At 43.2% G+C, this 461,373-nt stretch carries 324 protein-coding genes, 3 rRNA genes, 17 pseudogenes, 1 riboswitch and 1 other annotated feature (2 of these 346 cut by a window edge); of the genes and pseudogenes, 182 read left to right on the plus strand and 162 right to left on the minus strand.

Annotated features, from left to right (window positions below; all coding sequences use genetic code 11):
• Window positions 1–167 carry the 5' end (the start) of a DUF423 domain-containing protein gene (locus tag MKY24_RS12215; protein WP_013310289.1) on the minus strand. 202 nt of this gene lie to the left of the window's left edge, so the window shows 167 of its 369 coding nt (coding positions 1–167); the start codon lies at window positions 165–167; its stop codon lies beyond the left edge, outside the window.
• Window positions 168–483: 316 nt separating this feature from the next.
• On the opposite strand from MKY24_RS12215, the gene MKY24_RS12220 reads away from it, so the two are divergent.
• From MKY24_RS12220 to MKY24_RS12295, 16 genes are all read left to right on the plus strand, one after another.
• The gene (locus tag MKY24_RS12220) at window positions 484–3,432 is read left to right on the plus strand and encodes a glycoside hydrolase family 48 protein (protein WP_179086223.1); all 2,949 of its coding nucleotides are present in this window, start codon (window positions 484–486) and stop codon (window positions 3,430–3,432) included.
• Window positions 3,433–3,566: 134 nt separating this feature from the next.
• Window positions 3,567–4,070 carry a ferritin gene (locus MKY24_RS12225; protein ID WP_013310291.1) on the plus strand — a complete coding sequence of 168 codons (504 nt, stop codon included), beginning with the start codon at window positions 3,567–3,569 and terminating at the stop codon, window positions 4,068–4,070.
• Window positions 4,071–4,359: 289 nt separating this feature from the next.
• Entirely contained in the window at window positions 4,360–4,908 is a 549-nt protein-coding gene (locus MKY24_RS12230) for a GNAT family N-acetyltransferase (RefSeq protein ID WP_023988541.1), read from the plus strand.
• Between the two features lie 57 nt (window positions 4,909–4,965).
• The gene (locus MKY24_RS12235; protein ID WP_339202100.1) at window positions 4,966–6,084 is read left to right on the plus strand and encodes an LLM class flavin-dependent oxidoreductase; all 1,119 of its coding nucleotides are present in this window, start codon (window positions 4,966–4,968) and stop codon (window positions 6,082–6,084) included.
• A 216-nt stretch (window positions 6,085–6,300) separates the two neighbouring features.
• The gene (locus MKY24_RS12240; protein WP_339202103.1) at window positions 6,301–8,328 is read left to right on the plus strand and encodes a S9 family peptidase; all 2,028 of its coding nucleotides are present in this window, start codon (window positions 6,301–6,303) and stop codon (window positions 8,326–8,328) included.
• Between the two features lie 112 nt (window positions 8,329–8,440).
• Window positions 8,441–9,544 (plus strand): hypothetical protein, encoded by a 1,104-nt coding sequence (locus tag MKY24_RS12245; RefSeq protein WP_068939444.1) that lies wholly within the window; start codon window positions 8,441–8,443, stop codon window positions 9,542–9,544.
• A 178-nt stretch (window positions 9,545–9,722) separates the two neighbouring features.
• Window positions 9,723–11,312: an AMP-binding protein gene (locus MKY24_RS12250; protein WP_053325411.1), complete on the plus strand. Its 1,590-nt coding sequence runs from the start codon at window positions 9,723–9,725 to the stop codon at window positions 11,310–11,312.
• Window positions 11,313–11,359: 47 nt separating this feature from the next.
• The gene (locus tag MKY24_RS12255; RefSeq protein WP_279836354.1) at window positions 11,360–12,592 is read left to right on the plus strand and encodes an aminopeptidase; all 1,233 of its coding nucleotides are present in this window, start codon (window positions 11,360–11,362) and stop codon (window positions 12,590–12,592) included.
• Between the two features lie 230 nt (window positions 12,593–12,822).
• Window positions 12,823–13,413, plus strand: coding sequence for a TetR/AcrR family transcriptional regulator (locus MKY24_RS12260; protein ID WP_023988547.1), 591 nt, complete (start codon window positions 12,823–12,825; stop codon window positions 13,411–13,413).
• A gap of 18 nt (window positions 13,414–13,431) precedes the next feature.
• Window positions 13,432–14,058 carry an HXXEE domain-containing protein gene (locus MKY24_RS12265; protein WP_023988548.1) on the plus strand — a complete coding sequence of 209 codons (627 nt, stop codon included), beginning with the start codon at window positions 13,432–13,434 and terminating at the stop codon, window positions 14,056–14,058.
• A 120-nt stretch (window positions 14,059–14,178) separates the two neighbouring features.
• Window positions 14,179–14,874, plus strand: coding sequence for a DUF4309 domain-containing protein (locus MKY24_RS12270; RefSeq protein ID WP_053325412.1), 696 nt, complete (start codon window positions 14,179–14,181; stop codon window positions 14,872–14,874).
• A gap of 150 nt (window positions 14,875–15,024) precedes the next feature.
• On the plus strand, window positions 15,025–15,552 hold the full coding sequence (locus MKY24_RS12275; RefSeq protein WP_023988550.1) for a TetR/AcrR family transcriptional regulator: 528 nt from the start codon (window positions 15,025–15,027) through the stop codon (window positions 15,550–15,552).
• 213 nt (window positions 15,553–15,765) lie between these two features.
• Entirely contained in the window at window positions 15,766–16,356 is a 591-nt protein-coding gene (locus MKY24_RS12280; protein ID WP_339202106.1) for a sulfurtransferase TusA family protein, read from the plus strand.
• A complete protein-coding gene (locus MKY24_RS12285) occupies window positions 16,353–16,868 on the plus strand; it encodes a DsrE/DsrF/DrsH-like family protein (RefSeq protein ID WP_023988552.1) in 516 nt (171 codons plus the stop codon). Before MKY24_RS12280 ends, MKY24_RS12285 begins: the two co-directional genes overlap by 4 nt.
• A gap of 76 nt (window positions 16,869–16,944) precedes the next feature.
• Window positions 16,945–17,211 (plus strand): metal-sensitive transcriptional regulator, encoded by a 267-nt coding sequence (locus MKY24_RS12290; protein WP_013310304.1) that lies wholly within the window; start codon window positions 16,945–16,947, stop codon window positions 17,209–17,211.
• A gap of 287 nt (window positions 17,212–17,498) precedes the next feature.
• Window positions 17,499–18,200 carry a DUF421 domain-containing protein gene (locus tag MKY24_RS12295; RefSeq protein WP_023988553.1) on the plus strand — a complete coding sequence of 234 codons (702 nt, stop codon included), beginning with the start codon at window positions 17,499–17,501 and terminating at the stop codon, window positions 18,198–18,200.
• A gap of 92 nt (window positions 18,201–18,292) precedes the next feature.
• Here MKY24_RS12295 and MKY24_RS12300 read toward each other — a convergent pair whose 3' ends face one another.
• From MKY24_RS12300 to MKY24_RS12310, 3 genes are read right to left on the minus strand one after another with little or no spacing between them, the layout of a single operon-like run.
• The gene (locus MKY24_RS12300) at window positions 18,293–19,399 is read right to left on the minus strand and encodes an endospore germination permease (protein WP_053325413.1); all 1,107 of its coding nucleotides are present in this window, start codon (window positions 19,397–19,399) and stop codon (window positions 18,293–18,295) included.
• A 32-nt stretch (window positions 19,400–19,431) separates the two neighbouring features.
• Window positions 19,432–20,634, minus strand: coding sequence for a Ger(x)C family spore germination protein (locus tag MKY24_RS12305; protein WP_023988555.1), 1,203 nt, complete (start codon window positions 20,632–20,634; stop codon window positions 19,432–19,434).
• Window positions 20,635–20,643: 9 nt separating this feature from the next.
• Window positions 20,644–22,263 carry a spore germination protein gene (locus MKY24_RS12310; RefSeq protein ID WP_053325414.1) on the minus strand — a complete coding sequence of 540 codons (1,620 nt, stop codon included), beginning with the start codon at window positions 22,261–22,263 and terminating at the stop codon, window positions 20,644–20,646.
• Between the two features lie 235 nt (window positions 22,264–22,498).
• Between MKY24_RS12310 and MKY24_RS12315 the strand changes: the two genes are divergently transcribed.
• The 12 genes and pseudogenes from MKY24_RS12315 to MKY24_RS12370 all read left to right on the plus strand — a co-directional run bounded on the left by MKY24_RS12315 (window position 22,499) and on the right by MKY24_RS12370 (window position 38,091).
• Window positions 22,499–23,659: an aminotransferase class I/II-fold pyridoxal phosphate-dependent enzyme gene (locus tag MKY24_RS12315; protein WP_023988557.1), complete on the plus strand. Its 1,161-nt coding sequence runs from the start codon at window positions 22,499–22,501 to the stop codon at window positions 23,657–23,659.
• Window positions 23,660–24,122: 463 nt separating this feature from the next.
• Window positions 24,123–25,678: ribosomal RNA gene (locus tag MKY24_RS12320) — 16S ribosomal RNA — on the plus strand.
• A 396-nt stretch (window positions 25,679–26,074) separates the two neighbouring features.
• Window positions 26,075–29,001: ribosomal RNA gene (locus tag MKY24_RS12325) — 23S ribosomal RNA — on the plus strand.
• Window positions 29,002–29,146: 145 nt separating this feature from the next.
• Window positions 29,147–29,263, plus strand: a 5S ribosomal RNA gene (gene rrf / locus MKY24_RS12330).
• Together the 16S, 23S and 5S rRNA genes form the textbook arrangement of a ribosomal RNA operon.
• A gap of 277 nt (window positions 29,264–29,540) precedes the next feature.
• On the plus strand, window positions 29,541–30,392 hold the full coding sequence (locus tag MKY24_RS12335; RefSeq protein ID WP_339202111.1) for an alpha/beta hydrolase: 852 nt from the start codon (window positions 29,541–29,543) through the stop codon (window positions 30,390–30,392).
• Between the two features lie 308 nt (window positions 30,393–30,700).
• Window positions 30,701–32,623, plus strand: coding sequence for a BglG family transcription antiterminator (locus MKY24_RS12340; protein WP_339202114.1), 1,923 nt, complete (start codon window positions 30,701–30,703; stop codon window positions 32,621–32,623).
• 133 nt (window positions 32,624–32,756) lie between these two features.
• Complete coding sequence (locus MKY24_RS12345) at window positions 32,757–33,074, plus strand: PTS sugar transporter subunit IIB (RefSeq protein ID WP_023988560.1); 318 nt, start codon at window positions 32,757–32,759, stop codon at window positions 33,072–33,074.
• 58 nt (window positions 33,075–33,132) lie between these two features.
• The gene (locus MKY24_RS12350; protein ID WP_023988561.1) at window positions 33,133–33,447 is read left to right on the plus strand and encodes a PTS lactose/cellobiose transporter subunit IIA; all 315 of its coding nucleotides are present in this window, start codon (window positions 33,133–33,135) and stop codon (window positions 33,445–33,447) included.
• A 69-nt stretch (window positions 33,448–33,516) separates the two neighbouring features.
• Window positions 33,517–34,809 (plus strand): PTS cellobiose transporter subunit IIC, encoded by a 1,293-nt coding sequence (celB, locus tag MKY24_RS12355; RefSeq protein WP_339202117.1) that lies wholly within the window; start codon window positions 33,517–33,519, stop codon window positions 34,807–34,809.
• Between the two features lie 104 nt (window positions 34,810–34,913).
• The gene (gene ascB, locus MKY24_RS12360; RefSeq protein ID WP_197032078.1) at window positions 34,914–36,386 is read left to right on the plus strand and encodes a 6-phospho-beta-glucosidase; all 1,473 of its coding nucleotides are present in this window, start codon (window positions 34,914–34,916) and stop codon (window positions 36,384–36,386) included.
• Between the two features lie 517 nt (window positions 36,387–36,903).
• On the plus strand, window positions 36,904–37,629 hold the full coding sequence (locus tag MKY24_RS12365) for a YjjG family noncanonical pyrimidine nucleotidase (protein WP_053325417.1): 726 nt from the start codon (window positions 36,904–36,906) through the stop codon (window positions 37,627–37,629).
• Window positions 37,626–38,091 (plus strand): annotated as a pseudogene (locus MKY24_RS12370) (GNAT family N-acetyltransferase). Before MKY24_RS12365 ends, MKY24_RS12370 begins: the two are co-directional and overlap by 4 nt.
• Window positions 38,092–38,213: 122 nt before the next feature.
• On the opposite strand, the gene MKY24_RS12375 reads toward MKY24_RS12370, so the two are convergent.
• Both MKY24_RS12375 and MKY24_RS12380 read right to left on the minus strand, forming a co-directional pair.
• Complete coding sequence (locus MKY24_RS12375) at window positions 38,214–40,490, minus strand: alpha-galactosidase (RefSeq protein ID WP_339202121.1); 2,277 nt, start codon at window positions 40,488–40,490, stop codon at window positions 38,214–38,216.
• 82 nt (window positions 40,491–40,572) lie between these two features.
• Window positions 40,573–41,559, minus strand: a complete 987-nt coding sequence (locus tag MKY24_RS12380) for a LacI family DNA-binding transcriptional regulator (protein WP_339202122.1) — start codon at window positions 41,557–41,559, stop codon at window positions 40,573–40,575.
• Between the two features lie 176 nt (window positions 41,560–41,735).
• On the opposite strand from MKY24_RS12380, the gene MKY24_RS12385 reads away from it, so the two are divergent.
• From MKY24_RS12385 to MKY24_RS12465, 17 genes are all read left to right on the plus strand, one after another.
• A complete protein-coding gene (locus MKY24_RS12385) occupies window positions 41,736–43,544 on the plus strand; it encodes a histidine kinase (RefSeq protein ID WP_076265395.1) in 1,809 nt (602 codons plus the stop codon).
• A gap of 4 nt (window positions 43,545–43,548) precedes the next feature.
• Window positions 43,549–44,643 (plus strand): response regulator, encoded by a 1,095-nt coding sequence (locus MKY24_RS12390; RefSeq protein WP_339202312.1) that lies wholly within the window; start codon window positions 43,549–43,551, stop codon window positions 44,641–44,643.
• Window positions 44,644–44,840: 197 nt separating this feature from the next.
• Window positions 44,841–46,142, plus strand: coding sequence for an extracellular solute-binding protein (locus MKY24_RS12395; RefSeq protein WP_339202126.1), 1,302 nt, complete (start codon window positions 44,841–44,843; stop codon window positions 46,140–46,142).
• Between the two features lie 96 nt (window positions 46,143–46,238).
• On the plus strand, window positions 46,239–47,117 hold the full coding sequence (locus MKY24_RS12400) for a sugar ABC transporter permease (RefSeq protein WP_053325421.1): 879 nt from the start codon (window positions 46,239–46,241) through the stop codon (window positions 47,115–47,117).
• 28 nt (window positions 47,118–47,145) lie between these two features.
• Window positions 47,146–47,988, plus strand: coding sequence for a carbohydrate ABC transporter permease (locus tag MKY24_RS12405; protein WP_025723644.1), 843 nt, complete (start codon window positions 47,146–47,148; stop codon window positions 47,986–47,988).
• Window positions 47,989–48,477: 489 nt separating this feature from the next.
• Entirely contained in the window at window positions 48,478–49,179 is a 702-nt protein-coding gene (locus tag MKY24_RS12410; RefSeq protein ID WP_023988571.1) for a response regulator transcription factor, read from the plus strand.
• Window positions 49,176–50,162 carry a sensor histidine kinase gene (locus MKY24_RS12415; RefSeq protein ID WP_339202130.1) on the plus strand — a complete coding sequence of 329 codons (987 nt, stop codon included), beginning with the start codon at window positions 49,176–49,178 and terminating at the stop codon, window positions 50,160–50,162. Before MKY24_RS12410 ends, MKY24_RS12415 begins: the two co-directional genes overlap by 4 nt.
• 101 nt (window positions 50,163–50,263) lie before the next feature.
• The gene (locus tag MKY24_RS12420) at window positions 50,264–51,043 is read left to right on the plus strand and encodes an ABC transporter ATP-binding protein (protein WP_023988573.1); all 780 of its coding nucleotides are present in this window, start codon (window positions 50,264–50,266) and stop codon (window positions 51,041–51,043) included.
• On the plus strand, window positions 51,009–53,021 hold the full coding sequence (locus MKY24_RS12425) for an ABC transporter permease (protein ID WP_339202134.1): 2,013 nt from the start codon (window positions 51,009–51,011) through the stop codon (window positions 53,019–53,021). The genes MKY24_RS12420 and MKY24_RS12425 overlap by 35 nt, the downstream gene beginning before the upstream one ends.
• Before the next feature lie 209 nt (window positions 53,022–53,230).
• On the plus strand, window positions 53,231–54,334 hold the full coding sequence (locus MKY24_RS12430) for a TolC family protein (RefSeq protein WP_023988575.1): 1,104 nt from the start codon (window positions 53,231–53,233) through the stop codon (window positions 54,332–54,334).
• 35 nt (window positions 54,335–54,369) lie between these two features.
• Window positions 54,370–55,839: an efflux RND transporter periplasmic adaptor subunit gene (locus tag MKY24_RS12435; RefSeq protein WP_339202137.1), complete on the plus strand. Its 1,470-nt coding sequence runs from the start codon at window positions 54,370–54,372 to the stop codon at window positions 55,837–55,839.
• Window positions 55,836–56,573 (plus strand): ABC transporter ATP-binding protein, encoded by a 738-nt coding sequence (locus tag MKY24_RS12440; protein ID WP_025723380.1) that lies wholly within the window; start codon window positions 55,836–55,838, stop codon window positions 56,571–56,573. The genes MKY24_RS12435 and MKY24_RS12440 overlap by 4 nt, the downstream gene beginning before the upstream one ends.
• Window positions 56,570–57,784 carry an ABC transporter permease gene (locus tag MKY24_RS12445; protein ID WP_028541307.1) on the plus strand — a complete coding sequence of 405 codons (1,215 nt, stop codon included), beginning with the start codon at window positions 56,570–56,572 and terminating at the stop codon, window positions 57,782–57,784. Before MKY24_RS12440 ends, MKY24_RS12445 begins: the two co-directional genes overlap by 4 nt.
• A gap of 68 nt (window positions 57,785–57,852) precedes the next feature.
• Entirely contained in the window at window positions 57,853–58,746 is an 894-nt protein-coding gene (locus MKY24_RS12450; protein ID WP_028541306.1) for a polysaccharide deacetylase family protein, read from the plus strand.
• Window positions 58,747–58,786: 40 nt separating this feature from the next.
• Window positions 58,787–58,963 (plus strand): sigma factor, encoded by a 177-nt coding sequence (locus tag MKY24_RS12455; RefSeq protein ID WP_338533574.1) that lies wholly within the window; start codon window positions 58,787–58,789, stop codon window positions 58,961–58,963.
• A gap of 140 nt (window positions 58,964–59,103) precedes the next feature.
• On the plus strand, window positions 59,104–59,262 hold the full coding sequence (locus MKY24_RS12460; RefSeq protein ID WP_338533703.1) for a sigma factor-like helix-turn-helix DNA-binding protein: 159 nt from the start codon (window positions 59,104–59,106) through the stop codon (window positions 59,260–59,262).
• Between the two features lie 240 nt (window positions 59,263–59,502).
• A complete protein-coding gene (locus MKY24_RS12465) occupies window positions 59,503–61,104 on the plus strand; it encodes an alpha-amylase family glycosyl hydrolase (protein ID WP_028541305.1) in 1,602 nt (533 codons plus the stop codon).
• Window positions 61,105–61,437: 333 nt separating this feature from the next.
• On the opposite strand, the gene MKY24_RS12470 is transcribed toward MKY24_RS12465, so the two are convergent.
• From MKY24_RS12470 to MKY24_RS12485, 4 genes are all read right to left on the minus strand, one after another.
• Window positions 61,438–62,220, minus strand: a complete 783-nt coding sequence (locus MKY24_RS12470) for an HAD family phosphatase (protein ID WP_049828399.1) — start codon at window positions 62,218–62,220, stop codon at window positions 61,438–61,440.
• A 30-nt stretch (window positions 62,221–62,250) separates the two neighbouring features.
• Window positions 62,251–63,300 carry a 2-amino-2-deoxy-D-mannitol dehydrogenase GutB1 gene (gene gutB1 / locus MKY24_RS12475; RefSeq protein WP_028541304.1) on the minus strand — a complete coding sequence of 350 codons (1,050 nt, stop codon included), beginning with the start codon at window positions 63,298–63,300 and terminating at the stop codon, window positions 62,251–62,253.
• 33 nt (window positions 63,301–63,333) lie between these two features.
• Window positions 63,334–64,575 (minus strand): aspartate aminotransferase family protein, encoded by a 1,242-nt coding sequence (locus MKY24_RS12480; RefSeq protein ID WP_023988584.1) that lies wholly within the window; start codon window positions 64,573–64,575, stop codon window positions 63,334–63,336.
• Window positions 64,576–64,689: 114 nt separating this feature from the next.
• Window positions 64,690–65,898 (minus strand): MFS transporter, encoded by a 1,209-nt coding sequence (locus MKY24_RS12485; protein ID WP_028541303.1) that lies wholly within the window; start codon window positions 65,896–65,898, stop codon window positions 64,690–64,692.
• 491 nt (window positions 65,899–66,389) lie between these two features.
• On the opposite strand from MKY24_RS12485, the gene MKY24_RS12490 reads away from it, so the two are divergent.
• The 14 genes from MKY24_RS12490 to MKY24_RS12555 all read left to right on the plus strand — a co-directional run bounded on the left by MKY24_RS12490 (window position 66,390) and on the right by MKY24_RS12555 (window position 120,684).
• On the plus strand, window positions 66,390–67,298 hold the full coding sequence (locus MKY24_RS12490) for an AraC family transcriptional regulator (RefSeq protein ID WP_076295910.1): 909 nt from the start codon (window positions 66,390–66,392) through the stop codon (window positions 67,296–67,298).
• 117 nt (window positions 67,299–67,415) lie between these two features.
• The gene (locus MKY24_RS12495; RefSeq protein WP_023988587.1) at window positions 67,416–68,480 is read left to right on the plus strand and encodes a Gfo/Idh/MocA family oxidoreductase; all 1,065 of its coding nucleotides are present in this window, start codon (window positions 67,416–67,418) and stop codon (window positions 68,478–68,480) included.
• A 476-nt stretch (window positions 68,481–68,956) separates the two neighbouring features.
• Window positions 68,957–71,752 carry an alpha-amylase family glycosyl hydrolase gene (locus MKY24_RS12500; protein WP_339202142.1) on the plus strand — a complete coding sequence of 932 codons (2,796 nt, stop codon included), beginning with the start codon at window positions 68,957–68,959 and terminating at the stop codon, window positions 71,750–71,752.
• Window positions 71,753–72,017: 265 nt separating this feature from the next.
• On the plus strand, window positions 72,018–73,046 hold the full coding sequence (locus MKY24_RS12505) for an AraC family transcriptional regulator (RefSeq protein ID WP_053325430.1): 1,029 nt from the start codon (window positions 72,018–72,020) through the stop codon (window positions 73,044–73,046).
• Between the two features lie 158 nt (window positions 73,047–73,204).
• Entirely contained in the window at window positions 73,205–73,999 is a 795-nt protein-coding gene (locus MKY24_RS12510; RefSeq protein ID WP_068938430.1) for an SDR family oxidoreductase, read from the plus strand.
• A gap of 93 nt (window positions 74,000–74,092) precedes the next feature.
• A complete protein-coding gene (locus MKY24_RS12515) occupies window positions 74,093–74,395 on the plus strand; it encodes a putative quinol monooxygenase (RefSeq protein WP_023988590.1) in 303 nt (100 codons plus the stop codon).
• A 526-nt stretch (window positions 74,396–74,921) separates the two neighbouring features.
• Complete coding sequence (locus MKY24_RS12520; RefSeq protein WP_053325432.1) at window positions 74,922–75,449, plus strand: GNAT family protein; 528 nt, start codon at window positions 74,922–74,924, stop codon at window positions 75,447–75,449.
• A complete protein-coding gene (locus MKY24_RS12525; RefSeq protein WP_053325433.1) occupies window positions 75,446–76,156 on the plus strand; it encodes a methyltransferase domain-containing protein in 711 nt (236 codons plus the stop codon). The genes MKY24_RS12520 and MKY24_RS12525 overlap by 4 nt, the downstream gene beginning before the upstream one ends.
• 432 nt (window positions 76,157–76,588) lie before the next feature.
• Complete coding sequence (locus tag MKY24_RS12530; RefSeq protein ID WP_053325434.1) at window positions 76,589–77,374, plus strand: S-layer homology domain-containing protein; 786 nt, start codon at window positions 76,589–76,591, stop codon at window positions 77,372–77,374.
• 630 nt (window positions 77,375–78,004) lie between these two features.
• Window positions 78,005–79,225, plus strand: a complete 1,221-nt coding sequence (gene fabD / locus MKY24_RS12535) for an ACP S-malonyltransferase (RefSeq protein ID WP_053326567.1) — start codon at window positions 78,005–78,007, stop codon at window positions 79,223–79,225.
• On the plus strand, window positions 79,200–85,292 hold the full coding sequence (locus MKY24_RS12540) for an aminotransferase class III-fold pyridoxal phosphate-dependent enzyme (RefSeq protein ID WP_339202149.1): 6,093 nt from the start codon (window positions 79,200–79,202) through the stop codon (window positions 85,290–85,292). Before fabD ends, MKY24_RS12540 begins: the two co-directional genes overlap by 26 nt.
• Before the next feature lie 822 nt (window positions 85,293–86,114).
• Window positions 86,115–94,997 carry an amino acid adenylation domain-containing protein gene (locus tag MKY24_RS12545; protein WP_339202150.1) on the plus strand — a complete coding sequence of 2,961 codons (8,883 nt, stop codon included), beginning with the start codon at window positions 86,115–86,117 and terminating at the stop codon, window positions 94,995–94,997.
• Between the two features lie 23 nt (window positions 94,998–95,020).
• Window positions 95,021–99,646, plus strand: a complete 4,626-nt coding sequence (locus MKY24_RS12550; RefSeq protein ID WP_071558746.1) for a non-ribosomal peptide synthetase — start codon at window positions 95,021–95,023, stop codon at window positions 99,644–99,646.
• A 32-nt stretch (window positions 99,647–99,678) separates the two neighbouring features.
• Window positions 99,679–120,684, plus strand: a complete 21,006-nt coding sequence (locus MKY24_RS12555) for a non-ribosomal peptide synthase/polyketide synthase (RefSeq protein WP_339202153.1) — start codon at window positions 99,679–99,681, stop codon at window positions 120,682–120,684.
• Between the two features lie 280 nt (window positions 120,685–120,964).
• On the opposite strand, the gene MKY24_RS12560 is transcribed toward MKY24_RS12555, so the two are convergent.
• Complete coding sequence (locus tag MKY24_RS12560; protein WP_339202155.1) at window positions 120,965–122,350, minus strand: MFS transporter; 1,386 nt, start codon at window positions 122,348–122,350, stop codon at window positions 120,965–120,967.
• A 111-nt stretch (window positions 122,351–122,461) separates the two neighbouring features.
• On the opposite strand from MKY24_RS12560, the gene MKY24_RS12565 reads away from it, so the two are divergent.
• The gene (locus MKY24_RS12565; protein ID WP_339202157.1) at window positions 122,462–123,349 is read left to right on the plus strand and encodes a LysR family transcriptional regulator; all 888 of its coding nucleotides are present in this window, start codon (window positions 122,462–122,464) and stop codon (window positions 123,347–123,349) included.
• Window positions 123,350–123,519: 170 nt separating this feature from the next.
• Here the strand turns inward: MKY24_RS12565 and MKY24_RS12570 are convergent, their stop codons facing one another.
• Window positions 123,520–124,359, minus strand: coding sequence for an AraC family transcriptional regulator (locus MKY24_RS12570; RefSeq protein ID WP_023988596.1), 840 nt, complete (start codon window positions 124,357–124,359; stop codon window positions 123,520–123,522).
• A gap of 149 nt (window positions 124,360–124,508) precedes the next feature.
• Between MKY24_RS12570 and MKY24_RS12575 the strand changes: the two genes are divergently transcribed.
• The 4 genes from MKY24_RS12575 (at window position 124,509) to MKY24_RS12590 (ending at window position 130,020) form a co-directional block, all read left to right on the plus strand.
• Complete coding sequence (locus MKY24_RS12575; RefSeq protein WP_279833650.1) at window positions 124,509–126,569, plus strand: beta-galactosidase; 2,061 nt, start codon at window positions 124,509–124,511, stop codon at window positions 126,567–126,569.
• Between the two features lie 263 nt (window positions 126,570–126,832).
• Window positions 126,833–127,762 (plus strand): ArsR family transcriptional regulator, encoded by a 930-nt coding sequence (locus MKY24_RS12580; protein WP_023988598.1) that lies wholly within the window; start codon window positions 126,833–126,835, stop codon window positions 127,760–127,762.
• Between the two features lie 280 nt (window positions 127,763–128,042).
• Window positions 128,043–129,803, plus strand: coding sequence for a sugar-binding domain-containing protein (locus MKY24_RS12585; protein ID WP_339202158.1), 1,761 nt, complete (start codon window positions 128,043–128,045; stop codon window positions 129,801–129,803).
• A gap of 55 nt (window positions 129,804–129,858) precedes the next feature.
• Window positions 129,859–130,020 (plus strand): hypothetical protein, encoded by a 162-nt coding sequence (locus tag MKY24_RS12590; RefSeq protein WP_155613675.1) that lies wholly within the window; start codon window positions 129,859–129,861, stop codon window positions 130,018–130,020.
• A gap of 147 nt (window positions 130,021–130,167) precedes the next feature.
• Here MKY24_RS12590 and MKY24_RS12595 read toward each other — a convergent pair whose 3' ends face one another.
• Window positions 130,168–130,509 (minus strand): helix-turn-helix domain-containing protein, encoded by a 342-nt coding sequence (locus MKY24_RS12595; protein WP_013310350.1) that lies wholly within the window; start codon window positions 130,507–130,509, stop codon window positions 130,168–130,170.
• 106 nt (window positions 130,510–130,615) lie between these two features.
• Between MKY24_RS12595 and MKY24_RS12600 the strand changes: the two genes are divergently transcribed.
• The 4 genes from MKY24_RS12600 to MKY24_RS12615 all read left to right on the plus strand — a co-directional run bounded on the left by MKY24_RS12600 (window position 130,616) and on the right by MKY24_RS12615 (window position 134,753).
• Window positions 130,616–131,530, plus strand: coding sequence for an arginase family protein (locus tag MKY24_RS12600; protein WP_071558742.1), 915 nt, complete (start codon window positions 130,616–130,618; stop codon window positions 131,528–131,530).
• Window positions 131,531–131,915: 385 nt separating this feature from the next.
• Window positions 131,916–132,470: a cyclase family protein gene (locus MKY24_RS12605; protein WP_233903898.1), complete on the plus strand. Its 555-nt coding sequence runs from the start codon at window positions 131,916–131,918 to the stop codon at window positions 132,468–132,470.
• Between the two features lie 595 nt (window positions 132,471–133,065).
• Window positions 133,066–134,118, plus strand: a complete 1,053-nt coding sequence (locus MKY24_RS12610; protein ID WP_339202315.1) for a glycosyl hydrolase — start codon at window positions 133,066–133,068, stop codon at window positions 134,116–134,118.
• Window positions 134,119–134,648: 530 nt separating this feature from the next.
• Window positions 134,649–134,753 (plus strand): DUF6254 family protein, encoded by a 105-nt coding sequence (locus MKY24_RS12615; RefSeq protein ID WP_023988604.1) that lies wholly within the window; start codon window positions 134,649–134,651, stop codon window positions 134,751–134,753.
• A gap of 324 nt (window positions 134,754–135,077) precedes the next feature.
• Here the strand turns inward: MKY24_RS12615 and dapA are convergent, their stop codons facing one another.
• Window positions 135,078–135,959, minus strand: coding sequence for a 4-hydroxy-tetrahydrodipicolinate synthase (dapA, locus tag MKY24_RS12620; RefSeq protein WP_279833669.1), 882 nt, complete (start codon window positions 135,957–135,959; stop codon window positions 135,078–135,080).
• Window positions 135,960–136,070: 111 nt separating this feature from the next.
• On the opposite strand from dapA, the gene MKY24_RS12625 reads away from it, so the two are divergent.
• The 4 genes from MKY24_RS12625 (at window position 136,071) to MKY24_RS12640 (ending at window position 139,847) form a co-directional block, all read left to right on the plus strand.
• A complete protein-coding gene (locus MKY24_RS12625) occupies window positions 136,071–136,943 on the plus strand; it encodes a LysR family transcriptional regulator (RefSeq protein WP_023988606.1) in 873 nt (290 codons plus the stop codon).
• 668 nt (window positions 136,944–137,611) lie between these two features.
• Window positions 137,612–138,634, plus strand: coding sequence for an NADH:flavin oxidoreductase/NADH oxidase (locus MKY24_RS12630; RefSeq protein ID WP_076294735.1), 1,023 nt, complete (start codon window positions 137,612–137,614; stop codon window positions 138,632–138,634).
• A 188-nt stretch (window positions 138,635–138,822) separates the two neighbouring features.
• Window positions 138,823–139,215 carry a hypothetical protein gene (locus MKY24_RS12635; protein WP_305953847.1) on the plus strand — a complete coding sequence of 131 codons (393 nt, stop codon included), beginning with the start codon at window positions 138,823–138,825 and terminating at the stop codon, window positions 139,213–139,215.
• A complete protein-coding gene (locus tag MKY24_RS12640) occupies window positions 139,176–139,847 on the plus strand; it encodes a tRNA-dihydrouridine synthase (protein WP_305953846.1) in 672 nt (223 codons plus the stop codon). Before MKY24_RS12635 ends, MKY24_RS12640 begins: the two co-directional genes overlap by 40 nt.
• Before the next feature lie 163 nt (window positions 139,848–140,010).
• Here the strand turns inward: MKY24_RS12640 and MKY24_RS12645 are convergent, their stop codons facing one another.
• Entirely contained in the window at window positions 140,011–141,123 is a 1,113-nt protein-coding gene (locus MKY24_RS12645) for an endospore germination permease (protein ID WP_023988609.1), read from the minus strand.
• A gap of 178 nt (window positions 141,124–141,301) precedes the next feature.
• On the opposite strand from MKY24_RS12645, the gene MKY24_RS12650 reads away from it, so the two are divergent.
• From MKY24_RS12650 to MKY24_RS12690, 9 genes are all read left to right on the plus strand, one after another.
• Window positions 141,302–142,831: a spore germination protein gene (locus MKY24_RS12650; RefSeq protein WP_028541285.1), complete on the plus strand. Its 1,530-nt coding sequence runs from the start codon at window positions 141,302–141,304 to the stop codon at window positions 142,829–142,831.
• Entirely contained in the window at window positions 142,812–144,035 is a 1,224-nt protein-coding gene (locus MKY24_RS12655) for a Ger(x)C family spore germination protein (protein WP_339202164.1), read from the plus strand. Before MKY24_RS12650 ends, MKY24_RS12655 begins: the two co-directional genes overlap by 20 nt.
• 8 nt (window positions 144,036–144,043) lie before the next feature.
• Complete coding sequence (locus tag MKY24_RS12660) at window positions 144,044–144,271, plus strand: hypothetical protein (RefSeq protein ID WP_226887813.1); 228 nt, start codon at window positions 144,044–144,046, stop codon at window positions 144,269–144,271.
• Between the two features lie 562 nt (window positions 144,272–144,833).
• Window positions 144,834–145,244, plus strand: coding sequence for a MarR family transcriptional regulator (locus tag MKY24_RS12665; protein ID WP_028541283.1), 411 nt, complete (start codon window positions 144,834–144,836; stop codon window positions 145,242–145,244).
• 73 nt (window positions 145,245–145,317) lie between these two features.
• Window positions 145,318–147,081, plus strand: a complete 1,764-nt coding sequence (locus MKY24_RS12670; protein WP_023988614.1) for an ABC transporter ATP-binding protein — start codon at window positions 145,318–145,320, stop codon at window positions 147,079–147,081.
• Complete coding sequence (locus MKY24_RS12675; RefSeq protein WP_339202167.1) at window positions 147,074–148,924, plus strand: ABC transporter ATP-binding protein; 1,851 nt, start codon at window positions 147,074–147,076, stop codon at window positions 148,922–148,924. Before MKY24_RS12670 ends, MKY24_RS12675 begins: the two co-directional genes overlap by 8 nt.
• A 120-nt stretch (window positions 148,925–149,044) precedes the next feature.
• Entirely contained in the window at window positions 149,045–149,353 is a 309-nt protein-coding gene (locus tag MKY24_RS12680) for a hypothetical protein (protein ID WP_025723019.1), read from the plus strand.
• Between the two features lie 344 nt (window positions 149,354–149,697).
• A complete protein-coding gene (locus tag MKY24_RS12685; RefSeq protein ID WP_053325447.1) occupies window positions 149,698–150,051 on the plus strand; it encodes a hypothetical protein in 354 nt (117 codons plus the stop codon).
• A gap of 245 nt (window positions 150,052–150,296) precedes the next feature.
• A complete protein-coding gene (locus MKY24_RS12690) occupies window positions 150,297–150,716 on the plus strand; it encodes an ester cyclase (protein ID WP_028541280.1) in 420 nt (139 codons plus the stop codon).
• Between the two features lie 224 nt (window positions 150,717–150,940).
• Here the strand turns inward: MKY24_RS12690 and MKY24_RS12695 are convergent, their stop codons facing one another.
• A complete protein-coding gene (locus tag MKY24_RS12695; protein WP_071558738.1) occupies window positions 150,941–152,332 on the minus strand; it encodes a PLP-dependent aminotransferase family protein in 1,392 nt (463 codons plus the stop codon).
• Window positions 152,333–152,439: 107 nt separating this feature from the next.
• Between MKY24_RS12695 and azlC the strand changes: the two genes are divergently transcribed.
• Window positions 152,440–153,171, plus strand: coding sequence for an azaleucine resistance protein AzlC (gene azlC, locus MKY24_RS12700; protein ID WP_339202169.1), 732 nt, complete (start codon window positions 152,440–152,442; stop codon window positions 153,169–153,171).
• Window positions 153,152–153,484 (plus strand): branched-chain amino acid transporter permease, encoded by a 333-nt coding sequence (locus MKY24_RS12705; RefSeq protein WP_339202171.1) that lies wholly within the window; start codon window positions 153,152–153,154, stop codon window positions 153,482–153,484. Before azlC ends, MKY24_RS12705 begins: the two co-directional genes overlap by 20 nt.
• Window positions 153,485–153,666: 182 nt before the next feature.
• On the opposite strand, the gene MKY24_RS12710 is transcribed toward MKY24_RS12705, so the two are convergent.
• A complete protein-coding gene (locus MKY24_RS12710) occupies window positions 153,667–154,020 on the minus strand; it encodes a helix-turn-helix domain-containing protein (protein WP_023988623.1) in 354 nt (117 codons plus the stop codon).
• Window positions 154,021–154,151: 131 nt separating this feature from the next.
• On the opposite strand from MKY24_RS12710, the gene MKY24_RS12715 reads away from it, so the two are divergent.
• From MKY24_RS12715 to MKY24_RS12735, 5 genes are read left to right on the plus strand one after another with little or no spacing between them, the layout of a single operon-like run.
• Window positions 154,152–154,808 (plus strand): ABC transporter permease, encoded by a 657-nt coding sequence (locus MKY24_RS12715; protein WP_339202173.1) that lies wholly within the window; start codon window positions 154,152–154,154, stop codon window positions 154,806–154,808.
• Window positions 154,809–154,817: 9 nt separating this feature from the next.
• A complete protein-coding gene (locus MKY24_RS12720) occupies window positions 154,818–155,729 on the plus strand; it encodes a glycine betaine ABC transporter substrate-binding protein (RefSeq protein ID WP_028541278.1) in 912 nt (303 codons plus the stop codon).
• Between the two features lie 14 nt (window positions 155,730–155,743).
• Entirely contained in the window at window positions 155,744–156,514 is a 771-nt protein-coding gene (locus MKY24_RS12725; protein WP_264453770.1) for an ABC transporter ATP-binding protein, read from the plus strand.
• On the plus strand, window positions 156,511–157,146 hold the full coding sequence (locus tag MKY24_RS12730) for an ABC transporter permease (RefSeq protein ID WP_339202175.1): 636 nt from the start codon (window positions 156,511–156,513) through the stop codon (window positions 157,144–157,146). Before MKY24_RS12725 ends, MKY24_RS12730 begins: the two co-directional genes overlap by 4 nt.
• Complete coding sequence (locus MKY24_RS12735; protein WP_339202179.1) at window positions 157,143–158,108, plus strand: zinc-binding alcohol dehydrogenase family protein; 966 nt, start codon at window positions 157,143–157,145, stop codon at window positions 158,106–158,108. The genes MKY24_RS12730 and MKY24_RS12735 overlap by 4 nt, the downstream gene beginning before the upstream one ends.
• Before the next feature lie 196 nt (window positions 158,109–158,304).
• Here MKY24_RS12735 and MKY24_RS12740 read toward each other — a convergent pair whose 3' ends face one another.
• On the minus strand, window positions 158,305–160,221 hold the full coding sequence (locus MKY24_RS12740; protein WP_339202181.1) for a right-handed parallel beta-helix repeat-containing protein: 1,917 nt from the start codon (window positions 160,219–160,221) through the stop codon (window positions 158,305–158,307).
• A gap of 118 nt (window positions 160,222–160,339) precedes the next feature.
• Here MKY24_RS12740 and MKY24_RS12745 point away from each other — a divergent pair, with 118 nt between their 5' ends.
• A complete protein-coding gene (locus MKY24_RS12745) occupies window positions 160,340–161,095 on the plus strand; it encodes a helix-turn-helix domain-containing protein (protein WP_053325454.1) in 756 nt (251 codons plus the stop codon).
• Between the two features lie 980 nt (window positions 161,096–162,075).
• Here the strand turns inward: MKY24_RS12745 and MKY24_RS12750 are convergent.
• Window positions 162,076–162,969 carry a LysR family transcriptional regulator gene (locus MKY24_RS12750; protein WP_023988631.1) on the minus strand — a complete coding sequence of 298 codons (894 nt, stop codon included), beginning with the start codon at window positions 162,967–162,969 and terminating at the stop codon, window positions 162,076–162,078.
• 346 nt (window positions 162,970–163,315) lie between these two features.
• Here MKY24_RS12750 and MKY24_RS12755 point away from each other — a divergent pair, with 346 nt between their 5' ends.
• The 3 genes from MKY24_RS12755 (at window position 163,316) to MKY24_RS12765 (ending at window position 167,191) form a co-directional block, all read left to right on the plus strand.
• A complete protein-coding gene (locus MKY24_RS12755; RefSeq protein ID WP_023988632.1) occupies window positions 163,316–163,756 on the plus strand; it encodes a DMT family transporter in 441 nt (146 codons plus the stop codon).
• A gap of 21 nt (window positions 163,757–163,777) precedes the next feature.
• Window positions 163,778–165,223 (plus strand): glycoside hydrolase family 1 protein, encoded by a 1,446-nt coding sequence (locus MKY24_RS12760; RefSeq protein ID WP_339202184.1) that lies wholly within the window; start codon window positions 163,778–163,780, stop codon window positions 165,221–165,223.
• Between the two features lie 105 nt (window positions 165,224–165,328).
• Complete coding sequence (locus tag MKY24_RS12765) at window positions 165,329–167,191, plus strand: beta-glucoside-specific PTS transporter subunit IIABC (protein ID WP_023988634.1); 1,863 nt, start codon at window positions 165,329–165,331, stop codon at window positions 167,189–167,191.
• Between the two features lie 350 nt (window positions 167,192–167,541).
• Here the strand turns inward: MKY24_RS12765 and MKY24_RS12770 are convergent, their stop codons facing one another.
• Both MKY24_RS12770 and MKY24_RS12775 read right to left on the minus strand, forming a co-directional pair.
• Window positions 167,542–168,456, minus strand: a complete 915-nt coding sequence (locus MKY24_RS12770) for a dihydrodipicolinate synthase family protein (RefSeq protein WP_339202186.1) — start codon at window positions 168,454–168,456, stop codon at window positions 167,542–167,544.
• 218 nt (window positions 168,457–168,674) lie between these two features.
• On the minus strand, window positions 168,675–169,319 hold the full coding sequence (locus tag MKY24_RS12775) for a YitT family protein (RefSeq protein WP_209942255.1): 645 nt from the start codon (window positions 169,317–169,319) through the stop codon (window positions 168,675–168,677).
• A 114-nt stretch (window positions 169,320–169,433) separates the two neighbouring features.
• On the opposite strand from MKY24_RS12775, the gene MKY24_RS12780 reads away from it, so the two are divergent.
• The 4 genes from MKY24_RS12780 to MKY24_RS12795 all read left to right on the plus strand — a co-directional run bounded on the left by MKY24_RS12780 (window position 169,434) and on the right by MKY24_RS12795 (window position 171,368).
• Complete coding sequence (locus tag MKY24_RS12780) at window positions 169,434–169,886, plus strand: MarR family winged helix-turn-helix transcriptional regulator (RefSeq protein WP_068938417.1); 453 nt, start codon at window positions 169,434–169,436, stop codon at window positions 169,884–169,886.
• Between the two features lie 26 nt (window positions 169,887–169,912).
• A complete protein-coding gene (locus MKY24_RS12785) occupies window positions 169,913–170,431 on the plus strand; it encodes a GNAT family N-acetyltransferase (RefSeq protein ID WP_339202190.1) in 519 nt (172 codons plus the stop codon).
• Between the two features lie 84 nt (window positions 170,432–170,515).
• Window positions 170,516–170,614, plus strand: a riboswitch (guanidine-I (ykkC/yxkD leader).
• A gap of 94 nt (window positions 170,615–170,708) precedes the next feature.
• A complete protein-coding gene (locus MKY24_RS12790; protein WP_023988640.1) occupies window positions 170,709–171,050 on the plus strand; it encodes an SMR family transporter in 342 nt (113 codons plus the stop codon).
• A gap of 3 nt (window positions 171,051–171,053) precedes the next feature.
• Window positions 171,054–171,368, plus strand: coding sequence for a multidrug efflux SMR transporter (locus MKY24_RS12795; protein WP_023988641.1), 315 nt, complete (start codon window positions 171,054–171,056; stop codon window positions 171,366–171,368).
• Window positions 171,369–171,524: 156 nt separating this feature from the next.
• On the opposite strand, the gene MKY24_RS12800 is transcribed toward MKY24_RS12795, so the two are convergent.
• Complete coding sequence (locus MKY24_RS12800) at window positions 171,525–173,078, minus strand: helix-turn-helix domain-containing protein (RefSeq protein WP_339202193.1); 1,554 nt, start codon at window positions 173,076–173,078, stop codon at window positions 171,525–171,527.
• A gap of 311 nt (window positions 173,079–173,389) precedes the next feature.
• Here MKY24_RS12800 and MKY24_RS12805 point away from each other — a divergent pair, with 311 nt between their 5' ends.
• From MKY24_RS12805 to MKY24_RS12820, 4 genes are all read left to right on the plus strand, one after another.
• A complete protein-coding gene (locus MKY24_RS12805) occupies window positions 173,390–173,689 on the plus strand; it encodes a flavodoxin family protein (protein WP_339202195.1) in 300 nt (99 codons plus the stop codon).
• Between the two features lie 47 nt (window positions 173,690–173,736).
• Window positions 173,737–174,354: a hypothetical protein gene (locus MKY24_RS12810; RefSeq protein ID WP_339202198.1), complete on the plus strand. Its 618-nt coding sequence runs from the start codon at window positions 173,737–173,739 to the stop codon at window positions 174,352–174,354.
• A gap of 536 nt (window positions 174,355–174,890) precedes the next feature.
• Complete coding sequence (locus MKY24_RS12815; protein ID WP_028541265.1) at window positions 174,891–175,652, plus strand: SDR family oxidoreductase; 762 nt, start codon at window positions 174,891–174,893, stop codon at window positions 175,650–175,652.
• Between the two features lie 431 nt (window positions 175,653–176,083).
• Complete coding sequence (locus MKY24_RS12820) at window positions 176,084–176,254, plus strand: hypothetical protein (protein WP_155613676.1); 171 nt, start codon at window positions 176,084–176,086, stop codon at window positions 176,252–176,254.
• Here MKY24_RS12820 and MKY24_RS12825 read toward each other — a convergent pair.
• A complete protein-coding gene (locus MKY24_RS12825; protein WP_068938413.1) occupies window positions 176,251–177,954 on the minus strand; it encodes a helix-turn-helix domain-containing protein in 1,704 nt (567 codons plus the stop codon). The genes MKY24_RS12820 and MKY24_RS12825 overlap by 4 nt on opposite strands.
• Window positions 177,955–178,151: 197 nt before the next feature.
• On the opposite strand from MKY24_RS12825, the gene nikA (MKY24_RS12830) reads away from it, so the two are divergent.
• The 8 genes and pseudogenes from nikA (MKY24_RS12830) (at window position 178,152) to MKY24_RS12865 (ending at window position 186,046) form a co-directional block, all read left to right on the plus strand.
• Window positions 178,152–179,777, plus strand: a complete 1,626-nt coding sequence (nikA, locus tag MKY24_RS12830) for a nickel ABC transporter substrate-binding protein (protein WP_339202203.1) — start codon at window positions 178,152–178,154, stop codon at window positions 179,775–179,777.
• Between the two features lie 19 nt (window positions 179,778–179,796).
• On the plus strand, window positions 179,797–180,738 hold the full coding sequence (locus tag MKY24_RS12835) for an ABC transporter permease subunit (RefSeq protein ID WP_023988650.1): 942 nt from the start codon (window positions 179,797–179,799) through the stop codon (window positions 180,736–180,738).
• 4 nt (window positions 180,739–180,742) lie between these two features.
• Entirely contained in the window at window positions 180,743–181,624 is an 882-nt protein-coding gene (gene nikC, locus MKY24_RS12840; RefSeq protein ID WP_339202205.1) for a nickel transporter permease, read from the plus strand.
• Entirely contained in the window at window positions 181,587–182,402 is an 816-nt protein-coding gene (locus tag MKY24_RS12845) for an ABC transporter ATP-binding protein (RefSeq protein WP_339202207.1), read from the plus strand. The genes nikC (MKY24_RS12840) and MKY24_RS12845 overlap by 38 nt, the downstream gene beginning before the upstream one ends.
• A 15-nt stretch (window positions 182,403–182,417) precedes the next feature.
• On the plus strand, window positions 182,418–183,281 hold the full coding sequence (locus tag MKY24_RS12850) for an ABC transporter ATP-binding protein (RefSeq protein ID WP_053325466.1): 864 nt from the start codon (window positions 182,418–182,420) through the stop codon (window positions 183,279–183,281).
• A complete protein-coding gene (locus tag MKY24_RS12855; RefSeq protein ID WP_076265362.1) occupies window positions 183,278–184,507 on the plus strand; it encodes an MFS transporter in 1,230 nt (409 codons plus the stop codon). The genes MKY24_RS12850 and MKY24_RS12855 overlap by 4 nt, the downstream gene beginning before the upstream one ends.
• A 309-nt stretch (window positions 184,508–184,816) precedes the next feature.
• A pseudogene (gene xerS / locus MKY24_RS12860) lies at window positions 184,817–185,682 on the plus strand (tyrosine recombinase XerS); the annotation flags it as partial.
• Between the two features lie 151 nt (window positions 185,683–185,833).
• On the plus strand, window positions 185,834–186,046 hold the full coding sequence (locus MKY24_RS12865) for a zinc-binding dehydrogenase (protein WP_023988655.1): 213 nt from the start codon (window positions 185,834–185,836) through the stop codon (window positions 186,044–186,046).
• On the opposite strand, the gene MKY24_RS12870 is transcribed toward MKY24_RS12865, so the two are convergent.
• Both MKY24_RS12870 and MKY24_RS12875 read right to left on the minus strand, forming a co-directional pair.
• A complete protein-coding gene (locus MKY24_RS12870; protein ID WP_256026521.1) occupies window positions 186,043–186,174 on the minus strand; it encodes a hypothetical protein in 132 nt (43 codons plus the stop codon). The two genes, MKY24_RS12865 and MKY24_RS12870, sit on opposite strands and share 4 nt — an antisense overlap.
• Before the next feature lie 524 nt (window positions 186,175–186,698).
• Window positions 186,699–186,998: an NAD(P)H-binding protein gene (locus tag MKY24_RS12875; protein WP_023988657.1), complete on the minus strand. Its 300-nt coding sequence runs from the start codon at window positions 186,996–186,998 to the stop codon at window positions 186,699–186,701.
• 157 nt (window positions 186,999–187,155) lie between these two features.
• On the opposite strand from MKY24_RS12875, the gene MKY24_RS12880 reads away from it, so the two are divergent.
• From MKY24_RS12880 to MKY24_RS12900, 5 genes and pseudogenes are all read left to right on the plus strand, one after another.
• On the plus strand, window positions 187,156–187,740 hold the full coding sequence (locus tag MKY24_RS12880; protein WP_071558721.1) for a TetR/AcrR family transcriptional regulator: 585 nt from the start codon (window positions 187,156–187,158) through the stop codon (window positions 187,738–187,740).
• 159 nt (window positions 187,741–187,899) lie between these two features.
• Window positions 187,900–188,168: pseudogene (locus tag MKY24_RS12885) on the plus strand (manganese catalase family protein); the annotation flags it as partial.
• A gap of 91 nt (window positions 188,169–188,259) precedes the next feature.
• A complete protein-coding gene (locus tag MKY24_RS12890) occupies window positions 188,260–188,691 on the plus strand; it encodes an Rrf2 family transcriptional regulator (RefSeq protein WP_023988659.1) in 432 nt (143 codons plus the stop codon).
• Window positions 188,692–189,364: 673 nt separating this feature from the next.
• Window positions 189,365–190,015 carry an FMN-dependent NADH-azoreductase gene (locus MKY24_RS12895; RefSeq protein WP_305953850.1) on the plus strand — a complete coding sequence of 217 codons (651 nt, stop codon included), beginning with the start codon at window positions 189,365–189,367 and terminating at the stop codon, window positions 190,013–190,015.
• Between the two features lie 748 nt (window positions 190,016–190,763).
• Window positions 190,764–191,732, plus strand: coding sequence for a LacI family DNA-binding transcriptional regulator (locus MKY24_RS12900; RefSeq protein WP_339202210.1), 969 nt, complete (start codon window positions 190,764–190,766; stop codon window positions 191,730–191,732).
• A 210-nt stretch (window positions 191,733–191,942) separates the two neighbouring features.
• Here the strand turns inward: MKY24_RS12900 and rpoN are convergent, their stop codons facing one another.
• Window positions 191,943–193,325 carry an RNA polymerase factor sigma-54 gene (gene rpoN, locus MKY24_RS12905; RefSeq protein ID WP_068938407.1) on the minus strand — a complete coding sequence of 461 codons (1,383 nt, stop codon included), beginning with the start codon at window positions 193,323–193,325 and terminating at the stop codon, window positions 191,943–191,945.
• A gap of 273 nt (window positions 193,326–193,598) precedes the next feature.
• On the opposite strand from rpoN, the gene MKY24_RS12910 reads away from it, so the two are divergent.
• From MKY24_RS12910 to MKY24_RS12940, 7 genes are all read left to right on the plus strand, one after another.
• Window positions 193,599–194,420: a Cof-type HAD-IIB family hydrolase gene (locus MKY24_RS12910; protein ID WP_339202213.1), complete on the plus strand. Its 822-nt coding sequence runs from the start codon at window positions 193,599–193,601 to the stop codon at window positions 194,418–194,420.
• A gap of 49 nt (window positions 194,421–194,469) precedes the next feature.
• Window positions 194,470–197,250, plus strand: coding sequence for a sigma 54-interacting transcriptional regulator (locus MKY24_RS12915; protein ID WP_339202215.1), 2,781 nt, complete (start codon window positions 194,470–194,472; stop codon window positions 197,248–197,250).
• A 201-nt stretch (window positions 197,251–197,451) separates the two neighbouring features.
• Window positions 197,452–197,871 (plus strand): mannose/fructose/sorbose PTS transporter subunit IIA, encoded by a 420-nt coding sequence (locus MKY24_RS12920; protein ID WP_013309476.1) that lies wholly within the window; start codon window positions 197,452–197,454, stop codon window positions 197,869–197,871.
• 1 nt (window position 197,872) lies between these two features.
• On the plus strand, window positions 197,873–198,355 hold the full coding sequence (locus tag MKY24_RS12925) for a mannose/fructose/sorbose PTS transporter subunit IIB (RefSeq protein WP_023988665.1): 483 nt from the start codon (window positions 197,873–197,875) through the stop codon (window positions 198,353–198,355).
• Between the two features lie 39 nt (window positions 198,356–198,394).
• Window positions 198,395–199,165 (plus strand): PTS mannose/fructose/sorbose transporter subunit IIC, encoded by a 771-nt coding sequence (locus MKY24_RS12930; protein WP_339202218.1) that lies wholly within the window; start codon window positions 198,395–198,397, stop codon window positions 199,163–199,165.
• A 28-nt stretch (window positions 199,166–199,193) separates the two neighbouring features.
• On the plus strand, window positions 199,194–200,018 hold the full coding sequence (gene manZ / locus MKY24_RS12935) for a PTS mannose transporter subunit IID (protein ID WP_013309479.1): 825 nt from the start codon (window positions 199,194–199,196) through the stop codon (window positions 200,016–200,018).
• Between the two features lie 163 nt (window positions 200,019–200,181).
• On the plus strand, window positions 200,182–203,796 hold the full coding sequence (locus tag MKY24_RS12940) for a GH32 C-terminal domain-containing protein (RefSeq protein ID WP_339202221.1): 3,615 nt from the start codon (window positions 200,182–200,184) through the stop codon (window positions 203,794–203,796).
• A 577-nt stretch (window positions 203,797–204,373) separates the two neighbouring features.
• On the opposite strand, the gene MKY24_RS12945 is transcribed toward MKY24_RS12940, so the two are convergent.
• The gene (locus tag MKY24_RS12945; RefSeq protein ID WP_023988671.1) at window positions 204,374–205,348 is read right to left on the minus strand and encodes a carbohydrate kinase; all 975 of its coding nucleotides are present in this window, start codon (window positions 205,346–205,348) and stop codon (window positions 204,374–204,376) included.
• 22 nt (window positions 205,349–205,370) lie between these two features.
• Window positions 205,371–206,405, minus strand: coding sequence for a LacI family DNA-binding transcriptional regulator (locus MKY24_RS12950; protein WP_339202223.1), 1,035 nt, complete (start codon window positions 206,403–206,405; stop codon window positions 205,371–205,373).
• A 506-nt stretch (window positions 206,406–206,911) separates the two neighbouring features.
• Here MKY24_RS12950 and MKY24_RS12955 point away from each other — a divergent pair.
• The 7 genes from MKY24_RS12955 (at window position 206,912) to MKY24_RS12985 (ending at window position 218,140) form a co-directional block, all read left to right on the plus strand.
• Entirely contained in the window at window positions 206,912–207,796 is an 885-nt protein-coding gene (locus tag MKY24_RS12955; protein WP_226887819.1) for an ABC transporter permease subunit, read from the plus strand.
• Between the two features lie 14 nt (window positions 207,797–207,810).
• Window positions 207,811–208,692: a carbohydrate ABC transporter permease gene (locus MKY24_RS12960; protein WP_028541253.1), complete on the plus strand. Its 882-nt coding sequence runs from the start codon at window positions 207,811–207,813 to the stop codon at window positions 208,690–208,692.
• A gap of 18 nt (window positions 208,693–208,710) precedes the next feature.
• On the plus strand, window positions 208,711–210,330 hold the full coding sequence (locus tag MKY24_RS12965) for an ABC transporter substrate-binding protein (protein WP_023988674.1): 1,620 nt from the start codon (window positions 208,711–208,713) through the stop codon (window positions 210,328–210,330).
• 72 nt (window positions 210,331–210,402) lie between these two features.
• Entirely contained in the window at window positions 210,403–211,971 is a 1,569-nt protein-coding gene (locus MKY24_RS12970; protein WP_339202317.1) for a glycoside hydrolase family 32 protein, read from the plus strand.
• Window positions 211,972–213,716: 1,745 nt separating this feature from the next.
• Window positions 213,717–214,550: a PRD domain-containing protein gene (locus MKY24_RS12975; protein ID WP_023988677.1), complete on the plus strand. Its 834-nt coding sequence runs from the start codon at window positions 213,717–213,719 to the stop codon at window positions 214,548–214,550.
• Window positions 214,551–214,771: 221 nt separating this feature from the next.
• Window positions 214,772–216,679 (plus strand): beta-glucoside-specific PTS transporter subunit IIABC, encoded by a 1,908-nt coding sequence (locus MKY24_RS12980; RefSeq protein WP_339202224.1) that lies wholly within the window; start codon window positions 214,772–214,774, stop codon window positions 216,677–216,679.
• Window positions 216,680–216,703: 24 nt separating this feature from the next.
• Window positions 216,704–218,140, plus strand: a complete 1,437-nt coding sequence (locus tag MKY24_RS12985) for a 6-phospho-beta-glucosidase (RefSeq protein WP_048481502.1) — start codon at window positions 216,704–216,706, stop codon at window positions 218,138–218,140.
• Window positions 218,141–218,218: 78 nt separating this feature from the next.
• On the opposite strand, the gene MKY24_RS12990 is transcribed toward MKY24_RS12985, so the two are convergent.
• Complete coding sequence (locus MKY24_RS12990) at window positions 218,219–218,596, minus strand: EthD domain-containing protein (protein ID WP_025684497.1); 378 nt, start codon at window positions 218,594–218,596, stop codon at window positions 218,219–218,221.
• A gap of 195 nt (window positions 218,597–218,791) precedes the next feature.
• On the opposite strand from MKY24_RS12990, the gene MKY24_RS12995 reads away from it, so the two are divergent.
• Window positions 218,792–219,310 carry an AraC family transcriptional regulator gene (locus MKY24_RS12995; protein WP_053325477.1) on the plus strand — a complete coding sequence of 173 codons (519 nt, stop codon included), beginning with the start codon at window positions 218,792–218,794 and terminating at the stop codon, window positions 219,308–219,310.
• A 253-nt stretch (window positions 219,311–219,563) separates the two neighbouring features.
• Here MKY24_RS12995 and MKY24_RS13000 read toward each other — a convergent pair whose 3' ends face one another.
• Window positions 219,564–220,133, minus strand: a complete 570-nt coding sequence (locus tag MKY24_RS13000; protein ID WP_177235816.1) for a TetR/AcrR family transcriptional regulator — start codon at window positions 220,131–220,133, stop codon at window positions 219,564–219,566.
• Between the two features lie 219 nt (window positions 220,134–220,352).
• Here MKY24_RS13000 and MKY24_RS13005 point away from each other — a divergent pair, with 219 nt between their 5' ends.
• Window positions 220,353–221,000, plus strand: coding sequence for an NAD(P)H-binding protein (locus MKY24_RS13005; RefSeq protein WP_023988683.1), 648 nt, complete (start codon window positions 220,353–220,355; stop codon window positions 220,998–221,000).
• 43 nt (window positions 221,001–221,043) lie between these two features.
• Window positions 221,044–221,763, plus strand: a complete 720-nt coding sequence (locus tag MKY24_RS13010) for a DsbA family oxidoreductase (RefSeq protein ID WP_053325478.1) — start codon at window positions 221,044–221,046, stop codon at window positions 221,761–221,763.
• 79 nt (window positions 221,764–221,842) lie between these two features.
• Here the strand turns inward: MKY24_RS13010 and MKY24_RS13015 are convergent, their stop codons facing one another.
• The gene (locus tag MKY24_RS13015) at window positions 221,843–222,433 is read right to left on the minus strand and encodes a TetR/AcrR family transcriptional regulator (protein ID WP_179085402.1); all 591 of its coding nucleotides are present in this window, start codon (window positions 222,431–222,433) and stop codon (window positions 221,843–221,845) included.
• 146 nt (window positions 222,434–222,579) lie between these two features.
• The gene (locus MKY24_RS13020; RefSeq protein WP_034095032.1) at window positions 222,580–223,488 is read right to left on the minus strand and encodes an arginase family protein; all 909 of its coding nucleotides are present in this window, start codon (window positions 223,486–223,488) and stop codon (window positions 222,580–222,582) included.
• Between the two features lie 463 nt (window positions 223,489–223,951).
• On the opposite strand from MKY24_RS13020, the gene MKY24_RS13025 reads away from it, so the two are divergent.
• The 8 genes from MKY24_RS13025 (at window position 223,952) to MKY24_RS13060 (ending at window position 233,968) form a co-directional block, all read left to right on the plus strand.
• Window positions 223,952–224,647: a response regulator transcription factor gene (locus MKY24_RS13025; protein WP_023988687.1), complete on the plus strand. Its 696-nt coding sequence runs from the start codon at window positions 223,952–223,954 to the stop codon at window positions 224,645–224,647.
• 3 nt (window positions 224,648–224,650) lie between these two features.
• Entirely contained in the window at window positions 224,651–225,910 is a 1,260-nt protein-coding gene (locus tag MKY24_RS13030; protein ID WP_023988688.1) for a HAMP domain-containing sensor histidine kinase, read from the plus strand.
• Between the two features lie 87 nt (window positions 225,911–225,997).
• Window positions 225,998–226,684: an ABC transporter ATP-binding protein gene (locus tag MKY24_RS13035; protein ID WP_028541247.1), complete on the plus strand. Its 687-nt coding sequence runs from the start codon at window positions 225,998–226,000 to the stop codon at window positions 226,682–226,684.
• A complete protein-coding gene (locus MKY24_RS13040) occupies window positions 226,681–229,326 on the plus strand; it encodes an FtsX-like permease family protein (protein ID WP_339202227.1) in 2,646 nt (881 codons plus the stop codon). The genes MKY24_RS13035 and MKY24_RS13040 overlap by 4 nt, the downstream gene beginning before the upstream one ends.
• Before the next feature lie 588 nt (window positions 229,327–229,914).
• Window positions 229,915–230,142 (plus strand): FtsX-like permease family protein, encoded by a 228-nt coding sequence (locus tag MKY24_RS13045; RefSeq protein ID WP_226887817.1) that lies wholly within the window; start codon window positions 229,915–229,917, stop codon window positions 230,140–230,142.
• Between the two features lie 472 nt (window positions 230,143–230,614).
• Window positions 230,615–232,024 (plus strand): DHA2 family efflux MFS transporter permease subunit, encoded by a 1,410-nt coding sequence (locus tag MKY24_RS13050; RefSeq protein WP_081326325.1) that lies wholly within the window; start codon window positions 230,615–230,617, stop codon window positions 232,022–232,024.
• 140 nt (window positions 232,025–232,164) lie between these two features.
• A complete protein-coding gene (locus tag MKY24_RS13055) occupies window positions 232,165–232,425 on the plus strand; it encodes a hypothetical protein (protein ID WP_053325482.1) in 261 nt (86 codons plus the stop codon).
• 280 nt (window positions 232,426–232,705) lie between these two features.
• A complete protein-coding gene (locus tag MKY24_RS13060) occupies window positions 232,706–233,968 on the plus strand; it encodes an acyl-CoA dehydrogenase family protein (protein WP_023988695.1) in 1,263 nt (420 codons plus the stop codon).
• A gap of 318 nt (window positions 233,969–234,286) precedes the next feature.
• Here MKY24_RS13060 and MKY24_RS13065 read toward each other — a convergent pair.
• Window positions 234,287–235,743: pseudogene (locus tag MKY24_RS13065) on the minus strand (DHA2 family efflux MFS transporter permease subunit).
• A 498-nt stretch (window positions 235,744–236,241) separates the two neighbouring features.
• Here MKY24_RS13065 and MKY24_RS13070 point away from each other — a divergent pair.
• Both MKY24_RS13070 and MKY24_RS13075 read left to right on the plus strand, forming a co-directional pair.
• Window positions 236,242–237,156, plus strand: a complete 915-nt coding sequence (locus tag MKY24_RS13070) for an AraC family transcriptional regulator (RefSeq protein ID WP_053325483.1) — start codon at window positions 236,242–236,244, stop codon at window positions 237,154–237,156.
• A 332-nt stretch (window positions 237,157–237,488) separates the two neighbouring features.
• Window positions 237,489–237,797 carry a hypothetical protein gene (locus tag MKY24_RS13075; RefSeq protein ID WP_053325484.1) on the plus strand — a complete coding sequence of 103 codons (309 nt, stop codon included), beginning with the start codon at window positions 237,489–237,491 and terminating at the stop codon, window positions 237,795–237,797.
• 335 nt (window positions 237,798–238,132) lie between these two features.
• Here MKY24_RS13075 and xerS (MKY24_RS13080) read toward each other — a convergent pair whose 3' ends face one another.
• The 34 genes and pseudogenes from xerS (MKY24_RS13080) to MKY24_RS13245 all read right to left on the minus strand — a co-directional run bounded on the left by xerS (MKY24_RS13080) (window position 238,133) and on the right by MKY24_RS13245 (window position 308,648).
• Window positions 238,133–239,203 carry a tyrosine recombinase XerS gene (gene xerS, locus MKY24_RS13080; RefSeq protein ID WP_023988768.1) on the minus strand — a complete coding sequence of 357 codons (1,071 nt, stop codon included), beginning with the start codon at window positions 239,201–239,203 and terminating at the stop codon, window positions 238,133–238,135.
• 196 nt (window positions 239,204–239,399) lie between these two features.
• Entirely contained in the window at window positions 239,400–240,290 is an 891-nt protein-coding gene (locus MKY24_RS13085; RefSeq protein ID WP_144390583.1) for a phosphotransferase, read from the minus strand.
• A 659-nt stretch (window positions 240,291–240,949) separates the two neighbouring features.
• Window positions 240,950–242,157, minus strand: a pseudogene (locus tag MKY24_RS13090) (IS5 family transposase); the annotation flags it as partial.
• Between the two features lie 288 nt (window positions 242,158–242,445).
• Window positions 242,446–242,694 (minus strand): hypothetical protein, encoded by a 249-nt coding sequence (locus MKY24_RS13095; protein ID WP_019687304.1) that lies wholly within the window; start codon window positions 242,692–242,694, stop codon window positions 242,446–242,448.
• A 201-nt stretch (window positions 242,695–242,895) separates the two neighbouring features.
• Window positions 242,896–243,618 (minus strand): thioesterase domain-containing protein, encoded by a 723-nt coding sequence (locus MKY24_RS13100; RefSeq protein ID WP_023988771.1) that lies wholly within the window; start codon window positions 243,616–243,618, stop codon window positions 242,896–242,898.
• Window positions 243,619–243,641: 23 nt separating this feature from the next.
• Window positions 243,642–253,751 carry an amino acid adenylation domain-containing protein gene (locus MKY24_RS13105; RefSeq protein WP_339202229.1) on the minus strand — a complete coding sequence of 3,370 codons (10,110 nt, stop codon included), beginning with the start codon at window positions 253,749–253,751 and terminating at the stop codon, window positions 243,642–243,644.
• Between the two features lie 29 nt (window positions 253,752–253,780).
• Window positions 253,781–271,099, minus strand: coding sequence for a non-ribosomal peptide synthase/polyketide synthase (locus MKY24_RS13110; RefSeq protein ID WP_339202230.1), 17,319 nt, complete (start codon window positions 271,097–271,099; stop codon window positions 253,781–253,783).
• 42 nt (window positions 271,100–271,141) lie between these two features.
• Window positions 271,142–279,781, minus strand: coding sequence for an amino acid adenylation domain-containing protein (locus MKY24_RS13115; RefSeq protein ID WP_339202232.1), 8,640 nt, complete (start codon window positions 279,779–279,781; stop codon window positions 271,142–271,144).
• Entirely contained in the window at window positions 279,774–281,054 is a 1,281-nt protein-coding gene (gene ectB / locus MKY24_RS13120) for a diaminobutyrate--2-oxoglutarate transaminase (RefSeq protein WP_025719505.1), read from the minus strand. Before ectB ends, MKY24_RS13115 begins: the two co-directional genes overlap by 8 nt.
• A gap of 215 nt (window positions 281,055–281,269) precedes the next feature.
• Window positions 281,270–281,677, minus strand: coding sequence for a transglycosylase SLT domain-containing protein (locus MKY24_RS13125; protein ID WP_230486250.1), 408 nt, complete (start codon window positions 281,675–281,677; stop codon window positions 281,270–281,272).
• 108 nt (window positions 281,678–281,785) lie between these two features.
• Window positions 281,786–281,905, minus strand: a pseudogene (locus MKY24_RS13130) (carbohydrate-binding protein); the annotation flags it as partial.
• A 305-nt stretch (window positions 281,906–282,210) separates the two neighbouring features.
• A complete protein-coding gene (locus tag MKY24_RS13135) occupies window positions 282,211–282,978 on the minus strand; it encodes an MFS transporter (protein WP_339202234.1) in 768 nt (255 codons plus the stop codon).
• 202 nt (window positions 282,979–283,180) lie between these two features.
• Window positions 283,181–283,681 carry an MFS transporter gene (locus MKY24_RS13140; protein ID WP_090738947.1) on the minus strand — a complete coding sequence of 167 codons (501 nt, stop codon included), beginning with the start codon at window positions 283,679–283,681 and terminating at the stop codon, window positions 283,181–283,183.
• 72 nt (window positions 283,682–283,753) lie between these two features.
• A pseudogene (locus MKY24_RS13145) lies at window positions 283,754–284,080 on the minus strand (isochorismatase family protein); the annotation flags it as partial.
• Window positions 284,081–284,479: 399 nt separating this feature from the next.
• Window positions 284,480–284,899: a Wadjet anti-phage system protein JetD domain-containing protein gene (locus tag MKY24_RS13150; RefSeq protein WP_339202236.1), complete on the minus strand. Its 420-nt coding sequence runs from the start codon at window positions 284,897–284,899 to the stop codon at window positions 284,480–284,482.
• Window positions 284,900–285,382: 483 nt separating this feature from the next.
• Window positions 285,383–286,312, minus strand: a complete 930-nt coding sequence (locus MKY24_RS13155; RefSeq protein ID WP_339202238.1) for a hypothetical protein — start codon at window positions 286,310–286,312, stop codon at window positions 285,383–285,385.
• A 202-nt stretch (window positions 286,313–286,514) separates the two neighbouring features.
• Window positions 286,515–287,096 (minus strand): nucleoside hydrolase, encoded by a 582-nt coding sequence (locus tag MKY24_RS13160; protein ID WP_279833763.1) that lies wholly within the window; start codon window positions 287,094–287,096, stop codon window positions 286,515–286,517.
• Window positions 287,097–287,493: 397 nt separating this feature from the next.
• Complete coding sequence (locus tag MKY24_RS13165) at window positions 287,494–290,013, minus strand: glycoside hydrolase family 3 N-terminal domain-containing protein (protein ID WP_339202241.1); 2,520 nt, start codon at window positions 290,011–290,013, stop codon at window positions 287,494–287,496.
• A 93-nt stretch (window positions 290,014–290,106) separates the two neighbouring features.
• On the minus strand, window positions 290,107–292,446 hold the full coding sequence (locus tag MKY24_RS13170) for a cellobiose phosphorylase (protein WP_339200163.1): 2,340 nt from the start codon (window positions 292,444–292,446) through the stop codon (window positions 290,107–290,109).
• 53 nt (window positions 292,447–292,499) lie between these two features.
• Window positions 292,500–294,977: a glycoside hydrolase family 3 N-terminal domain-containing protein gene (locus MKY24_RS13175; protein ID WP_339200164.1), complete on the minus strand. Its 2,478-nt coding sequence runs from the start codon at window positions 294,975–294,977 to the stop codon at window positions 292,500–292,502.
• A gap of 258 nt (window positions 294,978–295,235) precedes the next feature.
• Entirely contained in the window at window positions 295,236–297,011 is a 1,776-nt protein-coding gene (locus tag MKY24_RS13180) for a sensor histidine kinase (RefSeq protein ID WP_279833770.1), read from the minus strand.
• Entirely contained in the window at window positions 297,008–298,603 is a 1,596-nt protein-coding gene (locus MKY24_RS13185; RefSeq protein WP_279833771.1) for a response regulator, read from the minus strand. The genes MKY24_RS13180 and MKY24_RS13185 overlap by 4 nt, the downstream gene beginning before the upstream one ends.
• 165 nt (window positions 298,604–298,768) lie before the next feature.
• Complete coding sequence (locus tag MKY24_RS13190) at window positions 298,769–300,322, minus strand: DUF5597 domain-containing protein (protein ID WP_279833772.1); 1,554 nt, start codon at window positions 300,320–300,322, stop codon at window positions 298,769–298,771.
• Entirely contained in the window at window positions 300,312–300,446 is a 135-nt protein-coding gene (locus tag MKY24_RS13195; protein WP_339200165.1) for a hypothetical protein, read from the minus strand. Before MKY24_RS13195 ends, MKY24_RS13190 begins: the two co-directional genes overlap by 11 nt.
• A 29-nt stretch (window positions 300,447–300,475) precedes the next feature.
• Entirely contained in the window at window positions 300,476–302,035 is a 1,560-nt protein-coding gene (locus MKY24_RS13200; RefSeq protein WP_279833774.1) for an ABC transporter substrate-binding protein, read from the minus strand.
• Window positions 302,036–302,127: 92 nt separating this feature from the next.
• On the minus strand, window positions 302,128–303,012 hold the full coding sequence (locus MKY24_RS13205) for a carbohydrate ABC transporter permease (protein ID WP_339200166.1): 885 nt from the start codon (window positions 303,010–303,012) through the stop codon (window positions 302,128–302,130).
• 27 nt (window positions 303,013–303,039) lie between these two features.
• Window positions 303,040–304,005, minus strand: a complete 966-nt coding sequence (locus MKY24_RS13210) for an ABC transporter permease subunit (RefSeq protein WP_339200167.1) — start codon at window positions 304,003–304,005, stop codon at window positions 303,040–303,042.
• A gap of 459 nt (window positions 304,006–304,464) precedes the next feature.
• Complete coding sequence (locus tag MKY24_RS13215) at window positions 304,465–305,673, minus strand: hypothetical protein (RefSeq protein WP_339200168.1); 1,209 nt, start codon at window positions 305,671–305,673, stop codon at window positions 304,465–304,467.
• Window positions 305,674–305,732: 59 nt separating this feature from the next.
• Complete coding sequence (locus MKY24_RS13220; protein WP_053325494.1) at window positions 305,733–306,317, minus strand: hypothetical protein; 585 nt, start codon at window positions 306,315–306,317, stop codon at window positions 305,733–305,735.
• A 147-nt stretch (window positions 306,318–306,464) separates the two neighbouring features.
• A pseudogene (locus MKY24_RS13225) lies at window positions 306,465–306,722 on the minus strand (acetyltransferase); the annotation flags it as partial.
• 140 nt (window positions 306,723–306,862) lie between these two features.
• Entirely contained in the window at window positions 306,863–307,207 is a 345-nt protein-coding gene (locus MKY24_RS13230; RefSeq protein WP_053325496.1) for an Asp23/Gls24 family envelope stress response protein, read from the minus strand.
• Window positions 307,208–307,313: 106 nt separating this feature from the next.
• Window positions 307,314–307,889 carry a TetR/AcrR family transcriptional regulator gene (locus MKY24_RS13235; protein ID WP_053325497.1) on the minus strand — a complete coding sequence of 192 codons (576 nt, stop codon included), beginning with the start codon at window positions 307,887–307,889 and terminating at the stop codon, window positions 307,314–307,316.
• A gap of 99 nt (window positions 307,890–307,988) precedes the next feature.
• Window positions 307,989–308,303: a multidrug efflux SMR transporter gene (locus MKY24_RS13240; protein WP_053325498.1), complete on the minus strand. Its 315-nt coding sequence runs from the start codon at window positions 308,301–308,303 to the stop codon at window positions 307,989–307,991.
• 3 nt (window positions 308,304–308,306) lie between these two features.
• Window positions 308,307–308,648 carry a multidrug efflux SMR transporter gene (locus tag MKY24_RS13245; RefSeq protein ID WP_339200170.1) on the minus strand — a complete coding sequence of 114 codons (342 nt, stop codon included), beginning with the start codon at window positions 308,646–308,648 and terminating at the stop codon, window positions 308,307–308,309.
• Between the two features lie 918 nt (window positions 308,649–309,566).
• Here MKY24_RS13245 and MKY24_RS13250 point away from each other — a divergent pair.
• Window positions 309,567–309,739, plus strand: a pseudogene (locus MKY24_RS13250) (TetR-like C-terminal domain-containing protein); the annotation flags it as partial.
• A gap of 279 nt (window positions 309,740–310,018) precedes the next feature.
• On the opposite strand, the gene MKY24_RS13255 reads toward MKY24_RS13250, so the two are convergent.
• Entirely contained in the window at window positions 310,019–310,456 is a 438-nt protein-coding gene (locus tag MKY24_RS13255) for a hypothetical protein (RefSeq protein ID WP_155613679.1), read from the minus strand.
• 114 nt (window positions 310,457–310,570) lie between these two features.
• Between MKY24_RS13255 and MKY24_RS13260 the strand changes: the two genes are divergently transcribed.
• Window positions 310,571–311,875, plus strand: coding sequence for a right-handed parallel beta-helix repeat-containing protein (locus MKY24_RS13260; RefSeq protein WP_339200171.1), 1,305 nt, complete (start codon window positions 310,571–310,573; stop codon window positions 311,873–311,875).
• Window positions 311,876–312,043: 168 nt separating this feature from the next.
• Here the strand turns inward: MKY24_RS13260 and MKY24_RS13265 are convergent.
• Window positions 312,044–312,349, minus strand: a pseudogene (locus MKY24_RS13265) (hypothetical protein); the annotation flags it as partial.
• On the opposite strand from MKY24_RS13265, the gene MKY24_RS13270 reads away from it, so the two are divergent.
• Entirely contained in the window at window positions 312,321–312,527 is a 207-nt protein-coding gene (locus tag MKY24_RS13270; RefSeq protein WP_279834122.1) for a PfkB family carbohydrate kinase, read from the plus strand. The pseudogene MKY24_RS13265 and the gene MKY24_RS13270 overlap by 29 nt on opposite strands.
• 335 nt (window positions 312,528–312,862) lie before the next feature.
• Here MKY24_RS13270 and MKY24_RS13275 read toward each other — a convergent pair whose 3' ends face one another.
• The 8 genes from MKY24_RS13275 to MKY24_RS13310 all read right to left on the minus strand — a co-directional run bounded on the left by MKY24_RS13275 (window position 312,863) and on the right by MKY24_RS13310 (window position 319,819).
• On the minus strand, window positions 312,863–313,159 hold the full coding sequence (locus MKY24_RS13275) for a DUF6250 domain-containing protein (protein ID WP_053325502.1): 297 nt from the start codon (window positions 313,157–313,159) through the stop codon (window positions 312,863–312,865).
• 37 nt (window positions 313,160–313,196) lie between these two features.
• A complete protein-coding gene (locus MKY24_RS13280; RefSeq protein WP_023988785.1) occupies window positions 313,197–313,670 on the minus strand; it encodes a PTS sugar transporter subunit IIA in 474 nt (157 codons plus the stop codon).
• 45 nt (window positions 313,671–313,715) lie between these two features.
• On the minus strand, window positions 313,716–315,776 hold the full coding sequence (locus tag MKY24_RS13285; RefSeq protein ID WP_339200172.1) for a BglG family transcription antiterminator: 2,061 nt from the start codon (window positions 315,774–315,776) through the stop codon (window positions 313,716–313,718).
• A 161-nt stretch (window positions 315,777–315,937) separates the two neighbouring features.
• Window positions 315,938–316,501, minus strand: coding sequence for a 6-phospho-3-hexuloisomerase (gene hxlB / locus MKY24_RS13290; protein ID WP_025722481.1), 564 nt, complete (start codon window positions 316,499–316,501; stop codon window positions 315,938–315,940).
• 10 nt (window positions 316,502–316,511) lie between these two features.
• Window positions 316,512–317,564 (minus strand): galactitol-1-phosphate 5-dehydrogenase, encoded by a 1,053-nt coding sequence (locus MKY24_RS13295; protein WP_023988788.1) that lies wholly within the window; start codon window positions 317,562–317,564, stop codon window positions 316,512–316,514.
• On the minus strand, window positions 317,561–318,226 hold the full coding sequence (rpe, locus tag MKY24_RS13300; RefSeq protein ID WP_053325504.1) for a ribulose-phosphate 3-epimerase: 666 nt from the start codon (window positions 318,224–318,226) through the stop codon (window positions 317,561–317,563). The genes MKY24_RS13295 and rpe overlap by 4 nt, the downstream gene beginning before the upstream one ends.
• A gap of 22 nt (window positions 318,227–318,248) precedes the next feature.
• Window positions 318,249–319,502: a PTS transporter subunit IIC gene (locus MKY24_RS13305; RefSeq protein ID WP_023988790.1), complete on the minus strand. Its 1,254-nt coding sequence runs from the start codon at window positions 319,500–319,502 to the stop codon at window positions 318,249–318,251.
• Window positions 319,503–319,516: 14 nt separating this feature from the next.
• Window positions 319,517–319,819, minus strand: coding sequence for a PTS sugar transporter subunit IIB (locus tag MKY24_RS13310; protein WP_049828419.1), 303 nt, complete (start codon window positions 319,817–319,819; stop codon window positions 319,517–319,519).
• A 270-nt stretch (window positions 319,820–320,089) separates the two neighbouring features.
• Here MKY24_RS13310 and MKY24_RS13315 point away from each other — a divergent pair, with 270 nt between their 5' ends.
• Window positions 320,090–320,479 carry a hypothetical protein gene (locus MKY24_RS13315; RefSeq protein ID WP_142657871.1) on the plus strand — a complete coding sequence of 130 codons (390 nt, stop codon included), beginning with the start codon at window positions 320,090–320,092 and terminating at the stop codon, window positions 320,477–320,479.
• An 822-nt stretch (window positions 320,480–321,301) separates the two neighbouring features.
• On the opposite strand, the gene MKY24_RS13320 is transcribed toward MKY24_RS13315, so the two are convergent.
• Window positions 321,302–322,042, minus strand: a complete 741-nt coding sequence (locus MKY24_RS13320) for an SDR family oxidoreductase (RefSeq protein WP_023988792.1) — start codon at window positions 322,040–322,042, stop codon at window positions 321,302–321,304.
• Window positions 322,043–322,219: 177 nt separating this feature from the next.
• Here MKY24_RS13320 and MKY24_RS13325 point away from each other — a divergent pair, with 177 nt between their 5' ends.
• On the plus strand, window positions 322,220–322,795 hold the full coding sequence (locus MKY24_RS13325) for a TetR/AcrR family transcriptional regulator (RefSeq protein WP_068939620.1): 576 nt from the start codon (window positions 322,220–322,222) through the stop codon (window positions 322,793–322,795).
• Window positions 322,796–323,520: 725 nt separating this feature from the next.
• On the opposite strand, the gene MKY24_RS13330 is transcribed toward MKY24_RS13325, so the two are convergent.
• Complete coding sequence (locus MKY24_RS13330; protein WP_023988794.1) at window positions 323,521–324,183, minus strand: nitroreductase family protein; 663 nt, start codon at window positions 324,181–324,183, stop codon at window positions 323,521–323,523.
• 190 nt (window positions 324,184–324,373) lie between these two features.
• On the opposite strand from MKY24_RS13330, the gene MKY24_RS13335 reads away from it, so the two are divergent.
• A complete protein-coding gene (locus tag MKY24_RS13335) occupies window positions 324,374–324,964 on the plus strand; it encodes a TetR/AcrR family transcriptional regulator (protein ID WP_023988795.1) in 591 nt (196 codons plus the stop codon).
• Between the two features lie 790 nt (window positions 324,965–325,754).
• Here the strand turns inward: MKY24_RS13335 and MKY24_RS13340 are convergent.
• From MKY24_RS13340 to MKY24_RS13400, 13 genes and pseudogenes are all read right to left on the minus strand, one after another.
• Window positions 325,755–326,368 (minus strand): annotated as a pseudogene (locus MKY24_RS13340) (tyrosine-type recombinase/integrase); the annotation flags it as partial.
• Window positions 326,369–326,372: 4 nt separating this feature from the next.
• Window positions 326,373–326,558: pseudogene (locus MKY24_RS13345) on the minus strand (alpha-amylase family glycosyl hydrolase); the annotation flags it as partial.
• A 105-nt stretch (window positions 326,559–326,663) separates the two neighbouring features.
• Window positions 326,664–328,301 (minus strand): alpha-glucosidase, encoded by a 1,638-nt coding sequence (locus MKY24_RS13350; RefSeq protein ID WP_339200173.1) that lies wholly within the window; start codon window positions 328,299–328,301, stop codon window positions 326,664–326,666.
• Between the two features lie 64 nt (window positions 328,302–328,365).
• Entirely contained in the window at window positions 328,366–329,259 is an 894-nt protein-coding gene (locus tag MKY24_RS13355; RefSeq protein ID WP_023988798.1) for a carbohydrate ABC transporter permease, read from the minus strand.
• Window positions 329,260–329,272: 13 nt separating this feature from the next.
• Window positions 329,273–330,187, minus strand: a complete 915-nt coding sequence (locus MKY24_RS13360) for an ABC transporter permease subunit (protein ID WP_023988799.1) — start codon at window positions 330,185–330,187, stop codon at window positions 329,273–329,275.
• Between the two features lie 62 nt (window positions 330,188–330,249).
• Window positions 330,250–331,986, minus strand: coding sequence for a sugar ABC transporter substrate-binding protein (locus MKY24_RS13365; protein ID WP_339202319.1), 1,737 nt, complete (start codon window positions 331,984–331,986; stop codon window positions 330,250–330,252).
• A gap of 323 nt (window positions 331,987–332,309) precedes the next feature.
• On the minus strand, window positions 332,310–333,968 hold the full coding sequence (locus MKY24_RS13370) for an extracellular solute-binding protein (protein WP_339200174.1): 1,659 nt from the start codon (window positions 333,966–333,968) through the stop codon (window positions 332,310–332,312).
• 47 nt (window positions 333,969–334,015) lie between these two features.
• Window positions 334,016–335,422: a response regulator gene (locus MKY24_RS13375; RefSeq protein WP_028541594.1), complete on the minus strand. Its 1,407-nt coding sequence runs from the start codon at window positions 335,420–335,422 to the stop codon at window positions 334,016–334,018.
• Between the two features lie 2 nt (window positions 335,423–335,424).
• Window positions 335,425–337,131, minus strand: coding sequence for a histidine kinase (locus tag MKY24_RS13380; RefSeq protein ID WP_053325510.1), 1,707 nt, complete (start codon window positions 337,129–337,131; stop codon window positions 335,425–335,427).
• Between the two features lie 547 nt (window positions 337,132–337,678).
• On the minus strand, window positions 337,679–338,011 hold the full coding sequence (locus MKY24_RS13385; protein WP_068939613.1) for a hypothetical protein: 333 nt from the start codon (window positions 338,009–338,011) through the stop codon (window positions 337,679–337,681).
• A gap of 254 nt (window positions 338,012–338,265) precedes the next feature.
• The gene (locus MKY24_RS13390; RefSeq protein WP_023988805.1) at window positions 338,266–338,973 is read right to left on the minus strand and encodes a response regulator transcription factor; all 708 of its coding nucleotides are present in this window, start codon (window positions 338,971–338,973) and stop codon (window positions 338,266–338,268) included.
• Window positions 338,966–341,662, minus strand: coding sequence for a sensor histidine kinase KdpD (locus tag MKY24_RS13395; RefSeq protein ID WP_076265003.1), 2,697 nt, complete (start codon window positions 341,660–341,662; stop codon window positions 338,966–338,968). The genes MKY24_RS13390 and MKY24_RS13395 overlap by 8 nt, the downstream gene beginning before the upstream one ends.
• Before the next feature lie 1,740 nt (window positions 341,663–343,402).
• Window positions 343,403–344,551, minus strand: a complete 1,149-nt coding sequence (locus MKY24_RS13400; RefSeq protein ID WP_339200176.1) for an epoxide hydrolase family protein — start codon at window positions 344,549–344,551, stop codon at window positions 343,403–343,405.
• Between the two features lie 137 nt (window positions 344,552–344,688).
• Between MKY24_RS13400 and MKY24_RS13405 the strand changes: the two genes are divergently transcribed.
• From MKY24_RS13405 to MKY24_RS13420, 4 genes and pseudogenes are all read left to right on the plus strand, one after another.
• On the plus strand, window positions 344,689–345,594 hold the full coding sequence (locus MKY24_RS13405; RefSeq protein ID WP_264453739.1) for a LysR family transcriptional regulator: 906 nt from the start codon (window positions 344,689–344,691) through the stop codon (window positions 345,592–345,594).
• A 1,197-nt stretch (window positions 345,595–346,791) separates the two neighbouring features.
• A complete protein-coding gene (locus MKY24_RS13410; protein WP_339200177.1) occupies window positions 346,792–348,699 on the plus strand; it encodes a carbohydrate-binding protein in 1,908 nt (635 codons plus the stop codon).
• A 296-nt stretch (window positions 348,700–348,995) separates the two neighbouring features.
• On the plus strand, window positions 348,996–351,161 hold the full coding sequence (locus MKY24_RS13415; protein WP_023988811.1) for an amidase: 2,166 nt from the start codon (window positions 348,996–348,998) through the stop codon (window positions 351,159–351,161).
• A gap of 684 nt (window positions 351,162–351,845) precedes the next feature.
• Window positions 351,846–353,118: pseudogene (locus MKY24_RS13420) on the plus strand (NtaA/DmoA family FMN-dependent monooxygenase).
• A 269-nt stretch (window positions 353,119–353,387) separates the two neighbouring features.
• Here MKY24_RS13420 and ppsA read toward each other — a convergent pair.
• From ppsA to MKY24_RS13435, 3 genes and pseudogenes are all read right to left on the minus strand, one after another.
• A complete protein-coding gene (gene ppsA, locus MKY24_RS13425) occupies window positions 353,388–356,000 on the minus strand; it encodes a phosphoenolpyruvate synthase (protein ID WP_339200179.1) in 2,613 nt (870 codons plus the stop codon).
• Between the two features lie 619 nt (window positions 356,001–356,619).
• Window positions 356,620–356,823 (minus strand): annotated as a pseudogene (locus tag MKY24_RS13430) (hypothetical protein); the annotation flags it as partial.
• A 240-nt stretch (window positions 356,824–357,063) separates the two neighbouring features.
• Window positions 357,064–357,717 carry a GntR family transcriptional regulator gene (locus MKY24_RS13435; protein WP_028541608.1) on the minus strand — a complete coding sequence of 218 codons (654 nt, stop codon included), beginning with the start codon at window positions 357,715–357,717 and terminating at the stop codon, window positions 357,064–357,066.
• A 160-nt stretch (window positions 357,718–357,877) separates the two neighbouring features.
• Between MKY24_RS13435 and uxuA the strand changes: the two genes are divergently transcribed.
• Together uxuA and MKY24_RS13445 are read left to right on the plus strand one after the other, a co-directional pair.
• A complete protein-coding gene (gene uxuA, locus MKY24_RS13440; protein ID WP_028541609.1) occupies window positions 357,878–358,954 on the plus strand; it encodes a mannonate dehydratase in 1,077 nt (358 codons plus the stop codon).
• Entirely contained in the window at window positions 358,955–360,562 is a 1,608-nt protein-coding gene (locus MKY24_RS13445) for a mannitol dehydrogenase family protein (protein WP_339200180.1), read from the plus strand.
• Between the two features lie 302 nt (window positions 360,563–360,864).
• On the opposite strand, the gene MKY24_RS13450 is transcribed toward MKY24_RS13445, so the two are convergent.
• The 10 genes from MKY24_RS13450 to MKY24_RS13495 form a co-directional block, all read right to left on the minus strand.
• On the minus strand, window positions 360,865–361,863 hold the full coding sequence (locus MKY24_RS13450) for an NADP-dependent oxidoreductase (protein ID WP_075154237.1): 999 nt from the start codon (window positions 361,861–361,863) through the stop codon (window positions 360,865–360,867).
• Between the two features lie 178 nt (window positions 361,864–362,041).
• Window positions 362,042–363,121, minus strand: coding sequence for an alkene reductase (locus tag MKY24_RS13455; RefSeq protein WP_339200181.1), 1,080 nt, complete (start codon window positions 363,119–363,121; stop codon window positions 362,042–362,044).
• A 47-nt stretch (window positions 363,122–363,168) separates the two neighbouring features.
• Window positions 363,169–363,921 carry an SDR family NAD(P)-dependent oxidoreductase gene (locus tag MKY24_RS13460; RefSeq protein ID WP_023988820.1) on the minus strand — a complete coding sequence of 251 codons (753 nt, stop codon included), beginning with the start codon at window positions 363,919–363,921 and terminating at the stop codon, window positions 363,169–363,171.
• 310 nt (window positions 363,922–364,231) lie between these two features.
• On the minus strand, window positions 364,232–364,804 hold the full coding sequence (locus MKY24_RS13465; protein WP_023988821.1) for a TetR/AcrR family transcriptional regulator: 573 nt from the start codon (window positions 364,802–364,804) through the stop codon (window positions 364,232–364,234).
• A gap of 101 nt (window positions 364,805–364,905) precedes the next feature.
• On the minus strand, window positions 364,906–365,943 hold the full coding sequence (locus tag MKY24_RS13470; protein WP_053325522.1) for an aldo/keto reductase: 1,038 nt from the start codon (window positions 365,941–365,943) through the stop codon (window positions 364,906–364,908).
• A gap of 745 nt (window positions 365,944–366,688) precedes the next feature.
• The gene (locus tag MKY24_RS13475; protein ID WP_053325523.1) at window positions 366,689–367,795 is read right to left on the minus strand and encodes a Gfo/Idh/MocA family oxidoreductase; all 1,107 of its coding nucleotides are present in this window, start codon (window positions 367,793–367,795) and stop codon (window positions 366,689–366,691) included.
• A 237-nt stretch (window positions 367,796–368,032) separates the two neighbouring features.
• Complete coding sequence (locus tag MKY24_RS13480) at window positions 368,033–368,761, minus strand: ThuA domain-containing protein (protein ID WP_028541614.1); 729 nt, start codon at window positions 368,759–368,761, stop codon at window positions 368,033–368,035.
• Window positions 368,762–368,796: 35 nt separating this feature from the next.
• Window positions 368,797–369,969 (minus strand): Gfo/Idh/MocA family oxidoreductase, encoded by a 1,173-nt coding sequence (locus MKY24_RS13485; protein ID WP_028541615.1) that lies wholly within the window; start codon window positions 369,967–369,969, stop codon window positions 368,797–368,799.
• 52 nt (window positions 369,970–370,021) lie between these two features.
• Complete coding sequence (locus MKY24_RS13490) at window positions 370,022–371,077, minus strand: LacI family DNA-binding transcriptional regulator (RefSeq protein WP_179085483.1); 1,056 nt, start codon at window positions 371,075–371,077, stop codon at window positions 370,022–370,024.
• A 462-nt stretch (window positions 371,078–371,539) separates the two neighbouring features.
• On the minus strand, window positions 371,540–372,526 hold the full coding sequence (locus tag MKY24_RS13495; protein WP_339202321.1) for an aldo/keto reductase: 987 nt from the start codon (window positions 372,524–372,526) through the stop codon (window positions 371,540–371,542).
• Window positions 372,527–373,031: 505 nt separating this feature from the next.
• Between MKY24_RS13495 and MKY24_RS13500 the strand changes: the two genes are divergently transcribed.
• A complete protein-coding gene (locus MKY24_RS13500; protein WP_339200182.1) occupies window positions 373,032–373,934 on the plus strand; it encodes an AraC family transcriptional regulator in 903 nt (300 codons plus the stop codon).
• 160 nt (window positions 373,935–374,094) lie between these two features.
• On the opposite strand, the gene MKY24_RS13505 is transcribed toward MKY24_RS13500, so the two are convergent.
• The 3 genes and pseudogenes from MKY24_RS13505 to MKY24_RS13515 all read right to left on the minus strand — a co-directional run bounded on the left by MKY24_RS13505 (window position 374,095) and on the right by MKY24_RS13515 (window position 376,202).
• The gene (locus tag MKY24_RS13505) at window positions 374,095–375,078 is read right to left on the minus strand and encodes an aldo/keto reductase (RefSeq protein WP_339200183.1); all 984 of its coding nucleotides are present in this window, start codon (window positions 375,076–375,078) and stop codon (window positions 374,095–374,097) included.
• 22 nt (window positions 375,079–375,100) lie between these two features.
• Window positions 375,101–375,848 (minus strand): annotated as a pseudogene (locus tag MKY24_RS13510) (SDR family oxidoreductase).
• A 24-nt stretch (window positions 375,849–375,872) separates the two neighbouring features.
• Window positions 375,873–376,202, minus strand: coding sequence for a carboxymuconolactone decarboxylase family protein (locus MKY24_RS13515; RefSeq protein WP_023988831.1), 330 nt, complete (start codon window positions 376,200–376,202; stop codon window positions 375,873–375,875).
• A 198-nt stretch (window positions 376,203–376,400) separates the two neighbouring features.
• On the opposite strand from MKY24_RS13515, the gene MKY24_RS13520 reads away from it, so the two are divergent.
• Window positions 376,401–376,943, plus strand: coding sequence for a TetR/AcrR family transcriptional regulator (locus MKY24_RS13520; RefSeq protein ID WP_339200184.1), 543 nt, complete (start codon window positions 376,401–376,403; stop codon window positions 376,941–376,943).
• Window positions 376,944–376,982: 39 nt separating this feature from the next.
• On the opposite strand, the gene MKY24_RS13525 is transcribed toward MKY24_RS13520, so the two are convergent.
• On the minus strand, window positions 376,983–377,975 hold the full coding sequence (locus MKY24_RS13525) for a Gfo/Idh/MocA family oxidoreductase (RefSeq protein ID WP_023988833.1): 993 nt from the start codon (window positions 377,973–377,975) through the stop codon (window positions 376,983–376,985).
• Between the two features lies 1 nt (window position 377,976).
• A complete protein-coding gene (locus MKY24_RS13530; protein WP_339200186.1) occupies window positions 377,977–378,996 on the minus strand; it encodes a Gfo/Idh/MocA family oxidoreductase in 1,020 nt (339 codons plus the stop codon).
• A gap of 181 nt (window positions 378,997–379,177) precedes the next feature.
• Between MKY24_RS13530 and MKY24_RS13535 the strand changes: the two genes are divergently transcribed.
• Entirely contained in the window at window positions 379,178–380,044 is an 867-nt protein-coding gene (locus MKY24_RS13535) for a MurR/RpiR family transcriptional regulator (protein WP_023988835.1), read from the plus strand.
• Between the two features lie 78 nt (window positions 380,045–380,122).
• Here MKY24_RS13535 and MKY24_RS13540 read toward each other — a convergent pair whose 3' ends face one another.
• Window positions 380,123–381,250 carry an FAD-binding oxidoreductase gene (locus MKY24_RS13540; RefSeq protein ID WP_339200187.1) on the minus strand — a complete coding sequence of 376 codons (1,128 nt, stop codon included), beginning with the start codon at window positions 381,248–381,250 and terminating at the stop codon, window positions 380,123–380,125.
• A 149-nt stretch (window positions 381,251–381,399) separates the two neighbouring features.
• Here MKY24_RS13540 and MKY24_RS13545 point away from each other — a divergent pair, with 149 nt between their 5' ends.
• From MKY24_RS13545 to MKY24_RS13575, 7 genes are all read left to right on the plus strand, one after another.
• Window positions 381,400–382,107 (plus strand): lantibiotic protection ABC transporter ATP-binding protein, encoded by a 708-nt coding sequence (locus MKY24_RS13545; RefSeq protein ID WP_068938799.1) that lies wholly within the window; start codon window positions 381,400–381,402, stop codon window positions 382,105–382,107.
• Between the two features lies 1 nt (window position 382,108).
• Entirely contained in the window at window positions 382,109–382,840 is a 732-nt protein-coding gene (locus MKY24_RS13550) for a lantibiotic immunity ABC transporter MutE/EpiE family permease subunit (protein WP_068938793.1), read from the plus strand.
• 1 nt (window position 382,841) lies between these two features.
• Window positions 382,842–383,600: a lantibiotic immunity ABC transporter MutG family permease subunit gene (locus MKY24_RS13555; RefSeq protein ID WP_068938791.1), complete on the plus strand. Its 759-nt coding sequence runs from the start codon at window positions 382,842–382,844 to the stop codon at window positions 383,598–383,600.
• Window positions 383,601–383,637: 37 nt separating this feature from the next.
• The gene (locus MKY24_RS13560) at window positions 383,638–384,297 is read left to right on the plus strand and encodes a response regulator transcription factor (protein WP_068938789.1); all 660 of its coding nucleotides are present in this window, start codon (window positions 383,638–383,640) and stop codon (window positions 384,295–384,297) included.
• Window positions 384,288–385,685, plus strand: coding sequence for a HAMP domain-containing sensor histidine kinase (locus MKY24_RS13565; RefSeq protein ID WP_339200188.1), 1,398 nt, complete (start codon window positions 384,288–384,290; stop codon window positions 385,683–385,685). The genes MKY24_RS13560 and MKY24_RS13565 overlap by 10 nt, the downstream gene beginning before the upstream one ends.
• Window positions 385,686–385,878: 193 nt before the next feature.
• Window positions 385,879–386,067, plus strand: coding sequence for a hypothetical protein (locus MKY24_RS13570; RefSeq protein WP_264453730.1), 189 nt, complete (start codon window positions 385,879–385,881; stop codon window positions 386,065–386,067).
• A 113-nt stretch (window positions 386,068–386,180) separates the two neighbouring features.
• Window positions 386,181–387,143, plus strand: a complete 963-nt coding sequence (locus MKY24_RS13575; protein WP_339200190.1) for an aldo/keto reductase — start codon at window positions 386,181–386,183, stop codon at window positions 387,141–387,143.
• Between the two features lie 86 nt (window positions 387,144–387,229).
• On the opposite strand, the gene MKY24_RS13580 is transcribed toward MKY24_RS13575, so the two are convergent.
• On the minus strand, window positions 387,230–389,281 hold the full coding sequence (locus MKY24_RS13580) for a fibronectin type III domain-containing protein (protein WP_339200191.1): 2,052 nt from the start codon (window positions 389,279–389,281) through the stop codon (window positions 387,230–387,232).
• Window positions 389,282–389,789: 508 nt separating this feature from the next.
• On the opposite strand from MKY24_RS13580, the gene MKY24_RS13585 reads away from it, so the two are divergent.
• Window positions 389,790–390,119 carry a DUF3817 domain-containing protein gene (locus tag MKY24_RS13585; protein ID WP_023988844.1) on the plus strand — a complete coding sequence of 110 codons (330 nt, stop codon included), beginning with the start codon at window positions 389,790–389,792 and terminating at the stop codon, window positions 390,117–390,119.
• A gap of 207 nt (window positions 390,120–390,326) precedes the next feature.
• Here MKY24_RS13585 and MKY24_RS13590 read toward each other — a convergent pair whose 3' ends face one another.
• Both MKY24_RS13590 and MKY24_RS13595 read right to left on the minus strand, forming a co-directional pair.
• Window positions 390,327–390,578 carry a YolD-like family protein gene (locus tag MKY24_RS13590; protein ID WP_023988845.1) on the minus strand — a complete coding sequence of 84 codons (252 nt, stop codon included), beginning with the start codon at window positions 390,576–390,578 and terminating at the stop codon, window positions 390,327–390,329.
• A 202-nt stretch (window positions 390,579–390,780) separates the two neighbouring features.
• The gene (locus tag MKY24_RS13595; protein ID WP_023988846.1) at window positions 390,781–391,350 is read right to left on the minus strand and encodes a TetR/AcrR family transcriptional regulator; all 570 of its coding nucleotides are present in this window, start codon (window positions 391,348–391,350) and stop codon (window positions 390,781–390,783) included.
• Between the two features lie 126 nt (window positions 391,351–391,476).
• On the opposite strand from MKY24_RS13595, the gene MKY24_RS13600 reads away from it, so the two are divergent.
• The 7 genes from MKY24_RS13600 to MKY24_RS13630 all read left to right on the plus strand — a co-directional run bounded on the left by MKY24_RS13600 (window position 391,477) and on the right by MKY24_RS13630 (window position 399,448).
• Entirely contained in the window at window positions 391,477–392,949 is a 1,473-nt protein-coding gene (locus tag MKY24_RS13600; RefSeq protein WP_071558684.1) for a DHA2 family efflux MFS transporter permease subunit, read from the plus strand.
• A gap of 209 nt (window positions 392,950–393,158) precedes the next feature.
• Entirely contained in the window at window positions 393,159–394,694 is a 1,536-nt protein-coding gene (nikA, locus tag MKY24_RS13605; RefSeq protein WP_339200192.1) for a nickel ABC transporter substrate-binding protein, read from the plus strand.
• 1 nt (window position 394,695) lies between these two features.
• Entirely contained in the window at window positions 394,696–395,640 is a 945-nt protein-coding gene (gene nikB / locus MKY24_RS13610; protein ID WP_023988849.1) for a nickel ABC transporter permease, read from the plus strand.
• Entirely contained in the window at window positions 395,637–396,491 is an 855-nt protein-coding gene (gene nikC, locus MKY24_RS13615; protein WP_339200193.1) for a nickel transporter permease, read from the plus strand. The genes nikB and nikC (MKY24_RS13615) overlap by 4 nt, the downstream gene beginning before the upstream one ends.
• An 8-nt stretch (window positions 396,492–396,499) precedes the next feature.
• A complete protein-coding gene (locus MKY24_RS13620) occupies window positions 396,500–397,336 on the plus strand; it encodes an ABC transporter ATP-binding protein (RefSeq protein ID WP_025722771.1) in 837 nt (278 codons plus the stop codon).
• A complete protein-coding gene (locus MKY24_RS13625; protein ID WP_339200194.1) occupies window positions 397,329–398,171 on the plus strand; it encodes a dipeptide/oligopeptide/nickel ABC transporter ATP-binding protein in 843 nt (280 codons plus the stop codon). Before MKY24_RS13620 ends, MKY24_RS13625 begins: the two co-directional genes overlap by 8 nt.
• Window positions 398,138–399,448 carry an MATE family efflux transporter gene (locus tag MKY24_RS13630; RefSeq protein WP_339200195.1) on the plus strand — a complete coding sequence of 437 codons (1,311 nt, stop codon included), beginning with the start codon at window positions 398,138–398,140 and terminating at the stop codon, window positions 399,446–399,448. The genes MKY24_RS13625 and MKY24_RS13630 overlap by 34 nt, the downstream gene beginning before the upstream one ends.
• 120 nt (window positions 399,449–399,568) lie before the next feature.
• Here MKY24_RS13630 and katA read toward each other — a convergent pair whose 3' ends face one another.
• The 5 genes from katA to MKY24_RS13655 all read right to left on the minus strand — a co-directional run bounded on the left by katA (window position 399,569) and on the right by MKY24_RS13655 (window position 404,301).
• On the minus strand, window positions 399,569–401,026 hold the full coding sequence (gene katA / locus MKY24_RS13635; RefSeq protein ID WP_028541635.1) for a catalase KatA: 1,458 nt from the start codon (window positions 401,024–401,026) through the stop codon (window positions 399,569–399,571).
• A gap of 290 nt (window positions 401,027–401,316) precedes the next feature.
• Window positions 401,317–401,919, minus strand: coding sequence for an adenylyl-sulfate kinase (gene cysC, locus MKY24_RS13640; RefSeq protein ID WP_068938777.1), 603 nt, complete (start codon window positions 401,917–401,919; stop codon window positions 401,317–401,319).
• 60 nt (window positions 401,920–401,979) lie between these two features.
• A complete protein-coding gene (locus MKY24_RS13645) occupies window positions 401,980–402,879 on the minus strand; it encodes a TIGR02452 family protein (protein ID WP_023988855.1) in 900 nt (299 codons plus the stop codon).
• Window positions 402,880–402,884: 5 nt separating this feature from the next.
• The gene (locus MKY24_RS13650) at window positions 402,885–403,367 is read right to left on the minus strand and encodes an NADAR family protein (RefSeq protein ID WP_023988856.1); all 483 of its coding nucleotides are present in this window, start codon (window positions 403,365–403,367) and stop codon (window positions 402,885–402,887) included.
• 28 nt (window positions 403,368–403,395) lie between these two features.
• Entirely contained in the window at window positions 403,396–404,301 is a 906-nt protein-coding gene (locus tag MKY24_RS13655) for an NUDIX domain-containing protein (RefSeq protein WP_053325541.1), read from the minus strand.
• A gap of 403 nt (window positions 404,302–404,704) precedes the next feature.
• Between MKY24_RS13655 and MKY24_RS13660 the strand changes: the two genes are divergently transcribed.
• Window positions 404,705–404,896 (plus strand): hypothetical protein, encoded by a 192-nt coding sequence (locus MKY24_RS13660; protein ID WP_233903721.1) that lies wholly within the window; start codon window positions 404,705–404,707, stop codon window positions 404,894–404,896.
• A 110-nt stretch (window positions 404,897–405,006) separates the two neighbouring features.
• On the opposite strand, the gene MKY24_RS13665 is transcribed toward MKY24_RS13660, so the two are convergent.
• On the minus strand, window positions 405,007–406,065 hold the full coding sequence (locus MKY24_RS13665) for a DUF1835 domain-containing protein (protein WP_028541639.1): 1,059 nt from the start codon (window positions 406,063–406,065) through the stop codon (window positions 405,007–405,009).
• A gap of 135 nt (window positions 406,066–406,200) precedes the next feature.
• On the opposite strand from MKY24_RS13665, the gene glsA reads away from it, so the two are divergent.
• A complete protein-coding gene (glsA, locus tag MKY24_RS13670; protein ID WP_339200196.1) occupies window positions 406,201–407,139 on the plus strand; it encodes a glutaminase A in 939 nt (312 codons plus the stop codon).
• 73 nt (window positions 407,140–407,212) lie between these two features.
• Here glsA and MKY24_RS13675 read toward each other — a convergent pair whose 3' ends face one another.
• Window positions 407,213–408,079: a VOC family protein gene (locus MKY24_RS13675; RefSeq protein WP_339200197.1), complete on the minus strand. Its 867-nt coding sequence runs from the start codon at window positions 408,077–408,079 to the stop codon at window positions 407,213–407,215.
• A 49-nt stretch (window positions 408,080–408,128) separates the two neighbouring features.
• Entirely contained in the window at window positions 408,129–408,542 is a 414-nt protein-coding gene (locus tag MKY24_RS13680; RefSeq protein WP_013310427.1) for a DoxX family protein, read from the minus strand.
• Between the two features lie 269 nt (window positions 408,543–408,811).
• Between MKY24_RS13680 and MKY24_RS13685 the strand changes: the two genes are divergently transcribed.
• Complete coding sequence (locus MKY24_RS13685; RefSeq protein WP_023988862.1) at window positions 408,812–409,351, plus strand: cupin domain-containing protein; 540 nt, start codon at window positions 408,812–408,814, stop codon at window positions 409,349–409,351.
• A gap of 146 nt (window positions 409,352–409,497) precedes the next feature.
• A complete protein-coding gene (locus tag MKY24_RS13690; RefSeq protein ID WP_339200198.1) occupies window positions 409,498–412,467 on the plus strand; it encodes a Tn3 family transposase in 2,970 nt (989 codons plus the stop codon).
• 246 nt (window positions 412,468–412,713) lie between these two features.
• On the opposite strand, the gene MKY24_RS13695 is transcribed toward MKY24_RS13690, so the two are convergent.
• From MKY24_RS13695 to MKY24_RS13720, 6 genes are all read right to left on the minus strand, one after another.
• A complete protein-coding gene (locus MKY24_RS13695) occupies window positions 412,714–413,538 on the minus strand; it encodes a hypothetical protein (RefSeq protein ID WP_339200199.1) in 825 nt (274 codons plus the stop codon).
• Window positions 413,539–413,607: 69 nt separating this feature from the next.
• Window positions 413,608–413,860: a binding site (T-box leader), on the minus strand.
• A gap of 830 nt (window positions 413,861–414,690) precedes the next feature.
• Complete coding sequence (locus MKY24_RS13700; protein WP_023988865.1) at window positions 414,691–415,065, minus strand: nuclear transport factor 2 family protein; 375 nt, start codon at window positions 415,063–415,065, stop codon at window positions 414,691–414,693.
• A 101-nt stretch (window positions 415,066–415,166) separates the two neighbouring features.
• Complete coding sequence (locus MKY24_RS13705) at window positions 415,167–415,802, minus strand: NAD(P)H-binding protein (protein WP_071558682.1); 636 nt, start codon at window positions 415,800–415,802, stop codon at window positions 415,167–415,169.
• Window positions 415,803–416,023: 221 nt separating this feature from the next.
• The gene (locus tag MKY24_RS13710) at window positions 416,024–416,767 is read right to left on the minus strand and encodes an SDR family oxidoreductase (RefSeq protein ID WP_023988867.1); all 744 of its coding nucleotides are present in this window, start codon (window positions 416,765–416,767) and stop codon (window positions 416,024–416,026) included.
• Window positions 416,768–416,811: 44 nt separating this feature from the next.
• Window positions 416,812–417,840, minus strand: a complete 1,029-nt coding sequence (locus MKY24_RS13715) for an NADH:flavin oxidoreductase/NADH oxidase (protein ID WP_023988868.1) — start codon at window positions 417,838–417,840, stop codon at window positions 416,812–416,814.
• A gap of 126 nt (window positions 417,841–417,966) precedes the next feature.
• On the minus strand, window positions 417,967–418,389 hold the full coding sequence (locus MKY24_RS13720; RefSeq protein WP_023988869.1) for a MarR family winged helix-turn-helix transcriptional regulator: 423 nt from the start codon (window positions 418,387–418,389) through the stop codon (window positions 417,967–417,969).
• Between the two features lie 333 nt (window positions 418,390–418,722).
• Here MKY24_RS13720 and MKY24_RS13725 point away from each other — a divergent pair, with 333 nt between their 5' ends.
• The gene (locus MKY24_RS13725) at window positions 418,723–419,286 is read left to right on the plus strand and encodes a recombinase family protein (protein ID WP_034095184.1); all 564 of its coding nucleotides are present in this window, start codon (window positions 418,723–418,725) and stop codon (window positions 419,284–419,286) included.
• Between the two features lie 212 nt (window positions 419,287–419,498).
• Here MKY24_RS13725 and MKY24_RS13730 read toward each other — a convergent pair whose 3' ends face one another.
• From MKY24_RS13730 to MKY24_RS13770, 9 genes are all read right to left on the minus strand, one after another.
• Window positions 419,499–419,918, minus strand: coding sequence for a hypothetical protein (locus MKY24_RS13730; RefSeq protein ID WP_279833902.1), 420 nt, complete (start codon window positions 419,916–419,918; stop codon window positions 419,499–419,501).
• A gap of 193 nt (window positions 419,919–420,111) precedes the next feature.
• The gene (locus tag MKY24_RS13735) at window positions 420,112–421,233 is read right to left on the minus strand and encodes a phosphodiester glycosidase family protein (protein ID WP_250271482.1); all 1,122 of its coding nucleotides are present in this window, start codon (window positions 421,231–421,233) and stop codon (window positions 420,112–420,114) included.
• Window positions 421,234–421,454: 221 nt separating this feature from the next.
• A complete protein-coding gene (locus MKY24_RS13740) occupies window positions 421,455–422,921 on the minus strand; it encodes a potassium/proton antiporter (RefSeq protein ID WP_023988873.1) in 1,467 nt (488 codons plus the stop codon).
• Window positions 422,922–423,119: 198 nt separating this feature from the next.
• Window positions 423,120–424,508 (minus strand): class II fumarate hydratase, encoded by a 1,389-nt coding sequence (fumC, locus tag MKY24_RS13745; protein ID WP_339200201.1) that lies wholly within the window; start codon window positions 424,506–424,508, stop codon window positions 423,120–423,122.
• Between the two features lie 165 nt (window positions 424,509–424,673).
• Window positions 424,674–426,218 (minus strand): 2-isopropylmalate synthase, encoded by a 1,545-nt coding sequence (locus MKY24_RS13750; RefSeq protein ID WP_339200202.1) that lies wholly within the window; start codon window positions 426,216–426,218, stop codon window positions 424,674–424,676.
• A 102-nt stretch (window positions 426,219–426,320) separates the two neighbouring features.
• Window positions 426,321–427,022, minus strand: a complete 702-nt coding sequence (locus tag MKY24_RS13755) for a FadR/GntR family transcriptional regulator (protein ID WP_023988876.1) — start codon at window positions 427,020–427,022, stop codon at window positions 426,321–426,323.
• Window positions 427,023–427,176: 154 nt separating this feature from the next.
• A complete protein-coding gene (locus MKY24_RS13760; protein ID WP_013310435.1) occupies window positions 427,177–428,196 on the minus strand; it encodes an aldose 1-epimerase in 1,020 nt (339 codons plus the stop codon).
• Window positions 428,197–428,333: 137 nt separating this feature from the next.
• Entirely contained in the window at window positions 428,334–429,137 is an 804-nt protein-coding gene (locus tag MKY24_RS13765; protein WP_339200203.1) for an MBL fold metallo-hydrolase, read from the minus strand.
• A 126-nt stretch (window positions 429,138–429,263) separates the two neighbouring features.
• Window positions 429,264–429,560 (minus strand): hypothetical protein, encoded by a 297-nt coding sequence (locus MKY24_RS13770; protein WP_339200204.1) that lies wholly within the window; start codon window positions 429,558–429,560, stop codon window positions 429,264–429,266.
• Between the two features lie 163 nt (window positions 429,561–429,723).
• Here MKY24_RS13770 and MKY24_RS13775 point away from each other — a divergent pair, with 163 nt between their 5' ends.
• Window positions 429,724–430,956, plus strand: coding sequence for an aminopeptidase (locus tag MKY24_RS13775; RefSeq protein ID WP_025722749.1), 1,233 nt, complete (start codon window positions 429,724–429,726; stop codon window positions 430,954–430,956).
• A gap of 75 nt (window positions 430,957–431,031) precedes the next feature.
• Here MKY24_RS13775 and MKY24_RS13780 read toward each other — a convergent pair whose 3' ends face one another.
• The 12 genes from MKY24_RS13780 to MKY24_RS13835 form a co-directional block, all read right to left on the minus strand.
• Window positions 431,032–431,523 carry a hypothetical protein gene (locus tag MKY24_RS13780; protein WP_023988880.1) on the minus strand — a complete coding sequence of 164 codons (492 nt, stop codon included), beginning with the start codon at window positions 431,521–431,523 and terminating at the stop codon, window positions 431,032–431,034.
• Between the two features lie 154 nt (window positions 431,524–431,677).
• Window positions 431,678–432,796, minus strand: a complete 1,119-nt coding sequence (locus tag MKY24_RS13785; RefSeq protein WP_076295094.1) for a glycerol dehydrogenase — start codon at window positions 432,794–432,796, stop codon at window positions 431,678–431,680.
• Between the two features lie 36 nt (window positions 432,797–432,832).
• Window positions 432,833–433,840 carry a biotin synthase BioB gene (bioB, locus tag MKY24_RS13790; protein ID WP_053325552.1) on the minus strand — a complete coding sequence of 336 codons (1,008 nt, stop codon included), beginning with the start codon at window positions 433,838–433,840 and terminating at the stop codon, window positions 432,833–432,835.
• A gap of 202 nt (window positions 433,841–434,042) precedes the next feature.
• Entirely contained in the window at window positions 434,043–435,344 is a 1,302-nt protein-coding gene (locus tag MKY24_RS13795; protein ID WP_339200205.1) for a hemolysin family protein, read from the minus strand.
• Window positions 435,345–435,732: 388 nt separating this feature from the next.
• Window positions 435,733–436,188 (minus strand): spore coat protein GerQ, encoded by a 456-nt coding sequence (gene gerQ / locus MKY24_RS13800; RefSeq protein ID WP_023988884.1) that lies wholly within the window; start codon window positions 436,186–436,188, stop codon window positions 435,733–435,735.
• 56 nt (window positions 436,189–436,244) lie between these two features.
• The gene (locus tag MKY24_RS13805; RefSeq protein WP_023988885.1) at window positions 436,245–436,667 is read right to left on the minus strand and encodes a cell wall hydrolase; all 423 of its coding nucleotides are present in this window, start codon (window positions 436,665–436,667) and stop codon (window positions 436,245–436,247) included.
• A gap of 120 nt (window positions 436,668–436,787) precedes the next feature.
• On the minus strand, window positions 436,788–436,994 hold the full coding sequence (locus MKY24_RS13810) for an SDR family oxidoreductase (RefSeq protein ID WP_339202421.1): 207 nt from the start codon (window positions 436,992–436,994) through the stop codon (window positions 436,788–436,790).
• Complete coding sequence (locus MKY24_RS13815; RefSeq protein ID WP_339200206.1) at window positions 436,910–437,536, minus strand: SDR family NAD(P)-dependent oxidoreductase; 627 nt, start codon at window positions 437,534–437,536, stop codon at window positions 436,910–436,912. The genes MKY24_RS13810 and MKY24_RS13815 overlap by 85 nt, the downstream gene beginning before the upstream one ends.
• A gap of 134 nt (window positions 437,537–437,670) precedes the next feature.
• Window positions 437,671–438,066 (minus strand): DUF2500 domain-containing protein, encoded by a 396-nt coding sequence (locus MKY24_RS13820; RefSeq protein WP_013371386.1) that lies wholly within the window; start codon window positions 438,064–438,066, stop codon window positions 437,671–437,673.
• Window positions 438,067–438,254: 188 nt separating this feature from the next.
• Window positions 438,255–438,437, minus strand: coding sequence for a hypothetical protein (locus MKY24_RS13825; protein WP_023988887.1), 183 nt, complete (start codon window positions 438,435–438,437; stop codon window positions 438,255–438,257).
• A 153-nt stretch (window positions 438,438–438,590) separates the two neighbouring features.
• Window positions 438,591–439,841: a YCF48-related protein gene (locus MKY24_RS13830; protein WP_023988888.1), complete on the minus strand. Its 1,251-nt coding sequence runs from the start codon at window positions 439,839–439,841 to the stop codon at window positions 438,591–438,593.
• A 164-nt stretch (window positions 439,842–440,005) separates the two neighbouring features.
• Complete coding sequence (locus MKY24_RS13835) at window positions 440,006–441,397, minus strand: amino acid permease (protein WP_023988889.1); 1,392 nt, start codon at window positions 441,395–441,397, stop codon at window positions 440,006–440,008.
• A 232-nt stretch (window positions 441,398–441,629) separates the two neighbouring features.
• Between MKY24_RS13835 and MKY24_RS13840 the strand changes: the two genes are divergently transcribed.
• Window positions 441,630–442,559, plus strand: coding sequence for an L-lactate dehydrogenase (locus MKY24_RS13840; RefSeq protein ID WP_023988890.1), 930 nt, complete (start codon window positions 441,630–441,632; stop codon window positions 442,557–442,559).
• A gap of 119 nt (window positions 442,560–442,678) precedes the next feature.
• Here the strand turns inward: MKY24_RS13840 and MKY24_RS13845 are convergent, their stop codons facing one another.
• Complete coding sequence (locus tag MKY24_RS13845; protein ID WP_023988891.1) at window positions 442,679–443,782, minus strand: DUF3900 domain-containing protein; 1,104 nt, start codon at window positions 443,780–443,782, stop codon at window positions 442,679–442,681.
• 388 nt (window positions 443,783–444,170) lie between these two features.
• On the opposite strand from MKY24_RS13845, the gene MKY24_RS13850 reads away from it, so the two are divergent.
• A complete protein-coding gene (locus tag MKY24_RS13850; protein ID WP_028541653.1) occupies window positions 444,171–445,388 on the plus strand; it encodes an MFS transporter in 1,218 nt (405 codons plus the stop codon).
• Window positions 445,389–445,522: 134 nt separating this feature from the next.
• Here the strand turns inward: MKY24_RS13850 and MKY24_RS13855 are convergent.
• The 6 genes and pseudogenes from MKY24_RS13855 to MKY24_RS13880 all read right to left on the minus strand — a co-directional run.
• Window positions 445,523–445,727: pseudogene (locus tag MKY24_RS13855) on the minus strand (ABC transporter ATP-binding protein); the annotation flags it as partial.
• A 189-nt stretch (window positions 445,728–445,916) separates the two neighbouring features.
• Window positions 445,917–446,897 carry an alpha/beta hydrolase gene (locus tag MKY24_RS13860; RefSeq protein ID WP_053325556.1) on the minus strand — a complete coding sequence of 327 codons (981 nt, stop codon included), beginning with the start codon at window positions 446,895–446,897 and terminating at the stop codon, window positions 445,917–445,919.
• A 210-nt stretch (window positions 446,898–447,107) separates the two neighbouring features.
• On the minus strand, window positions 447,108–448,475 hold the full coding sequence (locus tag MKY24_RS13865; RefSeq protein ID WP_069080626.1) for a HAMP domain-containing sensor histidine kinase: 1,368 nt from the start codon (window positions 448,473–448,475) through the stop codon (window positions 447,108–447,110).
• Window positions 448,472–449,146: a response regulator transcription factor gene (locus MKY24_RS13870; RefSeq protein WP_023988895.1), complete on the minus strand. Its 675-nt coding sequence runs from the start codon at window positions 449,144–449,146 to the stop codon at window positions 448,472–448,474. The genes MKY24_RS13865 and MKY24_RS13870 overlap by 4 nt, the downstream gene beginning before the upstream one ends.
• A gap of 832 nt (window positions 449,147–449,978) precedes the next feature.
• On the minus strand, window positions 449,979–450,353 hold the full coding sequence (locus MKY24_RS13875) for a hypothetical protein (RefSeq protein ID WP_226887810.1): 375 nt from the start codon (window positions 450,351–450,353) through the stop codon (window positions 449,979–449,981).
• Between the two features lie 482 nt (window positions 450,354–450,835).
• Complete coding sequence (locus MKY24_RS13880; protein ID WP_023988898.1) at window positions 450,836–451,132, minus strand: PTS sugar transporter subunit IIB; 297 nt, start codon at window positions 451,130–451,132, stop codon at window positions 450,836–450,838.
• 833 nt (window positions 451,133–451,965) lie between these two features.
• On the opposite strand from MKY24_RS13880, the gene MKY24_RS13885 reads away from it, so the two are divergent.
• The 4 genes from MKY24_RS13885 (at window position 451,966) to MKY24_RS13900 (ending at window position 457,557) form a co-directional block, all read left to right on the plus strand.
• Entirely contained in the window at window positions 451,966–453,573 is a 1,608-nt protein-coding gene (locus MKY24_RS13885) for an acyl CoA:acetate/3-ketoacid CoA transferase (RefSeq protein ID WP_023988899.1), read from the plus strand.
• Window positions 453,574–453,690: 117 nt separating this feature from the next.
• Entirely contained in the window at window positions 453,691–454,935 is a 1,245-nt protein-coding gene (locus MKY24_RS13890; protein ID WP_023988900.1) for an OFA family MFS transporter, read from the plus strand.
• A gap of 83 nt (window positions 454,936–455,018) precedes the next feature.
• Entirely contained in the window at window positions 455,019–455,978 is a 960-nt protein-coding gene (locus tag MKY24_RS13895; protein WP_023988901.1) for a DUF561 domain-containing protein, read from the plus strand.
• A gap of 190 nt (window positions 455,979–456,168) precedes the next feature.
• Entirely contained in the window at window positions 456,169–457,557 is a 1,389-nt protein-coding gene (locus MKY24_RS13900; protein WP_028541659.1) for a sigma 54-interacting transcriptional regulator, read from the plus strand.
• A gap of 159 nt (window positions 457,558–457,716) precedes the next feature.
• On the opposite strand, the gene MKY24_RS13905 is transcribed toward MKY24_RS13900, so the two are convergent.
• The 6 genes and pseudogenes from MKY24_RS13905 to MKY24_RS13930 form a co-directional block, all read right to left on the minus strand.
• Complete coding sequence (locus tag MKY24_RS13905; protein WP_226887809.1) at window positions 457,717–458,010, minus strand: ROK family protein; 294 nt, start codon at window positions 458,008–458,010, stop codon at window positions 457,717–457,719.
• Between the two features lie 72 nt (window positions 458,011–458,082).
• Window positions 458,083–458,330: pseudogene (locus tag MKY24_RS13910) on the minus strand (YdeI/OmpD-associated family protein); the annotation flags it as partial.
• 8 nt (window positions 458,331–458,338) lie between these two features.
• Window positions 458,339–458,596: a hypothetical protein gene (locus MKY24_RS13915; protein ID WP_028541661.1), complete on the minus strand. Its 258-nt coding sequence runs from the start codon at window positions 458,594–458,596 to the stop codon at window positions 458,339–458,341.
• A 109-nt stretch (window positions 458,597–458,705) separates the two neighbouring features.
• A complete protein-coding gene (locus MKY24_RS13920) occupies window positions 458,706–459,422 on the minus strand; it encodes an ABC transporter permease (RefSeq protein ID WP_339200207.1) in 717 nt (238 codons plus the stop codon).
• On the minus strand, window positions 459,422–460,372 hold the full coding sequence (locus tag MKY24_RS13925) for an ABC transporter ATP-binding protein (protein ID WP_028541663.1): 951 nt from the start codon (window positions 460,370–460,372) through the stop codon (window positions 459,422–459,424). The genes MKY24_RS13920 and MKY24_RS13925 overlap by 1 nt, the downstream gene beginning before the upstream one ends.
• Before the next feature lie 90 nt (window positions 460,373–460,462).
• Window positions 460,463–461,373 carry the 3' portion of an alpha/beta hydrolase gene (locus MKY24_RS13930; protein WP_339200208.1) on the minus strand. Its footprint extends 271 nt past the window's final position, so only the last 911 of its 1,182 coding nucleotides appear in the window; the start codon falls outside the window, past its right edge; the stop codon is at window positions 460,463–460,465.

Here is a 461,373-nt window from a genome sequence, read left to right on the forward strand (position 1 = left end):
CCAAGCAGCAGCAAACCCAGTCCGTGAGCGATTTGATATTGAATTCCTGTCTGGAATATGCTCATCATGTCTACGGAAAGTCTCTTTTTCAATGCGTGTGCGCCGAACGCTCCCAGAGCTACGGCTAAAAACATCACGATACAACCAAGCAATAGCAAAATTTTCATGTTTTAACGCCTCCCTGTGAAATAGTACCGATTCCAATCGATTTCGTCAATTTTCCTTGTGAATCTCTAAACTTATAGAATTTTTCGACTCTCATTTGGCGCCTAGTGTGGTATATTTTTTCCAGGGCCAATGCGAAGCATTTGGAGCAATAGACAGCGTGTCCTCCACCTTTTTTATGGGAAAGTGAGGTGATGATGCTGTCTTTTTGTGCTGTCGTTTTTCGGAATAAAATCTTGTGTAAAGCCAAAATTGATAATGGAGAGGATGAATGCAAAAGTGATCAGCAGAAAATCAGTGTTCAGGAAATCTGTCTCTATGGTCATGTCAGCCATTTTGGTACTTCCGTTAACCTTGGGCTTATTTCAGGCAGGACCCGACCGTGCATCAGCCGCAACACCGGAATCGACACGCTTTTTACAATTGTATAAACAGCTGAAGGATCCGGCTAGCGGATACTTTTCAAAAGAAGGCATCCCTTATCATTCCGTTGAAACGCTTATGAGCGAGGCTCCAGATTACGGACACTTAACGACTTCGGAAGCGTACAGCTACTGGATGTGGCTGGAAGTGCTGTATGGTCATTATACCGGGGATTGGGGGCATTTGGAATCCGCATGGGACAACATGGAGAAATATATCATTCCTGTTAATGAAGGCGACGGTAAGGAAGAGCAGCCGACAATGAGTAACTACAACCCGAACAGCCCCGCCACCTATGCCGCAGAATACTCACAGCCGGATCAATACCCAAGCCGTCTGAGTGGACAGTATGGTGGTGGCAAGGATCCACTGGACTCTGAGCTGAAGGCAACCTATGGCAACAACCAGACTTATCTGATGCACTGGTTGTTGGACGTGGATAATTGGTACGGCTTCGGAAATCTTCTGAATCCGTCGCATACAGCAGCCTATGTAAACACCTTCCAGCGCGGGGAACAGGAATCGGTCTGGGAGGCTGTACCACACCCATCGCAAGACAATCAAAAGTTTGGCAAGCCTAATGAAGGCTTTATGAGCTTGTTTACCAAGGAAAATAATGCCCCTGCACAGCAATGGCGTTACACGAATGCCACCGATGCAGATGCACGGGCAGTTCAAGCAATGTACTGGGCTAAGGAATTAGGATATGACAACTCCGTATATTTGGATAAAGCTAAAAAGATGGGAGACTTTTTGCGTTACGGCATGTACGATAAATACTTCCAGAAAACCGGAAGCGCTTCCAACGGAAGTCCAATTGCTGGTACGGGCAAGGATGCCAGTCTTTATCTGATGGCATGGTATACAGCCTGGGGCGGCGGACTTGGCCAAAGCGGCAACTGGGCTTGGCGTATTGGTGCCAGCCATGCACATCAGGGCTATCAAAATGTCGTCGCAGCGTATGCGTTGTCCGATCAAGATGGTGGATTAATACCGAATTCACCAACGGCGGGACAGGACTGGGCGACCTCGCTGAAGCGCCAACTGGAGTTTTATACTTGGCTGCAATCCGATGAGGGGGCCATTGCAGGCGGAGCGACGAATAGCTGGGATGGTGCCTACAAGGCTTATCCATCTGGCACAAGTACCTTTTATGGCATGGCTTATACAGGGGCTCCTGTATATAACGATCCACCGTCGAACAACTGGTTCGGGATGCAGGCTTGGCCTGTCGAGCGGGTTGCCGAGCTGTACTACATTTTAGCCAAGAAAGGGGATACTTCGTCCGAGCAGTTTAAAATGGCTAAACAAGTGACGGAAAACTGGATAGCGTGGTCCAAGAGCTATGTATTTGCCAACGAACGGCCTGTGACTGATGCACAGGGATACTATTTGGACGCTCAAGGCAAGCGTATTCTGGGTGGCAAGAATCCGAAAGTGGCTACTACAGTGGCTAAAGGTGAGTTCTGGCTACCGAGCAATCTGGAATGGAGCGGAAAGCCTGAAACCTGGAGCGGATTTGCCAATCATAAAGGGAATACCAATCTCCATGTGGTAACAAAGAATCCGGGGCAGGATGCCGGAGTGCTGGGCAGCTATGTTAAAGCACTTACTTTCTTTGCTGCTGGAACGAAAGCTGAAAAAGGAGACTATTCCGAGTTAGGCAAGGAAGCTAAGGATCTGTCTAAAGCTTTGCTTGATGCTGCATGGGGTTATAACGATGGTATAGGCATTACAACGAAGGAAGCGCGCGAGGATTATTATCGTTATTTTACCAAAGAAGTGTATATCCCGAGCGGCTGGAGTGGTAAGACTGGGCAAGGCAACACGATCCCTGGCACCGACGCTACACCGTCTGATCCGTCTAAAGGTGGTAATGGTACGTATTCCAGCTACAGCGATATCCGCCCTAATATCACCAAAGATCCGCAATGGTCCTATCTTAAAGATAAATACACGACTTCTTGGAACAAGCAGACCAAAAAATGGGATAAAGGCGCTCCAGAATTTACGTATCACCGTTTCTGGTCCCAAGTTGATATGGCAACGGCTTATGCCGAGTATGACCGTCTCATTAACGGTAGTGGACCAACCGAGCCTACAGCTCCCAAAGCTCCGGCAAATGTGAAGGCAAACGCGGGGGATGCTCAGGTTACACTGACCTGGAGCAAAGCGACGGGTGCCGATAGCTATACAGTCAAGCGCTCGACAACCAGTGGTGGCCCTTATACCACAGTAGCAACGGTAACAGACAGCACTTACAAGGATACAGGAGTGGTGAATGAAACCACTTATTATTATGTGGCAAGTGCAACAAATTCTTTAGGAACCAGCCCGGATTCTGCCGAGGTCAGTGCCAAGCCTACGGCAGCACCCATTCCAGCAACGGGAGATGTGATTGCCCAATACCGCGTGGGCGACACAAACCCGGGAGATAATCAAATTCGGCCACTGTTCCGTATTGTAAACAAGGGTAAAGAAGCAGTTGATCTGAAAAATGTCAAGCTGCGATACTACTACACCGTAGATGGCGACAAGTCACAGGAATTCCATTGTGACTATGCACAGTTGGGCAGTAGTAACGTTCAGGGACGTTTTGTGAAACTGGATAAGGCCGTTACAGGCGCAGATTATTATCTGGAAATCTCCTTTGGAGCTGGTGCGGGAAGTCTGGCAGCAGGGGAAAACACAGGGGACATTCAGATTCGCATGAACAAGACGGACTGGAGCAACTATAACGAAAGTGATGATTTTTCCTATGATCCAACCAAGACATCTTATACGGATTGGGGCAAAGCACCATTGTATATAAATGACAAACGTGTCTGGGGTCTGGAGCCTTGATTGTAAACTAATTGTAGAGATTACGGGCGGAATGTGAGATCATTTAATTCACTTCCGTCCGTTTTTTTGTGATCGGATTCGTGGTACACTATGATCGTTACATTATTACATACATGACCGAGGTGACCTGAGACATGAATGACAATTTGGCACAGGCTCTGAATGAGCAAATGAACTTTGAATTTTACTCCGCTCACGTATATCTGGCGATGGCTGCTTATTGCTCCAGTGAAAGTCTGGATGGGTTTGCAAACTTCTTCCTGGTACAAGCTGAGGAGGAACGGTTTCATGCCATGAAACTGTATAAATACATTAATGACCGTAGAGGACGCGCCACATTGGCTGCATTGCCGGAGCCAAAAAACAGCTACGATTCCATGCTGGACGTATTTGAGCATGGCTACAAGCATGAGCAGCAAAACACGCAAAAATTTTATCATCTGGCTGACTTGGCCCTCGATGGACGCGAGCATGCAACGATCCATTTCCTGAAATGGTTTATTGATGAGCAAGTCGAAGAGGAAGCTCTGTTCGACAGTGTTATCCAGAAGCTTAAGCGCATTGAAAGAGACAGCAACGCCTTTTATATGCTGGACAGCGAGTTTGCCAAACGCAGCTTTACTGCCCCTGCGGAGTAATACAACATACATGGTGTGTTTTGAATGCCGGAGATATGGCCAGCATTTTATTCGTCTAGAAAGTAAAAAAGCCCGATTTTCGGGCTTTTTTGCGTTGACTTTAATTAACGAATTCCCATCTTTCTAGGGGCTATTGTTATTTTAAATGGAGTTATAGAAAAAATTAATTTGTCGCTGGATGGTGAGCATGCTACAGTTATGTTAACTTTTATATCTCATTAAGTAGATAGGATTAATTATTTTGGTGATTCACGAGCATTATAATAACACTATAGGGAGGCGGGTTAGTATGAGTGAAATCTATCGTCTGGCACTCCAAGAGGATGCAGAAAGATTGCAGTATGTGACGTATGAGGCGTATGAAACAATTCGGCAGTTGGAGCTTCGATGGCCTGCCGCTCAGGCAGATGTTGCTCTCATTCAAGAAAACATTAAAAATAATGATTGCTATGTGCTGGAAGTAGACGGTGTCATTCAGGCTACCGTTAGCCATCTCAAAAATAGAGCCCTTAATTTTATAACCGATCTACCGTTTGTGATGTGGTTTGCTGTAGACCCGGCTGCCCAGGGCAAAGGATATGGGAAAAAACTGCTGAATTGGGTAGAGCAAACGATTATTCGTGACAAGGTCGGTGCTCCTGCTGTGACACTGGCGACTGCGGAAAAGCATCCCTATTTGCTATCCATGTATGAGCGTTGGGGGTATGAACGTATCCATGCTTTTGACCATGGAACAGGGGACGGGACGATGCATTTACTGCGTAAAGTGGTGAATCCTGAATTATTCTCCACCTACATTCGTGAAAAAAATGAAGCCGAGACAGCTAACCGAAATTAGACGCGATCATAGGGAACGGACGAAGCCGATTCGTTCGCAGAAGGGGGGCAGGAGCGAATGAAGTTTGTATTGTTCAGCCTAATGGCTAATCTGCCTAATGCGATTACCGGAGAAGCCTGGAGTTCGCAGCAAAAATTCCAAAATGTAATTAAGCAGGCTGTGCTCGCAGAGGAGCTTGGTTTTGATGCGTATGGTGTGGGGGAACGGCATGGTACGCCTTTTTTGTCGTCTTCACCTCCACTCGTTCTGACCGCTATAGCAGCGAGAACTGAACGGATTCGTCTGCTGACGATGGTAACGGTGCTTAGTATACTTGACCCAATACGCGTAGCTGAGGATTATGCGACATTAGATCATTTATCGGGCGGAAGATTAGAACTGATTATCGGAAAAGGCAATGATCCACGCCATTACCCGTTGTTTGGAATTACGGAGGAAGAGCAGTGGGAATCGTTAGCAGAACGCTATCGTCTGCTCAAACGGCTATGGAGCGAGGAAGAGGTTACGTGGAAGGGCAACTATCGGCCCCCGCTGTATCAGGTCACGACACAGCCACGCCCGTATCAACAGCAAATTCCGATATGGCATGGAAGTGCCTCCAGTACATTATCGACGGAGCTGGCTGCACAATATGGAGAGCCGTTATTTTCCTCAAATTCTTTCCATCCTCAGGCCAAGTATAAAGGCTTAATTGATCATTACCGTGAACGGCTCGCTTATTACGGTCATGATCCTGCTCAAGCCGTAATTGGTGCCGGAGCCGGGAGCTTGTATCTGGCGGATACAGACGAGGAAGCGATCAGACGCTATCGCCCGTATTATGATGCTTACCACTCGACGACGGCGGCTCAACATAATCAATCCCCGTTTACAAATTTGGAGGACAATATCCGCAACGGTCCAGTTCTGATTGGTTCTGCGGACAGCGTTCTCGAAAAAATACGGAACTATTATACTGCGTTCGGCCATCAGGTACTCAGCATAAGCGTGGATGGGCTGGGAGAGCAGGAGCAGCTTGAACAGCTGCATCGGTTTGCCGAGGATATCATTCCTGTGCTGCGGCGAGAGATTCCCAGCACTATTTGGCAGCAGGTGCCGAACCTACACAAAGAAAATGGATCACTGGCTGCTATTCCTAATGGGGCTCCCTCCATTTCTCCTATTTTCCAATTGTGATTGATGAATAACGTTACCCTCTCTCATGAAAGCAACCGAAGTAGCGGTGTTTTCGGGTCGATAGCGACTGAGAGAGGGTCTTTTTAGTTTTAGACAAATTGACAGAGATAAATAAAAAGAGTAACGTAATTGTATATTCATTTAAATCGCATAAAATTAATCGGATTAATTAAAATTTAAAGATGTGGAATCTAATGATATAAAGGAGGAATTTTTTTGAGCGACTCACAATCTAGTACGACCAAGCGCTGTATAACAGCCGAGGATTTATATCGACTCCACTGGGTTAGCGATCCAGCTATTCATCCTATTAGTGGTGAAATCGCTTACGTAGAACAGTATATTAATAAAGAGTGGACAGATTATAACTCAGGAATTTGGCTATTATCGTCCGAAGGCGCTAGCGCATTACCCTTTACATACGGACCGAAAGATGAAACGCCTGTCTGGTCACCAGATGGATCACAACTAGCTTTTCTCCGTACAACAGACGGCAAGCGCCAGGTGTGGATTATTCCAGAACGCGGAGGGGAGGCACGACAGCTTACACACGTAGAGAACAATGTTCGTTCATTAGCCTGGTCTCCTGATGGGACTTGCATATCGTTTGTAGCTAAAACGGCCGAGAACCCGTCAAGCCCTACATCCGATGGAGGAACTCAGGAGGCACAACTTAAGGGACGAGTCGTTAATCGAACGAAAGCTAAATCCGACGGATATGGACTGTGGGATGATACTCGTGATCACTTGTATGTAACTGATGTGACTTCGGGGCACACAGTTCAACTGACTTCCGGCGCTTATGATGTGGCGGAGCCTGTGTGGTCACCGGATGGTCAACGTATTTTATTCGTCGCCAGAATAGCAGAGCATTCGAAAGAGGATACGGATTTACGTAAGCAGAATGATTTGTTTACGATAGCTCCTGCAACTTCAAATGGTGATGCAGCAGCACCGCTTAAGCTGACCCATTCTGAACTGCACATCGAGAGTGCTGCTTATTCTCCTGACGGTTCAACGATTGCCTTTTACGGTCATGATCGACATGCCAAAGGCGCTACTCAGACCCGACTGTACACGGTTCCTTCCAGTGGGGGGACGGCAGTATGCGTTAGTGAGACGCTTGACGCTCACCTCGGTAATGCGGGTATGAGCGACATGCGTTCACATCTTCATATAGGACCACCACGCTTCAGTGCCGACGGTCAATCCCTGTATACGCTGGTAACCCTTGAAGGAAATGTACACGTATATCAGTTTACGCTTGATGGAACTTTTAAAATTTTAACGCAAGGAGAACGGGAAATTTACCAATTCGAACTTACTTCGGATGAGCGGCATATCATTGCGGCTTCCACCGATGTTTCTTTACCAGGCGATTTGTTCCGGGTTGCGATCCATTCAGGAACTGAGGAACGGCTGACACGAGTGAATGACTCTCTGTTTGATGAGATTGAGATCAGTGTGCCTGAGAGCTTCTGGACTGAGGTTGAGGATGGACGACGGGTGCAGGGATGGGTGATGAAGCCTGCTGGGTTTAAGGAGGGGGTATCCTATCCTGCTATTTTGGAGATTCACGGTGGTCCTCATGCCATGTATTCCAATTCTTTTTTTCATGAATTTCAGTTGCTGGCCGCTCAGGGGTATACAGTCATCTACACGAATCCGGGAGGAAGCCGAGGGTATGGACAGTCTTTCACCAATGTCGTCCTTGGAGATTACGGCGGACGCGATTACACCGATCTGCTGAGCGCAGTGGACGAGGCTATACGTCAATTTCCATTCATTCATCCGGAAAGGCTGGGTGTAACAGGAGGCAGCTATGGTGGCTTTATGACAAACTGGATTGTCGGCCATACCGATCGTTTCCGCGCAGCTGTGACCCAGCGCTCCATATCTAACTGGCTGTCCATGTATGGAGTGAGTGACATAGGGTACTCGTTTACTGAAGATGAAGTCGGCGGGAATCCGTGGGAGGATTGCGAGCTTTTGTGGAGGCAATCTCCGCTGGCTTATGTGCAGCAAATCAACACACCGCTGCTCATATTACACGGGGAGCAGGATCTGCGATGTCCTATAGAGCAGGGAGAGCAGCTGTTTACAGCATTACGTCGCTTGGGGAAACCTACGCAATTTGTCCGTTTTCCAGCTTCAAGTCACGAGCTTTCACGAAAAGGGCACCCGCAGCTTCGCGTGGAACGACTGCAACGTATTACCAATTGGTTTGCCCAACACGAATTATAAGTAAATCGATTTCTTGTATTAATGTAAAAATGTCAGGTCCTAACCATAGGACTTGGCATTTTTAGTATGCCTTGCTACAATTCTCTCAACCTCATACAAAAGGAGATATATAATGGCCGAGCCCTTAAAAAATATGTACACGGAGAATTTTCTTCAACTATTCGGTGAAAAAGTACAGTCTGCGTACAGGCCGTTCGATACCAACGGATTCATCCATCAAGTGATGGATGAAAAATGGGATGAACTGGAGCTAAAAGAACGAATACGACGTATTTCGTTAACATTAGGGGCATTTTTGCCCAGTAAATATGAAGAAGCTCTGGATATTCTTTTTGCTATAGACGAGCATTGCAGTGGTTTTCCATACTTGTTTTTCCCCGATTTTGTGGAGGTGTATGGGCAGGGAGAAGAGCATTGGGAACTGTCCATGAAGGCACTGGAGCGGTTCACCTCTAAGTCCTCTGCGGAGTTCGCCGTGAGACCCTTCCTTCTGCGTGAACCGGAACGGATGATGCGGCAGATGACGACCTGGGCCGGACAACAAAGTGAACACGTCCGCCGACTTGCCAGCGAAGGCTGTCGTCCACGGCTACCCTGGGGACAGGCGTTGCCTGTGTTTAAACGCGATCCTGCTCCAGTATTGGCCGTATTGGAACTACTGAAGGCCGATCCATCACTGTATGTACGTAAAAGTGTAGCCAACAACCTGAACGATATTGCCAAGGATCATCCTGATGTGGTCATTGCCACGGCTCAACGGTGGAAAGGAACACATCCTGACACCGACTGGATTGTGCGTCATGGCTGTCGGACCCTGATTCGCAAATCCATCCCCGAAGTGATGGCAATGTTCGGCTATGCGGATGAAACAGACGGGGCGCCGTTAGTCACGGGAGCCTCTTTCACCACAGACCCTGCCATGCTAAAGCTTGGTGATAGCTGTGAGTTGAGCTACGCGCTTCAGCTTCGTGAAGGTGACCCGGTACGAGTCCGCATCGAGTACGGCATCGACTTTGTGAAGGCGAGAGGACAAGTCTCACGTAAACTGTTTTTGCTATCTGACAAAACGGTCCCTGGAGGAACCCATCTTACAGGTACACGGACACACCGTTTTGCAGACCTGACCACTCGTCGCCATTATGCGGGAGCGCACCGGATTGCACTGCTCGTAAACGGTCAGGAAGCGACTTCTACAGTGGTAGAACTCCAGTTGTAAATCACGATAGTAGTGAAGAAAAAGAGCCTGTAATTAGGCTCTTTCTTTTTGTCGTTCGCTTTACAAAATTTATTTTTTTCCAAAAAAAATGATTCTGGTATTAGAACCTGGTACTAAGACGTGTTATACTACAGTAAGAAAGTGGATCTCATCTTATGTATAAAGGGGAAGGTATAATTTGACAGATCAACAACAATGGCTTGCGCCTGAATATTACAATATGACTTCGGAAATGGAACACCATGATGCTGGTAAAACCGCACTCAAGTGGCTGAGTGAGACAGGAGAATACGAAGAAATCACCTATGGAGAGCTGTTGAAAAAGGCTAACCGACTGGCTGGAGGACTCGCAAATCTGGGATTTAACAAAGGTGACAGAGTTCTGGTCGTAGTACCACGGCGTATTATTGCGTATGTAATTTATCTGGCCTGCTTGAAACTTGGGCTTGCTGTCATTCCATCTTCAGAAATGCTACGTGCCAAGGATATTGCATTTCGTCTTCGCCATTCAGAAGCGCGCGCAGTCATTGCCTGGACCGGAGTAACAAGCGAAGTGGACAAAATAAATGATGATTTGCCTGCTCTGGATTATCGCATCGTGGTCTCCGGGGACGACACGGCAGATGTATCTGGCTGGCTCGTGCTGAATGAGCTGATGGATGGACAGGAAGATACTTTTGAAGCTGTGAAGACGCACCGTGACGACATGGCCATTCTGGCCTATACTTCCGGCACCACGGGAAATCCTAAAGGTGTTGTACATAGCCATGGCTGGGGATATGCCCATCTGCGGATAACATCACCATGGTTGGATATTCGAGCTTCAGACGTAGTATGGGCTACAGCTGCACCAGGATGGCAAAAGTGGATTTGGAGTCCGTTTTTATCTGTACTGGGGAATGGAGCGACCGGATTCGTATATAATGGTCCGTTTCGTCCGGGTCGCTATTTGCAGTTCATACAGCAGTACGGAATCCAAGTGTTGTGCTGTACGCCGACAGAATACCGGATTATGGCGAAAACGGATGGTTTGGATCAATATGATCTATCCCAATTGCGCAGCGCAGTTTCTGCGGGAGAGCCTCTCAATCAGGAGGTCATTAATAAGTTTCAGGAGCAGTTCAACATTACGATTCGTGACGGCTACGGTCAAACAGAGAGCACATTAATTATTGGTAATTTAAAGGATGCACCTCTGCGCACAGGCTCGATGGGCAAATCTATTGCACCGGGACTCGTTGAGGTCGTAGACGAGGAGGGCATTCCGCTGGCTTCGGGGCAAGTGGGGGATATTGCAGTGCGTGCCGATCTGCCGGCATTATTCCATACGTATTACCATGATCCAGAACGCAAATTAGCTAGTGTCCACGGAGATTATTTTGTTACGGGAGACCGGGCTCGCAAAGACGAGGATGGATATTTCTGGTTCGAAGGACGTGGTGATGATATCATTATCAGTTCTGGCTATACTATTGGTCCTTTTGAAGTAGAGGAAGCGCTTATGAAGCATGACTCCGTGCAGGAATGTGCTGCCGTAGCCAGCCCTGACGAAATCCGTGGACATGTTGTAAAAGCTTTTGTCGTACTCAAAGCTGGGGTAGAAGGATCACCAGCGTTAGTGAAGGAACTGCAACATCATGTGAAAACATGGACGGCACCTTATAAATATCCACGAAAAATAGAGTTTATTCAAGAGCTTCCTAAAACCAGCTCGGGTAAAATACGAAGAGTGGAGCTACGTGAACTGGAGAAGCAGTCCGTACTGTAGTGATGAAATCATTCAATATAATCAAAACGGAACAGGAGCGTGGAAAAATGAGTACATTTGAATCATTGTTGGAGCAATACGCAGAACTGGTCGTAAGAGTAGGGGTTAACATTCAGCCCGGACAGGCGTTTTTGGTAACTGCACCACTGGAAACTGTTGAGTTTACACGCCTGATTGTCAGCAAAGCCTATGAAGCAGGCGCTAAATATGTACAGGTAGAGTTCGAGGATGATTCCATTACACGTAGTCGTTTTGAACATGGTGACGAAGCCAGCTTTGATTACTACCCTACTTGGAAGGCAGAAATGATGGAGAAATTTGCCGAAGAGGGTGGAGCCACACTAACGATTAAAGTGCCGAACCCGGATTTATATCAAGGCATTGATCCACAAAAGGTATCTCGTGCGACTAAGGCGGCAGCTACGGCGAGAGAAGGTTTTTCCAAATATACCCGAAATCATAAAATTAGCTGGTGTTTGATTAAAGCGCCGACGAAGGCTTGGGCCGATAAAGTATTTGCAGATGTAGCAGAAGAGGATCGTATACGTGTCATGTGGGATACAATCTTCCAAATGAACCGTGTAGATGGCTCTGATCCTATTCAGAATTGGCAGAAACATTTGAAAAACCTTGAACAGGTACAAGACAAGCTGAATCATAAAAAGTATAAAAGCCTCCATTATCGTGCACCAGGAACAGATTTGAGAATTGAACTGGCTGACGGTCATATTTGGCGCAGCGGTGGTGGTGAGAACGAGCACGGAGATTATTTTGTCGCGAATATGCCGACAGAAGAAGTGTTCACGATGCCTAAGCGTACAGGTGTGAATGGTCATGTCACAAGTACCATGCCACTCAATTTAAATGGACAACTGGTGGATCGCATAACGTTTACCTTTAAGGACGGTAAAGTCACTGAATATACAGCAGAATCCGGCGAGCAGCATCTGACTCATTTGCTCGCTACGGATAAAGGGGCCAGCTATTTGGGAGAAGTTGCACTGGTGCCGCACGATTCACCGATTTCCAATCTCAATCGCATTTTTTACAATACAGGTATCGACGAAAATGCCTCCTGCCACTTGGCTCTAGGCAGTGCGTATCCATTTAATATGGAAAATGGCACACAAATGAACCGGGAGGAGCTGCTCCAGAACGGTGCCAATGTCAGCCTGACTCATGTTGACTTCATGATCGGCTCAGCTGAGCTGGATATTGACGGCGAACTGCAAGACGGAAGTAAAGAAGCCGTGTTCCGCAAAGGAAATTGGGCCATTTAGGCCTTTTCTCAATCTCCATTCAATCGACCCGCAAACGATCTCATTCGTTATGCGGGTTTTTCTATTCCCTAAATCTCAAATTGCTCCTTGTTTTGTGAAATATAAAGTGCTAAACTGAGTTCAAACAGTAATTTAAACAACGTTTTAATTATTGTTTGAAAAGTCATTTACATAAAATCGTCCCATTTCATTCATCCGTTATGATTGGACGAAACAGGAGGAGGAAAAACATGAATCACCCAGACAAAAAACAACAAACCAAAGAAAAAATCTTAGACGCTACGCTGGAATTTATTCAAAAGGAAGGTTTTGAAGCGGTTACAATCAGAAAAATTGCCGACCTATCTGCTACTAATATTTCTTTAGTTAATTATTATTTTGGCTCCAAGGAAAATCTGCTCAGTGAAGCTATTGAAGTGATATTAAATGGCTTTCAGCACACCTTTTCTATTTTGGACAATACAGCGATGCCCCCCCAAGATAGACTGAAACAATTTTTACTTAACTATCTACAGGTCATTCGTCAATATCCAGAGCTTCTTTCGCGAATTATTGCCATGGGCAGCACGCCCTTTACATCTCAACAGGAATACGGAAGGTTTTTAAACATCATGGGATTTCCAAAGGTTCAGAGCACGATCAAGGAGCTGACAGGTGAGCAACAGCCGGAGCGCTTGTTAGCGATGATGCTTCAAATATTTGGAGCTATTTTTCTGCCTGCACTGATGAGTCCGATTCTTGAATCAGGGGCAGTTGTGGAAATACCTTCAATAGAGGAACAATTAAATCTGCTGTTCGAAAGATATTTTGATCAAAAATAAATCATAGGGGTGACTAATATGAATTTTTTAAGAAAATATTGGCAAGATGCAGGGGCTATAATCGGTGTGGTTGTATGTATTGTTTTACTTATGAATCCAGCTATCCTTTCGGATATAACAGGCATGTTATGGTTGAGTTTTGTAGCTATATTATTTCATCAATTTGAGGAGTACCGCTGGCCTGGATATTTTGCTGGTTTATTTAACAATGTTATGTTTAAAAGTGATACACCGGATCATTACCCCTTAAACACTCAATCAGCGATGATTATCAATGTGGCAATTGCCTACGTGTTTTATCTGCTCCCCGTATGGTTCCCGCAAGTAGTCTGGCTTGGACTCGCACCAATTTTTATGGGATTCTTTCAGGTCGTTTGGCACGGTATCGTTGTCAATATTAAAGCAAAAACCTTATATAATCCTGGCTTGTTTACGGCACTTCTCCTGCATGTTCCAGTCGGAATCTGGTATATTCATGAAATAGTACAGCGAGACATCCCAACGGCAATAGACTGGATTGCGGGTACGATCTACTTTGTTTTTGCTGTATACATCTTCATCATTAAAGGGAATATATGGTTGAAGAAGAGTGACTCTCCTTACTCCTTTTCTAAACAACAGCTGGGAGCTTACGGTCGTAAATAGGGTATGTTAGAAAATCATCAATGTCCTTGTTTACAAGTTGGATACAAGTAGAGGTATTCTGGAAACGAGGTTCGGTTACACTTGCTTTGTACCCATGAACAAGGAAAGAGTGATCTTATAATGAAGCATACACATCAATCTCATGATCGTAAAAAGTTGGCTTGCAAGCTAATCACCACTAGTGCTTTCTTGGCTATAGGTTTTGCTGTGATGACAGGATGCAGCAATAGCGGGGAAGCAAAATCAACTGCTCCTACTAAAGCAGAAACAGTCACACCACCTGCTAGTTCTACAGATCAAAACACGGATCCCAATACTAATGGGCAAGGCTCAACCTCTACCCATCAAGAACCTGCCAGTAGTACAGCTTCATCTCACAGTAAACACAGCTCCGCAGCCGCTATATTCAGCGCAGCCAAGCAGGGGACCTTACCGAATTTGCCTAAAGGTCTTGGCTTGGGAACTAGCAGCGATCTGTTATTTGAGCTGTGGGGGAAATCCGAGTCAGGTTCTACAGGTCCTATGAGAAGCTACGCTAAGGATCATACAGACATCGTGCTGGATGGAAGCGATAAAGTTACAGAAATCACATCTTCCGATCCAGACTATAAGAAGTTGCTTATCAAACAAGTTGTTGACGAATTGGGCCAACCTACGGAAACCGTTGACACCTCTAGAGACATACCTGACACAGCAGAAGCTAATTATACGATCAATAACACATCAGGACTTAGTTATTATTTAGTATTTTCCTATCAAACCAAAACGCAAAAGGTCAATTATATCCGATTATATTTTAACTCTAAGACGCCATAATTGGATGTATATAACAGAGTCGTTTCCGTCAGAATTGCGGAAGCGACTTTGTTCAAACTCATTGCATTTTTAGGTTATGTCGTTTATACTGATTTGTAATTGATTAATCACTAATCAGAAAACTGTGCTAAATAAAAGGATGAAAAAAACATGGCTAAAGCTACGTCAACATCTATAAATCGCCAAAAGGAAATCATATCTGCTGCCATTGAAGTGTTTGCAGAGATGGGCTACTACCGAGCTACAACAGCCAAAGTTGCGGAACGGGCCAATATTTCTCAGCCTTATGTCTTTCGTTTTTTCGCTACCAAGGAAGCGTTGCTTGTTGAAGCCCTGAAGGTTTCATTTGCACGTATCATAGACTCTTTTCACAGAGTCATTCATTCGGCCTCATCTGAACAGCTCGAGCAAGAGCTAATTGCAGCCTATTCGCAAATTATGATGGAATACCGCAATGAAACACTTTTGCAAATGCAGGCGCAGACGATCCGCGAGGATGAGATTGTAAGCGTGATGCAGCAAGGATTCCGTGAAATTCATACGACGGTTTATGATGCTTTCCGACGGGCAGGTATTGAACAAGCAATGGAAAGAACGATGCTTTTTCTCGCCAGAGGTATGCTGTGTAATATTTCGATGTCGCTGGATCTACCAGAACTGATGAAAAAAGACGATTAATTTTGGTTTATGTATTAGAGTCGCGTTTTTGCGCGGCTTTTTTTGCTTTTAATTTTATTTTGTTCAAGACATGATTTCATTTGCTTCTGAGAAAAAACGGCCAAATAAGTTGACAAGAGAAGCGAGTCTCGTTATTCTAATACCCATAGGGGTATATGTATAAAGAAATTTAACTAAACTAAGTCCCCTCAAAAAACAGGCGGAGGTTATAGAATGTCATCAACTAACAATATCCAAGCAGATCATATTCTTGATTGCAAAGGGCTAGCTTGTCCTATGCCTATTGTAAAAACAAAAAAGGCTATGAATGAGCTCGTTCCCGGAAAGATTATAGAGGTTCAGGCGACTGACAAAGGTTCATTAGCCGATTTTCAGAGCTGGGCTAAAAACACCGGACATCAATATTTGGGCACCCTCCAAGAAGGAGATGTAATGCGACATTATTTACGAAAAGCAAATCCGGCTGAAGTGAAGAAGGAGCAAATATTTTCTTCTACGATAAGCCATGAAGAGCTACAAGCAAAATGTTCTGGAAAAGAGAACTTCATTTTGCTTGATGTTCGTGAACCCGCTGAATTTGCGCTTAAACATATCCCTGGATCTAAGCACATCCCTCTTGGCGAACTGGAGAACAGACTTTCTGAGCTGAACTTGGAAGAAGAGATCGCAGTGATTTGCCGAGCTGGAGCACGCAGTGAAATGGCTTGTCAGTTCTTAGTTTCCAAAGGCGCTAAAAAAGTCAAATCTGTGCTTTCAGGCATATCCGAATGGGCTGGAGAAACTAAGGGAAGCGAATCCATATGAGTACAACAGCAGGAATTTATACAAATAATCAAGAACATGCTCAGTCCAAAACAACGATTGTATTATTCAGCGGGGAGCTGGATAAGGCGATTGCTGCATTCATTATTGCGAATGGAGCGGCAGCATATGATCATGAAGTAACTATTTTCTTTACTTTTTGGGGGCTAAATACGCTGCGCAAGGATGAAATCGTGAGCACCAATAAGGGAATGCTCGAAAAAGCCTTTGGCTGGATCATGCCTCGTGGACCCAAAAAGCTTGCACTATCCAAAATGAATTTTGCCGGACTCGGTCCACAGATGATCAAGCATGTCATGAAAAAGCACAATGCGCTTTCCTTGCCGCAGCTTATAGAGTTGGCACGAGAGCAGGGGATCAAGCTCGTCGCCTGTACCATGACCATGGATTTGTTAGGACTGCAGCAAGAAGAGCTAATCGACGGTTTGGAATATGCTGGAGTAGCCGCCTACTTGGGGGATGCTTCGCAGGGGAAGGTGAATCTATTTATTTAGGGTATCCTATTTATTTTTTTGGTTTATAATATACCTATACGTGTATATGGTAAGTCAAAAAAGGAGTGCATTACTTATGGATTACAATTACAGTGATGAACTGAAAACGCGCCTGAGGAGGATTGAGGGACAGGTACGTGGGGTACTTCGTTTAATGGATGAAGGTAAATCGTGCAAAGACGTCGTTAGCCAGTTATCTGCCGTACGTAACGCATCAGATAAAGCGATTGCCCAAATTGTAGCAGAGAATCTGCAACGATGTATATTGGAAGAGCAAGAGGCAGGAGGAGACACGGATAAGCTGGTTAAAGAAGCGATTCAGCTTCTTGTGAAAAGTAGATAATCATGTCTCCAGAGTCCATGCTAGCGGGCAATGATGTTACTATGTACAAAATTATGGGGGCTGGCATATTGCCTTTACCCAGCCACATATATTGGACGTTGTTAAGAAGTTTTTTGATAAACATCTGAAAGATTAAGATTATATACTAGCCATAATTAAAGTTCGCTGCCTCTAGTTGGTAGCGGGCTTTTTTAATCGGACATTTTAGGAATAACCCTCTGTTTATGCTGAGGTAGACAGGTGTAAATAACACATAAGGAAAACAACTTCTTCCGGGAGGCCTATTTATGGAGGTATTTGTTACGATTGGTGTCAAATTGATCATCAGCTTTTTTGGCTTGTGGATCATTACTTTTATTACAGGTCGAAAAACACTCAGTCAGTTAACACCACTTGATTTCCTAACATCATTGGTGTTAAGCGAAATTGTGGGAAATACGTTATATGACGATAAGGTGACCATTGGGCAGCTTTTATTTGCTTTGGCACTATGGTGCGCGCTGGCCTACTTTTTTGAAAAGGCGACGACCCGTTTTGTGAAATTTGGATATATGGCAGAAGGTCGAACAGTGCTACTCGTGGATAAGGGCCAGGTCAATCAAGAGATGCTTGAAAAATATGATATAGAATTTACCCAGCTGCTCTCCATGCTACGCCAGCAAAATATTTTTTCTCTTCGTGAGGTCTGGTACGCCACGTTAGAAACGAATGGTTCATTGTCAGTCATGCGCAAACCCGAATACGAGCCACCCGCCGCTCAGGATATGGGAATAGATGCACAGCCTGACCTTTTTTCTGTTACAGTCATTGATAAAGGAAAGCTCCTGAACGAATCTATGCGTGGGAAGTCAATCGATATTGAAGAGATTAAAGTAAAGGTGCGCGAGCAGGGATATGATAGTATCGACGAAATCGCCTACGCAGAGTTTAGCGAGGATGGAACACTTCACATCGTGCCGATGAAAGAGAAAAAGCATCATAAAATTTGAATGATAGGCTACTACAGTTCTGCGCTTCTTACCGTGTATGGTGTAGCTACTGAGATAGAGGCAGAACTTTGGGGTATTGAACTACCATCTTCTCATGAAGAGGACTGTTTATTTGTCTTTTTTCTTCTTTTAATAATAATAACTGTAAACAGAAACAAAGGGAGTACAATCTGAAAAATAGGGAACCAAGTATTAATTACAATTTTTCGACCGATTACCATGTGATGAGTAAAGTTAGGGGACAAAGAAGAAAGCCCATAAATAAGTGCTGCAAGGGGGAAAATCCACTTTTTAAATCCGACTCCAGTTATTTTTTCAAGTCCTATCACGGCGCCATTAAAAAATAAGGACATTTTGATGATCAATCCAAGAAAAAGAAGCAAGGTGAAAAGGGCATCCATTCGTTCGAACACATCCGCCAATTCAATCAACTGAACGGCTTCCAACAGAGGAAGTGTACTATCTACGGCGATCTTAGGTCCGAGAACAAAAATATTCAATTGATTGATAAATATCAGAGAAAGGGCGGTAATACTATAGGCAAAGATCACAGTTTTTGTGAGATTCCGGTCTTTATGTACAAGCGGATAAAATACAAGAAATAATACAATCTGTCCGAATGGAAAGGAGATAAGCTCAGGAATAGCGGCTTTAAAAATGGGTTTCCATCCTTCCTCTAGAATCGGAAGAGAATTTTCAAAGTGAAAGAGACCGGTTGCCGGAATTAGTATAGTAATTATAGTATATCCAAGTACAAAAAAAGGGAAAAGGAATAAGGAAAATAGGAACAATACTTTGTATCCGTAACGAATCGTATTGGATACAACCATGATTGTGATCAACATGATGAGCCACAAGGGGGTTTGGCGTAGCAAAGCCAGGACTGTCACCTCGCCTAAATCGCGTAAGCTCCGAGAAGCTTCATATGTGAAGTACATCACAAAAAGCAGGTTAATCGTTGTACCCACATATTTTCCTATGTAACGGCGAAACAACATGAACAAATCTAATTCAGGGTCTTGATGATGGATAGCAAGATGGAGCATTAACAGAAGTAGTCCTGCTAAGGCGCCTATCAACATGACTAACCAAGCATCTTGCTTTGCTTCAGCTCCCATTAAAAACAAAGTTGTACTTCCAACTTCAAACAAAGACATACAAATGATCAGCTCTGATACTCGGATTGAATTTTGACGCATTGCTTCAATTCACCTCTGCCTGTTTATTCCATTCATTTCAATAGCTCGTTAAAAGACTCTCCAAATAATCCTGGACGTGCAAGTTTCATTTTTACATTTATTTTTATATCCATGTTTGCTAACTCCTTAGGCCACGTTTCCTTTATTTTTTTCCAGTCTTTTGGGTTCTTCTGATGAATTTTATTCCCAATACCAATAAGGTCGATATTATTTTGCTGTAAGGCTTTCCAGCCTTCCCGGATTTGCAACTCGATAATTTCTGCTGCTTGCTTCTGCAATTGGTCTATACTTTGCATATTTTTCATTTCTCTTTGCGAAGAGGCTGACAAAAGATCTCCGGTAGTTTTAACGTCAACGTTTAGGTAAAAATGATTTAAGTTCTTTATTGGCGTAATCTTAACCTTGGCCTTCCGGATGAGGAAAGCAGCCGTAGCATTCCCATCCACATAGTTTATAGTGGTGTTTTTAATCTGGTTGTTTAACCATGAAACCCCTATACTTTCCTTTTCATTTAGGTGTCCGACTCTCTTGTCTTTCCGGAAAATGCTTAGGCCCGACAACTTAAGTTTACTTTTAGCGGATGTTTCTTTGAACACATCAACAGAATCTAGTTTCTCCGGCTCGGAGCCCTCAAGAGATATTTCTGGAACTCCGGCTGCACCACTATCGGAGCTAATTTTCGAAATAAATTCATACATAGATACGGATGGATAAATCGATCCATATCTTCTGTTTTTTTCTATAATATTTTCTAAAGCTTGACCGGGAATTTTCTCTGGTGGTACAAGCTTTTTTAAATAATCACGAGCCTCTCCGTTGGCAATAAATACTTTTACAGTTTCCCGTGAATCAAGGTTACGGAGGTAAATATCAATAATTTCTTCAATGCCTTGTTCTGCTGCTTTTTTTCCAATAACGATTACATTATTTTGAGCAAAATACAATTTACGTGGGTATTCCAGACTACTCTTCGTAACGGTCTCTCTTAGTGTTTTTCCATGTGTAGAAAAAGTATGTACAGCGCTTTGCGATGCCCCCGTGGAAGAACCACCTGAGCCAGTCGTCATAGCTGATGGAATGATGATTTGATAAGTATTGATCCAGTCGCCTTGATGTCCATCAATTCCAGTTGCTGTTGTGATGCCTAATTCATTCAATTCTGTTCGATCCACGCACCCTGTAAGTAATAATCCTGCAATACACAGAACGTAACTAACTCTAAATTGGCTCACCATTGATCTCTCCTATTTTTCGGTATCAGACTTGTCATCATTTCTAATTTCATCTGAAATGGCAGGGTATTGGTGAGTTGCCTGTCTGGTTTTGTTGGAAGCTGATTTTCCATTTGGTCTTGTTTTCATAGCCCACCACGGTACTCTAATGACAAGATCCTTCATATTGGACTTAAAGGAGGGGCTGTAGGGCATAAAATAATCAACTCCAAATGATTTGAGTGATACAAGATGAACTAAAAGGGGGATAAGCGCTATCAGAATACCGAATAAGCCCAGAGCCCCCGCTATTAGCATAAGAGCAAACCGCAACAATCGGACTGCTGAAGCCAAGGTGACATATGGGATCACAAAGTTCGATATAGCTGTGAAGGCAACAACGATTACCATTGCACCTGAGACCAGTCCGGCTTGCACCGCTGCCTGCCCGATAACTAGAGCTCCTACGATGGAAACGGCTGGCCCGATGACCCTAGGCATTCGCACACCGGCTTCACGAATTACTTCAAACATCAATTCCATCATTAATGCTTCCAATAATGCGGGAAAAGGAGTTCCTTCCCGTTGAGCCATCAGTGTAATTAACAGCGTGGTAGGGATCATTTCCTGTTGAAAAGTCGTCAGGGCTATAAATAGAGAAGGGAGCAACAAAGTGATTAAAAAAGATACCACACGAAGAGCCCTTAAAAAAGATGAAATGTCATATCTCTGGTAGTAGTCTTCAGCCGTCTGAAAGAAATTAAAGAAGGTTACAGGTGCAATCAGAGCAAATGGCGTCCCATCAATCAGAACAGCTACTTGTCCGTCTAAAAGGCTTCCTGCGACTGTATCCGGACGCTCTGAGTTCAGCATGGTGGGAAAGAGACTAAGTGGTTCATCCTGTATGAATTCTTCTATGTAGCCACTTTCAAGTATACTGTCTGTATCAATGGATTGAAGCCGTTTAGTAATTTCATGCACGACTTCTGGATTAGCGACACCTTCAATGTAAGCTAATATAACTTTAGTTTGTGTATATCGCCCAATAATATGACTTTCAAACTTAAGGTCAGGTGTCCGCAATTTTCTTCTAATCAGTGTGATGTTGGTTGAGACATCCTCCGTAAATCCTTCTTTAGGACCCCGAACTACGGTTTGAGTACTGGGTTCCTGAATAGCTCGTCTTACTCCGCCGGCGATGGAAACTGTCAGGGCATATGTACTTCCATCGATAGCAATGACAGCATTACCGGAGAGGATGGATTGATAAATTTCATTTTGCGAGTGTATCATTTGAATATTTCCTGACGGGATTGTTCTCTTTATTAGCGAAACTGCGGTATTTTCTTCAAGCTTAAAAGAAGCTGCGAAGACCGGCTCTGTAATTAAGCCCTCCATTAAATCGGAAAGCAAGTTTTGGTCAATCAGCCCCTCGATATAACAAACGGCGAGATGTCCAGCATGGACAGGACTTTCGGAAAAATCACGAATGATAAAATCAGAGCTTTGTCCGAGTTTTAATTTTAGTATTGATAGAGTATATGCTAATGATGGATTTATGGGTTCTGAAGAGGCCTGCTGTTTAGATTTTTCGATATCCTGTGTGTACCTTTTTCCAGGTTTCAGAACATTTCTAATCCAACGTGTCAACACAAGTGAACCCCCTCTTTATTGATAAAGCATATCTTTGCCCTGCACCCCAAAAATATACGCTATTTTTATGAATTGGATATTTAGTGAAAGACATTTGGAAGCCTCATAATTATCCGAATTTCGCAAATCAACCAGCATAGGGTCTAGAAGAGTTTGACGTATAGAATATTTGAGTCCCGGATTGAGGAGACTACCTCTTATAGGTTTGAAATTTTTTAGAAAGTGGTGATCAGGTTTGAGTTTCTCGGATGATCAGCTTATCTGTCTCCGATTTGAGGACGAACTAGGGTATTTTGCTAAGGCTGCTGCTCCTCCTATTTATGAGACTGCTCCATTTTTCTTTGATACTTACGAAGATTATGCTGAAGCGGCTAATAATGAAAAGGAGCATTATGTCTATTCGAGGGGAACCAATCCTACCGTTCAGATTGCAGAGCAAATGATTGCTGCGCTGGAAGGTGGGGCGGATTGCAAGTGCTTTGCTTCCGGAATGGCTGCTATCAGTGCCTCTCTAATGTGTAGCTTATCCGCAGGGGACCATCTGATTCTGGTCGGACACATATATGAAACCTCCGTCAGCCTAGCCCAATATTTAAAGAGGTTCCATATAGACTATACAATCGTACATTCGACTTCTACGGAAGCAGTTGCTGATGCCATCAAATCGCAGACCCGTGCTATTCTTATGGAGTCTCCTACCTCATTCACATTCGATATGGTAAATATTCAGGAGGTAACTTGGCTTTCCAAAGCAAAGGGTATACGTACAATCATAGATAATTCATGGGCTACACCCCTTTTCCAAAAACCATTGGAATGGGGCGTAGATATCGTTGTTCACTCCGCATCCAAGTACTTGGGTGGTCATAATGATTTAATTGCAGGGGCAGTGATCGCTTCTAAAGAGATAATAAACCGTATGTATGCTGAAGAGTATGAGTTGATTGGCGGCTCGTTAGCTCCTTTTGAAGCCTGGCTACTCATTCGGGGTCTAAGAACACTTCCGCTCCGTATGGAAGCCCATCAAAGGAATGCTCTGTTGGTTGCTCGTTTTCTATCAGATCATCCGTCCATTTCCAAAGTGAATCATCCCGGACTTCCTTCTCATCCACAACATAAGCTGGCATGTAGACAGCTCAAAGGGTATGCTGGATTATTCAGTTTTGAACTAAAGGATTCGACTTATGAGGATATATGTAGAGTGATCAATAAACTGCGACTGATCCGGATCGGTGTATCTTGGGGGTCTATGGAGAGCCAGGTGATCTCACCAAACTACGGCTTCAATAAGCAGAGTCTAAAAAAACAACACATGCCTGAATCGCTTATCCGCCTGGCTGTAGGGCATGAGCCTGCTGAACTTTTGATACAGGATTTGGCTACAGCTTTAAGCTAAGCGAACATTTCAGTATTTTATCTAAAAAAGCGAAAGCAGCGGCTCCTCCAATACATAAAGAGCACCTGCTTTTCTGATTTATGACGTTTATACCTGATCAACTTTGCAGTTTAAGTAGGAGATAAGAGAGCATTGGTTGCTCCAGGTAAATTACCGTGTGTTGGAGTGTTTTAATAAAAACTACAACGTGTAGAAATACAAATTAGCAAACTGGGAAATATTACAACTTGCCTGATAGGTATACACGTGATAAATTATATATCCAGCCAGTTAAACGGCTGTTGATTTGATCTTTGAAAACTGAACAACGAGTGAGTACGGATTTTGTTTACAAAATCCAACGCTGAAATTTTGGTACATGCCATCGGGCTGTATAAAATGGAAGCAAACAAGAGATATTTTTATCTCGTCAGTTTCAAAATGAGCTTATCGCTCTTTTCTATAAACCAGCTTCGGTTGGTCTTTAATGGAGAGTTTGATCCTGGCTCAGGACGAACGCTGGCGGCGTGCCTAATACATGCAAGTCGAGCGGGGTTGTTTAGAAGCTTGCTTCTAAACAACCTAGCGGCGGACGGGTGAGTAACACGTAGGCAACCTGCCCACAAGACAGGGATAACTACCGGAAACGGTAGCTAATACCCGATACATCCTTTTCCTGCATGGGAGAAGGAGGAAAGACGGAGCAATCTGTCACTTGTGGATGGGCCTGCGGCGCATTAGCTAGTTGGTGGGGTAAAGGCCTACCAAGGCGACGATGCGTAGCCGACCTGAGAGGGTGATCGGCCACACTGGGACTGAGACACGGCCCAGACTCCTACGGGAGGCAGCAGTAGGGAATCTTCCGCAATGGGCGAAAGCCTGACGGAGCAACGCCGCGTGAGTGATGAAGGTTTTCGGATCGTAAAGCTCTGTTGCCAGGGAAGAACGTCTTGTAGAGTAACTGCTACAAGAGTGACGGTACCTGAGAAGAAAGCCCCGGCTAACTACGTGCCAGCAGCCGCGGTAATACGTAGGGGGCAAGCGTTGTCCGGAATTATTGGGCGTAAAGCGCGCGCAGGCGGCTCTTTAAGTCTGGTGTTTAATCCCGAGGCTCAACTTCGGGTCGCACTGGAAACTGGGGAGCTTGAGTGCAGAAGAGGAGAGTGGAATTCCACGTGTAGCGGTGAAATGCGTAGATATGTGGAGGAACACCAGTGGCGAAGGCGACTCTCTGGGCTGTAACTGACGCTGAGGCGCGAAAGCGTGGGGAGCAAACAGGATTAGATACCCTGGTAGTCCACGCCGTAAACGATGAATGCTAGGTGTTAGGGGTTTCGATACCCTTGGTGCCGAAGTTAACACATTAAGCATTCCGCCTGGGGAGTACGGTCGCAAGACTGAAACTCAAAGGAATTGACGGGGACCCGCACAAGCAGTGGAGTATGTGGTTTAATTCGAAGCAACGCGAAGAACCTTACCAGGTCTTGACATCCCTCTGACCGGTCTAGAGATAGACCTTTCCTTCGGGACAGAGGAGACAGGTGGTGCATGGTTGTCGTCAGCTCGTGTCGTGAGATGTTGGGTTAAGTCCCGCAACGAGCGCAACCCTTATGCTTAGTTGCCAGCAGGTCAAGCTGGGCACTCTAAGCAGACTGCCGGTGACAAACCGGAGGAAGGTGGGGATGACGTCAAATCATCATGCCCCTTATGACCTGGGCTACACACGTACTACAATGGCCGGTACAACGGGAAGCGAAATCGCGAGGTGGAGCCAATCCTAGAAAAGCCGGTCTCAGTTCGGATTGTAGGCTGCAACTCGCCTACATGAAGTCGGAATTGCTAGTAATCGCGGATCAGCATGCCGCGGTGAATACGTTCCCGGGTCTTGTACACACCGCCCGTCACACCACGAGAGTTTACAACACCCGAAGTCGGTGGGGTAACCCGCAAGGGAGCCAGCCGCCGAAGGTGGGGTAGATGATTGGGGTGAAGTCGTAACAAGGTAGCCGTATCGGAAGGTGCGGCTGGATCACCTCCTTTCTATGGAGAATCGTTTCCTGCAATGGAAACATTCAAATCAGCAGGTACAATGTACCTGCGACCGGGTATTCAATTTGGTTCATCACGTTCGTGTGAATGAAATGAATATCCTTAACTTACTCACTCGTTGCTCAGTTTTGAGAGTTCAAACTCTCAACATACTGCATGAATATCATCTACTCGTTTGAGTTAGACCGATATTCACACAGGCTACAGTTTCGATGAAACTGTATTGCACCTTGAAAACTGGATACCGAAACGAAATTGCGTTTTAGAATATTCCTTTAAGCTGATCTTGTGTAAACAAGTGAAATAAAGGTAGCTGCCTTGAATTTCATTCACACGTAAGTGTTGAACCGAAATTCAAAGCGAATCGTATTTACCATGTAAATACTAGGTTAAGCTACAAAGAGCACACGGAGGATGCCTAGGCGCCAGGAGCCGACGAAGGACGTGGCGAACAACGATAAAGCCTCGGGGAGCTGTAAGCAAGCTTTGATCCGGGGATGTCCGAATGGGGAAACCCGGCTGTCTTCATCGACAGTCACTTTCTGCTGAATACATAGGCAGAATAGAGGCAGACCAGGGGAACTGAAACATCTAAGTACCCTGAGGAAGAGAAAACAATAGTGATTCCGTCAGTAGCGGCGAGCGAACGCGGATTAGCCCAAACCAAGGAGCTTGCTCCTTGGGGTTGTGGGACGTCTCACATGGAGTTACAAAGGAACCGGTTAGATGAAGAGGTCTGGAAAGGCCCGCCAGAGAAGGTAAAAGCCCTGTAGTTCAAAACTTGTTCTCTCCGAGACGGATCCCGAGTAGTGCGGGGCACGTGAAACCCCGTATGAATCCGGCAGGACCATCTGCCAAGGCTAAATACTCCCTGGCGACCGATAGTGAAGCAGTACCGTGAGGGAAAGGTGAAAAGCACCCCGGAAGGGGAGTGAAATAGATCCTGAAACCGTGTGCTTACAAGAAGTCAGAGCCCGATCTATGGGTGATGGCGTGCCTTTTGTAGAATGAACCGGCGAGTTACGTTCCCGTGCAAGGTTAAGGTGAAGAGCTGAAGCCGCAGCGAAAGCGAGTCTGAATAGGGCGATCTTTAGTACGTGGACGTAGACCCGAAACCGGGTGATCTACCCCTGTCCAGGGTGAAGGTGCGGTAACACGCACTGGAGGCCCGAACCCACGCATGTTGAAAAATGCGGGGATGAGGTGGGGGTAGCGGAGAAATTCCAATCGAACCCGGAGATAGCTGGTTCTCCCCGAAATAGCTTTAGGGCTAGCCTCGGAAATAGAATCGTGGAGGTAGAGCACTGATTGGGTGCGGGGCCCGCAAGGGTTACCAAGCTCAGTCAAACTCCGAATGCCATAGATTTAGTTCCGGGAGTCAGACAGTGAGTGCTAAGATCCATTGTCGAAAGGGAAACAGCCCAGACCATCAGCTAAGGTCCCCAAGTGTGTGTTAAGTGGGAAAGGATGTGGAGTTGCACAGACAACCAGGATGTTGGCTTAGAAGCAGCCACCATTGAAAGAGTGCGTAATAGCTCACTGGTCGAGTGACTCTGCGCCGAAAATGTAACGGGGCTAAACACACCACCGAAGCTATGGCTTGATGCAATGCATCAGGGGTAGGGGAGCGTTGAATGCGGGTTGAAGGTGTACCGTAAGGAGCGCTGGACTGCATTCAAGTGAGAATGCCGGTATGAGTAACGAAAAGATCTGTGAGAATCAGATCCGCCGAAAGCCTAAGGGTTCCTGAGGAAGGTTCGTCCGCTCAGGGTAAGTCGGGACCTAAGGCGAGGCCGATAGGCGTAGTCGAAGGACAACAGGTCGAAATTCCTGTACCACCGTAATCCGTTATGAGCGATGGGGTGACGCAGTAGGGTAGTGACGCGGACTGATGGATGTCCGTCTAAGCAGTGAGGCTGGTGTGTAGGCAAATCCGCACATCGTAAGGCTGGGCTGTGATGGGGAGCGAAAATTATAGTAGCGAAGGTCATGATCTCAGACTGCCAAGAAAAGCCTCTAGCCAGGAGAAGGTGCCCGTACCGCAAACCGACACAGGTAGGCGAGAAGAGAATTCTAAGGCGCGCGGAAGAACTCTCGTTAAGGAACTCGGCAAAATGACCCCGTAACTTCGGGAGAAGGGGTGCCTCGGTAGGGTGAATAGCCCGAGGGGGCCGCAGTGAAAAGGCCCAAGCGACTGTTTAGCAAAAACACAGGTCTGTGCGAAGCCGCAAGGCGAAGTATACGGGCTGACGCCTGCCCGGTGCTGGAAGGTTAAGGGGAGTGGTAAGCCTTCGGGCGAAGCTATGAACCGAAGCCCCAGTAAACGGCGGCCGTAACTATAACGGTCCTAAGGTAGCGAAATTCCTTGTCAGGTAAATTCTGACCCGCACGAATGGCGTAACGACTTGGGCGCTGTCTCAACGAGAGATCCGGTGAAATTTTAATACCTGTGAAGATGCAGGTTACCCGCGACAAGACGGAAAGACCCCATGGAGCTTTACTGCAGCTTGATATTGAATTTGGGTACGATCTGTACAGGATAGGTGGGAGCCGTAGAACTTTGAGCGCCAGCTTGAAGGGAGGCATCCTTGGGATACCACCCTGATCGTATCTAGGTTCTAACTTGGTACCGTAATCCGGTGCGAGGACAGTGTCAGGTGGGCAGTTTGACTGGGGCGGTCGCCTCCTAAAGAGTAACGGAGGCGCCCCAAGGTTCCCTCAGAATGGTTGGAAATCATTCGAAGAGTGCAAAGGCAGAAGGGAGCTTGACTGCGAGACCTACAAGTCGAGCAGGGACGAAAGTCGGGCTTAGTGATCCGGTGGTACCGCATGGAAGGGCCATCGCTCAACGGATAAAAGCTACCCTGGGGATAACAGGCTTATCTCCCCCAAGAGTCCACATCGACGGGGAGGTTTGGCACCTCGATGTCGGCTCATCGCATCCTGGGGCTGAAGTAGGTCCCAAGGGTTGGGCTGTTCGCCCATTAAAGCGGTACGCGAGCTGGGTTCAGAACGTCGTGAGACAGTTCGGTCCCTATCTGTCGTGGGCGTAGGAAATTTGAGAGGAGCTGTCCTTAGTACGAGAGGACCGGGATGGACGTACCGCTGGTGTACCAGTTGTTCCGCCAGGAGCACCGCTGGGTAGCTATGTACGGAAGGGATAAGCGCTGAAAGCATCTAAGCGTGAAGCCCCCCTCAAGATGAGATTTCCCAATTAGTAAGACCCCTTGAAGACGACGAGGTAGATAGGTTGGGGGTGGAAGTGCAGTAATGCATGGAGCTGACCAATACTAATCGGTCGAGGGCTTATCCTAAGAATAAAACGCAATGAGTTTCGGATCCAGTTTTCAGGGTGTAAGTTTTGTATTGTATAAGCTCAAGTAGCTTATATGAAACAAGCGAACACACAGCATTTGGCGATGCTGATTCCTGTTAAAGAATTTACGATGTAAATTCATGTTTGGTGGCGATAGCGGAGGGGTTCCACACGTACCCATCCCGAACACGACCGTTAAGCCCTCCAGCGCCGATGGTACTTGGACCGCAGGGTCCTGGGAGAGTAGGACGTCGCCAAGCAAATAAAAGTATGACCTCTACATAAAAAACCGCGATTATCGCGGTTTTTTTGTTTCCAAAAAGATGTGCTTGTCAAAAATGAAGTATGAATCCCATAAGTAAAGACAAGTAAGACAAGAGTAAACCAGTTTTGTTTTTGAAAAAAACATGTTAAACTTTTCTCATAAAAATAAATGTACTTTCTGAGGTGAGTTGAAGTGTTGGAACGTTCTATGGAGAATACAAGGGAATTACACAAAGGAAAGGGAGTGATTTAAAAAAGAAAAGGAGATTATAAATGAGCACTTATCAAACAGTTATTAGTGATGGATTTGAGCTGAAATATGCTATAACAGGTAACGGAAGGCCGATATTGGTGATCGGCAGTAGTGTATATTATCCTCGCTTATTTTCAGACCATTTATATAAAAAGTTTCAGTTTATTTTTCTGGATCATAGAGGGTTTGCAAAACCGACTCGAGCTTTAAAACCAGAAGACTATACTTTGGATAAAGTTATTAATGATATAGAAACAGCAAGACAATGCCTTCATCTAAACGAATTTATCATATTAGGACATTCCGGGCATGCCTTTATGGCTTTGGAATATGCTAAACAATACCCGGACTATGTTCAAAAAGTGGTGCTTTTAAATTCAGCACCTACGAACAGCCAGGAAAGACAGCGGCAAAGCGCTTCATTCTTTTATGAAACGGCCAGTCCAGAAAGAAAGGAACGTTTTGAAAAGGACATTGTTTTATTAGAGGAAGATATCAAAAGAGACCCTGATGGAAGATTTATTCACATGTGTATACGAATGGGAGCCCAAAGCTTTTATGATTATGCCTATGATGCGGCTTACACGTGGAATGATGTGTACACGAACATGCCTATCATTGATTATTTATGGGGAGAAGCTTTCGGTAACATGAATTTGATACAATCCCTGGCGGATATCCATAAACCCGTATTTATTGGTTTGGGAAGGTATGATTATTTGGTTGCACCTGTTTCATTATGGGATAGGGTCGATGACACCTACGAGAACGTGAAAAAAGTGATTTTTGAATATAGTGGGCATAACCCGATGTTTGAAGAACCTCATTGTTTTGATCAAACATTAGCAAAATGGATTAATGATGATCACTAAGATTTTAAACGGTCGATTCCTATTTAATAAGGAGTCGACTTTTTTGATGTTAACAAATCAAGATCATGCCTGAGCTTAGGGAAGACATCTAACATACAGTTGACGGAATGAATAATCACGATTTTGTTTATTATACTAAGCTTGGAGCGCAGTAGCATGGATCAGCGAGATTTGATCGACTGTATGCTGAGTTTGATACGTTGTTTGACAGAAAACAAAATTATGATACTGTAAATTTGACACAGCTGCGTCCATCGTTTTGATGGCATAACCTTTAAATAAGTAAGTTTAAAGAAAGAGGGATAAGATTGTTTTCAAAACGGCAAAAAGAAATACTCTTATACTTAATTAGTTCAAATCATCCTGTTACTGCTGCATGGATTTCTAAAGAATTAAATGTTAGTGATCGAACCATACGTAATGATTTGAAGTATATACAAATTAAGTCTGCTCCAATGGGTCTAAATTTAGAATTGATTAGGGGAAAAGGATACGACATAAAAATTACCGATAAAGATTTGTTTAATCAAAATTTCAATGACTTAACTAATGATAAACTCAGTCATTCTACAATTGACTTTTCTGAACAAGATAACCGAGTTATTTATTTGTTGAGCCGTTTCTTGTTAGAAAATAGCTATATAAAATTAGTGACTATTGAAGAAGAAATGTTTGTATCTAAATCTACAATACAAAACGATTTAAAAGAAGTGCGAAAAATACTGGAAAAGTACAACCTGAATTTAGTAAATCGCCCCCACTACGGCTTGTATATAGAGGGTGATGAATTTATGAAACGAACATGTTTATCAAATTATTTATACAAAAGAGAAGAAAACTTCGATCAATCTCATGAGGACTTTCCTTTATTTGATAAAAAGGAATACAAGAAAATTAAAGAAGTAATAATCGAAAAAGTAAACAAATACAAAATTGAAATATCAGATATTTCTTTAGAAAACCTTGCTATTCATTTAATTATTGCTTGTAAGAGAATCGAAGAGGGATTTTTAATTGATAATCCGTCGGTATATTTACAAAAAGACTACCCTTTCGAAGAAATAGTGGCCCATGAAATTGTCAAAGAAATAGAAGACATTACAGGATTGCTATTTCCTGATTCGGAGATCAATTATGTTATTACCCATTTGGTAGGTACTAAATTGCTTCCAAAAGAAAGTTTGTCAGAGTACAGTAAGTTGGATGAAGTCGGATCCATTGTGAGTTGTATTCTGAATAAATTACAGAAAGAATTAAATTGGGATTTCAATCATGACGTTGAATTCATTCAAGCACTCACACTTCACATTAGGCCTGCAATGAACAGACTTAGGTACAAAATGAATATTAGAAACCCCTTATTAAATGAAATTAAAGTAAATTATCCAGCGGCATTTGAAGGAGCTCTTATAGCCAGTAAGTGTATTAATAATTTTTTGAATTTAGAAGTTGGAGAACATGAGGTAGCTTTTATAGCTTTACACATTGGAGTTGCTTTAGAAAGAATGAAAAATAAAAACAACAAGATAAAAAAAGTGATTATTGTATGTGCTTCAGGTGTCGGAAGCGCAAAATTACTGTATTATCGATTAATTAATTCATTTGAAAATAAGTTACAAATTGTAAATACAATCAGTTATTATAAATTAGCAGAAGCCGATTTATCCTCTATAGATTTTATAATCAGTACAGTTCCGATCAAAGAGGATATAGGGATACCCGTCTATGTAGTAAATACCTTTTTAGATGATAAGGATCTAAATCGAATCAGGAACCTCTTATCCTCTTCAGAACAGCAAAGAGAAGCTCATACTTATCTTGATCCATCCCGGGTGTTTGTGAAAAAAGAATTAACAACAAAGGAAAGCGTTATTCATTTTTTAAGTAGTAAGTTGGTTAAACAAGGTCTTGTACCTGATGATTATGTATCTTTAGTATTAGAAAGGGAGGCATTGGCTCCAACAAGTTTTGGTAATCTAGTAGCCATTCCACATCCGACTCTTCCCGTTACGACAGAAACTTTCTGGACCATATGTACGTTAAAACGCCCAATTCGATGGAACGATAAGCAAATGGTACAGTTGATTTGTTTGTTAAACATTAAAGAAGGAAACAATGTCGATTTAGAAAACATGTATAAGAAACTCGGTTCGCTTATAGAAAATAAGGAGATCGTCCAACGAATTCTTGCCAAAGACTCCGTGGAAGAAATCATGCAGTTACTAAACTGAAACAACAAGGAGCCGTTTTTTACACCACAAACGTTTCCTATTGTTTTTGGAAAAAGGTTCGGTTAAAAAGAAAGCGATTTAATTGTAAACTTAAGTTGTTCAGTAAATGAAGGAATTTAAGGGGGAAAAGATTATGAATACAATTATGTTAGTATGTGCAGCAGGAATGAGTACAAGTTTATTAGTAACGAAAATGCAAAAAACAGCTGAGGAAAAAGGCATAAAAGTAGATATTTTTGCCAAATCGGCTTCTGAAATTGAATTTACTTTGAAAGAGAGAAATGTAGACGTCATATTATTAGGGCCTCAGGTGAAATATTTGAAAAAGCAATTAGAAACTAAATTGGCAGATAAAAATATTTTTATTGAAGCTATTAATATGCAACATTACGGTATGATGAACGGTGAAAAAGTGTTAGAAGATGCATTACAGTTAATAAAAAGCAAATAACAAAGGATTTGAATTAAGAATTTGTTACTAAACAATAAAAGATAAGAGGGGAGAAGTTATGGTAAAAGAAGAATACTATACGGTGGCGTTTAACATTATTAGTAACGTAGGTACAGCTAAAAGCTTAGTAATTGAGGCACTTTATGCGGCAAAAGAAGGAGAATTTCAATTAGCAGAAGGAAAGTTAGAAGAGTCAAAGCAATTTTTTAGAGAAGGACATAGAGCGCATTCTTCATTAGTAAAAAGAGAAGCAAATGGAGAGCAACTTGATTTCTCACTGATATTAATGCATGCAGAAGACCAACTCATGAGTGTAGAAACCATTTCACTGCTTGTTACAGAAATGATCGAGCTATATAAGCGTTCAAAATAGAGATTGTTCAAGCCAAATAGAAGTGGCATCGCTACAAGAAATTACATCTTCGGGAGAGGACACGATGTTATGGGTAAAATAACTGAGTTTTTAGAAGAAAAGGTAATGCCAATTGCAGGCAAAATTGCTGGTCAACGGCATTTACAAGTACTTCGCGATGCAATGGTTCTAACAATCCCATTTATTATTATCGGTTCCGTGTTTCTAATCTTAGCAAATCTGCCAATTCCAGCTTATATAAACTTCTTAAAAGCTCATCCAGATATCAAAGCAACCTTACTTTATCCTTACAATGGTACATTTAATCTGGTCGCATTAATTGCTACCTTTGCTGTCGGATATAGGCTAGCTGAGAGTTATAAAGTGGACCCACTTGCTTCAGGGGCTGTAGCATTATGTTCGTATTTTGTTGTCACGCCTAATACAACTTTTACGGTAGATAAAGTGGTCACAACAGCAATGAATGTTAATTACTTTTCGAGTCAAGGCTTATTCGTAGGATTGCTTATTGCAATATTCTCGACAGAAATTTACCGTAGGATCGTTCAAAAGAATATTGTTATCAAAATGCCAGATGGAGTTCCGCCCACTGTTGCAAAATCCTTTACAGCAATTATTCCAGGTTTTATTGTCATCGTGAGTGTATGGGTTATACGTTTACTTGTTGAAAACTTTACTCATTTTGAAAACGTTCACACTATCGTCGCAAAACTTCTACAACAACCTTTAACCAATGTTGGTACAAGCCTAGTTGGTACAATCTTTGTATTCTTATTAATCAATTTGTTATGGGCGATTGGGTTACATGGTTCTACAATTGTAGGTTCTGTCATGTTACCTATCTGGTTACAGTTGACATCAGAGAACGCAGCTGCCTACGCAGCAGGATTACCCGTCGATAATATTGTTACGGCAGAATTTAGATATCTTATCTTTATCGGTGGATCCGGTGCAACACTTGGTCTTGTGCTCGCAATGTTTTTCTTTTCTAAGAGTAAACAATTGAAGCAAATGGGACGACTAGCCATTGGACCCGGACTATTTAATATCAATGAACCGTTAATCTTCGGTATGCCAATCGTATTAAACCCAATCATTTTGATTCCGTTTCTTATAACACCAGTTATTAGCGTGTTGATAACCTATCTATCTATGTATTATGGATGGGTAGCGAGCCCCATTGGTGTGTTGCCTCCTGGGACAATGCCAATACTTATAGGCGGATATCTGATGACTGGTAGTGTCTCGGGGATCGTCTTACAGCTTATTTTGTTTGCTGTATCCTTTGTTATTTACTTCCCGTTCTTTAAGATCATGGACAATCAGAAATATAAAGAAGAACAGAAGGCGCTTGCAAGCTAAGATGAGATCATCAATTAAAGCCTGTTAGAGTTTCTTAATGCATTTCTGTTCATAAAAATAATAGTTTGTTGACATAGGATCTATGTACTAATAGGAGGGTTATCATGTTTCAAATGAAAACAAAATTTCCAGAAGATTTTTTGTGGGGTGGAGCAACGGCTGCAAATCAACTAGAAGGAGCAAGTGATGTTGGCGGCAAGGGACTTTCTCTGGCTGATGTATATACGTTTGATGAAAAGATGCCGAAAGAGCAATGGTCAGATCAGTGGCATTTAATGACTCATAAGCAAATAGAAGAAGCTCAAGATCCTGCAAGTAAAAAATATTATCCCAAAAGACATGGGATAGACTTTTATCATCATTATAAAGAAGATATCGCATTATTTGCAGAAATGGGCTTTAAAGCTTATCGCATGTCAATTGCTTGGACTCGTATTTTTCCGAATGGTGATGAGTTAGTACCCAATGAGGAAGGATTGTCGTTTTATGATCGTGTTTTTGATGAACTGAATAAGTATGGAATAGAGCCTGTTGTTTCCTTATCTCATTATGAAATGCCACTACATCTTTCAACAAAGTATGGTGGCTGGGTGAATCGTAAACTAATAGATTTCTTTGTTCGTTTTGCTTCAACTGTATTTGACAGATATAAAAACAAAGTGAAATATTGGATGACTTTTAATGAAATTAACTGTGTGACCCATCACCCATATGTAAGTCTAGGGGTTATTGAGGAAAATCACCCTAATATTGAACAAGCAAAATTTCAAGGCGCTCATCATCAATTTGTAGCAAGTGCTCTTGCAACCAAAGCATGCAAAGAGAGTAATCCTAAAGCAATGGTAGGATGCATGGTTAGTTATCAGTTACTTGTTCCTTATAGCTGTGATCCAGATGATGTTCAAGCTACAGTAGATAAACAGCGTACCTCATTGTTCTTTACAGATGTTCAGGCAAGAGGCTATTATCCTGCTTACACAGCTAAAATGCTTGCAGAAAAGAATGTAGTACTGGAAACAGAACCCGAAGATGAACAAATTATGAGAGATTATCCGGTTGATTACGTGTCCTTTAGCTACTATATGTCTAGCGCAGTCAGTGCACATCCAGAAAGAATCGAAGGAGCGGTAGGAAATCTACTTACAGGAGGAGTTAAAAATCCTTATTTGCCAACAAGTGATTGGGGATGGCAGGTTGACCCTAAAGGTCTACGAACTGCTTTAAACCAATTGTATGATCTTTATCAAAAACCATTATTTGTTGCTGAAAATGGATATGGCGCTTTAGATGTATTAGAGGAGGGCGATAAAATTGAGGATGATTATCGTATTTCTTATTTAAAAGAACATATTAAACAAGTAAAAGAAGCAATTGCAGATGGTGTAGATGTATTTGGCTACACGAGCTGGGGCTGTATCGATATGATTAGCGCCGGAACTAATCAAATGTCAAAACGCTATGGATATATTTATGTAGATCAGGACGATATGGGCAGAGGTACAAAACGTCGCATAAAGAAAAAATCATTTTATTGGTATAAAAATGTTATTGCTACGAATGGAGAACAATTAGACTAAATTTTTAAAAGGAGAATGGTTACCTATAGGCTTGTCTCATCAGGGGCAGCTTGAGGAAGCATTCTCCTCTTTTTATAAATCGATATGTCAGCGGCTTGGCAAAACGCATGCGCTTCTCACTAGCTCAAATCGTCAATCAGTTCATGTTCGTCACCAATATCCAACTTTAGCGAAATATTGTTATCATAGGTTCCAACGGTAATCTTTTAATTTCAATTAGGACAGCCAGAAAATCAAAAACATATAGAAGATGATAAACAATAAACAAGATTGACAAAATATTAGAAGAAAGATACGATCTCGATTTATCTGATAAAACAAACAAAGTAAATAAACTGTTGGGTAATATTACTTCATCCTGGTTGTCGTGACTTGACGGCTTAACTAGGATCTGTATAATAACCGGGAGATCATGTTACATTGATAGTTTAATTCCCGTTTTTTATGCCCTATCAGAAAACAATTCTAAGACTCATAGAACTGAACAATTTAGTAAAGCAATGATATGGAGGTCGTTATGAAATACGAAATTATTTTATTTGATGTCGATGATACGCTGTTTGATTTTAAAAAGGCAGAGAGTCATGCGCTACATAATACGTTTACCCAATTTGGATTGCCACTAGGGGCCACTGAGTATAAAGCTAGTTATGATGAAATCAACAGTGCGTTGTGGCGAGAAGCAGAGGAAGGACACATTACCTCAGCGCAACTGCGTGTGGAACGGTTTAAGCGATTATTTACTATTCATGATCTAGATTTCAATCCAGACGCCTTTAGTGCAGCATATTTACGTTATTTGGGTGAAGGTGCTTTTTTGATGCACGGAGCGGTTGAATTATGTGATATGCTGTCTGATTGTCGTTTGGCGATCATTACGAATGGAATCAAAGAGGTGCAAACCTCCAGAATTCAGCTTTCACCGCTGCGTGATGTATTTGAGCAGGTAATTATTTCAGAGGAAGTGGGTTGCCAAAAGCCACAAGCTGGTATTTTCGATTATGCATTTACTAAGCTAGCCATTTCAGATAAAAGTAAGGTTCTCATGGTCGGTGATTCTTTGACCTCGGATATTCAAGGAGGGAACCAATACGGAATCGATACCTGCTGGTTCAACCCTGCTGGGAAAACAAACGTGTCTGGCATTCAACCCACTTATGAAATAAAAAGCCTGATGGAGTTATCGAATCGTGTGCTTTCAAAGCGTCTCGTACTGAATCGTACATCGGCTGAAATTAGATGAATAATGTCGAAATCAGAAGGCCAGAAATTAAGGACATCGAAAAGATAAATGAATTGTTTAGAATTGTGATTATAGACACGTTTGCTAAAGAAGGCATTGGTCATATGCTGGAAGACATAGATGAGGAAATTGAGACTAAGAGGGTATATTTGGAACGTGACTTTGAGAGTCACGGTGAACAACGATACTTCTTAATCGCTGTAGATGGGAATCATATAATAGGTTCTATTGAATATGGACCAGTAAGTGAACTAATAAGTAAATCTACCAATGCTACATTTAAAAATTTGTGCGAGGTAGGAACTGTACTTGTTCACCCTGACTACAGATAGTGGATATCGTATTGCGCAGAAAATATGGAAAAAGAAATTTGGAACTCCTGATTATTTATTAAAAGATTATTGGGGAGCAGGCTCTGATCATATGATATGGAGAATCAAAGTCAAGGATGCTATTAAATGATCAATTGCTTGGCAATCTCTTGTGTGTCTTTAATCTACAAGGACCAAAGTTATAAAACAAGGCAGGCCGGAAAATCGGCCTGCCTTGTTTAAATTTTTTTATCGTCACTGGCTGGTCCATGATTAGCAGGAGACAGCTTTAAGGCGGAAGGTAGAGCTGGCGAAATCTCCAGTGAGATCGGAGACCACAAGCCCAATTCTCATTAGGCGGTCACCTCCGAAAATTTCTCCATCAAATGCTACGCGGAAGGGGGAACCGCCATCTTCCACTAAGGTATTACCCGTATGGACTTCAGAGTTGCCCGTCGCCCCGTGTTCGATTATATACTTTTTATTTGGATCAAGTCCTTTTAGAGTTAGTCGCCGGATGGGGCCATTTGGTTCAGCTAGTACACGGAAGTAAGCGGCAAAAGCTTCGGACTGGTCCTCGCTAACGAACATCCAGGCCGTGTCGCCTCGGCCCTCAAATGGACTAAGGAGTCGATACATATCTCCTTGCTGTACAAGGGAACGAATTTCCTTATACTGGGCGATTTGTTTGGCAGCGAGCTCCTTTTCTTCATTTGTAAAGGCAGTTAGGTCAAGTTCGTAGCCAAAATTCCCGCTCATTGCCACGTCGCCGCGTATAGCGAGGGAGGTGATTCGCCCCACCTGGTGATTCGGTACATTCGATACGTGTGCGCCCATGGTACTGGCCGGATACACGATGCTTGTGCCGTACTGGATAGCCAATCTTTCAATGGCATCAGTATCGTCACTGGTCCATGTCTGCGGCATATAGTAGAGCATTCCTGGATCGAATCGTCCACCGCCTCCGGAACAGCTTTCGAACAAGATGTCCGGGAACTGGGAGGTCAGACGTTCCAACAGATCGTAAAGTCCGAGCATATAACGGTGCGCAGTTTCCTTTTGTCGTTCGCTAGGAGCTGTAGCCGAAGCAATCTCCGTCATGTTACGGTTCATGTCCCACTTGACATAAGATATCGGAGCGATCGAGAATACGGAGCTAAGCGTCTCGTACAAGTAGTCGCATACTTCCTTGCGGGAGAGATCGAGCACCAGTTGGGATCGGCCTTCCGTCCGCCGCCGACCTTCCGCATGCAGGCACCAGTCGGGATGGTTGCGGTACAGTTCACTATCAGGTGATACCATTTCCGGCTCAACCCACAAGCCAAACTGTAATCCTTGTTCATTAACCCGTTTGGCCAGGTCGGCAAGGCCGCCAGGCAACTTGCGACGGTCTTCAAACCAGTCCCCAAGCGAATTGTCGTCGTTGTCGCGCTTACCAAACCAACCGTCATCTAGAACAAAGAGCTCAATTCCAAGGGGGCCTGCTTCCTTGGCAATCGCTTCGATTTTATCGGCGTCGAAGTCGAAATACGTGGCTTCCCAATTGTTCACGAGAATAGGACGCTCTTTGTCACGGTAAGTCCCCCGGCAAAGACGTGTGCGATAGAGTCGGTGATAGGTGCGTGACATGCCCCCAAGACCTTCTTCAGAAAAGACCAATATGGCTTCAGGGGTCTGGAATGACTGACCCGGCTCAAGCCGCCAGGAGAAGTCAAAAGGATTGATTCCGACACTTACACGAGTCTGGTTGAACTGCTCTACTTCTGCCTGTGCGACGAAGTTGCTGCTGTAGATTAGACTGAAACCGTACACATCCCCACGATCTTCAGTCGCATCAGGACGAAGCAGTGCCAGAAATGGATTCATTTGGTGACTGCTGGAACCCCTTCGGCTCTCGAGCCGAAGGGAGCCGGGTCCAAGATCGCGGCGTTGGATATGTCTTTCCCGAACCCAGGCTCCAGGTAAGTAGAGAGCTTGGTAGTTGGAATCGGCGAAGTCGACAGAGGCGCTCATGGCGTGTTCAATATTCATGGTAGCGCTTCCCTTTTGTTCAAAAAGAGTAGACCTCGCAATGGCACTGTGATTCGCAAATACAGTATAGAGCAGTGTAGTCTTAAGCCCAGAGTATGGATCTTCAAGGATCAAAAAGAGGGTTGTGGCTTCATCATCCGATTCGGTATAGACGGAAGGAAGTCCCTCGAGCTTTGGTTTACCCGGTTCAATACGGTAACCACTATATTTCAGCTCCGTAGTCCGAGTCCCGTCCGCAAGTGCAACCTGGTAAGCTGGTTGACGAAAGTCGCTTGTTCCATACTGGGGGTATTCCTGTGGAAGCGTGTCCAAAGAAATTGTACGGCTGGAAGAAACGGGAGTGGGAGAGAAGGAGCAACGCTCCCTAAGCTCCAATATACTTGCGAGACTTTGGTCATGATGAAGTTGAGCTCCCCAATAGACATGTGCGGGATATCCTTCTACAAGCTGGATAATATAGCTGCAATCCTTGGACTGCAAATGAAACAAACCAAGCGTCTCGTTAACATGAATGTTCATGATATTCACTCCTTAGGGGGTTATCATTATTGTTTTACGTAAGGATACTGATCAATGACAATAAGACTCTCAAGTACTGATGTTAGCCTTTTTTGCATGAGCTCTCCCGAATGACAAGCTTAGTCCCGATCACGCTGTACGCAGGTGGTTCACGCCCCTCAAACCGTTCAGAGAGCAGTTGCACGGCAGCCTTTCCCATCTGTTCAGGATAGGCACGGACGGTGGTTAGCGGAGGCTGCACGAAGGCTGCCATCTCAATGTCGTCGAAGCCGACAACAGCCATATCCTCTGGTACCTTGACTCCATGTCCATGAAGGGCGCGGAGGGCACCAATAGCGAGCGGATCGCTTGCAGCGAAGCAGGCCGTCGGTCGTTCCTGTTGGGTTAGAAGCTCGTTCATCATGAGATAACCATCCGCGGTACTCCAGGCACCTATACGGACGAATTGAGGATTGTACAACCCCTGTTCCCGCATGAATCGTTCAAAATAATGCGCTCTTCGCTCACCGTCGCTCTTACCGCCGATAAATCCGATTTGTCGGTGGCCAAGCTCAAGTAGATGTCCGAGTGCCTGATCAACAGCTTGCCGGAAATGAAGTCGTACAGAATCATACTCCAGCTGTTCATGGTACTGGTCGACAAGGACAATGGTGTTCTTGTCAGGATGAAGTTTGAATACCTCTTCAGGATCAACGCCGCCCACAACAATCAGACCGTCCGCCTTCTGCAGGGTGCCGATGGATGAGCGGCCTCGCAAGGTCTGGCTCAACGTCAGTCCAAGCTCTTCACAGCGTAGTTCGATTCCACGACGGATCGAGGCGTAATACGGATCGTCTCTTTCCTCCTCAATAGAACACCACAGCAGGAGAGAGACCGTTTTCCCAGCACGTTCCGTATTCTGCTTTAATTGCCTCAGCCGGGTAGGCTTATACCCGAGTTGCTCGGCAACCAAAAAAATTCTGCTTTTGGTGTCTGGGCTTACGGACAGTGACAGATCGTTATTTAAAACCCTTGAAACGGTTGCGGCAGACACACCCGCTTCGCGGGCAATGTCTTTAATGGTTGCCAAAAGAGCTCACACCTTTTTAGTTAATAATTTTACTAAAAATCGACTTTATCCTAACACATCTTTAAAGCACTTTCAAGATGGACGGTTGAATTTTTTAACATTATTTTTGATCTACTACTGTAGAGATTGTTTGTGTTAACATGATGAATATTCTCTTGATGACGGAGGGGTCCTAGTTGAATATTCTGTCACTAGCTCGTAAGTGGTTTGGTCGACTTCGCTTTAAAAGCAAGGTTATAACGGTATTTCTTCCGCTAATTATTGTTTCTCTGCTTACTCTTGGACTGTTGTCCAACCAGCTTTTCAGCCGTTCTTTGATAGACCGAACCACCAGCAACGTGGTCGATGAGTCTCAGCTTATCTTGTCTCGGACCGATTACATATTCAGCAGTGTGGAAACAGCGGCCAATATTATGGTGACGAATATTAACCGGATGTATGATTCATACGGTGCCAAACCTGGTACTGCGATGGAGTCTATTCAGTTTGGAAACTTGATGCAGAGCCGCCTATCCATTGATTTGTCAATCTTTCGTGAGGTGGATGCCGCTGTATTCATTGATAATGAAGGAACAATTTTCGCCTCTTATACCGAAAGCGGGGATGATCGCAAGATCTATAGCATGCTTAAGCGGGTAAGGGAATCCGAAAGTTATGGACAGGCACTCTGGTTTGATATGGAGAAGAGAGATTTCCTAACACCAGATCCGAACTCTCCGGTTTTGACGTTGGGGAAGACGGTCATTAATATAGACACGGGCGAACCCTATGGAACCCTTTTTTTGTTAGTGAAGGAAGAAGGTTTGTCCGATTACTTCCGTTCCAGCGATCCGGATGCGCCCAAATCTTATTATTTTTTAGATAACGGAATGCGCGTGGCGGTGGCAGAAGACAATGAGATGCTGATGAATCCGGTGAATCCACAGCTAGGTGAGGCCATCCAACGTTGTGCGCCTAATGCATCCCAAGGAACGTGCTCATTCGAGTATGAGGGTAACCTGGTAACGGTCACTGATTATAACCGGATGGAGTGGAAGTTGGTCAATATCGTATCTCTTAGCCTGCTTACGGCTGATGTCCGGCAAAATGTTAGATTGTCGCTCTTAATCGGCGTATTGTGCCTTGTTTTTTCCTGGCTGGGCGCTAGCTTTCTATCCAAAATGGTCGTTAGCCCACTCGAACAACTGACTAGGGCCATGCGAAAAGTAGTAACTGGTGACTTGCAAGCGGTTACGACAGTCCGCACAGAGGATGAGATCGGTACGATTGCTGAAGCGTTTAACTTTATGGTAAGACGAGTTCGGGAGCTGCTGGATGAGGTAAGGCAGGAACAGAACCGTAAGCGTGAATATGAGCTCGCACTGATAAGCGCCCAAATTAAACCGCATTTTCTGTACAACACTTTGGATACCATTTATGCACTCAATGAGTTAGATCGTAATGATGAGGCTAGAGATACTACAAAAGCGCTAGCAGATTTTTATCGAATGGTGCTGAACAAGGGACGGGAATTAATTACTTTAGAAAAGGAAGCTCAGATTACTGATGATTACCTGACGATTTTGCAAATCCGTTATCCCGATGTGTTTCGCTATGAAGTGGATATCCCTGCCGAGCTTGCAGGTACACCTATCCCGAAGCTCTCGCTTCAGCCGCTTGTCGAGAATTCGATTTACCATGGTCTTAAGAAGAAAGGAACAAAAGGTTTTATCCGTATTTTTGCCTTTAAACAGGGTGATAAGGTGATCGTTCGGGTGGAGGACAACGGTGTGGGGATGGATGAATTCCAAGTTCAGACAATTATGTCCAGACATTTACCGAAAGAAGGAATACGATCAATCGGTACCTACAGTGTTCAGCAACGACTGAGTCTGTATTTTGGCGAGGAGTATGGGATATCCGTTCAAAGTATTCTCGCGGAGGGAACAACTGTTGACCTGTCGTTGCCGATGCTGCCAAAGGGGAGTGAACACCAAGATGTATAAAGTGATGATTGTCGATGATGAGCCGCTGTTCCGAGACTTTCTGCGTATAAAGATAGATTGGGAAAGTCATGGCTTTCGGGTTTGCTGCGAAGCAAGGAACGGACAGGAAGCACTTCAAGAAGCCGAGCGGCATCAGCCGCATCTCGCCCTCGTAGATATCAATATGCCCTTCATTGATGGAATTGAATTAGCCGAGAGGTTGAAAGTCAAGTTCGAACGCATCGTTATTGTATTCATATCTGGACATAACGAATTTGAATACCTACAGAAGGCGGTTCGAACCGGAGTGCAGGATTATTTGTTGAAGCCGTTCAATGCAGAAGAAATGCTCTCGATGTTGGAACGTATTAAGCCGAAACTACCGGTGTTTCTGCAGGAGAGCGAAAGTACCGAGTGGGGTAAGCATGGTAGCGAAGCGTTGCACGGCAGAGCAAGTATGCCTGATTTGGGCCATCTGCGTGATGCAGTCGTGCTAGACCTTCGATTGAAAGACAGTGAAACGTTAGAGGAAGTCCGTAAGGCAATCCAGCAGCTTAGTATATATAAGTGGGGGGATGAATACGCGGACGCGATGCTTATGGGAATCGTATCTCTAGCACTTTCCTTTGCAAGTGAACGCGGCATTCCTTATGATCGGCTATGGGATGAAGGTTTGAACAAGTCTCCTTATGACCGGCTTCGGGAGTTAGATTCCTGGGAGGCTGCTGAAGGATGGATGCTCGCTTTGTACCGCAGGCTGATCCAATTGATGGAGAATATGCACTCTACGAAGGCTTCCAATCTTTTTGCTGCGGCGATCACCTATATCGAGGAGCATTATGCAGACACAGAGTTGTCTGCTGAGCAGGTTTCGTGCGGGGTTTTCGTCGATGCCAGCTATCTGCGGCGCGTCTTCCGTAAGGAGTCCGGCTTCTCCATAGTGGATCATATTACACACATTCGGATGAAGAAGGCTAAGGAGCTCTTACTGAACAGAAATCGGAAGTTGGCGGAAATCGCTGAAAGTGTTGGATACAGTGACCCCAATTATTTCAGCAAATGCTTCAAGAAACGCTTTGGCATGACACCGACTGAATATGAGCAACTCCAAAAAAGGTAGCTCTTGACCTGCGAGGCAGAACAACATCGATTTAAGCCTGGCGGTTTTCCTATACGGAAAACCGCTGCTCTATTTGTCCCGTTTTTTACTGATTATGCCCGTTTTATTCCTTAATCAAGAAAAGAAGCGGGAGTATACTGTAGTCATGCAAATGAAAGCGCAAACATAAAACACACTGCATGAGGGGGATTAAACAAATGAAAAAAACTTACAGAAGTTGGGGTGCAGCTTTGCTAGTGCTCACCATGTCTATTGGATTGGTCGCTTGTGGCGGAGATAAATCAGCTTCCTCCCAGGGCGGGACGGGAGACACAACGATCAAATTGAAGGTATATGCGCAGCATTTTGACGCCGATACCACCAAGCCGTTCGATTATGCGGTGGAAGAACTCAAAAAGGACATGCCAAACGTTGAGATTGAACTGGATCCTGCCGTTCAGGACGGGTACCAGAAGCTGAAGACTTATGCAGCGACAGGAAACATGCCGGATATTTATTTCACGGATTGGCCAACTCTGCAAACTTTAGCAAAATCCAAAAATGTCGAGGTGCTGGACAACTATGAGACAACGGCTAAATTCAAGGAGAATCTTAATCCGGGTGTTGAATCTCGTTTAGTAGCTCCAGATAATCATGTGTATGCTTATCCGGATACAGGCATTGAATTCCAGCTTATCTATTACAACAAGTCGATTTTTGAGAAGGCGGGGATCGAAACGCCGATTAAGACGATTGATCAGATGGGCGAAGCAGCTAAAAAGTTGAAAGCTGCAGGTTATGTGCCCATGTCGATCTTTGCCAAGGAAAAGTGGATTACGACTGCTTTTTATAATGGGCTGGTCACAAGAGAGCAGCCGCAAGGATTCGGAGCACTTGATCAGAAAGGTGTAAAAGCATTGCCAGAAGCGTTTGTAACGGCAGCACAGCAGATGAAGCAATTGCAGCAAGCCGGATTGTTCGACGCAAATGCCACGAACACCAATTATGATCAGGCATCGTCCCTGTTCTATCAGGGAAAGGCTGCCATGTTTGTGAACGGACAATGGGAAATTTACAGTTCACAGGAAAAGCTGGGCGACCAGGTCGACTGGATGTACTGGCCAGCAAAGGATGAAGCAACCTACGAGAAGTCCAAATATTTTATCGACGGTGCAGGCTCGCCACAGGGTTACGCAGTATCGTCGAGTAGCGAGAACAAGGAAACTGCCGTAAAGGTAGCAGCATTCCTTGCGACAAAGTCAGCCGAGTACAAATATACCCAACTCGGAAGTCCTATCGTTTCGCCGAAAGTGGATAAGCAAATCGCCTCCAATGTTCCAGCAATGATGCAGCGAGTCGCCAAAGAGTTGCTGCCAAACGCCAAGGAATATGCTCAGCTTCTGAGCAATACCAAAATTCAGAACACAATCAATGACAATACCCAGAATCTGATGGTGGACAACTTTTTGGTAGAGGGTTTTGTGAACAATCTGAACAGTACATTGGAGAAAGAAAACTGAGGAGAAAGAAAACTGATAATCCAGGGACAAGCAACCTCTGGCGACATAAGTCGCTGGGGGGGGAGCCGTCCCGAAAATAAGGGGTGGAAGCAACACATGAATAAATATTTGGGGAACAAACCGGCGCTGGCACTGTTTCTGCTCCCTGCTTTGATCCTGTACAGTGTGATCCTGATTTATCCTGTTCTGCAGACCGTTCTTCGTAGCTTTTATGAGTGGGATGGCCTTAGTACGCCGATCTTTTCGGGATTGAGTAATTACCGGGAGCTCTTTTCCGATCCTTTACTTTCCACTTCGCTTAAGAACGGATTGATATTTGCAATTGTACTGGTGGTCTTTCAGATTGGACTGGGAACGCTATTGGCGCTGATTTGTGCAGACCCGCGTACACGCGGGCGGAAAATACTGAAAACGGCTTATTTTATTCCGGTTGTTCTGTCGGTAACTGTGGTGTGCCAGCTGTGGATCGCCATTTACGACCCGACCAACGGACTGATCAACCGGCTGTTCGATCTTTTGAATATCCCGTATCAGCAAAATTGGCTGAGCTCCCCGACAGCATCAATTATTGCCATCGCCTTCGTTAATGCCTGGCAGTTTATGGGGTATCAATTCGCGCTGCTATATGCAGGGGTTAAGTCAGTACCTGAGGACTATTTTGAAGCCGCCACGATTGACGGTTGCAGCAAATGGAGAGCGCATCTGCATGTTACACTTCCTCTGATGAGGGAAACGTACAAATTCTGCTTTATTATCGCGATTACCTCTGGGATAGGCGCCTTTGTGCAGATGCTGATTATGACTAACGGGGGACCTGGTACTACAAATTATACAATGACATTCATGATTTACCGCTATGCTTTTATGGAGAGCAACTATGGCTATGCGTGTGCTGTATCTGTGCTGCTTGTACTGATCTCGCTGCTGGCAACTTTAGTTATCAATAAGCTGTTCGATCGCGGACAAACCGCCTGATGAGGTGCGTATTGAAAAGGAGAACGAAATGAGTAAAACCGCTGTGAGCAAGTTCAGACAAGCTGTCCTGCAGATACCGCTGTGGTTGTATGTGATTGTTTCGATTTATCCGTTGTTCTGGATGGTTTCCTACTCGTTGAAGAACAATGATGAGATCTTTGTTACCAACCCATTCGGACTACCAACGCATTTTCGTTACGAAAATTACATCAATGCTTGGACGCAATTTAATATTCCTCGTTACTTTCTGAACAGTCTGGTCGTATCAACGATTTCGACTCTGTTCATCCTTTTATTGGCACTGATGTTTGCCTTTGCAGTGGCTCGCATGAGATGGAGGTTTCGTTCTGCTGTCCGAACTTATATGATCATAGGAATGTTTATGCCGCTACAGGTTATTATGATACCGCTGGCGATTCTGGTTCGCGATTTTCATCTTACGAATACGTATGGAGCTCTTATTCTTCCCTATATCGCAATTGGCCTTCCTTTCTCGTCAATGATTTTCTATGGGTTCCTGGCAGGAATTCCTAAGGAGATTGAAGAGGCGGCATGTATGGATGGAGCTAATATTTATAGACTGTTCCTGAAAATCATTATGCCGCTTGCAATGCCTGCAATTGCAACTGTAGCCATTTTTCAGTTCTTGAACAACTGGAATGAGTTCACTTTGGCCTATATTCTGATTTCTGATGAGAATATGAAGACCTTGCCGCTAGGCTTGCTTTTCTTCCAGGGCTCCTACAGCACGGATTGGGGGGCCATGGGAGCTGTTATGACTATCGCTTCCCTACCGATGGTACTAGTCTATCTGTTCTTGAGTGAACAAGTGGAGCGGGCAATGACGGTGGGTTCCGCTGTAAAAGGATAGAGAGGATAAAATGCCCGGGCTTGAGAATCAGAAAAAAGATTCTCTAGCCGGGCATTTTTGTTATGTACATACGCTAGTTTAATCTGACGATGGTTTGTGGCTAATCAGAAACCTTACAACAAAATAAAGGTTTTTGTAAGTTTCAACTGTTGTTCATTATGTAGAAGCTGTTATGCTGGTAAACAGCTAGGCAAGGAAAGAAGTGAGCAGATTTTGAAAGATCCAAAGCAAAGTTTCAATGAAACATTAAAAATTCCTAAAAGAACCATTATAACAGTCACCGTTATTGTTATTATAATTATATTGTTAATCACTCTGGTGCTCGGCACCATGCATATTATTCGGGATTCAATATACACCACCATGAAAACCTCCTAAATCTACAACCAAGGGGGTTAGATTGTTGTTATTGCTTGAACGATCGAATAAAGGCATTATATAGAGAAATCAGTTGTTAAAAATTCAAGCACTAAGAAGGTAGAAAACACGATGCAAAAGATATTAATAGTAGAGGATGATCCTCAAATCAGTTCCTTGCTCCAATCTTATCTTGAGAAATATGGTTATCAAGGGATTAACGTTTCAAATTTTGATCAAGTTCTGGCTATCTTTCAAGAGGTAAAGCCTGATTTGGTACTACTTGATGTGAATCTACCTCGCTTTGATGGATTTTATTGGTGCAGGCAAATACGGACTCAGTCTACATGCCCCATCCTTTTTGTTTCTGCACGCGATGATAAAATGGATCAGGTCATTGCTTTGCAAAACGGAGCAGATGATTACATTACGAAACCATTTTATCCCGAAGTACTGTTAGCCAAAGTAGAAAGCAATCTGCGACGTGCCTATGGCTCTTATGCTGTTGCCCCAAAATCACGTTCCTTAAAAGTGGCAGATTTGACGCTATATCCCGATATTATGGAACTTGTATTCCATGACAAGCAGGTAGAAATTAGCCAGAAGGAAGCAGCACTGCTAGAGCTATTGATGACGTATCCTAAGCAGGTTGTGGGTAGAGTTCATCTCTTAGAGGCTTTATGGGATGATCACCAATATGTGGGCGAAAACACACTGAATGTTTATGTCACTCGGGTCCGCAAAAAGCTGAGTGAGCTGGGACTAGGGGATATCATAGAGACGGTTAGAGGGGCTGGCTATCGGCTTCACTTGAGTGAGGAGGAAGAACGGTGAAGCTTTTTTGGCGTGACCATTTTTCGCTGGTGATTTTTAATATCATCCAACTTTTTCTTGTGTTAAGTATCTATTGGATGGATGGTTACCGTAACTGGTCGACGGCCCTGTATTCCGTCTTTTTTGGGGCCTCCATATTGCTGGTTTATTTGCTCTTCCAGTATGTCATGTACTCTGGTTTATATCGCATATTATCCACTGCAAACATTAGAGATTTAGATGAGCTTATTCAGATGAAGGTACTTAATCCGTTAGCCTCTTCTTTGCAACATTTGCTTTTACAATATTATCGATTGTATCAGTCCCGAATTCATCAGTTAGAGCATCAGCAGCGCGATCATATTACGTTTATCAATCAGTGGGTTCACCAGATGAAAACTCCTCTTTCTGTTATTCATTTAATCCTTAAAGGAAAAATAGATCCCGAATCGGATCAGATTCACGATGAGATTGATCGAATGGGAAAAGGACTGGACATGATTTTGTATATGTCACGATTGGAATCCTTTGAACCTGACTTTCATGTGGAGCCTGTTGTATTACGAAAACTGGTTAGTGATGTGATTTATGATAACAAAAGATTATTGATTCGCAACGAAATTTATCCTTCCAATGAAGTGGACGAGCAGTTGAGTGTGATTACCGATGCCAAGTGGCTAAGATTCATAATTAACCAATTGGTGACCAATGCGGTGAAATACTCTTCAGGTCATGCCCACAGTCTGAAACTAATGTCTGACGTAAGAGAGCATGTCATTGTGTTGGAAGTACAGGATGAGGGGATTGGTATCCCTAAAAAAGATGTAGAACGGGTATTTGAGGCTTATTATACAGGTGAAAATGGGCGGAAGTATCGTGAATCAACCGGGATGGGACTCTATTTGGTGTCTGAAATCTGCAAAAGACTGAATCATGATATTCAACTGAAATCGACAGTTGGTGAAGGGACAACGGTTCAAATCCTGTTTTCAATTCACAAATGAGAAACCTTACAACACATTTAAGGTTTTTGTAATGTTAATCGATCGCTTCACTTGTCTGGATGGATTATGATCATAACATAGAACAAGGAAAGGAATGAATTATGGAGATTGTACGAATGGATCAAGTCACCAAAATATATTATGGCAAGGTTCCCTACCGAGCCCTTAACAACATCCATTTAACGATCAAACAAGGTGAGTTTGTTGGTATTATGGGGCCGTCTGGTAGTGGGAAGACCACATTATTAAACATGATTTCGACCATTGATATGCCGACTTCTGGCGAGGTTTGCATTAAAGGTGAAAATCTAAATCAGCTCAAGAAGGATAAGCTGGCTTTATTTCGTCGCAAAGAGCTGGGACTTGTATTTCAGGACTTTAATTTGCTGGAAACCCTCACTTTGGGAGAGAACATACTGTTTCCTCTGATGCTGAATAAAAAAGGATTAAAGGAAATGGAGCTTAAACTGGAAGAGGTAGCGAAGAAACTGGATATTTTTGATGTTTTGGATAAACGGCCTTATGAGGTGTCAGGGGGACAAAAGCAACGGGCAGCCATTGGTAGGGCTATTATTCACTCTCCTTCACTCCTGCTCGCAGATGAACCCACTGGAAATCTCGATTCCAAGTCTTCACGTGTTGTGATGGAAATGCTGGGACTTATCCACCGTGTAGATTATTCCACAATCGTGCTGGTAACACACGGTGCAATGGAAGCCAGTTATTGTGATCGGGTAATTTTTATAAAAGATGGTGAGTTATATAATGAAATCCACCGTAGTCATAGTCAGCAAATATTTTTTCAGGAAATCATAGATATGCTCTCCTTTTTGGGGGGAAGTAGACATGCACATGAGCTTTCGTCTGTTAGCATGGAATAATCTCAAACGCAATGTACGTGCTTATGTACCTTATTATTTAAGCAGTTCATTGATGATTTCGATTTTTTTCGTATATGCGATATTTATTTTTCACCCGGATGTCTCAAATGCAATCACAGCAGCTAATGTAAAAAAAGGATTACAAGTTGCTGATCTGTTGATTTTTGTATTTTCCTTTTTTTTCGTATTATACACAAACCATATCTTTGTTGCTGCACGTAAGAAAGAATTGGGTATACTGACCATTTTAGGGACACATCACAGACAAATTTATTTTTTGGTGGCATATGAAAATCTAATTATAGGTTTTTTATCCTTGGTTACTGGGATTATCGGAGGATTTATTTCAGCGAAATTCTTTCTGCTTTTGGGCTCCAATGTCATAGGAATGTATTTAACGTTTTATTTTCCTTGGAAAGCACTGGCTTTCACAGGAATTGGCTTTATGTTTTTGTTTATATTGATCTCACTTGTGTCTGTTTTCTTCATACGCCATTTTAAATTACAGCAGCTTTTTAACAAGGTTCCACAGCTCAAAAAGGAATTAAAAGCTTCATGGAGTCTTTCCTTTCTTGCGATAGCGTTAATAGGAGCGGCTGTATATTTAATGAAGCTTGATTTTCCACCATACATTTATCTGGCACCGTATCGTTTAGGGACTCTTTCTTTTTATATATTGCACTATTCGGTTGGAGACACATTTAAATACACAATTGTAATGGGGTTTATTGGTACTTACTTATTTTATACTCAATTATGTGTACTATTCATTCAACTGCTTAGAGCTAACAGGAAATGGTCTTGGAGCGGAACACGTTTGTTATGGTTATCTGAGATCACATACAAAATTAGGAATAATGCTGGATTATTTTCATTGATTACCTTAATTTCTATCATTTCCTGTGTAGGAGCAGCGTCAACTTTTGACTCCATGCAGCAGCAAAAAAGATTTCTAAGGGAGCAATCTTATTCATTTGCACTTTCTTCTGATGTAGTAAGTTCTAGAGAGCTTGAAAAAGAGATTGACCAAAATCTTTATACGGCTGGGGTAGATTATTCGAAAAGTGAAATACTGATCTTTCCCTTTCGTGAACAGTTCGCACCTGTGATGAAACAATCCAACTATGAAGCTCTTACTTCCAGGTTTAAGGAACTAAAACAGACAGCCGCACTTCGGGATCATCAAGGCTTTTTCATTTTTGATTCTAATGGAATGTCTTTAGAAGAACAGAAAACCTTTTTTGAAAAAAAGCTAACTTACAATCAAGGAAAATCTCAGATTATGAATATTCAGATTATGGATACTCAGAAGATAGACCACAGCATAAAGTTTGTTGAAAACATCATCTCTGAACTAGGAAGGTTACTTGTTGTTTCAGATCGAACTTACGACCATTTAGTTGAACAACGGTACTTCAATGTTCCATTAGCATACAAATCTGTTTATTATTTTGTGCCAAAATGGAAGAATGGTCAACTTTCATTAGAAACTTCTGAAACTCAACAGGAGATATGGTTGTATTCCGTGTTGGCCAACAAGGTGAACAAAGGGGTACTTAACTCTAGAGCAGTGGATTATTTGACATCGGAGATGGATCTGAATATTAGTGAATTTATTGGCGGATTTATCGCCATTATTATGTTGGCAAGCACTGTAAGTCTGTTGTATTTCAGATTGTATGTAGATCTTCAACGGGATGAGGAAATATACCGAGCTTTATCGAAAATCGGATTAAACTCAAGGAAAATGAGACGAGCTGCATCCAGACAAATTGCTTTCCTATTTCTTCTGCCATTAGTCGTATCATCCGTAGGAGTAGTGCTTTGTTTATTTATGTCAGAACCATCTGGAATAAATGTAGCACCCTTTCATCTTACGCTTATTCAGATTATGCTTTGCTTTTGGGCAATCCAATTCTTTTCCTTTCTTATTGTACGTTTCCTGTACCTTCGTCAATTGGATTTAAAGATGCTGTAAAGAGCGATAAGCCGTGTGTGAAAGAATAGCAGGAGGGCAGGATTATACCTCCCTTCTGGAATCTGCACGGATGATAGAAGATGCAGTTCTCAATTCACGACATCCTTGATGGGGAGTTGTGCAAAGAAATTGTAATGAAGAGGAAGAATTAAAATTCATATAACAACGCATTTATTATACTTGATGAAACTTAGAAAGAGGGGGGTTCTATGAAAAAACGTATGTTCATTTTATTGTTGTTGGCCTTATCGGCCAGTTCTTTTTCAGAGTCCTTTGTTCATGCAGAGCAGCAGCAGGTTTCCAATGCAAGTGTGAAAATAACACTGAGTCAAGCACAGCAATGGGCACGATCTAATAGCTTTAGCTTGAAGGAGGCTCAGCAAGCGATAGATCGTAACCGGATTAACCTAAAAAATGCAGGTAAGAATTTGGATTTCATCCCAGCAGGTGCAGGCAACGGTGAAGAGGATGCGGCTAGTAGTTCAGCTTGGAAAGGGTATGCCTCATCGACGGTTTCTTATCTGGAATCCAAGAAGCAAATCGAGCTTGCCCAAGATCAGACAGACTACATTACAATGAAAAACTATTATGATGTACTTCTGGCTGATAACAAAGTGAAGAGCAGTGAGGATGCACTTTCGCTCGCACTACTGGAAGAAAAAGCTGCTGAGGCGAAAGCCAAACGCGGGAAAATTTCTCCAGGTGATCAAAGTACGATTATTCAGACTCGTATAGAAGCACAAAAGAATGTGGAGATTGCAAAAGCAGCGCTGCGAAAAGCAATCGATTCACTAAATACACAAATGGGCCAACCTCAAGGTACGGTGTATGAACTGGTGGATCGACCTGTTTACCGGAAGATGGATAACACGAATTTAGATACGCTTGTGACGCGTGCCATCTCGGCGAGTCCTTCGGTATGGAGACAGGAGGAGGCAGTCAAGCTGGCAAAGATGGAAATTAAATATTACACGTGGAACTCGGGAACTGACGATTATGAAATTAAACAGATTGATGTAGACTCAGCGGAAGGCGGATTGGAAAATACCAAGGATCAATTAGCAGAAACACTGAAGAATATGTACTTTAACTTACAGCAGAGTTATGAACAATACGAACAAATGCAAAGTAATCTACAGAACGCCAATAAAGTATTAGATATATCTCGTAAAAAAAAGGAACGAGGATTTGCTACAGGTACGGAGGTAGCCACGAATCAGTTAAAAGTGAAGCAAATTGAACGGAATAAGGATGAACTAATTGTTCAAATAACGCTGCTGCAACATGCTTTAAACAAACCGTGGAGCGTATAGGGTTTAGAAAAAATACATTTTAAGGGGATATAACATTGTCGGAAACAGAAAAGAAAGATGCATTGCAAGTGTTAAGAAGGAAAAAAAGATTGAAAGGGATTATAGGTATTCTTGTCTTGATCATTATAGCGGGAATTGGAAGTTTTGTTTATATGAAAAAGGGGCAGGAAAAGCCCGTGGAGAGTCCTGCGAACCAGATTGTACAGGTACAGAAAACAAACATGACGGATTCGCTTAAAGTGACTGGGACCGTTCAGGCTTCCAAGGAAGTAAATATTAATTTTACAAATGTCGAGGGTGCCAAGCTCATCGCTGTCAATATCAAAGCAGGAGATAGTGTCAAAGCAGGTCAGGTTCTAGCACGATTAGATGATTCGGATGCCAGGCTGCAAATTAAGGATGCCGAATCCAATGTCGCGATTGCAAGGGCCAAGCTGGAGGAAGCCAAGCGCGGACCCAAAACCAATGATATCGAGCTCCAGAAAACCAATGTCTTAAAGGCACAAATGGCGATTAAAACAGCCAAGAACGATATGGAGTTAGAGGAAGCCGCTGCACAAAAGGTGGCAGTCAAGGTGACTTTGGATAAGGCCCAGAAGGATTATGATGACCAGGCTTATCTGGTTCAGAATGATGCGGCAGCAGAAAGTGACCTGGCGACAGCCAAGCAAAATCTGGATAAGGCAAAACTGGATATGAGCAATGCGGAGCTGCAGTACAAGAAGGCACAGACCAAACAGACTGAGGCAATTGAGGAGGCAGAAATGGGCTTTAAAACAGCTTTAATACAATTAAAGGCTGCACAGTCCCCGCCTGAAGCTTCCAACATCCAATCTGCACAGGCTTCTTTACAGCAGGCTGAAACGGCATTAGAGCAGAAGAAAAGTGTCCTGAGCAAATTACAGGTTACGGCACCGTGGGACGGGATCATTTTGAAGGTCAACGGCGATGTGGGTACTAGTCCTACTGCACCTTTTATTGTAATGAATAACTCCAATACAGGCGTTATGAAGGTTCTTGCCAAGGTTAACGAAAGTGATATTGCTAAATTGAAGACCGGACTTCAGGCTACAATGCACTCGAATTCATTCCCGGACAAACAATTTAAAGGCGAAGTACGCTTCGTTTCTCCAGAGCCGGTGACGGAATCGAATGTGACTACATACAAAATTGAATTGTCTTTGGATAGCCAAAAAATAAGGCTGCAACCGGGGATGAACATGGATGTATCACTCCTCTTGGCTGAACGTAAAGACGCGCTGTCCGTTCCATTGTTTGCATTGAGATCCGAAGGTGGAGTGGACGGAGTATATGTAGCGAAGAACCCAGCAAACCCTGCAGATTATGAATTCAGACCTGTGAAGCTGGGTGTTTATACAGCGGATCAGGCCGAAATCAAGTCCGGTGTTAAGGAAGGCGAGACCATTATTATTCCGCCTCAGGACGGTGCTGGTTCGAATGGCAGTCAAGAGGGCCAGGACCCTGATGGGGGTCAGGCACAATGAACGAAGTCCAATTAAATAAAAACGTTATTGAAATTAAAGCATTAAAAAAAATATATGAGGTAGGCGGACAGGAGATTCAGGCTCTACGTGGTGTGAATTTATCTATTAGCGAAGGTGAGTTTGTTGCCATAATGGGTCCCTCTGGTTCGGGTAAGTCCACCATGATGAATGTCATTGGTTGCCTCGATCATCCTGATACCGGGAAGTATTATCTGGATGGGTATTCCATATTGGATGCTCGTGAGAACGAGCTTTCCGAGATTCGAAATCAGAAACTGGGTTTTGTGTTTCAAAAATTCTATCTACTTTCCCGAACTACAGCATTAGCAAATGTAGAGCTACCTATGATGTATGCAGGTATACCTGCCAAGGAACGCCGGGAACGAGCCGTGGAGGCGCTTCGAAGTGTAGGCCTTGCAGAACGGATGTACAACAAACCTAACGAGCTTTCTGGCGGTCAGCAGCAACGTGTCTCTATTGCGCGTGCGTTGGTGAATAATCCTGTTATTCTGCTGGCGGATGAGCCAACGGGGGCACTGGATACGAAGACGAGCGTCGAGATTATGGAGCTATTTCAGGGTTTGAATGAGCAGGGGAAAACCATCGTCTTGGTTACTCATGAGCTGGAAATCGCTGAATATGCCAAGCGGTTGATCAGCTTTCGGGATGGAGATATTGAGCGTGATGAAAGCATTACCAATAGAAGAATTTCATCAAGGATGGCGAGCCTATGAATTTGATGGAAACGATCCGTGTATCAATTAATAGTTTAACGACCAATAAGCTGCGCTCCTTTTTAACGATTCTCGGTATTATTATCGGGGTGGCAGCGGTTATTGCCATTATGGCGATCGGAAACGGCTCTACAGCCCGCATAAAAGCAGAAATTAATAAATTAGGGAATAACGTATTGATGGTTGCTCCAGCTATGACAATGGTCGATGGTGAAATAGATTTGGACAACACGCCCTCGTTTACTTGGGCTGATGTCGAGGCGTTGGAACAAAAGAATTCTATAGATGCATTGATGCCAAATATATCGAGCAATTCAAAAGCTGCGTGGGGGCGATATAACTATAACGCTACTATTGTAGGGACTTCCACTTCATTCTATAAGGTCAAAAAGTTTTCCTTTGCTGAGGGCAGAACATTTACCAACGATGAGATGGATAAACGCATGAATGTCGCCATTCTTGAAAGCCAAGCGGTTCAACGTCTTTTTGGTGGAGATACCCAAAATGTATTGGGACGAACGTTTCAAATTAAACAGATTCCTTTCAAGGTGATCGGAGTATTGAATACTCAGCCAGTTACGAACTTAAGCTATAGTACTAATGAACAAATTTACATCCCTGCTACAACCATGATGAACCGTCTGGGTGAGAAAAACATTACGGGATTGGACGTGTCTGCCAAGTCACCAGCTTTGATGGATCAGGCTCGTCTAGACATATTGGAAAGCTTGCGTGTGACGCATCAGCTAAAACCCTCGGAACCGGATCAATTTCAAATTATGAGTCAGTCAGAGGCAGCAGGTGCAGCTTCCGGTGTAGATAATATCATGACCAGCTTACTGGGTGGTGTAGCCGCGATATCGCTCGTGGTAGGGGGAATCGGAATTATGAATATTATGATGGTTTCGGTTATAGAGCGTACAAGAGAAATCGGTATTCGGAAAGCCATTGGTGCCAAGCCGAGAGATATTATGATTCAATTTCTATCTGAAGCGGTCATCTTTGGTCTGTTAGGAGGTACAATCGGGGTTGTAACAGGCATAGGAGCGTCCAAAATAATCGAAGCAACGACACATATGACCATTGAATTTACGATCTCGCCTATTATATATTCGTTTCTTAGCTCTGCGGGCACAGGCATCCTATTTGGAGTATACCCGGCTTATAAAGCAGCAAGTTTAAAGCCTATAGATGCATTGAGATACGAATAATTTCAATTGGCACATGGTCGCAAAATGAAACGTAAACAGCTTCTAGATTTTTGGAGGAACATATACTAATGGAAAAAAGCTATACGCATAATAGAACCAGAGCTCATCGGATGAAGAGAAATAGAAGAAGACTACTGTTTATTATTATCATTTGTATTGTTCTAATTATTTTAAAACTCTTTGATATCTTTAGTAGTAAACAACAGCCGGTATTAAATAACGAATCCAAAGGGAGCGAATCACCTCTAAAAAATGTTTCGGGTGTTGAAGATGCAGCATTTGTTGAAAAATACTTGAATCAGCAAATGCAAGGACATCGGCCTGAGGGGATAGACGGTAAAAAAGTAGTCTATTTATCTTTTGATGATGGCCCATCGGTCACCGTAACGCCTAAGATATTGGATGTTCTTAAAGAAGAAAATGTGAAAGCAACGTTTTTTGTGGTAGGAAAGGCAGTAGAAGAAAATGAAGTGGCTAAAAAAATAACAAAAAGAGTAGTTAAAGAAGGACATGCTATCGGAAATCATACCTACTCACATGACTACAGTTATTTATATCCTAATCAAACTGTGAATTCGAGCATTTTTATGAAGGATATTGAAAAAACAAATCAAGTTTTAAAGCAAATATTGGGGCAGAATTTCTCCACAAGAGTAATTCGTTTTCCAGGTGGCCATATGACATGGCAGAGAAATGATCCCAATGGTATGGAAGTGCTGGACAAAGCTCTACATGATAAGGATTACCATCAGATTGACTGGAATGTGTTACCTAAAGATGCAGAAGGTGCACCTAAGAATGCTGAACAATTAATTCGCGAATTCATAAGGAACATGGGGACTAGAGAAAAAGCAGTTGTACTCATGCATGACACTTATGGGAAAGAAGAAACTGCCAAAGCCTTGCCTGAAATCATAACATATTTAAAAAAGCAGGGATATGAATTTAAGACTATAAAGTGACTTACCGATTCCAATCAAAACAGAAGGGACAAGCAGTAATATGGATATTAAAGATGTGGAGGATCAATATTTATCTTGCAAATCAGATCTCTTTGGCTATCTATTAAGGATATTGCATAACAAACAGGATGCCGAAGATTTGTTGCATGAGTGCTTTATTCGGTTTATAAGAGCTTCACCTGACTTGCCTCAAGATCGTATTCGGTTTTACTTTTGAGAATTGCCAAAAATTTAGCTATAGATTTAATCAGAAAACGAAAAAAGATGGATGAATACAACTTACGCAAGGAACTGCTTTATTATCACTGGGATATCCTCGATTTTGAAATTCAGGAGGAGGTCAATCGAATTCTTTTGATGGCAAGTAATACCGAGCAAAGGACGGTACTTGAATTGCGTTTAGTCCGAGGATACTCCATAAAAGAAACGGCTAGAATCTTAAACAAGAGTGAAAATTCAGTAAAGTCTTCGCTGCACAGAGCTTCAAAACGCATTAAATTAAGATATATTTCCTGAACTGATTTGGACGACAGCAGACAATCTTTTATTCAGCAAATCGAAAGTACTAAATCTAAGAAAAAGAATAATTTCCGAAAGAGGAGTAGACATAGAGTCTGCTCCTCTTTCGTTCGATACAGAGATAAAGCAATAAGATCGATATTTTCCACCATAATAGATAATAAATATCCCCTTTTTTTGGATTGTTTCTATTTATAATGAAAACGCACCCATAACAATCAAAGGAGCTGATTTGTTTTGACACGTAACAAACGCTTAAGAAGATTGTCCACCGCCATGTTAACGGTGCCTATGCTCACGATGTTCGCTTCAGGTGCAATGGCAGAGCAGGAAATGAACGGACATAAGCCTCCGGTTTCTACTGGAAGCGGCGTATTTTATGAAATTTATATCAATTCTTTTTATGATTCGAATGGAGACGGACACGGTGATTTGAAAGGAATCACACAAAAACTTGATTACTTAAACGATGGCAAACCCCATTCGGGTAAGGATTTGCAGGTCAGCGGCCTCTGGCTTATGCCCCTTAATCCATCTCCAAGCTACCATAAATATGATGTAACTGATTACTATCAGGTGGACCCGCAGTATGGGAGTCTAAATGATTTCCGCACCTTGATGAAAGAAGCGGACCGAAAGGGCGTCAAGGTGATCATGGACCTTGTTATCAATCATTCGAGCAGCGAGCACCCATGGTTTAAGGAGGCCAGTGCCAACCCACAAAGCAAATACCACGACTATTACGTATGGGCGGATGAGAACACAGATCTGGAAGAAAAGGGCTCGTGGGGTCAGCAGGTATGGCATAAGAACCCGAATGGCGAAGGGTATTTCTACAGTACATTCTGGTCGGGCATGCCGGATCTGAACTTTGACAATCCCGAAGTCCGCAAAGAAATGATCAAAGTCGGCAAGTATTGGCTGCAGCAGGGTGCAGACGGGTTCCGGCTTGACGCGGCGATGCATATTTTTAGAGGACAGACGAAGGATGGTGCGGATAAGAACATCGCATGGTGGAATGAATTCCGTTCCGAGATGGAGAAGGTAAATCCAAATGTATATCTGGCAGGAGAGGTATGGGACAAACCGGAGACCATAGCTCCTTATTACGGACCGCTCCATTCCCTGTTTAATTTTGACCTCGGTGGAACGATTTTGAACTCCGTGAAAAACGGCCGAGATCAGGGTATCGCGGCATTCGCCGAGAAAACGCTGCAACTGTACAAATCGTATAATAAGGCGGCACTCGATGCTCCGTTCCTGAGCAACCATGACCAGACCCGTGTCATGAGCGAAGTGGGCGGAGATGTGCGAAAAGCCAAGCTGGCTGCTTCCATTCTTTTGACGCTTCCGGGTCAGCCGTTCCTCTATTATGGGGAAGAAATCGGTATGAAGGGAGAGAAGCCTGATGAGTATCTTCGTGAGCCTATGCGCTGGTACAAGGGAGATGGCCCTGGTCAAACGACGTGGGAGAAACCCAAATACAACACAGGCGAGGTATCAGTGGAAGCGCAGCTGAGGGACGATGATTCCCTGCTGGAAAGCTATCGCACACTCATCCGTCTGAGGGAAGAACATGAAGCTTTACGCAGCGACAGTCTGCAACCTATACAAGCAGGTTCTGCCAGCGTGACCGCATTTAAACGTACTTCAGGCAAAGAAACACTATATGTATATCATAACCTGTCTGGAGAGCCGGTTACCCTGCAGATGAAAGATTTCGATAAGGGTAAATGGAAAGTGGTCTTCTCCACCTCAAAGAATGTAAAGGTGAAGAAAGGAACAGTTACAATTCCGGCTTACAGTTCTCTAATTACCGAAGAAGACAGAAAGAGCTGAATATACGGCAAAATTACTGTTCAGATGAAGCAGGATATATATCGATGAATCCAGTTTGGGGTGTTAACAGCACCCCATTTTTCTATATAAGTTTTGCTGCATACGAATAGAGGATTTAAAACCGTCAGGAGATCAGTTAAATGTCAAAAAGACAGTTTTTACGACGATTGTGTGTTGAACCGGGAAAATTACTCGTTTCAACTAGACCACTTCGATGTAAAGCACGCCCCTTAGAGTACACACAGGGAAGGATAAATGCATTCTCCAGTGTATATTCCAAGGGGCATTATTTAATACCCTCAATCATAGTAAAGATTGGACGATTCCATATGATTATAAAGGGGGTATGCCTTCCGGTACATTTCGGCTCTTGCTCTTAGCAAGCAACTGCTCATCAAACGGCAGATTCTCTTTGATCGCCCACAGGTCGTCATAGCTGAGAATCCAGCGATCGGCTCTGGACAGATCCTGCCGGCCGGAGCCGGGGTTGTGGAAGCCGATGCAGTGCATTCCTGCGCTTTTGGCTGCCTGGACACCGTTCTGTGAATCCTCAATAACGATGCAATGGGCCGGTGCAATGCCTAGCTGTTCGGCGGCGTATAAGAAAATGTCCGGTGCCGGCTTACCCTGCAATACCTCTTCACCGGTGATTCGAATGTCGAAGTAACGGCCAAGTCCTGTCTTTTCCATAATGAGATCAATTAGCGCTCGTGGAGAGGAAGAGGCTACCGCGACCGGAATCCCTTTCTCTTGCAGCCAGTCCAGCCACCGTTCCAGTCCGTCGATCGCCACAAGGCCCTCGTGTGCAATCATCGTCTGCATCACATTTTTTCGGTGATAGGTCAGGGCCTCTTCCACCGTATTGGTGAGCTGATGTCTGTCCAGTACCTGACGCCACATAGATTCGAGTGTCACTCCAACATAGGTATGGTGCTCTTCTTCCGTCATGGACGCACCGAAATGGGCAAAGGAGCTGCGTTCAACTTCAAAATAAATCGGTTCGCTGTCTACCAACACCCCGTCCATGTCGAAGATGACCGCTTTGACTGGAACGGACGCTGATGGGTCTCCTGTGCATTCATGATTCGTCGGTGTAACATGATGAATGCTCGTCATGTCCATTCTCCCCCTTGTTAGTAGCTAAATTTAGTTGCCCGAGCCATTCGATTGCAGCACAATCTTGATCGCCTGAGACGAAGGCTGAAGTGTCCGTTCGCTGATATTGCATCCAAGTGTCTTAAAGGCTTCATGGTAGTCATCAAGCGGATACGAGTGGGTTATGATTTTTTTGGCGGGAATGATCTGCTGCTCAATCAGGTAATGCGCCGTGGAGAACGTGCCCAGAGAATCAATCGAGCCGATGATTTTAAGGCTACGGTCAACGACCTCTTTCGGATTAAACGAGCTTATCCCATCTCTCAGCCCCACCAGCATCAAATACCCGCCGCTCGCAAGCTGGCTTAATACCTCAGTGCCGACCACTCCTGTGGTATCCACAATCATGTCCACCTGATTCTTTAACGGAGCTAGCTCATGAATGGCCGACTCCAGTGTGGCGTGCGCGGACCATCGCTCAGGGGCAATGGAATCCGCTATGGCGAGCCGCTCCTCCGAGATGTCAACGAGGCAACCAGTTACACCTTTCGAAGCAAGAGCATAGCTGTACAGAATCCCGATCGGACCTGCGCCTAGAATAACGGTTGTGAAGTTCGGCAGCAGGTTAATCTGGTTGATCCCGGTTAGCATACAGCTCAGCGGTTCGGTCAGCGTCGCTTCTTCGTAGCTGATATGATCCTTCAGCTTGTACAAAAAACGGTCCTCAGTCACATAATAATCGGTGAACGTACCGTCGGCGCTGACTCCGGTCTCTGTTACGGCTTTATGTGTGCAATGATTCTGTCTTCCTGTCCGGCACATTTCGCATTGACCGCAGTAATATGTTGGATCAATCACCACACGGTCCCCAGGCTGCAGTGAACTGACGGCTGATCCTACAGCGATCACATCCCCCGCTGATTCGTGGCCCAAGATCGTGGACGGCACGGCATGATATTTGCCACTGATGATGCCTAAATCCGTACCGCATACGCCTGTCGCCCGGATCCGGACGAGTACATCGTTATCTTTTTTAATCTCCGGGACAGGTCTTTCCTCAAGTGCGACATCCCAAGCTGATTTGTATACCAGTGCAAGCATAAATAGTCCTCCTTTTGCCTGTTAGGCAGATGGTTAGTGTAGGGTGGTCAGAACAGTGTCAAGCCGCTTAACAATTTCGACAATCTCATCTTCCGTAGCCGTGAGGGAAGGTCTCACTTTGACCACATTGCCATAACCGTAACGGGAGCCTCTGAGAATTAGCTGCTGTTCGGCAAAAGCGCGGTCGATAATCGCATTGCTCTTAACTGCATCTGGGGCATTATCCTCGTCGACAATTTCCAGTCCCCACATCAATCCGACGCCGCGAGCCTCACCGATGATGCAATCGTGCTTGTCGGCCATCTCCGTCAGCAGGGTTCCGAGCAGGCTTCCTTTGGACCGAACGGCTTCCAGAAAACCGGGCTCAGATACAACCTCCAGCGTGGCTTTGGCTGCCGTAACCGAGATTAGATTGCTGCCTGAGGTGAAGGAGTGCTCGTGCTTCTCCAGGACATTAAGCCGAGACTGCATTAATACCGCTGCTACCGGTACACCAATGCCGCCGAGACCCTTGGCGAGAGTAATGATATCTGGCTGGATATCTAACAACTCACTTGCGAACATGTAGCCTGTCCGCCCAATCCCGGTCTGCACCTCATCAGCGATCAGGATCAGCCCATACTCGTTGCACAGCTGACGGAGCCGCTTAAAATATCCTGCAGGTGGGATGATATTGCCTCCGTTGCCCAAGATGGGTTCAATAATCATGCAGGCCACAGAGCCTGAGCTTGCATACTCAATGGCATCCGATATGGCTTCGACGCATTGATAACCACACTTGTCAGGCGAAGAATTAAACGGGCAGCGATAGCAGTAGGGAGCAGGTACATGCAGGGAATTTGCTGCAGCCGAGTTGGGAAATTTCCTCCGCCGGAAGGCGTTGCCGGATATGCCTGTTGCGAACTGGGTCTGCCCATGATGGGATAAATACAGGCTGATTATATCGAGCGCTCCTGTATATTTCTGGGCTAGCTTCACAGCGCATTCGTTCGCCGTGGAGCCGGTAATATCTCTCATCCATCCCGCGTCGATGCCGTTCGGCGTATACTGGATCAGATGATCCAGGACTTCCTCGACGTAAGGCTCGGTAAAGGATGAGGACATGTGGGCAAGATTGGCGACTTGTTCCTGTACCTTGGTGACGACATGAGGGTGATTATAACCGAGCGATAGATTGAAGGTGCCAGACACGCCATCCAAATATTCCTTACCGGAATCGTCAATCAGAGTAATGCCTTTTCCGTATCTGAAGCGTTCTTTGGTTAAGGTATGCACGATGTTTCCCTCCATATCAGAATATACATTCTCATTAAGTACATTCTTTAAAAATTGTACTGCCCTGCTACAACATAACGCGGCGGGCCTCACCTCCCTCAAGAATAAAGAATCTCATCCTTCCTTGCCCTGATGGACAAGGGAGTCAACTACCCGTCTGCTCCTGCCATTCCACAGATGCGAGAGAATGACTGCCAGCAGTAAAATTAGGCTGAAAGCCGCCAAAATCCAAAGGGTAGTCGTCACCGACCATTCGCTCATGCTCCAGCCTGTTACATATTGAAGAACTGCTCCGCCAATTCCGCCTGACGCAATCAGAATGCTGGTCGTTCTCTCGGTCATTCCCGGAATCAGCAGGTTCGCATAGACGAGGGCAATACAGAAGAGACCGGACATGAATAACCCTGCACCAAAAATCAGAAGGTATGTAGCCCACTGACTGGATACAAACGCCATTGCAACCAGAAAGCAGAAAGTTCCGATTCCGCTCCACAGCAGGAAAGGAATATATCCTGCTGACTCAGCAATCTTCCCTGAGAACATGCGGCCGATGATCATCGCAATCCAGAGTATGCTAACACCCAACGAGGCTACGGATTCCCGAATCTGCAGGGTCTCGATCAGAATAGAGGGCAGGAAGTTCATGAGCCCCAGTTCAAGCCCCATGTAAACAAAGAAGAATACAATGAATATTCCCAGTAACACACGGTGCTGTACCGAGTACCGGGCTTGTTCGACCGATCGCTCAGAGGTTTGGAGATCTGCTTGGATAAGGTGGGAAGAGGAGGAAGCAGGCATGGTAATCCAGAACAGTCCCAGAATAAACGTCAGAAGGGAGATGGTGTAGAAGGTCAGATACCACATTCCAAGCCAGATATACAGGCTTACCACTGCGGGAATGAGCAGTGCACCAAGTGCAAAATAGACATCCAGCTTGGACATGGCTACGGCTTTCTGCTCTTCGGTGAACTCAATCGTGAACGCTCCGATGGACGACTCAATGATGCCTGAGCCGAAGCCAACCCAGATGGTCATCACGATAACCCAGGTCCATGAGGGGAGTACACCCAAGAAGGCATACCCTGCCACGATACTAACCAGAGCAATGGACAGCATAGACTTGCGACCGATGTGTAGAGCCATGAAGGGGGAGAACAGAACGCCGACAAGAAATCCGAAAAACTGAAGGAACAACAATAATCCGCCATCGCTGTACCCCCGTCCATAGTAAGGCAGTAGAACCGGCAGTAATGCTCCAAGCACCACACTAGTAATGCCGATTAGCAGATAGAAAGCACAACTTAAAGCGAATAGTCTCTTCAAGGTCCGTCCCTCCATAAGTCTATATTTTTTATATGGATTCTGTTGCTTTACTAGATTATACCTTTTTATTGGAAATGTATATATCTCTTTATATAAAAAATGTAAAAATAATCGTTCGACAATTTTACACGTATTTGCTTAATCTAGTTAAGGCGAAACTTGGTTATCTGAAGAAACTGCAAGCGGAAGGGAGAAATAAGATCAGCCCAAATTGTTTTCGGGCGCCAAACCGCTCATAATTGAGGCATAACTTTGTGTTTGCAAAATTAGGTTAGTAAGGATACCTAACAGTGGTTTTACTTAATACAACTATGATTGATAGGGTAGGAAAAAGAATGTTAAACGCTTACAATTCAAAAGGGAGAGGGAATTTTATTCGAAAGTTGAGAAGGAGAAAAATGAAGAGGAGAAGAAGGAATGCAGTGCAGCATAATTATCAATAGTCATGTGTACGGCTTTTTTGAACTTTACAACAAAAGGAGTCTACCAAAATGAATTTTTATTTGGAAATCCCGGAGCTTGACCGACATTTTCCTTTCCGGAGCTTTATTAATAAAGGTGACGTGCTTTGCTATCCTCATTGGCATAAAGAAATTGAAATTATTTATGTGACTCAGGGAACCTTGGATCTGGGAATTAACGATATTTCGATACGGATGAAAAAAGGTGAAGTTCAGTTTATAAATGGGGGTGATGTTCATTATTTTTTGGCTTCTCCCGACAGCGAACGGGTGGTTATTCAATTTGATCTGAGCTTTTTTCAAGAGGTTTCCACATTAAGTGATCAGAAACGCCCTCTTAGATATATATTTACGGAGATGGAGCAATCAAGCTGGAACTGGCCAGAAGAAACAGCAGCTAAAATGCTTCCTCTGATTCAAAGCATTTATGATGAGAACGTCAACCACCACGAAGGTCATGCTTATATGATCAAAGCCAAGCTGTTTGAGATGTTGACTCTTATTATGCGTGAAGTGCCGAGAAGCATGACGCCAAGGCTTCCTGAAATCTCTGAAAGAACCTTAACACAATCAAAGGACACCCTTTATAAACTGGAACGTATTTTTGAGTATGTGGAATGCCATTATCATGAAACCATCTCGCTGAAGAATGTCGCTGATTATATGGGTTTCAGTCCCTATTATTTCGCCAGACTGTTTAAGAAGAATACGGGGATGACCTTTGTAGCATTTTTGAATGATTACAGACTGAATAAGGCAAAATGGATTTTGTTGAATGAAAACAATCCGATCACTGAGGTCGCAGAGGCAGCAGGATTCAGTAGTGTAAAGACGTTTCATCATCTCTTTAAGGAAGCGACAGGAACATCACCATTGAAATACCGCAGGACAATATTCGGGAATAATACAGCAAGAAATGAGGAGGAAAGCTTTTCATGAGATTTGTATGATAGAGCTATCCGACGAAGTGAAGGGAGAGTTACGAGGACATTGAAATTTATGGATCTATGAGCAACCGCTTGATATGCGGTAGGCTTAAATCAGAAGTGGAGGAAGATGAAAATGGGCAATCGTATATACAATGTAGTCATTATCGGTTATGGAGGCATGGGAAGCTACCATGTTCAATTGATCGAATCTAATCAGCAACTTGCCGTTGGCGGTGTATATGATATTGTCGATTACCGAATGGAACTGGCTGCGGCTGCTGGCTATAAAACCTACGCTAGCCTGGATGCTGTTCTGGCAGATCAGGCCGTGGATATTGTTTTGATAGCAACACCTAATGATGTTCATAAGGAAATCGCGATCCAGGCGCTACAAGCTGGAAAACATGTCATTTGCGAAAAACCAGTTACGATAACGAGCGCGGATTTCTTGGATATTGTTGAGGTGGCGAAGAAAGAAAATCGTGTGTTTACGGTACATCAAAACCGTCGATGGGATGAAGACTTCCGAATTATAAAAGATATAATTGGCAATAAGACCGTAGGCGAGCTTTTCCAGCTGGAATCGCGAGTTCAGGGGGCTAATGGGATTCCAGGTGACTGGCGGCAACTAAAGGCGTATGGAGGAGGAATGCTGCTGGATTGGGGAGTACATCTATTGGACCAGCTGCTTCAGATTACGGACAGCAAAATAGAAAGCGTAGCTGCTACCCTAAGCTATATTTTGGGGACTGAAGTGGATGACGGCTTTACCAGCTTTATTGAGTTCAAGGACGGCCTGAAAGCAGTCATTGAAGTGGGTACAACCAATTACGTAAAGCTGCCGCGCTGGTATATTAAAGGAACCGAAGGAACCGCAGTGATTAGGGATTGGGATTTGAGCGGAGAGATCGTCACCCGAAATCCAGATGTCGCTCACGTGGAACCCAAGCCGATTCAAGCAGGTCAAGGATTGACGAAAACGATGGCGCCGCCATCTGAGGAATCCACCCTTAAGTTCCCGATTGAGAAAATACCTGCTGCTGCAGAAAGCTTTTATGAAAATTTTGTCTCCACCATCGAAGGAAAAGCGGAGATTGCAATCAAAAGCGAAGAAGTACACCGTGTATTGGTGCTGATTGAGACGATTTTTGAGGCGGGGGCAACCAAAAGCGTGATTCGAAGAACTATTTAGATCTGCTGCTTTATTTTCGATCCGTCATAAGAGATATATATAGGAGCCTGGAGAGAACCAAACAGATTTATTTAATGAAATTTTGGGATGCATTTAAGTAATCAGAAACCTTTGAAATGGTGAGCAAAATAATTTTGCCCACCATAAAACACAAGCGGGTATCGCTCCACAACCGAATTCTATTGCTTGATCATTTTTAAGTTGCTGAGATTTCGAATAGGTTTAATTTACACGTAAAAAGAAAAAGATGTTTTTACATAAAATCCGCTATTTCCTCCTTATAAATCAACATATTCCACTCTAAATTCTTCCATAAAAACATAAAATAATCCATGAAAGTGCTAGCATAATCATTTGTATGAGAAAGAGGAAGGGAGAGATCGTTTATTGTACTGTGCGACCAGAAGAATATAGATGAAGGGACGTAGAGAATGAGGAGTTATAAACGAAGATCTTGGAAACGCTTATTTTTACTCATGATCACGGGGATACTTGTATTAACATCAGTAAGTGTTGTTACGCCGATCAATGCTGATGAATCGCCTAAAAACGTTACAAGTACATCAGTAAAACTTTCATGGAAAGCCTCCGAAAACATCTCTAATGGTAGTAGAGTATCAGATTATGATCTCTATCGCAACGGTTCTCTCATCAAGCAAAATATCTCCGATGCAACATATGCCAATCTGCCGAAGAACCTTGATTTTACAGCCCTTCCAGACAACCAAGCGATAGTTTACTATTTTAAGAAAAGCCGTGGCTGGAGCGATGTAAATATCCACTATGCTCCCGATGGTTCATCCTGGACATCCCCGCCGGGTATCAGCATGAATGAAAACGCTTGCTTGGATTGGGCCAAAAAAACTATTGATCTTGGCTCCAAAACATCGATGAAAGCAGCATTTAACAACGGCTCTGTCTGGGATAATAATAAAGGCGCTGATTATCATTTAGCTGCTGGTTTAAGTACTATCAAAGACGGCATCGTCACAACAACAGGAGCTAAGAATCCGTGTAACCCTCCAGTTATTGATTTAGAAGCACCTTCTATACCTCAAGGATTGACAGCCAATGCTGATGGACTACGAATCCAATTAGAATGGGATCCTTCTGTTGATAATGTTGGTGGAAGTGGAATCGGCGGGTATGAGATCACTCGCACAGGAGGAACTAAAGGCAAAAAGGTCTATACGACGCCCCGTACTACCTTCCAAGATTCATTATTGGAAGCGAAAACGACATATACGTATACAGTTAAGGCATACGATAAAGCAGAACCAGCCAACAAATCGGAAAGTAGTATTGAGGTAAGTGCAACAACAGGAACTTCATCACCTCCTGCTTCAAAGGGAAGTCCGATCGGAACAGATATGCGTGAAGATTCAATTTACTTTGTGATGACTGCCAGATTCTATGATGGGGACCCTTCGAACAACCGAGGTGGTGCGAATCATGTTTCAAGCGGCAATGCAGCCAACAGTGATCCAATGTTTAGGGGCGATTTTCAAGGGTTAATCAATAAACTGGATTATATCAAGGCTCTTGGCTTCTCAGCGATTTGGATTACACCGGTTGTATTGAATCGATCTGACTATGACTTTCACGGCTATCATGGTTACGATTTTTTTCGAGTGGATCCCAGGTTAGAGTCACCAGGTGCAACATACCAGGATTTGATTAATGCTGCACACGACAAAGATATTAAAATTATACAGGATGTTGTGTACAATCACTCTAGCCGCTGGGGTGCAAAAGGTCTATTCACGCCAAAAGTATTCGGTATTCGAGATAATCAGTGGACCTGGTACTATGACGAATCTCAAGAAGGAATCGAGTACGATGGCCTTCAGCAGAATGACGCAGGCAAGCCGTATAACGGTGACCTATGGTCAACGAAGGAACCGGAGGGCAACACCTGCCGGAATTGGGGAATCCCAATGAACTCAAAAACCTACAATTGCCAATGGCCCAACCCCACCTCTGGCATGTTTCCTTCACAGTACTATCACAGTTGCTGGATCGGCAATTGGGAAGGGGAAGATTCACGGAGTTGTTGGCTGCATGAGGATCTGGCTGACTTTAATACAGAGTCGAAGCCTGTCCAAGATTATTTAATTGAAGCGTACAATCGATTTATAGATATGGGTGTAGACGGGTTTAGGATAGACACCGCTGTGCACATTCCACGCGTTACCTGGAACCGTCATTTTCTTCCTGCAGCGCAGGAGCGGGCGATTGAGAAGTTTGGTGAAAAAGGACGTAATTTCTATATGTTCGGTGAAGTAGGTGCTTTCGTTAACGATAAATGGAACCGAGGTTCTGTGAATCATTCGACTCAATTCTTCACTTGGAAGGAACGCAAAGAGTATAGCACCAATGATGAAGTAGCTGCGTTGGAACAATATCAACACGAAAATAATCTTGGTACAGCCAATCAGCCTTTATCCGATAATGCATTCCTCAAAGGGAATTTGTATCATGAACCGGACCATTCGCAATCCTCCGGGATGAATGTAATTGATATGAGGATGCATATGAATTTTAGTGATGCGAATAACGCATTTTGGAATGGCAAGGATTCGGATGACACTTATAACGATGCGACCTATAACGTAGTGTATGTAGATAGCCATGATTATGGACCTAACAAATCATCGACCCGGTATACGGGGGGCACGGCTGCATGGGCTGAGAATATGAGTTTAATGTGGACTTTCCGTGGAATTCCAACATTGTATTACGGCTCAGAAATCGAATTTCAGGCAGGCAAGCCAATCGACTGTGGTCCAACGTGTCCATTAGCAACCACAGGACGTGCTTACTATGGAGATCATATTGAAGGTACAGTAGTAGCCTCCGATTTCGGACAGGTAGCTTCTGCTTCAGGTTCGGTTGCTCAAACCCTGCAGCACCCACTTGTAAAGCACATTCAGCGACTGAATCAAATTCGAAGAAGTATTCCTGCCTTGCAGAAAGGACAGTATTCTACAAAGGATGTAAGCGGACAAATGGCGTACAAGCGACGTTATACGGATTCATCAAAAGGCATAGACAGTTATGCTTTAGTTACTGTTAGTGAATCAGCTGTTTTTCGGAATATTCCTAACGGCACTTATAAAGATGCTATTACCGGAGACGTCAAAGAGGTCACGAATGGGACGCTCAATCTGGCAGTTTCGGGCAAAGGAAACTTAAGGGTATATGTACTTGATCTCCCGGGTAATCCTGCTCCTGGTAAGATCGGTGAAAACGGGCCTTTCTTGAAGCCTTAATTTTTAAATATAAGAAGCATGGAGGGAATGACATTCCTAGGAGTGTCGGTGGTTTGAGGTTTTAAAAACACACTCATAAACATATGGGTGTGTTTTTTTGGTGTTAAAGTAGCACAGATACCAAGAAGATGTAACATTTGCCGCAGCTTATTACGTTAATGTAGACACCTTAACGTACTTAAGAGTATTCTTATGTGTACTTAAGAGGGACCCCATTGCAACCAAAACTAATGAATATGTAAGTATATAAAGGAGGCCCATATGTATGAAGTCTCATACCTCTGACCGTATTAATATCCCGCCAGGATTGTGGGCAGGATTATGTCAATTAGGGTTTGGCGCTCACGACGTCGCTCGCAAAGCACGATTGCCGATCACCATTGTTACTGAACCAGTAGTCACCACCGCCCAATATTTCGCGATCTGGCAGGCATATTCTGATCTCATTGGTGACACTGCCCAAGGAATCATCAAGCTTGCGACCGTCTTTGATACAGCGAAGTACCCACCGACCGTCTTAGCGACTTACCACGCTCGGGACTACCGCGACGCTCTAAACCGAATGGCTCGGTACAAACAACTGTGTCCCCCTGAAAGCCTACATATCACTGAGGAGGGCGAGCACTGCACAATTGATCTGGAATGGCTGTCTCCCGAGCAATCTGGTCCGCCGATGCTGGTTGGTATCACGCTGGCTTGTCTTCTGGAGATTGGACGCCGGGGCACAGGTCAACCTTTGACCGCGCAGCTTGTTGAATTTTCGCACTCCATGGGCGATGTACAGGCGCTTGAAGCTTACTTCGGCTGTCGTATCCGGATTGGTGCAAAACGTAACCGATTGACGCTGCATCGAAGAGATCTGGACCGCCCCTTTGTCTCGTACAACGAAGAGTTGCTGGAAATCCTGACTCCTGTTCTGGACCGATCGTTGGATGAACAGCAGCGCAACCGCTCAATTACCGAGATGGTCAAATGGATCATGAAACGTAGCCTTACAGGAGGGCGCCCCGACATTCAGGCTGTGGCGAAGGAGCTCGGTATGAGCGATCGTACCTTGCAGCGCCGGCTTACTGACGAAAACACGAGCTTCAAGCTTCTGTTGACACAAGCTAGACATGAGCAGGCACGAAAGTACTTGGTAGACCCCTCGCTTGATATTAAAGAGGTGGCATTCTTGATTGGATATGAAGACCAGAACTCGTTTTACCGCGCCTTCCGCCTATGGGAGGGTGATACACCTTCAAATTGGCGGACTGAACATCTAGGTACAAACTCGATATCAGGAGCACGCTAGGACTGCCGACTATTCATTGATTCAATTCCTAATGAGTTTTGTCATTTGGCGTGTTAAACAAGAACTTTGGCGCATTATACTAGTTACTGGACAATCCAGACAAGATAATATAATCACTATCCGGAGCACAAGACTGTTTTAAAAAGGAGAAGTGTATTATGGATATGGGATTAAACCATAAAACAGCTTTAGTTACAGGATCAACGAAAGGTATAGGTAAAGCAATTGCCATTGAACTAGCCAAAGAAGGTGTTAATGTACTAATTAATGGACGAAATTATGAAGAGGTAGAACGAACTGTAAATGAAATTAAGTCAGATTTCCCAGCTACCTCTCCTCAAAATGCCACAGCCGATATTGTGGATATTGGACAAAGAGATGCTTTATTCGAAAAATACCCCAATATTGATATTTTAGTTAACAATACGGGTATTTATGAAATTATGCAATATGAGGACGTAGACGATGAAGTATGGGAAAAATACTTCCGCACTAACGTTCTTGCTGCAAATGGATTATCAAAATTTTATTTACCTAAAATGTTGAAAAATGATTATGGCCGCATTATTTTTATTGCGAGTGAAGAAGCAATTATGCCTTCAGGACAAATGCCTCAGTATTGTATGACAAAATCTATGTTGTTATCATTGTCAAAAAGCTTATCTAAATTAACAATAGGAACAGAAGTTACAGTCAATACGATCATGCCAGGACCAACACTCTCGGAGAATGTGCACCAAATCATTGAGAGTATGTATCCTCATGAAGATATGACTTTTTTAGAAAAAGAGAAGGATTTTATGGTTACCAACCTGCCTCAATCTGAAATACAGCGATTTATCAAGCCTATTGAAATAGGTAGACTAGCTACATTTGTATGTAGTCCTTATGCATCTGCATTTAAAGGTTCTCCAATCCGTATGGATGGGGGAATGGTACCGACTATTTTTTAGCGCTTGTGGAGAAGCTTGCTGAAATTAGCGCTGACATTGCGGAACATTATGATAAGATGAAGTCAAACATTACTCGAGGGTAGGATGAGGATCATGAACCATTTTGCTATGTATGGAAAGTTGACGGCACGTCCAGGGCAAAGGGATGCTCTTGCAGACATCTTGCTAGAAGCGGCCGATCTGTTGAAGTCGAATAATGACTGCTATTTGTATATAGTCAATGTGTCAGACGACGACCCGAATGCGGTGTATGTGACCGAACTGTGGAAAGATGCAGATGCCCATGCAGCCAGTCTTAAGAACGAAGAGGTACTGGCGTCGATACAACGCGGCCGACCGTTGATTATCGGAGCGGAGCCCATTAAACTGCGTGCTATAGGGGGAAAAGGCCTGTAGGGTCATGATGCAATTGCTGCTACCACAGCAGCCGATACTCGGTTGCTTTTAAGCTAACCAGCAGGATAGTCCTAATGAAACGCTTTTGTAACATGTGAAAGGTTGGCAGATAAAATTGGCCCTGGTATAATAAGGGTAATTCACTAAGGAGAGATTTTTTTGTCTGGAGCTGTTCTTTACTAATCCAATTCCATAAAAAGAGGTTTTCATGCACCTACTATTCGTCTGCCCAATTTTTGTATTACGGGTGGGATTTGAAAGCTTCGGAATTAGTTAAGAACAACGGATATTACCAGATCCTTAGGGATACCTGTTATAATGAGTCCAATCCGTGCTGGTTCAGCGCGGATTTTTTTTATGGCTCAAATAGCAGGTGATATGAGGGTAGGAATGACGTATGTTCATTCCTGCCCTTTTCTAATTTTTAGCAAAGGGGGATAGAAGGGAATTACTCCAATTTGGTCAAATACATCCAGACTTCTTGAATGAAAGATTCAATCTAAGTAAATAGAAAGGTGGACAATACATGAAACTTCAAACGAATCGGCTCATATTAAAAACACTTGATCTTAATTTAATCGAAGCAGCAGCCCGACGTGATATAGGTGCTATTGAAGCTTTGGGTTATAAAACCAGTGATGAATGGCCGGGTCCTGATTTCTTTGAAGCTTTACCTTATTTTCGAGAACTTTTGATAAAAAATAATGGCACTAGAGGTTTTGACTCTTGGATCATTGTGGAGAAGGATACCCAAGAAATTGTTGGAGGGATTGGTTTTTTAGGAGATCCTGATCAGAACGGTATGATTGAGATCGGTTTTGCAACGAATGAAAGCCATCGCCGCAAAGGCTATTGCTATGAAGCCGCTCAAAAATTAATAGAGTGGTCCTTAAATCATGAAGAGGTCCAAATCGTAACGGCAAGATGCGTACCTGACAATATCAGCTCTAAGAATTTGTTATTGAAGTTAGGATTTCAAATTGATCACAAAGATGAAGAATTGCTTTATTGGAAATATGAAATGAAGAAAGTAGGAGGGGGTCAGCAGAAATGATCCGTCGAGATCTAGATGACGTAGATTTCATAAGAGCAAATTTAATGGGGCCTAGTTCGATTATCATGCTTGAGGAGCTATCGAAAAATTTGACTTTGCAGAAAGGAATGCGAGTGCTGGATTTGGGCTGTGGGACCGGACTTACTTCTATCTATCTGGCGCAAAAGTTTGGCATAACCGTGTTTGCTGTCGATTTATGGATTAGTGCAACTGAAAACTATAGAAGATTCAGAGAGTTTGGTTTGGAAAGCCAAATTATCCCCATACATGCAGATGCCTGCCACTTGCCTTTTGCGGAACAATACTTTGATGCAGTTATAAGCGTAGATGCGTATCAATATTTTGGAGCGAATGAGCAGTACTTAGATGACCATCTTGCGCCGCTAGTTAAAGAAGGAGGTAAATTGGCTATAGCAATGCCAGGGGTAAAGATGGAGTTTGATGGGGTTATACCCGTGGAACTGCAGCCGTTCTTGTCACTTAGTGAGGTTGATAATCAGTGGCATACATGCGATTGGTGGCGGAAATTATGGGAACAGTCGCCAAATGTTTACGTTGAATCGGTAAGAGAAATGAGATGCTTCTCGAAAGCTTGGTATGAATGGCTTCAGTGTAACAACGATTATGCACGTGCTAATAATGCATTGCTGAATGCAGATGACGGGAAGTATATGAATCTAATCTCGCTTATTGCTACTAAGAAATAGCGATATCCGGGGACAAAAGTTCCCAGTCCTATGGGCTGAAATTCACTAAAGTAACTGAGAACGATAGTTCAACTCTACCAAAAACAGCCGAGCGCTCGGCTGTTTTTTTAACTAGTGGGCAGATTACATGAAGTGGTTAATCGATGCCAGGGTCGAACTTACAGGCTTAGGTCGGAAGAGTAATACAGGAGAAATCGGCCCATGAAGGCCTCCACAAGCTTTCTCAATTCCCGACGGGCTACCCGAATATGAAGAAGCTTTAGAACTTGTATCCATGGCATTTTTCAAACACTGATTGTCGATATTCCAAAATACTGTTTAACAGTACTTTTTTTCTCTCTAATATCATCATTTTCTTTTGAAATGCCGATATAAAATTGAGTCTAGAGAACTATTTTATACATAAATTTTACCTAAAGGAAGTGTGAAGAGATGTTGAAAAAGAAATGGCTTATCACCCCGTTGGTTGCGACGACACTGTTTTTCGGTCAATCTGCATTCGCGGCAAACACGTTTTCAGATGTGGAAGGAACAAAATATGAATGGGCTGCCGAATCGATTCGTTCCATGGTCGACAAGGGCGTTGTCAAGGGCTATGCAGATGGGACCTTCAAGCCAAGCAAAACCATAACGAAAGCGGAATTTGTACATATGTTTCATAAGCTTTTTCCAGAAATCGATCATTCTTCCGGCAAATCTTCCGACTTTGTGGATGCGCGTAAACACTGGGCGAATAAAGATTTTGCAGCAATATTCAACGGGGACTATGTTTGGCCGTATGCTGAAAGTGTTGGGGGGAAATATCCAAACTATCAATTCTATGTCAAGCCTGACAAACCATTGACCCGCTGGGATGTGATGATGATTGCCTCTCTTCGGACGGATTATACCAATCAGACGCTTCATCCTGAGATTGAGGAAGTGATTTCCGCAGCTGCGCAGTACAAGGATATGAAAGTTCGTCAGGCCAATTACAATGACAATTTCTCGGCCTACTATCCGGTGCTGTACATCGACAAGACTGGAGAAGAGTACTCCTATGATGGCGATTCCCAGGATCAAAAGGCAGAAGCATTCTACACCCTAACCAAGATGGGGGTCCTTACCGCTAATGAAGGATACCTTCGCCCCAAAGCACTAGTTACACGGGCTGAAGCTGTTACCATTTTACAGCGTTTGAACGAAGCCACAACGAAGTCAGTGGAGGATCGACACTAGCCGCTTGCACATTGTAGCTATTAAGGAAACTGCATAAGGAGATAAATCGCTTTGGAGTTCGCTACTTAATTAGTTACGTATCTATGACGACGCCTAACCGTCGATTACTGTCGAAGGACAACAACTATGTATAATAAGTCGCCAAATTGGCGGCTTTTTTTGTTTTAACGATAGATGCCAGTCAATAGTTTAGAATACGAAATTTTCATGTAAATTCATTAAAAAGCTGAAAACAATTCCTTTTTTTAAACAAAAGAGGATATTCTTTTGGTTTATAAAATATATGTAGTATATATCACTGTACTTTAATTCATTTTAATGTTTATAATAAATTAATAGCCTTAACCTATGTCTTACACTCATCTATGATGCTGAAGTTTCTAAGTATCAACTCTGAACTTCCAGCACACTCCATTTTTTTACACTTCCAAGTCTACTTACACACTTTTATTTCTGATTACATCATGAAACTCAAAAACGATTTACTTTAACATGTCGATTACTGTTTGTTTGTGGCAAGACATTTTGTTGTTTTTGCTGTATCTATCTTAAATACATAGGAATGTGAACATCTGAATCCCATAAAACATTTGTTTTACCGCTTTTTTATGGTGAGGAAAGGGGTTGGACATGAATCGCATGACTTTGCTTTTTTCGGGACAAGGATCTCAGTATGTCGGGATGGGAGCGGCATGGCATGACGGTTTTTCAGAGGCAAGTCACATTTTTGAAGAGGCTGCTGATATTTTGGGGTATGATTTGAAAACTTTATGTATGAAAGGACCCATCTCCCAATTATCCAGAACATCCTACACCCAGCCTGCACTACTCACAATTAGTGTAATCGCATTCAGACGTTACATGCACGATGTTGGGATTATTCCCGAATTTTCTGCAGGGCATAGTTTGGGTGAGTATTCTGCATTGGTAAGCAGCGGAGTCTTATCGTTTGGCGATGCTTTGCGGGTGGTACAAGAACGGGGACGCTTTATGGAAGAAGCTTCAGAGGCCGGAGTGGGTTGCATGATTGCTGTTCGAGGGGCTGATTTAAATCTGCTAGAAGAGCTGTGCGATCACTATGACGTAACCAGTCAGCCTATTTCCATCGCTTGTTATAACTCCTCCTATCAATACGTCGTTTCTGGTCATCATGCCTCTGTTGCTGCGGTGGCGGGACAATTAGAGCAACGTGGGTTCCAAATTACCCGTTTGCAGGTAAGCGGCCCTTTTCACAGCCCGCTTATGCAGCATGCTGCTGACCGATTAGCATTGGAATTGCAAAAATATACGTTTCATGAACCGCTGTGGCCTGTCATTTCTAATGTTACAGCACTGCCATATACGGATGCCAACAGCATTCGTCAAGGTTTGCATTTGCAAATGATCCATCCAGTGCGGTGGATACAAACGATGCAGTATATGGAGAAACATGGGGTGAAGCAGGGAATTGAATTAGGACCGCGAACGGTGCTGAAAAACTTGGCAAAGGAAACAAACATCGCTTTTGAGGTGCTTTCCTTGGACAGAGACTTGGATCGGATTGAGCTGGAACGTCGTTTTTCGATCCGTGATTGGTTGGTCAAACCGCTGGCGGTGGCGGTGTCTACACCCAATGCCAATTGGAATGAGGATGAGTATCATAAGGGGGTTATTTTACCTATTCACAGGTTGGAGGAGTTACTCAAAAGCATAGAATCGGGCAAATCTTCTTCTGCTTATGAACTAAGACGCGAAGCGCTGGAGTGTATTCGCCTGATATTGCAAACCAAACAAGTATCTGCAGGAGAGCAGGAGGAAGTTTTAGACCTTTTGAGGAGGGATCAGGATGGAGCAGTTTCAAACTTTAATTGAAATCATTCAGGACCGAGCCAGTAGAGCTGAAAATGGAATTATTTTCATTTCGGGTGATACACAGGAGGAGTATGTAAGCTACAGTCAGCTTCTGGAGCAAGCACTGCAGGTACTTCATCAATTGCAGGAAAAAGGAGTACAGCCTGGCAATAAGCTAATTATGCAAATTGAAGACAATCATACCTTTGTGAATGTGTTTTGGGGCTGTCTGCTCGGCGGAATCGTCCCCGTACCTGTAAGTATCGGGAATAATGATGAACATAAAATGAAGCTATTTAAAATCTGGAGTACCCTTACTTGCCCTTACATGATTGCGGATCATAAAGTATTAGAGCAGTTAGAAAAGTATTCTCATCAGCATGAGATGCTGGATTTCTTTGATTCTGTGAAAGAAGCGACCTTTTCTAGCCATGATTTTGATTATTCCGATCAGAACAAAGGGACCATTCATCAATCCAGACCGGAGGATTTGGCGTTTATTCAATTTTCCTCTGGTTCGACAGGTGATCCCAAGGGAGTCATGCTGACGCATGAGAATCTCGTATACAATATTCGGGATATCGCCAGTCAAACGGGAATGACTTCAAGTGATGCGTATCTGGGCTGGATGCCACTCACACATGATTTGGGATTGATCGCTTTTCATTTAACCTGTATCATCGCCCATGCCAAGCAGCTCATTATGCCAACAGCTCTTTTTATAAGACGTCCTTCATTATGGCTAAAAAAGGTGTCGGAGCATAAGGTGACTCAAATCTGTTCTCCTAACTTCGGTTATAAATTTTTCCTTGATCAATATAAATCCAAAACAGCGGATAACTGGGATTTGTCAAGTGTTCGCATGATTTTAAATGGGGCTGAGCCCATATCGGTGGAGCTTTGCCATGTATTTATGGAAGCCATGAGTGTACATGGATTAAAAAAAAATATCATGTATCCTGTATACGGCTTGGCAGAGGCCAGCGTAGGTGTCTCCACTCCACCTTTGGATAAAGATAATTTTGTTACTATTCATTTAAATCGGCAACAGCTACATGTAGGTGAACCTATAGAAGAAGTAGATTCATCCGATAAGCGTTGTCTTACGTTTGCGGATTTGGGCTACCCCATGGCCAGCACCTCTGTTCGCATTTGTGATGAGCAAAATCAGGTACTAAAGGACGATGTAATCGGATACACCCAAATTTGCGGCAAAAATGTGACTGCTGGGTACTATAACAATCCTGAGGCTACCGCAAAGGTCAAGACAGAGGATGGCTGGCTCATTACCGGAGATTTGGGTTTTATGAGAAACGGACGACTGGTGATTACAGGCAGAGCTAAGGATATTATTTTCGTGAACGGCCAGAACATTTATCCGCATGATATCGAAAGGATTGCAGAGGAACTGGACGGGGTGGATCTGGGGAAAGTAGCTGTCTGCGGTGTACATGATGCACAAACTAGACAGGATCGTATTGTTGTTTTTGTGATGCACACGAAAAAAATAGAGTTATTTTTGCCAACAGTCCAAAGGCTGAAAAGCCATTTGAATTATCGGGGAGGATGGCATATTCAAGATGTAGTTCCAATTCGCCGTATTCCCAAAACTACTAGTGGAAAGGTTCAGCGCTACAAGCTGGCTCAGAGCTACGAGCAGGGAGAATTTGATGTAGTTTTGGCATCCCTAACCGAGGCCGCTCGAAATATACAGGAAGCGAACGATGCCCCTGTACCTCAAGGTGAGATCGAGCAAAAACTGATTGGGATTTGCCAAGCTATTTTAAATGTACAGTCAATTGGGAAGGAAGATAGCTACTTTGATATCGGCGTAACATCCTTACAACTCGTTCAGATCGTGGACCAATTAGAGGAACAACTCGGGATTCATATTGAGGTAACGGACTTTTTCTCTTATCCGACTATCGCCAAGCTAGCTGGATATATATCCAGTCAGGGCTTAGGTCATAAGGTGAACACAGCACCGCAATTGGAATCCAAAGAGGAGGTAGAGGACCTGGATATTGCTATCATTGGCATGTCCGGTAAGTTTCCTCATGCGGATACACTGGAGCAGTTTTGGGCGAATGTAGCTTCCGGTACAGATCATATCAGTCCATATAGCGATGAAAGAAAAAAGGATGCCGAAGCTTTTATTTCCCGTCTGAATATGGAAGGCCGAAACATGCAAATCGCCGAAGGTGGCTATCTGGACGAAGTGGACAAATTTGACTACACCTTCTTCAAGCTGACTCCACGTGAAGCTTCTCTGATGGACCCGAATCAACGTTTATTTCTGCAAACTGCTTGGAGCACGATTGAGGATGCAGGCTATGGAGGAAAACAGCTGTCGGGGAAAAAGGTAGGGGTGTATGTTGGATTCTCCAAAACCAGCTTTGAATATGAACGATTGTTGTCCGAAGTGGAGCCAGGAGCGATTCCAAACTTTGGCATAGGCAATCTTCCGTCCGTTATCTCCAGTCGGATTGCGTATTTGCTTGATTTAAAAGGCCCAGCACTGACCATTGATACGGCATGCTCCTCGTCACTCGTAGCGGTACATCTGGCGTGTAAGTCGATTTTGAATGGAGACTGTGAGATGGCTTTGGCCGGTGGAGTGAAGACCATTTTGCTGCCGTTGAAAGCTGGCATTGGCATGGAATCCTCCGATGACCGGGCACGAGCATTCGACGATCAGTCGGACGGCACAGGCTGGGGCGAAGGCGTTGGAGCCGTTCTCTTAAAGCCGCTTCGCCAAGCGGAAAAAGACGGAGATCACATTCTGGGTGTGATCAAAGGAAGCGCGATTAATCAGGACGGCAGTACGATTGGAATTTCCGCGCCCAATGCGCTGGCTCAATCAGAAGTCATTTCGCAGGCGTGGCGTGATGCACGGATCGATCCCGAGACGGTAAGCTATATTGAAGCCCATGGTACTGGCACCAAGTTGGGTGACCCCGTTGAAATTAAGGGCATTACCCAGGCATTCCGTAGATTTACACAGCGCAAGCAGTTTGTGGCGATAAGCACGGTCAAAACGAATATTGGGCATTTATACGAAGCTGCTGGGATTGCGGGATTGATCAAATGCGTGCTGTCGATGAAGCATCAACAGATTGCACCGCTCGTTCATTTTCGCACACCCAACCGGAACATCCATTTTGAAGAATCTCCGCTGTATGCCAACACTAGACTGAGGGAATGGAAGACAGACGGATTTCCGAGAAGATGCGGGGTGAGTTCCTTTGGCTTCAGCGGGACAAACTGCCACGTGGTGCTGGAAGAATATATAGCGAAAAAGAGTGCGGACCAAGAAACCACCGACCGAAAAAATGGATCATCGCCATTGCTACTGACACTGTCGGCGCGAACTGAAGGAGCTTTAAGTGAGTTGATTGCACGGTACGTGGATCGCTTTGAACGTGAGGAAGAATTGCCGATGGAGGATGTCTGCTATACGGCTAACACGGGCAGAAGCCACTTAACATACCGAGTGGCTGTGATAGCCGAAGGAGCGGAGGCTCTGAAAGCGAAATTACTTCAGCTTTATGAGCAGGGCAAGGCCATTGAAGGTGTATACATTGGAAAAGTAGATAGCAGTAGTGGTACAGAAACAGCCGTCGGAAGCTCGGACACTTTGCAAGCACTAGAGCAAGTAGCAGTGAAGTACGTACAGGGCGCACAAATAGATTGGGACACGCTATACGCAGGTCACCCGTACAAAAGGATTTCTCTGCCTACGTATCCGTTTGAAAGGAAAAGGTGCTGGATTCATGTTCCAGAACAGGTTCGAGCGGAGCAGACTGCACCCGTTTATAAAAATACAATAGTAAGGGAGTTTGAAACTATGGGGAATGAGTATTCGACGTCAGCGTCGTTTACTGAACAGTATAAATCTTCCATTGGACAAAAATTAGCGAAAATGATCGGTAATGTGTCACAACTTAGTCTTGAGGAACTGGAACCGCAAACACATTTTCTAGAACTAGGGCTGGACTCCATTAATTTGTCCCAGGTCCGCCACAGCATCAAGGATACATTCGACCTGGATGTCCCAATGAATGAATTTTTTGAATCGCTGACCACGCTCGAACTGTTGACTAGCTACGTCGCAGAACAGGTGAGTATTTCCGTTTCTGACGAGGCAGCAGTTGGTGCTGTGGAAATCCAACCGAAAATACCCCTTAATCGGGTAGATGCTACTACAGTATCAACCTGGACAGGGCAGGATTCCAGCGCAATTGGTACATCGCCTCATGGAATAGTCACGTCCGGGCAAGACCCATTTCAAAGCACATCAGTTATAGCGACTTCTGCTGGTATCGAGCAGATTTTGCAGCAGCAGCTGCACGTGATGTCACAGCAGCTTGATGTGCTCCGAACTCAACCAACTCCTCCGACATCCGTTTCCCAATCATTTCAACCGGAAAGGGATTTGTCGTCAGCAAATAGAGGAAGCGCAGAGAGCTTTGAAACCAAACAGGAGGTCGCAACTGCATTAGCGACAGTTCCACCTGTACTAGCTGTTCCGAAGAAGGCAGGCCATGAAGCAAAACCGTTTACACCTTATAAAAAGCTGGAGGTCAAAGCTCATGAATTGCTTTCACACCGCCAAGAACATCATCTGCAAGAGCTGATTGAGCGCTATACTGCTCGGACGCGAAGCACCAAGCAGTACACTCAGCAGTATCGGTCTGTCTACGCGAATAACCGTAATGTAGCCGGATTCCGGCCTATTTTGAAGGAAATGGTCTATCAAATTGTTTCTCAACGTGCAGACGGGTCCAAAATTTGGGATTTGGATGGGAATGAATATGTAGATTTGACCATGGGCTTTGGTGTTAATCTGTTTGGACACAATCCAGCCTTTATTCGTGAAAAAATTGAGGCAGAGCTAAAGAACGGCATGTGTGTCGGACCTATGTCCAACATGGCAGGACAAGTCGCCGAGAAGATTTGCAAGCTGACCGGTGTAGAACGGATCGCTTTGTACAATTCCGGCACCGAGGCGGTTATGGTTGCCCTCCGTTTGGCGCGTGCTGCCACCGGGCGAGCCAAAGTAGCCATTTTTGCCGGCTCCTATCACGGTACGTATGATGGGGTGCTTGCGTTGGGTAGCGCTGGCAACAATAAGGAGCATTCCACACCTCTTGCGCCTGGCATTTTGCGGCACATGGTGGACGATATCGTTGTACTTAACTATGGAACGGACGAATCGCTGGATTATATACGCACACATGGGCATGAGCTGGCTGCTGTGCTTGTGGAACCAGTGCAAAGCCGTCGTCCCGATTTTCAGCCGAAGGTCTTTTTGCAGGAGGTTCGCCAAATCACGGAGCAATCCGGTACAGCTTTTATTTTTGATGAAGTGATTACAGGCTTCCGAATTCAACCGGGAGGCGCTCAAGCGTGGTTTGGAATACAAGCTGACCTTGTGACCTACGGTAAAGTTATTGGCGGAGGGATGCCAATCGGTATCGTAGCAGGGAAAGCCGACTTTATGGATGGGATTGACGGTGGCACCTGGAGCTTCGGAGATGGTTCCTATCCTCAGAATGAGCATCGGCGAACATTTGTAGCCGGTACGTTCTGTCATCATCCGCTGGCGATGGCGGCATCCCTAGCAGTGTTGAATTATTTGGAAAACCACGGCGAACAGCTGCAAAATCAGTTGAACAGCCGTACTTCAGCGTTGGCAGCAGAGTTAAATAGTTACTTTACCCATGAGCAGATACCCATGAAGATTGTTCACTTTGGTTCACTATTTCGCTTCGTACTCAAGGGTGATCTGGAGCTTTTCTTCTATCACATGCTGGAAAAGGGTATTTACATCTGGGAAGGGCGGAACTGCTTCTTGTCGACCGCTCATACAGAGGAAGATATTGCGCGGATCATACAAGCTGTCAAGGACAGTGTGGATGAGCTGCGTAAAGGGGGATTCTTGCCTGATCTGACCCCGAACGGGAAAGGCCCAGGTCCAGGTAAGCAAAGTGTGTCTATAGCCGACCCTTCAGAAGTATCGACAGTGGACGTGGATGAAACGGTCATCCCACTAACCCCAGATCAAAGGCAGTTCTGGTTCGCTTAATGTCAAGAAACGAAGTGACTTCCATCTTGATACGCGAACGTATATTAATGTGAGAAGTTAAGTGAACTGTCCAATCCCGTATTGATGTTGCCAGAAAATTGAGTAAAGTGCACTTCGGCGTCTTTACCCTCCAAATTTGATAAAATGTCAGGTTCTATTTTTAGGACTTGGCATTTTTAGTAGTGTGGGTATCAGTTATGAAAAAGCCAGTCGGAGATGAAGAAAATCGAAAGTGGGCCGTGAGGCTGCGCTGAATCGACAGGAGTCAACAAAGGTCATATTTTGCAAGTGGTTGTAATCGCTCGCAAAGGGAAGAGCAACCATATTCAAGCTTACTAGCGCAGACATAACTTTATTCGTCATCGTGAATTCTTACAATGCGTATAGCTTCATCGAATTAAATTGTCATAAATTAGATGATGAATTCTAACATTTACTTTTAAATTGAGTCTTTAATTTAAGCTTTGAGTATCATAACTTTTAAACTTTATGAGGACGCATGTCAGCGAGTAAAAGAAAATATTTGAGTTTTTAAGAATCAATACTGGAAAAAAACTATATCCTGCATAATAAGTTGAATAAAAGAATTTAGCCATTAATGGTTTAATAAAACAAATTAGATCCTCGTTTTACCAGATGGATAATTATATTTTATTAGTATAAGGATGGTTCCTTATACAATGGACCGTTCATATTTACCTTCCTATGAGAACTTTATCTTGTACCCCTAGCTAGGTTATTTCGTGCTTTTTAGGCTAGCGTCACAGTTGGAAAGGATAAAATTAATTCCTTGAATACCCCATAGTAAAGGAGTCTGAAAAGATGGTGAATGAGTATTTTTCGACGGAATCTGCTTCCAATCCCCAAAAATCTACGATTACTAATAAACTGTCAAAAATAATCGAAAGTGTATCCCAACTCAGTCCAGACGAATTAGAGCCGCAAAAACATTTTTTAGAACTTGGTTTAGACTCTATTCTTCTGTCTCAGGTTAGACACAGCATTAAAAGTACGTTTGGCTTGGATATCCCGATGAACGAGTTTTTTGAATCACTGACTACGCTGGAGTTGCTGACAAACTATATTGCTGATAGGATAGCCTCGACCTCTGAAGAATTGTTCCAGAATTCGGAGGAGCATCAGCTGGCTGTGTCGTCTAGTATCACTTCTTCGGTACCTTCCGTTTTGTCGGGCTGGAGTCAAAAATCTACTATCCCTATAGAAGGCCCCGCACCACAAGAAAGCGAGCTATCAAATAAGGATGTATTTGCGGGGAGAGAACGAATTTTAGAAATGCAACTTCAACTCATGTCGCAGCAGATGGAAATACTGTGTCAATCTCGGCTTGCACCAGTGGCAATGCCTGAATCGCTTTCACTACAAACTGCTGTCGAACCTCAGCCATCCGCGATGAAGGAGGTAGCTGCCACAGTTACTTCTGTTTCCCCCGTACAGGCTTCCGTGTCAGCTGTTTTGCCAGACAGAAAAAAATCGAAAGCATTTGTTCCCTATCAAAAAATAAATGTACAAGCTCATAATTCACTTTCACTTAGGCAGGAAAAGCATCTGCAAAAGTTGATTGAACATTACACGATGCGCACACGAAAGACCAAAGAGTATACTCAGCAATACAGGTCTGTATACGCCAATAACCGGAATGTGGCCGGATTTAGGCTTGCTCACAAGGAAATGGTGTATCAGATTATATCCCAGCGTGCAGAGGGTTCTAAAATTTGGGATCTGGATGGTAATGAATATATTGATTTGACGATGGGGTTTGGGGTCAATTTGTTTGGTCACAACCCATCCTTTATTCGTGAATCGATAGAAAAGGAAATACATAACGGAATGTGCCTTGGACCGATGTCCAATATGGCCGGGCAGATTGCCGAAAAAATTTGCCAAATGACAGGCATGGAACGAATTGCGCTATATAACTCGGGGACAGAGGCGATTATGGTTGCCCTTCGGTTAGCACGGGCTGCCACCGGGCGGGATAAAGTGGTGATTTTTTCTGGTTCCTATCACGGTACCTTTGACGGAGTATTGGCATTGGGCGGAACAACGGATGGCAGGGAACAACATTCCACTCCTCTCGCACCAGGTGTACTACAGCACATGGTGGACGATGTCGTTGTGCTCAGCTATGGAACGGACGAGTCACTCCAATATATCCGCTCCCATGCCCATGAACTGGCTGCTGTTCTCATAGAGCCAGTGCAGAGTCGTCGCCCTGATTTCCAGCCCGCAGCTTTTCTGAAGGAAGTACGCCAGATTACGGAGCAATCCGGGGCCGCGTTCATTTTTGATGAGGTAATTACGGGCTTCCGTATTCAGCCGGGGGGTGCGCAGACGTGGTACGGCATTGAAGCCGACCTTGTAACTTACGGTAAAATCATTGGCGGCGGTCTTCCCATCGGTATCGTGGCAGGGAAAGCATCGTTCATGGATGGAATTGATGGAGGAATGTGGAACTTCGGAGATGACTCTTATCCACCGCATGAGCAACAGCGGACGTTTGTAGCGGGAACTTTTTGCCATCACCCCCTGGCTATGGCAGCTTCCCTGGCCGTACTAAAGCGGTTGGAGAAGGACAGGGGGCAACTGCATAACGAGCTGAATAGTCGTACGAAGGCGCTCGCAGCAGAACTGAATCACTATTTTACGGAGGAACAGATACCTATACAGGTCGTTTACTTCGGTTCCTTGTTCCGCTTCGTCCTTAAAGGTGACTTGGAACTATTCTTCTATCACATGCTGGATAAAGGAATTTATATATGGGAAGGCCGGAACTGTTTTTTGTCAACGGCTCATACTTCGGAAGATATAGAGCGGATTGTACAGGCAATTAAAGAGAGCGTTAATGAGCTGCGCAAAGGAGGATTTCTGCCGGATCTGCACCCTCATGCAAACGATCTAAATAAGGATTTTTTTCCTGAAACTGCAACTGCAAACCTTAAGGAATCGACGATTAAGCTGACTCCGGATCAGAAGCAATTATGGTTCGCCTCAGTCTGGGATTCAAAGGAATCGCAGTCGCTTCATGAGACTGTTTTACTGCGTTTCCGGGGTCCGCTACATGTTAAGGAATTTAATGAGGCTGTCCATTGCATCGTTAAACGCCACGAAGCCTTACGCACCTTTATGGGGGAGGACGGAGAAACGCAGATCATCGCCCCGGCAATGGCTGTCCGCATTCCGCTACATGATATCAGCAGTCTTTCTGTAGAGGAACAGAAACATGATATCCGTGCTTGGATGGACAAGGACAGGGAGACCGTATTCCCAATAAGTGGGGGGGAACCTTTATTCCGTATCCAGCTTTTAAAAACGTCGAATGAGAAGCACATCGCTGCATTTACATTTCATCATCTGATTGCAGATGGCTGGTCCATAGGTGTATTTTTCCATGAATTGGAACGATTTTATTCAGCTTGTGTACGAGGGGAACACTGCACGCTTCCCGATCCTGTTCCGTTCCGAGATTTCGCAGCATGGCAGCAAAACCAGTTAGAGGCAGGCGGAGCGGCTGCCCTTGCCTTTTGGTCAGATGTACTTGCGAAGCCATTGCCCGCCCTTGACTTGCCGTCTATCCAACGCAACATCAGTTTTCCTTCTTCGCGCGGAGCACGGCACACCATTGTGGTGGATGCGCCTCTGGTGAAGCAACTGAAATCAGTCAGTATTCGGCTTGGCAACAGCTTATTTGTGACTTTATTGTCTGTTTTTCAGCTTTTCTTGCACAGACTGACAGGCCAAAATCAAATAATGGTAGGTATTCCAACCGCAGGGCAATCTCATATGGGTGTGTCCCCGCTAATTGGCAACTGCGTTAACTTGCTTCCAGTGATTTGTGAGGTAGACTCTGGAGCAACGTTCACGGAATTCACACAGACGGTCAAGCGAGTAATGCATACGCTGGATGCTTATCAGAAATACAGCTTTGCCGGACTTGCCCAGATAGGATTAAGCCATTTGCCCGTCCTTAAAGTATTGTTCAATATGGATAGGCCCATTCCAGAGTTTCACTATTACGGACTGGAAACAGAATTGTTGGAGCATGAAATATTGTCCTGTCAATATGAGTTGTTTCTGAATGTTACGGAGTCTGGTCAGCAGTTGCGGCTTGATTTTGACTATGCTGCGAGTCTTTTTCAACAAGACACTATGGAAGTATGGGCGCAATACTTTTTACATCTGCTGAGCTCGATTGTGCAGGAAGACGGAATGCGTGTATCTGCGCTGTCTTTGCTTCGAAGTACGGAAAGGAAGCGGCTTCTGGAAGTGTGGGCGACATACGCGGATTCTAAAGGGAATTATCCTTGTGTCCTGGACAAATATAAACATCCGTCTCCTACGGGTACCATCGGACAAGTATATTTGGCCACATCCGCTGGTTTACTGGGAACGACGTTGGAATGGGCTTATATCGAGGTTGGAGGGAGAATTAGACATATCGGTGCAGCCGACCGAGATGTTCTTATTCGCGGGCATCACGTGAATCTTGAGCAGATAGAGAAACATCTTTTGCAAGCACTGGATTTGGATGCCTGTGTTTTGACGGCACGAAAAGACGGTGAGAGCAGTAACTCTTCGTATCTAGTGGCTTATATAGTGGACAATAATTCTAATTCGTGGGATATAGCGAAGCTGCAAGAGAGTGTTAGCTCAATACTTCCTGATTATGGGCAACCTCGTTTTTGGGTTCTGATGGATAGCATCCCTCTTTTGGCTGATGGGAAGCCGGATTTTCAATTATTGCCGAAACCAGAAGATATCAAGATAGAGGACTCGCAGAAGCAGGTTTCTGACGGCAATATGACTGAGGACAAACTGATATCTATATGTAAGGAAGTTTTAAATGTATCTGATATCCGATACAACGATAATTTTTTTCAAATGGGTGGAGACTCTTTAAAAGCGACTGTTCTTCTAAGCAGAATTAACAAGGAATTCGAAGTATATATTCCGCTGGTACAAATTTTACATTTGCAAACGATTGCACAACTGGCTGCACATGTAAAAGGAGGACAAAAGCGAAAGTTTGAGCCGCTTGTTCGGGCAGATTTACAGCCCTTTTATCCGGTATCTCCCGCTCAAAAAAGAATGTATGTGCTGGATCAACTGGGTGGAGGTGCAGCGTATCATGTATCAGGTCAACTGCATATAGAGGGAGAGTTACACGTTTCCAGGTTCATTGATGCAGTGAAGGAGGTTTTTTCACGGCATGAATCCTTTCGGACGTATTTTGAGATAGTAGACGGGGAAACCGTGCAGAAGGTACAGGATATGCTTTCACTGGACATTCCTGTTACTCCAATTTCCGAAGAGGATGCTAATCACGCCCGTGAACTGTTTATTCAGCCTTTTGACCTGAGTAAGGCTCCTTTAATTCGTGCTGAGCTGTTCGCAATCCATCGTGACCAGTTTATGTTGCTGATCGATATGCACCATATCATTTCAGACGGCTTCTCGATGGCAGTATTAATGGATGAGATCAGCACGCGGTATCAGGGTGTGCCACTTGCCCCCGTTGACGTGCACTACAAAGACTATGTCGTTTGGCAAAAACAACATTATGTCGGAGACAGCCAAGCAAAGGATGAAGCATTTTGGTTAGACACGTTGGATGGCGAGCTCCCTGTATTGGACCTGCCAACTGACTTTGCTCGTCCGTCAAGTCAGAGCTTCGCAGGGGACAGCCTTACCTTCATTGTGCAATCCAAGCTGACGGATAGACTTAATCAATTGACAAGAGACACGGGAGCAACGCTCTTTATGGTGCTTTTGGCAGCTTATAATGTGCTGTTAAGCAAATACTCCGGGCAAGAGGACTTCCTCGTAGGTACACCGGCAGCGGGTAGAGGGCATGCGGATACGGAAGCAATGATCGGCATATTTGTGAATACTTTAGTTCTCCGTAATCGACCGCTGGCATCCCAGCCATTCAGTGCTTTTCTGGAGGACGTCAAACATAACACTCTGCTTGCGTTGGAGCACCAGGAATATCCATTTGACCAACTGGTCGACAAACTGGATCGAGTACGCGATGTAAGCCGCAATCCCATCTTTGATACGATGTTCAGTCTGCAAAATAAGGGAACAGAGGTCATTGAACTCGGCGGACTTCGTTTGCAACCGAATGAGTTTAATTTAGGTGTATCGAAGTTCGATCTTTCATTACATGTAACGGAAACTCAAGACCAGTTAACTTTAACCTGGGAGTATGCGACCAGCCTATTTAAGTTGGAGACGATTGAGCGATTTGCCCTCCATTATATAAAAGTGTTGGAAATCGTAACTCAAGATGTCGGAATTCGCTTGGCTGACATGGATATGCTGACAGAAGAAGATAAGCACTTATTACTATATGAGTTCAACAACACCTCTGCCTATTTTCCGCGGGATGCAACGATTCACGGAAGGTTTGAGCAGCAGGTTAGCAGGACTCCAGATGACATGGCAATCATATTTGGAGATAAGTGTATGACTTACCAAGAGTTAAATGAGCTGGCGAATCGTTTAGCGCGAACGCTGCGGGCGGATGGAGTGGGACCGGATCAGCCGGTGGGGATTATCGCTCAGCGTTCACCTGAGATGATGATTGGCATCTATGCAATTCTAAAAGCAGGTGGAGCTTATGTACCCATTGATCCGGGATACCCACAGGAAAGAATTCAATATATGCTTGAAGATTCGAGAACACAACTGGTGCTGACACAACCACAGTTTGCAGAACAGCTGAAGCAATATGCGGACTGCAAGGTAATGGTGTTGGATTATGCTCCCACGATCATGGTTTCTCAAACGTCCAGATCGACGGAGCCTACGACCGACTGCATGAGTAGCTGGCATGAAGATGCCTCCAACCTTGCGCCTGTAGCAGAACCAAACCATGCGGCCTATATCATCTACACATCCGGTTCCACAGGGAAACCGAAAGGGGTTATTGTTGAGCACCGCTCAGTCGTGAATCGGCTCTGCTGGATGCACAATAGATATGGGCTGAGCGAAGAAGATACGATTTTGCAAAAAACTGCCTTTACTTTTGACGTATCCGTATGGGAGTTGTTCTGGTGGTCGATGGTGGGCTCAAAAGTAAGCTTGTTGCCAATCGGTGGAGAAAAGTCTCCCGAACAGATCCTGAACACGATTAATGAAGACAAGGTGAGCACCCTTCATTTTGTACCCGCGATGCTGCATATTTTTCTGGAATATCTGGAGCAGCAACCAAGGGAAACGGTGCAAGCACAATTGAAAACGTTAAAACATGTATTTGCCAGCGGTGAAGCATTGCCTCCTCAGCAGGTGGCGCGTTTCTATCGAATTATGTCAGGGATTGGAAGCGCAAAACTAATTAACTTGTATGGTCCAACAGAAGCTACTGTAGACGTTTCATTCTTTGAATGCGAGCCTGTGGAAGAGCACTCGGTGATCCCGATCGGTAAACCGATTGATAATATTCAATTGTATGTTGTACAGGAAGGTACGGAGCGATTGCAGCCGATTGGAGTGGTGGGAGAACTTTGTATCAGTGGTATAGGAGTAGCCCGTGGCTATCTTAATAGACCGGAATTGACCAAGGAGAAGTTCGCTGCCAATCCGTTTAACAGCGGAGCGGAGGATTATGAGCGGATGTACCGCACAGGAGATTTGGCGCGTTGGATGCCTGATGGCAACATTGAGTATCTGGGTCGGATCGATCAACAGGTAAAAGTGAGAGGATATCGTATTGAACTGGGCGAGATCGAAGCGCAGTTGCTGTCTATAGACGGAATCCAATCAGCAGTAGTCGTAGCGCGGGAGAACAAAGACGGCTACAAGGATTTGTGTGCATACTTTGTGGCTTCTGAGCCATTAAGTCCGCTGGACGTGCAGAATGCGCTCAAGCAAAAGCTACCGTTTTATATGATTCCAGCATATGTGGTGCCAATGCAGCAGCTTCCTCTTACATCCAATGGAAAAACGGACCGAAAAGCGTTACCTGAGCCGGACCGACATGACTCTTTGCAAACGGATTATGTTGCTCCGAGAAATGATGTGGAAAAGGCGTTGGTTATGGTATGGCAAGACGTTTTGGGAAGTGATCATATAGGCGTTCGAGATCATTTTTTTCTGCTTGGCGGCGATTCTATTAAGGCTGTTCAGGTGGCCTCACGCCTGCGTCAGCATGGTTATTCCCTTGACATTTCTCTTTTGATGGAGCACCCGTTCATTGAGGATCTCAGCAAGCTTGTGACAACTTTGTTCCGCTACACAGACCAGAATTCGATACATGGAGAGATTCCAATAACATCGATTCAGCGGCAGTTGAATGAACTGGGCACATTTTACACCTTGCGGACGGCAACATCCATGCTATTTGCAGGCAACCCGGACTTCGATGAGGATCTATTGCGGTCTGTGCTGCAAACATTAACTACTCATCACGAGGTATTGCGGCTTGGTCTGGCGTCGATCGACGAACCGTCTACCCTTATATACCGAGATGAAAATGAAGAAATGTTCACACTTGATGTGTTCTTTCTTGCAGATGATGACCATGAAGCTAGCAAGCAATTACAGAGCGAATGCTTCCGGATTCAAAACAGTTATGGAATGTTTGAGGGACCCAGAGTACGCGCAGGCTTATTCCGGATGTCGGGCCCCGACCAGTTCTTCCTTTCTGTAGATCCGCTAGTGGCTGATCCCACATCTTGGCGTATCCTGCTTGAGGATTTCACAACTGCCTATGAACAAGCTCTCAACGGGGAACCGATAGTGCTTCCTGACAAAACAGATTCTTACCGCTCATGGATGCGGTGGCTAGAAGACTATGCAGACAGCAAAAAGCTGGCCAAAGAGAAACTCTACTGGCTGGATAAGGTTAATTTTGATGGAGAATTTATACCGAAGGACCATGATACACCTGCACATTCCGATTCCGAAACACTTCGTCCAGTAGAAAATTGCATCGTACAGCTTTCGGACGAGAAAACAAGTCAGCTGTTGACACGGGCTAACCAAACCTATAATACGGTGACCGCTGAGTTACTGCTTGCTGCATTGGGACTGACTATAGTGGAATGGTCCGGACAGTCTAAGATTGCCATTGGATTTGAACATTATGATCGGGAGCAACAAACTGTGACTTCGGACAAACCGGACCTTTCAAGAACCGTAGGTCAATTCGGTTCCATATATCCGCTTGTTTTGGACATGGAGCCTGGGGAAGACAGTTCTCTTTTGCTCAGAAACGTAAAGGAGACGGTCCGGCAAGTGCCCAACCAGGGTTTAGGATATGGATTACTAAAATATGGTTCTGCAACCTCCGGCAGATCGGAATTTAATGCTAAGTATTACCCGGAAATTGGCTTCCGCTTGATTCATTCTGAATCGGTCAGTTCCTCTCACTTTCATACATCGCCTATGGATGTTGAATTATGGTCCAGCCAGAATTGTAGCATTTCAGATTTAGCCTATCCCCTCTATCTGGATGGGCGGCTGAAAGACGGTAAGCTTTCCATCTGCATGCTTTATAACCATCACGCGTATGAAGCAGATACTATCCGAATGCTTCTGTTGCGTTTTGAACATCATTTGTCGGGCATTATTCAGCATTGTCTGGACCAATCCGAACGGCAACTAACACCATCGGATGTGGGAGCACGTGGTTTGGATCTGGATGAGTTTGAAGACATGAGGCAGTTTTATGAGAATCTATAACGATTCGTACGAGGAGGATATCCATGATCAAAGGACTTGAAATTGAAAAAGTGGTCAACTTGACTCCCTTACAGGAAGGAATGCTCGTTCATGCGCTGATGGAACCAGAATCACAGGCTTATTACGAGCAATTACGTATTTCTATTCGGGGAGATTTGGATTGGAATGCCCTGCAAAAAAGCTTTCAGCTACTGGTTCAGCGTCATGAAACGCTGCGCTCGAACATTTATCATAAATCCGCTTCTCGTTCGCGGCTGATTGTCTTTAAAAAGCGAAACACGGCGATTACTTACGAAAATATGACAGAGCTGACCGGAAAGGAGCAAGCCGACGCTATTCGTAGATTTATGGATGTGGACCGTAACACCCATTACGATTTGAGCAGGGATATGCTCATCCGGATGGCTGTACTCCAAACGGATAAAGATGCTTATACGTTGCTTTTAAGTTTTCACCATATTATTATGGACGGCTGGTGTCTTGGCATCATAATGGACGAGTTGTTAACGGCCTATGAGGCCTATCGTACAGGCCGTTCCGTTCAATTGCCTGAACCACGACCTTACACCGGGTATGCCGACTGGCTTGAAGAACAGGATCAGGAGGCGGCCAAGGACTACTGGAGTTCTGTATTACAAGGTTACGAACAAACGGCTGGACTTCCGATGCTAAAAACTTCAGCTACAACTCCTGAAAAAGGCGGCTATCTGCTGCAGGAATATAGAACGACGCTGACGGAAAAAGAGACCAGCACTTTGCGTGCGATTGCTGAATGCAATGGGACCACGCTCAGCAGTCTTTTTCTGGCCGCCTGGGGAATTGTACTTGGCCGTTACAACGGAAGCAAGGACGTAGTTTTTGGCACGGTGGTATCTGGCCGCCCGTCGGAATTGGATGAAGTAGAGCGAATTGTGGGATTGTTCATTAACACTATTCCATTACGAATTAGATTAAATGAAGAAAAGAGTTTTGTTGAATTGTTGCGCGATGTCCAGAGAGCCTCTGTCCAAGGAAGGATGAACGGATACTGTTCACTTGCTGAAATCCAGTCGCAATCTGCACTCAAGCAACGCTTGCTTGATCATATCGTTGTATTCGAGAACTATCCGCTGGAAAACATGATCGGGAGACGGGACTGGCAAGACAAACTTGGATTCATTATTGAGGACGCCCGGTTATTCGAAGAAATACCGTATGACTTTAATATTGAAGTTGAAGACAAGAAGGCAATGAGTTTCATATTGTCCTATAACGGCAAGGTATACAACAGTGAAGCGATGAAGCATCTGGCCCATCATTTGAAGCATGTCTTCCTCCAAGTTGCCAGCAATGCAGATGTTTGCCTCCGTGACGTTCGGCTGTTAACAACCGAAGAAGAGGCTAATTTGACGAAAATATGGAGCGGACCCGCTGTCCAGTTTCCTGCACTTACTTTTCACGGGCTATTCGAAGCGCAGACGGAGCGTACACCAGAACTAGCAGCCGTCATATATGAAGATACGATGCTCACTTACAGACAACTCAATGATAGAGCGGACGCTCTTGCCCATTTTTTGCAGAAGCGTGGAATTACACGGGAGAGTCTGGTCGCTGTCATGGTTGACAGGTCTGTTGAGATGATAGTGGCGGTGCTGGGAATTATGAAAGCCGGAGCTGCCTATGTGCCAGTAGATCCCGTGTATCCAGAAGAGCGTATTGAATATATGCTGCGTGACTGTGGAACGACGATTGTGCTTACGCAATCTCACCTGACGGGCTGGCTGAAAACAATGGATTTTATGGGCGAGGTAGTCGATCTCGCTACCTTGCCACTCCAGCCCGAGATGGATTCGAACAAGCAGTATATCTCCACATATGAGCCCAGCTCTTTGGCGTATGTCATTTATACATCGGGTACCACAGGTAAGCCCAAAGGCGTTATGGTTGAACATCAACAATATGTCAACACCGCACTCGGTTACAGACACAGCCAAGGATTTAAAGATTTCCCTGTTAAGCTACTGCAAATTGCAAGCATGTCGTTTGATGTGTTTGCATGCGATTTGGCCAAGGCATTTGTCAATGGAGGTACCTTGGTCATTTGTCCTGAAAACGTGAGAAATGATCCAGCTACCCTGGCTACACTGTTGGAGCAGCAGGAGATTACTACGTTTGAGACGCCTCCTGTGCTTTTATCTCTGCTATTGAATTACATCTATGAGCATGGTACAAATATCAGTTCCCTAAAGCTGCTTACTACTGGAGCAGATAGCTTGGCTGTTGCAGATTACCGTAAGATGTTGACCCGTTTTGGCAGCAAGATGCGGATTATTAATACGTATGGAGTTACCGAAGCCGCAATCGAATCTAGCTTTTATGAGGACGAGCTGGAAAAATTGCCTCTGTCCGGTATTGTCCCTATCGGCAGAGCTCTACCGAATCATAAGTTATATATTGTTGATGACAAGATGCGTCCGGTCCCTGTCGGTGTAACGGGCGAGCTGTGTATTGGTGGAGCTTCTGTAGCGCGGGGATATCTGAACAGACCGGAGCTTTCGGCGGAGAAGTTCGTGTCTGATCCGTTCTCGCCCGGTGGACGCTTGTATCGTACGGGGGATCTGGCGCGCTGGCAGCCAGATGGGAATATTGATTTTATCGGGCGAGCTGACTACCAATATAAAATTCGCGGATACCGGATTGAGCCTGGAGAAATCGAATCTATTTTGCTCGAAACGGAAGGAGTACGCCAGGCGGTTGTAGTTGATCGACTGGACACGGCGGGACAAAAGTACTTATGCGCCTATGTTGCAGGTGCAGCTGAGAAAGACATGCTGCGAGATAAACTGGCTCAGCAGTTACCAGTCTACATGGTTCCAGCCCAAATCATTGTATTGGAACAGTTGCCATTGACCCATAACGGGAAAATAGACCGATCCAATCTGCCCGAACCAGATGAAATAGCATCGGTGGATAGCATATATGAGGCACCACAGGATGAATTGGAAAAAACAATTGCTTTGATCTGGGAAGAAGTGATTGGTGTTAAACCAATTGGATTACACAACAACTTTTTCGAGCTTGGCGGGGACTCGATTAAAGCATTGCAAATTGCAATCCGCTTAAATGCCAAAGGCCTAAAAATGGAAGTAAAGGACTTATTCCGTTACCCTGAAATTCACTTGATAGCACCGTTTATAAAAAAAATCACCCGTATCATTCCCCAGGGGATTGTAGAGGGTGAGGTAGAATTGACACCCATTCAACTCGATTTTTTTCAGCATCATCGGAGAGATCGTCACCATAATAATCAGGCGGTCATGCTGCAAAATGATAGAGGATGGAATGAATTATGGCTGAAAAACGCTATGGACAAGCTGGTAGCCCATCACGATGCATTACGCATCATTTTTGTGGAAGAGGAAAAGGGAGCCTCCGCCTATAACAGGGGAGTGAACGAAGGTGAGTTCTTTACATTAACGAGCTATGATTTGACACAATCAAGCCAGCCTGAAGAAGAAATCCGACACATTGGCGATGAGCTGCAAAGCAGTTTGGATCTGCAACGAGGTCCTCTCATACGTTTGGCTTTATTCCATTTGTCCGGTGAAGATCATCTGATGATCGTTATCCACCATCTTATTGTAGACGGTGTGTCTTGGAGAATTTTGCTGGAAGATTTGGGCACCGCCTATGATCAGGTAGCTCGCGGTGAGATGCCGAATCTGCCTGCCAAGACGGATGCTTACAAAGAGTGGGCTTCAGGACTGACCACTTACGCCGAAAGTGTACAGGTACGCCAAGAAATCAGCTACTGGAACAATGTAGATTCACGCAGGATACGTCGGTTGCCAAGAGATCATGAAATCGCGGTTAGCCTGATGCAAGATCGACGCCAAGCGGAGGTGGTACTCAGCAGGGATGAGACGGAAAAGCTGTTGAAGCATGTACATCATGCCTATCATACGGAAATGAATGATCTGTTACTTACAGCCTTGGGTCTGGCTTTTTATGATTGGAGCGGTTACAACGAAATCCCGATTTTGCTGGAGGGGCACGGCAGGGAGGAGATCATTAAAGATTTGGACATCTCTCGTACAGTCGGCTGGTTTACCTCCCTGTATCCTTTTGTAATCGAGGTCAACAGACCCGAAAATTTGGCCTATCAGATCAAAATGGTTAAAGATAAGCTGCGGCGGGTGCCTAATAAGGGAATCGGTTATGGTATTTTACGTTATTTGACCAAAGACCAGACTAAATCCGCTTCTCTAGTCGCAACACCATTCCCGGAAATTAGCTTCAATTATTTGGGACAATTCGACGAAGAAAACAGCGCAGACATGCCTTGGCGTATTTCTCGATTAGCAGACTTAGCCAATGGTGAGAGAAGCCCGCGTGCGGAAAAGACGAATACATTTGACATTAACGGCATGATAACGAACGGAATCCTTCGGTTTGGATTTGAATATAACGGGCTTGAATATGGTGCAGCGACGGTAGAGCGATTAACGATCGGCTTTAAAAAACATCTATTGAATATTATCCATCATTGTTGCACTAAGGATCAGGCGGAGCGCAGCCCTACGGATTTTACATATAATCAATTGTCTATGGGGCAATTTGAACAAATATCAAGCCGATTATCGGATAAGCTGGGAAATCTGTTGAAATAAAGGATATCCGCAAGTTGAAACTCAAATTCTGCATGGATAAAGGAAAGGTGAACGATTTGGCACAGGTAAATATTAAAGATATCTATCCGCTATCCCCGATGCAGGAGGGAATGTTGTTTCATTCCATCCTCGACGCAAAATCAGAAGCTTACTTTGAGCAGACCGTTATTACCTTTAATGAAGTGCTAGATGTTCATTTGGTTCAGCAAAGCTTGCAGCAGCTCATGAATCGATATGATATATTCCGTACCATTTTTATGTATAAAGAAACAGAACGTCCGCTTCAAATTGTCCTGGAAGAACGTGAAGCGATGCCGGTTCATTTCGAAAATATCAGTGTTTTTCCTGAAGCTGAGAAAAGAGAGCATTTTACTGACTTTTTAAAGACAGAGCGTCAAGCGGGTTTTGACTTGGAAAAAGATGTTCCGATTCGGCTTGCCCTGTTTCAATGGGATGATGACTCTTGCAGGCTTGTCTGGAGTGTTCATCACATTATAATGGATGGTTGGTGCATGGGAACGGTAGCCCAGGAATTTTTTACCATATATACTTCCCTTCGGTCCGGAGTGCCTGCACAATTGGATACGGTATATCCGTACAGCAGTTTTATTCAGTGGCTGGAACAACAGGACAAGGGAGAAGCGACAGCCTATTGGCGAGGGTATTTAAATGGGCTTGAAAATGAAACAATTTTGCCGGGTTATAACCGTCCATTGAATCCAATCTTCGAAGCAGAACGTTACACATGCAAGCTGGGGAAAGAACTGACTCAAGGAATGGAGAGAATAGCTAAACACTACCACACGACAGTCAGCACTGTATTTCAGACGGTATGGGGATTATTGCTTCAAATGTACAACCACAGCCGGGATGTTGTGTTCGGGTCCGTAGTATCCGGCAGACCAGATGAAGTTCCGGGAATTGAAAATATGGTGGGATTGTTCATTAACACAATACCAACACGCATAACCAGTGATGTGGACCAGAGATTTTCGGATCTGCTTATATCTGTGCAAAACTCCAACATCGAGTCTACTCAGTACTCTTATTCTTCCTTGGCAGATATTCAGAATCACACGGATTTGAAACAAAATTTACTCCGTCATATTGTTGTTTTTGAGAACTATCCTTATTCAGAGGAGCTTATTCATGCGGAAAAAGGGCCTGATACACTTCAGGTCACCGACGTGGAGGATATTGTACAGACCAACTATGATTTTAATGTGATTGTCGTTCCTGGATCACAGTATGAAGTTACTTTTAGTTACAATCGGCTGGTTTACGATGAAAATTGGATTAGGCTAATTGCAGCTCATCTTAAACGGGGACTGGAACAGATTGTTCAACAGCCGGATCTACTGATTTCCGATTTGGAATTTCTGACGACGGAAGAGAAAAGTCAGGTTTTATCCCAATTTAGCGGAGTACAGATCTCATATCCTTCTAGTGATACCATCCATCTTTGTTTTGAAAAACAAGTAGAAAAGACACCGAAGACAATAGCAGTTGTCTGTGAGAACTCCAGTCTGACTTATGCTGAGCTGAATGAACGTGCTAACCGACTAGCTCGTACCCTACGTAGTTACGGCACAACAACCGATCGGCTGGTTGGACTCATGACTGATCGTTCTATAGATATGGTGGTCGGCATCCTCGCTATTCTTAAAGCAGGAGGGGCATATGTACCCATCGATCCGTCATATCCAGAGGAACGTATCCGTTATATATTTGACGATTCCGGTGCAGACCTGCTTTTGACGCAAAGCCATCTTGTGGAAAAGGTCAAAGAGGCCGCTTTTGGAGGAAAAGTCCTAGTATTGGATGAAGATCCAACTATATATCACATGGAAGGGTCAAATCTGGAGGCTGTATCAGGAGCAAACGATCTAGCCTATGTCATATACACTTCAGGTACTACAGGACAGCCTAAAGGTGTAATGCTGGAGCACCATGGATTGTGTAACCTGAAAACGTATTTTGATGAAACATTGCAGATAAGTCCGTCAGATCGTGCCCTACTGTTTGCGAGCTACGCATTTGATGCTGCCTGCTGGGAAATATTCCAGGCGCTATTTTGTGGCGCGACACTTTACGTGCCTACTTCAGAAATCATACTGAACTACAACCAGTTTGAACAGTACATGGCGGATCATAAAATTACGGTGGCAGCATTACCTCCTACCTACGCCGTGTATCTAAACCCAGAACGAATGCCGGATCTGCGTATTCTGTTCACCGCTGGTTCCGCTTCCTCGATGGAGCTCGTAACCAAGTGGAAGGATCAGGTCTCCTATTTTAATGGTTACGGACCGACAGAAAACTCGGTAGCAACGTCCATTTGGCCGGTGTCGGAGCACCCCGGAGCAATCGAGACCATTTCCATAGGACGTCCCGTACCCAACCACCGGGTGTACATGATCGATGCTCTTGGTCATCTTTTACCTGCTGGAATAGCAGGGGAGTTGTGTGTATCCGGCCCAGGACTGGCACGCGGTTACCTGCACCGTCCGGAATTAACGGCTGAACAATTTGTGACCAATCCGTTTGCAGGTGGGGAAGCGGGCTATGAACGCATGTATCGGACAGGCGACCTGGCAAGATGGTTGCCTGACGGTAACATTGAGTACATGGGCCGGATTGACCATCAGGTCAAAATTCGCGGTTACCGGATTGAACTGGGCGAAGTTGAGACGGCTATGCTGAAGGCAGATCGCATGCAAGAGGTCATCGTACTGGCACATGCTAACAGCCAAAACCAACACGAACTGGTTGCCTACTACGTGGCGGAACGCGAAGTGACGGGGAGCGAGCTTCGCAAGCAGTTAAGTGAAGAACTCCCGAATTATATGGTTCCCTCGCACTTTGTTCAGATGGAGCAAATGCCGCTCACACCCAACGGCAAAATCGACCGCAAGGCATTGCCGGCACCGGAACAGATTTCCCGTTCCACGCAGGAATATAGGGCTCCGCGGACAGCAGAGGAGCAGGCTCTGGCTCATGTGTGGGAGGCTGTACTGGGCGGCGGTCCGGTCGGATTGACGGATCAATTTTTTGATCGGGGCGGGGACTCGATCAAGGCGATTCAGGTATCCTCACGCCTACTGCAGGCAGGATACAAGCTGGATATCAAAGACTTGTTTAAGTACCCTGAGGTTGCTGAGCTAGCTACGCACCTGCGTGTGTCGGATACCCAATTAGCTGATCAGGAAGAGGTCAGCGGAGCTGTGCTGCTGACACCGATTCAGCAGTGGTTTGTGGAACAAGAGCAGCCTGTGCCGGACCACTTTAATCAGGCGGTTATGCTTCACCGGGAGCAGGGATTCGAGGAAGAGCCGCTACGCCAGGCACTGACGCAGTTGGCGGTGCACCATGATGCGTTGCGGATGGTGTTCCGCAAGGCAGAGCAAGGCTGGGAAGCGTGGAACCGCGGAGTGAAGGAAGGAAAGCTGTATGATCTGGAAGTGGCCGATTTCAAAGACGTGCCGATCGGTCCCACATTGGGTCAAGCTATAGAATCCTGGGCCAGCACTATTCAGAGTAACATCCGACTGGATGAAGGACCTCTGTTGAAAGTGGGCCTGTTCCACTGCGCTGATGGGGACCATCTGCTACTGGCTATTCATCATATGGTGGTAGACGGCGTATCGTGGCGGATACTGTTGGAGGATTTGTCGAATGCCTATGAGCAGGCTGTACGTGGAGAAACCATACAGCTCCCGACGAAAACAGACTCCTTCCGGGTCTGGTCGGAGCGGTTGTCAGCCTATGCCGACAGCCCTGAGATGGAAAGTGAGCACGTATACTGGGAGCAATTGAATGAATTGACGGCATACGAGTCTTTAAAACTTTCAGAATTGCTGGATTATAATAAAAAACCATTGACCATAAATAACACAGCTACTTTGAGCTTGAAATTCACGAAAGAAGAGACTGATCAACTGCTAAAGCAGGCCCATCGCGCGTACAACACAGAAGTGAACGATCTGTTGCTGACGGCACTCGGCAAGACGTTAAGCACTTGGTCTGGCAGTGAGCAGGTTGCAATTCTTCTGGAAGGCCATGGCCGGGAAGAAATCATGAAGGATACGGATATATCACGAACGGTCGGCTGGTTTACAAGTCAATACCCAGTGCTGCTGCGGATTAACCGGGAAGATGATATCTCCGGGCACATCAAACGGATGAAGGAGATGCTGCGCAGCATTCCACATAAAGGGATTGGATACGGCATCTGGAGATATCTCAGCCAGAACGGACCGTCCGAGGCAATATACGCCGAGCCACAGATCAGCTTTAATTATTTGGGCGAATTTGATCAAACGCTACAGCACGGCGAAACGCGCATGTCACCGTACTCCAGTGGAGCAGATGTTAACGAACAGACCCGTATGCCGTGTTCCCTGGATGTGGGGGGCATTGTAACAGATGAAATGCTTGAACTGGATATTCGTTATAACACAAAAGTATTACAGGAAGATAATGTAGTAAAACTAGCCAGGGAGCTCAAGCAGAACGTGTTGGAAGTGATTCGCCACTGTGTATCACGGGAGCGTTCTGAATTGACGCCGAGTGATGTGCTGCTTCCGGGTATAAGCCTGGAAGCATTGGACCGGATGGTGGAACAGATTCAGCCTGACGGAGAGCTTGAGAATATATACCCCATGACGCCGATGCAAAAAGGCATGCTGTTCCACAACATGCTGGATTCCCGGTCCAGTGCGTATGTGGAGCAGTCCACCTTTGAACTGAAGGGAACGCTGGATCTCGTAGCGTTTGCTGCCAGTCTGGACTTGCTGGTGCAGCGTCATTCAACACTGCGGACTAACTTCCGGAGCGATTTGCAGGATGAGCCCTTGCAAGTGGTATACCGGAGTAAACGCGGAGATTTGTACGTGGAGGATATACGTGAGAAGGAGAAGGCGGCGCAGGAGCAGTATATCGAGGAGTTCGCGCGTCGGGATCAGCAGAAGGGGTTTGATCTGGCAAAGGATACGCTGATGAGGGTATCCATCTTCCGTACATCAGACGATTCATACCATTTTGTATGGAGCTTCCATCACATCATAATGGACGGCTGGTGCTTGTCACTGGTCACCAATGAGGTCTTTGGAGGATATACCACCCTTACAGAAGGAAAGCCACCGCAATTCCCTGTGGTAACACCATACAGTCGATACATCGAATGGCTGGAGGAGCAGAACCGTCAGGAAGCAGCGGAGTATTGGAGTAGTTATCTGCAGGGCCATGAGGAGACGACGGTCTTGCCTCAGGCCAAAACAGGGAAGGCGAAGGGATATGAGGCTGAATATCTGGAATTTGATTTAGGTATAGACCTGACGGCGGAACTTCAGAAGCTGGCAAAGCAAGAACAGGTGACGATAAATACGCTGATGCAAACAGCCTGGGGTGTTTTGCTGCAAAAATATAACCGCACAGAGGATGTCGTTTTCGGTAGTGTGGTATCGGGACGTCCAGCGGACATTGCGGGAGTAGAGCAAATGATCGGACTTTTCATTAATACCATACCAGTCCGTATTCAAGGTGGACCGGCAACTGCATTTGCTGAGTTAATGAAGCAAACTCAGAGGCAGGCGCTTTCTGCCAATGCCTATGACACTTTCCCGCTATATGAAATTCAGGCACTGACCGAGCAGAAGCAGGATTTAATCAAGCACATTATGGTATTCGAAAATTATCCGGTGGAACAGCAGGTAGAACAGCTGGGAAGTGATGGGCAGGAACCATTCACGATTTCGAACGTGGTGGTCACAGAACAAACCAACTACGATTTGAATGTTGTCGTGATGCCGGGAGAAGGCATCAAGATTCGTTTTATGTATAACGCATTGAGCTTTGATCAAACCAGGCTTGAGCGTCTGTATGGACATTTTGCCCGTCTGCTGGAGCAAATTTCGTTCAACCCGTATATTCGCGTTGAAGAACTGGAAATGGTGACAACGACGGAAAGACAACAGATTACAGGCGAGTTTAACGACACGGCTTCTGTATATCCGCGCAATCAGACAATCCAAAAGCTGTTTGAGGAGCAGGCTGAACGTACGCCAGATCACGTGGCCGTCACTTTGGATCATCAATCGTTGACCTATCGGGAACTCAATGAGAAGGCTAACCGATTAGCGCATACGCTACAGACTGCTGGAGTGAAGGCCGATGAGCCTGTCGGCATTCTAACGGAGCGTTCGTTGGATATGATTATCGGAACGTTGGCTATTTTGAAGGTTGGAGGCGCGTATGTGCCGATAGATCCTCAATATCCCGAAGATCGTATTCGCTATATGCTGGAGGATTCGGGAGCCAAACTGCTGCTGACTCAACAAGATTTACTGGATCGTTGCTATTTTGATGGACAGATTGTCAATCTGAATGATGATACGTCCTACAGTTCGGATGCTTCCAATTTGGGGATAGATGGAGCGGGCGAACATGCTGCTTATGTCATCTATACCTCGGGATCAACTGGCAAGCCTAAGGGCGTCGTTGTTGAGCATCAAAGTGTCGTGCGATTGGTACGTAATACGGATTATGTGCCGTTCGATGAATCAATTCGAATGTTGCAGACTTGCGCATTTGTATTTGATGTGTCTACGTTTGAAATTTGGGGGGCGCTACTGAACGGTGGTCAGCTTGTACTCGTGCATAAGGATGATCTTTTGGACGCAGCTAAGCTCAAGGAGACCATACGGGATCATCGCATCACCATGATGTGGCTGACTACACCGCTATTTAATCAGCTTTCGCAGCAGGACAGTAAATTGTTCGGAGATGTGAAGTATTTGCTGGTCGGAGGCGACGTGCTGTCTGCGCCGCATATTAACCGGGTGTTACGGGATAATCCGGACATGAATATCATTAACGGCTATGGACCAACGGAAAATACTACTTTTTCGACGGCTTATCATATTAAGGAAGAACAGCTTGATTCTGTGCCGATCGGGCGTCCTATCCGCAATTCGACGGCGTATGTGGTCGATTCGGCGTTTAACCTGCAGCCGATTGGAGCATGGGGTGAGCTGGTTGTTGGCGGAGACGGAGTCGCACGCGGTTACTTGAACCGTCCTGAATTGACGGCTGAGAGATTTCTTGCTAATCCGTGGGTGGACGGAGATCGCCTATACTGCACGGGAGACCTTGTTCGCTGGCGTGAAGATGGTACATTGGAATACGCTGGACGGATGGATCAACAAGTTAAAATTCGCGGCTACCGAATTGAGCTGGGCGAGGTCGAGTCGGCTATGCTGAAAATAGGTCGTATCCAAGAGGTCAGCGTGCTAGCCCATGCGACAAGCCAAAACCAACACGAACTGGTTGCCTACTACGTGGCGGAACGCGAAGTGACGGGGAGTGAGCTTCGCAAGCAGCTGAGTGAAGAACTCCCGAATTATATGGTTCCCTCGCACTTTGTTCAGATGGAGCAAATGCCGCTCACACCCAACGGCAAAATCGACCGCAAGGCATTGCCGGCACCGGAACAGATTTCCCGTTCCACGCAGGAATATAGGGCTCCGCGGACAGCAGAGGAGCAGGCTCTGGCTCATGTGTGGGAGGCTGTACTGGGCGGCGGTCCGGTCGGATTGACGGATCAATTTTTTGATCGGGGCGGGGACTCGATCAAGGCGATTCAGGTATCCTCACGCCTACTGCAGGCAGGATACAAGCTGGATATCAAAGACTTGTTTAAGTACCCTGAGGTTGCTGAGCTAGCTACGCACCTGCGTGTGTCGGATACCCAATTAGCTGATCAGGAAGAGGTCAGCGGAGCTGTGCTGCTGACACCGATTCAGCAGTGGTTTGTGGAACAAGAGCAGCCTGTGCCGGACCACTTTAATCAGGCGGTTATGCTTCACCGGGAGCAGGGATTCGAGGAAGAGCCGCTACGCCAGGCACTGACGCAGTTGGCGGTGCACCATGATGCGTTGCGGATGGTGTTCCGCAAGGCAGAGCAAGGCTGGGAAGCGTGGAACCGCGGAGTGAAGGAAGGAAAGCTGTATGATCTGGAAGTGGCCGATTTCAAAGACGTGCCGATCGGTCCCACATTGGGTCAAGCTATAGAATCCTGGGCCAGCACTATTCAGAGTAACATCCGACTGGATGAAGGACCTCTGTTGAAAGTGGGCCTGTTCCACTGCGCTGATGGGGACCATCTGCTACTGGCTATTCATCATATGGTGGTAGACGGCGTATCGTGGCGGATACTGTTGGAGGATTTGTCGAATGCCTATGAGCAGGCTGTACGTGGAGAAACCATACAGCTCCCGACGAAAACAGACTCCTTCCGGGTCTGGTCGGAGCGGTTGTCAGCCTATGCCGACAGCCTTGAGATGGAAAGTGAGCACGTATACTGGGAGCAATTGAATGAACTGGCGGCATCCGAGTCGCCCCAACTTCCAGTGTCCCAAGAGCATAGCGATAAGTTTATGCAGCAAGACATGGGTATCGTAAATGTGAGGCTTACGAAGGAAGAGACTGATCAACTACTGAAGCAAGCCCACCGCGCGTACAACACAGAAGTGAATGATCTGTTGTTGACGGCACTCGGCAAGACGTTAAGCGCTTGGACTGGCAGTGAAAAGGTTGCGATTCTTCTCGAAGGCCATGGCCGGGAAGAAATCATAAAGGATACGGATATATCACGGACGATTGGCTGGTTTACGAGTCAATACCCGGTACTGCTGCGGATTAACCGGGAAGATGATATCTCCGGGCACATCAAACGGATGAAGGAGATGCTGCGCAGCATTCCACATAAAGGAATTGGGTATGGCATCTGGAGATATCTCAGCCAGAATGGACCGTCCGGGGCAACATACGCCGAGCCACAGATCAGCTTTAATTATTTGGGCGAATTTGATCAGACACTGCAGCATAGCGGCATGCATTTTTCTCCATATTCCAGCGGAGCTAATACTCATGAATTGACCCAAATGTCCTGTGTTATGGACGTGGGAGGACTCGTTACAGATGGCATGCTGGAACTAAGTATTCAATACAACATTAAGGCACTCCAACAAAATGCTGCTGAGCAACTAGCAGAGCAATTCAAGCAGAACGTGCTGGAAGTGGTTCAGCATTGTGCATCTCGGGAGCACTCCGAATTGACACCAAGTGATGTGCTGCTTTCGGACTTAAGCCTTGAAGAACTGGACCAGATGGTGGAGCAGATTCAGCCTGACGGAGAGCTTGAGAATATGTACCCCATGACGCCGATGCAAAAAGGCATGCTGTTTCACAACATGCTGGATTCCCAGTCGATCGCCTATGTGGAGCAGTCCACCTTTGAATTGAAGGGAGCGCTGGATCTCGCTGCATTCGCCGCCAGTCTGGACTTGTTGGTACAGCGTCATTCAGCTCTGCGGACCAACTTCCGGAGCGATTTGCAGGACCAGCCGCTGCAAGTGGTGTACCGGAATAAACGCGGAAAACTGTACGTAGAGGATATACGTGAGAAGGAGAAGTCGGCGCAAGAGCAGTATATCGAGGAGTTCACGCGTCGAGATCAGCAGAGGGGCTTTGATCTGGCAAAGGATGCACTGATGCGTGTATCTATCTTGCGTACATCAGATGATTCATACCATTTTGTATGGAGCTTCCACCACATCATAATGGATGGCTGGTGTTTGTCGCTGGTTACCAACGAAGTCTTTGGAGGATATACCGCCCTAGCAGAAGGGAAGCAACCGCAATTGCCTGTGGTAACACCCTACAGCCGATACATCGAATGGCTGGAGGGACAGAACCGTCAGGAAGCAGCGGAGTATTGGAGCGGTTACCTGCGAGGCTATGAGGAGACGGCGGTTTTGCCGCAGGCCAAAACAGGGAAGACCCAGGGATATGAGGCCGAATATCTGGAATTTGATTTGGGTATAGACCTGACAGCGGCCCTACTGCAATTGGCAAAGCAAGAACAGGTAACGATAAATACGCTGATGCAAACGGCCTGGGGTGTTTTGTTGCAAAAGTATAATCGCACAGAGGATGTCGTTTTCGGGAGCGTGGTATCTGGACGTCCAGCGGACATTGCCGGAGTAGAGCAGATGATTGGACTATTCATTAACACGGTCCCCGTCCGTATTCAAGGCGGGCAAGCAACTGCATTTACAGAGCTGATGAAGCAAACTCAGCGACAGGCGCTTGCTTCGGGATCATACGAAACGTTCCCACTCTATGAGATTCAGGCACAGGCAGAGCAAAAAGTGGAACTGATTAATCATATTATGGTATTTGAGAACTATCCGGTGGATGAACAAATTGAGCAATTAGGTGAAAGGGAGGAAGCTGATTTTAAAATAACCGGAGCAGGAGCGGTTGAGCAGACGAATTATGATTTTAACATCGTGTTGTTACCGGGAGAGACGCTACGAGTTCATTTTGGTTACAATGCCCAGGTATATGATTATGAAAGGGTAGAGCAGATCCAGGGGCATTTGCTGCAACTGCTGGAGCAAATCAAGATCAATCCAGCTGGCCGGATTTGCGAGCTGGATATATTAACCGCGCAGGAACGCGAGCAAATGCTGGATGCTTGGTGTGACACGACAGCAGCATATCCACGTGAGCAGACGATTCACGGGTTGTTTGAGGAGCAGGTCTTGCGAACACCGGAGCAGGTAGCTGTATATTTTGAAGGAGCGCAAGTGACCTACCGTGAATTAAATGAGCGAGCGAACCGTCTGGCGCGTACTTTACGCAGTAACGGTGTGATGGCAGACGGCCTAGTCGGCCTGATGACAGAGCGATCGATTGACATGATTGTCGGCATCTTGGGTATTTTGAAAGCAGGGGGCGCCTACATTCCGATCGATCCGACTTATCCGGAGAACCGCATCCGTTATATGCTGGACGATTCAGGTACGGAACTGCTGTTAACGCAGCAGCATTTGGTTGAAAAAGTAGAATTTAGGGACAAGGTACTGCTGTTGGATGCAGAAATGGGCGAAGGCAGTGCGGATGCAAGTACGGCTGAGGCAAAAGGAAAAGCTATATCCGCATATCACAGGGATGGTTCGAATTTGGAAGCCACATCCGGTCCTCATAACCTAGCGTATGTAATCTATACGTCTGGAACGACAGGCCAGCCTAAGGGAGTCATGCTCGAGCATCGTGGACTCTGTAATCTGCATACGTATTTCAGGGAGACATTGCGAATCAGCAGTTCCGACCGTGTTGTATCGTTCGCCAGCTTTTCCTTTGATGCGGCATGCTGGGAAATGCTTCAGGCGCTCTTCAACGGGGCCACTTTATGTATCCCGACATCAGAGACCATTCTCAGCTATGACAAGTTTGAGCAGTATATGGCGGATCATCACATTACAATTGCAACGCTGCCCCCAACCTATGCCATATATTTGAGCCCAGAACGAATGCCGGAACTACGCATCCTGTTCACGGCCGGATCGGCGACCAGCACTGAGCTGGTTACTAAATGGAGAGACGGTGTGACCTATGTTAACGCCTACGGTCCAACGGAAAATTCCATAGCAACGTCTGTCTGGCCTGTACCGAGAGGTCCCGAAGCAGGGGGGGCTATATCAATCGGACGCCCTGTACTGAATCACCGCGTGTACATGGTCGATGCACATGGACAGCTTGCACCATCCGGAATTCCCGGTGAACTGTGCGTATCCGGCCCAGGACTGGCACGCGGTTACCTGCACCGTCCGGAATTAACGGCTGAACAATTTGTGACCAATCCGTTTGCTGGCGGGGAAGCGGGCTATGAACGCATGTATCGGACAGGCGACCTGGCAAGATGGTTGCCTGACGGCAACATTGAGTACCTGGGCCGGATTGACCATCAGGTCAAAATTCGCGGTTACCGGATTGAACTGGGTGAAGTTGAGGCGGCTATGCTGAAGGCAGATCGCATGCAAGAGGTCATCGTACTGGCACATGCAAACAGCCAAAACCAACACGAACTGGTTGCCTACTACGTGGCGGAACGGGAAGTGACGGGGAGCGAGCTTCGCAAGATGCTAAATGAAGAACTCCCGAATTATATGGTCCCTTCACACTTCATTCAATTGCAGAACGTACCTCTTACGCCAAACGGTAAAATTGATCGAAAGGCACTGCCGATACCAGAAGATCGTTTGGCCGACCATGTTGCACCCCGAACGTGGATGGAAATAAAATTGGTAGACATCTGGCAGGATGTACTGGGTCTACCGCAAGTAGGCATCAACGAAAATTTCTTTGAAATTGGTGGTCATTCGCTACGGGCGACGACACTGACTTCTAGAGTTCGCAAAGATTTAAATAAACCGATGGAATTGCAAAACATATTTGAGGCACCGACGATCGAGCAATTGGCGGCCTTGCTTGAAGAACAGGATCAAATCACATATGCATCCATTCCGGTGGCTGAAAAACGCGACACTTACCCGCTTTCTTTCGCACAGACACGGATGTATGTGCTTCACCAGCTGGATCCGGATGGAATAAGCTATAACACCACATCAGCACTGAGAGTAATCGGTCCGATAGATATGAAACAGGTGGAAGAGGTATTCCATCAATTAATTTCACGTCATGCGGCCCTACGGACAAGCTTTGAACTGGTGAATGGTGTGCCGATGCAGCGGGTGCACGATACGATTCACTTTGAGTTGGAATATGCCACAATATCAGAACTGCGGACAGAATCCAATGAACTTATGCTTGAGAATTTAGCAAAAGAACATACCCGTTCCTTTGTGCGCCCATTTGACTTGAGGATCGCTCCGTTGCTACGTGTAAAGCTGGTCAAATGGGGATTGGACGAAGAAGGACAGGAGCCGCAGCACTTATTGCTGCTTGATATGCACCACATCGTTTCAGACGGGGTATCTATTGAAATATTAGCTGGTGATTTTGCCCGCTTATATAGCGGTGAAGTATTATCTCCGCTGCGTATTCAATATACGGACTATGCTGTGTGGCAGCATAGCAAAACTCAGCAGGAGCGAATAAAGAGTGAGGGAGAGTACTGGCTGAATAGATTTAGTGGTGATTTGCCTCAACTGGATTTGCCAACTGATTTTGAGCGTCCGGCAACACGATGTACGAAAGGTGACGCTGTTGAATTTGAAATGGGACAGGAATTGACTCAGTGTTTAAAAGAACTGGCGGTGCTTACGGATTCTACGCTGTACATGGTACTTATGGCTGCATACACAGCATTGCTGCATTATTACACAGGGCAGGAAGACATCATTGTCGGTACTCCGATTGCAGGTAGACCGCATGCTGACCTGGAGCCTATGCTCGGTATGTTTGTCGGCACGCTCGCATTACGTAATCATCCTCACGCTGAACAGACGTTTTATAACTGCATTGAGGACGCCAAGACGTGTGCACTACAAGCATATGCACATCAGGATTACCCGTTTGAGGAGCTGGTGGAAAAGCTCGACCTGAAACGAGATATGAGCCGTAATCCGTTGTTCGACACGATGTTTGTATTGCAGAATGTGGAGAAAAAAGAAGTGAAGTTGGACAAGTTGTTCTTCCGCTCTTTTGGCATAGAGCAGGTTTCTGCGAAATTCGACCTGACGCTTGAAGTCAGTGAGGAGGAAGCATCTATCCAGCTCCAATTTCTGTACGCTACATCTTTGTTTAAACGGGAAACGATAGAAAGCATGGCAAGGCATTTTGTACAGTTGGTCAAAACCGTTGTAGCCGATCCGAATACAAAACTGGGCGAAATGACACTGATTTCGGAAGAAGACAAAGGGATTCTAAAAAAACATAGGGACACCCTAAAGACTTCCCGCTACTGGAGTACCCTGCTCGAAGGCTATGAAGAAGCACCTCAATTGCCATATGCCAATCTGATGGGGCGCAGTCCATATCAGACAGAGCATCTGGAGATTAATTTGGATGTTGAACGAACGGTGGCACTGCAGCGAATTGCACTGAATGAGCGGGTGACGATAAATACGCTGCTGCAGACAGCCTGGGGAATTTTATTGCAAAAGTATAACGGTACAGATGATGTGGTGTTCGCTTGCTCCATATCAAGTCCTTTGACAGATATATTGGAATTGAGGAATTCAATTGGACTGGGCAACCACACCTTACCAGTTCGCATTCGAACCCAAGCAGGAGCCAACTTTATCGGGTTGATGAGAAAAGTGCAGCAGCAAACCGATGAATCTGCGGTATATGAACATTTTCCAATGTCTGAAATGGTTACAACGAAAGTGCAACAACTGGCACTCTTTGGCCATAGAATGGTGTTTGAGACTACTTTGGAAGGGGCCAATACTGAGCAAGAAAGCTATGATTTAAGCATCATAGTATTTCAGGGAGATACGCTACAGATTGATTTTACCTATAATGCCCAGGTATATGATCATCAGAGTGTGTCGCAGATTCAAGGACATCTACTGCAGTTGCTGGATCAAATTATAGCGAACCCGGATAGTTTAATTGAGGAAATGGATCTGTTGACTATGCAGGAGCGGGAGCACATCATCCAGGTGTGGGGAAATACCACGGCAGAGTATCCGCGTGAACAAACAATTCACGGACTGTTCGAGGAACAGGTTTTGCAGACTTCGGATCAGACAGCGGTATATTTTGAAGGTCAACAATTGACTTACCATGAATTGAACGAGCGCGCTAACATGTTGGCCCGTACTTTACGCAGCTATGGCGTGAAAGCCGATAGTCTGGTTAGTCTGATGACAGAGCGTTCCGTAGATATGATTGTGGGCATATTGGCAATTTTGAAGGCGGGGGGAGCATATATCCCGATAGACCCAACCTATCCGGAGGAACGCATCCGCTACATGTTAGACGACTCAGGTACCGAACTGTTGTTAACGCAACAGCACCTGATGGAAAAGGTGCTGTTTGGAGGCAAGGTGTTGGTGCTTGACGGTGAACAGGACGGAGTCGCTTCAGATACAAGAAAAGCGGATGTACGCGGGGAAATGCAGTCCGTATATCATCAAAACGGTTTGAATCTGGAGGCTGTATCGGGTCCAAACGATCTAGCATATGTCATCTATACGTCCGGGACGACGGGTCAACCTAAGGGAGTCATGCTTGAGCATCACGGTCTTAGTAATCTTAAAACCTACTTCGAGCAAAAGTTGAGTATTGGCTTGTCCGATCGGGTTGTCATGTTTGCCAGTTATTCGTTTGATACGTCATGCTCGGAAATAATCCAGTCTTTACTATGCGGAGCGACATTGTATATACCTTCCTCCGAGACTATTTTGAATTATGAACGTTTCGAGCAGTACATGGCTGCCTGCAAAATTACAATTGCAACGCTGCCGCCAAACTATGCTGTATACCTGAACCCGGATCGCATGCCTGATTTGCGTGTTCTGCTTACAGCAGGATCGGCCTCTACCGCAGAACTGGTGTCCAAATGGAAGGACCGGGTGGCTTATTACAATGCGTATGGTCCTACCGAAAATTCCGTTGCAACGTCTCTTTGGCCGGTATCGGAAGAAAATTCTAAGTTAGGTGGAATCATATCCATCGGGCGGCCTGTATCTAATCACCGCGTGTATATGGTGGATATACACGGAAATCTTTCACCTGCAGGAGTCCCTGGTGAGCTGTGTGTATCCGGTCCGGGGCTGGCACGCGGCTATCTACACCGTCCAGAGCTGACAAAAGAAAAATTCGTAGCCAATCTGTTTGCAGCAGAGGAAGTTGGCTATGAGCGAATGTACCGTACAGGTGACTTGGCACGATGGTTGCCAGATGGAAACATTGAATATTTGGGTAGGATTGACCATCAGGTCAAAATCCGCGGGTATCGGATTGAGCTCGGTGAGATTGAAGCGCAAATTATTAAGGTGGACGGTGTTAAAGAATCTATTGTCATGGCTCGTGCAGATCAGCAGGGAGACTATCATTTGGCTGCTTACTACGTAGCTGAAAAAGAAATCAGCGGCAGTATGATGTTGAATTTGCTGAATGAAAAATTGCCGAACTATATGGTACCGTCGTATTTTATACAACTGCAGAACATGCCGCTGACACCGAACGGGAAAATTGATCGCAAGGCACTGCCGGCATTCGAGGAACATGCTGATTTGACTGCAGAATATGCAGCGCCGCGCACTGCCATGGAAGTGAAGTTAGCACAAATTTGGAGAGAGGTACTCGACATTCCGTCCGTCGGAATTCATCATAATTTCTTTGCCATTGGCGGACATTCACTTCGTGCGACAGCGTTGGCCGCAAAAATTCACAAAGAACTGAATATCGAGTTACCGTTGCGTTATGTATTTGACTTTCCAACAATTGAGCAAATGGCGCAGGCTGTTTATGAATTGTCTCCAAATCCATTTGCAGCGATTCCTGTTGCCGAATTGAGAGACAGTTATCCAGCATCTATAACTCAAAATAGACTATACGTTTTGAGCAGCATGAATAACTACAATATGTCTGCCATGCTTTTGATGGAAGGGGAACTGAATTTTTTAAGATTAGAAAGAGCGCTTAAGCAATTAGTTCAGCGTCATGATACATTGCGAACCTCTTTTGAATTCGTAGATGATAAACTGGTACAACGGATTCACGACCATGTCGATTTCACTTTGGAGGTTATGCAGGGGCACGGCGAGAACGAAGCAAGAGCAATGATGAGACAATTTATCAGACCTTTTGATCTTGGGAAGGCACCGTTACTTCGAGCTGCTCTGTTGCAAGAATCTCCACAGCGTCATTGGTTTATGTTTGACATGCATCATGTGATTTCAGATGGTGTATCCATGAGTATATTGCTGAACGAGCTGCCCGCACTGTATGAAGAAAAAACGTTGCCCGCCTTGCGAATTCAATACAAGGATTATGCGGTATGGCAGCAAGGAGATATTGGTAGCTCATGGATGGAAAAACAAGAAGAATACTGGCTCAAGCAAATGAGCGGCGATATTCCAATTTTGGGTATCCCAGTCGACTTTGAAAGACCTGCAACACGTAGCACTTCGGGCAGCACTGTTTCCTTTGCCATTTCACCTCAGGACGTGGACCGTTTGAAAGAAATCAGTTTGCAGGCGGGAGCTACTTTATTTATGGTATTACTGGCAGCCTACAAGACCCTATTGTTTAAGTACAGCGGTCAGGAGGATATCGTTGTTGGAACGCCTATTGCAGGTAGACAGCATCACGATTTGCAGCCTGTCGTCGGCATGTTTGTCAACACGCTTGCATTGCGGAGCTTTCCTGAAGGGGATAAGTCTTTTTACGAATACGTTCAGGAAGTAAAGGACCAGGTGCTTGATGTCTTTGAGCATCAGGATTATCCGTTTGAATTGCTGGTGGAGAAACTGAATGTACAGAGGGACCTGAGCCGAAATCCGCTGTTCGATACTCTTTTTGAGCTAGATAACATGGACTCTGGTACGACGGAATTCCAAGACTTACAGGTTACTCTGTGCCCAGGCGAACAGAATATGGCAAAATTCGATTTGACACTTACGGCCATGGAAAGCTCTGAAGGTTTGGTTTTCAGCTTCACATATGCCGATAGCCTGTACAAGAGAAGCACGATTAAACGAATGGCCGATCACTTCATCCAGTTGATTAAAGCTGTTGTAGATGAACCACAGACAAAGCTTTCTGAAATTGAGATCATTACGCCGCAGGAAATCGAAATGATATTGGATGTCTGGGGAAATACCGCGGTGAAATACCCATGTGAAAAAACCATTCATCAATTATTCGAAGAACAGGTAGAGAAGACTCCAGATCAAGTAGCTGTAGTTTTTGGAGATAGCCAGATCACATATAACGAATTAAATGTGCGTGCAAACCAACTGGCTCGCGTGCTAAGAGCAGAAGGAGTCCAGGCGGATCAATTGGTCGGAATGATTATGGAGCGCTCTATCGAAATGATTGTGGGGATTTTTGGTATTTTAAAAGCTGGTGGGGGATATGTACCTATCGACCCTGAGTTTCCGGAGGAACGTATGCTCTATATGTTACAAGACAGCCATATTAGGCTTATGGTTGCCAAGCCAGAAATGGCCGCGAAGGTACCGTCGGATGTGCTGGTCATTTCACCTGATAGTCACAGGCTATCCGCAGAAGACTGTTCCAACTTGGCTGAAGTATGTGACCCTGGCCATTTGGCTTATGTGATGTATACCTCAGGTACAACGGGCAAACCCAAAGGAGTGATGATTCAACACTCTAATGTCGTTAATATGACAACCGCATTTAGACAACAAGTATATAAGAAATACAAATCGCCAATGCGGATGGCATGGCTATCGCCGTATGTATTTGATGCATCAGTGAAACAAATTTTCCCATGTCTGCTTCTTGGGCATGCGCTTCACGTGGTGCCGAGAGAGATTAGCACCAATGGTCATCGTTTGGCTGATTATTTCAGATCCCAACGGATTGATTTTACTGATGGTACACCGGCACACATGCATATGCTGACGGAAATGCAAGACTCCGTTGCAGATCTGAATGTACAGCATTTTATTTTTGGAGCAGAGGCGCTGCCCGGTCATCTCGTTAAAACATTTTTGAGCACCCGGCCCGGATATCGTCCGCAAATAACTAATGTTTATGGTCCTACCGAGTGCTGCGTAGACACAACTGCGTACGACATTGACGGGGAAACGATGACAGCTTGGACACATACGGTGCCGATTGGCAAGCCAATGGCTAACCAGCACGTATATATTATGGATATGAATCGGAAGTTGGTTCCCATAGGAATTGCAGGTGAAATCTACATCGGTGGTGATGGAGTAGGGCGAGGTTATATGGGAAATCGTGAGCTGACAGATGAGAAATTTATAGCAGACCCCTTCAAACCAGGAAAACGTATGTACCGCACAGGAGATTTGGCGCGATGGATGGCAGATGGAAATATTGAATATTTAGGCAGGATGGATCATCAGGTGAAAATTCGGGGTTACCGAATTGAACTTGGAGAAGTGGAAGCGCAAATAATGAACCTGCCTGCGATCCGTAAAGCGGTGGTTATTGCTCGTGAGAATGAATCAGGACAAAAAGATTTATGTGCTTATTTTGTGGCTGATAGGGATCTGACCATTCAGGAACTTAAAGCAGCGTTGGTTCCCAATCTTCCGATGTACATGCTGCCAAGCTATTTTGTTCAATTGGAGAAAATGCCGTTGACCACTAACGGAAAAATTGATCGTAAATTGCTTCCTGTGCCGGACGGAGACATTCAAACAGGTGTTGAATATGCAGCACCGCGAAACGACATGGAACGGCAAATGGTAGATATTTGGAAACAGAATCTGGGTGTCAGTATTGTTGGCATTGATGATAACTATTTTGATTTAGGCGGACACTCCCTAAAAGCCATTCAATTGGTTTCACAGGCTCAGGCTGTTGGCATTGAAATAGGGATTAATCAGGTGTTTCAATATCAGACTATTCGCCAAATGTCAGAGTATATGCGAGCAGACACTTCGATGCCGGATATGTTAACACGTGATATTGCCGAGGCAATCGACATCATCGAAAAGGCTTATGACGTATATGCTCATTTCCAATCAACAACTGTTGAAGGGCGAGATCAATTAACTTTGCACATAGATCCTTTTGATTCTATACAAGCAGAGGCCCTAAAGAAAGTCATTTTGTCACGCCTTCATCCTGACCTTCATCCACATCATTTGCTTCCTTTTGAAGCAGCTGCTCAAGTACCTGACTGTGAAAAGCTGTACACAGATACGATGGTAGACGATGAAGCTGTGAAGCGGCATGCTGAGGAATGGCTGGAACATCTGCTGCGGATGAATGACCAATGGAATAGCACGATGCTGGCAGGAGAGCCTTTACAACGCTATGCGCTTGCTCCCGCTCAACATTATCATTTGGAGCATCCGCAATCCTCAGGAGGTGTCATTCCTTTTGATAGTTACCTGCTGGATGTAGAACGGTTATCTGCAATCATGCAACGCCTGATAGAGCGCCATGAACTCTTTAGAAGTGTGTTGGTCCAAACGGATGTCGGATGGGAATGGGAAATGTTGTCCATGAAGGAGCGCATGGACATTCCAATGATAGATTTATCGAACTACGGTGCAGAGATGCAAAATCGTATACTCTCACATATATTGCCTGCATTCTTTATGAACCCTTATGAAACAACCGGAAACTTATTATATCGCATTGCGCTTGTCCGCCTCAATTTAAGGGATCATTTGCTGCTGCTCCCTTGTTCACATCTCATCTATGATGGCATGAGCGGAGAGGTCGTTAAGAGTGAGTTGTACCGTGCATATGAAGATATGAGCAATGTAAAAGGGCAACTAGCAGGAAGCTACCGTGATTATGTGAGTCAGGTCCGGAAAGGACCTCAGGGCATGGGCGATCAAGAGATTGTTGACAAATTTCACTTGTCCGCATTTGCTGCTGCTTCGGATGCTGTAGTCCTCGCAATTGATGAGCGCAACCATACAACGGGCACAGATGTGACAGTAGAACTTGCAGATTGGAATGATTCTGACGCAATCGGACACATGTGGGACTTGGCTATACGCCTAGCTAACCGCTTTTTCCGCAGATATTTGCAAGTGGACGAGATTCCTATTCTTCTCACCAATTATGGACGGGCATACGAGGACAAGCAGTATTTTGATATTATAGGTGAATTTATAGACCAAATCCCTGTACTGCTTACAGATGCGGATGAACATGGGCATGAGATCAGAAACAGTATGCAGTTGGCCGTATCGCGTAACCTGAATTTTCTAAATCTCATATACAATGATGAAATGGCTTCGTTGTATCCGCAGTCTAACAGGTATCTGAAGCATAGCCTGAATAAGCTACCTATTGTCTTCAATTACCTTGGCGAAGCGTCAGATAAATATCAGCTGTTTAAAAATATCGAGCCAGAAGAGAGGGACATCTATCGGGATCCAATCATTTTCTTTACTGTTCAGCATGTGGAAAATGTATTGCAAATCTCACTGGAACTTCCTTTTGAAGAAAATCCAGAAACCGTTAAAGCGTTGTTGGAAACAGAGCTAGCGAATTTACTAGTAACAGACGAAAATGGAATAATGTCCACCTAATTTTCACTCAAGGCATTAAAAACAAGCTCCGAGTTCAAAATAGGGAAACTGGGCCCCAAAGCTTTCAAATGGCTTTGGGGCAATCTAAACAAACCACAAAAGCCGCAAGTCTCCAATAACCCCGGAGATTTACGGCTTTTGTGGTTTGAATGTAGCGAAGTTTTATGTAGCAATGTCGCTGAATTAAAACTTGTTGTAGTAGATCTTTACGCCAAATAAATGACATTTGATGCATGATGATTGGTGCCGCGCAATGGTTTGAGATATGAACTTAGTGAACCTACGACTCATGCAATTGCGCTGACTCCCGGTGCCGCCGACTCATGAATACCAAAGACAATGCAATTACCGTAAGGATGATCCCAAGCATTTGAAATCCCTTGAAGCTAAACGTACCTCCCATTACGATAGCTATCAATAATGAAGAGATAATGGTTCCCAGATATCTGGATGTGTTAAATAATCCGGATGCTACACCGATTATTTCTTTTGGAGAACTTTGGAACAGGGCTGCTTGCATACCTACATTGTTCAAACCGTTGCTAATTCCGAATGCAGCTAAAGCCAAACACACGCTGATAACCGGTGAAGTTGGATTCAATGTCACGAGCCACACTGACCCCAATGTCATCAGAATTGCGGACACCAGCAATGCCGGTCTGGGTCCTGATTTATCGATCCATTGTCCTGCAATTGGAGAAGTAATTAGCGAGCACAAGCCTAAGCTTAGCATGAGAATGCCTGTTTGGAACTCGCTGACATGACGTACCATTTGCAAGTAGGACGGAAGCCCGAAAAAGAGCGAGTAATATAGTACATTAACGAGCATGAATTCAACATTCACCCAAGTCATTGCAGGGTACTTGGCGAATGTGCGTAAAGGGATAAAGGGTGATGTCGCTTTTAACTCATGTCGTACGAATATCCCCAGCGCAACGAGACCTATCAGCCCGACAATGACATTTCCTAATGAGATATGTCCAAATGATTGTGCTGAGAGTAATCCAACGAGTAGGGTAACCAAAGCCACTGTGAAGAGCAGAATCCCTGATGCATCAATCAATTCAAACCATTTACGAAAGGACATGTTGCGTGCTAAGGATGTTGGCAGTTCATCCTTAGGAATATTCCTCCAAGCCAATACAAAGCTGGCCACCACAAACGGAATATTGATGAAAAAGATAGCAGGCCAATTCCACCAATGAATCAAGACTCCGCCAATAAAGGGGCCAATTGCTGCTGCTCCAGATAGGAATATGGACAAAATAGACAACGCAGTTGCTTGTTTTTCTGTAATATGAATTCGAACAATAGCCATTCCAACCCCAACCATCATGCTTGTTCCGATGGATTGCACAATGCGGAACACGATGAGCCACCCGAAATTTGGTGATAATGGAGCCAATAATGATGCAATGAAGGCTACAACAAGCCCGGTAAGAAATATCTTTCTACGACCGAATAAATCGCTGGCTTTTCCCATGACAGGTTGAGCGATGCTACTTGCAATGTAGAAAGAAAAAATAATCCAGGAAACACCTGTAAAGTCAAGTTGGAACACTTTTTGCAGACTTGGAATAGCAACAGAAACCATCGAAGAATTTAATGGGTTCAATAGTATCCCTAGACCAACTGAAATCATTAACCACCAGCTGCGAACGCTCATTTCTGGTCCCCCCATAGCGAATTAATGTCATCGTACTTGAAACCGATTATTTATTCCAACGCATTTGATGTTATAATCTCATTGACTTGGGGGAATGAATGGGGGATCATAATGGAACTTCTTCAACTGCAATATTTTCTGACGGTAGCTCGTTTGGAACATGTGACCGAAGCTGCACGAAGTCTGCACGTTACTCAATCGTCGCTGAGCAAAACGATTCAGCGCCTGGAGGAAGATCTGGGGGTTCCTCTATTCGATCGAACAGGGAGGAAACTGCGATTGAATGAGTTCGGAAGCAGATTCCTTCACCGTGCAGAGAGGGCTTTATTTGAATTGGAGCAGGGGAAGCAGGAGCTTAGTGATTTATCCAGCCCGGAACATGGCACTCTCGAATTGGCGGTGACCACCGCTAGCACATTACCCAATATCCTTCGAGAGTTTCGGAAAAAGCGACCCTATATTCAATTTCATGTGCAAATGCTGACTACGCAGGAAATGGTAACGCTTCTTCATAGAGGCGAGGTCGATTTTTGCTTGTCCTCACCTCCAATAGAGGGAGATGACATCGAATGCCAAATCGTGTTTATCGACCCAATCCTTGTAGCTGTTCCAAAGGGACATCGGCTGGCAGATCGAAGCAGTGTAACGTTGACAGATCTAAGGGATGAATGGTTTGTCGGTGTAAAGAGAGGCTACGGTACTCGCGATTTAGTGGACTCTATATGCAAATCGGAAGGTTTTATACCTAAGTATGTGTATGAGGGGGATGAACCTGCAAGGCTTAGTACGCTTGTGGAAGCTGAAATTGGCATAGCCTTCATACCAAGCACGGCAAGAAATTCACGGGAACATCTTAAATATCTCCAAGTAGAAAATCACGAATTGGTACGGGAGATCGCTTTATTATGGCACAGGAGTCGGTATATTTCGCGGGCTACTCTGGAATTCCGTGAGGTAGTTGTAGAATATTTCGGAGCGATATCCAAACAGACAAATTAATCCCAAATATAAGCGAAATAAAAAACATTAACAAAAGCGGTAGCGTAGGACATGTTAACCAAACGTCCTAAGCGGCCGCTTATTCTTTTATTCAACTGCATAATTTGTAATTTCGATTTGTACGCTGCCATACACACACGCCCAGCTATTGAAGGAGTTTTTGGATTGTACTAACCCATCCTTCTCAGCTGGCGAAACTGCTCCGGCGTGATGCCTGTATGCTCCCGAAATCTCTTGATAAAATAGCTGCTTTGATGAAAGCCGGTTTCCAGTGCAATCTGCTTTACAGTGAGTGCCGTAGATACAAGCAAATGTTTGGCCAGCGTTATTCGGCATTGGAGCAAATATTGAGCTGGAGTACTACCCATGATCTGATGGAAGAGTCGGCTAAAATGAAAGGAGCTATAACCTGACGTTGCAGCCATTGTCTTCAAATCGAGCATGTTTCGACAATGCATACGAATATATTCCGCCGTATGACGAATCCTCTCATGGACGGTGCCGCCGGGAGAGGTGCCGAAAATTTGGTGGGAATGATGGACGATCTCCAGAAGGACTTCATAAAGCAGGGAAGAGATCTGTACATCATAGTCGTGACGGTAAGTTTGGGCAAGTTGCAACATTTCTTCCATCAGCGGTTTTAAACGTTCTGGCCGGTGGAGCGAGAACAGATACGGTTCGTGCATGCTTCGACCTTGTAATAGCGAATCTACATCCTGCCCGTCAAAATGAATCCATCGGACATCCCAGGGATCCTCGGGTTTAGTTCGATATTGCTGCGTCGTATGCTTGCCGAAAAGAAAGCCCATGCCAGGGGTAAGCTCGATTTCCTTCCCATCATGCACAATAGCGCCTTTGCCTGCAAAAATGATATGTAAATTGTAATCTTTCAGTAATCCTGCATTCCTTCGCTCCCCATGATTGGGGAAGTTCTTGTAATGCCCTAACGATTCGGGAAACAGTATACCTTTTAGAATGGGTGAAGGAAGATAACAATCTATTTTAATCATGTATCCATCTCCTTGAGTAAGTTAGCAAAAAAGTAATTCAATTAGCAAAATCGAGTTATTCTAATCCTTTTATTCTTATATTACAATAGATACGATTATCAGAGAATCACATTTTTGTACTATCACTTCTACTGAAGGAGAATTGGAGCATGCCGAAATCCTTATCTTTAGATCGCTTTCATTTAGGAGCTTGTTATTATCCTGAACACTGGGACGAATCGTTGTGGTCGGACGATCTCATAAGAATGAAGGAACTGGGCTTCAGCATCATTCGGATTGGAGAATTTGCTTGGTCGATCTTCGAGCCGGAGGAAGGAAAGTTCGAATTCACGCTGTTTGACCGTTTCTTGGAGCAGGCAGACGCGAACGGGATTCAAGTGATCATGGGCACACCAACAGCTACGCCACCGGCATGGCTTACTTATAAGTATCCCGAGGTGCTGAACGTATCCATGGAAGGGGTCACGTTCCAACACGGTCAGCGTCGGCATTATAACTACAGCAGTCCCGTTTATTTGGAGCTTTGCGCACGTATTACAAGAGAGATGGCACAACATTACAAAGATCATCCGGCCATCATTGGGTGGCAAATTGATAATGAGCTGAACTGCGAGATAAACGTCTTCTATGCCGAGGCAGATCATCAGGCTTTCCGGCGCTGGCTAGAGGCAAAATACGGTACGTTGGAGCAACTCAACAAGGCCTGGGGGGCTGTATTCTGGAATCAAACTTACGACAGCTGGAATCAGGTCCATCTAACTCGTCCGACCGTATCCGGGTCAACGAATCCTCATCAGGCTTTGGACGAGAAGCGATTTATATCCGATAACACCATTTCGTTTGCCAAGCTACAAGTGGACATTATTCGGTCAGTGGCGCCTAATCAGTGGGTGACAACCAACGGTGTATTCGGGCATTTGGATAGCCATAAAATGACGGATCAACTGCTTGATTTTTTCTCGTACGATTCTTACCCTCAATTCAGTACCATTTATCCGGACCAAGGGGAGAAGCCATTGCTGGATCGCAAGTGGGGGCTTACTTTAAGTAACGTCAGAGGGATGTCACCAAATTTCTGCGTGATGGAGCAGCAATCCGGTCCAGGAGGATGGGTGAACAGGATGGAGATGCCATCTCCGCGCCCGGGGCAGATGCGATTGTGGACCTACCAAAGCATTGCTCACGGGGCAGACATGATTTTGTATTTCCGCTGGAGAACGGCAACGTTTGGTACGGAAATGTACTGGCATGGAATTAATGATTATCACAATCAGCCGAATCGTCGGGTCGCAGAAGCAGGCCGCGTCGGAAAGGAGCTGCAAAAGGTTGGAGGGCGGATTCTTGGCAAACGTTACGTGGCAGAGGTTGCTCTACTTCGTGACTATGATAACGAGTGGGATGGCGAGTTGGATAAATGGTATGGTCCCTTGACAAAGCAAAGTGAGCTCGGCTGGTACAAGGCACTGCAGTATGGACATATACCTTCGGATATGGTTACAATCCGTCCGGGTATGGAATCAGAACAGCTGCGGGAACTGGCCAATTACAAGGTGCTGGTATACACGCATCCGGCGATCCTACGAGACAGTACGGCAGCTATGTTACAGAAATATGTAGAGGATGGGGGCATCCTGATCTTCGGCTGCCGCACCGGTTATAAGAACGAGTTCGGTCACTGCCGCATGCAGCCACTCCCAGGCCCTGCAGCCGCAATGAGCGGCGTCCACGTAGAGGACTTTACGATGATAAATGGGACGGCATCACCTGTATCGGTGCGATTTAAGGATCAAGCTCTTGATTTTTGGGCTCCAGGCTTCAACGATATATTGAATGTTCATGCTGATACGGTAGAAGTACTCGCAGAGTACGCATCAAGCTACTATGAAGGGAAACCGGCCTTGACCGTCAACCGTGTCGGCAAGGGACTGGTCTACTATTGGGGTGCAGCTTTTGACCTAGCATTAGCGGCTGAGCTCCTAAGACAGCTGCCGGTGACATCTCCGCTTGCGGGGTGGTGCAAAGCTCCTTCGACGGTAGAAGTCGCTATTCGTGCGGATGTACAAGAAGAGCTGGTATTTCTACTGAATTACAGCGGAGAAACGGCTCAGGTTAAACTGAGTGTTGAGACGGAGGAACTCCTTTCCGGTAGGAGGCTTACTGGTACCGTACCATTGGAACCGTATGGAGTATGGGTATTAAAGAAAGTTTAAAATGAAGAGAGCATCAGCCGCTGATCTTAATCCGAAGATCAGCGGCTTTTTATTGCATAAAGCAAAGGAATAACGTGTTGCATTTGTATACAGGGTTCCGCTCAAAAATCGCTGTCTTTCCTATGGGTTCTTGAACCAGAGAAATCGGACATGATCGGCATTTAATACAAAATTAATAATTTAATACAAGTTTATTGACTCCTTCAAAGCATACAAGTAAACTAATTGTAATATAATCACAGTAAATTGAGATGGGTGATGCAATGCTTGAGCTTAGTTTTGATGATCCGGACAAGCTGGTAACGGTTACGCATGCTTTATCCACCCGTTCCCGAGTTGATATTCTCCGCCTCTTGATTTCTAAAAACCTTAATATTGTAGAAATAGCGGAAGCTCTTCAACTTCCGGTGTCTACGGTAGCCAACAATATCAAGGTTCTGGAGGCTGCTAGACTGATTAATACAGAGCTGCTGCCTGCCTCTCGCGGCGCGATGAAGATGTGCAGCCGCAATTATGATGACATTCATATTGCGCTAAATCTTGAAAAAGCAGTACCCAAAGGGGATGTACAGATCTACGAAGTGGACATGCCGATCGGTCATTATAGCGATTGTGAGGTTTCACCGACGTGCGGCATGGCCAATGCAGACGGGATGATCATACGCGAGGACGAACCGGCGAGTTTTTTCCACCCGAAGCATATCGGAGCCCAGATGATATGGTTCCGCAAGGGCTATGTCGAGTATTTAATGCCGCTCGAAATACCGGCAGGAGCGCGAATAGAATCGCTTGAGCTATCGATGGAAATGTGTTCTGAAGCACCAAACTATGACAACAATTGGCCTTCTGATATTTCCTTGTGGGTTAATGGCGTGGAGATTGGCATGTGGACGTGTCCCGGTGATTTTGGAGACAGGCGCGGCAAGCTGAATCCTGCCTGGTGGTATGAGTGGTCTACCCAGTATGGGTTGCTCAAGACCTGGCGAGTAGATAAAGAGAAGACTGCGCTGGATATGGAGAAGGTTTCCTCGGTTACACTGGATCAGCTCAACCTGCAAAACAGCCACAAATTGCGTTTGCGGATCGGAATTAAGCCAGATGCGGTGCATCAAGGTGGGCTCAACCTGTTCGGAAAGCAATTTGGAGATTATGATCAGAATATCAAAATGACTGTGAATTATGTCATGGATTGAGATATTGGTGAAATGGATAGGCTTTAGTTGCAGGTGCTCTGTAGCTAAAGCCTTATTCAGTTTATTAGTTACATAAAATTAACTTGAAAGCGTTGACATTAAAAATGCATCACTATATAATCCCCTAAAGATACAATAATAGTGTAACAAATCGATTTTATTGTTTGTATTTCGAAGCGGAGGTAAAGGATGACGATCGGACCTACAGATGATAGCAATGCACTGTAAAGTCATCAGGCTAAGGTGACTAATTATATATCAAAGGATAGGTGGAAACCGTATGACTACAAACGCTTATATCAAAAATTATCCAAGGCCGCAATTTGTCCGTAAAGAGTGGCTGGATTTGAATGGGGTGTGGGATTTCGCCTTCGACGACGGCAAAGTGGGTGAAAGCGAGCAATGGTATCATCATTTTCCGAAGGGAGCCAAAATCCTCGTACCTTTTACTTATGAAACCAAGGCAAGCGGGATCGGAGTCGAGACCTTCCATCCGGTGGTCTGGTACTGCAGGAGCGTGAAGGTCCCGCAGGAGGCAATAGCGAAAAGGACAATTCTACATTTTCAGGGTGTAGATTATAAAGCGAAATGCTGGGTGAACGGATTTATGGCTGGTGAGCATGAAGGAGGTTATGCTGCGTTTTCTTTCGACATCACACCCTATATCACTTACGACTCGGAGAATAGCATCGTGCTTAAAGTGGAGGATAGTCAGAGCTGCACGCAGCCCCGGGGAAAGCAGCGTTGGGTGGATCAAAACTTTGAATGCTTTTATGTACAGAGCACCGGAATCTGGAAAAGTGTGTGGATTGAATATGTGAATGAGGTAAGAATCAATGAGGTCAAGATAACACCGGATATCGACCGTCATATGATCCGCTTTGACTTTCAGCTCATGGGTATCAAGGGTAAAGATAATTTACGCCTAGAGACACGGATTACGCTGAAAGGACAGCATGTGAAAAAGGTCAACCTATCTGCCGACAGGCCCTGGATAACGGTAGAGGTCCATGTATTTCATGAAGCCGGTGGTCCATGGAAGCAGTGCTTGTGGTCACCGGAATCGCCAAACTTGTTCGATGTAGAGTTTATTCTGTATGAGGATGAGAAAGAGTGCGACAGGGTGTATTCTTATTTTGGCATGCGGAAAATATCGATTGAAAACGGACAGGTTCTATTGAATAATGGTCCTCTTTACCAGCGGCTGATTCTGGATCAGGGCTACTGGCCGGAAACACATCTGACTCCGCCGTCTGAAGAAGCTCTTATCGAAGATATCGATAAAATAGCCGCGATGGGATATAACGGGGTTCGTAAACATATGAAGTTGGAAGACCCTCGCTTTTTATATTGGTGTGATGTGAAAGGCATGCTCGTCTGGTCGGAAATGGCGGCGACCTTTGAGTTCAATGATCAGGCGGTTAGCCGCTTTACGAAGGAATGGCTGGAAATCGTGCCGCAGCAGTACAATCATCCGAGCATCATAACTTGGGTCCCGTTCAATGAATCGTGGGGCATATCGACCATTGGACATGATGTAAGGCAGCAGCAGTTCACGCAAACCATCTATCATCTGACGAAGACGATTGATCCGTATCGTCCGGTGATTACCAATGACGGATGGGAGCATACAGTCTCGGATATTTTAACCCTTCATGATTATGTGGAGACGGGCGAAGAGTTTTTGGAGCGATATCAGGACAAGGAAAGCATTGTAAACAACAGCATCTCCTTTAACAATTGGAAATATGCCTTTGCAGAAGGATATGCCTACCGGGGACAACCAATTATCATAAGCGAATTCGGCGGCATTGCCTTCCAGACGGACATGGGCTGGGGATACGGAAACCAGGTGAATTCAGTCGAAGCTTTTATCGAACGTTTCCGTGCAGTCACCGGAGCAATTAAAGCGACCCCCTATCTCTCGGGCTATTGCTATACACAGGTAACCGATGTACAGCAGGAAGTCAACGGATTGTTGACGGAAGACCGAAAACCGAAGGTTCCGCTTGAAGTGATTCGGGAGATAAATCTGGCTTGAAGCGATAATTAAGATAATAGAATTTCTAGAACGGCTGCATGCTGATGTCCAGTCATTGCTGCATTCACCTGTCGTACAAGGTTTTTGTTACACACAGCTGACGGACGTGGAACAGGGAATCAACGTTCTGCTGACGCACGATAGACACCCGAAGATGCCGACCGAACAAATCAGAGCCATTATGGAAGGCCGCCTTTCCTCTTCGGTTGGAGAATAAGAGGAAGTATATGAATACGGCATCTTCAGCATTTAGAGCTAAATAAACAAAGTGTCACTGCTGTTAACCATAGAGTTTAACTTGGGATAGCAGTGTTGGAAAACAGGACAATTTTTCGCATACAGGATTTTTAGTAGAAAACTGGATTTAATTATTTTGGTTTTTTGTTCCCCACTCACATAACCCTTCCAAAACAGGTAATAGCGTTTCTGCTTTATCTGTGAGACTGTACTCGACTTTAGGGGGGACTTGAGGATATTCTTTTCGATTCACCAGACCATCCGCTTCCAGTTCTTTTAGTTGTGAACTCAATGTTTTATAAGTAATAGCCCCTATCTGTCTTTTCAGATCATTAAAGCGAACTGTTCGGTTTTCGGCTAGGAGATAAATAATAACCATTTTCCATTTACCACCAATCAATGAAACTGTATAACCAAAAGGTGTATCTTGAATATTTTTAACTTTACCTTTAAATTCAGCCATACTCATGTTTACACTATCCTTTCGGGTAGTACCTATCAAAATAGTGCGTACTACGTTTTTATTTGTGTTCAGTTTATACTAACCTTACTTTTGAAGTAAAGGAGAGAAAAACATGACTAAAAAAACAATACGCCTGTTAATGCCACAATGGCAAGGGGGAAACAATCCTAATTACTCTTTTGGAGCCGAACTGCTTGCTTGGCTAGCTCCGGATAATGAACAACCTCTTATTCATGTTCCAGTTCAAGCTTATAAGGGTACTCCGCTTGAAAACGAAAACGGTATGAATGGGAGAAAACAGCTACTTGAACAGTTAGAGGCTGCTCAGCATATCATTGATGCTCATAAGCCAGATCGCATTGTAATGTTTGGTGGTGACTGCTTAGTGGAACAAGCTCCATTTGCCTATTTGAACGAACGATACGGTGGGGAATTAGGTTTAATTTGGATCGATGCTCACAGTGATTTAGTTAGATATGTGGGCTATGATAACGGTCATACATTACCGCTCGGAAATCTTTTGGGAGAAGGAGATGAGGAGTTCACAAAACATGTGAAAATCCCACTAAAACCTGAAAATGTCTTTATCGCGGGATTAGCGGCTCCTACAGAACAAGAATCAGAAGTCATTTCAGAAGCGTTTCAAAGGCTAGATATAGCTCCTGTAGAATCAGACACAGAAATGATTCAAAGACTAGGAATTAAAACTGCAGGAACCAAAGAGTTAACGAATAGTACTGAATCTATAAGAGAGTGGATTAAAGAAAGTGGCATTAAGCACCTAGCTATTCACCTTGATTTAGATGTGCTTGACCCAAAAGCATTTCGTTCTTTATTATTCGCCAACCCTGAAGCACCTTATAATTTTTCTCCTGCGGGAACAATGCAAATGCCTCAGCTACTTAATCTGATTAAAGAACTATCTGAAGAAACAGATGTAGTTGGATTAGGTATAACGGAGCATATGCCGTGGGATTCTATTAACTTAAAGAATCTGCTTGGAGAGATACCTATTTTAATATCTTAGGATAATCGTTTATTATTTTTATATTATCTTTCTTAAAAGGACAATCAAGGAGAAGTGGTCGTACGATTTCATGAAAGATAGGGCGATTGAATATAAAATATAAATTAAAATGAGGGAGTTGACCTGTAGGGGTATGGTCTTTTTATCAGTTTGTCTGTTTGTACTCCGCTTATACTTTTCGGAAGCTACACATTAGGCGAATATCCCCTATAATAATGGATTCTTAAAACTAAAATTACAGGAGCGTCTTAGTATGTCAAAATACGTTGAAATCGGTTACCCAATATATGAAGGAATGCCTGTTTATCCAGGATTGCCAGAAGTGAAGTTAGAGCCTAGAGAGCGTTTGGACAAAGGGGATGCCTGAAATGGAAGTGTGTTAAGTATGTATCTTCATGTCGGCACCCATGTCGATGCACCGTGGCATCATTTAAATAACGGTAAGGGAATAGATGCTGTTCCGATTGAAGAATTCATCTATCGAAAACCGCTGTTAATTGATTGTCCTCTTGATCCGAACGGCTTTATTACCATTGAAATGCTTCAGGAATATGAAGAGCTGCATGAAGCGGATATTCTCATCTTTAATACAAGCTATTGGAAACACCGAGATACGGATTTTGAGAAATACGCTAATAATTTCCCAGCCGTCTCTCCCAAAGCAGCGGAATTCATCCGTAAAAATTTGCCGAACTGCAAAGCTGTGGCCATTGATACCATGAGCATTGAAAATCTGGAAGAAGCCAAAAGAAACGGCTATTTTGTTCACCATGCCTTCTTAGACCATGAAAAATATGAAGAGCCGACAATGCTCATTTACGAAGACATAAACCCTGCACCATTAATTGGTAAAAAGATATTATCTGCTTTCACAGCACCACTTCGCATTAAAAATCACGATGCATCTATGGTTAACATCATTGTTGAAGTTGAAGAATAAAAGCTAACGAGGAACAATAGGTTTATCGAACACAGGTGCAGACTTCAGCACTGCAAGGAGAGACAACAACATATACGCATAAGAAGTCGCCATTTTGGCGGCTTTTTTGTTTTAGCGAAAATCTACGCTAAGCCTTCAGATGTAATCAACTTATTTTGATAGACGTTGGTTAGCCGCTATTTATTTCTTTTGATTTTTATAACATGGCGTGTCAAATGTGCGGGCATAAAGTCTTCTATATAGCACATAATAACAATAATTTGAAAAGAATATTTTCATAAGAATGAAAAGGAAAATATTACTTTAAGCATATTCTTATCTCTAACATTCTTTGTGAAGTTGAATGATAGTTGTTATAAGAACTATTTTTACTCTTTTAGAACTATTTTAATCTATTCATTTGAGGTCGATATAATTGAGGTGCTTTTATTCGTAAAAATCAAATTTTTATAAGGAGTTGGTATCAACTCGCTAGAATGAAAAATAATGTAGCTTGCAATCAGAAGTGTCATAGGGAGAAATATCACAGTGAAATCAATTAAATGAATACGATGGTAAAAATCGACCAGTCGTTCCTTTAGAGAAGAGGTGGTACATAAGAATATTGGGGATTCTGTTAATCGCTTCGACTTTCTCACAGACAGCATCTGCACATACGGTGAATCCTAATGGACAAGCCACAACCAAGGAAGTGATGAACTGGCTCGCTAAACTGTCATCGGAAAATCGCGTAGTGTCAGGAGCATTCGGCGGGTACACAAATGCGTCATTTTCTATGACCGAAGCTAATCGAATTGAAAATGCAACAGGACAGTCCCCTGCCGTGTATGGCTGTGATTATTCAAGAGGATGGATGGAGACTTCTAATATTGCCGATTCGATCGATTATAGTTGTAACACCGATTTAATCTCTCATTGGAAGAACGGAGGTATACCTCAGATCAGTATGCATCTGGCTAACCCTGCGTTTAACTCTGGAAATTATAAAACCCCAATCTCAAACAGTCAGTATGAAAGAATCCTAGACTCATCAACTGAAGAGGGCCAGCGATTAGACGCTATGTTAAGCAAAATTGCCGTTGGCCTTCAGCAGTTAGAAGATGAAGGTGTTCCTGTTCTTTTCAGACCTCTTCACGAAATGAATGGAGAATGGTTCTGGTGGGGACTCACCGACTATAACCAAGAGGATAGCGAACGTATCACTTTATATAAACAGCTTTATAAAAAAGTCTATCATTATATGACCGATACAAGAGGATTGGACAACCTGATATGGGTATACGCACCAGACGCCAACCGAAACTTTAAGACAGACTTTTACCCTGGATCTTCATATGTTGATATTGTTGGATTAGACGCTTATTTCTCAGATCCTTATTCGATTCAAGGATATGACGAGCTAACAGCTCTTGATAAGCCTTTTGCTTTCACAGAAGTCGGTCCGCAGGCAACCAATGGTAGTATGGATTATTCTTTATTTATCAATGCCATCAAAGAAAAATATCCGAAAACCATTTATTTCTTAGCTTGGGATGAGGGATGGAGCCCCGCAGCTAATAAAGGTGCCTACAATCTTTATAATGATGGTTGGACACTGAATAAGGGGGAAATGTGGGAAGGCAGTTCACTTGCATCATTTGCTGAATAATTGATCATTAGTTCATTAAACAGGACCATGAAGAATGCAAGTTCTTCATAGTCTCTTAAAAAACATGTCCTTTAGGGAGTTACAATAACAGCTAATGTATGAATTTTTATATCACTTACATAACTATTTCTCGGAAACTAGCGGTTCAGCCGATAAGTAGCCTTCTTACACACCTTCCAATCTTTCGGGCGCATCACCGATATTTCTGATTATTTGTGTTGTATTATATGTACTAAATCCTCTTTTCGGAAGGCAAAGGCCGATTTCTAGTATGTTAAGGAGAAATCGGCTGTTTTTTTAAAAATTGTTCCCAGTGCAGCGCTTGAGTTAGCGCCGTTTGCTCAATTAATGCAATCTCCAGCAAACCCAGAATACATGAAGCCATGCTCCCAGCTATTCCTTTGAAACGGTTTGGAACCCCTGAATTATTACAAAAATCCAACGAATTTAGTTTTATGAATGAACAGAGCTGAGAAATGACAACTTAAGAAAGTAGTATACATCACAATTTCCAAAGGAGGATATCTGTTATGGCTCACCAGAAGAAAAGGAAAGAAGCAGCCTGGAAGTCACGAAAGCAAGAACAGCATCCCCATGGTAAAGTCAAATCGCTCAAGGAGCTGTCCAGCGAATAGGAGTGAGGAGTATACTGCTTGGAAGAGAAGGACTGTCGGTGAAATTCACCGGCCGCCTTCTTTTTGCAATAATTTCGCTTACATAAAGAATTCCCTTAATGCTGCAACTGGATTTACTAACAACCATCTAGCTATTGCTTGTAAGCTTTTCAGATTGCGGACCTCATTAGGATGAAAACACCGATACAGCGTTCTACCATAGAGAGTATCTTCTTAAATTCGTTTTTCTGAAGGTTGTCAGTTCCGGCTAAAAATTGAAGCATCTCCTGTCCAGGAGATGCTTCTTCTACGTTATGATTGGGTAGTCTGAGATAAGCTGATTTATCAGGATACGATTGAATTCAGGAGACCCTGCTTCACCTGATCCGACAGTGGCATAAGTGGCAGACGCAATTGCTCGGCGGCAATAATCTCTTGCTGGGTAAGCCACCACTTGATCGCGGCCGGGGCTGGCTCTGCAAATACATGCTGGATCACCGATTCCAGTAGCATGAAATTGTCTCGCGACCCGTTCATGTCGCCAGCCACAAAACGTTGGTATATATCCACATACTTCTGGATATTGAGATGAGCGGATGCAAGCATACCGCCGGCAGCTCCCTGGCATAGCATGGCATGGAAATAGGCATCCTCTCCGCAGAGGACAGGTTTGGTCTCGTACTGGGTCAATTTTAAAAGCAGATCAAGACCGCCCGTGCTGTCCTTGAGCCCAATTACGCCATCCAGGTCCAGCACTTTGCGTATTGTATCTATTGTCATGCGACTGCCCGTGCGAACAGGAATCTCATATACAAGCACAGGCAGGCCTACACGAGATACGACACGGAAATGCTCCAAGATTCCTTCCTGCGTCGGCCGGTTGTAATACGGAGTGACCACCATGGCTGCATCCGCTCCTAATTCAGCCGCCATTTCCGTCCGATGCACCGTTGAATAAGTATCGTTCGTTCCCGTGCCAATGACGATCGGAATGTTTTTGTTCATGCTCTTCAAAACATCCTGCGTCACCTGAACCATTTGCTTCACTTCATCCCAGGATACGGTTGGCGACTCTCCTGTCGTACCGTTAACGACCAGACCCTGGATGTCATGGCCTGCAAGATAGGTAACATACTTCCGGTACGAATCGATGTCCAACTTATAGTCACGCGTAAAAGGTGTAATCAGCGGTATGAAAATCCCATGAATATGTTGTTCGTTCATCATCATCAGTTATCCCTTCCCGTTGAATTAAATCTAATGTAACATAGGAGACAGCATCAGAGTTATCTATAATAAACGATGATTCTAATCAAAATTTCCGATGGGGTGGCCAGATTGGATTTCATTTATCTTCAAACATTTCGGGAAGTTGCCATTCGTGAAAGCTTTACAAGAGCAGCAGAAGTGCTCGGTTACGCACAATCCAGCGTCACGACCCAGATTCAAAAGCTGGAGAAAACGTATCAAGTCAAATTGTTCGAGCGCTACAGCAACAACAAGATTCGTCTTACCTCCGCCGGGGAAGAGCTATTCAAGCTTGCCGGACAAATGCTGGAGCTTTTTGAGCAATCGAAAGAAAAATTGGCTAAGCAGGGTGGGGGCTCCATGACGATCGGTACTATGGATTCCATCGCTTCGTATTTTCTGCCGCCGTATATGCAGGCGACTCGCAAAGAATACCCTGATCTGAACATACGATTGCATACGGATCGCGAAGAGATGATTTTGCACCAGGTCAGGGAAGGGGAGGCCGATGTCGGGCTGATCCTCGCGGACGATTCAAGCAATCCGGCCTTGCAGTGGATTACGATTCGAGAAGAACCGCTTGTGCTGATTGTCCATCCAAACCATCCGCTTATCGCTAAAGAGCGAATCAGCCTGGATGATCTGGTAGATGCGGAGTGGATTATGCCCGAGCATACGTGCAACTACAGACAACTGTTGGAGAGAGTGCTTCGAGCAAATGGAATCACCTATCGCGTGAGCCTGGAGCTGGGTAATCCGGAAGCGATCAAACGGAGCATCAAAACTGGAGAGGGTATATCCATTCTACCTCTAATGGCTGCGCTGGAGGAGATTGAACGGGAAGAGCTAAAGGTGTTACCCTTTGAGCATGCCGAGCTCAAGCTGGAAATTCAGCTTGTTCTTCATCCCAAGAAGTGGGTGTCCAATGCATTGAGCTTTTTTATGGAGAGCATGAGAATGTAGATTTACCTCCACATCAAAATTAATATACAGTACGAGCGCTTCCTAGTGGATACCAGAAGCGCTCACAGTTTAACGTGCCGAAAAGGATGAGAACTTAGAATGAAAAGAGAAAGCAAAGTTTATTCAAATCATCCACGTATTTTTTTGAAAAATAAGCAATCCATATTTGCATTCAAAACTTGACAGCAAGTAATTTTTTCACTAAATTAAATGCATGCGCATGTTTTTTAATTTGGTAATGTGCTAAACCATTCGGTTACTTAATATTTAATTAGAACAAGATGTCAATGCAGAAGTTCAGTCATTGGTGAATTTCACCATAGACCATTTGGGCCGTGCAGATACATTAATTAATTGCGCAGGCTGCTGCGGAGAATATCACCTATGGCAGTATCCCTCGTGAGGATGTAGCCCGTGCCATTGTGGCAGCTTTAGATGAGAAGAACACATACAAGCGAGCTTTTGATCTGATTACTGGTGACGATTCAGTTGTTGATGCATTGCAAAAAATCTGAAGATGAGGACCAACGAGTAAATGGCGTATTTTACTTTGAAGTTTTGAAATCATACCTAAAGTTGACAAATGAAACAAACATGTTAATATATATGCTTGTGCATGCATTTGATTGATGTATTCATAATATAACTCAGAGAGGAGTCTTTCTCACATGAAAGATTTATTTAGTCCCTATACAATTAAAGGTTTGGAATTGAAAAATCGCGTAGTTATGCCTCCAATGTGCCAATATTCGGTTGACAAAAAGGATGGGGTCGCCACAGATTGGCATTATATACACTACGTTAGCCGAGCGGTAGGCGGAGCTGGTTTTATCATGATTGAAATGACAGATGTAGAGCCGGATGGTCGTATCTCCGATTTTGATCTTGGTTTATGGTCAGATGAGCAGATTCCTGCTCTCAAACGGATTGTAGATGCTTGTCACAGCTACGGTGCCAAAGTGGGAATCCAGATCGCGCATGCCGGACGCAAGGCGGAAGATGCTGAAGTTCCTGTAGCGCCATCTGCCATTGCATTTGATGAAAATTCAAAACAACCTCGCGCGCTTACAACAGAAGAGGTTAAAGGACTAGTCGAGAAATTTCGTGCTGCTGTAGCTCGCGCTGTCAAGGCTGGATTCGACACCATTGAAATTCATGGTGCACATGGCTATTTGATTCATCAATTTCATTCGCCGCTTACGAACAAACGGGAAGATAGATACGGTAAAGACCTTACCCTTTTTGGTCGGGAGATCATTCAGGCAGCGAAGGGCGAGATGCCGGAAGATATGCCGCTCTTGATGCGTATTTCTGCCAAAGAATACGTAGAAGGTGGATATGGTATTAAGGAAAGCATTGCTTTTGCCAAGGAATATCAAAAGGCAGGAGTAGATATGTTTGATATTTCATCTGGCGGTGAGGGACCTATAGCTGCATGGGGCAGACCAGGAACTCACGCAGCGTATCAAGTCCCCTTGGCAAAAGAAATCAAAGAAGCTCTGGATATTCCGGTGATGGCCGTTGGAAGACTAGAAGATCCAATTTTGGCGAATGCAGTTATCGGAAATGAAGAGGCCGATCTGGTTGCTGTGGGTAGAGGGATGTTGAGAAATCCTTATTGGTCACTGGAAGCCGCTTCAAAATTGAAAAAAGAAACTGCAATCCCTACACAGTATACTACAGGGTTCTAAGATCGACTGTATGCATTATTGGTTGATCCTGCTTGGGTCAGCAAAATTCGGGACGGAAGATTGGACGATTTAATTTTGTAGAACTAAAAACATCAGGAGGTTCTTGGATAGTTCCTAACACAAGCATATTGTTCGAAACTACAAAAATAGGAAATATAGTGCTGAAAAATCGATTAGGTGTTGCACCTATGACACGCACGAGTGCTTCTCCAGAAGGCTTTGCAACGGATCAAATGGCACAATACTATGCTTCATTTGCACATGGCGGATTTGGTTTGATTATTGTTGAGGGAACCTATACAGATGAGCTGTTTAGTCAGTGTTATTTCAACCAGCCCGGGATGGCCACTGACGAACAGGCTAAATCGTGGGAAAAGGTGGTGGAAGCTGTTCATAAGGCTGGCGGAGCAATTATTGTTCAGTTAGAACACGCGAGTGCTTTATCTCAAGGTAACCGATTCGAATCAAATATATTGACTCCATCAGCAGTGCAACCACAAGGAGGCAACTTGCGTTTTATGGCGGTGAAGGAGCTTTTCCGATGCCTGTGGAAGCAACGAAGAAAGATATTGAAAACGTAATTCAGGGATTTGTGAATGCTGCTGTTCGTGCCAAATCAGCTGGATTTGACGGCGTAGAAATTCACGGTGCAAATGGTTATTTACTGGATGAGTTTCTTACGGACTATACAAACCAGGGAACGGATGAATACGGAGGTTCCCTCAGCAATCGTGTTCGTTTATTGGTTGACGTATCGAGTGCAGTTCGGCAAGCCGTAGGAGAAAACTTTATAGTTGGGATTCGAATCTCCCAAGGGAAAGTAAATGATTATGAGCATAAGTGGGCTGGTAAAGAAGAAGAGGCAAAAGTGATTTTCCAACAGTTAGGACAGTCGGGGCTTGATTATATCCATGTCACGGAATATGAGGCTTGGCAACCAGCCTTTCCAGACAGTAGTAGACAATCTCTTGCTGAGCTTGCCAAGAAGTATGGAAACATTACAGTGATGGCTAATGGACACCTGGAAGACCCATCTAAAGCAAGTCAGATGGTCGAACATTGTACAGCCGATATTATTACTTTGGGCAAAGGAGCTCTTGCTAATCATAATTGGCCTGTCAAAGTTAAAAATGATGAACTGCTAGCTATATTTGACCAGGAAAAGATTTTAAGACCGAATGCAACGATAAAGGACTTTGAATTGGTCGATTAAGAAAAAAGTACGTCCTTTAGACCTTCTGTAAAGTACTCTATCAAGGTACTCTACAAAAGGTCTAATTGAATGAACTCTGCGATCACGGAGAGCATGGAAGATGGAAGAAGGTTTGCAATTGTGGAGGGAGAAGTGCGTAAGATTGCCGAATATGCCCCGAAAGTTACGTTAGCTGGTTGTTGTGACTGATACGTTTCCTGATATGATAAACAACGAGCAGGATTAACGGGAAAGCGATGGCATGGGTGAAATCCCAATCTACCCAGTAGGCGGGGATCTCCTTGACGTAGAAAATAATATTTTTTGCAATCAGATGCGACAGTCCGTAAATCAGAAATGCCACTGGAAAGATCAATGGCCGATAGGATTTTAGCTTTAGTAGCTGAGCTGTCCCCAAAACAAATGCGTAAAAGAAAAGCGCTGTTTTGAAATAGGTGCTAATGATCCACGTGGTGGCCATTAAAGCCTCAATCCGCTGCAAAAAATTGGCAATGTTGATTCTCTGGGCAAGAATATAGGCAGCGTAAAATTCGTGTTCTGAGAAATATGCCCCGAGTACTGTTAGGGAGAGAAACAAAATGAGGTTGAGTCCAACAGCTCCGATCAACAAAGAAATGAATATATTGCGGCTCGTATTGCTTTGTTTTTGGACATAGGGATACACCATGAAGAACACGCACATTTCTCCAAAGGGATAAAATACACCGAACATAATGGTGTGCAGCATGTCAGGAAACGATGTATTCAAAATAGGATGGATACGCTCCATCTTGACATCGGGGAACAGGAGAACGATTAGGCAAATCAGAAAAAACGCAAAGAAAGGAAAAAAAATCTGGGCTGCTCTGCCCAGCGTTTCAAGACCCAGCCGCAAGCCATACACCAACAGAAAAATCGCCATGAAGCGAATGACCCCGCCGGGTGTCCCTTCGTAAATCTGTGTGCACATGAAATCTTCGATTTCTCTGATATAGGTGGAGGCTGCAATCAGGAAAAAGAATAAATAACTCAATGCTACAGCTCCACCCACCCATTTTCCTAATACTTGTAATGAAAGCTCAATAATCGTTTTAGTTGGATCAATATTTGATGTAGATATCATCAGCTTTACGCATGCAAGTCCTAGCGGAATACTAATCAAGGCGGCAATCCACGCATCCTCGTGGGCTCCGGTTGCCATTGCTGCAGGATACACAAGTGCCATTTCCCCGATTAGCGAGAAAAGTCCAAGTAACATCATTTGAGCCGTACTGATCCGGTCTTTTTCAAGATTCATGAGATTCCTCCAAATCTGCTGCAAACTGCCCCTCAAGTTTTCTTTTGTCATTTCCTTTAGTATGTGATTTTATAACATAATTATTAATTGATAGTCGAAAAGGAATGTTAAGGGGATAATTATCAAGTTCTTCTGTCATACTATTTGTAGTTTGCTCACGGAATGCGGAGGTTGTGACATGAAGGATACAATTACTGGCACATTATCACACCGCTTGGAGGACAATTTGGTGCAGTTGGTTCAACTGCTCGGGACAAGCACCGATTTGATCACTAAAAAGCTGGAATTGGATGAGTCTACGCATATCGCTTTGCTTTATATTGATGGTCTTGTGGATACACAGGTTCTGCATAATTCCATATTATTTTCGCTTCAGGAACGTTGTACCCCTGACCAAATGAGAGATCTTGATGCTAATCAGAAGATTGAGCTTTTGCGAAAACGTATGCTGATTGCGGGGGATCTATCCGTCACGCATGACCTTGGGCAATTTGTTCATGAGCTGTTATCCGGTAATATCATGGTGCTGGTTGACGGAACATCCAGCGCCCTACGGATCGGACTGCCTGGATGGGAGGACCGCAATGTAGGCGAACCAAGCTCACAATCAGTTGTACGTGGGCCGATGGAAGGGTTCACGGAAAATATGCGGACAAACACGGCGCTGATTCGAAGGAAAATTAAAGATAGCCAGCTATGGCTAGAAACCTTCCAAATTGGTAAGGTGACTCAAACCAGTGTATCCATTATGTATCTCGCCAACATCGCTAATCCTGACCTGGTGCAGGAGGTGAAGCGCAGATTGGCCAAAATAGATACGGACAGTATCCTGGAGAGCGGATATATTGAGGAGTTTATTCAAGATACGGCTGCTACGCCGTTCCCCACGATCTATAACAGCGACCGGCCGGATACTATCGCAGCGGGAATCCTGGAAGGCAAAGTGGCGATTCTTGTGGATGGAACCCCCTTTGTCCTGTTGGTGCCTACCTTTTTTGTCGCTTTTTTTCAATCTGCCGAAGATTATTATCAGCGGGCCGATATTGCCACCTTGCTACGGTTCATCCGTTTTCTTTCCTTTTTCATTACGTTGCTTGCGCCTTCATTTTATGTGGCGGTTACGACTTATCATCAGGAGATGATCCCTACCAATCTGGTTATCAGCCTTGCCGCACAGAGAGAAAGCGTTCCTTTTCCTGCATTTGTGGAGGCAGTACTCATGGAATTAACGTATGAGATTTTGCGGGAGGCGGGAGTGAGGATTCCAAAAAATATAGGGCAGGCGATATCCATTGTTGGAACACTTGTAATAGGACAGGCGGCGGTTGCCGCGGGCTTTATCTCATCAGCAATGGTTATCATTGTATCCATTACGGCCATATCCAGTTTTGTGATACCAGAGACGGGCATGTCGATCGCTGCAAGAATCATTCGCTTTGTTCTTATCGGACTAGCTGGCTTTATTGGACTATACGGAATACTATTCGGTATCTTTTTAATCGTGCTGCATTTGGCGAGTCTGCGTTCTTTTGGCATGCCCTATATGAGTCCGATCGGTCCATACCGTTCAAATGATCTGAAGGATTCCATCTTCCGCTTTACCTGGCCGCGTTTAAAGACAAGGCCGGCAGAAAGTATGATTCAAAATCTTGACCGTCAAAGCACAACCAAGCAAAAGGAGTCGGCAGATGAGCCCAAAAAACCGTAAAACTGTTTCGCGACTGCTGCTTACCCTTTTGGTCCCTATGCTGCTCAGCGGGTGCTGGGAAAGACAGGAGTTAAATGAAATGGCCTTTGTGCTGGGAATGGGGCTAGATAAGGCTGAATCTGGCTATAAGGTTACACTGCAGGTGGTTATTCCTTCAGCAATTGCCTCGCAGGCGGCGGGAGGGACGGGAGGTGCCGGGGTGCCAGTGATTGTATCTACCTTTACGGTCCCAACGATTTATGAAGCCCAGCGCAAGTACAGTCTGGAAAGTGCGAGAGCCGGCTACTATGGACATATCCGTATACTGGTGATTGGAGAGGAGCTTGCCCGGGCAGGAATTAGCGAGGCACTTGATATGATGAAGCGGAGCCGAGAGCCGCGTAATGATTACTATGCCATGGTCGCCAAAGACACCACTGCCGAAGATGTTCTGAAGGTCCTTACCCCGCTAGAGAGATTGCCGGCAAGTAAATTATATAATTCCCTGGACAAATCTTATAAGACATCGGGCAAAACAGTCGCTGTTTCTTTGAACCAATTTATTGAAGATTTGTTGTACGAGGGGAAGAATCCGGTGCTAACCGGAGTGAAGATGTCCGGCAGTGTTAGTGAGGGCGAAAAGAAGAGCAATGTGGAAGATAGCTCGCCCACAGCCAAATTACAGTACAGTAATATAGCCGTATTTCGGAAGGATAAGATGATCGGGTGGTTAAGCGATAACGAGACGATTGGCTACAATTATATCACCAATAACGTTGTCAAAAGCTCAGGTTCTGTAATAGGAGACGACGGACGACCCATCGTCATTGAAGCACTTCATACAGACACCAAACGTAAAGTCAAGATGATTGACGGTGAACCACATATTTACATCCATGTAAAGGCCTTGTGTAATGTTGAAGAGGTAATGAGCAAAGATAATCTGGAAGCAGAGCGCGTGATTACAGGGCTGGAAAGGAAATCGGAAGAACGAATTATCTTGCGGATGAAAACTGCAGTTAAGCAAATTAATGAGCGCTATAATGTGGATATTATGGGCTTTGGACAGTTGATCTACCGTGCCAACCCCCAAGCTTGGGCTAGGCTACAACAGAAAAAAGGGGACAATTACCTAAAATCGCTACCTATCCATTACAAAGCCAGCGTGTCGATTAACCGAATTGGTATTACAGACAAATCTTTTATTGAAGATATCAAGGAGTGAGCGCAATAGTGTTACTGCTTTTTCTGGCAACAGCAGCGGTTTGTGCGGTCATCGATGTGCCTTTGCTGACACGAGGAAGCAGGCGCCGTGACCTTCTGGTCTGGGGCTTGTTTTGGATCACGGGCATTGGTGTAGTGGTCTGCTCCTTGTACAAAATCAATGTGCCGAGCCCATTGCTTCTGGTCATGATGATCTATAAACCGGTTAACAATCTGTTTACATCCTGGTTTTATTAGGTTGTAAGGAAATTCACCTTTTGTACCTCGGAAAGCGCTCCGTTCCTAATAGTTTGATCTTGTTGATATCATGGGTCACAGTTGAGTGGCGGGAGATGGTTGCTTGAACAGCGAAATGCTGCTATCAGGAAATGCTTTTAAAAATAGTAGTAGTATCTTTGATTTTAATAGTAGAAGTGAATGTTGGTAAAAGCAGCAGCAGTCTAAGACTTTATTTTTCAAGTCCTAGTGAGCTGCTGCTTTACTTTTAGAAGCAGTCTCTTACATATCCCCGATAAGTGAGAAAAGCCCAAGTAATATTATTTGAGCCGTACTGATGCGGTCTTTTTCAAGATTCATGAGATTTCTCCATATCTGCTGCAAACTGCTCCTCAAGTTTTCTTTTGTCATTTCCATTGGACTTTTGTGTAGAAAAATTGGTAAAAATACAAGCTGGTTACGGAGAATTTTTTGTATTCCATATTTTCTCTAATTGACTTTATAACCCGACATTATTATTATCTTATACTATAAGATTAATTATCTCATACTATAAGGTATTAGCGAGAAGGTGTTGTGACCATTGGATTATAAAGCATTAGCGACAGAACTATTCGAGTATATCGTCAAATCGCGGAAACCGGCATTAGAGGAACGAGGGCACTTTTCACGTGGCGAAATGGGGATTCTCATTTGTCTGAATTTCAATAAGGACGGGGTTACCTCTGGCCACTTGAGCGAATACTTGTCCGTCAGTACGGGACGGGTAGCAACGGCACTGAAGAGCCTGGAGAAGAAAGGACTAGTTGTACGGCGTACTGATGTCAGCGACAAACGTAAGGTAATTGTATTCATTACGGATTCAGGTAAGCAATTTATGATTGATAGGCATAATGAAGGAATCGCATGGACCGAGAATGTTCTTCGAAAGTTAGACGAAGAAGATGCCAAAGAACTGATCCGACTCATTAAGCTTATTGTCTCTAGAAGCTGAATTTCTATGCAGAGCAGGATGCACCATACTTCACCAAGCATCAAAGACTATCAGATAAAAGGAGAGCAACAGAATGCTAAAGATATTCAAATATCTCAAGAAAAATGAATGGATGCTTGTGGTTTGCAGCCTAGCCTTCATCGTTGTGCAGGTATGGCTTGATCTGAAGCTACCTGATTATATGGCGGAAATTACGACCAAGCTGCAAACGGAAGGAACGCCTGTGTCCGAACTGCTGATTCCCGGCAGTTACATGTTGTTTTGTGCCGTCGGCAGTATGATTGCATCTATTATTGTGGGCTATTTCGCGGCAAAGGTGGCTGCAGGGCTGGCTATGCGTCTGCGTGCGATGGTCTTTGACAAGACCTTATCCTTTTCGATGGAAGAGATGAACAACTTTTCGACGGCAAGCCTCATTACCCGCTCCACGAACGATGTTACGCAGATTCAAACGGTGGTTGCGCTGGGGCTGCAGGTGATCATCAAGGCACCGATTCTGGCCGTGTGGGCCATTGTGAAGATTGCAGATAAAAACTGGCAGTGGACCGCCTCCACAGGAGCGGCCGTGGCTGCTCTGATCCTGATGCTAAGTGTCATTGTTGTTTTCGCTCTTCCAAGTTTCCAGAGAATCCAGCGTCTCACCGATAATCTGAACAGGGTAACACGTGAGCATCTGATCGGACTTCGGGTAGTACGCGCTTATAATGCAGATCAGTATCAGCAGGAGAAGTTCGAGCAGGCTAACGTCGAGTTGACGAATACAAACCTGTTTGCGAACCGTTTAATGACGATGATTGGCCCAGGTATGACCTTTATTATGTCAGGTCTGAGTGTCTCTATCTATTGGATCGGCGCTTACCTGATTAACGGGGCGGCCGTACCAGACCGCATCACGCTGTTCTCCAATATGGTCGTATTCTCCTCTTATGCAATGCAGGTGGTTATGGCCTTTATGATGGTAAGTATGATATTCATCCTGATGCCTCGCGCCTCGATCTCTGCCAAACGGATCATGGAGGTTTTGAATACCGAATCCAGCATCGTTAATGGGCATGAGACGACTGGAGAAGAGAGCGTTATGGGGCAAGTGGAATTCCGTAATGTCAGCTTCAAATATCCGGACGCGGAGGAGGCCGTGCTTCGCAACATCAGCTTCACGGCGAAACGAGGCGAGACGGTTGCCTTTATTGGCGCTACAGGCAGCGGCAAAACCAGCGTGATCAATCTGATTCCCCGTTTCTATGATGTGACCGAGGGAGAGGTACTCGTGGACGGTGTGAATGTCAGGAACTATAATCAGCAGGCACTCCATAACAAAATCGGGTATGTTCCTCAGAGAGCTGTACTGTTCAACGGTACGGTCGTATCCAACGTTTCGTACGGTGATAACGGAAGAGCAGGAGCTTCGGAGAAACTTGTCAAAGAAGCCGTTGGTATTGCTCAAGGAACGGAGTTTGTCGAAAAAATGGATGGTCAATATCAGGGTAGAATTTCGCAAGGTGGAGCGAATGTGTCCGGTGGTCAAAAGCAGCGGCTGTCCATTGCGCGTGCCATCTACCGTCAGCCGGAGATTTATATTTTCGATGATTCCTTCTCGGCACTAGACTACAGAACAGACCGGATTCTGCGCTCCGCTCTCAAAAAAGAAACCGGCCACGCTACGACACTTATCGTTGGTCAGCGCATAGGTACGATCAAAGACGCTGATCGGATTATCGTGCTGGACCAGGGAGAGATTGTAGGGAGCGGCACGCATGAAGAGCTGATGACGAACTGCAGCACCTATCAGGAGATCGCATATTCGCAGCTTTCGAAGGAGGAACTCATACATGGATAAGAATGAACACACCGTCGACAGCCAGCAAATGAAAATGAATCAGGGAGGTCCCATGGGTAAAGGCCCTGCGGGGGGCAAGGGTGCTGGTGAAAAAGCGAATAATTTTAAAAAGACCATCAGACAGCTTATATCCTACATCAAGGCCTATGTGCCTATGATTATACTAGCTATGGTACTGGCCTTGGTCGGCTCCACCCTCAACGTGATTGGCCCGGATAAGCTCAGTGATATTGCCAACCTGATTCAGGAAGGAATCGTAACCGGGATTGATGTAAGTGCTGTTCAGAAGATTGTTCTTGTATTGGCGCTTTTATATGGATTTGGTCTTATCTTTAACTATTTCCAGGGCTTCATTACGGCAACCGTCTCACAGCGTCTTACAAAGAAGATGCGGACAGAGCTGTCTCAAAAAATCGATCATATGCCTTTGAAGTATTTTGACTCTACGAGTTACGGTAATGTGCTTAGCCGCGTAACCAACGATGTCGATACCATCGGACAAACGTTAAACAACAGTCTCGGCACGCTTGTCGGTGCACTGGCTACCTTTGTGGGCGCCTTGATTATGATGCTTTATACAAACTGGATCATGACCGTTACCGGAATTGTAGCTACGCTGATCGGCTTTTGCCTGATGAGCGTGATTATGAAGCATTCACAGAAATACTTTGTAGCACAGCAAGCGGAGCTTGGCCAGATCAACGGTCATATCGAAGAAACCTATGCTGGTCATAACGTAGTCAAGGTATATAACGGGGAACAAGCAGCCAAGGAAGTGTTTCATGGCATTAACAGCCGCCTATATACAAATGCATGGAAGTCCCAGTTCATGTCTGGTCTGATGATGCCAGTCATGATGTTCATTGGAAATTTTGGTTATGTCGCGGTTTGTGTCGTGGGAGCTTTGCTGGTCTACCAACAGACTATAACTATCGGAACTATTGTCGCCTTCATGGTGTATATTCGTCTGTTTACACAGCCCTTGTCGCAGCTGGCACAGGCCGCAACCAATCTGCAGTCGGCGGCTGCCGCCAGTGAACGTGTATTCGAATTTCTGGGTGAAGAAGAATTGGCAGATGAGCGTCACAAGACCATAAAGCTGGACACCGCCAAAGGGGATGTCGAATTCAAACATGTCCGTTTCGGCTATAATACAGACCGTATGATTATCAAGGACTTCTCCATGAAAGCTGAAGCTGGTCAGAAAATTGCCATTGTCGGTCCGACAGGCGCCGGTAAGACCACGCTCGTGAATTTGCTCATGCGGTTTTATGAGCTGAACGATGGAGAAATCTACATTGACGGAACCCCGATTAGTCAATTAACGCGTGAGAATATTCATGAATTATTCTGTATGGTGCTTCAGGATACCTGGCTGTTCGAAGGAACGATTCGTGACAATATCGTCTTTTCCAAAGATCATGTTACCGATGAGCAGGTGGAAGCTGCTAGTAGAGCGGTGGGGCTGCACAGCTTCATTAAAACACTGCCGCAGGGCTATGATACAGTGCTGGACGACAAAGCCAATCTCTCCGCCGGTCAAAAGCAATTGATTACCATTGCAAGAGCGATGATTGAAGATTCACCCATGCTCATTCTGGATGAGGCCACAAGCTCGGTTGATACGCGTACGGAATTGCTGATTCAACAAGCGATGGACCAGCTGACTGTGGGGAAAACCTCCTTTGTGATTGCTCACCGACTTTCGACGATCAAGAATGCGGATCTGATTCTGGTCATGAAGGATGGTGACATTATCGAAATGGGTAACCATGAGGAATTGCTGGCTAAAGGCGGCTTCTATGCTGATCTATACAACAGTCAGTTTGAACATGCATCCTAAAAGTAACTGCTTGAAAACATAATAAATATCCATATAGTTCCATCAACATTGACATCAGCAAGTGGACATTATAAGGTATGAAAGCCAGAATTTCTTAATCATAATTGTGGAGGCAGATCAATGAACCAGCGTTTTCGAATCACCCGTTCCATGCAGGAAAGTCCGGTGGAGCAATCCATTTCCCTGGAGGAGTGCAAAGATTACTTTGCATCCCAGCCAGACTTTTCGTATTCACGAGTGCTTATTATACAAGGTGCTGAGAGCACCATGTCGATTGAGGGAGATTTTTTCATGTGGAAGTATGCTGACGTAGAAATACCTTTTCGCCATTACATGGGGGATGTGTATGTGGCTATTTCCGATGAGGCTGTCGTGCCTAAGATGATTGAAATTGCAACAGATTTGCAAGCAGATGTGGTGGATGGGTGAAGAACTACTCACTATTTTTATTCTGCTGAAGGTTATTGACTTCGTAGTGTATCTTTACAGCAATGGACAGTGCTGATTTCTGACTGCTGACATCGAGTTACATAGATGTCAGCATTTTTGTTAACCACGTAACTGCAGTGGACATAGTAAAGCTACAAAATGATAGACTTCATCCGCTGATCGCCTCTTATTGGCAGATGTGAGGAAAACGGAGGACCTGATATGTCAATATACTGGGAAGAACAATCCATTACCACAAAATACATATTCATTGGCTGGATGCTAAGAGACTTAACAGCTGGATCAACGAAAGGGGAAACGTATGCTATGTTAGAGATATTTCGTTGTTTCTCATTACGGGAGGCAGTTCAAGCTGGAAAATTAGCGAACAACCGTTGACGGTAAACTCCCAGGATGTGGACCAGGCAGCGAACAATCCGATTACGTCCTACAGCAATATTGCGTATACACTTCGCTTTTATGCAGGAACACATTTTCAGTCGCTCAGGAGTTATGACGGTAAAGAATATGAAGCTATTGGAATTGGCTTAGATACCACGATATTCTCTGATGAATATAGCAAGTATGGTGAGTTTACAGGTAGTTTTGTTGGCTTGACCTGTGCCGATCGTGTTAAACATCAACAATATGCTGATTTTGATTTTTTCGAATATAATGTTGATGAAATGAATGAATAAATAAGTATTATTAGTTACCAAATGGTTACTATAGAACATTAAGGTGCCTACTTCACAAAAAACACGAGCGAACTTATTATGAATTTGAAAACCTAAGTTAAATTAATATCGTAACTTTGAAGTCTTTAGTTATCAATTATGATATTGATGTGTGAGGGAGATTTACTGATCAAGCAGGAACCTTTTACTTCAATGGTGATGGGCACGAAACGAAAAGGATAAAAAATTTTGAAAGGAATTTGAGAATGACAATTGAAGCGAATAAACAACAGATGCACCGGTTTACAGAGTTCATAAATACGGCTAGCGTAAAGCTAGCAGAAGAACTTATTGCCCCAGATGCGATTTTCTATGTCCCAGCACGGGAAGATGCGATGAAGGGACCGGATGGATATCTTGCAATTATCCAAATGATGCGAACTGGCTTCCCTGATATCCAATGGACACTGAAGGAGATGGTTGCTGAAGGCGATAAGGTAGCTGCGCGATTCATTATGCGAGGTACGCACCAAGGCAGTTTCTTCGGTTTTCCTCCAACAGGGAAAACCATCGAGGTTCAAGCGATGAATTTTTATCGATTCTCTGATGGGCAAATTGTAGAAGAATATGGTCAACCCGATATGCTTGGATTACTTCAACAAATTGGCGCTGTTCCAAGTTCGTAGAGGTTCATTTCAATACGACATCTGATGGTGTTCTTTGTTCGATGGATATGTAGCTAAGTAGGACAAATGTTCGTCTAAAATGGAAGCTACATAGGGAAGCTTTCCATTTTAGACGAATAAAAGACATACACTGTTTGTACTGTGAACATTCGTACTTTGTTATGAAATATAAATAAAATAATGCCTGAGCCTTTGAATGTAGCTATACGCATCAAGACATCAATTCATTCGAGGCTCTCTCTTAAAATCTCTAATCCTCTTCTTAATTCCTCTAAAGAACTAGTGGATGAAAGCGCTACTCTTAGATAATTTTCTTCTGCATTCCCACCGCTCAGAAATCGATTGGAATGAAATACACGAACCCCTTTTTCCAGAAAAAAACCTTCAGAATAAGCTTCGTGCATAACTTTTGGTAAACGTAGCCATCGATAAAAACTCAGTGGATGTCCCCCGTGGAGAGTATTTGGGAAGAATTCAGCAAATAACTGGTTGGCTGTCTCGGCCAATTGTTTTTTCTTCGTAACAATCATATTTGCTTTTCCTGACAGAATCAGCTCAGTTACGATCTCTGCGTCCAAAGAGGATGTTTTGACGTTGACGTTGTATATGGCCTTCATCATTGTGTCTTTGAATGCTTCGTTAAACACGATATAGGCCACTCGAAGACCTGAGCAGATGGATTTGGCGGTGCTACAAATATAAACCGTTTGTTCAGGGAGCAGCTGATACATCGGCTGACCATAATGATCTATAATGTCCGCTGACAAAAAGGCATGAATGTCGTCCTCAATCAGGATCAAATGATGTTTTTGAATGATCTGAGCTAATTCTTTTTTTCGCTTTTCCGGAATTACAATGGTCGTGGGATTAGCGCAGGAAGGCATTAAAAACACACCATGTAAATTCGATTGAGAACATTGGTCTTCCAGAGCTTCAGGTAACATACCATACTCATCCCCTGAAATGGGAACTAGTTTGATACGAAACATTTTGGAGACTTCAATAAAATTGGCATACGTATACTGGTCAACCGCAATTCGGTCCCCGGGTTCAAACAGTGCTAAGAGTGTAATAGCTAATGCATTTTGGGCTCCTGAAACGATCGCCATATGTTCAGTATCGGCCTGGATGCCAAAAGCCTTCATCCAATTGAGAGCAGCCAGTTTATGATGCGGGACACCTGCAGGATCATTGTAATTCAATAGCTGTTCCAGATAACTTTTCTCTACCACGTGCTTTAAGGCCTCAGTAACCAGATCATTGGTTTGCTCAAATGAGGCAACAAAACCAAGGTCAATATGTACGTTTGAGGATGGATCTTTTGAAATGGTGACCGACCGAGCCGCGTTGGCTGAAACAAAGGTGCCGTTTCCGGTCACACCATGAATTAATCCTTTAAGCTCGCAAAGCTTGTATGCGCGTGTAATCGTTGTGAAGTTCACATCCAAAAAATCGGCCAGCTCTCGCTGAGGGGGAAGTTTTGTACCCGGAGCCAAAAAGCCATGTCTGATGTCATGTTCCAGCAATAGGGCGAGAGAGCGATAAAGCGGTCGTTGCAATCTATCCCTGTCAGGTTTCCACGACATCGGATAATGTTCAAACGAATTAAATGGCATAGCACACCTCACAATATTGTAATGCATACAATTGTATCATTGATTGTATGGATTTACATTGCTAAACTAACGAAGAAATGTAATCTTGTCAAGGAGATGTAGCAACGATGATACACAGAAGTAAGCTTCAATTGGCCTTTAAATCAGCTTTCCCTTCCACACTTCCCATACTGGCTGGATTCTTGTTTCTAGGGATTGCCTACGGCATTCTTATGAATATATCTGGCTTTGGTGCGGGGTATGCGATCCTTATGGCCCTATTTATTTTTGCCGGATCCATGGAATTTGTTGCAGTGCATTTACTGCTCGGTCCGTTCAATCCACTAGGTGCCTTGCTAATGGCCTTAATGGTGAACGCCCGGCATTTATTTTATGGCATATCCATGCTTGAAAAATACAGAGGCACCGGATTCAAAAAATTCTATCTAATTTTTGGACTATGTGATGAATCGTTTTCAATTAATTACACAGCAAACATCCCCAAAGAAGTCGACAAGGGATGGTATATGTTTTTCGTAACCCTGCTTAATCATAGCTACTGGGTATTTGGCGCTGCCATTGGTGGATTTCTCGGATCTCTGGTGCGCATTAATATGGAGGGGCTTGAGTTTGTGATGACGGCGCTCTTTGTTGTGATCTTTATTGAACAATGGATGAAAGAGAGCACACATCATAGTGCATTGTTGGGTTTGGGAATTTCGATCCTTTGCCTGCTTATTTTTAATAGCGAAAATTTCATCGTTCCATCTATGATAGGTCTTCTTATCGTGCTCTCCTTCATGAGAAAATCACTAGATAGAATGACAGGTGAGAGACACGATGTCCATGACTTTGTTTGAAAACATCACAACGATAGGAATGGTCGTCTTGGGAACGATAATGACCCGATTTATTCCATTTATTTTGTTCCCTTCGGGACGTCCCAGACCTAAATATGTACAGTATCTCGGCAAAGTACTTCCCTCGGCAGCTTTAGGACTGCTGGTCATTTACAGTGTTAAGGATGTCACTTTTTTCTCTGGGTCTCATGGTGTGGCCGAATTGATTTCCATTGTCTTCATTATTATGCTGCATCTCTGGAGAAGAAACATGCTGATATCCATCGCTGGCGGTACACTGCTCTATATGCTCCTGGTCCAATTTATATTCTAAAAGTTGATCATCTCCGTTGTTGCAGGTTAGCTATTGAAACTTTACACAAAATAGTTGGAGTGACTATCAGTTGCACGAACAATACCCAAGAGGACTAATGTTAACCTTAGTCCTCCGTTGTTTTTAAAATATTCAAAGGCTTGTCATTCTCGTCCTCAAAACACTTAATCGGGCTCAGTTTTTTAAGAATCCTTCATGTTACGAGGAATTTCCTCATTGAGCTTATGATATTCCAAACCCCACGTTTCCATAACATTAATGATGGGTCTTAAAGTATTCCCTAAATCACTCAAGCTGTATTCGACTCTAGGTGGTACTTCGGCATACACGGTTCGAATGACGATACCATCCTCTTCCATAGACCGCAAATTTTCTGTTAGAACTTTTTGACTGATTTCTGGAATACTTTTACGAAGTTCACCAAAACGTTTGGTTCCTTTCAAAAGGTCTCTCATTATTAGCAACTTCCATTTGTTTCCTATAAGTCCAACCGTTGTCGCCACCGGACAAAGAGGCAACTCTTTTTTTGTAATCATTCGGTCTAATCCTCCAATAGTTACTTTTTGGTTCCTATCTAATAAAAAGGTGCCTACTTTCAAAACGATTATATTGCTTATATTATAAAGCGGTCGAGGAAAAAGCAAATTAAACGAAAGGTGGAGAAACCTTGAATGACAGCTTATGGATGCAATTAACAGCCTACTTTTCAAATAACATGCATGTTTTTTTAGCTACTGGGAAAGAGCATATAATAATAAGTTTACTAGCTTTACTCTGCTCTGCCTCCATTGGAATTGTGTTGGGTTACGTAACCTGTAAGTACAAACGAACAGAGAAATGGATCGTATCCTTGTTCCAAGTTCTAAGAATTATGCCTAGTTTAGCTGTTCTACTCCTTCTAATCCCTATTATGGGGACGGGAACAAAACCAGCTTTAATTGCCCTGGTACTGTTGGGAATTCCTCCTATATTAATGAATATGATAGCCGGTTTAGAGTCTGTTCCCTCTTTTTTGCTTGAAGCTGCTCATGGAGTGGGTATGTCAGAACAACAGGTAATACGGCGAGTCAAATTCCCATTAGCTGCGCCAATGATTCTGACAGGGATTAAAATAGCTGCCATTGAGGTCATTGCGAGTGCTACCCTGGCTGCCAAAATAGGAGCGGGTGGATTAGGGGAAATCATCTTTACTGGTTTAGGACTTAATCGAGTGGATTTACTTTTGATTGGTGGGTTTTCGGTGGGAATTTTAGCAATTACAGTCGGGGTAATGCTTGATATGTCCGAGCGTATTTTGTTTAAATATAGATTTTTGAAAAGGTAGGTAAAAGATATGTCTAGAAACAAGAGAAAACTGTATTTTTCAATTTCAATTTTTCTTGTATTGTCGCTCATTTTAAGTGCATGTGGTGATAAAACAGAAAATGCTGAAGATAAAGCAGCAACGATACGGATCGGTACGAAAGATTTTACTGAGAATTTGATTGTGGGTGAACTTTACGCTTTGGCTTTAGAGGGTGCGGGATATAAGGTAGAGCGAGTACCCAATATTGCGGGCTCCGTTATCCATTCATCTATTGTTAACAACGATATCGATATGTATCCAGAATATACAGGTACCGGTTTATTATCCATATTGAAAGTAGATATGCTCACTGATCCTGACGCGGTTTATAAGAAAGTTAAGGAAGAATATAAAAAGCAATTTAAAATTACTTGGCTAGATTACTCTAAAGCAAATGATGGAGCAGGACTTGTTATTCGTTCGGAAGTTTCTAAAAATCTAGGAATTACTACAATTACTGATCTACAAAAACATGTAAGTAAGCTTCGATTCGCCTCACAAGGAGAAGTTGACCAACGTGCAGACGGAATTCCAGCCCTAGAGAAAGTGTATGGTAAGTTCAATTGGAAGTCATCTAAAGTATATGATAACAGCTTGAAATATGAAGTGCTTAAAAACAATGAAGCGGATGTTGCCCCAGCTTACACAACAGAAGGGCAACTAGTTAATAAAGATCAGTTCACACTGTTGAAAGATGACAAACAAGTATGGCCTCCGTATAACTTGGCTCCTGTTGTTCGTGATAATGTGCTGGATACAAATCCAGAGATAGCTGAGGTTATTAATAAGGTGAGTGCGGCGCTGGATACGGAAACGGTAACCGCCTTGAATGCAAAAGTGGACGTGGATAAAAAAGAATATGAAGATGTGGCAAAAGAATTTTATGACTCAATTAAATGAGTGTGGGGGATAACATGAGTCTTATAGCAATTGAATTCCAAAATGTGTGCAAAACATACGCAAACTCCAATGACTTAGCTGTTGATCATGTCAATCTGTCTATTAGGGAAGGCGAATTTATAACCATACTGGGTTCGTCCGGATCAGGAAAAACCACACTATTGAAAATGGTAAATCGTTTAATTGAACCTACCCAAGGGAAGATAAAACTATTTGGTGATGACATTGCTGAAATTGATCCTGTAGCGCTACGGAGAAGGATTGGCTATGTTATTCAGCAAGTGGGTTTGTTTCCTCATATGACCATTGGACAAAATATTGCTACTGTGCCCCGGCTTTTGAAATGGGAAAAAACGAAGGTGGAAGAAATGGTGCACAAATTGTTACTTTTGGTTGGGTTAGATCCAGTAAACTACCTAAATCGTTACCCTTCTCAACTATCGGGAGGTCAGCAACAGAGAATTGGACTAGCTAGGGCCTTAGCAACAAATCCTAATACAATGTTATTGGATGAACCTTTTGGAGCCATAGACGCCATGACTCGTCTAAATTTGCAGGATGAACTTTTGCGGATTCATGGGGGAGTTAAGAAAACCTTCCTATTCGTAACGCATGATATCAATGAAGCATTTAAGCTGGGAACCAGGGTAATAATCATGAATCAAGGTAAAGCCTGTCAGTTTGATACGCCAAGAGAAATTGTTGCTCATCCCGCAGATGAATTTGTCGCATCGCTTATTCAATCTTCAAGAGAGCAAGAACGTTTCTGGGAGGGGTTAAAGTGATCGAATATGCCATTAAGCATCCGGATAAGTTAGGAATTGCATTACTGGAGCATGTGGAGATGCTAATTGTGATCATGCTGATCTCCATTGTCGTCACAGTACTCTTAACAATTTTAGCCCTGACTTCAGAAACGATATCCAGGTTACTCATTTATATTTTTTCGATTCTTTATTCAATTCCCAGCTTGGCCCTTTTCGCAATCATGATCCCCGTGACAGGCTTGGGTAAAACGACAGCGATCACCGTGCTCATAGCATATAACCAATATATCCTACTACGTCAGTTTATTGCAGGTTTGAATCATGTTGAACAGTCTATTATTGAGGCAGCCACTGGGCTTGGTATGAGCCGTATTCAGGTATTGCTTCATGTTCGTGTGCCTTTGGCCATCAAAGCTCTTTTTACAGGATTAAGGCTAGCATCCGTATCTACGATTGGAATGGCGACTATAGCAGCATTTATAAATGCAGGCGGGTTAGGCTCGATATTAAATGATGGCTTACGAACCATGAATATAGATAAGATTCTGTGGGGAAGTGTATTGTCAGCGTGTCTCGCTATTGGAACGAATGCATTATTCATTCAGTTTGAAAAACGAATCTACATTAGATCGGGGAGATCACTTTTATGAAGGCTGTTGTACTGGAAGGGGCCTGTAAACCTGAAGAACTAAAGATAAAAGAAGTTCCAATCCCCAAAGTTAAACCAGGTTGGGTACTTGTTAAGATCAAAGCTTTTGGAATAAACCGCTCTGAAATGTTTACAAGACAGGGACATTCCCCATCCGTCAAATTCCCACGGATTATTGGTATTGAATGCATAGGGCAGATCGAAGATCCATCTGACAGCACATTTCAAAAAGGGGAGCGTGTTGCTTCATTAATGGGGGGATTAGGCCGAGAATTTGATGGAAGTTATGCTGAATATGTTTTGATTCCTTCAAAACAGGTTTATTCCATTCCAATTGAAATGAAATGGACTGAGCTCGCTGCAATTCCAGAAATGTATTATACGGCGTATGCGTCCTTATTCGAATGTCTCCAATTAACTGCTGACGAAGTGCTTCTCATTCGCGGTGGGACGAGTTCTGTTGGTCTGGCTGCCCTTCAGCTAGCAAAAAGTACAGGCGCCACAGTCATATCAACCACTAGGAACAGCGGAAAGCTGGCATATCTTCAGCAGGCTGGAGCAGACTTTGCTTTACTCGATGATGAGTATTTTACAAAAGAAGTTTATAAAATCGCTCCAAATGGCGTAGACAAGGTCCTGGAGTTGGTCGGTACCGTCACAATAAAGGAATCATTGCAACTGGTTTCAGAGCAAGGGACCTTATGCATGTCAGGGATACTGGGAAATGAATGGACACTTGATTCCTTTGAACCGTTAATTGATATACCGACAGGTGTTTATTTTACGGCATTTACAAGTGAAGTTATCAAAGAAAACGTACTAATCGACCTGTTCTATCATATTAAAGAATATGGAATTGTTCCGCCGATTGCTAAAGTTTTCAAGCTAGAAGAAATCCGGGAAGCTCATCTTTTAATGGAGAGTAATGATGCGAATGGTAAGATCGTAATTTTGAACGATTAGTTCAGAAGATTAAGATTTCAAGGGTAGTGACACATCGTTGTTGATGTTCTCTAGAACGTGATGCAAGCCTAAATGTGCCAGATCATTAATAAAATTAAATTCAAAAATCTTATATTTGAAAAAATATTCAAGCGATATCAGTGAAAGAGGCCTTACACCATAATTTATAGAGGTGTAAGGCTTTTTCTATAAGGGATTACCAAACTTTAATATAATTTTTACCTTTTTTCAAAAGTGTAATCGGCCCTATTGGAGACTTTTCTACTCTCTGCATATCCAACAAATCAGTATCCAGGATCACTTCACTACCATCGGGGCGCTCAAATTCAGCGTCAACGATACGTACCCGTGCTAATGTTGCTGTTGAATGTACTTCACCTAGAAAAACATCGAAATTTTCCGGTAATTCACAGGAAAGATAAACTTCTTCTCCCTTATCAACTATTCTGAAGTTTGGATGAAAGCTTTTGTCAACTATCTTATCTTTTTCTCTTTCAAACGGTTCTGCTCCGGCCAAATACGCATTGTTATTAATATAAACAGGTTGTTCCACCAAGTTAAATATTTCAGCGTCTCCGGGATTTTTGTGTACGTTTTCAATATACTCTTCTAAAGAAGCCGTGTGGTTTTTATAATGGGACGTTCCGACACCTTCTAATCCATCAGCTCCAATGAAAATATTATTATAAAAACGGTCATCACCGCCGTAAATGAAAGAAAAACCTGCGATTTTGGTGCTGTGGGGGAGGTGATACTGTGTAGATCGTGTCATTTCTTTCCAATGATTCATCTTACCGCAGATTAGGTTGTTTATGTAAGCTCCACCCTGTGACACATTGTCCAGAGAATATTCAGAAGCCATTATATTGTGATCAACGATATATGGCCCATGGCTTACTTCAACAAACAAATCACGATTATTGCTATAAAATAAATTCTTACTAATCCTTGTTCCCTGTGTCTGCCAATCTGACCATAATCCTAAAGAGCAGTCATGGATACGGTTATGGTGAATCTGGACATCTATGGCTGCATGGAGCTTGATTCCTGCAATTTCGTGACCGTAGAATTCACGTTTCAGAGCAATTTTATATATATGGTTGTGATGAATTTCACTAAAGACACCGCCCAAGTGACCCACAATTCCATTTTGACCGCAATCATAAATCGTATTATTACGGATAATATGGGAGCCGATTTTTTCCTTGCACCAGCCATTACGTTCAGCAGAAAAGACAGATTCAAGCTGGTACTGGTATCCGGGTTTGTCTTTCCGGACGGAGCGATAATTATGCCCGGTGGAGGCTTCTTTACCAATACTGATGGCGCTGCATTTTGCATCGTGAAGGATATTGTTTTCAATAATCCAACCCTTGCTCCAATTGGCGCCAAGCAGTCCAGGCTGATCCGCTGTCGGAGGTGCCCATGGTGTTGCGGCCTGCGCCATTTCAAAGCCTCTTACTGTAATATAATCAATCCCTGTCTCTTGGGGATAGAAACAAGATCTGCGAACGTTAACCTCAACAAATTCTCTGTTCGGATCAGCGCCTTGGAAATTCGCATATATGGTTGTATTATCAGCATTCACTTCTGCAAACCAGACATATTTTGTCTGTTCCTGATTATGAACAGGAACCATTTTTCTTGTCCAGTGGTCCAATACTTCTGTTGTAACCTTCGGATCGATCAGTTGTTCAAAGCGGCTAACTTCATAAAAAGACATACCGTTTAAATAAACGTCTCCTAAATGCTTGGTTTCCTCAATTGTTACGAGCCAATCTCCGGACACTTCAAGAGCATATGGGTTATAGTTACCAAAAAACTCATTCGGCAATACAACCTTCCAAACATTCTCTTCTGCATGCTGCCAACTTTGAATATGCTCTGAGCCTTTAATGATTACTTTTTCACCTTTTGCAGCTTGATAAGTAATTCTTCTCTTGGTGCTTAATCCTTTAAATTTTGGTTTTACCCATTCACGATATACCCCTCCATGGACAATAACCGTGTCTCCTGCCACAGCAGCAGAAGCTGCTTTATTGATTGTCAGAAATGGATCTTCCTGACTCCCCTGGCCGTGATCTGAACCAGTTTTTGCTACGTGATACTCCATAGTCTTATATCCTCCTTTAAATTCAATTTATTTTATTATAGGAAATAATATTTGTTAATTCTATCCAAAATATAGTACACTTTAAGACAATATTAGTGTTCTGGCAAAGGAGAGTTGTATGGTCTTATTTGAAAAACATGGAATGGAGGGGGAAGAATTCTTTCATTTTTTTCCTTTGAAGAATTATAGCTTTCCCCTTCATTTTCACCGAGCATATGAAATGATCTATGTTAATGATGGACAGCTATATGTATCCATTGATCAAAAAGAGTATCTTTTGAAGGAAAATGATCTGGTCTTTATCTTTATAAATCAAATGCATGAATTTAAGACCATCGATTACTCTAATATTACAATCATCCTTTTTTCGCCAGAGTTGATCGGCGACTTTTTTATGAATTTAAAAGGCTTAATTCCAAATGACAGTGCATTGCATTTGGAGAGAGCTATTGATTTTAGTAAGCTGAATTCAATCTATAGCCAGAAAAGTTTTTTATATGCTGTTTGTGCTGATCTGATAAATCAGAAATCGTTTACCCTAGTTAAGCAATCACCTCAGACAAAGGTGCTCTATAAGATGCTGCTTTATGTAGAGGAAAATTATTCTACTGATTGCACATTAAAAGACATTGCAAAATATCTGCAGTATGACTATCCTTATCTATCAAAGTTGTTTGTCCAACAAATGAACATCACCTTCACAGACTACTTAAATCATTTTCGGATTTCACAGGCATGCTATTTGCTGAAAAATTCCCAGCAGGCGATTGGTGAAGTTGCAATCAAGTGTGGTTATAACAATTTAAGAACCTTTCATCGTAACTTCAAGGAAATAACCAGGAGAGCGCCTAGAGAATATCGAGCAATGGACTAAAGAAGAACGGCATAAGCATAAGGTGAATGCGTTGAGCACTTTGTTGACCTTCAGCTTAAACTAGCTGGTGATTATGTTGAAAATATAATCATTAATTCTCAACAATCTTCAGATCATAATTTACGATCCTTCTAATCCAAAGTTTTGCTAGCAATAAATTAGAAAATCCATAAACGCAGCCATCCAATTACCAAGAATTTTTCTACATGACGCACACCATTTTAAATCGGTTATGTGAACAGGTGCGGCAATCCCTTGTCATCTAAAAGCCGTGATTTACGAGGGCTTATCAGAATATCTGGTGAGTGGTTTCAAAGGGTTCGTTTCCTGTCTGGTCACAGGGTAGAAGCTCACTCGGTTGTGATGCGCTCGGCAACAAAAACGATTCGATTCGTACACAGTATACATCACACAACAAATGTTTTCGGTACGTTCGCTGTGGCAGTATTCACTTCATTCTTAAGGGTCAAGTCGCCAAAACTTAAAAATAGCAAGTCTCTTGCAACTTAGAGACTTGCTATTTTGTGTTTTCGGTTCATTAAATTTTGTGAAAAAAAATAGTTCCAAAGTTATGAATTTTCTAAAAATTTATACTTTTAACAGCCGAAGGGCACTGCGGTTGGTACGTCATGTCGGAACGAGGAGATTGATTCAAAAAAATTGGTTGGTAAACTTGAGCTTTGAGTTAATAAAAAAATGTCGGATGACAAAAGCCATGTTGCATTAGGAGCCGCCTAAATGACGGCTTTTTTGTTTTAAGAAATCAAGTTCATGCTCCGAGCCAAGGACAAGAACTTGATTATTCCATTGCCGATTAGATATCTACCTATTTAATGCTCACTATACCGACCATCCAGTTGTCGCAGGAGCAGACGACCTCATTCTGGAGCGGTTGAAGCGAGGTTCGTTGACTGTCAAATAAGAAGCCCTTAGTGAGCTTTTTTTAGACAATTCTTTAATAGATAACCCAATTTATAAATTTATACTGTGCAGCTTTGAAAAAGCTCAATAAACTTCTGAGCTGCTGAAGAAAGGGGCAAGTCTTTTTTGATAGCAATACTTAAAAACCTTTTAGGTATGATTTCTTGGATGGGCACTATGAATAGCTGTTGTTGATCCAAATCGCTGCGAACAAAATCCTCGATTACACACGATATGCCCAAACCTTTTTTAGCAAACTCAATTAACAGTTCCATGGTACTCAGTTCTATTTTAGGTATTACTTTTAAGCCATATGAAGTGAAAAAGTTGTCAATATATTTTCTTGTATTAAGTCCTTTCTGCATGAGAATGATCGGGTAATTTACTACTAGTTCTTTTAAGAATATTGGTTTATCACATATTTCTTTAAATCTCTCACCTACTACAAAACAATCTTGTATTTCTATTTTTCCAATCACCGTCAGAGAATCTCTGCTTCCGTTCAGATTGATGATTCCTATGTCAACTTCGCCTGACTCTAGCTGCTTAATTGTAGAATGAGTAGATTGATCTTTGATATAAATCTCGATATTAGGGTAAGCCAAGGAGAATGTCTCTAGGTATTGCATCAAGAAGTTACTACAAGCTGTTGTGCTTACGGCTATTCTTAGTTGGCCAGCATCTAAATTCCTTAATTCCAAAAATTTTCTTTCAGCCGCCTGTAATAACTCATAGCTTTGTTCTACATATTGATATAATATCTCTCCTTCCGCAGTAAGGGACACTCCTTGTGCCCTTCTATGGAACAACTGTCCACCTAGCTTATTTTCAAGCAGTTTTATGGACTGACTAACTGCCGATTGTGATGTAAATAGTTCCTTTGCCGCATTAGACATACTTCCAGCTTTTACTGTGATATAGAAGATCTTATAGAGTTCATAATTAATATCCATATAAGTATTTAGTATACCTCCTATACTTATTATTAATTTTACTTATTATACTGCGTGAATTATACTCGGGTTGTCAATGATTAATCGATAAATTGAGAAGGTGATCAATCTAGTATTCCCATATTTAAGATATATTATTGACTCATCTGTAGGAGATATTCAATCTTCAGAATTTGAGAGGGGATAATACTGTGAGGCGGGATTACTTTTGCAATGGACACACTTGAAACCGTTCTTTTGGTATTTTCTTTTCTCGTGGTTCTAAAATCGGATAAACGATTTATTGAAGCACTTCGTTCAATTTCAGATTGGCTAATTGATCAAAGTAAGAGAAAGGGGAAAATACATGGCTATCATATTCATAATTTTCGCATTATTGGCAGGAATGGCCTTGCCTACACAATTTAGTGTTAATGCGCAGCTAAGGACAGTGGTGGGATCACCTATTGTTGCTTCGGCCATTTCTTTTACAGTAGGTGCCATCTCATTAATAATCATATCTTTTTTTGTAAAAGGATCGTTGTTCAAAAAAGAATGGTTTGAAGCTCCCTGGTGGATGTGGACAGGAGGACTACTGGGTGCTTTTTATGTATTGGCGACAACCATTCTCATGCCCAGAATAGGAGTAGCAGCTACGGTTGGATACGTTTTAGCTGGACAAATAATCGTGTCGGTGATCATTGATCATTTTGGATTAATTGGTGCTAGTATGCACACTTTGAATATTCCTCGATTATTGGGAGCTCTTTTGGTTATTGCAGGAGTCTTTATCGTACAAAAATTTTAAATACATTTGGGGGAAACGTACATGAGCAAAATAAGAAAAGACTTTCTGTGGGGAGGGGCTATTGCTGCTAATCAAGTAGAAGGTGCACATCGCAGGGATGGAAGAGGGTTAAGTACCGCTGATATTCAGCCGTTTATTCCAGGAGCTGATCCTATTGATCTACATTTTAATAACATGGATTCAGAAACATACGAAAAATACAAACATGGGACATACTATTTCCCTAAGCGCCAAGGAGTACATTTCTACGAACGATACCGTGAGTATATCGATGCGTTAGCAGACATGCATGTAAAAACGTTGCGGTTGTCTATTTCTTGGAGCAGGATTTTTCCGAATGGAGATGATACCGCTCCAAACGAGCAGGGTTTGGCCTTCTATGATCGATTATTTGAGTACATGAAAGAAAAAAATATTGAGCCAATCGTCACGATTTTCCATTATGAAATGCCTTTAAATTTGGTTGAGCAATATGGCGGTTGGACAAACCCGAAACTGATTGATTTCTTCGTGAAGTATGGGGAAACCGTCCTGCAAAGATATCATCAAACCGTTAAATATTGGATCATTATCAATCAAATTAACCTTGTCCACAAAGAGGCATTTGCCTCCCTTGGCATACTGAAAGATAAAGTTGATCATTACGAGCAGTCTCAGTTTCAAGCGGTTCATCACCAATTCGTAGCTTCTGCAAAGATTACTGAGTTTGGCCACAAGCTAAATCCATCCCTTCAAATGGGAATGATGTTGGCCGATACGTTAACCGCCCCTTATTCATGTGAACCTGCAGATGTCGAACTGAATTTCAGACGGAATCGAATGCAATATTTCTACAGCGATGTTCTGATTCGAGGAGAGTATCCAGAATATTCATTGACGTATTTCGAAGACCATGACATCCAGCTGGAAATTACGGAATCGGAGAAAGAGTTGCTTTGGAACAATACAGCCGATTTCCTTGCAGTCTCTTATTACTGGTCAAATACTGTTAAAGCTAGTGAGAATACGATGGACCCTAATTCTACCGTCAAAAATCCCCATTTGAAAGCGAATCGCTGGGGCTGGTCTATAAATGCTTCAGGATTATATCTCTGCATGTCTAAGTATTGGGACAGGTATCATGTTCCCATGATGGTGGCTGAAAATGGTCTTGGATTTAAAGATGTTTTAACAGCGGACAATAAAGTTCATGACGATTATCGCATCGAATACCACCAGGAGCATATTGCAGCACTGAAAGAGGCAATACATGAAGGGGCAGATGTTTTTGCCTATTGTACCTGGGCCCCTTTCGACATCATCAGTGCAGGTACTGCTGAAATGAGCAAAAGATATGGCTTTATTTATGTGGACTATGATGATGAAGGTAATGGAAATGGGCAATTCCATTATAAAGATAGTTTTTACTGGTATAAGCAAGTTATTGATACAAACGGCGAGGATCTTCATAGAACCACCAACGATTAGGATGAGAATCACTAAATGATGAAGGCACCCCCGGATCATTTTGTATCGTTTTTGTAATACGGTATGTGGAAAATGGTCCGGGCATTTATAATAGGGGGGACAACTATGAGTTATCAAAAATTGGCAAAGGATATTCTGGATGGCGTAGGAGGAAAAGAGAATGTAAATGCGGTGTGGCATTGTGCCACTAGATTGAGATTTAAATTAAATGATGTGAGTACTGCAGATACCAAAAAGATTGAAAACACAGATGGGGTCATTACCGTCGTCAATAGTGCCGGACAGTATCAGGTGGTTGTTGGTAATTCCGTTGCTCAAGTCTATGATGCACTAACATCATTACCTGGAATGGCATTACATGCTTCTAGCAACAATGAAAGCGCTTCAGAAAAAAGAACTGGGAAATTTAATCCTGTCAGTCAGTTGATGGATTTTGTTTCGGCCGTATTTACGCCATTTCTGGGAGCCTTGGCTGGATCCGGAATTTTGAAAGGCATTCTAGCTTTATTTACAACAATGAACTGGATATCGACTGACAGTGGTGCGTATAAAATATGGAATGCAGCAAGTGATGCCATTTTCTATTTTTTGCCGATTTTCTTGGCATTTACTGCGGCCAAGAAGCTTAAAGTCAACCCATTCGTAGCCGTTTCGTTAGCTGGTGCACTCATTCATCCGTCTTTAGTAGAGATCGTATCCAATTCACAAACGATTGATTTCTTTGGCATACCGATCATACCAATTACGTATACGGCGTCTGTGTTTCCCATTCTGTTGTCGATTTGGGGCCTCTCTTACTTGGAACCTTTGTTGAACAAATTCTTTCCGGAATCAATTCGTAATATGCTAACCCCTCTGGTTTCTCTAGTTATCATGTTGCCTCTAACTTTGGCTGTTATCGGCCCTCTAGGCACAAAGATCAGTGACCTGTTCGCCATGGTATTGTTAGCAATCTTTGGTTTCTCCCCATTACTTGCTGGGTTGGTTTTAGGAGCGTTCCATCAGTCGATTGTCATTTTCGGAGTCCATTGGGCGCTGATTACGCTGATGATAAACAATGTCGCTAATCAAGGATACGACCAATGGTTGCCAATTGTATGTGCAGCCGTACTTTCTCAAGCAGGTGCTGCTCTAGGCGTATTTTTGAAAACCAAGGATGCCAAAATCAAAGGCCTATCGGGTTCTGCAGCAATCACAGCCATTTTTGGTATCACTGAACCGGCAATTTACGGCGTAACCCTTAAATTAAAGCGTCCATTCTACTGTGCAATGATCGCTGCTGGTATTGGAGGTGCTGTCATTGGATCGTTTGAAGTACATGCATCCACATTTACATTTCCTAGCTTGTTGGCTATTCCAACTTATTTAGGCCAAGGTTTCATTGGAGAAGTCATCGGATTAATTATTGCATTCTTTGGAGCCGTCATTTTAACTTATTTCTTCGGTGTTTCGAATAAGAGTGTGACGAATTTGAGTGATCAAGCAAATCCAAACGAGGTTGTGGTACCTGTGAATGGCCAAATTGTTCCTTTAAGCAGTGTAAGCGATGAGGTGTTTGCTTCTGAAGCGATGGGTAAAGGAGCAGGGATTGTTCCAATTAGCGGAATTGTTACAGCTCCGGTAAACGGAACGGTAAGCAGCGTGTACAAAACCGGGCATGCGATTGGCATTGTATCTGATTCCGGTATAGAACTTTTGATTCATATCGGTATTAATACTGTGAAATTAAAGGGACAACACTTTAAACCATTGGTTAAGGAAAATGATAGAATTGGCATTGATGACAAATTAGTTGAGTTTAACTTGGAGCAAATTAAGGCTGCGGGTTATGATCCTACGGTAATGGTTATTGTTACGAATTCATTTAATTATGATCAAGTGCATGTGAATCTGGAGGATCCAAATTCAAAACAGTTATTACATGTGATTCCTGCAAAACCTAGCGTTTCATCTTCAAATTTGGTTTAACACAGGACAGCATGGATTTGATCTTGGAAGTAAATTGAAAAAACGTATAACAGCCAGCTATAGCTATTATAGCTGGCTGTTTTTAGTAGATAGTTCTGTTGCTAACGAAGAAAAGGATTAAGAAATTACGAATGCTTGGGTAGTTCAGCAAAGTATTGGACAATAAGGTCTCGAAATAGCCTTATCGACTTCGAGAGGTAATGAGTTTGCTTCTAGGACAATGTAATTCAAAGCCTCTAGAACACGTTCAGCACCAATTGCAAATGTGAACCACATCTGTTGTTCCTCCAACACTCATAACGAAAAATTTTAATGCAAACGTGCTTAGTAGTCTCCCCTTCGAAAAGGTATTAGCCGAATGGTGAACAGAATGTTTCTGTAGACTGAAGATCCTTTAGTATGAATTTCAAGTGTTCTCTAGCTGATTGATTCAATGGTTGTAAGGGCAAAGGAAGACTGGGACTTGAGATCAAGCCACTTATTTCTGCTGCTGCTGAAATAACGCGAAGGCTGCCATATTGACGAAATAACGACCAAAGCGGTTCAAGTAGCGCCGAGAGTTGTTTCGCTTCTTCAGCAAAACCGGACTGGGCCAAACGGGTCATTTTTTGGCACGCCCTTGGAAACAAACCACCAAGAACTGAGTACCATACTTCACAGCCTGCATCCAAGCCAGTGACTGCGGATGAGTCTCCACTTACTCCTATAGTTACATGGGGAGGAATGGCCGTTCGCAGTTTTCTAATGCGTGCCTTGGCTGCTTCAGGATCAGAAGGCACTCCAGAAATCTTGATAGAACGAACGTTAGGCAGCTCAGCAATCCGACCGTGCAACTCATCACTGAAATGAAAATGTGTAGTCCCCGGATTATCATATACGCAGAGCGGAATAGAGAGCGAGTTTGTCACCTGTTCATACAACGAATATACCTCTTCATTTGTTAATGCCTGGTAAGAAACAGGAGCTAACAGCACTGCGCTTGCTCCTGCTCTTTGTGCATCTTCCGCTAATCGAAGTACTTCAGAAGTACGAATCGCACTTATACTTGTCATCACGGGAATCCCCTCAGATGAATGGACAGCAAGTCGAAGCACACGTAAACGTTCTTCTCGATTAAGATATGCATAATTTCCAGTTGAACCCAATGCACCAATTGAGTCTACACCAGCTGCAACTAATCGTTGAATTAGTGTCACAAATGCTTTTTCGTTAATACCTGTCTCGTTAACTGGCGTGAGTGGAAAAGCAGATAATCCACAGAACATAAAGCTACACTCCTTTATTAATTGACCTTCAAAATACAAACACATTATAAAAATGAATTAGACACAATTAAAGTACCAATTGAGAGACAAATAACAGTACCAATTCTTCTAGAGAAACTTAAGATCGAAACAAAGAGATATGAGCATCAAGCTTCAGTATCAACTTGGATATTACATCTTTTAACAGATCAGGTTAGTTGAGAAAGATAAAAAGCATTCTATATAGAATGCTTTTTATCTTTCTCATGATTTAGTGATGTATGAGAGTGTGTTAATATGCGGTCAAGTACTTTTTCAGTAAGTGGCATAAAGTAATTGAGTATTAACCCCCCTAAACAAACGGTTAACAAAGTTCCAATGCCAATGGGGCCATTTAAAATGACTGCTATGATCAAGAATATAAGATAGATGAGTGTTCTCGAAAAAAATAGATTTGTTCTAGTTAATTCTTGTATGATTAATGTTAATCGGTCAACTGGAATTGGTGCAAAATTTGTCTGTAAATATGTTGCAGTTCCTAATCCTACAACAACTAAACCAATTCCAAAACAAACAACTTTGCTGTACCATAGTTCAGGTGCTATCAAATTGTGTAATAAAAAAAGCCACATATCAATACCAATACCCGTTATAAATGCTGTTAACAACCCCAAAACTTCAGGTCTTTGTCTTTTTAAAAGCGAATTACAACATATCAATATTATAGCTATTATGATTTCCCAACTTCCCACAGTAAGCCCCACATTTATGGACAGTCCTACCAAAAGTGCATCAAAAGGTGAAGTCCCAAGGTCTGATTGTATAGTGAACGAAATTCCAAGGGATAATATAAAAATTCCTAATACAAAAAAAATATATTTCACTTTACTCGACCTCTTTAATATATTTTTTTGTTGCAAATGCAATAAAAATAAGGTAAATTCAATATATATCATTTTTATTGCATTTGCAATAAAATAGGGGCAAAGGAGTTAACTATGAAGGAAGTGCTTCGTGAAATTGGAATGATCGCAAGGGCATTAGATTCTATAAGTAATATAGAATTTAAAGAATATGACCTTACAAAAGGGCAGTATTTGTACCTTGTGCGAATATGTGAAAACCCAGGAATCATTCAAGAAAAGTTAGCCGAGATGATAAAAGTAGATCGAACAACTGCATCTCGTGCTATAAAAAAACTTGTAATTAATGGCTTTATTGAAAAGAAAGAAGATAACCATAACCAAAAAATTAAAAAACTCTTTCCAACAGAGAAAGGGAACAATGTTTATCCTTTTATAAAAAGAGAAAATGATTATTCCAATAACATTGCATTAGAGGGATTTTCGGAAAGAGAAGTAGAAACCATTTTCAATCTTCTTCAAAGAGTAAGAGAAAATATAGGGGATGACTGGGAATTTGTAAAAAAGGGGAACAAAAGAAATTATTGATTTACATGAAGGAGAGATGCATTAAAGTGACTGTGAAAATAATAAAGTGCAGCCGTGAAGATTTACAAATACTCCAAGAAATAAGTATTGAAACATTCAACGATACTTTTAAAGATCAGAATTCACCTGAAAATATGAAAGCCTATTTGGAAAGAGCATTTAACTTTAAACAGTTGGAGGAGGAATTGTCCAACGTCTCTTCAGAAATCTTTTTCATCTATTTCAATGAAGAACTGGCTGGATATTTAAAGGTAAATATGAATGACGCCCAATCCGAAAAAATGGGTGATGAGTCGCTCGAAATTGAGAGGATTTATATAAAAAACAAATCTCAAAAACATGGGCTTGGTAAATATCTGCTAAATAAAGCTATGGAAATTGCGATTGAACATAATAAAAAGAAGATCTGGCTCGGTGTATGGGAAAAAAATGAAAACGCCATTGCTTTTTATAAGAAAATGGGGTTTGTTCAAACTGGCGCACACTCTTTTTATATGGGTGATGAAGAACAAATTGATTTCATAATGACCAAAACAATGATATAAGTTTAGGGTGATATACGAATTCTTATTAATTTTTATATTGTAATTTATTCACTAATGTGTATAATGTTAACTATAATTGAATTCAAAAATGTTTTCTAGGGTTCCGCGATGTAATATCGGCTGGTCCGAGAGAAAACTCACAGTCGTCGTACTGTGCCACGGAGGGATAAAAGCCTGGGAGAAAAACTGCTGTATGCAGTATTCTCTCAGGCTTTTTTTATTGCTGCTATAAATCCATACTACATTTGCAGCATTATCAAAAAGGAGGAAGCACAGAATGAACAAGACATGGTTATCTGTTGTAATTGCGGCATTATTTGAAGTTGGATGGGTCATCGGCCTGAAACATGCCAGCGGATGGTTAGAGTGGGGGGGCACTTTAGTTGGAATTTTAGTAAGTTTCATACTCATGATTATGGCTTCCCGTACGCTTCCGGTAGGTACGGTGTATGCAGTGTTTGTCGGGTTGGGAACGGCCGGCACTGTATTGGCAGAAATTTTGTTGTTTGATGCTGAGGTACAGGGATCTAAATTGTTGCTAATCGGGGTGCTTCTGCTCGGAGTTGTAGGGCTCAAAATACAGAGCAAAGAGAAGAAACAAGGAAAAGAGGTGCACTGACGTATGAACTGGGTATTTCTAATTTTGGCAGGCGTATTTGAGATGATGGGAGTTCTCATGATTAATAAGCTCCATAAAGATCGGAATTTCCTGTCTGCTTTTTACTTGCTTGCAGGCTTTGGATTGAGCTTCTTGTTTCTATCCCTGGCCATGGAAACACTACCCATGGGAACGGCCTACGCTGTCTGGACCGGTATTGGGGCTTCTGGCGGGGCCATATTGGGCATGATCTTTTACAGTGAACCGCGTAATACCGCGAGAATTCTGTTCATTGCGATGGTACTCGGTTCAGCAGTTGGCCTAAAGCTGGTAAGCTGATTAATGATGGAATTAGACATACTGGTCATCTTAGAACAGCAGCGAACTATCTGAATGCTTATGGGCTATCATTAAATTTAAAAATAGAAAGAAAAGACCAGCGTGCAGACAAAGTATCGATAAGAAATTTTGTCTGCATGTTTTTTTTGCATTTGCTTACCCTTCTATACTCTGATCTTTAGGATCGCCGCGTTGTGTTTTCAGTTTTAGAAAATGAAGAGTCATTTGAAGTTTCAGACGAATATCACCATCGCTTAGATCAATCTCGAAAAGCTCACGCATCCTGTTGATTCGATAGAACAAAGTATTTCTATGAATAAAAAGTGTTTTAGCAGCAATATTTGGAGTGTCCACATATTGAAGATAGGCTTCAAGGGTAGGTAGCAAACTTGTTTTGTGGGCATTGTCATAAGCAATTAACTTTTGGATAACTGGATGGCAGAAGTCAGCGAGATCGTTCTGTTCCGATATGATCTTTCCAATATGCTCGCAGAGATAGTCCTCATACATATATACTGGCTTGTTAGAATTAAGTTGGAAACCAATCTCGATGGCGGTTAGGCATTGCTTATAATATTTTCGCAAAAAGGTTAAATGACTAAAGCAGTCACTCAGCGAAGCAGTTAGGCCGTTTACTTGGAGAAATTCCAGAATTCGTTTGTCTTCAGCAATGATTTTACAGGATGAATCAACGAGGGAAATGAGAAATACAATACGTCCCTGATATACGATCCAACGGCTATCCGGAAGTAATTGGATCATATGCTGTGCAACCAACTGAACTTTCCCGTCAAAAAAGCCGTTCTTCAGGTCTGTCAAGGTCAGCACTCTCAGGTAAGGTGTAAGAGTCCATTCCAGATGAGCCAGTCGCATTGCGATGACATTAGCATCATTGAGCTCGCCTGTAAGCAGTTCGGAAAGCAAAAAACTATGCATCATTCCTTGATTGCAATTATAAAAGTCGTTCTTTTGCAATTCTACCGAAACTAGCTCACAAAGAAATTGTACGAGTTCAAAATCAATATCTGTAAATTTACGATCCAGTTCCATAACACTGACCTGCGCGAATTCTATACCATGTACGTACACAAAAGCTGTTATCCAACAGTCGTTGGTCTCGGGATCGCGTGAATAATAAGGAATAAGAGCCATACGGGTCAGTTCGTACAGATTGGATTTCTTCATGCTCTCAATATTACTGTCAAGAATATAACCCAAATTTCGCTGCTGTTCGATATCAGGTCGGCTGGGGATGGGGGCCTGACACATAGCGAGTAACTTATAGCCTGCGTCGACAATGATTACCGGATTACCAAAGATGCGGGAGGCCTCGTTTGTCAAGTATTGTAAACCTTTGTTTGAGTAAAGTGCGGATATCAGAGTGTGCATATGCTCAATGAGCCGATTCTCATGAGCAAGTATAGATGAAATCTTTCCCGAAAGATCCAGCAGATCCAGTCCATTTGGCAGAAGGGTAAGACAAGTATAAGAGTCTACAAGTGCATCACAATCCTGAATGCAGAAAAGAGGAGTGTCTGTAGGAAAGTCCTTTGGCAAATCCGAAAGCTTGCCTATATAAGCTGTGTCAGCCTGGAAAATGGAACTCAACCGCAGGATAGTAAATTCACTGATTTCTTTTGTTTGCATGGCCTCTTCGGGCAAGGAAAGATAACAGTCGCTAAGTTTTCTGATTATTTTTTGAATTTTCACGAGAGCAGCCTCCAAAAGCTTTTTAATCCTTGTGCAATATTACAAAACATCGTCACTATATTGGACCATATTTAAATTCCAGCACATGGGATATAACGTTTTTATTATATATACTGAAATTATTACACGCTGCAATAAATGACACTTTAATCAAAAAATGAGTAATATTGTTTAAAATCAGAACTCTGTGAGGGAATATTTTTGGAATTATGTGAGGAAATTTATGCGAAATTAGTGGAGAAAGCTGAAACTCTCGCATGGATTTGCTTCAGGATCTATGCCTAACAAATACAAATTGCAGGAGGATATTAATGAAAATTTTAGGGATCAGTTGCGGTAGAAGGATGAGTAATTCAGAAATCCTTGTGAAGGAAGCTCTGATGGGTGCTGAAGAGATAGGTGCCGAGGTAGAGCTTATACGTCTTAATGACCTGCAAATTAAACCTTGCACCGGTTGTAATGCTTGTGTAGTCAGCCTGCTTGAAAAGTGTGGCTCAGGAGATTGTGTGATAAAGAACGATGATTATGGATTTATTGAAGAAAAAATAATGGAATGCGACGGGTTAATTGTGAGCTCGCCATTTATGAGAAGAGTCCGAGTGGACTGTTGAAGACTCTGAATGACCGGATGGGCCCTTCCCATGATATTGCCTTCCGAATGATTGCCAAGAAGCAACGCGAAGAAAGAGGAATAACTACTGGTAAAGGCCCAGATGAAAGAAGCTTTAAGCAAAGAGTGGCTTCTCTTATAGCTGTAGGAGGGAGTGAGTGGGACACACTTGCACTGCCAATGCTCCATCTTTTCACGCTGCCGATGCAAATCAATGTTGTAGACAAAATGCTGGTCAATTGGGTTGGCTTGCCTGGATCAGTAGTCTTCAAGGAAAATGAATTGAACAGAGCTAGGCAATCTGGTCGTCATGTGGCTGAAACACTAATGAACCCGAATACGGAAGCGAAATATATTGGCGAATCTGGTTTATGTCCAATCTGTCATTCCAAACTCGTTGAAATCAGGAATCATGATGATAATTATCCTGCAATATGCGGAATTTGCGGTGTAAAGGGCACTTTGGAGGTTGAACAGGGCAAAGTTAAATTCAATGTCGCGGAAGAAGATAGAGCGCATTCTCATGTTCTAATCTCCGGGAAATTCGAGCATGCGGATGAATTATATAAAGTTTCATTAAAACCTAATTCCAAGGCTGGCGAGTTGCCTGAAAGATTAAAAAAATACAAAAACTATTTATCTTATTCCAGACCTGCTCGTAATTGATATTCCGGATAAAGTGCTTATTCTTTTTTTGAAAGGCTGAGAGCGAATTTGGCTGGTAAGATGCTTGCTGAAGTAGGCATGGTTGGAGCTGGTCTAAACGGCGTCAGTTTTTCATCTTATACACTCTTTTGGTTTATAGGACCTAAGATCATTAATGATTAATTTAGTTGTTGGGAAAACTTCAAAAAGTATCACTCTGGAATATCACTTAGTTATGTAAAGACCAGTCAGATGCAATAAGTTTCTGAACATAAATCCTTTGTTGCTGTAACTAACCGCATCACCTGGATCAATCCCTAAAAATTGACCTGACACTAATCGTTAAACTCCTTCGAAAAGATTCATCAGACTAGCTCCAATACGTGAACTAATCACCTACACAGTTCTTCAGGGACTTTCATGAGGCAGCCTTTTGAGGTGCTCGTTCTTGAGAATCCCCCGTTCGGGCGTGTACTTTCGTACAATTGACTTTGATTTAGAATTTGATCCATACTTCAGATGAACGGTTGTTCAAAAAAACATTGGAGGGATTTTTCATGCGTTTGGGAGGAAAAGTTGCGGTCATTACAGGCTCAGCATCAGGAATGGGGAAAGCAATTGCAGAATTATTTGCAAAAGAAGGCGCAAGTGTTATTGTTTCAGACCTGAACATTGAAGGAGCTGAATCGGTTGCAGCAGGAATTAAATCAGCTGGCGGAACCGCCGTCGCAGTAAAAACCAATGTTGCTGATTTAAATGATATTCATGCTATGATCGATACTGCTGTTAATGAATTCGGAACTCTCGATATTTTAGTTAACAATGCGGGCGTTATGGATAACATGGCGCCTGTAGGAGATGTGGACGACGAGACATGGGATTTTATATTCGATGTTAACACAAAAAGCGTTATGCGTTCGATTCGAAAAGTTATCCCGATCTTCCTGGATAAAGGGAATGGAGTGATTATAAATACGGCATCTACGGGCGGCTTCAGCGGCGCGCATGCGGGCGCTGCTTACACTGCCTCAAAGCATGCGGTAATCGGTATTACGAAAAACACGGGGTTCATGTATGCTCAAAAAGGTATCCGATGCAATGCCATTGCGCCAGGAGCGACAGCCACAAACATTACTTCAACGATTCATAACTTAAATGAGTTTGGCGCGTCCCGAACGAAGGTTACACAAGGCGTAATTCCTCGCGTAGGGCAGGCGGAAGAAATCGCAAAAGTAGCCCTTTTCCTGGCATCAGACGAATCGAGCTTTGTGAACGGGGCTGTTATAGCTGCAGACGCGGGTTGGACGGCAGGCTTCTAATCCACTGTTTAACGAGCACACATGCTTCAAAATATATAATCATCGAAGTAAGATCCTTGCAAGGTTAAAGTAATATTCAATTGAAAGAGATGTAATGTCAAAAATAATGTTATAAAATGACAGGAGCGTTGACACACGATCCCGTCATTTTTTAGTTATATTTAGATATCATTATCATGAATGTGAGCTGCATATCGTTTTTCTCGTTTTTTGCGATCGAATAAGGAAACACTAGTCACCGCAGATCCCCGAGATTTGCGCGAATATTATCTGAATACATACTACAAGGATGTCGAGGGACAAGAACAAGGTCCCATTGAAAGTCGCTATTTTATCGGCTTTTTTATTTTATCGGTACAGTTCTTGTCCCAAGCCAAGATAATCAATAAAAAACTTACAGTGAACAAACATCAGACGAGGAACATTGACATATGAAAAAAACCATTGGATTTATTGGAGTCGGTAATATTGGAAGTATGATTGCTTGTTTTGCAGTGGCTGCAGGATATGACGCTGTAGGGGATAGGGATGTAACCAATCGTAGTAAGAGGCGATTGATTACATCCCTATTTTTGGCGTGGAGAAATCAATGTGGTCATTAGTGACTTTTCTTCAGAATCATCTGAGGAAGCTCTAGCAACAATCTGTCCATCGTGAGCGGATCATCGAAATTGTACTTGTTCTCGGTAAGAATAATACGGTCGATGCTTTTCGAGTTCCAGTATGGTAACTGCATCAGTCTTCTGTATAACCGGATCGTACGGGGATCGTTATCCATGAGAATAAAATGGGTATCGGCTTCATAGCTACAGGCATGTTCCGGTCGCGTCAGTTGAAAAGGAATGCCTGCCCGGATTAGTTCCTTCACCTTCGGAGGAGGCTGCATGCCGTCAGGGTGGTATACAGTAACTGCAAAGCCTTTCATGCTCATGATGTAGAGATTGCCCTCAACGATGGAAAACACAGCTGCTGTTTGCTTAACATCCATATGCTTCGCCAGGCCTATCCACATTTGTTTACTTGCAGCGCGATGCCGATAAATCCATTGTTGTGCAAGCTTCTGCCGGTTCATTAGCTCTGCTGTTTGCATGATTCTTGAATAGACGTGTTCATAGCGATCGATGAGCACGGTTGGGGCAATGGATGCCAATTCTTCGATCCAATCTTGACGGAAACCAGAATGAATGATCAGGTCAGGAAGAAGCTTACGTATTTTGCCCGGTTCACCCAGTAATCCAATATCCTCAATACCATTGATGGAATCCCAGTACAGACCTCTTTTACCTATGATCTCCACATCTGCGCCTATCGGCGTGATACCCAAGGACAATAGATCGCCCAGCGAATAACCAACGGCAACGATCCGTTTGTAAGGAACCTCGGGCATGAGCACGGGAGATGAGCTGACTGAAGCAGCCTCCTCGTACTGGCGGGGAGTGATCCCTTCCGTTTGTCTAAACTTGCGCGCAAAGTAACTCTCATCCTTGAATCCCACGGCTTGGGCAATCTGTGCAATCGTGTCCTCGGTCTGTAACAACAGCCGCTTGGCGTGTTTCATACGAATATCCAACACGTAGTCCAACGGTTTTTTTCCTGTAATGGACTTGAATAAGGTACTGTATTGCCATTTAGCCACACCTGCGATGCTGTACAACTGGCGGGCCGTAATGTTTTGCTGATAGTGAGATTCGATATAAGTGACTGTATGCTTCACCGCTTGAATGTTATCGGATATTTCCGTATTCCGTCGAATGTTTTCCATCAGGAACAGGAGTAGTTCCTGCAACGCAATCTGCTGTTTCAATCTCGACTCTTCGGGGACGGGAGTGGGGCGCTTCAATGAGAGGTCGAGCGTTCCTGCCAAATCAAGTAACCTTGATTCGTCAGTAATGTTCATGCGCGTCTCGTACGGAATCATGGACAGTAATTCATTGGCTGGTTTCGACTCTCCAAGCCGGTATACACTGAACACGATGACGATGGCCGCCGCGGTATTCAGCTGCGTGGCGGACGATGAAGCCCCCAATGTTTCTTCGTGCGGATCGACGAATTGAATGCTGGCCTGCGCATCAGGTGCAAGCAGTAAGACATCGTTTTTTTCGGTCTGCACGAAATGCTTCCTCAAGTGCAACACACCGGATGTCGACTTAAACACGACGAGGCGATGCGCCCCAGGCGAGCTCGGGATAAGCTGTTTGCAGGACAGCCTGCGGAAAAGGCTCACGCTTTGAGGGATGTATATGTCGTATCCTTCATTCGGCAAAAAGGAAATTTCTTTTCCGTCAATTGTTGAACGTTCCATGTTGTGCTCCTTAACCAAATGTATTTTGAACCGCGGTTCCAAGCAAGACATGCATAGACAAGTCAATTGTCGCAAGCCCGGTTCTGTTTTTTGTGCTATAAAAAATCAGAAATATATCCATTGTTCAATCATACCAAACTCCTTAACATAAATTGAAGATGATTTTCATTCTCATTAATGTTTTAGGGGGCTTTACCATGCGAAAGAGAAAAATGTTCCAAGGCATACTTGTCATGCTATTTATGCTTCTGCTTGCTGTGACAGCGGCATGTTCCAAAAAAGAGGAGGCAGCACCATCTGCGTCAGCTAACGGGGAACAGGAAAGAGCTAAAGAAATAACGGTTTCATGGATGAGGGATTTGGGTCCATCTAATCCGCACGCGTACTATCCATCACAGCTGTTCTCACAATCCATGATTTACGAACCGCTGGTTGAGTACGGCGAAGGGGGAAAAATCAAGCCTCATTTGGCCACCAGTTGGGAGATTAGCGAGGACGGCAAAGAATATACTTTCCATCTTCGGGAGGACGTCCAATACTCGGACGGAACACCGTTCAACGCCGCTAGCGTCAAGCGTAACATAGACGCGATCCTGCAAAACAAGACGACGCATAGCTGGCTGGGAACGGCCAAATTGCTGGATCACCTCGAGCTTGTTGACGAGTACACCGTCAAGCTTGTCATGTCAGAGCCGTACTATCCGGTTTTGCAGGACTTAACGACCGTGCGTCCATTCCGCTTCTTGGCCGATGCAGGCTTCCCGGAAGGGGACAATACGCTGGAAAGCATTCAGTCTCCCATCGGCACGGGGCCATGGATGCTTGAAGAATACAAGCAGGATGAATACAGCGTATTCGTGAAAAACCCGAACTATTGGGGCGAACAGCCTGAACTGGACAAGATCACGGTCCGCATCATACCGGATGCCGAAACTCGGGTACTAGCCTTCGAGAAAGGCGATCTTGATCTCATTTTCGGAGAGGGTTCCATTAGCCTTGACGAATTCACGCGCCTGCAAAAGAACGATGCATTCGAAACGGAAGTATCGGGCCCGTTGGGCACGCGAAACTTAATCCTGAATACGCAGAATGAAAAGCTGACGGATATGCGAGTAAGGCTTGCATTGCATCACGGATTTGACAAGGCTGCGATGGTCAAAGGCATCACGTCTGACGTGGAACAGCCTGCGACGCAGATGCTAACGACCGATTATCCTTACGTTAGCCAGACGTTCCCTGGATTTGCATACGATGCCTCCAAAGCAGCAGCTTATCTGGACGAGGCAGGATGGAAGGTTCCGGCATCGGGCGGTACCAGGGAAAAGGATGGCGAGAAGCTGTCGTTTGAGCTGATGTACGATACAACTGACCGCATCCAGAAAGCGATGGGCGAGACACTTCAGGCCGAATGGGCTGGACTTGGCGTTGAACTTCAGTTGACGGGACTTGAGCTGACCGAACAGACCAAACGTTTCCGTGAGGGAGACTATGACATGAACTTTTGGTTCAACTCCGGAGTGCCTTACGATCCACATACATTGGTCAATGCGGTAGCGGAGCCTACCTTTGGCGTTGCAGAGGCACATCTCAATATTGAAGGCAAGGCAGAGCTTGACGAACAGATCAGGCAAGTACTGGCTTCCGTTGACGAGAAACAGAGACAAGAGCTTTATGATCAGATTTTACGAAAAGTTCAGGAAGAATCGGTTATTATACCCCTGTCCTATATTCGTCAATATAACGTATACCAGAAAACACTGGATAACGTTTCATTTCCGGAGAGCAGATGGGATCATCCATTTAATAGCATTCACCTAAAATAAAGAAAAGGAAGGGCCACTCATGGCAGGTTATATTTTTAGAAGAGCACTGACGCTGGTTCCACTCGTGCTGTTCGCCACCTTCGTAGCTTTTGTGCTAATGAGGCTCTCTCCGGTTGATCCGGCCGAGGCGTACTTCTCGGCAGCTCATATCAAGCCTAACGAGCAAATGCTACAGGAGAAGAGGGGAGAACTGGGGCTGGACGATCCCTTTATGTCTCAGTACGTTCAATCTGCTGTTCGCATGCTACAGCTAGACCTCGGGACGTCGTACCTGTCCTCCAAGTCTGTCTGGGGAGAGATTTGGCAACGGTTGCCCGCAACGTTGCAGTTGACGGGGAGCAGTATGTTGATCGCTTTCGTAGCTGTTGTCACACTAGGGTATCTCTCGGCCGTACACGCCGGGCGGTGGGTAGATTATGCGGTGCGCATTCTTTCCTACATCGGCGCATCCTTACCGCAATTCATGCTGGGTTACTTACTGATCTATCTGTTTGCCCTCCACGGGGACTTGCTTCCCGTGGAAGGAAAGGGCACATGGCAGCATTTGATTTTACCATCATTGACTCTCTCTTTGGCACTTGTGGCAACCTATGCCCGACTGTTTCGCGAGAGTATTCTGGAGCAGATGAAGCAGGCTTACGTGGACTATGCGCATACACGAGGACTAAAGCCGCGCAGCATCATGCTCAGACATGTGGTTCGACTGGCCATCCTCCCCATCATTACCGGATTCGGTATGAATCTGGGTAGGCTTATCACGGGAACGATTGTGGTAGAACGAGTATTCTCCTGGCCCGGTTTGGGGCGGTTTTTCGTGGAATCCATTTTCAACCGCGATTTACCAGTCATTCAGGGCTATGTTTTTTTTGCTGCATGTCTTTACTTATGTACAAGTCTCCTAACCGATCTTCTGCACATGGCTGCTGATCCGAGGCTTTCCTTGCAAGAAAGGAGCAGGTAGGAATATGAAATTGAAAAGTTTGTTTTTTGGCAAGCGGCTGGTCGTAGGCTTGTGCCTGTTCTTTTTGTGTGTTTGCGCAGTAACAGCTATCTTTGCTCCATGGATAGCTCCCCATGATCCGAATCAGATACGAATGGCTGACAAGCTCGTTCCATCCTCGGCTGAGCATTTACTGGGTACCGACCATTTGGGCAGGGATGTGTTGTCCAGACTCATCTATGGTGTCCGGAGTACGTTTGGACTGGTGTTGGGTGTCTTTTCCATATCTGTGCTGGTTGGTGTATCGATTGGCATGTTATCCGGTTACGTAGGCGGTTGGCTGGATCAGCTATTAATGCGGATTTGTGACGGCATGCTTGCATTTCCGAACCTCGTCCTTGTGCTTGGCATCGTTGGTATGCTTGGACCAGGGATATATCAGGTCATTATTGCACTGCTGCTGGTACAGTGGGTGTACTATGCACGTATGACCCGGGGTCTGGTGTTGCATCTGCGTTCCGAGCCGTATTTACTGGCTGCCCTCATTTGCGGTTCCAGCCGATTAGCGATCCTGAGAAGACACGTTTTCCCGCATATTTTCCCGCAAATTGTGGTGATCGGTACGCTAGAGATGGGGTGGGCCATCATGGATATTTCAGCTCTTTCCTTCCTGGGACTCGGCATTCAGCCGCCTACCGCGGAATGGGGAGCGATGATTAATGAAGGACGCGGCTATTTGCGCGAACACCCTTCCCTAATGCTATATCCGGGATTGTGTATTTTACTTGTAGTCACCGCGTTCAATGTACTGGGGGAGTCGCTCTCCCAACTGCTCGGCGTAAAGAAAGTGAAGGAGAGGAGCACCCGCAATGTTCGAAGAACATCACGTCAGATCGGCAACCCCTGAACCATTGCTTGCACTTCATAATGTCTGTGCCGATGTGATCGAAGACGGCGCTTCTCAACGATTGCTGCATGATGTTTCGTTTTCGTTGCAGCCTGGACGCGTCGTAGGTCTTGCAGGACAGAGTGGCAGCGGCAAAACGCTAACCTGCCGATCGATTCTTCAGCTACTCGATCCTGCCATCCGCATAAACGGCAGCATCAGACTGAGAGGTGATGAACTGAACGGCATGACTGAAGAGCAGTTACGCACCATTCGCGGAAATGATATTGGATATATTGTTCAAGATCCAATGAATGCACTGGTTTCTGTTCATACCATCGGAAGCCAGTTTGTCGAAACGATCCGCACACATGCCCGGTGTAGTAAAACGGATGCGTTGACACTGGCTGTGCAGGCACTTGAAAGTGTAAGGCTGCCTGATCCGCTGGAACTTCTCAAACGATATCCGTTCGAGCTTAGCGGAGGCATGCTGCAACGCGTGTTGATTGCGCTAACGATGTGTCTGTCACCCTCCATCGTCATTGCGGACGAGCCCACCACAGCCCTCGATACCATTAATCAATACCATGTATTGGAGGAACTAGAGAGACTGCGGATGAACCAGGACGTTGCCATCCTGCTTATTACGCATGATCTTGACGTCATCGCAGAGATGGCAGACGAGGTCATCGTGATGCATGAAGGACGGATCGTGGAACATAACGACGTATTATCCATATTCAATCGACCACAACATTCCTATACACAAGAATTGCTACGCAGTCGGTTGAATGAATGAACGGAGGGAAGAATAATGGCACTGCTAGAACTTTCTGGCGTCACTCACACGTATGATTCTGCGAACAACTCTTGGTGGAAATCGAAACAGAAGTTGCAGGGAGCTGTCGTGAAGGATATCTCCATGACGCTGGAGGCAGGACAATGCATCGGTTTGTTGGGGGGGAGCGGTGCAGGCAAGAGTACACTCGGCAAAATCATGCTTGGCTTGCAGCGCCCTCAACGGGGCTCAGTACTTGTTGATGGTAAGGATATGTATGCTTGCGACAATCGAACGAAGAAACAGTTACGGAAGCATGTACAGGCCGTATTTCAGGATTGTTATTCTTCGGTAAATCCCAAGATGACGGCAGCACAAATCATCGGGGAGCCCCTGGACAATTTCGAGCGACTAACGAATGGGGAAAAGGATTACCGTATCGGCGAAGCTTTGGACATCGTCGGACTACCTGCAAGTGCCATGAACAAGCTGCCAAGACAATTCAGCGGTGGACAACTACAGCGCATTAACATTGCACGCGCCATGATCTCCAGACCCAGCTTTATCGTGCTCGATGAAGCTGTCAGCAGCTTGGATATTGCCAACCAGGTACATATTATCGATGTTTTACGCGATTTAAAGAAACAACGGGATATGTCCTACGTATTCATCACGCACAACCTGAAGGCTGCTTTTGCACTATGTGACCGATGGACTGTATTAGATCAGGGTAGCTTATGCGGTAGCTTCTCGACGATAGCCGAGATGAAGGTATCCAGGGAACCAGCAGTTAAGCAGTTGTTAGACGCCTCATTATCCGGACATCCGGAGTTGGGTACAATTCGGAAGGATAGGCCTTTCTATGTTGACGCAGGGCAGCGTAAAGGCGCCTGGGCATGAATCGGAGCAAAGATTTGCCATACGCTCGCAACGGTGCATTTTCCCCCGTGTTGCTACGCCTATATACCCTCACTTTTTTGTTTTATAGTGCTAACGCCTTCGTTCAGATGATATTGCCTCTCTATACGCAAAGCATTGGCTATGGAAACGACAAGATCGGTATGATCGTGGGGATGTATTTGCTAGTTAGCATGCTGCTGCGACCATGGGCGGGAATCGTCGTTGAACGATTCGGGATTGCCCGCATTCTACGTTTTATTCTGGCGGGGCATCTGTTAGTTTTGCTATTGTTTGTATGGCAAGGCAACGTTTCTTACATTATTGTCCGGGGTTTGCAAGGCGCTGTCGCCGCATTCTTTTCGTTGACCGTGCAAATGGCTGTTATGGACCTGTTGCCCGAGCGTGACCGTGCTCAGGGATTATCTCTATACTTGTTGTTTGGTTTGCTACCCTCGGTTATGATGCCTGCACTGGGATGGATCGCCTGGGAAAAAGCTGGACTGAACGGATTTTACGCAGGACTTTTGGTTTTGGGCGCATTGACGCTCATCTCGGGCTATGGAACAGGAAGAGCCACGCAGCACATCAAAGCGGCAAAGCGTCCCGCGGAGCAAACGATAACCAAGCATGAAATAGATAGAAGCGCACGATCCACGCTCTGGAACCGTCACTTCATGCTAAGCAGCCTCGTGATGATGAGCGCAACGATTGGGTTTGGCGCGGTAACGGCGTTTCTTGCCTTGTATGTGATACAGACCGGAATCGGCAATGCGGGGGTGTTTTTTGCTATTCAATCGGGCGTGATCGTGACAGCAAGATTTGCTTTCCGTAAGAATCTGCCTTCGGACGGGAACTGGCATTCCGTATATGTCGGCATGCTGTTGGTTTCGCTCACGATAGGTCTGGCACTTGTAGCTTTTGCCCCAGTAACAGGTAATGCATGGATGCTGTACGGGGGCGGTGCGATGATCGGCTATGGCATAGCTAATGTGTATCCTGTGCTTGCCGCTTACCTGAGCATCACACTCGGAAAAGAACGTCGAAAAGTATGGATGGGGTTATTTATCTCCATGTCCGATTTTGGAACCGTGATTGGTAGTCTCGTTCTAGGCCTGGTGGCAGACTCCGCCGGTTACAGAGCCATCTTCTGGATTTCTGCCAGCGTTTCTCTCTGCGTTGCCTTGTTTGTTGCCTTGAGTAGCCGCTGGATGAAGGCCCAGCCGTAAGATTAAGAGAACATACACTTACCTGATCAAGAATCGAGTTTAGCATTGGCATCGTTGAGAGATGGCAAGCTGCCAGTCATCGGTGTAAGTTAGATATCGGGTAGGGCTTAAATCGTTCTTGGACGATTTAAGCCCTGTTTTGTTCGTCGGCAAATAAGTCTTGAACGTTCTTGAAGTGAATATCGCTAAGAACGCTCGATATTTTTTCTATGGATAAACGGTCCTGTTTTTGAACCCAGTAATGAATAATGCCTGTTATACCAGAGAGCAAATATTCAAGCAAAATCTCGAATCGTTCCAGGGTAGAATTTAGCTACTTTAGAGAAACTAACCATTCGTGAAGTGGAGAATTTTTTATCTTTTTTGGAGTATCAACTCGACAATACTAAGCTAACCATTAACCGTAAATTGTCCTCACTAAAATCCTTATTTGATTACTTACAGAATAAAGCTGAAATAAGTGACCTAGAGCCATATATCCAGCGCAATGTTATGGCCAAAATGGATTTAAATGTAGTTAAAGAAAGCCAAGAGACGATTGCCAATCGTATTGATGGGAAAATTCTCAGAGAAGACGATTTTGAGTCGTTTAGGTTATTTGTAGCCCATGATTACGGAAAGATTAATAAAGAGAATAAACATATTTTCAATTTCCATCAATTTAATCGTGAACGAGATACAGCCATTGTTTCCCTCATTTTAGGATCCGGTCTTAGGCTCTGTGAGGTTGCAGGCATTAACCTTGAAGATCTGGATATGAATAAAGCTTTAGTAAGTGTTATCCGTAAAGGTAATAAAGAACAATATGTGTATTTCAGCAAGCAAGCTTTACTGGATTTAGAAAATTATCTGCAGATCAGAGAATCAAAATATAAACCAGAGAAAACTGAAAGCTTTTTGTTTATTGCTGCTCTATAGGTCGTAAAGGAAAAAGCCGACGCTTAACTCAGCGATCTATAGAGAAACTGATCGGAAAATACGCTACAGCTTTTGGAAAGCCAGCTTTAACCGTGCACTCTCTGAGGCATTCATTTGCAACGCGTTATCATTTAGAAAACAATGATGTGCCTAGATTGAAAAACCAATTAGGACATTCCTCAATACAAACGACTATGATTTATACTCATTTAACTGATGAAGAAATGAGGAAAGCAGTTAATAATATGGATAAGTAATAAAGCTTCGTCATGTAATCACACAAACTTTGTCCCTTTCGAGGAGAATGACACAAAGTTTACCCTGTTCAAGGGGGAATGACACAAAGCTTCTCTATAGCGACTTAGTACCAGCTGTCATTGAGTGAAATAGGGGATAAACTTGTTGTCAATGTACAATTCTTTAGCACGTAAGAATCAAAATGAATATCGCTTTTTATTTGTGCAATCCAATGGAAGTCAATTACAAGATACCACTAAACTTGTTGAAAAAGAAAATATCAAGCCCTCTATAGATTCAACTTATACGTTTGGGGACATTAACAAAGCGTTGATTAAAGTGTCGACGGGTCACTCCCAAGGCAAAGTTGTTGTGACCTTCTAAATAATAATCGAGTCCCGCTTCATCCGGCATTTTGGCCATTGCAAAATAGCTGTAACCCGCTCAGCCGCTTCGATCCTTCGCTTGTGCTGTTCCGCAATCAATTCGCCCAGCGAATAAATGTTTTCCATCCATATTTGACATTTTGGGCAGCCTTTCTTTTAGTTAATTAATAGAGCAGGAACAGCGGTACGAAAGGCAGGATACCGAGAATAATAATCGTCGTCGTTTCTAAGGCCGCCTTTTACCCGAATATGAGTCATGATACTGTAATACCCAAAAGGAGTGCGCCGACTGCGGCAAAGCCGCTTTTCCAGAATCCCGCGTCTGTTAATTCTACAGAAACATGGCTGCCAATAATCCTTGTATAATCCATATTGTAATTGTCATTTTTTCTCCTTATTTATTAAAAACAATCGGCATTTTTTTGTATATAGGCAGATTTACAAACAAAATCGTACAAGCATTTCGCAACGTTTTCCCGAGATACATTCATGCCTGACTTCGTATCACCGAACGAAATTCCATAGCTCTTGCCGTCTTGTTTGATATTCGGATTGATAATGCGTACGACAGTCCATTCTATGTTTGATTTGTGAACGGTCTTCTTTTGCTTTCACGGTAGGCGTCCCCAGTGTGACAAAACGTTTTTTATTTAAAGCCTGCATGGTTTGAATGATGGTTTCATGAGCCCGGGGATCGACAAATCCTTCACTTTTCTGGATTTATCCTGCGCCGGTCCAAGCGCGCTGATCACGGCGTCTGAATTTGTAAACGTATCTTTCATTTTGCGGTGGTCATCCAGGCTACCGACAACCACTTGTAAATTCGGGTGATTTTCAGGCAGAGCATCCGCTCTTCTTACATAAGCCACTACCTGGTCGCCGTGTGTTAAAGCTTCTTTTACGACCAACTTTCCTATAGCGCCGCTGGCGCCAAAAATTGTAATTATCATAACGTAGCCTCGTCTTTCATACATCTATTATTTCTACAACACTTGTTGTATAGTTATATTGTAAGTACTGGTAGCTACTGTTCAACCGATAAAATTACGTTTTTATCGGATATACGACATATGCAGTGAAATGTCTAAAAAGTGGAGGTGAGATGAGATGACGGAAAACAGGCTCGATCCACGTTTTGTACGTACACGCAGATTAATTATGGATGCATTTCTTCTCCTCTCAACGAAAAAGGATTTTAAGAATATCAGTATTAAAGACATTACATCAGAAGCAACGATCAACCGTGCCACCTTTTACTATCATTTTATGGATAAATACGATCTGCTCGAAAAAACACTGGAAGAACATCTAATGACGAACGTAATGAGAGAAATTTCAATACATGACCAGCTCAATGAAACGACGCTTGCCAGTGTATTTATGTCGGTTACTCAATTTCAATCTTCGCTGGCTTCCCAATGTCGAAAAAGCTTTGAATCATTTACTTCTGTAATAGAAGCGATAATTAAGAAAGAACTTGAGCAAGTATTTTTCGAGATGATGATGAATCAGAATGCAGGAGTCCGTGAGGAATCCGTTCGAATTGCATCTGTAATGTTAAGCTGGAGCATTTACGGGGCGGCCGTTAACTGGCAATATAACGATACAAGGCCAACTGAAGAATATATCCAATTGGTGATACCTTATCTTTCTCAAGGGCTGAAATTTTTTATTGAGGAAGGTGTACGTTAGTTGTTCAATCAGACAAAGTAACGCTCTCTCTAAGAGAGATCTTCTTATGCCGAACAGTCTTTATTAAAGGGGAACTTAATCTAGGGACATATAGTCAACAAACAGGTCATTATGCTAACTGGGTACGTTAGTTAATAAAGCAGCGGCAGTCTAGTAGTCTTGTTCTACAACAGTGCAACAGGGGTTCCGTTCATCACGACCTACACGCGGCTAGAGGTGATCCACTGGCAGATTTGTATGAGTAAATAGCCGCCGAAGAAAAGGCCCAAGCTACATACCAGTGGCTGATTGACAAGACGGATGATGTGGATCTGTAAGACAGCCTCAAGTTTCTGCGGGAGCGGGAGATTGTGCATGCGCTGCGGTTTAAGGAGTCGGTGCAGATTATTATTGAATATACGGGAAAGAAAAAGGTATATATTCTTTAGCAGAACGAATTGAGAATATTTAAAGCTTATTATCAGTTCCAATTCAGTTTAAATAACCAATAATAACTAAACAGAGAAAAGGTGTGTTCATATGAGTACAGCAAATCGCGGAATCCACATTGGTCCTCCCCGTTTTAAAATAGCCGTTCATTCTGTCGTATGGCTAGCAAAAAGTAACAGCGTTTTATCTAGTGCAATGATTGCGAGTCAAGTTAAATCGCATGCTACATTCATGAGAAGAGTCATGCAGTCTTTAACCATTGCAGGTATCGTGGAGTCAAAAGGTGGACGTGAGGGGGGCTACATTTTACGAAAAGCTCCCAGTCTAATTACTTTAGGTGATATTTATTATGCAGTAAATACGGATATATCAGAATCTGATTTTGATATCGATTGTGGAGATGCCGCTAAACAGCTTGATCTTGAATTGGAAAAAATTCTGTATGAAACTGAACAGCACACTATAAAATATTTGAGTCAGTTTACAATCGATGATGTCGCTAACCGTATAGATTTACTTTAATTAGTAAAAAAAATAAAAAAACAGGCATAAATTTGTAATGTGCTGTTTCAAAGATGCATCTCAAAAGCTTTAACCAATGATGCTGCCTTAGTGGTTAAGAGTTAAAGATGTCGCCATATTGGCGACTTTTTATTTTCTTGCTGGATTTTGTTATAACAGTACACTGATCGCTCATCCCCACAATTGCGCATACTTGCAACTATTGTATATAGAGAACAGCACTGGTATGGTAATACCTGTTAAAGTATTAAAGGATACTACCAGAATAGACCCGTTCCCAATATCTTTTAGATAGTCATATAAATTTTGATGGTAAGTTCAATCAATAGACGAAAGTAAGTTATTTAAAACCCTAGTTGTAAGAAAAATGTTTAAAAGTATACCTTCTCATCGATCACGGTTAGTCATCTATAGATGTATTCAGATGATAGATATATATGGTTACGAATACTGTGAAAGGGCTCCCCCTCAAAACGCCATTGCTCCTACTGACCAAACAATCAGGTGTCACTCCTGTACTACAACGTTATAAAGCATATTTTGTAACCTAACATTCGTACAGAAATAGAACTTGAGATTAAGGAATAAATGAATTATAATGTGCTCATCGCAGTTGCATTTAAAAGTTTTAAATGTGCTTAAAAAAGGCACAATATGAAATGGACTGAGATAAATATCTTACTATAAGGGAGAAATTACTATGTCCAATGTACTTTTTATTAAAGCGAATGATCGTCCAGCAGATCAAGCAGTAAGTGTTCAGATGTATGAGACTTTTCTCAAGACTTATAAAGATACCCATTCGTCTGATGTAATTACTGAACTTGATTTGTTCGTAGAGAACCTTCCTACTTATGGGAATACTGTGATCACAGGCATCTATAAATTAAGTCAAGGTTATGAACTTACGGCAGAAGAGTTGGAAGCCACAACAACGTCCAATCGTTATCTGGATCAATTCCTTGCCGCAGATAAAGTAGTCATTGCCTTTCCACTCTGGAACACCATGGCACCTGCACCGTTGGTCAACTACATCGCTCATATCTCCCAGGTTGGCAAAACATTTAAATTTACTGCTGAAGGTCCTGTTGGTCTTGCCGGTGATAAAAAAATCGCATTGCTAAGCGCACGTGGAGGAATGTACTCGATAGAGCCGATGGCATCCTTCGAATCAGCGGTTAAACCAGTGAAGATGAATCTTGGCCTTTTCGGAATTCAAACTACCGATGTTATTATTGAAGGACATAATCAGTACAAGGATCGTGCAGAAGTGATTGTAAAAGAAGGACTTCAAGAAGTGGCCAAAGTAGCATCAACGTTCTAAGACACTTTCCAGGAAGGCTTTACCTGTTTGGCACCAGCGGCTCTATTGGGCAAATGTTGATACGGCAAGCACTTGAGAAATGTGCTCTTGTAAGGCCTATATACGCAAATCTGCAAGCCTATTCTAGAAGATAAGAAATATAATTTTGCAAACACTATTTAAACGTAAAGGCAGCCGATTATCGGCTGCCTTTACAAATTTAACGTGATCTCTTCGATAAATTGGCAAATGGGACTAAAGAAACGGTCGGCATGTAACTTTTAATAACGCTATTCGTGTCTTTCGGAGGAAATTTAGGATTAACCACTAAAACAAGAAGGATAGAGATGAATATGAACAGATGTAGAGGACAAGGACGTATATCTAATGGAATCCACACTGGCGCTTCAGCCCGGCAGGGAAGATAAAAAGCTTTTATAAAGGCCGTGGGCATTTGTAATCATGAAAAGGGCAAGCTCGAGAGCAAATCATTTTTCTGACGGATGTACTGGAGAGAACGCTTGAGTAAGCGTAGGCATATTTCCGGAACAAAAATTGATACAGATTTTAACCGTTCTCTCTAATGATAATTTTCATCACAAGCCTTGTTTTTTAGATCCGCATACAACTGACAATAGAGCTTCATTAAAGCGAAGACATTCTTTAGGAAGCATGAAAACAGTCAGCAAAAAAAGCGTTTCAAACATAATTGAAACGTTTCCATCTTAGTGTTATTATAATTTTCATAAAGAGAGATAGGGGGAGGGAGATGCCAAGTATTAAAGATGTAGCTAACATAGCTGGCGTAGCTGTGGGAACGGTGTCCCGCGTTATTAACAACTCGGGCTCTGTAAAACCAGAAACACGCAGGAAAGTGGAGAAAGCTATACAAGAACTGAATTATTTTCCTAATGAAGTCGCTCGAAATTTCAAGATGAGGAAATCCAAGATGGTAGCCTTGCTGCTTCCAAGTATCTGGCATCCTTTTTTTTCTGAACTGGCTTATTACATTGAGGATGAGTTGGATAGGGAAGGCTTTAAGCTCATGTTATGTAATAGCGGCGGCAAGCCCGAAAAGGAACTATATTATCTGGATATGCTACGGCAAAACAAAGTGGCTGGTATTGTCGGCATTACTTACAATGATATAGAGAATAGCGTAAGCAATGACATTCCGATTGTAAGTATTGATAGGCACTTCAACAAAAAAATTACCTGTGTGACCTCCGATAATTATGAGGGAGGGCGTCTGGCTTTGAGGGAGCTTGTTAAAGCGGGAGCCCAGAAACCGGCTTTTATGGGGAGCGTCACTTCCGTTTTCAGTGAAACCATGAATCGGAGAAAAGGTTTCATTCATGAAGCGCAAACATTGGGAGTCGAATATGTAATCTACGAGAAGCCCGACCCTATAGTGGACGACGATGCCTATTTTAACGAGTTCCTAAATGAGCACCGCGATGTGGACGGCATTTTTGCTATTACCGATATGTTAGCCGCCAGCTATATAGAAAGAGCACGCAGGGAGGGCATTCGCGTTCCAGAGGATGTAAAGGTTATCGGCTACGACGGGATTCAGGATCATCCTTATTTTCATCCGATATTGTCTACAATCAGGCAGCCAGTGGAGGAGATGGCACGTATGACAATCAGATTACTTTATAAGAAAATCGAAGGTGAAACTTTAGATCAGCAAGTGTATCGTCTCCCCGTTGTCTTCAAGCAAGGCGAAACTACATGATTTTATTGAAAAATATTAGCCTCATTCTTTCGATTCATAGTGTGGATCTACTAACTGACGTTTTTCTTACAGCAAATTGGAAACGTTTCAAAAGTGAAAACATCCTAGTTCAAGAAAGGGGGTGTAATGGTGAATTCAAGAACTAGCGAGTCGGATCAAGCTTTCCTGAGACGTTGCCTGTCTTGCTGCATCGCCACTATCTTTAACCATTCAAACTTCAAACTTTTTTCTTTTGGCAGAAGAAAGATATCTTAGTTCTTCCCGATATTTCGCCACGGTTCTGCGTGATAAATGCAAACCTTCCTTTCCCAGCAGGGTAGTAATAGCCTGATCCGATAACGGTTTTTGCTTGTCCTCATCATCTATCAAATTTTTGATACGCTTTTTTGCACTCTCCGATGAAGCAGCATCTCCGTCCGCTGACGTCAAGGAGGAAGTAAAGAAGAATTTGAGTTCGAACAATCCGCGAGGCGTCTGTATAAATTTATTACTGACCGCCCTGCTGACCGTGGATTCGTGTAAGCCCGTCTTTTCGGCAATCTCCTTTTGGGTGATTGGTTTGAGGAAAGACACGCCATGCTCAAAAAAATCCTGCTGCTTTTCCACAATGGCCTTGGCAACCCGTAGAAGGGTCAGCCGACGTTGCTTCAGGCTATTGATCAGCCATTTTGCCGTATTCATCTTCTCATGGATAAAAAGTTTGGTTTCACTATTCGGTAGATCCCGCATCATTTGCTGGTAAAAAGGGTTGATCTCAACCCGCGGCGCACTAATGTCATTAATCAGGACAAGATATTCGCCGTTGGCTTTTTCGACCGTGATATCTGCTATGATGTATTGCTGCTCTTTATGAGCAAATGCTGCGCCCGGGCATGGATTTAGCTTGCGAATTCGATCGGCCATCTGTATAACCTCTCGCCTACCGATTTCAAGAGCATCCGCAATTTTTTGTATCCGATTGTTTGCCAGATCAGCCAGATGGTTGCTTACCATTCTGACTATGCATTCATCATCCATGCCAGCAAGCTGGAGCTGGAGAAGAAGACACTCTTCCAAGCTGTAAGAGGCGATCCCCGGTGGATCAAAACTCTGTATCACCAAGAGCATATCCTCAATTTCGGCTATGGGAACGTCCACTAGTGAGGCGACTGTTGGAACATCAAGTTCTAAATATCCCATTTCGTTCAAATTGCCAATGAGGTACCGTGCCACCATACGCTGTGAATTTGTAAGCCCACATACCAGTCCAAGCTGCCTGTTCAGGTGTTCAAACAGGGTATCATTCGGATTGGGGACAAAGTCCAGAAATGTAACGGGGGTTGCTCGCTGGACCGATGGATATTTTTCTCCGCCACGATAATGTTCAATCAGCTCTCCCTGATCTTTCTGTGAAAACTGCTCTGCTTCTTCTTTGATACCGCCAATGGACATATTAAACTCCGGCAAATCAATGACTGGATTATTGTTCGCCTGTTCATGCAGAAAGGATATTAAATCAGCCGAAGAATATTGCAAGATCGTGATTGCTTGTCGCAATTCGGGCGTCATAACCAGCTTGAATCCTTGTTCCTGTTGTAATCCATATCGTATCATTGACTTATTCAAACTCCTTTTCCATACATTTCCGGCACAAATTCACAGTCAGTCATTTATGAAAGATCTACTTCTCTATGCCTATGCAATTCTCCTGCCTAGATGTTAACGTTACCGAGTAATTTTATCTGATAGAAACGATTCAAAACAAGCCAAAGCTTGTCGTAATAAGTAACAGTTATTATGTGTGTTGTATTTTTGGTTATATACACTATCTTTCTTGTATACTCATTCATTGAATAACAAAATACACTGGAGCTGGAGGAATCATTTATGGAAACTTATAAAATTGTCTGCATTGATATTGACGGGACGCTGCTTAACTCGGCGCATCAAATCACGGAAGCAACCAAAGAAACCATTCTCCAGGTTATAAATGATAAGCAGATTCCAGTGGTTCTTGTCTCTGCGCGAATGCCAAAAGCAATTATTCCATTGCAGAAGCATCTTGGTATTTCGGAGCCTCTCATATGCTACAGTGGGGCACTTGTTATAGATAAACACGGGAACAAGCTGAACACCCGTTATATAGATAAGCAAATGACACAGCGTTTGCTTGACAGCCTGGCTGCCTATGATCTTCACGTAAGCCTGTATAAGGATGATGAGTGGTATATTGAGCAATTGGATGCATGGGCGCTTCAAGAACGTGACATCACCAATATCGAGCCTCGCATTTATAGTTTTTCTAAGCTTACCAATGGTTGGAGGGAAGAGACTGATGGAACCAGTAAAATTTTGTGCATGGGTGATCCCGAAGAGATCAGACGCGTCCTTCAAGTATTGCGACCCGTATACGGCGAAGAAGTAAATCTCTACTTATCCAAGCCTACTTATCTGGAAATCATGTCAAAAAAGGCTTTCAAAACCGCAGCCATTCAAATTCTGCTAAAAGAGTACCAACTGAAACAAAGCGATTGTCTGGCTATTGGTGACAACTACAATGATATCGACATGCTGGCCTTTGCGGGACTTGGCATTGCCATGGAAAATGCTCCCCTTGAGGTCAAAGCTGTTGCCAACACCGTTACTCTCTCGAATGACGAGGATGGAGTAGCTCATGCGCTGAAAAACCATATTCTGTTCCCTAAATAAGCAGGTTGAAATCAATTTCCAATGACTGATTCAGGCTGGAGGAATACAGGTGAAAAGAATAGATAAGATTTTAGAGTATATTGCCGAAAGCACCAAGAAAATTTCCAAAGAGGCTTTATTTGCGGGGGAAGGGATTACGGCTGCGGAAATTGCTGATGATCAAAAGATGTTGAGAAACAATGTGAGCAAAGAGTTGAATAATCTGCTGCGTGACGATCTAATCCTTAAAATCAAAGGAAGACCGGTCAGATTTCTGCACAAGCAGATTATCGAGGACACCTTTCGGGTTCAGCTGAAAGAGAAACAAATTGAGGTCAAAAGCATCAAAGAGGTATTGCTGCCTGACGAACAGGTCGATCCGTTCCATGCCTTGATCGGTTTCAGGGGCAGCATGCGTAACCAGGTTGAGCAGGGGAAGGCAGCGATTCTGTATCCTCCTAGAGGTCTGCATACCCTGATAGTCGGGCAGACGGGTGTTGGAAAAACTATGTTTGCCAGGTTGATGTACCATTATGGCAAGTATATGAAGCGGTTTTCAGAGCATGCGCCATTTATCGTTTTTAACTGCGCTGATTATTTCAATAACCCCCACTTGCTACTTTCCCACATCTTTGGTCACGTTAAAGGGGCGTTTACAGGCGCTGATCATGAAAAAGCAGGGCTGGTGGAGAAAGCTGACGGAGGCATCCTGTTTTTGGATGAGATTCACCGTTTACCCCCGGAAGGCCAGGAAATGATTTTCTATTTCATGGATACTCACACCTATAACAAATTGGGCGAAACGGATCGAAAAAGAGATGCGAGTGTGTTATTGATTGGAGCTACGACGGAGGATCCCGGATCATCCATGCTAAAAACCTTCATTAGGCGCATACCCATCACAATCAATATCCCTTCCCTTCAGGAACGTGCTATTGAGGAGCAAATGCTGATTTTGAAGCATTTGTTTGCTAACGAGTCCAATAGGGTAAACAAGCCGATTAGGATTGAACCAGAGGTAGTAAGAGCACTGATCGGCAGCGTCACCTACGGCAATATCGGCCAGTTAAAGTCGAACATCCAACTGGTATGCGCTAAAGGTTTTTTAAACAGCATACATGAAAACAAAGAAGAAATAGGACTTGATTTTAAAAACCTGCCGGGAAATATCCGAGATGGTTTGTTTAATATTGATAAAACGCAATATAAGATGAAGGAAATCGGATGTATTTCCTCGTGCCTATACATTACTCCTGAAGGAAGAAAAGCTTTGGATGAAGAGGTTGTTTCCGAGCTGCCGTTTAACCTTTACAAACTAATTGAAGACAAGATTGGCATGCTGAAGGAAGAAGGGCTAGACGACGCCTACATCCACAGATTTATTGCTACGGATGTCAATATCCATATTAAAAGCTTTTATAACCGTTTTTATAACACCAAGGGGAGCAGGGAACGAATTCTGAAAATTGTGGACAAAGACATCCTTGAATTCTCCGAGCAGATTAAGGAAATGGCCAAAAAGGAACTAAACCGAATTTACAGCGAGAGATTCGTGTATGCTTTCAGTCTTCATTTAAGCGCCTTTTTCAAGCGCACCAGAGAGAAAAAATACGGTGATGCACGAATCTATGAACCGATGAATGAACATGATGAAGAGTACAGACTGGCCCAGACTATCAAAAGTTTGATCGAGTCTAAGTTTGGTGTACATGTACCGGAGGCCGAAATAACTTATATGGCGATTCTTCTGAAATCTGTTGAGGAAGAACGACAGGGTAGTGTGGGAATTATTGTGGCAGCACACGGTACCAGTACAGCGAGCAGCATCGTCGGCGTCGTAGACAGCTTGCTGGGCAGTTCTAATCTTTGCGCTGTTGATATGCCTCTCGATGTCAGTCCTAGGGAAATTTTGGAGCTTATTATCGATAAAGTAAAGAGCATTGACCGTGGTAGAGGCGTGTTGCTGCTGGTTGATATGGGCTCTTTGCTCAATCTTGAAGAAACTATTATGGAACGTGTTGGAATCAATGTAAAGACTATTGATATGGTTTCAACTCCGCTCACGCTGGAGGCTGTCCGAAAGGCCAGTGTTTTTGACATGGGGATAGAGGAAATATACCAATCGCTAAAGGATTTCAGGGGATATAACAATAGCAGTGCCGCAGTGAAAGTAGTGCATAAGGCAATTGTGACGGTTTGCTCCTCCGGCAAAGGTGCAGCGGTCAAATTGAAAGAGTTTGTAGAGAAAATTGTCTGCGATTTGACGGATGAGGAAATACTTGTTGTCCCGGCAAACGTAAGGGAGTTGGATAAAGTGGTCCAGGATATGCGGTCTAAGCGAACAATTCTTGCTGTGATTGGAGTAAAACGGCCAAGCGAGCCGGAAATCCCGTTTATTCCTTTGGAAAAGCTGATTGAAGCAAGCGGTGAGCAGACATTGAGAGAGCTACTGCTGAATAACAAACAGATCCCTGCTGTGGATCAAAGTGTAGTCGTCAGGGAGTTATGCGAGGAAAGTCTGAAAGAATTTATGACTTATTTGAATCCCCACAAAATTCTGGGAATGGTGATGAGATTTGTGCAAGAGCTGGAACTTGGATTAGAAGTCAAATTTGATTATGCAACAAAAGTCCAAATTTCTACTCACACAGCTTATGCGCTGGAACGTATGGTTATTCGCGATGGACTTGTTTATCAGGGGGAAGTGAAACAGCTCGACCAGCACATATTCGAGGTGGTAAACCGTTCATGCAGCATATTTGTTTCTGGTATGAATCTTACTCTTTCTGATGACGAAAAATATTATATTTGCGAAATGTTGAGCGAAGTATATAACTTTATTCCACAGTAATGGCCAAAGAGTATAAAACGCTTTCATATGTGTATGAAAGCAGTGGAGATTGATAAATAATGATCTGTTCAGACTGGAAAAAACCTCCGACGCAACGGGGTTTTTTTTGTTGTTTACAAAATTCCCTCTGATCTATACAGAAGTTTGGCACAGAACTTGCATCATAGATATATGTGGAGAGAAACAAAGGGGGTGAGACAGATGATCGGTGTAATTGTTGGGACACACGGGAAATTTTCTGAAGAAATACTGAGGTCAACAGAAATGGTTTTCGGCCAATTGGATAATGTGGCAGGTGTTACGTTTGAACCAGGTGAAAGTGTCAGCGGACTTGTAGAGAAATATAAGGCTGCGTTGGCATCGCTGGATTGGACGGACGGTGTTATCTTCCTTGTTGATCTATTCGGCGGCAGTCCTTATAATGCTGCCAGCCGAATTGCAGTTAACCATGAAAAAATGGATATTGTGACAGGAGTAAACCTGCCAATGATCGTTGACCTTCTTGCAAACAGAGGGATTGAACAAGTAGAGAATTTGGTAAATCTAGCGATACATGCGGGGCACGATTCCATGATGTCTTTTCGTGCCATTCGAAACAGTCAATTAGAGGAGGAATTATAGAATGGAAATTGCATTAGTTCGTATTGATGACCGTCTGATTCACGGTCAGGTGGCGACCGTTTGGGTGAAAGAAGCGAAGTGCAACAAGATCATCGCGGTTAGCGATGAAGTCGCAGCGGATACATTACGCAAAACCTTATTGCTTCAGGTGTCGCCGCCTGGAATTAAGGCGTATGTCGTAACGATTAACAAAGCGATAGAGGCTTATAATAACCCCAAATACAGTGATTTTAAAACATTGTTCCTCTTTACCAACCCTACGGATGTACTGCGGGTTGTAGAAGGGGGAGTACCCATCCGCTCGGTGAATGTTGGAGGAATGTGTTTTAAGGAAGGAAAGACACAGATTACCGGGGCGGTATCCGTAAACCAACAGGATGTAGATGCATTTCGTAAGCTGCATGAAAGAGGCATTGAGCTGGAAATCAGAAAAGTAGCCAGTGATCCGAAAATCAACTTGATTACCAAACTGCAGGATTTGTGATCGTAAATACCAGGCGGCAACTAGAGAGGAGTTATAGAAATGACTGTTTTTCAAATTGTGATGATAACACTGGTAGCGGCCATATGTGGCATGGGTAGCGTTCTAGATGAAGGGCAAACCCATCGTCCTCTGATTGCGTGTACGTTGATTGGCCTTGTCCTTGGCGATCTCAAAACTGGCATTATACTTGGCGGTACTCTGGAATTAATGGCTTTGGGATGGATGAATGTAGGAGCATCCATGGCACCAGACGCTGCTCTAGCCAGTGTGGTTTCAACCATTTTGGTTATCGTCGGCCATCAATCGATCGGCGCCGGAATTGCCGTTGCGATTCCAATTGCAGCCGCCGGACAAGTGCTTACCATTTTTGTCAGGACGATTACTGTCTTCTTCCAGCATTTAGCTGATAAGTATGCGGAATCTGCAAATTTCAAAGGAATTGAGCTATGTCACTTTATTGCCTTACTTTTGCAAGGTCTGCGCGTTGCTTTGCCCGCTGTTTTGGTGGCAGTTGCCGCAGAAACGGGCCTGGTGACTGCTATGCTTAACGCAATTCCGGAGGTAATCACAAGAGGACTACAAATTGCGGGCGGCTTTATCGTAGTCGTAGGGTATGCGATGGTCATTAATATGATGGCAGCCAAATACCTGATGCCATTCTTCTTTCTGGGCTTTGTCATTGCAGCTTTTACCAGCATTAATCTGGTTGGTTTTGGGGTCATTGGCGCGGTTCTGGCTCTGCTTTACATCCAGCTGAGCCCAAAATACAACCAGCGTAATGAGAAGATGGAAGAAATTGAAGAGTTATAGTAACTACCTGAAGGGAGAGGAGAGCACTATGAAAGAAAAGAAGCTGACTAAAAGTGATTTAAATAAGATGTTTGTCCGTTCATGCTTCCTGTTAGGCTCGTTCAATTTTGAGCGAATGCAGTCGATCGGTTTCTGTGTCACCTTGATCCCTGCGATTAAGCGGCTGTACAGCAAGAAAGAAGATCAAAAAGAGGCATTGAAAAGACATCTGGAATTTTTCAACACTCAACCGTTTATCTCGGCGCCTATTATGGGTGTAACGGCTGCGATGGAAGAGCAGAAAGCAAGCGGCCAGCCGATTGACAATGCCACCATAAGTGGAGTCAAAGTCGGTTTAATGGGACCCCTTGCGGGAGTGGGTGACCCCATTTACTGGGGGACTTTACGCCCGGTTCTGGCTGCACTCGGAGCCTCAATCGCCTTATCCGGCAGCCTTGTCGGACCGGTTCTTTTCTTCCTTCTCTTTAACACCGCACGCTTGGCAACGAAATGGTACGGTCTGAAATACGGTTATCACAAAGGTACGGAGATTGTCTCCGATATGTCTGGAAACCGGTTGCAAAAACTCACGGAGTCAGCCTCCATACTGGGGCTTTTCGTTATGGGCGCACTTGTTTCCAAATGGACCACCCTGAATGTGCCGCTGGTGGTATCAAGATATGTGGGAACGGATGGAAAAGAGGTTATTACGACCGTTCAGATGATTTTGGATCAATTGATGCCCGGACTTTTACCACTATTATTGACCTTTTTATGCATGAGGCTACTGAAAAAGAAAGTGAACGCAATTGCTCTGATTTTTGCTTTATTCGCAGTAGGCATTATTGGGTACGCATTTGGGGTTTTGGCTTAAAACGTGCCGGTCAGGGAGTCATCCTTGGCCGGACTTTGTCGGATTTTTGTGACCAAAACAGCGTAAACATAAGAAATTGAGTTATAGAGATAAATGTAAACGCTTTATTTGTGGTATTAAGAATAACACTAGGTGTTCAAAATATTAAAATAGGATGTGAACGATGGTGAAGAGGAAGTTAAGTATGCTGCTTATTTGCTTTATGGTATTTAGTTTACCGTTAACTCCCGCCTTTGCAGCGGATCTTGGTTATTACGATGAAACTTACCGTAATCAGATTCATTTTTCGCCTGAGGCTAACTGGATGAACGACCCGAATGGAATGGTTTATTATAAGGGTGAATATCATCTTTTTTACCAGTATCATCCTTATGGGACGAAATGGGGACCGATGCATTGGGGGCATGCGGTGAGCAAAGACCTTATTCATTGGAAACATTTACCGATTGCGTTATATCCAGATGAAAACGGTCAGATTTTCTCGGGAAGTGCTGTGATCGATTGGAACAATACAGCAGGGTTCGGAAAAGAAGCGATGGTTGCGATCTTCACTCATTCCGGGGATAACGGCCAGGTTCAAAGCATTGCGTACAGCTTAGATAGAGGCAGAACCTGGACCAAGTATGAAGGAAATCCGGTAATGCCGGATCCCCCGATATCGGATTGGCGAGACCCTAAAGTATTCTGGCATGAAGACTCCAGACAATGGGTGATGTCTTTGGCCGCAGCGAATAAAGTAATGTTGTATACTTCCCCCAATTTAAAACAGTGGACCTATGCAAGCGAATTTGGTGAAGATAACGGAATACAGGCCAACAGTGTGGATACCACTTCGTACGCTATGTCTTCACAGGAAGGCGGTTCATTCACCTATGAGGGAGATATTACCCTTAATAAAAAGAATGGCAGGGAAGGCTCAGGAGGTCTGGTTTTTCGTGCTGACAAGAATGCGAAAAACGGTTATGTCGTCAGCCTGGATGCCAAAAATGATGTCGTTACTTTAAATAAGAATGTCGATGGATCGAATACAGAAATTGCTAGCAAGTCTTTAACCCTGGGAACCTCATCAACTTACAACGTGCAGGTAGACGTATATGGTCATGACATTCAGGTGTTTATAGATAATCAGTCTGTAATTAAAGAAACGGATACTGAATTTGATTATGGTTATTACGGTCTGACCGCCTGGAATTCAACAGCTTCCTTCCGAAATGTGAATTTCAAGAACACCTCTAACTTTGCAACCAATCTATCTAATTGGACAGCTGTAACCGGCCGGTGGGAAGATACCATGGAGGGGAAAAGCGGTACATCTGCAGATGATGCTTTTATCATAAGTGGTAAGACTGGGGACAACTTTATATATAATGCGATTATAGATTTGTCAGAGGGAGGAGATGAAACAGGATCACTTGTTTTCCGGACGGATGCTGATGCGAAAAATGGATATATGGCGAGTATCGATGCTTTAAACGATAAAGTGAAAATTGTGAAAATGGAAGACGGGAATAAAACGGTTCTGGCTGAAACCACAGTAACGCTGGATACTTATCAAAGCCATGATTTAAAAGTGAGCACATTTGGAACAAATATAAAGATGTATCTGGACGGAAATCTCATTCATGATATCGATGATGCAACCTTCCTGTCCGGCCATTTTGGATTACATCTTTTGCACTCTTCTGCGATATTTCAGGATGTTCAACTGGGTAGAAATATCATGACCGATGAGAAAGAAATCATCAATCATGATTTTGAAACAGGCGATTTAACCGGATGGACGGTGACCCAGGGTGATACTTTTTCGAATGATCATGTATCCAGTGAAGCGACTTATTGGGGTGGACCCTTCGGACATGAGGGGAATTATCACTTGTGGGGATATTCCAAGCTTCACGAGGGAGATGAAGCAACGGGTGAACTGCATTCCTCCTATTTTAAATTAAGCGGATCCGGAGAAATCAATCTGTTACTAGGAGCAGGCGATGATGGCGACAATACCTATGTATCATTGGTCAGAGCAGCCGACGATCAAGAATTGATCCGCCAGGCCAATATAAAATTTAATGAAGAAAAATATTCAAAATACGTATGGGACGCGTCCAAATATATTGGTGAAGTATTATATATCAAGGTAGTAGACCATGCCAAAGATGGTTACGGTCATATAAATGTTGATGATGTTAATGTTTATAATGAAGGGACCATATCGGATAAAGTTGACCAGGTTGCAAAAGAGCCGGAGAAAACAGATATGAAACAAAGCGGTCTCCTCACAGATTGGTCCGCTGTTTCTGGACAGTGGATTCCTTCCACAAACGGCAGCATCGGAGGAGTATGGGAATGTCCTACGTTAGTCGAATTGCCGGTTGATGGCGATCCTTCAAAAAGAAAGTGGGTCCTACAGGTAAGTATAAATGATGGTGCTCCGGCAGGCGGATCGGGCATGCAGTATTTTGTAGGCAGCTTTGACGGTAAAACGTTTAAAAATGAAAATACTTCCGATAAAGTGTTATGGACTGACTATGGCGCTGATTTTTATGCTGCTGTGGATTGGAGTGGAGTAGAAGGGAAGAAGGGTGAGAAATATTGGCTCGGCTGGATGAGTAATTGGAAGTATGCCAACGATACACCCACCTCAACGTGGAGAAGTTCAACAACACTGCCGCGGAAGATGGAGCTCACTCAAACCACAAAGGGTCTACGTTTAAAACAAACCCCTATTTCGCTAAAAAGCATTCGTGACAGAGGGGATCGTATATCGTATACCAATAAAATGATATCGGGTAACAGCCATCTTCTTTCTAATTTATCAGAAGATACATTTGAACTGATCGCTTTGTTTGATGTATCGGATACTAAGGCAACAGAATTTGGCTTCAAGATCCGTGAAGGAGGTGAGCAATATACTACTGTCGGTTACGATGTCTACAACGAACAATTATTTGTAGACCGGACTCATTCAGGAGATTTCGATTACGGAAGTAGTGTAGTTGCCAAGCATGAGGGACCATTACAGGCAAAAAACGGCACGGTTAAATTGCAGGTAATTGTTGATAGATCAGCTGTAGAGGTGTTCGGTAATGATGGTACGACCGTGATTACCGATCAGATATTCGCGGATTCTGCAAGCAAAGGATTAAAAATTTATAGTAAGGGCGGAAATGTGAAGCTGAAATCTTTGGACCTATATCCTCTAAAGAGTGTATGGAAAGAAAAGAACTCTTCTTTTAAATCAAACTTATCAGGTTGGACCATCGTTAACGGGAACTGGGCGGACACCATTCATGGAAAACAGGGACAGAGTAAGGGAGATGCTTTCATAGTATCAAAAGTGACCGGCAGGAATTTTGTATATGAAGCCAATATAAACGTGCCAGATACAGATTCCCACCCCGGTAATTCTGAAAAAGATTTGATAGATAACTCCATTGGAGCAGGTTCATTGGTTTTTCGTTCTGACTTAACTGCAAAGAATTCGTATGCAGCAAATGTTGATATAAAAAATAATATTGTAAAATTAATTAAATTTGTTGATGGAACCGGATATGAAATTGCGACATATAACAATGATGGAAAACTGGATTTACAGCCAAATACAGATTATCATCTCAAAGTAGAAGCGCAAGGCGACATCACTAAGGTTTATTTGAACAATAAATTAGTTATAGACACAAAAGATCAAACTTATAAAGAAGGAAACTTTGGTCTCAATGTATGGGATACAACGGCTTTTTTTAATGAAGTTAAAGTGAAACTAAAACATAAAGATGAATGATTAAAGTTGGTTAAATAATGACATTTGTATCTCTATGAGTTTAGTTTGTGTCGCCGCGCAGCAGCGACACAAACTTTTTTTACATCGACACAAAGTTTCCAATCAAAACTACCCTTATAAAATCCAAGCTTAAGCAGGGAATTTACAGAAGCGGTTATGATTGAAGACGATACCTTCTATATATGGGTTGAAGAATACATAAGAAGACATTCGATATTTTTGATGAAATCCAAGTATGTAATGTTGGTATCGGAACTGGAGATTGAAGTGTTCCCTGAATATCCGTTTTTCATCAGCAAAGTCAGAAAATAATCAGGCTAAGTGTAAATTGACTTAATGCAACCACTCTATTTGTATAGGCTTGGTTTCCAATTTTTGGTACTTCGCGAATAATTTTTTCTTTCATTTGCGATATAAAAGTTTTCATTTTCATCGACCAAGCTTTTCGTCATTCATTGGAAGGTGCCCTGATCAGCAGCATCTTTCCAATGAACGACGGATCACTACATAAAAAAGTGTCCAGCAACCTTAGAGATCGTCGGACACCTTTTGCAGTTCTTACGCTTCATTCCTTGATTCAACCTTGCGCTACGAAACGATTAACTTCTTCCAACGACGGCAAGGCTGCAATCGCTCCAACTTTAGTGCACACGATGGCGCCAACTTGATTGGCAAGTGTCACAAATTCCTGCTGCTGCTTCGCGTTAGAGGTAAATGCCTTAGGCTGACTCAACTGGCTGATTTGATACAGCATTGCTCCGACGAAGGCGTCTCCGGCACCAGTAGAGTCGATCGATTTAACAGCGATACTGCCGATTAACGAACGGGAGGCACCACTTGAGATGAGGGTTCCTTCTTTTCCTAAGGTAACTGCCACCGTCTTGGCTCCCAACCCATGCAAAAGATCCAATGAAGCATCGCGGTCAGCCAGCCCTGTAATGATGTTTAATTCCTCTTCGCTTACCTTTACCAAATCCGCATTGTGTATTCCTCTTCTGGACAGTGTGATAAATTCCTCCTGCCTGTCTTTCCAGAGGTCTCCCCGGTAATTGGGATCAAAGGAGGTGAATTGCCCATTGGCCTTCGCTCCATCCAATAAAGACAAATACGCTTCTCGGAAAGGATCGGCGAGCAAGGCCGTTGCCGAGCCAAAATGCAGAATGGCAGCCTGCCGGGTCCATTCTCTATTAATGTCCTGCAGAGACAGTTGACGGTCAGCTCCGCGGTTGAACACGAAATCCCGTTCGCCGTTAGCGGCAAGGGAAACAAAGGCCAGTGTAGTCGGCGTTGCCGGATCAAAAAGGAGCATGGACGTATCCACATGCTGCTCATCCAGAGTTTGCTTCAGGTACATGCCAAAGGGATCGGCTCCGACTTTTCCCAAGAATGACGCTTTTCCTCCGAGTTTGGCTACGGCTGCGCTTACATTTGCCGGAGCACCGCCGGCCTGCTTGGAGAAATGCTGACCCTTGGCAAGATTGACATCAATATCCGTGCAGAAAAAATCAATAAGCAGCTCGCCCACACAAAGAACCGTTCCGTCATTTTTCACATTAATTCACCTCTTGGTAGATTTAGTTTAGAACAGGCGTCGAGTCCCGGTATACGATATCCGTTGCAACATGAGTCACTCGGTATGGCATGGTATTGTCTTTGATTCTGGACAATAACATTTCGGCTGAAATAATACCCATCTGACTACTATAAATATGCACGGTTGTAAGATGAGGCTCGACAACCCGGGATTCCGAAGCATCATCGAACCCGCAGACAGCAACATCTTCCGGAACTTTAATCCCTTTGTTTTTCAAAGATTTGATCACGCTGATGGCAATGAAATCATTGGCACAAATAAAGATGGAGGGACACTCCCTCAGGGCATCCAACTGCTGTTCCATCCAGTTCTCCTCTATAAAGAAGTTGCGGTCAGGCGCTACAATGCTATGAGCAGGATCTACGGCGATTCCTGCTTCAGCTAAGGCCTTATTAAATCCGGTCCAGCGTTCATTGAAGCTTTTGCAGTGATTGTAATCGCCTACAAAACCGAAGCTTTCATAGCCATGATTAATTAATTTCCGGGTAACACAGTATGTGCTGTGTTCATTTTCCATTAATACCAGATCCGCCTTCAATTCTGGATACATCATATCCGCAGCGCAATCAATAAAAATGGTTGGGATGCAAAGATCTGTGATCATCTTGCTGTATTCCTTGCTGAACATTTCGATGCAGAAGATGCCAGCCACATTCGAAGATTCGAAATTGCCGGGCAGGGTCATCGAATTGATATCGTTCTCACGGACAAAATAAATGGATAATGTATAGCCCTGGTTGCTGATTTCCTTCTCCAGCCCGCTGATCAGTAGCGATCCAAAGTGTGAACTATTGGGAAGATTACAGGTCAAAAGTGCGATATTGCCCTGTTTTTCAGAGGCTGTTTCCATATAAGAAAATTGTTTGTATTTAAGCTCCACTGCCTTTTTGATCACCTTGTCCCTCGTTACGGCAGGAATATTCTCTACTCCATTAAGCGCCTTGGATGCAGTGTTTCTAGAAATCCCCAAGGCATCAGCGATATCTTGTATCGTAACCTTTGACTTTCTCGTCATTTTGTTCACCTTATTCTCCGAATTAAGATTCTCCATATTTCTAAATATATAGTATTTTCATGTTTTTAACAATGAATTTATTCAAATGAACAATAAAAATTTACATTTGTTTATTTATATCGTGTGTTTTTGATGTATTTTTGCTAAAAACATTATAATTATCTTGAAATATGCTTTTTGAATGAATTTATTCACCCGAAATATATTGACTAATTAAATATACATCTGCTAAATTGTAAGAGTAAAAAGTGTTCAAATGTAAATTGTAAACCCATTCATTTTGGGGATGTGTAAAATTCTAGTTCTGTTGGAGGTGTGGATATTACAAGCAAGTATTTGAAAACATCTTGGTGAATTATGTCAGAGAGGTGACATAACATGGCTTATATTTTGTGTCGTATAACAAGCCGTGAACAGTAGGAGGGAAAACATTGGGGAATTCGATCGTTCAAAAAAGGGGACTAAAGGCTTCAGAAACAAAAAAAAGAAACCATTGGTTAAGCTACATGGTTCGAAATTATATATTGTATTTGTTTCTGCTTCCGTCCATAATTCTTACCGTCATTTTCAAGTATGTTCCCATGTACGGCTCGATCATTGCGTTTAAAAATTTCAGCCCAAGAAAAGGAATCATGGGCAGCGAATGGGTTGGATTTGAACATTTTCAGCGGTTTCTTTCATCACCAAATTTTTATGACATTTTAATGAATACGCTTAAATTAAGCGCTTACGGTCTTATTCTCGGTTTCCCAGTACCGATTATTCTGGCCTTAATGCTAAATCTGATCAGAGGAGCGAAGCTCAAGAAGAATATTCAGCTTATTGTATACGCACCTAACTTCATCTCGGTTGTTGTTGTTGCCGGTATGCTGTTTGTTTTTCTATCGCCAGCTGGAATAGTGAACGCTTTGGTAACAACCTTCACCGGCAAGCCGATTTCTTTTATGACTGATCCCGCCTATTTCCGAACGGTATATATTTTGTCCGGTATATGGCAAACAGCGGGCTGGTCCTCTATCATTTATGTGGCCACCTTAGCCAATGTGGACCCGCAGTTGCATGACGCTGCAACAATTGATGGGGCTTCATTGATGAAGAGAATCTTCCACATTGATCTGCCAGCTCTTAAACCCGTCATGGCCGTCCTGTTCATTCTCGCTGCAGGAGGTATTATGTCGATCGGCTATGAAAAGGCTTACCTGATGCAGACGGCTCTGAACACACCAACCTCGGAAATCATCGCGACTTACGTATACAAGGTGGGGTTGCAATCCGGCGATTATGCTTATTCTACGGCAATCGGGTTGTTCAATTCCGTAATTAATGTAGTCCTGTTGATTTTCGTAAATACCGTCGTCAAGAAGCTGAACGAAGGAGAAGGGCTGTATTAAAGAAGGAGGTATTTATGGATATTCATTACACCGGGAAGGACCGGATTCTGCTCATTATCAATTATATTCTACTTGGTTTTTTTGTTCTCGCTATTCTGTTACCGCTGGTCTATGTGGTGCTTTCGTCCTTTTTAACTCCAAATACCCTGATTACCAAAGGGTTTGCCATTACATCATCAGACTGGACACTCACGGGATATGCCAAAATCCTAAGCAACAGTGCCATGATCCGCGGTTTTTTTAATGCTATTTTTTATTCAGCAGCCTTTGCGTTCGCAACCGTATTATTTTCCGTCTTCGCGGCTTATCCGCTTGCGATTGAAGAGTTGGTAGGGAAACGGTCCATTATGATCTTTTTCCTGATAACGATGTTTTTCGGTGGGGGTCTGATTCCTACCTATCTGGTGATTAAGGATTTAGGCATGTTGAATACGGTCTGGGCCATTATTCTGCCCGGCTCGATCAGCGTATTCAATATTATTCTGGCAAAGACTTATTTCCAGGGACTTCCGAAAGAGCTGTTCCAGGCGGCGAGTATAGACGGAGCTTCCGAGCTCAGTATTTTCTTTAAAATCGTTCTGCCGCTTTCCAAGCCTATTATTTTTGTTCTAGCTTTATACGCTTTTGTCGGACAGTGGAATTCTTATTTCGACGCCATGATTTATTTGGATGATCCGAAGCTGTTTCCGCTTCAACTGGTACTCCGCTCCATTTTGATACAGAATCAGGTTCAGCCCGGCATGATTGCCGATGCGATGGCACAAGCGGAGCTTAAGAAATTGTCTGAAATGATTAAGTACTCTGCCATTGTCATATCAAGTTTGCCTTTGATTGTCATGTATCCATTCTTCCAGAAGTATTTCGAAAAGGGTGTCATGGTAGGTTCGATCAAATAAAAAACCGGGGGTATAGAGATGAAAAAAACATTACTAACTTTGTCTGTGTTGGTACTTTCTACTTCACTGCTTGCCGGATGTGGCGGTTCAGGCAATAATTCCGCGGCATCCGAAGATTACAAGCTGGAAAATGTTACTCTGCCGCTTAAAGAGAAAGTTACTTTGCATTTTATGACTCAAAGCTCGCCGCTGGCACCTTCCGATCCAAATGAAAAGTTGATTTATAAAAGACTGGAAGAAAAAACAGGGGTGCATATCGATTTTACCAACTTCACCTCCGATTCCTTCATTGAAAAAAGAAACCTAGCTGTTGCCAGTGGAGATCTTCCAGATGCCATACTGGATGCCGGCTATTCCGACTATGATTTGTTGAACCTCGGACAGGATGGAACCATTATCCCTCTGGAGGATTTGATTAATAAATACATGCCGAATCTACAGAAGGTATTGAAGGAAGCACCTGAGTACAAATCCATGATAACTGCACAGGACGGGCATATTTATGCTTTTCCTTGGATTGAAGAGCTGGGGGCCGGGAAGGAGAGCATTCATTCTGTAAACGACATGCCATGGATCAATGTGGAGTGGCTGAAAAAGCTGGGACTTAAAATGCCAAAAACCACCGAGGATTTAAAAAAAGTTCTGCTCGCATTTAAAAATGACGACCCTAACGGAAATGGCCAGGCGGATGAAATCCCGCTGTCCTTTATACTCAATAACGGCAATGAGGACCTGAATTTTCTGTTTGGATCATTTGGTCTTGGGGACAACGGCGATCATACTGTAGTGACCAATGAGGGGAAAGTGGTCTTCACTGCCGATCAGGACGGTTATAAAGAGGGGATCAAATACCTTAATGAGCTTTATAAGCTGAACCTCATTGACGAAGAGTCATTCGAGCAGGATTACAATACGTATCTGGCCAAAGGACAGAATGAAAAATATGGTCTCTATTTTCAATGGGATAAGGCGAACATTTCAGGAGACAACGATAAATATGAATTGATGAATCCGCTCGCGGGGCCAAGCGGTGAAGTCAATGTGACCCGCACGAACAATCTCGGCTTTGACCGGGGGAGAATGGTGATTACCAGTGACAACAAAAATCTTGAGCTTACAGCAAAATGGATTGACCAACTGTATGAACCCATCCAGTCCGTACAGGACAACTGGGGCACCTACGGCGACAAAACTCAGCAGAACATTTTTGAATACGATGAAGCGAGTCATATGCTGAAGCATCTTCCGCTTAAGGGAACTGCGCCAGTCGAGCTGCGTCAAAAAACGAATATCGGTGGTCCATTGGCAATTCTTGACGAATATTACGGAAAAGTAACGACCAAGCCCGACGATGCAGTGGGGCGGCTCGAGCTCATAAAGAAAAGACTCGTTCCTTATATGAAGGCTGACCATAATTTCCCGAAAGTCTTCTTCTCGCTGGAGGATCAGAAGCAGATCTCCACACTGGAAACCGATTTGTTTGCTTACGTTAACCGCAAACGGGCAGAATGGATCAAAACAGGCAAAGTGGAAGAAGAATGGGCGGAATATAAGGCCGAGCTGTCCAGACTGGGACTAGACAAATGGCTGGAAATCAAGCAGAAAGGCTACGACCGATATCTTAAAGATCAAGGCTGAAATATATAAAAGGTGGTTGGGCTGTTAAACACCTTATCAACAATCAATAGGAGAGTGGATACCATTAAAGACATGTTCCTAACGGACGACAGTAGCAGCAGAAAAGGATCACGAAACAGTTATTATAGGGAGACATACAGGCCTCAATTCCACTATTCACCTGAGAAAAATTGGATGAACGATCCCAACGGCTTGGTTTACTATGAAGGAGAGTACCACCTGTTCTACCAGCATACGCCCCATGATACGCAGCCTGACTTTGGCCGCATGCATTGGGGGCATGCGGTAAGTAAGGATCTAATACATTGGGACGAACTCTCACCGGCAATTCCGCCTGGAGAGGACGGAGCGATCTTCTCGGGAAGTGCGGTGGTGGATAAGAACAATACAAGCGGATTTTTCAACGAAGAAGGATCAGGATTGGTTGCAATTTATACGAATGAGGGCAACAGGGCTCAGCCCGGCAAGCCGCAGGTGCAAAGCATTGCTTACAGCAGGGATAAAGGTCGAACCTGGACAAAATATGAAGGTAACCCGGTTTTATTCCCAATGGAAACGCTAGACTTTCGTGATCCGAAGGTGTTTTGGCATGATGAATCGTCGATGTGGATAATGGTCCTTGCCGTAAGAGAACGTGTAGAATTTTACACATCTCCAAACCTGAAAGAATGGTCTTTTGCAAGCGAATTCGGTTCTGACATTCCGCATATCCACCGAGGGATATTTGAATGTCCTGATATATTTCAAATCCAAGTGGATGAGGATCCTAATACCACGAAGTGGATTCTGATGCTAAGTGTCGGGGATAGAAATGGTGTGAATCCAGATGATCCGGAACCACCGGCAGGTGGTTCTGGCATGATGTATTTCATAGGCAACTTTGACGGTAAGGCATTTGCTCTGGATGGAACGTTGGAATCTTTCGATACTATTAAATGGGTAGACTACGGATCAGACTTTTACGCGGCCGTGACCTGGAATGGGATTCCAAACGAGGACGGTCGAAAGATTTGGGTCGGCTGGATGAACAATTGGCGTTATGGTACCACGCTACCTTCAGAGGAATGGCGTGGCAAGATGTCAATTCCCCGTGAGCTACAGCTTAGGACTTATCCGGAGGGACTTCACTTAATCCAAGCACCCATAAGTGAATTAAGTCAGCTAAGAAAACCAATTTTGTCTCTGCAAGACTTGACGATTAAGCCAGGTGTGAACGTGTTGTCTGATTTCTCTGCTGCAAAGGCAGAAATTATTGCAGAATTTGAAATCAGCACTGCCGTGGAATTCGGGTTTAAAGTGCGGAAGTCTTCTAATCAGGAGACGATCATTGGATATAATATCTCGAATGGGGACTTGTTCGTCGATCGGACGAAGTCGAGCGCCATTGATTTTCATTCCGATTTCACAGCAATACACAAGGCCCCTATGAAGCCAGAGCATGGACGGGTACAACTGAGTATTTACGTGGATTGGTCAAGTGTCGAGGTCTTCGGAAATCATGGAGAAACAATCATTTCAGACATGATTTTCCCGGACTTGGAAAGCAGGGGGCTGGAACTCTATGCCATTGGCGGAGAACTAAAGGTCGTATCGCTTCAAATCAATGATCTAGTAAGCATTTGGGGAAATGAGAATGTTTAGACGTTAACTATTGATATTATTCAAATTTTAATTATCTCACGACGGAACTCGTTAAGCATTGGCTTGATTCGACGAAGTGGTTACAGCCCGGTTGCGTGCATCCGTATCTGAAACTTGGTCCTCAAAACCAATTAAAGTAACATTTTTCTGCCTGGACACGTAACACCCGGTCGGCTCACAACCGTATCGGGTGTTTTCATATCCTTGGAAAGTTAGCAGAACTCGAAAGACGACCACGGAGCAATCTCATTAAAAGTGAATAAGGGCGATTGCTCTGCAGTGGTGAAAGGCGTAAGAATCTGTCCGTGCATGCCCTGGTCAATTATCCTCAATTATAATTTCCATAAGAGAGAGAAGATTATAATTGATGGTCTTGAGTTCTTTGAACTTAATAAGAGATACGATATGTTAGAAATCAAGTTTTCATTTCTTGAATATACTCTAGCTGATAGAACGGGAAAGAAAAAGAACGATATTTAGAAGTGATTTCGAGTGTATCAAATGAAGATCAAACATGGAAATTAATAAAACATGATTTTATAAGGTTATATGTTTATAGGATATGGGGTGGCATTACAGTCTCCCAAGTTAGAATAATTCGCCACGTTTAAAATCCCCATTACTACAAGTTGAAAATGCATCTCATCCATAAGGCTGCTTAGGAAATGGCTTAGCAGTTAATACAGATAATTAACCCTTCCGTATGACCTAGCTCAGGCAAATTGTGCTCCAATATGTGTTATTCCATATCTATTACCTCTATTAGGTAGTATCACCTAAATAAGAGATATTAATTTCTAAGTAGTGTTAGTAGAGCATGTTTTTATGTTTAGATTTTCTAAGAGCAGTATTGGTGATTTGAAGGAGATAAATTAATAGGTTTTCTAATTTAAAAGTGACTTTTCAAGGGGGATAACAGCTTGGGAAGAGATGCTGTACGCAATTAAATAATGGTCAAGAAACATCCAGACAGATTAGACTTATTTTAAATTTATATACTATATACTATATACAGTATACAAAATATATATAAACACATTATATAGGGTATTTAGGAACGTATTTTTTATTTTGCAATTGGCTTTTACTATAAATCGGACTAAGCTTGAAATAAAAAAGGGCTTATAGCTATGTTTTTTATAGTCTATCTATAAAGAAGAGTTAAACTTGGGGAAACTAACAGAAAGTAACAGACAATTGCATAGTGTTGGAAAAATTTAAACACCTTCAAGATAATACCCTATTTATGAGAGAGATCGGGAATAATCTTGGAGGTGTTGTAGATTAATCACACTGATTCGCTATATATAAAATTTCTCTGAGTGGAAGTACCGCCAAGTAAGGGCTGTGGGAAAGCATCCCTGGCCATACTCGTGATGCCTCGCTCGAACTAACTATGACTTTCAGAGGATGATATTAAGAGTGGTAAAGGTTAGTAGAAAAATCTGGCGTTGGCGTAATCCTCGCCAGGTGGCATGGAAAGTTGCAACATATGGTTCATATGGTTTGTAGGACGCCTATTAATTGTCTCTTACTTGTCTGAGAAGTCTTATTTTAGCTAAAAAAATCATGTCCGTAGTAAGTGCAGCACAACAAAAATGTTGATGGCTACACAGCCTTACATTGAATTTGATAATTGACGTTCATTTGAGCAAAATGTTAGAATCACATACAATTCAGACAAGCGTAGTGATCAATGGAGACTTGTCTTTTTTTGATGCTTTTTGAACATTGGGGGGATATTCATGTTGATTTCAAGAGTGATCAACAATAATGTGATCACGGCGATGAATGAAGACAACAAGGAATTGGTGATTATGGGCTTAGGGATTGCTTTTCAAAAGAAAAAAGGCGACACCGTTGATAAGTCCAAAATTGAAAAAGTATTTAGCCTTGAGAATAAGGAACTTACCGATAGACTAAAGACGTTATTAAACAAAATATCGTTGGAGGTTATGTCGCTTACAGAAGATATTATTAACTATGCTATGCAGAAAACGAATCGAAAACTGAATGAAAGCATATATATTTCGCTTCCCGATCATATTAATTTTACAATCGAACGTCATCAACAAGGGATAGATATTCATAATGCACTCCTTTGGGAAATAAAACGATTCTATAGATTGGAATTTGGAATCGGCATGGAAGCTCTGTCCATAATTAAAGAGCGTCTTGGTGTGGAACTCCCTGAAGATGAGGCTGGCTTTATTGCCCTCCATATCGTTAATGCTCAAATGAACGAAAATGTACCTGAAGCGGCAAATATCACAAGATTAATTAAAGAAATCCTAAACATTGTTCAATATACATTCAGAATTGATTTGGATGAAGAATCGCTTAACTATTTCAGATTCGTAACTCATCTCAAATTTTTTTCCCAGCGGATGTTTAATAAAATTATGACGGAAAGTAAAGATGAGGAATTGCTAAATATCGTGAAAGAAAAGTATAAGCCATCTTATGAATGTGCCTGGAAAATCAAAGAATACATCAAGCTAAGCTATGATTATCTCTTAAACAAGGACGAATTACTCTATTTGACGATCCATATTGAAAGAGTGGTCAACAGGAGTTGAGATCTTTACACCTGATGTAAGCGTTGACAGATTCCAAAGTACGTGCTAAATTATGTTCATATTCACAAACCGAATAATTCTTTAGGATAAGTAGGATTGTAACTGCTTCGAGCAGGCAAGACCTAAATTCTAACGAACTTACGACTACCGCGGGGCGTAAGTTGGTTGAATTTGGGTCTTTTTTTGTTTCCGTTTTTCATTAAAATCCCGGGGGGATCAGCATGAGCAATCAGAAAATTGCACGAGAAATACTGCCTTTATTAGGTGGAGAAGAAAACGTAAAAGATGTAACTCACTGTGTAACTCGATTGCGTCTTACCCTTAAAGACAATGAGAAAGCAGACAAAGCTGGTATTCAGGCTATACAGGGTGTTATGGGAGCGACAGTCAATGGGGGGCAATTTCAAATTATTGTTGGGGATAAGGTATCCGATGTTCACAGCGAATTTATAAAATTACTGGGTAACCGTCAAGTTGCGGATGATAGTAGTTCTGCATCAGGTTCGAAAGGCTTCAAAGGGATTCTCAATTCCTTCTTTAATGTCATCTCAAGTATTTTTGCTCCAATCATTCCAGCAATCATCGGGGCGGGATTACTTAAAGGGATTATGACATTACTCTCGTCTTTTGAACTCGTATCTTTGGAAAGTAGCACATATAAGTTGCTATCTGTATTCGCTGATGCGGCTTTTTATTTCTTGCCTATCCTTCTTGCTTTTAGTACGGCGAAAAAGTTTAATGCTAACCAATATGTCGCTGGGGCGATTGCGGGTGTTTTGATTCATCCTAACTTAGGTGCTCTTTTGAACGGTGAATCACCTGTCACCCTACTTGGCATCCCGATTACTTCAGTCATATACGCATCGTCTGTATTACCCATTATTCTGGGCGTGTGGTTTATGTCTTATGTGGAAAAGGTTTTAAAACGTATCATTCCTAAGGTTCTTCAGTCTATCTTTTTGCCACTGCTTACATTGTTGATTGTTTCTTCTATCATTCTTATTGCGCTTGGACCTGCTGGTACACTCATAGGAAATGGAATCGCCGTCGGATTTATTTCACTATACATGAACTATGGATGGCTAGCGGGGCTTCTTCTCGGAGGATTTTATCCGCTGATTGTCATCACAGGTATGCATTACGGGTTCTTGCCAGTCATGTTCCAATCCCTTTCTAAGTATGGTGTTGACTATATAATGGGGATTGCAGTTGCAGCCAATTCGGGTCAGGCAGGGGCGACTCTTGCGGTATATTTGAAAACCAAAAACAAAGAATTCAAGGCTGTAGCTGGAACAGCAGCACTGAATGCCATTATCGGGATTACCGAACCTGCTCTTTACGGTGTAACCGTTAAGTTAAAAAAACCGTTGATCGCAGCTGCTATTGCTGGAGGCCTGGGCAGTGCAGTAATGGGATGGTTTAAAGTTGGTGCCACGGGAATTGGTACCGGGCCGATTGCAGGGTTACCATTTTTCTTCGGTTCCACATTCCTGTATTTCTTGATCGGCTGTGCAGTTAGTTTTGTTGTTGGTTTTGTTCTGACACTCATTATTGGATTCGAAGATATTCCAGAGAGAAAAGAAGCTGTAGCCGTCTCTTCGAATAATACAATTACAGGGACGATAGAGAGTGATCCTAGAGCACCCGTAACGGTACAATTTAATAATCCAGATCGTGTTCAACCTATTCTTAGTCCTATTCATGGAGAAGTGGTAGAACTCTCGCAAGTCAGTGATCCTGCCTTTGCAGCTGGTATGATGGGCAAAGGAATTGCAATTAGACCCACTACAGGAAGAGCGGTGTCACCTGTGAAAGGTACGGTCGCGACTGTTTTCAAGAAGAAACACGCCATTGTTGTTGTGGCTGACAGTGGAGCAGAAATATTGATTCATATTGGCATAGATACCGTTAAACTGAATGGTCAACATTTTGAGACTCACGTTGAAGTAGGTCAACATGTTGAGGCTGGCGATCTGTTGGTTGAGTTCGACATAGAACAGATTAAAAAAGCTGGCTATGACACGGTAACTCCTATTATTGTAGCTAATTATAATGACTATGTCGATGTTAATGCAGAATCAATCGGAAGTATTGATGAAAAAGATCCTTTAATGAAGGTAATCGGATAAAGAAAATTTGGAGGGTGAAAAACAATGGATTTTACAAAAAAATCGGTGAATGAAATTAAAACGTCGGGGGATTTATTCCCCCCTGACTTTCTCTGGGGCGGAGCCGTGGCTGCGAATCAGATCGAAGGTGCCTATCTTGAGGATGGTAAGGGATTATCTGTCTCAGATGTGTTGTCGGACGGAATATTCGGTCAGATCCTGGATAAGCCTGATGGTGAATATCTCAAACACCAGGCCATTGATTTTTACCATCGTTACCCCGAGGATATCGCATTGTTCGCAGAAATGGGGTTCCGAACACTAAGAACTTCTATAGCGTGGACCCGGATTTTTCCGAATGGAGATGAAGCCATTCCTAACGAAGCAGGTCTGGAATTTTATGATCGGTTATTTGATGAACTGCTCAAATACGGAATTCAACCATTAGTTACACTTTCTCATTATGAAATGCCTCTTGGACTCGTCCATAAGTACGGTGGCTGGTCTAATCGAGAAGTGATTACTCTTTTTGAACGTTTTTCGAGAGTTGTTTTCGATCGGTATGGGGACAAAGTAAAGTATTGGCTGACATTCAACGAAATTAATATGATGCTTCATGGTCCTTTTATTGCAGGAGGAATTTATCCTGATCAGGCAACTGAGCAAGTAACTTATCAGGCTATCCATCACCAATTCGTTGCAAGTGCTTTAGCAGTGAAGGCTTGTCATGAAATTATTCCCGATGCTCAGATCGGGTGCATGATAGCGGGTGGCCCAATGTATCCTCTTACACCTAAACCAGAGGATGTGTTGGAAGCCATGCGTAAAGACAGGGAGAATTTCTTCTTTGCAGATGTGCAAGTCAAAGGTAAATATCCTGGGTATATACTGCGTTATTTCAGAGAATCCAATATTGATCTCGATATCACAGAAGAGGATCTGAAGACACTTAAACACACGGTCGATTTCATTTCTTTTAGCTATTACATGAGTTACTGTGCAACAACAGATCCTGAACTTAATGAGCAATCCAGAGGCAATATTATGAGCGCGGTTAAAAATCCGTACCTTTCAGCTTCAGAGTGGGGTTGGTCAATCGATCCAAAGGGATTGCGCTACACGTTAAATCAGTTCTATGACAGATATGAAAAACCTTTGTTTATTGTCGAGAATGGCCTAGGCGCAATAGATGTCCCGAATGAGAAGGGGATTGTTGAGGATTCCTATCGAATTGATTATATCCGCGAGCATCTTGTGCAAGTCGCAGAAGCGATTCAAGATGGAGTCGAGGTCATGGGATACACTAGTTGGGGATGCATAGACATCGTAAGCAACTCCACCGGAGAGATGCGTAAACGTTATGGCTTCATTTATGTCGATCGTCACGATGATTTATCGGGAACTTTTGAGAGAACACGAAAGAAGAGTTTCAATTGGTACAAAGAAGTCATCGCTACCAATGGAAAAATCATTACAGAGTAGAGGTAAAACAGCCGAAACATGTTCCATAACGAATGGAGGTGTTTCGGCTGTTTCAAATTTAATGTTATGAACATGAATTTAGAGGACTTGCCGAGGGATAACAGGCAAACTAATCATGGTCTCAGTATCTATAAATTTTAGTGTATCTTCATCCACTAACAAACCTTGCGGCGAAACCCAAGCTGCCTCTGCTACGGCTGCATTTTCGAAGATGTATAACGAAACAGCATCATAGGGTGCTTCGTCAGGGACATAGGCTCCATCTCCCTTCCCTGGTTTTCGAGTAGGATGCTGCCGATAAGAAATAAGCCCCGGAAGCTTGGTAGCAAGAGGTCCATGAGTGAATTCATAATGATAGCGAAACTCTTCAAGTGACATCCCTGGTTTTCTTCGGAACACAAACATGATGCTATGTCCTTTTTCAGGATATACATTTAACTCTTTTATACTTTCCATTATGGTTTAGCCTCCTCGAGTTAGTTTATTTAACATATTGTTATTATAGCAATGGAAATGAACATCCTAATAGTGTCTTAATCTAGATTTTCATGGTGTAAATCAAGTATTGTTTGGAATGTGTACTGTTTCACGGTATGTTTTATTCCATAAAATCTATTCGTATACTTCGAGCATAAAAGGGGGAAGGAGCTCATGAGTGTTCTTCTTATACAAATAGACGAGAATGATTTCATGGAAGTGAAGGAGCTGATCACAAAGAATTACGCAGGAGCTAAAGTCATTACTGTGAATCAGTTGCATGGGGATACGGATTGGCTTCTAAGTATGACAGAAATACCTGATCTTTTGGATAGACTTATCAATACAGCTGGGGAACCTGCGGTGCAACGCGTTTTACATTATATAAACTGTCACTTTAGAAGATCATTAACGTTGGAGGAGGTATCTTCTGAAGTCCATTTGAATCCAGTCTATTTCAGTCAGTGGTTTAAGCAGAAGACCGATTGTGGGTTTAAAGAATACATTACACATATTAGACTTCAGGAGGTACGACACTGGCTGCTAAATAGCGATCACACCATCAACTGGATCGCTGAGTATGTGGGGTATCAGGATACAGCACATCTATCTAAACTATTCCGAAAACATTTTGGTTTGGCTCCAGGGATGTATAGACAAAAGATAAGAAATGAACGCCAAGCATCAAGATAGTCCATTTTCAAAAAAGTATTTGAGGAAAAGGGTCGCCAAGCTCAGGATTCGGCATGGGTCCTCTAACATATTTCATTAAGCATATAGGTGTTAAAGGAAAATAAAGTATTCTTTGGAAGAGAAAGGACGATTAGTAACTATGCAGAATTGTGATACCTCATTTTTCATACTCGTTGAGAACATCGTGTAATACATGATGTTCTCAAATAACTTGTTTTCGCTAATCTTTAAGTTAAAGAACGGGTTATCTCGCTTATGAAGGGTACACCTGATTCCTTTTAAACAATCCCCATACCTGTTCGGCCATGTATTTCGGTGAATGTGGCATGTTATTTATAATCCACCATTCGATTACCCCAATGAATGCAAAGGCCATAAATTGCGTTATCAATAGCTTGTCATACCCCTTATTAAGGTCCTCCATATTGACTTGGTCTTTTATGTTCCCCGTCACGATCTCTAACATATGCTCCCGAAATGCAGGGATTCCTTTATTCGAAAGCATGGAAGCGAAAAACGTATGGTTCTGCTCAAAGTATTGAAAAACAGGTAACAAAGAATGAATAAAATCAACCTTTTCCTGATTTGGATCGGTTGAGATGCAAACGGAGATCATTCTGCTCAAATGCTCATCGATGCATTTGTTAAGAAGATCGTATTTATCGGTGTAGTGAAAATAAATGGTTCCCCTGTTAACATTCGCTCGATCCGCAATCTCATTAATAGTTATTTCTTCAAAATCCTTCTCCGAGATCAAACCTATAAATGCATTAAATATGGCTGCCTTTGTTTTTAGGATTCTACGATCGATTTTAACTCCCATAATGTATAGCCTCCAGAAGATATTTAACAAATTATTCGAATCCGTTGAATATAAAACAAAAATCACTTTTTTAGCGATTGAAGAAATCAACATAATCCATATAATAATAACCAACGGACGTTATATATTCAACAAAAGTTCGATAAAGTTTTGCTGTAACCTAAATGTTCATTGGGTCAAAAGAGCAATCTAACAATAAAATATCGAGGTGATCGACTAATGAACATAACGCTTTTTGGTGGTAGTGGTGCAATTGGGAAAATTTTGACTGAGGTAGCAATTCAAAACGGGGATAACGTTACCCTTTATGCTAGAAATGCGGGGAAAATTGGACAGAAACATGAGAAGCTAAATGTTGTCGAGGGTCAATTATCTAATCAAGACTTGGTGGAACAAGCACTGTCGAATGCCGATGTCATCATTAGCACATTGGGACCCGCACTTGATACGTCCAGAAAATTAAAAGGTACCCCTGTTGCGGATGGTCATGAGGTTATTGTAAATGCGATGAGAAAGTTAAATAAGAAACGACTCATTACACTTGCTACTCCAACCTTGAAATCTGATAAGGATCGGAATTCGATTGCCACAATTGTACCGGGAATTATGGCCAAGGTGATGTTTCCGAATGGTTATTACGAAATGAAAAAGCTTGAGGAAATCATCAAGCGATCTTCTTTAGACTGGACAGTAGTTCGGATTATTAATCCAAATGTAAGGCATAAGGAAAACGTTCATTATGCTTACTCGCTAGGCGATCAGCCAGCCAAAATGGGGGTATCCCGAGAAAATATCGCTAAATTTATGTATCATGCAGCTTCCGAGCCATCCTTAATTCATCAAATGCCGATTGTATACAACAGTTGAGAAAGGATTCCATCTGTTTATCAAGTGAAGGGAGAGGAACGAAATGAAAGTAGAGATTTGGTCGGATATTGGCTGCCCATTTTGTTATATCGGAAAACAGCGTTTCGAGGACGGGCTGGGGCTGTTTGCATCCAAAGATAAAGTGAATGTGGAGTACCGGAGCTTCCAGCTAGATCCTTATGCCGAGAAATACCCAGCTTACGATGTACACGACTTGTATGTTTCAAAGCATGGTGGCAGCAGAGAAGAAGCCAAGGCCATGCATAAACAATTTGCCCAACAAGCGAAGGGTGATGGAGTGGATTTTCAATTTGACCGAATAATCCCTACTCATTCGCTCGATGCGCATCGATTGATCAAGTTTGCGGGTACCTATGGCAAGAGTGCGGAAGTGTTGGAGCTTCTGTATAAAGCATATTTCACAGATTCCAAGCATATCGGCGACGCGGGCACACTGGCTGACATAGCGGCGGAAGCCGGTATGGATCGCGAGAAAACGCTCAACGTGCTGGAAAGCACGCAATATGTGGATGAAGTTCGTGCAGATGGGCGTGAAGCAAGCAGCCTTGGAGCTACAGGTGTACCTTTCTTTGTCATCAACCGCAAATATGCGATTTCAGGCGCACAATCAAGTGAAGTGTTTCTGGAGGCGCTGCAAAAAGTATGGGACGAGGAACATCCGCTGATGACGTTAGATACGACTCTAAACCAAGAATCAGGCAATGTTTGCGAGGATGGTTATTGTACGCCAAAAAACAGCTGACGGAGGCGCCATTAAAGTAATCGTAAAACAGCGGCAGTCTAGGACTTTATTTTCTCGTCCATAGCTACCGCTGTTTCTTTTATTGGAGCTCTTTGGGTTTTAATGCTTGGCGAATCAGTTGATTGAATTGACTCATATGGTGATCAAAACTGAAATGTTCGTCAGTGGCTGTACGTGCAATAAGGCCGTCAATCAGCGCATACAACCAGAGAGAAAGGGTCTCCACATCATATTCTGGATCTACTTGTTTTTCATGAATAGCACTTGTAAGCAGATTTTTGAATGATTCACGCATGATGATATCACTTTGATTGAAGACATGTCGCACGCCCTTATTGCGTGAAGCTTCAGCCAAAATTTCGATCCATAATCTCTGGTCCATAGGATATACGGGATTACTGACACAACTAGTTATAATCGTCAGAATCTGTCCGAGAGGATCTTTTTCGGTTTCTTTAAATTCCATTTTGGCCAAGGCATGGCGCTGTTCTTCTTCCACCAGTGCAATAATAAATGCATCTTTACTTGGAAAGTGGCGGTACAGATTCCCTGCACTCATTCCTGCTTCTTTTGCAATTTCGACAATGCCTGTTTTGTGAAATCCATTGCGTGAAAAACATCGAACAGCAGCCTCGATGAGCAAGCGTCTGCTATCGTCTTTTTGTTTCATTCGTTTCGATTTAGGCGGTTCAGAGTTATTCATTGTACTTCAAATGTACAGGGATACCTTCTTGGCTCTTATCCCTGTAACCTCCTTGTTTCGCGAAATAATGTACATCCATCATACCATGTACATTACCATAGTCTGCATTTGGATTAAAGTGTATTAAAGACTGGACGCTCTTTATTATCAATATCTCCAAGCAGAGGTAAACGAGACAGCATGTTCGCCAAGAAATAAGAGTCCCAAGGGAAATGTTCAGTGATCCCTAGACCGACTACATCATAGGATTTGGCTACATCTTGCAAAACTCGGATAATGGTTTCCATACTTGATCCTTGTGGGAAGCTCTTGGTGTATTCTTCGTATGTTCCCGGATAAGCAACCAGAAGAGAACGGAATTCTTTCATATCCAGAACATCCAGATCAAAATGAATAATAATCTTGGACGGTTTTTTCTCAGCTAGCCATTGGAGCACTTTAGAACTATCCTGCTTAATTTCATCGGGACCTACAATATCTAATTTCATATTTTTCATGGGCTCTGAGTGAAGAGCATCGATCATGTCGTTCAATCCTACATATAGGATTTGTTCAGGTTTAAAAAGATGGGGCACCTCTGCAACAAATTCCTGATCACCTACCCCAAGCAAATTGGCAAGAACATGAGCATGATGATTTTCAAAGTCTTCAGGGATCGAGACATCAGGGTGAGCATCTACCCATAACAGAGCAACATCTCCATCATATTTCTCATTCAAATAAGAAAAAGGAGCAAGTTCTACACTGCAATCCCCTCCAAGGACAACGATACGTTCAGGGTTATGTTTATGAATTAGACTTTTGGCTGATCTAGCTTGTTGCAATACGGTACTTTTGGCAATTATACCTTGTTCTTTTTCTACATTAGGGTTCAGATCGACGGGTACTTCTTCAAAAGGACCATTAGACTTGGGAGCAAGCCAGTTTAACAAGTGAGCTCCCAGAACGTAAGGAGGGTTGTTCCCTCCTTGCCATTGAGGGAATAACAAACGCAGTGTACGGCTTGTATCCATTTCATTCATAAGATATTTCTCCTTTTATTTAAGTTAGTGATCGTTCATTCACTGAAAATGATACAAGATTACTTTTTATATTGCAAACCCTAAATAACAGGGAATGCCTATTTGAAATTATGCTGATTATACAATGACAATCATTGAGCTTATAAAAGGCAGGCGTTGATGACGGCCATTGCACAGAATGTGAAGAAAATGGCCCGACACCTACATGTCTTTTGTGGCTTAGAAATAGGCTTTCTCAACTTAAAAATTATTCCACATTGGTTGATGATTTTTTGTGACGTTTAATGGGTGAACCAGAGTTATCTTTAATAAATTTTCCACTAAACAGCTTTGTGAAAGATATCTTTCATGATACAGTGGAAAAACGGTGTAGTTTTACCGCCGCCATTTATTTGAAAGTGGAATTATGTACTATAATAAGTAAGCATTTTAAAAACTTTCTTGAATTAAACTGAGGTGCTCAATGAATCGAATTTTACTGGTTGAAGATGATGATAATTTGGTGTTCGGTATTGAATATACTTTAACAAGTGAAGGATATGGCGTTGTTCTTGCGGGTAGCTTGGAAGAAGCCAGAAAGGCATTAAAGACAGACGACGTCGATTTAATTTTGTTGGATATAAATTTACCTGATGGTTCAGGGTATGACCTGTGTAGGGAAATCCGTGCATTATCCCAGGTTCCCATCATTTTTTTGACAGCTTTGGATGAGGAGACAAATGTTGTTGCTGGTCTTGATTTGGGAGCAGATGATTATATGACCAAACCGCTCCGTACCAAAGAACTTCTCTCTAGAATGAAAGCCGTATTAAGGCGCAATCATAAGCCCAAGGATGAACCGAATAGATGGATATCCGACGATATTGAAGTTCGAGTTCTAGAAGGAATTGTTCTTAAAAACAATCAGGAACTTTTATTGACGGGGCTGGAATATCGATTGCTATTGATGTTAATGACTCACCCCAAGCAAATTTGCAGCAGAAGTATCATCCTTAACAGTCTGTGGGATATGTCAGGAGAATTCATTGATAACAACACCCTTTCAGTTCATATCAGAAGGTTAAGAGAGAAGATCGAGGATGTTCCTGCAGTACCGAGATACATCATTACCGTTCGAGGAGTCGGATATAAATGGAATGCAGATATTGTAGGGAGATAAACCATGAATGAATTCGTCCGTAATCCAGAGTGGAAGTCTATTACTGTTAAAGCGATCGTATTACAAGTTATGTTAGCGGTAATCATATTCTTTTATATGAGTTATCAAGTCAGTCAGATCAATAAGGCCGTGGTTAATCAAAATGCTGCATTGATTGGTTATGTTTTGAAGCAAGCTCCTCAACTAGAAAATGAAATTATCCACTTTATCACTCAGGGTGCACAAGAAAATGAAATCGTAGAGGGAAAACGCAGCCTGGCTCAATATGCATATAAGGAAGATATGCCCGTAAACGATCAACCTGTACTCTCGGATAACGCCTTACCCATGAAAACGGCGGCTCAGGTTTTGCTTTATAGTATTCCATTACTGCTGTTATTGGGATGGGAATACCGCAAAATATTTAACAAGATTCGAACCATAACCTTTGCAGCGGAGCAAGTTGTTGAACATCAGTTTGATCAACCGCTTCCGGAGAATGATGAAGGGGACTTTGGCGCATTAGGACGAAACTTTAACGCGATGGCCGAAAGGTTACACAACAGTCTTCGGCAACTCCAACAAGAGAAAATGTTTCTACGCAACTTGCTTTCCGATATTTCGCATCAGCTCAAAACGCCACTAGCAATCCTCATCGTTTTTAATGAAAATTTGCTAAATGATCCTCATATGAAAGAAGAAATGAGAACGAAATTTCTGGATCGAGGCCGTCAACAACTAGAGCGAATGGAATGGCTGATTATCAGTTTGCTGAAGCTGGCACGGGTCGAAGCCGGAGCAATAACGTTCCTGATAGAACGCGTTCGAGTAAGAGAAATGATCGATCATGCTGTACATTCGTTGCGAATGTTATCCGAGCAAAGGAAGCAGAAGATTCACATTCATGGTGGAGAAGATATGTATGTTTGGGCGGATGAAGAATGGCTAACAGAAGCCTTGATTAACTTGATTAAAAATGCACTGGAACATACGCCACTAGAGGGAGGAATTGATGTTATTTTAGAAAAAAATTCATTATTCCAGACAGTAATCATTCGAGATCAAGGAGAAGGCATTTCCCCAGAAGATTTGCCTCACATTTTTGAACGATTCTATAGAGGGAGAAGAACGACAAAGCCGCAAAGTCTTGGCATTGGCTTGTCTTTATCCAAGTCCATTATTGAAGAGCAAGGCGGTATGATCACCGTTGTAAGTCAGTTAGGGCTAGGAACAGAATTTAGAGTTTCGTTTAATAAATGGGATAGTGGAGGAAGCTTACAATAACGTAAGCTTCCTCTTCACTTTATTGTAAGCTTCGATCTTTATAATAACAAACATACAAAGTGAAACATTAGCTCAGGAGGTAAACAGGTGGAAATACTAAAAACTATTAATTTGTGTAAAACCTATGGAAGTGCAGAGGCAAAGGTTGAAGCTTTAAAAAATGTCAATTTCTCTGTTCAACATGGAGAATTTGTTGCCATCGTAGGAGCCAGTGGATCAGGAAAAAGTACCTTAATGCATCTTCTAGGTGGAGTGGACCGCCCGGCTAGTGGACAGGTCATCATCGATGGTACGGATCTTTACTCCAGAAGTGAAGAGGAGCTCGCTGTATTCCGAAGACGGAAAATTGGATTTATTTTTCAATCATACAATCTGATCCCGGTCCTATCTACAGAGGAAAATATCAAGTTACCGATGCTATTAGAGAACAAAAGGGTAGATGAAAATTATGTTCAGGAATTAATGGGTATATTAGGTCTGACCGAGCGGAGACATCATCTTCCATCCGAATTGTCAGGCGGACAACAGCAAAGAACGGCGATTGGCCGTGCGTTAATTAATAAACCGTCGATTATCTTGGCGGATGAACCTACCGGAAATCTGGATAGTAAAAACAGCAGGGATATTATGGACTTACTTATGTTTTCAGTTAAAAAATATAATCAGACGTTAATCATGATCACGCACGATTTGAATATTGCTAAAATCGCAGATCGAGTCGTAAGAATCGAAGACGGAGTCCTTCTACAGGCAAATGAGGTGAGTGAAAGTTGAAAAGCTACACAGATCTTACTGGAAAATATTTAAAGGGACAGAAAAAAAGATCGATGCTTACAATCTTAGGTATAATCTTGTCGGTTACACTGTTTACTTCCATTGGAACAATCGGGATGAGCTATTGGGATAAGTCAGTCAGACAAACCATGCAGGACTTCGGAGATTACCACGTCTCTTTCAATGGTATTTCAGGAGAAGCAATCCCGAAAGTCAAAAACAATGCAGCCGTAAAAAGTGCCGGCGTCATCAGTAGAGAAGGATATGCTGTCCTTAGGGAAACAAAAGAGAAGGAAAAGAAGGAAGATCCGTTTGCCGCACCCTACCGGTACTTGAATGTCAAGGGATATAATGCGAATGCAATGAACATGCTTCAGTCACAGCTAGACTCGGGCAGGTACCCGGAAAATTCGAATGAAATTATCCTTTCATCTTCGAGTCTGAGTTATTTTTTAAAAAAACCAAAGCTTGGCGAAACAATTACGCTAAACCTTGGAATCCGGAAGGTGGCGTCAACTGGTGAAGACAAAAAGATTAACGGACTTGGCGATTATGGTTGGGATCTTGACGAAGCCTTCCAAGCTCAATCCCAAAGAGAATATACTGTTGTAGGCTTTATGAAGCCGTCAAGCAAAGAGAATTGGTCTTCCGGATACATCTTTCCTGCAATTACTTTCAATGATAACAAGAGTATCGATAACTACAAAAATTACTTTATTTACGTCAAAATGAAATCTTTGAAGAACATCAAAGAAAAGACGGAAGCCTTGATGTCCTCTTTACAGCTGAGTAATGTCGAACAAGGTTCCGCTATGCAACTGGATAGGGATAACTTTATTGAAAATGTAAGAATTGAGTACAATAATGAACTGCTTAAATTGTATGGCAAAAGCATTTATGAAGGTGTGAATAACAGCTTAATCCTAACTTTCGCTGCTGTCATTGCGATTATAATGATTTGTACGATTGCAATGATTTATAATATTTTTCATATTTCTGTACTGGAGCGGATTTCACAATTCGGTATGTTAAGATGCATTGGAGCTACACCAGCCCAAATTCGCAAAATTGTGATGCAAGAAGCAACCCTGATAAGCTTGATCGGCATACCCATCGGGATTCTCACAGGAACCCTTTTTATGAAGGTATTGTTTTACAATATCAGCTTGTTAACGTTAGGTTTCTTAAATGATATGAGAATGGTCATTTCCCTACCGATTCTAATCTCTGCCGGTTTATTGGGCTTGCTGAGCGTATACCTTTCCGCTATTGGACCAGCAAAACAAGCAGCTCGCGTATATCCTCTTGAAGCGCTGAAAAATGCGGGAAGCTCGAAGGTTGAAAATATCACAAAGGTCAAAAAGTCTCTGTTTGTTAAAAAGCTGTTTGGCGTCGTAGGGCAATTCGCAAGCAGAAACTTGCAACGGAACAAGAAACGTTTCCGGATTACAGCCTTTTCCATGATTATTAGTATTATTTTATTTATTGTCTTTAGTGGTTTGGTTGATTTCATGCAGCAAATAACACAGCTCTCGGGTGCGCAGTATTCTTATTCGCTTTCCTATGATGGTCCTTCAAGTCGAATAGACGATACTGTGTATCGGAATGTTTCTAAGCTTGATGCTGTTCAACAAGCCTACAAATTTTACAGGAATCAAGTAGATGCAATCATCCCTAAGGATAAGATCAATCCCAAATATTATGGATTTCATAAGGATCGATACATCGTTTCCGAAGGGGAAGGATATCGAACAGATAATAATTTCCTTGTGTCCTACGGAGACAATGGCTTGGATGCTCTGCAATCCAAACTCACGGCCGGGAAGATTGACAAAGAGAAAATGAACCAAGAGAATGGCGTTATCGTCCTACAAAAAATAATGATGATGACAGAAGAAGGCAAACGACTAATTCTCGATCAAACCCAATTTAAGGTTGGAGATCACATCAAAATCCGAACAATTGACGGAAATCATAATGAATATCAAACCGTGACTGTGGTCGGAATTGTCGATCAAGATTTGTTATCGAAGAAATATAGTACAGGTCAAGATCTTTCATTTATTACGACGCCGAAAGTATACTCCAAGATTATGGGTAGCGACACTTATTCCAGAATATTTATCCTCGCTAATCCCGATATATCAAATCATCCTATAACGGACTATCTTAAATCATTAACTGATAAAAACGCTGGTTTTAACTACCATGATCGAGTGGCAGAGGTCGCTCAAGCTAAAAACGATGCAAAGACTTTTAGTATCTTGCTTTACGGTTTTATCGGTGTCATTGTTCTAATTGCTTTCTTGAACATTGTAAATACAGTAAGTACGAATCTAATTCTTCGTACGAAAGAATTTGCAACCCTCAAGGCCATCGGCATGACCCAGAAGGAAGTGAGAAAAATGATTATTTTAGAAGGCGTATTTTATGGACTATTTGCCGCCGTGATCGGAATTATCCTAGGGACGACGCTGAATTATGGAATACAAGTTCTCTTTGCGAGTGCTTTGGATGCAGATTGGGTGTTCCCGTGGTACAGTATCGGCATCGCTTTCGCAGGTTCGATGATTACGACGATCGTCGCAACGATTGGGCCGATGTACAGGTTGAATAAAGTTAGTAGATGCTCTCCGGAGTGAGAACTAGGATCGGTTGGTTAAAAAGTGTAACACAAAGCCAGCTAAAAATAATGAATTTAAAACAGGCACCCTTTAATCATATGGGGTGCCTGTTAAATCGTTCTTTAAATATTTCAGTAGTGATTCAGCGGGGGACGGTACGGCTATGAGCTGCTAACATCTGATATAACTAATGATATAAAATCCTTACTAGTAGATTGATCCAAAAATAATGTAACTATATTCTCATATGTAATTACGTAAAATAGTGTGCCCAAAGTGATGTAGACATTTGTCGCGGGACAAGAACATTTTGTCATTGCGGATTAGATAATTATCTAAGCAAAGTTTCTATCTTGTAGCTTATACTTTGGAAACACGGGTAAACGGAGAGGTGACAAAGAAAATCAATTGTAGGAACGTTTCCCCATTAATAACGTGTATTAGAATAAAATTATAGAAGGGGTACAGTTAAACAGATAAAGTGGAGCAACTTGCTCAAGCCAAGAACGACGCGACAACCGCCAGGATCTTTTTATATGGATTTATTGGTGCCATTGTCCTGATTGCATTCCTGAATATACTGAACACCGTCAGCACAATGTCATTCTGCGTACCAAAGAATTTGCAGTTCTTAAAGCCCTCGGCATGACACAACGTAATGTAAAGAAAATGATTCTGTTGGAAGGCGTATTTTACGGCCTATACGCTGCGGTATACGGTAGTATACTCGGAACAGTATTGAGCTATGGTATACATCGTCTCTTCAAAGGTGCTGTCGATGTAGGTTGGACGATTCTAGGGGCAGCATTGTTCTTGCTTGTGCAGGTGCCATAGCAACAACGCTCGTTGCTACAGCTTGGCCGATGTATCGATTAAATCAAACGAGTATCGTTGAGGCTTTGAGAAAGGAAACGTAGATAACTATAAAATAGATTATCACTTAGAAAGTCGCATAGATCGCGGCTTTTTTTGTTTTAGAGATTCAAAAAAAAGGGGGTTGACTTTTCCTTTGGTTTAGGGGGGGACTTGACATGCGTGTGTTATTATCAAAAAGTTGAAAGTTCTCCTCTACAGATTTGGAGAGGGAATGAGATAAGTATGCAAGAGGAGGTTTACATATACACATAACACAATGCGCTACCTGTCATCGCGGTTCTGGTAAACATTATTTCTAAGTAAAGGTATTCTGTAATGCTTTGTTTATGCTATGCAGTGGAAATTAGAAAGACACAGAGGAGTGAAGGTTTTGCAATCAGGAACTATTTCAGAAGAGCAAAAGGTCCCAAATGTTAAAGTTTTACCCATAATGTTCGCATTAATGCTTGCAGGTATCATAGGTACGTTTAATGAAACAGCAATTAATATCGCTATCAGCGATTTAATTAATCAGTTTGCAATTACGGAGTCCACGGTCCAGTGGTTATCAAGTGGTTATTTACTCACACTGGGAATTTTAGTTCCCCTTTCAGGATTATTGATACAGTGGTTTACAACGAGGCAACTTTTCCTGACATCAGTCATTATTTCAATCGTAGGGTCAGCAATAGGTGCTATGGCGGGAAGTTTCGATATATTGCTATTAGGAAGGATACTTCAAGCTGCTGGAGCAGCCCTGCTCTTTCCTTTGATGTTTAATACTGCTCTCATTATATTCCCAGCCGAGAAACGCGGAAAAGCGATGGGGCTGGTCACTCTTGTGTTCACAGCGGGACCTGCTTTAGGTCCAACCACCTCAGGTCTATTGATTGATAATCTGAGCTGGCACTGGATATTCTGGGTATCGTTAATGACTCTGGTGGTTGCTTTGGTGATAGGCGTTACATTTATAAAAAATGTAGCACCAATAACTAAACCACGTATTGATATTTACTCTCTGGTTTTGTCGACAATTGGTTTTGGCGGATTGGTTTACGGTATTAGTACTGCTGGAGAAGGAGATCATGGCTGGGGTAACCCTGTAGTCATTGTATCTCTGATCGCCGGTGTTGTTGCATTGATACTATTTGTCATTCGACAACTGAACATGAAAGAACCTCTTATGAACGTAAGAACACTTAAAAACCCGATGTTTGCCATCGGTACGGCGCTAGTATTCATTTGTATGAGTGTTGATCTTGCAGCGATGTTTGTTCTTCCTATGTTTTTGATTCGTGTTCTTGAATTAAGTGCTTTGACAGCTGGATTGACTCTTCTTCCAGGCAGCATCATTTCAGCTGTGCTTTCTCCTGTTGTTGGGTCGCTCTTTGACAAATTCGGACCTAAGTTTTTGGTAGTTCCTGGTCTAATTCTAACTGCGGCCACCCTATGGTTCTATTCTGATATTACGGTTGCATCGTCAATCGCTTTGATTGTCGTCTTGCATACCTGTCTGATGGTTGGAATTATTATGGTGTGGATGCCTGCTCAGACGAATGGTCTGAATCAGCTACCTGCTGAGATGTACCCGGATGGTACGGCTATTATGAACACGCTGCAGCAAATTGCAGGAGCGATCGGGATTGCTATGGCGGTTAGTGTCATGACAAGCGGAGTAGGAGACTTTATGAACAATGTTGCTGATCCTTCAAACCCGGCTAATGCAACATTGGCTTTGACGGCTGGTATGCAGAACGCATTATTCTTCGTGATGTTTGTTGCCCTTGCCGGCCTTGTTCTTGGCGTATTTGTTAGACGAGTGAAAGTCCAAAAGTGGTCAGGAGACTCCGATTGGTCATAATGCTTCTCAAGAAGCATTGTTGATTCAACCACAGATTTATTAAAAGGTGTAAGAGCGAATAGATTATTTACGATTATCTATTCGCTCTTCTATTTCATTTGTTGGAGGGTGAACATCGCAAATGAAGAAGAGGTGAGTCTATGCATATGTCTGAAGCCGATCTCATAGAATTCCTTACATCGAACCCTCATGTGAAAATTCGAGAACCGCCTCGGGAGCCTTTACCTACTCAACGTCTTACATTTGATAACCAAGCGGAGGAGCGCTTCTATAATAAGCGGGTTGTTCCTTTAATTATTGCAGGTTACCTTCATAAGCTAGAGCTTCATAAAACCTTTGAGATCATGCAGGCTGTGGAACACTGTGGCAAGAAGTATAAAAAAACGTGTGTATACACCTGATTTCTACATGGAACACAAAGATGGTTCTGTTGAAATCGTTGAGGTTAAAGGACGGATGATCAAAATAATGCAACGAGATTATCCTCTTCGTCGTCATATTTTTTATTTTAAAGTACTGTCTTCCAAATAACTAGAAGTTTATTGAGGTACATGATGATGAGATATAGCGCGAGGATGAATAACCCGAAATTGAATTGTATCGATATAAGAATAGTTTAAGAGTCTTTTATATCATGATCCATATTAAAATCTAATACGTGTAAAGAGGAGAGTGTTTGGAATGTCAAACCTAAGTAAAGTAATTTCACTTACCAATGAAGAGCAAAAACTTCTTCAGAATGCTACGGAATTAGTTCCATTCTTAAAGGAATATGGTACGGAAATTGATAAAAACATGCACATACCGGAAGAAGTTATCGAAAAGCTTTCAAGTGCAGGACTTTTTAAGCTCAGAACACCGAAGAAATATGGTGGATTTGAAGTTAGCATAAGGGCAATGATTGAAATTGTCTCTGAAGTTGCGAAAGGCAATGGTTCTGTTGGATGGGTGATTCAAAATTTAAATGGAAATAACTATAGTGCATCCCAGCTACTACCCTCAAATGTGGTGAGTAAAATCTTCAATCAAGTCAACGAAGTGAGATTCTGCTCGGTACTTCAAGCCATCAAAACAGTGGTGAGGAAAGTTGAGGGAGGTTATCTGGTTGAGTATGGTCGTTGGGCCTTTGGTTCCGGGTCTAAGCATGCAACACATGCATTGTTAAATTTAAAGGATGCGAGTGGAATGCAGCAAGATCCCAAAATGCAGCTTGCTGTTGTTCCCATGGATGAAATTAAAATTATTGATGATTGGCACACGATGAGCCTAAAAGGATCGGCAAGTAACAGTTTGGAAATGAATGATGTTTTTATTTCTGATGAGTTTGTCGCTTATGAGGATGCAGAGCAAGTTGATGAAAGCATGCTGCAGCATCTAAAAGGCGAAGACAGATTCAAACCTTATTTATTTTTGATAACCAGTCTCACAACAGGAATTAGCACAATTCTGGGACTTGCAAGAGGAGCGTTGGAACACTTTGTTGAAAAGGCACCCCATAAGGGAATAGCCATGACAATCCACAAATCCCAGGCAGAAATTGGACATATCCAGTACAAGGTAGGACTGGCAGCCATGAAGATCGAATCTGCTCATCTTCATATCCATCGATCCGTTGAAATTCTAGAGACTTATGAAAAGAACTGTGAGCTCCTAGATCAACAAAACTTCGCGCGGGTTCAAACGGATATTGGATATGCGGCAATGTTATGTTGGGAAGCCGTTGAAATGTTAGTGGTCGAAAGCGGCGGAAGTGTAATACTGGATTCGAACCGACTATCCCAAATATTCCGCGATATTCGTGGTGGGGCTAATCATGCGTTTACCACAGCTTCTACTTGCATGGAACTGTACGGAAGAGTGCTTCTAGGGCTGGAACCACAGCATATTGTAACGCTAAGCAGTACACATGTAATAAGAGATACTCATAAAAAGGAGCTAGTATAAGGAACTAACGACAAGCTAAGTCAGAATAAGTCTATTACATGAATAAGAAGCTACTGATCTGGGAAATCAGTGGCTTCTTATTTGTATATTGTCTGGTAAAATATTGTCACATTGTTCCTAGAATAAAGGTAAAGTTAAATCCATTATTCTTTACTTCACAACACGGTAAAGAAAATGAAAGACGTTGCTGTTCCTAAAACATATACCACAAAAATAATAAATGAATTTCGAGATTAATTCTGAAGCGCTTAAAAAATACTAAGTTAAACTCAAAATTGTGAAATTGGTTATGATACTAAGTTATGTGATTATTACTATTCAAGAGAAACTGGGGTGCAGTTTCTCTTGAATAGTAATTGTACTTTGCTTCCTAAAACGTATGATGAAGAGTTCTACTATAATGGATATTACTGAAAGTATGAGTCCCAGTGCATAGACTCCTTACAAGCATGCAACCGAAAAAGCAACTATCTCTGCAGAATCGGCCAAACACTTGCTTTGAGCCGAAAACATTTTGCTGATAAGCAAAGCGGTACCTAAGGCCCCTGCCATTTGCAGCAAATGGCGTACAGTGAGGATATAATTCTTTGGGTAACTGTTCAGTCCAGGGGTTTACACTGGCATCAACACAAGGGATACTCCCACTAAGAATATAGAATGCATTAGGATAATATACGTTGTGGTAGTCGAAGCATCAATTCCTGTAAACATCCACATTGCAAATGCAACGATGACCACTCATGGAACAATGACGACCCGCGGCCCGAAAATATCAAACAGTTTTCCGGAAATAGGTCCCATCAAACTGTTTATAATACTACCAGGAAGCATAATAATACCTGATTTAAAGGCTGTAAGTAGTAATACTCCCTGCAAATACATAGGCAGTAGTGCCATCGTGGAGAACATACTCATCATCATGGTGATCATCAGCACAACCATCAAGGCAAATATAGGGTACTTAAAGGTGCGCAAATTAAGAATCGGATTTTTGATCCTTAGTTGTCTGAAGATAAACCACGCCAATGACAAACAAGCAACACTTAGCGTCCAGTAAACTTCCGGATTTGACCATCCAAGATCACCGGATTTACTGAAACTATAAACAATGCCACCAAAGCCGAGTGTAGATAAAATGATGGATAGAATATCAATCTTGGGCTTGGTGATTTCCATAACATTGGTCAGGTATTTCACTCCTACAAAAATAGAAATCATAGCCAAGGGAATGAGGATGTAGAATAACCAGCGCCAGTTTAATGAATCGATAATAACACCTGAAAGCGTAGGTCCAAGTGCTGGGGCAGACATGATCACTAGACCCATCAGGCCCATTGCAGCACCGCGTTTTTCCAGCGGGAAGATAATCAATATCGTATTCATCATCAGAGGCATCATAAGCCCCGTACCAAATGCCTGTACAATCCTACCTGTGAGTAGAAAACTGAATGTTGGAGCAAATGCCGCAATCAAGGTTCCAGCAAGAAACGTAACCATTGCTGCTGTAAATAACTGCTTGGTTGATATCCATTGCTGCATCACCGCTGTACTGGAACTAGTACGCCGACGACAAGCATATAAGCGGTAGTAAGCCATTGAATGGTTGAAGCTGTCACTCCAAATTCCTGCATCAGTTCAGGCAATGCATTGCTTAACAAAGTTTCACTAAGAATTGCTATAAAAGCACCTATAACTAATGCTACCAATATCGGAGTTCTTTTGATTTTGTATAAATCGATCTTGCTGCTTGAAATAACGACACTGGCGGTACTCATTAAGTATTCTCCCTTTTCACATCGTCTACAAATGTAGACTAGATATACATTTGAGGATAATCATGCAAGTTTTCGAAAAAAATAATCATTATACTGAAATTCTTAAAAGATGAAATGTTGATCTCACAATACAAAATGAACAGCAGGGTTCCGATGAAATTAATAGCTTTTTATTACATACCAAGGAGGATTATGATATGACATCCGAGAAGAACAGAACTTGATTTGAATGCATTTATAGCTCAGCTAACATATTTAGAGAGTTAGGATTACGACATGAGGTATTGCGCTCTTATTAAATTTTGAGCTAAATGAACAAATGATCTGAGCCTAGGAGTAAAGTATCTATTACTGTTTCCTGTTATCTTATAGGTAAAGTTAGAACGCAAGACCTTACGGATGGAAATCCAACTAAATCTCAGGGAAGTCAATTCCAGTTCTATTAACTAATTACGAAATTATCCTTAAGGTGATGTAGGAGAAAAAGGGGGCTTCCTAATGTCCATGAGAACTAGCAAGTTGATCAAAGCTCCGCAAGAGCTGGAAAGTGCACCAGATAAAAAAGGAAGTCTAAAGCAGAACGGGTTATCCGTCATTAAATTTTATTTGCATACACAAGGTGATATAGGAACATGCTTCCTGAAGGAACATCTTTTGTTGTTTGTTAAATCGGGCATTTACACGGTACGTTTTAGAGATCAAGAGTATATCGTCCGGAGCAATGAAATGGTGTTTATTAACAAGTCTATGCTGGTTGAATACGAGAAATCAGGGGAACCCGGTTCTGAATACATGCTTGATTATATGATGTTTTTCCTGAATGAGAAATTGGTTGAGGAATTTGTCCAATTCGCTGGTTTAAAACCGATTTATCCAGTGAACGGTGAAGTTCCTGTATCCATTATTAAGGTTAATGACCTCACTCTATCTTACATTGAGTCTTTAAAACCCTATTTCGACAACCCAGACGATGTTAGAGATGCACTCGTTCGGATCAAGTTAATGGAACTTCTATTTCACCTGGTAGACTCAAATGATCATTTTCAATATCAACTGTTGCAACTATCTAACCATGATAGGAACAGTAGTATCGATAAGATTATGGAAGAAAATTTCACAAATCCCGTATCCCTCAATGATCTGGCTTATTTGTCTGGTAGAAGCCTGTCAACGTTCAAACGGGAGTTTCAGGCAATATATCATACCTCACCGTTGAAATGGATTCGCAATAGGAGGTTGGATAAAGCTAAGAAGTTACTGTTAGAGACGTCACTGTCTGCTACCGATGTCTGTTTCACTACTGGGTTCGAAAGCGTTGCTCACTTTTCCAAAGTGTTCAAACTTCGGTTTGGACTCCCACCGTCGGAGTTTAGACAACAGTTTAAGCGAAGAGAGGAGGGGTTGAAGGAATAGCATGTAATTTTCTGCTAAAAATATGTGATTAGCCTGTTTTCTTGGCAACTCATTCTTTTTCGATTTAAGTGTAGCGATAATATAAAATAAGAAGTTTAAAAAGGAGAAGATCGTATCTTGAATCGTTGGTTTAGGGATTTACTAATTATCAGACTTTTGAAATTAATTGAGTATGAAGAGGAAGAAATGTTCAAACAAATATATTGTAGTTTTCTTGAAAGAATAAAATAGAGGCTTAACAGAGGAATACGAACTGGTCCGGACATATTGTTCCGGCAAGACACAGAAAACGCACAATTAAAGATTCCACACAAATTAAGGAGAGAACGAAGATGGTTACGGTACTACTTATAGTTATTTACCTCGTATTTATAGGTCTCGGACTGCCAGATGCCTTACTTGGCAGTGCATGGTCCATTATGAAATTTGATATCGGCGCCGCAACAGAAATGGCAGGTTATATATCGTTAACGGTCTCGTTTTGTACTGTTGTATCCAGTTTATTTGCAAGTAGATTATTGCATAGATTTGGTACAGGAAAGGTAACTTTATTCAGTATTCTATCTACAACGATTGCCTTGCTTTGGTGTCAAAAACGAGGGGAGATTTGTATCAATCAACAAGAACGGCAAAAACCTTAAAAACAAGGGGTAAAACCGATTTATATACATATGTACAAAATACGAGTTTTGTGAATATGTAATGACTTCTGTTGGAATAAGCCTAAAGCATTTTTGAATATCGATGTACATTGACACAAAATCCCCTACTAAAATGACACAAAGTTCCCTACTTTAGTAGTTAAATCATACTTTTGAGTGACTTAGTTCTTTTTCTTCAAGCGAATGAGGTAATTTTTTTTATTTATCAAGCTAAGTAGGTAACTTTGTGTCACTCACCCAGTCAAGTAGGTAACTTTGTGTCATTCTCCCAGTCAGGTAGGCAATTTAGTGTCACTTACTTGACGCGCTCTACATTACTTATCCATATTATTGACTGCCTTCCTCATTTCCTCATCTGTTAAATGTGTATAGATCATGGTTGTTTGTATTGAGGAATGTCCTAATTGGTTTTTCAATCTAGGCACATCATTGTTCTCTAAATGATAGCGCGTTGCAAATGAATGTCTTAGAGAATGCACGGTTAATGCTGGTTTTCCAAAAGCTGAAGCATACTTTTCGATTAGTTTTTCAATAGATCGCTGCGTTAAACGTCGGCTTTTTCCTTTACGACCTATGGAAGCTGCAATAAACAAAAAGCTTTCGTTTTTTTCTGGGATATATCTGGATTCTCTAATCTGCAGATAATTTTCTAAATCTAGTAACGCTTGCTTGCTGAAATACACGTATTGTTCTTTATTGCCTTTTCGTATAACACGCACCAAAGCTTTGTTCATATCTAAATCTTCAATGTTAATACCTGCTACCTCAGAGAGCCTAAGACCAGAACCTAAAATGAGGGAAACAATAGCTGTATCTCGTTCACGGTTAAATTGATGGAAATTGAAAATACGTTTATTCTCTTTATTGATTTCTCCGAAATCATGAGCTATAAACTGCCTAAATGACTCAAAATCGTCTTCTCTAAGAATTTTCCCATCAATACGATTGGCAATGGTTTCTTGGCTTTCTTTAATCACGTTTAAATCCATTTTGGCCATAACATTGCGCTGGATATATGGTTTTAAGTCATTTGTTTCAGCTTTGTTCTGTAAGTAATCAAATAAGGATTTTAGTGAGGACAATTTACGGTTGATGGTTAGCTTGGCATTGCCTAGTTGATACTCCAAAAAAGATAGGAAATTTTCCACTTCACGAATCGTTAGTTTCTCCAAAGTAGCTAATTTAATGTTTTTACGGCTATCTTCAGTAAAATTTTCTGCAACTAACCAATCAAAAAAAATAATATAGTCATGGCAATAGTTCAGAAGCGTTGTGGGAGAAAGTTTTCGTTTTCTACTATCAATAAATTCCGTAATAAACCACGGAAGATCAGACAATTTTTCATCGATTCGATTCATGTAATGCATTTTCATTTGTTTATCCATATATGTATAACCTCCGTAAATTATTATACTTCAGTTATAAATATTCGTCAAAATTATATTTTACGTAATTATCAAATGAGGTCACAGTAGGTCGAAATACTTCCAAGTAATTAAACTGGTCTCTTCCTTGGTTTAGGTACATTATTATTTTCCTTATGATGTCGCGTTGCAAACGAATACCTAAGAGAATGTACTGTTAGAGACCACCCAGCACCTTAAGTCCACAAACATCTTTGCTTATGGCTATTAACAAATTAATCCCTGACTCGAAAAAATGTTTTTTTGAATATTGTCGCGCCCACATATTCCAGTTCTTAGCATGTAAGCCTAGCCACCATAAATGACGGGCAAAAATTAAGAAACGTATTAGGCCTTCCTCCTCCTGGTTTAAAAAGCGTATAGAGGAGTACCCTGAAATAAGCTCTTTCCAAATTTCAGGGGTCCCCCCTCTCCCAAAAGTGCCCCAGATTGCAGTCGCTAGATCATATATTCTCCACTGCCAACCAACATCTTCAAAATCGATTATCACAGTTTGTCCAAGAGTTGTTTGTATTGCATTTAAGTGGTGTGCATCCCCATGTGAGCATCCAAATAAAGATTCATCGTTATACTTTTCTAATATTACAGCTATTGTGCTTGTTAGTCGTTCAGTCAATAAGAGACTTTCACAATCATTGTAAGAATTTCTTATTGCGTCCAATGAGTTATATAGTAACTCATTAATTGTAATATCTCGGAGCCAACTCGGCTTCTTCATCTTATCCCAAATATTGTGTATATGACCAATTGAAGTGCCTAGTGAGAAGAAATTGGATTTATTAATTTGTAGTGCATGACCTTCAACAAACTCATAAGCCCTTGCCATAAATGCCACTTCATTAATTTGTATTATATTATTCTCTTCTTTGAGGGGACGTGGTACGGGAGCTCCTTCGCGAAATAGTGTTTGTATAGCAAGATATTCACGTTGTAATCTATCCAAAGAGTTGATAGGAAGAATCTTCAAAAGAAAATCTTCACGCGCTGTGATGGCTTTATATACATAACTTCTATTTAATGATAGTGGGAGTAATTCTTGAATTTTCATGTGTGGAAATATAGAATCAAGGTGAAATAACAATGTTTGAGTATTTGAATGATACTTCAATCCATTAACAACTCCATTCTATGACGTTCACAAATCCAAGGAAGTGTTGATACTCGTTGTAGCTGATTTGTACTTTCATGTAGCTTCGGTCCATTTCTCTTTAACTCTAATAAATCTAAATCGTAATTATCTGTTACAAAAGTTGAATTCTCAAAACCATCTTTAATGTTACCCAAAGAAAACTCTCTCAGCCCCACTAGTCCATAGCAAGGATAAATATAACCATCACCATCAATATATAATCTTAAATGATTTGCACACTGGTTAATTGGATTTTCTGGAATTGTGTTCCGAAAATTGCTTGTTTCACTTTTAATCGGATATATCGTAATGTCCATTGAATTAACAGATTCATAACTGAGAAACCCGTATTCCCGTAAAGTTGAAATCGAACCAATAATTCCGATTGGTCGGCGTAAATTTATTAATAATCTCATAAAGTCTTTAATTGATGTTAACTTTGCTAATACAAAGAGATTGTCTGTAGTTACTCCAACTGATGAGAGCAGCGAATCATCGCAAAGTGATTTTAGGTGAGTGTAGTTATGAAATAGCTCGACTATATCTAAGGTTATTGAAAATGCGAAACCATTATTAATACGACCCAACTGCGGTCCGCTTAAGCGAATTCCCTCTTTGCAGAAGCGCAAGTTGTCGCGGGTTCGATAGATCTGGTCGGCCAGCACCGCTTTGGGATAATAACCAAATCTGGCGCGGTAACGCTCTACGGCGTCCTGCAATGTCTGCCCTTCGTTGTAGCTATCCCACGACAGATGCTCGCGGAAAGCGTAGCCGTTCACCACGCTAATCGCCAGCTTCTCTCCGAACTCGACGTTTGCCCTGGCTTTGCCGCGCACGATCGGTCTGACATGTGGCTGTGCGATACTGACAATCCGATCCGATATGCTGTGTGTCCGCTTGTCATACATCGTTTGCTGCTGACGATAAAGCTCTTGAATGACCAGCAGTTCCTTGTACAAACGCCGCGGCAGGCCGCTCGTCATATCGGCGAGTTCGGCGATCATGCGCAGATCACGGGAAACGAACCTGAGCTGCTTGCCGATCGCTTTTCGTATCGCGCGCGGCTTCACGCGCCGCTGCTTGGCAACCGCCAGATAGGCTTTGCGGGCACGCTCTCGGTATGTTCTGGGCTTGCGGGTCTTTCCACGTTCCGGTTCGTGCAGGATGTCGATGATCTTCTCCAGCTTTTCTCTGGCCTGATTCAGTAACGACAAATCCGTCGGGTAGGCGATATCCGCCGGCGCGCAGGTAGCGTCCAGCAGCAGTTCGCCCTCGTTCGTCAGTTCCATCTGCTGTGGCTGCGTTTCTGAAGGCTTACCGGACGCTGCGTCAGTTCCGCTGCCAGGTTCATCGTCGTCCGATGAATCATCCGACACTTGCGCGCTTCTTCCAGAGCGATCCATTCATTCACTTCATCCAGAATTTCGCCACCCAATCGCTTGCGGAAATGCGTCATGAGAGAATGATGAAACGGACGGCGGTACCGATATTCCGGCAGACCGAGGAAGTACTGCAGATACGGGTTCTCCAGAATCTGACGAAGTGTCTCCCGATCATCGGTGCCAAGCCGCTCCTGGATGATGAGTGCGCCGAGCGCGATACGGATCGAAACGGCTTTTTGGCCCTTGAGGCTTTTCTTGAAGTTTTTCGCATACTTCTCTTCGAGCATCCACCACGGAATCATCTGGGCCAGCAGCACCCAGCGGTTATCTTCTGCGAGCTTTCCGCCGAACGGCAGAAAAAAGTCGACGGGCAGGTTCATCTGGTTCTCGGTTCGCTGATACAATCCTGACGCCTCCAAGTGCACGGTTTTTCACGGGGCTGCCCCGTTTTCCTTCGACATAAGAGGCCCTAAACCCTTGTGCCTGTTGGAGTTTTGATTCGTTCAGCAAGCCCTAGGTAAACCGTGTCCTATGGGCATCGGCGCACGTGTTTAGACTCCGATGCCGCGAGGCTCATTGTCAAGGCGAATACGTTGTTTACATGTCTTCGATGTACACGCCCTTGATAATCAAGGATTTTCTAAAAGCGAGTTGAGATAATTAACGAAAATATACGCTAAGTATTAAACGGATTAATGACCCTTTGGCGGCTCAAACATCATATTGTTTAACTGGTTCACAAAAATACCTTCGTTCGGGCCCGGGTTGTTTCGAAATACTTTCGCTTCTTCCACTAGAACCTCGTCCGCATCCGTACCAAGTACCTTCATCGTTTCATCAATGAATGATGCTAGTAGCATAGAGCTCGGATCGTTATTGAAATACGTTTGAACCCCTGGCGGCGCAATTTCCAGGATTTTCACCGATGTGTCTTTAAGCATGTACCGTTGGGATAGCGTATAGGAATGGAGCGCTGCTTTCGTCGTAATACAGAAACATGAAAATAATTCCAATAGGACGTAGGTTCTACTTTCTTGAAATTTTTGATTAGACTGGAAAGAGGCTAAGTCTACAGGTCATTAAAGTCAACCTAAAAACTTAGCCTCTTGATTTCATATTAAATTTTAAATAAACTTCAGTCTTCACATACCATTGTCTGCAAAGTCGATGAGACTACTATTTATTATTGCTGCTACATCCTTTTTGTAATCGTGTATAAAAAAATGATCCCCGTCAAACATATGAATTTTACAACTTTTGGACGTATAATCATGCCATTTTGCAACGTCAAAAATAGTGGCTCCCTTTTCTCTTTTTCCCCACAATACACTTATATCGCAGTCAAGCTTAGCGTTTTTTTCAATGTGCCTGTATGTGTCAGTAATTCTAAAATCCTCTCTGAGTATCGGTAAAAACAACTCCATTAATTCATTGCTTTTCAGAACCTCTTTGGGCGTGCCTCCCAGCTTAAATACCTCATCCACAAACTCCTTATCCGGCAAATCATAGAGTACCTTCTTCTTACTTACAAAACCCGGAGGATATCTGCCGGAAATAAACATATGGACAGGATATGGATGTCCGAGCTCCTTTATTCTATAGGCAAGTTCATATACAAGTACACTGCCCATACTGTGGCCAAACAACGCATAAGGTTGTTCTTCAAGGTTGCTTATGATAATACGGTGTATATCTTCAAGCGCTTCCTCAACACTTCCGTAAAACGGTTCACCAATCCTGCTGCCTCTTCCCGCAAGCTCAATCGGGAAAAGCTCAATCCTATCATGCAAGTATTGTTCCCAATATTTATATACTGCTGCAGAACCTCCTGCATACGGCAGACAAAACAATTTAATCTTATCCATTATATCTACCCCTTATATCTGAACTATTGGTTGATCTCTTCCAATATTTCTTTAATAATAGCCGCATTTTTATCTATATATCCTGTACTTAACATATCAAAATGACTGCCAAATCCGTTATATACTTTGAACTCTCCCGTTGTTGCCTCTCTCCATCCTTCACATAAATCAGCTTCACCTTCATTGTCTTGCTGCTGTGATATAATAAGATGGATATTGGAGTTTATCTGTCCCGAGTTTATAACACTTCTAGTGTATTTATGATAATTTCTCATTCTTTCAATGGCCTTTTCAATAACTGCCTGGTTATCTCCAAACATGCCTTTTATAAGTTTCTCATTTTCTTCTATAAATTCTTTATCCTGTTGCTCAGCAAGTTTCTTAGCATCTTCGCTTTCTTCCTCAATAAGGACAAATGATTTAGCCGAATCCAGAAAGATTATATCGGATACATGATGTCCAGTTTCAATTAATACTTTAGCAACTTCAAATGCCAGATTACCTCCTGCCGAGTAACCAAATAGAATATATGGGCCCTCGGGTTTGACAGAAGTAATTGCCTTCACATACTCCTCCATCCTGCTCTCATTTTCTATAAAGTCAAAGGAATATATGGAATAAGCATTCATTTGTTTTGATAAACTACCATAAGCTATTCCATTTCCTCCTCCTGGAGGGAATGCAAACATAAGACTCTCCATTGCTGAATTAAAATGAATTGCCGGACTTGGTGTAATATAATCATTGGCGTACGTATTGTGTATAAAACGGGCAATTTCCTTTATGGTTGGGGCCATATAAAAGTCTTTTAGTGGTACCTCAACATTTAACTGTTCATAAATTCTGCTTATAAGGGATATTGCCTTCAGTGAGTATCCTCCCAGTTCAAAGAAGTTATCATTCACACCAATTTTTTGTACTCCAAGGGCATCATGCCACAGCAGTGCAAGCTTCTCCTCAACTTCACCGCAAGGCTCTACATACTCTACTGATGTAGCTAAAGTACCGTCATTTTGGGGTAAATTATTCCGATCTATTTTGCCATTGGCTGTCAAAGGCAGCTTTTCCAGCTGAACAAAGTATTGTGGTATCATGTAATCGGGAAGTTCTTTTAAGAGAAGCGCCCTTAAATCTGATATTGTAGATTCACTTTCCCCTGCTATATAAGCACACAAATACTTGTTGCCCTCCTGGTCTGTCTTTGCAATTACCGCAGCTTCTTTTATTGAAGGATGCTTTAATAGCTGCACTTCTATTTCCCCAAGCTCTATCCTAAAGCCCCTAATCTTTACCTGATGGTCTACTCTGCCTATAAATTCGATGTTTCCGTCAGGAAGCCACCTTCCAAGATCACCGGTACGATACATTCTTTCTCCAGAGCTGAAAGGATTAGCTACAAATTTTTCCGTAGTCAATTCAAGTTTGTTCAAATAGCCTTTTGCCAGCCCATCTCCAGATATATATATTTCACCAGTTGTATTAACCGGTAAGATATTCATGTCTTCATTAAGTATATATATCTTATAATTCTGCAATGGCATACCTATAGGTATACTTGTTAGATTTCTCACCTTCTCACGGCTTAAATGGTAATAAGTTGAATCTACGCAGCATTCTGTTGGACCATAAACGTTTGTTATAGTAGGGTTATTATCTTTAAACCGATCATAGAAACCTTGTATACCTTTACATGAAAGTTCTTCCCCTCCGATAATAAACTGCATAACTGAAAGACTTTCGCCAGGCCTGGCAGTATCTGTTAAAAGCTTTATATGTGCTGGTGTTCCGTCTGAAACAGCAATTGAATTCCTGTTATAGTACTTTAGAAGGCCCTCACCATCTAGCCTTGTATCCTCAGGAACTATAAACAGCGTATGGCCAAGGAGAGAAGCCGCAAATATTTGTTTTACAGATGCGTCAAAAAAGTAAGGGGACACAAGGGCAACATTTAAATAATTATCATAATTTTCATAGACAAGCTTTCTTAGTCCATAAACCAAGTTAACTACACTTCGATGCTCTATCATTGAACCCTTCGGAACTCCAGTAGATCCCGATGTATAAATGATATAAGCTAAGTCCTCTGGTTTATTTATTTTATCAAGGTTTTCAGCACTTCCAATGTATATTTCAGGGGAATCAAGCAGTAATATATTACCGTAAAACTCTGCTTTATCCGCTAAATGTGATTGCGTCAACAGCATAGTTGCATTACTATCTTCCAGTAATTTTTTTATTCTTAGTTCAGGAAGTTTGGTTGAAATTGGTAAATAGACACCTCCTGCTTTTAAAATTCCCAGTATTCCAACCTGCATATCTACGGATCTTTCTACCATTATTCCAACTATGCTGTTTTGCTTTACACCATTACTTCTTAGTGCTCTGGCAAGCTGATTTGCCTTTTCATTGAGCTGCCTGTAGGTTAATTGCTTGTCCTCAAACACTACAGCTACATTATCAGGTGTCCTTTCCACTTGGTCTTGGAACAGCTCATGTAGAGTCTTATCCCTAGGGTATTCTGCCTTTGTATCATTAAAACTATTTAGTATTTGCTGTTTTTCATCCTGAGATAGTATATTTATTTCGGACAGCATCTTTTCGGGGTAAGCTGTGATCTCTTCCAGTACATTGATGAAATGGACCCCAAGTTTTTCTATTGTCTCTTTCTTAAACAGACGAGTAGCATACTTTAACCCAAATACAATATTATTCTGGGTCTCTTGGGCGTTTAGGGTCAAATCAAATTTGGACGCCCTGAACTCATTATCATAGGGCATGAACCTTAGCCCATTCATCTTAAATTCTGATGCCTCTTTATTTTGCAAGACAAACATAGTATCAAACAGCGGATTTCTGCTCAAATCCCGCTTAATGCTAAGCTTCTCCACAAGTTCCTCAAATGGGTAATCCTGGTTTTCATAAGCCCTTAGAGCATTTTCTTTTACTACCATCAAAAACTCGCTGAAATTCTTTTTACCTTGAGGGTAATTCCTCATAGCTAGGGTATTGACAAACATGCCTATGATGTCCTGCAAATCTGTATGTGGCCTTCCTGCTATAGGGCTTCCAATTACGACATCTTCCTGTCCGGTGTATTTGAAAAGAAGCACATTGTATGAAGCTAGAAGCACCATATACAGTGTTGCTCCATGATCCACGGCAAGCTTGTTCAGTTTATGTGCAAGTTCCCGGCCTGTTTCAAAACTGACCATATCGCCTTCAAAACTCTGTATAGCCGGCCTTGGGTAGTCTACCGGCATATCAAGTACTGGTATTTCTCCCCTAAATGCCTGGAGCCAGTATTCTTCTTGTTTACTGATTGTGCCGTCAGCAAACAATTTATTCTGCCATACGGAATAGTCCTTGTACTGAATCTGAAGTGCTGGAAGATTCATTCCTTCATACAAGCTTATGAATTCTCTTACCAGTATTTCATCCGACACCCCGTCAGATATGATATGGTGTTTATCAAGCATCATGACATGCCTGTCTTCTCTAATTTTTACGAGCCCTGCTCTTAGTAAAGGAGCCTTGCCAAGGTCAAATGGCCTTATGAATTCATTTGCTGCTTCTGAGGCTTTTTCTTCGCCGGTTTCCATGTACATGATACTAAATTCCACCTCATCATGGACCTTCTGCACCGGTTCACCATCTACCATATGGAAGGAGGTCCGGAAAGCCTCATGCCTTTTTACCAGCTGATCTAAGGCTTTCTCAAAACGTTCTATATCAATACTGCCTTCTAACAACATAAACTCTGGCATATTGTATGCCACCCTTGCTCCTTCAAGCTGATTTAATATATACAGCCTTCTTTGGGAAGACGACATAGGATAGTATTCCATTTCTCCAGTGGGCTGGATAGATTGATAAATACTCTCTTGGGCTTCCTGGATGTACTTGGCAATTTCTGCAATTGTCGGCAGCTTGAATATCTCCTTAAGAGATATATTTACATTGAACTCTTTGTGAATTTTGGCTGCAAAGTTTATTGCTTTTAATGAGTGCCCCCCAAGCACAAAGAAATTATCATTTCTCCCTATTTTCTCAACCCCCAGGATATCCTGCCACAATTGTACAAGCTTCTCTTCCACTTCACCTGAAGGTGCTTCATACTCTACTCCAGTATTTAAATGAGCAGCAGGGTGGGGCAAGTTCTTCCGGTCTATCTTACCATTGGCTGTCAAAGGCATTTCATCCAGCTGCATGAAGTATGCCGGGATCATATACTCGGGCAATTCTTTTGAAAGGCATTCCCTTAGTTCAGTTATTGTCAGTTCATTTTCCCCAACGAAATATGCACACAGATCCTTGTTCTTCTGTTGGTCTTCCTTTACAATAACCACAGCTTCTTTTATTGAAGCATGTCTTAATAGCTGAGCCTCTATTTCTCCAAGTTCTATTCTAAATCCCCTTATCTTTACCTGGTGGTCCATCCTGCCTAAAAATTCTATATTCCCGTCAGGCAGCCATCTTGCCAAGTCCCCAGTACGATACATTCTTTCTCCCTTTATAAACGGGTTAGATACAAATCTTTCTGCAGTAAGCCCCGTCTTGTTTAAATAGCCTTTGGCAAGACCATCCCCAGATATATATAATTCCCCAGCGATACCTATAGGATTTACTTCTAATTTCTTACCAAGTATGCATGCTCTGGTGTTTGGCAAAGGACGGCCTATGGGGATATTATCCAATCTACTAAGCCCCGCCGCAGTAATCAAATATTCCGTAGAATCCACACAGCATTCGGTAGGACCATAAACATTTGTGATGCAAGGTTGCACATCCTCAAATCTGCTTAGGAAGTCTTTTACTGCATCAAATGGAAGAACATCTCCGCCTATAATAAAATGTCTCACTTTTAGGTTATTATCTATAGGAGGAGAATTTAACATCATATTTACGTGTATGGGCGTTCCATCCGAAATATCAATCCTATTTTCACTATAGAAGTCCAGCAGCTTTTTACCGTCTTTCCTTGCTTCCTCCGGTACAATGTACAATGCATGCCCCATTAGCAGTGCTGCGAAAATCTGCTGCACCGAAGCATCAAAAACATAAGGGGCAATGAGGCAAACATTCAACGGTGATTCATATTTGCTATATATTCTCTGGAACAGACCCTCTACCAGGTTTAATACACTCTTATTATCAATGCAAACACCTTTAGGGTTTCCCGTTGAGCCAGAGGTATAGATGATGTACGCTGTATCACCAGGCTTATTTATACATTTTATATTCACATCGTTTATAAAATTATAATCATAATCAGATAAATCAATAATCTCACCATCGAAATCATCACGATCCATAAGATGATTTTGGGTGAGTAAAATTTTGGCCTTGCTGTCCTCCATCATATACCTTTTTCTTTCCAATGGATAATTAGGATCTACAGGAAGGTACGCCCCCCCAGCCTTGATTACTGACATTATACCTATAACCATTTCAGGCGAGCGGTCCACCATTATGCCTACAATATCATCAGGCTTTACTCCCTTTTCTCTTAATGCCCTGGCCAATTGGTTTGCCTTTTGATTCAGTTCTCGGTAGGTTAATTGTTTACCTTCAAAAACCACTGCAATATGATCAGGAGTCTTTTTCACTTGCTCCTCAAACATTTGGTGTATGGTTTTATCCAGGGGATATTCGAGAGCAGTATCGTTAAAGCTGTATAATACTTGCTGTTTTTCTTCCTGTGATAACATTTCGATTTCATAAAGCCTTTTTTCGGGGTATGCTGCAATTTCTTCCAGCAAATTGATGTAATGAGCCCCAAGTCTTTCAACTGTTTCTTTCTTAAACAGTCTTGTACAGTATTCGAGTTCAAAGGCTATACCATCCTCAGTCTCAAATGCATTTAAGGTGATGTCAAATTTTGATATTCTGCCTTCTATCCCTTTGTTGTACGGCTTGAAGCTTAGATCAGACGTTATGAGCTCTGCTTTTCCAACATTGTATATGGCAAACATGGTATCAAAGAGGGGATTCCTGCTCATATCCCTCCTTATGTCCAGCTTATCCACTAATTCTTCAAACTGATAGTCCTGATTGTCGTATGCTTTCAAAGCATTTTCTTTAACTTCTTTCAAGAATTCAATAAAAGTCTTTTCTCCTTGCGGGTGGTTTCTCATGGCCAGAGTGTTTACAAACATACCTATGATGTCTTGAAGGTCAGCATGAGGCCTTCCAGCTATAGGACTTCCCACAATAATATCTTCCTGTCCAGTGTATCTAGATAACAGCACATTGTATGCAGCAAGAAGCGTCATATATAATGTAGCTCCATTGTCTGATCCAAGCTTGTTAAGTCTAACCGCAAGCTCGCTATCAGCTTCAAAGCTGATGTAGTCTCCTTCAAAGCTTTGTACTGCGGGTCTTGGGTAGTCGGTGGATAAATCCAGCACAGGGATCTCTCCCTGAAAGGTCTGGAGCCAGAATTCCTCCTGCTTACTTATGGCAGCTCCTGCAAACAATTCCCTCTGCCAAACTGAGTAGTCCTTGTACTGTATACGCAGTGGAGGAAGTATTTTCCCTTCATATAAGCTTATAAACTCTCTTACCAGTATGTCGTTGGACACTCCATCCGATATGATATGATGCATGTCAAACACCATAATATGTCTGGCTTCTCCAATCTTTACAAGTCCAACTCTTAATAGTGGAGCCTTTCCAAGGTCAAAGGGCCTTATGAATTTCTCCACTATTTCGGGAACCTTCTCTTCACTGGTTTCCAGGTACATGATACTTAGGTCCGCCTTGTCATGGACTTTCTGAGACAGCTCTTCCTCGATCATATGGAAGGAGGTTCGAAAGCTCTCATGCCTTTCTATCAGACTATGAAAAGCCTGCTCAAAACGTGCTTTATCAACAGTACCTTCCAGCAATATTATGCCAGGTATATTGTAGGCGATTCCAGCTCCTTCAAGCTGGTTTAATATATATAGTCTTTTCTGGGCGGATGACATGGGATAATATTCCATATCCCCAGCACGTTGAATGGACTGATATAGGCTCTCCTTTGAGTCTTCAATGTAGCTGGCAATTTCTAAGATGGTTGGTGTCTTGAATATTTCCTTAAGAGGTATGTCTACATTGAACTCTTTGTGAATTCTTGCTACAAGGCTTGTTGCCTTTAACGAGTGTCCTCCGAGCATAAAGAAGTTATCATTTCTTCCTACCTTCTCTATTCCAAGGATGTCCTGCCACAGCAGCGCAAGCCTTTCCTCCACTTCACCTGAAGGCGCTGCATACTCTGTTCCTGTATTTATTCTTCCATCAGGCAGCGGCAGCGCCTTTCTGTCCAATTTTCCATTTATGGTTAACGGTACTTTTGCTATCCTCATAAAATAGGATGGAATCATATAATCGGGCAGCTCTTTAGATATAAGCTCCCTTATTTCGGTCACTGTCACTTCTCGGTCAGACACTATATAAGCGCAAAGATACCTGCCTACACTTGAATCCTCCCGGTCAATGACCACCGCCTCATTTATATCAGCATGCTTCAAAAGGGCTGCTTCTATTTCCTCAAGCTCGATTCTATACCCTCTTATTTTAACCTGGTGGTCTTTTCTGCCGGCAAATGCAATATTCCCGTCAGGAAGCCACTTTGCAAGATCTCCTGTTTTATACATCAGTTCTCCAGGCATAAATGGGTTCGGTACAAACTTTTCCCTGGTAAATTCCGGTTTTTTCAAGTATCCTCTCGCCAATCCTGCCCCGGAAACACAGAGTTCACCCTCAACACCTATGGGCTTAAGATTATTGTTTTCATCAACTATAAACACCCGGGTATTGGTAATAGGTTTACCAATAGGTACCGACTTATCGGCCGTCTCACAATCATCTGCTTTCCATACCGTTGCACATACGGTTGTCTCAGTAGGTCCATAAGCATTTATATATGAAATCCTGTTGCTCCATTTCTTTAAAAGTTCGGGAGTGGAAGCCGAACCTGCTGCAATTACCTTCTTTAAGGAAGTTACTTTTTCCGGGTCCAGATTTGCCAGATACGGAGGTGGTAAAGTAGCAATAGTTATCTCATTTTCATTTAGGTATTCTTCAAATCTTCGATAGTCATTGATAATATCGCTTGAAGATATATATAGTGTTGCTCCTGCCAATAGTCCCATAAATATTTCCCAAACTGCAGCGTCGAATGAAATTGATGCAAATTGAATAATCCTATCGCTTTCACTTACATTTAAGCGGGTCTTGAAAAACGCCTCCAGATTTGCTACCCCTTTATGTTCTACCATAACCCCTTTAGGTTTTCCTGTAGACCCAGATGTATAAATGATATATGCCAAATTTTGCGGTGAACATACCACTTCCAGGTTCATAGGGTTTCCGGCATAAAGGCTTTCATCTTCTATGTCTATATACTTCCCGTAAAACTCCACTTTCTCCAGGAATTGCTTTTGGGAAATCAGCACCCCTATCTCGCTGTCCTCGAGTAAATATTCGATTCTTGCCTTAGGGTAGTCAGGATCTATAGGCATATATGCCCCTCCGGCTTTAAGTATGCCAAATATACCTATGACCATCTCCAGTGAGCGTTCTACCATAATACCCACTATGCTGTCTGGTTTAACTCCCTTATCCCTCAACACTCTTGCAAGCTGATTTGACTTCTCATTGAGTTCCCTATAGGTTAGCTGCTTACCCTCAAACACCACTGCCGCATTGTCAGGTGTCTTCACCGCTTGTTCCTCAAATAGTTGGTGAATGGTCTTTTCCCTGTGGTATTCCTCCGTTGTATTATTGAAGCAGTGTACTATTTCTTTCTTTTCCACTTCGGTGAGTATATCAATATTCCTAATATGCATATCGGGATTATCGGTTACAATTTCTATTACCGACTGAAAATGTCCCTTGATTTTTTCTATGAAATTACCATCATATACCAGTGAGTTGTAACTGAATTTAATAGATAATTCCTTACCGCCATCAACGAGTATCCCAAAATCATAATTCGTCTGCTCGAATATTTCCATTCCAACTACATTTAAAATGCCATTACTGGATGAAGCATTAACCGCTTCATCCATAGGGTAATTTTCAAAAGCCATGACATGATGTATCAAGGCATCTTTCAAGCATGTTTTTGACTGCACATCCGCCAGAGGATAGAAACTGTACCGGTCAGATTCAAGCACCGATTGCTGCATCTCTTTGATCAGTTCGGTAAAAGTTTTATCCTCATCACAACTCACCCTTACTGCAACGGTATTTATAAATAAACCCACCATGCTCTCAATTCCCTGTATTTCATGAGGCCTTCCCGATACCACCTCACCAAACACCACATCATCGGTATTGTTATACCGCTGTAATAATATCCCCCATATGGTCTTTATAATGGTACTCATGGTTGTATTGTTTTTGGCTGCAAACTTCTCAAGATCGCTAGTTATTTGTTCAGATATTTTAAACTCCGTTTCTTCAATCCTGAAATCATCACTTGCAGACCTGCCGTTTTGGGGAAGGACTGTCTGATGCTCGTAACCTTTAAGATAGGTTTCCCAGTAATCTGCGGCCTCGTTCTGATTTCTGCCTTCCAACCATTTGATATAGCGGCTGTAAGGATATACCTTTCCTGACTCCGGCTCCCGGCTATTCATCAGGGCTTCATAGTTTTCCATAAATTCTCTAAATATATTTGCGAGACTCCACCCATCAATAATGATGTGATGAAAGCTCCATACCATGTTATAAGATTGGTAGCCTGTTTTAATTACACTTAATCTTGTTAAAATATCCCTTGATAAGTCAAAGCCCTTTTTTCTGTCTTTAACCCTGTATTCTTCTATATACCTATCCCTTAGTTCTTCGGCAAGGGAGGTAATATCCTCATAGCTGACAGACAGCTTTCTTTCCTTCATGACTACTTGTAAGGGCTTGGCTACATTTTCATACAAAAAAATTGTTCTCAAAGCGTCATACTTTTCAATAATGATATTAACGCTCTTTTCAACACAATCAATGTCCAGGATGCCTTTTATAGAAAGTGATATCTGCTCAAAGTAGGCGTCTGAATTTTTATCCATCATATAGTGGTACAATATCCCTTGCTGCATAGGAGTGAGCCGGTACATATCTTTTATGTTTTGTTTCTTCAAATCACTCATAAGTACTCCTCCTTAAATACAAACTCTTTTTATTCGAAGTTATTCAATACGTCTTCAAACTCATCCATATTCAGATCGTCTACTGTAAAATCACTGAGTGTAGCTTCTGAATAGTCCATTTCTGCACAATGGGTTATTATGTTTACTAAATGCTTTTTAAAACTCACCGCTACCCCTTCAATAGTACTCTTCTCATACTCGCCCTGGTTGTAGCTAAAGTTTAATTCCAGCTTCCCGCCTTCTACAGTTCCGCCGTTAATATCAATACAATACTCACTTTTATAGTTTGGTCCTGTAGACTCTCCGGCAGGAATATCAGACACTCCAAATAAATTGTCTACATTATCCTGGTTGAATTGACCGAGGTAATTGAAGCTTATTTCAGGGTTTAGATTAAAGTTTAAATCGGCTTTGTTTTCCGGCAAGGTAAGATATTTTAGTATGCCGTAACCTATCCCTTTGTTAGGTATCTGCCTGATGTTTTCTTTTACCGATTTGATCATGCGGGAAATATCGAGTTGTCCGCTGACATCTAACACCACGGGATACTGGGTGGTGAACCATCCCACGGTCCTGCTTATGTCAATGTCTTTAATGATTTCCTCCCTGCCGTGCCCCTCCAGACTGATCAGAACCTTATCATTTCCGGTCCATTCCCTCACTGCTAATCCCAAGGCGGTAAGCAATATGTCGTTTACTTCTGTGTTATAAGCATGGTTTACCCGCTTTAGCATCTTCTCAGTCTCTTCAATACTCAGCTCGATCTTGACGCTATTGTTATTCATATACCTTCTTTCTTCAATCTCTCGGTCTTTTGGAAGCGGTATTGTTTCAGTTTTTTCCAAATTGGTCCAGTAATTTATTTCTTTTAATAGTTCAGGGCTATTGGCATACTCATCAAGCCTCTGTGCCCAATCTTTGAAAGAGTCGGTCTTGTTGCTGAATTTTATTTCATCATTGTTTAGCGCCTGTCTGTATCCTATGTCCAAATCTTCCAGTATGATTCTCCACGATACCCCATCAACTACAAGGTGGTGAATAGCTATTAGCAGGTGGTCCCCTTCTTTAGTCTTAAACAGACCAACCTTAACTAAAGGACCGTTATACAAGTCCATGCTCCTCTGAATCCTCGACGCTTCCAGCTCTATTTTTTCCCGGTAATTATAGCTGTCCCTAAGGTCTACAATTTCCAATGAAAAATGTTCACCTTCAAGGTTTTTGTTGTATTGGAGTATATTTTGATCCTCTATTTTTACCACTGTTCTAAAAATATCGTGGTGCTCTACAAGCTTTGACAATACTTTTCGAATAATAGCTTCTTCAAATCCGTTACGCCCATATATCATTATTTCCTGATTAAAATGATGGATATCCTTGCTGTCTTGTTTATACAACCATCTTTGTATAGGTGTTATCGGTACTATGCCTTCTACCGGGCCTTGATGAATTCTTCGGCTTGTAGATTGTATATATTCGACGAGTTCCTCAATTACAGGATGTTTGAATAAGTCCCGCATTTCAAGCTTTAGCCCATGGACGTTAAGACGCGACATTACCTGTATGGCTTTTATTGAGTCTCCTCCAAGGCTGAAGAAATTATCTTTTACCCCGATGTTTTCAGTTTTTAGTACGTCTTCCCATACTTTGGCCAGTATTTCTTCTCTTTCGTTTCTAGGAACTACATGCTCTACTCCGGTATTAATATTCCCCTGTGGTTCAGGCAATGCTTTCCGATCAATTTTACCGTTGGCATTAAATGGCATCTGTTCCAGCTGCATGAAATATGCTGGTACCATGTAGTCAGGTAGTTCGTTTAAGAGATGCTCCCTTAGCTCGGAAATGGTCAATTCATTTTCCCCTACAATATATGCACACAGGTACTTCTTCCCTTGCTGCTCTTCCTTTGCAATAACCACTGCTTCCTTAATAGCAGTGTGCTTCACCAGATGTGCTTCAATTTCTCCAAGCTCTATTCTAAAGCCTCTTATCTTTACCTGGTGGTCGATCCTGCCCATGAATTCGATGTTCCCATCAGGAAGCCGCCTTACTAAGTCCCCTGTGCGGTACACTTTTTCGCCGGGAATAAACGGGTTAGGTACAAATTTTTCTGCTGTCAGTTCAGGTCTATTCAAATAGCCCCTTGCAAGACCGCTTCCACCTATCACAAGTTCACCGGCCACTCCTACAGGAGTTAATTGGTTGTGCTTGTCCAGTATATAAAGGTATACATTCTGTAAAGCTTTCCCTATAGGTACTGTTATAAGTTCTTCTGCTATTTTCTTTGTTATACTGTAACCCGCTGCATATATCGTGGACTCTGTAGGCCCATAGATATTTTCCAGAGATGTGTTCTCTGAGACATCGAAAAGCTCATGGACAAGCTTTTTGGGCAGCGCTTCTCCAGCAGCAAAAATATACCTGAGAGTTGATGGCAGTTTTATACCATTATCTTTTAAAGTATGTACCATTATATTCAGCATTGATGGTACAAAGTTTACATGGGTTATCTTATGCTTGTTTATTACCTCTACTAACTCCATAGCTTCCTTTTCCACACCTTGGCGTGATATTACAAGCTTTCCTCCGTTGAGGAACCAGCCAAATATCTCAGCTACGGATACGTCAAAGGTATAAGTTGTTTTAAATAGAAAAGCGTCTTCCGCTTTAAGCGGATACATGGCCTGGAGGGCTGTAATTATGTTTACAACGCTAGTATGCTCAATCATTCCACCTTTGGGCTTCCCTGTCGAACCTGATGTATAAATGACGTACGCAAGGTCCGAGGGTTTGTTTACATTTTCAAGCTTTGAGTTCTCTTCATTTAAATATTCTTCCTCCAGATATATAATATCCGCATCAATCTGCTTATTTTCCATAAAGGTCCTGGAGGTCAAAAGGATCTGGGAACCACTATCGTCCAACAAATACTTTATCCTTGTATCAGGATAATTAGGATCTATCGGCAGATACGCCCCTCCAGCTTTCAATATGGCAAATATCCCCACAATCATCTCAAATGAACGTTCGGCCATAATTCCTACAATACGGTCAGGCTTTACCCCTTTGTTCCTCAATACTCTGGCCAAATGATTTGCCTTTCCGTTCAATTCCCTGTAAGTCAAGTGCTTGTCTTCATATACCACAGCTATGTTGTCAGGTGTCCTTTCCACCTGCTCAGCAAACAGCTCATGTATGGTTTTGTCCTGCGGATAGTCTTTCTTAGTATCATTAAAGTCTATCAGCAACTGCTTTCTTTCTTCATGACTTAATATAATAAGCTTGTCAACTGACCCTTTGGGGTTATGGATAAACATATTTAAAATATTAATAAAATAGTCTATACACTCTTCTGCCTGTTTTCTTTCCAATACTTTGTCCGAGTAGATCAAGCTTATATTAAGATCATCGAATGTATTACTTACTGTAAAGTCAAGACTTGTATTGGTTGCTTCATATTCATCAACTGAAATTCTATCTTTAACATCACCGATTTCTTTGTTTATTATCTCGTTATATATATGAAAATCCACATAATTGAATATGGTATCAAATAAAGGATTTTCCTCTTTGTTTTCTTTTCCGCCCAGGATATTTATGATCTCAAATAAAGGCAGTCTTCCATAAAGCTTTAAGTTTATTAATTTCTTTTCTGCAACTTTTATCAATTCCTCCCATATATCGATTTTATCAAAACACATTTTGACGGGAACCGTATTTAAGAAGCACCCCAGCATCTTATCTCCATCTTCGCATACAGGTCTGTTATTTTCTACCAAACCTACGACAAAGTCATCCTCGTATGAAAGCATATTGAGCATATAAGTGTATGCAGCAAAGCAAAGTGTCTTTAAGCTTACATCATATCTTCTGGCAGTACTTCTTAAATCACCTAAAAATTCCTGACTTAAATGGCGTGTTACATGGTCTACTTTATAAGATTTTTTTGTTTTTCCATGAATATTTGCAGGCATATTCAACCTTTTATATTCACTTAATTCCTCTCTCCAATAATTAATTACTTCCTGGTTGTCCTTAATTGTCATTTGGTCTGCTATATAATCTTTATAGCTGCATTTAAGCCGTGTTGGTATATAATCTTTTTCTTGCTTAAGCTTAGAGTATAGGTTTGAAACTTCCGTAATCAATGAAGCAACACTCCAGCCATCCAGGATAGCATGGTGGAATATCAGAACCAGACAAATATGGTTTGCGTCAAGTTTGAATATTCTTATCCTCCAAAGGGGCTTTGATATATCAAACGGATTCGCTCTGTCATTTTCCAAATATTTGTTTATATACTCAACCTGCCCTGTCCTGCTAAAATTCATGATATCTATCTGCTCAATATCAAGACTACTGCCCTTGTAAACAATTTGCACAGGAGTTTCAAAATCCTCTAAATTAAAAACCGTCCTTAAAATATCATGTTTTGACGTCATTAGAAGCATCGCTTCTTTAAATGCTGGGAAATCAAAGTCTTTGTCATTCAGATGAAATGCAAATTGGTCATGATAAACTGCATTTTCATAGTCTTTTTTGGAATGATAAATCATACCCAGCTCTATGTGACTCATCGGATATATATCTTCCATGTCCGAAGGTAACTTTTCTGAGAGAGTTTCATTCATCAATATTCGCTGTTTAAATAACTCCAGTTCTTCCCTTGCTTTACCCATCTTACTGTTAAAAGCTTCCGTATCTTTTACTTTTAAGAATGCAGACAATCTCTCAATATCAGGATTCATGTATATATCCCTGATTTGGATGTTTATATCCAACTTTTTGCATATTGTGCTGACTAATGATATTGCACGTATAGAATCTCCGCCTATTTTAAAGAAGTTGTCCCTTATTCCTACCTGTTTTGCTCCAAGCACTTCCTGCCATATTTCAACCAGTTTCTCTTCCACTTCATTCCGCGGCGCTACATATTCTGTTCCCGTACTCATACTTCCGTCAGGCTCGGGCAATGCTTTCCTGTCTATTTTTCCATTAGGGGTCAATGGCAGCTTTTCCATCTGCATAAAGTAAGAAGGGATCATGTAGTCCGGGAGCTCTTTTGACAAGTGTTCCCTCATCCCCTGTACGGTTATTTCTTGATCCGGTACGACGTACGCACAAAGATACTTATTTCCGTCAGCTCCTTCTTTGTCCAATACCACTGCTTCTTTTATTGTTTCATGCTTTAATAACCGGTTCTCTATTTCACCCAGTTCTATCCTGTAGCCTCTTATCTTTACCTGATGGTCGATCCTGCCCAGGTATTCTAGGTTGCCGTCAGGCAGCCACCTTGCCAGGTCACCTGTCCTGTACATCCTTTCACCCGGTGCGAATGGGTTTGCTGCGAATTTTTCTTCTGTAAGTTCCGGTCTGTTCAAGTACCCTCTTGCCAGTCCATCCCCTGCTATACATAGTTCTCCCGCTACTCCTATCGGCTGCAGGCCCTTTTCCTTACTCACAACATATAACTTAATGTTATCTATGGGCTTTCCTATTGGTACAAGCTCCAATTCTTCTTCCGTGGAGCAGCCAAAGTAGGATACATCTACTGTTGCTTCTGTTGGTCCGTACAGGTTATGCAGGCTTGTTCCTTTTTCTTTGTACAGCAGCTTGTTGAACTTTTCTACTTGCTTCAGGTTCAGTGCTTCTCCACTGGCAAATACCTGCTTTAAGCTTGCTATTTCCTCTATTATCCCCTTTTCCTCTACATACTCTAAAAATACACTCAACATGGATGGTACAAAGTGCATTGTGGTAACTTTATTTTTTTCGATTGCCTTCACGATTTCTTCCGGATTTTTTTCTCCTCCCGGTATCAGCAGGCAGACTTTGGCCCCAGTAAAGCTCCACCACAATAATTCCCATACCGATACGTCAAAGGTATAGGGAGTTTTCTGCAGGATCACATCACCTTCAGCTATCGGGTATTGCTTCTGCATCCAGTTGATCCGGTTGATTACGGAGTAGTTCTCTATCATTACCCCTTTGGGTTTGCCGGTAGAACCGGATGTATATATTACATAAGCCAAGTTTTCAGGTTTACTAATTAACTTTGGATTTGATACATCCCCAGTAAATAGTTCCTGATTTTCTATGCTAATAAATTCAGCATTTCTGTAACTACCTTTAGCATTTATAAATTTATCCTGTATCAGAATAATTTGGCTGCCACTGTCATCAAGCATAAACTGGATCCTGTCTTCAGGGTATTCAGGAGCTATGGGTAAATAAGCCCCCCCAGCTTTTAGGACAGCCATGATCCCTATGATCATTTCCGGGGAACGTTCTACCATAATTCCCACTACACTATCAGGTTTTATTCCCTTTTCTCTTAATTTTCTGGCCAGTTGGTTTGCCTTTTCGTTTAGCTCCCTATAAGTCAGCTGTTTATCTTCAAACACTACAGCAATATTATTGGGTGTCCGTTCCACCTGTTCCTCAAAAATCTGATGGATGGTCTTTTCCCGAGGGTATCCTGCTTTTGTATTATTAAATTCATATAATATTTGATGTTTTTCGTCTTGTGACAGCATATCAATTTCTAATAGCCTTTTTTCAGGAAAGGCTGCTGCCTCTTCCAATACATTAAGGTAATGGGCAATAAGCCTTATAACTGACTCTTTCTTAAACAACCTGGTAGCATACTCCAATTCAAATGCAATACCGTCCTCTGTTTCCTCAGCGTTTAAAGTCAAGTCAAACTTGGATATTCTTACTTCACTGTCATAGGGCATAAACCTTAGCCCATCCATCTTCACTTCTGATGCCTCGATATTTTGCAGTACAAACATAGTATCGAAAAGTGGATTTCTGCCCAGATCCCTTTCCAGGTTAAGCTTATCTACCAGTTCTTCAAATTGGTAATCTTGGTTTTCGTAAGCCCTTAAGGAGTTTTCTCTTACTTCATTAAGGAAGTCCACAAAAGTCTTTCCACCTTGAGGGTGATTCCTCATGGCTAGCGTGTTTACAAACATACCAATAACGTCCTGAAGATCAGTATGCGGCCTTCCTGCAACGGGACTTCCAACTATAATATCTTCCTGTCCGGTGTACTTGGATAAAAGGACATTGTATGAAGCTAAAAGTACCATGTAGAGCGTGGCACCATTATTCACTGCAAGTTTGTTCAGTTTAACAGCAAGCTCCTTGCCTGCTTTGAAACTGATCACATCTCCCTCAAAACTCTGTATAGCTGGCCTAGGGTAGTCTAGCGGCATATTAAGCAAAGGAATTTCTCCTTTGAATACTTGGAGCCAGTATTCTTCCTGCTTACTAATTGTCCCATCAGCAAACAGCCTGTTCTGCCATACGGAAAAATCCTTGTACTGAATCTTAAGTTCCGGAAGTTCCTTACCTTCATACAGGCTCATAAATTCTCTTACCAGTATGTCGTCAGACACCCCGTCAGATATAATATGGTGCTTATCAGACATCATAATATATCTGTCTTCTCCAACTTTTATAAGCCCAACCCTAAGTAAAGGAGCCTCATCAAGGTCAAAGGTCCTAATAAATTCACTGGCTATTTTCGCAGCTCTTTCCTCATCGGTTTCCATATACATAACACTAAAATCCACATTGCTATGGACCTTTTGTACCGGTTTACCATCTATCATATGGAATGAGGTACGGAAAGACTCATGTCTGTCAACAAGCTCCCTAAAAGCCTGTTCAAAGCGCAGTTTATCGAGTTTGCCTTCAATTAGCATAATACCAGGCATGTTGTATGCCATCCCAACTGCGTCAAGCTGGTTTAGAATATACAGCCTTTTCTGGGCGGATGAAATTGGATAGTACTCCATCTCCCCAGCCGGCCCAATAGAATGAAATACACTCTCCTTTGCAATCTTGATGCACTCGGCAACTTCAGACATATTTGGGCTCTTAAATATTTCTTTAAGCGGTATGTTTACATTGAACTCTTTGTGAATCCTGGCAATAAGATTTGCTGCCCTTAAGGAATGTCCCCCCAGCTCAAAGAAATTGTCGTTTCTTCCCACTTTCTCTATACTAAGGATATCCTGCCACAACCCCGCAAGTTTCTCCTCCACTTCACCCAAGGGTGCGACATACTCTATTCCAGCATCGATATTGCCGTCAGGTTCGGGCAATGCCTTCCTATCTATTTTGCCATTGGGAGTCAGCGGCAGCTTTTTTAACTGCATAAAATAGGATGGTATCATATAGTCTGGAAGGTCCTTTAAGAGATGTCCCCTTAGTTCTGCTATTGTTAATTCATTTTCCCCTGCCACATAGGCACACAGATACTTGTTTCCCTTCTGATCTTCCCTTGCAATAACCACTGCTTCCTTTATTGAAACGTGCTTTAGCAGTTGTGCTTCTATTTCCCCCAGCTCTATTCTAAATCCCCTTATCTTTACCTGATGATCTACTCTTCCTAAAAATTCCATATTCCCATCAGACAGCCATCTGGCCAGATCCCCTGTACGATACATCCTTTCCCCTGATATAAACGGGTTAGGTACAAATTTTTCAGCTGTCAGTTCGGGCCGGTTTAGATATCCCCTTGCAAGCCCTTCTCCCCCTATGCACAACTCACCCAAAACCCCTGTAGGCTGAGGTCTCAAGTGTTTGTCAACAACGTAGTATTTTATATTTTGCATTGGCTTTCCGATAGGTACACTCCCGGATTCCAAATAGCTTCCCAGTCTCTTTTCGTAATAACTGGAATCTATGGTGGACTCAGTAACCCCATAGCTATTAACAACCCGCAGTTTCTCTCCATACCAGGATTGTAATCTTTCATAATCTTCCACAGAGAGAGTATCTGATCCAAGTATAAGCAACTTGAGGCTATCAATAATCAAAGCATTATCATGGATATAATCCATAAGAGGAATAATCAGTGCCGGTGTGGATTCAAAGATGGTTATTTTATGGGTTTTAATAAGTGAATATAATCGTGCAGGATCGTATCTCTCCTCGGATGAACAAATAACCATTTGGCCTCCGTTGAGCAGCGTTCTCGAAACATCTCCCACAAATACATCAAAAGAAAAACTTGCGATTTGCAACAGCTTTACATCCATATCCGCAAGCCTATATTCCTTTTTCCATGCGTAAGATATGTTGACAAGACTTCTATGCTCTATCATGATCCCCTTTGGCTTTCCTGTGGTTCCTGATGTATAAATGACATATGCTAAATTACAAGATTTATTAATGACAGGAAGATTTTCTGTTCTCCCGTTGTAATTCACACAGTCATCAAAGCTTATAATATCAAGATCAAATTTAATTTTTTCTTTATGATGTTCTTGCGTAAGAATAATTCCAGCCAAGCTGTCATCGATCATATATCTGATTCGTTCTTCAGGATATTCGGTGTCTATGGGTAAATACGCGCCTCCTGCTTTAAATACAGCAATTACACCTATTATCATTTCTATGGACCGGTCTACCATTATAGCTACTACACTGTCAGGTTTTAATCCCTTGTCCCTTAAGATCCAAGCCAGTTGATTGGCCTTTTCATTAAGTTCTCCGTAAGTCAAGTATTTATCTTCAAATACTACTGCTATGTTATCAGGCGTCTTTTCCACTTGTTCTTCAAATAGCTCTTGTATGGTCTTATCCTTAGGATATTCTACTTTTGTATCATTGAAGCCATAGATTATTTGCTGTTTTTCCTCCTGGGACAACATATTTATTTCCGACAACCTTTTAAACGGATTTGCGGTTATCTCTTCCAACACGTTAAGGTAATGAGCCGCCAACCTTTTTATAGTCTCTTTTTTGAAAAGCCGAGTACAATATTCAAAGCTAAAAGCCATACCATCTTCACGCTCTATTGCATCAATGGATAGGTCAAATTTTGATATTCTATACTCTAGCCCGTTATTAAAAGGTCTGAAGCTTATACCAGGTACTGCAAATTCTACCTTAGAGGCATTTTGCATGGTAAACATAGTATCAAACAGTGGGTTTCTGCTCATGTCCCTCTTCAAGTTAAGCTTCTCAACCAGTTCTTCAAATTGGTAATCCTGATTGTCATAAGCCCTTAGAGCGTTTTCTCTTACTTCATTCAAGAATTCTACAAAGGTACTATCTCCCTTGGGGTAATTTCTCATAGCCAAGGTATTTACAAACATACCAAGGATATCCTGCAGGTCTGAATGTGGCCTTCCGGCTATAGGGCTTCCAACGATTATGTCTTCCTGTCCGGTGTGCTTAGACAGCAATATGTTGTATGCCGCGAGCAGTGTCATGTAAAGCGTAGCCCCATTATCCCTTGCAAGCTTGTTTAATTTATTCGTAAGCTCACTGCCTGCTTCAAAGCTAAAAAAATCCCCTTCAAAGCTTTGTATTACAGGCCTTGGATAGTCTAGCGGCATATTCAGTACAGGTATTTCTCCCTGGAATGCTTGGAGCCAGTATTCCTCCTGGCTGCTAATTCCGCCCTCATCAAACAGTTTATTCTGCCATACAGCGTAGTCCTTGTACTGTATCCGAAGTGCTGGAGGGTTGTTTCCTTCATAAAGATCCATAAACTCACGAATCAGTATGTCCATGGAGACACCATCGGATATAATGTGATGCATATCAAACATCATAAGATGCCTGTCTTCTCCCGTTTTTACAAGCTCTACCCTTAGCAGAGGAGCCTTGCCAAGATCAAAAGGTCTGGCAAATTCCCCAGCATACTCTGCGGCTTTTTCTTCGTTAGTTTCAAAGTACATCACGCTGAATTCCACATGGTCATGAACCTTCTGGACCGGGTTACCATCGATCATGTGGAACGATGTTCTAAGAGTCTCATGCCTTTTTACCAACTGCCTGAAGACTTCCTGGAAACGCGCTGTATCAATGCTTCCTTCCAGCAGCATAATACCAGGCATGTTGTATGCTGTCCCTGCCCCTTCAAGCTGGTTTAGTATATACAGCCTTCTTTGTGCAGATGACATAGGGTAGTATTCCATTTCTCCTGCCGGTTGGATTGACTGATATAGGCTCTCCTTTGAGTCTTTAATATATCTGGCAATTTCTAAGATGGTTGGTGTCTTGAATATTTCCTTAAGAGGTATGTCTATATTGAACTCTTTGTGAATTCTTGCTACAAGGCTTGTTGCCTTTAACGAGTGTCCCCCAAGCATAAAAAAGTTATCATTTCTTCCTACCTTCTCTATTCCAAGGATATCCCGCCACAACAGCGCAAGTTTCTCCTCTATTTCTCCCGAAGGTACTACGTATTCTACGCCGGTATTAACATTGCTATCGAGCACAGGCAATGCTTTCCTGTCTATTTTTCCATTAGGGGTCAATGGCAGCTTTTCCATCCGCACAAAGTAGGAAGGGATCATGTAGTCCGGGAGCTCTTTTGACAAGTGTTCCCTCATCCCCTGTACGGTTATTTCTTGATCCGGTACGACGTATCCACAAAGATACTTATTTCCGTCAGCTCCTTCTTTGTCCAATACCACCGCTTCTTTTATTGCTTCATGCTTTAATAACCGGTTCTCTATTTCACCCAGTTCTATCCTGTAGCCTCTTATCTTTACCTGATGGTCGATCCTGCCCAGATATTCTAGGTTGCCGTCAGGCAGCCACCTTGCCAGGTCACCTGTCCTGTACATCTTTTCACCCGGTGCGAATGGGTTTGCTGCGAATTTTTCTTCTGTAAGTTCCGGTCTGTTCAAGTACCCTCTTGCCAGTCCATCCCCTGCTATGCATAGTTCTCCCGCTACTCCTATCGGCTGCAGGCCCTTTTCCTTACTGACAACATACAACTTAATGTTATCTATGGGCTTTCCTATAGGTACAAGCTCCAATTCTTCTTCCGTAGAGCAGCCAAAGTAGGATACATCTACTGTTGCTTCTGTTGGTCCGTACAGGTTATGCAGGCTTGTTCCTTTTTCTTTGTACAGCAGCTTGTTGAACTTTTCTACTTGCTTCAGGTTCAGTGCTTCTCCACTGGCAAATACCTGCTTTAAGCTTGCTATTTCCTCTATTATCCCCTTTTCCTCTACATACTCTAAAAATACACTCAACATGGATGGTACAAAGTGCATTGTGGTAACTTTATTTTTTTCGATTGCCTTCACGATTTCTTCCGGATTTTTTTCTCCTCCCGGTATCAGCAGGCAGACTTTGGCCCCAGTAAAGCTCCACCACAATAATTCCCATACCGATACGTCAAAGGTATAGGGAGTTTTCTGCAGGATCACATCACCTTCAGCTATCGGGTATTGCTTCTGCATCCAGTTGATCCGGTTGATTACGGAGTAGTTCTCTATCATTACCCCTTTGGGTTTGCCGGTAGAACCGGATGTATATATTACATAAGCCAAGTTTTCAGGTTTACTAATTAACTTTGGATTTGATACATCCCCAGTAAATAGTTCCTGATTTTCTATGCTAATAAATTCAGCATTTCTGTAACTACCTTTAGCATTTATAAATTTATCCTGTATCAGAATAATTTGGCTGCCACTGTCATCAAGCATAAACTGGATCCTGTCTTCAGGGTATTCAGGAGCTATGGGTAAATAAGCCCCCCCAGCTTTTAGGACAGCCATGATCCCTATGATCATTTCCGGGGAACGTTCTACCATAATTCCCACTACACTATCAGGTTTTATTCCCTTTTCTCTTAATTTTCTGGCCAGTTGGTTTGCCTTTTCGTTTACTTCCTTATAAGTCAGCTGTTTATCTTCAAACACTACAGCAATATTATTGGGTGTCTTTTCTACCTGCTCTTCAAACAGTTGATGTATAGTCTTATCCTTAGGATACCGGACCTTTGTATCGTTAAAGTCATATAGTATTTTCTGCTTTTCTTCCTGTGAAAGCATATCAATTTCTGACAACCTTTTTCCAGGATAAACCGTTATCTCTTCCAGAACATTAAGGTAATGGGCTGCAAACCTTTCTACAGTCTCTTTCTTGAACAGCCTTGTGGCATATTCCAAATCAAATGCAATACCTTCCTGGGTTTCCCGAGCATTTAATGTCAAGTCAAATTTGGATATTCTAAATTCATTTGTATAGGGTATAAACTTAAGCCTATCTATCTTCAATTCTGATGAGCCGGTATTTTGCAATACAAACATAGTATCAAAAAGAGGATTCCTGCTCATATCCCTCTTTACATTAAGCTTTTCCACCAGTTCTTCAAACTGGTAGTCCTGATTTTCATAAGCCCTTATAGAGTTTTCCCTTACTTCCTTTAGAAACTCAGCAAAGGTCTTTTCTCCCTGGGGATAGTTCCTCATGGCTAAAGTATTTACAAACATACCTATTATGTCTTGTAAATCTGTATGAGGTCTTCCAGCTATAGGGCTTCCCACTATAATATCTTCCTGCCCCGTATACTTAGACAGCAGTATGTTGTATGAAGCAAGCAATGTCATGTAAAGAGTAGCCCCATTATCCCTTGCAAGCTTAATAAGTTTTCCCGTAAGCTCACTGCCTGCTTCAAAACGGATAAAACCTCCGTCAAAGCTTTGAACCGCAGGCCTTTGGTAATCTACTGGCATATTCAGCACAGGAATTTCTCCATTAAATTCCTGGAGCCAGTATTCCTCCTGCTTCTTTATTTTGTCCCCAGCAAATAGTTCCTTCTGCCAAACAGAATAGTCCTTGTACTGTATACGGAGGGAAGAAGGGTTATTTCCTCCATACATATCCATGAACTCATGTACCAGTATATCCATGGACGTACCGTCAGATATGATATGGTGCATGTCAAACATCATGACATGCTTGTCTTTTCCCGTTTTCACAAGGCCTACTCTTAGCAGCGGAGCAATTCCAAGATCAAACGGCTTTATAAATTCTTTTACGATTTCCCCCACTTTTTCTTCGTCAGATTCTAGATACACTACACTAAAACCCACAGGATCATTGATCTTCTGGACGGGTTCACCCTCTATGAAATGGAAAGATGTTCGAAGGGTCTCATGCCTATTTATAAGCTGTTGGAAGGTCTTCTGAAAAAGCTCCAGATCAATACTGCCTTCAACCAGCAAGCTGCCTGGCATATTGTATGCTGTCCCTGCTCCTTCAAACTGATTTAATATATACAGCCTTCTTTGGGCTGATGACATAGGGTAGTATTCCATCTCTTTAGCAGTTTGGATGGATTGATATATACTCTCCTTTGCTTCCTTCATATACCTTGCTATTTCCGCTATAATTGGAGCCTTAAATATTTCCTTAAGAGGCATGTCTATATTGAACTCTTTGTGAATTCTCGCTACAAGGCTTGTAGCCTTTAAAGAGTGTCCACCTAACATAAAGAAGTTGTCATTTCTTCCTATCTTCTTAATTCCAAGGATGTCTTGCCAAATCAGTGCAAGCTTCTCTTCAAATTCGCCTATAGGCGCTTCATACTCTATTCCCGTATTTATATTACCTTCGGGTTCAGGCAATGCCTTCCTGTCTATCTTGCCATTAGCTGTCAATGGCATTTTTTCAAGCTGCACAAAGTATGATGGTACCATGTATTCGGGCAGTTCTTTTAAGAGATGCTCCCTTAGTTCTGATATTGTCAGCTCATTTTCTCCCGCTATATATGCACACAGGTATTTACTGCCCTGATGGTCTTCCTTTGCAATCACCAAAGATTCCTCAATTGAAGGATGCTTTAGCAGTTGTGCTTCTATTTCACCAAGCTCTATCCTAAAGCCTCTTATCTTTACCTGGTGGTCTATTCTACCCAGGTATTCCATTTCTCCATCAGATAATAACCGGACCAGGTCTCCAGATCTATATAACCTCTCTTCCGGCTTGTACGGATTTTGAACGAACTTTTCCTTTGTAAGCTCCGGTCTTCCAAGATATCCTCTGCAAACTCCGTCTCCTCCTACACAAAGCTCTCCGGCTACTCCAATGGGAACAACTTTCATGTTCTTATCCATTACATATGTTGTAAGGGTTGGTATAGGCCTTCCTATGCTGCTCACATTAGATCTAATTTCTTCCTCTTCTATCTCTTTATATGTGACATGCACTGTTGTCTCGGTTATTCCATACATATTGATGAGTCTAGTCTGCGGGTACTTCTTTCTCCATTCCTTCAACAATGCAGGCTTTAATGCTTCCCCTCCGAATATGACATATCTTATCTTAAGTTCTTTTTCTTCATATGATACTTCTTCATTGGCTATATTATAGAAGGCTGAAGGTGTCTGATTTAATACGGTCACCTTCTCATTCCTTAGAAGTCTCAGATACTCTACATTGCTGCGTGCTGTCATTTTAGGAACTACCACCAATCTGCCCCCATATAACAACGCCCCGTACATCTCCCATACGGAAAAATCGAAACTCATAGAATGAAACATAGTCCATACATCATTTTCGTTAAAATCAAACTGCATTTTACTGTTAAATAACAGCCTTACTATGTTTCTATGCTCTATCATTGCCCCTTTGGGTTTACCTGTAGAGCCTGAGGTATATATTAAGTAAGCTAGATCGGAAGGTTTATTTACCTCCGATAAGTTATATTGTTCATCTGAATATTCCTGCTCATCTTCTAAATTTATTACTGTACCTATTGATGTATATTTGTCTATAAAATGTGATTGGGTCAACAGGATCACTGCCCGGCTGTCTTCCAGCATATGACTTATTCTTTCCTCAGGATAATCTGGATCTATGGGAAGATATGCCCCTCCTGCTTTTAATACCCCTAGGATTGCTACTATCATCTCAAGTGAGCGTTCTGCCAGAATACCTACGATACTGTCCGGTTTGACTCCTTTAGCCCTTAATACATGGGCCAACCCATTTGATTTTTTATTGAGTTCACTAAATGTAAGCTTTTTACCCTCAAATACCACAGCTACATGATCAGGGTTCTTCTCTGCCTGCTCTTCAAAAAGCTGATGGATAGTCTTGTTTTTAGGATACTGTGCCTCTGTAGCGTTAAAGGTATATAGGATTTGCTGTTTTTCTTCCTGTAACAGTACATCAATTTCCCACAACCTTTTTTCAGGGCATGCCGTTATCTCTTCAAGAACGGTAATGTAATGGGTTCCAAACCTTTTTATTGTCTCCTTCTTAAACAGCCTGGTACAATATTCAAGGTTAAATGTTATACCTTCTTGACCCTCTACCACTTCAAGCATAAGGTCAAATTTTGCCTTTCTGCCTTCCAGCCAGTTGTTGTATTGTTTGAAGTTTATACCCGATGCTGCAAATTCTGTCTTGTTTGAAGTGCGCAGTGCAAACATAGTGTCAAAAAGAGGATTCCTGCTCATGTCCCTCATGAGATTAAGTTTTTCTACAAGTTCTTCAAACTGGTAGTTCTGATTTTCAAAAGCCAAAAACGCATTTTCCCTTACTTCCTGCAAGAATTGGACGAAGGTCTTTTCTCCCTCAGGATAGTTCCTTATGGCCAAGGTATTTATAAACATACCAATGATACCCTGCAGGTCAGCATGGGGCCTTCCGGCTACAGGACTTCCAACTATGATGTCTTCCTGTCCAGTGTATCTGGACAGGAGTACGTTATATGCAGCCATCAGTACCATGTATAAGGTAGCTCCATTATCTGTTGCAAGCTTATTTAGTTTGACTGAAAGTTCAGGGTTTATTTCAAAGCTTACAGCATCTCCTTCAAAACTTTGTACCGCCGGTCTTGGATAGTCAGTAGGCATATCCAGTACCGGTATATCACCCTTAAATGTCTGGAGCCAGTATTCTTCCTGCTTCTTTATTGAGTCTCCGGCAAACATCTCCTTCTGCCATACAGAAAAATCCTTGTACTGTATCCGTAGTGGCAAAAGGGTCTTCCCTTGGTACAAATCCAAAAACTCACTCATAAGTATATTGACTGATATACCATCTGATACTATGTGGTGCATGTCAAACATCATAACACGCCTGTCTTCGTTCGTTTTTACAAGTCCTACTCTCAGTAATGGAACTTGGCTAAGATCAAAGGGCGTTATGAATTCTTTGACTATTTCTGCTGCTTTTTCTTCATCCAGTTCCAGGTACGTAATACTGAAATCCACGTAATCATGAACCTTTTGTACTGGTTCACCCTCAACCATATGAAATGATGTGCGCAGAGCCTCATGTCTTTTTACTAGCTCCTTGAATGCCTGTTCGAAGCGTACTGCATCAATGTTTCCTTCCAGCAGTACGACGCCTGGCATGTTATATGCAGTACCTGCTCCTTCAAGCTCGTTTAGTATATACAGCCTTTTCTGGGCAGATGACATAGGGTAAAATTCCTGCTCTCTGGCAGAAGGTATTCCAGAAAAGGCATTTGGCGTATATTTTGAAACATCTTTTCCTTTTTCTTTTAGCATCGTCTCAAATAGCTTTCTTTTTTCTGGAGAAAGAGATTCTATTCTTTTCATCAAATTATCCATAACTTCGTCCCTCTTCTCTATTTCATCTCTTTTAATTCCTATTTATAGATTTTCAATCATGCTTAAAATTTCTTCGATTTCCACTGTATCGTTAAGTCTATTTTTAATACTTTTTGCTATTGCCGAAATTGTAGGACCCATAAACACTTCTTTTAATGCAAATTCTATGTCAAATTCTTTATGAACCCTTGATACAAGATTGGTTGCCTTTAATGAGTCTCCTCCTAATTCAAAGAAGTTATCATTTACTCCAATCTTCTGGACTCCAAGGATTTGGCTCCATATCAGTACAAGCTTCTCCTCAATTTCACCGAATGGTGCAGCATAGTCTACCCCTGTATTAATATTTCCATCAGGGGCAGGCAGGGCATTTCTATCTACCTTGCCATTCGCTGATAAAGGCAGTTTTTCCAACTGTACAAAATATGAAGGGATCATGTAGTCTGGCAGATCTTTGGAGAGATACTCCCTTAATTCCGGTATTGTCAATTCACTTTCTCCAACTATATATGCACAGATGTACTTGTTCCCTTGGGGGTCTTCCCTTGTTGCTGCCACAACTTCTTTTATTGAAGAATGTTTTAGAAGCTGAGCTTCTATTTCTCCAAGCTCTATTCGGTATCCGCGGATCTTAACCTGATGGTCTATTCTGCCCAGGAATTCGATATTCCCGTCAGGCAGCCATCTTCCCAGGTCTCCTGTTTTGTACAGCCTTATCCCCTTTTCTTCTCTGAAAGGATCTTCAAGGAATACATGGGCTGTTTTTTCAGGGTCATTTAAATAACCCCTTCCTACACCTGTTCCAGAGACGCAGATCTCTCCTTTTACTCCGATAGGGCACAGGTTCATGTTTTTATCTGTTATATATAGATTCATATTTTGTATAGGCTTGCCTACAGGAATGTTCTCTCCTTCATGAGCAGCTTCCATAGTATATAGAGTAATATCGTCCGCTGCCTCTGCAGGTCCGTAGGCATTAACTACTTTAGTATTTGGACATAGGTCAAACCATTTCCTTACTATGCCGGATTTTACGGTTTCTCCCGTTATCAGCAAGTAATGAAGTTTTTCCGGTTTATTCCCTGTATTTTCCACATACTCAAGCATTAAAGCAAGGTATGAAGGTACCACCTCAAGGACCGTTATGCCATCTTCTATGATCCGATTCGTAAACCTTGCAACATCCTTTACTATTTCATCTGGATAGATGATAATTTGAGCTCCTATGGTTAGGGCTGCAAAGAACTGCCATACAGATACATCAAAGTATTGAGGCGAGTTCTGGGATATTATGCTGTTGTTAGTTATACAAAGTTCCTTTATTTCCGCATGGATGTGGTTTATCATGCCAAGATGCTCTATCATAGCTCCCTTTGGTACACCAGTTGAACCAGATGTATATATAACATAGGCCAAACTATTTATGTCTATATCTAGATCTAGGTTTTCGCCACTTTCAGCCTCAATCTCTTTTTCACACTGGTCAAGGTATATAATTCGGCCTTTATAGTTCTCACTAAGCTGCTGGGTCACATAATCTGATAAGGTCAACACATAGGCAGCTTTAGATTCCTTAAATATATCAAGCACCCTTTGTGTAGGGTATTTTGGATTTACAGGTATGTAAGCCCCCCCTGCTTTCCATATACCAAGTACCGATTCTACAAATAAGGGTCCCCTCTCCAGCATGACAACTACGGCTTCTTCTCTACCAGTGCCAGCCTTTAGCATGTACCTTGCTATCCTGTTTGCCCTTTGGTTGATCTGGCCATATGTAAATCTACGGCCTTCATACGCTACTGCTATATTGTCTGGACGTACTTTCGTCTGCTGCTCAAACAGGTGGTGTACCGTCAGGTGATGTTCAAATTCAACCTTCGTATCGTTAAAGCCGTATATTATTCGCTCCTTTTCTTCTTGGGATAACATATTGATTTCTGATAGTTTTTTTTCAGGGTTTGAGGTTATCTCTTCAAGGATATTAAAGTAATGCTGAACAAGCCTTTCTACCGTCTCCTTCTTAAACAGACGTGTAGCATATTCCATCCATAATATTATATTATGACCATCTGGTATCAACTGGAATGTTAGGTCAAATTTTGATGTTTTACTTTCAACCGGATATTTGGAATACTTTAATTCACCACGATGTTCCATAATATGCTCATCAGAAGGAACAATATTAAACATAACAGTAAATAAAGGATTTCTGCTTGAATCTCTCTTTACGTTAAGTTTTGTCACAAACTGATCAAACCTGTATTCCTGATTTTCATATGCTTCTAAGGAGCTTTCTTTTACTTCTTCCAAGAACTCAGTAAAGGCCTTATTTCCCTCTGGGAAATTCCTTAATGCCAGGGTATTTATAAACATCCCCAGTATTCTTTCAGTATCAAAATGAGTTCTTGCCGCTATAGGAGTACCAATAATTATGTCTTCCTGTCCTGAGTATTTATACATTAGTGTATTTAATGCCGCAAGAAGTATCATATACACGGTGGCTCCTGTTTGGGAGGAAAGTACATTTAATTTATCCATCAAATGACTGTCTAAATCAAATAGCAACCTATTTCCTTCAAAGCTTTGAAGGACAGGCCTAGGATAATCTGTAGGCATATCAAGGATAGGACTTTCACCCTTGAACCTATTAAGCCAGTATTCTTCCTGCTTTTTGTAAACCTCAGTGCTAAACAAGCCATTCTGCCACTGGGCAAAATCCTTATATTGCACCTCCATTGCCGGAAGGCTTTCACCACTTAATATAGAAACTATTTCATCAAAAGTCCTGATTATTGAAGTTCCATCCGAGACTATATGATGTACATCAAGCAAAAGTATTTGCCTGCTAGCATGGATTTCTATAAGACCTACTCTTATTAAGGGTGCTTTGCTTAAATCGAACGGTCTTACAAATTCATCGATTATTTTCTCTACTCCGTCTTCCTCAGACTCAAAATATTCTATAGTAAAATCAACTTCATCTTGTATCCTTTGCACAAGCTCCCCATCAATCATCTCAAAGGATGTCCTAAATGCTTCATGCCTTTGTATCAATGTTTTTAATGCTTCCCCAAGGGCAACCCTTTCAATCCCACCTTCAAATAAAATTCCCACAGGTATGTTATACCCAATGTTGTTACCCTCAAGATTATTAATGATATACATCATCTTTTGTGCAGATGAGGTTTCATAGTACTCTTTTTCAGAAACTTTAGGTATTCTTTCAAACTCAGCCTTACCCATATTTAGGGAATCCTGTTCTGAAATCTTTCCCGATTCGTATAGCTTTGATATCATTTGCTCGGAAAGATCGTATATGCTGGAACCCTTAAGAAGTTCTACTATGGAAACAGGTGTTTTAAAGGCAACCTCCATCCTGTTTTTTATTTCGGTGGCCATTAAGGAATCCATCCCAAAAACAGTTAGTGGTTGTTTGGTACTTAGATCCTCAGGATTATAACGCAAAACCTTCGCTACTATTGTTTTAATATGCATTTCAACGATATTCTGCCTGCTCTGTATTGGAGATGAAATAATATCCTCCAGGATATCAACATCCACCTTTGATTTATTTATATTCTCTTGTTGTCCTGACTCATCTTGCAAAAGAGTTTTAAGCACATGTGGAGAACTCATGGGTGAGAACCATTTTTCCCCAAACGTTTGCCACGAGAGTATAGGTAGAACCACAGACTGTGCAACAGCTTCTCCAACAAGGTGCTCCATAGCCCTAATTCCCTTTTCTACCGTTACAGATTCTATGGATTTTTGTATATAATACTCCGGATCACGTTCCATAAACCTTGCAGCCATTCCAACCTCTGACCATGGTCCCCAATTGATACTCAGTGCAGGAAGTCCTCTCGATAAACGGTAATGTGCAAGTGAGTCCAAAAAGGCATTCCCAGTTGCATATGCTCCCTGGCCTGGTGAACCAAATACAGAAGCAACTGAAGAAAATAAAATAAAGAAGTCAATAGGCCGTCCCTCTGTCATACGGTGAAGGTTCCATGCACCATTTACCTTAGGCGAAAGGACCCTATAAAAAGTCTCATCTTTACTAACCTCAAGAAATTGATCATCCGTAATACCAGCAGAATGTACAACACCTCGAATAGGAGGCCTTTCTTCCTTATCAAAATCTTTAAAAAATCCAGCAAGCTTTTCCTCATCAGTTACATCCACTGATCCAATATATACTGTTGCCCCCTGGGACTCCAGCTTACGAACAAACTCAATCCTCTCTGCAAGGCTGCTGCCTGGCTCTACATTGTTCCATTCAGAACGTTTTGGAAATTCTCCGCGTCCAAGCAGTACCAGATGTCTTGCTCCCTTGGCAACCATCCACTGGGCTGTAATCATACCTATGCCACCAAAAGCACCTGTAATAACATAACTTCCATCGGGGCGAAGATGTACGGGTACTTGATGCTGCATATCAATCCGCAGTTTATCGATTCTTGCTGCAAGTCTATTCCCATTACGGAAAGCAATTTGGTTCTCTCCATTACCTAAGACTTCTTTTAACAGCATTTCCATTTCACCCGCATTGGCCTCTATGTCAAGGTCTACAAGGCCTCCCCAATTTGAAGGCAACTCATGGTAACCTATGACGGTGCCAAGGCCCCATACCAACGACTGTAAGAATGCAGAATTTGGAGTAGCCCTGTTGATCATTTGGGCTCCTCTTGTAATAACCCACAGCTTAAAATTTAATCCCAGATTTGTGGTTGCTTGTACCAGGTGTTTTAATACAAACAGGTTTTCAAAACAAGCTTTTTCTATAGCTGTATTACTAACTTCCTGGATCTCAAGGATATTGAGGCTCCACATATATACAATACCTGTTAGCTTCGTTTTAATTTTTGAGAATTCATCAAACAACGCTCTAAGATCCTCAATGCTTCGAGGGTTTATATATATCTCACGCTCTTCATACTGCCAACCAAAATTCTCACCAGGATATACCATAAAGCATTCTTCTCCCCTTTTTTCAAGGAGATTTGCCAGTTCTTTTCCTGCTGCTTTATGATCCACAAAAATAAGCCATGCTCCAGAGTTAGCAGCAGCTGTGCGGGTATCAACTTCTTCACTTTTTAGAAGCTCCCAGTTTATCTCATAAAGATAATCCTTAACTCTTCCAGCATCAGACCCTCCACTATTTCCAAGTTCCTTAGTTCTTATGCCCAGTATTTCGGCGATTAGATTTCCGTCCTCACTATATAGACGGATGTTGGCGTTCAAATTATTATCTTTCCTATCTACCATCTGCGTATGACAAAGCATGACAGGCTCCGGCCTTCCATAAAGCTGCACCCTGTCTATTCCTACAGGTAGGAATGATTGGCCTTCGTTATTTTCATCTTCATTAAGTGGTGCAACTGCCGCAATGGTAACCTGGAAACAGGCGTCCAATACCGCCGGGTGAAGACCGTAGATAGAGCTATCAATCTCCAGTATTTTAGGGATCTCGATCCTGCCAAGAGCTTCGTTATCACCTTTCCATATCTTGTCTATACCTTGGAAATAAGGACCATAATGGAAACCCATTTGATAGAAGGTTTTATAACATACTTCTTTTCCGTATTCTTTGGTACAATTGCCAAGTATTTGAATCAACTCATCTTTAGCAGTGATCTTTATGTTTTGCCGTTTTCTTATTGTGCCGGATGCATTGCATGTCCAAGTCTTATCTTGTCCCGGTATCCTGCTTGAAATCTCGAATTTTGCGGTTTTTGGATCCAAAACCACCTGCACCACAGGTGATACTCCTTGATTTAAAAATAAAGCATTTTCAAACTTTATATCTTCAACTGTATAAAAACCCTCTCCAAAATAGCTTCTGGCACAAGCCATTCCCAGCTCTACATACCCTGCTCCGGGGAAAACTTCTATACCTTGTATTTTATGATCAGAAAGATACGTCATATAGGTAGTATTAAGTTCAATCTCCCATATAGGGCTGGAAGTTTTCAAACGGCGTCCTAAAAACTTGTGCTTATTTTTTCCCTGCCTAAATTCACTTGATTCCTGCGTTTCCATCCAGTATTTATCCCATTGCCATGGATAAAGAGGGAGACTTACAAACTCACCTTGGTACCGGTAAATCTTGTTCCAATCTATAGGGTATCCCAGTGCATATAGATTCCCTAAGTTCTCCAGTATTGAAACCTGTTCGTTTTCATTTCTTTTTATAGAGAACAACTTCTTACCTTCAACGTTTTTAGCTGACAGACAATCAGAAATAGAAGCTGCTAAAACAGGGTGAGGGCCCACCTCAATAAATAAGTTATAATTCAACGAAATCATTTCATACATTGCTGCTTCAAAACGTACCGGCTCTCTTACATTTTTATACCAGTAATGTCCATCACACTCTGTACCCGTCAGCATTTTCCCTGTAACCGTGGAATATATCGGTATCCCGGCAGGCTGGGACTTTATTCCTTTTAATGCCTCCAATAGCTCCTGCTCATATGGTTCCATTTGGTAACTGTGATACGCTACATTGACCTTTAAAAGCCGCGCAAAAACCCCCTTATCCTGCAACTGTTTTTGGATCTGCTCAAGGGCATCAGGATCACCTGACAAAGTTACCGAATTTGGGCTATTGATTGCTGCCATTGAAACACCTTTTATGTTCTCATCCAGCAGGGCCACAATTTCTTTTTCTGGTAAACCTACCGCCAGCATTGTGCCCTTGTTTACTGCTTTTTGCTGTGCACGGCTTCTGTGAATACTTACCAACATGGCATCTTCAAGGCTGTAAATTCCTGCAACATATGTAGAAGCCACTTCTCCAACACTGTGTCCTACCACCGCATGGGGTATAATACCCAAGGATTTCCATACTTCAGTCAAACCCACCTGAACAGCAAAATTGGCAGGTTGAGCAAACTGGGGCTGGTCCAGACGTGAATTCTCCTCATCGGCGAGAAGTTCCTCCAGTAGAGACCATCCAGCATACTGACGTGTAAGTTTATCGCATTTTTCTATCATATTTCTAAACACAGGGTCTTTTTCAAGGAGCTGTCTGCCCATAGCCCACCATATGGGCCCCATACCTGTATATACAAAAACAGCTTTATTGTACTTTCCTGCCTCAACATTTCCCGCAGACATCCCCTGGCGTGCTTGTCCTTTAATATACGCTTCCAGGTTTCCTGCAAGTTCTTCCTTTGAAGATGCCGAAACCGCTAGTCTATAGTCATGATGGGTGCGCTTTTTGCTCATCATGCTTCCAATATCATATAAAGAAATACTTTCTCCACTTCCATTAATAAAATCAACATACTTTTGCGCATAGTTTTTTAGCGCCTTTTCTGAGCGCGCAGATATGGGAATCATATATGGCCATCCGGTATTTACATTAACTTCAGGAGTACCCTCTTTTTGGAGATCTGTAGCTTCCTCCAAGAGGATATGGGCATTTGTTCCTCCAAAACCGAATGAATTTATGCCAACCAATGCGGGTTGCGGCAAAGGCTCCAGGGTCTGAGGAATTCGTATACATAAATCGTCAAAGGGAATTTTAGGGTTTGGATTCTTAAAGTGCAGATGTGGAGGTATTTGCTTATGCTTTATGATTAGTGAAGCTTTTATCAGTGCGGCAACTCCTGCAGCGGCCTCAAGGTGGGCAATGTTTGTCTTAACAGATCCGACAATACACTTTTTATCTTTTGGCCTGTCTGTTGAAACCACTCGTGCTATTGCATTAGCCTCAATAGGGTCTCCAACCGGAGTGCCGGTGCCGTGAGCTTCAATATATGTTATATCTGAAGGTGATATTCCTGCCTTTTTGTATACCTCCTTCATTAAGTTTTCCTGAGCCTGCCCGTTTGGAACAGTAATCCCGTCTGTGTGGCCGTCCTGGTTTACACCCGATCCACTTATTACGGCATAAATCCTATCTCCGTCTTCGATAGCATCTGACAGGCGTTTTAAAACCACAACGCCGGCTCCTTCTCCTCTTGCATAACCGTTTGCACTGGAATCGAAAGTTTTGCACCGTCCATCGGGAGATAAAAAACCACCCTTACTTTCCGCTATGGTATACTCAGGTGTAGCTATAACACTTACTCCGCCTGCTATTGCGAGATTACATTCATTATTCAATAAACTCCCGCATGCAAGGTGTGTTGCAACCAAAGAGCCCGAACACGCTGTATCTACAGACAAACTTGGACCTCTGAAATCATATATATATGAAATCCTGTTGGACAACATTGTCATCATCATACCCGTTGCCGAATGTGTATCTAAACTTTCAACCGATTCGTTTTTAAATTGTATTGCTTGATAGTCAAGGGTGAAGCCCGCTACAAAGACACCGGTATTGGTTCCTGCTAGCTTGGCCGGATCCAAGCCTCCATCTTCCATTGCTTCCCATGATGTCTCCAGCATCAGTCTTTGCTGTGGATCAAGAAAGGCCGCTTCCCTTGGAGAAATACCAAAAAACAAAGGGTCAAACTCATCTATTTTATCTAAAAATCCACCATGACAGGTGTAATGCTTGCCTGGCTTTGATTTGTCAGGATCATAAAACTTTTCTAAATCCCAGCGGCCTTCGGGTAAATCGGAAGTCATATCTTTTCCCGCAGTCAATGCTTCCCAGAACTCCTCAGGCCCCCTTATTCCTCCTGGCAAACGGCATCCTATTCCTATAATGGCGATTTTATCCATAACTTTCGACCTCCAATACTTTATTTATATTCTCTTGAATAGCTTGTCTGATAATTGAACAACCCTGCTGCAAAAGTTCAAGCTCGATGGTTAACGGAGGCATAAGTTTTATAACACTGTCTTTTCTTCCTGCGCTTTCGATGATTAAACCGTTTTGGTAACATTCCTCTACTACTTTTTGCGTGATTCGCTCATCCTCCACATTGGAAAAATCAATACCCCAAATCAAACCTGCACCCCGAATGGTCAGGCCCTTATGTAATGACAAAATCTGCTTGGTTAAATATTCTCTTACAAATGCTTCCTTATATTTCACAGACTGTTCCAAATTATTCATTTCCCAATATTCCAACGCAGCTGTAGCTCCAATGAAAGCAAGCTGGTTTCCCCGGAACGTACCGTTATGCTCACCAGGCTTCCAGACATCAAGTTCCGGTTTCATCAGCAGAATAGACATGGGAAGGCCATACCCGCTGATTGACTTGGAAAGCAGTACAATATCAGGGATCATCCCGGCACGTTCAAATGAAAAGAACGGTCCGGTGCGTCCGCAGCCAACCTGAATGTCATCGCAAATCAGTAGAATACCGTGTCTGTCGCTAAGTTCCCTCAGCCTGAGCATCCATTCGGGTGAAGCTATATTTACGCCGCCTTCCGCCTGAATGGTTTCAAATATAATAGCCGCCGGTTTTTCGATTCCCGAGTGACCGTCGTTTAGAACGGCTTCCATGTATTCAATAGTATCGAATGAGTCAATTGGACTCTCGGAGTATGGGAAAAAGGTAACATCGGATAATGCTATGCCGGAGGAAGATCTTTTCTGAATGTTGCTGGTAACAGCCAGACTCCCCAGCGACATTCCGTGAAATCCTCCCATAAACGCAAATATACCAGTCCGTTTAGTGATCTTTCGGGCAAGCTTCAGCGATGCTTCTACAGCGTTTGTACCTGTAGGCCCGCAAAATTGAATTTTATAGTTTAACTTTCGGGGTTCCAATATGATCTGCGAGAATTTTTCGATAAATTCACGTTTCGCTTTTGTGTACATATCAAGCCCATGAGTAATACTGTCCGATTCAAGATAAGCGAGTATCTTTTGTTTGATGTATTCGTTGTTATGTCCATAATTTAAAGCTCCTGCTCCTGCAAAAAAATCAACAAATTTCTTTCCGGATTCTGAATAAATCAGTGCACCTTTAGCCCGGTCAAACACATCGTAGAAGTTTCTACAATATGCTCTTACGTTGGATTCATACTGCTCAAAAATTTCCATACTCATAATTCCTCCCTTAAACTGAAGTTAGTGTTTAAACACTAACTTCAGTTTATTTTTCCGGCCCAATCCACATCCATGTTCTCTCCCGGCTTGTGGTGGATGTGCATCGTTGCCTTTGTCCTCCCCCGCCCACTCCCGGTATTACTTACAAAACTGGGTGTACATGTACGGTAGGATTGTAAAACCTGCAAGGGTGGAAAATAAATAACATCTTAGTTCTTACCGCCATAGCCCTTATAAGTAGCGTAAACTGCATCTGCATATTGATTGGCCAGAATAGGACGGCCATAAGAGTCTGTAGCTCCCGGATACCAGTTATCTCCTCCGTTATAGTGTAATAAGCCATTATATATGTTGCCGAATCTAGTAATCTTTTCATTTAAAATCAGTCCGCCCAAGCATACCTGATCTTGTTCACTGCCGTGATTATAAGCACGGCCAAATTTTGAGCTGAATTGAGATAAATAAGCATTACGTGTGTTTGGTTCTACCTGCATCAATCCGTCGCCGGCTGATGGACTGCCTGGTAAGCCTGCTCCAAAGCTGCTTTCCTTTTTGATCACAGCACTCAGCAATAAAGCAAAATCTCCGCCTTTACCGAATTTATCGCCCGCATTCATTGTGTATGTCCATATGTGGCTTGGAACTTCGGAAGGCTTTGTTACTGAAGGACCTGTTGGTGGCGTTGTTGGCGGTGTTGTAGGTGGCGTAGTTCCGCTGCCGCCTTTCTTCCATAAAGCAGGAACATTGGATGGTTCCCAGCCTACAAGGGAAGTATGTGCCTGAAGACAGGTATAAGTACTTCCACTATATGTTACTGTATCATTTACCGCATATGCAATATTTGGACGTTCATACAATATTTATACCATAACGAACATTGTTCGTAAAGAACAATGTTCGTTATGTGTTAGAACACCTACATGTTCTAACTTTAGAACTCTCATCTTTTTCGCGCCTCCAAAAGGCGGAATTTAGGAGAAGAGGATATCTTGTTGTCGTGTGAAAGTATATCGCAACGCTCCACTACCCGCCGGATATATATCGCTAGCTCCAGAAGTTTGGGCTTACCGGACGCGCTGGGGTTATGGCGGCAGCCGCAGGACCGATCGATGAGGATCGGACGGATTGACGCGGCATCAATGCGTCAAAGTCAAGAGGCCGCTGAAGAGCTTTCGTAAGCTTTTTTCTGTTGCGGACGGAACCACGAGGCAGCAAGAGCGAGTAGAGAAGTCCCTATTAGTGCGATGATGACCCAGCGGTAACCGTGAATGACGAAAGCAAAATCAACGGCAGAAATCACATTGTTCTTTCCGGAATACAGCACGTTCTTCAGGTGGGCTGGCAGCGCTGCGCCGACGATGGTTAAAGAAAGAGCCGTACTCAGCACTTGACCCAAGTTATATAGCATGGACCGCAGTCCATTCGCCACCCCGCGGCTTTGCTCCGGAACGCTTGACATGATCTCCGTCGTATTGGGGGTAAGGAATAAACCGGTCCCGACCCCGATTAACAACATGCCGCAAGCGGTGACCCCGTAAGAGAAATTTCCACCGACCACGAATAGGAGTAGTAGTAGTCCTGCTATAGAAATAAGAATTCCAAGTGAGGCCAGAACTCGAATGGCCGCCTTCTTAGTCAACATGCCAGCAATCGGAGAAATGACCAACATCCCTATCGTAATTGGAAGGATCCTTAGACCGGCATTAAGCGCGTTTTGGTGGAAGGCAAATTGGTAATAGAGAGCGAAGAGCAGAGCAACCGCCGTACGGGCAAAAGAATTAAAGAATGTAGCGATGTTCCCCATACTGAACGTCCAGCTTTCAAAAAGGCTTAAATCTAGTAGAGGTGATGCTGAACGATGCTCATGCCATAAAAATATAGTAGTAAATATGGCGAATATCGCAAAACCTCCGATCACCTGCTTGTCTCCCCAGCCCAGTTCTCCCCCCCTTGGATAAAGCAATGATTAGACCCGCTAAAGCGACAAAGATCATGATGCCTCCATATCCGTCCACTTTTTTATGGAGCTGCGCTAGGGGCTTCACCCTTAGAATCCAGAGCCCCCAGATGAGAGCAATGATCCCGAAGGGAACATTAGACCAGAACACCCACCTCCAGCCTCAGGCGGTCGTGACCACGCCGCCGACGACCGGGCCAAGCACCTGCGCGACGGAAGCGGACAATAAATTCAGACCGAGACCGGTGCCCAGCTGCGATTGGGGAAACGCATCGGTAATCAGCGGTGTTGTGTTCGTCACTACGAGCGCTCCTCCGGCAGCCTGTACGATCCGAAGAAGGATTAGTACCTCTACATTAAAAGCATAACCGAGTAGTAAACTGGATACGGTAAAGATGGCCATTCCTATTAAATACATTCGGCTTCTTCCGAAAATATCCGAAATTTGTCCGAAGATTAAAATCAGGATAGTGTTTACCAGCATATAGGAAAGTAAAATCCAGCTGGAAGCTGCCGCATTCGCATGAAATTGCTGGCTTAATTCCGGCAATGCGACATTAAGCGTTCCGATATTGACCAGAACCAGGAACGCTCCGAGACTGGTTACAGATAAGACATACCAGGGGTACATCCTATCGGACTTGGGACTTCTCTTTTGGGTCATAGAGACCAACCTCCTGAAATAAAAAAACGACCCCTGGAACCTGATAAATCCAAGGGCACATCTCCTTTGGGTTCAAACTTCAGCAAAGGCAGAAATGATTTCCTGTGTTGTCCGAACACGCCCGATGCGTGGAAAAATAAAATTTTTCACGTGATCGTGCTCGGCTTGAGAAAACCCGGTCATGGCATCGATCGCCAAAATCAGCTGATACCCATTCATAAACGCTTCCCGCGCGGTCGTATCCACGCCAAGCCCGGTAGCGATGCCGCATAAGACGATGGTGTCGATTCCCCGGCGACGCAACTGCAGGTCGAGCTCCGTTCCGTAAAAAGCTCCCCATTGCTTTTTAGTAATGATGTGGTCTGTTTCGGCGACCCGCATTTCCGGGACGATTTGATCGCTTGCTGTAGCCGGGAACTGAGAATGTAGTCTGCAACTGGCTCTTCATCCCCCATTTAAATAAGCCGCCAAGATACCCAGACGTTACCTTGCTCTACACCAACCTGGTAACAACCTTGTTTCCTTGATCGGCCAGTTACGGATTTACTTGCATTTTTATGGTAAAAATAGAAGGCTCAATTTTGATTTTTGTCCCAGTCCAAGAAAACAACTAATAACAATAAATGAAAAAAGCCGCAAAAGTCGCGGCTATTGTGAAATACACTGTCAATACAAAGTATTACCACGAATCTTATAGAATTCGGCAACAACCAGTGGCTGAAATACAGTTTATAATAGTATAGCTTCTTGCTCTAAACGCTTGCCCGTACACAACATCTCTCGAATTAATCCGTGAAACTAGGAATTATCCGTGTTTTCCAGTAGCTGCTCCAATTTGACTTGATAATCTGCAGTGAAGGTTTCTGCCCAATCCAAATGCTGATGGAAAGTAGTCTTATCCATACGATAGGGTCGTAGTTGTGGAAACACTGATTTTTGCAAATGCCGGAATATTTGGAACCCTCCCCAATCGATGTCGCCCCATTTACCAGCCACAGAAACTGTGATTTTATGTGGCCTCTCACAGTAATCCAAGACAGAAAGGTCAGTTTCAGTTAATACCCAATGATCATATTGAAGGGAATTATAAAGTCTGACCTCCCTACCAAGCCTCTTACTAAAAACATAAAATCTATTTCTCCCCATCTCATTCTCTATCTTTCGGACTGGTGAGTACATAATATGCATTTCCTCCAATATTTTGTAGAAGTTTGACATAGTTCTATATATTCGATCTTTGATTAAACACTCCTTTGTTGAAAAAACACCTTTTCTGTCGAATTCTAAAAAAGTATCGAACGGATTTTTTCATGTAAACGTTTGTTGGAAAAGCGTTATTCATCTTCTAAAGTTTGTTTCTGAACAGATAAGCATAGCTGTATCAGTAATGCTATTGCATAAGACTTTTACTTCTCCAGTCAAGTAGGTAACTTAGTGTCATTTCCCAGTCAAGTAGGCAACTTTGTGTCACGAAATAATGACACAAAGTTGCCTACTAAAAACAGAAAAATCCTTATAAAATAAGGGTTTCTTTGGTAGGTAACTTTGTGTCGATGTACATGTCGGATGACAAGAACTTTATCTCATAAATGACAAGAATCTTATCTCATTTCCCATATAATTTTAATTATATCTCATGATTATTATTACAGCAAAAATAAAAAATCGCCTAATAAAGGCGAATTAAATCTGTTTGTTTTTTTATATTCTTAACTTCATTACATATTGCTTAACGTAAGATTCAATTCGTTTATTTTCATCACTTGGATTCTCGTAAATTCTCATGGCTACACTTAATGGCTTAAAAGAATTCATCTTGAATAACAATTTCTTCATTGTTTTAGTACTTAGCGTGCATTTAAATTCATTTAAATTAATTCTTCTATCAACATTTGGAAGAATGATTTCGATCTTTTGTTTCTGACTCACATCAGAGTTGTGTTTAAGAATTGCTCTAGGAATACTATTCTGTAACATAATATCTAATTTATCTCGATTCGGAACACTAATTTGTTCGGCTCCTTCCACCGCTATTTTAAGCCATTCGTAAAAATAATTGAGACATAGTTCAGATGTCACACGATTTATTACCCAGTGAACCATTTCTCTGTTATCATATATAGACAGATTGGTATGAGCAAAGAGCCTATTTTTGTAGTCATCTATGATGTCCTCTATAAGTTCAGTTGCAACAGTTATACCGGGTCTTCTAGAAATAACTAGATTATTGTAAAAATGCTCTCTCCCTAATAAAGTTTGCTTCCAGAATACATATGCATAGGCATATGGACAAATGGGAGGAAACTCTTCATTTTCATTTTTTCTAAGTTCTTGAAGCATTAGTATACATTTAAGATGTTTTTTGATGAATTTCTTTCTAACATAATGATCTATAGTTTTGAAACATCTACAATTTTGCTTATATAAATCATTTTTAAACTCATCTCTATATGAGTAATCTTGAGTTGAGGTAACTTTCACATTAAAAAAACACTTAGATTGAATTTTAGGTTCCAGAGTAAAATGTTGGATTGAACTAACTAGAGGTGAAAAAAGCAACCGATTAGAATCATCTCTCTTCCCTTGTGCTATCCATTTAGAAACTGGAACATCCGCTATCTCTACCTTCATTTTCCATTGTGACCAAGGGGTGCTACCGATATCGGCTAGCTTAAATCCACACTTACAGGTAAATGGCTCGTTTAGTGCTAAATCGCTAAGTAGGAAAGGAATCCGATTTAAGCACTTTGGACACGAACTCAATAGTTTAATTTGATGAATCGGGCAACTATGAAACAACGAGAATTGATGTAACCAACTATGATATCCTCCTTTAATACATTCTGGACACCAATTTAGTGATTGAGGAAACCAAGTAGAAATAGGTTCTTGATATTACCCAAAGTGGGATATTGGAACGAAAAACCACATTCGCTGCAGCAATGTCATTACTTAAGTTAAACTCAAAATCACCGTTAGGCCAAGGTCCGCCTCCAATCCAAACGGCAGTAAACCTGCCTGCAATCTCCGGACAAGCCAGGTACGCTGAAGCCAAATCTGTGATTGCTCCAAGAAAAATAACATAGAGGGGCTGTCGATCGTCCAACATGGCCTCACGAATAATGAGTTCAGCTCCCTCAGACATCGTAGGAGTGTTCTCATTGGGTATCGATCTTTCTGTCCCTTTGAACACCGGCACCTCATCATTCATATTCATCAAGTCAAGCAAGTTAATGATTTCGTCATAGCTCTCCTGCATTGAAGCCGTTGTCCGTCTTTCACCAAAATGTGCAGCAATGATCCCTTTCAGATTAAATCGAGGCGTCAACAAAGCATGAACGATCGCATACTGATCGTCTGCCTCATTCTTAGCATCAGTGTTAATAATAAGACGTATTTTTTTTGACTCTGGCACTTCAAATGGATGCGTTAACAATTCACTTCTCTTCCTCATCTTAAACAGAATATATTTTGATCTTGGCCGATAAATGTACTCCACTCAATAGTCAAATACAAAATCGAGGACTGAATTAACTGGAAATATTGCAACTGTGTTACATAAGACTCATAGCGAGCGCTTTATAAAATAATTAAGTGTTATAGGCTTCTATCGGCACATTTCCTGCTTCGCTATCTTTGAACAAATTTATAAACAGCGGTATATGAATGTTAACAAGGAAGTCGCTACCTTTCCCCAATGTAAAAATGGACCAGCTGAAACAATCAGAACTCCCTCTCTACTTCGCTAATCCTTCCACAGGATCGGACCCAGCAGCATCGTAGAGAAGGACCTTTCCAGTACCAGAACTCGTTTAAGGCAGAAGTTCGAATGACGCTTCTTTCACATCGCGAGAACTCGATCCGATATAAACCTTGAACTCCCCCGGTTCGGCCTCATATTTTCGATCCGAATCCCAAAAAGCCAAATCCGCTTCGGCGATGGTGAAGCGGATTTCTTGTGCTTCGCCTGCGGCTAATATCACCTTTTGGAACCCCTTAAGCTCCTTCACTGGACGGACCACACTGCCATGAAGGTCCTGAATGTACAACTGGACGGTCTCCTCTCCCTGTATCATACCTGTATTGGTAATCGTCACGTTGGCAGTAATTGTCTCTGAAGCATTCATCTGCGATTGGGATAACCAAATTGCCGAATACTCGAACGTCGTATAGCTTAGCCCGTAACCAAAAGGATACAGGGGATCATTAGAACCATCTATATACTTGGAAAAGAACTTTAAATGCTTATTGCTTTCCGTTACAGGCCTCCCAGTGCTAAAGTGATTGTAGTATACTGGTACTTGTCCGGCATGAGCGGGGAAACTCATCGTTAGTTTGCCAGACGGATTATAATTGCCAAAGAGCACATCTGCTATGGCATGCCCGGCTTGAGATCCAAGGAACCATGTCTCCACGATGGCGTCCATATGATGCTCAAACCAATCCAGCACAAGAGGACGTCCATTTGTTAGAACCAATACGGTCGGTTTGCCTGCCTTAACAACTGCCTCCGCTAGTTCTTGTTGAGCCTTCGGCAGCGTAATATCCATGCGGGATGCAGCCTCGCCAGACATTTCACTGTTCTCACCAAGGGCAAGAATAACGATGTCGGCTTGTTCCGCCGCAGAAGCTGCCCGCTCCAGTCCTCCTACAATCGCTTCCTCAACCTTGCATCCTTCTTCGAGCAAAAGATCTACCGCCGGTACTCCCTGTTCTTCAATCCCTTGCCAGAGCGTAATGGTTTCATTCGCATATCGGGACCACTGCCACGGTCCCAGCAGATCCTTGCTATCACCGAATGGACCAATTACAGCTATCTTTCGTTCCTTGCTTGTAATCGGGAGCAAGCCGTTATTTTTCAACAAAACGATGGATTTCTGCGCCAGACTCCGACTCGCTGTCAGATGACTCGGATGGAAGTGAGATTCCTTTTCTATTTCCGGGCGTACATAACGGAACGGGTCATCCATAATGCCGATCTTATACTTAAAAGTCAAAATCCGACGTACCGCTTGGTCCAATTGTTCTTCCGTAACGAGTCCCTGTTCGATCAATTCATGTAAATGATCATAAGAACGAGTCACCATCTCAATATCCAACGTTGCATCAAGAGCCTTTTTTGCTGCTTCTTTGCTATCCCTTGCGTACCCATGAGCGACGATTTCGTCAATGGAGCCGTAGTCGGAAATCAATATACCGTCAAAGCCCAGCTCTCCTCTCAGTACATCGTTAAGGAGGTAGCGGTTTCCTGCCACAGGAACCCCCTGGTACGTATTAAAGGCATTCATCACCGACCCGGCGCCCGATTCAATCCCCGCCTTGAAGGGCGGTAAGTAAACATTCCGCAAGGTACCTTCCGAAATATCTACCGTATTGTAATCTCTTCCTGCCTCGGCAGCTCCGTATGCAATAAAATGCTTTAAACAAGCAATGAGTGTATCAGGATCGTGTAAACTGTTACCTTGATAGCCTTCTACTTGAGCTTTGGCGATTAGACTTCCCAGATAAGGATCTTCGCCTGCGCCCTCTACGACGCGACCCCAACGCGGGTCTCTCGTAACATCGACCATCGGGCCATGGTTATATGTGATACCGCTGGCGGTAGCCTCTTTTGCGGCAATCGCACAAGCTTCCCTGATAGATTCCAAGTCCCAACTGCAGGACCAAGCAAGCGGCACGGGAAATACCGTCTGAAACCCATGTATAACGTCAAAATTAAATAGCAACGGAATACTATGCGGGGATTGCTCCACCGCTATTTTTTGGAGTTCGAACACTCTGCGACCCGTTACGGCCGACAGAACTGAACCAGCCCGGCCTTCTGCAACCAGTTTTTCCGGTGTGTCAGACGCAAGCTCTGATCCAAGCGAGAGGTTTGTAGACATACACTGACTCATTTGACCAATCTTATCAGTAATGGACATCTTGCTGAGAAGAGCTTCAACGGATAGGTAAATCTCTGTATCGTCGCGTTGCTTTACATCATGCTTCCGATAAGGAGCGATTTCGGAAATGAGCGTATCCGCGAGCGATGGGCCAGGCCCTTTCACACCTTTTACGAAGAATGCTTCCTGGAAGGGAATCTTGATCCTGCCCTGAAACTCTTCATCATTAAATGTCAGTTCAAATTCAAGCGTTTCATTTGGTACAAATGATGATACTCCCTTGGCCTGAAGCATGTTGCCTTCTACAGTCAAGGCAGTGATTTCGATTGGAAACGGAAACGGTTCCAGAACAACTGATAATACATAAGTTTCTTTCTTTTCAATGATAAATTGCATTTTAATCGTGGATTGAGGCGTTTGGTGCAGAAAACTCCAAGTACCAATCATGCTGTCAACTCCTCTACAAATTTTCAAATCTACCTTTCACCACACCGATAACCAAACCTTTAGGCCGCAGATCCCACAACGACTTTCCGTTATTCATATGACGACTTTTGTGTTCGAAGGTTTGGGCTTAAGAACAACTTCTACAGAATGGGTCCGATCATCCTGAAAGAGAGGCAGCAGATTTCCATTGATAAGGCTTCCATCCACCTGTATCTCGGGTTGTCCTTCAGACAACCGTGATGGGTTCCGGATGGTAATATCATAACGTGTGCCACGGAACTCCCTAAATACCTGGGCTTCCTCCCAATCTGCCGGGAAGCAAGGGTCAATCCGGAGACCATCATAATCCCGCTTGATCCCCATAATTCCCTCCAAGAGGGACATGAGTCCCCATGCCGAGGTTCCGGTTGTCCATGATTGGTAGGACTTCCCATAATATTTGGGGTGAATTGAATAACAATTAGTGAAGACATACGGCTCCGCTCCAGATTGTGTGGATGGATTCGCTTCGCTGTCTGGAATGATCTTCAGCAATGTACGTAGGGCTTCTACTCCCCTGCCTGCCTTGCAATCCGCCATAATTTTGAAACCGGTTGCGTGGCAGTAAACTCCGCCGTTCTCGAATAGCCCGGGAAGCATGCCGGCCATTCTGCCTACATGGGGAGAATATTCCGTATAGGGAGGCATATTGATCGGGAAACCAAAATCATGCTCCATGCTGTCCATGGAATCCAGCACCTTGGGCAGCTTCTCTTCATCCGGAATATCAGCTAGTACGGCCCACGATTGTGCGTTAATATAGATTGTGCTCCCCTTGCTGTCTTTGGAGCCGATATTCTCTTCTTTGCTAAGAGCGCGCATATACCAGCTTCCGTCCCAAGCCATTTCGTTAATCGCATTGCGGAGGATATGGTACTGTTCATCCAAGTACCCAGCATAACCTGTGTCGCCCAATCGCCGGATCAACGCTGACAACTCTTTCAGGGCATAACAAAACTGCTGGGATAGCATGACAGATTCCGCATCCGGGTCCGTTGTAATATTCAAGGCATCGTTCCAATCCGCGAAGAAAATCCGCACCAGGCCATGTTTCCCTTTATCTTCAATCAACCGGTCGACTGCAGCCTTTACATGCTCCAGCATCGTTGCCGAGCCTTCATCCTGATATTCGATCTCCATATCCAGAAGAGAATAATCTCCGGTTTCTTTAATCAACTCACACACCGCCCAGATAATCCAGAACGGCTGGTCTGAGTAACGGGTAGCATCATATGGATACCAAGTCAGCACAGCATGTCCTGCCTTAAACTGATGCCGCAAGCATTCTATAATTTCCTCCTTGGCCCTTTCCTGTCTGTAATTTAGAAGGGCTACGGCAATCTGAAGATTATCCCGAACCCCCTTCTTGCCGACTATGCAGAAGTCAATCTGTTTTTTCACCCATTCGTTCATAAGCACGTTCAGCTTCTCATGAGGCGTAACAATATGGAGGCCAGCGTATTTGCACTTCTGGTGCTCCTTTGTTTCCAGTAGTGCTTGTTCGATACGGTCCCTGTTGCTGTATTGCTCCATCGTTTGAACCGCTTCTTCCAACGATTCACTGACGCCCAGCACATAATACAGCTCCTTCTCTTCACCAGCTGCCAGTACCAGCTTGTTCTGCAAGACCCCACCGAGGTTGACAAGCGTAGTTAAAGAATTCGTACAATCTCTCCCTTTCACTACAACGTCCGGCCGCTGGAACAACGGTGCTGGCATGGCATCCAACCTAGTGTATGACCCCAGATCTCCCAAAAACTCTCCCAGATTGCCATCAAAGGCGTGGACGGTTTCCGAGCAGGCGATATAACTGTTGTATCTGTTATGGGGCGCGAAGGGATGTTTGGACTGGCAGTAAATACCGTTCAGCCTCTCATCAAAGAAGGTTTCACAGCTCCTGTACATTTCGTAATACCGCGGGTAATTAAAGCCTTCAAGCTCAAAGCTCACGGTAGAGAATACGCTGATATTCTTAACTTTATCCGTATTATTCCTGACCTTGACTACCCATACCTCGTTATAGCCTTCATGCGGGACCAAAAGCTTCCAGGAAGCATGGACGCCGTTCTTTCGTGATTGGAGAATGGAATATCCAATATTGTGATCACATGAGAAATCCTCGACTTCTTCATTTAATGGGCCTTCCCCTATATTCCAGTACACATTGGCGTCATCATCGCGCAAGTACAGGTATTTGGCATCCTGATTATTGATCATACACATGTCTGCTTTTGAATTGATATAATAGCTTCGGCCATGCCCAATTTGGGAAACTTGTGTGCAATATCCTTGCTCGCTCCACAAATAATTGTACCAATGCCTCGGGGGCCGTGGCGTATTAATAATACAAGAGTTACCTTTATCAGAAAAATGATGAATTTTATCTACTTTCATTTTCTCACTCCTAGTAAACGGTTATGGAAATAGAGGAATTGCTAATTCAGTTTTCACAGTTCTGTAATCGTTACATTTGATGAAAATGCCTTTCGTTCAACAATAGTTTTTTCACCTATAATCTCAAAGGTACCTTTTAATCGAATATCTTGGGATGAGGCACCTATAAACACTTCCATGTTACCTGGCTCCACAACTTGATTCATATTCAAGTCATGAAATGCCAGTTGCTTCATGTTTACCTTGAAAGAAACCTTCTTTGTTTCGTTAATGTCCAAGCTAATCCGTGCAAATCCAACCAGTTGCTTCACAGGTCTTGCAACACTGCTCACCCGATCCCGGATATAAACCTGTACAACTTCATCCCCGGCAATCTGTCCCACATTGCTCAGCTTAAATAAGATATTCAATTCTCCGTCAACTTGAACCGAGCGGTCGTGTTCCAGGTCACCGTATTCAAATTGCGTATAACTTAATCCATGACCAAATGGATATAACGGTTTATTTTGGGTGGGGTCGATATATTCAGCCCATTCATTCATTTCAACATAGAGCGGTAGTCTGCTGTTATACATGGGAATCTGACCTGCTTCTTTGACAATAGTCACCGGCAGCTTTCCACTAGGGTTCTTCTGTCCGGTAAGGATATTCATAATGGCTTCGGCTCCAGACTGTGCAGGCAGCCACGAATAAAGGACTGCTTTACTGTATTCGCTTACCAATGGAGTAGGTAATGGACGGCCATCAACAATAATTGAAATCACCGGTTTATTCAACTTAAATACTTCTGCCATCATTTCCAGTTGAGAATTTTCAAGACCAATGTTGTGATTATCTTTGTTTTCACCGCAAGTCGCTTCAGGATCAATCATGCTTTCTTTACCACCTAATACGGCAATGACGATATCCGCCTGTTGCACCACAGCTTTTACCGCTTCAATCCCTCTGTCGATAGGTTTGGAGATATTGCAGCCTTTGGCGTGCAGCACATGTTCTTTCCCAAGCTCTTTCTCCAACACATCTTTTACCGATTTACAATCCGGGTAGAACATTTGAACAAATTCTTCATTCGTTTTATAGACTCTTTTCGAGGAATCTTCAGAAGCTAAATTCTGTCTGATCATATTCATAATGATTTCTCTTTGTTCTGGGGTGGGCTGGTCATCAAATTCAATTCCCATCGACTTTAATGACTCTTTATCGTCGGTTATTGCCCCTGTATAAAGCATTCTCAGGAAGCTGTCTTCTTCGGATTTGTCGAAATCGCTACTTCTTGTGCTGGCCGATCCTACCGATGAATAACCGCCAAAGAAGTTGGTTTTGGTGTCTGAGGCGGGGCCGATCAGTGCTACTTTCAGGCTCTTTTTGAGCGGCAGAATATTGTCCTCATTTTTTACCAATACCATCGATTTCTCCGCAATCTCCCGTGATAACTCCACATTCTCCGCTTTTTTAATTTCATAAAAAAAATCGCCATCATCATAAGGATTCTCAAATAGCCCTAACCTGAATTTGGTCTCAAGAACTCGTCTTACGGAATTGTCTATATAGGCCTCTTCCAGTTCGCCTGATTCAACCGCTTTTATTAAATGCTGGTAACATTGATTGCCGGGTTGTTCCACATCTAGTCCGGCTTTAAGTGCCAGAATGCCTGCCTCTTTATGATCTTCTGCCACTCTATACCGTAATGTTGCATGCGTGATACTGCCATAATCAGCCACAACCAAGCCATTAAATCCCAACTTGTCTCTCAGAATATCGGTAAGCAGCCACTTTGACGTAGACACAGCCTGGTCATTTAAAATCCCATAACTATTCATGATCGCTTTCACGTCCGCCTCATGAATAGCCGCTTCAAAGGGGAAGCAATAACTATCCAACAATCTTCGCTCGTCGACTTGCTGTTCTCCGCCGCCTCTTCCCCCTTCAGCATTACCATAACCGACAAAGTGCTTAGCGGCAGCCATGATCTCATGATCACCTTGGACGCCTTTGACGAACGCCACGCCCATTTGCGCAACTAAATAGGGGTCTTCTCCATAGGTTTCGCCGATTCTTCCGAATCTCGGATCCCGTCCCAAGTCGAACAGGGGGGAATGCACAGCCTTGAATCCATATGCCCTTAGTTGTTTTTTGACGACCTCACCCATTTTTTGTGCTAACGCCGGCTCCCAGGCAGAAGCAAGATTAAGAGACTGCGGAAAAGTAGTTGCGCCTGGGATCTGCGCCCCTGCTATCCCTTCACTATGAAACAGCGCAGGGATACCTAATCTGGTTTCTTCAACAAGAAACTTTTGTATGCCCTTTATTGTCTCCTTATCCTTCTTATTGTCACCCGTTAGGGAGTCGTTTAAATAACTGATGGTACCAATGCCATCTTTTAATTTACCGTGTCTAGTATCATACACGGTTTCTCCACCATATGAATTTGCACAAGTTAACTGGGCCACTTTCTCCTGCAGTGTCATTCTTCCAATTAAATCTTCGACTCTCTCATGAATAAATTTACTGGCATCTTTGTAAATCATCATTCTTCCCCCCAAAAAATTAAAGTTTCCATCAACTGTGAAGATGTTTTAACTCAAGTTTACTCTGAGCCTGAAAGCCAGCTCTACTCCTTGAACGACGTTTCGTTATTCATTCCACGACTTTATGTGTACTGACAGCCTCGCAGGGTTAGGGAGCCTTAAGAAATAACCATGTACATACTTCTTTCTACTTATTGTAAAACTTTGCAGGACCAGCACTCTACGGGGGAAAGTTTTGATTTTCTTCGTTTTTTTAAGCGCTTACTTTTTGATTGACTTGGGAAGGCGGATCCATACAGTGGTTCCTTCACCAGGTAGGCTGGTAAAGGACAATCCGTACAACGACCCATAGTTCAGTTGAATCCGCTCTTGAATGTTCTTGATGCCAAACCCGCCCGTGGTTTTGCTAACAGGCCTGATTAACAAAGCCTCCACTACTGCTTCCACCATGCCGATGCCGTCATCGCTGATCTCCACGACCAGATCGCCCTTCTCCTCCATAGCGGATACCTGGATTATGCCCGTCTCCGAATCTTTCTCTAAAATGCCGTGCAGAATCGCATTCTCGATTAAGGGCTGCAGCATGATTTTGGGCACCTCACAGCCCAGCAGCAGCGGTGAAACCTTCAAGCTCAGTGTAATCGCACTATTAAATCGCATGTTTTGGATCGACACATAGGATTCAATATGCCGCAGTTCACTCTCCAAAGTGACGGTCTCACTGCCGTTCGACAGGCTCAAACGATAGAACAAAGCCAGCCGGTCTACTACTTTGGATATCTCCTCATTACCGGATTCAATAGCCATAACATTGATTAGATCCAGGGTATTGTAAAGAAAATGCGGGTTAATCTGTGCCTGCAGTGCCTTCAACTCCTTGTTCTTCACTTCGCGCCCGAGCGTGTAGGTCTCCTCCATCAACCGCGATACATTCTCCACCATCATATTAAAATTAGTTGTTAGCTCTCCGATCTCATCTTGGTTGGCTGGAAGCGGTGACATGCGTAAATTGCCGTCCTTGACCTTGCGCACATGCCGAATGAGCTGCCGGAGACGTTTGGTTGCCGAACCAGCAATAACGAAGGACAGAATAAAGGTAAGGGGAATAATGAATAAAAAAATTAAGATCAGCCGATTGCGCATCCGGTTGCTGGATTCCAGTATGTCCGAGTAGGGCACAATCATCGCTATACTCATATCCGTCTCAGGGATTGCCTCCAGTCCAAGCAGGATTTGCTGCCCATTGAACTCTATAGTGTCGATTTCCCCATCGGCCGGAACCAGAGACAGCATATCCTTAAATTCCTTGGAGGTATACAGAAATTCACCAGAGGTGCTTAGAACATCACCGCGGTTATTGAATAAGACTACGGAGGTAGACGGAGTGGCAACAGCATGTTCCAACACGGAACGAACTGTGCTTTGCGAGATCCGGGCACGCACAAGGCCATCACTCACCTGTATATTGTGCGCATTTGGAATGACTCGCAGGACGGATACTTCATCGCTGCCCTCTTCCTGTTCAATAGCGGAGGAAGGCAGCCAGGTGAAGACGGAATGGGAAGCGATAAAGTTCTTGAACCAGAGGCTGTTCTCCAATTTGTCCATGTTCAAATAGTCGGGACTTTCTGTGGCTGAAGCAAGCCCCTGCTTCATATAGAGCTGGACAGTTTCAATATCCGAATTGTAGCGGGATTTCGCCAGTATCCGGTCGAGCCTTCTGGCATCCGTTCCCCAGAGATTGATATCCTCATACCGTCTCGGATCTTCGGCTACCAGAGTCTGAACGGTATCATTGAAGGCAATGAAGTTCAACACTTCATTAACTGTCTCTGCACGGTAATGCAGGTAGGATTTAGTTTCCTCCAACATTTTGTGGGCCGAAGTCAACGCTTGCTTCTCCATTTCATTCGCGGTTAACAACAGATGCAGGAAGAGCAGCAGGGCCAACGGGATAATGATCACCAGCATATAGGAAGCGAACAGCTTATGCCGGATGCTAAAATCAGCGAACGCTCTCCTGGACTTCAGTTTCATTTGGCCATCCTCTCCCGGTACTCCGAAGGCGTGCAGCCTGCGCATTTTTTGAAAAAGGTGGTAAAGTAATTGGCATCGGTGAAGCCGGTCCGTTCTGCAACCTCATACAACTTCAATTCCTTGTCCAGAAGTAGTTCCTTGGCCTTTTCCACTCGCAGCGAGGAGATATATTCCTTGACGGTGCCCCCTCTCTGCTTCTTGAACAGGGAGCAGAGATAAGTTTCGCTCAAGTCCACATGATCAGCAATATCTCGAATTGTGAAACCCCTTTCATGAAAGTACTTGTGAATATAATGCAGAATCTCTCTCATTTTAGCCGAGCTACCTTCCCCTTCCGGCGGTACCAGGAACAAGTCCAGGAAGGAGAGGATGTATTTTTCCATGCTTGCCAGGTCGGGAACACGGTCAATCTCCTTCCAGATATACCGCCGCTCCATGTCCTCATCCGTATCCGTAAACCCCATTTGCACAGCTGTATCGAGAATGACCAGCAAGAGTTGGAAATAGGAATCCTTGAGCCGGACAATATTCAGATCACGTGCTGCCCTGGCCTGCTTGGTCCAATTCACAATAAGACTGCGGGCAGCTTCCAGTTCCCCCTGCTTCAGAAGTCCGCGCAGACTGCGTACCATGTTCCAGTCGGTAGCAAGTGATCGGTTGCCACCAAGTGCATTGGCAAAGATTAGCCGATCACCCTCGCTGTAATAATGCAGACTGCACACATCGAGAGCAGTTCTGTATGCATTCGGAATTTGCAACTGTTCTTTTACCGACTCTCCGACCCCCATACAGAAACGGATATTGCTGCCTATGATCCCGGCCGCTTCGGCGTAGAGATCCTCCAATACCTTACGTTGTTCCCGGTAGCTGCAGCCGAAAACCCCCGGCAGAATAAAGATTAAAAAATTCCGTGAATCGAAACCGCAGATGCCTTGCAGCGAAGCCAGCTTGTTATTCATATTCAGCTCCCGCAACACTGCCTCTTGGACTAGCCTCGGATCTTTGGGATATTGCGGTGGCTGCCAGTACATGCACGATGCAAGCACAGTATACGGTCCTTCCAGAGGCAAAAGAAAGGTTTCTCTACTCTCCAAAGCCTTCGACACATGGAGCGAATCAGGAACTGAAATAAGTTTGCGGACCATCTCCTGTCTCAGATAAGGCAGACCTTCATCATAGGCCTCCTGCAGTTGGCACTCCTCCATTCGTTTTTGCTTATCCTTTTTTCTGGACTCCACTGCCTCTCGAACTGCCTCCCTCACCTTATCTAGATTGATCGGCTTTTCAATAAAGTCGAGAGCATTCAGCCGGATCGCTGACATTAGATATTCCTTGTCCGAGAATCCGCTCAGGAACAATAGCTTGCATGAAACATCAATCTTACGAAGCTGTTGCGCGAATTCTATACCATCCATCTTCGGCATCCGGATATCACAGAGCACGATGTCGGGACGAAAGCTCTGGAACCTCTCCAGAGCAATCATGCCATTGCGGGCCGTTTCCAACTCATTAATACCCAACTCCCCCCAGGCAATATGCTTGCACAGCATTTCCCTGGTTCTCTCTTCATCCTCTACGATCAGCAGCCTCATGATGTGCTCACTTCCCCTACGACGTTTTCATTCATTATATATCAACAACGCTGCTCCCATCCCCTTCATTCCTTCACTCCGTCTTCTTCTATGGATTCATCATTGCCTAGGTTCTCATTATGACTCCGACATCGTTATCAATAGCTTAGCAGAGATTCAAATTGTTCAACGGTATTGATACATTTCCACACAAAAGGCGGATGGATTGCTGCCGACTGCTAATCTATAAGAGGCTTCGTCCCCATTCAGAACACGCCCCCGGATCCATTTGTCTTTAACGAACGTTCCTTCCTCGATGCTAATGTAGTCCACTTTGGAAGTGTCGCCGCGCTTAGGCAGAAATTCAAATGAACATCCAATGCCGACTAAAATAAATTCGTTATCCGACGCTTCGATTACGAGGCCGCCTGACACCGGTTTCCCTTCCTGTCTGCGCTGATAGTTTACTTTCAAATCATATTTGGTGAAAGACAATATACAGCCGGGCTCATGATTTTGAATAAATCCCGTCATTTTTCCTGTACCGCGGTACTTCTGAATGATCGCCTGCATATTGCCGAGAAGCTCGTAGCTGCGTGCGAGGTAGGGGCCGGTTCCATTTGAAACAAAGGCAGAAAAGTCGATATTCAGAGCTAAACCCAATTCGATATTTGCGTTGTCTTTTGAAGGAGGGGCAAAGATGCTTTCAATGCCAAAAGGAGAAAAACACAAGGCATTATGTTTTCCAATCGCATAAAATACGTTTGTCACTGAAGCGACGTCTCTTCTAGTTTCGGGAATAAACAAGGGGTTGTCGTTCCCGGCCGTATACTCCTCACAAACCTCGGCAAAATTGGGAACATAAATATCCGGCGCATAAAGACAGATGGTCGGAGCCGTCACTTTCCAAATCTGCATGACCTTTGCTATCGGCCCCCCGCTAGGAAAAGATCCGGGCTTCCATGGGAATTGCTCAAGCCATGCATTCACGAACATAGGAAGAGCGTACTCATCAGAACCACTGCTAGCGATTCGTTCGATGGCCCGAGCGTAATGAAAAGCCATAAAGTATTCTTCCGCATCATCCGCAAACGCCTCCTTCCATGAACCTACCTTGCCAAAAATCGCAGCCAATTCATCGGGTATCGAGTCGTTGAATTGCTCGTTCGCATGATCGGAGTAATCACGGTCGCTGCCCAAGAATCCGATTTCATTCTCAACTTGCACCATGATAACGGTATGGCGATCTCCATCCACTTTCTTCAGATGAGCCATGAAATATCTGAACGCAGCCGCATCAGCTTCAACGGCTTTCTCACATAATGGCGATATCGTATCGGAAGATTCTTTATTCTGATATACCGCCCGAAAGTAGGTCTCGTAGTCCCTTTTAACCCAGCTTGGAACATATGAGGATTTTCCGTTCTTCCATAACCCGAACCATAAGAATACCAGTCGCAGGTTTTCTTCCTGGGCTTGTTCAATAATTCCATCAACAAGATGAAAGTCAAACTCCCCCTGCATCGGTTCGATCAGTTCCCAATAGACCGGTACGATTACTGTATTTAAGTGTAATTCTCTAAGTTGAGGCCAAACCTTATGCTTCATATAGTTCAAGTCAGAGGCACTGGAGTTATGGATCTCCCCTGCCAGTGCAATAAATGGATTTCCATCGACATACAAATTGAATATCCCATTTTCCTTCTTTAACTGAGGCATTAAGCTAATATTACTCATCATCTCTCACTCTCCATTTGATATTTATTACAAGCGATTCTCTCAGTTCGTCGTATACTAACATCTGCCAAAAGAAGCGCAGCTTGCCTGCTGCGCTCTTCAAAAAGTACCATGACCAGTAACTCATTCATTTCCCTATTCGACGGTGATCAAATGTTATTTCTTCTTTGCCAGAAATTCTTCAGCCTGGGTCTGCACCTCTGCTTTGACCTTATCCAGACCAGCACTGTTCAGATTTTTGGCCAGTTCGTCAAATGCTTTGTCTACATCCTTGACTGCGCCGATATAGATTGGATTGGCATATTGTGTCGAAGCATTGGCCAAGTTTGCAATCTGCGTCTTGACATTCTCCGAGTTGAAGGAAAAGCCTTTTAATGCGAAGTCTGAGGTATTATATTCGTCCTGTTTCTTCCAAAAGTCAATATAAGTCTGTGGCCAAGTACTCATCGGCTTAAACAAAGCCTTATTTACGAACCAGAAGCCCGCAGCATCCGGAGGATAGGTATTTGTATCGGCTGTTATCCCTTCCGGCAGCCCGATTTTATCGTCTGGTGTGATGACGTAGTTCTTGCCTTCGATCCCGAAATAAGTCAAATACACATAAGAAGGATCTTCCATAATAAGGTCGAACGCCTGCATCACACGTTCCGGATTTTTGGAATTGGCCGCAATGGAAATTCCAGCTCCTATATAATTTCCAATTGGGACCTTACCATTTGGCATCAAGGACGGAATGATATAGGTTTCAATTCCTTTCGCTTGAGCAGCTTCTAGGGTGGATGCAATATCTATGCTGTTGCCAAACGCTACCGCAGATTTGCCTTCCACAAAATTATCCTTGGAGCGGATCTTATTTGAATATGGATTTTTGTTAACATAACCTTTGTCATACCAGTCCTTCATGATGCCGGCAGCATATCTTTGTGCGCTTAGGTAAGGCTCCTCTACCATGCTGTAGATTTTCCCAGTCGGATCTGTAAAATCGTAAGCTACTCCTTGAGCCAAAGGACCGCCTCCGAAAGGACCGCCTGTATAGCCAATTTTATCACGCATCAGCTGTTGATACGGTGTCGGAAGATCAACCTGAGAGTCCAGGTTTAGGCCGATCATATTCGGATGGTTTTTCTTAACAGCTTCCAGATAAGGACCAATTTCAGAGAGGCTCTTCACCTCGGTAAGGCCTGCTTCCGCCATAATATCCTTGCGTAGTACAGCCACAAAGACATTGCTGTCCGGAGTGGTTTTTGGAATCATAAAGATTTTACCGTTAATCTTGGCCTCTTCCCAAGCTGTAGGATCAATAGCAGCCGATTTCTTCGGCATATATTTGGCTATATCCTCAGGCTTAAGTTCATAAAAGGCTCCTTTATTCGCTTGTTCGACATAATAATTCCAATCTGCCGAAAAGATAAAATCCACATCTTCGCCTGAGGCCAACAACAATGGATACTTCGACTGCACATCCCCCCAGCCGATGTAATTCAGATCAATGGTGGCATTGATGTCTTTTTTCAGCTTTTCATTGAGCTTCGCGAGCACATCCGGCATACCCTTCGGTGCTTCACCGAGCAGGTAACCCTTCAGCACAACCTCCTCTTTCTGATTCGGTTCTGGCCTTGTGGCGGCATCGTTGCTACTCGAGCAGGCAGACAGCAGCATCGTCAGTGACAGCAACGTTGTCAGGATCAACATAACTTTTTTCTTTACTTTTCTCACTCTTATTCCCCCTCTGAAAATCGCAATTATATATAAATCCTCATTTATGCAGGATTCACAAACGTATTGCCTCTGCATCCGCACAGTAGGGTTTACCCTTTTACGGCGCCAATTGTAATACCTTTTACGAAATACTGCTGAAGGAACGGAAACAGAATCACAATTGGTCCTGTAGCAATCACTGTCATAGCAAGCTTGAACGTTTCTTTAGGCGTGTCAAGAGCCGACATATGTTGGGCCATAGCCGCAGACATGTTCATTGAAGACAACATTTTATAGAGTAAATATTGCAATGGCACGTATTGCTCCTTGTCAGTGAACATCATCGGGGTCCACCAGTCATTCCAGTAGGCCAGAATGGTGAACAAACCAATAGAAGCGAGTGCGGGCTTGCAGAGCGGCAACACCATCTGCCAAAAAATCCGAAAGTCTCCCGCCCCGTCAATTTTGGCCGATTCCACTAGCGGCTCTGGCACAGAGCCCTGTATGAAGCTGCGCAGAATCAGCACATACATAACATTGAACATGGGGAGCAAAATTAGTACTGCAATAGTGTTCTTCAGATGCAAATAACTGGTGATCCAGATGAAATAAGGGGCCAATCCACCGTTAAACAATGTGGTGAAGAACAGAAAAAACGCTAGTTTATTCCGGTACTTTACTTCCTTACGGTACATTACATAGGCCGCCATCGTGGAGAACAGCAGCGAAAGCACCGTTCCAACCACCGCCACGATCAGCGAGACGCGGTAAGCAGAAAGAATCTCACCGGGATTGCGGAAGATGTAGGCATAGGCATCCAACGAAAAGCCGCGTGGCAGAAAGGAATAACCCTTGGCTAAAACCTGCCCTTCTTCCGAAATAGAGCCGGAGATTAGAACGATAAAAGGCATCAAACATAGAACTGCGATAAGCGAGACAACAATGTATGAGAAGGCCTTAAAGACGGGCGCCGAATTCAATTTGTTTTTTGTCATAAAGATTCCTCCTTTCTTATGGTCAAGTTAGAACAGTGCGTTATCCTTGTCATAGCGGCGGACAAGGTAGTTAGCGAACAGGATAATAATCAGTGTGAGTACCGATTGATAGAGCCCCACCGAAGAAGCCATGCCAAAATCCTGCGTGCCCATCAGCGAGCGGAACACCAATGTATCAACAATATCTGTGGAATTCATCAGCGCGCCGTTGTTGCCGATCAGTTGGTAGAACATATCGAACTCGCCGCGCATAATCCTTCCTAGCCCCAACAGAATCAGCACTACCACTGTAGGCTTGAGCAAAGGAAGCGTGATTTTCATGATTTTTTGAAAACGGCTAGCGCCGTCAATTGTTGCTGCTTCATAAATCTCCTGATCAATCCCTACAATTGCCGCTAGATATAGGACACTGCCAAAGCCAACCCACTTCCACACGTATAGCAGCGGGAGCAGAAGATACCAATAGCCGCCAGACGAATAGATGTCTATAGCTTCAAACCCGATATTCCTCAGGAAAACGTTTACAATTCCGAATTCATAATTCAGAAAATTATACACAAATGCGGACACTGTAACCCAGGAAATAAAATAAGGCAGAAACATAAAAGTTTGGGTAGCCTTTTTGAAAAATTTGTTGTATGTCTCCGAGATCAGCACCGCGGCTAAAATTGAGAAGAACGTATAAAATCCCAGAAACATCAGATTGTACATGATGGTATTCTTGGTCACAAGCCATGCCTTGCCGGATTGAAAAAAATATTCGAAATTCTCCAGTCCGTTCCATGGACTCATGAAGATGCCATCCCTATAGTTGAATTCCTTAAAAGCCATAATGATGCCTGTCATCGGTATATAGGCAAAGATGATAAAAAAAACAGCAATCGGGATGAACATCGCATATAGCACCCAGTTTTTCCTTAGCTCCTGTAGTGGGGACAACCATTTAACCTTTTTGGGGGTCCGCACCGCAACCTCCTCTATTTTCGAACTCATAAGCAGCCTCCTTCAGTATGTTTCTCTGTGTCCTCCTTTATTGTAGTAGGCTTCAAAGCCAGCACCTACGGGGAAAAGTTTCGATTTCCTTTGAGATCTTATGTTAGCGCTTACTTTCCCCTTAACTTTGGAATATGTACTCACACAGCGGTTCCCTTACCAGGAAGGCCGGTAAAAGATAATCCATACAGCGGCCCAAAGTTCAGCTGAATCAGCTCTTGAATGTTCCAGATGCCGAAGCTTCTAGGCGACTCGGCTCTTGCCCCGGTTGGACACTAATAAGCTGGTTGTGTCTAGCTTGACTGGCCACGCTAATAATAAGAAAGCCGATGGTTCACCACCGGCTTCGATTCCTCCTATTTTAAATCCGTGCACTATAACGGCCTACTACATCTCGCAACGCTCACGAAATAATCGGTAAAATTGCCTTTTGCTGCATTGAACTTTTTACCTCTAGCCTTATTTCCTTTCCAGCAGGAAATGGACAGCAGGGATTGTTCCGTCCAGAACGAAGGTCACGCCGTCATGAGCAGGAGCGCATTCGATGCTGGCGATTGGCGTGCTCACCGTGTCCAGAGCAGTAAGCGTTGCGGACTTGCAGCGCACGAACAAGGTTCCTTCCGGGGTGTCCGCGTACAGCTTCCCCTGAAAATCGACAGTCGTAAATAAGCCTTCCGTGGTAAAGATGGTTTCGTCCATGCCGGTGTGGCCGAGGACCATCAAAAGGTAGGTTTCTGAGCATTCTACGGAAGTGCCTTTTACAGGCAGCAATGCCGCTGAGATGCGATGGTTGATAAGAGAAAGGGAAATATCCTTTGTCAACGCGATGCCGTTCGAAGGATCGCCGCTGAAGTAAGGACAGCCTTCGGTGCGGATGCGGAAGGTGCCTGCCTTCGGATCAAAGGCCAATTCACCGGTATCGGAGACGAGGGCACTGCCCACGAGTCCTCGGTCGTCGGGCAGAAGGCCCCAACGCTTGAGCGCGACATCCAGGTTTGCGGCAAACGTAGTGTAATCGCCTTCGCCAGCCAAGGGAGCAATCTCATTGAAGACCATGATCCTGTCGCCCAGCTTCGCTCCGGGCAGTTCTTCATCTGCCTTCGCGGCAAGACGCTCCAGCCGCCCTTCGCCGTTCGCGTGCCGCAGGGCGTCCCGATATGGAGACCAGGCGTAATATACGGCGCGTTTAGCCTGAGAAAGATCGCCATTTTTTACAAATCCGGCGGTAACAGCAACGTCTGCGTCACCGGTATAGGCATCCCCTTGATCCAAGAATACGTTGCGCAGGCTTGTAATGTAAGGGAGATAGGCGTTCGGCATACTGAAAGCTGGCGGCAGGGTCTTCAGATCGTTCTGCGTGAAGACCAGATCCACCCGGTGCTCCGCCGGACGCACGAGGTCCCCGAGAAACAATGCGGCCATAAAACCGAACTGACAGATCAGGGATGGATCGTTGTAAGCATCAAATATGTTGGTAATCTCATCGGCAGGCTGGTCGTTCCAGCTTTCAGACGTATGATAGCAATAAACGATGAGACCATCCCAGTCGTTCAGACAGGCATAGGCTGCCATCGAAATGAACGCCGTGGAGTGGAACGGGTTAACACCATACTCGTTCCACTCGCTCAAGATAAAGGGGTTGCCCGCCACCACTGCCGTGCTGGCCATCGGAAGCATGTTAGTGCGAAGAAACAAGCTGTCCTTATGAACGGTCAATGGATTGGAAGTTACATTACATATTCCCGCATATCTGCCACTTTCGGCTTAGCCTCGTCGAAGGGAGGTATCGGATGGTTGAAGTAGGTATTGTTCTCCATCAAGTCGTCGTCAGCATGGGAATAAACATCCGCAGCGCCGTTTAATAGGTTGCTAGTCACAATGGGTACTTTCGCCCCCAGAGAGCGAACATGGTCAATCATTGTGCCATAATACCGACGGTTAATATAAATGCCGAATTCTGTGAAATCGGCATAGCGTGCGGGGCTCTCTATACCTGTCCATTCACCCATAGGGTTATTCTGAACCTGATAGAAATCTCCCTCCGGGAAAAGCACGGTGCCCTCCTCCGGATCTTCCTCTGTGCCTAGAGCACAGACGCCATTAAATGTCCAGGCATCGGACAGATTCTTCCTTGTATCATATTTGGCAAGCAGGTACCGGTTAAAGCGGCGTTGCAACTCCTGTCGGTACGGTACGATGCCCTTCGTATCCTTTATATCTTCCGTGCCCTTAAAGACCGAATCCTCATTATTGATCTGAATGGTTATAACCGCCGGATCGTCGATTAGGGCTAAGCCAGTGTAAGGATTCACGTGGCAGAGGAGCTTCGTTGCATATTCCTTCTGAAGTTGAATCAATCACTCACATGAAAGATTCTCAAACCTCATGGTTCAATCCTGTCTTGGATATAGCTCTTCAATTTAAATCTTACATCTATATGAGACTAAATATATTTCTTCTTAGTTAAGATCCTCACTCAGATTTATCGAGCGGATCTCTTTGGCAGGATTCCCCCCTCCTGATGCGACGATTACTTTATGGCCAATCGACACAGCTCTTCCGCATACCCAAACATTGTTGCCAATAGAAACAGGTGCTCCATTTTCAGGGTCTTTAATTCGTTCATATGGATCTATGGGGTGTGGTGCCGTATAGACATGAACGCCAGGACCCAACAAACAGTTATCCCTTATCCGCACCTCGCATACATCTAGGATAACTTCAAGATGTATGCTCTTGTCCACAACCGTTCGCCCCTACTAATGATTCTTATACAAGAAAAAACGGATAAAGGTAGTCGATCAAGTTGATCGGCTACCTTCTCGTTTGATGAATGGTTAACGTTTCCCGTATGAGATCAATCAATGGATACCCCCACAATAGTTACATTAACGCGGTCAATGCTTACTCCAGTGAAATTTTCAACAGCTTCCTTAACATTCGATTGAAGTACCTTACAGACTTCTGGCACTTTTAATCGGTGTTGAATGGTTATGCATAAGTGAATATCGAGTCCCGTAGCGGTTTCCTTTAACTCAATGCCATTTTGACTACTGTTTCCGCCGAAGCGACTAGTAATATTTTCAATAATTCCATTTGATGTACACGTGATCCCGGTAATAGCATTTGCTGATTTGAGAGTAATTTTAGAAATAATTTGTTTGGATATATTGATTTTCCCCATCGCATTTTCAATGAACATACATCATCCCCGCCTTCAATACTTGATTAGAGAAGTTTACTTCCCTGTGAATGATATATAATGTATCTTTTGAAACTAAATTGTATCATTGTTAAGCACTGTGCACTTACAATTTATGCTCTTTAAAACCATGATAAAAAGTATTCACAACCAACTCAGCTGCGGAATTTCTGGCAATATTCCCTTCGACTACTTGCTGCCAAGTAAGAAATAGAAGTGAGTACAGTACATTGACAATCCAGTTCTTGTCAATATTTTCACGAAAATACCCTTTCTGTTGCAGAAACCCAATTGCATGCAGTATAGGTTCTCTTAACTTCTCATCTTCTTCCTCGATTTCTTTGTTAGCATTGACGCTAGCATCATGGTTCAGAAAATAAATTTTATCACCGAGTGGAATCAAGGCCTCAATGAGCTCAGGAATATAGGTTTCGTAATTCTCTTCATCCAACCTGATATCTTTCGTAGTCTCTGCAACAACTTCTATAGCACGAAACCCTAAATAAATCATCAATTGTTCCCGGCTCTCAACATAACGATGCAAGGTTGCAATGCCGATTCCTGCAGATTCGGCAATCTCATGCATGGAAGCACTCGGCTTCTCAATCAAGCACTTAGTCGCTTCATCTAAAATAGTATTCAATCGTATTTGCTTAATTGACGTAAGTTCTTGCTTCTTCATATCGCACCTCTTGGTGAGCAAATGTTTTTTGCATTCAATAGTGGTTCACTTGAAAGTATAACAGGAATCACACCTCAAATTTATTGGTTTTTTTAATTGCTAGGATACTAACTTTAATCCAACTATACTAAAGATAATTCCGCCAACGAATGCTAATTTTTTAACATTCTTAGGCTCTTTGAAAACATACATACCTAACAGTACACTTCCTGAGGCACCAATACCTGTCCAGATCCCGTAGCCAATACTGATTGGAATTTCTCTTAAAGACAAAGAAAGAAAAATAAAACTTAACCCGAGAAACAAAGCGAAAGTTAATGTATGCTTCAGTTTAGTGAAACCTTCTGAAAATTTCAAAAATATGACCCCACCAACTTCAAATAAACCTGCTAGAACTAAAAAGAACCAACTCATATTCTATACACCTGCTTCTTCTTTTGGTTGATTAGATACTAACTTTAGACCTATAATACAAAAAATCAGCATACACACTAACATTATTTTAAGTGCACTTACTTTATCTCCTAAAAAAATCATTCCAACAAGAGCGGTACCAAAAGAACCAAGTCCCGTAAAAACTGCATAGGCTGTAGATACAGGTAGGATTTTTATGGATTTCGCAAAAAAATAGAAGCTTCCAACCATTAGAATGACAGTAGGGATTACAATTTCTATTTTTGTAAACCCATCTGAAAATGCCAAACCTAAGGCCCAACCTATCTCTAAAATTCCTCCAACAATAAGAAACAACCATGCCATGAAAATCTCTCCTTAACTGTCATTATTAGAATCATCCCAATCCTGCTGTCACATCATACATAAATAACTTATAATAAAGTATTTATCTTTAAACGGCCTAGTTCATCCCGAAAAACGTAGACCGCTTGATTTCGTCAACTAATGTGGTTCATAAGCTCGGGGATTAGGGGATTACCTTTCTTTTTTACACCTTCATCATTCCTCTCAAAGCTAAAAATGAAATAAAACTTTATTTATTGATAGAATATTGTATCATTTGTGTGTATTGTAAACCAAAAAAAATTCAATTGCAACTTTTATTATTTTGGGACTATGTTCTTATCCAGCCTGCATCGCTAAAGTGCCTCATGTCACCCATATCATTAAGAAATGAACTCTTTATGAAGAAATTCTTGAGGATTGCACGTGGATCTCCGTGTTATTCATGAAGAGTACATTGTAAAAATTATTGAGAGTAGACAAATTGACAAACGTTTTGTTCATGCTATCCTTTTTCCGATCAAACCAAATAACCTCCACAGCTATGGAGGTATTGGCCAATTATGAAAACTCGGGGATTAATTATTCCAATAAACCTTGTATTCTGGATCAATGCCGGTTCCACTAAACATACCAATATCAAAACCATTACTAAAATCAAACCCTTTATTTACATCAAAGGTTTTTACGGTATCCTGAATAGCCTTTATACGATCTTTACGATTCGTTTCGAAATACGTCGGTATAATGATGTTTCTGTAACATCTTCGCTAAGTATAGCGCGTCTTCCAAGGCCACTGAGCTTCCATATCCAGTATTCGGGTTTATTGTGTGTGCGCATCTCCTATGACAACAACCCTTCCTTTCGACCAACTCGGAATAGGGTCAACACAGTATATTTACTTAGAGATAATATTAAAAGAATTTTTGATGATCTCAGACACGGATTTATTCGAAGATGTGATATTGCAATATGCTGGGATTGCTTATGTAGGGGTCATTGAATGGTGGATTCGAAATGGAATGCCCTATCACCGCAAGTCATGGCTACGCAAGTTGGGTCCTTGTTAGAAAGGGTAGTTCTCGTCATCCTTATATCTGCAGCCTTTTGAGCGCGAATAGCTGTTCTGTCAAGAAAGAGGCAGTTTCCCTTTTCCATAAAGGTTACAGTATACAACGAAACACTAAAACAACAGCAGACGATCGGCTGCCGTTGTTTTAGTGTTTTTTTCATTTTTTATTAGAGTTTATTATATACACTTCCTCGGTTACGGGCTCTAACCAGTCTGTTTGTCCAATACTTTGCTGAACTACCCAAGCATTCGTAATATCTCAATCCTTTTCTTTATCAATTCATTTGATTACTTGTATTGGTGTGCCCAGCCCATTTCTTACCGCTTTTCACTTTTCTGATCTTTATTACTTAGAGAGAATACTTCCATATTATCAATTGTTTGCAACTCAACATTAGCTGTAAATTTTACGTCCTTCGGAATAATATATGGCTTTTCATTATTATTAATTGCAGCTTCCTTGAATTGTGTAGGCTCATTCTTTAATCCGCTTAAAGACATAGATATTTCTATTACCTTGCTTTGAATACTGCGTTTTTCAACTTGTGTCACATAAACAATAAATAACAAAATAATAGATATGATTATACTTAAAATTATTAAAGTAACTTTAAAAAGATTTTTTCTCAAGCCTACTAAATCCCTTTCTTTTTTAGAGTAATTATTAACAGACATCCTCCGCTTAACTTTGTTCCGTAGCACCTCCATATTCGCTTGGGCAAGGCGGCCTGATACAGCCAGCGATAGATTCGACAAAAACGGCTGATTCAAATCTTTTTATGCTGAAATAGTTGGAACCACTTTCAAAAAAAGCTATATTAGGATATATATATTATCCTTAGCATGAGAAAAAAAGGAGGAATTTTCTAAATGAATGTACGAAGCTGTTTGCAACAAGGATGTAAGGTGGGCTTATGTATGTTGTTGTTGTGCGTATGGATGATGGGGGCTGTAGCAGCTAGCCAAGCTGGAGCCCAACCCGTGTTCCCGGGAGCCGTGGGATACGGGACTGACACTCCAGCAGGCCGAGGCGGAAAGGTAATCAAGGTGACCAATCTGAACAATGACGGCCCAGGCTCATTTCGAGCGGCATTAGAAGCCAAGGGACCGCGGATTATTGTATTTGAAGTCGGCGGTGTCATAAATCTAGAAAAGAAGCGTCTCGAGCTGAGAGAACCCTACGTGACCATCGCAGGTCAGACGGCCCCCTCCCCTGGCATTACATTCATTCAGGGAGGTATGCAAATCAAAACGCATGATGTGTTAATGCAGCATGTCCGGTTTCGAATGGGCAACGGTAACAGCGCCCAAGGCGTAGGCTTTGAGCCAGATGTATCCACTTATGGAGCCTCTGCTTATAACATTGTCATTGACCACTGCTCCTTTTCTTGGGGAGTGGATGAGAACATGTCCTTTTCAGGTCCACGTACCAGCGGAACTCAAGCGACTAGCCGCCGTGTAACTCTCAGCAATAGTATTATCGCCGAGGGCCTGTATAATTCCGTTCATGAGAAGGGCCCTCATTCCATGGGCACGCTCGTTCATGATTACGTCCAGGATGTAGCGGTCATCGGAAATCTTTATGCTCATAACATGGAACGTAATCCATGGTTCAAAGCATTCACGACGGGCGTAATTGTTAACAATGTTATTTATAATCCAGGAAAATGGGCAATTCGACTCGGATTCGTGGAGAATGAATGGACGGACACGGGGATCAAACCGGAAGGCCCTAGAGTCAGTATCGTCGGGAATTACATGCGGCATGGAGTAGATACGATTAAAGGGTTAGGAATTGTCGGAACGAACAGTAAAAGCGGCTGGGCTTATCTCAAAGATAATCTTGCTTATGACCGTAATGGCAAGTCAGTCCCGCTGACTTTTGGCGGAATCAAGGAACTTGACAATCCACCTGTTTGGGTTGAAGGACTTGAAGCACTAGCTGCCTCAGAAGTAGTAAAGGAGGTCACTGAGCATGCAGGAGCAAGGCCGCAGGACCGGGATGCAACAGATCAACGAATTATCTCCGATTTTCTGACTGGTCGAGGAAAGATAATTGATAGTCAGGAAGATGTAGGGGGATACCCGGATGTTCCAGCGACCTACCGTGCTTTAAATGTACCTGACCACAGCATTGACGAATGGTTGTATCAATTTTCAATTGAGTTGGAGTAGTCTTTAATGCTCTTTAACAAGATCTAGTACAGTCCAGCATTCTGACTTGGGTACCTCCTAAGATTATAGGTATCTGATGTCCAATGAAAAGATCTGCTCAAACGTTTTTCGATTGCCCTCATTCGTATAAATTGCAATCAAGCCTGATCCTTCTTCGTTGAAAAGTCAGCTTGTACTGTTCTTATCCACCACCGCACTTCCCGAGAAGCTCGCTCCGTCCTCTCCAGGCAGAATTGTCGGTGGGAGTTCTCCCCAATACATGCGACCAAAGTCAGGCCGCGTATCACGGGGCGTATGCTGGTAGAACAGGTGGTACTCTCCCTCATGGTAAACCAAGCCGTTAGGATCGTTCATCCAATTTTTCTCAGGAGAATAATGAAATTGAGGCCTGTATGTCTCCCTATAATAACTGTTTGAGATCCCACCTTTTTTTGTTTCAGCCTTTCTGGATGAGCACCATGTGGATACGTCCATGCTCCTTTTTGATCCGGCAACTCCGACTACACTTGCCTTTGTTTCCCTTACCGCTAACGGCGAACGGGATTTCGTGTTCAATCGCGGAGCTGACCGTCAGCTGTCTCTGCAGGACATTGATAGAAAATGGACCCGGCAGGCTGGAGGAATTTATCACAATATCCAGAAGAGGAATTAAACATCATTACAGGGCTAGCTGAGTCAGCCTAAGGCATTTACCTCCAACGCGAAGCAGCAGGAGGAATTTGTGACACTTGCCAATCAAGTCGGCGCCATCGTGTGTACTAAAGTTGGAGCGATTGCTGCCTTGCCGTCGTTGGAAGAAGTTAATCGTTTCGTAGCGCAAGGTTGAATCAAGGAATGAAGCGTAAAAACAGCAAAAGGTGTCCCACTATCTCTAAGGTCGCTGGACACCTTTTTATGTAGAGGTCCGTCATTCATTGGAAAGATGCTACTGATCAGGGCACCTTCCAATGAATGACGGAAAGCTTGGTGAAAATTCAAACTTATTATTTATGATGCGCATCCCTGTTGCTCTCGATTAATAAAATGAAGCGAGAGCATCGCGTCCTTATAATTGATAGGTCGATGAAAATGACTGACTGAAGGTAAGAATATATATACATTGAGACCAAAGTATCCTTCTTTATAAGTTTGATCTTTTGTGTCGATAACTAATTTATTGTTCAAATAAACCTTAGTGATATTGCCTTGCGCTTCTACTTTGAGATGATAATCTGTATTTGGCTGTAAATCCAGTTTTCCATCATTGTTATATGTCGCAATTTCATATCCGGTCCCATCAACCAATTTAATTAATTTTACAACATTATTTTATGTGTCTCTATTAAAGCAACTTCAAGAGTATTTCCTCGATCTCGGCAGGATTAGTTGCATTTTGAAAACGTTTAACGAATTTTTCTTCTTGAAACAAACTTGTTAAGTTCTTTAAAAATGAGATGTGCATCTTAGGATTTTTTACTACAAGTACCATCACAATTTCTGCGTTGACAGTTACATCAGATCCCCCCATATCCTCGAACTCTATGCTATTATCTAAAACTGCAACGGCAATAGCAGTTTCGTTAACGAATTCTTTATTTGTATGTGGAATTGCTATACCAATTGTCCCCATGTTGATTCCGGTCGGATATTCGATTTCACGTTGAAGCAAAGATTCTGTATATCCTTTTTTGGCATAATTTTTCTCTTCTATCTTTTTTCCAAAGCTTTTGATAAGCTCTTCCCTCGAATCGTAACGTGCGTGCAGTTGAATTAAATCCTGATCAAACACGAGTCCATTTATCGTTTTTGCGCTCATAATAATTACTCCCTTTTATAAAAATCGGAAAACATAGATATCTTTTTAATAATCCGTACCATATTTTTTGATGATACTATGGATATCCATTGCACTTTGGGCTTGAATGATAGCTTCACAATCATCTTTACTTTCAACAAGTTTCATTAACTGAACCAATGCCCTTAAGTGCTGTTGTTTATCGACAGCGGCTATGATAATAACGATGTTTATCGGCCTATTTCTTGCAAATTCAACGCCTTGCTCTAAACGGAGCAAGCTCATAGCTACTTCGTTTACCCCACTTTCAGGACTATCATGAGGAATTGCCACATTTGGGCTAATAATGATATACGGATCTTCCACATCGTAATGTTGGATCATAGCTTCTACATAAGAAGGTTGGATACTCCCTTGAAGCAGCAGCGGTAGCGCCCCTAATCGTATAGCCTCTTCCCAAGATGATACTGAAGGAAGCAATGTAATATTCTCCGGCATTATCAGGTCATGCAAATTTGTCTTTTGTAATTCGGGTTGTGATTTGAAAGACAACGAGTGATGGCTTGTAAAGTAGTGTTGTAATTCCTTTGCAAGAAGTTGCCTGTTCTGAACGGTTGCATATTTCTCAACGATCTCCAGAATATTTTTCAAACTTAATTCAGATGGAGTGAATCCATGCAATAATTCCATCACTTGTTTTCGTAGAGAGATCTTTTCTTCCTTTTGTAATATTGGCTTGACTATAAATAGTCGTTTGTTCGTTTGCAGATATACGGAAGAAAAAACAATGTCATATTCCAAATCATACATCTTGAATTCTCTCACAGATAAGGAATCCAAAAAAATGAATTCAGGAAATAAATCATTCAAAGTAATTAGTAAAAGCTTAGAAACGGATACTCCGTTAGCGCAAACCACTACTGCTTTTGTTTTACTCAGAATGCTGTCTCCTTGCTTTGTTAACCAACCGCCTATCAGCATCGTTAAATAAGTGCATTCACTATCTGGAATATCACAGCCAATGTAATCAGCTAAAGGTTTTGCTGACTTTTTTACAAGGTGGTGCAGTTCTATGAATTCACTATTAATTGTTTCTTGTAGTGGATTAGTAATAGTAAGTTTGTATTTAATGCGATAATATGCAGGTTTTATATGCAGCATGATCATATGCAACAACTGCTTTTTGTCTTGTAAGAGGATGCAGGACATTTTCTCGAATCGCTCCAGCATCTTTTTCAATGCCTGATTTAAATCTGATACAATGTCTTCCCCAAGGAGCTCAGATGAGGAAACATTCGTCGTAAGAATTTGCAGTGTGATGAATAATCTTTCCTCGGTCGGGATATGCACCAAATCCGATAGTAGTTCTTGAACCGCTTGGTACTCCTTGGTATCCGATAATTCTTCATAGCTAATATGAGAGGAATTTATTGTTTTCCCAAGTTTGATTCTTCGCAGCAAGATCAGTAGGATATGCGGCAAAGTTTTCATCTTATCATCTGTAAATTTCAAGCTCAGATGGCTTTCAATCTTTTCAAGACGTTCATGAATCTGTTGCACTTCTTTTTCAGTGATCTCTGCTAACTGTTGAACCCATTTTTCCCCATTGTACATGTGATGAATTTTGTTAACGACATCAATCAATAACTTTCTTTTTTGAAATTCAACACCCTCAATTGAGTAACCAGATAACCGGGAATAACGGATACTAAGATCATAAGGTTCGACTAATTCTTGTGCTGCTTTTAGATCATTTAGTATGGTATTCTTGCTTACGTAAATGGAACTGGTAAAATGAAATAAAGATAATTCTTCACTACGACTCAGTAGGATCAGAATAATAAGTTCTACTCGCTCTGCTTCAGAAAAAATATATTTTTTTGTCGAAGGCTTGTTTACTTCATTAGGCACAGCAGAGAAGAGAGTAGCATCAACAATAAAAACACCCTGTTTATTCCGTTCAATTTTTGGTAGGCGTTGGCCCTCTAACCAGTCATTGATTTTTTCAAGGCTGTAACTGATTTGCCTGCGGCTTAAACCATACTTATGTTCCAAGTTCTTACTCTTCACACTTGGATTTGATAACAATTCTTGCAGCAAGCTGCTGCTTCTATCATCAAGCTGCATGGCTCTCTCTCCTCCTTCCTTGTTAATAATAATATTGACAGCTCCAGAGGATTATATAAGAGGCTTCAAGTTTAGGTCGTATTCAAATTACTCAATTTAATCTTTGCTCTTGGAGGCGCTCTGTGAAGAATCGAAATTTTGTTCTGCCTCAAATCAAACGTTTATTCCAAATTAGCATGTCTTAATTTCATGTCATCATAGGTTTCATTAAAATTAGCTACCCATTCCAAAACAATCGCATCATACAAGAGAAGACTTAATTGCTCAAATGCCGATCCCATTGGTTGAATAGAAGATTCCATTAAATCAGTATCCGTTTCTTTATTGTCAACATTAATTAAAAGCATGTAATCAGCTAGTTTCCCCAAAGTCGACTGCGAATTCGTTGTATTAAGAATTACCTTTGCTCCTGATTGCTTTGCTTTTTTTGCATTTACTATTAGACCAGCGGTTTCTCCTGAACCAGAACCAATAAATAAAATATCCTCTGCTTGAATGCTTGGAGTAGTAATATCACCAACAATATAAACCGTTTTACCTAAGTGCAACAGTCGATTAGCGAAAGCACGGATCGCTAAACCTGATCTCCCTGAACCAGCAAGGAAAATCCGCTTTGTATTATACAAGACTTGTAGAATTTGTTCACTTTCACCAACATTCATTAAGGAAATACTTCTTTCTAATTCTTTCATAATGACTTCCATTTGTTTAATTAATTTGTCCATAAGTTCACCTTCAGCTTTCTGGATACATGATTACCTTGCCGATAAGTTCTTTTCTTTCCATTAATCGTTCAAACATTTCTGAACCTTCTTCAAGCGGTATACGATGTGTAATCATTTTTTTAGTATTTAATCTGTTATTGTGCATAAAGTGAACAGTCGTTGCCCATTCCTTACCTGGGAATGGTGCGGATACACAACTCCATGATCCCCACACGGTTAACTCACTTCTTAGGATTTTTTCAAAATAAAATCTTTCCATCGCAACGTCTGCATAAGGGATACCTAGGAACACAACTCCGCCGCCTTTTTTGGCGTAACCAAACACAGTTGCTGCTGTATGGGGCGTTCCAGCTGCTTCAACTACAATATCTGCATTCATGCCATCCGTATATTCAGCGACCTTTGTCAGAACATCTTCATTCAGAGAATTTATCGTATAATCGGCGCCTAATTCCTTCGCAATTTGAAGTTTTTCATCATCAATATCAACCGCAATTACTTTTTTCGCGCCAAATATTTTTGCCCATTGAACAGCAAACAACCCAATGGTTCCCCCTGCTCCAACAATGACCACATCGTCGCCCACCGATAGATTGGTTCGATAATACCCATGTAAAACTACAGTAGAAGGTTCTACCATAGAAGCTGATTCGAAATCCAAATCATCAGGTACTTTAACTAAATTCTTCTCTGGGAGTTTAATGTATTCGGCGAATCCACCAGGTTCCTTAGCACCTATTGCATGCAATGAATTCGCTCTAGCTGGTTGACCTGCTCGATAATAATAATCATCTTCTTCAATTAGTGCTGGACATCCAGCAACATGGTCTCCAACTTTTAGATCTGTTACTTGATCGCCAACTTGTTCTACAACACCTGCAAATTCATGTCCCCATACCTGACCAGGTGTGACTGCACCCAATTTTTTATATCGAGAGATATCAGATCCACAAATGCCACATGCTTTTATTTTTACAATGACATCTTTTCCATCCAGTATTTGAGGTTTTTCCGCTCCTCCAAAACGTATGTCTCTGGCACCATACAGTTTTAATGATTTCATTTTCTCTCATCCTTTCTCTCTCCATGTTCTAGACTTTTCAAATTCTTCACATGTGCTTTGTTATTCGAAAATAAATATGATCCGATGACAACCAAAGATGCTCCAGCTTCGATACATTGACTAGCTATACTCTCATCGACTCCACCATCAACTTCGATCTGAATATCTCGTTGACCTATCATTACTTTCAGTTCTCTTATTCTATCAATCGTTTCTTCCATAAAAACTTGATTAGGTCTTCCTGGATTGATCGACATAACTAGAACATAGTCAATGATGTTTAGAAAAGGTTTCAATAAAAAGGTGTCCGTCCCAGGATTAATGACGATCCCTGCTTTCCTTCCATGTTGCTTAATCTGATCAATGACAAAACGAATATGAGGAGTTGATTCATAGTGAACTGATATCATTTCTGCTCCAGTGTCCAACACACTCGCTATATGCTGCTCTGGGGCTGATACCATCATGTGAACATCTAATTTCATATTCACTTGTTTTTTTATATTTTTAATTTGTTCTGGACCAAATGCGATATGAGGGACGAAATTTCCGTCCATCATATCTACATGAAGTACTTGAAATCCTTCTTCATATAAAACATCGCATTCACTTTTTAAGTTCATTAAATCTGCAGCAAATATTGAAGGTAAAATCAGATTCATTATTTTTCCTCTTCTCTAGTCTTTATTTAACTAAAGTGCTTACCCAATAAATTAATAAGTTCCATATCTCAGAAAAAGTAACATCTGTCCCTAAACCTTTTAACTCGACACCTGCGCTGTTAAGCATCTGTGTTGCACCTGGTGCAACAAATCCTGCCAAATAAAATGTGATAATACAAAATACTACTGTCGACACAATAGAACGGAATAGATTTCCTTTACTTGTTAACGTACACATTACAGAAATATAGGTAACAGACATTAACAGTCCTATTGGAAAGAACTGAACTCCAGGTAAAATGAGTGCCAATAACATAACAATTGGAATAGAAACGACTGTAGTTGTAATAGTAGTCGGATCGCCTAAGCCTAGCGCAATATCCATCCCCACATTTAGATTGGAGTTATTCCCCATGCGTTTAATCATAAAGTCTTTTGCCGATTTCCCAATTGGAGATAGCCCGTCCATCATCACTCCAACAACTTTAGGCATTAATACCATAACTCCAGCTATCCCTGTGGCCATAGTCACAATCTCTGTAACAGGTCTTTTAGTAATTGCCCCTAAAACTAATCCAACAATAAATCCAATAATAACTGGGTCCCCGAGAACGCCTATTTTTTTATTAATTTTACTCAGAGAAAACTCCAATTTATTTAAACCAGGAATGAAATCAATGATTCTATTTACCAGCCAGGCAATCGGATAACCCCAAGCTGAATAAATAATAGTTGTGCAGGTTGTACCTTCTAAACCAAAGTATTCTTGCCATTTTGAAGCAATTAAATCACCAACGAATAGAGCAATAACAGACATCACCAATGTTACTACCAACCCTAACCAGAAACTGTCAAAAAGAAAGTAAGCCAAAGCTCCTGGAATTAGAAAATGCATGTAATTCCATATATCCACATTTAACGTTTTTGTCCATCTAAGTCGAACTAATACTAGATTAATAATTAAACCAAGAGGAATTGCTAATGCTGCAAAAGGAGGCACCCAAGATGCCGCCCCTACAGCTGGCCATCCAATATCTGCAATTGTAAATCCAGAACCGATTTTTGCATAATAATCAACTGCCGGTTTTAGGGAGGAATTGAGCAAGCCAACAACTAATGTTAAACCTAAGAAGCCTACCCCAACTAAAAGGCCTGATTTGATAGCGTTTCCAATTTTCATTCGAAAAACTAGACCTAATACGGTGATTATTATTGGTAAAATAGCTGTTGCTCCCATATCAGTAATAGATTTAATAATATTATGCACAGTATCCATTATGATCTACCACCTTAACTATTTTTTAAATCCAGCAGTTTTTCAGCCAATTGATTTTTCAATTTTTCTTCATTAAGCCCTGTTACAAATCCCATGATGTTCATATATGGCTTTTCATCGGTTTTAAAATTATTAGTTGTCAGAACAATATCGACGTTGTCAATAATATTCGGTAATTCCGCCATACTCGTTTTAATGATATCGTAATGTTCAATTCCTGCTTCTTTTAATACCTCTTTCACTCCATCTGCTGCGATAGTAGAAGTTGCTACTCCGCTTCCACAAGCTACGGCGATTTTAATTTTTGAATTTGACATGTTAATTCCTCCTGGTATGTTAGTTTTCGAAGCTAGTTTTAAATCCATTTCCAATCCCAAAGGGTTGAAAAAATCCTCCTTGCAAATTGTTTTATATTTCCTTTTACTCAGCAGGATTAACTTCTTTCTTGCTGTGGATTCATAATAACATGATGAATTCAATTGTTGTATTCGTTTACATCCCACTTTATAGACAACAGGTTGTACAATATAGTGATGAAAAAAATGATTTTCCCTCGATATTTTTCAGGTTAAAATCCATCTATTCCAATGAATTCAATCGTATCAACGAGTTCCGGGTTGGGTACAACGGTAGACGAGGCTGAGCTGCAACATGTAGACGTGAGAGGTGATGAATTCTGGTACATGACGTCCTATGGAGAGGAACCCACATCTGCCACAACGGAGGAAATGACACTTAGCAGTGCAGATTTGGTATTGCCCGGGTTGATTCCATTTTGTCTCACTCGTATATATGACAGCTCCAGGTTTGCTGAACTACAGCTACATTTCTCCAATCCCCCCTCGAAACCAAGAATTTTATTAATTGTTAAGCCTATGTCAAATTACATCAATTCGATTGACGATCATTTTCGCAGGTTGTTAAAATGTGCTCGAAAAACCACTTGGAATCTGATGATGGTTGTTACTGTGGGTTAAAGACATCATTATTCAAAATCCACTCCTTGATCAATCTTATTCGATGTTTTTGATGCGAGGGTCAGTTAATATAGAGAATAGATATGAAGGTGCATTAAGATCACTAAGTGCTCCACGACCACTAACAGGCATTTTTCAGATCGACTTTAAGCATTCCTTTTTCTTAAACTAAATTACTTAAATTACTTTTACTTCAATCTGAAGTGGTCTGTTTCTTTCACTGCGGTTTTGTAGTAAAGCTTCTAGCGCTCCTGCAGATGGCAGTAGAAGAGCATTTGGGGCGGATCAGGGGCAATCGTCTCCCCACTGATGAAATTTAAAGTCTTACTCTGAAATTTCTGAGGTAAGCATAACGACATTTGCTATTTTACAAATGTATAGATAAATGTCTAATTGTTAATTGGATCATGTTTGTGTTCATTACGGCAATCGGGACAAGAACCTGTACCGATAAAACAAAAAAGCCGCTATAATAGTGACTTTCAATGGGACCATGTTCTTGTCTCCCGATTAGACTGGATGTTCTTATTCCGCGCGGCTTTTTGAATTGTCATACCGTCAGACTCCATAAAATAAGTTTTAGACTTACCCTAGAAATTGAAACAGCGACAGAAAATAAAGTCCTAGACTGTCGCTGTTTCATTGAACTAACGTTCCCAGTTAGTTCAAAAAACAATTTAACATGATAGCTCTTGTTATATATAAAGTAAATTCATCTTTCCGTTATCAGCTTACAGTTGGATAATAGCCTTAGATGGTGGATGACCAGTATTTTGATTTTCAGCCATAAGGAAAATTCCCTATCATCTTGTTTGGAAATGTTCAAGGCAACGCGGTCGGCCTAACCATAATTTCACTGATTAGGGTGTCATCAGGTTCATTAATGGCAAACGCGATGGCTCTAGCAATACTGTAAGGAGAAATCCCTATGCCGCTTATTTGATTGGCGATCGTCTGCACTTCCGGGCTGGTAATGCTGTCAAAAAGTTCGGTCTTCGTCAGACCAGGAGCAATCAAGGTAGATCTAATACGCGAAGTCGAAGACTCTTCCAAGCGCAGCCCTTCCGAGATGGCTCTAACTGCGAACTTGGTGGCCGCGTATACGGCATTTGTAGGGGACACATGATAACCGGCTGTAGAGGATAGGTTAATGATATGACCGGACTGCTGCTCCCGCATGGTAGGCAATACCGCTGCGATACCGTATAAAACGCCTTTGATGTTCACATCGATCATTTGATCCCACTCTTCTACTCTTAATTCATTCAGCCTGGAACTCGGCATGACCCCTGCATTGTTCACCAATACATCAATTCGGCCATACACACTTAAGGTAAACTTGGCCAAATTCTGCATATCTTCGGCAGAAACGACGTCTGCTTTTACAGAAACGGCCTCGCCGCCACCCTGTTTAATTTCATTAGCAATCGCATGCAGACGTTCCTCTCTTCTGGCTGCCAATACCACCTTTGCGCCATTTTGTGCCAACAACTTCGCTGTAGCTTTCCCTATTCCGCTGGAGGCTCCAGTTATAATCACCACTTTATCTCGTATATTTTCCATTGTTAAATGCTCCTTTACCCAAAATTTTTCTTGGTGACGTGTGTTGAATATTTAACGGTCGTTGATTAATATTATAGACAGAAGCCCCGATTACTCAATGGTTAATGGATGCGTATTTGTTTTATATACAACAACACCCTAAGAATTGTTGATTAACTGAAGGAGGTAACGAAAGGAATGGAAAACGCTGTTAAAACCGACCGACGCATTCTCCGAACCAAGCAGTCCATAACGAAGTCGTTTCTGGAGCTTTTTTCGGAAAAAGATTTTGAACAAATCACTATTAACGAGATAGCGGAGCGTGCCAATGTTAACCGCGGCACCGTTTATCTGCATTACAGTGACAAATACGACCTTTTGGATAAATGCATTGAAGATCACATCAACGAATTGATTTCGTTGTGCAAGAAACGGGAGGCCAATCCGCTTAGCCAAGGAATGGTACAAGAGCCCAAACCGGTTTTTGATTATTTGCGTGACAATTTCCAGTTTTTCTCTGCTATGTTTTCCAATCAAAGAGCCTTTCTATTCCGGGACCGATTGCTGAATTTCATCTCAGTCAATCTTATGAATAAAATGGAAAGTACTGACAATAAGCCCGTTATCGACAATGAGTTAAAAGCCCAATTCATGGCCTCTGCTTTTATTGGCATTGTGGAGTGGTGGGTACGTCATCAAATGCCGCATTCCACACAATTTATGGCCGATCAGGTTAGGAATTTATTTGAAAAGAATCAAGTTTATCCGAAGTAGCATTGAATGTATCTCAGAACTTTATCCTTTCGCTTTTACGCAAACGCTACCTAATGGGGTTCGGCAATTCTAGGCCACGGTTATGAAGTGTTCCCTTCTTTACATTAATTCCACTAACCTGCCCATAAGCGTAATGAAAAGATCAGCCGATCGTTTGGCCGGCTGCGCTAACCTGGTTAGCTTAATAAAAATGGAGCAGCTGCCAACTGGCAAAACTGCTCCATACTGTTGTACAACTAACGTTTCGCGTTAGTTGTATGGACTAATTACTGAGTGAATTTCATACTATCTTGACTAGCAACAAATCCAAGTCGTTTATTGAATCTGTAGCATCTTTACGGTGTGTATGGTTGTCAGTTAGATTATTTCGTAACCCATTGTTTTAGCCTCATTAATAGTATAACAAAATGGGGACTCTCCAATTCCTTTGCCATAATAATCCTGTCTACACGAACACCCTCAATTTAACCTCATGTTGTACCTAATCTCGAAAACCTCGGAATAATTAATTGTAAGCTGAATACCACCAATAACTTCGTTGTTATTCGAAAGGAACGATTACAACATTAGCATCTGCTGTTCAATCTTTGCGAGCGCTTCAAGCTGGTATCTTTTTGTACTACCGTCCCGAGCAATCGAGCAAAACAAGAATTGAAATTAACGATGGTATCCCTCAAGTCTCTGCTGGCCGTTGATTATGCGGGCGCCAAGTCTTTTTCATTTTGTTATTCTCTAGGCATTTCGTTAAAGAAAGCTACATCATCAACTGCCAGCCTCACCGTCGGATGACCGGGCTTCGCCGCCTTGCCGATGGCGATCAGCATAATCGGAACGTAGCGTTCTGATATCCGGAACGCTTCCATGAACTTTTGTTTGTTGTAGCCGCCCATCGATACCGTGTCGTAGCCTTTAGCGCGGGCGACAAGCATGAGTTGCATCGATACTAGCCCGCCGTCGGTATAAACTTTTTCGCGGATGGCCTCGGGCGGCATGCTCGAATACATCCCGGTATAGCGTTCCACGAACGATTTAGCCGTCTCTGCAGGCATGTAACCCGCATCGACCGCCATTCCGTAGATTTTCTCGGCCGATTTATAACACTCCAAATCTCCGAGTAGCGCAATGACAGCCGAAGCCTCGACCACTTGCTGTTGAGTGAATGCGATCGGAAGCAGCTTCTGCTTCAGCTCCGGCGAGTCGATAACTAGAAAACGCCACGGCTGCAGGTTAGCGGCTGAAGGAGCGAGCGTGGCTTGCCGCAATATTTCGGTCAATTCCTCCCGCGAAATCTTGATCTCGGGATCATAGCTACGAACTGACCGGCGTTCTCCAATAACATCAAAAAAAAGTTGGTGCTCCATCGTTAGTGACGGTTGTGAAACCGACATGGTTCTCTCCTCCTTTTGGAAAAGCAGCATTCTGCATTTTGTTTCAATACAACATTAGTAGTTTGAACAACACTTGTTGTATTTATATGTTATAATACCAACCGAATGGTACGCAATCATCAATAACCATAAACCGTTGTATAGACAACACCATTTCTATAATGTCGTTTTATTAGGGGAGATCTTAACGATGACCATTAAAAAGAATGAAGCTGATCCTCGTGTGATACGTACACGGCGACTCCTTCAAGACGCTTTTGCTTCATTAATTCAAGAAAAAGACTTTGAATCGATAACCGTTAGGGATATTGCAGAGCGGGCTACTGTTAACAGAGCGACTTTTTATGCGCACTTTGTAGATAAATTCGAAATTCTTGAGGCCAAACTAATGGAATCATTTATGACAATCATAAATCGTAGAATAAACGGTCACGAAGTTCTAAATGAAGAAACAATTCAGAGTATTTTTCTGGGTGTGTGCGATTTTCACAAGGGTCTAAGCACGATGTGCAAAAGAAGGTATACATCGCTTGGACTTGTATTCGAAATTCAAATAAAGGAAAAAATTCAAACGATACTTCTTTCCTTTATAGACAAAGACAAGATGCCATCGAGTCCAAACGCGCACTTCTTAATAAATACAGCTTCTATCATGTTAAGTTGGGGGATGTATGGGGCTGCTTACGTTTGGAACAATGAGGGGTGCCCAATAAGTGCGGAATCATTTGTTAAACAGGCTATGCCCTTAATGATGAACGGAGCCAAAGAACTACTGGGATAGGTCTTGTCGCTATTGCTCTATCCTGCCCGTTCAGATGAAACCAAGCCTGTTGTGCCTGAAGAAAGCAAACGTTGGATTGTATAGTGGCTCATCTTGGAAGAAGGTTTCACCCGTATATTAATGGGCTTACTGAATTGAACATTTTCCTTTGGAACCCACCTGTATTCGCTCGTCTCATCAGAAATAGCCAACTCTCCACCCAGTTTTACACACGAAAATCAAACATGACCTTCGAATGAACATCAGTTTGTGTGTTGTGGTGAATAGTGGACTGTAAGTTATCTGTTTAGATCATCATCAAATCGGCAATCGGAACATGTTCTTGTCCTTGGCTCGGGACAAGAACTTGTACCGATAACATAAAAAAGCCGCTAAAATAGAAATTGCGACAGAAGATAACAGGCACGTATCTTATTGTAAAAATGTATAAAGTCTTCAATTCGTCTATGTGCTTCTCAATACTTCCGATGATGATCCTAAGATTATAGATCTTCCACTTTCGGCTGTGAACGATCAAGCCCGTGACTCAAGGGGTGCTCCTATCGTGAAATGGTACAATAACCCGAATTGGTTTGTTGGAAATGGGATAATATTCTTGTCAAAATCGGTGATGAGATAAAGTTCTTGTCATTTGGTTTTGACAAGAACTTTATCTCATAAAATAAAAAAGCCGCGATTTCCGCAGCAATTAATGAGATAATGTTTTTATCATCCGACACCTCTCGTGATATTTGTCCGTTGATGTTCAGTGACAACAAGTTTATCCCATTTCTTATATGACTTCTGTTGGAAAACGTGTTGCAAATGAATGTCTCAGAGAATGCACGGTTAAAGCTGGTTTTCCAAAAGCTGTAGCATATTTTTCGATCAGTTTCTCTATGGATCGCTGAGTTAAGCGTCTGCTTTTTCCTTTACGACCTATGGGAGCTGCAATAAACAAAAAAGGTTCGTTTTTTTCTGGGATATATCTAGATTCTCTGATCTGCAGATAATTTTCTAAATCCAGTAACGCTTGCTGAAATATACATATTGTTCTTTATTACCTTTGCGTATAACACGCACTAAAGCTTTATTTATATCCAGATCTTCAATGTTAATACCTGCTACCTCAGAGAGCCTAAGACCAGATCCTAAAATGAGGGAAACAATGGCTGTATCCCGTTCACGATTAAACTGATGGAAATTGAAAATACGTTTATTCTCTTTATTGATTTCTCCGAAATCATGAGATATAAACTACCTAAATGACTCAAAATCGTCTTCCCTGAGAATTTTCCCATCCATACGATTGGCAATGGTTTCTTGGCTTTCTTTAACTACATTTAAATCCATTTTGGCCATAACATTGCGCTGGATATATGGCTTTAGGTCACTTGTCTCAGCTTTATTCTGTAAGTAATCAAATCTAGCGAAGAGATCTTGATTCGATAAACCACGGGTGTTCGTCGCTTGTGTGATTGATCAACAAATCCATGATTCCTTTCATACCTCGACTATGAAAGGAATCATCCTCTTTATATCACCAATGCCATCCCCATTGGAGTCCATAAAAAATTTGATAAGCCACAGCTTCTTTCCACCATGCCCTTTTCATATTGCTTGATCCTTTTTCCCTTATTCTAAATTCAATTCATAAATATTTTTCAACCAGTTAAGATTAGAAATTTATTGATCATACACTTTTGTACGATATTCATTTTCATTTATTGAGTGTATCGATAAGGTACATCCTCGCTTCATAAGGACGCATTTCTATATCAGACATGTTATTTGGATAATTGGATATTAGCAGCTGTTTAGTCTCTGCCAGCTCTTTCTGAAGTGGGAGATGGGTTGTGTATTTTTGAAAATTACATACTACAAGTAGTTTGGTTCCTTTCAGCGTTCGAGTGTATGCGAACAAATCTTTATTCTCGGGATACATCAGCTCATAATCCCCATATATGATCACTTCATGATCTTTCCTTAATCGGATTAGTTTCCGATAATAATGGAATATGGATTCAGGGTTATTTAAACTTTCTTGTGCATGGATATCCTTATAATTCGGGTTTACTTTAATCCAAGGGTTCCCTAATGTAAAACCAGCGTTGTCGGAAGCGTCCCACTGCATTGGTGTTCGAGCGTTATCACGCCCCTTTGCAAAGACTGACTCCATAACTTTGTTTTCAGAGTATCCTTTCTCAATTCTATCTTTGTAGAAATTTAGTAACTCAATATCCCGATAGTCTTCAATTGGATATTGAACATTCGTCATTCCTAATTCTTCCCCCTGATAAATGTATGGTGTGCCTCGCATGCCATGAAGAAGGGTTGCCAACATTTTAGCCGATTCTATCCTGTATTCTCCGTCATCTCCCCAACGAGAAACGATTCGGGGTAAGTCGTGATTATTCCAAAACAAACTGTTCCAGGCATCCCCCTTCAGCTCTGTCTGCCATTTAGATAACACTTTTTTTAATTCTTGAAAATCTAGAGGCTTAAGATCCCACTTCCCTTTCCCCTCTTGTTCGTCCAAACTAATATGTTCAAATTGAAATACCATTGAAAACTCACTGCCGTCCGGGTTGCTATACAATTTGGCGATCTCTGGCGTAGCGCCCCATGTTTCTCCAACCGTCAGCAGGTCTCCAGCTTTTTGAAACGTCTCCTTGCTGAGTTCCCTGATATACTTATGCAGATTCGGCCCGTTGCTGGTAATTTTCAAATCTGGTTCTTTTCCGATTAAGTCAATTACGTCAAGCCGAAAACCGCCTACACCCTTGCCTATCCACCAATTGATCATTTCGTAAATCTCTTGTCGGACTTTTGGGTTTTCCCAGTTGAGATCCGGCTGTTTTACAGAAAAAAGATGTAAATAATATTGTCCTATCTCGGGTACCCATTCCCAAGCTGAACCACCAAAGATGGAACCCAAGTCGTTTGGTGGCATTCCTTCAACGCCATCTCTCCAGACATAATAGTCATGGTACGGATTTTCTTTGCTTTTTTTTGCTTCTTGAAACCATGGATGCTCATCGGAAGTATGGTTCAACACCAAATCCAATATGATTCGAATGTCACGTTTCCCAGCTTCATGAATTAACATCCCCATATCATCCAAAGACCCGAACATCGGATCAATATCCCGATAGTCCGAAATATCATAACCGAAATCATCCTGAGGGGATTTACAAACTGGTGATAGCCAAATCGCACCGATACCGAGTTGCTGCAAATAGTCCAGACGGGAAACAATTCCTTTCAAATCGCCGATTCCATCACCATTACTATCTTGAAAGCTCCGTGGATATATCTGGTATACAACGATTTCTTTCCACCAATTTTTATTTTCCATTGTTCATTACAACCTTTCCAATAGACGCATAGTGTTTTTATCTTAATCAAGTCACATCATACAATTACTCTTTTACCGATCCTACAACAATTCCAGTCACAAAATATTTTTGAAGCAGCGGATAAATCAGCAGTAGCGGGATGACAGCGACTACGATTTTGGCCGCATTTAGATTTTTGTTTGAAATTTCAGTCAGGTTGCTGAGTTGTGCTGAGTTGGTGCCGGATTGAAGAAGTTCGGCAATATTCACGTTAAGGGACTGAATATAAGTCATTAGCGGATAATTGCTGACTTGGGTCATATAGATCAAACCGCTAAAGAAATCATTCCACGTTCCCACGATACTGAATAGTGCTACCGTCGCCAGCGCAGGGATGGACACGGGAACATATACTTTGAACAGCACCTGGAGCGGATTCGCCCCATCGATGAATGCTGCTTCTTCTAGCGCCTTAGGTACAGCAGAGAAGAAGTTCATGACAAGGATGACACTGAATATAGGGACAGCTCCCGGTAGAACAAGCGACCAAATTGTATTAAGCATATCGAGGTTTTTGATCAGTAGATAACTCGGGATCATCCCGCCGCTGAACAACATGGCAAAAATCATAACATTCATATAAATGTTTCTGCCCCTAAATTCCCTTTTCGACTTGGAGAGCGGGTATGCCATTAAAATAATAAGAATCATGTTGAGAATAAGTGTGAGCACAACACGTAGAACAGATATGCCAAAGGAACGCCAGAACTGAGCATCATCGATAATTTTCGTATACGCTGCTGTTGTAAAATTGACCGGTACGAGACCTACAGCATTAGCTGACACGGCCTCGCTGCTGCTGAATGAAATCGCAACGATATTCCATAACGGAAGAAGGCAGATCAATGCCAGCAATATGACGATGGCATTGATGACAAACCGGCCAATTCGATCTTTTAGGCTTACAGAATATGACATAGGCTTTGCCTCCTTAGAATATTTTTCGGTCGGTGTATTTCTTGGCCAAATGGTTGGCGGACAATAGCAAAACAATACCGATCACTGACTTGAACAGGCCAACAGCTGTACCGAAGCTATACTGTCGCCCAACGAGTCCAATCCGATATACATAAGTATCCAGAATATCTCCCGACTCATAGACAACCGGATTATACAGATTATAAATTTGATCGAAGCCGGCACTCAAAATATTGGTCAGACTCATCACTCCCATGAGCAGGATAATAGGCAGCATACCTGGCAATGTAATATGCCATACTTTTCTCCACCAGCTGGCTCCATCCATTCCTGCCGCTTCATACAGACCCGGATCAATCGAAGTAATTGCAGCCAAATAGACGATGGAACTGTAACCGAACTCCTTCCACACGTCTGTCCCAATAATCAGCGGCTGGAACCAGGTGTTGCTGCCGAGAAAATTAATATTCTCCAGACCGAAAAAAGCCAAAATTTGATTCACAATTCCATCCAAACTGAACATGTTAACAACCACGGATGCTAGAACTACCCAGGATAGAAAGTGTGGCAGATAAACAATTGTCTGTACGGATTTTTTAACGAATTTGATGCGGATCTCATTTAACAAAATGGAAAAAATGATAGCCATCATTGTTCCCAATAGAATCTTGGCAATGGCAATCACCAACGTATTACTAAAAACCTGTGCGATGTCTGGCAGCTTAAACATATAAATAAAATGCTTCAGCCCTACAAATTTGGAGCCAAACATCCCCTTGGCTGGTATATAATCCTGAAACGCCGTAATGACACCGACCATCGGAACATAGCTGAATACCAGTAAAAATAAAATTCCCGGAAGCATCATCATATGATACATGGCACCCGTGCCCAACCGAACTTTTGCTCTATCATTTCCCTGTTTCATGGATGGACCCCTTTCCTGAAGAAAGGCTACTTATCGCAGCCCTTCTAGCAGTTCATGATTGTTTATTTTTCGGATGCAGCCTCGTCTTCAATTTCCTGAATTACCTGGTCCCCACCTTGTTTCTTCCAATTGCTAACGAAAGTATCGAAGTAATCCAGAGATTCTGCACCAGTCACGATTTTGATGAAAGATTCCTGCTCCATCTTGGTCAGATTAGCCCATGTCTGTTTCATGCTTGGTGTAGTGCCAGAGAAAGCGGGTGTCATCCAGACGAATTTGTTTTCCCGTGTCAGTTTGTCGATGAGTCCCACTCCGTTGATACGCGAGTGATATTTCGCCCAGGCTGTTACGTTATCCGTATCCATATCGCTCAAGTAGGTTTGGATACTTTCAATATTGTTCTTTGATTCGGTTGTCCGGACCTGATCCAGACTGATCTCCCCTTTAATCCCGCGAACAACGTCAGAGTAATCATCCAGCAGCGAGGTAGCCGAGTTGACTTCAATATTAAAAGGTCTGGTAGAACCGTCTACGCCGTTCTCTTGATACTTGGCGGCTTCTGGCATAGATGTTTCCACATTTTTATCATTTGCCAGTTTATCGTAGAAAAGGTTTACTATTTTAACGGCGAGTTCCGGGTGTTCATATCCTTTTCTCACAACGATAAACTGATTGGCTGGATTGGCGTGTGCCACGTTTACCTTTCCGTCTGCATCCTCCAAAGTGTAAGCCGTGAATTTCGCATTCTTATCCATCTGCTTCACGCTGCTCAGACCCCAGTCAGGAATATGCCACGGTCCAAAAGCAATACCGCTTTGGCCGTTGGTGTACAGTGCCGTAATATCATCAAATGTGCGTGTTCCAAATTGCGGGTCGATGATGCCTCTCTTGAACCAATCTGCCATGACGCCTAACATCTGCTTGGTTTCCTTAGTTGTCGAGCCATAAACAATGCTGCCGTCCTTCCCCTTCATCCAGTATTGAGGGAATGCACCCTTGGTGGAGGCAACTCCCAGCATGGTATAGGCAGAACCATTATAGTCACTTGTATTCAGGGTGTTCACAAAGGGAATACCTACCGGTTTCCCGGATTGGCCAGGATCTCTTTTCAAGAATTCCTCGGCCGTTTTCTCCACATCATCCAGCTTGATGGCCCCGTCTCCGTCTGCGTCAAGTTGGATTCCCAGTAGATCCAGCCAATCCTGACGAACCCAGACCATGGTTGGCGCGGAATCTAGGGAAGTAGCAGGAAGTCCCATTAAACGTCCATCTATCGTCGCATTATCTAATGCACGGCCCTCATAAGATTCGTAAATGTTCTTGATGTTATCTGTGGCATACTGCTTGTAAATTTCCGTCATATCTTCAATCAGATCATTATCAACCAGTTCTTTGAGCTCATCCTTGGAATCGACACGCATCATGTCAGGCAGTTCCCCAGAGGCGATGGCGAGAGAAACCTGACGGCTGTAATCTTCTCCGTTTGCTTCAAATTGGTCTTTAATCTGAGCGTTAAACGTTTCTTTGACCAGCCGAGTATACGCGTTGTTCTCATACGTATCTCCAGCCGGCAGTTTCGGGTTGGCTGTAGTCACACGACCCATCGTTACGGTTATTTGGTCTTTATAGGCACTGAATGGGTCTCCCGGTGTTACCTCATACTTGCCCGCTTCCTCCGCAGTGGGAGGGTTGGAGGAACCCCCACAAGCTGCAAGGGTTGAAATCATCAGAGCAGACATCGACAGCACGGCCAGACGTCTCGTCAACATTTTGCTTTTTATGAACCATTTAGTTCTCATCACATTCGATTCCCCTTCGTTTTGAATATTTCTCTATCATTGTTGTTTGCGCTTTCATTATAAGACTCGGAGAAGACAAATCGAGATAGGGATTGAACGTCTGTTTGGATAGAGAAATGTATACGGTTTCATTCGGGATCATGAAGCCATAGTTGGCTTGTAAGCATTTATCCTACTTACCGACATACATTTGTCTATCCTTACTTACTAATCAAAGTGAAGAACAAAAAAACCGGCAGCTCCTGAAACAGAATCTGTCGGCTTGATTAATGGAATTATAAAAGTGTCTTGTAGAATTTATCGTATCACATTCATGATGGTCTTCAGCGATGATTATGGGCTGCGGTCACCTCCACAGTCACTTGATCGCCCCCTTGTTCCTTCCATTCCTCGACAAATTGATCAAATGAATCGATCGGTTCAGCGCCTAAAATAATTTTTAAAAATGTATCATGTTCCAGTTTTGATAGTTCACCCCAAGCCTTCTCCATCGTTGGAGTTCGTATATAGGTAAGGCTTCGAACTTTATGGATGTTTGGATCGAAAAAATTTCTTCCGCCTACAAGAAGCGAATAACCCCGCATAAAGCTGTCGCTGTGTTCATTCCAATAGGAAATACCATATTGATCATAAGGCTTCAATTTGGTTTGTTTTATTGTAGAAACTAAGTTTTCCAGCAATTTGTATTCAGACTTGTCCTTGAAATCGGCGGGTGTTTTGGTTCCCATCAGAATATCCTGCGCTGCCTTCGATTCATATCGTGCTTCATCTGCCGGAGCAAAGAAATTGCGGCCCAGCATAAAACGCGTACCGTACTTGAACTCATCACGAAGGTACAGATTGTTAATTTTAATGATCGCTTCGGGATGAGCATATCCTTTTCGTACCACCAAGAATGAACTTGACGGATTATCCACCTTCACATGGTATGCTCCGTTTGCATCCAGCGGGAGTGCGTATGCTTGCCAGTTCGCCTCCGGCTCGTTCTGCCAAGCGCTCGGAAGGGGCCAGTACCCAGCATAAAAACCTTGAAAGAACATCCCCGCCTGACCGTTAATAACTGTTTCTTCCGCTTCTTTGCGGATACCCAGTTCTGGATCGAGAAGGCCTTTGGCGTACATTTCACGCAGTTTGACCAAGGCCTCCTTCGTTTCCGGTAGAACCGAACCGTATACAGGTTTTCCATCTTTGCTCAGCCAATATCCCGGGAAAGATCCATATGCTGCGAAGATTGGGGTTAGATCAAAAGAAAAAGCACTGTTGTTGAAATCGTTATACAGTCCAGTGCTTGAAGCAAGGCCAATCGTATCTCGCTTACTGTTTCCATCTGGGTCATTCTCTACAAAGGCCTTGGCGATAGCTTCCAGATCATCTACCGTTTTCGGCGGCTTCAGTCCAAGACGGTCCAGCCAATCCTGTCGAATCCAGAGCATGCTGAAGTCTTCCGCTGTCACAGAAGGAACAGCCATCATCTTGCCATCGAAGGTCACTTGTTCCATAGCCAATCCGTTTGTGCTATCAATAATTTTTTTTATTTCCGGTGATGCGCTACTATTGTATGCCTCGGTTAGGTCTTCAATTTCTCCAGCCTTGATCATCTCGTTCAGCTGCAGCTGATTTACAATCATGGCATCCGGCAGATCATTGCTGGCGATAGCCAGATCGATTTTCTGACTCAGATTTTCCTTCGACACCTGCCATAATACCTGGACATCAATGTTAAGGTTTTGTTTAATCATCGTTTTCCATATATTCTTCTCAAGTGTTTCTCCTCCAGAGAGATCTGCGCCTGTTGGATCTACCACATATCCCAGTCGGATGGAAACGGGATATTCATATTTCCCCAATGGATCGGCAGCGGCAGTGTCCGAGATTGTTTTCGTTGGTCCCATTGGCGATTCCCGGAAGTATGGGTTGCTGAAATATACTGTCACTGTAATTAAGCTGACGACAAGAACACATGCAGCCATCTTCTTAATCATCGCTTTCCCTTCTTTCGCCCGGATTATTGGTCATCTGGGAGAGTACGCTATTTATCCCCTCTGCCGAGCTGTCGATATTCGCTTGGCAGCAGACCTGTCAATTCGCGAAAAATTCGGCTGAAATATTTTTCATCCGTATAACCCACTCGCTCCGCAATCCAGAAAATCGTGTTGGTTGTATTCAATAAATACTCTTTAGACTTCTCTATTCGTATAAATCGGGAGTACTCATTAAAGGTTTTCCCCATCAAATCCTTGAAGCATTGACTGAAATAGCTTCGGCTGATGTTCAGTTGTTGGGACAGACCTGAAGCTGTAAAAGCTTGGTCCAAATTATTTTGCATGATCATAATCGCTTTTTTCACGGCGTCTACAATTTCTTGTGAATACGAAGTCTGTTCATCTGCCTTACGAATGCCCACAGAGGTCTGCTTGATCCAATCTTCTACCTCGTACCAGGATTGAAAAGAATGGATCATTGAGATTCTACCCAACGTAGTCTGAGCAAAAAGGTGATTCCATTCCATAACTATAGAGTATAGCAATCCCATCAGCTGGCCTTTATGCAGTCTTAGTGATTTGAACTGTTCAATCAGTTGGTTGTAATAACTGTCGTTGTGGGTCCATGGTGATAGGAACCAACTTTGCCTAATACGATCCATGTCTTCATCCTGCGGTTCTATTGGAAATGAGTCCTCCACATTCATCGAAACGGAAATGACAGGATCATAAGGATTGTATGCATAGAATAAGGACGTTTCTGTATAATTCATAATCCAGTTTTGGATTTGCGACCATGTTCGCTCTTGTACATCGGACATAACCAGCAAGGCGACTTGGGGAACTTGATCCAGGGATTCCTTCAGTTTATGGAACAGCTGATCCTCTACGTCCATGGGTGCCGTCCACATCCAGCTGTTCCGTTCAACCTCCCATCGGATCTCGTCTACATTGGATGTCAGTTCAATCGGCCAGCTCTGTCCTGACTTGCGATCCAGTGAAACAAGTGCATACACATGGCGATAATGGACATTGGTCTCACTTAGCAGAGGCAGCTTTCGTCTTGTATTCGCCAGCTCGTCAATCCGGGTATGTATTCGATGCAGCACGTGTTCGAATTGCTCCTTCTCGAGCTGAACTTTGGCTATATAGTCGATGGCTCCAAGTCTGAGCGCTTCCTGGATATAATCGAAATCTTGATGCAGTGTTAATACAACAATATGTAGTTCTGGATAGAGCTGCCTTGCAGCTCGCATCAGTTCAATACCTGACATCACCGGCATCGCGAGATCTGTCAGCATCAGATCGACCGGTTGGGCTTTCAGAAAATCCAGTGCTTTCAACCCGTTACTTGCTTCTCCTATAACCTCCATATTGAACTCGTTCCACGGCATCGCGGAGCTTATTCCTTTTCGTACTAATTTATCGTCATCCACTATCAATACCTTAATCATCCTCAGACATCTTCTCCTTTGATAGGAAGTATGAGCAGTATACTTGTCCCTGTACCCAATTCACTTTCGATCACCAGTTGTGCTTGATCTCCATACTGTGCCCTCAACATGCGGTGGACATAATTGAGTCCGATGCCCATCCCTACTTTTTTATGTTCAGCTATACGATTATTCAGAAGTCTTTGAATCGCTTCCTCGGTCATGCCTGCTCCATTATCCTGTATTAAAATATTCAGCGTTTTGGCAAGTGTAACTTCAATTTGAATAAAACCTTCGTCACTCAGTCCATGATAAAGTGAATTTTCAACCAACGGTTGCAGAATAAAACGAGGCACAGGTATTTGAAGAACTTGATCATCCGCTGAAATACGCACGTCAAATTCAAAGTCATATCGAATTTGCTGCAGGATTAGGTACTGTCTTAGCGCATCAATTTCCTCTTCCATCGTGGATACTTGCCCTAATTTACCCAAATTGTAATACAACAGCTTGTTTAAGGATTGCACCAACTTGTCAATCTCTCCTTGTCCGTTCATGACGGCCAGCCAGTGCACAGTATCCAGCGTATTCATTAGAAAGTGAGGATTGATCTGATATAACAATTTTTCCACTTCCAAATCTGCACGAATCTTCTCTTTCTGCTGCACTTCCTTGAACAGGTCGCCGATTTGATGCTGCATATTTGAGAATTCTCCCAACAGAAAATCAAACTCGGGAATTTGAGTGCGGGTCTGGCTTCCTGCCTTTTGTGGATTCTGAGACATTCCGTTAATTTCCGAATGGAACAGACCTAGTGGTTTGTAAACCATCTTCCACAGAAGCCAAGCCAGAAATACGGTAAAGCCGAGAAAAAATAAAGCGACCAGTAATATTTGAAGCAACCATTGGTTTTTCTCCTGTTGATACTTAGCCTGCGAAATTACCGATATGACGCTCCAATTCTGACTGGAGTCCTCCTTAAACCAATGGTAATCACGGGATATTCCATCTTTTGCAGTACCTTTCGATATGCTGGAGAAATTCTCTCCGACCTTCATCGCTTCTGGAATTTCACTGTAAACAATGTTGCCCTCACCATTCAGGATTAAATGCGATAAAGCTCCTTTGTATTGATTGTAACCCAGTATATCCTGTGTAAGACGAAAGCCGGATTCGACGTAAATATATACATCGTCCCTTTGAGGCAGCTGTACCTTTCGCATAGCAGATAAAACAAGCTGATCATCAAATCGGTTCATACTCATATGGGGACCATAGTACGCAATGCCATATGATTTGGAAAGCACAGGCAAAGACTCGGGAGAAAAACGATCTTTGATGGGAAAGTTAGCGAACTGTGTAGTGCCTTCTTTCTGGAAATAGTATAAGGTCAGACCTATATTCGGATTAGTAAACGTTACGACATTTAACTCATTCTTTAATTCATCTCTAGCCTCAATCAATTCAAATATATTGGAGGAAGGCTTCAAGACTTCATCCAGTTTTTTTCCTAATGTACCACTATATGATAATTGCTGAGTAACATGATTCAGGTTGGTAATTGAATTTTCCAGTGATGAAGTTACCTGCTGTAGATTGCTCCGAATTCCATCATTGATTTTATTCGCAAAAATGGAATCAATGGTATAGTAAGAAATTGCAAATATACTGATAAAGGGAATAAACGCGCTGAGAAAAAACAATAAAAAGATTCTTTTTTTAAGTGTCATTCCGACCCATTCTCCTTAGGTAAATGAAAGAGCAAGCCCCTGGTTATGAAGCTTGCTGTTTATGAACAACAGCTCTATCAATTATCGTATTCCTCATAGGCAGCGACCTATTTGAAAATTGGCGACATCTTAATCCGATTCAGATTGAAAAAATCAGGATACTTGCATCTCAGTGAGGTCCAATTCTGTTCATAATTATAGATTGATATTCAAATATGTCAAACGCTTTCATGGAATTTATAGAACTTATTCTCCCTTCCTCTTTGCATATATGACTTGCCGGTTTTAATTGCTTATTGTAGTTGAATTTTCTGCATGTAAAAAGGGCTCACTCCGTCTTCAACAAGTGGAATAAGCCTTCTAAGCTTTCAATAACATTTTCTACTCCTAATTCTTACAAATGGTGTTGTTGATCAGGATTGGATGCCAAAGCAACAAATAATTTTTCTTCTTCACTCAGCGCTTGTAGAAATTGTTCTCTGGCCAGATTGGGAGCAAACACCAGGTAACGCGGCCTGACGATTCATATTTTTCCTTCTTTCGGAGTTTAGCTATAAACCTCTTGTTCCAGCACCCGATTTACAGCCTTGATAAAGGCAAGATAACCACCATCGGTATCGTTCCGATGAGGAAGAGCCAAAAACATTGTCTCTTCAACCTGGTTATCGTCTAACTCATAGCTGTTTGTCAGGATTTCTCTGATCTCATCGACGGGTGTACCGAGAGCAAACTTCTGAGCTGCTTTATAGATATCATAGTTCTCATAGATATCCTTCCGTGTCACCTTCTGCAAATCGATAAAATCATATATTTTTTTAACGGAATACAGCACCGCCAGCACAATTGAGATCAGACCCGCACTTGTTAAAATTTCATTCATTCCCCATACCTCTTTCCCTTTCACTCAGTTGACAGCTTAGCCGATGAAACAGACGAACAAGGTAGTGCCCATCTCACATGCCGAACCTCCTTATCCTCTTTACTTCAGAGTTCAGCGTAACATTTTCACCATTAGTTTAGGATTAGGGTTTTCATATAGGTATAAAGATCATCTTAAGATTTAGTGGCAGATGAAAAATAAAGAGACCATGCTCCATAAGAGCATGATCTCTAATTACATAATGGTATTGTTACCTAGCCATCATCTCCAACCTGAAGCATACGGTAACCAACTCCGATATGTGTTTGAATAAACTTAGTTTGTGATGATGTTTTTTCTATTTTTTTTCTCAGCGTTGCCATAAACACACGCAGGGCAGGAATGTCATAGCTGTGGTTGCCCCAGATTTCATGCAGGATAAAATTATGGGTCAGTACTTTGCCTACATGTTTTGCCAGCAGGCAAAGCAGTTTATATTCGCTTGGGGTCAGGTGAATTTCTTCTTCACCAATCCATACGCATCCTGCTGCATAATCAATTTTCAAATTTCCATTAATAAAGCTGGAAGCATCCTTCAGGAGCTTATCACTGTCATTTCGAATTCTTCGTAAACTGACTCGAAGTCTGGCCAGCAGTTCTTCTACACTGAAGGGCTTTGTTAGATAATCGTCCGCTCCGGCATCCAGCGCATCTATTTTATCCCGATCTTCGCTGCGTGCGCTGACCACGATAATAGGCATATTCGACCATGCACGAAACTTTTTTATGATATCTACACCATCCATATCCGGCAGCCCCAAATCCAGAATCATTAGATCCGGCTGCTTGGATACTGCTTCTAAAATCGATGCTTCCCCTGTTTCAGCCGTATGATATTTATACCCCTGTGTCTCCAGCGTTGTCGTAATCAGCTTGCGGATGGGTTTATCGTCCTCCACAACAAGAATAAAAGGTTTATTCATGAACATTCACTTCCTCAGCTTGCAGGGTAAAATAAAAAACCGTCCCTTTAGGGATATTGTCCTTAACACCAATAGTACCTCCATGAGCATTCACAATTGATTTGCACAGAGAAAGCCCCAATCCTAATCCACGACGTCCGTCCCCATGAATGTTGTCTGCCGTATAAAACATCTCAAACAGTCTAACCTTGACTTCTTCTGAAGAAATACCGGGGCCATCATCTGAGATTTCTACAATGACTATAAGTCTCTCGCGTCTTGCTGAAATTGTGATGTGAGAGCCATCTTGGGTATACTTGATTGCATTATCAATCATATTGATCAATACCTGAACAATAAGTCGGGAGTCCATTCGAGCCATCATCAATTCATCATCCAGTTCCGTCTGAATGACATGCTTCACACTGTTGCGATTCACATGAAGCAGAGCCTCCGAAATGACTTCCTCCATTAATTCTGCCTGAAAATTCAGATTTAGAGTACCACCTTCGATTCGACTAATAGACAGCAAATTTTCTACCAAATTGATTAACCACATGGAATCGTCATATATATCCGTATATAGACCTTTTTTCTGTTCCTCGTTTAGTACCTCTGGGTTTCCAAGAAGAATCCCCGCATTGCCTGAGATGCTGGTAAGTGGAGTGCGTAAATCATGAGAAATGGACCGAAGCAGACTGGCACGGAGTTGCTCCTGCTGGATTTGCATGGAAATCTCTTGTTGTCTTTCGTTCAGTTTTTCTTTCTCTAGCGCCAGCGCGCATTCTCCCAGCATGGCAAGCATTAGGCTATTTTCAAAAACTTCTAAAGGTTCTTCCTCATCCATTACAATAGCTGCCACCGCAAGAACCTGTTCTCCTCCACGCACCGCATGATATAGACACTTAGCGCCAAAAAAAGTATCCGTCGTTGCTCCTGCACGCTTGTTGTTTTTATATACCCACTCTGCAACTGCACGTTCGTTGCCTCCTGTGTAGACCCCTGGATCAACTGCAGATTCTTTCTTTGGAAAAAACTGCGGCGCCAACAGTACCCCTTGGTCAACTGAATAGAAAATGACCATTCTGTCCAACAACTTTACCATTTGATGTGCCATTTCATTAATAATAGCCGGAGAGTCTTTGGCCTGTTGCAATTTCCGGCTTGTTTCCAGAAGCACCTCGGTACGGTAAGCTTTTTGCGCGGATTGCCGAGCCTGCTCTCTTACTCGCATAGTTAGTGTACTCGTCATGAAAGAAGCAGCCAGCATGACCAGAAAGGTGACCGGATAGCCTGAATCATAAGCCTGTAAAGAATAATAAGGCTCGGTAAAAAAATAATTAAACACAAGTACACTCATAACCGAATAAATGGCGCTATACATTCTGCCCTTGGTCACAATTGCATTTAACAAAACTCCCAGAATGTACACGGTGATAATGTTAGCTTCTCGGAATTCCAAATACTTAAACCACAAGCCAATAATTGTGCACACAGCCAAGATAGCAATGGTCTTGATAGTATCTGCCAACGACAGCAATGGGTATTTTTCGTAAAAAGGCAATCTTTTATAGAAGGAAGACTGAGTATAGGGGATAATATAGATTTCAATATTAGGAAGTAAGGCCGTTAGTTTATCACTTACATTGGATTTTGCAAGCCCTCTCCTCTTGTAAGGGGAGCGTCCTAGGACAATTTTCGATACACAGCTTGTTTTGACATATTCGGCAATCTGTCCTGGAATATCGTCTCCATACATCGTTGCGATTTGTGCACCCATTTGCTCAGCCAGCCTAAGGTTCTCCCTTAACTCCGCTTTATTTTTTGATGTCAATTCTCTCGCTTCTGGTGTTTCCACAAACAACGCGGTGAAATGACCATGAAAAGCTGCCGCCATTCTTGCTGCTGTTCGGATCACTTTCTTATTGGAAGCAGCCGAAGACAGACAGACCAGAATATGTTCTTTCGTATCAAATTCATTTCTTTTCGCCTGCTCACTGATTTGCTCCGCGATTCGGTTTAACTGACTTGCTGTATTACGCAAAGCAATTTCACGTAGAGTCGTCAGCTTCTCTTTGGTAAATAAATGAGCCTGTGTATTCTCCTCCTCAGGGTAAATCTTTCCCCTATTCAAACGTCCTATTAAATCATCCGGTTCAATATCGACTAATTCCACCTGATCAGCACTGTCAAATACACTGTCCGGTATGCGTTCGTCAACGGAAATGCCAGTAATGGAGTAGACAATATCCGTTAGACTTTCGATCTGTTGAACATTCATCGTCGTATATACATGAATTCCTGCGCGAAGAAGTTCCTCCACATCCTGATATCTTTTTTTATGTCGGCATCCTGCCGCGTTGGTATGGGCCAAATCGTCCAATAAAATAAGGTCAGGACTTCTCTGGAGCGCTTGGTCCAGATCAAATTCCTTAGTTGAGGATTCTTTATTTGAAATTTTGATGTAAGGAAGAAGTTCAAGTCCTTCCAACAACGCCGCAGTGTATGGCCGGGCATAATGTTTAATATATCCAACTACGATATCTATACCCTCTTTTTGCTCTTCGTGAGCGTCGCTAAGCATTGCACAGGTCTTCCCAACACCTGGTGCATATCCAACAAAAATTTTCAGTCTTCCTCTACTTTTTCTTACCGGCAAGTCAGTAATTCGATCAAGTATGGACCCGGCATCGTTCTGTTTTGCTGCCATCCTGTGCCCACCCTCTACTATATTCTCTCTCAATCCTTAGTATATCATGAGCAAAATCAGTACCGTATTACGAATTTGCCTACAGCATTAAGATTGTATTAAGATCCGCTTTTATGTAATAACATCCTCAAAGAAGCCTCAAAATCCTGATTCTGTCCTAGCTTTCTCAGTGGAAGGATAGCAGCACAAAATAATATAAAAAGCTTTCACAAGCTGGTTCAGCCTTTTCTCATATTCACGGTATAGAAGATTGAAAAACAAGGATTCAATGCTTTGGCTTCATCTGTCATAGCACGTTTTGACATCTTCTCCTTCCATTTCAAATTTCATTGTTAGAATTTCCTATATGCTTGGTAATTGTAGAGCTGGCAGCAGACGCAGGCATTTCAGAAATGCAAATCGACACAAATGCTAGAACTAATAAAAACAAACTACATTTCTTCCACATCAATTCTTCCTCCTTAAGTCAGAGAAACCAATGAAAGTACCCTGCCAAGTAGACGTAGTTTCTTCTTCATGTCTGACTGACAGGGTACAGTTCATTCTTTATAGCTTTTGCTTATTCTTGTATTCACCGGCTGAGACACCTTATTATGGTATGCTCATGTTGTGCCACAGAGCTATTGTCGGGTACACATAAAGGCCATCCATCCGTTTGCTCAACGACATACCCTGCACCTGTAAATAAAAAGGGCTCGATTGTAATTACCAAGCCCTCTCCCTCTTCCAATACCGTGGCTACACAAATTCTTATTTACTAGGAAGAAGATAAAGAACTTACAAAAAGGTTTATAAATGTGTCAGAAGGATCTAGCTAGAGATGTTGGAACCAGAGGTTACATTAGTCAAATTGAGAAAGGAAATGCGATGCCCTCTTTTGAGATCATTAGCAAGCTTACGGAGCGATTAAATTGCTTTATTAGACTGTGCCCCCAAGTTTCACCGCATTTATTTTTTCGAATAGCCCCCTCTTCAGTTTTCCTTTTCACCCACATATCGATCAAGGCCTTGTCAGGTTTTCCAAAGTATGAACTGTACACTTTCCGGAAATACAATAAAATCTCTCATCTTTAGTTCGGTCAGTCGTTCCAAAATATAAAAAGCCGCTAAATAAGCGACTAATTAAATGGTCAATGTCCTTTTTTTCTTCGATAACTAGACGCAAAGCCAACGACATGGGCTTTTTAATGCGCATGAATTATTCCAAGCTCTCTTTGCCCTGTAAGTTCATTCAAGAGTACTGGTTATTTTGTTGGATCATTCATCTATGTTCCTTTGCCTTGAGATTAGTGAGTGATACTGACGGTTTCGATCAGTTTTATTCATATAACAATATCGAAGCTGTGTAGTATGGTTGAGGTTGTGAATATACTAGGCTGAATTATCATTAAGAGAAGTATGGATAAATGTATCTATTTAAGTGTATACACCCCGATATTTTTCTCATTTTATATGGACTAATATGTGAACCTACCGAAGCGGAATGAATCTCATATGTGATTTTGTAGAAGAATATTGAGTTGTGTTACCGCTTTGCATTTACATATTTTACAGTAACACAAAATTAAAATTTGCCCCTTTTCACATGATCTTAGTAGTCAGGTCAACTCCAGTTTCACTGTGGTAATCTCTAAGACAAAGTTTGAGGGCCAACTTTGTGTCCATTCCCCTTTAAGGGGTAAATGTATGTCTGGTAAAAAATGTACTGGTTGTTCATAACCCTCTCAAGGATAGAGACTATCAGATGCTTATGGAATGAAAAAAATGATTTAGATGTTCGGCAAACAATTTAGGATTTTCCATAGCGGCAAAATGACCGCCTTTATTCGCTTTCTCCCAGTACGTAATATTATAGGCGCGTTCTACCCAGCTTCGGGGAGGCGTGGGCAGCTCCTTGGGAAATAAGGAAACCCCTGTTGGAACAGTAACACGCTGATCTTCGGTGAAATGCAGTGGCATTTTGGTACCTTTAGTATATATTCGCATGGAAGAAGCAATCGAATTGGTAAACCAGTAAATCGATATGTTAGTGAGGATATGATCAAGTGAGAAAGACCTTTCGATATCCCCGTCACAGTCACCCCAACCTTGAAATTTTTCTACCATCCAGCTGGCAAGACCGGTTGGGGAATCACTTAGTGCAAAAGCCAGTGTTTCCGGCTTCGTTCTATGAAGGGCGCTATAAGCACCTTCTCGGTCCAACCACTCAGCTACGATGTCTAAGTAAGCTTGCTCTTCTTCGCTAACAGATGGTGTATTCGGAGTGAGGGGTGGCTTGTAGCTTCCTGGAATATAATTGAGATGAAGTCCCATCACCCGTTCAGGGTACATGAATGCTAACCATGTTGAGACCCCTGCTCCAATATCCCCTCCCTGAACCAAATACCTTTCATAATCCAAACGATCCATAAGTTTTGCCCAAAGCGTAGCTACGTATTTGGACCCCACTCCCGGTCGTGTGGGTTTACTCGAAAATGCAAAGCCTGGCAATGAGGGAATAATCACGTCAAAAGCCTCTTCAGCATGTCCACCATATAGTGATGGAGTTGTTAGATAAGGGATTAGTTCTAACATCTCTACAAATGATCCTGGCCATCCATGAGTCAACAACAGTGGTCGTGCGGATGTGCCTTCACCCCGAACGTGTACAAAGTGGATATCGAAGCCATCCACATGTTCCATAAACTGCGGGAAACGGTTTAACCATGCTTCCTGTTCACGCCAGTTGTATTCCGTGCTCCAATAATCAACTAATCTCTTTAAAAAGGAACGGTCTGTCCCCAGAGCCCATGGTTCTACAGAGAAACTCGAAGGCCATCGAACCTGTTTTAGTCTGATAGACAGATCATGCAGTTGTTGCTCTGGAATTGAAATTTTGAACGGTTCCATTCATTGTTTCCTCCCTTGTAGATTATTTTACGATCAGAAGGATTCTAATGTATGATGGATCTGTTCATTAATAAAATTGAAATATTCAAAATCATTATCATTTTTATCGATAGAAATTAAACCTAAGGAGAACATCGATGGAAATTAGACACCTTATTACATTTCAGACGATTATCGAAATCGGAAGTTATACAGGGGCTGCATCGCAATTGGGATACACTCAGACCACGATCACTGCCCATATACAGTCGCTTGAAGAAGAGATTGGCGGGGAGCTTTTCACTTACGAAAGAAGGCACTTGAAACTTACTCAATTAGGGAGAGAATTAATACCTCTGGCAGAAGATCTACTGGCTACTCATGACCAGATTAGAAATATACGAAGCAACCAGGAGGTTAAAGGTGCTATAAAGGTGGCTGCACCAGAGTCTTTAACAATTTCTAGATTAAGCCCGATTATAAGGGAATTCTCTTTGAAATATCCTCATGTCAAATTCATCCTTATCAACGGTACATGTGAACAAAACCAGGTTGACTTAATCAGTGGACGTGTAGATGTGGCTTTCATGGTCTACCCGGAAATACATCCGGAAAAATGCATTCATTATTCTTTGGCCCAGGAGAACATTGTCCTGGTGTGCAGCAATGACGGTCCAGACCATTTCGATGAATATAAGCGAGAGAACACCAACCATTTTTTTATTACGAATGAAGAAAGCTGTAGTTATCGGACCATGTTTGAAAGATATCTTGTAAAGCATGATATTCACCCATTTCAAACCATGGAGTTATGGAGTATTGAGGCGATTAAACAAACCGTTATGAGTGGGCTTGGATTTTCTTTTTTGCCTTATATTACAGTTAAAGAAGACGTGAATAGAGGAAAACTTAAAATCGTAAGTCATTCCGAAAAGTTCGATCCGATATACTCCCATATGCTGATTAAAAAGAAAAAGTGGTTATCTCCAACAGTAAAAGCTTTCTCTGAATTTGTGATAAAGTCGATCCGTGAAACGGATAACGAACTCGAAAGTTCAAGATGACTACCATTTGTTGGATAATTGGTAATCGGGCCATGTTCTTGTCCCTCGACATTCCTTCCATGTCTCGTCAGCATATTGATCAAACAATTCGCCGCGATATGAGATAATATCAGCAAGTCAGCGCTTGATACAAGAGACAAACGCAGTTTTGTCTTAAATGCATTGTTTGTGGATGGAGAAACCTACTGATTTTTCAACTCGATTCCCAGCTTTTCTTTTGTCCATTTGGTATGATTTCTCCTGGTTTGAACTTAACATCTGAACCCCATGGTCACAAATACGTAATTGTTACCGGTTGATCGTATTTACCGTTCTTATCTCCAGCCTGCACATGTAGTTTTTGTGTCACCCGGCTTGTGACCGCTCGCTATTGCTGCTACACCCGTTCAACACGGCCGACATGTCAACACACCTACCATCAGCAGACTGCCGATCCGTCTTCTTTTTACTTTCGTTCAACTTTGTCACCCCACTCTAGGTAATGTAGATTACAGCATTTATAATAATGAATGAATCAGGTAACTGCCCATACTAACTTTACAACATTTATTGCACTAATTTAGGATACTGGAAATTGGATATCAGTGTTGCATTAATGCAATCTCCCCTGGACAGGCAAAAGCATCCCTGCAGGGCTGCCTCTTCTGCTGCAATCATTCATACTAATTTATCCAGTCATGTTCAGCATACAACGTATGGACATAGTGTGTTTAACTAATGCCAACTTAAAGTTTCACCCGTCGATTGCGCTTGCTTGGGATAACAGGTCGGATATCTCGATTTTGCAAAAGGTCCAGCATGCCATTGGTATCGTAATTTACGTTCCTTTCGATTCGCTTTTTTTAGAAAATAGAATGATATTGTTATTTTTGATAGAACATGCTATGATTGCGCCAAATAAAACCATTATTTGCAATCAATTTACATATTAATATTTAATAACCCAATGTTTATGATTACTATACTTTCTCCAACACATAACTGGAGTTGTCAATAAATGAACAGAGACCAGTATATGGTGACTCTCCTCTCGTAGTTCACTTTTAAATTCAATAAATGTAAGCGATTTCATGTCTATTTCTCGTGCCCTCTTCACAGCAGTTCTCCTTACGGGTAGAGGTCTGAGTATATTCTTGAGTTTGATAAATTTACGAATAGCTCGGCTTTGGACCATATAAAAAAACGGAGGTTATTGTTATGATTAGAAAATGTCTAGCTTTATTTCTCTCCTTCACTTTATTGCTTGGTGTCTCTCTCGTGCTAAGTGTAGATGCTGCCAATCGACCACTGGCTAAACTCCCTGGAAATTCCAACCCTCTAGTGGATCATAAATTGGGAGCTGATCCCTATTCATTGGTATATGGTGGAAGGGTGTATGTCTACATGTCAAGTGATACGTATGTTTATAACAATGATGGATCGATTAAAGACAATGACTTCAGTGCACTGGATCGCATCCAGGTCATTTCCTCCGCGGACATGGTGAATTGGACGGATCACGGAACGATACCGGTCGCAGGTGCCAACAACAAGAACAACGGTAGAGGCATTGCCAAATGGGCCTCTAACTCCTGGGCTCCAGCAATTGCGCATAAAAAATTGAATGGCAAAGATAAATTCTTTCTTTATTTTGCCAATGGTGGGGCAGGAATTGGAGTCCTGACAGCAGACACGCCGATCGGACCTTGGACAGACCCCCTCGGTAAAGCGCTTGTGACACATAGTACGCCTGGAATGGCTGGCGTGACATGGCTTTTTGATCCGGCTGTGTTGGTGGATGATGATGGCACAGGATACCTGTATAGCGGTGGGGGAATTCCTAACGAATCCGATCCAGCTTCCATTGCTAATCCTAAAACAGCTAGAGTGATCAAGTTGGGGGCCGATATGATAAGTGTTGTTGGAAGCACAACCACCATTGATGCACCTTACTTATTTGAAGATTCTGGTATTCATAAGTACAATGGCAAATACTATTATTCCTACTGCATTAACTTTGCCGGGACACACCCGCCACAGTACCCTGCAGGTGAAATCGGCTATATGGTCGGCGATAACCCGATGGGCCCCTTCACTTATAAAGGCCATTTCCTGAAAAACCCCTATACATTCTTCGGCGTTGGCGGCAACAACCACCATGCTGTATTTAACTTTAAAAATGAGTGGTACGTCGTGTATCATGCCCAAACGGTCAGCAAGGCACAAATTGGAAATGGAAAAGGCTATCGCTCTCCTCACATTAATAAACTGGTGTACAATACCAATGGAAGCATCCAGGAGGTACAAGGGAATATGACTGGAATAGCTCAGCTATCCAATCTAAATCCATATACCAGAGTTGAAGCGGAAACCATGGCGTGGCAGGCGGGTATTACGTCCGAGCCCACTCAAGCCACTGGCGGTCCGGTCAGTAATCTGAATGTGACCAATATTCACAATGGGGACTGGGTCGCTGTCGGGAAGGCTGATTTTGGCTCTACCGGAGCAAAGACGTTCAAAGCCAATGTTGCCACAAATGTCGGTGGTAGTATTGAAGTACGTCTTGACAGTGAGACAGGCCCTTTAGTCGGCACCTTAAAAGTACCTTCAACTGGAGGTATGCAGACCTGGAGAGAAGTAGAGACCACGATCAATAATGCAACTGGGGTTCGCAACATTTATCTGGTGTTTACTGGGACAGGAAACGGCAATCTATTTAATTTGGATGCCTGGCAGTTTACCCCCAACACGGGGAACAATACGGGGACAAAGGTTGAAGCTGAGAACATGAACATTGGCGGCACTTATGCGGGCAAGATCAGTACACCTTTTGACGGGGCTGCTCTGTATGCCACTGCTGACTATGCATCATACTCACAGTATTTTGCCAACCCTACGCATAATATCTCAGTACGGGGGGCTTCAAGCAATGCTAGTACGGCCAAAGTGGACTTGGTTATTGGAGGAGTAACTGTGGGTTCCTTTTATTTCACGGGCAAAACGCCGACTGTCCAAACTTTATCCAACATTACTCACGCTACCGGAGATCAGGACGTCAAACTCACCTTGACGAGCGATGACGGAACCTGGGATGCCTACGTGGATTTCATTGAATTTTCATTATGATCGCTCGTATTTATCTTAGCCAAATGTTTACTATATTGAGAATGTCTGGGTGTTTCATCCTCAGTGACTTACAAGTGTAACCCATGGAAAACGCCCTCTGGTGCTCGGGATTTGCTAGGGAAGCTCCCTAGTGTAATCTCGGGCACCATTTTACCTTAAATGGCTCCCTTTATATCCGTATTACAAAAATTGACATTTCATATGAAAATAAGTAGTATAATTAGAAACATTTATGAATTTCTCGTTCCTCTCTATTCAAATTCCTGATCCTATCTAATTTAAGGAGTGAAAATGCTATGTGCGCACGAATGCTAAAAGCGAATGCAAGGAATGTAATCGGTAATTATTGCAAATGGATCGCGACTGGTATGATTTTAACTCTCACGGGATGCTCCCTTGCATCCGCCACCCCTTCGCCCTCTTCCTCAAATAAAACCAGTAGTGAACCCGTCTCCTCCCTAGTTACATTTCAATTGCAAGAGGCTACGATTGCTCAGATGCAGGACGCGATGAAGTCAGGAGCACTGTCGAGTGTCGAACTCACCGCCCTGTACCTTAACCGCGTATATGCCTATGATGCTAGTGGCATTCGGCTGAATTCCATCCCTGTTCTGAACCCCGACGTACTAAAAGAAGCCGCTCAGGCTGATCAACTAAGGGCACAGGGTATTAAGACCGGTCCACTGCAAGGCATCCCCTACACGGTTAAAGACAGCTACAAGGTTAAGGGACTCACTGTCGCTTCTGGATCTCCGGCTTTCAAAAATCTGATGGCAAAAGACGATGCCTTTACAGTAGAGAAGATACGCAAATCCGGTGGGGTGCTCATTGGTAAAACCAACATGCCACCAATGGCAGCAGGGGGAATGCAAAGAGGCGTTTATGGCCGTGCTGAAAGTCCGTACAATCCAAATTATTTGGCTGCAGCTTGGTACTCTGGCTCCTCTAACGGATCTGGCGTATCAACAGCCGCCAACCTTGCTGCCTTCGGTATGGGGGAAGAAACGGTATCCTCTGGAAGATCACCAGCATCTAACAATGGTTTAATTGCCTACACGCCATCGCGGGGCCTAATCTCCATTCGGGGGAATTGGCCGCTCTTCCCTATACGGGATGTCGTTGTCCCACATACGAGGACTGTCGAGGACATGCTCCGCTTGCTTGACGTGATCGTTGTAGAAGATAAGATCACCAAGGGGGATTTCTGGCGAGAACAGAAAGCCGTTCGACTCCCTTCTGTCAACAGTGTCCGTCCCAAATCCTATTTAGAGCTGCGAGACATTCAAGCTTTAAAAGGCAAGCGCATTGGCGTTCCGAAAATCTATATTGGTAAGGACCATGAAACCACAACTCCGATCAAATTCAGACCTTCGATACAGGCATTATGGGAAAAAGCTGTAAAGGATTTAACTGCTCTTGGAGCTGAGGTTGTGGAAGTTGACTTCCCCTTGCAGGCGAACAGCGAGAAAGACCGGGCAACAGCAAAAACACCTGAGGAACGTGGTTTGATGCCGGCAAAGTGGGTTGAAAAGGAATTCGGATTGCTTAATCCTTATGCTGCTGAGGAATTCCTTAAAAGTGTGGGCGATCCGAATTTCCCGTCATGGGCTAATATCGACCCTGCAACCGTCTTCCCGAATCCGCCCGGTTCGGTAGATGCCAAACGTGGTAGAGACCTTGGCCACTATGACGTATTCATTGAAACCATAAAGAAAGGCGTCACTCCTTACGAACAAATTCCTCAGTTTCAGGAAGGTCTGAGGGGGCTTGAAAATGTACGAAAGATTGATTTTGAAGATTGGATGAAGCAAAACAACCTTGATTTTATTGCATTCCCGGCAAATTCGAATATCGGCAAAGCTGACTCCGATGTGAATGAAACGTCCTATGAGGAGGCTTGGGAGAATGGCAACTATTTCTCCAATACGAATTTCATTCTACGCGAGTACGGGATCCCAAGTGTGTCTGTGAGTATGGGCGCTATGAAGGATACCGGTATGCCCGTTAATCTGACGATGGCAGGTGCCGCATACAGCGATAATGACCTGCTTCGTTACGCTTATTCCTATGAGCAGGCGACCAAAAACCGTCCTATTGCAGCACGCACGCCAGCGCTTGAGGATGAAACCTTTTCCTATAACCCGCAAACTGCTCTCCCACCCTCTAAACGCAAGGAAACAGGAACCCCTGAACTTAAGTTGAATGCTTCAATCACGGATGATGTTCTCACTTTGGAAGGTTCAGTCACAGATCAAAGCGATATTGCACAGCTTAAAGTTTATGTCAATGGCATTCGTGTCGATATTACAGAAGATAAAGCCAATTGGTCAGCAACGCTTCCAACTACTAAATACAAACAGGGTGGTTCCTCCCAAGCCGATACGCTGCATATTCTCGTACTGGCCAAGGATATTTACGGAAATACCTCTGCTCAAGTCAAGTCAGTCACTTTACCCCAATGACGAAGGACATCATAGAACTCACTATAATTGTGGGTTCCATGACCGTAAGGTTCTCATTAGGGAAGCCATCGCTGCAGCTGGCCTGAGCGACGGGATATTTAAGCTTGCGGGCTGGAGGTTGGTCAGATGAAACTGCAACTTCCAGCTCTTTAAATTCTAATGCAACTTGACATGTTATAGCCTTGCTGTCTTGTTCATTGAACTATCGTTTCTCGATAGCTCAATCACTATTTGGATATTTGTTGAATAGAAACAATTGCTTAATCCTATCTAACCAAGGAAACGGATTAATTCATAGACTTTACTATCATCTAAAAGAAATAGAATTTAAGTTCAAGATCAAAAGTATTTAAATAATTTCGGTGTGTCTCCCTCTGCATCACGCATAGATTAAGATTAGATCATCATAAATAATCACACAGCAAGGCTGGATTAGATAATCCTACATATAGCGTTCGCGATTTGTATATTTGCATTTTGTGTAGTACTTGCTACAATCTATATTGATAATGAGAATCATTATTAACTAATTCGGAGGTCTGATTATGATCACCGAGCGCTTGTTGCCATGGAGAGACGTCGGTGTTGGATGTTAACTCGGTTGGCTTCGCCTACTTAAGCATGCACTGATCGGAATATTTCCTAGGCGCAACATTATTTTTCTATAGAGAAAGGTTGATAGAGTTGACTACAAATCGACAATTATGCATTGGATTATCCTTATCTGCGACTTGGATGAAAGGAGACGGTTGGCGGCACCAGGACAGCGGTGTGGAAAAGATGGGGTCAATTGACTATTACATTGATTTGGCAAAAATGGCGGAGAAGGCAAAGCTCGATTTTATTTTCAAGGCGGATTATCTTTATGTTAGTCCGCAGATGCTGGGCGATTCCGCTAACTTTGGCAGTCCCGATCCTACAATGATTTTTGCGGCGATTGCTCGTGAAACCAAGCGGAGTGGATTAGTGACAACGGTTTCCACCACTTTCAATCCACCGTATGTTGTCGCAAGGCAGCTTCAGTCGTTGCACTGGCTCAGTAACGGGCGCGCAGGCTGGAATATCGTAACTTCGATTGAAGGCGCAGAAAATTTCGGTGATTCGCCTATGCCTTCACCGCAAGAAAGATATGCGAAAGCAATGGAATTTTCCTGATGAAGCGATTGTAATTGACCGCGAGTCAGGCATTTTTTCTGATAAGAATAAGGTTTCTTCAATTAATCATTCAGGCGATTTTTTCAGTGTCCAGGGACCGCTTACTTTACCTGCCCATACATCGGGATCTATTCCTTTATTTCAAGCAGGCACGTCAGATACAGGACGAAATTTTGCCTCTTCAATAGCGGATGCTATTTTTGCGGCCATGCCAGACCTTGAATCCGGAGTGGAGTTGCGAAATGATCTGAGAAAAAGAGCCAAAGAACATGGACGCCATCCGAACGCCATCAAAGTTTTGCCTGGATTATATTTTTTCTTGGCTGAAACTCGCGAGGAAGCGCATGAATTACATAAGTCAGCACATGCGCATCTAAGTATGGAGCGCAGACATGCACTGCTCAAGTCAGTGCTTGGCCTTGATTTAAGCAGCTTTGCTTTGGAACATCGCGTAACTGCCGATATGCTTCCCGATCCGAATCACCCAGTCCGTAGCCGGACACATGCTGAGCTTTTGCGCCGGTATATTATAAACCATCAGCCTACAGTGGAAGATGTGTTGGCAAGACCCGAGGTCGTCGGATCTGCTCATTGGGTTTCCGTTGGAACAGTTGAGGACGTATTGAACGATATTATTGAGCGGTTTGAGGCTGGGGCTATTGACGGATTTATAGCTCTTCCAGGCGGTTCAGAAGAATCTATGAAAATATTTTTTGGAAAACTAATGCCGCAGTTGGTTGAAAGAGGCTTGTTCAGAAGCGAATATGCAGGTTCGACTCTGAGGGCACATTTGGGTATTTAACACCCGATACTGTCGAGAACAAGACATTAAAAGCCGCTATTTTAGCGGATTTTTTGTTCTAACGGTACAAGTTCTTGTCTCAAGTCGAGGAAAAGTACTTGTACCTATTCCCGTAAAGGACAAGAGATTTAGATTATCGGGTCAGCTATGTATAAATCATTTTGTGTCATGGATAAAAGGACGAACAGGATAACCGCCCTTTTATCCATGACAGGTTGCATTTAATGCCGTCCATTATGACAGAGGCTATTACTTAGCGTATTCAGCCATTACAATATTTCGATATACCCTTCTGTTCCATGCACACGAATTCGTTGCCCATCTTTTATCAGCTTGGTAGCATTTTCCACTCCGACAATAGCGGGTAAGCCATATTCACGTGCGATAACGGCTCCATGAGTCATCAGTCCACCAACTTCGGTGACTAGGCCTTTTATGGATACAAACAATGGTGTCCAGCTGGGGTCAGTAAAGGCGGTGACTAATATATCTCCATCTTCCAGATCAGCATCTTCCATGTTTAAGATGACACGTGCTCGTCCCTCTATAACTCCGGTAGAAACAGGCAGACCTACAATCGCTTCAGCTGGGAGATTTTCTCGTTTGTACTCACCCGCAATGATTTCACCATCAGACGTGATTACACGCGGGGGAGTTAGTTTTTCATATAATTTGTAATCGTCTTTTCGTTTACTGATGATCTGATAATCCAGTTTATTTGTGCGTACGACTTCGTGAAGTTCTTCAAAAGTGAGATCGTATATATCTTCTTTTTCGTGAATAATGCCAGCTTGTACGAGTTGTTCGGCTTCTTTTAGTAAAGCCTGCTTATAAACGAAGTAGCGATTAACCATGCCGTATTTAGGATATTCACGATAACCGATAAAATTCCTGATCAGATCGATCATCCGTTTTGTTTCTTTGGCTTTTTGTTCACCATCCGGTAATTGCTTCAATCGATCTAATAACTCTTGTTCTTTTTTCAAAGCCTCCTGTCGCCCCTGCTCAAATTTCCAATTGCCAGCATTAGGCTCAAAGTTTTTGATATTACTGAGAATCATGGGGACAAGTATAATTGGTTTTTCACTCCAACGAGTTCTCGAAATATCGATTTCACCGGCACATCGCATTCCGTATTTGTTGAGATAAGCATAGATAGCGTCTTGAGTTTCCTGTCCACCATCCAACTTAACCATTTCATCCAAAAAATTATCATCTTTTACATGTTGTAAATAATCAATTACCTCCGGATAAGGACGAATCGCATCTGCGACATCCAATAGCGCCAGACCCATTTCCGAAGTAATGTTGTTTGGTACAGATTGAGAAAGCGTATCTGCTGCGTTTTTTTCACCTAACCACTCGTACATTTTCTCATTGATCCATGACGAAGCATTCATAGCAGTCATAAAAACCTTTGAACTTTGTGGGTCAAATAAGATCTTCTTTAATTCTTGGAGATCTTCCAGAATAAAATCAAATAAATCTGCTCCTGATTTCGTTTGGATGTTTTGTTTTAATTCTTCTATCGATGTTTGACTGTTCTTAATCAAATCAGAAACGATTGCCGGATCGTTTTCGATTTGTGCTTGAAAACCTGCAGACGACCTACCTTTACTGCTATTACCGGGACTCTGTTCTGTTCTATCATCTGGTAACGATTTTATAAAATCTCGCTCTATTAGGGTCATAAATGCGTCTTTTATGAGCGGATCAGATTGTCCCAGGGTATTTAAGAAAGTTTCTCTACTGACAGGTGAAGCCAGCATATGTGTAACATCAACAAACAACCTTCCACCGGCTATACGCATGGGTGCAGGAGTTATTAACAGGTAAAAAGACAATCCCAATGGTTTTATCGGGTCAGTCATCATTTGTTGATGACCGACAGATACATAAACGTGATTTTCCTGATCATTTGCTTCAGGGATCGGGTATAAAGTCGTGATTGGACGACTCTGGACAATATAAAAAGTATCATGGGCCAAACACCATTCGATATCTTGTGGATAGCCAAAATAAGCTTCGATCTGTCTTCCCATGCGTGCCAGTTGTAAAATTTGTTGTTCAGTAAGGGTTTGAGTCTTTTGCTGATCGGGATCGATCTGCCGGGTCTCTGTTCCGCCTTCTCTTCGTCCATAGATAGCCAATTTTTTGGTTGCTATCCTCTTATCGACGATTTCCCCTTCCTGTACTTTATAACAATCGGCAGAGACCAAGCCAGAGACCAGTGCTTCTCCAAGTCCAAAACTGGCATCGATGGATAGCAGTTTCCGGTTGGATGTAATCGGGTCAGCGGTAAATAAAATTCCTGAAGCCTGCGGGAAAACCATCCTTTGAACGATAACGGATAAATAAACTTGACTGTGGTCAAATCCATTTTGCATACGGTAGATAACCGCGCGATCCGTAAATAGGGAAGCCCAACATTTGCTGATATGCTGCAAGATTGCTTCTTTGCCAATGATATTTAAATAGGTGTCTTGTTGACCAGCAAAAGAGGCATGTGGTAAATCTTCAGCAGTCGCACTAGAACGCACTGCGTAAGCATGTTCCTCTCCAAACCGTGAGAGATAGTGAGTAACTGCTTCCACAACATCGGAAGGAACTTCTACTTCCATAATCATTTGTCGAATCTGCCTGCTGATTTCACCAATTTGAGCTCGTTCTTCTGCTTTTAGCCTTGTTAGTCGGTCCAACAATGCATAATACGTTTCTTTTTGTTCGATGGCTTTTTGATACCCCACTGTTGTAACACAAAAACCTTCTGGTACAGGTATTCCTTCAATTTTTGATAATTCCCCTAAATTTAACCCTTTTCCGCCAACCAGCAAAAACTGCGTTTTTTCCATTTCCTGAAAACCGAGAACCAAAGAACTCATTCAATATCTCTCCTAACTATTAAATTGAGAAAAAAACATTTGACAAGAGTTTAGCGGCATGGTAAAGTTAAATTGTAAGATGTAATAATTATGTCCCTAAAAATTTACGAAGTCGTAATCTGATTATATCATCGTGTCTGTTTTATATGCAATATAAAGGAACCTGATAAAACTATCCAGGTTCTTTTTTGATTTTCCGCTATCATTAGTCACATCAAAAACCATGGCTCGAGCCGAACTCAGTTACTGCATAGTTCCCTATCGCTCCTATGTAGCCTAAGGAAACCCTGAAGTTGCGTCGGGTTCTTATTGAGCTAACCTGCCCGTTAGTTCAGCGAACGAAGCGCGTATAGTGAACCTCTTATATTTTTTTTCGGGCATGTTCATCTTTGCACTTGGGAAAATGGGAAAGCATGAAAGTTTCTATAATTCACTTCATCTCAAATGTGATTCTATAGGCTCTTCTTTATGATAACTAAAAAGAAGATAATTTATTTCATTCTCTATTCCTGGCTTACACTTACTGTGAAACACTGTGATATGTATTAATATATCCAGGATATGTTTGTTCCAATTGCCAAATTTACTTTCACTTACGTTTGTTATAAGCCCGCGTCAACTAGCTCTGCAAAAGTCGGTACAGCAGCGCCTCTCTCTTATTCTCAAACGTTCGCTGTATCTCCAGAAATTCAGGTACCTCCGACAGCCGGGAGGGTCTGTACCCGGGGCCGCCGCAGCCGCAGGAGTGGTAAGCGTATCCTTGTTGATATAGTAGCTCCACCTTTTTCCACTGCTTAATATCCGTTTGCTTCGGGACCTGAAACATGTATACAAGGCTGCAAACTCCTGTGAGGATTCCTCCAGTTTGACCACCGCCTGACGGTAAATAACAATGCTCACGAGCAAAAATGGAATGACACAGGCCGGCACGTTTCCGCCCATAAATTTGCTGCAGTCTCGCGTTTATTACTCGCTCTATCACCGACATATTCAACTTGTAGAACAGCCTCCATGAATTACCCACTACTTTAAAATTCATACATGTTAATTTGAGCTAGCTGCCTTATTTCTTGATATAATCAGCGAACTTCCGGAGAAAATCGAGCGAATGGATATCCTCTCTGAGATGATGATGAACCAGATCATCCATTTTGGTTGTTTCCTTATTCAGCATGTATTCAAGCATAGCTTGGTGCTCATGCCAGATGCCCATCAGCTTCCCTGTTTCCAGCATATGCAGCTTGCGATATCTGATATAGTGAACATTCGACTGCTGAATGAGCTGCCAAAGAAACCCCCGTCCCACCAATTGGAACATGGTTTGGTGAAACTGATCATCCAGACTGAGAAATTGATCCGTAGCATGATCTTCTTCAATCACAGCTCTCTGTCTGTCTAGAATATCACTCAACTTCTGTACATCGCTTAATGTAATTTGCGAAGAAAGCTCCTTCATAATCTCCTTTTCCAATGCGCTTCTTAAGTAAATAATTTGTTCAACGGACTCTAGATCAATATAGGACACAATGTTCCCCTTCTTAGGATAAATATCAATGTAGGACTCAAGCGCAAGCCACTTCAATACATCGCGTAGCGGAGTTCTGGACAGCTGGAAGCGTTCTGACAAGGTCGTCTCACTGAGAAGAGTACCCGGCTTTAAGGTCAGTGACAAAATATCTTTTTTCAACAGTTGCATGATTTCTTCTTTTGTAAACATATCATTCCTACCTTTACTTTATAAATCTAGTTATATTATAAAGCATTTTGAGCTGACGAACCCCTCTGAAATTATCATTGACAAGAACAAACCCTATAATTTATGATCAACTCAATCTTGTATACAAGACAAACGAAATACAATCAGGGAGGGTATCGTTATGAATATGACCTGGAGATGGTATGGTGAAAACAACGACAATATTACACTGGATCATATCCGGCAAATTCCGGGAGTTATGGGCATTGTCTGGTCTTTACATGATAAGGTAGCCGGTGAAGTATGGGAAATGGAGCGAATTCAGGAGGTAGCTGATCAGATTACGAGCAAGGGCTTTAGTACGGCGGTCGTAGAAAGTGTAAATGTCCACGATGATATCAAAATCGGCCTGCCATCCCGCGATCAATATATTGACATTTATATCGACACCATTCGAAAATTAGCCAAAGTGGGAGTCAAGGTGATTTGCTATAACTTTATGCCTGTCTTTGACTGGACAAGAACGGAACTGTATAAGGAACTGCCTGACGGGTCCAACGCCCTCTTTTATGAAAAGGCTGCCATTACCGATGATCCACGCCAAATGGTGGATCGGATTCTCGAGGGAGCCGGAAAGTTCACCATGCCTGGCTGGGAACCGGAGCGGTTGGCGAGACTGGATGAACTTTTTGCTGCTTACGCGGATGTCACAGAAGACAAGTTGTTTGGCAACCTGAAGTATTTTCTTGAGCGCATCATCCCGGTCTGCGAGGAGGTTGACATCAAGATGGCCATTCATCCTGATGATCCGGCATGGCCCATCTTCGGATTGCCGAGAATTGTCCGTAGTCGTGAGACCATCCAGCGCATCCTAGATGCAGTGAACAGCCCATATAATGGTCTAACCTTCTGCACAGGCTCACTGGGGAGCAATCCTGAGAATGATTTGCCAGCCATGATTCGGGAGTTTCATAATCGTATTCATTTTGCTCATATTCGTAATGTCAAGGTGTTTGAGAATGGCGACTTTATTGAAGTGTCACACCGCGGTAAGGACGGAAGCGTCGATGTTCCGGAAGTAGTTAGAGCTTATTACGAGAACGGCTATCAGGGATATGTACGCCCTGATCACGGCAGACATCTATGGGGGGAAGAAAAGAATTGTCGGCCAGGCTACGGTTTGTATGACCGTGCACTGGGAGTTATGTACTTGCTGGGTGTCTGGGATAGTCTCGCTCAAGGCAAAGGAGTGAAATAAATGCTCCAACTTGACCGGAAAGGCCTTTCAGAAAAGGCGGCCTGGGGAGCAGCAGGCATCGAACTGCCAAAATATGATCTGGAGCTTGTAGCCAATAACACCCGAGTTAGACCACAATGGGTGCATTTCGGCGCAGGCAATATTTTTCGAGGGTTGATAGCCAACGCGCAGCAACAACTGCTGAATAAATTGAAAGCGGATACAGGTATTATTGCGGCCGAAGCCTTTGATTTTGAAATGATCGACAAAGTCTATAAGCCTTATGACAATCTAACCTTACTGGTGTTGATGAGTGCTGACGGAAGATTTCACAAGAGCGTGGTCGCAAGCATCGTTGAGGGACTCGCAGCAGAGCAAAATCGTCCAGACGACTACCTCCGTCTGATTGAAATATTTGAGAATCCGTCCCTGCAGATGGCCAGCTTTACTGTCACGGAAAAAGGATACGCCCTGACCGGGCCCGACGGCAAGTATCTGGCTGTTGTGGAGAGGGATTTGACGAATGGTCCTGAACAGCCAGTGCATGTGATGAGCATAGCTACTTCGCTTGCCTATCGGCGTTACCTGAAGGGGCGGCATCCAATGACCTTTGTGAGCATGGATAATTGCTCCCATAACGGCGATCTGTTAAAGGATAGTATGATTGCTATCGCCAAGGAGTGGACTCGCAGAGGCCTGGTAGAGGAAGGATTTGCAGACTATCTGCAGAATGAGGAGAAAATAACCTTCCCCCTGACCATGATTGACAAAATTACTCCCCGCCCTTCCTTGCAAGTACAGTCTGCTCTTCGGGGGCTGGGGTTAGCCGACATGGAGATGATCGTTACCTCAAGGCATACGTATACGGCTCCCTTTGTCAATGCTGAGATTAGCGAGTATTTGGTCATTGAAGACAAGTTTACGAACGGGAGACCTGCACTGGAGGAAGATGGCATCATCTTCACGAATCGGGATACGGTGGACAAAGTGGAGAAGATGAAAGTCACTACCTGTCTCAATCCGCTGCATACAGCGCTGGCCCTAGCTGGGTGTCTGCTTGGATATGAGCTTATTGCAGATGAAATGAGGGATCACACATTGCGTCGTCTGGTGGAAACCATTGGCTACAAGGAAGGTTTGCCTGTTGTAGTTGATCCCGTTATTATCCAACCGAAACCATTTATTGACGAGGTATTGCAGGAACGCTTCGCCAATCCCTATATTCCGGATACGCCTCAGCGGATTGCCACAGATACCTCTCAAAAGATGAGCATCCGTTTTGGTGAAACCATAAAGTCTTATGCTAGCACAGCAGGACTTGATCCTGCGAACTTGACTGCTATTCCCTTGACCATTGCGATCTGGTGTCGCTATTTGCTGGGAGTGGATGATCAAGGAGCACCCTTCACACTCAGCCCGGACCCATTACTGGATTCATTGCAGGGATATTTGCAGAACACGAAGCTGGGCGATCAGACCTCCGAGATTCGCTGCCTCCTCGAGGATGACAAACTGTTCGGTGTCCGATTATATGAGATTGGTCTGGGCGACAAGATTGAAGCCATGTTTCATGAGATGCTGGCAGGTCCTGGTGCAGTCCGAAGCACGATAGAGAAGTATGTGAACTAGAACTTACATTAATGCAATCCCCCTGCCAGAAACTTTGGTCAGGGGGATTGCGTTAATGAGAACCAATTCTTTAAATAATCAACATCCACATGACTAAGTATCTGTTCTTCTCCCCTTTTTTGGATTCACAAAGTAATATTAAATCCCGTGTCGCTTCACCTGTTGTTACGTTTCCAGCAATAATCGTTTATTTAGGTCATCTCGGAACGGCGTTTGTAATATTAGATGTGCTTACTTCGGCCTACAGTATAATTTGTTTATTCTCAGAACACGCAAGCAACATCACATAAGTTGCTTATTATTTAGAAGGTCACAATTACTTTGCCTTGGGAGTGGCCCGTCGACACTTTAATCAGCGCCTTGTTAATGTCACCAAACGTATAAGTTGAATCTATAGAGGGCTTTATATTTTCTTTTTCAACAAGTTTAGTGATTTCTTGTAATTGACTTCCATTGGCTTGCACAAATAAAAAGCGATATTCATTTTGATTCTTACGTGCTAAAGAATCTAAGCGAGCACCCACTAGACCAAACAATGCTTTTTTCCACAACGGAAAATGATTGTCAACCGCAAAGCGATAATTAGGTCCGGCTTTCAATGATACCAATTTCCCTTGTGGTTTTAAAATGCCCAGTTCAGCTTTGATCTCTTTGGCACCCAAGGTGTCGATCACATAATCGATATCGGACAGTATGTTAGCATAATTCTCTGCCTTATAATTTATGAATTGATCAGCCCCGATCGACAGTGTACGTGATCTGCCTCTTTCACTTCCACTTGTAATAACATGTAATCCCATTGATTTGGCAATGGGAATTGCCATAGCGCCAAATCCTCCGGTTCCTCCAGGAATGAATAGCTTTCTATTCGGCTGGGCATGGAGTACATCGTGCAATGCTTGATAAGCAGTCAAGGCAGTAAGGGGTACCGCAGCAGCTTCAATAAAAGATAGATTTTCAGGTATGATGGATAAAGCCTCTTCATTTACGGCCGCATACTCAGCAAAAGCACCGATTTTATTAAGCGGCAACCTCGTATAAACAGGGTCACCAACCTTAAAATTCAAAACATCATCACCAACGGCTTCAATAATGCCCGATAGTTCATTCCCTAAAGTTAATGGCAACTTATAGTCAGCAATCATCCGAACACTGCCATTCAGATTAAGAATGTCCAGTGGATTTACACCTGCAGCTTTTACTTTGACAAGAACCTCATGGCTATTGATCTGTGGTATGTTAACATCATTTAATTCCACTTGGATTTTTTTTGAATATTTCTGTATTTGTGCTGCTCTCATGATTCATCCTCTTCCTTTGCTAATTTTGGGGTAGCACACCATGAATGCAATCACTAGTTACGAGTGTAGGTGGATCAAAATAAATATTTAGTTCTTGGCTAATAAAATCAAGGTAGAGTAGATAAATCATGGCGTACAACTTTCAGTCGCACGCCATGATTTACCATATTCACTATTGTTACCCCTCTTGGGATTCTAATTCTTCCATCGTAGGATAATCCGTGTAACCTTTGCTTCCCAGACCAAAGAATGTTGTCGGATCTGCTTCGTTCAACGGCGCACCTTTTTGAAGTCGTTCCACTAAATCCGGATTGGCTAATGACCACACACCAACAGGCACCAGATCAGCAAGGCCACGATCTAAATCCACGCTAAGATCCTCCAGAGCTCGTCCAGCACGATTGACTAACAAAGGATTCGTCCAGATTGAACGAATGTCTTGGAGCAGTTTTTCATTTCCAAGATGCATGACATGAAGGTAAGCTAAATCCAATTTAGCTAATTCTTTTACAAGATAACGAAAAAGTTCAGGACCTTGTTCACCATCTTGAATCCCACCAAGAGGTGTCCCTGGCGAGATACGGAAGCCTGTTCTTTCTGCTCCAATTTCTTCGACTATGGCTTTCGTTACTTCAATCGCGAAGCGAGCACGATTTTCTATAGATCCCCCATATTCATCCGTCCGTGTATTCGAATTTTCTCCAATAAATTGATTAATCAGATAGCCATTTGCTCCATGAATTTCAACGCCATCCGCACCTGCTTTAATAGCCGCTGCTGCTGCTTTCCGGAAATCAGCAATGGTCGTTTGAATGTCCTCTTCACTTAACTCACGAGGAACGGGGATATCCTGCATACCTTTAGCAGTAAACATTTCTACACCGGGCGCGATTGCAGATGGCGCAACAGGTTGGCGATGATGTGGTGTATTATCAGGGTGCGACATGCGACCAGCATGCATTAATTGGATATACATATATCCACCTGCTTTATGCACTGCATCTGTAACCTTTTTCCATCCTTCGATATGTTTATCCGTATAGATCCCAGGTGACCATAAGTAACCTTGCCCATCATCAGAAGGCTGTACACCCTCAGTAATAATGAGTCCCATTGACGCTCGTTGAGCATAATAAAGGGAAGTTAGCTCTCCCGGTGTACCATCTTCTTGCGATCTACTACGTGTCATTGGTGCCATTGCTAAACGATGAGGTAATTCCATTGTTCCAATGTTTGTTTTACTCCACAATTTTTTCATTCGGATACTCTCCTCTTTTAATGTATTCAAGGATATATGAATTGAATTTAAAATTCTGAAATGATTGGATAGATTTGGCCTCTCAGGTTGAAATCATAGTTCTGGTCTACAATCCCTACCACCTCGTTGCTATCATAAAGATCCAACATGAAGTCCGCCATTTGTTTGGCAGTGTGGTACTTAGGCATGTTTGCTTTGTAATCAAATTCTTCAGTATCTAATGATTTCTTAACGAATTCCGTTTCTGTTATAGCTGGTGCTAAAACCTTAGCTTTTAGTTTTGCACCTTTCATTTCTAGTTCTTTTGCAAGCCCTTCTGTGAAGGCACTAACGTAATATTTAGATGCAGAATAAGCAACACTCCCAACAGCAATGGCATATCCGAGTGCGGATGAGACGTTAATTAACTGAGTTCCTTCTACATCAGCATAATCTCGCACATATAGTGTAGAAAGGATCGTCAAGGATTCGATGTTAACACGTAACATAGTTTCAACTTTATCTAAATTCTGTTCTGCTACAAAAGAAGCTTCACCGAGCCCCGCATTGTTAATCCAGGTCTCAATTTGGTATTCCTTTAAATTGTTATATAGTGTGTAGGCCTGATCTGTAACAGACAGATCACTTGTATGAACAATAACATTTACAGTAGGATCAATATCCTGAATTGCTGATTTAAGTTCTTCTAATTTATCCAATCTTCTAGCTACCAAGATTAAGTTTTTGCCACGTGCAGCAAAGCCCAATGCCGTTTCATATCCAATCCCTGAGCTTGCTCCTGTGATAACTGTATACTTCATAATATTCTCTCCTTCATAACATGCAGATTAGTATAAATGAGTTTTAAAGACGATTTTAGAACGATCATTCTTATTGGAATAAAAAACAGTTAGATCTAACTTGCTATTAGCATATCAATTTTAGAACGAACAGTAAAGAATTTTTTTGTGGCTAAGAATTTTAATTTTGGAGCGGTATTCTTTGACTTGTGTGAGGCATGAGATACAAGTTCTTTCTTTCGTTAGAGGGACAAGAAAAAACTTGTATCAAGGAAACAAACAGTCCTCCATTTAGGTGGCTCCTTTTGCCTGTCATGCTGTAATTCCACTTTTAATCCAAAGCGGTCAGTGTCATATCAATAATATTCTTTAATTTTTGCTGATCCGTTGTTGTCTTAACCAACGTACGTAGCCCCAACCACGCATTCATTAAATAATGAGAAATAACTACAGGATCCAAGTCATTCTTGAACTCACCCGATTGTTGACCCTTCAGAACAAGGTTAGTCAAGAGTTCTTCAGTTCGCGAATAACTCTCATCAACTAAGGATGCAACTTCTGGATCCAACACGCCGAGTTCCACGCCTGAATTCACGAGAAAACACCCTAGAGGTTCTCCTTCATTTCTTACTGTCGCCTCAAACAACTCCCGAATTAATTCTTTGATCGGTTTTTGTTTTTCAATCAGAAACCTCATTTTGCTGGTCTGCTTCGTTTCATATCGTTCGAGAGCTTTCATAAATAAGGCATGCTTATCCCCAAAGGTATCATAGATACTTCTTCGGTGAATGCCCATAAACTCAACCAAATCTTGCATTGAGGTTTTCTCATATCCTTGTGCCCAAAATAGGTGTATTGCTTTATCTAATACTTCATTAACTTCAAATTCTTTTGATCTTGCCATCGTCATCACCTCGAATAATCATTATACAATTTAGTGAAGGATCGGCAAACTAGATTTAAAATAAGTGAATACATTACAGGTATGAGGTCTGTCTTACATATTTAACCCAGGATTCTTCGTTTGTCTGCTTGTAACCAATCAGGCGTCCATCCTTTTTCCAGGGCATCCAGGGTTACTCCTGGCGGAACGATAGCATCTATCGCATCCAGGATATCAGTGCTTAATCGGATGTCGCTGCCTTTTAACGTTTCACGAAGTTGCTCAATTGTTCTTGCCCCCACTATAGCAGAAGTAATTGACGAATGAGCTTGTGTAAATGCCATGGCAAGATGAGGCAAAGTTAATCCTGCTTCACCTGCAAGGGTTTGGAGCTTAGCAACGGCTTCGAACTTGATGCGATTTTCTTCTCGATTCGGATCTACAACAGTTGAAAGTTTCCCTAGAGAACTTGCTGCTCTTGAATCTGGGGCAACAGCTTCTCCCGAGCGGTATTTTCCCGTTAGTAGACCACCCGAAAGTGGGCTCCAAACCATTACACCCATTCCGTATTTAGCGGTTGCAGCAAGCAAATCGAATTCGATACTTCGATTCAATATGGAATACGGGGCTTGCTCGGATACAAAGCGTGCGGTATTTTTGCGTTCGCTAGTCCATTGTGCTTCGGTCACTTGCCATGCCTGAAAATTGGATGTACCAATATAGCGAATCTTCCCTTCACGAACCAGGTCCGTAAGTGCGTCAAGACTCTCTTCAATGTCAGTATGGAGATCCGGCTGATGTAGTTGATACAAATCGATATAATCCGTTTGCAACCTTCTCAAGCTACCCTCTACTGCACGCTTAATCCAATATTTCGAGTTACCGGATTGATTAAGCCCACTGCCCATGGGCATTCCGCCTTTCGTGGCCAGAATAACATCCTGTCTGCGTCCTTTTAGGATTTGACCTAGAATTTCTTCGGATTGACCACTTGAATAGACATCCGCTGTATCGATCAGATTAATGCCTCCAGCCAAAGCCTCATCCAACATGACTGCAGCTTCTTTCTCCGTATTGTTCCCCCAAAAACCAAAAGTACCTGTACCTAATACAAAACTGCTTATTTTAAGGCCTGTATTTCCTAACACACGATATTCCATGTCAATCCATCCCTTCTCCATCTTTTAAAATAAGAATGATCATTCTAATATGCGTAGAAGAGCTCCACGGCAAGATCTCACACCACTCCTCATAACTCTTGGCTTCTTATCCGTGTATTCCTCCCACGCCAACAATATAACATATTTAGAACGATCGGTAAAGAATGATTTTATGACCGAAATTAAGATCAGGTCTTTTGGGAGCATAATCCGACCACGCCAGAGATGATCGATGAAGAATGCAAATTGAATGGCTGTCTGTATGACGGCGATCCGGAAAATGTAGCGGAGAAAATGTTCTTCGTTCGATCTAACTGTTCGCCACTAAGGCAGTCCCAATTGTGCGTAAAGAAAATCCGTTTCAGTTCATCATATTTTCGATTATTGACTCCTCGTCAGTTTAAAGCTAGGTTACCAAGTGAACCCTCTCATTACCGGTGAATGCACACGTGAGCTTTTCTTATCCGACGTACCTATGACGGTTACTTTGCTTTGTCTTTCCTCTTTTAGTCTTTGTTCTATAATCCTTTATGAAAGGACTTCCACAACTTCTCGCTCTGTCAAATTTCCCGAAAATTGAACTGAGAAGACTCCAAAGCCGCGGTCAAAACGGAGCTGGAGTCTTCTTTTCAATAGAAATGAACATTCAAAGCGGAATGTAAAAAAACAAAAACTGACTTTTGGGACATGCCCTCCAGTCTTGTAATTTTTGAATGCTGCCGACTAGCACTAGGCTGACCTTTGTTTACGTATCTAACGTGTACAAAGGCAGGTTTTCCGGTAAAGCCGCTGGACGCAGACATGTGCTTTGCATTGGATAGAAGGTCTGCTGATCGGAGGAATCGTGGAACGCCCACATCGCCTCCAGCACATGATAGGCCAATTCACCACTGGCGCGGTGAGGCCGTCCGCTGCGGATAGCGTAGGCCATATCGGCAACACCGATGCCCCTTGTGTTCTCCTGGTAGCCCGACAACAGCGGAACGTCTGTCCATTCTTGCCCGCCTAGCACCCTATAGCGAACTGGCCCTCCGAACGTGTTCGGGTCAGGCACCTGTAACGTGCCATGAGTGCCGTATACCTCGATCGGTGGCAGAGTGCTTCCACCAAAGATGTCAAAGCTGGTAATTAGCGTGCCGACAGCCCCCTGCTTGAAGCGCAGCAATCCGGCCACATGGGTCGGTATATCGACGGGGATGGTCTGGCCTCTCTTTTTCTCGCTCGTAATCATTCGTTGATCCATCGCCTTGCTTGTCATGCCTGAAATGGTAGCAATCGGACCAAGCAATTGCACCAGAGCCGTCAAATAATAGGGGCCCATATCAAACATTGGACCGCCGCCGACTGCATAATAAAATTCAGGATCAGGATGCCAATGTTCATGTCCACGGCTCATCATGAAAGCCGTAGCGGCTACCGGACTCCCAATGACTCCGTCTTCAATCAGCTTCAATGATGTCTGTATACCGGAACCGAAGAAGGTCTCCGGTGCGCAGCCGACAAGCAGTCCCTTTTGATGAGCAAGATCCAAGACAGCCTGCCCTTGCTCACGGGTGACGGCAAGTGGCTTCTCCACATAAACATGCTTGCCTGCCTCAAGAGCTCTGAGACAAACGTCAGCGTGAACGCCCGGAATGGTCAAATTAATAATGAGTTCGATCTCCGGATCAGCCAAAATCTCATCTACCGAATATACATTCGGAACGTTAAACGCTACTGCCTGCTCCTCTGCCCGACCTTGGTCCAGATCCGCTACTGCGTACAGCTCCAGAATGTCGAAACGATGGCAATTTTCCATGTAAATTCCGCTAATTTTACCACACCCGATAATGCCTACTTTCATTTTGTTCATGCCTGGACTCCCTTCTTCTTCAGAAAAAATGGATAATGGCATTCTTTTATTTCATCGGATACTATTAGAGACTGGCAATACGAATTCAATCAGGACTTCATTGCATAAGGGCACACGCCTAACGGTATTACTGTCCGTGTTGTCTGTTCTCCTTCTGTGCTCTGTCCCTTTCTGACCATGGTGAGTTCAGGTGGTCAAACTCTTTGCCAGAGGTACTACCAATTCATCCGGTCCACGCTAACGCTGCTGGTTGTCTGTCATGCCTGTATAAGCCTCTGCCAGCGAGCTGCCCTGGGTGGCCACCGCCTGTTTGCCTGCGGCTGCCCATAGAAACCCGCTGCGCATCATCTCGGTCACTTGAGGCATATCTATGATTTCTGCGTGATGGCCCAGCGAATTGTAGAAGACGCGTCCGTTCCCCCAGCGCTTCGTCCATACAACAGGCATATCCACTGGCCCATTGGCTGAATGGGGACCTGGTACGACCGGGAAGCGTGTGGTTGCCAGCACTTCAACTGCCGGGTCTACGTGGAGGTAATACTGCTCGCTTTTGACCTGAAAATCCTCAATGTGCTCTAGAAGTGGGCTGGAGCCGCGCTTCATGTTCACCATGTACTCCACCCCGTCATTGCCGGGATGCGCAACCCATTGCCCGCCTGTCATGAACTGCCAATCCACGTTGTTCCGGAAGGCATCACACATGCCGCCATGGCAGCCTGTGAGACCTACGCCGCTTTGAACGGCTGCTGAGACATTATTGACTAGTTCCTGCTCAATCTGTCCCATGGTCCACATTGGAACGATTAAGTCCAGGTCAAGCAGTTTCTCTGCATCCTGGTAGGCTTCAAGGGTATTAGACACCTCCACCTCGAACTGCTCTTCCTTCAAAATGCGTTCAAAAATGGCCGCCACCTGCTCCGGCTCATGTCCGTTCCATCCACCCCATACAATCAGTGCCTTGCGCATCTGTAACCACTCACCTTTCGGAATGTATTGTTATACTACATTTCTTCAATGGATACCCAGCGGCGTTCCTCTATGGAGCGTTCTACCGCTTCAAGCACAGCCTGACAAGCGACACCGTCGTGGAAGTTCGGCGAAGGTTGTCGTCCTTCGGAGATGGCCCTCAACATCTCAAGCATCTCGTGGGTGAAGGTATGCTCGAATCCAATTGTATGTCCTGCAGGCCACCAGGCTTCAGAGTACTTATGTGCCGGATCGGTGGCGAGTACGCGGCGAAAGCCCTGAACGTCCTCCTTATCCTGTGTGAAATACACTTCCAGTTCGTTCATTCGTTCAAAGTCAAACCGCACGCTGCCTAGGCTACCGTTGATCTCGAATGAATTTGTGCTCCGATGTCCGGCAGCAAAACGTGTGGCCTCGAAGCTGCCCAGCGCACCTCCGGCGAAGCGTGCCAGGAACAGCGTGGCATCATCGACTGTCACTTCTCCCATCGGTGCATTTGCCTCTGCGCTCCTTTTGGAGCTCAACCCGCTCATCTCCAAAGCCAACGGGCGCTGTTTGATGAATGTCTCGCTCATGCCGATCACTTCATGGAACTCGCCGACCAAGAAGCGAGCGAGATCAATCAGATGGGCGCCAAGATCACCATGAGAGCCAGAACCGGCCACTTCTTTTTGCAGCCGCCATACCAGCGGGAAGGACGGGTCCATGATCCAGTCTTGAAGGAAGAAAGCACGGAAATGATAAATTTTGCCTAGGCGACCGCTCTCGACTAGCTGCTTTGCCAGCTGGACAGCCGGAGAAAAGCGGTAGTTGAAGCCTACCATATGTCTGACCCCTGCTTCCTCTGCTACCTGCAGCATGTCACGGGAATCCGCCAGCGAGAGCGCAAGCGGCTTCTCACAGAACAGATGCTTGCCCTGGAGGGCAGCCTCAACGACAATTTCCTTATGGGCATTACTCGGGGCGTTAATATCAATGAGATCAATATCGTTACGTTTCACTAGGTCACGCCAATCCGTAACACTTTCGGTCCAGCCGAACTGGCGGGCAGCCGCCTGAACCCCCTGCGCGTTGCGTCCACAGATAACGGACATCTCTGGCTGCAGCGGGGCATCTGGGAAGAACATGGGTAGACTACGGTAAGCGTTGCTGTGAGCCTTGCCCATAAATTTGTAGCCAACCATTCCGATACGAAGACGATTAGACATGTCGTGATCCTCCTTATGGGTCTGAGTTTCAACGAGTTTTTGACGATTGGTGTTATGGACGAATGGATGACGCCCTGATAATCAGCTCTGTGGACAGGAGTTCTCTTATCGAGTCGGACCCGGTCAGTTCCAGGGCTGGAATAAGGTCCAGAGAATCGGGTATAAGCTTCGAGGCTGCAAGCTCTCCCATCTCATAAAAAGGAACGCGGACACTGCTTAGCGGCGGAACAGCCATCTCAGCCGCATCCGAATCGTCATAGCCTACAAACGCTGGGAACCGGTCAACTGGCAGTCCGCGCTCACGGAGACCCTGCATTACCCCGAGGGCCATCCGGTCGTTCGCCGCAAATACGGCATCAATATCATTCAATTTGTCTGCTATTGTGGCTGAGGCTTCGAGCCCGCTTCGACGGCTGTAGTTACCTTCCAGAAGCAGATCGTGGTCATATTCAATACCGGCCTCCTGAAGCGCGGTACGGTAACCCTTCATTCGCTCAGTACTATTGGAATAGATATCCGGGCCGTTGAGAAAGGCAATCCGTTTGTATCCCTGCTCGATGAGGTGACTTACAGCCGCTCGGCTGCCTTCTACATGGTCTGCATCCACTTCACAGAACGATTGCCCTTCAAAATGGTGATTCATGACGCAGAATGGACGCCCTTCTTCCTGAAGTCTCTTTAGAGCTTCCACCTCATCGTGGTCATCCCTGGCTCCAAGGATGATACAGGTATCGATCCTTTGCTGGCGGAAAAGACTACTGTAATCAATCCGTTCCCCCGGCTTCCGGAACAATAGAAGCAGATCGAGTCCGCTGTCTCTGGCCTTGTTTCCGATACCGCTCAGCATCTCAGAGAAAAAATAGGCTGAGAACAGGTGCGCCTTCGGGACATAAGGCATAACCACACCAAGATGGCCACTCTTGCTTCGGGCAAAGTTACGGGCCAGCGCACTAGGAACATATCCAAGCTGATTAGCTGCGTCCAGAACCCTTCTCCGCGTATCCTCTTTGATAGGACCTACTGCATTTAAGACCCGGGATACCGTCGCTTCAGACACGCCGGAAAGTTCTGCTACTTCCTTGCGCGAAACGATATTACCCACCTCCAAATCATTTTATGTACGCGCGTACATTTTCTCATGCAGCCATACCTCTGTCAATCCCAAAAAGCGTGCTTCAAAGATGAATAAGCTCATTTCTCTACTAAAAGGACATTGTCTCGCGATTCCTGCTTGCCAGCAGATTGAACGGAATATCCCAGCCCCAGCAGTCGGTGCCGCGAACAAATAAATGTTTATTAACTATTGCGCTAACGGATACGAAAGTTCAATAAAATAGCGGCAGTTCTAGGACTTTATTTCCTCGTCCATGACTGCCGCTATTTCGATTTTTGGGATGATTTTAATGCTATTTTACCAGCAGCGAGTTAATGAACATTGGACTTATACTCACTCCACCTCATAAGGCAGGACAGGATTTTAATATCGCGGAGAAATACGATTTCTCATCTCAATTATTTACTTTAACAAAAGAGATTTCCTCATGGTTGGGATATGACTTGAAGAATTAGATCAAAGACCCGTTCTTCTCTCCAGTTCCTCCGTATATCTGGCGCCCATCAAAGTGATCTGCGAGGCTGCGCTGTTAATATTGCGCACATCTTCGGATGTGAGCTTAATGTGGAATGCGCCTAGATTTTCTTCCAGACGGCTTAATTTCCGTGTGCCCGGGATCGGAACGATCCACGACTTCTGGGCTAGCAGCCAGGCGAGTGCGATTTGGGCTGGCGTTGCTTTTAACTGCTCACCCATCTCTTTAAGCAGGTCGACCAGCACCTGATTGGCCTCCAGCGCTTTTGGAGTAAAACGTGGAAGAATACTGCGCAAATCGTCATGGTTGAATGTCGTGTTTGCGTTAAAACTTCCCGTCAGGTAGCCCTTGCCCAAAGGACTGAACGGAACGAAGCCAATACCGAGCTCTTCTAGGGCAGGGAGGAGTTCCTCTTCGGGACGTCTCCACCACAGGGAATATTCACTCTGAATTGCAGTGAGTGGCTGAACCGCGTGTGCACGACGAATGGTCTTCACTCCTGCTTCAGACAATCCCCAGTGCTTCACCTTTCCTTCCCGGATCAGATCTTGCACGGCTCCCGCTACCTCTTCGATCGGCACATCTGGATCGACTCGGTGCTGATAGTACAGGTCGATGGCTTCAATCTTGAGCCGTCTAAGCGATTCTTCGGCAACTTTCTTGATATGCTCAGGGCGACTGTTCATCCCGGACTGCTTGCCATCCTGCATATTGAAGCCGAACTTCGTGGCAATCACGACTTGGTCTCGAACGGGAAGAAGAGCTTCGCCCAAGAGTTCTTCATTCGTGTAGGGTCCGTATACTTCGGCGGTATCAAAGAAAGTCACGCCGCGCTCGACCGCTTCCCGAATGACCGAGATCATTTCCTTTTGGTCCGAAGCCGGCCCATAACCGTAACTCATTCCCATGCATCCAAGTCCGATTGCGGAAACTTCCAGACCGCTATTTCCCAATTTGCGCTTTTCCAACATACATCTTCCTTTCTTAATATCATTTTATTCTTTATCCAGTAGGAGGGTGGGTATGAAAAATGTTCATTATTTTTCTTTAGTTAATTGGCTTACGATCCTATCAAGAGAACTATTATATAATTTTTTGAAACATTCATGCTCTTCAAACTCTATTAATGTGATAAGCCTTTGAACCAATAAGTTCCTAAACCAACGATTCAATTAATTCATCTCCTCCCTTTTTTAAACTTGTTCTTTGATAATGTCGTTTGCTTGCGGTAGTGGCTTCTGTCACTCCCTCCACCGACAGAGCACCCGTTCTCTCTTCTTATTCAGCCGCTTCAGCTATTCCGTTGTTCCCCCCCTTGCTTGATTCTGTGAGCTTAGTCTTATTATGCCGAACAGAAAAAGCGAAGCGATATCTCATTCGTCTTAAATGATTGCCCAATCCTATTACGGCTACTGTTGCTACAGGCGGATAAGTCTTATAATGGGACCAGACAAACCTGCAAGGAGGATTTGAATGTCCGAGAACCTTATTCGACAGCAACAGGAGCTTACCGAATTAATCGAGCGTCACTCGCTTCAGAATAGCGCCAAGGAAACGGCGATCCCTTCCCTATTTTTCTATCAGCATTCCAGCATAACTGAGCCCGCTTATCGGGTTTACAAGCCTTCTTTTTGTGTTGTCGTTCAAGGTCTGAAAGAAATTTTGCTGGCACAGGAGAGATTTGAATATGGACCGTCCAATTATCTGATCGCTTCCATGAATCTGCCTGTGATCGGTCAAATTATAAAAGCGTCTACTGACTCTCCTTACCTGAGTCTTAAGCTCGAATTTACACAGAACCAGATCCTTGAAGTGCTGAACGATTGTGATATTAAGGTCACGTCAAAAGATAATGCCAAGCGTGCCCTGTTCGTCGGCCGAATGGAATCGTCCATTCAGGACGCCGTGCTCAGGCTTGCCCGTCTGCTGGACACCCCGGGAGAAATCCCATTTCTCGCCCCGCTTTACACGAGGGAGATTCTGTACAGGTTGCTGCAGGGGCCCTATGGAGTCGAATTGGCTCAGATTGCAGTCGAAGGAAGCAGCACCTATCGGATCCGGGAAGCTATCGACCATATTGTCCGAAATTGGGACCAGTCTTTTCGGATCGAAGATCTTGCAGACACCGCCAGCATGAGTGTTTCTTCGTTCCATCGGCATTTTAAAGAGGTAACCGCCATGAGCCCAATTCAGTTCCAAAAACAGCTGAGACTTCAGGAAGCTCGCCGCATCTTATTGGCTGAATCGGCGGACGCCGCAGACGTCGCTTTCAGGGTCGGTTACGAGAGTTCCTCCCAATTCAGCCGCGAATACTCCCGCATGTTCGGTGCTCCTCCGAGAGCGGACATCAAGCGATTGAAGGAAAAATACGACTAGGTCATGAATGACTAAGTATCTAGACTGATCGGCGAAGAAGCAAAAAGGACGACCTTAGGCCGTCTCTTTTTCGGTATGATACGTTTAACTTCCAGCGTCATTTCCTATAAAACGAGGACACCACCGACTTCCCCAACATCATTTAGGCGGTCTTCGGTCTTCAAGCCCAGTTCGGCAGTAGCGTCTCGCCCCGGTCTGTAGCAGGCGCGGGAGTCACCGAAAGTCTGGAAATCTCATCGCGCCACTCTGGAGTCATCTCTACATCGACAGCGCCCAGTGAGTCTTCCAGCTGCGCGAGGTTTCTTGCGCCAATAATTGGCGCCGTGATCATAGGATTGGACATCGCCCAGGCTACCGCAAGCGTCGAGGGCTCCACACCTCGTTCTGCTGCATGTGCAGTAAAGCGGTCGGCGACGGCAAAATTCATTTCATCCGCATAGCGGTCCGTATACCGCTGCTCTTCGACCAGCCGTCCTTGCTCCGGTCGTTTGTTCGTTCCGTATTTGCCCGTAAGAATCCCGGCTCCCAGAGGGCTGTACGAAATGACCCCAATCTGCTCGGAAGCGGCAAGAGGCAGGATTTCTACCTCAGCCTGACGTTTGACCAGGTTATACATCGGCTGGATCAATTCAAAGCGTGCCAGCTCCTCCTTGGCAGAGATGCCGACCGCTTTGGCAATCTGCCAGGCCGACCAGTTACTCACCGCTGGGTAAAGGATTTTGCCCTGCGCTTGAAGATCGTCGAGTGCACGAAGCGTTTCCTCCACTGGCGTATTTTCGTCGAACATATGCACGAAGTAGAAGTCGATGCGGTCCGTCTTCAGGCGTCGCAGACTGTTTTCCACTTCAAGCATGATATGACGACGGGAAAGCCCCCTAGCATTCACGTCCTGTCCCATCGGATAGAAAACTTTGGTGCTCAGTACAATCTCATTCCGACAGTCCTCGATGCACTCGCCCAGAATTTCTTCGGAGCGACCGTTGCTGTACACGTTTGCTGTATCGAAAAAGTTAATGCCAGCTTCGCAGGAGCGGTTGAACATTTTTTTGGATGTTTCTTCATCGGCATTTCCGCCGAAGGACATCGTGCCAAAACATAAATTTGAAACCTTGATTCCTGTTTTTCCTACTGTACGATAATTCATCGTCATTCCTCCTGCTGTTGACTTACGCCTGTTGTGTGGTAGGGCGAATAATCATTTCATTGATCGCAACATCTCCTGGCTCTTCAATCGCAAAAGCAATCGCACGTGCGATACTTTCCGCTTTAATCGCTCCTTGATATAACTCATCGTAGGCTTGTTTTAACTCTGCATCCGTGATTCCCTCCGTCAATTCAGTGCTGACAGCTCCTGGAGAGATATTCGTTGTACGAATCTGGGTACCACTGAGCGCCTCTTCTTGACGTAAACCTTCCGTAATCGCCCTTACGGCATGTTTGGTCGCGCAATATACAGTGCCGCCGGGGTAGACATTATGTCCGGCAATAGAAGACAGATTAATGATATGGCCAGATTTCTGTTCCCGCATCGCAGGCAGAACAGCAGCAATCCCGTACAAAAGGCCCTTGATATTAATATCAATCATCATATCCCATTCATTAATTTTCTTCTTAAAGAGAAACGATTGCGGCATGACTCCGGCATTATTGATAAGTACGTCGATTTTCCCAAACTCTTGAAGTGCATACGAAGCCAACTCCTCCACTTGCTCATGCGATGTCACATCGGTTACTTTGTAGTTTGGCTGTACCCCCGCTTTGTTCAACTTCTTCTTGCAGCTTTTGTAAACGGTCTTCACGGCGAGCCGCCAGCACAAGCTTCGCACCTTTAGATGCCAGTTCTTTGGCCGCTGCCTCTCCGATTCCGCTGGAAGCACCTGTAATAATAACGACTTTATCTTGAATATTGGACATAGAGAATGAACATCCTTTCGAGACTTAGTTTTCTTTTGCGAATAGTTCTTTGGCCACTGTAATAGCGGACATCGCCTTCGGCCAGCCCGCATAAAAGGCAAGATGGGTAATGACTTCGATCAGTTCCTCTTCCGTCAGGCCGTTGTCTTTGGCTTTACCCAAATGAAAGCCCAGTTGTTCGGAATTCCCTCCGGTGATCAAGCTTGCTACGGTAATGAGGCTGCGGTCGCGTGGGGCCAGCTCTTTGCGTTCCCAAACGTCCCCAAAAAGCACCTTGTCGGTCAGCTCGACGATCTTTGGTGAGAAGTCCCCAATCGTTCGCTGTGCAGCCGTAAGTTTTTGAGTATCTGACATGTGATATCTCCTCTTTCTTTGCATTGATCCTTCATATAAATGCATCTATAATTGAAAAAGATACATTATTGAACTTGTGTCTATTATTATAAGCTGATACAGAATGCTTGCAATTGTTAAATACGCTTGATTTGTTCACTAATAGACATATAAGTTAAAACAGTCAATTATCATTTAGAAGTTTAGGGGTTGAACACAGTGAAAGTGGACAGGAGAATACTCAAAACACAGGAAGCCTTGAAAAAAGCATTAACGGAGTTGATGACCGAAAAGAGTTTCGACCATATTACGATTCAGGATCTATCCGACAAAGCGAATGTAAGCCGGGGAACCATCTATCTTCATTACGTGGACAAATATGATTTGCTGGATAAGCTGATCGCCGCACACATCAATGAACTTCGAAGATTATGTATTGAATCGGCTCATTTGAGCTTTACAGAGGCCGAAATTGTTTGGTTTGAATATTTTGAGGCTAACTATTTATTTTTCTCCACGATGCTGGTGAGCAAAGGCGCCCCTTACTTCCGCACTCAGTTTCTTGAATTTATGATCGATGAACTTCGGGAAGAGGTCGACATGAATGAAGCAAGAAATCGGGGACTAAACGAAGAAGTGGTTGTCCGTTATGCAGCGTCCGCTGTGGTAGGGATTATGGAGTGGTGGTTTTTGAATGATAAACCTCTCCCTCCTGTCGAGATGGCAGAGCAAATAGGCATGCTGTTGGACCGGAAATTGTGAATCTGATAAAAAAGAGTAGCAGACATATGTCTGCTACTCTCAAAATGGTTTATCAGGGCCAAATACAAGATTGGCGGACTGCTTGGCTTTCTCAATGACATTCATGACCTTCTCGCTATGTTCAAGCATATTCGAGACTTTTCCAAAATCTTTTTCTTCGATGATGCGATCAAACTCAACGAATTCGTCATACATTCGATGCGAATGATCTTTTAGATCCACACGAATTGGCGTTTCCTTATTCGCAGTGTAATCAAAGCAGTCGCATATATTAGCAGAACTTGCCATGTGTAAATAGCCCTTATTGCCTTGAATGTTCACGGCATTGGGGGCCGTACTATCTTTTGAACCTATGCAGACACACTTGAAATCACCGTAATCAAGCAGCAGCATACCTGAAGTATCAATTCCACGCTCCATGTTCGCCCAATACTCCACTTTCTTTGGGCTACCGAAGAATCCAACAACAAAATGAATATTATATAAATTAATATCCATCAAGGCTCCACCAGACATTTCCGGATTAAACGCAGGCTGGATTATTCCCGCTTTGAAAGCTTCATATCGAGATGAGTATTGAGAATAGTTGCATTCAACTATTTTGATTTCACCAAGTTTAGGTAGATACTCCTTCATTGACAAATAATTTTTCAAATATTGATTCGTTATGGCTTCCACCAATACCAGTTTTCTTTGCTGAGCAATTTCTTTTAGCTCTAGAAATTCTTGCAAATTGGAAGTAAACGGCTTCTCACAAATGACATGTTTACCACTCAATAATGCTTCTTTGGCATATGAATAATGAAGATGATTAGGCAACCCGATATAAACTGTATCCACATCACGGTTCATCAGCATCTCGCTGTAATCCGAATAAATCTGAGATATTCCATATTTATTTTTCAAATCCAGTAATTTCTCCTGGTGGCTAGGTCTAGAACAAATGCCCTTTAATAAAATGGTCGGGATTTCCTGAATAAAGCTCAATAGATCTCCTACGATCATCCCTGCTCCGACAATTCCCAACTTCATTTTAGTTGCACTCCTCTATACCTTTTTCAAGTATTTCCATACAAATTATCGTTTCTTCGTCTTTAATCACTTTTTCTTTACCAAATACGATCGACTGATAAATATCGTCATACACTCGAGCATAGTCTCCCTTTTCAGAAACGACTTTTTCTTCATGATACTCGCCTTTATCATCCAGATATGTTAAGATGCCGTAATGCTCGGGCAGGTCGATGCCGAAATCGGCGTGTCCCTTAGGCAGATAGTACAATTTCAGATGCTCCTCCTGACGATCCTTCGTTTGCTTTATAAAAACGCCTTTTTTGCCGTATACAACAAAACTCGGCCGCTCTTTTAAGCGAAAAAAACTGGATTTGATGGATACCTTGAGCGAGGGATAGTAAAAATCCAGATCAAAGTAATCATTCATTCTCCCAGAACCCAGCAATTGACGAACATCGTAACGAATTGTGTCCGGCTTCCCAAAATAGGAAAGAACCTGGTCAATGGTATGAACGCCATGTCCGTATAGGTAACTGTTTTTTTTGGAAAAATGAGAAGTGGAGTTCGGGATCTCAGGGCGATAATAATCGTAATGCATCTCCACTTCCAGCAAATCTCCAAGTTTTCCTGATTCAATAATCTTCTGGGTAGTGAGGAAATCCGAGTCGTAACGTCTATTCTGATAGCATTGTACAACCAGATTTTTCTCTTTAGCATATTGGAAGATCGACATGGCTTCTTCTTTGGTTAACGTAAAAGGTTTCTCAACAAGTACATTTTTCCCGTGGTCAAGCGCCATTTTCGCATAGTCGTAGTGGGATTCTACAGGTGTACAGATAACAATCAACTGAATCTCCTTATCGTTCATTAGAGATTCAATATTATCTGTATACTGCACGTCAGGGACTTTTTTCCACTCCCCTTTATCTGGATTACGTGTGTATATCGTCTTCACTTTCAAATCAGCTCTGTTCAATGAAAAAGGAAGATGATAACGGTTCGTGCTTTTCCCATTTCCAATATAACCGATGGTAAGCATATTATTTCCCCCTTAGGCTCTTTTTCATTTATTATAGAAGAAGAATGTTGATCGTAAAGGATTTGCCGCCAAAATGGTACATTCAACCGATTATTTGTCAACATGGCGGGTTGTTTTTAAACAAAATGTTTATTTTATATCCTTTATCAAACGTTATTTCAATTGAACCGGAGTGAACCTGTTGAAAATACTGATGCAATTATCCGAAATGCAAAACTTTACACCAAACGAAAAAAGCATTGCATCCTATATTTTGCTTCATAAGGAAAGTATCCTGCACTTAAATATTCAGGAGCTTGCAAAGGCAACATATACTTCGCATTCCGCGATTAATCGATTAACACATAAACTTGGGCTATCTGGTTTCAAGGAGTTCATAATCAAACTTGCTCGGGAATTTCAGCAGAATACCCAGAACATTTCCAATGTAGACCCCAACTATCCTTTCGGTTTTGATGAATCCCCACTTCAAGTAGCGAAAGAAATTGCAGAATTAATGAAAGAAACGATTGAAAAAAACTTTACATTCATGGATGATGATTTATTGTCGCAAACAGCCCTACTGCTGGATCAAGCGAAAAGAATCTTTATATATGCGTTAGGTGATTCACAAATCCGTGCGAAAAGTTTCCAAAATAAATTGGTAAAAATAAACAAGTATGTGTTTATAGCCACGGAGCTGTCTGAGTGGGCTTACCATACGGCTAATCTTACGACACAGGATTGCGCTGTTTTTTTAACTTACCACGGAAAGTCGCCGATTTTTTTAAAAGCAGCACGGCATTTCGCACATGAAAATATCCCTTTTATCACAATTACAGCAACCAATCAAAGCGAATTGGCCAAACTCAGTAATATCTGTATCCAGGTGCCTAATGACGAAGTAAAACATGCCAAGATTGGTACATTTTCATCGCAGATTGCCTTTGACTATGTATTAAATGTGATCTATTCCTGTATCTATAAAATCGACTACTTGAAAAACATGCAAACCACAACACAATCGTTAAAAAATTCGCATCTCAATGACATGATGAATGACGTATAGAATGAATATAGCACTAAAACAAAAAGTCGCCAGTATGGCGACTTCATAAGCATATATATTGTTGTCTCCGGTCAAGGATCAACTTTCATCTATTGCTTTTCGAATATCATAATCATTGATATCGATATCTAAATCCATTCCAAGTGCCAACTTTGCCAGCTGATTTCCAATAAAGGGGCCCATGGTCAACCCGGATGCTCCAAGCCCATTTGCCGCTATAAGACCATCCCAGCCTGGAACAGCTCCGATCACCGGTAGAAAACCGGGTGTAAAAGGACGGAAACCAACTCTTACCTCCTGAAAAGTGCTGTTTGCTAAATCAGGGGCCAACTCTAAACCTTTATCCAGAATTTCCTGCATCCCACCTGCTGTTACTCTCGTATCGTAACCTTCGATTTCATTTTCGTGAGTCGCCCCTATTACGATCTTCTGTTTATCAAAAGCCAGCAGATATTGATCAGAAGGCGGTATGACTACAGGCCAAGTGCCTGTGTCTTGCCTATTAGAAACCTGCAAATGCATAATTTGTGCTTTTTGATAACTAACCTTAAAATGAATGCCCAAAGGCAACAGTAGTTGATTTGCCCATGCACCTGCACAAACAATGACCTTGTCATACGAGAAGCTTTGTGCACCGACCACTACTCCCGTTACATGGTCGGACTCATATTGAAGCGTAGCATTTCCTTGTATAAGGACCGCCCCGTTTTTTTGTGCTGATCGGACCAACGCATCCCGCAGCGCACGCCCATCTATTCGGGCGGCACCGCTAATATGAACAGAATGATAACCTTCTACTAACAAAGGAAACCGTTCATGGGTTTCTTTTTCATTTAGCCGGGTAATTTCACCGATTTCCGGTGCATCCGCTTGTCGTAAGTGTGCCCGCTCCTCCATTTTTTTGATTTTCTCCAAATCATCATGAATACTGAGAGCCCCCACTTGAGCATAGCCAGTTTCTGTTTCTCCCTCGCTTTTGAGTTCTTCAATCAACCCAGGGTAAAAACGCGCTCCCGCTTTGGCTAGTTGGTACCAAGCCTGATTGCGTCGCTGTGATAGCCAGGGACAGATAATGCCAGCAGCGGCATCAGTAGCCTGTCCTTTATCTTTACGATCTACAATAATGACATTAGCACCCATTTTTGCTAGATGGTATGCTGTCGATGCCCCCAGAATTCCTGATCCGATTACGATGACCTTCTTCATGATTACATCCCTTTCCTAAATCACTGTATCCATTATAGCGAATAGTGCATGAATGCATAAAGTTTGAAATTAATATTTTAAATCCTTATAAAGTTCTTAGAATTGATCTTTAAAGTAGTTGTCAGAACAAATGAAAAGGATGAACTGATATGGATAACATTATTTTACAGACTAAAAATCTCTGCAAAACCTTCGGACGACAACAGGCGGTGAACAACGTTACACTGTCTATTCAGGAGAATTCCGTCTATGGACTACTTGGCCCAAATGGGGCTGGAAAATCAACCACCTTGAAAATGTTAACCGGTATGCTACGCCCGACATCCGGTGAGATTTTATTTCAAGGAAAACCCTGGTCCCGAAAAGATCTTGCTCAGATCGGCGCACTGATCGAATCCCCTCCACTCTATGAAAATTTGACAGCTAGAGAGAACCTCAAAGTTCGTACAACGTTGCTGGGATTGCCTGATTCGCAGATTGATGAAGTGCTGAACATTGTTGATTTGACCCATACCGGGAAAAAGCGCTCGGGCCAGTTCTCGATGGGTATGAAACAGCGGCTGGGCATTGCCATTGCTCTCCTCAATCATCCCAAGCTATTGATCTTAGATGAGCCAACCAACGGACTAGACCCCATTGGTATTCAGGAGCAACGCGAGTTGATTCGCTCCTTCCCGAAGCAAGGAATTACCGTAATTCTTTCCAGCCATATTTTATCCGAAGTCGAACAAATCGTTGACCATGTCGGTATCATTGCCGGCGGCGTATTAGCTTATCAAGAGGCGGTCACTCCAGGACAAAGCCTGGAATCGTTGTTCATGCAGATTGCACAGGAATACCGAAAAGGGGATGAGTAGGATGCAGCAATATATAGCCGCCGAACATCTAAAATTAAAGCGTACCTTCACAAAAAAGTTGGTCTGGCTTGCCCCCATCGCTACTCTTCTTCTGTGTACCGTACTCATGGGGGGACGTATGCTCCAAAGCGCCAGCTACAATTGGTGGTATTTCATGCTGCTGCCAGGTGCCCTCACCTTAATGTGCTCAGGAGTGATCCAAAAGGATTGCAAGAAGCTGAAATACCGTGCTGTCCTCGGCATGGCTGTAGATTTGGCTCAGGTATGGTACGGTAAAATCGGGGTTTGCGTAAGACTCTTAATGGTTTCCTTTATTGTCCTATTTATAGGGATAACTCTTGGCGGATTCGTATTCTCAACTTCTGTGACACTAGCAGGAAGCGTTGCTGCAACTCTAATCCTCTTCATCACCTTTTTGTGGCAAGTTCCACTTTGCCTGTTCCTGACGGACCGAATAGGCATGTTTGCCACTCTAATTATTAATATGCTGGGCAACGTATCCTGCACCATTTTGTTCGCTACGTCCTCTGTGTGGTGGGCGGTCCCTTATGCTATTCCAGCCCGATTAATGTGCGCCGTCATTAAAGTGCTACCTAATGGGCTTGCCGTTCCTTCAGGAGATCCGCTTTTGGATAAAGGCGTGATTGTGCCCGGCCTAGTGATCACAATCTGCCTGTTTATAATTCTGTCGATACTGACGGCGATGTCCTTCCGCAAGCGGGAGGCTAAATAAGATGATTTCTTTTTTCCGCTATCTGAAATCCGATGTGCTTAAACTTAGAAGGCAGCCCTTACTGCTTGTGCAGCTGTTTGTGCCGCTTTTAGGCATAGCAATCTTTCTAGCCTATTATTCCTTTACTCCGTATTCACCGATTTCAAAGGTGGACGGCTATTTGCAGGTCTTGGCCGTGGTTCTTCCTACCATGATTGGTATTGTCTGCTCCATTGCTGTTGAGCAGGAGGCAGTCGCTGGCAATTTCCAGCAGCTATTGATCTCGCCAGTGAAGCTGCTACCTTTCCTGAGCAAGCTCAGCCTGCTCCTGATCTTGGGATTTGGCAGTGTGCTGCTTGCCTCCGGTGGCTTTGGGGCTGGCTATATATATCTTATGAGAGAGTCACCGTATGGCTTGAAGTTTTATGTGTTGGCTGCCTGCATTCTGTTTATGTCCAGTGTATTCCTCTATTTTCTGCATTTTTTCATTAGTTTGCGGTTCGGCAAGGGAGCTTCCATCGGTCTAGGCATTATGGAGAGTCTATTGTCCGCTTTGCTTCTTACAGGGCTGGGTGATCATAATTGGATATTCATCCCCTCTGCTTGGACTGCCCGGTTCATCACGATCTGGGTGCAATACGGTATAAACTCAGCAGTATCTATTCCTGAAGCTATACGGCTTGATTCGGGAGTCAGATATTGCGTAGTAGGGACCGTAGTCATCATGGTATTATTAGGATTATGGATTTGTCGTTGGGAAGGACACAATTCGTCGGAATAAAGACTAGAGTAAAGAAAGCAAGGGAAGTGAATTAAGCATGGCAAACTTGTTGGCCGTTGATGATGAACCCGCCGTTTTGGCACTCCTTCAAAATATTTTGCAGAAAGATGGCCATGTTGTCACGGTGGTCTCCGACTCCCCACAGGTTCTCACTATGCAGCTTGGAGCCTTTGACCTCATCCTGCTTGACGTGATGATGCCTACCATGGACGGGTTCACACTCTGTCGGGAAATTCGCAGCAAAATAGACTGCCCGATCCTGTTCCTCACCGCAAAATCCATGGAGAACGATGTGATGTTAGGGCTTGGGGAAGGGGCGGACGATTATATTGTCAAGCCGTTTGGTGCTGGAGAGTTGCGCGCAAGAATCAACGCCCATCTCAGACGGGAGAATCGTGAACGGCGTAATGTATTCTGCATCGGGGAAGTTCATTTCAATCTGTCCGGCAAGGAAATCACCGTTCAGAATGTTGTAGTCCCGTTTACCAAAAGCGAATATGAGATATGTAAGTTTCTAGCCCTGAACTGGGGACAGGTGTTCCCTAAAGAGCAGATTTACGAAGCTGTCTTCGGCTTGGATGGGGACAGCGATTCCGCCACCATCGTGGAGCATATTAAAAATATCCGAGCCAAGCTTGGCAAAGTAGAGGTTTCGCCAGTGGAGACGGTTTGGGGAATCGGGTACCGATGGAAGTAACCAAAGTACAGCAAGCATGCAAGACAACCAAACTACGAACCATTTTTCTGGGTTATTTAGTTATGTTCTGTATCGGGACGATTGCGCTCGCTCTGTTCCTGGTTCTCATCTTCTATGTCCTGATGTCTTGTGGGACCATTCTCCCCGCGAACTATGCTGAGAATCAGGTGCGGGCGGACAAGACAATCATTGAAGCTGGCAAGACCCTACAGCCGGATTCTCGGCAGAAACTGTATAAATACGCATCATTCACTTCGGAAGGCCGCCTCAATGAGGGAAACCTTTCTGAAAAGCAGGCTCAAACTGCTTGGAGTGTTACGCAGCAGAACGATACTGCTTATCAATTTCCCTATAACTATGTAAAAGTCTCACATCATGATAAAGTTACTGTGATGCGCTATTCTGTCTCGGCTCAGTTTGAACTTCCTATCCTGCGTCAATACCTGCCGAACGCGGAATTGTCCTTTTTTGCCGTGTTCTGTATCGCCTTTCTGGGGGGAGGTGCCTTGCTGGCTTCCTCCTTCGGACGAAAGCTGGCACGTAAGATGAGTGGGTTGCAGCAGGCCACCAAACAAATTCAAGCACAGGATCTGGACTTCTCAATCGAATTCAGTGGCGTGATGGAGATCGATCAGGTGCTGCATTCCATGGATAAAATGAAAGAAACTTTAAAGACTTCGCTTCACAAACAGTGGAATCTGGAAAGATCACGTCGCGAGCAAATATCCGCCCTGGCACACGATGTCAAAACACCACTCACTATCGTTCGTGGAAACGTAGAGCTGCTGTCCGAGACCGATCAGTCCGAAGAGCAAAAGAACTATACGGATTATATATCGGAAAGCACCAGGCAGATGGAGCAGTATATTAAGACTCTTATTGAAATTTCAAAAGCGGAAACGCTTGTCACCCTGCGGGCGGAAACGATGGATTCTGACTTCTATTTAACGAAAGTGAAAGATCAAATAATAGCCTTGGCTGCTGTCAAAAAAATATCTGTAGCATTCGCTGCATGTAACCTCCCTAAGACGCTGTATGCAGACCCAGTTCTACTTGAGCGCGCCATTATGAATGTTGCTTCTAATGCGGTAGATCAGGCACCTGAGTATAGCGAGATCCAGGTGATCGTAGAATCTGTGGAAGACGGCATTCAGTTCAGCATCTTAGACGAAGGCTCGGGCTTCTCTACAGAAGGTCTCAAACAGGCCGCCGAGCAGTTTTATATGGGTGACTCGTCCAGAAGATTAAGCGGGCATTACGGGATGGGCCTGTATATAACAAAATCCATTGTCAACCTACATGGCGGAAAGCTGATTATTGCCAACTCCACCCAGACAGGCGGCGGACAGGTAAGTATTAAAATTCCACTCAGGTCATTACCGATATGATCGTCAAATTTTTAAAAAAAGATCATCTACTATCTAGGTTAGTTCGATTTCATCAGGCATACGCCTCTTCCTTGTTCTATGCTTAAACGATATAAAACGCTACTGACATTTATATATCAGTAGCGTTTTATCATTTTGCATCGGAATGAAGACACTCCTGACACAACCAATGTCGCTGAAGGAGTTAAAACCTATGATCCAGCTTCAATTAGATGAGAGCAACATATCAAATATTGAATGGTACGATAGGCTTTACGATTACCAAAAAAAGATAGATCAGCAGCTGCAAGAACTTCAAGAAATTAAGGATATGATTGAATTGAAATTGCAAACCGGGCAAAAATTTGGCCATAACTTTTTGCCACTTGAAACCCAAACTTAATCAGTTTTCGATACCTGATCGCTCTGCTTGACCTAGTGTTTACACCAGGTTGTAAGATGTGCATTAGAGTCCTTCCTAGGATTCCACATCATACAAAAGAGGAGCTTAAAAACATGAACAATACAATAGCAATAGGAAAAACAGGATTAAAAGCATTTAAACTTGGTTTTGGAGCAGGTGTGGTAGGTAATTCAATGATGTATCCAAAAGTCGATGATACTCTAAGCCGACAATTAATTAGGACTGCCCTTGAAAAAGGGATCAATTTCATTGATACCGCATTTCTGTATGGAATGGGCCACTCTGAGGAGTTAATTGGTGAAGCCATCCGGGATTATGGTGGCCGTGAACATCTTGTAATTTCTACCAAAGATTCTTCTAATACCCAATTTAATCAAGGCCATCTGGAAGTCGACAACAGTCCAGATGCATTACGTAAGGCTGTGGATGACAGCCTGATGAGATTACAGACAGACTATGTTGACATTTTCTTTCTTCATTTTCCCGATAGCCGGACCCCGCTGGCTGAAGCTGCTGACACACTTGCAAAGCTGAAGAAGTCAGGGAAAATCAAAGCCATTGGCGCTTCAAATTTAAGCTTTGAGCAGCTTCAGGCTTTTAATGCTGATAAGCACTTGGATGTTCTTCAAGCTGAATACTCACTACTGGTTCGTCATGCAGAAGCCGACGTTATTCCTTATTGTCTAGAGCACGAAATTTCACTGATTCCTTTTTTCCCGCTCGCATCAGGTCTGTTGGCCGGTAAATATAAGAAGGATGATGTTTTTAATGACACTTCACGAATGAATAATCCTTTATTTCAAAAAGAAGCATTTCTAGCAAACTTGGAACGCGTGGATCGCTTCAAAGCATTCGCGAAAGACAAGGGTGCAGATCCTGCACAGATTGCGCTAGCTTGGCTATTAACGCGTCCAGCCGTTGATCTAATTATTCCAGGTGCAACCAAGCCTGATCAAATCGAGTCCAATCTTCAAACTCTGGGTGTTCGACTAACAAGTGACGAGCTTAAGCAACTCGATATTCTTTTCAATCAAGATAACTTGTTTACAGAGTAACAGTTTGTCATTGTTCTACATACACTTCCTAATACACAAAAAGGGTTCTAAAGTGAATACTCTAGAACCCTTTTTTGCAGAAGCATTTATTTTGTAATCGTAATTTGTTTGGATGCAGTATTATAGTTCACCTGATACCCCGAAAGCTCGCTAATCACTCGTAGTGGAACCAGCGTGTAGCCGTTAACAATAACCGGAGCTGTGATGTTCGTCGAATAACTCCGGGAGTTGTTTAACTCATACACGGCAAGGGTCGAATTCTTGACTTGAAGCACTACTTGTTTGCCATCTGTAGGTCGAGTCAGAATGATCTTTTTGGTCGCCTTTTCATAATTTACCTCGTAACCTATCCGTTCACTGATAAAGCGCAGCGGGACCATCGTCGCCCCATTTATGATTCGCGGAGCCTGAGCCATCGTCGTAGCACGACCATCGACATAAGCTGATTTAGCTCCTGGTGTCAGGGTGAACGAAGTTGAATATGAGGAAACCGCATTGTTAGGGTATGAGGACGTTGTACCAGAAGTTGTTGTTGTAGAACTCGTCCCGGATGATGAACTACTGGTACCAATCGCTCTATTGCGAATAGCTTCTAACCGATCCAGCAAATCGCTTTTACGGGTTCCGCTCGGCAGATCACTGATTGCATCTCTGGCAGAACGCCAGTCCGAGGCATTCAGACTGTTTTCTGCAATTCGCATCAAATCTCTCGCTTTCTCATAATTCGATGAACTAGATGACGAAGAAGAATAGTAACCATCCGAATCCGTGCGTTCTGATATCTTTACACCGCTAGATTCTCTTCCATTACTATTGACAGTCACGACCTTAATCTCATACCAGCGTCCTTCTCGCAAATCCGTGATTTTATAGGACTCAGAGCTTGTAGTTCCCTCATAATCTCCATCAACATATATCTTCACCTTGTCGGCTTTACTCGGCATATCGTAGGTGATTTTGATCCAGGTGTCACTTTTGCTATCTACTTCAAGATTGGACACTTCTGACGAATTGGAGGACGTACTGTCCGTTGTGGCAGTCAGTCTCACACCGGAGGACAATGCACCTGTGCTTCGCTTGGACCTAATCGTGAACGAATAGGCCTGCCCTGAAGAAAGATTGTTGAATGTATAGGATGTTCCTGATGAATCGGTTACCAGTTGCCCGTCCTTATACAGACTGACTGTACTAATTCCGCTGGGTCTCGTCCAGGAAACAGTGACGCTATAGTTATTAACTGATGTCACTGAAGCTCCTGTCACTTCGGGCACGGTATCAACGCTGAGCGCTGAGGTCGTAACCGGAATACTGATTCCTCCAGAGATGTTGCCGGATTTGTCAATAGTCTTGACCAGAACTGTATAATTTGTGGAGGCAATCAATCCACTGAACGTATAGGACGTCCCTGTAGTTCGCTGCACTTCCTTACCATTTAAATAGATGATCGCTTGGCTCAGGTCAGCATCCTTAGGCAATATGTAATTTACGGTAAAAGCGTTATATCCGACATTCGTCGCTGTCAGCCCGCTTACCTCTCCTGGAGGTGTCTTATCTACAGGGACATCAATGGAAGCCGTTTTGGCCTGTATTGTCGTACCTTGTGATTCATCTCCGCTCTTATTCACCGTCTTCACTCGAAAGGTATAGGTCGTATTCGGCTGTAAACCGCTCAACATATAAGAGTTACTTCTAATATTATCTACATACACATCGTTAGTGACACCAACCACTTTTACATGGTCGAAATTAAGGTCCGACGGATTGATCCAGGACAAATTTACTTTTGTTGTTTCTGTAGGAACCGCTGTCAGATTGCTTACCTCTGCCGGCGCGATATTCGCAGTAACCATTTGGCTCGACATTACTTTTAGCATTTGGTTGAGATAGGTGTTCTGACCATAACCTTTTGTTAACGTAGTCACTTTCGTGCCTGAAGTAACCGGCACATTACGACCTTGAGCGGTTGCTAATTTGGTATGTAACTGTGCTGTATTCAGTCCTGTCAGATTTGAGTTATGCCTCTCAGTCGGCAACGTGCTAGCCACTGCATCGGGGGCCAAAATGCCATATCCCGTATTTAAAATCAGTGTAGCCGTTGCGAACGGAGCCATCCATTGACGCAAACGTTTTTTATTCATGATCTATGCTCTCCTTGATACCAGTATGGAAATTTTATTTGTCAAAACTAATAAGTTAAGCTTATAAACCCTTCTGCTGCCATCCAGCTTTTAAAATTCACACTATAATGTACACACGTTCATTTAACTGTTATCGGAATTTGCATACAAAATGTTTAGACTTCACACTAGCATTTTTACTGATAGGGTCGCGCAAACAACATATGCTAAGCCTTCGAACTTGACCAGCTTAGTGTTTTTTCTTACTCCAAGCCATCTTTCTAAGCCCTATTGTTTGTTTCAACAATTTAAACGAAATTACGATTATCGTTTCCGGGCACGCTAAGCTGTGGTACGTTGGAATCAGCGAAATGAAGCATTTGATGGGAGATACTTCAGTCATGTGAAAGCTCTGACATAACCTTGGGGTTCAGCTGTAAATATTCGATATATCGTAACTTTCTACCGTTTAATAACATTGCATTATAGGATATATTAAATTTTAAGCAATAGGAGAAGGAGGTGTATTATGTTCAAAAATGCCTTTAAGATGTTTGGTGTCATTGGTAATATTGAAGCGATTTCATATCTACTGCTTGTGTGTATCGCTATGCCGCTTAAATACGCAGCTGGAATGCCGCAAATGGTAAGCTGGGTGGGTATGATCCATGGGGTACTGTTCGTGGCTTATGTCATAGCTACTGTGGTCATGCTGATTCTGCGGAAAATAACGCTACTGCAAAGTCTTGCAGCCTTGATTGCATCGCTGTTGCCGTTTGGCCCCTTCATTTTTGATCGTAAGGTGCTTAAGAAAGCCGAAGCACGTGCCAGTCATACCAGCCCGATAAAAGCTACATAAGCATGTACAAGGGAAAGTGCCAACACAATAACGCGGCTTTCTCTTCCCACTCATGCAGCAGTATACAAAAACAACCGATGGCTCTAAACCACTCGGTTGTTTTTGTATACGCGAATTGTAAATTGTTACTTTCCCACAGCAGTAAGGGAGACCCTAACTTTGTCATTCTTTTCGTCCCTTTCTGCTATATTTATGTAATCACAACAACTAATCTCTCGGGTAATTTACACTCATAATATCCATAAAAGGAACTTTTTCTGTTTCTCCATTACTCTCCACATGAACCTTTCCCGTTCTCGGGTCCATTTTAACGATCTGTCCGCGGGTTGTTTCTTGGCGTCCCCATACGGTCAATACGATTTCGGATTGCTCACGTTGTGCTTCTACAAGCTGATTCCCGATTTCCTCCAGTACAAATTCATCCCGAGTAGGCCGTTTGGCTACCTTCGCTTTTGCCATTTGCTATCACCCTTCCTTTCGTGCAAAATCAAAATCAAATTCATTCCATTTTACCATACTTTTCATCATTTGGTGCTGGTAATGTGAGTAAAATTACGTCTCAGAACCACTAAAAAGCCAAGTTCTCAAAAACGAGAACATCGGCTTTTTAAAGTTGCTTGTTGGAGCTCATTAGGAGCTATTGAAAATCGAAGAGACAGGATTATTTGACCAACTGTGGAATGTAATCCACGATATTATAAATAGGAGCACTGCTCTGTTGCGTAACAGCCAAAATTAATGCACCTTCGAGCATCGAAATGATAAGTACCGCCAGACTGTGTGCCTTTTCTTCTGTCCAGCCCGATTTCTGAAGACGTTCCATATAAATGCGCTGCCAATCTGCAAATGTATTCACACAAGCATGACGTAGCGATTCGCTAATACAGGAAGTTTCCGCAGCAGCCCAGAAGCCAATCGGCATGAAGTCGTTAAAGCCGGTACGGTCTGCCTCCTCAGCTGTATTACGAATAAAATTCTGAATGGCTAGTACAGGATTATCGTTTTCGTCCAGTGTCTGTTTTAATTTTTGCTTAATAAATTCATTCCCTCTTCTTATGCACTCCAAAGCTAATTCTTCTTTACCACGCGGAAAATAATAATAAAGTGAGCCCTTCGGTGATCCACTCTCCGCAAGAATCTGATTCAGTCCAGTTGCGTGATACCCCTGATGAAAAAAGAGCTTCGATGCAGTTTGTACGATATTCTCGTATGATTCAGGTTTAGCAGCCATATACAGCATCCTTCATTATATATTATTTATAATTTACTTTGACAAAAAAATAACAACATGTTTATTATATATAGACCGATCGTTATAATTCAATACCCATTAATTTATTGGAGGAACAAAAACAACATGAGTACAAAGAGTCAAACGAGTTCACCCTCTGAACCCAAAACGTTCAAGGTGCTACCTATTATGATTGCCCTGCTCCTTAGTGGCTTTATTGGAATGTTCAGTGAAACGGCACTTAACATTGCACTGAATGATTTGATGCAGATTTTGCATATTACAACTGCAACAGCCCAATGGCTGACGACCGCTTACCTGCTGACACTCGGTATTTTAGTACCTGTATCGGGATTGCTGATTCAAACCTTTACGACAAGACAGCTGTTTGTTACATCGTTGCTGTTCTCAATAGCTGGTTGCCTCGTTGCTGCACTTTCACCTACTTTTTCAGTGCTATTGATCGCTCGTATTCTTCAGGCCATTGGTACAGCGCTGTTATTGCCGTTGATGTTTAACACCATCTTGATCATTTTCCCGGCTGAAAAGAGAGGCGCGGCTATGGGGATCATCGGATTGGTAATTATGTTTGCACCTGCGGTGGGACCTACCATTGCAGGACTGGTACTGCAAAATCTGTCTTGGCACTGGATCTTCTGGATTTCTCTTCCGTTTTTGGTTCTCTCGCTGATTTGCGGTATTTTATTTATGCAAAACGTTTCAAAAACGACCAAGCCCAAAATTGATCTTTTATCTATCCTCCTGTCTTCCATTGGCTTCGGCGGTGTCGTGTTTGGTTTCAGTAAATCCGGAGAAGGTGGCGAAGGTTGGGCTAGCCCGATGGTTCTGCTTCCTGTGATCGTCGGTCTGGTATCGTTGATACTGTTCTCTGTACGTCAATTGAAAATGAAGCAGCCAATGTTGAATTTGCGTGTGTTTAAATATCCAATGTTCGTTATCGGCGTTATTATGGTATTCCTATGTATGATGACGATCCTTTCTACGATGCTGATTCTTCCACTCTTTTTGCAAAAAGGGCTGGCTCTGTCTGCTCTAACAGCAGGTTTGGTACTTCTGCCTGGTGGGATTATCAACGGTCTCTTGTCTCCCATTATGGGCTCCCTATTCGATAAATTTGGTCCCAAATGGCTTGTTATTCCAGGCCTTGTGATTGTGGCCGCTGTTTTGTTTTTCCTGTCCGGCATTACAACAACTTCAACTCTCGTACTCATTATTGTGCTTCATAGTTGCTTGATGATCGGCATTTCCATGATTATGATGCCAGCTCAGACAAACGGCCTTAACCAGCTCCCTATGGATCTATACCCAGACGGAACGGCCATTATGAGCACGCTCCAACAAGTTGCTGGTGCTATCGGTACAGCCGTAGCGGTAAGCATTCTCTCGAAAGGCATGGACAGCTATTTGAGCCAATCCAGTATGCCTGAATCCGTAAATGAAATGGCTAATGCCATGGCAATCGGATCACAAAATTCATTTTTCTTTGCGATGATCATCAGTGTGGTCGGTTTGATCCTTGCGTTTTTCATCCGCAGAGTTCATGTTGAACATGGCACTGCCAAAGCACCCATGCATTAATTCATAAATTTTTTTCCATCCCAAATTAAAAATATCTAAATATACTTAAAGGCTGCTAACCATCTCACTATTGGTTATGCAGCCTTTTTTCATATGAATTTACATACACATTCATCAATTACATATTTACAAAGCTCCTTCATTTGGTTACGATATGATTTATGAATTAAAGCGTAAAAATTACGATTACTATTAAGGAGGATTCCCTGTTGTTTAAGTGTTCGTATTTTAAACTATTTATACCTGCGGTGATTGCGGTGATGATGGCAGCCTGCGCTTCATCTCCGTCAGCTTCACCCTCTCCATCTGCTGCACCACAAGATAAAAGTGTCACCTTATTGTTCAATGTGCAAAGCCCTTCTATAGATCCTCATTCAGATGTAAATTACACAGCTGTTCGTGCTGGAGTAAGTGAAACACTGATCAAAGTGAACAAGGATCTTAAGCTGGAAGCTTGGCTTGCAGATAAATGGGACAGCAAGGACGGACAGCACTGGACCTTCAACATCCGATCAGGTGTGAACTTCCACAGCGGTAAAGCCGTCAATGCCGCTGCTGTCAAAGCCTCCTTGGAAAGATCGCTAAAGCTCAATCCATCGGTCAAAAATGCGCTACATATCCGTGATATTCATGCGGATGGACAGATTTTGACCATTACGACAGACAAGCCTTTCCCGGAATTTGTGTCCGAGCTGGTTCATCCGAATACCGCTATTATAGACACCACAGTTACAGATGACTTCCCATCAGGGACGGGACCGTTCAAGGTCGCCAGCTTCCGTGCTGGAAGTGAACTGAATTTAGATCGCAATGAACAATATTGGAACGGTGAAGTAAAGTTGAAACATGCTAAATTCATGTTTAACGAAGACGCCAATGCACGTCAGCTTGCTTTTCAAGCCAAAACTGCTGATATTGTGTATCGCCCGCCAATTGAAAGTCTGGAGCTATTGAAAGCTGATTCTACCGTTAAGGTTGACTCGCTTCCTAGTTTGCGAACGCATCAGCTTATTTACAATATGAACAATAACGATCTGAAAAAGACGGCTGTTCGTAAAGCATTTGATAACCTGATCAACCGGGATGAGATCGCCAGTGGTATCATGTCTGGTCAGGGAACCCCTGCTCAAGGCCCGTTCTTGTCCGACTTTCCTTTTTCACCGGAATATATTACGAAACAGTTTGATTTGAATGCTGCCCGAGAAGGCTTCAAGCAAGCTGGATATACAGTACAGAACGGTAAAGTTGCGAACCCCGACGGCAAGCCGCTTCATCTTACATTGCTAACTTACCAGTCGAGAGCGGAGCTTCCACTCATCTCTCAGCTTATTCAGGCTAACGCTAAAGAACTTGGCATTACGATTGATATCCGTCAGGTTGATAATATTGACGAATATCTTGCCGCTCATCAGGATTGGGATTTAGCGACTTATAGTAGCATTACAGCCCCGCGCGGCGATGCAAGCTATTTTCTGAATGCGGCTTACATGCCTGAAGGAGCACTGAATTATGGGCGTGTGCATGTACCGGAACTCACGGGTATGATTTCACAGCTGAACACCACCGTGAATGAGGAAGAACGCAACAAGCTGGCGCTGAAGGCTGTCACGCTGATTGACCAAGAAAATCTGCAATCCTTTCTGGTCCATCCAAACAACGTAGTGGCCTATCGCGATTACGTACATAACTGGGTAACTAGCCAAAGTGAATACTACTTGCTGACCCAGGACCTGGATGTGAACTAGCATGTTTAAATCCATCGCCAAAAAGTTTCTTGAACTGGTTTTGTTCTTTCTTATTCTTTCCTTTGTGAGCTTCTGTCTGCTTAAGCTTGTTCCGGGCGATCCCGTCCGGAGCATTCTCCGAGTCGACGATGTAGCTGTGTCCAATCAGCAAATTATGGATATGCGCAGCCAACTGGGGCTGGATCAACCATTACCTGTGCAATATGGTAAGTGGTTGGTTCAGTTGCTTCAGTTTGATTTTGGACAATCTTATTTAACCCATCGTCCAGTATTCACAGAGTTTATGGAAAAACTGCCTTATACACTGCTGCTGACCGGAGGGTCTCTGTTCATTATGCTGCTAATAGCTCTCCCGTTGGGAACGATGGCGGCGCTCTACCGTAACCGCTGGATTGACAGAGCCAGTCGTGTGTTTGCCTTAATTGGCTCCTCGATTCCCAGCTTTTGGCTGGGGCTTTTGTTTATTGAATGGTTTGCAGTTAAATTGCGCATTTTGCCGTCTATGGGTGAAGGAACCGCTTTTCATTTGGTACTGCCTTCTCTTACCTTGGGATTGGCAATGGCGGCCGTTTATGTACGAATGATCCGCGCAAGTCTGATTGAAAGCTCGGGGCAAGACTTTATCAAAGCGGCGCAAGCGCGTGGAATCAGCCCCATCCGCATTTTTTTCAGACATATGCTCCGTCACAGTCTAGTTCCACTCATTACGGTATTCAGTGAGAGTATAGGCAGCCTACTGGGAGGCACAGTCGTGATTGAAGTGCTATTCGCCTATCCAGGGCTGGGCAAATGGATTGTGGATGCCATTGCAGCAAGGGATTACCCCATTATTCAGGGCTATACCGTATTTATGGCTGCATTCATTGTATGTATCAATATTTTGGTAGAGCTGTCCTACCGTTGGGTCAATCCTGAAATCGCTTTGAAGGAGAAACGTTTATCATGATAAAATCCGTACATGCGGAAAACAGGCAGCTCACCAGAACGCGATTGTCCAATACATGGATCGTGTCGCTCTCCATCCTGCTCATTCTTGCAGCAATTACAGTCGTTCCGTTTCTTGCTCCGCAAGATCCGTATCGTATCCAGATGGGGAATCGACTACAATCGATCAGCGCTACACACTGGCTGGGAACAGATCATTTGGGCAGAGATGTACTATCGAGAGTGATAGCTGGACTTCGGACGACTGTCGGAACCAGTCTATTGATTTTGGTCGTTTCGCTTGTTGTCGGGGTCCCTCTTGGTCTGCTTTCAGGGTTTATTGGAGGCTGGATGGATCGTGTATTCAAACGGGTGGTCGATGCCTTCATGACATTACCTGATTATATTTTTGCCATTGTACTGAGCGGTTTGCTCGGACCAGGCTTAGTAAATCTTATTTTCGCGGTGACTGCGGTAAAATGGGTTGGTTATGCACGCCTGGTGCGTAGTACCGTTCTGGCTGAAAAGCAAAAGGATTACATTTCGTTATCCATACTGGCGGGTACCTCCTCCCTGCGGATTGTCATGCGGCATATTCTCCCCCATGCAATTGGGAATGTTCTTGTGCTGGCTACGCTGGATATCGGCAAAATCATTTTAATGATTGCCTCCCTATCTTTTTTGGGCTTAGGTCCACAGCCGCCAATTCCTGAATGGGGTACGATGCTGAATGAAGGACGAGCGTATTTTCAAATGGCTCCCCATCTGATGCTTGTTCCAGGGATAGCTGTCGTGCTAACAGTGCTACTGGCGAATGTATTAGGAGACAAACTGCGCGACCGTTATGATGTTAAAACCCGGACAGAGGAGTGAACTGGCACATGCTGACTATTGAAGGCTTAACGATTCGGACAAATGTAAAAACGATTGTAGAGCAACTGAAGCTTGCCATTCGTCCGGGGGAATGGTGTGCTCTTGCCGGCGAAAGCGGTAGCGGCAAAAGCATGACGGCGTTCGCTATCGGCGGCCTCCTCCCCTCTTCTGTTACAGCGGAAGGAATTATTGCGTGGAAGGACAAGAATTTGCTGGATCTATCCGCTAAACAAAGACGTTCTTTGCTTGGTAGTGAAATATCTTACATTTTTCAAGACTACCACGGGGCTTTCACCCCCTTTCTGCGTGTGGGCAGCCAACTGGACGAGCTGATGCGCGCCCACGGCAAACAAGATCGCAAGGCACGTAAGCAACGCTGTATCGAGGTGCTGGAGCGCGTACAGCTTCCCGCCGAGCGCGTGTACCGCAGCTATCCGTTTCAGCTCAGCGGCGGTCAATTGCAACGGGCAGCTATTGCGGCTGCACTACTACTGGAGCCGAAGTTGCTTATTGCCGACGAGCCTACAACTGCGCTGGATACGCTCACAGCTCATCGGGTGCTTCAGCTCATTGACCAAATCCGGACGGAGACGGGTATTTCCGTCTTGTGGATCACTCATGACCTGCGTCATGTACGCAAGTATGCAGATCGAATCGCAGTGATGCGCGAAGGTTCACTGGTTGAAACTGGTGAAACGCAAGCGGTGCTGAACCATCCGGCCCACCCGTATACTCGTCGTCTACTGGCGGCTATTCCGCCCCTGTCTCCGGGCGCTCCAGCACGTTTGCCTTACAACAGCACTGAAGAACAGAACGCATTGGAAAGGAGCGCTTTACATGAATAATCAAGCCGCCTACGCTCAGCAGCAAGACACGTCTAATGCTGTCGTGACCGTCTCCGGTTTGACGAAGGCTTACGCTGGAGGTAAAACGGTGCTGCAAGATGTTGCTCTGTCGATCTCCCCCCGAGAATGTCTGGCTATCGTCGGGGAAAGCGGCAGTGGGAAAAGCACACTCGCTCGCTGTATTTTGACATTGGACCCGTTTGATCAAGGTGAGCTTAGACTGGATGGACAGTCTATCCGTGGGCTAAAGCGGAGCGAATTAAAACGGATTCGCAGCAGGCTGGGTGCAGTATTTCAACATCCATCCGCGGCTTTGAATCCCAGACTAACCATCCTGCAATCCCTGCTGGAGCCACTGGACCAGCTTAAGTACTATGTTCCTTCCTTTATGGCGGGTAAGTCCTCAGAACGTCGGGATACAGCAGAACATTTGCTTGAGATGGTAAAGCTTCCAGCCAGCTATCTGGACAAGTTTCCACATCAGCTCAGCGGTGGGGAAAAGCAGCGTGTAACCATCGCACGTGCCATCAGCACAGAGCCGGATTTTATCGTATTGGACGAGCCAACAGCAAGTCTGGATGTGACCACACAAGCCACCATTTTGAATCTGCTCAAAGATTTGCAGGATGAGCTAGGACTGGCTTATCTGTTTATCTCACATGATCTGGCGGCTGTGCACTTTATGAGTGATCGAATCATGGTCATGAAAGAAGGCAGTGTGCTTGAGCATTTTCCCAAAGAAGCATTATTTCATTCGGATCGCCATCCCTATACACAATCATTACTGGAGGTTTTTTCAACATGTTGCCTTCCCACCGAGCCTATCTTGCTTTAGCTATCCCTTTAATTATTTCGACGATTACAACCCCGCTGCTCGGTGCGGTGGATACAGCTGTAATCGGTCATTTAAGCCATTCCGCGTATTTAGGCGGTGTAGCGGTGGGCACTCTTATTTTTAATACTTTATATTGGTTGTTTGGCTTTCTGCGAGTCAGCACATCAGCTTTCACGGCACAAGCCGCAGGGGCACAAAATAACGACCAGGGCATAGCTGCTCTCATGCGCCCACTGGCCATTGCTTTACTCATTGGTGCGGTATTCGTTGTGTTACAAAAGCCAATTCTGCTGGCTTCTCTCCAGCTAATTCATCCGGCGCAGGATGTGGCGGCGCAGGCAGCGATTTATTTTAACATTCGTATTTGGGGAGCACCTCTAACATTGGTGAACTATGTGCTGCTCGGCTGGCTGATGGGATTGTCCCGTGTGAAGGCTACATTATTTTTGCAAATTTCAATGAACGTAATCAATATGGTATTAGCTATTGTATTTACACAGATCATGCATTGGAATGTCACTGGTGTGGCAAGCGCTACTCTGATTGCAGAAATTCTTGCATGTGTATTGGGTCTGGTCCTGGTGTTCCGCTCATCGATTTGGAAAGAATGGAAGCAAAGCGGACAGATGAATTGGCGAGGTTGGTTTGGAGCTTCAGAGTTGAAAAGTGTCATGGCAACAAACCTTGATCTTATGATCCGTACAGCCTGTCTGCTGACGATGTTTAATCTGTTTACGGCGCGCAGTGCGAGCTTTGGAACCGATCAGTTGGCGGCGAACGCTATTTTGTTGCAGATCCATTATATTATGGCTTACTTTTTTGATGGGTTCGCCAACGCCAGTAGCATCATGACGGGTCAGGCTCGGGGTGCCGGGGATCGTAAAATGCTACAAAAAGTTATTCACTTGTCCTGGTTCTGGACACTGGTGACCAGCGTAGTGACGGGAGGATTGTATTTCGCACTGAAAGAGCCGCTTATCTCACTATTTACGGATAATGCCACAGTGATTAGTCTTACAGGCCCTTATAATGGATGGCTTGTGGTCTTTCCGCTGGCAGCCGGACTGGGACTGGTATTCTACGGTGTGTTTACGGGGATGACGGTAACGTATCCGATCCGTAATTCGATGCTGATCTCATTGCTCTGCTTTTTGATCGCTCTCTTCTGGTGCGTTCCCCATTATGGGAATCACGGACTTTGGCTATCCTTTATCGTATTTGCACTAGGACGGTCACTGTTTCTTGTAATCTATTTACCTCGCTTGCAGAGGATATAGCAGCACCTGATTTACATCGCTCTCAAAAACAAAGGATGTCCCATCCACCATGTACGTGGTGTTGGGACATCCTTTTATTATATATTCATACGGCTTTCAGGTTAGAGTTTGCAGATACCTCTACTCGCCTTGAGGAACGGTCAAGCCCAAACCTTCGGCTACACGACGTCCATATTCAGGATCAGCTTTATAAAAATGACCGATCTGACGCAGTTTGATTTCATCACTTTCTACGGGCTTCATCGCATTTACGATGTTTCGGACCAGACGTGCACGCTCTTCTTCACTGAGCAAGCGGTACAGGTCGCCTGGCTGTGTGTAGTGATCATGATGATCGTAGGCTACACTTTGCGCTTCGCCAGACACTTCAAAAGGAGCAATTTTGTGCGCAGGTGATTCTTTGGGTCCACCGAGACTATTAGGCTCGTAATAAACAGATCCTCCGCCATTGCTGTCACTGCGTAATGCACCATCGCGTTGGTAGTTGTGTACTTCTGCATGCGGACGGTTGATCGGCAACGAATTATGATTTGCACCTACACGGTAGCGATGTGCGTCGCCGTAGGCAAACAGGCGTCCTTGCAGCATTTTATCCGGGGATGCTTCAATTCCAGGAACAAATGAACCCGGAGAGAATGTCGCCTGCTCTACCTCAGCAAAGTAGTTCTCAGGATTGCGATTCAGCACCATGCGCCCAACCTCAATCAGCGGATAATCCTTTTGAGACCATACTTTTGTCACATCAAATGGATCAAAGCGGTACGTATCTGCATCTTCTACCGGCATAATCTGCACATGAAGTTTCCATGCAGGAAAATCACCTTTTTTGATGGCATTAAACAAGTCTTCTGTATGATAATCCGGATTTTCACCGGCAATTTTCGCAGCCAAATCCACATCAAGATTTTGCACACCTTGCTCCGTTTTAAAATGATATTTCACCCATACTGCCTGTCCTTCGGCGTTGACCCACTTGAACGTGTGACTACCGAAACCATGCATATGTCTAAGTGTAGCTGGAATACCGCGGTCAGACATAAGGATACTTACCTGATGCAGCGATTCAGGAGATAAGGACCAGAAATCCCAGACCGCATTCGGGTTTTTCAGATGAGTTTGGGGATGACGTTTTTGCGTATGAATAAAGTCAGGAAATTTAATGGCATCCCGAATAAAAAACACAGGTGTATTATTGCCCACGAGATCATAGTTGCCTTCTTCTGTATAAAACTTCACCGCAAAACCACGCGGGTCGCGTACAGTATCGGACGAGCCCAGCTCACCCGCCACAGTCGAAAAGCGAATAAACATCGGTGTACGCTTGCCCACCTCAGACAAGAAGCTTGCTTTTGTAAATGCAGACAAATCATTAGTGACTTCAAAATATCCGTGCGCCCCTGCACCTTTTGCATGAACGACACGTTCCGGCACACGCTCCCGGTTAAAATGCGCCAATTTCTCCAGCAGATGCACATCCTGAATTAGTGCGGGACCCCGTGAGCCTGCTGTGATCGAATTTTGATTATCTCCAACAGGAGCGCCCCAGCTTGTAGTCAGGTTCGTTGGTTGGTTACTCATGATTGACATCACCTCTTGAATGAATTGGTTGACTATGTGCCTTTCACTATAAATTGTGCACAAACAAAAATCAATACTTTTTTATAATTATTATAATCTAGGATTTAGAATTAGTTTAAAATCATAAACAAAAAAGCAAGCCCCATAAGGCTTGCCGTATATGCAGTATTGTATTTATTTACTAATAGGTATGCTTCAATTTTCACGTTCTGTAATGATTACTTAGATCGCTTCTCGAAGTTTTGCCATGGAGGCTTTCAGACAATATTCATCTAGAATTCATCATAAAATCATAAAAGCAGCTGCTTCCTATCAAGAAAATCCAAGATGTCCTGAACCGACTGAATTACCTCCCGACCTTCAGTCGATACGATTAAATCCGGTTCCAGCGGTACTTCATAGGGAGCATCAATCCCCGTAAAATGATGAATTTCTCCGGCACGTGCTTTCTTGTACATTCCTTTTGGATCGCGTCGCTCACATTCCTCCAAGCTGCACTGTATATAAATCTCATAGCAACCTTCCTGCTGTAAAATGTCCTTTACCATTTCACGATCTTCACGATAAGGGGAAATGGTGGCGCAAATCGTTAGAACACCCGCATGTGCCATTAGCTTTGCAACTTCAGCAATACGGCGGATATTTTCTTTACGGTCAGCGGGCAGGAAACCTAGATTCCGATTTAAACCGTGCCGAACATTATCCCCATCCAAAATAAACGTGTGTATGCCTCGTGCGTATAACGCTTTTTCAAGTGTGGAGGATACCGTTGATTTTCCCGAACCAGACAGGCCAGTAAACCAAAGCACCGGACTTTTATGTCCATTCAAAAGCTGACGCGCTTGCTTATCAACATCGGACACATGCCAGGTTATATTCGAAGATGGATTCATTCAGCACCTTCCTTTTTCATGAGATATTATAGTAAACAGTTTTTATGCACAGCTCAAGCTTCAGGATAGAGCATTTTTAAAGCTGTTTAAAGTACGCTGCTCTGCTTTATGATCCAACACTGCAAAAACAATCCGGTCAAACAACAAGCCATATCCTTCATCTACAAGTACTTGCTTGAACCAGAGGGCAACCTCTTCCGGCTTATTGCGGAATACTCCGCAACCATAGGCTCCCAGCACAAGATGTTCTACGCCGTTTTGCTTAGCCATTCCAAGAATGTAACGAATCCGCTCCAGCATCACTTCACCAATCCGATTCACCTGCTCTGGTTCCCGTTCTCGCACAACTCCAGCATTTACAGCAGGTGCGGTCAGGAAATCGACTTGATACGGCTTCTCCAACAATGTCCCCTGATCATCCCGAAATACCGGAACTTCAGGCGAATAAATCATATAATCTGAATAAAAACAGCTCCGCAGCTTCCGATTATGTCCATACATCTCTTCCATTTGTGAAATGCAAGGATACAACGCTGACGAACGAGCCAAGCTTTCTTCTTGAGCCTGGCTACCTCCGAGAAATCCACCTCCCGGGTTTTTGGCTGATGCAAAATTCAAACACGCCACGTGGGCCAGCTTCTCCTCTACCTGGAGTCTGTATGCCGCCTGTAACGTGCTTTCTCCCGTAATTTCCAATTTTGCAATGATCGTCTGTTCGTCTATACGGGAAGAAGGCCCCAATATACTTTTTATTCTTTGCTCTGCCTCTTGTTTTACAGCTACCAGCTGAGAAGGTGTATATAACTTCGAGCCTGTGACCGCATTTCCTATCTCTTTTGTCATATTTACTTGAACCAGTTTGATATTCGTATAATTCCCATGTTCCAAAATGGATAGTGTTTCCTGCGCCATATGCGATCGGGCATCCCGGTTGCTCCGGGAATTCATTGTATTTTTCATGATGACTATTCCTCCTTTTGCAATACATCCTCACGTAAATTTGTCAATATTTCTCCTAGCCAGTTCGTGCCACGCCATAGCTTGCGGTTCCGTATACGAGCATCGCTCTCAGCTAAGCCTACACCCCAAATGGTGTCGGTCGGACTAGCCTCAACCAGAGTGGTTCCTTTCGTTTTAAGCAGGTGCTTGAGCAAATTCGGATTTTGTGTAAACTTGGCGTAATTACCGTCATATACAAATTGCCGGCAATTGGCCTCCCACAAGGATTGGTCAAATCCGCGCACACTGCGGCCCCGGGCTTTTTGCTCCCTTGGGGTAGGGGCTTGCATAATTTTCAAGGCCGCCTCTTCATCCCCAAAAAGCTGTGCTTTTTTCAACATCATATATTGCTCGGCACAGTTAAACTCCAATCCATCCACGACAAAATCAGAAGGATACCATTGCGAAAATGGCGAATGACTGCGATAAAAAAATGTAAACTTTTCCATGAAGATTCCTCATTTCATATTCCTTATGCTACATAAAACGCGACCGAGGCTTAAATCGGTATAACTTGGACGGACGATGTCCAGCCGCCTTTCTATACTCATTGGTTTCTTCCACGAGATCAGCTATTTTGCGACGAAAAGCTGCGGCCAACAGCTCCTTACCTAGAATAATTTCATACACCTGCTGAAGCTCACTCAGTGTAAATAGAGCTGGCATCAGGTGAAACGCGATATCTGTGTATTCTATTTTGCTGCGCAGACGCTCTATACCGTACGCAATAATTTTGGCATGATCAAAAGCAATTCCTTGTGACTCCAGCACCTCTCGCTTGATTTCAATGGTTCTTCCCTTAAGAATTTCAGTTATTTTTACTTTGGCTGATAGATGGATGTCCCCATGCTTCAATGTGATATCAATGTCTTGTTCCCATGTGTAACCTTCCGGCTGCTTCGTCCGCGTCTCCTGAGCTACGCTGTAATCCAGCTCAAACCATTGGGCATCAGCGGCATCATCCCCCGCCTGTACCTCCAAGGAATCGTGGTCCACCAATGCCATGTAAGCGCAGCTAATTACCCGCATACGAGGATCACGTGCCACATCTCCCCAAGTATATAGCTGCTCCATATAAATCTGATCCACATTCGTTTCCGTTTTAAGCTCGCGTCGTGCAGCCTCTTCCAGACTTTCATCTATACCTACAAAACCACCCGGCAACGCCCATTGCCCTATATAGGGATGCTCCCCTCTTTGGATCAAAAGAAGCTGAAGGGTCTTCTCCGGCAGCTTCCGGTAATTTTGTTGGAGCTGATCCATTACCGTAAATAGCAGCATATCTACCGTTACGGATGGGCGCTCATATTCATTCGCATCATACAGGGCCAAGAACTCCTCTTCCGTCAAGCCACTGTGATTATGTTTCGATCCATCTGTCACTTGCGTCACCTACCTGTTCATATATGAGTCATTTGTCGCTTTTGATTCAAAAGTGACGAATGCTTTATGTAATTTTTAATTTGAATAAGTTGATAAAAACAAAATGTTAATATCAATACAATAATATATAAAAAGCGCTTCGTCAATAGGGTGTATAGACCTATTTTTCATCGTTTGATAGTACTATTAGACTGTTTACTGAATTTTACTTGTTGCTTATTGTCATATCATGTATGATGTTTTGGTCAATATAGGAAATACAACATACTAAACACGTAGGGAGAAGATCTAATTGACTAACCAGTTTAACCCGCAAAACATTCAGCAAGGAGCACCATCCAGGCCAGCCCCTGTTTACCCGCCTCCTGTATCATTCAAGGAGTGGATGATCAGTTTACTTTTGATGGCTATACCGGTAGTTGGACTTATTATGCTGTTTGTGTGGGCATTTAGCGGCTCGACTAATCCGAGCAAAGCTAACTATGCTAAAGCAGGCCTTCTTTGGGCCGCTATTGTAATCGTGATCTATATCATTATGGCTGTTGCTCTGTTGCCTGCTATCATAAGTTCATTGAATTCAAGCAGCTACTATTGATTCCAAGTACATAGCAAAATAACCTTCTGATGAATCAACCTGATACATCAGAAGGTCTTTAAACTAAACTGCCGATCCCATCGGCAGTTTTTATTTGATCACTTTTTGCTTTACTCCTTTATTCTCACAGCATAACGATTCATCATTCCCGGCATCCCCTGAAAATCAAGTTTGCCATGGGCGATCAAATATTGAATCCGGTATTCCAAAAAAGTATCGCTTCTTGGCTGCGACCACTGCGTTAAAGCTTGACCTATTATTTTTCCGGTGTTCACAAATCCCAGATTATCCGCTAACTGTATCTTGCTAATCATATCCAGCAAGGCCTGATCCAAATAATCCTCCGGCACATGGACAATACGGTCATTGTCCCATAATCTCAGGACACTATCTTGCTCGCTAAGCTCCAACCACTCCCGTTCGTATCGACGTCGGTCTTCCATACACACCACATAAAGTTCATCTTCACTTCGCTTAATGAACCGTTCGATTTCTTTCGAATGCACCACGCCCATGGATAAAGGGAATGGACTCTCATTATATAAATGATCATCCGGCTCCCGCTCCAATGTATCCGTGACATTAATGACCCGAATAGGTGTAGCTCTTTTGCGCAAGAGATATAATACAAAGCGTAATCCGACCTGCTCGTCAGCATTAGAGCCACACCAAATCGTGATCGACTTCTCATCTGGAATTTCACTTAGGGTAACCATCATCTGTTCAATACGGTGCTCCCAATTGGCGTAATGGAAAAACTCATAATGCATCATCCGTTCAGCCAACCAGCCGTGACGGTTTTCTTGTCCTTCTAATGTTTCCAGCCTCCACAATGGTCCTATGGAAAACTGATCATTAAAAGACAGCACGATACTCTCAAGCCGCAATCCTGCACCCGAAAGTCCTCCCTTCATCGAGCCTGCGGCAGACTGAGAAAACAATAGATGCACATGCCTCTCCCGGGTGCGCTCATGCTCCAGACGCTCATTTCGGCTCGTTTCCACATCATTTGCCCACTGCTCTAATATAGGATTAGCCCATTCAGGATTTTTGTCTGATAAGGCTGCAACCTGCTCCAGTACACTATGTACAAAACCTCTAAGTCTTCGACCCTTAATAACCTCATCGTAGTCTTCATCAAAATTCGGTTCATTATGAGATAACAACAAGTCACTGCCTCCTTTTATCTAATTCAATTCAAACTTGTCTTTCGACCAGAAATATCTTTAGAATAGGCGTATAGCTATCACTTCTTACTCTACAATAAAATACCACAGATTGCTTACTTGACTGGAGGAAAAGAAATGACATCGGAGTGGCAGAGATTACAGACCAAACTGCCGGAATGGGTAGAACAAAGCCGTCATGAGTATATTCATGGCAAGGTAGCAGCATATATTCCCGAACTGTCCAAAGCACCAGCCGACGCGCTGGGTGTTGTTGTAATGAACGGTGCGGGTGAAACCGTAGTGGCCGGGGATACGGAAATCCAATTTACGATGCAAAGTATCTCAAAGGTATTTACGCTCATTCTGGCCTTGATGGATAATGGAGAGGACGTTGTCTTCTCTAAGGTGGGTATGGAGCCTACCGGAGACCGTTTTAATTCCATGCTAAAGCTAGAACTAGTTGAGCCGGGCATTCCGTTTAACCCACTGATTAACGCCGGAGCAATCGCAGTCTCCTCTCTGATTCGCGGGAACAGTCCAGAAGAGAGATTTGCCCGTGTTCTCCAATTTTTCCGTCTGCTTACCCACAATGACACATTGGAATATGATCAGGATGTCTACGATTCAGAATCAGCTACAGGCCATTTGAACCGTTCCCTTGCTTATTTTCTAATGGAAAAAGGAATTTTAAGAGGTCATGTGGAGGATGTGCTTGAAGTTTATTTCAGACATTGTGCTGTCAAATTGAACTGTGCTGATTTAGCTCGTATGGGACTTGTATTAGCTTACAATGGTCGAGATCCAGTGACAGGTATACCGCTGATTCCCCGCCGCTATGTACAGATCGCCAAAACATTTATGACGACATGTGGCATGTATGACGCCTCAGGGGAATTCGCCATTCAAGTCGGACTACCTGCCAAAAGCGGCGTATCAGGCAGTATTATGACGATGGTACCCGGACGATATGGCATTGGACTGGTTGGACCTTCTCTGAACCGTATGGGCAACAGTACAGCTGGTGTACACTTGCTGGAGAAGATGTCTCGGGATTTGGACTGGAGCTTGTTCTAAGTATACGAAAAAAGGGTATTCCCAGCCTTTACGGCTTAATAGGAATACCCTTTTTTGTTACGTGCCTTCTTTGTTACGAGATTTGACCGTTAATCAGTTTAATTTGAATGCGGAACGGATCAGCTACATACTTGGCGCCCTCGCGTTCTTGCACTCCATAGCCTGCTGCCTCTAAACGAGCGACAATGGCATCCAGTTCCTTCTGATCTGGTACGATCAATTCAAAATAATCCAATCCGGCAGCGTGCTCTGGAGCTGGTGGTGCTCCTTCACCTGCCCATATATTCAAGCCCATATGGTGGTGGTAACCACCTGCGGAAACGAACAAGGCTGAAGAGCCATACCGGCACGTAATGTCAAAGCCAAGCACATCGCAATAAAATTGCTGTGCTTTGAGCAAATTAGACACATGGAAGTGGACGTGCCCGATTACCGTTCCCTGCGGTAGTCCCTGCCAAGGTAGATTTTCGGAAATCGCAACCAAGTCTTCTGCATCCACGGGATCTGTTCCCATCATGTAAAATCCATTTGCATCCTTTTTCCACTGATCACGGGGACGATCTGCATAGATTTCGATTCCGTTATTATCAGGGTCATGGATATATAGAGCTTCACTTACATCATGGTCTCCCTGTCCGATTTCAATCTCATGAGCCAGCAGATTATGTAAAGACAGGCCCAGAGCTACACGGTTTGGGAGAAGAATAGCAAAGTGATATAACCCGGCAGCAGATTGACGCGGCAGAATAACTGCATTTTTAATATAGTTAAGGATCAGTAGCGCATGCTTCCCATCGACAGTCAATTCAGCGGTATCCGCCGTTTGACGCAGCAGCTGAAAGCCAACGACCTCTGTATAAAATTGAATAGAACGCGCCAAGTTACTAACCTTTAATGAAACCTGCCCGATTTTGGTGTTGTCATGAATATGTGCTGTCATGAGATTTCCCTCTTTCTACATGGATTGGAGGACTAAAGCTAATCAAAAATTATTGTTTGGTTGACTCACGACGGCTGAACAAAGAATCCAGAGACAATCGAGTCGTTGGAGCAAATACCAGATGAAGAGCTACCAGAATAAAAGCAATATCCAGCTCATAGCCAGCGCCTTGACCATTCCCCATCAACCCGCCGGACAATTTTGCTGTAAAAATGGCGCCGATCAAAACAATAACCAAAAGCCCAGATACATAGCGAGTGAGCAATCCAAGAATCAATGCAATCCCACCGACCAACTCAATCACCGCAACGACATAACCTAAAAATCCTGGAACGCCAATGCTGGAAAACCAGCCTGCTACATTACCCAACCCCATTTGGAATTTAGCAATTCCGTGTGCCAAAAACAAAATTCCCAGCGCCACCCGCATAATTGTAGAAATGTTTTTGCTTGCTGAACTCATGTTTATCTCTCCATTCTGTTTGTTTATTACACTCATACAAGTGCATATGAATAATTAATTTATATTACTAATAATTTGGTTAAAAAAATAATACTGTCTGAATCTCTGCCGCACCACATTAGTGTGAATCAAACTCGAATTATTAGTAATAGAAATAATTATTTTGTAGTGTGAATTTATCATAAGAAACTGTAGTCTGTCAACAAATTATTTGGTATGATAAATAATAAATTAGTATACATTATATTCCCTTAAAGGAGGAACGCTCTATGGGTATAGGATGCAACATACGCGCCGCTCGTAAACGTAAAAATTTATCCATCCAGCAAATATGTGAACGAACCGGACTATCGCAAGGGTTTATGAGTCAAGTAGAAAATAATAAAACCTCCCCTTCCATCGCAACACTGGACAGTATCGCAAATGCGCTTAAGGTTCCCCTTGCTTTTCTGCTTCTTAAAGAAGAGGAACGGATGCAAGTGATTCGTAAGGACGAGCGTCGTAAAACGTTATATGGTAAAAACAACCTCCAGGTCGATCATTTGGGGGGGCAAGGAAACGTTAAAATGATGCTGGTGGACATGCCGCCAGGCTCATCTACAGAAGAGGAGCATGCTCATGCGGGGGATGAGATTCATTTTATCTTGGAGGGCACGGTATACGTGGAGCAAGGCGAGGATTCAGCTACTTTGGAAGCAGGAGATTCCTTTAGCTGGAGGGCAGCTATCCCCCATTATGCCAAAAACGTGGGTGAAAACAACGCCCGTATCCTGATTTCCGTATTTCTCGAAGCAGAAAATGACGCCTAATAGGCTTGATCACAGGGTTCTTGTCATAGACCGCAAAGTAGATATTAATATGTAAAATATATAGGCCGAATAAGGCTTTTTAATGTTTATTTTTACCTAAACTAACAGTATAGGTAAAAATATTACATATATAGGGAGAGACAGACATGAAGAGGAGTTGGACAGAAGACGAGCTGTTAGAACATTTTATTTTGGTTAACATCGAGCGTAAATTAATCGGTAACAAAACTGGTGCGAGCCGTCTTGGTTTTACGGTGTTATTAAAGTATTTTCAGCATGAGGCTAGATTCCCAACCAAAAGAAGTGACATACCAAGGCCTGTTGTTGAGTATATTGCAAAGCAACTCGAGCTGTCTCCTGATCTATTCGACCAATATCGTTGGGGAGCTGAAGAAAGGAATTACACCTACCATAGAAAGCAAATTCGAGACTTCTTCGGTTTTCAGGAACTTACCCGTAAAGATAATGAACGTTTAGAACAATGGTTAGTAGAACAGGTTCCATTTACACATGATACAGACTATTTAAAAAACCAAGCATATAGTCTTTTTCGCAAGTGGAAAGTTGAACCACCTTCTGCCGGGAGATTGAACCGAATAATTGATTCTGCTATTGATACCTTTGAAAAGGGTTTCTACCAAGAAACCTATCAGCAATTATCTTCTAAGACATGCGCTCGATTAGATTCTTTATTAGACTCCCATGATAAGGGGGAATCTGATGAAGAGGAAAGGGACATTTTAGCTTTTCGGCACCTACTTTCTTCCCCTCGTAAACCAAGTGTCAATACAATGGAGATGGAAGTTAAGAAATTATTGGCTATTCGACACCTTCAAATTCCAGATGGTTTATTTCATCATTTGACTCCAAAATTAATAAAGAAATATCGGCTTCGTGCAGCTACTGAGACAGTAACAGAATTGCGTGCACACCCAATGCCTATTCGCTACACCTTACTTGCTATTTTATTTTGGCATCGCCAAGCTGAAATCATCGATTATTTAGCTGATTTGTTAGATGAAATCACGCTTAAGTTTGGAAATAAAGCAAAGAATACAACCCGTAATGAAACAGTGGCAGAGTTAGAAAAAGTACAGGGGAAAAATAAACACATTCTCAACTTATTAAAAGCAACAGTTGATCATCCAGATGGAATCATTCAAGATACTTTATATCCAATCGTAAGCTCTTCCACCATTCGGGATATTATTAAAGACATGACAAGAAACAACCGAGAATACAAAGAAAAAATTTATATAAAGATGCACTCTTCCTATCGAGGGCACTATAGGAGAGCTCTCTGTGATATCCTAAAAAACCTTACGTTTAAGTCTAATAATCTATCCCATCAACCTATCATTGAAGCTCTTCAACTTATTCAAGAATACAGTGAAAGTGGTCAGCGTTTTTTTGCAGTTGGGGACGAAGTTCCTATTGAAGGAGTCATTCAGCCTAAGTGGAAGGATATCATTATTGAGGAAGATAGCAAGGGGATAGAGAGAGTTAACCGAATTAATTATGAGATTGCTGTTTTACAATCCCTTCGCACGCGATTTCGGTGTAAGGAAATCTGGATTGAGGGCGCTGACCGATATCGAAATCCTGATGAAGACCTGCCCCAAGATTTTGAAGAACACAAAGAAGAATATTTCCAAGCGCTAAAAGCGCCACTCGATGTAGAGCCTTTTATTTCGGACATTATACAACTGATGAAAGATAAGCTCTATTTACTGAACCAAGGCTTTGAAGATAAGAGCAACGATAAAGTTGCGATTACCAGCAGAAATAACAAGGGATGGATTCGTGTTACCCCGCTAGAAAAGCAGCCCGAACCTCCACATTTGTCTATGATTAAACAGGAGATCAGAAACCGTTGGTCCAATATCAACCTCTTAGATTTATTAAAAGAAACAGACTTTCATACTGGATTCACCAAGCACTTTAAAACTACAGCGGACCGGTCTATTTTAGATGAGGAAACGATTCAACGTCGGCTACTTCTCAGTCTATTTGGATTGGGAACAAATACAGGTTTAAAAGCTGTCTCTGCTGGAAATAACCAAGATAGCTATCGTGAACTTCAGTATATCCGTAATAAATTTATTCATAAAGATCACTTGCGAAAAGCCAATGCAGAGGTTACCAAGCAAATCATTTACCATCGAATAAAAGAGGTGTGGGGGGAAGCTACTACCGCCTGCGCTTCCGATTCAAAACATTTTGGATCGTGGGATCAAAACCTTCTTACTGAATGGCATCCTCGTTATAAAAGACATGGAGTCATGATATATTGGCATACAGATCGCAAGTCAGCATGTATCTATTCTCAGCTTAAAACTTGTCTTTCCTCCGAAGTTGCAGCCATGATGGAGGGTGTTCTTCGTCATTGTACAGACATGGAAATAGACCGAAATTATGTAGACACGCATGGACAAAGTGTCGTTGCTTTTGCCTTTTGTCATTTGCTTGATTTTAAGCTGATGCCACGCTTCAAAAATATTGGCTCTCAAAAATTATATCGTCCTGAAGCCGGAATGAATGAGGAATATCCTCACTTACAACCTGTATTAAGTAGGCCCATTAACTGGGATCTCATCCGTCAACAGTATGAGCAAATCATTAAGTTTGCGACTGCTTTACGGTTAGGAACTGCATCAGCAGAAGCTATTTTAAAGCGATTTACGAGAGATACGAAGCACCCGACTTACCAAGCTTTATGTGAGTTAGGGAAAGCGATAAAAACCATTTTCTTATGTGATTATCTGCATTTTGAGGAAGTTCGTAGAGAAATCCATGAAGGACTAAATACCGTTGAACATTGGAATTCTGTTAACAATTACATTTTTTATGGAAAGAATAGCGAAATTCGGTTCAATTCTCTAGAAGACCAAGAAGTATCTGCATTATCGCTCCAATTGCTTCAAAACTGCTTAGTTTATATCAATACTTTAATGGTTCAAGAGATTCTCTATAATAACAATCAGTATTGGTTAAAGAGGATGACTCCCGAAGACTTTAGAGGATTAACACCTTTATTTTATAACCATGTGAATCCATATGGGACATTTAAATTAAATATGAATAAGAGAATTCCAATCAATCTAAAAATTTCATAAAAGTGTTGCTTTGAAATAAAGTTTGATCAAAAACACCTCACAAACTCGTATTTTTTACGGTAAATAATAAGAATCCACTTTGAAAAAAAGATTGATCAAAATGGATTCTTATTCTACAGATTTAAGTTTCGGTTTTATAAAAAAGTTTGATCATTTTCTACCTTTGATACTCCACAATCGCGCCCTATAATGGAATAACTAAGATGCTTATATTAGCTGGTATAGTTCTATAAGAACAGTAAAAATTTAAACCTGAAGAGCTTTTTGTAATGATTTTTTCATTGCTTCTACAAAATTCTGACGTGTCTCTTCAGATAATTCTAATAAGGAAAGATAGGGATTTAAATCTTCTAATTCGACTAATAAAAGCTCCCCTTGTTCGCTTCGACAGGCATCAACTCGTTGAATCCCCCAGTCAAGATTATTCCAGTCGATGAAACGTTTAGCAAAAGCTAAATCTTCTTCCGTAGGTACATACTCTTTCAATTCCCATCTTTTATCTTTATCCGGTGCATAAAGAGCATACTGAAATTCTTTGTTGATAAAATAAAATGAGACTTCATATTCAAAATTGATAAATGGTTGTACCAATGTATTTTTCGATTCTGAATTAACTTTTTCACTCAATTCATCTTTCGTAACAAATTCCATCCCGATAGAATCTGCTCCATCTTTCGGCTTTACGATATACGTGTCTACATTAGGGAGTTTATTTAGGGAATCAAGCGTATCAATCGTTGGAATAACAGGAAAATGAGCATTTGTTAGTTCTATTAAATATTCTTTTCCGTTCATATCAGCCTTCCCATCAAACGAATTATATGTGTTTAAATGTTTAGAAACAATTCGGTTGCGGAACGCTTCATATTTGTCTTTAAAATTTGCGACTGGACCTGCATTTCGGAAAACAATTAAATCAGCATGATCTTCAAATGCTTCGATATCGTCAGGATGACAGATGACCAAATTAAAGGCTTCTCTAAGTTTAGAAGTAAGAAATAAATCCTCTTCATAATAGTTTCTTCCTTTTGCTTCATAATATAAATCTGTTACAAATAGTAGCGTCTTCATTACGCCTTCACCTGCTTTTCTTAAATTCTTATTGTAAAAAAAACATCCTAAAAAAAAAATCCCGTCTCAGTAAGAGACGAGATTGAAACTCGCGGTACCACTCTTGTTTAATAAAATGTTTGAATAACACTTTATTACCCTTTACAAACGTACAATCATACGTTGTCCCTTGTAACGGTGGATACCGATAAAGCTTACTAAACATTCGGCTTTACTTCTCAGAGATGATTTTCGGTTATTATCTGAACACTGGTTTTCAGCAAAACACCAGCTCTCTTTGGAACAGAAACAATAACGTGCTCTTTCTCTTCATAGAATTTAAATAAAATTAGATTAATTAGCATTATTATATATTAATTCGAAAATAAAACAAATGGTTATTTAAGGAAGTTAATTGGATTTCTTTATACAATTATTTGCTTCTACACTTTAATTTAAATATCCAATTCCCTTTAAAAGTTTTGCTCCACAATCTGGCCCTTTAACGGAACAACTATGTTGTCACTCAACAGTTCCTTAATTCACCTTTTAATTCAGATGTACTTTTCAATTCACTAAAAAACACCCCTTAGATAATCTTATCCAAAGGGGTAAAGCATCGTAACTTTTTTGCAAACGGTATAACTTTCATTAAAACGGTACATCTTTTTTATAAACGGTACTTTGTTTCAAATCTACACCTGTTTTTTAAATTATAAGATATTCTAAAACCTTTGAATACCGTAAATTTCCTTCTTTTAGTTCAATAAAAAGAAAAAAGAGGATTATCTCACCATCCCCTCTTGTATATCAGGCTTTTTTATTTCTGGACCCTTTATGAAAACTCTTACATTTATAAAGGCTAATAGACCGAAAGTTCCGAATGTTACCACGTTTAAAGTTACCCGTAATTTTTAGCTAACACTAACTAGACAAGCCAATAATCATCTAAATGGTGACATCAATAAAATTAAGCTTTGTACTGTCGTAGGAATAGTAGTTATACGTAATCTTCTTCTTGTCTAGGATTCGCATTACATTGGTTTTGTCCTGCTTTTTTACCCATAATTATCACCGATCTGACTGTTTAAAAGGTTTTAATTCCTGTCTCAAAAACAGTGGACAGTCCTCTATTTTTGAGACAGGCTTATGATTCTATTTGGAAATTACTTTTTACGAATGCAGATGGAATAACTTCGAAATAATGATCCATTCACCGTCTAGTTTAAGTAATTGCTGAAAATCAGTGTATGATTCGCCATATGCATCATTCTCTAAACTTATACGAACAGAAGCAATCGTTCCTTCAACATCTAGAATATCAACCCTTGATTTAAGATCCATTGCAGGACCAGCTTTATCCATAAAGTCCCATAAGTTTTGAATAGGTCCTCCTAGAAAGCCATCAGTTGTATTGTAACCGTACATAGTTGCATCTTTATGAAAAGCTTGCTTTGCTACTTCTTTGTTCCCTGAAATAAGACCTTCTATATACTTATTCACCACTTTAATAATCTCATCGTAATCTTTTATTGCTGTTTTGCTCATTTTTCCTAAATCCCCCTTAAGTTATAAATAGTCCGTTTAACGATAATAAAGTTTTCTAACCCAGGCTCGTTTTATTTAATTAGCACATATAAAAGCTATTCTTATAAATTCCGCAAAGCATCTGATATAGGAGTTTTACCATCGCTCATTGTGATGACTTTTTCGATGGTATTAGGGTCTTGCAAACTCTGAACTAACGTATCCACTACATTTTCTATAGAATTTTCACCAGGATAATCAATATTGACATCTATTTTTCCAGATCCAGGCTCCTCTTTTAAAACACCAGGCTGTAATATTGTATAGTCTAGCTTGGTATTATTAATTAGCCAATGATCAGCAAAATGTTTAGCAATATTATAATTTGTTAAATCTTTTAGAAAAGACTGATTCCACTTGTCTTGATTTAGGGCAAAAACTGAACTAAGCATGATAAATCTTTTTATTTTCTTGTGCTCAGCAGCGCGCATCACTTTAACAGCACCATTTAAGTCAATCTTCAATAAATCTTTTCCTTTAGAACCAGCTACAAAGAAAATAGCTTCTGCATCATACATATTCTCAGCTATTGCTTCAGGGCTCGCTAATAAATCTATATGAACATAGCGAACATTGTTCGAACTGCTTGTGAGGTTATCCCTTCTAGTTCCTGCGTAAACAAAATGTCCGTTCTCAACTAGTTTATCAACAAGATGTGAACCTACTCGACCATTAGCTCCTACTACTAATACCTTCATGAAAAAACCTCCCCAAAAATGAATTTAAATGAGTATTTATCTTATAGTGATAAAAATGATATTAACATGGTCTGACCATATTGATATTATTTTACTCTATTCAATTTAAAACAAACTATAAGTGTAAAAACTTATTGTCTAATTCTTATAGACAAAATCAAGTGGGGTAAATTACCTCTCTTTTCTTTCGTAATCAGAAGTCTTTCTTTCAAATTACCTCATTACCATTCCTGTGCTGTAGGTGTGACAATCACATCATTAATCATGACGTTCGCAGGCTTATTAACCACAAATCCAATTGTTTCAGCTACATAGTCTACGTCAATAGCTACCTTATTTAATTCTCCCAGTACAGATTTTACATCTTCATCTGTCACTGTATCCTGCCAATTAGTTGCAATGACACCTGGTGAGACTAAAACAGCTTGAATATTATGTTTGACCGATACCTCTTTACGTAGACTTTCGGTAATTGCTCTTACTGCATACTTCGTAGAACTATACACACCATGACCTTCACCAATCGCATGACCGGCAATAGAACCTACATTAATGATTTGTCCACTTCCTTGTTTCTTCATATGAGGTAGGACCGCAGCTACTCCATACAGCACACCTTTTACGTTAAGGTCAATCATCGTTTCCCATTCGTCTACATGAGCGTTATCCCACATGGAGAACAACATCATCCCTGCACTGTTAATTAACGTATCAACTCTTCCGAATTTATCTACTGTAAAGTCTACGAGAGATTGAACGTCTTCTTTGACGGTAACATCTGTCACCTTGTAAGAAGCCTTCCCCCCTTCTTTATTGATTCGCTCTGCTAGATTTTTTAGTTTCTCTTCATTTCTGGCAGCTAGAACGACAGAAGCTCCATTCTTCGCAAGATGAATCGCTGTTGCTTCTCCAATCCCACTTGAAGATCCTGTAATAATGACTACTTTGTCTTGAATATATGACATCTTTTATACTCCTCCTTTAGGTTTTTATCTTTTGTCATTTCAACTTATCTTCTAAAACCATCTGCGTACTGTGTAGGCACAGTCGTTTCTTTTTTTAATGTAGCTGCAGCTTCTAATGCCCAATGAGGATTTCGTAACATTCCTCGTCCAACAGCTACAAGGTCTGCCTCCTCATTTCCGATAACAGCGTTTGCCAATGCAGGGGCATCCAATCTTCCAACTGCAATGACCGGAACATTGAGAGCTTTTTTAATTTCTCGAGCTAGTGGTACTTGATAAGCAGCATGCGTACCAGGTTTTCCCCAAGCAGCAATAGGACCTTCACCACCTGAAGAGATGTCAAAGATATCTACTCCTGCTTTTTGATATTCTTTTGTAAACTCTATACTTTGGTTAATTCCATATCCACCTTCTACATATTCTTTAGCAGATATACGCATCATTAACGGCATATCTTCTGGTATCTCAGCTTTGGCTGCTTCAATAATTTCTCGGCCAAACTTAGTTAGATCCTTTCCATACTCATCATTTCTTTTATTTGTTAAAGGAGAGTGGAATTGATGAATTAAATATCCATGAGCACCATGGATTTCAATTGTGTCAAATCCTGCTTTTACTGCGCGCTGTACGGCCTTGCGAAACTTTTCTACCATTTCTTTCACTTCATCTGTTGAAAGAGCTCTAGGTGTTTTTGAATTTTCATCAAATGGAATAGCAGAAGGTGCAACTGGCACAGCAGCATCTTCTGCTTTACGTCCAGCGTGAGCGATTTGAATACCAACTTTTGCTCCATAACGGTGGCAAGCTTCTACAATTCTTGCTAAAGCAGGGATTTGCTCGTCTGACCATAATCCTAAGTCAAAGTCTGAAATACGGCCATCAGGCTCAACATCTGTCATTTCAATCATAATAAATCCAGCTCCACCGATCGCTCTATTTACATAGTGCAGGTAATGCCAATCCGTAGCGATCCCATCTTTATTTTCAACCGAATATTGACACATTGGAGACATCACAATACGGTTTTTTAACTCCAATCCTTTTATCTTATAAGGACTAAATAAATGTTCCATGATAAAAAACTCCTTTTTATTTAAATTAAATGCATGACACATGCATATAATTTAACGCTAAATTTTCTCCATGTCAAGTCAAAGTACTCCATCTGAAAAATGAGTACTTTGACTGATTAGGAATTTTTATAACTCTTCTATTAACTGTTTCATTAATCCTTCAACATTAACCGTAGAGAGATATGATTTTAGTATTTCTCGGAAAGAAACTAAACTTCTTTGTAGTTTCTTCTCACCTAAGTCAGTTAGGCGAGTATAGGAACCTCTACGGTCATCTGTACAAACATGCTTTTCTAATGCACCACAGCTGTTCGCTTCCATATTACCTACTAGCCTAGAAAGCGCACTCTGACTTAAACCGATCATCTCTTGCAATTGCTGTAATCTGAGCTTTTTGTCTGGTGCTTTGGAAAGGTAGTAGAGTACGTAGAATTCTTTTAAAGATAAGCTGTACTCCGCTTGCAGGACATTCTCCAATTCTTTCTTTATTTTATTTTGTATAGAGTCTATGGTTAACCAATGATCCATAAAATCATGATTAGTATTCATGATATTCCACCTATTCTACATTATATTATTGCGTTCTAATCAGAATATATGCACAAACTGGTACGATATCTAAACCATGTTACATAATAATTCTTTAACATATAATTTTACCAAAGTGAAGTGCAAACAGTCAAATTTCTACTACTGAATGTTAGGTACCTGAATGTTAGGTACCTAAATGGGTATCCAAAAGAAAACAACCTATGTGTAAAATATCCAATTTAACCACCAAGTGTTATTCAATTATCTGGCCCTTTTCTTGAATAACTAACGTGTTTGAGAGGTCATTTAATCACCTTCAAGCACATACGACATCTCTTTTTTTACAACTACATTACCAAAAACCATGCCCGCGTTTCCACGATTGATCAGAACCTAGACAGACAACTTAGCATGCTAAAGGAATATGGCTGCGAAAAGATAATTGATGAAAAATTCACTGGTACAGTGAAAGACCGTCAAGGTCTGCAGAATTTAATGAATGTGATTAGGGCAAATGATATTGTTGTAGTAGAGAGTATTTCACGTCTGGGTCGTAAAACGCTCGATATTTTAAGTATCATTCAAGAATTTGAAGATATAGGAGTACAATTTGTCTCCTTAAAAGAGAATATGGACACACGAACATCAACAGGAAAGGCTATGTTTCAAATGATGTGTGTGATTGCTGAATTGGAACGGAATCTCATCGCTGAACGAGTAAAAGAAGGATTGGAAGCAAGTAAGAAGCGTGGGAAAAAGCTTGGAAGACCGAAAGTCGACAAGGATAAAATAGCCTTGGCCCTACGAATGTATGACAGTAAGGAATACTCTGTAAAAGAAATTATAGAAGGCACTGGTATTTCACAAGGTTCTTTATACAGAGCTATTCAGAAGCGGACCCTAGAAACAACATAAGGAGCATACACTTTGCTCCTGTTTTCTCATATCATCTCTCCACTTATCTGCTACTTTGCGGTCTATGACAGCAACCCTGTGACTAGGCCTAATAGATACTTAAGCAAGCATGAAGCAACAAAAGTACAAATTCCATCTAAAAAAGCGCGTACCGGGAAGTATCTTTACTTCAACGATACGCGCTTTTTAAATTTTCCTTACTATTGCTGCTCTTAACTTATTCCATCGCCTGCTGGGGCATCTGTACGCGATTCCCACGGCAGCTTGAAGGTTTTCATAATTTGTTTGGTATTAGCCGGGAGTCCAGTTACGGGATCACCCGTAGTACCCAGCAGTTCTTCTTTATTTAGCGTGGTAATCCGTCCATAATAAGTAGTGCTGCTGTCTCCCCATCCTGTAGTAAACTCGTAGATCAGCGGCTTATTTAGCTTCGGATAAGTTCCCCACTGATTTTTGGCTTTATTCACCATAAAACGCTCCAGCGGATCGTATTCCATTGTAAATGTTTTATCAAAGGGAGCACCCACATACCCTTGATAGGTGACAACTGGAAAACCGTCCTTCACTTCAACCAGATTCAGCACACCCCCACCTACTGTAAAATAGCGCAATGCTTCGCCTTGAGGGAACATATAGACACTGGATAGAAGCTCAGTGTTAGGATTATGTGCTTCTATATAAGGATGGACAGTGCTGCTGTCTAAACGGATTAGCGCTTCGCGTGCTGTCGCCAGATCTCCCTCGTATATTTCTTCTTTTAATTTACCATGAATCTCTGGCTGGTCATCAGTCTCCGTTCACTTAATGAACTTATTCATTCCTAATCTATCTCTTTTTGGCTGCGTCAATGTCTCCAGGATTCAGACCTTCCCATATGTTCGGGATACTAACAGTCTCTGGATGCTCAAATACGAGAAACGCAGTCGGCAAATACCGCTCTCCGTATTCAGAAGAAGGCTTGTTCACAATGGCATTATCCTTGACTAGCACCGTTGAAGAACCTCCATCCAGATTAGCACCGATAACCGCTCCGTGTTTAAGCAAAATATTTTGCATATCATACAAGTTGGCACCAATACTGTACCCAGGCTGACGACCGTCGATGGTCACGAATATAATGGCCCCGTCTGCTCTTTGCCCCATTGCGGTACGAGGAGCAATTCCCCACCCCTCGCTTGCATTGCGAATCAGACCTTTCCCATTCACGATTAGGCGTGGTTGAAAAGTAACCGCTTCTTGCACATTCATTTTGGACAACTCGGACAACGAATAGTGACCAGCTATCATTTTTCCCTGCTTATCAATACCTACGATTTGAACAGAGGCATTTTTACCCATATCATTGTAGTATATCTCACCCTGGGAAATGACAACGCCAATCGGTTTAAAACCATTCCCATTCCAGTTGGGGTCGGCAAAGCCACCGCCATTTACACCAGCAACAGCTCCTAAACGCTCGACCATACTAGATACCCTTTCTCCCCGGCCGACCTTGGCAGGAACCCCGAGCCGGATTTTAGTGGGGTCATGCACTGTCATAACATAGCCATGATAGTTACGGCCCGATACCTCTTCCACTTCAACCAGCGGCGTTTGTTGTACTTTGGTCGGTATCAGATCAGGTAGATTGATTGTATGTCTGTCCTTCTCCTCACCCATCGCTTCAAAACGGGCCGAATATTCAGCCACACGTTTTTTCGCCTCTGCTTCACCGATAAAGTACTTCGCCCAGTGACGATGTTGGGTCGTGATCAGCGTATCGGCAGCCAAATAGCGCATGTCCTTGCCAGATGACGTTAGGAACAACCACGCACCACCCCCTATTCCTGCTAACAGGAATACAATAAAAAGTCGCAGTATAAAGCGACCGAATTTTCCTTTTCGTTTCTTTTTTCTATTTTTCTGCCTGCGAGCTGCTGCACGCTGTGGCAAGACTTCCGGTTTCATTCATCATCTCTCCTGTTATTGGTGACTTCTATCTTATTCATCACTATTGCCCATCAAATGATCCGTAACGATAGGCAGCGACATCTAACGACAATATCATAAACTAATTTTGTAGAATGATAGTGTCAATTTTTTAACAGATTCATCCACTCTGAAAAAAATACAGGAAAAAGTCCTCCACATGAATGTGAAGGACTGTAATTAAGAGTACCCTACGCTTTTTACGGAGCAGCCTCTGGTTCGAGTAGCATGAACAGTTCTTTCATCTGCTGACGCTTGAGTTTGGGACTAAGCACATACAATGTATCGCCAGGTTCAATCACCGTCGTGCCTCTCGGGGCAATAATTTGCTCGTTCCGAATTATGGCTGTGAATAAAATATCTTCAGGCAACTGTATATCCTGAATCGCTTTGCCCGCTATCGACATCCCTTTTTGTACCTGAATGTGGTTGATTTCCGAAGTGGTTTTCCCCAGAGAAACTAATTCCAGCAATGAAGGAGACGATGTTTCGTTAGGGTCCATCAAGCCAAGCTTCACCGCTAGCCACGAAATAGTTGTACCTTGAATGATCGCAGAGGTGAGCACGACGAAAAATACAACATTAAAAAACAAGGGTCCTACATCCATCTCATCCAGTAAAGGATAGGTTGCTAGTACAATAGGTACCGCCCCCCGCAGTCCTGCCCAGGATAACAGGGTCTTCTCGCGCACAGAGTACCTGGAAAAAAGCAAGCTTAGGAACACGCCTATTGGACGAGCCACGAGCATGAGGATGAAGGAGAGCGCCAAGCTTTGCCACGCAATGCCCAGCAATTGATCAGGAAAGACCAATAGGCCGAGCAGGACAAACATCATAATCTGCACCATCCAGGCGAAACCATTGTTAAAATGAATAATGGATCGCTTGTAGGTCAAGTCGGAATTTCCCAAGACAATGGCCATGACATATACCGCCAGCAATCCGCTTGCCTCCAGTAACGATGCCGCCGCATACGTCAAGACTGCAAATGCCAGCGCCATTACAGGATACAAACCGGATGAATCAAAATTCATTTTATTAATCGCATATACACCTATACGTCCAAGTACAAAACCAACGACTAAACCAAAACCCATTTCCCATAAAAACAACAAGATATGTATCCAAATGGATTGCTCAGGGTGATGTATCAGCTCAATCAATGTTACCGTGAGAAATACAGCCATCGGGTCATTACTGCCGGATTCCGCTTCGAGCGTCGAGGTAATTCGTTTTTTGATGTTTTTACCTCCTAGAACGGAAAACACGGCTGCCGCATCCGTCGATCCGACAATAGCGCCAAACAGCATGGATTCCATCCAGCTTACGCCTAAAATAAACTTGGCGCATACGCCAATGACTACGGTCGTAATGATGACCCCTAACGTTGATAATGATAACGCAGGTCGAATAACTGGCTTAACGTCTGCAAACTTTGTCTGCATCCCGCCTTCAAACAAGATTACAATGAGCGCGAGAATGCCCACCAGCTGTGTGATAAAGGCATTATCAAAATAAATAAACTGACTAAGCACCATACCTACGGCAATAAACAAAACAAGCGCAGGCATACCGAAACGGCTGGAAAATTTGGTAGTCAGCACACCGACCAGCAGCAAGCTGGACAGCAAAAGCACAATCAAATTTATAAGGGTTGTCTGTTCCATACGCTTCTCCTATCTTGAAAATGGATGTTCAATTTTTCGCCTTCTATCTATATACCCTCAAATCACACAGAATACTAATCTTAAGTAAAAAAATATATGAGAAAACAAAAAATCCAGCTCATGGTCTGTGCTAAATCGCACTCGATGAGCTGGTTTGTATATTTTTTATAAGGCTTAAGCAGAGACAATCGTCGTGCTTTAGGCTTTAGGATGAATCATATGCGCAGGTACTACATATTGATCGAACTGTTCTTCAGTCAACAGTCCGCTGCGGAGTGCCGCTTCTTTTAAAGACAGTCCTTCTGCATGTGCAAGTTTGGCGATTTTAGCGGCATTTTCATATCCGATATGTGGATTCAATGCCGTCACCAGCATCAGCGAATTATTCAAATTGTGCTCAATTTTAGCAAGATCAGGCTCGATGCCGATCGCACAGTTGTCATTAAAAGCAATCATGGAATCGGCCAACAGATGAACAGACTGCAAAAAATTGTATATGATTACTGGCTTAAACACGTTCAGTTCAAAATTACCCTGACTCGCAGCAAAGCCGATAGCTGCATCATTACCCATTACTTGCGTAACGACCATCGTCAGTGCTTCGCTCTGGGTCGGATTTACCTTACCGGGCATGATGGAGCTACCTGGCTCGTTAGTAGGAATCGTGATTTCACCCAAGCCGCTACGCGGACCACTTGCCAGCCAGCGAACATCATTGGCGATTTTCATCAAATCGGCAGCGAGCGCTTTGACTGCTCCATGTACGGCTACCACTTCATCGTGGCTGGTCAATGCATGAAATTTATTGGGTGCGGAAGTGAAGGTTTTACCAGTGAAACTGGAAATTTCCGCAGAGGTTCGGGAGCCAAACTCTGGATGAGCATTAATTCCTGTCCCCACCGCTGTACCGCCAATCGCCAGCTCCTTCATGTATTGAACCGTGTCGATGATAATTCGCTTGCTCTTGTCCAGCATGGCATACCAGCCGCTTATTTCCTGGCCCAGCGTAAGCGGTGTCGCATCTTGTAAATGGGTTCGTCCAATTTTTATAATATCCTTGAATTGCTCTGACTTCTGTTGAAAAGTCTCTTTCAGCTTATCGATGGCAGGCAACAAACGATCCTCCACTGCAATGACACCCGCTACATGAAGCGCTGTAGGAAACGTATCGTTTGAGCTTTGCGACATGTTCACATCGTCATTGGGATGCAGCTTCGTATCTTTTCCCTGCTCTTGTAACCATTGGCTTCCCAGATGAGCAATCACTTCATTCACATTCATATTGGACTGCGTACCGCTCCCTGTCTGCCATACAACCAATGGGAAATGGTCATCAACTCGCCCTGCGAGAATTTCGTCTGCTGCATAAATAATGGCATCCTGCTTCTCCTGTGATAGCTTACCCAGCTTATAGTTACTGATCGCCGCGCTCTTTTTAAGCACCGCGAACGCCTGTATGACCTCTAATGGCATTTTCTCCGAACCAATCGGGAAATTTTCCTTACTGCGCTGTGTTTGCGCTCCCCACAGACGGTCTGCCGGTACTTTGATTTCGCCCAACGTATCCTTTTCGATGCGGTAGTTCAACTCATTTCCTCCTCTTGGCCTATGTAATTCAGACAAAATATGGTGATCTCTCTTGCCTATTATACATTAAATTTCAAATGTTATCATTTATTTTGCAAGCGCTTTTTTACGATGAGGCCAGAGGAGGCAAAAGGAGATTTCGGCTACTATCCTGGGTCACTAAGTTCAGCTAATGGTGATATTTCTTTTGCCATGGACTTCTTTTCTACTCAGTAGCTTGTTCAGCGCATCGATGTAAGCTTTGGCGCTAGCTTCCAAAATATCAGTACTTGTGCCTCTTCCCAGTGCTGTGTACTCACCTTGCCTCAAAATGGCGTGTACTTCCCCCAACGCATCTTTGCCATATGTTACAGATTGGATCGAATAATCCTCCAACTCCACCTCTTCACCACTGGCCTTGTCTATAGCATGGAAAATCGCATCTACAGAACCGTTACCCATTGCTACTTCATCAATTGCTGTCCCATCTTGTTTACTCAACCGAATGGATGCGACTGGAACCGACTGATTGCCATAGGACACCTGAATGGAATCCAGTGTGTACATTTGAGGCGAGGCATTGCGGCTTTCATCCATCAGGACGAGCAAGTCTTCATCCAACACCTGTTTTTTCTTATCCGTCAAGGCCTTGAATTTGCGGAACGCCTCTTGCAGCTGTTCCTCCGTCAAAGCTTCAAACCCCATGTCCGCCAGTTTTTCTTTAAATGCATGTCTACCCGAGTGCTTGCCCAATACAAGTTTACTTGTCTTCAGACCAATACGCTCAGGGGACACGATCTCATACGTTGTACGCTCTTTAAGCATTCCGTCCTGATGTATACCAGACTCGTGCGCAAACGCATTGGCTCCAACAATGGCCTTGTTTCCCGGTACCGACATCCCCGTACGTTTGCTCACCAGGCGACTGGTGGCATACAGCTCCTCCAAAACCAGACTCGTTTGTGCACCATAGAGCTCGGTTCTAGTGTCAAGGGCCAGTGCAACTTCCTCGATAGGTGTATTTCCGGCTCGCTCACCGATGCCATTGATGGTACCTTCAAATTGGTCTACACCATTACGGATGGCCGCCAGCGTGTTAGCTGTTGCCATACCAAGATCATCATGACAATGTGTGCTAAGTTGTATTTTTTCGATACCGGGCACTTGTTGTTTTACAATTCTAAACATTTCACCGAACTGGTCCGGCGAGGCATATCCCACCGTATCCGGTAAATTGACGACTGTCGCTCCAGCACGAATCGCCATATCCACGACCTCACAAATAAAGTCCAGCTCGGTACGACTGGCGTCCTCTGCTGAAAATTCTACCTTGCTGAAATACTTGCGTCCATAACGAATGGCAGCTGCAGCGGTCTCTAATACTTTCGCTTTATCCATTCGCAGCTTATGTTGGCGGTGAATGGGCGAGGTAGCCAGGAACAAATGAAGACAGGCATCCTCAGCTCCTTGTAGCGCCTCTCTGACTGCATCAATATCCTGTTCCTTCGAGCGTGCAAAACCAACCAGTGTTGCTTGGGTAACCTGTTTGGCAATCTCCTGCATGCTGATAATCTCACCAGGCGAGGTTGCTGGAAAGCCAGTCTCAATCCGATCTACGCCTAACTTTTGCAGCTGAAGAGCAATTTCCACCTTTTCTGTGCTGGTTAAGCTAACTCCTGGTGATTGCTCTCCATCTCTTAACGTTGTGTCCAACACCCATATTTTACGCATACAGATACCACCTTTTGATTGATTTTAGGAGATGTTCGAGTAGAAGGCTTAAAATCCGTTTTATCATTCATCTGATCATCTGATGTTTAAGAGTAAAAAAATTTATGAACTTCCCATATGCTTTTGCAGCTCCAGCTTGGTGCCGTCCAAATGTTGAATGCTATACAGCTCGGCAGCCTTGCCATCCTGATCCCGGATTGCTTCATATATTTTTTCATGCTGCAAAGTAAAATGATTTTGCATCGCTGGATCGGTAATGAGATTGTTCAACGCCTTGCGAATGGCCTCTACAAAGCTGCCATATACGTCTGTAAGCACCTTATTGCGTGTAGCTCCGGCAACAGCCAAGTGAAAAGTGATATCCGCATCTAAGTACCCAGACAAATCTCCAGCGGCCAAAGTTGCAGCACGACGGTCCAGCGCCGCACGCATTAAGTGTAAATCCTCGTCATTACGACGTAATGCAGCCAATCTGGCAATCTCTAGTTCCAATACACTCCGTACTTCATAAACTTCAATAATTTCAGCACGGCTTAGACGGTAATCCAATGGCTCTTGAGAAGTCGTCGGTTGGCAGACAAAAGTTCCGTGTCCTTGCTTTTTCTCTAATAGACCGGCATGTACCAGAACGCTAACCGCTTCACGCACTGTAGACCGCCCGACTCCGAATAGCTTCATGAGCTCAGGCTCGGTTGGAATCTTTGTGCCCACATTCCATTCACCAGCAGCAATTTTTCGTTGCAGCTGTTCAGCTACTTCATCGGCGATTTGCTTGCGTTTGACGGCTTGAAAAGGAAAATTCATCTGATCATCTCCTGTTTCGTATCATACTATGACTGCTTGGCATTCTGCAACCTTTTTCGTCCTCCTTCCCCATTGTCCCTTACCTGTGCTTTACATACCCAAATAAAGCCTGCACCGTTGGACACGATACAGGCTTATAAGGATAAATTAAATGCTAGGATTTCGATTTATTAGGTGTTATACAATACAAACGGCTGGTTGCCTCAAAAATATGGCCTGGAGCCAGTGCAATCAATCCGATCTCCTCAGCTGGCAGGTCCGGACGATTCGGTGCATTGATCATGTTCATTTGCGGTTCAGGACAGATGAATTCCTTGTTCGCTTTGTTATTCCAGATCATCCAATGCTTATAAGCTGTACCTACATCGTATACGAGGGTAGCCCCTGTCTTACTGTGTGTCAGTTCCATGTAGTTGCGTCCATTTTGCGGAGCTGCCGTGTAATGATTATCCATAGAGGCAAAATAAGGACTAACTCCCGTCGTCTTCAGCAGTTCCTCTTCCGGAGATAAAGGCTGGAACTGACCTGTGGCCAACAACCGTTCCGTCAGCTCACGACGCTCACCGATTGTGACCTTAATCTTGTAATCCTCAGGCGAGCTATCGGGTACGAACGGAACGCGAATCGCTGTGTGAAAGGCAAATAAGTTGGGGATCGGTTGATCGCCCTCGTTATGGATCACATAACGCTGATGCAGGCCAAATTCGTCCAGGCTGTACGTTAACTTCATGGTAAAGGTGAAGGGTAAATAGCGGAACATGGGATGTCCTTCCCTTACATGCTGATTCATTACCACATAGCTACCTTGCTCCCCGGAACCGTAGTCCTCAACCTCCCACCGAACAGTGTGTAAAAAGCCGTGCAGATGGTTGTGGGTCGCCTCTTCATTTATCGGCAGCTCATATGTAACACCATTCCACAGGAATTTTCCATCCTCATACCGATTCGGAGGGAACAGGAAAGGAATTCCGTAAACGGACGGGCTTTGCTTAAAAGCCTCTATGCTCTCAGCATCTGGCTCACGCAGAAAAGAATATCCCGTTTCATTGTCACGAAAAGAAATCAGATTTGCGCCGTTTCCCGGCAGGGCAACCGCTTCATATCGTCCAAATTTAAGACGAATCGCCGGTATTCCATAATAAAGATCACCAATTGCAGCATGTTGTTGTGTCATCAAAAAATCCTCCTTGATGAAATGACGATGTTTAATGAAAGCGTTTAGCTTTTGGCTTGACTATACCATGCTGAGCAAAAAAATTCCACGTCCACACAAAAAACGATGCCCCGCAAGGCATCGTCCTTCACACATCACTACACATAACGGCCCTGTTTGGGTACAGCCATGTGCTCAAAATCTCCCGCCAGTCGCTCCAGCTGATCTGTCAGATCAGCACCACGCATGTAATGGCCATGTCCTGTAACTGCAATCTCAGGCTTTAACTTGGCCAGCATTTCCACCGAACGCTGCGCAGCTTGCCAATCTGTTGTAAAATACGCAGGAGGTCCATGTATTTCTTTTTCCTGTAAAATAACGGCCAGTGCCGATTCCTGTTTCACCGTAATAAAAGCGTCACCGGCCACCATTAACCTTCTTCGCTCATGAAAAAGCGATACATGACCAGGCGTATGTCCTGGCGTATGCAGCCACTTCCAACCAGGGGCACCGGGGACACTGCCATCTTGGGGCAGGGATGTGATGCGATCATCGAGATCTATAGCATCATTGGGGTATAAGAAGGAAATGCCCGACATTAAACCTCCCCCTACACTAGGGTCAGGTTTTTGATAATCCTTCATTCCCGTCAAATAAGGTAATTCCAAAGGATGTGCATAAACAGGTGTACCCCAATGCTGTACCAACTCAATAACCGAACCTACATGATCAAAATGACCATGTGTAAGCACAATAGCGATCGGAGGGCCAGCGAACCGTTCCTCTGCCAGGCGTATAATCGAGTCTGTAAATCCTGTCATCCCCGTATCCACCAGCACCCAGGAGCGGCTTCCCGGCTCTCCAATAAAACACATATTTACAAACAGCGTCCGTAAGCTCAGGAGATCGGGAGCAGCCTCTTCATTTGCCGTCATTCCTTCGGTGAACAGATGATTTGCCAAAGCTTCACCCTCCTATTCACATGGAATTTCCTGTTAATATCGACCTTTAGGCTTCCCCCATGTCAGCAGATTATGCGGACACTGCTAAATATAATCCGCTTGTCACGAAAATAGACCATGTTTACATTACTCGGGTAATTTACTCCATGCCGTATCTAGCAAATAGTCGAACAAATCATCATTCTCTTCAATCCAGCTATCCATTTTCAGCATCTCTTCCTCCACCCGTGGCTCTCCCGCAAAATGGAGACTGTAATCCCATTCCTTTCCCCTTTTACTGTGGAATGTGATTTCATATACAGAACTCTGTCCGTCTACTCCAAATACCACTTGGCCCAGATAAGCACCATTCTCATCTCTTGTCATTTGTGCCTGTTGAATATGTACTTCTTTCACTTCCTGAGGTGAATTTTGCTCTGTCATTCATCTATCCGCCCTTTCATTTTCACTAAATAGTACCAAAACTGATTTGTGAACCTTTTCGTTACATTGTACAATATATAAGCTATGTGTGGAATTTGCAAAAAAAACTGCGCAAGTTACCCAAGCCTTGTTTAAGGCTTTTCGTGAAATGGAGGAAAGTTACATGTCAGATTTTCAACAAAAATTGCAAAAATATGCCGAGTTAGCCGTTCGGGTCGGCGCCAATGTACATCCTGGGCAGACACTCATCGTTCATGCGCCAATCTTGTCCGCCGAACTCGTGAGACTTATCGTCAAATCAGCGTATACTGCCGGAGCCAAGCTGGTTACAGTAAAATGGAGTGATGAGACCATTACTCGATTACAGTATGAACTAGCTCCTGATGAAACTTTTAATATTGCTCCCAAATGGTACGCAGCCGAAATGACTGAAGAGGTCGAAAATGGCGCAGCTGTACTGCATGTCATTGCAGAAAATCCGGATTTGCTTAAAGGGATTCCGTCCAGCCGAATTACTGCTGCCCAGCGCGTGCGGTCACATGAATTACGTCAATACCGCGAATATCAAATGGCCGACAAATTCAGTTGGTCTCTGATTGCTTATCCTTCAGCAGAGTGGGCTGCCAAAGTATTCCCTGATCTGCCAGCTTCAGAGCAAATGGATAAACTGTGGGATGCCATTTTCAGCACCGTGCGTGTGGATCTGGATAACCCCGTGGAGGCGTGGAAAGAGCATTTGAAAACCCTTTCCAGCAAATCTGATATTTTAAATGCCAAACGCTATAAAAAGCTGCATTATCTGGCTCCAGGCACAGACCTCACCATCGAATTGGCAAAAGATCATCTGTGGGTAGCAGCCGAAAGCGTCAACCAACAGGGACATACTTTTGTAGCCAATATGCCTACTGAGGAAGTGTTTACAGCTCCGCTCAAAACGGGAGTGAACGGTAAGGTCAGCAGCACCAAGCCACTTAGCTACAGCGGAAATATCATCGACAACTTTTCATTGACTTTTGAAAATGGACGTATTGTCGATGTACAGGCAGAGACCGGTTTGGAAACTCTTCAGCATCTCGTAGAAATGGATGAAGGTTCACACTATCTGGGTGAGGTTGCTCTCGTACCTCATAAGTCACCTATCTCTGATAAAAATATTTTATTTTATAATACGTTGTTTGATGAAAATGCCTCTAACCATTTGGCCATCGGTAATGCCTATGCATTTAACCTTAAAGGCGGCAAGGATATGACTCAAGAGCAGTTGGCTGCCAACGGCCTGAATTCCAGCCTGACACACGTCGACTTTATGATCGGTTCAGGTGAAATGGACATCAACGGCGTTACCGAGGACGGTACTGAGGAACCTATCTTCCGTAAAGGAAATTGGGCGATCTAACACGGCAAAAAGGCTCTCACCGCTTCATGCGGGAGAGCCTTTTTGCTTCATCCTATAGGCTATGTTAGATCTATTTTACAACGTGTTAATCCAAGAATTCGCTGCAATTCCAAAAACAATTTGTATCACGCTGATGATGAAAAAGACAATAAGACAATTTACAACTCTTCGATTGGTGGTTTGATGCATGGATAAAGATGATTTCACATAAAACATACTGCCTAATATCCCCAAACACAGACCAAAGATGCCAGCAAATAGCCATCCTATAACTAAACTGACCACGACAAAAGCCCAACTCCAGCCGGGAACTTTACTCACAGGAACATAAGGTTGATTGGACCCAAGATACACACCGTCCACGGCTAAATCTGCTTTGTTGCCAATGACAACAACATTTACAGCTTTTTCTTTCAATCTAATTGGAAAATCAATCAAGTTCAAAAATGCGTTCTGGCTTTTAACCTTCTGCTCGCTTCCATTTACAATAATTTTTCCGCCAGTTAAGCTACGCTTGTACTCAATACTATATTGAGTACCTTGATCTTCTACATTCCATTTTGCCATCGCTAAACCCCTCTCAAATTTTAGGGGAGCCATAAATATACTCCCGGCATTTCCTGATTATGTACCATAAAAATCATAACATAAGCTGCAAGTTAAATAATGGGAAAAAGGCCGCTGATCAGCGACCTTTGATTCTACTTTATTTCGTATGGGGTTAGTTTCTATATCCAATTTTAGCCTTGTAGGCAAGTGAATACTGGTCAGCCGCTAAAATCGCATCAAGCACATCATCCGCTGTGACAGCAAATGGTAGATTGTGAGCAGTTTCGCCTTCTTTGGTAGCAGCCTGAGCTACCCGGTACAAATCCTCTCGGGAAGCTTCCTGGAGCTTAATGTCTTCCAGCGTGACAGGCAGATCGAGTTTTAGATAAAAGTCAATATACCGCTCCACCTCGGACAAAGGTCTTTTTTCCAAGGCAAGCTGGACTAAGGTGCCAAAAGCTACCTTCTGACCATGTGTCAGGTGATGAATGTCTCCTTCCAGAACGGTAAAACCATTGTGAATCGCATGTGCGCCTGCCAAACCGCCGCTTTCAAAGCCCAAACCGCTTAGCAACGTATTGGCTTCCACTACCGCTTCAAGCGCAGGTGTGACGACTTTGCGTTTCACGGATTCGTAAGCCTGCAGTCCGTAATCGAAAAGAACTTCCTCACACTTGGACGCAATGGCTTCTGCCGCCAAGGTTGGCAAACCACCAGCCATTGTCGTTGCGCGAGCTTCAATGACCGCACGGGCTTCAATCCACGTCGCCATAGCATCTGCAATGCCTGAGGAGAGGAACAAAGGCGGTGCTTGAGAAATGACTTTCGTGTCCACCAAAATCAAGCTAGGATTTTTACTGAAAAAGGAATAGGTATCAAATGCACCCTCATCGGTGTACAAAACGGATAGTGCACTGGTGGGTGCATCTGTAGAAGCGGTTGTTGGAATAATCACAACCGAGGAACCGAGTAGTTCATTAACGGCTTTGGCAGTATCCAGCGTTTTACCACCACCTACACCAATGACAATGTCGACCTGGGCGCTTCGTCCCTGATCCGCAATACGGTTGACTTCATTTTTGGATGCTTCCCCTTGAAACTCAATTTTAACCGCCGTAATATCAGTCTGTTCCAGACTTTTTACCACGCGGTCGGCTGCAATCTCCCAAACCAGCTTGTCCGCAATAACCAAGGCAGTATGACCAAATGGCTTAACATACTCACCAGCTTTATCAATCACATTTTTCCCTTGCACATATTTACCTGGACTAATAAATACTTTTTCGCTCATCGTTTAACTCTCCCTTCCAAGTTTGTACAATTTCTATTATACGGCTGAAAGGGCACACATCTCAATTTCGAAACCAAGATCTTCAATCATTTGATGATCAAATGTGACCTCTTGGCCTTCTGTCGTTAAATAATCTCCTACAAAAATTGAATTCGCTGCATACAGGCATAGCGGTTGTAACGAGCGTAAATTCAACTCTCGTCCACCTGCAACGCGTATTTCTTTGGATGGACAGATGAAGCGGAACAGTGCCAGCACCTTCAAAGCTTGGATAGGTGATATTCGCTTTGCTCCCTCCAACGGGGTTCCAGGGACTGGATTCAAGAAGTTAACCGGAATAGAGTCAGCATCTAACTCCCGTAAGGCATAAGCCATTTGAACGATTTCCTCATTCGTTTCCCCCATCCCGATAATAACGCCAGAGCATGGAGACATTCCGTGAGATTGAGCCATTTTCACAGTTTCGACGCGTTGATCGTATGTATGTGTGGTTGTAATCGAGGGATAGTTGGCCTTACTTGTATTTAAATTATGATTGTATCGATGTACCCCAGCCTCTGCCAACCGACGTGCCTGATCTCCCTTGAGAATCCCTAAGCAGGCGCAAATTTTGAGCGGCATCGTGCGATTAATTTCTTGTACTGCCTCAATCACCTGATCCAGTTCTCGATCTGTTGGACCTTTGCCGGAAGCTACGATGCAATAGGTCCCTGCTCTCCGCGCTACTGCTTCCCTAGCTCCAGCCAACAGTGATTCCTTGTCCAACATACTGTACTTGCTCACAGGCGCCGTGGATACGATAGATTGTGAGCAATAACCGCAATCCTCCGGGCATAGGCCACTTTTGGCATTGATGATCATGTTGAGCTTTACTTTTTTTTCATAGAAATGATGCCGCACCCGAAATGAAGCTTGCATAATCGGTAATAATTCTTCATCGTCGGCTTCCAGTACCGCTATGCCTTCTTCCAGCAATACACGGCTGCCGTGTATTGCTTTTTCAGCCAACGAGTCCCATTCTATAACCTTGTTTAGTAAATTCATACTTCTTGCCTCCCAAAATTTAATGATCATGTAAATGGATAAGATTTTCAGCGTAGAGAAATTCTTTTTTATTGTCAACCTAAAGAATTATAATAAGGTTGACAATTACACGAACATCATATCAATTCATGTCCTTTCTGTAAAGGAGACAAATTAAAAAGCGACCCCACATCGTTCAAGGTCGCTCTCTAGATTTATTCCGTTATGAGACTCCTGCTTCTTCCACGATGATAGGCTGTTTTATCAGCCGAATACGTGAAATCCGCTTGTTTTCAACTTCTTCTACCGTGAACATACATCCCTCAAACACTACAGACTGGCCAGGCAGTGGGGGAATAACCTCGACATGTGAGTATAGCCAGCCCCCTACCGTATCATAATCCTCATGATCAAGATCCAGTCCAAAGCGATCGTTCACTTCATCAATTAATAACATGCCGTCAATGGAAAATTCCTCGTCATTAATCTGCTCACAACTTGGACGCTCCTGATCGAACTCATCCTGAATTTCACCAACGATTTCTTCCATAATATCTTCCAGTGTTACCATACCCGATGTACCGCCATATTCATCAATCAAAATTGCGATTTGCGTCTTGCTACGCTGCATACGTTTGAGCAGATCACTAATTTGCGTAGATTCAGGGACAGCAAGAATCGGTCGAATCATCGTACGGGTATCCAGTGTGTTCGCCCGTAGAAGGTCCTTAATATGGATAAAGCCGATAATATGGTCCTTATCTTCGGCGCAGATTGGATAACGGGTTCTCATGCTTTCCGTCGCAATCGCGAGATTTTCTTCTGTGGACTCATTACTGTATAAGCAGATCATCTCAGTTCGCGGAATCATGATTTCCCTGGCGGTCGTGTCGGTAAAATCAAATATATTATCAACAAGCGCCAATTCCGTATTATCAATTAGTCCGCTCTTATTGCTTTCTTTCATCAGAATGCGTATTTCATCTCCGGTATGCGCGGAATCGTCATTCTCGGATACCGGCTCCAGACGGAATAAACGCAGCAGGCTGTTCGCCATTCCATTCAACGCCCATATGAATGGATACATCAACTTGTAAAACCAAGTCATCAGCATGGCTGAATACAGCGTAATGGTCTCAGATTTACGAATAGCTATCGTTTTGGGCGCCAATTCACCCAAGACAATATGCAGAATCGTAATGACAATAAATGCAATAACCACGGCAGTACCGTGCACATATACCGCTCCTAATCCGGCGGCTGTAAATACAGGTTCGATCAAATGTGCGATGGCCGGCTCTCCGATCCATCCTAGTCCCAACGATGCTAGTGTAATACCCAACTGGCAGGCAGACAAATAAGCGTCCAAGTTGTGTAACATTTTGGCGGCGTACACGGCCTTTTTATTGCCCGCTTCCACCAATGTTTCAATACGGCTGCCTCTGACCTTCACCATGGCAAATTCCGCAGATACAAAAAAACCATTCAATAGTACTAATGCAAAAACAATAAATAAGTTAAACATACTCGGTAAAGGGTCACTCAATATGCTCCCCATCAGCCGTCATTACGGCAGACAGGCGCACCTCCTTCGGATAGTTTCATCATAGACAGAACGATAACACATCATAAGCAGCGTCAACTTCCCAACACATTCACTCCTTCCGGCTTCCAAAGCCATATTCCGCATAAATGATTAGATCATTCATCAGCTTATATTTAATTATATAACTATACTCTATACAGTCAAACCACAAGCAATGTCAGAAAAAACAGCTCCTCTATCATTTAGGTTGTAAAGCTCTCGTTTTCGCCGCTTACCATCAAGAAAGCTACTATATTTGAGAAAGATTATAAACAAAATACATCCCCTGCCGTCTGGCAGAGGATGTAGACTCATATATATGAAGGCATCAGCGAACCGGGGATGCACCCGGGTTCCCGATGACGCCGGGATATTGGTACAACAACGGCTCATCAAATGTTGCATAGTCCAGGTTTAGCATTAGTAGAATGGTCCGTTTGCCCGTCGCCGGATCACTAATAATAATGTGGTCCCGACCTGCTGCTTCCAGAATGCCTTTGAATATTTTCGCATTCCATTCCCGGTTATTTTCATAGGTCATATAAAAAGTTCCCGTTTTTCCTAAGTTCAAGCGTAAAATATTTTCGATGTATGATTGCTCGTATTGCGGAGTCTGAACCTGCACTACGGTACCCGTTGGTGTCATAGGGCTGCCACTACTTACTTGAGGTGGAAAGCCAGTCATAGGCTGCATGGTTCCGATTGGAGTCATCCCTCTTGGCCATTCGGGATACCCATTGCCGGAAGCATAAGATACGGGACGGTAAGCTTGCTGTGAAATCATGTAAATTCCTCCTAAAATGGTTTAAATTTAATTCTTCAAGCCATTCTGTAAATTGTCTAATATACATTAGGACAATCCTGTACAGTCGGGCTAAAAAAGCAGTGGGCTTTAAAACGTCCGGTATTGACCTGGCTATACCAGGTATCTGGGCAGTCTCCGGCAGGTCTGAAAAACCATAATGAATTGGATGCCGGACGTATTTTCTCTCCATTGATTACACGCTGGGCAAGTCGAATGTCCCGATCACGGGCTTTCTGATAAAAATACCCCTTCTGAGTAGCCTCAAACCCGCCGGGGCTTTGAAACACCATGTCATTCATCATACGTATGCCCTGGAAATCCAGGCAATTGGATAAAATCCGGTTCACCCCAACATTACCGACCATGAGCATTCCCTGCTCTCCTTCGCCTTCGGCCTCAGCCCGCATCAGTCGGGCGAGGGTCCTTACATCCTCTGAGTTGGTCTTGATTACAGCCACCGCGTCCCCTCCTCGCTTCTCCATCACATACCCTATCGTATGGTACAAATGCCCAATGGGTGACAGTCCAGAAAAACAAAAAAATAGCCCCAAGACTGGGACTACTCATTTAGGCTTTTATTATGGCTCATAAATCATTTTGCGCGTCATGCCACCATCTACTACCAGATTCGTGCCTGTTACAAAATCATTGCCAGGTTGTGTCAAATACAGACAGGCCCGTGCGATGTCTTTAGGGGTTCCTACTCGCCCAGACGGATGCTGTTGATGGTCTTCTGCACGCAGTTGCTCATAATCCCCGGTTTCAATCCACCCGGACTGATGCAATTGACCTGAATCCCGTCCTTTCCTAGCGACATAGCCATCGCGTGTGTAAGGGCCGCAATGGCTCCTTTGGATGCCGCGTAGGCTTCTGTATCCGGCTCTGACATGAAAGCTCGTGTAGAGGTCATATTGACCACAGAGCCACCTTCTACGTTTCGTTTCATTACCTTAGCCGCTTCCCTAGTGGCAATAAAACAGCTGCGTACGTTTGTATTCAAAATGTCATCCCATTCTGCTATCGTTAACTCATATGGAGATTTCCATTTGGACACGCCAGCGTTGTTAATTAGCGTATGAATCGTACCGTATTCTTCTTCCGTGGCACGGATTAGCGCCACTATATCTTCTTCCTTCCGCACATCACAAGGAATAAAAATGGCCTGATAGCCTTCGTTCCGGGCTGCTGCAGCGGCTGCGGCACCCTCTTCCTCATTGTGGTCCGCAAATACAACATGGGCACCCTGAGCAGCGTAGGCAAAAGCGACCTCTTTCCCGATGCCATGCGCCGCTCCTGTTACAATAACAACTTGTCCCTCAAATGACACAAATCATTCCTCCTCTGAACTACTCTGTTCTAATATATATGTACCAAAATGTGCTGTACAAGAAACATCTACAGCCCCCTACCCTGATTTCTCGCAGAAGGCTGTAAATGAATCCAAGAACATTAGACTGAAATCTACATTTTAACCTGTTCCAAGCTATAGCGATTAAGACGCTGAAACCCGATATACCTTGTACCCTGAAAAGTAAGCCGTCCCTCATCACCTTCAGCGCATTGACCATATTCTTCCCCAGATACCTTGAACTCCATCCGGTCGCCACTCTCCACCTCGAAGGTTACGTAATAGAAAGTATAGGTACGAGTCCCTTGTTCCTCCTGCCGCCTCTGTTGGAGATGTGTCCTTCTGGCTGTAATTCGGGAACCGACCGTCAATACAGGCTGTCTTTTATTCCGACTCCATTCCATGACTTCCCTGCCTGCAGACAACACGACAATTCCCAACACGACAACGAAAAATACGGGCAGTACCGTGCCCAGCCAATCGAACATCCATAATGACTCAAATCCCATGCACCGCACTCCTCTCCGCCAGGCATTCCACAGGGAAACTACCGGGCATCCTGACCTGACCTAAGCTTTCTATAACAGTATATGTATGTTCCTGCCCAAATTTGATAGCAACTCTCAAGAACGCCAAGAGCCCCCACGGAATAATCCGGGAGGCTCAAGATATGGCGATATCAGAATGATGCATCGATTTACACATGTACAAGCTGGAGATAACGTTGTGTTTCATTCAGAACTTCATGATCTTCGTCTTCAGCGTAACGCTCTGCACACTGCTTGCAGTCCTCTTCAGTCGTGCAACCATAGGCATCCTGGCAAGTATAACAAAATTGAAGGTAGTATTGGGTTAACATATGATCCTGATTCGCTCTCATGATTATCACTCCTATCGTTGTTTACAGGTTTAGTATAACAGCGGCTTATTCGTTGGTTTGTGATTTTTTTCACATATAGTCGTATAAAATTTAAATTTTTTAAAAATAAAACGCCCTGGGAAAAACACCCCAGGGCAATCAGCTTTATAGCGATTATAAAATTCTCCAGTTCGCACCGCCGTCCGTCGTTTTCAGCAGCAGTGATTTCTTGTCATCAAGGCGTTCCAAAAGGAGCCAACCCACCGAAGAAGAAGCGAAACGGAGCTTGACTGAACGTGGGTAGTCTTTTAGCTTCAAAGGTAGCACTTTGTTGCCTGTGAGACTTGTCCACGTCTTTCCCCCATCCAATGTACGGCTCATTCCGGTTTCAGTTATGATCCACCCTTCCTTTTCGTTTAGAAACGTACGTCCAGGGATAATAGAATTAATGTTGCTACTCAGACCCAAAGGCACACCGCTCCATTGGGCCCCTGTATCATTTGTAAACAGTCCATTATATTTTGTGCCGTTAGCCCCATAGCAAAGAACCGGAATCCAATACGAGGAACTGCTCCCTTTCAGAGACTGCTGAGCTTCTGCTTTGGCCTGAGGGCAGCCTTGTATTCTGTTAGCTACCGGAGTCCAGGTTTTCCCTTGATTCGAAGTCTTGTATAACTTAACACTGCTATCCAGATTGATCGCTACAAATCCCTGATTGTTGGAAGAAAAGCTCATTCCTGCCAGACTGCCCCGATCGGGTAAACCTGAGCCTGTTTTGTTGGATGTCGTACCAGAACTTTGCGCAACTTTATTCCACGTGGCTCCCCCGTCAGTGGTGTGATACAACAGTTTTTGTTGATCCTGCTCATTCAGTTTTACATATGCCATGATCCAGCCAGTAGTTGGATTTACATATTGAATCGAGCTCACATGATCCCCGCTTGGAAGCGCTGAAACATCCCAGCTCTGTCCTCCATCTGCTGTTCTCAGAATGACGGTTGCTGTTTTGTCCAAATTTTGACGGACAACCCAACCGTGACGAGAATCAGTGAAACTGATGTCCTTTCCATATTCAAGTTTGTCTTGAAATTGGACATTTTCGGAGGGGGAAATATTATTCCATGTCTTTCCGCCATCATGAGTATCATAAAGCCGGAGCTCATTATGGGTAACTCCCCAAACTAACCCTTTATTGTTATCAATTAAATGAAAATCCGCTATTCGCGTCTGAACTACATATTTGGCGTTGGGATCGCCCACCTTTGGAGTCACTGGTGGATTAATAGTAATCGTCTGACCCTGGTCATCAGGTTCCTCAATCGGAGGTTTAGTTAACGTTTCTGGGGCTTCAGCAGAACAGGCAGTCAGTAGAATGCCCGTCAGTAGCAGTACTCCCCCTAAGAGCGCACGCCAGCGCAGTTTCATATAAAAATCCTCCCTCGATGGCATGCTGTAATCACGTGCCAAAAGCTTATCTGAAACAGAATTATACCATAAACGCCTCTATGTGACACTTTTCGCGTAATGTCAAAAAAAACCGGACCCTTCACAAAAGTGCAGGATGCCGGCTTTTTTTATACTAGAATTTATTAAGATTTACGGTTCAACAAACTTTTGTGGTATCCATAGAAGAAATAGATCAGCAATCCAAGCAGGAGCCACACAATGAATCCAATCCAGGTGCTAATATGAAGCTGAAGCATCAGACCGATGCAAACCAAAGCACTTAAAAGCGGGAGCAACGGCACCCACGGCACGGTAAAGCCTCTTTTCAAATCAGGGCGTTTCTTGCGCAGCACGATAACCCCTACCGATACCACAGCAAAAGCGAACAGGGTTCCAATACTCGTCAAATTGGTCAGTGCATGTAATGGAAACAATCCACTAGCCAATGCGATAATGCTGCCCACCAGCCAAGTGCTTCGTATCGGTGTTTGAGTTTTGGCATTTATTTTGGATAAAAAAACGGGTAAAAGGCCATCACGTGACATAGAGAAAATTAACCGCGTTTGACCAAACAACAGCACCAGTAAAACGGTGGTCATCCCCGCAATCGCACCGACTGAAATCAATCCGGCAACAAAATCCTGATGAATAAAGCGGAGAGCAAACGCAACAGGATCACTTACCCCCAACTGCGTATAAGGTACCATTCCAGTTAGTACAACTGAAACCGCAATATACAGTACCGTGCAGATCGCTAGAGAAGAAATAATGCCGATGGGCATATTCCGCTGCGGATTGCGAACCTCTTCGGCTGCAGTTGAGATGGCATCAAAACCCAGATAAGCAAAAAATACGATTGCCGCAGCACTCAAAACACCAGAAAAACCATAAGGCAAAAATGGTGTCCAGTTGTCAGGCTTAACATAAAAGATACCGATCCCAATAAATAGCAATACAACTCCGACTTTAACACAAACCATTATTAAATTGAATCGGACCGTCTCCTTGGCTCCGAGACTCAGTAACAGTGTAATGAGCATAATGATGCACACGGCTGGTAGATCAATAATGGTTCCCTTAGTTGAATCGAAGGCTGCGGTTAAAGCCAGCGGTAAATGTACATCAAATCCAGCCAGCAAGCCTTGAAAGTAAGCAGACCATCCACTACTCACAGAGGCGGCCGCCACTCCGTATTCCAGAATCAGGTCCCACCCCAGTACCCAGGCCAAAATTTCTCCAAATACAATATAACTATACGCATAAGCGCTCCCAGCTGCGGGAACTGTAGATGAAAGCTCCGCATAACACAAGGCTGCTAGTACGCAGGCAATACCTGCAATAACAAAGGAGAGCATCAATCCAGGACCTGCATTTTCTGCTGCTGCCTTGCCAGTAATAACAAAAATCCCAGTACCGATAATACATCCTACACCTAGCATGGTGAGATCAAAGGCACCCATTGTTCTCTTTAAGTGACCTGTAGATCCGCTTTCCTCATGCGGGAGCAGTCCTGTTTTTTTTCGAAATAAGTCCATATGCCGAATCCTCTTTCCATAATTTCATGCGTCAATATCGGTGCTGCAACGCTTTAGTGCGTGTTCTTATCATTCGATTAATTATTAGCGAGCTCGTCTTTGAAGTCAAGGAAAAATGTCATATTTCTTTGCGGTGGGTAAATATATACGGTACACTAAGTTGGAAAGATAAATTTTTAAGAAATACCCCAAAATGAAAAGGTATTCAACCCGAGAAGGAGATGAGGATTTTATGAGCTTAAAACCTTACAAACGAAGTAGAGTGGCCATTGTCGGCATGGGAGCGGTTGGTACAACAACCGGCTATACCCTACTGCTGCGCCAACGCATGTCAGAACTTGTCTTTATTGATGTCAACGTCAAAAAGGCGAAGGGGGAAATGCTCGATATGAATCATGGGCTTCCCTTTCTCGGTGGTGTCAAAGTGTGGGCAGGTGATTATGAAGACTGCCGTGATGCAGATATCATTATTGTTACAGCAGGTGCTTCACAAAAGCCTGGAGAAACGCGCATTGATTTGCTGAAGCGCAATGCCGAAATATTTGAAAGTATTATTGATAATATCGTCAAGGTCAATACACATGGCATTTTGCTGATCGCTACCAATCCAGTGGACATTCTCTCCTACATCTCTTGGAAACGCAGTGGTTGGCCTTCAAGCAGAGTCATTGGGTCAGGTACGTTGCTGGACAGCGCACGCTTCCGTTATTTGATCGGGAAGCAAAAGGGCATCGATCCACGAAGCATCCACGCCCATATTATTGGAGAACACGGTGACTCCGAGTTACCTGTATGGAGCACAGCCAACGTAGCTGGAACTCCACTGGAACTGGGTGAAGAAACGAAAAATGAAATTTTTGAAAATACCAAGAATGCTGCCTATGAAATTATAGATGCTAAAGGCGCAACTTCTTATGCTATCGGGCTGGCTCTCGACCGAATCGTAGCCGCCATTCTCGGGGACGAGGGGTCGGTACTTAATGTGTCCACCTTGCTGGAAGATTATAACGGAGTATCTGACGTATATTTAGGTGTTCCAAGTATCGTAGATCACAATGGGGTACGTGAAATTTTGGATCTTCCGCTCAATGACGAGGAACGTGCAAGATTGCTTCAATCTGCGGACAAGCTGAAGAATCAAATTAGCAAAGTTCATATGTAGATCGCGAACATAAATACTAAACAAAACTGGCCTCCACAGCGGTAATATCCGTTGAGAGGCCAGTTTTTTAGTCATTATAAATGTAAAAGTTCAGTTTGTCGTCCTGCTATGCATTCGAATTACCAAGGTGGCGTACCGCCATCCACGTCTTCATTTTCATGCTGGCGTTTCTCTTTTAGCCGCTCAGCCACCGTTTCAAACGATTCAGGTTGGAGCAACTCAATCGGTGAAAATCCCTTTTCAAACGTAAATGCATCACCTTCAATAATAAGTGCATATCTATCATGAAGTTTCGTGATATGCAGTTTGGCGCCAAAGTCGGACAGTAGCCCACGCACGGCCGTATCATCTAGTTTGAAACGAACTTCAATTTCTGGTTTCAGCTCGACAATATGCTGTGCAGCCTCTACGACCTGAAGGGGTTCCCATTTCCCTTGCAGATCCCGTTTTTCGCTAGCCGCCCACAATTCCAGATCGCGCTCTTCCTGCTGTCTTTCCTCATTAGATGCATCCGGCCATTTGGTTTCTACATAGTTCTGAACGAAGCCCATGACATGCTCATTGACGATTTCCGGCATGGATTGCTCATAGGTCACGAATTTCAAAAAATCTTCAAAATACCGGGCATGCGAAGACTGGTGAATTTTAAGCTCCCACTCATCGTTCATCCCTTCCTCAAGCATGTAAGGATACATGATGGATTTCATATTACGGGCAGAAATAGCCATTTCGACCTCACTCACCAGACTACTTTCAGTAATTCTGGCAATTTTAGGTTCGAAATCACATTTAAGCACAAAAATAAACGGATCATCCGAGTGTGTATTCAAGGTAGCCTGTACAATAATCAGCGCTCCGCCGCGTACTGCGCTCGTATCCAGATACATCCGCACCAAATCGTCACAAGCATTTTTAAAATCTTCCTTATCCTCTGCTGCCCGCAGTCGGGCGAACATATTGAAATTCGGATTACTGCTCAATTCATGCTCCGGTTCGACGATAAAGCGGCCGATTTTGGTCGGTGCCTGCTCTGTGCTGGGGTTTTTTTCAACCTTACGCTTGCTAATACGAGCAAATTCCCCGTCCAGAAATTTTTTAACATCGCTTTCGTCATAATCGTAGTCGTCCATTGTAGCGTAATGCTTATAGGACTTACCACCCTGTCCTTCTTTTCCATCTACCTGAATTACAAAAAAAGATAAAAAATCTACTTGAAAGTTCATTTACGTTCCATTCGCTCCTTTTCAGGCATGTACGCGTAATTATATCACTATGATTTTAAAAGGTACATCGGATTCAGATCCCTATTACTAGATAAACATTTTAGTTAACATAATACTTATTATGTTGATCTTTTTTTCGTTTAGTTATCATTCCCAATTCACAAGTTTAAAGTGAGTACTTTTACCACTATTCTAATTCACGTCCTTAAGGATCATTGACCTCTTTATTTTCCATGCTCTACTTTCTTCATGATTTCAAAACACATTTGACTAATCAGTAGTTAATTTATTATATTATCTATTATTATATAGACAAAAATATATTTTGTTTATAAAAATGATATTTCAAGGGGTTTGCGCCCTGAAAACAGGAAAGGAGAGTTTGTTGTTGTTTAAAAATCCATATATAAGGACCATTATCGCCTCCAATGCGCTGCTAAATTTGGGCATTTGGGTGCGCAACTTTGCCATACTGTTGTATGTAACAGATTTGACTAATAATGATCCCGTATACGTATCGCTCATTTCGGTTGCTGAATTCATGCCTATTTTTCTGTTCGCTATCATTGGAGGAACATTCGCGGACCGTTGGCGGCCCAAACGGACCATGATTAGTTGCGATTTGCTATCCGCGGCCTCTATTTTTATTGTTTTGTTGGCATTATGGTACGGGTCATGGCAGGTGCTTTTGCTGTCCACTTTCTTTTCAGCCATTCTATCTCAATTTTCTCAGCCGTCTGCGATGAAGATATTTAAGCAGCATGTAGCACCAGAACAGCTACAGGGAGTGATGGCCCTTTTTCAATCTCTCATGGCATTATTTATGGTTATCGGCCCTGTTATCGGTACATTTATTTATCAACACTTTGGAATTTTCACTTCAATGTCTATAACCGGAATATTGTTTCTCATCTCGGCGCTTGTTCTGACTCGCATTCCACAAGATGAACAATCACTTGAGATAGATGATCAACCAACTCATTTCATTCAAGAGCTTAAAGAAGGAATACGTTATGTATGGAATAACCGCACACTTCGCACGCTTGGGGGAACATTTACCGTAATTGGGCTGGCGGTCGGACTTATTCAACCATTAATGGTTTTTGTCGCCATCGAGAACCTTGGACAAAACAAGGAATTCCTGCAATGGCCGTTAATGGCGAACGGAGCGGCTATGCTGGTGGGAGGCGGCCTGATTATGGGGGTTGCCAAAAAAGCACAGCCGCAATTGCTGCTGGTGGCCGGACTTTTGGTCAGCACACTGACAACCTTTGGTGTCGGATGGTCACACAATATTGTGCTGACCATGGCACTACAAGTTTTCAGCGGCCTATTTTATCCTTGCATTCATATCGGTATCAACACAATGATGATGAAAAACGCCGAAGCTGCTTTTATCGGCCGCGTCGGTGGTGCCCTCTCTCCCCTGTTCTCTGGGATGATGGTCGTCGGTATGAGTATCGGCGGAACACTCAAACACGAATCCTCCCTGAACACCGTATATACCGTGAGCGCCGGCTTGTTTTTGGTCGGAGCGATGCTATTGTTACCATTGCTTCGTGACAGGCAGCCCGTACAAGCTGTCATAGCCGATGATTCTAAATAACAGCACAAGAAACCGCCCCTGGAGATATGATATGGCATCCTCCGGGGGCGGTTTCTTAATGTTTGTATCATGATTTCATACAGATTATGACTCTCTTCCTTCATGCTGTCTTTTCCATAATCGTGCATACAGGCCGTACTTTTTCCGCTACCAGAAGGCCCTACAAGCGCTGTGAAAGAACGGAATGGCATAAACATGCTCACCATCCCGCAGTACAGGCTGGTCACCATACCCAAAACTTATGCGCCTCAGCTCAATGTCGTGTCTTTCCGAAGGCAGCTGGTCACCCAGCATCACTGGCTCGTTCAGCAATTGGACGATACGCTCACCTGCCTGTTGTTGTCTCTACTTTTATAACTACGAGTGATTTCAGTCTTAACTCAAACAGCGCGCACCGATTGAGTATCCGCACGCGCTGGCTGCATAGCTTTTTTCATCTGTCTACTTGACAGGGATATGACCAAAGGACGGTTTTTTATATCACTTATACATTTGTAGAAAATAGTGAAGGTGTCTTTTTCAGTGCACTTATTTTATTTCTTTCATAAAGCTCCTGAAGTTTTCAACGATTTCCTTTGATTTGGTATGGTGTAAATAATGTTCTCCTTCAAGTGTCATTACTTTTCCATGAACAGAATTTTTGACTTGCTCTTCATGTAGTGGTATCCATCTTTCCACATCTGTATTATTCGCTTGTATAAAGAAAATAAGGGGCAGATTTTTTGGGAATGTTAAATTTTTAGCTGCTTTAAAATTAGGATAAATATTTTCCATTTCGTTTGAGGTGCTGGAATTATACATGTTTTTGAGAGAAAGAATTCTCATTTGTTCTTTTGTTTCATCATCATAGGGTAGTCCAGCATATGGGTCACCAGTTAGTTTCATTACCAATCTGGCTAAACCTGATTTTTTGAGAAATTTAAACGTTTTTATTGGTAATTCAGCATCCATACCACCTTGCGTTGGAACACTGCTATCAATCCCGACAAAAGCACTCACTTCGTTTTCATATTTGTTCACATAATCCAGTCCGTAAATGCCTGCAATGGAATGACCCATTAGAATATATCGGTCAATTTTAAGACTCTGTAAAGCTTCATGAATTTCACTTACAATATTCTCTGTGTTTCGTTCCTTTTCGGTTAGATCACTTAATCCATAACCAAAAGGCTCAATAACGATGACTTTGTAAAATGGAGATAGCTCTTCTACTAGCGGTTTAAAATCAAGTGCTGGTGCTGCTGTTCCATAACCTGGTAGTAACACGACGGTCTCTTCGCCTTTTCCTTGAATCAAAACATTCATTTTTTTCCCATCTACAGGTACGAACTGACCATAGGATTGTATTTTTCCTTGCTCTGATTTGCTGCTGATAATATTAACTGTATAGACAACGGCTAGAAAAAGCACGATTGCTATAATTATTGTTCCTATTATTTTAAGCAAAATGCTTCGTACTTTATTTGTTCTCGTTCCATTCCTCATTTTCATTACCTCTCTTCGTTTCACGCTCAACTTCTCCTGTCCCATTCTGTTTGTTGGGCTACCTTAACGAGCCGCTAATGAAAGCTTAACGAAAGAAGATGTACTCCCTATGACGACAATATGAACGGAGTATGAACAAGCAAAAAAATGCTACGTTGTCCAAGGAAACTGCACATTATGCTGTATCATGGAAAATGCGGTTTAGATAATCCGAATGATACCCTATGAATCTAACTAATCTGGTGGCGTTGTGATTGGCAAGGTGACAATGACGGTCGTTCCTTGGCCGGGTTCACTTTCCACTCGAATGTCGCCTTGATGAAGCGATACGATCTGTTTAACGATGGCGAGTCCCATACCGCTACCGCCATATTTACGACTGTGGGAACGATCAGCTTTAAAAAATCGCTCGAATATACGCTTCTGGTCCTCAAGGGAAATACCAATGCCCGTATCGGATATTCGGACTGTTACGCTTTTGATATCTTGCTTGATGCTGACGTTAATAACGCTGCCATCCTTGGAAAATTTGATGCTATTACCGAGTATGTTCGTCCATACCTGGTTTAATTGATCTTGATCCGCCAATAGGCGAACGGTCTTCAAATTGAGCTCGAAACGGATGTTGCGAGCCGACCATTGCGGCTGGATCGCGACGATGACTCGTCTGATCTGTTCATCAAGGCTGAACGTGACCAGCCGCATCTGCTGTGACTGCGATTCAAGCAAACTCAGCTTTAGCAGGCTATCGCTCATTTTGGACATCCGATCTGCTTCCGCGATGATGATATCGAGATAACGGCTTCGCTCGTTATCTGCTATGTCTACTTGCTTGAGTGCTATAGCATAACCGGATATCGAGGTGAGCGGCGACTGAACTTCATGCGACACATTCGTGACGAACTCCCTACGCATCTGCTCAAGTTGCTGTAGATCATGCATCATTTCTTCAAAGCTGCGAGCCAAAGTACCTAGCTCACCCTTTTGCTTAATATTCAGCTTGACGTTGAAATCTCCAACTGCTATACGTCTGGTCGCTTTTGTCAGTTTTTTGATCGGTCTGACTAGGAATATAGAGGCAACCAAAATCAATAGACTTCCTGTTACCAACGAATAGGTCAAAAAAGTAAATAACCATTTTTGGGCAAAAGAGACGGAAGGATACATAAGCGGCTCCACAAACATCGCTTTCATTCCCATTTCCGTTTTCAACCTCAGTCCCAAGAGGTTCATTGAAACACTACTCGGATTAACTTGAACAACTTCTCCACCCAATACTTTCCTTACTTGATCCATCGTCACAGTAACAGGTTTTTGTCCGTTAAGCGTTCCGTAAGACTGGAACTGCCCCGTTTCATCAAAAATTCGAATATAATAGGAATCGAGTTGTTTCATTCCACTTACGAATAAGTCCGCTTCACGTAACGGAATGGTTTCGTAAACCCGGACAATGTCCTGACCAAAGTTAAATAAGGTGGTTTGCAAATTTTCGTTCAATTTCTCTTCAAACACCCAAAATGTTACAAAAAAAGCAATGATCGTGCCCGCGAGGACGGAGACCAGAAATGTCAGGACAACACGTGTATATAAGGATCTGATCATTCGTAAACCTCAAGCCGGTAGCCAAGTCCACGCACCGTCTCGATACGAAAATCGGGTGTTGTAGCGAACCGTTCGCGCAGGCGTTTAATATGTACGTCTATCGTTCGATCATCTCCAGTATAATCGATCCCCCAAATTTGATCGATCAACTGCTCGCGCGTATACACTTGTCCAGGTGTTCCAGCGAGCTTATACAGCAATTCGAACTCCTTGAGCGGCAACGTGAGCGACTCCGTCCCTCTCATCACCTTATAGGTCTGCCGATCAAGGATGACGTTGCCGAACTGGATCATCTGCGTGGTGCCAATCCGATAGCGTTTCAGCAGTGCTCTGACCCGAACTGTCAATTCCAGTGGATCAAACGGTTTCGTCAAATAATCATCGGTTCCAAGTTCGAAACCTTTCACTTTCTCCCATGTTTCGCCTCTCGCAGTCAGCATAAGTAAGGGAAGATCAGGATTGGCTCTTCTGAGCTCCTTGCATAACGTCCAACCATCCATTATCGGCATCATAATATCGAGCACGACAAGATCGACATGCGTTGTAGCGTAGACGGTCAGTGCTTCCTTGCCGTCTGCGGCTTCGGCTGTTGCGAATCCGTCGTTGCGTAGAAATAAACAGACGAGTTCGCGAATGTTCGCATCGTCGTCAGCAACCAGTATAGTAGGCATTCGTTTCCTCTTTCCCTGTTTTCATCCCATATTGAAGTAACCATTATACTATAGATAAAATTGAATCGCTCCTATTCTTCCTATAATTTTACAGAGTTATTCCTCCTGGTTTCCGCAGGCCTCAGAGCCCTCATCATGGCCCTGTTGTCCTGATTTACCAATACCCAAAGGGCGGGCACTGCAGGACGTCTTAAATCCCTGCCTCGGTTATACTTTTTTTGCTTCTTGAAACCAGGAATGCTCATCATTTGTCATAAGGACACTCCTGTTAATGAATAACACCCTACTAGCATTAATGGGGATGAGACTGACCCCATAACGTGAGACAAATCAAAACACCTTCAAGAGAATCGAACCATGTCGTAAGATATGGAGATAACCTTGAAGGTGTTTTTACGTTGGCAACGAGAGATAACCAAATGTTTTACTGAGTAGTGCGGCAAAATGACTAAAGTTGCTATAACCGACTATCGCTAACGCCTCACTGACGGAAATCTGCTCCTGTTCCAAAAGTTACTTGGCTTTTTCCAGTCTCTGCTGGCGCACAAAGCCAAATACCGTCGTGCCGAATAGCTCTTTAAAGCCATTTTTAAGCTTTTGTTCATTTATATGTACCATCTGTGCCAGCCGAATCAGGCTCGGAGGTTGAACCAGTGTACGCAGTAAAATATCTCGCGCCTCGTGAATGACTGTACATCATTGGGCTTAATCAACATCGTCGGTCTAGGGGAAGAGGTGCACATCTCTTGTACAAAAAAGCTATAAGCTCCAGTGCCTTACTCTCCAAAAAAAGCTGTCGGGTTATGCCCTGATAAGGATGAGATGACAATTCCTAAGCAATAGCTCGCATGTCAGGAGTAATTAGCGTCTCCATACAAGCAAAAGATTGCTCCAGACGAATATCCAGTTCTTGTAGCAATTCTCTCCATAGCAAAGGGTTAAAACGCAGCTCCATGTGATTCATCGCCTTGCTTGCTGGCATCGCCGCATGGATCTTCACATCATTCATGTAAATGAGCTGTACATGCCTTCCATGCTCACGCTCTGAACGAAATTCATCCACGGACCAGGCGGCTGAATAGTCGATGTTCAGCGCTAGTTCTAAATAAGGCGTAACGAACCTTCTTGTAATCTGGACTGGATCATGAAATAGCATTTTACTGTGCGAAAGCTCGAAGCCTTTACGTAAAAAATGTGTACGATGCACACCGCTTCCCCACTATTCGGGTATATGATAAATATGTTCATGTTTCAATGCCGATTGAGTGAGATCATTTTCATCGTTTATAAGGTTTGAATCGGCTATATGGTTATATGGTTATAGTAATCATTAAATGTAGACGGAGAATTATGTATCTTCATCTTGTTATCGCTTCCTCCCTTATCTGGATTCGTAGTGCATACGAGTTCCATTCATGATTACAATTATAATGATTATCATTCTCATCCAAAAGATAATAACATCCATTCGCTACTAAGTTAACATAATATTTATTGCGAGATTAATTTTCTATTCTGTAGTTTTAACATATCAATATCTAATCTCTGTTGTTTAATTTATCGAATTTTCAAAATATGGATGCTTGAACATAACTTATGGATACAGAAATAAAAAACCTTTAAGACTGCTTATAAGTAGTCTTAAAGGTTTAAATGTGAGGAATGATAACGCTTTATAAAGTTGGCGATTTAAATCATATCCAGCGCTGTTTTCAGCACATTCGCTCCATTCATCATTCCATAATTCATCATATTGATTACAGTGACTGGAATCTCGTTGCCCACTTCTTTCTTCACGTCATCTTCCGCGTGTCCCATTTGGGGGCCCAGCATAACAATATTGACCGGCATATGCTCTCTTATGCTACTCTCACTACAAGCTTCGATTACAATTTCCACATTTTGTGCACGAGCCGCCTCTTTCATTCTCTCCACCAGCATACTTGTAGAAAATCCTCCTGCGCAAGCCAGCAATATCTTTTTCATTTATCAGGCGTTTGCTTCCTTCGAGGACAGGGCTCGAAACGTAGCTCTTAGCTCGGGACGGACTGTGATAGCTAAGTAATACCAAGTTTCTACAGTCAAGTATTTCCATTTCCGAAAAAGTCTATCGTAGCAAAATTGCGAAAAAATCTACCTCGACAGACAACATAAATTTTTTTCATTATTTTTGAACTCCTTAAACTGTTCATGCAGAATTCTCCCTTCGCCCTGGGTATATGAATTGTTATGTATTGGACTTACATAGTGCTTACTTGCTGAATATCCCCAGTACACTCAAGGTTTAATGGCTCCTCTGCCCATCGTCCATTCTCACAAGATCAAGAAAGTGTTGCATTTTTGCCAACGCATAATAACTTCCCCAGACTTTCCCTCGGCTCCCCTTGATTCTTCTTATTGAAACAAGGCATCGTTCCTTTTATATCCCGTGTTCCAAGGCTCTATTATGCTCAGGCCCCTTGCCATAAACAATTTTTCTTCCTTATTTGCATGCTTTTCTAACCTTTCACCCCTCATCATATTCGCAATTTTGCTACACTTTCTCACCTCTATCCCGAGTCGTTGGCCCCCCGTTGACGAGAAAAAAAACACGCATTATGATTCAAGTGAAAATATTCACAATTCATTCCGGAGTGAAAGTGAATGTTTTCACACAATAAACAGAATATCCGCTTTTCTATTTTTCTACTTATTCCGTGATGACGGCAATTAGCTTGCACATGACACTCGGCAGCTTGCCCGCACGTAATGTGAACTTCTAATCTATGTACTTATATCCATATGATTTCAATCCATTTTATTGAAGGAGTGAGCACTCTATGTCCAAAATCATTTCAGCGAGTGAAGCAGCAGCACTTATCCCGGATGGAGTCACCATTGCCGCAAGCGGCTTTGGGCTCTCCTGTTGGGCCGAGGAGATGGGTATCGCCATCGAAGAACGATTCTTGGAATCTGGTCATCCTCGCAACCTAACAGTTGTTCATGCCAGTGCGGTTGGCGACCGCCGGACCAAGGGAATGAGCCATCTAGGCCATGAAGGTCTGATCAAACGCTGGATCGGCGGGATCGCCCTTGCTTCGCCTGCTATGGCTAAATTAATTGAAGACAATAAATGTGAAGCCTACAATTTGCCGCAAGGCGTAATCACACAGCTGTTCCGTGAAATTGCTGCCAAGCGCCCAGGTGTCATTACCAAGATAGGCATGGAGACCTTCGTCGACCCTCGTGTGGAAGGCGGCAAAATGTCAGCCTGCACAACGGAGGAGATCGTCAAGCTGATTGAATTGGAAGGCGAAGAATGGCTGTTCTATAAGAGCTTCCCGATTCAGGTCGCATTGATCCGCGGTACCATAGCTGACGAGAACGGGAATTTGACGCTGGAAAAGGAAGGTCTGCATATGGAGGTTCTACAGATTGCTCAGGCAGTGCGCAATTCTGGCGGTATCGTAATTGCTCAGGTAGAGACTGTGGCCAAGAACGGGACCCTGCATCCGAAGGATGTTAGAGTGCCAGGCATTCTGATCGATCATCTAATTATCTCCGAACCGAAAAATCATTTCCAGACTGAAAACACACAATACAGCCCTGCCTTCGCAGGACATGTGAAGGTACCGATGGACGCCATGGAAGTGATTCCGCTCGACGAGCGTAAAATTATCTCCCGTCGTTCCGCAGCTGAGCTAGTACCAAATACCGTTCTGAATCTTGGCGTGGGTATTCCGGTATGTGTGGCTACGGTTGCGGCAGAGGAAGGCGTCAGCGACCAATTGATTCTGACAACCGAAGCAGGCTCAGTCGGCGGCGTACCAGCAGGCATCAAGGATTTTGGGCATGCGTACAACTCTGAGGCCATCGTAGATCATGTGTCCCAGTTCGACTTTTACGACGGTGGTGGTATTGATCTATCCGTGCTAGGGCTGGCTCAGACCGACGAATCCGGGAATGTGAATGTCAGCAAGTTCGGTACCCGTGTTACGGGCTGTGGCGGCTTTATCAACATTTCCCAATCAGCCAAAAAGCTCGTCTTTGCCGGAACTTTCACAGCAGGAGGCCTGCAAATTGCTGTTGAGGACGGCAAGCTTCGGATTGTACAGGAGGGTAAAACTAAGAAATTCCTGAAGGAGGTCCAGCAAATTACCTTCAGTGGCTCTTATGCGACCAAGGTCAAGCAGCGGGTCGTCTATGTGACGGAACGTGCGGTATTCCAGCTGCAAGATGGAAAAATGACACTGACAGAGATCGCGCCTGGCATTGATTTGCAGACCCAGATTCTCGATCAGATGGACTTCATGCCTGTCATCTCACCAGAACTGAAGGAAATGGACGCCGGCATGTTCTGTGAACATTGGGGTAAGCTGCATGACGTGATTACGATCAAGGGTAGCGAGCAAGCGAAGCATGAGGATGTCGCTTTGACTACTGTATAGTACAGCTCAGGAGATACCGGTAGCTGTCAAACGGACTACCAGACACGAATTATGGAATTGCGGAGTAATGCTTCATCCCACGCGCACTGATCCTGCATCAGAAAGGACCAACACGAAATGGAAAATGTACAACTGAATCGCTGGCGCATTCTAATCGCCGCGACCCTGATCAATATTTGCGTCGGCTCTATTTACGCCTTCAGCATTTTTGCACTGCCACTGAGTAAAATGCTTGCAGTGAGCATGCCTGAAATTATGATGGCCTTTACGATTAACGGCGCAATTGCACCGATTCCGGCGATTCTTGGCGGAAAGCTCGTAGACCGGGGAGGTGCCAGAATTGCCATCTTCATTGGCGGTACCATGTTTGGACTTGGCTTCATCTTGACTGGCCTTGCGACTGCACCTTGGATGCTATATCTGACGTATGGCATCATTTCTGGTCTTGGACAAGGTGTCGTCTATGCGGCAACAATCGGTAACACCATCAAGTTCTTCCCAGACAAACGCGGACTCGCGGCTGGAATCGTGACCGCAGGTTATGGCGGTGGAACAGTAATCATTGCCCCACTTGCAAACGCGATGATTACCCACTCAGGAGTTCAGACCACTATGATGATCCTTGGCACCTCCTTTCTGATCGTCATTTTGGCAGGTGGGCTATTTACTCAAGCTTGTCCGGCAGGATATATCCCTGCTGGTTGGACACCACCGCAGACGTCAGGTTTACGTCCGGTTGCCGTGAACTTGAACTGGCGGCAGATGATCAAGCAACCCCTGTTCTACGTCATTGCTTGCCTGTTCCTGATCGGCGCTTTATCTGGCATGATGGTTACATCCAATGCTTCCGTCATTGGCCAGACGATGTTCGGTCTATCGGCCAGTATAGCAGCCTTGTTCGTGAGTCTTTATTCGCTTAGCAACTGTCTGGGACGCATTTTCTGGGGAGCCATATCAGACAAGATTGGCCATCTGCGTTGTCTGATGATGATCTATCTGGTCATTGCCACCATGATGCTGACACTTGCATTATCCGGCTCCATAGTTGGATTTGCTATTGCCATTATTGGCATCGGCCTGTGCTTTGGTGGTACGATGGGCGTCTTCCCTTCAATCGTCGGACAGAAATTTGGCATGAAATACTATGGTGTCAACTACGGAATAACCTTTATAGGCTATTCCGGTGCCGCATTCTTTGGACCGCGAATTGCGAACTCGGTAGCTGCCGCCAATAACGGCATATTCACCAACGCCTTTTACATTGCGCTCGTTATTGCCTTGGTCGGGTTCGCGCTGACATTCCTGTATAAGGCCTTGGAAAATGGTAAGAACCCTGCACCAGCTGCTGTTGAAACCGTTTGATCAATCCGTTGCTATATTAGCAAATCACTATTTTTAGTATTAAGTATAGTACAACCTATAAATTTATATTGGAGGAATTAACCATGAATATTACAGAACTGCTCGGTATCCAGTACCCTATTTTCCAAGGTGCTATGGCCCAAATTGCCCGTGAACCACTCGTAAGTGCTGTATCCAATGCTGGCGGGCTGGGCATTATTGGCTCTGGCGGCATGTCGGCTGAGGTACTTCGTGAAGAAATTCGCAAGGTTCGCGCAGCCACCAACAAGCCGTTTGCCGTAAATCTGATGCTGATGATGCATAATATTCCCGAATTGATCGAGGTTATCGTCGAGGAAAAAGTCAACATTGTTACGACGGGCGCGGGCACACCAGCTCCGTATATGCCAATCTTCAAGGAGCATGGCATTAAGGTGATCGCCGTCATCCCTTCCGTCAAGATTGCCAAAAAAATGGAGGCTATCGGCGTACATGCCCTCGTGGCCGAAGGTACAGAAGCAGGCGGCCATGTCGGTGAAACAACCACCATGGCACTCGTTCCACAGGTTGTTAGCAACGTATCCATCCCTGTCGTTGCCGCAGGCGGCATTGCCGATGGACGCGGAATTGCAGCAGCCTTTGCACTCGGCGCACAGGGAGTTCAGGTCGGAACGCGCTTCCTCACCACCGTCGAATGCCCGACGCATGACAATTTCAAGCAAGCCGTCATTGACGCCGACGATACCAGCACTACGGTTACTGGACGCAGCATCGGTGGACCCGTCCGCAGCATCAAGAACAGCATGATCGCCGAATACCTCAAGCTGGAGCAAGAGCATGCCTCCCGTGACGAATTGGAGAAGATCAGCCTTGGCTCCCTGCGCAAAGCCGTCTTCGAAGGTGATACAGATCGCGGTTCGGTCATGGCAGGACAAATATGCGGCCTGTGCGACGAGATTACGACAGTTGAGCAGATGATTACGACAATGTTCAGCGAAGCGCAGGCACTGCTAAATCGTCTTGGACAGACACAGATTACCGGTGAGCAGATAGCATCAGTATAATATAACTTGTAAACAAAGAAAAAAACGGACCATATCCATATTTAATAGGAAACGGTCCGTTTTTTGATTAGATTTGCGTGCTAATTTTTATCTGGGTAACCTCTGTTGTTCGTAGCGTAAAGCAGATATAATAAAAATGAAACAATCACTTCAGCATAGCCTCGATAATCCAAAAGTGAGTTGATCGATCATGACCCGACGTATAGATAAACGTTCCACCGATGAGAGCGATCAGTCCCCTGCCCCTCTGTTTGTCACGGATTCCAAAGGTAATATTTTAATCTCCAATGAATTCACTGCCTTGACTATCGGCATTCCGTTGGAGGAGCTGTTGCGCTACAATGTACAGGACCTGGTGAAAGCCGGCTACTACAAGGAATCAATAACAATGAAAGCAATACAGTCCAAACAAAAGGTAACTCAGTATATCAACACTGTACGTGGCTTTAAGCTCAAGTCCACTGCTCTTCCAATACTTGATAGTACAGATGAGGTGCAGCTCGTTGTTACCAGTACTAACAACTATAAAGGTGGATTATCCATCATAGCTGCCCCTACGCTGCCACATGCGTATGAGAACAGCAAACGTTCAGTCACTTCAGCCTCTGTACTTAAGAATAACGGGATCATTGCTGAGAGCCTGGCGATGAAGCAAATTATTCAGGTGTGTGACCAGATCGCTTCTTACGATAGCAAAGTACTGATTTTGGGCGAATCAGGGACAGGCAAATCAGTAATTGCCAAATACATTCACCGCCAGAGCGCGAAGTGGAACGGACCTTTCATTCCGATTAATAGTGCCGCTATTCCAGCCGCATTATTCGAATATGAGCTGTTCGGATATGTTCAGGGGGCTATGCCCGGTTTAATGGACGAGAAGCAAGGCTTGTTTGAGGTGGCCAGAGGAGGCGTTTTGTTCTTTGATGAGGTCGCCGAGCTTCCACTGGAAATACAGGCCAAACTGCTTGATGTGCTTGAGCGTGGTGAATTCCGGCGTGTGGGGAGCACCGAAGCCATTCTCATTCAATGCCGGATGATATTTGCTACCAATCGTGATCTATGGAGTATGGTGAAAAAAGGATTGTTTCGCGAGGACTTGTACTATCGAATCAATGTCATTCCGATCCATATCCCGCCGCTACGTAGTCGCAGACTGGATCTCGTCGGACTGATTTCCAGCTTTATTGCTCATTTCAATAAGGTATATGATAAAAAGTATGTATTGCCAGCGGACGAATTTCAAAGAATGCTAGCCGAGCCATGGCATGGGAATGCGCGTGAGCTTCGTAATTACATCGAACGATTGATCGTAACTGATCAGACCGTGCTGCGCCAGCAGCAGCCGGTCGAACAAGTTACAGACTGGTTCACATTGGACCATTTCATTCAGGCCAATCGCAGTCAACTGAGCGGGCTGAAGGAATATACGGCGTTAACCGAGGGACGATACATTCAGCAGATGCTGCAGGTCTGTGGTGGCAATAGTGCCGAAGCAGCCAGACAGCTAGGAATTGATCGCTCCGCTGTTTATCGTAAGCTGAAGAAGATGGAGGACATTCTTGCAAAGCTGAAGGTTTAACTACGAAGTACAGAGCACACAGGGCCTATCCTTCCCATTTTCATAGAAGTCACCTATACTAGTGGCTTTCATACAAAAAAGCGTGTCTCAGGTTAAAGGCACTCTTTTTTGTAACGGTTTATTTTTCTCAATTATGCACCCGTCAAAATAAAATGAATGTCATACTTCAAGATCATGTGTTTGCTTGTAGTTATATATAGCGCCTAGCAAATTGGCTTCATTGCCTAATTTACTTTGCTCAATATCTGCACGTACAAAATTTAAGATCGAATCTAGATATAGCTTCTCTAGCTCTTCTTTAATGGTAACAACGAGTAAAGGATTCGCAGATATGCCTCCCCCAATTACAAACTTTTCAGGGTCAAGAATTGTTTGTAAATTAATAATCTGAGTTGCAATGTTTCTATAGTATTCTTGAAAAATCGTTGCTGCTCCCTCTGTAATTCTAAGCAAAAAACACCTGCTCTTCGGCAGATGTTCCTCGCCTTTCGTATTTCTTGAGACTATCCGATCCATTTGTCCGTTCTAATCGTTCAACCCTTTGCCCTCCAGAATGGGCTGTGTGTATTTTTCAACCCTTGAAACGCGCGTTTTGAACTGCTTCGGTTCTGAAAAATACAGCAGATACGCTCTCTAGCGTCCGAGCGTCAACGCTTCAAACGCCGTTTTTAGGACCGGTCGCTCCTCGAATTTAAGCCGCAGTTCTTCGGGAACCGTATACTCGGCATGTTTTTCAGTTCCACTGCAAGACCGGCTTCCTCCATCCAAACAGCGCCTCCTCCTAAACACTGTTGGACAAATAGCCGCGCTCAGGGTCAAAGATCATCTTTTGAACGGGTTCTATCCGCTCGTCTATAATTTCTATACGGTGATCTTCCATATTCAATTTGACAATACCGGGATAATTTAATGTAATGAAATAATGCGAGCCGTTGCATTCAATAATTTTCGAAAACTTGCTCTGATCGTTATATTTATGCCCTTTGTCACTGGCAGTTTTATAAAGTTTACGGCCGCTTTGATAGATATGGTGGTACACTCTCCAATCCAGCGCTTAGTTTATCGTCAAGCATGAACGTGCGAGCAGCGGAGAGATTGTTGTTCCTTTTCATAATTGATATATCTACAACTCAGTGCATGTAGCGCGTTTATTGCTGCTCGGCAAATCTCCACCAGGCAAATGTTCCGACTATTCCGGCTATTCCCGTAGACGCAAGAATGATTATACTACTCAACTTTAAAAACCCGGTGCTTTGAAATACCGACGGGATGGTCCACGGAAAATAGGGGGCGAATCCAAAAGAGGCCAAAACATTTGAGAGAATGACGATTATCAGGATGAGTCCTAATGGTGCCAAGTATCCCTTGCTCACATTGGCCAGAAGAGTGCCTGGTGTGGTAACAATAATAAACAATAGCGATGTTATAATGAATTTAAAAAAGATATTCCAAATAAAAGAAGCTGACCCGCCCGCAACTCCTAGAATACCCCCCACGGCAAAACCTATGGCAAACATATACATGGAAAGTAATAGGCTCCATGCTAAAATTACAATAAATTTGGAAAGTACAATTTTCGATTTGGAAACGGGCTTTGCAAGCAAATCTTTAATTGTTTTATCCGAAAACTCTCGTCCAAATACCCATGCCGCGATAAAGGTGTACCCGATAAGTCCCAGCGGGGCAAGACTATCAAGCAATTCGGTTAAATACATTTTCCAATTGATGCCGCCGGCGTCACTGGATAAAATAATTCCGACACCCATCATGATTGGCCCAAATGCAAAAATAAGAAATACCAACCAAAACACATTGGCGCGGATAATCTTGCGAATCTCACAATGTAAGACAGAAAAAATATTCATTATATATTCCCCCTTGTCATACCAATTGTGCGGAGAAAATATCCTTCCAAATCCTCCGTAATCACTCGAAGCAATGTTGGCGGTTGATTAGATTTAACCAGCAGTTCGGCCAGTCGTTCAGGACTATCCGCTGCGTGGTCATCGGTTAGTTTAATATAGCCGTCTATTGTCTCCTCAAATTCATATCCATGCTCTTCAAGCACCTCCTTTAAGGCATGTTTGTCGCGGCCATTCACCACTAAGTTTTTCTGTAACGATTGCTCCAGCTTATCCATTGCGACTTCTTTAACAAGATGGCCATTGTGAATAATCCCAATGCGTGTGGAAACTTTCGAGAGCTCCTCTAACAGATGGCTGGATATAAAAACAGTTACGCCGAAATTTTTCGCTAGGCCATATAACATATTCCGTATCTCCGCCACGCCTGCGGGATCGAGGCCATTTATCGGCTCATCCAATATTAGAATTTCCGGATTGTGAATCATTGCTTTCGCAAGTCCCAGGCGCTGTTTGTTTCCTAAAGAAAGATTCTTTGCCTTTTTCTGTTTGTGCGGCTCAAGCCCCAACTTATAGATAACCCGATTTACGGAATCTTTGTCAGGCACCCCTTGCATGCGTCGTGCTATGTCAAGATTTTCAACTACAGTTAAATCGGGATAAAAAGTAGCCTCCTCCAAATATCCAACCTTGTCCCATAATTTATAGTTTCCGGCATCGACCTTTTCACCTAACATATAGAGCTTGCCGGAGGTTGGCTTGAGCATCGCCAAGAGCATCTTTATGGTCGTTGTCTTTCCAGCGCCATTCAGTCCCAAAAATCCAAATATCTCTCCTCGGCTCACCTCCAGCGAAAGATTGTTCAATGCGATATAGTCGTCAAATTTTTTGTGCACTCCCTCAATTTGTATGGCGGGCGTTCCTCCATTTTTTTCCTTTGATAAAATACTCATAGCCTTCAACTCCTCCATAAAGAGAGAGCTTATTCAGGATTCTAAGTACGACACTCCTGAACAAGCTCAATCAGAAATTTTTCAATAAATCTACTTTATGATGTCCTGGCAATCGCTTAAGCGAGGCGAGGCTGGCCCAAGCCCAATTGAGCAGAGCCAATTCAGCACTACCTCATGCAGCACGTTGATGTTGTCTACCTGACAGTGTTCTAATCCGCCAAGTCGTCTATCCTCTATCGGGTAGAACGTCTTGTTTTTCGAACCCGCTTGCTCGTAATTCTTCAAGGCTTGTGTCAGCGGATTTGGCTGAACCAATATCTCTTCCGCTCCGTGCATTACAAGAAGCGGACATTCTATCTGGTGGAGCACGCCCTCAAGATCATAGGCAAAACGCGGATTCCCCGCAAAATCCTCCAAGCTTTTTGCCCCCAGAATTCTCATGCCGTGTGCGGCCAGACTCGGCGGCATCCATTTAAGCATGGCATCCCAGTCGAAGGCGTGCGTACCGCCGTCAGAGATGACGGCAGCAATCCTGTGATCGAACGAAGCGAATCGCAGCGAGTCGTAAGCCGCAAAACTCTCCCCGTGCACGATAATCTTATCGGGATCGACTTCCGGCCGCGTTAGAAGAAAGTCGATTGCTCGGGAATGGAAAGCCTCACTGTCCGCTCGTCTTCCTTTTCCCTTTTCGTACAGCGAGAGGCCGGTGCCAGGCTGGTCATAGACCAGAAAGTTATATCCACACGAAATAAAAGCGGGACCTAGCCAGAAATAGTTTTCAATTGACCACTCGTCGCCACCGTTGAGAGCAAAAAGGGTCGGCTTCGGACCTTTTTGCCAGGAAGGGGAGAAGAAGTAACCATCCAACTTGACATCTTCGTAATCGACTTGGATCTTCTCCGGTTGGACATCGAAGTACTTTCCGGCAGCTTCGAAGAGTTCATTTACTTTCTTAAATATACGGATTTTCTCGGTGTCATCATCCATCACCACATATTCCG

Source organism: Paenibacillus sp. FSL P2-0322 (assembly GCF_037975315.1).
Lineage (GTDB): Bacteria > Bacillota > Bacilli > Paenibacillales > Paenibacillaceae > Paenibacillus > Paenibacillus polymyxa_B.

Coding starts and splice junctions, on each gene's coding strand:
- MKY24_RS12220 (WP_179086223.1), top strand. CDS start 484: ATGGTCATGTCAGCCATTTTGGTACTTCCGTTAACCTTGGGCTTATTT.
- MKY24_RS12225 (WP_013310291.1), top strand. CDS start 3,567: ATGAATGACAATTTGGCACAGGCTCTGAATGAGCAAATGAACTTTGAA.
- MKY24_RS12230 (WP_023988541.1), top strand. CDS start 4,360: ATGAGTGAAATCTATCGTCTGGCACTCCAAGAGGATGCAGAAAGATTG.
- MKY24_RS12235 (WP_339202100.1), top strand. CDS start 4,966: ATGAAGTTTGTATTGTTCAGCCTAATGGCTAATCTGCCTAATGCGATT.
- MKY24_RS12245 (WP_068939444.1), top strand. CDS start 8,441: ATGGCCGAGCCCTTAAAAAATATGTACACGGAGAATTTTCTTCAACTA.
- MKY24_RS12255 (WP_279836354.1), top strand. CDS start 11,360: ATGAGTACATTTGAATCATTGTTGGAGCAATACGCAGAACTGGTCGTA.
- MKY24_RS12260 (WP_023988547.1), top strand. CDS start 12,823: ATGAATCACCCAGACAAAAAACAACAAACCAAAGAAAAAATCTTAGAC.
- MKY24_RS12265 (WP_023988548.1), top strand. CDS start 13,432: ATGAATTTTTTAAGAAAATATTGGCAAGATGCAGGGGCTATAATCGGT.
- MKY24_RS12270 (WP_053325412.1), top strand. CDS start 14,179: ATGAAGCATACACATCAATCTCATGATCGTAAAAAGTTGGCTTGCAAG.
- MKY24_RS12275 (WP_023988550.1), top strand. CDS start 15,025: ATGGCTAAAGCTACGTCAACATCTATAAATCGCCAAAAGGAAATCATA.
- MKY24_RS12280 (WP_339202106.1), top strand. CDS start 15,766: ATGTCATCAACTAACAATATCCAAGCAGATCATATTCTTGATTGCAAA.
- MKY24_RS12285 (WP_023988552.1), top strand. CDS start 16,353: ATGAGTACAACAGCAGGAATTTATACAAATAATCAAGAACATGCTCAG.
- MKY24_RS12290 (WP_013310304.1), top strand. CDS start 16,945: ATGGATTACAATTACAGTGATGAACTGAAAACGCGCCTGAGGAGGATT.
- MKY24_RS12295 (WP_023988553.1), top strand. CDS start 17,499: ATGGAGGTATTTGTTACGATTGGTGTCAAATTGATCATCAGCTTTTTT.
- MKY24_RS12300 (WP_053325413.1), bottom strand. CDS start 19,399: ATGCGTCAAAATTCAATCCGAGTATCAGAGCTGATCATTTGTATGTCT.
- MKY24_RS12305 (WP_023988555.1), bottom strand. CDS start 20,634: ATGGTGAGCCAATTTAGAGTTAGTTACGTTCTGTGTATTGCAGGATTA.
- MKY24_RS12335 (WP_339202111.1), top strand. CDS start 29,541: ATGAGCACTTATCAAACAGTTATTAGTGATGGATTTGAGCTGAAATAT.
- MKY24_RS12345 (WP_023988560.1), top strand. CDS start 32,757: ATGAATACAATTATGTTAGTATGTGCAGCAGGAATGAGTACAAGTTTA.
- MKY24_RS12350 (WP_023988561.1), top strand. CDS start 33,133: ATGGTAAAAGAAGAATACTATACGGTGGCGTTTAACATTATTAGTAAC.
- celB (WP_339202117.1), top strand. CDS start 33,517: ATGGGTAAAATAACTGAGTTTTTAGAAGAAAAGGTAATGCCAATTGCA.
- ascB (WP_197032078.1), top strand. CDS start 34,914: ATGTTTCAAATGAAAACAAAATTTCCAGAAGATTTTTTGTGGGGTGGA.
- MKY24_RS12365 (WP_053325417.1), top strand. CDS start 36,904: ATGAAATACGAAATTATTTTATTTGATGTCGATGATACGCTGTTTGAT.
- MKY24_RS12375 (WP_339202121.1), bottom strand. CDS start 40,490: ATGAACATTCATGTTAACGAGACGCTTGGTTTGTTTCATTTGCAGTCC.
- MKY24_RS12390 (WP_339202312.1), top strand. CDS start 43,549: ATGATTGTCGATGATGAGCCGCTGTTCCGAGACTTTCTGCGTATAAAG.
- MKY24_RS12395 (WP_339202126.1), top strand. CDS start 44,841: ATGAAAAAAACTTACAGAAGTTGGGGTGCAGCTTTGCTAGTGCTCACC.
- MKY24_RS12400 (WP_053325421.1), top strand. CDS start 46,239: ATGAATAAATATTTGGGGAACAAACCGGCGCTGGCACTGTTTCTGCTC.
- MKY24_RS12405 (WP_025723644.1), top strand. CDS start 47,146: ATGAGTAAAACCGCTGTGAGCAAGTTCAGACAAGCTGTCCTGCAGATA.
- MKY24_RS12410 (WP_023988571.1), top strand. CDS start 48,478: ATGCAAAAGATATTAATAGTAGAGGATGATCCTCAAATCAGTTCCTTG.
- MKY24_RS12420 (WP_023988573.1), top strand. CDS start 50,264: ATGGAGATTGTACGAATGGATCAAGTCACCAAAATATATTATGGCAAG.
- MKY24_RS12425 (WP_339202134.1), top strand. CDS start 51,009: ATGCACATGAGCTTTCGTCTGTTAGCATGGAATAATCTCAAACGCAAT.
- MKY24_RS12430 (WP_023988575.1), top strand. CDS start 53,231: ATGAAAAAACGTATGTTCATTTTATTGTTGTTGGCCTTATCGGCCAGT.
- MKY24_RS12440 (WP_025723380.1), top strand. CDS start 55,836: ATGAACGAAGTCCAATTAAATAAAAACGTTATTGAAATTAAAGCATTA.
- MKY24_RS12445 (WP_028541307.1), top strand. CDS start 56,570: ATGAATTTGATGGAAACGATCCGTGTATCAATTAATAGTTTAACGACC.
- MKY24_RS12450 (WP_028541306.1), top strand. CDS start 57,853: ATGGAAAAAAGCTATACGCATAATAGAACCAGAGCTCATCGGATGAAG.
- MKY24_RS12455 (WP_338533574.1), top strand. CDS start 58,787: ATGGATATTAAAGATGTGGAGGATCAATATTTATCTTGCAAATCAGAT.
- MKY24_RS12460 (WP_338533703.1), top strand. CDS start 59,104: ATGGCAAGTAATACCGAGCAAAGGACGGTACTTGAATTGCGTTTAGTC.
- MKY24_RS12470 (WP_049828399.1), bottom strand. CDS start 62,220: ATGACGAGCATTCATCATGTTACACCGACGAATCATGAATGCACAGGA.
- gutB1 (WP_028541304.1), bottom strand. CDS start 63,300: ATGCTTGCACTGGTATACAAATCAGCTTGGGATGTCGCACTTGAGGAA.
- MKY24_RS12490 (WP_076295910.1), top strand. CDS start 66,390: ATGAATTTTTATTTGGAAATCCCGGAGCTTGACCGACATTTTCCTTTC.
- MKY24_RS12495 (WP_023988587.1), top strand. CDS start 67,416: ATGAAAATGGGCAATCGTATATACAATGTAGTCATTATCGGTTATGGA.
- MKY24_RS12500 (WP_339202142.1), top strand. CDS start 68,957: ATGATCACGGGGATACTTGTATTAACATCAGTAAGTGTTGTTACGCCG.
- MKY24_RS12505 (WP_053325430.1), top strand. CDS start 72,018: ATGAAGTCTCATACCTCTGACCGTATTAATATCCCGCCAGGATTGTGG.
- MKY24_RS12510 (WP_068938430.1), top strand. CDS start 73,205: ATGGATATGGGATTAAACCATAAAACAGCTTTAGTTACAGGATCAACG.
- MKY24_RS12515 (WP_023988590.1), top strand. CDS start 74,093: ATGAACCATTTTGCTATGTATGGAAAGTTGACGGCACGTCCAGGGCAA.
- MKY24_RS12520 (WP_053325432.1), top strand. CDS start 74,922: ATGAAACTTCAAACGAATCGGCTCATATTAAAAACACTTGATCTTAAT.
- MKY24_RS12525 (WP_053325433.1), top strand. CDS start 75,446: ATGATCCGTCGAGATCTAGATGACGTAGATTTCATAAGAGCAAATTTA.
- MKY24_RS12530 (WP_053325434.1), top strand. CDS start 76,589: ATGTTGAAAAAGAAATGGCTTATCACCCCGTTGGTTGCGACGACACTG.
- fabD (WP_053326567.1), top strand. CDS start 78,005: ATGAATCGCATGACTTTGCTTTTTTCGGGACAAGGATCTCAGTATGTC.
- MKY24_RS12540 (WP_339202149.1), top strand. CDS start 79,200: ATGGAGCAGTTTCAAACTTTAATTGAAATCATTCAGGACCGAGCCAGT.
- MKY24_RS12545 (WP_339202150.1), top strand. CDS start 86,115: ATGGTGAATGAGTATTTTTCGACGGAATCTGCTTCCAATCCCCAAAAA.
- MKY24_RS12550 (WP_071558746.1), top strand. CDS start 95,021: ATGATCAAAGGACTTGAAATTGAAAAAGTGGTCAACTTGACTCCCTTA.
- MKY24_RS12555 (WP_339202153.1), top strand. CDS start 99,679: ATGGATAAAGGAAAGGTGAACGATTTGGCACAGGTAAATATTAAAGAT.
- MKY24_RS12560 (WP_339202155.1), bottom strand. CDS start 122,350: ATGAGCGTTCGCAGCTGGTGGTTAATGATTTCAGTTGGTCTAGGGATA.
- MKY24_RS12565 (WP_339202157.1), top strand. CDS start 122,462: ATGGAACTTCTTCAACTGCAATATTTTCTGACGGTAGCTCGTTTGGAA.
- MKY24_RS12570 (WP_023988596.1), bottom strand. CDS start 124,359: ATGATTAAAATAGATTGTTATCTTCCTTCACCCATTCTAAAAGGTATA.
- MKY24_RS12575 (WP_279833650.1), top strand. CDS start 124,509: ATGCCGAAATCCTTATCTTTAGATCGCTTTCATTTAGGAGCTTGTTAT.
- MKY24_RS12580 (WP_023988598.1), top strand. CDS start 126,833: ATGCTTGAGCTTAGTTTTGATGATCCGGACAAGCTGGTAACGGTTACG.
- MKY24_RS12585 (WP_339202158.1), top strand. CDS start 128,043: ATGACTACAAACGCTTATATCAAAAATTATCCAAGGCCGCAATTTGTC.
- MKY24_RS12595 (WP_013310350.1), bottom strand. CDS start 130,509: ATGAGTATGGCTGAATTTAAAGGTAAAGTTAAAAATATTCAAGATACA.
- MKY24_RS12600 (WP_071558742.1), top strand. CDS start 130,616: ATGACTAAAAAAACAATACGCCTGTTAATGCCACAATGGCAAGGGGGA.
- MKY24_RS12605 (WP_233903898.1), top strand. CDS start 131,916: ATGTATCTTCATGTCGGCACCCATGTCGATGCACCGTGGCATCATTTA.
- MKY24_RS12615 (WP_023988604.1), top strand. CDS start 134,649: ATGGCTCACCAGAAGAAAAGGAAAGAAGCAGCCTGGAAGTCACGAAAG.
- dapA (WP_279833669.1), bottom strand. CDS start 135,959: ATGATGAACGAACAACATATTCATGGGATTTTCATACCGCTGATTACA.
- MKY24_RS12630 (WP_076294735.1), top strand. CDS start 137,612: ATGAAAGATTTATTTAGTCCCTATACAATTAAAGGTTTGGAATTGAAA.
- MKY24_RS12635 (WP_305953847.1), top strand. CDS start 138,823: ATGACACGCACGAGTGCTTCTCCAGAAGGCTTTGCAACGGATCAAATG.
- MKY24_RS12640 (WP_305953846.1), top strand. CDS start 139,176: ATGCCTGTGGAAGCAACGAAGAAAGATATTGAAAACGTAATTCAGGGA.
- MKY24_RS12645 (WP_023988609.1), bottom strand. CDS start 141,123: ATGAATCTTGAAAAAGACCGGATCAGTACGGCTCAAATGATGTTACTT.
- MKY24_RS12650 (WP_028541285.1), top strand. CDS start 141,302: ATGAAGGATACAATTACTGGCACATTATCACACCGCTTGGAGGACAAT.
- MKY24_RS12655 (WP_339202164.1), top strand. CDS start 142,812: ATGAGCCCAAAAAACCGTAAAACTGTTTCGCGACTGCTGCTTACCCTT.
- MKY24_RS12670 (WP_023988614.1), top strand. CDS start 145,318: ATGCTAAAGATATTCAAATATCTCAAGAAAAATGAATGGATGCTTGTG.
- MKY24_RS12675 (WP_339202167.1), top strand. CDS start 147,074: ATGGATAAGAATGAACACACCGTCGACAGCCAGCAAATGAAAATGAAT.
- MKY24_RS12680 (WP_025723019.1), top strand. CDS start 149,045: ATGAACCAGCGTTTTCGAATCACCCGTTCCATGCAGGAAAGTCCGGTG.
- MKY24_RS12690 (WP_028541280.1), top strand. CDS start 150,297: ATGACAATTGAAGCGAATAAACAACAGATGCACCGGTTTACAGAGTTC.
- MKY24_RS12695 (WP_071558738.1), bottom strand. CDS start 152,332: ATGCCATTTAATTCGTTTGAACATTATCCGATGTCGTGGAAACCTGAC.
- azlC (WP_339202169.1), top strand. CDS start 152,440: ATGATACACAGAAGTAAGCTTCAATTGGCCTTTAAATCAGCTTTCCCT.
- MKY24_RS12705 (WP_339202171.1), top strand. CDS start 153,152: ATGTCCATGACTTTGTTTGAAAACATCACAACGATAGGAATGGTCGTC.
- MKY24_RS12710 (WP_023988623.1), bottom strand. CDS start 154,020: ATGATTACAAAAAAAGAGTTGCCTCTTTGTCCGGTGGCGACAACGGTT.
- MKY24_RS12720 (WP_028541278.1), top strand. CDS start 154,818: ATGTCTAGAAACAAGAGAAAACTGTATTTTTCAATTTCAATTTTTCTT.
- MKY24_RS12725 (WP_264453770.1), top strand. CDS start 155,744: ATGAGTCTTATAGCAATTGAATTCCAAAATGTGTGCAAAACATACGCA.
- MKY24_RS12735 (WP_339202179.1), top strand. CDS start 157,143: ATGAAGGCTGTTGTACTGGAAGGGGCCTGTAAACCTGAAGAACTAAAG.
- MKY24_RS12740 (WP_339202181.1), bottom strand. CDS start 160,221: ATGGAGTATCACGTAGCAAAAACTGGTTCAGATCACGGCCAGGGGAGT.
- MKY24_RS12745 (WP_053325454.1), top strand. CDS start 160,340: ATGGTCTTATTTGAAAAACATGGAATGGAGGGGGAAGAATTCTTTCAT.
- MKY24_RS12750 (WP_023988631.1), bottom strand. CDS start 162,969: ATGGATATTAATTATGAACTCTATAAGATCTTCTATATCACAGTAAAA.
- MKY24_RS12755 (WP_023988632.1), top strand. CDS start 163,316: ATGGCTATCATATTCATAATTTTCGCATTATTGGCAGGAATGGCCTTG.
- MKY24_RS12760 (WP_339202184.1), top strand. CDS start 163,778: ATGAGCAAAATAAGAAAAGACTTTCTGTGGGGAGGGGCTATTGCTGCT.
- MKY24_RS12765 (WP_023988634.1), top strand. CDS start 165,329: ATGAGTTATCAAAAATTGGCAAAGGATATTCTGGATGGCGTAGGAGGA.
- MKY24_RS12770 (WP_339202186.1), bottom strand. CDS start 168,456: ATGTTCTGTGGATTATCTGCTTTTCCACTCACGCCAGTTAACGAGACA.
- MKY24_RS12780 (WP_068938417.1), top strand. CDS start 169,434: ATGAAGGAAGTGCTTCGTGAAATTGGAATGATCGCAAGGGCATTAGAT.
- MKY24_RS12790 (WP_023988640.1), top strand. CDS start 170,709: ATGAACAAGACATGGTTATCTGTTGTAATTGCGGCATTATTTGAAGTT.
- MKY24_RS12795 (WP_023988641.1), top strand. CDS start 171,054: ATGAACTGGGTATTTCTAATTTTGGCAGGCGTATTTGAGATGATGGGA.
- MKY24_RS12805 (WP_339202195.1), top strand. CDS start 173,390: ATGAAAATTTTAGGGATCAGTTGCGGTAGAAGGATGAGTAATTCAGAA.
- MKY24_RS12810 (WP_339202198.1), top strand. CDS start 173,737: ATGATTGCCAAGAAGCAACGCGAAGAAAGAGGAATAACTACTGGTAAA.
- MKY24_RS12815 (WP_028541265.1), top strand. CDS start 174,891: ATGCGTTTGGGAGGAAAAGTTGCGGTCATTACAGGCTCAGCATCAGGA.
- MKY24_RS12820 (WP_155613676.1), top strand. CDS start 176,084: ATGAAAAAAACCATTGGATTTATTGGAGTCGGTAATATTGGAAGTATG.
- MKY24_RS12825 (WP_068938413.1), bottom strand. CDS start 177,954: ATGGAACGTTCAACAATTGACGGAAAAGAAATTTCCTTTTTGCCGAAT.
- nikA (WP_339202203.1), top strand. CDS start 178,152: ATGCGAAAGAGAAAAATGTTCCAAGGCATACTTGTCATGCTATTTATG.
- MKY24_RS12835 (WP_023988650.1), top strand. CDS start 179,797: ATGGCAGGTTATATTTTTAGAAGAGCACTGACGCTGGTTCCACTCGTG.
- nikC (WP_339202205.1), top strand. CDS start 180,743: ATGAAATTGAAAAGTTTGTTTTTTGGCAAGCGGCTGGTCGTAGGCTTG.
- MKY24_RS12845 (WP_339202207.1), top strand. CDS start 181,587: ATGTTCGAAGAACATCACGTCAGATCGGCAACCCCTGAACCATTGCTT.
- MKY24_RS12850 (WP_053325466.1), top strand. CDS start 182,418: ATGGCACTGCTAGAACTTTCTGGCGTCACTCACACGTATGATTCTGCG.
- MKY24_RS12855 (WP_076265362.1), top strand. CDS start 183,278: ATGAATCGGAGCAAAGATTTGCCATACGCTCGCAACGGTGCATTTTCC.
- MKY24_RS12865 (WP_023988655.1), top strand. CDS start 185,834: ATGTACAATTCTTTAGCACGTAAGAATCAAAATGAATATCGCTTTTTA.
- MKY24_RS12870 (WP_256026521.1), bottom strand. CDS start 186,174: ATGGAAAACATTTATTCGCTGGGCGAATTGATTGCGGAACAGCACAAG.
- MKY24_RS12875 (WP_023988657.1), bottom strand. CDS start 186,998: ATGATAATTACAATTTTTGGCGCCAGCGGCGCTATAGGAAAGTTGGTC.
- MKY24_RS12880 (WP_071558721.1), top strand. CDS start 187,156: ATGACGGAAAACAGGCTCGATCCACGTTTTGTACGTACACGCAGATTA.
- MKY24_RS12890 (WP_023988659.1), top strand. CDS start 188,260: ATGAGTACAGCAAATCGCGGAATCCACATTGGTCCTCCCCGTTTTAAA.
- MKY24_RS12900 (WP_339202210.1), top strand. CDS start 190,764: ATGCCAAGTATTAAAGATGTAGCTAACATAGCTGGCGTAGCTGTGGGA.
- rpoN (WP_068938407.1), bottom strand. CDS start 193,325: ATGATACGATATGGATTACAACAGGAACAAGGATTCAAGCTGGTTATG.
- MKY24_RS12910 (WP_339202213.1), top strand. CDS start 193,599: ATGGAAACTTATAAAATTGTCTGCATTGATATTGACGGGACGCTGCTT.
- MKY24_RS12920 (WP_013309476.1), top strand. CDS start 197,452: ATGATCGGTGTAATTGTTGGGACACACGGGAAATTTTCTGAAGAAATA.
- MKY24_RS12925 (WP_023988665.1), top strand. CDS start 197,873: ATGGAAATTGCATTAGTTCGTATTGATGACCGTCTGATTCACGGTCAG.
- MKY24_RS12930 (WP_339202218.1), top strand. CDS start 198,395: ATGACTGTTTTTCAAATTGTGATGATAACACTGGTAGCGGCCATATGT.
- manZ (WP_013309479.1), top strand. CDS start 199,194: ATGAAAGAAAAGAAGCTGACTAAAAGTGATTTAAATAAGATGTTTGTC.
- MKY24_RS12940 (WP_339202221.1), top strand. CDS start 200,182: ATGGTGAAGAGGAAGTTAAGTATGCTGCTTATTTGCTTTATGGTATTT.
- MKY24_RS12950 (WP_339202223.1), bottom strand. CDS start 206,405: ATGACGAGAAAGTCAAAGGTTACGATACAAGATATCGCTGATGCCTTG.
- MKY24_RS12955 (WP_226887819.1), top strand. CDS start 206,912: ATGGTTCGAAATTATATATTGTATTTGTTTCTGCTTCCGTCCATAATT.
- MKY24_RS12960 (WP_028541253.1), top strand. CDS start 207,811: ATGGATATTCATTACACCGGGAAGGACCGGATTCTGCTCATTATCAAT.
- MKY24_RS12965 (WP_023988674.1), top strand. CDS start 208,711: ATGAAAAAAACATTACTAACTTTGTCTGTGTTGGTACTTTCTACTTCA.
- MKY24_RS12970 (WP_339202317.1), top strand. CDS start 210,403: ATGTTCCTAACGGACGACAGTAGCAGCAGAAAAGGATCACGAAACAGT.
- MKY24_RS12975 (WP_023988677.1), top strand. CDS start 213,717: ATGTTGATTTCAAGAGTGATCAACAATAATGTGATCACGGCGATGAAT.
- MKY24_RS12980 (WP_339202224.1), top strand. CDS start 214,772: ATGAGCAATCAGAAAATTGCACGAGAAATACTGCCTTTATTAGGTGGA.
- MKY24_RS12985 (WP_048481502.1), top strand. CDS start 216,704: ATGGATTTTACAAAAAAATCGGTGAATGAAATTAAAACGTCGGGGGAT.
- MKY24_RS12990 (WP_025684497.1), bottom strand. CDS start 218,596: ATGGAAAGTATAAAAGAGTTAAATGTATATCCTGAAAAAGGACATAGC.
- MKY24_RS12995 (WP_053325477.1), top strand. CDS start 218,792: ATGAGTGTTCTTCTTATACAAATAGACGAGAATGATTTCATGGAAGTG.
- MKY24_RS13000 (WP_177235816.1), bottom strand. CDS start 220,133: ATGGGAGTTAAAATCGATCGTAGAATCCTAAAAACAAAGGCAGCCATA.
- MKY24_RS13005 (WP_023988683.1), top strand. CDS start 220,353: ATGAACATAACGCTTTTTGGTGGTAGTGGTGCAATTGGGAAAATTTTG.
- MKY24_RS13010 (WP_053325478.1), top strand. CDS start 221,044: ATGAAAGTAGAGATTTGGTCGGATATTGGCTGCCCATTTTGTTATATC.
- MKY24_RS13015 (WP_179085402.1), bottom strand. CDS start 222,433: ATGAAACAAAAAGACGATAGCAGACGCTTGCTCATCGAGGCTGCTGTT.
- MKY24_RS13020 (WP_034095032.1), bottom strand. CDS start 223,488: ATGAATGAAATGGATACAAGCCGTACACTGCGTTTGTTATTCCCTCAA.
- MKY24_RS13025 (WP_023988687.1), top strand. CDS start 223,952: ATGAATCGAATTTTACTGGTTGAAGATGATGATAATTTGGTGTTCGGT.
- MKY24_RS13030 (WP_023988688.1), top strand. CDS start 224,651: ATGAATGAATTCGTCCGTAATCCAGAGTGGAAGTCTATTACTGTTAAA.
- MKY24_RS13050 (WP_081326325.1), top strand. CDS start 230,615: ATGTTCGCATTAATGCTTGCAGGTATCATAGGTACGTTTAATGAAACA.
- MKY24_RS13055 (WP_053325482.1), top strand. CDS start 232,165: ATGCATATGTCTGAAGCCGATCTCATAGAATTCCTTACATCGAACCCT.
- MKY24_RS13060 (WP_023988695.1), top strand. CDS start 232,706: ATGTCAAACCTAAGTAAAGTAATTTCACTTACCAATGAAGAGCAAAAA.
- MKY24_RS13070 (WP_053325483.1), top strand. CDS start 236,242: ATGTCCATGAGAACTAGCAAGTTGATCAAAGCTCCGCAAGAGCTGGAA.
- MKY24_RS13075 (WP_053325484.1), top strand. CDS start 237,489: ATGGTTACGGTACTACTTATAGTTATTTACCTCGTATTTATAGGTCTC.
- xerS (WP_023988768.1), bottom strand. CDS start 239,203: ATGGATAAACAAATGAAAATGCATTACATGAATCGAATCGATGAAAAA.
- MKY24_RS13085 (WP_144390583.1), bottom strand. CDS start 240,290: ATGAAAATTCAAGAATTACTCCCACTATCATTAAATAGAAGTTATGTA.
- MKY24_RS13095 (WP_019687304.1), bottom strand. CDS start 242,694: ATGCTTAAAGACACATCGGTGAAAATCCTGGAAATTGCGCCGCCAGGG.
- MKY24_RS13100 (WP_023988771.1), bottom strand. CDS start 243,618: ATGGATAAGATTAAATTGTTTTGTCTGCCGTATGCAGGAGGTTCTGCA.
- MKY24_RS13105 (WP_339202229.1), bottom strand. CDS start 253,751: ATGAGTGATTTGAAGAAACAAAACATAAAAGATATGTACCGGCTCACT.
- MKY24_RS13110 (WP_339202230.1), bottom strand. CDS start 271,099: ATGGATAATTTGATGAAAAGAATAGAATCTCTTTCTCCAGAAAAAAGA.
- MKY24_RS13115 (WP_339202232.1), bottom strand. CDS start 279,781: ATGGATAAAATCGCCATTATAGGAATAGGATGCCGTTTGCCAGGAGGA.
- ectB (WP_025719505.1), bottom strand. CDS start 281,054: ATGGAAATTTTTGAGCAGTATGAATCCAACGTAAGAGCATATTGTAGA.
- MKY24_RS13125 (WP_230486250.1), bottom strand. CDS start 281,677: ATGAATGCGGGCGATAAATTCGGTAAAGGCGGAGATTTTGCTTTATTG.
- MKY24_RS13140 (WP_090738947.1), bottom strand. CDS start 283,681: ATGACCCAAAAGAGAAGTCCCAAGTCCGATAGGATGTACCCCTGGTAT.
- MKY24_RS13150 (WP_339202236.1), bottom strand. CDS start 284,899: ATGTCAAACTTCTACAAAATATTGGAGGAAATGCATATTATGTACTCA.
- MKY24_RS13155 (WP_339202238.1), bottom strand. CDS start 286,312: ATGAAGGTAGAGATAGCGGATGTTCCAGTTTCTAAATGGATAGCACAA.
- MKY24_RS13165 (WP_339202241.1), bottom strand. CDS start 290,013: ATGATTGGTACTTGGAGTTTTCTGCACCAAACGCCTCAATCCACGATT.
- MKY24_RS13170 (WP_339200163.1), bottom strand. CDS start 292,446: ATGAAAGTAGATAAAATTCATCATTTTTCTGATAAAGGTAACTCTTGT.
- MKY24_RS13175 (WP_339200164.1), bottom strand. CDS start 294,977: ATGATGATTTACAAAGATGCCAGTAAATTTATTCATGAGAGAGTCGAA.
- MKY24_RS13180 (WP_279833770.1), bottom strand. CDS start 297,011: ATGAAACTGAAGTCCAGGAGAGCGTTCGCTGATTTTAGCATCCGGCAT.
- MKY24_RS13185 (WP_279833771.1), bottom strand. CDS start 298,603: ATGAGGCTGCTGATCGTAGAGGATGAAGAGAGAACCAGGGAAATGCTG.
- MKY24_RS13190 (WP_279833772.1), bottom strand. CDS start 300,322: ATGATGAGTAATATTAGCTTAATGCCTCAGTTAAAGAAGGAAAATGGG.
- MKY24_RS13195 (WP_339200165.1), bottom strand. CDS start 300,446: ATGAGTTACTGGTCATGGTACTTTTTGAAGAGCGCAGCAGGCAAGCTG.
- MKY24_RS13205 (WP_339200166.1), bottom strand. CDS start 303,012: ATGACAAAAAACAAATTGAATTCGGCGCCCGTCTTTAAGGCCTTCTCA.
- MKY24_RS13210 (WP_339200167.1), bottom strand. CDS start 304,005: ATGAGTTCGAAAATAGAGGAGGTTGCGGTGCGGACCCCCAAAAAGGTT.
- MKY24_RS13215 (WP_339200168.1), bottom strand. CDS start 305,673: ATGGCCAGCACGGCAGTGGTGGCGGGCAACCCCTTTATCTTGAGCGAG.
- MKY24_RS13230 (WP_053325496.1), bottom strand. CDS start 307,207: ATGTTCATTGAAAATGCGATGGGGAAAATCAATATATCCAAACAAATT.
- MKY24_RS13235 (WP_053325497.1), bottom strand. CDS start 307,889: ATGAAGAAGCAAGAACTTACGTCAATTAAGCAAATACGATTGAATACT.
- MKY24_RS13240 (WP_053325498.1), bottom strand. CDS start 308,303: ATGAGTTGGTTCTTTTTAGTTCTAGCAGGTTTATTTGAAGTTGGTGGG.
- MKY24_RS13245 (WP_339200170.1), bottom strand. CDS start 308,648: ATGGCATGGTTGTTTCTTATTGTTGGAGGAATTTTAGAGATAGGTTGG.
- MKY24_RS13260 (WP_339200171.1), top strand. CDS start 310,571: ATGAATGTACGAAGCTGTTTGCAACAAGGATGTAAGGTGGGCTTATGT.
- MKY24_RS13280 (WP_023988785.1), bottom strand. CDS start 313,670: ATGAGCGCAAAAACGATAAATGGACTCGTGTTTGATCAGGATTTAATT.
- MKY24_RS13285 (WP_339200172.1), bottom strand. CDS start 315,776: ATGCAGCTTGATGATAGAAGCAGCAGCTTGCTGCAAGAATTGTTATCA.
- hxlB (WP_025722481.1), bottom strand. CDS start 316,501: ATGGACAAATTAATTAAACAAATGGAAGTCATTATGAAAGAATTAGAA.
- MKY24_RS13295 (WP_023988788.1), bottom strand. CDS start 317,564: ATGAAATCATTAAAACTGTATGGTGCCAGAGACATACGTTTTGGAGGA.
- rpe (WP_053325504.1), bottom strand. CDS start 318,226: ATGAATCTGATTTTACCTTCAATATTTGCTGCAGATTTAATGAACTTA.
- MKY24_RS13305 (WP_023988790.1), bottom strand. CDS start 319,502: ATGGATACTGTGCATAATATTATTAAATCTATTACTGATATGGGAGCA.
- MKY24_RS13310 (WP_049828419.1), bottom strand. CDS start 319,819: ATGTCAAATTCAAAAATTAAAATCGCCGTAGCTTGTGGAAGCGGAGTA.
- MKY24_RS13315 (WP_142657871.1), top strand. CDS start 320,090: ATGAATTCAATCGTATCAACGAGTTCCGGGTTGGGTACAACGGTAGAC.
- MKY24_RS13320 (WP_023988792.1), bottom strand. CDS start 322,042: ATGGAAAATATACGAGATAAAGTGGTGATTATAACTGGAGCCTCCAGC.
- MKY24_RS13325 (WP_068939620.1), top strand. CDS start 322,220: ATGGAAAACGCTGTTAAAACCGACCGACGCATTCTCCGAACCAAGCAG.
- MKY24_RS13330 (WP_023988794.1), bottom strand. CDS start 324,183: ATGTCGGTTTCACAACCGTCACTAACGATGGAGCACCAACTTTTTTTT.
- MKY24_RS13335 (WP_023988795.1), top strand. CDS start 324,374: ATGACCATTAAAAAGAATGAAGCTGATCCTCGTGTGATACGTACACGG.
- MKY24_RS13350 (WP_339200173.1), bottom strand. CDS start 328,301: ATGGAAAATAAAAATTGGTGGAAAGAAATCGTTGTATACCAGATATAT.
- MKY24_RS13355 (WP_023988798.1), bottom strand. CDS start 329,259: ATGTCATATTCTGTAAGCCTAAAAGATCGAATTGGCCGGTTTGTCATC.
- MKY24_RS13360 (WP_023988799.1), bottom strand. CDS start 330,187: ATGAAACAGGGAAATGATAGAGCAAAAGTTCGGTTGGGCACGGGTGCC.
- MKY24_RS13365 (WP_339202319.1), bottom strand. CDS start 331,986: ATGAGAACTAAATGGTTCATAAAAAGCAAAATGTTGACGAGACGTCTG.
- MKY24_RS13370 (WP_339200174.1), bottom strand. CDS start 333,968: ATGATTAAGAAGATGGCTGCATGTGTTCTTGTCGTCAGCTTAATTACA.
- MKY24_RS13375 (WP_028541594.1), bottom strand. CDS start 335,422: ATGATTAAGGTATTGATAGTGGATGACGATAAATTAGTACGAAAAGGA.
- MKY24_RS13380 (WP_053325510.1), bottom strand. CDS start 337,131: ATGACACTTAAAAAAAGAATCTTTTTATTGTTTTTTCTCAGCGCGTTT.
- MKY24_RS13385 (WP_068939613.1), bottom strand. CDS start 338,011: ATGAATGAAATTTTAACAAGTGCGGGTCTGATCTCAATTGTGCTGGCG.
- MKY24_RS13390 (WP_023988805.1), bottom strand. CDS start 338,973: ATGAATAAACCTTTTATTCTTGTTGTGGAGGACGATAAACCCATCCGC.
- MKY24_RS13395 (WP_076265003.1), bottom strand. CDS start 341,662: ATGGCAGCAAAACAGAACGATGCCGGGTCCATACTTGATCGAATTACT.
- MKY24_RS13400 (WP_339200176.1), bottom strand. CDS start 344,551: ATGGAACCGTTCAAAATTTCAATTCCAGAGCAACAACTGCATGATCTG.
- MKY24_RS13405 (WP_264453739.1), top strand. CDS start 344,689: ATGGAAATTAGACACCTTATTACATTTCAGACGATTATCGAAATCGGA.
- MKY24_RS13410 (WP_339200177.1), top strand. CDS start 346,792: ATGATTAGAAAATGTCTAGCTTTATTTCTCTCCTTCACTTTATTGCTT.
- MKY24_RS13415 (WP_023988811.1), top strand. CDS start 348,996: ATGTGCGCACGAATGCTAAAAGCGAATGCAAGGAATGTAATCGGTAAT.
- ppsA (WP_339200179.1), bottom strand. CDS start 356,000: ATGAGTTCTTTGGTTCTCGGTTTTCAGGAAATGGAAAAAACGCAGTTT.
- MKY24_RS13435 (WP_028541608.1), bottom strand. CDS start 357,717: ATGTTTACAAAAGAAGAAATCATGCAACTGTTGAAAAAAGATATTTTG.
- uxuA (WP_028541609.1), top strand. CDS start 357,878: ATGAATATGACCTGGAGATGGTATGGTGAAAACAACGACAATATTACA.
- MKY24_RS13445 (WP_339200180.1), top strand. CDS start 358,955: ATGCTCCAACTTGACCGGAAAGGCCTTTCAGAAAAGGCGGCCTGGGGA.
- MKY24_RS13450 (WP_075154237.1), bottom strand. CDS start 361,863: ATGAGAGCAGCACAAATACAGAAATATTCAAAAAAAATCCAAGTGGAA.
- MKY24_RS13455 (WP_339200181.1), bottom strand. CDS start 363,121: ATGAAAAAATTGTGGAGTAAAACAAACATTGGAACAATGGAATTACCT.
- MKY24_RS13460 (WP_023988820.1), bottom strand. CDS start 363,921: ATGAAGTATACAGTTATCACAGGAGCAAGCTCAGGGATTGGATATGAA.
- MKY24_RS13465 (WP_023988821.1), bottom strand. CDS start 364,804: ATGGCAAGATCAAAAGAATTTGAAGTTAATGAAGTATTAGATAAAGCA.
- MKY24_RS13470 (WP_053325522.1), bottom strand. CDS start 365,943: ATGGAATATCGTGTGTTAGGAAATACAGGCCTTAAAATAAGCAGTTTT.
- MKY24_RS13475 (WP_053325523.1), bottom strand. CDS start 367,795: ATGAACAAAATGAAAGTAGGCATTATCGGGTGTGGTAAAATTAGCGGA.
- MKY24_RS13480 (WP_028541614.1), bottom strand. CDS start 368,761: ATGCGCAAGGCACTGATTGTATGGGGTGGATGGAACGGACATGAGCCG.
- MKY24_RS13485 (WP_028541615.1), bottom strand. CDS start 369,969: ATGTCTAATCGTCTTCGTATCGGAATGGTTGGCTACAAATTTATGGGC.
- MKY24_RS13500 (WP_339200182.1), top strand. CDS start 373,032: ATGTCCGAGAACCTTATTCGACAGCAACAGGAGCTTACCGAATTAATC.
- MKY24_RS13505 (WP_339200183.1), bottom strand. CDS start 375,078: ATGAATTATCGTACAGTAGGAAAAACAGGAATCAAGGTTTCAAATTTA.
- MKY24_RS13515 (WP_023988831.1), bottom strand. CDS start 376,202: ATGTCAGATACTCAAAAACTTACGGCTGCACAGCGAACGATTGGGGAC.
- MKY24_RS13525 (WP_023988833.1), bottom strand. CDS start 377,975: ATGAAGTTGGGAATTGTCGGAGCAGGGATGATCGTAGGAGATCTATTG.
- MKY24_RS13530 (WP_339200186.1), bottom strand. CDS start 378,996: ATGCTTACCATCGGTTATATTGGAAATGGGAAAAGCACGAACCGTTAT.
- MKY24_RS13540 (WP_339200187.1), bottom strand. CDS start 381,250: ATGAAGAAGGTCATCGTAATCGGATCAGGAATTCTGGGGGCATCGACA.
- MKY24_RS13545 (WP_068938799.1), top strand. CDS start 381,400: ATGGATAACATTATTTTACAGACTAAAAATCTCTGCAAAACCTTCGGA.
- MKY24_RS13550 (WP_068938793.1), top strand. CDS start 382,109: ATGCAGCAATATATAGCCGCCGAACATCTAAAATTAAAGCGTACCTTC.
- MKY24_RS13555 (WP_068938791.1), top strand. CDS start 382,842: ATGATTTCTTTTTTCCGCTATCTGAAATCCGATGTGCTTAAACTTAGA.
- MKY24_RS13560 (WP_068938789.1), top strand. CDS start 383,638: ATGGCAAACTTGTTGGCCGTTGATGATGAACCCGCCGTTTTGGCACTC.
- MKY24_RS13565 (WP_339200188.1), top strand. CDS start 384,288: ATGGAAGTAACCAAAGTACAGCAAGCATGCAAGACAACCAAACTACGA.
- MKY24_RS13570 (WP_264453730.1), top strand. CDS start 385,879: ATGATCCAGCTTCAATTAGATGAGAGCAACATATCAAATATTGAATGG.
- MKY24_RS13575 (WP_339200190.1), top strand. CDS start 386,181: ATGAACAATACAATAGCAATAGGAAAAACAGGATTAAAAGCATTTAAA.
- MKY24_RS13580 (WP_339200191.1), bottom strand. CDS start 389,281: ATGAATAAAAAACGTTTGCGTCAATGGATGGCTCCGTTCGCAACGGCT.
- MKY24_RS13585 (WP_023988844.1), top strand. CDS start 389,790: ATGTTCAAAAATGCCTTTAAGATGTTTGGTGTCATTGGTAATATTGAA.
- MKY24_RS13590 (WP_023988845.1), bottom strand. CDS start 390,578: ATGGCAAAAGCGAAGGTAGCCAAACGGCCTACTCGGGATGAATTTGTA.
- MKY24_RS13595 (WP_023988846.1), bottom strand. CDS start 391,350: ATGGCTGCTAAACCTGAATCATACGAGAATATCGTACAAACTGCATCG.
- MKY24_RS13600 (WP_071558684.1), top strand. CDS start 391,477: ATGAGTACAAAGAGTCAAACGAGTTCACCCTCTGAACCCAAAACGTTC.
- nikB (WP_023988849.1), top strand. CDS start 394,696: ATGTTTAAATCCATCGCCAAAAAGTTTCTTGAACTGGTTTTGTTCTTT.
- nikC (WP_339200193.1), top strand. CDS start 395,637: ATGATAAAATCCGTACATGCGGAAAACAGGCAGCTCACCAGAACGCGA.
- MKY24_RS13620 (WP_025722771.1), top strand. CDS start 396,500: ATGCTGACTATTGAAGGCTTAACGATTCGGACAAATGTAAAAACGATT.
- MKY24_RS13625 (WP_339200194.1), top strand. CDS start 397,329: ATGAATAATCAAGCCGCCTACGCTCAGCAGCAAGACACGTCTAATGCT.
- MKY24_RS13630 (WP_339200195.1), top strand. CDS start 398,138: ATGTTGCCTTCCCACCGAGCCTATCTTGCTTTAGCTATCCCTTTAATT.
- katA (WP_028541635.1), bottom strand. CDS start 401,026: ATGAGTAACCAACCAACGAACCTGACTACAAGCTGGGGCGCTCCTGTT.
- cysC (WP_068938777.1), bottom strand. CDS start 401,919: ATGAATCCATCTTCGAATATAACCTGGCATGTGTCCGATGTTGATAAG.
- MKY24_RS13645 (WP_023988855.1), bottom strand. CDS start 402,879: ATGAAAAATACAATGAATTCCCGGAGCAACCGGGATGCCCGATCGCAT.
- MKY24_RS13650 (WP_023988856.1), bottom strand. CDS start 403,367: ATGGAAAAGTTTACATTTTTTTATCGCAGTCATTCGCCATTTTCGCAA.
- MKY24_RS13660 (WP_233903721.1), top strand. CDS start 404,705: ATGGCTATACCGGTAGTTGGACTTATTATGCTGTTTGTGTGGGCATTT.
- glsA (WP_339200196.1), top strand. CDS start 406,201: ATGACATCGGAGTGGCAGAGATTACAGACCAAACTGCCGGAATGGGTA.
- MKY24_RS13675 (WP_339200197.1), bottom strand. CDS start 408,079: ATGACAGCACATATTCATGACAACACCAAAATCGGGCAGGTTTCATTA.
- MKY24_RS13680 (WP_013310427.1), bottom strand. CDS start 408,542: ATGAGTTCAGCAAGCAAAAACATTTCTACAATTATGCGGGTGGCGCTG.
- MKY24_RS13685 (WP_023988862.1), top strand. CDS start 408,812: ATGGGTATAGGATGCAACATACGCGCCGCTCGTAAACGTAAAAATTTA.
- MKY24_RS13690 (WP_339200198.1), top strand. CDS start 409,498: ATGAAGAGGAGTTGGACAGAAGACGAGCTGTTAGAACATTTTATTTTG.
- MKY24_RS13695 (WP_339200199.1), bottom strand. CDS start 413,538: ATGAAGACGCTACTATTTGTAACAGATTTATATTATGAAGCAAAAGGA.
- MKY24_RS13700 (WP_023988865.1), bottom strand. CDS start 415,065: ATGAGCAAAACAGCAATAAAAGATTACGATGAGATTATTAAAGTGGTG.
- MKY24_RS13705 (WP_071558682.1), bottom strand. CDS start 415,802: ATGAAGGTATTAGTAGTAGGAGCTAATGGTCGAGTAGGTTCACATCTT.
- MKY24_RS13710 (WP_023988867.1), bottom strand. CDS start 416,767: ATGTCATATATTCAAGACAAAGTAGTCATTATTACAGGATCTTCAAGT.
- MKY24_RS13715 (WP_023988868.1), bottom strand. CDS start 417,840: ATGGAACATTTATTTAGTCCTTATAAGATAAAAGGATTGGAGTTAAAA.
- MKY24_RS13720 (WP_023988869.1), bottom strand. CDS start 418,389: ATGAATACTAATCATGATTTTATGGATCATTGGTTAACCATAGACTCT.
- MKY24_RS13730 (WP_279833902.1), bottom strand. CDS start 419,918: ATGTTCCCTCAAGGCGAAGCATTGCGCTATTTTACAGTAGGTGGGGGT.
- MKY24_RS13735 (WP_250271482.1), bottom strand. CDS start 421,233: ATGAAACCGGAAGTCTTGCCACAGCGTGCAGCAGCTCGCAGGCAGAAA.
- MKY24_RS13740 (WP_023988873.1), bottom strand. CDS start 422,921: ATGGAACAGACAACCCTTATAAATTTGATTGTGCTTTTGCTGTCCAGC.
- MKY24_RS13750 (WP_339200202.1), bottom strand. CDS start 426,218: ATGCGTAAAATATGGGTGTTGGACACAACGTTAAGAGATGGAGAGCAA.
- MKY24_RS13755 (WP_023988876.1), bottom strand. CDS start 427,022: ATGAATTTTCCTTTTCAAGCCGTCAAACGCAAGCAAATCGCCGATGAA.
- MKY24_RS13760 (WP_013310435.1), bottom strand. CDS start 428,196: ATGACACAACAACATGCTGCAATTGGTGATCTTTATTATGGAATACCG.
- MKY24_RS13770 (WP_339200204.1), bottom strand. CDS start 429,560: ATGACAGAGCAAAATTCACCTCAGGAAGTGAAAGAAGTACATATTCAA.
- MKY24_RS13775 (WP_025722749.1), top strand. CDS start 429,724: ATGTCAGATTTTCAACAAAAATTGCAAAAATATGCCGAGTTAGCCGTT.
- MKY24_RS13780 (WP_023988880.1), bottom strand. CDS start 431,523: ATGGCAAAATGGAATGTAGAAGATCAAGGTACTCAATATAGTATTGAG.
- MKY24_RS13785 (WP_076295094.1), bottom strand. CDS start 432,796: ATGAGCGAAAAAGTATTTATTAGTCCAGGTAAATATGTGCAAGGGAAA.
- bioB (WP_053325552.1), bottom strand. CDS start 433,840: ATGAATTTACTAAACAAGGTTATAGAATGGGACTCGTTGGCTGAAAAA.
- MKY24_RS13795 (WP_339200205.1), bottom strand. CDS start 435,344: ATGTTTAACTTATTTATTGTTTTTGCATTAGTACTATTGAATGGTTTT.
- gerQ (WP_023988884.1), bottom strand. CDS start 436,188: ATGATTTCACAGCAAGCTTACCGTCCCGTATCTTATGCTTCCGGCAAT.
- MKY24_RS13820 (WP_013371386.1), bottom strand. CDS start 438,066: ATGGGATTTGAGTCATTATGGATGTTCGATTGGCTGGGCACGGTACTG.
- MKY24_RS13825 (WP_023988887.1), bottom strand. CDS start 438,437: ATGAGAGCGAATCAGGATCATATGTTAACCCAATACTACCTTCAATTT.
- MKY24_RS13830 (WP_023988888.1), bottom strand. CDS start 439,841: ATGAAACTGCGCTGGCGTGCGCTCTTAGGGGGAGTACTGCTACTGACG.
- MKY24_RS13835 (WP_023988889.1), bottom strand. CDS start 441,397: ATGGACTTATTTCGAAAAAAAACAGGACTGCTCCCGCATGAGGAAAGC.
- MKY24_RS13840 (WP_023988890.1), top strand. CDS start 441,630: ATGAGCTTAAAACCTTACAAACGAAGTAGAGTGGCCATTGTCGGCATG.
- MKY24_RS13845 (WP_023988891.1), bottom strand. CDS start 443,782: ATGAACTTTCAAGTAGATTTTTTATCTTTTTTTGTAATTCAGGTAGAT.
- MKY24_RS13865 (WP_069080626.1), bottom strand. CDS start 448,475: ATGATCAGATCCTTATATACACGTGTTGTCCTGACATTTCTGGTCTCC.
- MKY24_RS13870 (WP_023988895.1), bottom strand. CDS start 449,146: ATGCCTACTATACTGGTTGCTGACGACGATGCGAACATTCGCGAACTC.
- MKY24_RS13880 (WP_023988898.1), bottom strand. CDS start 451,132: ATGAAAAAGATATTGCTGGCTTGCGCAGGAGGATTTTCTACAAGTATG.
- MKY24_RS13885 (WP_023988899.1), top strand. CDS start 451,966: ATGTCCAAAATCATTTCAGCGAGTGAAGCAGCAGCACTTATCCCGGAT.
- MKY24_RS13890 (WP_023988900.1), top strand. CDS start 453,691: ATGGAAAATGTACAACTGAATCGCTGGCGCATTCTAATCGCCGCGACC.
- MKY24_RS13895 (WP_023988901.1), top strand. CDS start 455,019: ATGAATATTACAGAACTGCTCGGTATCCAGTACCCTATTTTCCAAGGT.
- MKY24_RS13900 (WP_028541659.1), top strand. CDS start 456,169: ATGACCCGACGTATAGATAAACGTTCCACCGATGAGAGCGATCAGTCC.
- MKY24_RS13920 (WP_339200207.1), bottom strand. CDS start 459,422: ATGAATATTTTTTCTGTCTTACATTGTGAGATTCGCAAGATTATCCGC.
- MKY24_RS13925 (WP_028541663.1), bottom strand. CDS start 460,372: ATGAGTATTTTATCAAAGGAAAAAAATGGAGGAACGCCCGCCATACAA.